Origin of the sequence: Streptomyces sp. SCPE 10 (genome assembly GCF_051980735.1) — a bacterium.
Taxonomy (GTDB): domain Bacteria; phylum Actinomycetota; class Actinomycetes; order Streptomycetales; family Streptomycetaceae; genus Streptomyces; species Streptomyces misionensis.
This window is the reverse complement of the sequence record NZ_CP197069.1, coordinates 6,534,539-6,993,304: the sequence shown is the minus strand read 5'-3', so window position 1 is coordinate 6,993,304 and position 458,766 is coordinate 6,534,539. Positions and strand designations below refer to the sequence as shown.

The following is a 458,766-nucleotide window of genomic DNA, read 5'->3' as shown; positions in this document are numbered from 1 at the left end:
CCGCGCACCATCGGGACGGGTGACGCCCTCCGGCTCCTTCCGCTTGACGCGCCGGCGCCGGCCTCGCACGGCCGAACGCCGGGCCCGGGGGCGCGATTTCGGCCATATCGGACTGATCTGATCGTCAAACCACCGATCGGGTTTATCCCTCCTTCGGGCTAATACCGCCGCACTCTCGGATACGGCCGCTCCCCGCACCCCATGATCTTGGCGTGCATGGACTGAACGTGACCCGGCGCGCGCCCGCCTCAAGGGCGTTGGCCCTGCTGGCGCTGACCTGCGCCCTGACGGGCTGCCCGGTCGGCAGCGCGTCGGCCGATGTCTGCGCGTACACCTCCACGGGCCCGGGCGGCACGGTGGCGGTGGCCACCGCGGGCGGCGTCTCCGCGTCCTTCGTGAACGGCACCGCCACCGCCTCCGCGGGCGGCGTCTCGGTGACCTCGGCGGGCACCACCTCGCCGACCTCGGCGAACGGTGCCCCGACGGCACCCGCGAGCGGCGGCCCGGCGATGCCGGCGGGCGGCGCCTCGGTGGTGTCGGCGGGCGGCGGAGCGGCGGTCTTCGCGGGCGGCGGCCACCCCTGGCCGCCCCCATGGCGCCACCACCCCTGGCCGCCCCCGTGGCACCACCATCCCTGGCCGCCGCCCTGGCACTGCCCACCGCCGCCCCCGCCACCGTGCCCGCCGACACCGACTCCGACACCCACGCCGACCCCCACGCCGACTCCGACTCCGCCGAAGCCGGCCCCGACACCCCGGCCCACGCCGAAGCCCCGGCCGCCCGCCCCGGCACCCCGGCCGACGCCCACGCCCACTCCCCCACCCGCCCCGGCGGCACCAAGGCCCGCACCGGCCCCGAAGCCGTCGCCGACCCCCACCCCGCGCCCGGCGGTGAGCCCGGTGAGCTACCCGGCGTACCACCCACATCCGGCCACCCGGCCCGCGGCCGGCCACACCCGGCCCGTCACCTACGTCCTGCTCATCGCCCTGCCCGCGATCGTCGCCGTCGCGGCCCTCCGCCCGCGCTGACCTGCCGGGCCGCTCATCTCTGGAGGTACCCCTTGTCGGATTGGCTTGTTCTCGTCCTCGGGATGCTGGGGGCCTGCGCCGTGGTGGTCGCCGTGACGCTCCTCCGGCACAAGCGGGCACCGCAGGACGAGGACCCCAACGAGACGCCGGACGTCATCGAGTACATGACGATGTGGATCGGCGTCGTCTACGCGATCGTCCTCGGTCTGGCCATCGCGGGCGTGTGGGAGGCCCGCAGCTCCGCCCAGGACTACGTGCAGTCCGAGGCACAGGCCCTGCACGAGATCTCGGAACGGGTCCGCGTCTATCCCCCGGACGTGCGCGACCACATCCGCGCCGATGTCAACACCTATGTCAGCTATGTCGTGCACACCGAGTGGTCGACGATGACCCGCCACGAGCGCGTCACCGACCACGGCGCCACGCTGCTGCAGAAGGTCCGTCAGGACGTCACCGACTACCGGCCCGGGAACGACTTCGAGGCACAGGCCTACCAGCCGCTGCTGGACCAGATGACCGCCGCCGACCAGGCCCGCAACGAGCGTGCCGACTCCACCGGGGCCACCATGCCGGCCGTGGTGTGGTGGGGGCTGCTCATCGGGGCGGCGATCACCGTCGGCATGGTCTTCGCGCTCCAGATTCGGCGCACCAGGAGGGAGTTGGTGCTGGCCGGACTGTTCTCCGCGACCATCGCCTTCATGCTCTTCCTCATCTGGGACCTCGACGCCCCCTACAGCCGGGGCATCGCCGTGACCGCCGAGCCGTTCCTGAACCTGTTCCCGGGCATCAAGGGCTGACCGGGCCGACGGCAAGGAACCCGGACCGGCGGCCCGCGCACGGTGGCCGCCGGTCCGGGAGCTCTCGAGAACGCCTCAGGCGCGCCGCTCGCCCCTGCGGCGCAGCCAGTACACGCCACCGCCGATCACGGACACGCCGACCAGAGCGCCGCCGATGGCCATGTCGGCGGTCGTCGCACCGCTGGTCCGGCTGCCGCCGAGGCCGCCGTTGACGCCACCGATCACGGTGAAGGCCCGAGGACGGGTCTCGGTGTGGCGCTCGCAGCGGACGGTGATGTCGTACCGGCCGGGACGGACGTCGCGGTTGACGTAGACGACACCCCGTGAGGTGTCGTCGCGGAACGGTGTCAGCGGGGCGGTGCGAAAGGCCCGGGAGGACATCTGACCGCCCCGGCAGCCGTGCACGATGACGGTGAGCCGGCCACCGGCGGCGACCACACCGGGGGTGACGACGATGTCGCGCAGGCCGTTGTCGCCGCCGGGCCGGTTGCCGAAGTCGCCGCCGAGGCCGTTGTCGCCGGGGCCGCCGAACTCGTCGCCCCGCCCGTTCCCGCGGCCCCGGTCGCCGTTGCCGAACTCGTCGCCCCTGCCGTTGCTGCTGATCCGGCCATTGCCGCTGATGGTGCCGTTGAAGTGACCCTCGAAGCGGCCGTTGCCGCTGAACCCGCCGTTGCCGTTGAAGTTGCCGTTGCCTCCGCCCGGGAAGTTGCCGCCCCCGCCACCACCGCCGAAGTTCCCGTTGCCGTTCCCGAAGTTGCCCCCGCCCCCGCCCCCGCCGCCTCCGCCTCCGCCGATGCCTCCGCCGCCACCGCCGCCACCCCCGCCGATGCCCCCGCCGCCTCCGATACCTCCGATACCTCCGCCGCCTCCGCCACCACCTCCGCCTCCGAAGTTTCCGCCCCCGCCTCCGACATTGCCGCCCCCGCCCACGACGGTCCCGTTCCCGAAGTTGCCGACGCCGGTGCCCGGGCCGACGATGGTCCCCGTGCCCGTGCCTCCCGTGGTGCCGCCCCCGTTGCCCATGCCGTCCGCGACGGCCACGGGGGCGGCGAGCCCGAGCACGGCGGCAGCGGTGCACGCGGCCGCCAGGGCGCGTTGGTTTCGCATGTGATCCTCCGCGGAAGGCACCCCGGGGCCCGTCCCCGGTCGATCGGCGAGAAAGCGCCTCCCGCAAAGACCCTCGGGCGCGCGGAACACGCCCGCATGTCGAGAATGGTCCGTCCTGGTGATCCGACACACCGCACGACAAGCTGACAATCGGATATAGCCGCAGGTCACGGACCGTCAGAAAATTCCTGGGAACGGCAACTCGGATGGCGCACCACGAGGCACAGGTGCCACCCGTTCGCCACTCGGCCCGTCGCAGGCCGCGCGCGCGGCACTTAGCTTTTTCCCATGCGCATCGCACGGGACCAGCGACGGTCGGAGAGGGGATGGCACGGGCCCGCGCCCCGGCCGGCCCCGTCCGCCCGGTTCGCCGAGGAGGAAGAGGAGGAGGAACGCCGCCGGCGGCGCGCCCCCTGGGGGGTGATGGCGCTGCTGCTGCTCTCCGGTCTGGCGCTCCTGCGCAACGGTTCGGGCGAGTTCGACGTCGGCCCGCCGCAGCCGGCGTCCGCGGCGGCCCCGGACACCCGCGCCCCGCAGACCCCGGCGCCCACCGGTCTCGTCCCGCTGGGGTTCTCCGCCGTCGACCGGGTGCGGATCCCGGCGATCGACGTCGACGCGCCGGTCACCCCCGTCGGTCTGGACGCGAGCGGCGCGGTGAGCGCGCCGCCGCCCGACGAGCCGGACCTCGCGGGCTGGTTCACCGGCGCGGTCTCCCCGGGCGAGAAGGGCACCGCGGTCGTCGTCGGCCACGTCGACAACAAGCAGGGCCCCGCCGTGTTCTACGGCCTGGGAGCCCTGCGGAAGGGGAACCGCGTCGACGTCCTGCGCAAGGACGGACGGACCGCGGTGTTCGAGGTCTACGGCGTCGAGGTCTTCTCCAAGAACAACTTCCCCGGCGACCGGGTGTACGGCTCGAAGGGCGCCCCGGAACTGCGCGTCATCACCTGCGGCGGCGACTTCTCCAAGCAGGGCGGCTACGAGGGCAATGTCGTCGTCTTCGCCCGCCTGGTCGCGGTCACCTGAACCACCGCGGCCCGGCGGGCGCCGGCCCCTCCGCCAACCCCCCTGTGCACCAAAGAAGTCGGTCAGAGGCGTCTGCGTGGCACCGTGAGGTGGTACCCCTGGTCGAGCAGATAGGGCAGCCACTCCTGGATGGCCTCGACGGTCTGCGAGCGGTCGCCCCCGGCGTCGTGCGAGAGGATGACCACACCGGGCGCGGCGCCGTCCTCCACCCGCTCGATGATGGTGTCGGTGCCGGGCGTGTCCCAGTCGGTGGTGTCGACGGTCCAGGCCATCGGCTCCATGCCCATCTCGGCGCCGAGTTGGAACGCGGCCCGGTTCCAGGCACCGTAGGGGGCGCGGAACCACTGCGGGCGCTCGCCGTAGGTGTCCTCGATGATGTCGCTGGTGCGCGCCATCTCCGACTTGATCTCCGCGCGGTCGAGGGTGGTCAGCAGCGGGTGGGTCCAGGTGTGGTTGCCGACGACATGGCCCTCTTCGGCCATCCGGGCCACCAGATGCTTGTTGTCCTCGACGCACTCGCCGCACACGAAGAACATCGCCCGCACGTCGTGCTTGGCGAGGGTGTCCAGGATGTGCGGGGTGTAGTCGGGGTTGGGGCCGTCGTCGAAGGTCAGCATCATCTGCCGGCCGCGTGCGGAGATCTCGAAGATGGGCTCCGTGCGTACCTTCAGCCTGCGCGGGGCGGAGCGCGGCGGGCCGTCACCGGTCAGCGGCTGGAGGCGGAAGGCCGAGGACTTCAGGGGGGCCTGACGGGCCTGGGGGCCGGGGGCGGGCACGGGGGCGGCGGTCCGGACGGCCTCCTCGTCGCCCGCCACGACGAGACCCGCGGTGCCGGCCGCGCCGAGGGCGGCGGCGGAGGCGAGGAGCAAGCGGCGGCGTGTGAACAACTGATCCTTCTGCATGACTCATCAGTCGCCCCCGGAGCGGTCGCCGCACCGCAACGGCACGGTGTGCGGGCGGTATTCCACCCGGTCGGACCAGCACCGGTACCCCGGTGGCACCCGCCGGGGTCCTTCGGCCGTCCCGCGTTCGGCCGGGGCTACGGCAACGGACGGTTCGCCGAACGGAGTTGGTGCCATCGGTGATCACGCGACGGCGAGGTCGGCCCGGTCGGGGCCGACCTGGCCGACCGGTGGGCTTCGCCCGAGTCCGGCAGCGGGGCGCCGCCGGGGGCCTGGGTGCGTGTCTGCGGCCGGCCGCGAGGCCGGGGGCGTCGCTGTTCCGGGCTGTTCCGGTCATCGGCACGCCCGTACAGGCGCAGCGGTCCGCCACCGCGACCGGCATGGCCGTGTACCGGTGCGTCCCGGCGCGCGGTGCCGATGACCGTTTGGGGCCGCGCATGGCGCCGCGGCCCCGGCCGCGGGGGCTCAGCGGCGGCGCACCAGCGGGAACGGCAGGGTCTCCCGGATCGTCAGGCCGGTGAGACACATGACGAGCCGGTCGGCACCGAGGCCGAGGCCGCCGGTCGGGGGCATCGCGTAGTCGAGCGCCTGGAGGAAGTCCTCGTCCAGTTCCATGGCCTCGGCATCCCCGCCGGCCGCCCGCAGCGACTGCTCGGTGAGCCGACGGCGCTGTTCCACGGGATCGGTCAACTCCGAGTAGGCGGTGGCGAGTTCCACACCGAAGGCGACGAGGTCCCAGCGTTCGGCGAGCCGGGGGTCGGCGCGGTGCTGCCGGGTGAGCGGGGAGACGGCGACGGGGAAGTCCTTGTAGAAGGTGGGCCGTCGGGTGTGCTCCTCGACCAGCCGCTCGTACATCTCCAGTACCACGTCGGCGGGTTGGTCGTCGGCGGTGTACGGCACTCCCGCGCGGTCGCACAGCCGGTGCAGCCGCAGCAGTTCGGTGCCGGGGCCTATCTCCTCGCCGAGGACCTCGGAGAGGGCGCCGTACACGGTCTTCACCGGCCACCGCCCGGACAGGTCGTGCTCCTCGCCGTCCCTGCGGGCCACCGGGGCGCCGAAGACCGCGGTCGCCGCGCCCTGCACCAGTTCGCGCACGAGGTCGAGCATCACGTCGTAGTCGGCGTACGCCTGGTAGGCCTCCAGCATCGTGAACTCGGGGTTGTGCTTGGGCGAGACGCCCTCGTTGCGGAAGGTGCGGCCCAGTTCGAAGACCTTCTCCAGGCCGCCGACGCACAAGCGCTTGAGGTACAGCTCGGGGGCGATGCGCAGATACAGGTCGAGGTCGTAGGCGTTGCTGTGGGTGGTGAAGGGCCGGGCGTTGGCGCCGCCGTGGAGCTGTTGCAGCACCGGGGTCTCGACCTCGGTGAAGCCCCGCTCCAGCAGGCCCTGGCGCAGGGCGCCCACGGCGGCGGAGCGGGCGCGCAGCACGGCGCGGGCGTCGGGCCTGGTGATCAGATCGAGGTGGCGTCGGCGGATCCTGGCCTCGGGGTCGGTCAGGCCCCGGTGTTTGCCGGGCAGCGGGCGCAGGCACTTGCCGGTGAGCTGCCAGGAGGTGGCGAAGACGGTGGGCTCGCCCCGGTCGCTGAGGCCGCTGTGTCCGGTGACGCTGATGTGGTCGCCGATGTCGGTGTCGGCGGTGAAGCGGTCGAGTGCGGCGCCGGACCGGTCGCGGGTGAGGGCGATCTGGTGGTCGCCGGACCAGTCGCGCAGTACGGCGAAGACGATGCCGCCGAAGTCGCGGACCAGCATGAGGCGGCCGGCGACGGTGATCTCCGGGCCGGGTTCGCCGGGACGGCCGGGCGGGACGTCGGCGAGGGCGTGCGTGGGGGCGCGGACGCCGACGGGGTAGGGGTCGGTGCCGGCCTTGCGGAGCCGGTGCAGTGTGCGGCGCCGGACGCGGATCTGGTCGGGCAGGCCCGCGTCCGGGGCGGCGCGCCCGGCCGCCCTCGGCTGCTCGGTGTCGGACGACGCGGCGGGCAGGAGGCGTCGGGGAGCGGGGCGTGCCCCGGTGCCGCGGTGCCCCTTTCCCCACAGGGTGCGCAGCGAGGGTACGGGGACGAAGCCCTCGGCGATTCCGGAGGCCAGGCCGATCCGGGCGAGGGAGGCGGTCTCGCCGTAGCAGATGAACCGCGGGTACCACTCGGGGCGGTACTTGGCGTTGGAGCGGTACAGCGCCTCCAGCTGCCACCAGCGGGAGAAGAAGAGCAGCAGCCGGCGCCAGAGCCGCAGGACGGGGCCGGCGCCGATGCGGGCACCCTCCTCGAACACGGAGCGGAAGACGGCGAAGTTGAGCGAGATCCGGCGGATGCCCACCTTGGGCGCGGCGGCGCACAGTTCGCTGACCATGAACTCCACCACGCCGTTGGGGGCGGCGCGGTCGCGGCGCATCACGTCCAGGGAGACGCCGTCCGCTCCCCAGGGCACGAAGGAGAGCAGGGCGAGCAGCCGGCCGTCCTCGCCGGACGCCTCCACCAGCAGGCAGTCGCCGTCGGCGGGGTCGCCGAGCCGGTCCAGGGCCATGGAGAAGCCGCGCTCGGTCTCGGTGTCGCGCCAGGCGTCGGCCTTGTCGACGATCTCCTCCATCTCCCGTTCGGCGAGCTGGGCGTGGCGGCGGATGCGGCAGGTGGCGCCGGTGCGGCGGACCCGGTGCACGGCCTGCCGGGTGACGCGCATGTCCCGGCCGCCGAGGTCGAAGCCGGCCACGTGCACGATCGCCTCGTCGCCGAGTTGGAGGGCGCCGAGTCCGGCGCGGGCGAAGGCGCGGGCGCCGTCCTCGGAGGCGCCCATCACGGCGGGTGCCCAGGCGTAGCGGCGGGCCAGGTCCAGCCAGGCGGCGATGGCGTGCGGCCAGGCCTCCGGGTCGCCGACCGGGTCGCCGCTGGCGAGGCACACGCCGGCCTCGACGCGGTAGGTGACGGCGGCCTTGCCGCTGGGCGAGAAGACGACGGCCTTGTCGCGGCGGGTGGCGAAGTAGCCGAGGGAGTCGCGGGCGCCGTACGCCTTGAGCAGGGCGCGGATGCGGGCCTCCTCGTCGCCGTGCAGGGCGGCCTCCAGGCGCTGGGAACGGAACAGCGCGGCGGCGGCGTTGAGCAGCGCGAGCGCGCCGAGCAGGCCGAGCACGAAGGTGACCGCGCGGGGCGGGCGCCCGGCGAAGGAGCTGCTGGGGACGAGGCCGCCGCAGACCCGGTCGGCGGCCCATGCCAGGTGCTGGCCGGCCGGCAGGGTGCCCGGGAACAGCAGGACGAGCCCCCAGCCGAGCAGGACGGCGACCGCGAGCCCGCCGAGCAGCACGGCGAGCGCCCGCCACACCGCGCCGCGCCGGGAGGCGGCGTAGAACTCCCCCCTGGCCGCGATCAGCACGAGCAGCAGCAGGCCGCACAGGACGAGGGAGGGCAGCGACTGGGCGTACAGGCCGAGGGCGACGCCGAGCGCGTCGGTGACCACGACCAGGCCGAGATAGACGACGACCAGCCACCAGGCGACCTTCTTGCGGGCGGCGGTGGCACCGGCCAGCAGGAACAGGAAGACGGCGTAGGCGAGGTTGGCGCTGATCGGCACCAGCAGCAGGTCGATGCCCCGCACGAGCGGGCGCAGCAGCAGCCGCAGCGGTTCGATCAGCGCGATCGCCGCGCACAGCACGCCGAGCCCGGCGAACAGTCCGGCGAAGGCCTTCGGTACCCGGCCGAGGCGTCCCCCGCCGGGCGAGCGCGTCGGCGCCGCGCCGTTCCTGCGCGCGGCGGGCTCCGCGGTGGCGGTCATGCCTCCGACTGTAGGAAGGGGGCGGGAGACGCGCGCGCTGGGAGGGGCCGGTGCGTGCCGTGGGGTGCGGTGGGCACCGGCCGGGTGCGGTGGCTGCCGTGGGGTGGTGAAGGCCCGCCGCACCGTGAGGCGGTGGGAAGTAAAGGTTCCGATAATCTCAAGATGTGACGGAGCAGCACGAGCAGCACGAGCAGCATGCGCACCGGTTCGAGCGGGGCACGGACGGCCCGAAGGTGGTCCTCGTCGGGGTGGACGGCTCCGAGTCGTCGATGCGCGCCGCGGCGTACGCCGGCGGTCTCGCCCGGCGCCAGCACGCGCTGCTGGCCGTGGTGTACGTGCAGCCGGTGCTGGCCGCCGGGGCGGCGCTCGGCGCCCCGGTGATGGAGACCGCCGACGAGATCGCCGAGGACCTGGTGACGCAGATCCGCGAGGCGGCCGAGCGGGTCCGGGGGATATTCGAGGTGCGCTGGGAGTTCCACACCTACCGCGGCGACCCCTACACCGGCCTGGTGACGGCGGCCGAGGAGCTGAAGGCGGACGCGGTGGTGGTGGGCGCCTCCGAGCAGGCCGGGCACCGGATCATCGGGTCGGTGGCGGTGCGGCTGGTGAAGGCGGGACGCTGGCCGGTGACGGTCGTTCCGTGACCGCCGCCGCACGGCGCCCCGCCACCAGCGGCCACAGCAGCAGCGGGGTGGCGAGCATCAGCACCCCGGCGAGGCCCAGCGCGGTGCGCGCCCCGACGACGGCGGCCACCAGGCCCCACAGCGCGGTGATCGCGGCGGTGCAGGCCTTCCCGGTGACGGACCAGGCGGCCAGCATGCGGGCCACCCGGTCGTTCGGGGTCAGCTCCAGGCGCTCGGTGACGACGAGCGGGTTGAAGACGGCGCAGCACAGGATCAGCCCGGCCTCCACGACCATCACCACGAGCAGTCCGGCCGTGCCGGGCCCGGTGAACGCGAGCCCGATCGGCCAGCAGGCGCGCAGCGCACCGGAGGCGAGCAGCACCCGGCGCCTGCCGTACCGGGTGGCCAGCGGTCGGGCCAGCCGCGAGCCGAGCAGTCCGCCGAGGCAGGGCACGGCGAAGGCGAGCCCGTACTGCCAGGGTGCGAAGCCGAGGTGGCCCAGCATGAGCACCGACAGGACCGGCGAGCCGGCCATGATCAGGGCGTTGCCCAGGAGCACGTTGAGGAACAGCGGGCGCAGCGCGCGGTTGGTGAGCAGGTGCCGCCAGCCGTCGAGGAGTTCGCCGGCACGCGGCGCGGCGGTGCGCTCGGGGACGGTCTCGCCGCGGCCGATGGCGCGGATGCCGAGGGCGGACAGCAGATAGCTGACGGCGTCCGCGGCCACGGTGGTCACCGGTCCCAGCAGACCGGCGAGGGCGCCGCCGAGCGGGGGGCCGAGCACGCTGGCGGTCCAGGTGGTGGACTCGAACCGGCCGGCCGCGGTGAGCAGGCCGTCGGACGGCACCAGCGCCTTGAGATGGGCGCCGGAGGCGGCGGTGAAGGTGATGTCGGCCGCCGCGACGATCACCGAGACCACCAGGAGCTGCCCGAAGCCGAGCACGCCGAACGCGTAGGCGGCGGGCAGGGTGAGCAGCGCGGCCCCGCGCACCAGGTCGGCCGTGATCATCACGGGTCGTTTGCGCCGGAACTCGATCCAGGGGCCGAGCGGTACGGCGGCCACCGCGCCGACGGCCACCCCGGCCGAGGCGAGCAGCGACACCTGGGCCGAACCCGCGTGCAGCACGAGGACCGCGATCAGCGCGAAGGCGTCGAACGCGAGCCACGTGCCGAAGGTACTGACCGAATACGCCGCCCACAGCCACCCGAACTGCCGACCCAGCCTCATCCACAACCTCCCGTTGACCCGGCATATGAAAGCCAGCAGGTGGCCTGCGGTTCAAACAACCAGCACGACGACGGCCACAACCATTGGTTGTACACGGGCGCCCGATGGCTACGATGGCCGGGTGGATCTCAAGGCCGTGCGCACCTTCGTCGCCGTGGTGGACAGCGGGCAGTTCCAGGAGGCGTCGGCCGTCCTCGGCATCACCCAGCAGGCCGTCTCCAAGCGGATCGCGGCGCTGGAGAAGGAGCTGGGGGTGCGGCTGTTCCTGCGGACCGCGCGCGGGGCGGAGCCGACCATCGACGGGCAGGCGTTCCTGCCGCACGCCCGTGAGCTGCTGCTGGCCGAGGAGCGGGCCGCCGCCTCCGTACGGCCGGGCCGGCGGGCGCTGCGCGTGGACGTGGTCGGGGCCCGGCTCGGTCCGGCGGGCCTGCTGCGCGACTTCCACCGGGTGCACCCGGAGACGGCCCTGGACGTGGTGACCCTCTTCGACGCGGACACGGCCGTCGCCGCCGTGCGCTCGGGCACCATCGACGCGACGTTCCGCGCGGTCGGCCCCCGGCTGCCCGAGGGCCTGCGGGCGGCGCGGGTCTACGACGAGGCCGTGCAACTGCTGACCGGTCCCGCGCATCCCCTGGCCGGGGCCCGCTCGGTGCGACCGGCGGAACTGGCCGGGCACCGGATCTGGATGCCGGGCCTGGTGGCCGGCACCGAGTGGGCCGCCTACTACGAGGCGCTGGCGGCCGAGTTCGGGCTGACCATCGACTCGGTGGGCCCCGACTTCGGCTCGGAGGCGCTGCTCGACACGGTCGCGGACTCCGCCACGCTCGCCACCCTCGTCGCCGAGGGCATCCGGCTGGTCTGGCCCGCCGGGCACGATCTGCGGCGGATCCCGCTCACCGATCCGACACCGGTCTACCCGCACTCCCTGGTGTGGAGCGCGGCCAACGCGCACCCGGGCCTGGCCGTGCTGCGCGCCCATCTCGCCGCCCGGCCCGCGGACCGCCCGTCGTCCCGCCCGTGGACCCCCGCCTGGGCCGTGCGTGGCTCCTTCCCTGCGGCGCGGCCCTGAGCCATCATGAACCGGCGTCAGCCGTTTGCCTTCGGCGAAGAGGTGAGGCGCATGGCCAAGCTCCGCGCGGGTGAGGGGATTCTCCGCCGCAAACCCATCGAGCACATCGAGGAGACGGAGGCGGGCCAGGGGCCCCGGCTGGAACGGTCGCTCGGGCTGTGGCAGCTCACCGCGATCGGCGTCGGCGGCATCATCGGTGCCGGGATCTTCACGCTCGCCGGCACGGTGGCCAACGGCACGGCCGGCCCCGCGGTGCTGGTGTCCTTCCTGATCGCGGGCGCGGCGAGCGCGTGCGCGGCACTGTCCTACGCCGAGTTCGCGGGGCTGATCCCGAAGGCGGGCTCGGCGTACACCTACGGCTACGCGGTGCTCGGCGAGTTCGCGGGCTGGTTCATCGGCTGGGACCTGCTGCTCGAGTACACGGCGATCGTGGCGGTCGTCGCGATCGGCATCTCCGGCTACTTCGGCTTCCTCGTCGAACAGATGGGGGCGAAGCTGCCGCACTGGATGATGGGCGCGCCCGGCACCGGCTCCGGGCACCGGGTGGACCTGTTCGCGGTGGTGCTCTGCCTGCTGATCGCCTGGCTGCTCACCCTGGGCATCCGCAGCGCGGCCCGCTTCGAGACGCTGGTGGTCGCGGTGAAGGTGCTGGTGGTGCTGCTGGTGATCGGGGTGGGCTTCTTCCACATCGACACGGCGAACTACCACCCGTTCTTCCCCTACGGCGTCGGCGGGGCCTTCACGGGCGCGGCGACGGTGTTCTTCGCGGTGTTCGGCTACGACGCCATGTCGACGGCGGCCGAGGAGTCCAAGGACGCGCAGCGGCACATGCCGAAGGCGATCATCTACTCGCTGGTGATCGCGATGGTGCTGTACGTGGCGGCCTGCCTGGTGCTGACGGGCATGCAGAACTACCGGCACATCGACAAGGAGAGCGGGTTCTCCACGGCGTTCAAGTCGGTGGGCCTGAACGGGCTCGCGAACGTGATCGCGGTGGGCGCCATCATCGGCATCCTCACGGTGATGTTCACCTTCATGCTGGGGGTGACCCGGGTGTGGTTCTCCATGTCCCGGGACGGTCTGCTGCCCAGGTGGTTCGCCAAGACGCACCCGACGCGGCACGTGCCGACCCGGGTGACCTGGATCGTCGGGGCGGCCTCGGCGCTGATCGCCGGGTTCCTGCCGATCGGCGAGGCGGCCGAGCTGACCAACATCGGCATCCTGCTGGCGTTCGTGGTGGTCTGCACGGCGGTGATCGTGCTGCGCTACCGGCGCCCCGACCTGCCCCGCACCTTCCGCACCCCGGCGGTGCCGTTCGTGCCCGCGCTGGGCGTGCTCTTCTCGCTCTGGCTGATCACGTTCCTCCAGTGGCAGACGTGGGTGCGGTTCGCGGTGTGGTTCCTGATCGGCTGCGCGGTCTACTTCGGCTACTCGTACAAGCGTTCCGCGCTGGCCGAGCGGCGGCCCGGGTGATCACTCCCCCATCACCAGGCCGTCCTTGGCGGCGCCCCGGCTGAGCACCACCTCCCGGATCCGGTCGCGCACCCCGGCGAGGTCGGCGCCGCCCTCGACGGCCCGGGCGACGTCGACCACACGGCCGGCGTCGAGGTCGTACAGCTGGGGGACGAACTCGGCGCGCGTGACCTGCCAGCGGCCGCCCGGCCGGGCGGGCGGGGCGAAGGTGAAGCGGGCGAGGGTGGACTCGTCGGCGCGCGGGTCGCGGGCGCCGTGGCCGTCGTCCGCCCGTCCGGAGATCTGGTCGCCCAGGCCGTAGACCACCCAGGTGCCGTTGACCTTCTCGTACGGCTGCGGGACGTGGGTGTGGCTGCCGAGGATCAGGTCGATGTCGGGGCGTCCGCCGTCCGCGGAGGCGGTGAGCCGGCGGGCGAGGTCGGTCTGCGCCGCCGTCGGGGCGTCGTCGCGGTCGGTGCCCCAGTGCAGGGAGAGGACCACCACGTCGGCGCCGGCCCGCCGGGCGGCGCGGGCGTCGGCGGTGATCCGGCCGGCGTCGATCGGCCGGAGCGCCCAGGGCTGCCCGGCGGGCAGTGGCTGCTCGGTGTCGAAGGTGTACGACAGCTGCGCGACCTTGGCCGATCCGGCCCGGTGGAGGGACACATAGCGGGCCTCGTCCGCGCTACGGGCGGTGCCCGCGTGGTCCAGGCCCGCCTCGTCCAGGGCGCCCAGGGTGCGCCGGACGCCCTCGGCACCGTCGTCCAGGGCGTGCTCGGAGGCGGTGGCACAGCCGTCGTAACCGGTCTGGGCGAGGTCCCGGGCGAGCTGCGGCGGGGACAGCGGGGCGGTGTCGCCGTAGCCGTTCTCCAGGTGACACAGTGCCAGGTCGGCGCCGCTGACCAGGGGTTCGACGTCGGCGAGCATGGGCCGGAAGTCGTAGCCGCCGGAGTCCGCGCCGGCGGATGCCCCGGCGTCGTAGGAGGCGCGGTCGAGGACGGCGGCGTCCGTCAGGACGTCACCGGTGGCGACCAGGGTGAAGCCGCGGGCGGCGGCCGGCGGTCCGGGCGCGCCGTCGCGGGCGGCGGAATCGTGGCGGATGTGGTCGGCACAGGCGGCCGCGGTCGCGAGGACGGCGGTCAGGGCCAGGGCCACCTGGTGTCTGCGTCCGATCATCAGCTCACACCTCGGGATCTACGTCAGTGCGTCAGCACGTCGATATGTCAGTGCGCATGTCGTATTTACCGACATTGCCGTGACGGGCCCATGGGGAGGAAGCCGACTCTCCGACCAAATGGTCCGGGTCCTCTCATCGACCCATCCGGTGGGACTGTGAAGACACTCACGTCGCACCACCGTGACGTCCTTGCCCTCGTGTGCTCCCACGGGGCCGGTGGGACGCGAGCGGCGCGCACACCCCGCGCCGCACCCGGTACGGTGAGGCACCGGACGTGCGGCGAAACCGGGGGCCAGGTCAAACCTCGGCAAAGCGCCTTGCTGTGGCCCCCCTTGGGGCAATGGGCTGTCCCCATCCGCGTTCCGGGCGGGGCGCGTCCCCGGGGACCGGGCGACGCGCACGCACCGGAGGAAGGGCAGGAAGGGAATGCCGCACAGAGGACACGAGAACGGCGCCGGCACGGACGGCACCGGCGGCGGTGAACTGGACGTCCCCATGGCGTGGCTGTACGCCGAGTACATCGCCGACGAACTGCTGCGCACCGGCGATCTGATGCCGCCGACGTCCTTCGAGTTCCGGGCCGGCCGGGACGCGCTCGCGCTGACCGTCTTCCTGTCCGACACCGACGGGGAACTCTCCGGCATCCGGGTCGTCTCCCAGCTGGACAACTGGCTGTCGCTGACGGCCTGCGACCATCCGTGGCCGCAGTGGGTGCGCGCCCGGATGGCCGAGCTGACCCAGCGGGCGGGAGGGGCGCCCTCGGCCGATCTGGCGCTCGCCCAGGACGCCTGGCGCTGGCTGGAGGAGACCGAACTGCTGGCGCCCGACCTGGACGCGGTGCCGGGCGGCGGCGCCCCGGCCGGCGAGGACGACGGCCCCCAGGTGTGGACGCCCGCCTGGCAGCTGGGCCTGCCGCTCGGGCACCTGGCGATCCACCTGTTCTGACGGCGGCGGGCGCCCTACTTCAGCAGCCGGGAGAGTCTGCGGTCGGCGAGCGGCTTGCCGCCCGTCTGGCAGGTGGGGCAGTACTGGAGCGAGGAGTCGCTGAAGGAGACCTCGCGGATGGTGTCGCCGCACACCGGGCAGGGCTCGCCGGTGCGGCCGTGCACCCGGAGGCCGCTCTTCTTCTCGGACTTCAGCCGGCCGGCGGCCACGCCCCGGGAGCGCTCGACCGCCTCGGCGAGGGTGCCGCGCAACGCCTCGTAGAGCTGGTGGGTCTCCTGCGGGGTGAGGGAGGCGGCGAGCTTGAACGGGGACATCTTCGCCGCGTGCAGGATCTCGTCGCTGTAGGCGTTGCCGATCCCGGCGATCAGGGACTGGTCCCGCAGGGCGCCCTTGAGCTGCCGGCGCTCCGCCTTCAGCAGGGCGGCGAGGCGGTCCTCCCCGAAGTCCGCGGCGAGCGGGTCCGGGCCGAGGCGGGCGATGCCCGGCACCTGCGCCGGATCGCGCACCACGTACACCGCGAGCCGCTTCTGCGTGCCGGCCTCGGTGAGGTCGAAGCCCTCGCCGCTCTCCAGCGCCACGCGCAGCGCGAGCGGGCCCTTGCCCGGCTTGGGCGGCCCGTCCGGCAGCCGGTCCCTCCACTGCAACCAGCCCGCGCGGGCCAGGTGGACCACCAGGTGCGGCCCGCTGTCGGCCGTCAGGTCGAGGAACTTGCCGTGCCGGCGCACGGCGGTGACCCGGGCGCCCTCCAGGGCGGTGACGGGCGGGTCGTACGTCTTCAGCACGCTGACGGCGACGGGCAGCACCCGCGCCACCCGGTGGCCGACCAGGTGCTCGGTGAGGAAGTCCGTCAGCGCTTCGACCTCGGGCAGTTCCGGCATACGTCCAGAGTGCCACCCGGCACCGACAACGCCTCCCGGCTCACCCGTCCGGCCCGCCGCGGTCCGTGCCCGCCCGGAACTCGCACCACACCGCCTTGCCGCCGCCACGCGCCTCCACGCCCCAGGCGTCCGCGAGCCGGTCCACGAGCAGCAGGCCGCGCCCCGAGACACCGTCCTCCCTGGCGTCCCGGCGCCGGGGCAGGGCGCTGGAGGAGTCCTCCACCTCGATCCGCAGCCTGCGCTCGCCCCCGACGGGGGACCGCAGGGTGACGATCGCGGCGCCCTCGGTGTGCACCAGGACGTTGGTGATCAGCTCGTCCGCGGCCAGCTCCACCTCGTCGGCGCGCTCTTCGTCGCCCCAGGCGCGGGCCGCGGCCCGGATCATGTGCCGGGCCTGGGTGAGGGCCTCCGGATCACCGGGCGCCACATGCTGCTGGAGCCGGCCCGGGGGGCGTGTCGTCTCCGGGACCCGGCGGTGCAGCAGGAGCAGGGCCACGTCGTCGTCGCCACCGCGCTCCTCGGCCAGCCGGATCAGCAGGTCCGCGAGGTCGGACACCTCCTCCGGGCCGGTGCGCACCCGATCCGCCAGGCTCCGGATGCCGTCGTCCAGGTCGGAGCCCGGCTGCTCGACCAGCCCGTCGGTGCACAGCAACAGGGTGTCGCCCGGGTCCAGTTCGAGGGTGGCGACGGGGTAGTCCAGCCCGCCGAACTCGGCGGAAAGCCCGAGCGGCAGCCCGCCCTCGACCGGGACACGCCGGCAGCCGTCCGCGTCGCGCACCAGCGGGTCGATGTGCCCGGCGCGGACCACCTGGACCACTCCGGTCGTCAGGTCCGCGTCGGCGTACAGACAGGTGGCGAAGCGGCCGGTGTCCAGCTCGCGCAGGAACTGGGAGGCGCGGGCCATCACGGTGGCCGGGGCGTGCCCCTCCGCGGCGTAGGCGCGCAGCACGATCCGCAGCTGGCCCATCACGGCCGCCGCATGCGTGTCATGGCCCTGGACGTCGCCGATGACCGCGCCGACCCGGCCGCCGGGCAGCGGGATCACGTCGTACCAGTCGCCGCCGATGTCCCGGCCCAGGGCGGCCGCCCGGTAGCGCACGGCGATGTCGGCGCCCGGCACGTGCGGGATGGTGCGCGGCAGCATGGCCTGCTGGAGGCCCTGGGCGAGGTCCTTCTGCTGCTCGTAGAGCATGGCCCGTTGCAGGCTCTGCGCGATGCTGCTGCCGAGCGCCACGAGCACGGCGCGCTCCTCCTCGGAGAAGCCGCGCCGGAGGCTGTAGAGCAGGCCCATCGCGCCGATCGGGCGGCCCTGGGCGATCAGCGGCAGATAGGCGGCCGAGGCGATCCGCAGATGGGTGATCTGCGACCACAGCAGGGGGTACTGCTCCGCGAACTCCTCCGGGGTCTCGACGAACCGCGGCCTCAGCGTCCGCACCACCTCGCTCATGGGGTACGGCTCGTCGATGCGGTTGACCTGGCTGGCGGGCACGAAGCTGCCGGCCGGCGCCTCGGCGACGAGCCGGATCCGCCCGGCCTCCACCAGGCCCATCACGAAGCTGGCCGCGCCCAGCCGGCGGATGCCGTGGGTGTCCTTGAGGATCTCGATGACGTCCTGCACGGTGCGGGCGTGGGCGAGGGCCGCGGAGACGACCTGGACGATGCTGGTCTGCTGGCGGAAGGCCTCGTCCTGGGCGGCGCGCAGCGTGCGGGCCTCGCCCTCGGCCAGCTCCCCGGTGGCGTCGCGGACGATGCCGACGACGCGGCGGGCGCGGCCGGACTCGTCCCGGCGGATGTAGCCCTGGGTGTGGGTCCAGCGGGGGGTGCCGTCGCGGCGGCGGATGCGGAAGTAGGCGCCGTAGTTCTCGGCGCCCTCCTTGACGGCCCGGGCGACCAGCGCGTCCAGCCGGGCCGCCTCCGGCTGCGGCACCCGGGCGCTCAGGGACTCGAAGCGCCCGTCGAACTCCTCGGGGAGCAGGTCGAACACCTGGTGCGCCTGGGCGTCCATGTGGATCACGCCCTCGTCCAGGTCCCAGTCGAAGGTGCCCATGTGGTTGAGCGCCAGGATCGGGTCCGGGTGGGCGGGCCAGTCCTCCGGGAGTGACAGGGCACTCGCTGCCCGATCAGCCATGGAGCCACCTTGCCAGGATTCGCCGGATTCTTCGACCCGGTCCCGGGGGCCCGCCCGGTGCGCGGTTCACCTGCCGGTCTGGTCGACCGGGGCACTGGGGGCCGGGTCCGGGACGGCGCCGGTCCCGGGCGTGTTTTCGGGGGCCCGCCCGGTGCCGTCGCCCGGACCGGGCGTGCCGGTGGCACCGGCGGCGCCGGGCGGGGCGATCTCGTCGAGGTCCTGCGGGACGTTCAGGGCACCGGTCCGGGGCGGGTCGTAGAGGGAGAGGCCCGGAGGGTGGGCGAAGGGGTCGAGAAGGGGCTGGGTGGGAGTGGGCGCCGGTGCCGAGGGGGGCGGCGGGGCGACGGAAGAGGGCGTGGCGGAGGGGGAGGTCTGGGCCGGGGTGTTCGGGGCGGCGGCCGACGGTGACGGGCTCGCCGACGGTGCCGGCGGGAGGGCCCTGGCGGCTGGCGGCTGGGTGCGGCGCGCCGAAGAGGCGCTCGGGGAGCCGGTGGGCGTGGAAGCGCCGGTCAACGCGGCGGTGGGGGTGCCGCCGTTCGACGGAGCGATGGTCGGGGTGGGGGCGCCGCCGGGCGGCGGTGCGACGGTGGGCGTGGGGGCGCCGGTCGGGTCGGGCGCGGGGACGGCCCGGTCGACGGCCGTGGGGATGCCGCGGGGGCCGGGATCGCGGGTCCCCCGCTCCCCCGCCGGCGCAGCGCCCTGGCCGTCGGCGGTGGGAGTGGGAGTGCCGTGGCCGTCGGCGGCGGGAGCGTTACGGTGCCCTTCGCCGACCCCGGGCTTCGTGGCACCAGGGGTCGCGGCGCCGGGTTTCGCGGCGCCACGGCCCCCGGCGGTACGGTCCCCGGCGCCGGAGTCCCGACCGCGCCGGTCCACGGCATCGACTCCCGGGGCACCGCGTTCCCCGGCGTCACGGTCCCCGCCACGACGGTCCACAGCGTCGGCGGCCACGGCTCGGCGGCTTCCGGCGTCACGGTCCCCGGCACCACGCTCCCCGTCACGGCGGTCCTCGGTGGCGCGCTGCCCCGTACGCGCCCCCCGGTCCCCGTCCCGCACTCTCGTGTGGCCGGGTTCGTCCGCACGGGTGCCCGTCTCGGGCGCGCGGTCCGCCGCCTCGCGCCCCGCGCCGATCACCGCGCCCCCGACCTGCCCCGCCGCCGTACCGGGCCGGCTCTGCTGGGCCCGGGGCGTGCCGGTGTCGGGCCGGCTGGGATGGGGGAAGCCGGTGAGCCCGGGGTCGGGGGGCGCGGTGTTGGCCAGGATCGGCGGTGCCACGAGTTGGTCGTGGGCGACGTCGAGGCCGAGCCGGCGTTCGATCCAGCTGTTCGTGCGGGCGTCGAGCAGCGTGAGGCTGCTGACCGCCTGGGGCGCCGGGGTCACCACGATCACCTGGTTGGGCCGGTAGCCGGACCAGGCGGTGCCACGGGCGCCCACGCCGCCGCGCGCCTCCTCGGGCGGCCGCAGCGGATTGCCGCAGGCGCATCGCACCCGGGGCAGGCCCCGGTCGTCGACCAGGACGGCGGTGCCGGCCTGGAGCACGGCCTGGTATCCGGCCGCCTCTCCGTCGCGGTAGCCGTGGTTGGTGACCCGGGTGTCGGCGCGCAGCAGCACCGGGGTGAGGGCGCGCAGATAGCCGGGCAGGGCGGAGCGGGAGACACCGGCCGCACGGGCGAAGGCCTCGCCCCGCGCCGGGTCCGCGGTCAGCCGGCCGATCTGTCGTTCGACGTCGCAGACGGTGACGCGGACGCTGCCGCTGTAGAGCCCGGGGGTGCCGCCGGACAGGGCGTGTGCCGCCGCCAGCGGGGCGACGGCGAGTCCGGCGGGCGGGGCGCTGACATCGGCCGTGCGGCCGGTGCCGGCCGCCCGGGGGACGCCGCTGCCGGTGGGGACGGCCGCCGTGGACTCGGTGAAGGGGTCGGGCCCCTGTTCCATGGCGGGCTGGAGGAAGACCTCCTCGCCCAGCTGGGCCTCTTTGACGGCGGCGCCCGCACACCCCGTGAGGAGCAGCGCCACCGACAGCAGCACGCAGGCCATGGCCAGAGATCCCGTGGGTATGCGCACCGTGCACTCCGCATCACTGTGGGTGAATTACCCCTATTGTTTGCATCGCATCCTTTTGGCTGGCAACTCGGGGGGATCGGCGCGAGGGAGACGAGGCGGTCGTGGACTGGTTCACCGCACCCGACTACTGGCTGAGCCGACTGGTCCTGCAACGGGCCCTGGCCGCCGTGTACCTCGTGGCGTTCCTGACGGCCGCCCTCCAGTTCCGCGCGCTGCTGGGCGAGCGGGGCATGCTGCCGGTCCCCCGGTACGTGGCGCGGATGCCCTTCCGGCGGGCGCCGAGCCTGTTCCAGCTGCACTACTCCGACCGGTTCTTCGCGGCCGTGGCGTGGGCGGGCTGCGCGGTGTCGGCGGCGCTGCTCGCGGGGGCGGACTCGCTGCTGCCGCTGTGGGCGGGCATCGTGCTGTGGCTGGTGCCGTGGGCGCTGTACCTGTCGATCGTGAACGTGGGGCAGACCTGGTACGCGTTCGGCTGGGAGTCACTGCTGCTGGAAACCGGCTTCCTGGCCGCGTTCCTCGGCAACGACGAGGTGGCGCCGCCGGTGGTGGTGCTGTTCCTGCTGCGCTGGATCCTGTTCCGGGTCGAGTTCGGCGCCGGACTGATCAAGCTGCGCGGCGACGCGTGCTGGCGCAAGCTGACCTGCCTGGACTACCACCACGAGACGCAGCCGATGCCGGGCCCGCTGAGCTGGTTCTTCCACCATCTGCCCAAGCCGTTGCACCGGGTGGAGGTGGCCGCCAACCACGTCACCCAACTCGTGGTTCCCTTCCTGCTGTTCACCCCCCAGCCGATCGCCTCGGCCGCCGCCGCGCTGATGATCGTCACCCAGCTGTGGCTGGTCCTGTCGGGCAACTTCTCCTGGCTGAACTGGATCACCATCGTGCTGGCGGTGTCCGCGCTGCGGCTCCCGGCGACGGCACCCCCGGCGCCGGCGGCACCCCTGTGGTACGAGGTCGTGGTGCTCGTGCTCGCCGCGCTGCTGCTGTTCCTCAGCTACCGCCCGGTGGTGAACATGGTCTCCCGGCGCCAGGTGATGAACCGCTCCTTCGACCCGCTGCACCTGGTCAACACCTACGGTGCGTTCGGCAGCGTCAGCCGGGTGCGCTACGAGGTGGTGGTCGAGGGCACGCTGGACGAGGTGGCGCGGGAGGACTCGGACTGGCGGGAGTACGAGTTCAAGGGCAAGCCGGGCCGGCTGCGGCACTGGCCGCGCCAGTTCGCGCCGTACCATCTGCGCCTGGACTGGCTGATGTGGTTCGCCGCGCTGTCGCCCGCGTACGCCGGCGACTGGTTCGGCGGCCTGGTGGAGCGGCTCCTGGAGAACGACCGAGCGACGCTGCGGCTGCTGCGCCGCTCCCCCTTCCCGCCGGGCACCCCGCCCCGCTTCGTCCGCGCCCGGCTCTTCCGCTACCGCTACACCACCTGGCGTCAGTTGCGGGAGACGGGCGCGTGCTGGGAGCGGACGTACGTGCGCGAGTACCTGCCCCCGACCCGGCTGGCCGGGGCGGAGCGGAGGGCGTAGTGGGGCCGCTTCTTCCTGGGCGGCCCCCTTGCCGGACGGCGGCGGCCCCCCGCCGGCCGCTCCGGCGTTCCTGACGGCACGGATCGGACTCGCTGAGGAACGCGTTCCTCCGGAGGGCCCGCCGGATCCTCGACGTACCGGCTTCGACGGGGCACAGTTCTTCCTGCGTCCTGTCGCGCACCGGCGAGTAACCGAAGACTGAACGAGGAGTGCCGTGGGGAACTGGGCCGGGCGGAGCGCCGCCGAGATCGCCGCCGCCGTGCGGGAGAAGCGGGTGACCCCCCGGGAGGTGGTGGCGGAGCACCTGGCGCGGATCGACCGGCACGACGGGCGGATCGGGGCGTTCCGCACGGTGCGCGGGGCGGCGGCGCTCGCCGAGGCGGACGAGGTGGCGTCCCGCGCCGACCTGGCCGGGCTGCCGCTCGCGGGCGTGCCGGTGGCGGTGAAGGACAACCTGGCGGTGCGCGGCGAGTCCCACCGCGACGGCTCGGCCGCGACCCCGGACGTCCCGGCGGACGAGGACCATGTCACGGTGGCCCGGCTGCGGGCGGCGGGCGCGGTGGTCGTGGGCCTCACCAACGTCCCCGAGCTGTGCGTCTTCGGTACGACGGAGGGCGTGTTCGGCACTTCGCGCAACCCTTGGGACACCACGCGCAGCGCGGGCGGCTCGTCCGGGGGCAGCGCCGCCGCCGTGGCCGCCGGGTTCGTGCCGATCGCGCTCGGCAACGACGGCATGGGGTCGCTGCGCATCCCGGCGGCGAACTGCGGCCTGGTGACGCTGAAGCCGGGGCTCGGGGTGGTGCCCGCGGGGATCGGCGACGGGGACTGGTTCGGCATGTCGGAGAACGGCCCGCTGGCCACCACCGTCGAGGACCTGCGACTGATGCTCGGCGTGCTGGCGGACACGGAGTTCCCCGCCGCGACGGAACCGGCGCGGCGGACGATCGCCGTGTCCCTGCGCAATCCGCTCCGCGGCCCGGGGCCGAGCCGCCCCTACGCGGACGCGGTGCGGCAGGCGGCCGGGGCGCTGGCGCGGGCCGGTCACCGGGTGCGCCGGGCGGAGCCGCCGTACCCCGTGACGCTGGGCCTGACCGCGCTGCGGCACTGGACGGCGGGCACGGCGGTGGACGCCGAGGGCCTGGACCCGGCCCGGCTGGCCCGGCGCACCCGCACGCACGCGGCGGTGGGCAGGCGCTTCGTCCGCTCGGTGCGCACGGGCGCCGAACGCGACCGCCTGCGCGCCCGGCTCCTGCCCTTCCTCACCGAACACGATGTGCTGCTCACCCCGGCCCTGGCCCGCCGCTCCCCCGCCGCCGGGCCTTGGCACCAACGCGGCTGGCTGCGCAACGTCGTCGTGAACAGCGCCTACTCCCCGTTCACCCCGCCCTGGAACCTCACCGGCTGGCCGGCCATGTCCGTCCCCCTGTCCACCCTCCCGTCGGGCGCCCCCTGCGCCGTCCAGCTCGCGGGCCGCCCCGGCACGGAGGCCGCTCTGCTGGAGCTGGCGCGGGAACTGGAGGCGTCGCTGCCGTGGCGGCGTACGGCGCCGCTGGGCGACTGAGACGGCCCGGCCCCGGGCGATCGGGCACCGGAGGCGTCGCCCATGCGCCGCGGCGATCGCGGCGGGTCAGTCCACGCTGGGCAGGATGTGGGGCTCGGCGAGGTCGTCCTCGTAGCCCGCGAGACGGATGGGGGCGGACCGGGCCCACACGTCGAGACTGCCGAGTTCCCCGGGCCGCCGGGCCGGGCGCTGCGGCTCTTCGGGGCGCTGCTCGCGATTCGTCTTCTCCGGTGTCACCGCGCACTCCTTGTGTGTCGGATCCCCTCGGGGGCGTACCGGACCGCTGTGTTCCGGTGCTCACCGCCCGTTCGGGTCTGGATGAAAGGCCAGTTCGGACGCGGTGGCGCCGGGTACCTCTGGTCGGAGCGGGCCGATGTGCTCCGGCTCGCCCCCAGGACGGACATGGGTGTGGGTGGGACCCTTTTTACTGCCCGTCCCTCCCAGATTAACCAAATGAGCGGGCCTCCGCTCGATAGGGAGTGCAAACAAGGGGTAACTATCCGGCCCCGATGCGTGACCCATACCCCCTCAATATGCAGCTGTTCATAACAAATCGCCTCGCCGAATCGGTGCCGCACTTCACCCGTTCGGCCCAGCCGATGTCGGCCCGGCACTCTCCCCCGGCGACGCGGCGGGCCGCTCCCCGACCGCCGCGGCGGCGGTGCGGCCGCTGCTCGGGGAGCGGCCCTCCGGAGCCTCCGGGGCTCAGTGACCCGTCACCACTTGCCGGGCGCGTAGTCCTTCAGGAAGACGCCGTACACGTCCTCGCCCTCCTCGCCGCGCACGATCGGGTCGTAGACGCGGGCCGCGCCGTCGACCAGGTCGAGGGGCGCGTGGAAGCCGGCCTCGGCCAGGCGCAGCTTGTCGTAGTGCGGGCGCTCGTCGGTGATCCAGCCGGTGTCGACGGACGTCATCAGGATGCCGTCGGTGTCGAACATCTCCTGCGCGCTGGTCCGCGTGACCATGTTCATGGCCGCCTTGGCGGCGTTGGTGTTCGGGTGCCCCGCGCCCTTGTAGCCGCGGCTGAACACCCCCTCCATCGCGGAGACGTTGACGACGTACGACCGTCCCCGCGCCGCCTTCCGGGCGGCCTCGGCCATGGCCGGGCGCAGCTTGCTGATCAGGATGAAGGGCGCCGTGTAGTTGCACAGCTGGGTCTCCAGCAGCTCCACCGGGGAGATCTGCTCGATGCTCTGCACCCAGGTGTTGGTGTCCACCACGTCCGGCACCAGGCCGCCGGCGTCGATGGCCGTGCCGTCCAGGTGCCGGGCGACGCTGGCGTTGCCCGCGACGAGCGCCAGGTCGGCGACCTTCTGCGCCTCCAGGCCGCTGGTACCGATGGGCAGCGCGGCGATGCCGTCCACGGCTCCCGAGTTGAAGGCGCCGATGACGTGGTGCGCGGGGAGTTCACCCGCGGGCAGCGGAGCGTTCTCGCCGTCGACCAGGGCGGCGTACGCCGAGGGCAAGCGGCGCACGGTCTGCGTCGCGTTGTTGATCAGGATGTCCAGCGGGCCCGCCTCGGCGACCTGCTCGGCCAGGGCCACCGCCTGCGCCGGGTCGCGCAGGTCGATGCCGACGACCTCCAGGCGGTGCAGCCAGTCCGCGGAGTCCTCCATCGCCTTGAAGCGGCGGATGGCGTCCTTGGGGAACCGGGTGGTGATCGTCGTGTGCGCGCCGTCGCGCAGCAGCCGCAGCGCGATGTACATGCCGATCTTGGCCCGGCCGCCGGTGAGCAGGGCGCGCTTGCCGGTGAGGTCGGCGCGGGCGTCCCGCTTGGCCCGGTTCAGCTCGGCGCACTTCGGACAGAGCTGGTGGTAGAAGTAGTCGACCTCGACGTAGCGGGACTTGCAGGTATAGCAGGAGCGCGGGCGCTGGAGTATCCCCGCGATCCGGCCGGGCTCCACCTTGGAGGAGGGCAGGATGCCCTCGGTCTCGTCGTCGATGCGCTCGGCGGAACCGGTGGCCGTGGCCTCGGTGACGGCGCGGTCGTGGGCGGTCTTGGCGGCCCGGCGCTCCTGCCGGCGGCGCTGCTTGACCGTGCGGTAGATGTGCGAGGTGGCCCTGCGCACGAGGATCGCGTCGGGGTGGTCCACGTCGAGCCGGTCCAGCTCCTCCAGCACGCCGAGGCAGACGGCCAGGCGCTCCGGGTCGATGCCCGGGCCGTGGGCGGCCTCGTCCGTGGCCATGGAGTCCGTGGCCATGGAGCCGTCTTCTGTCACCGTCATCGCGCTGCCGTTTCCCTGATCCGCGCAGCGCTCCGACTCGCGCCCGCATTCGAACGGCGAAATTTTACGGAGCGCCGGGCCCGGAACCAAAACCGGTGCGGATCAGGCACGGATTCCACCCCGCGCGCTCGGCGGCCGGGGGCGGTTCGACGGCCTCGCGGGCGGCGGCCCGGAAGGCGAGCGGGCACAGGCCCGCCGCGGGGGCCGAACCGGGTTCGGCGGTATGGACGGTGCGGGCGAGGCCGGGCTCGGCGGCCGTGTCGAGGCCCTCGCAGGCGAGGGTGAGGTCGCCGACCGCCCGGTGGTGGAAGCGGCGTACGAACCGGCACGGCGGACGGGGCCGCGGGGTCCGGCGCGAAGGCCGGGCCCCGGGCTCCGTCAGCGGTCGCACACCGCCAGCAGCGCCGCCACCTCGGCCGTCACCGCGTGCGCGAACCGGTCGAGGTCCGGCACCGCCGCCGCGTCGGCGACCAGCCCGTAGTGCACACGCCCGCGGTACGTGGAGACGGCGACCGCCAGCGACTGGCCGGGCGCAAGCGGGGCCAGCGGGTAGACCTCGGTCAGCTCCTGCCCGCCCAGCCGCAGCCCCACCCCGGGCAGCGGCACGCTCGTCACCAGGATGTCGAACCACAGCCGCGCGGCCTGCCCGACCAGCGGACCGCCGAGCCGGTGGCCGAGGGCCGGCACGTGGTCGGCGAGCAGCGCGACGGCACCGGCCCCCCGGTCGGGGCCCGCGTCCTTGTTGCGGACCATCGCGGTGCGCACCGCGGCGAGCCGGCCGAGCGGGTCCGGCTCGTCCACGGGAAGCCGTATCAGATAGCCGGAAAGCCGGTTGCCGGGTGGCTGCGCGGTCCGCGGGCGGCGCCGGGAGACCGGGATCAGGGCACGCGGCGCGACGGCCGCGCAGTCGTCGCCGCGTTCATCGAGCCAGCGGCGCAGCGCACCGGCGACGACCGCGATGAGGACGTCGTTGACGGTGCCACCGGCCGTCTTGCGCACCCGTTGGACCTCGTCGATGTCCAGGACGACCCCGGCGGTACGGCGGGTGCCGCTGGCCGGTGCGGCGAGCGCGGAGGCGGGGCGCATCCGCAGGGTGGACACGGCGAGGGAGGCGCCGATGTCCACGGCCCGGCCCATGTCGGACAGGGCGCCTCGGACCAGGCCCGGGAGCATGCCGGGCAGTCTGCGCACGTCCGACAGCGGTCCGCGCGGCGCGGGCTCGGCCGCGCGTGGTGCCCGTTCGGGCACGTCCATGGGGTCGAGGACGCCCGCGGCGAGCCGCAGCGCGCGCAGCCCGTCGGCGAGGGCGTGGTGGAACTTGAAGAGCACGGCGAAGGAGACCCCGTTCTCGCCGGGCAGGACGTGTGCCTCCCAGGGCGGCCGGCCGCGCTCCAGCGGACGCTCCATCAGCCGTCCGGCGGCGGCGTGGAAGTCGGCGGCCGGGGCGTGCAGCCGTACGTGGTCGAGCGGGTCGAAGTCCGGGGCGGGTTCGCGGGCGGCACCGCCGAAGGCGAGCGGTTGCCATACGTCCCGGATGCGCAGCCGGAGCCCGGGGACGGCGGCGGCACGGGTGGCGAGCAGGTCGGCGGCGTGGGCGCCCGCGGTGGGCGAGTGCGCGGCGAAGACACCGAGGGCGCCCAGATGCATCGGGTGCCGGTCGGACTCCATGTTCCAGAAGGCGAGGTCCAGGGGGGCGAGCAGATCGGAAGTCACGGGCGTGCTCCGCGCGTCGACGGAAGGAGGGGACAGCAGTCAATCCCCGACAATCGATTACGGTCAAGTACGATCAAGCTACGCACAGTTAACAACAGATAAAGTCCCGCCTCTCGGAAGGAGGCGGGACTCGGGAGACGCTGAGGTCACTTCAGTACCGGTGGTGCCGCCTCGGGTGACGTACCCCACTCCGACGGGCGCGGGCCGACCGTGAACGCCAGCGAGCGCAGGGAACGCAGCGCACGCGTCGTCAGATACGTCCGCCCGTGCGCCGCGCCGTCGGTGCGCACGCCCTGGACGTAGCGGTCGGCCGCCGAGGTGCCGGGCGCGGTGACGGTGAGCCCGCCGCTCGGCCAGTAGCGGCGGTCCAGGGCGAGGTCGACGCGGTCGAAGACCGGGGTGGACAGGCCCCAGGTGTCGTACCCGGGCTGGATCGGGAAGAGCCCGATGGAGGACAGCACGTTCCAGGCGGACATGGTGCCGAGGTCGTCGTTGCCGGTCATGCCGGTGGGCCCGTCGGTGAACAGGGTCAGGGCCGCGTGCACGACGTCGGTGGTCTTCCAGGGCTGGCCGGTGGCGAGGTAGGTGTAGGGCGCGATGAGGTCGGGCTCGTTCATCGGGTTGTAGACGGTGGCGTTGTAGTAGGCGTACGCGTCGCCGTGCACCCACACCTCGCGGGCCGTCTTCTCCGGGTCGGCGAGCAGCCGGTCGTAGGCGAAGAAGGCGTCGAGCCGGTCGTTGGCCGCGCGCTCGCCGCCGATCAGGCCAACCATGCCGGGCAGGTCCTGCGGGACCAGCCACTGGTACTGCCAGGCGGTGCCCTCGTGGAAGCCGGTGCCGAGCGCCGGGTCGGGCGAGCCGGTGAAGGCGCCCGAGGCGTCGCGGGCGCGGAAGAAGCCGGTGCCGGGGTCGAAGATGGTGCGGTAGTTGCGCGACCGGGCCGCGTAGCGGGCCGCGTCCGCGTCATGGCCGAGGCCGCGGGCCATCTGGGCGAGCATGGCGTCGGCGAGGGCGTACTCCAGGGTGACGGAGGCTCCGTGGTGGTAGTCCGAGTCGCCCATCTTGGCCAGCGGCCGGTCCTTGACGAACGGGGCGAAACCGTGCGCGATGTACTCGGCGTTGGCCTCCCGGCCGATGCCCGGGTTTGCGGCGGGCGGCACCCCGTCCGCGTTCTTCCGCAGCGCGCGGTAGGCCCGTTCCTCGAACCCCTTCAGCAGGCCCGTCTGGTAGGCGGTGGTCAGGAACGGGGTGACCGGGTCGCCGCTCATCACGTTCGTCTCGACCGGGCCGTAGCCCCACTTGGGCAGCCAGCCGCCGTCCTCGTCGACCGCGACCACCGAGCGGGCCATGTCCCGTGCCTCGCGCGGCGCGAGCAGCGCGAGCAGCTGGGCCTGGGTGCGGTAGGTGTCCCACAGCGACCAGTTCTGGTAGTACGTGAACCCCTTCGCCGTGTGGACGCGCCGGTCCCAGCCGAAGTAGCGGCCGTCGGCGTCGCCACCGATGTTGGGCGAGAGGTACGAGCGGTACAGCGAGGAGTAGAACGTACGGCGCAGCGCCTTGCCACCGCCGTGGACGCGTACGGCGCGCAGCCGTGCCTCCCACTGCGCGCGGGCCCGTGCCCGCACGGTGTCGAAGGACCGGCCGCCTTCCGCGCGCAGATTGCGCTGCGCGCCCGTGGCGTCGACGTAGGACAGCGCGGTCGTCGCCTCGACCGTGCGGTTCCGGGTGGTGTCGAAGCGGACGTAGGCGCCGCCGTGTCCGGCGCGCGAGCCGGCGGTGACGGTGGCGCCGTCCCAGGTGCCGTACGCGGTGAAGGGCCGGCTGAAGCGGGTGACCGTGTGGACCGTGTAGGGGCCGGTGTCCCGGCAGAAGCCGTGGCCGGTGATCTCGGTGCGTACGGTGCGGTCGTCCAGGATCTCGACCTTGCTCGCGCTCGTCTTGTGCAGCGCCTGGGCCGCGTTCAGCAGCACGTTGGCCTTGCCGGTCGCGGGGAAGGTGTAGCGCTGCACCCCGGTGCGGGCGGTGGCGGTCAGCTCGGCGCGGATGCCGGAGGCGAGGCCGACCCGGTAGTAGCCCGGGCTCGCCGTCTCGTCGTCGTGCGAGAACGCGGCGGCGTACTTGGCGTCGTCGGTCTGGGTGATGTCCCCGGTGGTGGGCAGCACGGGCAGGTCGCCGCCGATGCGGCAGCCGACGCCCGAGAGATGGACCAGCGAGAAACCGCGGATACGGCCCTGCGTGTAGTCGTAGCCGGTCATGTGACCGGTGTCCGGCGAGAGCTGCACCATGCCGAAGGGCACGGCGGCGCCGGGGAAGGTGTTGCCCTCGTCCTGGCTCCCGATGAAGGGGTTCACCAGGTCGGTGAGGCGGCCGTCGGTCCGCTCGGCGGCTCCCGCGGCGGGGGTGGCGATCAGCGCGGACACCGCCATCGCCCAGGCCAGGCACAGCCGTGTGCGCCGGGTCCCTCTCATGTCGGATGACCTCCGGAGGTTCGACATCGTTGCCTGCATCGTGGCGGGCGAACGGCACGAATCCGGGCATTGCGCGGGGGAAGAGCGGAACGCGTCGTGTATGCGGGCCTCTTGACGGCCCATGAGCCGGCGTGCGGGCGCGGCGGCCGGTGCCCCTAGGGGGGTTCGGCTGGTTGCGAGCGGGTGGGGCCGTATCCCTAGGAGGCGTGTGGCGGGCCGCGAGCGGGTGTGCCTGTGTCCCTAGGGGGCGTTGGGGGGTCGGGTGAAGCAGCAGTCGCCGCAGACTCCGCCGCCGGGGACGCGGTAGTACAGGCAGCAGCTGCGGCGGCGGAAGGCGGCGGCGGTGCGGGTGCCGGTGGGGCGCAGTAGGGGATGGTCGAAGAGTTCGGCGGTGAGCGCGCGGGTGCGGGTCAGCACCTCGGTACGGCCCTGGGCGCGGGCCCAGCGCTCCAGTTCCCGGGCGGCCCCGGCGAGCGCGGAGCCCGCGTTGCCCCGCAGCAGGCCCACCGCGACGCCGTAACGGTCCCTCAGCGCCTTTTCCAGGGGTACGAGATGACCGTGCAGCACGGCGTCGGCGAGCGCGGCGGCGTCCCCGGGCCCCGCGCGGACCTCGGTGAGCCACAGGTCGTCCGGCGCGGCGGCGGCGGTGTCCCAACGCAGCAGGTCCGGGCGCAGCTCGGGCAGCCGTCCGTACAGGGCGGCGCAGCCGAGCGCCACCGACCAGAGGCGCGCCGCCAACCCCTGCTGGCCGATCGACGCGGCGACCCGTGTCTCGGCGGTGCGCAGCCGCTCCCCGACGGCCCGGACGCGGGCCCCCAGCGGGTCCGGTCCGGGTACGTCCGGTGCGTACGCCTCCGCCAGGGTCGGCAGTCGCGCGGGGTCGCCGTTCCCCGTGGCGCCGGGGATCGTGCGCAGGGCGAAGAATCCGCCCAGGGGGCGGAGCGCGGCGAGTTCGGGGTCGAGGTCCACGACAGACACTCGTACCAGGCCCCTTCGCGGCCCGGACGCGCGGGTTCCCCCCTGGGGTAACCCACCTACGGGATGATCACCGCGCCCTCGTACTCCATCGGCAGTAGGACGCAGTGCGTGCTCAGGGACGACGACAGGGAGAACCCGGGCGGGCAGAGTGTGGACCATGGAAGCCGACCGTACGCAGCGCCGGGCACTGGACCCCCGCCGCACGCAGCCAACGACGAGCGGGAGTGGCCGATGAGCGCCCTCGCGCTGTCCGTGCTGCTGTCGCTCGTGTCCGCCCTCGGTTACGCGGGCGGCGCGATCGTGCAGGAACGGGTCGCGGTCGCCTCCTCCGGCAGCACCTATCTGCCGCTGCGCCGCCCCGGCTGGTGGGGCGCGCTGGCGCTCAACTGCCTCGGCGGGCTGCTGCACGTCGTGGCGCTGGCCTTCGGCCCGCTGAGCATCGTCCAGCCGCTTGGCGCGCTGACCATCGTCTTCGCCCTGCCGCTGGCCACCCTCTGGGTGGGCCGCCGGGCCGGCGCGACCGCCTGGCGGGGCGCCGTGATGACCACGGTCGGGCTCGCCGGGCTGCTCTCGCTGGTCGGCTCCTCCGGCGACCACGCCCTGGACGCCGCGCAGCGGATGGCGGCCGGGGCGGTCACCGGCGGCGCCGTGGTGGCGCTGATGTGCGCGGGCCGGGCCACCCACCGGCACCCGGCGGTGCGCAGCGTGCTGCTCGCCACGGCGTCCGGCACCGCGTTCGGCATGTCCTCGGTGTTCACCAAGTCGGTCGCCGTCGGCTGGGACGGCGGGTTCGGCCCCGGCGCCGTGTTCCTGCTGGTGCTGATCGGCGTGTTCTCCGTCGCCGGGGTGCTGCTGTCCCAGGCCTCCTACGACGGCGGCGGCCTGGCCGCCCCGCTGGCCACCCTGACCGTCGTCAACCCGGTACTGGCCGCCGTGGTCGGCATCCTCATGTTCGGCGAGACCTTCCGCCACGGCACCACGGGCACCCTTCTCGCGCTGGGTTGCGGGGTGCTGGCGGCGGGCGGGTTGATCATGCTGACGACGGAGCGGATGGAACAGACGCCGACGCCGCCCGAGGAGCCGGTCGCAAAGGCGGGGCCGCGCTCGGTGCCGCGCCAGCGGGCCGACGGGCAGGACCTGCGCGGCGCCGGGCAGGACGAGCGGGACGTGCGCGAGCCCGCCCGGGGTGCCGGGCCGCTCACCGGGCCCGGGCCACGTGAGCTGATCGTCCCGGCGGCGCCCGACCCCGTGGTGCCGGACGCGGGTGAGGCCCTGACGCCCGGGGACCGCGCCCTGCCGCCGTCGCACCCCTCGCGGGCGGTGCCGGGCAGGCGGCGGTCGCGGGTCAGATCCTGACGCCGTGGGCCCGGAGGTAGGCGAGCGGGTCGACGTCCGTGCCGAAGCCGGGTCCGGTGCGCACCTCGAAGTGCAGATGCGGTCCGGTGACGTTGCCGGTGGCGCCCGAGCGGCCGACCCGCTGTCCCGCGGTGACGTGCTGCCCGACCCGTACGGCGATGGCGGACAGATGCCCGTACTGGGTGTAGTGCCCGTCGGCGTGCCGGATCACCACCTGGTACCCGTAGGAGCCGCCCCAGCCGGCCGTCACCACCCGCCCGGCCGCGGCCGCGTGCACGGCGGTGCCGGTCGGCACCAGGAAGTCGACGCCGGTGTGGTAGCCCTTCGACCAGTGCGACCCGGCGGCGCGGTACCCGGTGCCGATGGCGGCGTGCACCGGGGCGACGAGCGCGTGGGTCCGCGCCGGAGCCTGCGATCGGGCCGTCGGATGGGCCTTCGGGTGCGCCTTCTGCCGGGCGGGGTGTGAAGCCTCCTTCGTCGCGGAGGCCTTGGCGGGCTTCTCCGGCGCCTTGGCGTGCTTCTCCGGCGCGGTGGCGGGCTTCTCCGGCGCCTCGGTGTGCTTCCGCTTCCCCTCGGTGTGCTTCCGCTTCCCCTCGGTGTGCTTCTGCGCCGCCTTGGCGAGCGCGTTCGCGGGCCGCAGGGTGAGCCGCTGGCCCGGCAGGATCAGGTCGGGGTCGGCGCCGACGGTGGCGCGGTTTCCGGCGTACAGCGGTCGCCAGCCGCCCGGCACGTGCTGGTCCTCGGCGATCCCGGAGAGGGTGTCGCCGCGCACCACCGTGTACATCTCGGTGCGGCCCGCGCGGGACTGCGGGGTGTGCTGCGGCCGTACGTCGTGCGCCGAGGCGTCCAGTGCCTTCCCGGCGACGGTGCCGTGCTCGTCCCCGGCCGGCGACAACGGCGACACGGCGTGCGGCGCGTCCCGGCCACCGTGAGCGGTCGTACCGGCGACGGCCTCCGCTTCGGCGGCGGTCTGCGTTCCGGCGGCTGTTCCGGCGGCGATCAGCGGGAGGGCGAGGCCCGCGCCGCCCGCCGTCACCGTAAGCGAGGCGCGGTTGATCCTGTTCGGCTGGTACCGGCGGTGCCGGCCGGGTATGGCCATGTCCGCAGTCCCTTCGGCATGCGTCAGGAGGGGCAAAAGTATGCGCATGAAACACGCCGTGACAAGACACCGAACCGGCCGTCTCCGGGCGCCAAGCGGCCTACGTTGTACGGGCGTTGGCCGGATGACCGGCTGACCGGCGGGGACGGCGGGCGCGCCCGGGGCGCGGGGGCGGCGGGTCGGATGTGCGCGGGCCCGGAGGGCACGTCAGGATGGGCCAGGACCCTACCGGCACGGCCGCGGGCACGCGGCGAACAGGGAGCAGGCGGTATGAGCACTTCAGCGCAGATCGGCGTCACCGGCCTCGCGGTCATGGGCCGCAACCTCGCCCGGAATTTCGCGCGCAACGGCTACACGGTCGCGGTGCACAACCGCACCGTGGCGCGGACGCGGGAACTGGTGGAGCGGTTCGGGGACGAGGGGGACTTCGTCGCCGCCGAGACCGCCGAGGAGTTCGTGGCGGCGCTGGAACGCCCGCGCCGACTGGTGATCATGGTCAAGGCCGGTGATCCCACGGACGCGGTGATCAAGGAGTTCGCGCCGCTCCTGGAACCCGGCGACATGATCATCGACGGGGGCAACGCGCACTTCGCGGACACCCGGCGCCGGGAGCGGGAGCTGCGTGAACAGGGCATCCACTTCGTCGGTACCGGCATCTCCGGCGGCGAGGAGGGCGCGCTGCACGGGCCGAGCATCATGCCGGGCGGCTCGAAGGAGTCGTACGCCTCCCTGGGCCCGATGCTGGAGAAGATCTCGGCGAAGTCCAAGGACGGCGCGCCCTGCGTGACGCACGTGGGTCCGGACGGCGCCGGACACTTCGTGAAGATGGTGCACAACGGCATCGAGTACGCCGACATGCAGCTGATCGGCGAGGCGTACCAGTTGCTGCGGGACGTGGCGGGGTACTCCCCCGCACAGATCGCGGACATCTTCCGCACATGGAACACCGGCCGGCTGGACTCGTACCTGATCGAGATCACCGCCGAGGTGCTGTCGCACGTGGACGAGGCGACCGGCAAGCCGTTCGTGGACGTGGTGGCGGACCAGGCGGAGCAGAAGGGTACCGGCCGCTGGACCGTACAGATCGCGCTCGACCTCGGTGTCCCGGTCTCGGGCATCGCGGAGGCCGTCTTCGCCCGCTCCCTGTCCGGCCACGCCGCGCTGCGGGAGGCCTCCCGCCATCTGGCCGGGCCCCGGCCGAGCACGCTGAGCGAGCAGGAGGCGGCGGCCTTCGCCGACCGGGTGGAGCAGGCGCTGTACGCCTCCAAGATCGTCTCGTACACCCAGGGCTTCCACGAGATCGCGGCGGGCAGCGAGGAGTACGGCTGGGACATCGACCAGGGTGCCGTCGCCGCGATCTGGCGGGCCGGCTGCATCATCCGCGCGGCGTTCCTCGACCGCATCCGGGCGGCCTACGACGGCCGCCCCGACCTGCCCAGCCTGCTCTCCGACGAGACGTTCGCCCGGGAGATCGCGGCGGCCCAGGACGACTGGCGCGAGGTGCTGGCCACGGCCGTGCGGCAGGGGGTGCCGACGCCCGGGTTCGCCGCGGCCCTCTCCTACTACGACGGCCTGCGCGCCCCGCGGCTGCCCGCGGCGCTCACCCAGGGCCAGCGGGACTTCTTCGGGGCGCACACGTACCGGCGGGTGGACCGGGAGGGCGCGTTCCACACGCTGTGGGGCGGGGACCGGAGCGAGGTCCAGGCGTAACGGGGGCTTCCCTCGCCCTTGAGGGGGTGCGGGGCGCCTGACGCCCCGCACCCCTGGGGTGTGCCCCCTTAGGGGTGTCCGGGTGCCCGGTTCCCCGCGCCCCCTCAGGGACTCAGAGGTGCGTCAGGTGAGGGGCGGGCCCGGTTCGGGGCTCGGTACGGGCTCCGGGCCGGGCGGGATCGGGGACGGTGAGGGCTCGGGTGGGGCCGGCGGTGTGGGCTGCGGGCCCGGACCGGGCGGCGGTACCGGCGGCTGAGGGCCCGGTCCGGGGGGCGGCGGTGTGGGCTGGGGACCCGGCCCCGGGGGCGGTGGCGTGGGCTGGGGGCCGGGGCCCGGCTCCGGGGGCGGGACCGGGGTGGGGTACGGATCCGGGGCCGGTCCCGGCTCCGGTGTCGGGGCCGGCGTGGCGGGGTCGGGGTGCGGGGTGGTCATGATGTCCTCCGCGCGGTCGCTGCTGTGACTGGACGTCGCCTCTGGACTACTCCCCCGCCTACCCGATCACCGCCCGGCCACTCACCCGAGCGCGCGGGCCGGGCGGACCGCCGCGATCCGGACCGACACGGCTCGGGTCCATGGGCCCGGGCCGACACGGCGCGGGCCCCTGGGGCCCGAACCGACCGATCCCAGGCCGAGACGGACCGGGCCATCCGGGCCGACTCAGGCGGAGACGGACCCGGCCTCCGAGGCCACGGAGTGCGGCGCGCGCAGCTGGTCGGAGCCGGGCACCGGCTCGGACGGGTCGGCGCCGAGCGCCACGATCCGGTTGTCGCCGTCGACATGCACGACCCGGGGCTCGAACTCCCGCGCCTCGGCATCGGTGACCTGCGCATAGCTGATGATGATCACCAGATCGCCGGCGTGCACGAGATGTGCGGCCGCCCCGTTGATCCCGATGACACCCGAGCCGCGCTCACCCTCGATGACGTAGGTCTCCAGCCTGGCGCCATTGGTGATGTCGACGATGTGCACCAGCTCGCCGGGCAGCAGATCCGCCGCGTCGAGCAACTCCGCGTCGATGGTCACCGATCCCACGTAGTGCAGGTCGGCCTGGGTGACGGTGGCGCGGTGGATCTTGGACTTGAATACTGTACGCAACATCGGGGCACTCCCACAAATAGGCTCCCTGCCTGCGTTCTTGCAGGTCAAGGGCTGTTTCGACACCCTACAACGAGTCGCATGCCCGGGTAGCCGTCCCCAGGTTTTTCAGGACTCATGCCGACCACTTGCCGACTTTTCCGACGCCCCGTCAGGCGACCGGAGGAGGGTTTCGCGCGCTCCCCCGTCCCCTACCGCGACGACGGCACAAGCCTACGCAGCACCCTCTCAGGGGCATCCGTGATGACCGTCACTCGGGCAGCTTGGAGGGCGGCCGGCGGCGGCAGCGCTCGGCCGATGGCCTCTCCCTGACCGGCCGCCTCGACGAGGCCCGCGCCTTGTTCGAACGCCTCCTCGCTCTGCGCAACGACCTCGGACTCCTGGCGGAGGAGTACGCCCCGTCCAGCAGCGCCAGCTCGGCAACTTTCCGCAAACGTTCCGCCACATGGGCCTGATCCAGAGCGCCCTGCTCCTTCAGCAGATGGTGGCGCAGTCCTCCCGCCGCCAAGGCGCGATCGCGGTTCAGGCGCCCCGCTCGGCCTCCCGCAGCACGCGCCAGAGCGCCACAGACCTGACGCCGCAGCACGCTTAGCCCTCACCCCCTGACGAGGATTTCCATTCCACCAACTCGCCTCCACGCAAGCCGGGTCCCATCAGAGCCTCCACCAGACCAGAGCTCTTCATATACGTGAACCTCCGCGCCGGGTAGTGGAGTTCGGCTCGAAGTGGAGCTGACAGGGGGATTCCAGCTCGTGTTACGTGTCATGCCTCCGTCGATTCACACGTGGCTGTCACCGTCCTTGACGAAGAGCCACACCCACAGGAGGGCACGTGACCGGACCGTTCACCCGTCGAGCTCTGTTCAGACCACGCGCCGTCGTGCGCGCCGCGCTGCTCGGGGCACTCACCGCGTGCCTGGCGTTCACCATGGCCGGCCCGGGGGGCGTCACCGCCTCCGCCGCCGACACGGACGCGCTACCACTGTCCGGCGCCACGACGTCAGGCCTGCACAACAGCTACGACCCCGCCACCTTCACGTATCTGGCCCAGGCACTCGACACAGGCACCTCGATGATCGAACTCGACGTCTGGGACGACTTCTTCACCCAGGAGTGGAAGGTGAGCCACTCCGACCCGACGGGCAACTCGAACAACTGCGTAAACGCGTCCTCGGCCTCCCAGCTCTACACCGGCGGGGCGAACAAGGACCTGGAGAGCTGCCTGGATGACATCCGGCTGTGGCTCGGGGCGCACCCCGGGCACGGCCCGCTGTACATCAAGCTGGAGATGAAGGCGGGCTTCCAGGCCACGTTCGGCATGAGCCCGGCCAAGCTCGACCAGTCCATCAGCACGCACCTCGGCGGGCTGGTGTTCAAGCCGTCCGACCTGCTCGACAAGCCAGGCGGCGGGCAGTACGCCACGCTCGACGCGGCCGCTTCCGCCGGCAACTGGCCCACTCGGCAGCAACTGGCCGGCAGGGTCATCCTCGAGGTCATTCCCGGCACGGTCGAGGAGAGCAACCCGACCGACTCTCTGTGGACCGACCAGGAGTACGCGAGCTACCTGCGCGACCTGCACACCCAGGGCAGGACGTCACAGGCGAACGTCTTCCCTTCGGTGCACAACGCCCAGGCGGGCGACCCCCGTTCGCGCTACTCCGACACGTCGCTGCGCCCTTGGTTCGTGGCCTTCGACGGTGACGCGGCCACATACCTCAACGGCAGCATCGACACCGGATGGTACGACACCCACCACTACCTGCTGTTCATGACCGACGCGCAGAACGTGCCGCCGGCGCTGGACGACGTCAACCCCTCGACGGCCGACGCGCAGGCCCGGGTCACTCAACTGGCCAAGGCACACGCCACGGTGGCGTCCAATGACTGGAAGGCCCTGCCGGACGTCCAGTCGATGGTCGTCCCGCGCGGCTGACGGGCGCCAAAGCCCCACCAACTCGCCGGGTGCCCGCAGTCAGACGGGAACACCGACCACGGGCACCCGGTTTACGGCGAGGGACGTTACGGCCCGGCATCCCGCGCAGGGCGCGAGGAGCGGGAGCGACCGCCTGGCAACGCGTCTCACCCGCCCCCTCGCAACCGATCGGCGCCGTCCCTGGGAGCAACCCAGTTCTCCGGGACAGCCAGCCCACGCGCAGGCGGCCTTCCGTTCCCGAAGGTAAGCGGAGGCCGGCCGGGTTGGCACGCGCGGTCAGGGCGGCGTGGCCAGGTTGCGGCGCAGTGAGCCTGGTGCTCGAAGCGCGCGCTCGATGTCCTCCAGGGGCCGGTTGCGGGTCTCGGGCACCTTCAGCAGCACGAAGACGAGGCAGAGCACGTTGAGGGCGGCGTAGAGGAAGAACGTTCCCGCCCTGCCCACCATGTGGATTGAACTGAGTGCCGTGACAGCGATCAGCAGGTCGAACCCCCAGACCGTCAGTGTGGCGAGACTGGTCGCCGGCCCGCGCACGCCGAGGGGGAGGATCTCCGGGGCGATCAGCCAGACCACAGACTGCATGCCGATGCCGTTGCACAGGATGTACACGAAGAGGGCACTGATCACGGTCCAGTGCTGCGCCGGTGAGTCGCCCATCAGGAAGGCCAGGCCCAGGACGGCCATGGCCAGGCCCGACAGCGGCATGAACCACAGCATCGTCCTTCGGCGGCCGATGGCGTCCACCGCGATGGCCCCGGTGACGCCCGCGACGACGAGCATGGCCCCGATTCCGATGCCCGTGACCAGTGCGACCGACTGCCCGAAGCCGGCGTCGGAAAGGATCGTCGGGGCGTAGTAGACGATCGCGTTGATGCCGGTCAACTGGGAGAAGGCGGCCACACCGAGGGCGACGACCAGGGCGGGTCGCAGCCAGGGCTGCAGCAGTGCGCGTCGGTCCCGCCGCGGGGCCGCCGCGGCCACGCCGTGGATCGCGGTGATCTCACCAGTGATGTCGGCACCCCGGGGCCGCAGTCGGGACAGCACCGCGTGGGCCGTTGCGGTGTGCCCGTGCTCGACCAGCCAGCGGGGGCTCTCCGGCAGTCTGGTCATTCCGATCGCCAGGACGGTGGCCGGAATGACGGCCAGGCCGAACATCACGCGCCACCCGCCGCTTCCGGCGAGCAGCCAGCTCGCCAGGTATGCGATCAGCTGGCCGATGGCCACCATCAGTTGGAAGAGCACCATGAGTCGGCCGCGGACGGCCGGCGGCGCAACCTCGGCGATGTACACCGGCACCATGTTCGACGCTCCGCCCACGGCCAGCCCCAGCACCAGGCGCGCCGCGATCAGGGCGCCTGTGTTCGGGGCCGTGGCGGCGCCGAGCGCGCCCACCGCGAAGATCACCGCCACCCAGAGCACCACCCGGCGCCTGCCGAGGCGTCCCGCAAGCCGCCCGGAGATCAGGGCGCCGATCATTGCTCCGACGAGGATGACGCTGACGACGACCTCCTGTCCTTGGGAGGACAGGTGCAGGTCCTCCCGGAGGTACAGCAGTGCGCCGGAGATGATGCCGGTGTCGTAGCCGAAGAGGAGGCCGCCCAGGGCGGATACGGCGGCCACGGCATAGACCTGGGTCGGTTGGCGGACCCGGCCGCGCTCCGGGGTCGCGGTTGCCGCGATGATCTCAGGCATCGCCCATGACCAGACCTTCGATGGTGTGCTTCTGCGTGATCGGCTGCAGCTCGTCCACCACCGGGCAGACCAGGTGCTTGCGCACGTGCTTCGGCAGGGACTCCCAGAAGGCGCGGGTGACCGCTGTATCGTGCCGGTCGCCGTTGTTCGCCTCCGGACCGTCGACGCCCAGGACCAGGACGGGCCGGGACTTCGTCGACTCGTTCCTGGTGCCGCGGTGGACAGCCAGTGCGGTGCGGCAGGAGATGTCTCCGCGTCGCGGGTACTTGCGCACGGCGAGTTCTTCGTACCGGCCGTAGTGCGACTTCGGCGGGAACATGCCGTGCTCGAACTCATCGCTGTGGTCCCACTGGGTGCCCGGCGCGATCTCGAAGGGACCCATGTCCTTCTCGGTGTCCACACCAGTCACATTGAAGGCCAGTGACGTCAGACGCCGCTCGCGCCGGGTCTCCTCGGGCATGGGGAAGTCGCGGTGCCAGGGCTGGTTGACCGCGCCTTCCTCGGGGACGTCGAAACCCAGCTCCACGATGCGGTAGTCCGGCCCGAGCACTGCAGTGCACAGCGACCGCACCCACGGGTGGTCGACCAGGTCCACGAAGCCACGGAGCTGCTCGGGATGGATCTCGACGTAATAGCGGTTCGGACCGCGTCCGACGGCGCCGCCCGGGCGGGCGAGGGCCTCGGCGAACGCCTTGTCGATGTCCTCGCGAAGCCGGTCCGCCCACTCGGGCGTGAACGCGCCCTTCCTGGCCGTGATGCCGTCGGTGTACAGAGCCTCCACGTCCGCTGACACTTCGATGTCCAGTTGGTCCGCCGAAACACCGGGATAGGCGTGAGTCGTCATGGGCGCCTCCTTGCGCTGTCCTGCCCGTCCCGGGCCATGTTGCAACGTTGCATTCATCGCTGCAATAGGGATCGTGCGGCGTTCTGGGAGTTTCTTTGTCCACCACTGCGCGTCGTGCCAAGATGGCCGCCGTGAGTAGTCGCCTGAAGGACGTGGCAGCCCGGGCCGGGGTCTCGGTGCGCACCGTGTCCAACGTCGTCAGCGGCACGGGGTCCGTCGCCGAACAGACACGGGCACGTGTCCAGGCAGCCCTGGACGAGCTGGGCTACCGACCGAATCTGGCCGCACGCAACCTGAGGGCCGGCCGCACCGGTCTGATCGGTCTCGTCATCCCCGAGCTGCACTCGCCGTACTTCGGTGAACTCGCCGGTCTGATCGTCGCTGCCGCGCAACAGCGCTCGTGGACGGTCGTCATCGACCAGACGTTCGGTGACGGCGAGGCGGAGCGACGGCTGCTGGAAGGCACCGGGGGACGCGTGGTCGACGGACTCATCATCAGCCCCTGGTCCTTGCGCCCGGAGGAGCTCACCGCCCGCGCCCGCGACATCCCGGTCGTTCTCCTGGGAGAGCAGCGCGCACCGGGGCTGGCGGACCGTGTGGCCGTCGACAGCGTCCTCGCGGCCGACGAGGCGACGACTCACCTCCTCGACAGCGGTCGCAGGCGCATCGCGGCGATCGGTCTTCAGCCCTACCTGCACAACGAGACCGCCCGGCAGCGGCTGGAGGGATACCATCGCGCGCTACGGCGTGCGGGGCTGTCGCCTGACGAGGCACTGCAGCGCACGGTACGAGCGCTGCACCGGGAGGACGGAGCCAGGGCAATGACCGAGCTGCTGGATTCCGGGGCGCGCCCCGATGCCGTCTTCGCCTTCAGTGACGAACTCGCCCTCGGCGTCCTCCATGTGGCGCACACAAGAGGGCTGCGCGTCCCCGGCGACCTCGCGGTGGTCGGCTTCGATGGCATCGAGGACGCCCGGTACGCGTATCCGCCGCTCACCACTGTCGTGCCCGACAAAAGGCAAATCGCCGAACGTGCCCTGCAGTGCCTGGCGGACCGCATCTACAGCCCCGCCGCGTCGGTGCCGCCCCTGGACATAGTGGTGCCGCACCGGCTCGACATCAGGGGCAGCACCCGCCTGGCCGGGTAAGGCTTACGGCTGATAGGGCTACGGTCTTTCGTCTGGATCCCGGCCACCCCGTCCTCACGCGGGAAATGCCCATCTCGGCCGCAACATGCGCGACAGGGCGGCCGGCGCCGACACACGCTCGACAAGCAGTCGCCTGCCGTGAACGGTCAGCCGGGCATTACGGTGGGACACGAAGACCTCCGTGCGGTGCAGTCCTAGACAGCTCCACCACACCGGAGGTCTTCGTCATGATCAAGCCCGACCAGTGTCAACAACGCTCGTGATCAATACACCTAGGGTCTTTCGTTTGGATCAGGCCGGATCAGGGAGCGGGGCCCGGTGCGTGCAGATGCAAGGCGGAGGAGGGAGTCGACGCGATGGGGGTGCCCCCGCGCGAGTGAAGCCGAGCGTGGGGGAGTCGGCGACTGACGACAACGCGGCAGATGCGCGTGCCGGGCCCCGCGAGCCCGGCTTGATCCAAACGAGAGGCCCTAGTACTCCAGCAGCGGTTCGTGTCTTGAGCTGGTGGTTGTCGTTGTCCTGGTATGGAGGGGATGATTGAAGTCGGTTGCTGGGCTGACGAGTTGGAGTCGGTGTTCGCCCGAGTGGCGGGCCGGTTCGGGCGGGCGGATCTGCGGTGGCGGATGCGGGACTACGTCCGCGGTCTGCTGGGCCAAGCGGCACGGAAGAACGGCTGGCAGCTCGCGGAGTGGGCAGGTCATCGCACTCCCGACGGCTTCCAGCGGCTGCTGAACAGCAGCGTCTGGGACGCCGACGCCCTGCGCGACGACGTCCGCGCCTACGTCGGTGAGTCCCTCGGCCCCAATGGCGTGTTGATCATTGACGACACCGGGTTCATCAAGAAGGGCACCACCTCGGCCGGGGTCGGCCGGCAGTACACCGGAACATCGGGAAAGATCGACAACTGCCAGATCGGGGTGTTCGCCGCCTACGCCACCCGCTCGGGCCGGGCCCTGGTCGACCGGGAGCTCTACCTGCCCAAAGCCTGGACCTTGGATCGTGACCGCTGCCGGGCGGCGAAGATCCCCGACGAACGCGGCTTCGCGACCAAGGGAGAGCTGGCCCGGAACATCGTCCGCCGCTGCCTGGCCGCCAGCCTGCCCGCCACGTGGGTCACCGCGGACGAGGCCTACGGGCAGGACTGGCACTTCCGCCGCCTGCTCGAGCAACTCGACATCGGTTATGTGGTGGCGGTGCCCAAGTCGCAGCAGATCAAGTCCCTGGCGGGCATCTGGCGCATCGACCAGCTCATCGATGAAGCGCCCGGTGATGCCTGGCAGCGACTGTCCTGCGGTGACGGGGCGAAGGGTCCGCGGATCTACGACTGGGCCGGGGCCAAGCTGCCCGCCAACATCATCTTCGACCCCGACCCGCCGACCCATCACCGCTGGGTGATGGCCCGCCGCAGCCTGTCCGACCCTGAAGAGGTGGCCTACTACCTGGCCTACGCCCCGGTGAGTGTTGAGATCGCTGAACTGGCCCAGGTGGCCGGGTCCCGCTGGGCGATCGAGGAGTGCTTCCAGGCCGCGAAGAACGAATGCGGCCTGGACGAGTACGAGGTCCGCCGCTATCCCGGCTGGTATCGGCACATCACCCTGGCGATGCTCGCTCATGCCGTCCTTGCCGCACTCGCAGCACGACCCCGGGCCGGCGGCGAGGCCGCAAAGGGGGCTGCAGAAACGGATCAGCCCTCGTCCCGCTCACCGTGGCAGAGATCCGGCGGCTCCTGGACACTCTCCTGCCTCACCCACGAGCCAACCGCGACCCCGTCACCCACGCACTGAAGTGGTCAGCCTGGAGAAGACACCACCAAGCCGTCGCCCGCCGATGCCACTACCGAAAACGCACCTCAGAACACGAACCGCTGCTGGAGTACTAGGTCGTGTCCGTAAAGTCAGGGCAGCCAGAGCAGTAGGCAGGCGATGGTGACCATGGCCTGGTAGTGGCGGGCGCGTTTGTCGTAGCGGGTGGCCAGGGCCTTGTGGTGTTTGAGCTTGTTGAAGCAGCGCTCGACGACGTTGCGGCGCCGGTAGGCGGCCCGGTCGAGTCGGCAGAGGCTCTCGCCGCGGCGGAGGCGGCCGTTGATCTGGTCGATCCGTTCGGGGATCACGGCCTTGATGCCTCGGCGGCGGAGGTAGGAGCGGATCTTCGCGGACGAGTAGCCCTTGTCGGCGGCGACCCGCTCGGGCCGGGTCCTGGGCCGGCCGGGACCGCACCGCTGGACGCGGATGCGGGCCATGACCTGCTCGAACTGGGTGCAGTCGTTGACGTTCCCGGCCGTGACCGTGAAGGCGAGGGGCCGGCCCTGGCCGTCGCAGGCGAGGTGGATCTTCGTGGTCAGCCCGCCGCGGGACCGGCCGATCGCCTCGCCCGGCCAGGGCCCCCTTTTCGGGCCCCGGCCGCGTGCTGGTGGGCCCGCACGGTGGTGGAGTCGACGCACGCGATGGTCCAGTCGACGGTGCCGACGGCATCCGAGTGCTGCTGGACGTGGGCCAGGAGCCGGTCCCAGGTTCCGTCGGCCGACCAGCGGCGGAAGCGTTCGTAGACCGTCTTCCACGGCCCGTAGCGCTCGGGCAGGTCCCGCCAGGCCGCACCCGTGGACAGCTTCCACAGAATCCCGTTCACCACCTGACGGCGGTCCCGCACCGGCCTGCCCATCCGCGACGGAGCCAGCAACGGCTCGATCACCGCCCACGACTCATCAGTCAACTCATGACGACGCACCACGAACAGACCAACGAGCAACCGACTTTGCGGACACGGCCTAGCCGCGGCGGTGGGGCACCGGTGGCATGGCGAGCATGCCTGGGATGTCGGCCGGGTCGACCTTCCATTCCTTGGGGAAGGCGGCGGGGTCCGTGATGGCGGGACTCTCGGTGGAGCGGTAGCTGTAGAAGCAGGTGTCGCAGACGTACATGGTCCACTTGCCCGGGACGGGGGAGGTGGTCATGACGCGCACCGTGGACTCCTCACAGCGCGGACAGACGGTGGTGTTGAGGGGGGAGGTCACTTGATCAGTCCCTTCAGGATCGTCTCCCACGCGGTGGTGGCCGACGGGTTGGCGACTTCGTGTGAGTAGTGGCCGCGGGTCTCGGGTGAGATCGGCGTGGTGGCGTCGATGACCACCTTGTGGACAATGCCGTCCGGGTCGGAGCTCGGGTCCAGAGCCAGTACTGAGCCGTTTGGCACGGTGACGAGGTCGTGCTGGGGGTGGAAGCGCACCGACAGGGCCCACATGACCTGAGCGAGGTTGAACGGGTCGACGTCCTCGTCGACAACGATGATCACCTTGCAGTAGGCGAGACCGTGGGGCGTGGTCATGGCGCGCATGCCGACCGCCTTGGCATGGCCGCCGAAGCGCTGCTTGACGGAGATGATGCCGAGCAGGCCCTGGGTGTACATCGCGTTGACCGCCACGACCTCGGGGAAATCGGCCTTGAGTTGCCGGTACAGCGGGACACTGGTGTTCAGGGCGAGGGTGTAGTCCATCTCTGTCCACGGCTTACCGAGGTAGAGATGCTCGAAGATCGGGTCGGTACGGTGGCTGACCCGGGTGATGCGGATGACCGGCTGGCTGCGGGCACCGGAGTAGTAGCCGGTGAATTCACCGAAGGGCCCTTCGATCTCCCGCTCGCCGCAGATGATCTCGCCCTCGAGGATGACTTCTGAGCCCCAGGGCACGTCCAGGCCCGTCAGCGGTGCTGCGGCGATGCGATAGGGGGCGCCCTGGATGGCGGCGGCCATCTCGTATTCGGACTGGTCATAGGCGAGCGGCATGCCGCCGACGGTGGTGATGACGGGTTCGTTGCCGATGGCGATGGCGATGGGGAGGTTTTCGCCGCGTTCTTCGGCCTTTTGCAGGTGCAGACCGATGTCGTGGGCGGCGAGTGGCTGGATTCCCAGGCGGTCCTTGTCCTTGACCTGGATGCGGTAGATGCCTGCGTTCTGCTTGCCGAAGTGCTCCGGATCGTCCGGGTCACGGGTGACGACGATCGCCTTGTCGATGTAGCAGCCGACGTCGTGGTCGTTGAGGCGGAACAGCGGCAGCAACTGGAAGAGGTCGATGTCCTCGCTCAGCGTGTGCTCCTGCCAGGGAGCGTCGGAGCGACGTTCGACCTGCCCGGGAAAGGCGTCCCAGCGCTCAGCGAACTCGAAGAACTGCTCCTTGACGGAGGTGTCCTTGTCCATGCCGAGCATGAGGGCGTGGTTGGGCCAGGAGCCGACCACGTTGAGGGCCACGCGGCCCTTGCCCCGCTCGTATCCCTCTATGTTGTCGAACAGGAGCGCCGGCCCGCGGTCGGTGAGATTGGTGGTGGCGGCGGCCGCGGAACTCAGGTCGGGCTCGGGCTTGACGGGTTCGGAGTACTCCAGGAGTTGGTTGTTCTTCCGCAGGTTCTCAAGGAATTCCCGCAGGTCGGCATAGGCCATGGGTTGTCCTTCGTGTTGGGGGGAGTTGCCTGCCCGGGTCAGGCGGTGCCGCCGTCGGTGGGCAGGACGTCATGGAGGGCCTCGGACTCGGCGGGCGCGGCGGCCCGTCCGTGGCGTTCGCCGGCCAGTCCGCTCCAGCGGCGGGCACCGGGCAGTCGGAGGCCGAACTGGTCGAGGGTGCGGGCAGTGATGTGGTCGACGACGTCGTCGAGATCCTTGGGGTGGTTGTAGAAGGCCGGCGTCGGAGGCAGGACCGTTACGCCCATGCGGGACAGAGCCAGCAGGTTCTCCAGGTGGATGGTGGAGAGCGGGGTCTCCCGGGCGACCATGACGAGCTTGCGACCCTCCTTGAGGGTCACATCCGCCGCCCGACCCACGAGATCCTGCGCGAAGCCTGCCCGTATACCCGCGACCGTCTTCATGCTGCACGGGACGATCATCATGCCGTCGGTGGGGTAGGAGCCGCTGGAGATCGGCGCTGCCTGATCCTGCGGTCCGTGATTGACGGTGGCGAGCGCGCTCACCTCTCGGGCGGTGTACTCGGTTTCCAGAGCGATGGTCGCGCGTGCCCACCGGCTCATGACGAGGTGTGTCTCCACCTCCAGGTGGCGCAGGGCTTCCAGGAGGCGGACGCCGATGACAGCCCCGGTAGCTCCGGTCATGGCCACGACGAGTCGCATGGGTGTGCCTTCCGACAGCAGAGATAGGACGTGTACGCCCTTTTTTCTGCGCCTACATTACTCCGTACACGTCCCAATGTCAGCGGCCCGGTCTGCGCCCCCGGTGTCAAGGCAGGAAGTCGGGGTCGGCCGACAGGCGGCTACCGTGGAGGAGGAACATCTTCGGACTGCCTGCCGCCGACGCGCTCCAGGAGGAATCACGTGATCGATACGGATGCCGATGGCGCCGTCGCCGACGGGAACGGCGGCTACAGCGCGGCCAGCCGCGATGAACACGTCGTCCGGGCAAGCGCGGGGGCCGGCAATCTCATCAGGCGTCTGTTCCAGCAACGGACCCGGCTGTGGCAGCAGACGCTGCCCGACGACATCACCGGCCCCCAGTTCACTGTCTTGGGGGTGCTCTACCTGCGCGGCGCGATGGACCAGCGAACGCTGGGGCACCATGCGAGCCTGGACAAGTCCACCGCCGCGCCCATCGTGGAGAGGCTGAGGCTGCGAGGTCTCCTCACCGTCGAACGGGACACCGCCGACGCCCGCCGCAAAGTCCTCGCCCTCACACCAGCCGGGCAAGAGGCCGTCGTCCAGCTCGCCCCCTACGCTGCCCAGGTCGAAGACCTGCTGCTAGGGGACCTGTCACCCGCTGAACGCGAACAGTTCTTTCATCTTGCATACCGGATCCTCGGCGTCCACGACGCCACATGAGCGGCACGGGCGACGGGAGCCCTTCTGACCCTGAGTGATGTCGAAGGCGACTTTCTCACCCTCGGTCAGCTCCCGGTAGCCGTTGCCCGCGATGGCGGAGAAGTGGGCGAAGACGTCGGGGCCACCGTCGTCCTGGCAGACGAAGCCGTAGCCCTTCTCAAAGTTGAACCACTTCACGGTGCCGCTGGCCGCCGTCGGCGAGGCCGACGAGCGCGGCATGCGCACGGTGAAGGCCACCCTCAACGGCCAGCTGCGCCCCATCCAGGTCCGCGATCGCAACGCGGCCACGGACGTGCCGGTGACGGAGAAGGCCGACCGGCCCGGTCCCGGACACGTTGCGGCGCCGTTCGCCGGTGTCGTGACGCTCGCGGTGGCCGAGCACGACGAGGTCGCCGCCGGCGCCATCGTGGCCACCATCGAGGCCATGAAGATGGAGGCCACCATCACCGCCCCGAAGGGGGGCCGGGTCTCCCGGCTGGCCGTCAACCGCATCCAGCAGGTGGAGGGTGGCGACCTCCTGGCCGAACTCGCCTGACGAAGGCCTCGGCGCCTGCCCGCTCAGCGGCGCTCAGTCCCAGAGCGGGTAGGTCATGACCTGCTGGAAGCCGTCGGGCCGGTCCTGCGCGTAGGTCAGGGTCATCAGCGTGTAGTGCCGCACGCCCGGCTGCTTCTTCCAGGGCTTGGGGTCCTGCAGCCGCACGGTCACCGGATAGCCGTGGAAGTGGCCGGCCGCGCAGTACGGCTTGCAGTCGTTGACCACGTTCACGCCGGTGGCCGTCGCCGCGTCCGGGCTCCACTGCTTCCAGTGGAGCCCCATGAGCCGGCTGTTGCCGTCGCCGCAGGCCAGGATGAAGTCGGTGGGCCGCACGTTCGTGCGCCAGGTGCAGTCGACCAGGGCGGGGCGCGGGGCGTCGGTCCGGGCGGCCGCGGTGGGCGGACTCGCCGAGGCCGTGGTCATGACAGCCGTCAGAAGGGCGCCTGCCGCGAGGGTGACCGTCGTCCCCGTCACTGAGCCGCGCATGGTCGCTCCCGCCGTCGTGCTTTGTCTGACGCGTGCACCCGACGCTACGACCGTCCGGCCCTTTCCACGAGTCGTGCAGGTCGGGGCGCGTGTCAGCCGTGCTTGACGGTCAGGCCGTAGAACGCCACGCGGGCGCCGTTCGTCGTGCTGTCCGAGGAGGACTGGTTGTAGGAGCCGGCCTTGAAGTACTGCTTGTACTGCTGGAACGACGACGGGATGCCGTAGTGGGTGGTGGTGCCGTCGACGGTCAGGTCGATCGTGTTCCCGCCGGAGATGGCGATGGTGTAGCTCCAGGTCTTGCCGATCGACACGTGCCCCACGGTGTGCGTGGTCTGCCCGCCGGACGGGGAGTTCTCGGTGCCGAGGACGATGTCGCCGTTCGCGTGGTAGTACAGCTCCAGCAGCGGCTTGGTGGAGGAGCCGCCGCTGCCGAGGTGGATCTGCCCGACGCACACGTTCTTGGTCACGGACACCACACGCAGGGTCGCGCTCATCCGGTGCGAGCCGGACAGCGCCCAGTCGGCGGGGCTGCCGTCGCGGTTCATCTCGCGCAACTCGGAGCGGGCGTAGTTCGAGTTCGGGGTCGTCACGCCCTTCTCCGGCGCCCAGAAGGTCATGGCGCCGTCACGGGTGTCGGTGTAGAAGTACGCGTCCTGGTAGCCGTTCGCGCCCTGGAGCCGGGACGACGGGATGGTGGTCGGACTGCCGGGGGAGCCGACCGGCTCCTGCAGCTCCCAGACGGACAGGTCGAAGTTGCCGCCGGGCGCGACGTGCGGGTCGGCGGCGAGCGCGCTGGGGCCGCCGAACAGCGTGAGGGCGAGGGCGAGGCCCGCGGCGGCCGGCACCGCGAGCAGTCGTGATCGGGTCATGTGGGGGGTCCCTTCTCCGGACCGATGCCGAACCGGTCTTCGGACCGAAGGATGCGTTCAGCATGATGAACGCTGAACGCATCCTTGGCCGCCGGTGATCCGAGAAGCTAGAGGTCTGAACCAATCGCGTCAAGAGGTTCAGCAGACGCCCTCGTCCTGCCACGGAGCCCGTTCCGAGGCGCCGGGGCCTTCCAGTTGTGCTTGTCGTACGAGACCTCGGTCGGGGGCGTCATCATCGGCGACGTCCCGTCCTACCGCGCCGACCAGATGCAGAGCTGACCTGCCACGGACAGGTCGGAAGCCGGAACGGCCACAGCCCACCGTGCGGGGGCTGCGGCCGTTCCCTTCTCCGCCGCGTACTGGTACGACGCACCGCGGGAGATGCCGGCGCGCGTCAGGGGGTGACCGGCACCCCGTTCTCCAGGTGCAGCCGTGCGCCGTCGAAGGCTCCACGCAGCCGCCGGTCGTGCGTGACGACCACGACGGCGCCGCGGTACAAGCCGAGGGCCTCCTGAAGCTCCTCCACCAGCAGGGGGGAGAGGTGGTTCGTGGGCTCGTCGAGCAGCAGCAGGTCCACCGGCCGCGACACCAGCCGGGCCAGCTCCGCCCGCCGTCGCTGGCCGACCGACAGCGCACGCATCGGCTGCGCCAGATCCTCCTCGCGGAACAGACCCAGCGACAGCAGTTCCTCGGCGTACTCGTCGGGGTGTCCGGGGCGGCCGGAGGCGAACTCGGCCAGCAGCGTGCGCCGAGGCTCGGTGACCGTCTGGTCCTGCCGCAGCAGACCGGCCCGGCCGGTGCGGCGCACCTCGCCCCGGTCGGGGCGCAACTCGCCCGCCAGCAATCGCAGCAAGGTGCTCTTGCCGGCCCCGTTGGGGCCGGTGACCAGCAGCCGTTCCCCGGCGCCGATGCGCAGCGCGTCCAGGGCCAGTCGGCCGTCGACGGCCGCGCCGGTCACCTCGCACAGCGGCTCGCCGGCCGGCGGAGCACCCTGCGCGACGTCCAGGGCGGCGGTGAAGTGCAGCGGCTTTGGAGGCCGGGGCACGGCGTCCTCCCGCAGCCTGCGCAGCCGCTCGTTGGCCTGGCGGACCCGGTGGGAGGTCGCCGTAGAGGAGGAGCGGGCCCGGTGGTGGCCGTTGCCGCTGAACGCCCAGGGGCCTTTGCGGGAGATGGACGCCAGCATCTTCCCGGCGTTCTCCGACAGCCGCTCCTGCCGGGCGACCTCCTCCTGGTACGCCTCGTACTCGCGTTCCCAGCGGGCCCGGTCGGCCGCCTTGGCCTCCAGGTAGCCCTGGTAGCCGTCGCCGTAGCGGGCCACCGACCGCCGTTCGGCGTCGACCTCGGCGATGGCGGAGGTCACCGCCTCCAGGAAGGCGCGGTCGTGGGTGACCACGACCACGGTGCCCCGATGCTCCCGCAGACGCGCCTCCAGCCAGGCCACGGCCTGGTCGTCGAGGTCGTTGGTGGGTTCGTCCAGCAGCAGCAGTTCCGGCTCGGCGGCGAGCACGGCCGCCAGCGCGAGCCGGGTCCGCTCACCGCCGGACAGCGTGTCCACCCGCCGGTCGCGATCCAGTCCGGGCAGCCCGAGCCCGTGAAGCGCGGCGTCCGCCCTGGCGTCGGCCTGGTACGGGTCGCGGGCCTCGAACGCCTCCAGCAGGTCGCCGTAGGCCGCGAGCCCGTCCCGGCCCGCCCCGTCCAGTTCGGCCTCGGCAGCCCGCAGCCGCCGCTCCAGCTCGTGCAGGTCGGCGAAGGCGGCGTCGAGGACGTCGCGGACCGTGCCGCCGCAGGGCAGCTCAAGCCGCTGTGCCAGATACCCGACGCCTCCGGGGGCGACTGCGGTCACCTCGCCGTTGTCCGGGCTCTCCAGCCCGCCCATCAGCCGTAACAGGGTCGACTTCCCGGAGCCGTTGTCACCGATGACCCCGACCTTCTCGCCGGGCTTGACCGTGAACGACACCCCGTCGAGGACCACGCGCTCGTCGTACCGCTTGGTGACCCTGTCCAGCACGAGCTGGGAACGTGTGAGATCGAAGGAAGACGTGACAGAGGATGAGAATCGCATACCACACTCCTGGTCCTGGCCCCGCGGGCCACGAAGAGACGCCGCCGCGACGCGCGACGGGGACGGACGACCGCGACGGCTCCCGCACGGGAGCCCTCGTGATCACAGGAACGTGTAGCCGATACCCATGAGCCCAGGTTACGAGCGCCGCACGGCCACGTCACCTCATTTGAACCGTCCTCCGGCGGCCGGACCACCGCTCACCGCGGCCAGCACCCCGCAGACTCGCTTGCCCTCATCCCGAGTTCACGACCGGGTGGAATGCCGTCTCGCCGGAAGCTACCCCGGCCCGCTCGGCCCGCGCCCGGCGCAACGCATGATCTTGCACCGGCCAGTTTCCCGCCCTCGATGTCGACATCGGGGACGAGACGGTCGAGCCGGCGCGGCAGCCGGCAGCCACCAGGCCCGGTCGCCCAGCAGGGCCAGTACGGCGGGCTCGATGGTCATCCGGACGACGAAGGGGTGGCAGGTGACCGCGACCGCGTGACCGGATCCGATCGACTTGATGGTGAGATCGCGGGAGCCGACAAAGTCTGAAGGCGCGGCAGGCGGGTCGCCCGGCCTCTCGCCCCGGCGTGCGTGACGGCAGCCGTCACGTACCGGTCGTCAGCGAGGCGGTCGCAGGCGGAGACGGCGCCGGCGGGTGTCCGCAGCCGTCATCCGGCCGGGCTGTGCGAGGGCCGGGGCTTGCCGAGCATCTGGCAGGTGGCCGCTTCGACGAGCGCCTTGTTCGCGGTGGCGGCCTTCTCTTCCTTGATGCCGAAGTTCGTGTTCGTCAGGACGGCGACGCTGCGCCGGCCGCTCGCGTCGGTGTAGATCTCGCTGGAGTAGCCGGGCAGGCCGCCGGTGTGGCCCCAGACGGTGCCGCAGGCCGTGTTCACCTTCATCAGGCCGAGCCCGTAGCCGCCGCCTTCTTCGGGCGCGTTCACGGTGGTGCGCATCTGCTTCATCTGGGCCTTCGGCAGCAGCTTGCCGGAGTTCAGCGCGGTGAGGAAGGTCTGCCAGTCCCGCGCGGTGGAGACCATGCCGCCTGCCGCCCAGGACCAGCTCGGGTCGATGGCGGAGGTGTCGATGTTGTCCCCGGAACGCTCGGGACCGGCGAACCCGACGCCTTCGGGCAGGTCTACGGTCCCGGAGAGGATGGCCCTCAGGCGTTCGGCGTCCGGCTCGTAACCGGTGACGTGCTGCTTCCCGGTCGTCTCGTCGGTGTCCCAGTCGCCGTTCGTGGCGAGGTACGAGTCCTTCATGCCGAGCGGTCCGGTGATCTTGTCCTTGATCAGCTCGGTCAGGCTGCTCCCGGTGGCCTTCTCGAGAATCAGCCCGAGCGCTTCGTAATTGGCGTTGCTGTAGGAGTACTTCTCGCCGGGCTCGGCCGGCGGGTCCTGCTCGGGCGTGATGGCGAGCAGTTCCCGCGGTGTCCAGGTGCGCTTCTCCTGACCGGTGAGGGAGGGCAGGAACTGCGAGGTCAGCAGGAAGTCGCCGAGTCCGCTGGTGTGGTTGAGCAGCATCCGGACGGTGATGTGCTCGCCGCCCTTGACCACGCCGGGCAGCCACTCCTCCACCGTGTCGTCGAGGCTGATCTTGTTCTCGGCGACCTGTTGCAGGACGAGCGTCGCGGTGAGCGTCTTGGTGTTGGACCCGACCCGGAAGCGGTCGCCGACGGCGAGGCGGTGGTCGTCCTCCGTCCAGGCGGCCTGCCGGGCGATCTCGACGGGCTTCCCGTCGCCGGAGTCGACGCGGACGATGACGCCCAGGGAGCCGGTGTCCGCCGCCTTCTGCGCGAGGCCGGCCAGGCGCTCGGCGGCCGCTGTGTTCGCCGCGCTCCGCCCGGCCGCCGGCTCGGCCTCGCCCGACCCCGCATCCGAGCAGCTCACGAGCGCGGCGCCCATGCAGGTCGCCAACGCCACGGTCAGCGCCCCCCGACGGATCCGGTGACGGCGGGACGGGGTGTGTGCGGACATGGCAAGTTCCCTTCGACGCATGACAGTTGCTGCGTGCGCAGAGGGACCCGACAGTCACTCGTCGAGCGGCCGTTCGGCGGGTCCGGCGCACAACGACCATTCAGTCAGCGGCGCGCACCCGGTACATCGCTCGTTGGCGGGCTTCCCACCGGTGCGGGGTCACTCCAAGGAATGACCCCGCCCTACCCGGCGTCTTGCCGCCCTGGACGCCCGCCGGGGGCGCGTCAGGGCAGGGTGTTCCTGGCCAGCACCGCCGCCTGCGCCCTGCTCTGGCAGCCGGTCTTCGTGAGCACTCGGCTGACGTGCGTCTTGACCGTGTGCAGGCTGACGACGAGCCGTTCGGCGATCTCGGCGTTGCTCAGCCCGTCCCGGATCAGACGCAGTACGTCGACCTCCCGCTCGGTGAGGCCCTTCAGCCGGGCCAGGTCCTGGTCGCTGGGCCGGCGTCGGCCGCTGAGATGGCCCTCGATGATCCGCTGGGTCACCGCGGGGCTCAGCGCGCTGTGCCCGGCCGCCGCGGCACGCACGGCCCCGGTCAGCTCCTCGTACGAACTGTTCTTCAGCAGGAAACCGGACGCCCCGGCCGCCAACGCGTCATCGACGTACTCGTCCAGGTCGAACGTCGTCAGCATGAGCACGCGGCTGCGCCCCGGCCCGAGCAGTCCCCGGCGGCCCAGCTCGGCCAGGGCCCACAGGCCGTTGCGGCGCGGCATGCGAATGTCCATCAGCAGCACGTCCGGCCGCAGCCGCACGCACGCCTCGACGGCTTGCTCACCGTCGTCCGCGGTGCCTGCCACGGTGATGTCCGTCTGACTGTCCAGGATCGCGCTCAGTCCGGCGCGGATGACCGGCTCGTCGTCCACGACGAGCACGCTGATCTGCTCAGACATCCGCACGATCCAACGGCATCGTGGCCACGACGCGGAAGCCGCCGTCCTCGGTCGGGCCCGCGACGAGTTCGCCGTCCAGCGCACCCACCCGTTCCTCCATGCTGATCAGGCCGAGCCCGACCCCCGCGCCGGCCGTGCCGCGGCGGGCGGCGCGACTGTTCACGACCTCGCACCGCAACTCCCCCGCGGCGTCGCCGACACGCACCCGGACCAGCGCCCCGGGTGCGTGTCGGCGCGCGTTGACCAGGGCTTCCTGCACGACGCGGTACGCCGCCAGCTGCACCGGTCCCGGCACGGACTCCAGCGCGCCGGCCGTCGTCAGCTCGACCGTCCCTCCCGCGGCACGGTGACTGTCCAGCAACGCGTCCAGCTCGCCGAGGTCCGGCACGGGCTGGAGCGGGGCCGCGTCCGCGGGGTCGCGCAGCATCCGCAGCAGGTCGCGCAGTTCGCCGCTGCTCTGCCGGCCCGCCGCCGCCAGCCCGTCCACCTGCGTGCGGGCCCAGTCGGGCAGCTCACCGCCGCGGGCCCGCAGGGTCTCCGCGTGCACGACGAGCAGGGTCAGCGAATGCGCGACCACGTCGTGCATCTCTCCGGCGATCCGTGTCCGCTCGCGTTGGGTGGCCTGCGCCGCCTCCAGGGCCTGCGCCCGGCGCGCGTCGGCCGCCCGCCGCTCGGCCGCGGCCAGCAGTTCCTGCCGGGTCCGCGCGGCGAACCCCATCGCCCACGCCAGCGGCATCGGGGCCAGCGCGGCGAGGACGTCCAGACCGCCCTGGAAGTCACCGGAGTCGGTCGTCATCCGGTTCAGCCACAGACCGGCCACGCCCAGCACGATGACGCCGAGCAGCGCCGACACGGTCCGCCTCCAGCTCGCGGTGTGGTTGCCCAGGTTGTAGAGCAGCACCGCCAGCGGCAGGAAGACCAGCGGCGACAGCTTGGCCCCCGCGCCCGCGCTTCCCACCAGCGCCACCAGAAGGGCCGCGAACCCCACGACGAAGGCGGTGGCCGGCAGTCGCCGCCTCAGGAGCAGGATCACCACGCCCACCGCCTCGTACACCGTGAGCGACGCCCACGCCGCCCCGGAGGTGTCCACGTACGGCTGCGACAGCAGCGCCGGTAGAAACGTCAGCACGACCAGCCCGGCGTCGGCGCCCCACCCGGGCCACCTGCCGTCCATCACTCTCATCCGCCCGACACTACGACCTCGCACGCGGCTCTTCATCACTCCAAGGAGCCACTCTGTGTGGCGTGGCCGAGGGTTCGGCTGGTGCCGGCCGGCGATCACGCCCCTCTTGGAGTGGGAGGGCGGACCGGCGAAAGCGCGGACAGTCCCCTGCCGTGATCGCTGCTGCGGCTCGGCCGGCCTCACGAGGTACCGGAGATGAGCGCCCGTCGGGCAGCGGTCAGCAGATCGATCTCCTGCTCGGCCGCTACGGCACTGCCGGGAATCTGCGTCATATCGGGAGTAATTGTCAATACCTGTGGATCAGCGACCTTTCAGTCTCGAAGTGATCTGAGCCAGGCGAGTCCTTCGATCGCCGAGAGCTCAGCGTTGAGAGGCACAGCGGAATCCGGGGATGCGACAAGAAGGACTACGGACATCTCGGGATACTCGTCTTCGTAGAGATCGTCTTCGCCGTCGTCCCCGGGAATGGCGTTCGGCTGGACGTGGATGCGCGTGGTGTCGGCGAGGGTGGCGAGGAAGTAGATGCCGAGGTAGTCACTGTCGTGTTCGGTGAAGGCCACCGTGAGTCGGCCGGCGAGCAGGTCGGACAGCTCCTGGGCCGTGTAGGCGTTCGTCCCGTAGGTGTCGAAGGCAGTCATCACATTGTCCTCAGGCCGCGAGCTCGGCGCGTTCGAGCAGCTGGCCGTTTTCGAAGCGGGCGCCCACGCGGACGAGCGGCACGAGGTGGGCGCCGGTGACCGCGCGCCTGGGCGGACTCGACGAGCTTGAACACCATCGCGAGGCCGGCGGCAGGGCTGCCGGCGCCGCGGGGTTCGTGCTCGACGCGGACAGCAACTTGGTCGTCGCCGTCGGCCGGCCCATCTGCACAACTTTGCGCGCCGCGCGTGACCGCACTCACCGGGGTCGACTGCCCGTTCACGATTCGGTGGCCAGGAGCTGGACCAGGCCGACCCAGTTTTCCTCGTCCGCCTTGGTGTGGCCGGCCCGAATCCTCCAGCGGCCGGCGGGCAGCAGGACCGGTGCCTGGTCGGGCACCCCGCCGCCGGGACACTCGATGCCGCGACGGGTTCGCCGGTGCCGCCCTGAGCTTCATCGGTCTTCTACGCGTCGTTGGCGCACCGGAAGCCGAGGTTCCCGGCAGATGAGTCCGGTGTGTTCGAGGAACGGGCGGCCACTCGGTAGCGGTTGCAGTACGAGTCGTGGCAGAGATAGGAGCCTCCTCGCAGCACACGCGTCGTGCCCGCCTCGGGTCCGCGTGGGTCGTCGAGCGGTGCCTGTGCGTAATACGTGGGCGAGAACCAGTCGGCGCACCACTCCCATACATTGCCCGCGGTGTTCCACAACCCGTAGCCGTTGGGCCGGTAGGACCTGACCGGTGCGGTGGTCAGATAGCCGTCCTCGGCGGTGTTGTGGTCGGGGAACCGGCCCTGCCAGATGTTGCAGCGCCAGCGGCCGCCCGGGGCGAGCTCATCGCCCCAGGCGTAGCGCCGGCCCGCCAGACCGCCGCGGGCGGCGAATTCCCACTCGGCCTCGGTGGGCAGCCGTTTACCCGCCCACCGGGCGTATGCCGTCGCATCGTTGAAGGAGACGTGGACGACCGGGTGGTTGCTGCGGTCCGCGATGCCGGAGCGCGGCCCGTCCGGGCAGCGCCAGTGCGCGCCTCGCACATTGATCCACCACGGGGTACCGGCGGCGCTGCCGAGCAGATCGGCCGGTGCCGCGTCGACGGCGAGGTGGAAGACGGCGGAGGAGCCGTAGCGCTCGGCGTCGGTCACGTGCCCGGTGGCCTTGACGAACGCGGCGAACTGGGCGTTGGTGACCGCTGTCTCGTCGATGTGGAAGGGCTTCAGACGCACCTGGTGGACGGGGCCCTCCCCATCGGCGGGATACCCCTCCCCGAAGGCGTCCCCCATCGCGAATTCGCCGCCGGGTAGGCGGACTTGTCCCTTGGTGGACCGCAGCCGGGCAGCCTGCGCCGGTGGCTCGGCCCGGGTCGGCACGGCGCCGACGGTCGTGGCGCTCGGCGTACAACAGGGGCGGTGGTCGCTGGTCATCCTCGGTCCTCGTTCTGCGGCTCCCGTCCGACGGGCCGGGCGGCTGGGGTCTTTCGATTGGATCGGGCCGGATCAGGGAGCGGGGCCCGGCGCCGTGCGTCGCAAGGCGGAGGTGGGCGACATGGCGGAGCCATGGCAACCGACGACAACGCCGCGCGGCGCGGTGCCGGGGCCCCCGAGTCCGGCACGATCCAAACGAGAGGCCTCAGGGCTGGTAGGTGGACTCGTCGAGCCCGCTGAGCGTCGGGTCGTGCCCCACCTCACCGATGTCGTACATCGACGTCATCCAGTGATAGAAGTTGTCGCCGCGCTCGCGCAGCACGTCGTAGAGCCGGCGCATCATCCGGCTGCGGACCTCGGCCCGTTCCGGGTGCTCGTAGACGTTCTGCAGTTCGTCCGGATCGGTGTGCAGGTCGTACAGCTCGTTCACCGAGTCCGGGTTGATCACCAGCTTGTAGCGGTCCTCGCGCAGCATCCGCTGTGGATACGGGAAGTGGTGGCCGTGGAACTCGCAGACGATGTCCTCGTCCCACTCCGGGTCCTCGCCGCGCACCAGCGGCAGCAGACTGCGCGAGTCGACCGCCGGCTTCGGGTCGATGCCCGCGAGTTCCAGGATGGTCGCCGTGCAGTCGAGCAGGCTCACGAACTCCGAGCGCACCACCCCGGCGGGCGCGCCCGGGACCCGCAGCAGCCCGGGGGTGCGGTAGATGTCCTCGTACATCGCGGGGCCCTTGTCGTGCAGCCGGTGGGAGCCCGTGAATTCGCCGTGGTCGCAGGTGAAGAACACGGCCGTGTCGTCGGCCAGGCCGAGCCGCTGCATCGCGTCCATGACGCGGCCGATCTGCCGGTCGATCAGCGCGACATAGCCCCAGTAGACGGCGATGAGCTTGCGGGTCGTCTCGATCGGCATGGTGTCGAAGGTCCAGTGCGCGCTGTAGTTGCGCTGCACCGGTGGCTTGCCGTGGAAGGTCTCGGAAACGGACCGGGGCAGTTCGACGTCCGCCGGGTCCGCGAGGTCGAAGTATTCGTCGGGAAGGATGTACGGCAGATGCGGCCCGAAGAAGTGCAGGGCGAGGAAGAAGGGCCGCTCGCGCTCGCGGTGGTCCGCCGCGTACTTCTCGAGCTGCTCGATGGTCCGTGTGGCGAGGTAGTGCTCGAAGGTGGCCTCGACGGGCTGATGCAGCCGGGCGGCCAGCAGATTGCCGGGGCCACCGTTGGGCAGGGTGCCTCGGATGCGGTCGCTGATCTCGTACGGGGGGAGCCCTCGCTCATCGAGATAGGCGAGGTAGTCGGGGTTGTCCACCGGGTTGTGCCAGCCGGGCAGTTCGGGCCCGTCGAAGCCGTAGTCGGCGGCGGTGCGCCGGTTGCCGGCGTGCCACTTGCCGATGAGGCCGGTGTTGTAGCCCTCTGCGCGCAGGGCCCTCGCGAAGGTGAACTGGCCCTTGGGGAGGTCCTCGATATAACCGACGTTGCGCTCGTGGTTCGCGAGGACCCGGTGGCGGAACGGCGCCTGGCCGGTGAGCAGGCTTGCGCGGGCGGGGGTGCAGATCGCGGTGGGGGTGTACCAGCGGTCGAACCGGGTTCCGGTGGCGGCGAGTTCATCGAGAACCGGCGTGTGCGCCAAGGCGTTTCCGTACGAGCCGAGTGTGTCCACGCGATGCTGATCGGTCATCAGGAAGAGGATGTTCTTCCGGTCGTTGCGGGACTCGCTCACTTGCCGGCCTCCATGAAGAGGTCGCCGGTGTAGTACGACTTCGGGTCGAGGGGCTGCTTGAGTTTGCCCGCCTGGACGAAGTAGTCGTTCATGCCCTTGAGCCACTTGTCGACGGTGCCGTCCTTGGTCAGGGCGTCGAGTTCGTCGACGCTGAGCAGCTTGTTGTTGGCGGCGTCGGCCTTCACCTGGTCCACGGGGATCTTCAGCTTGGCGGCGGTGAGCTGGATGGCCTCGTCGGTGTGCTCGGCGCGGAAGTCGATGGCCTCGCGCAGCACGGCGAGGACCTTCTTGACCTTGTCAGGCTGTTCCTTGACCAGCTTGTTGCCGGCCACGAAGGCGGTGGGGAAGGAGACGTCGTCCTTGAAGTCGCTGTCCTTGGCGAGCTCGACGAGGCCGGGGACCTGCTTCTTGATGGTGGCCGCCGCCGGGTACCAGAAGCCCGCCGCGTCGACTTTCTTGGAGGAGACCGCGGCCACGATCGTCGACGGGTCCATGGGGACGGCCTTGATGTCGCTCTTGGTCATCCCCGCCTTCTTCAGGGCGAGCGTGAGAATCATGTCGCCGGAGGTGCCCTCGGGTACGGCGACGGTCTTGCCCTTGAGCTCCTGCATGGAGTTGATGCCGGGCTGGGCGATGACCCGGTCGGAGTCGCCGAGCGTGTTGAGGGCGATCACCTTGGCCTTGCCGGAGGCCGGCAGCCACATGGCGCCCGGGCCTATGTAGCCGAAGTCGAGGTTGTCGGTGCCCAGTGCCTGGATCTGGAGCGGGCCGTTGGTGAAGACCTTGCTGTCGGCCTTCAGGCCGTGCTTCTTCCACAGTCCCTTGGCGTCTGCGATGGCGATCAGGCTGGCGCCGTTGAAGTCGCCGATGTAGCCGAAGCGCACCGTGTTGCCGCCTCCGCCGCCGGCCGAACCGCTGCCGCAGGCTGCGAGGAGGGCCATCGTCGCCATGCCCGCGGCGGTGGCGAAGAGGTGTCTGCGGGTGAGGGTGGGTGCCATGACAACCGTTCCTTTTCAGATCAGGTGGTGCGGGTGGCGGTGCGGGCGGCGGTCGCGCCGTCCTGGTGGTACACCGAGTGCCATACGCGGTTGCGCAGTTGGGCGAACTCGGCGCTCAGGCGGAAGTCCTCGTCGCGTTCGACCGCGGGGACGTCGATGACGTCGTGGATCCGTCCGGGGCGGGATGCCATGACGATCACGCGATTGGCCAGGAAGACGGCCTCGTCGACGTCGTGGGTGATGAACAGGACGGTGCGTTTGTCCTGGCTCCAGGTGTCGAGCAGCTGTTCCTGCAGCTTGACGCGGGTGAGTGCGTCCAGGGCTCCGAAGGGTTCGTCCATCAGCAGGATCGAGGGGCCTACGGCGTAGGCACGGGCGATGGCGCAGCGCTGGCGCATGCCGCCGGACAGCGTCTTGGGCAGGGCGTCGGCGAAACGCTCAAGACCCACCAGCTTGATGAAGTGCTCGGCGCGCCTTCGGCGTTCGTCCTTCGCCATGCCCATGGTGCGCAGCCCGAACTCGACGTTCTGGCGCACGGTGAGCCAGGGGAAGAGCGCGTACTGCTGGAAGATCACCCCGCGTTCGGGGCCGGGTCCGCGGACCTCTTCGCCATCCACGAGTGCCTGGCCCTCGGTCGGGGTCTCCAGGCCGGCGAGGATGTTCATCAGGGTGCTCTTGCCGCAGCCCGAGGGGCCGACGACGGTGACGAACTCGTTGTCCGCGATGTCGAGCGAGACGTCGTCGAGCGCGGTGAAGGTCTCGCGGCCCAGGGCAAAGGTCTTGGTGACCCCGCGGACGGAGATCTTCGCGGGCTTGAACTCCGTGGCGGCCTTCGCGGTCGCGGCCGGCTTGCTGGTCATCGGCGTTCCTGCCATCCGGTGAGCTTGCGTTCGGCAAGGAGCAGGACCCGGTCCATGAGCAGGCCGAGGATCCCGATCGAGATGAGCCCGACGAAGATGGTCGGGAGGTCGTAATAGAGCTGGGCGTTCTGCATGCGGTAGCCGAGCCCCTGCTGGGCGGCGATCAGCTCCGCGGCCACGAGCGTGGCCCAGGCGGAGCCGAGCCCGACCCGCATGCCGACGAGGATGAACGGTGTGGAGGCCGGCACCACGACCCGGGCGAAGATCCTGCCGTCCTTGGCGCCGAGCACCCGGGCCGCGTCGATCAGCGTGCGGTCGACGTTCACCACACCCTGGAAGGTGGAGATCACACAGGCCAGGAACGCGGCGAGGAAGATCACGAAGATCTTGGGTGTCTCGTCGATGCCCATGACCACGATGGCCAGCGGAATGATCGCGAGCGGCGGGATCGTACGGAAGAACTGGATCCAGGGCTCGATGAGCGCACGGGCAGTGGCGTACCAGCCCATCAGGAAGCCGACGGGTATCGCCACCGCGGTACCGAGCACGAAGCCGATCACCACGCGTGTCAGAGAAGCGAGTACGTCGTCGGCAAGCGTGCCGTCGCTGATCAGTGTGCCGGCCCGGGAGACGACCTCCGGTGGGGTCGGGAGCTTGAATCCGGTGGCGGCCAGGGCCCACCACAGGGCGATGCCGAGCACCACGGACAGAGTGTTGAGCAGAAGTGCCCGCCGCTGATCGCGCTTGCCGGACGGCGTCCTGGCGGACGTGGCTGCTGCGCCCGGCGGTGCCTCGGGCGTCTTGTCGGGCAGGGCGTCCATGGGACCGGCACCCTGCTGGTCAAGCACGTGCATGGGCGGCTCTTTCTGTGATGGAGTCGGGTGCATCCGTACAGCCCTTCACATCAGCGGTTTCGGGGTACTTGGCGAGCAGCGGGGAGCTGTGGAAGACCGCCGCGAGCGCGCCGAGCGCTCCGTCCTCGTCCGAGAGATGGGCGGCCTCGACCACAGGTCCGGCCGACGCGGTGGGAAAGAGTTCGGCGGCGAGGGTGGCGGCGACCTGTTCCACGATCACCGGGGCGAGCCTGGTGATCTCCCCGCCGATGACGACCTTCGCCGGGTTCAGCGCCATCGTGGCGGCGCCGACGACCCGGCCGAGCGCCGCCGCGGCCTCGCGCAGCACCCTGTCCACCACGGGATGAGCGCGGGACACCGCGGCCGCAAGGGCGCCCAGGTCTTCCAGGGGAAGGCCGAACTCCCAGCACTTGGCGAGGATTCCGGGCACCGAGACGACGGTCTCCAGACAGCCGCGTTTGCCGCACCGGCAAGGTCGGCCTGCCGGTTCGACGGTGACATGCCCCAGTTCGCCCGCCAGTCCTCCGGATCCGGTGACCAGTTGACCGCCGACGACCAGGCCGCCGCCGACACCGTCCGAGAGGCGTACGTACACCAGATCGGCGACGCTCGTCGCGCCGCTGATCGCCTCGGCGAGTGCGGCGAGGCGGGTGTTGTTGTCGACGATCACGGGTGCGTCGAACCGTTCGGCGAAGGCGGTGTCGACACCTTCGGGTGCCGGGCGCAGCACGGTGGCGCCGGCCGAGGCACGCGGCCAGGACGCGCCCTGGGGCGCCGGGTAAGGGCCGGGGACGCCGATACCGATGCCCTGCAGAGCGCCGTAGTGGACGCCCGCTTCGGCGCTCAGCCGGTCGAGCAGGGCGAGCGCGAGCTCCAGGCGTACGGGCCAGGAGGCCGAGTCCTCGTAGCGTACGGAGCCCGAGACCATGATCTCGTGGGAGGCGTCGGCGACCGCCACATGGACCCGTCGGTGCCCGAAGTCGACCCCCATGAACTGCGCGGACGCCGGGTCGAGGGCGAGGCGTTCGGCCGGGCGGCCGCTGCCCGAGCGCCGAACGGCGTCGGTGTCGACGACGACGATGGCGCCGCGCTGCAGCAGGCTTCCGACGATGTCGGACAGCGTGGTGCGGGACAGGCCCACGATCCGGGCTATCTCTCCCCGGCTCAGGGCGCCGTTCTCCTGCAGAGCGCGCAGAACGCAGTCCTCATGGGTCCGTCTGACCAGGGCGTGCACTCCGGTGGGCATCTGCATGCCGGTCAACGTAAGGAGGGCTCGATTATTCCGTCAACAGTCCGACAGAATTATCCGACGGCAGACCGCAGATCCAGTACAGGCGCGGCTCGCACCGCAGTGGTGCGGCACATGTCATCCGGATTATTCGTCCGGACTGTTGACGTAAAACAGCGGACCTTCCCATGCTGTGCCGCATGCCTGAAAGTGACGGCTCCCCGATACGAACCGGCCGACGGCACGAGGCACTCGTGCTCGAACTGCTGCACCGACACGGTCCGCTCAGCAGAGGCGGACTCCAGAAACTCAGCGGCCTGTCCAGAACGGCCGTGTACGACGCGGTCGCCAGGCTCGTGGCCGACGGCACTGTGGTGATCGACGGCGCCCCGCTGGCCTGGCGCAGGCGCGGCCGCCCCGTGGAGCTGTTGACCGTCAACACCAGGACGACGACGGCGGTGCGCAGCGCGCCCGCCGCCGGGTCCGGCCGAGCCGATGGCACGGACGACGGCAAAGGAGATCGTGCACGATGACTTCGCACGCCCTGCCGAGAAGGTCGCTGCCGGCCGGAGCGGCCGGCCTCGCGGCCACGGCCGCGCTGCCGGTCACCGCCGGCCCGGCGCGCGCCGCCGCGCCGCGGCACTTCCCGGCGAACTGGCCGGACCCGGTACCCTACGGCCTCACCGACGACCGCCTGGACCTCTGGCCGCGCGACGACAACTCCCTCATCCTGCCGCTCGAGTTGCGCCCGCGCGACGAGGAACTCGGGCGGGTCTGGATACGCGACTTCTACGTCAACTGTTTCCGGGTCGACGGTCGCCGCCCGCTCTACGTCGCCACGGGCACCACCCGGGTGCCCGGCCTCGACACCGCCGGCCCCTGGAACGACGGCATCTTCCTGTGGACGTCCGCCTCCCTGTGCGGCCCCTGGCGTCTGGCCGACACCACCGGCATCCGGCCGGGCGCCGAGAAGGGCAAGGCAGCCCCGAGCCATACCTGGAGGGCGCCTCCGTCTTCAAGCACGGCGGCAAGTACTTCCTGGTGCAGGCCGCGTGGGACCGCACTTCGACGGCCGCCGACGGCGGCGTCCGCCACGCCTACAGCGGCGGCGGGACGCAGTACCAGTACGACGCGGTCGTCGCCGTCGCCGACCGCCTGGAGGGCCCGTACTCCCGGCGCTGGACCGCGGCTGTGGGCGGCGGCCACGACAGCGTCTTCGCGGACGAGGGCGGTCATCTGTGGGCGACCTTCTTCCGCAACCCGAGCTTCGGCCACTGGGCCGACCCGACGCGCATCGGCGACGCCGCGGTGCCCGGCGTCGTCCGCCTGGAGTGGACCGGCCCGCGGGGCAACCGCCTCTACGTCCGGCGGCGGAGCCGAGGCCGGGCCATCGGCGGGTGAAGGCCCAGGACGACGCGCTCCCCCGTGCGAGGCGTCGACGGACGCCGCGCACGGTCGGGTCGACCCGCGTCCCCGCTCCACTGTCCCGAACGCGTTGTCCCACCGGAAGGGAACACTGTGACCTGCCCGACCGCTCCGAACATCGTCTTCTGCATGTCCGACCAGGTCCGCGCCGACTTCACCAAAGGCGTGGGCTTCGAACTCGACACGATGCCCTTTCTCGACTCCCTGGCCGCCCGGGGCACCCGCTTCCGCCGCGCGTACACCACGGCTCCGGCCTGCGTCCCGGCGCGCACCAGCCTGCTGACCGGCAGATGGCCCAGCACCCACCGCGTCCGGCAGAACTCCACCACCGGCGCGGCGCAGGTGTCACGCGGCGACGACCTGGTCGACGTCCTGCGCGGCGCCGGCTACCAGCTGTTCTACGCGGGCAAGACGCATATGTACCGGGACGATCCGGCGGAGTACGACGCCTTCTCCGAGTACGGGCACACGAAGGCGCCGGACACCACCACCGAGCAGCGGGCCTTCACCGCCTATCTGAACTCCGTTGACATGGGCCCTACGACGGCGCCCACGCCGTTCCCGGCGCAGCAGCAGTACCCGTACCGGATCGTCTCCGACGCCATCCGGCAGATCGACGCCCGGGACCCCGACAAGCCGTTCTTCGCCTTCGTCTCCACCCCCGAGCCGCACAACCCGTACCAGGTGTCGGAGCCGTACTACTCGATGTTCTCCGAGGACGAGATCCCCGAGCGGCTCACCGGCCCGGCGGACGCGGAGGCCAAGGGCGGCGCCTACAAGTGGCTGCGCGACCTGGTGGAGGAGAAGCGCCCTGGCTACGACGGCCTCTGGCGCCGCTACCGCGCCACCTACTGCGGCATGCTCCGCCTCATCGACGACCAGTGGCGCCGGCTCGTCGATCACCTCAAGGAGCAGGGGCTGTACGAAAACACCCTGCTGATCTTCCTCGCCGACCACGGCGACTACACCGCCGAGTACGGCCTGCAGCGCAAGGGCGCCGGCATCCCCGAGGTCCTGGCGAACGTGCCCTTGATCGTGCACGGCCGCGGCATCGAAGTGCAGGACAACAAGACGGACTTCGTCTCGATCGCCGATATCCTGCCCACGGTGTGCGAGGCGATCGGCCGCCCCATTCCGCTGGGCGTCCAGGGCCGCAGCCTGTGGCAGATGCTCACCGGCTCCGACTACCCTGCCGCGGAGTTCGCCGACATCGTCACCGAGCGCGGCTTCGGCGGTCTGCCCTACCCCGCCGACGCCCGGCCGCCGCTTCACTTCCCCTACGAGGGCAGCAGGTACGACGAGCTGAACAGCGTGACGCAGAGTGGTTCGTCGCGGATGCTCCGGCACGACCACTGGAAGCTCTACGAGCATGTCGGCGACGTGGGTGAGCTCTACGACCTCGGCAAGGACCCGATGGAGCTGCACAACCGCTGGGACGATCCGAGCCTGCGCAAGGTCAAGGCCGATCTCATGCAGCGGCTGCAGCGATGGGCGGTCCGGCTCACCGACGACCTCCCCAAGGGCGTCTACGAACCCAGGCTCGCCCGGCACAACTGGTACCGGACCTCGGAGGACGACGGAGCATGACCGGATCGAACCACCCCGGCGACGGCAACCGGCAGTCCGACCCGTCGCGCCGTACGGTCCTGCGCGGTGCGGCCGCCGTGACCCTGGCCACGGCGGTCACGTCCGCGGCTGCCACCGGGACCGCTTCCGCGGCCGGCGGCTCGTCCGCCGCGGTCGTCGACCACCCAGGCGCGCAGTGGCTGCCCGCAGCCCGCACCAATTTCCGCACCGCGCAGCGTCCTCACAGCCATCCGATCGACTACGTGCTCATCCACGTGACGCAGGAGCGCTTCGACGACGGCGTCGCCGTCTTCCAGGAGCCCGGCCGGAAGACCTCGGCCCACTACGTGGTCCGTTCGGCGGACGGCCGCATCGGGCAGTGCGTGAGGGAGAGGGACATCGCCTGGCACGCCGGTCATCCCGACTACGACGACCGCAGCATCGGCATCACCCACGAGGGCTGGGTCGACTGCGCCCGCTGGTTCACCGAGGAGATGTACGCCGCGTCCGCGGCACTCACCGCGGCCGTGTGCGCCCGCTACGCCATTCCCGTCGACCGCACCCACATCCTGGGCCACCACCAGGTGCCCGGGACCACCCACACCGACCCTGGGGCCAACTGGGACTGGGAGCACTATCTCGAACTGGTGCGCCAAGTGAAAACCGCGAGCTGAGCATGTTCGGCGTTCAGGACCGGGAGCAGCCCGCGGCGGGCCGCCGGTCGGCGCCCTGGTCGTCAGGAACGGACATGGGCGGCTCTTCCCGGGGTCGGGGCGGACCCATCGAAACGGTCCTTCACATCGGCGGTTTCGGGGTACTTCGCCAGAAGGGGGGAGTTGTGGAAGACGGCTGCGAGCGCGCCGAGGGCGCCGTCATCGTCCGAGAGCCGCGCGGCCTCGACGACGGGACCGGCCGCCGCGATCGGGAAGAGTTCGCCGACGAGAGTGGCGGCCACCTGATCCACCATCACGGGTGACAACCGGGCGATCTCTCCGCCGATGACCACCTTCGCCGGGTTCAGGGTCATCGTCGCGGCTCCCAGGACCCGTCCCAGCGCCGCGGCCGCCTCCCGCAGCACGCGTTCCGCGACGGGGTGCCGGCGGGCCACGGCGTCCGCCAGTGCCTCGGGGCCGTCCAGGCGCAGACCGAACTCCCAGCAGGTGGCGAGGATTCCTGGCGCCGAGGCCACGGTCTCCAGGCATCCGCGCTTGCCGCACCGGCACGGACGGCCCACCGGTTCGACGGTCACATGCCCGAGTTCGCCCGCCAGCCCGGTGGAGCCGGTGACCAACTGGCCGCCGATGACGAGTCCGCCGCCCACACCGTCGGCCAGGCGCACGTACAGCAGATCGGCGACGCTGTCGGCGCCGGTGATCGCCTCGGCGAGCGCGGCCAGTCGGGTGTTGTTGTCGACGATCACGGGCGCGTCGAAGCGTTCGGCGAAAGCCGCGTCGACCCCGTGCGGAGCCGGCCGCAGAATCGTCGCGCCCGGGGTGGCGCGGGGCCAGGCGCCCTCTTCAGGCGACGGGTAGGGACCCGGGACGCCGATGCCGATGCCCTGAAGTGCCCCGTAGCGGACGCCGGCTTGGGAGCCCAGCCGGTCGACGAGCGCCAGGGCGAGTTCGGTGCGCGTCTGCCAGGACGCCGTGTCGTCGTAGCGGACCGACCCCGAGACCATGATCTCGTGCGAAGCGTCGGCGACAGCGACGTGGACCCGCCGGTGCCCGAAGTCGACGCCCATGAACTGCGCCGACGCCGGGTCGAGCGCGAGGCGCTCGGCCGGCCGTCCGCTGCCCCCTCGGCGTGTGGCGTCCTTGTCCAGGACGACGATGGCTCCTCGCTGGAGGAGGTTGCCGGTGATCTCGGAGAGGGTCGTGCGGGACAGGCCGACGAGCCGGGCGATCTCGCCGCGGCTCATGGCACCGTTCGCTTGGAGTGCGCGCAGCACGCGCTCTTCATGGGTCCGCCTCACCAGGGCGTGCGCTCCTGCGGGCTTCTGCATACAGGTCAAGGTAAGAAGGCCGAGACATTTCGTCAACCCTTCGACAAAAGTAAAGGGCAAAATCTCCACAGGCCGCAGTGCGGCCCGCCCGTGCGCCCGGCGGAGGAGGCCCGCGATTCCGGTCCCGGCAATGCCGTGAACAGCGGCGACGTTCACCACATGCGTCTTTGAAGCGCGCTTTACGCAATCTTGACGCAGCAGGCGGGAAGCTCACACACCTCTCTGACGTGGAGAAACGCCCTATCGGATGGGCTACGGCGGGGAGGGGGTCCGTCCGGATTATTTATCCGGTCTGTTGACGTAATGAGGCGGTCGTTTGAATGCTGTGCGGCATGTCGACCACGGCCCGCTCACCCGGAGCGGGCTCCGGGAACTCACCGGATCTCCCGGACGGCCCTGTACGACACCGTCGCGAAGCTCGTCGACGACGGCGCCGTGGTCGTCAGCAGGTCCGGATGCACACGTCGCGGCCGGGACCGGCCGGCAGAAGAACCGACCCTCGACCCGTCGACGGCAGGGGTGATCGGGTCGGCCGGCATCCCGCACAACGAAGGAGATGTGACTGATGACCGGCTTTGACAAGGACGGAATACGCAGGCGGTCCCTACTGGCCGGTGCGATCGGGCTGGGAGCCGCCGCCGCCCTGCCGACGAGCGCCGCCCACGCGGCGTCCGATCCGGCAGCGGCGGGGTCCATGCGGCGCTACCCGCCGAACTGGCCCGACCTTCAGCCGTACGGCACCGCCGATACCCGGGTGGACCTGTGGCCCCGTGACGACAACTCCTTCATCCTTCCGCTCGAACTGCGCCCCCGTGACAAGGACCGCGGAGTGGTCTGGATGCGGGACTTCTACGTCAACTGCTTCCAGGATCACGGCAGCGGTGCCCCCGTCTACGTCGCCACCGGCACCACCCGCGCGCCCGGGCTCAGCATCGCCGCCCCCTGGAACGACGGCATCTTCCTGTGGGTCGCGCACTCCCTCAAGGGACCGTGGCGGCTGATCGACACGACCGGGATCCGGCCCGGCGCCGAGAGGGGCAAGGTGTGGTCGCCCGAGTTCGTCGACGAGAACACGACCGGTCGGACCGTCGTCGCACCCTGGCAGGAATACTGGTACGACGACATGTTCGGCAAGCGCGGCGAGGTCTGGGCGCCGGAGGTGCACCGCTTCAACGGGAAGTGGTACATCGTGGCCTGCATGGGCGACCACTCCCAGAAGGTCGGCTCGTTCATGCTCGTGAGCGAGGGCGGGCTGGAGGGCCCGTACCGGCTGATCGAGGGCAACGTCGACAAGCCCTTCGGTGACTCCTTCATCGGGGGACCGAACTTCATCAAGCCGGGCGCGTACTTCCACATCGACGGAAGCTTCTTCTCCGAGGGCGACAACGCCTGGCTCGTACTGCACAACGACCTGTACGCCAAGTTCCGGCCGGACATGGAGGACATCGTCACGCCGACGAACCTCCCGCTGTTCACGCAGACGTCCTACACGCCCGATCCGTACCGCGAGGGCGTGTACGTCTTCAAGTACGGAGGCAAGTACTTCCTCTCCCAGGCCATCTGGGACCGGCAATGGACCGGCGCCGACGGCACCACGCAGTCCGCCTACAACAAGGTGGCGGGCACGAAGCAGTACCAGTACGACTCGGTGCTCGCCGTCGCGGACCATTTCGAGGGCCCGTACTCCGAGCGCTGGACCGCCGGTGTGGGGCTGGGTCACAACAACTTCTTCGTGGACCGCGACGGAGCGCTGTGGTCGACCTTCTTCCGCAACCCGAACCAGGGCTATTGGGCCGACCCGTCACGGGTCGCCCAGGGGGCCGTCCCCGGCGTCGTCCGGATGGAGTGGACGGGCCCGGCGGGCAACCGCGTCTACGTCAAGCGCCGGAACCTCGGGCGGACGACGAAGGGCTGACCGTCCACGCGGCGGCCGGTGGCGGGGGGCCCGGCACCCACACCGTCACCGGCCCGTCGGCTGGTTGTGTTCTGCTGCGTCCGTGGATCTGGCGCAGACTGCGCGTGGGGGCCGGACGGCAGCGCCTGTCACACCTCGGTCCGCCCCACCCCGACTCTGCTTTCGCTGATGGAACCCAACGGAAGGACAGGCGATCACATGCAGGGAAGTGGTACGGAATCCGGTGGTGGGCCGCAACGCAAGTCGACGTCCCGGCGCGGGTTGCTCGGCCTGGCCGCGGGCGCCGCTCTCGCGACGGCCGGGCTGGCGGCCCGCAGCGCGGACTGCGGGCGCGACGCGGTGACCGCGGCCGCCGCCGGCGGTTCCTTCGGCGCGGTGCCGGCCGGTGCGGTCGTGAGCCAGGTGACCGCGCCCCCCGCCTCGGGCGTCCTGGGCGCCAACTACAACGAGTCCTTGGACATGATCGACTACGCGGAGCTGGGCGCTGTCTCCGCCACCTGGATACGTGGCTTCTACCTGATGTCCGACGCCGACTCGGGGGATCCGGCGACGCAGACGGGGATGGCGACGTTGCTGCAGGCGTCGTCCGACGGCTACGGCACGGTGCTCTCCACGAAGTTCCAGTACCACGACACCACGCTTCCAGCGCCGGGTACCGCGGCCATGAACATCGCCCTGACCCGGCTCGACAAGGTCCTGGCGGCGGTGCTCGGGAAGGTCGACATCGTCACCATCGGCAACGAGCCGTTCTACGAGACCAGTCAGGCGGACCGTACGACCTCCGCCATCAACGACTTCTACGAGGCGCTGGCCCGGCACGCCGTCCAGTACCGGAGCACGTACTTCGGCACGACCTGCAAGACCGTCTTCTACATGGGGGCGCTCAACGGCCTCGAGGACCCTGCCAACCAGGACGCGCAGACCGACCGCTGGATGACCTTCGTGGCCGGCAACGCCGATATCGCCGGTACGGACATCCACCCGCATGTGGCGGGCATCGACGCGGCGCAGAAGTACCTCGACTACATCCTGCCCCACCTCCGCGCGGACCAGACGTTCCTGGCCACCGAGTTCTCCCTGATCCAGCTCTGGAAGCAGCACATGAGCGACCCGGTGGACCCCTCGTTCGCGAGTGCCTACGGCATTCCGGCGGGCACATTGGTGTGGCAGGTCGTCCACGATGCCGCCAACAACCCCTTCACGGAGCAGAAGTGGAACGACTTCCTGCTCTCCAACACGTGGTTCGCCCACCACTCGACCTTCATCACGAACTGGATGGCGCGCATGCGCAACACCGGCAAGCTCGCCGTGTCCAGCTACGGCATCACCCAGGGCGCGCCGATTCCCGACTTCGGTGCGAGCAGTACCCCTTGGGTACTCAACAGCATCTTCTGCCCCTACGTCTGCCGGATCGGGACGGGCGGCCTGCCCGGCCGCGACCGCACCTGGGCCTCCTCCTTCCGAGCCGCGCAGTAGGACCACCGGGCGGCTTCCCGGTCCTCGGCCTGACACCCGATCGGGAAGGGCGCCTACGGGCGACGTGACGGTCTTCGCCCGCGGCGTTCGAGGAAGTCCACGGGCTCAGTCCGCGAGGTCGGCCTTGCCGAACAGGACCGCGTAACTGGAGGGGAGCTGGCTGATGATCTGGTTCAGCTCTCCGCCGGTGACAGCGTCGGCGACGGTGGTCAGGACCGCGCTGGCGTCCCACTGCGCCGTACGAGGCCGGGCATGGGTGCGCTCGGCGACCCGCCGGTAGAACTCCTCGATCCCGAAGCTCCGCGCGTGCTGCGGCGCGGCGTGGTCCAGGACTTGTCCCAGCGGGCCGGGCAGCTGGGATGCGAGGTCCTTGACCTCTCCCGGGCTGATCCGCTGGGCCAGCACTTCCAGCACGGCGGTGGTGACGTCCGCGGCTTCGTCCTGGTCGTTGTATTCGCCTCGCTCGCGCACACGGGCGAGGAATCCGTCGTATTTCATGGCTGACCGTCCGTCCGCCTGTACCTAGCTGACAGGGGTGGGTGCCCAGAGGGGCCTTTCTCGTCGTCCGCCCTTCGTCATGCGAGCCATGCGGACTCCTTGTGACGTATACGGGGCGAGGCGTCCGAGTGGCCCGCGGCAGCCGACGTGCCCGTGGTGCCGGGCACGGCCGAGTGCCCCAGGTGCCGGTGCACGAAGTGGATGGCCATCGCGCCCTCACCGGCCGCGGAGGCCACCCGCTTCACCGAGCCGCTGCGGACGTCCCCGACCGCGAACACCCCGGGCAGGCTGGCCTCCAGGGTCATGCACGAGCGCCCGCGGCCGTGCCACACCTCGGGGTAGGTGCAGGCTTCCTGGGCCTCCGGTCCGGTGAGGACGAAGCCGCGGGAGTCGAGGGCGATGAGGCCGGCGAGCCACTCGGTGTGGGGGTCGGCTCCGGTGAAGACGAACAGGCTCCGTACCGCGAGCCGGCGGTGCCCGCCCGTGCGGTTGTCGACCACGTCGAGCTCCTCCAGCACTTCCCGGCCGATGACCTCGGTGACCTCGGTGTGCAGCATGACCTCCACCCGTGGATGGCGCTCGACCTGGTCGATCAGGTAGCGGGACATGTTGGCCTCGAGGCCGGCCCCTCGGACGAGCAGGTGCACCTTCGGCGCGTACCCGGCGAGGAACAGCACCGCCTGGCCCGCCGAGTTGCCGCCGCCGACGACGGCCACCGGGTCGGTGCGGCACTGCTGGGCCTCGTAGACGGTCGCCGAGTAGTGCACGCTCGTTCCCTCCAGGCGTTCGATGCCGGGCACCTGGAGTCGGCGGTAGCGGGCACCCGTGGCCAGGACGACGGCGCGGGCGGCGATCTCGCTGCCGTCGGCGAACGCCACCACGTAGTGGTCCTCGTCCTTGGCATGGAGGCCGGTCGCCTCCAGCGGAAGGCTGATCCTGGCGCCGAACTTGTCGGCCTGGAGCACGGCGCGTTCGGTGAGTTCGGCGCCGGAGATGCCGGACGGGAAGCCGAGCAGATTCTCGATGCGGGACGACGTGCCGGCCTGGCCGCCGGTGGCCATCGCCTCCACCACCGTGGTGCTCAGGCCCTCGGAGGCGGCGCACACCGCGGCAGCGAGGCCGGCCGGCCCCGAGCCCACGATGAGGACGTCGCCGTGACGGTTCCCGGCGGGCAGTGACGGCAGACCGATGAGCCGGGCCAGTTCCGCGTTGCTGGGGTTGCGCAACAGGGTGGTGTCCCGCCAGATAACGAGTGGTGTCTGCGCCGGGCCGACGCCGAAGCGGCGCAGCAGCGCCTCGGCCTCCTCGTCGGTCTCCAGGTCGATCCAGCGGTGCGGCAGCCGGTTGCGGACGGCGAACTCGCGCAGCCGTCTGGTGTCGGGCGAGTAGCGCGAGCCGATGATGCGGAACCCGGCGCCCTGTCCGACGAGCAGCGCGCGACGGCACAGACAGGCGCGCAGCACGACGTCACCGATGGTGGGGTCCTGGGACACCAGGTGGCGCAACTGGTCCAAGGAGACCACAAGGACCTCGCCCGGCTCCCTGGCGACCGCGGTGTAGAAGGCCACTTGGCCGTACAGCAGGCCGAGTTCGCCGATGAAGCGACCGGGGCCGTGCACGCGCAGCACGTGCTCCTCGGGAGTGCCGTAGTCCTCGACGACGGCGACGGTACCGGTGAGGACGACGAAGAACGTCTCGCAGCGCTCCCCCTCCCGGATCAGCACGTCGTTTGGAGCCATGGTCCGGCGTCGCCCGTGCTCCGCCAGACGCGCCATCTGGTCCTCCGTGAGGCGCGGATACGCGCCGTAGACGTCCGGGGTCTCCCAGACGGCGGCCTCGTCCGCGTTCTCCGGCACCGTTCCTCCGCCCGGCAGCGGCTGGTCGCCGGACATCAGACGAACGCCTCGTGCACGTAACACCAGCGCCAGTCCTCGCCGGGCTGGAAGGACTGCACGATCGGATGGGCGACGGCAGCCGCGTGCTTGCGCGCGTGCTTGTTCGGCGAGGAGTCGCAGCAGCCGACGTGCCCGCAGGTCAGGCAGAGCCTCAGGTGGACCCACGGGGAGCCGAGCATCAGACACTCCTGACACCCTTCCGGGGTCAGCGGCTGGACCGGCCGGACGAGCGCGAGGTGGGGATCTGCGTGCAGGGTCATCCGAATCACCCTTTCCGGGCGGTGATCGACTGTTCCACCCACCGGCGCAGAGCGGGGGCGGGCGCCGCCCCCGCCTGCCGGGCGACCGTCTCGCCCCGGTCGAGGATCAGCAGCGTCGGTACGGCCTGGACCTCGAAACGCTGCGACAGTCGCGGGTTCTTGTCGACGTCGACCTTGACGAGTTTGATCCGGCCGGCGAGTTCGGTGGCGACCTTCTCCAGTGCGGGGCTGACCATGCGGCAGGGGCCGCACCAGGTGGCCCACAGGTCGACCACGACGGGGATGTCGGCCCGCTCGGCGACCTCGGTGAAGTCGTCGTCGCCCGCGTCCGCCATCCACGGTAGGGGCTGCTTGCAGTGGCCGCACTTGGGGTGGCCCTCCGCGGCCACGGGCACCCGGTTGACGCGCCCGCAGTGAGGACAACCGACGGTCGTCGCCCGCATCGTGCTCATGCCGACCGCGCTCCCTTCACGTCCTCGGGCTGGTCGTAGGTGACCACCAGCTCTCCGTGTTCGGCGTCGACGCGGACCGTCGCGCCGTCCTGGACGTCACCGCGCAGCAGGGCGCGCCCGACCATCGTCTCGACCTCGTGGGAGATGTAGCGGCGCAGCGGCCGGGCCCCGTACACCGGGTCGTAGCCCTGGTGGGCGATCAACTCCCGGGCTGCTTCGGTGAGTTCGACGGTGATGCGGCGTTCGGCGAGCCGGCGGCGCAGCTCGTCGAACTGCAGCTCCACGATCCGCTCGATCTGCCGCTCGCCGAGCGGCTTGAACAGCACGATGTCGTCGACGCGGTTGAGGAACTCCGGGCGGAAGTGCCCGCGCAGCTCGCCCATCACCAGGGCGCGGGCGTCCGGCTTGATCTCGCCCTCGGCGGTGACGCCGTCGAGGAGGTGCTCGGAGCCGATGTTCGACGTCATGATGATCACGGTGTTGCGGAAGTCGACGGTGCGGCCCTGAGCATCGGTGATGCGGCCGTCGTCGAGGATCTGCAACAGGGTGTTGAAGACATCGGTGTGCGCCTTCTCGATCTCGTCGAACAGCACGACGGAGTACGGCTTGCGGCGTACGGCCTCGGTGAGCTGGCCGCCCTCCTCGTAGCCGACGTATCCGGGTGGTGCGCCCATGAGCCGGCTGACGGTGTGCCGCTCCTGGTACTCGCTCATGTCGAGGCGGACCATGTTCTCCTCGGAGTCGAACAGGGCCGCCGCGAGGGTCTTGGCCAGCTCGGTCTTCCCGACGCCGGTGGGGCCGAGGAAGATGAACGAGCCGATGGGGCGGCGTGGGTCGCGGATGCCGGAGCGGGCGCGGATGATGGCGTCGGCGACGAGTCTGACGGCCTCGTCCTGGCCGATGACGCGCTCGCGCAGGATCTCGTCGAGGCGCAGCAGCTTCTGGCGTTCGCCCTCCTGGAGGCGGGCGACGGGGATGCCGGTCCAGGCGGCGACGATCTCGGCGATCTCCTCCTCGGTGACGACCTCGCGCAGCAGCCGGTTCTTCCCTTGTTTGGCGGCCAGTTGCTCCTCCTCGGCCGTCAGCCGGCGCTCCAGGTCCTGGAGGCGGCCGTAGCGGAGTTCGGCAGCGCGGTTGAGGTCGTAGGCGCGTTCGGCCTCCTCCGCCTCGTGGCGGACCTGTTCCAGTTCCTGGCGTAGTTCCTGCACGCGGCGGATGGCCTGCCGTTCGGCCTCCCACTGGGCGCGTTTGGCGTCGGCCTCGCCGCGCAGGTCGGCCAGTTCCCTGCGCAGCTCCTCCAGGCGGGTCTTGCTGGCGGCGTCGGTCTCCTTGGACAGGGCCGCCTCCTCGATCTCCAGACGGGTGACGCGGCGGGTGATCTCGTCGAGTTCGGCGGGCATCGAGTCGATCTCGGTACGCAGCCGGGCGCACGCCTCGTCGACGAGGTCGATGGCCTTGTCGGGCAGGAACCGGTCGGTGATGTAGCGGTGGCTGAGGGTGGCCGCGGAGACCAGTGCGGTGTCCTGGATCTTCACGCCGTGGAAGACCTCCAGGCGTTCGCGCAGTCCGCGCAGGATGGAGATGGTGTCCTCCACGCTCGGCTCGTCGACCAGCACCTGCTGGAAGCGGCGTTCGAGGGCGGCGTCCTTCTCGATGTGCTTGCGGTACTCGTCCAGGGTGGTGGCGCCGATCATGTGGAGTTCGCCGCGGGCGAGCATCGGCTTGAGCATGTTGCCCGCGTCCATGGCCCCTTCGGCGGCGCCCGCGCCGACGACGGTGTGGAGTTCGTCGACGAAGAGCAGGATGCGCCCCTGGGCGGCCTTCACCTCGGCCAGCACGGCCTTGAGCCGTTCCTCGAACTCGCCGCGGTACTTCGCGCCGGCGACCAGGGAGCCCATGTCCAGGGCGAACACCGTCTTGTCACGCAGGCCTTCGGGCACGTCGCCGCGGACGATGCGCTGGGCCAGGCCCTCGACGATGGCGGTCTTGCCGACGCCGGGATCTCCGATGAGGACGGGGTTGTTCTTGGTCTTGCGGCTGAGGATCTGGGTGACGCGGCGGATCTCCGCGTCCCGGCCGATGACCGGGTCCAGCCGCCCGGAGCGGGCCTCGAGGACGAGGTCGCGGCCGTACTTCTCCAGAGCCTCGTAGGCCACTTCGGGGTTGGCGGAGGTGACGCGCTGGTTGCCGCGGACCTGGGTGAGCGCGCTCAGGAACGAATCCCGGGTCACGCCGTGCTCCTTGAGCAGGCGTCCGGCGGCGGTCGCCGAGCCCTCCTCGGCCAGGGCGAGCAGGAGGTGCTCCACGGACACGTACTCGTCCTTGAGGCGTTTGGCCTCCCGCTCGGCGGCATCGAGCAGGCGGGACAGGCGCTGGGTGACGAAGACCTGGCCGGGTGCCGCGCCCGGACCGGTGACCTTCGGCCGGCGGGAGAGTTCCTCGCGCACGGCCGCGCGCAGTTCCTTCGGCTCGGTGCCGGCCTGTTGCAGCAGCCGCGGGATCAGACCGTCCTCCTGATCGAGAAGGGCGAGCAGCAGGTGTTCCCCGTCGACCTCGGTCTGCCCCATGCCGACGGCCGCGCTCTGGGCCTCCTGGAGTGCTTCCTGGGACTTCTGCGTGAGACGGTTCATGTCCATGGGGGTGTTTCACTCCTCGTACCGGCGCGGCGCAGGGCGGCTTCGAGCATGCTGATGCGGTCCAGCAGGTCGAGCACCAGGCCGATGGATGCGTAGTTGAGGCACAGCCCGGTGCGCAGCCGCTGGACGCGGGCGAGGGCGGCCGGTGCCGTGGGTTCGAACACCAGCCCGCCGGAGGCGTCGCGCTCGGCCTCGACCAGGCCCAGAGCGACGAACCGGCGGATGAGGTCGGGATGGACCCCGGAGCGGCGGGCCGCGGTCTGCAGGGAGAGCCTGGGCACCGGCACGATCGCGTAGCGGACGCGGGCCGTCGCGGGAGCTGTCGGCCGGGACGCCTGGCGCGCCCCGACGCGCGGGTCACTCATCGTGTCCTCCTGGGGTCGAACGAGGAGACGGCGGCGAGCTCCTCGAAAAGTGCGCGCTCCCGGTCGCCGAGCCTGGACGGCACCATGATCCGGAGCTCGGCGTAGAGATTGCCGTTCGCGCCGCGCGGGTTCGGCATGCCCTCACCGCGCAGCCGCAGCCGCCGGCCGCTGGACGAGCCCGCGGGCACGGTGACCTTCGCCGCCGCCCCGCTCGGCGTGGGCACCGGAACCGTCGCGCCCAGCGCGGCCTCCCAGGGTGTGACCGGAAGCTGCACATGCACGTCCCGGCCGTCGAGGCGGAACCGGGGGTGCGGCTGGATCCGCACCCGCAGGTACAGGTCCCCCGCGGGGGCGTCGCCGTTGCCCCGGCCGCCCTCGCCCGCCAGCCGGATACGCTGCCCGTCGGTGACACCCGGTGGCACGTCGACCTCGTACCGCCGCGGCTGGCCGGTGGGACCGGCGAGGGTGACGGTGCGATGACCTCCGCGGTAGGCCTCCTCGACGGTGAGCGGCAGTTCGGCCTCCTGGTCGGCGCCGGGAACCCGCATCCGTCCGGCGCCCCCGAAGAACGAGCCGAACAGGTCGTCGACGTCGACGCCCTCCGCGCCGAAGCCGCTGGTGGCGTACCGGACCCGGGGGCCGCCCCCGGTGGACCAGCGGAAGCCGCCACCGGGTCCCGCGCCGGCACCGACCCGTTCCTCCCAGTCCTCGGGCACCTTCCGGAAGTCCTCGCCGAAGCGGTCGTAACGGGCCCGCTGGTCGGGGTCGGACAGGACGCTGAAGGCCTCGTTGATCTCCTTGAACCGCTCCTCGGCCGCGGGATCCTTGTTGACGTCCGGGTGGTACCGGCGGGCCAGCTTGCGATACGCCTGCTGGATCTCGTCCTTGTCGGCGTCGCGCGGGACCCCGAGAACCTCGTAGAAGTCGCGTGCCATGGCCGCTCACTCCCGCTTGGCGACGGTCACGGCGGCCGGCCTCAGCTGCCGTTCGGCCTCGCCGTAGCCGGGGCGCAGCACCTGCGCCACGGTGTTCGGTTCGGCGTCGGGGTCCTGGACCACGCCGACGACCTCGTGCCGGGAGGGGTCGAACGGGACGCCGGTCTCGGCGTGCCGCTCGTAGCCCAGCCGTTCCAGGATGGACACGGCCTGGTCGCGCACGGCGCGAACTCCCTCGACGATCGCCCCGGGGTCGGAGCCCGCGTGGTTCAGGGCGAGTTCGAGGTTGTCGACGACGGGGAGGAAGGCCGCGGCCGTGCGGGCGCGTTCGAGCGCGCGCTCGCGGTCCAGTTCCCTGGCGTGTCGCTTGCGCAGGTTGTCCAGGTCGGCGAGGGCGCGCCGCCAGCGGTCCTCGACCTCTTTCAGCGCGGCCGCGTACTCGTCGTCGCCCCCGGTCGGACCGGTGGCCGCGTCGGGGCCCGGTTCGGGTTCCGCGGCCGGCGGCGCGGGCTCGGCCAGGCGGCCCCGCGGCGGCTGTGCGGCCCCTTCGGGCGGCAGGTCGGACGCTCGGTCCTGGGGAGGGGTGGGCATGGCGGGTACCTCAGCCCTTGTCGAACTCGGCGTCGATCACGTCTTCGTCGGTGCCGGCTCCGCCCTGCCCGGAGCCGTCCGGCCCGGTGGTGTCGGACGGGCCACTCGCCGCCGCGGCTTCGGCCTGGTGGGCGGCGAGCCCGGCGTAGATCTGCTGGAGTTCGGAGGTCAGCGGCCTGGTCTTGTCCACTCCGGCCTCGTTCTTGACCGCGTCGCGGGCCTCGGCCACCAGCATCTCGGCGCGGGCCTTCTCGTGCGCGGGCGCGGCGTCGGCCAGTTCGTTCAGACGCTTCTCGACCTGGTAGGCGATCGCGTCGAGTTCGTTGCGGGCGTCGACGGCCTCGCGGAGTGCCTGGTCCTGGCCCCGGTTGCTTTCGGCCTCCTGGACCATGCGTTCGACCTCGCTCCGGTCCAGGTTGGAGCTCTCGCTGATGGTGATGCCCTGTTCCTTGCCGGTGTCCTTGTCGCGTGCGCTGACGTTCAGGATGCCGTTGGCGTCGATGTCGAAGGTGACCTCGATCTGCGGTTCGCCCCGCGGCGCCGGCCGGATGTCGGTGAGCTGGAACCGGCCGAGGACCCGGTTGTCGGCGGCCCGCTCGCGCTCGCCCTGGAGGACGACGATGTCGACGGCCGGCTGGTTGTCCTCGGCGGTGGAGAAGGTCTCGCTGCGGCGCACCGGGATGGTGGTGTTCCGCTCGATGATCTTCGTCATCACCCCGCCGCGCGTCTCCACGCCCAGCGACAGGGGGGTGACGTCGAGCAGCAGGACGTCCTTGACCTCGCCCTTGAGCACCCCGGCCTGGATCGCGGCGCCCAGGGCCACGACCTCGTCGGGGTTCACGCTCATGTTGGGTTCCTTGCCGCCGGTCAGTCGGCGCACCAGCGCCTGGACGGCGGGGATGCGGGTGGAACCGCCGACGAGGATGACCTCGTCGATGTCGCTCTCGCCGACCTTGGCGTCGGCCATGGCCTGCTGGACCGGACCGAGGCAGCGCTCCACCAGGTCTCCGGTGATCTGCTCGAACGTGGACCGCATGATCGAGTCGGTGAGATGCTTGGGCCCGGAGGCGTCGGCGGTGATGAACGGCAGGCTCACCTGGGTCTGGGTGACGGAGCTGAGTTCGGTCTTGGCCTTCTCCGCCGCCTCGAACAGGCGTTGCAGCGCCTGCGGGTCCTTGCGCAGGTCGATGCCGTTCTCCTTCTGGAAGTCGTCCGCGAGGTGGTCGACCAGACGCCGGTCGAAGTCGTCGCCGCCCAGATGACTGTCGCCCGCCGTGGACCGCACCTCGACCACGCCGTCGCCGACATCGAGGATGCTCACGTCGAAGGTGCCGCCGCCCAGGTCGAAGACGAGGACGGTCTCGTGCTGCTTCTTGTCCATGCCGTACGCGAGGGCGGCCGCCGTCGGCTCGTTGATGATCCGCAGCACCTCCAGCCCCGCGATGCGTCCGGCGTCACGGGTCGCGGTGCGCTGGGCGTCGTTGAAGTAGGCGGGCACCGTGATGACCGCCTCCGTGACGCGTTCCCCCAACTGCTTGGAGGCGTCGTCGGCGAGTTTGCGCAGCACCAGGGCACTGATCTCCTCAGGCGCGTACAGCTTGTCACGCACCTTGAAGCGGGCCTCGCCGTTCTCTCCCGGGACGACGTCGTAGGCGACGGCCTTGGCCTCGTCGGGGATCTCGTCGAAGTGCCGGCCGATGAACCGCTTGGCCGAGTAGATGGTGCCCTTGGGGTTGAGGATCGCCTGGCGGCGGGCCAACTGGCCGACCAGGCGCTCGCCCGTGTCGGTGAAGGCCACGACGGACGGTGTCGTGCGGTTGCCCTCGCTGTTGGGCACGACGGACGGCTCGCCGCCCTCCCACACGGCGATCACCGAGTTCGTGGTGCCCAGGTCGATGCCCACTGCCTTGGCCATGAGGAACTCCTTCCGCGGCGGTCGACGTCCGTCGGCGGCCGTTCATCCTCCGGGCCCTGTCCGCCCGGCTTCGAAACCCGTTCGGCTGGGGGCGGGGCCGGCCGCCCCCGGAGGAGGCACTCTTCGTGCTCGCGCCCGCCCGGCTGTCCAGCCCGGCGACCCGGCCGGACGGCCTCATCGGCGACGTCCTCGTCCACCGTGACGTCGTACCGGCCGGGCTCCAGCGAGCGGATCGCGTCCGCGGGTCCGCTCGGTCATGGCCACTCCTTCCGCCGACGGACCGCCAAGCGGTCCCGACAGGCCCCAGAGTGACGGTTCAGCCGGTCACCCCGCCTGCGCCCAGCGGGTCGAAAAGTGGCACCGCAGGTCGGTCTGCGAGGTCAGGAGGCGGTGAACGCCAGGGACCGGGGGCCGTACGGAGGCCGCCACGGATGCCCAGCCCGTGGAGGTTCGCATCGGTGGCCTGCACCGGGGCGCGGCTGCTACAGCAGCCGGTCGAACACCGCGGTCACGCCGTCCCAATGGCTGGTCTGCGGGTTCTTGACATCCGGGTACATGACTTTGAACGTCTCGGCGAGGGCGACGCTGAGACCGCCGATGATCTCGGGGTACCGCTCTTCGGTCTCCTCGGTGGGGGTCCTGTCGAGGGGAGGGTGCGCGGCGAGCTGTTCCAGGATCGGTTTCAGCTCGACCTCCTCGTCGAGCCGCCGGAACCGGTGGACGCTCTCCTGAAGGCCCTTGGTGATCGGCAGATCCCACGGTTCGACCGAATCCCGGCCGTTGGCCTTGGCCGACGCCTGGCCGACGACCAGGAGGTCGTAGAGCTTGGCGTCGACGAAGTCGCCGTACCGCTTCAGGTCGTTCTTGTCCACGTCGAGACCTGCGGCGGCGCGGAAGAACCTCTCGAACTTCGACACACCCATCACGGCCATGCCTCTCGCCTCCTCACCGGGAACCGGGCGGCGTCGTTCGCTCCCGCCGGCGCCGCCATCGGCTGTCACCGGTCGAGATTCGCAGAGCCCGCCTGCTGAGCGCCTCCGCACCCCAGGCCGAAAAAGGGCACCCCCTCCTGCCCTGGCGGAACAGCATGAGAGGCGCAGGGGCCCCGGCCCCTTTGCGGCGGCGGAGGCCGTCTGCACCTGTGCTCGGAGGTCCACGGAGCCCGCCGTTTTTCCGCCCGTCGGGAGCAGGCGGGGTGTGGCCCCCATCCCGAGCATGGAGGTGGCGCCGCCTCTGCTGAGGGGCGTCGGGGCTACGTCGGCGAGGGGATGCGCGAGGACTTCCGGTTGGGCAACCTCGGCACACGTCCGACGCGGACGCGGACTCGGACGACGCGGACTCGGACTCGGACTCGGCATGAAATCGCCGGAGGCTCGCATGACACGATCGACAGTTCCTTCAGCCGGCGCACCCGTGGACGTCGAAGGCGGGGCGCAACGGCCGTTCTCCGAGCACGCGGCGATGGCCAGGGCGTATCCCGGCGGCAGGATGACCGTGGGCGCCATCACGCCACTGGAGGGCTTCGACGGGCCCGTACCGTCCCTGGCCGGGCACATCGAGCGGATCCAGCAGGCCGAGCGGGCCGGCTTCGCCTCGGTGTGGGTCCGTGACGTGCCGCTGCTGGACCCGAGCTTCGGGGACGCCGGGCAGGTCTTCGACCCCTGGGTGTACCTGGGGCAGCTCAGTGCCCGCACCACCTCGATCACACTGGGGACCGCCAGCATCGTCATGCCGCTGCGGCATCCACTGCACACCGCCAAGGCGGCCGCCTCGGTGGACCAGTTGTCCGGCGGACGGCTCCTGCTCGGGGTGGCCACCGGTGACCGGCCCGTGGAGTTCCCGGCCTTCGGTCAGGACCTGGGCGACCGGGCCGAGAGGTTCCGGCAGTCGCTGGAGTACTTCCGTGTCGTCCTCGAGCACCGTTTCCCGCACGTCGAGTCGCCACTCGGCCGGATGCGCGGCACCGAGCTGCTGCCCAAGCCGGTGTACCGGCGGATCCCCGTACTGATGACGGGACGCGGCCGACAGGACGTCCGGTGGATCGCCGACAAGACGGACGGCTGGCTGTACTACACCCCGCCGCTCCAGCAGCAGGCCGAGAACATCGAGCGATGGCGGGAACTGACCGAAGGCGACGCCGGGGGGTTCAAGCCCTACGCACAGGCCACCTATCTGGATCTGACCGAGGACCCGCTGGCCCTGCCCCGGCGCATCCACCAGGGCTTCTCGGTGGGCCGGGTGTCGTTCCTGGCGATGATGCGGGCCTGGCAGGACATCGGCATCGACCAGCTGATGATCAACTTCAAGCACAGCCGCCGTCCGGTCGCCGAAGTGATCGACGAACTGGCCGAACACGTGCTGCCGCACTTCCCACCCGGGCGCTCCGGGGCGCGCGACGAGCACCGGCCCGTGGAGCGTACCGGGCCCTGAGAAAGCACGATCCCGGCGCCCCGGCGTGACAGGGCCGAGTTCAGTCCCGGACGGCCCCGGACGGGCGCTCCTGCGCGTAGTCGCACGTGCCCTCCGCCCGGAACTGCAGGGCCGCCCTGGTCACCTCCGCGCCGAGGCCGCGCAACTGGTCCGCGACCGCCTGGTCGGTGAGGCGTCCCTCGCCGTCGAAGACCCGGGAGGACCGCGGGACCGCGAACACCAGCGGCACGGCCCAGCCGCGCAGCGACCGCACGATGAACTCCATGGCGTTGATGGCCTGCAGGCCCTGCACCCCGCCGGCGGTCGTCAGCATCCCCACGGGTTTGTTGCTGAGGTAGGGCGGGTCGTGGTCGGCCAGGAGGGCGAGCCAGTCCACCGCGTTCTTGAACGCGCCGCTGACCGAGCCGTGGTATGTCGGGCTGCTCCACAGCAGGGCGTCGGCTGCCTGAACCGTGTCCGCAAGCCGGCGCGCGGACGCGGGGGTCCCGTGCTCGGACGAGTAGAACGGAAGAGCGAGCCGTCTGAGGTCGATCACCAGGGTGCCGGCGCCCGCGTCGGCCGCCCCCTCGACCGCGACACACAGTGCGGTGAGGCTGGTCGACGGGGTGCGCAGCGAACCTCCCATGCCGACGACGAGCGGGCGCGTCATCCTGTCAACTCCTTGGGTGTCACCCGGCGGGTTTCACGGCCTGGGAGAAGTCCGTGCCGAGCTGCGCCATCAGGTCGGTGAACTCCTTCTCGCTGATCGCCTCGCGGAGCACGGCCAGTACGGTTCGCACTCCCCGGTCGGCTTCCTCTTCCTTGAGCATGGTGCGTTCGGCCACGCGTCGGACGCTGTCCTTGTGGCCGAAGCGCTCGATGCGGTCCGTGGTTCCCCGGCGCACCGCCTCCGCGAGGCCCTCGGGGAGCTCGGTGGCCAGGTCCCTGGCCTCCCCCGGGCTCAGCCTGTGGGCCAGCGTCTCGAGCGTGGCCCAGGTCAGGTCCGCCGCCTCCTCCCGGCCCAGTCCGGTGCGCTCGGCGACGGTACGGACGAATTGCTGCTCATCCATGGGTCGTCCTCGTTCCCTGCTGTGTTGCGACGAACGGCGCGGACCCCCCTGCAAGCCTGCCACGCCGCCCCGGACCGCGCCCGCCCACGCACGGCGGTGACCGCGACTGCCCACAGCTTGCCGTGGCACGGGACCGGATCAGTACGTGTGAGCGGGTCCGGGCGTGGAAGGTAGGGCGCGCGATCGACGCGGCGCACTCGGGCGGATCCGGAACGTGCTCGCGGGGTCGCGAACCGGCTGGAGGCGGGCATGGCGTGGATCAACCACCCGACCGCGTCCCGGCGGAGCTGCCCTTCGGCGGCGACCGATGACGCCGCGCGGCGCGCGGCGTTCCGGTGGCGGCGGTTCTCGTCAGCCGAGCTTGCGTCGCAGTTGCAGGCTGTACAGCAGAAGGAGCGAGGGTGCGATCAGGACGACCGCGACGCAGGACACCACGATCAGTACCCACAGGGTGGCCGTCGGAGCCGCCGCCTGTTGAATCGTCAGGTGGGTGCCCAGGAGGTACGGGTACTGGGCCACTCCCCATCCCCCGACGACGGTGGTGATCGCGGTGGCCGCCAGGGTGCGCACGACAGGAGGGCTGCCCCTGCGCAACAGGAGCAGCGCGGCCAAGCCGCACAGGCCCGAGACGACCAGGAGCGGTGCGCCCACCGTGCTGAGCTGGTGGAACAGGCGCGGGGAGTCCGCACGCAGGACGAACACGCCCACGAGCGCCACCAGTCCCGCGACGATGCCCGCCCCGAAGGCCCGGCGGCTGAACGCCTTTTCCAGGGAGGTGTCCGCTCGGTGCTGGGCCTGTCCGGTGAGGAACACGGCGGCCAGGTAGGCGCAGACGGTGACCGCGAGGACGCCGCCGAGAACGGAGGTCGGATTGAGCCAGCTGGACAGCGCGTCGCCGTGCCCGGCCGAGGGGACCCGACCGGAGGCGATCCCGCCCGCGACGGTGCCGAAGAAGAACGGGGTCAGCACCGACGAACAGGCGAAGGCGACACCGCTGATCAGCTCCCCCCGCCCTTGGGCCAGCGCATGCCGGAAGGCGAAGCCCGAGCCCCTGGCCACGATCCCCAGTGCGGCCAGGCCCAGGGGGATGTACAGAGTGGTGGTCATGGCGGTGAACGCCCGGGGGAAGGCCGTCCAGATCGTGACGAAGCAGAAGATCAGCCATGTGTGGTTGGCCTCCCACACCGGGCTGATGGAGACGTTGATCAGCTCCCGTGCGGGGCGTCCCCGCGCGGCGCCGCCGGCTGTCAGATCCCAGAAGCCGGCCCCGTAATCGGCGCCGCCGAAGAGGGCGTAGGCGATGACTCCGATGAACAGGACCACCGCGATGAAATCGCTCATGCCTCGTCTCCTCCGAGGGGGTGCCCGTTCGCCGTCCGCGCGGCCCGGGGGCCGTACGGGACCACGACGGCCTCCGTGCCCTGCTCCGACCAGCGGCGACGCAAGGTGTGCAGAACACACAAGGCACCGACGGCGACGCACGCGTAGATCACGAGGACCGTGGCGAACAGGGGCCACAGGTTCCCCTGTGTGGCGACGGCGTTCTCCGTCAGCAGGAGTCCCACGACCGTCCAGGGCTGGCGGCCGACCTCGGTCACCACCCAGCCGCTCTCCAGGGAGACGAGCGCGATCAGCCCGGAGACCGCGGAGCTTCGCAGGAACCAGCGGTTGGTCGGCACCTCGCGCCGCCGCCACCACAGCCAGGCGAACCAGAGTGCCAGCAGGAGCAGGAGCGATGCGGTTGCGACCATGACGTCGAAGGCGAGATGCACGACGTTGACGACCGAGTCCGTGGGGCGTACCGCTGCGGGGATCGCGTCCAAGCCCTTGATCGTGGTGGACGGGGTGAAACCGGCGAGGATCGAGGCCACGTCGGGAAGCTGGAGACCGAAGCGCACCTTGCCGTCGACGAAGATGCCGCCGAGGGTCTCCGGGACGTGATCACCGGTGGTCGGCAGGAGTTCGATGGCGGAGAACTTCGCCGGCTCCCTGTCGTACACCTGGCGGGCGATCGTGTCCCCGACGAGGAACTGCAGCGGCATGGCGATCGCGGCGACCGTGAACGGTACGGCGAACCCCAGCCGGTGGTAGTGGTCCCGGCGTCCCTTGAGCAGGCCCCACGCGTACACGCCCGCGACCATGAACCCCGCGACGATGTACGCCGCGAGGAGCATGTGCACCATCTCCCACCAGAACGCGCCGTTGAAGAAGACCTGCGAGGGGATCACGCCCACCACACGCCCGTTCCGCACGGCGATTCCGGCGGGCTGGTTCATCCAACTGTTGGCCGCGATGACGGAGGCCGTTCCGCCGACACCCGCCAGGGTGACCACGACGCCGGTGAAGAAGTGCGGCCACGGGGGCAGTCTCTTCCAGCCGTAGATGTAGATGGCCACGAAGATCGCTTCGAGGAAGAAGAAGAGGCCCTCGACGGCGAACGGAAACCCGAAGGCCGGCCCGTACCTGCCCATGAGCCCGGGCCAGAGCAGCCCCAGCTCGAACGTCAGCACGGTGCCGGACACGGCCCCCACCGCGAACAGCACGGCGGCCACCTTGGACCATCGCTGTGCCAGGACCAGCGCCTGCTGATCGCCGTGGCGCAGCGCCCGGTAGTGGCAGACCAACATCATGAAGGTGAATGCGACGCCGAAGGGCACCAGGATGATGTGAAAGCCCAGTGTGAACGCCATCTGCTCACGCGCGGGGAGGAGTTGTGGCGGGTCGGCGGCTGTGAGCAGGGCGGACAGCACCATGAATTCTCTCTCTGGCTCCGACGGTGGCGGACGAAACTCATGCCGTGGGGACAGGCTGCTGGTGCCGGTACCCGCGCTTGCCGGAGACTCGCGCCGGGCGGCGCATGTCCGAGGGCGCGGCCGCCGACGAGGTCAGAGACGGCCAGCCCGGTGTATCCGCCGGGTGCGGAGCACGGAGGTGGACCCGGTGCGGCGGGCGGGAGTCCGCAGGCGAGCGTGCGGACGGGCCCCGGGACGCGGAAGCCCGGCGGCACGCCGCGAGGCGCTTCGCGTCGGCTGCGGGCCGCGCTTCCCCGCGGTCTCCGCCGCCTTTTTCACGATCCTGTCCGTCTCATTCGAATCGTTCACGGCCTTTACCTTCCGGCACTTCCAACCGGCCTGAAGAAGGATCCTCCTGAGCGGCCAGGTCGATCGAGGACAGGGGAATGGCGACGGGGAATACCGAGCATGCCTTGCCTTCCGCGCTCGATGCTAAACGGCCATTGCGCGGCACGCCCGCACCCGGCGGTGTGCCGCGCGTGGCTCGCCGGCAGGCTGCCCCGCCTGGACGCCGGGAAGGATCTCGCTCCGGCCCGGCCGTCAGCTGTCCAGTTCCTCCTCGACCGGCGGTTTCGGCACGTCGCGCAGATGCTGGGACTGTCCCGGCCTGCCGCCCTCCCGGGCCTGCTCGGCCTTCTGAGCCGGGCTCAGCCCCAGGTCGGAGTCGGGGTCCACGCGGACCGACCGCGCCACCTCCTCACGGTTGGCGTACTGCTCGGCCGGGATGCCGCGCAGTGCCTTGACGACATCCGGCGCGGCGCCCGACCGGCTCGCCGCTTCGATCAGTCTGTCCTTGCCGGCGGGGAAGTCGACATCCTTGATGGCCTCCACCACGTCCCGGGCGCTCGTACTGTGAGTCATGGCTCCTTCTCCCTCTTCGGAATCCGGAATCCTGGGCCACCCGGGTAACCGTCCACGACGCCTTCATACTGTCGCCTGCGGCCTTGTCTGCTGAAGACGCGTCAAAAGGCCCGCCCACTGAGCGCTGGTGAACCGCTCCCTCAGGCCTTCCAGCGAGACGTCAGCCGGGCCCGCCCAGCATGATCTTCCACACTCGGGTCGCCACCTGGAGGTTCAGCCGGTCTTCGACGTTCGAGAGGTCGTTGCCGCTGATGTCGCGGATGCGCTGGAGCCGATAGCGCAGCGTGCTGCGGTGGATCGCGAGGGATTCCGCGGTCTCGTCGTAGTTGCCGCCGAAATCGAAGTACCGGGACAGGGTCTCCACCATGGTCGCTTGGTGCCGGGAGTCGTAGTCGATGAGCTGCCCGAGCCACTCCTGTACGAACGTCTCCAGTTCCCGGCGACCGCTGCCCGGTCCCAGGATGCGGTAGAGGCCGAGTTCGTCGAAGAACGACGTGCCGTAGCGCTCGCGGGAGTGGCGGCGCACGTCCAGGGCGCGCTCCGCCTCCTGGTAGTGATGGGGGATGTCGTTCAGGGAGTCGGAAGGGGCGCTCACCCCGATCGTCCCCGACCGTGTTCCGGTCTCCCGGGAGAGCGCCTCGTACAGCGCGTGGGCGTGGGGCCTGGCGTCGGCGACCAGGACGACGTGATCGGAGTGTCGGGTCAGCAGCGAGCGCATGCCCACGGCGGAGGCCGCCCGCCCCACGGTCTGCGCGAAGGAGTCGTCGGCGGTCCGGTTCGACCACTGCACCACGACGACGTAGTGGCTGCGGTGCAGGTCGTATCCGACGGCCTCGGACCGGGCGTAGGCGCTCGCCTCGTCCGTCCCCGCCAGGAGGTCGTCGACCAGCTCGCGGTGCAGCCTCAGCTCCACTTCGGCCAGATTGCGCAGGTGAGTCAGCTCGGGGGCGAGTGACGCGGCAGCGTATTCCAGCGCGAGCACGGTGTGTTCGTCGGCCTCGTCCCGGGCATCGACCAGCGCCAGCACGCCCAGGATCTCACCGTGCGGGCGGATCAGGGTGATCAGCCGGCCCCTTATCCGCACCGGCCCGGCCTGACGGGCGACGGCGTGCAGCATTTCGTCCTGGCGCACGGGGTCCGGTTCAGGATAGGGGTCGGGGCGGCTGGGGCCGGTCCAGGACCTCAGCCGACCGAAGCGGTCCTCGACCAGCGCGGGAAGTCCGGTGAGTCCGTGCAGTGCGCGGGTGACGGCTTCCTCGCCGCCACCCGAGTCGGCGACGCAGGCCATGAACGCGTGAACGGCTCGCTCGAAGCCCAGCTCGGCCACCACGGAGATCAGCTGCCGCTGAAGGGCTGTGCGTTGCTCCCTCAGTCGGTGCAGCTCCAGCGTGTCCTCGCGTCGGCGGCGATGTGCGAAAGCGATCGACAGTGCAGCAGTGGTGTACCGGACAAGCGTGGCCAGCAGAGATCGCTCGGCCGCGGTGGGCCGGGAGCGGGACGTCACCACGAGGTAGCCGTGGAGTCCCTCAAGCCCCCGCAGCCCCAGGGCCCGGCCCCAGGGCCTGCCGGGTACGGTCACGTCGCCGTCCCGCCCGGCCAGCTCCCGCACCCTCCGGCTCACGGCCAGGGCAGGCGTCTGCCCGTCCCTCGGACTGGGGACCAGGTCGCCGCCCATATTGAGGTATCCGGCCTCGGCGCTGTATGGCCCCGCGGCGGCTACGTGGTCCATGGCCAGGCGCAGGATCTCGACTTCGTCCGTACTGCCGAACAGGGCGCGGGAGAGCGCGACCAGTTCCTGGACGGCGAGGTCGGCTGGGGTGTGAGCGGGCGAACGGGGCCCGCGCGCGGCTGTGGGACGCCCGGCGCCGCCCCGCGGAAGGCCGCCCTTCCGGTGGGAGTAGCGGTGCTGCAGGCTGTGCGTCCGACTGCCGGCCATGGGGCCACTCCGTCCCTCGAAGCCTCCAGAGAAGCGAGCGGCATATCGCGTACCCGCTCACGAGCCGGCCTACCGGAGATGTGCGGACCCTTTCTCCCGTACTCGCGGGGTGACCGGACCCGTGCGGACTCGTGCGATGCCGCCGTCGACCGCGTAGGCAAAGTCGTCCCGATGCGCTGGGGGAAGATCTCGCCGGTCAGCCTCACTGGCGGCTCGGACGGCTTCCATCCGTCGTAGTGGACGCCGTGGTTCCGGCGGGCGCCGGATGCTCCGCCCGGCTTGCCGGGCCGGTCCGGCGGCGCGCCCGCATCCGGGCGAGGGCAGGTTACGGCGTCAGCCGCCGGTCACGGCGCGCACCGCCTCCTCGACCGGGGTGGATCCGCTGACCAGCTCCAGGATGCGCCCGGCGGTCCTGGGCTCGTCCAGCAGGGCGGCGAGCACCGCAGCCACGTCGTCGCGCGGCACTTGGCCGCGGCCGGTGTGCTCGGCGAGCTTGACGCGGCCGCTACCGGGGTCGTCGGTCAGCATCCCCGGACGCAGAATCGTCCAGTCCAGTCCCGGACGGGACGCGATATCGGCGTCCGCCTCGCCCTTGGCCTTCAGGTAGGCGGCGAACACGGGGTCGGTGCCGGGCGGCGGCGGACTGTCCACGCCCATCGCGGAGATCACCAGGAGGCGGCGCATCCCGGCGCGCTCGGCCGCGTCGGCGAGGAGGATGGCCGCGTTCCGGTCCACCGTCTGCTTGCGGGCCGCGCCGCTCCCCGGTCCGGCGCCCGCGGCGAACAGTGCCGCGTCGGCGCCGCCAAGGTGTCCGGCCACCTCGTCCACCGAGGCGTGCTCCAGATCGCACACCACCGGTTCCGCACCGTCCGCGCGCAGGTCGTCGGCGTGGCCTGGGTTGCGGATCAGCCCTGTGACGTTGTCGCCGCGCGCCGAGAGCAGCCGGGTCAGCCGGCGCGCGATCTTTCCGTGTCCACCCGCGATCACCATGTGCATGGGGTCATTCTTGCCGCACGCGACCGCCCACGCCGGGCTGCGGGACTGCCGCGGCAGGTCGGGTCCCGCGGTTGCCGCACAGTCGGCGTACTCGCGCACCGCGCTGGCGCGCGAGATCACCCGGCACCGGGTCGCGCCGCAGGCGCCCGGGGACCCGCGATCGCGATTCTGTCGTCAGGACCGCGCGAGCCGTGCCGCGAGATACGGCGCGGTGGCGCTGCGCCGGGCCCTCGCCACCTTGGCCGGCGGCCCCGCCGCGACCACCCGCCCGCCCGCGTCGCCGCCGCCCGGACCGAGGTCGATGACCCAGTCGGCGGTGGCGATCGTGTTCAGGTCGTGCTCGACGAGGACGACCGTGTTACCGGCGTCGACGAGCCGGTGCAGCTGTCGCAGCAGCAGCGTGATGTCCGCGGGGTGCAGCCCCGCCGTCGGCTCGTCGAGCAGGTACAGCGCGTGCCCGCGGCGGGCTCGCTGCAGTTCGGTGGCCAGTTTGATCCGTTGCGCCTCACCGCCGCTGAGTTCCGTCGCGGGCTGGCCCAGCCGCAGGTACCCCAGTCCCACCTCGCGCAACGTCTCCAGACTGCGGGAGGCGGCCGGGACGGCGGACAGGAACTCGGCGGCGGCGTCGACGGACAGCGCCAGTACTTCCGCGATGTTCTTGCCGCGATAGGTGACTTCCAGCGTTTCGGCGTTGTACCGGGCACCTTCGCAGGTCGGGCACGGCGCGTAGGTGCCGGGCAGGAACAGCAGTTCCACCGCGACGAATCCTTCGCCCTGGCAGGTCTCGCACCGCCCTTCGGGCACGTTGAAGGAGAACCGCCCGGCCGAGTAGCCGCGCGCCCTGGCCTCGTCCGTCGCCGCGTACAGCTTGCGCACCGCGTCGAACATCCCGGTGTACGTGGCCAGGTTGGACCGGGGCGTTCGGCCGATGGGCCGTTGGTCGACCCGGACCAGCCGGTCGAACGACTCGACCCCCGACGCGTCCTGGATGTCAACCTCCAGCTGCGCCTCGTCGGGTTCCTCGGGCACGAGTCCGAGGTGGCCGCGGACGACCTCCGCGAGCACCTGCGTCACCAGCGTCGACTTTCCGGAACCGGACACGCCCGTCACCGCCGTCAGCACGCAGAGCGGTACGTCGACGGACACGTCGCGCAGATTGTGGCGAGAGACACCGCGCAGGTGCAGCCAGCCGTGCGGGGTACGCGGATGGTGATCGATCGGCTGGGCGCGCCCGAACAGGTACTGGCTCGTGGCCGACTCCCCCACCCGTTCAAGACCCGCGACCGGGCCGCTGTACAGCACGCGCCCGCCGCCCTCGCCCGCACCGGGACCGATGTCGACCACCCAGTCCGCCCGCCGTACCACGTCCATGTCGTGCTCGACGACGAACAGCGAGTTGCCCGCCGCCTTGAGACGGTCCAGCACGTCCAGGAGCGGTTCCGCGTCAGCCGGGTGCAGGCCCGCGGAGGGCTCGTCAAGGACGTAGACGACGCCGAACAGCCCCGAGCGCAGCTGGGTGGCGATCCGCAGGCGCTGCGCCTCGCCGGGCGACAGGGTCGTCGAGCGGCGCCCGAGGCTGAGATATCCGAGACCCAGGTCGAGCAGTACGTCGATCCGCGCGACCAGATCGCCGCAGATCCGGACCGCGACCTCGGTCGTCTCCCCGGATCGGGCGGTCGACGTGGTGGCGTCCGCCTCGGACCGCCCCGCGATGGGCCGCAGCAGCGCCACCACCTCGGTGAGCGGCATCGCGTTGATCTCGGCGATGGAGCGTCCGGCGAAGCTCACGGCAAGCGCCTCGGGCCGCAGTCCGCTGCCGTGACAGGCGGGGCAGGGCACACTCCTGACGAACCGGAGCGCCCGTTCGCGCATCTTCTCGCTCTTGGAGTCGGCGAGGACGTGCATGACGTGCTTGCGGGCGCTCCAGAACTTGCCCTGGTAGCCGTAGTCGACGCGGCCCTCCTCCGGCTCGATGTACACGGAGGGCTGCTCGTCCGTGTACAGCAGCCAGTCCCGGTCCTTCTTCCTGAGCCTGCGCCACGGCCGGTCGATGTCGATCCCCAGGCCGCTCACGACACTGCGCAGGTTGGCGCCCTGCCAGGCGCCCGGCCAGGCGGCGATCGCCCCCTCGCGGATGCTCAGCGAGGGATCCGGGACGAGCAGGTCCTCGGCGACGTCGTGCACGACACCCAGTCCGTGGCACTCCGGGCAGGCGCCGGCCGCGGTGTTGGGGGAGAACGACTCGGCCGCCAGCCGTGCGGCCCGGTGCGGATAGGTGCCGGCGCGGGAATACAGCACGCGCAGCAGATTGGACAGCGTGGTGATGGTGCCGACCGTCGAGCGCGAACTGGGCGACCCGTGTCGCTGCTGCAGGGCCACGGCCGGTGGCAGTCCGGTGATCTCCTGCACGTGCGGTGCGCCGACCTGTTGCAACAGCCTTCGGGCGTACGGTGCCACGGACTCGAAGTAGCGCCGCTGGGCCTCCGCGTAGAGCGTGCCGAACGCGAGCGAGGACTTGCCCGAACCGGAGACGCCGGTGAAGGCGACCATCGCGTCCCGCGGAACGTCGACATCGATGTTCCGCAGGTTGTTCTCACCGGCGCCCCGGACATGCACGAAGGGGTCGGTCACGTCCTCGTTCACCGTTCCTGACTACCTGATCGCGCCGGGAACCGCGCGACAGGCGCAGCACGAGGAGAGGTTCCGCCGATCGGTCGGTGCCTGGTTGTTTCGCCGAGGGGGCCGACGGGGACCCGGACGCAACGCTGCCGGAGCGCCGAAGCTCCGCCTGGGGCGGGCCGGCGGCACATGGCCGTTCCAGCTGATCCGGGTGAACGGCCGGACGCGAAGATCGGGCGCCCCTGCGAGATCATCGTCAAGACCTGAACCGACACCGATTGCCCGTGCTCCGACCCGCAGGACGGACCGGCGGACGCCCAGCAGTGTCCGCAGTGGCGGCACCCTGTCGGCGGCTCGCGGGTCGTGTGGGAGGCTTGCTTGACCGACGGCTGCCGCACCTCGACCAGGCCGACGCGACCCGGCAGGGCGTCCCGGCCAGGCGGACACGCGTGACGTGGCCGCGGGCCTTCGGGGAGGTCGTGCGATCCGGGCTCAGGATCGAGGAGACGCGGCTGGAGCCCCTGCTCGCGCTGCGCACGGCCGCTGGGGTGGCGATCGTCGTCGGGCCCACGCTGTGGCTGGTGTCCCCCGCGTATGCGGCGTCCGCCGCCCTCGGCGCCTACTCCGCGGGCGGGGCCACCTTCCAGCGCAGCTGGCGTCCGCGCAAGGTGGTGGCACTCGGCGCGGGCGCGGGCCTGGCGCTCAGCACGTTCGTCGGCTACCTGGCGGCGGGGCGACTCGTGACGTTCCTGCCGCTGCTGGCCGTATGGGCCTTTGCCGCGGGAATGGCGTGGGCCGTCGGATCGACCGCCGGGATCGTCGCGGCGACGACCGTGGGCAGCATGCTGGTGACCATCACCTTGCCCACGAGCGTCGGGCACGCCCTGGAGCACGCCGGGATCATCGCGCTCGGAGGCGTGACGCAGGCCGTGCTGATCCTGCTGTTCCCGATCCGGCGTTGGGGAGCGCATCGTGACGCACTCGCCGACGCCCTGGCCGCCGTGGCGGACTACGCCCGCCGGCTGCGGCACGACCCGACCGCCCCGTTCGACCCGGAACCGTTGATGACGGCCCGGGACGCGGCCGCCGTGACGCCGTCACAGGCCCGCACCCGTCCCCCCGTCCTGCACGGCCCCCGGGGACTCGCCGAGCGCATCCGGCCGGTGGTCGCGGCGCTCGCCGACCCGGACGTCGGCGCCCCGGCGGAGGGACCCGGGCGGGACCGTGCGCGGGAGTTGCTCGGCGCCGCCGCCGACGTCCTGGACGCGGCAGCCCGTTCGATCCGCCGCGGCACTCCCGCCGAGGTGCGGCCCGAGAGCACGGACGTCCTGCGCGTCGACGAGGAGCACGAGGTGCTGGAGGGTCCCGCGCGGCAAGCCGCCGAGCGGCTCGTGGAACTGCTCGGCGAGGCGTTGGAGATCGCCGGGAGCGGCTGCGCGCCCGGGGCGACGCCTGCGCCGCCCGGCCTCGCCGGCGACCGGTTTCTGGTGCGCCCGACCATGCTCCGGCTGGTCCCGGTCGTCGGCCGGACGGTCCGCCGTGAGCTCCGCCGGGACTCGCCCGTGTTCCGGCACGCCGTCCGCCTGGCGGCAGTGGCCACGCTCGGCTATCTGATCGCCGCCCGGCTGCCCCTGGGCCACGGCTACTGGGCGCCCATCGCCTCGGTGATGGTGATGCGGCCGGACTTCCACCGGACGTACGCGCGTGCGGTGGCCCGTCTCGCCGGGACCCTGGCGGGGGTCGCGCTCGCCACCGGCGTGGTGCGGGCCCTGGGCCCGGACGCCCATGTGTCCGGCGCGCTGGCGGTGGCCTCGGCGGGCCTGTCGTACACGCTGGACCGTACCGGCTACGCCTACACCCAGTGCTTCACCGCCGCGTACGTCGTCTTCCTGCTCGGCATGGGCGGCCAGGCATGGGAGCAGACGGTCCCGGAGCGGGTCGTGCTCACCCTGCTCGGCGGCGCCCTGGCGATGCTGGCGTACGTGGTGTTCCCCGCATGGGAGACACCCCGGCTGCCGGGCCGGCTCGCGGACTGGCTCGCCGCCACCGGCCGCTACGCGGCCGCGGTGCTCCGCGACTACGCCGAACCGACCCGGGAGCATCACGCCGAGATGCGCCGGGCACTGCTGGCGAGCAGGGAGGCACGGGCGGCCTGGCAGGAGGCATACGACCGCGCGAGGCAGGAACCGGTCCGCCCCAGGGGTCTGACGTCACGCGAGGCGCAGGAGGCGCAGGAGGCGCTCAAGGGGTTCGGCCGCGCGGCGATGCTCATGGAGAGCCATGTCCCGCGGACCGGCAGCCGTCCCGTCCCCGAGGCGGAGCGGTTCGCCGAGGCCCTGGAGACGGACACCGCGAAGGCGGCGGTCGCCGTGCGCGAGCACAGGAATCCTGACTGGGGACGCGTGGAGGAGGCGCTCCACGCGTGGGAGGCCGCCGGCGGCAAGGGGAGCCCGGTCGTGCGGCGCGAAGCGGAACTGCAAAAACGGGCCTTGGAAGACCTCGCGACAGCCGTGAGCCGCACCCCCCTGGAACGGGACGTCGGCTCTGCTCGCGAGGAGCAGCGGGTGCGCGTGGCCGCGGAAGGCAACGGATCAGGACCCGAGCACCAGGGTGCACGGCACCGATGACCTCTGGCGACGAGGGGACCGCCGGGTCGGTGCGTGACAGCGACGATCACCCTGGAGCCGCCTTCTTGCAGGCCACCGTCCTGTCCAAGCCGTCCGATCGGCGCGGTGCGATGCCTGTTCGGCCAGGCCGATCAGCTCGATGGGGGACGAGTTCGCCGGGGACTGCCGTGATGTCCGACGGGCCGGGGGAAGGGAGGAGGGGGACCCTGGGGTGAGGGAGGTCTCCATGCCGCATGGTCGGATCGCACTGGCCGAGGTGCTGGCCGAGGCGGAGAACGCCGCACCGGTCGCGTCCCTGGACGTGGTGGCACGGCATCTGCGTGACCGGTTCGGTGCCCAGTACGTGTCGTTCCTGTTCCTCGACATCGTCGGCCGCAAGCTTGTGCGGGTCACCGAGGAGGACACCACCCGGCAGGGGCGCAGCGCCGACCAGGTCCCTCTGGCAGGCAGCGTCTACGACGAGGTCCTGCGCACCCAGAGTCCGCTGAAGACGTCCGACGGCTACGGGCGCCGGCAACGGGTGCTCGCACCGGTCACGAACCGGGGAGACGCCATCGGCGTGCTCGAGTTGTTCCTGGCCCACGTGACGCGGGACACGCTGGCTCAGGTCGCCGAGGCCGCGCACGCGCTGGCGTACGTCATCGTCACCGACCGCCGCTTCACCGACCTCTACCACTGGGGGCAGCGCACCTCCCCGGTGAGTCTGGCCGCCGAGATCCAGCGGCAGCTGCTTCCCTCGGCGCCCTCCTGCGAGGCCGCCGAGTTCGTCCTGGCCTCGGCCCTGGAGCCCGCGGACACCATCGCCGGCGACACCTACGACTACACCCTCGACCACGACACCCTGCACCTGTCCGTCACCGACGCCATGGGGCACGACGTGGAGGCCGCCCTCATGGCGACCCTCCTGGTCAACGCGTCCCGCGGTGCCCGTCGCGCCGGGGCGGACCTGGCCGAACAGGCCCGCCAGACCCACCAGGCCCTCCTCGACCACGGCAGGGGGACCTTCGCCACCGGCCAGCTGCTGCGCATCGCCCTTGATGGCAGCCACGCCCAGCTCGTCAACGCCGGCCATCCCTGGCCGCTGCTGCTGCGCGACGGCCGTGTCGGCGAGGTGCGGTTGGACGTGGACCTGCCCTTCGGTGTCACCGCGCAGGGCTCCTATCACGTCCAGGACGTGGATCTGCGGCCCGGCGACCGCCTCCTGCTCTACACCGACGGCTTGCAGGAACGCCGAGCCGGGGCCGTCGACCTGGCCGGCCTCCTGCACGACACCGCCGCCGACCACCCGCGCGAGGCCGTACGCACCGTGACCACGGCCGTCCTCGACGCCTGCGACGGGCGTCTGGCCGACGACGCCACGGTGCTCTGTCTCGACTGGCGCGGCCCGGCCGCGGGCAGCCGCCGCGCCGAGGCCGGAGCCGACATTCCGCGGCACCGGCCGCAGGAGCGGGCCGACTGATCCTCGCCGGGAGCAGCCCGCCCGTGTGCACCCGTGAGTCCCAGTAGCTGGACGGGGCTGACTTACCCCCTCCGGATTTTGCATAATGCAAAAGTACGGAAGGGGAATGGATGAGTGCCATATCGACACCCAGGCGGGAGAAGAACGGTCCGAGCCCGGCGCGCGGTCTCACGTCCGCGCCGAGGCTCGCGGGAGCACGCAACGCGGCGTGGTCCGTGATGGCGCTGGCCGTGCTGGTCGGTGCGGGAGCAGGCGCGGGATCGGTGGTCTTCCGCTGGTGCATCAAGACCTTCACCAGCCTGCTGTCCGGTCACGCCGACTACTCGGCCTCCCCCGGCGCCGACAACCCGCACGTGCCCTGGCTGGGCCCCTACTTCGTGCTTCTCGCCCCGGTGATCGGCGGCCTGCTGTACGGCCCCCTCGTCAACCGCTTCGCCAAAGAGGCCCGCGGGCACGGCGTGCCGGAAGTCATGCTGGCCGTCGCCCAGCGCGGCGGGCGGATCAGCCCCAAGGTCGCCGTCGTCAAGACGCTCGCCTCCGCCCTGACCATCGGCTCCGGCGGCTCGGTCGGCCGCGAAGGTCCGATCGTGCAGATCGGATCGGCGCTGGGTGCCACCCTCGGCCGCGTGACGAAGGCGACCGAGGGCCGCATGAAGCTTCTGGTCGCCTGCGGCGCGGCCGGCGGCATCGCGGCGACCTTCAACGCTCCACTGGCCGGAGTCTTCTTCGCCATGGAACTCATCCTGGGCACCTTCTCGGCGGAGGCGTTCGGCGCGACGGTCCTGTCCAGCGTCACCGCGAGCGTCATCGGACGAGCCACCTTCGGCGACACGGCCTTTCTGACGCTGCCAGACTTCCACGTCGACCACCTCGCCCAGTACGGCCTCTTCGCCTTGCTCGGTGTGGTCGCGGCCGCCGTCGGCGTGGGATTCTCCCGCGTTCTGTACCTGGTCGAGGACGCCTGCGACTGGCTCTGGCGCGGCCCGGAGTGGCTGCGCCCGGCCGTCGGCGGGCTGGCCCTCGGCGTGGTCCTGCTGGTCCTGCCCGAGATGTACGGCGTCGGCTACCCCGTCCTGCAGAAGGCGACCGAGAGCGGCTACGCAGTCGGCTTCCTGCTCCTGCTGCTGGTCGGCAAGATGCTGGCGACCAGCCTGACCATCGGCATCGGCGGCTCCGGCGGCGTCTTCGCGCCCAGCCTGTTCATCGGCGCGATGCTGGGCTCCGCGTACGGCATGGGCGTCCACCACCTGCTGCCCGGCGCCGCCGGCGCTGTCGGCGCGTACGCGCTGATCGGCATGGGCGCCACCTTCGCCGGCGCGGCCCGGGCGCCGATCACCGCCGTGGTCATCCTCTTCGAGCTGACCGGCGAGTACTCGATCATCCTGCCCCTGATGCTGGCCATCGTGCTGGCCACCGCCACCAGCCGTGTGCTCTCCCGCGACACCATCTACACCCTCAAGCTGCGCCGCCGCGGCATCGACCTCGAAGGCCCCGCCCGTGGAGCGGCCATCGGCACCCAGCACGTCGGCGCCGTCATGGAGCCACTGCCCTCTCCTCTGCCCGCGACCACGGCACTCGCCGACGCCGCCGACCTCCTGAGCCGCTCCGGCCATGGCGCGCTCCCGGTCGTCGCCGACACCGGGGAGTATGTCGGCGTCGTCACGGCCCAGGCGGTGGCCGAGGCCCTCGCGGAACAACCGGACGCCGCACCGCGGACGGTGGGACAACTCGCCGTGCCACCGACAACCGTCACGACGGAGCAGCCCCTCGCCCAGGCCCTGCACGCCCTGCTGTCGACCGCCGGAACCGGGCTCCCCGTCCTGGACACCGAGCGGGGCGAGCCGGTCGGGTGGCTCAGCCACCAGAGCGCACTGCGTGCGGTCCACGCGACCACCTGAACCGCATCCCCGTCGATGTGACGGTGGACGATCACGGGCAGATCGCTGCCGCGCACGGCCTCCGCACGCTCCTCAACTTCGCTTGCATTATGCAAAATGCGGCGGAGCCACAGGTCAGACGTCGTGCGTCAGCGTTCCGTCCGTGATCCAGCCGAGCGGGTGCGGCTCCGGATGGTCCGCCCCTGGTGCCGGAGGCTCGCCTCCCGCCTCGTTGAAGGCGTTGAGCGCCTCGACGAGCGCCAGCCGCTCCATCGGGCGAAGCCGCTCGACGATGGCGGCGATCTCGGCACGCCGCCGGGCGGTGACTTCCTCGACGGTGCGCCGGCCCTCCTCGGTCAGCTGCAGCAGGGTCTCGCGACGGTTGACGGGGTTGGCCTGCCGGTCGGCGAGCCCGGCGGCGATGAGCCGGTCGACCATGCGCATGGCGGTGGAAGGCGCCACCTGGAGCAGCTCGGCGAGTTCGACCAGCTTGGTCGTCCCCCTGGTGGACAGCACCACCAGCATCCGGAACTGGGCGACGGTCACCCGCTCCTCCACCGCCGCCAACGAGCGGGCGGAGACCGCCACCAGCAGCCGCGACGCGGTCAGCACCGCTCTGGTCACCGCGTCCACGTCGTCCAAGGCACCCCTGGGGGTCTGCTGCTCCGCCATACCTCCTTTCTACCGTGGCGAGGCCGCCCGCTCGCCCACCGGGAGGCCGCAGCGTCCGGGGACATGGCCAGGACTCACATCCGCCTGGAACGGAGGCCGGTCCCCGTGTGCGCGAGGGTGGCGAAGCGTCGGTGCCCACTCGTCCACTGGTCGGTGACGCTGAAAGCAAGGTCCTCGGCGACCCTGCGGACCGCACGCAGTCCCAGCCGTGCCCAGGGGAAGGCTGGACCGCAGCGGCCCTGGGGGCCCTCGTATCGAGCGGCAGAGCACTCTTCCACGTCCTCGTGCTCCGCCTCGATGACGAGGCGTCCGGTGGGGGCGAGGAGCCTGCCGCAGCGGCGCACCAGGCCATGGGGGTCACCGCCGATGCCGATGTTGCCGTCGATGAGCAGGATCGTCTGCCAGCCCCTCTCGGCCGGCAGCCGGTCGAAGACCGACCGGCACACCGCCAGGCCGCCCCGGGCGCAGGTCAGCGCGACCGCACGAGGCGCGATGTCCACCCCCAGGGCGAAGACGCCCCGGCTCAGAAGCTCCCTGCACAACCGCCCCGGTCCGCAACCGACGTCGAGGACGGGGCCGACACAGCGCTCCAGCACCGTCTCGTCGTCCGCCGTGGGTGGTTCGTGCCAGCGGTGCACCGGCACCCGGATCCGGCGGCCGTCCGCCAAGCGCAGGTACACCGGAGCCCGGCCGGGGCGCAGAGCCAGCGCGTACGGATCCTCCTCGGCGCCGTACTGGTCGTACTCGTCGGTCGTCACGATGGGGCGCCACGGTCCGGGGCCGTTCGGCCGCGGTCGCCTCGGCCGGCCCGCCGGGCGCGGCGCAGCCGGAGCGCGAAGGCCACCGCCGAGGCGGCGAAGAGCACCCCCGTGATGGCCAGCCACCGGCCGAGGTAGACCGTGTCGGACAGGCCGGTGTCTTTGGTGTAGGGGGCCGACATGCGGAGGATGAGGGGGAACCAGACCAGCAGGAGCAGCCCCGATAGGAAGGCGGGAACGCGCAGGTGGTTGATCCACGGCACCGCCGGCCCGTCGGCGGCGCGATGACGCAGCACGGAGAGGGCCGAGAGGTCGGCCAGCGAGTACAGGGGCAGCAGGACCAGGTCGTGGAGGATCGCCGCTCCGACAAACCAGATCGCCACGGCGAACGGCTGGACGGCGAACAGGCGCACCATGGCGTAGCCGGTCAGGGCGAACGAGGCGAGCAGGACCAGCAGATGGAGAGGGCCGGAGCCGTACCAGCGGGTGAATCGTGCCATGGTCACGCCCTGAAGGTGAGCCGGCCGACCCACTTGGTGTTGTGGACGCCGGGGTTGGCCGGGACGATGACGCGGGCCGGGTAGCCGTGGTCGAGCGAGAGGTCGGCGCCGTTGACCCGGAGGGCGAGCAGGGACCGGGGATCACGGATCTGGTTGCCCCGCAGCACCACCCTGGTGAACGGGCCCGGCGGCTGGACGGACTCGACCAGGACACTTCCGGCGTCGGGCATACCGGCCAGGGCGGCGAGGCCGGCCAGTCGCAGGCCGCTCCAGTGCTGGTCCTCGGTGGACCAGCCCTCCACGCAGGCGATCGGCAGTGCGGCGGTGTGCTGGACCATCGCCAGGAGTTGCTCGCGGGTGAGGACCAGGGCCGGACCGCGGCCCCGGATCTCCAGCCGCCAGTCGGGCCCGACCAGGTGGGGAGTGACGCCGACGGCCGCCGCCGTCTTGTTGATCTGGAAGGCGTTCGGGCCGCTGCCGGGCCTGCGGTTGTGGGGTGCGAGGAGCGCGGTGGCGCGCAGCCGGCCGCCGATGCTCTGTCCCGCGGTCACGACGAGCAGGAGCAGTGATCCCGCGCCGACCATGCCCAGCGCGCCGCGGCGTGTCATCGTCGGCGCGGCAGGGGCGGCGGGCACCAGGCCGTCCGGATCGGGGGGTTCGGGCACGGTGCGGGCGAGACCGGTGCGCAGTTCGGCCCTGAGGCTGCGGGAGCGCAGGGCCCGGGTCATCCGGCCGAGTCGGAGGGACACGTGGACGACGAAGGCGGCGATGAACACCCAGGCGCCGTAGAAGTGCAGGCGGTAGAACGAGCCGGGGAAGACGTAAAAGAGCTGGATGTTGAGGATGCCGGTGACGAATTCGAAGATGACTCCGCCGACCAGCATGAGCAGGGACAGCCGCTCCAGCCCGTGGGCGACGGATCGTACGGGAAGCCACTCGAACAGCTTCGGGATCACCGACCACAACTTGGCCAGCAGCACCGGCACCAGAACCACGCCCAGCGTCACGTGCACGCCTTGGAGCAGCCGGTACAGCCAGTAGGGATGCGTGGGCCAGCTGAAGAGGTAGAAGCCGAGGACGTCCTTGTCCGGCGTCTCGTCGTTGAGCGGGCTCAGGCCGGGATTGTAGGAGGCGTAGGAGAGCAGGCCGGTGACGAACAACAGCGGAATGCCGATCAGCAGGACGAGGCCGAACACCGACGTCAGCCAGGGCCCTCGGATCGGACTGCGCCAGAACCCCGGACGGAACGGACCCGGCGGCGGGGGCAGCTTCCCGAAGCGCCGGGCCATCGCGCGGCGCCGCGCGCCGCCCGCCGCCGCGGCAGCGGCCACGGCGCCGCGTACCCGCTGAGTCCGTTTCGGCGCCGGTCTTCTCTCCGGTCCGTGCCGGGGTGCCCTGCCCGAGGGATCCGAACCCGGCGGCCGTCCATCACGTTCCATCGGCCGCTCCTATCGGTGCTCGGGGTTTTCGTAGTCGTGCCGGCAGCCGGCGTCCCAGGCGGTGCGCTGGTTGCCGTGGGCGGGGATGCCGCCGAGGTCCTTCAGCGCCCGCGCCAGGTGGAGCAGGTTCCACGTCATGAAGGTGGTGTTGCGGTTCGTGAAGTCGTTCTCCGGGCCGCCCGAACCGGGGTCGAGGTACGAGGGTCCGGGGCCCGCCTCACCGATCCATCCGGCATCCGCCTGGGGCGGGATGGTGTAGCCGAGGTGCTGCAGGCTGTACAGCACGTTCATGGCGCAGTGCTTGACGCCGTCCTCGTTCCCGGTGATCAGGCAGCCGCCGACGCGGCCGTAATAGGCGTACTGGCCATGTTCGTTGAGCAGGCTGGAACAGGCGTAGAGACGTTCGATGACCTGCTTCATGACCGAGCTGTTGTCGCCCAGCCAGATGGGACCGGCCAGCACGAGGACGTCGGATCCCATGACCTTCCGGTACAGGTCGGGCCAGGCGTCCCTCTCCCAGCCGTGCTCCGTCATGTCGGGCCACACACCGGTGGCGATGTCGTGGTCCACGGCCCGTACGACCTCGACGCGCACACCTTGCGCCTCCATGATGCCGGTGCTCCGGTCGATCAGCCCCTGTGTGTTGCTCGTCTCCGGCGAGCGCTTGAGGGTGCAGTTGATCACCAGGGCCCGCAGATCGTCGTAGCGGGCCGGTGGTGCGTCGGTGGCGGGCGACGGATCGGTCACGCGGTCCTCCAGAACGTTGCTGTCCCGCGGGGCGGGGGTGGTGCGGTCGCATCCGGCTCCAGCGTGTGGGCGCGCTCCGGCGGGCGCTACCGCAATGGCTCCGAGTGGCCCGTCAAGTGGTCGGTCGTCCGTAGACGCGGTAGCGCTCGGCGTCGGGCCACTTGATCTCCAGGCCGAGGCCGGGCCGCGAGGTGTCCGGGCGCAGGGCACCGCCGTCGGGCGACAGCGTGCCGTCGAACAGCAGGTCCTCGAACCGCACATGGTCGTGGAAGTACTCCAGGTGCCGCAGCCGGCGCACGGCGCAGAAGGCGTGGGCCGAGACGGCCGGGGCGCAGTGGGCGGACAGGTCCAGGTGGTGGGCCGCCGCGAGGCCGGCCGTCTCCAGGACGCCGGTGATGCCTCCGCAGCGGGTGACGTCGGCCTGGAGGCAGTCCACGGCCGGTCCCTCGACGAGATTGACGAAGTCCTGCGTGGTGTAGGCGTACTCCCCGGCCGCGATCTCCAGCCGGTCGGGGCCCCGCTCGCACAGCAGGCGCAGTCCCGCCAGGTCCGCGGAGCTGACCGGCTCCTCGAACCACCGCACGTCCCACTCCTCGTGGAACCTGCGCGCCCAGTACAACGCCTGCTTGCGGCCCAGGGCGCCGTTGGCGTCGGTGAGGATCTCCGGGTCGTCGCCGATGGCCTCGCGGACCGCCGCCAGGCGTCGCGGGTCGTCCTCGGGGTGCCGGGAGGTCTTCAGCTTCACGCGCGGGATGCCCTGCTCCACCCACCCGGTGAGCTGGTCGGCGAGACGGTCCAGGGGGTAGTTCGTGAAGCCGCCGCTGCCGTACACCGGGACCCGGTCGTGGTACGCCGGGAGCAACCGGACCAGCGGCAGGCCGAGGAGGCGGGCCTTGAGGTCCCACAGCGCCACGTCCACCGCGGAGACGGCCATGGCGCCGACGCCGGGACGGCCGGCGTTGCGGATCCGCCGCCCCATCAGCTGCCACAGGGCCGGGGGCGCCGTGGCGGACTGTCCGTTGATCAACGGCGCGAGCACGGAGTCGACGAACGAGGCGACCGAAACGTCCCCGTAGGTGTAACCGAGGCCCGTTCGGCCGCCGGCGTGCACCTGGACCAGGACCATGGTGGTGGAGTCCCATTCCAGGGTGCCGTCCTGCTCCTTGCCGTCCGGGCCGTCGGTCGGTACCTGGAAGGCGTGCACGTCCACCCCGTCGATCCGGCATGTCACCCGGTCCGGTCCGGCACCGGTCTCCGCGCCGCTCACGAGTTCCGTCCAGGCAGGTGCCCGGCGACCTCGGTGAGCTGCCGGCGTACGCCCTTGGCGGCGCCGCCCGTCCGCTCCGGGTCGGGAACGGCCGCCTTGACGGCCTTCTCGCCCCGGGCGGGCGTGGCATGCGGCGGGATGGGCGCGATCTCCTGGCCGGCCTTGAACTCCGGCACCACCGGTACGTCCGACTTGATGTCCCGTTCCCGCGGGCGTTGCGGTACGTGGTCGGCCACCAGCGTCATGACGTGCTCCCTCCGCTGCGCACCTGTGCCGTCCGCATGAGGTGTCCCGTGGCGGCGCCGCGTAAACGACCGGCGGTCCGGCTCCCCTGTCCGGCCGACGAAGTGCTCGTCCGAGTGGCTCTGCCGGGACCGTCGTGCCCGACGGTCCGCACGTCGCCACGATGGCCGGGCCGGCGCCGGGCAGCGAGCGCCGGCGCACGGCGGTCCGCGTGGACCTCGCGGTCGCCACCGCCTTCGCGGCGGCCGGGCCGCGCGCCACCCGGACGGTCCCGGTCGCCGGTCCCCCACGGCGACGGCGCTGACGCCCCCGGCGCGCGGGTCGTTTCCCGATGAGGCAGCCGGGAAACCTCCGTGCCATGAACGAGCGAGTCGGCGAACAGGCAGAGGTCGGGCACGCGCTCTGCCCACCATGGGTGCTGCGGGAGTACGGGGTGCTCGCCGACGGCGAACGCGGCGCCGTGGTGGACCCCGAGGGACGGATCGTGTGGCTGTGCGCGCCCCGCTGGCACAGCGACGCCGTCTTCTCCGCCCTGATCGGGGGCCCCGGTTACTTCGGCGTCGAACCGGTGGACCGCTGGCACGTATGGGGTGGCTACTACGAGGACGGCACGCTGATCCGGGTCAGCCGCTGGGTGAGCTCCGACGCGGTGATCGAGTGCCGCGACGCGCTGGCGATGCCGGGCTCGGTCGACCGGCTCGTGCTGCTGCGCCGGATGCGCGTCGAACACGGTGCGGCACGGCTGCGGCTGACCCTCGACCCGCGGCCCGGCTTCGGCGCGGGCCGGGTGCGGGACCCGCGGCTGGTGGACGACGTGTGGACCGCGGACGCCGACGGGCTGCGGCTGCGGCTCACCGGCGCCCAGGACGCCCGGTGGCACCCGGAGGCCGGACTGTGCGGGGAGTTCCGGCTGCGCGAGGGCGAGCACCACGACCTCGTCCTGGAGCTGTCGGAGCGCGGGAGCACCGAGCGCCTGGAGCCGGACCGGCTGTGGGAGGAGACGTGCGCCGCCTGGCGGCGGGCGGTGCCGGACTGCTCCGGGCTGGCCGCTCCGCGCGACGCCCGGCACGCCTACGCCGTCCTGCGCGGCCTGACGAGTTCCTCCGGCGGCATGGTCGCCGCCGCCACCACCTCACTGCCGGAGCGCGCCGACACCGGCCGCAACTACGACTACCGCTACGCCTGGATCCGCGACCAGAGCTACGCGGGCCTCGCGGTCGCCGCCCACGGCCCGCACGAGCTGCTCGACTCCGCGGTGCGCTTCACCACCGAACGCATCCTGGCCGACGGCGAGGGCCTGCACCCCGCGTACGACGTCGGCGGCGGACGGGTCCCGCGGGAGCGCGGGCTGCCCTTCCCCGGCTACCCGGGGGGCGAGGACCGGATCGGGAACCACGCCGCCGAGCAGTTCCAGCTCGACGCGTTCGGGGAGGCGCTCCAGCTGTTCGCCGCCGCGGCGCACCACGACCGGCTCACCCCCGACGCCGAGCGGGCGGCCGCCGTCGCGATCGAGGCGGTGGAGCGCAACTGGAAGCAGCCCGACGCGGGGCTGTGGGAACTGGACGAACGGTGGTGGACCCAGTCCCGGCTGAGCGTGGTCTGCGGTCTGCGCCGGATCGCCGCCGTGTTTCCGGGACCGCAGGGGCGGCGCGGTGCCGACCTCGCCGAGGCCGTGTTCGCCGAGACCCGGCGCCGCTGCCTGCGCGCCGACGGCCGCTGGCGCCGGGCCGCCGACGACGACGGCCCGGAGGCCGCGCTGCTGACGCCGCTCGCCCGCGGCTGCCCGCCCGCCGACGACCCGAGCAGCGCGGTCACCCGCCGCTTCATCGAGGACGAGCTGGCCGAGGACGGCTACCTCTACCGCTTCGGCCGTCCCGGTGTCCCCTTGGGCGAGGCCGAGGGGGCGTTCCTGCTCTGCGGGTTCACCATGGCGCTGGCCACCGACCGCCTCGGCGACCGGATGGGTGCGCTGCGCTGGTTCGAACGGACCCGGACGGCGTGCGGGCCGGCCGGGCTGTTCGCGGAGGAGTACGACGTGCGCCAGCGCCAGCTGCGCGGCAACCTGCCCCAGGCGTTCGTGCACGCCCTCCTGCTGGAGTGCGCCGTGCGCCTCAACGACGCGTCGACGCTGCCCGGCTGACCCGCCGGGGGCGGGGCTGCGGCCGGTGCGGTGGGGTGGCCGTCGAACCGCCGGCCCGGTCCTGGCCGACGGCTTCCCGGCGGGCCTCGACAGGGCCCGTACAGCCACCCGGCGCACCGCCTGCATACGCCGCCCCATCAGGGATATGCGCATGGATGTACGTCGGAGCCCCGCACCGGGGGTGACACAGCGCAACGGAAGGAAGACCTCGTGGGCATCATCGCCTGGATCCTGATCGGCCTCATCGCGGGCGCCATCGCGAAGGCACTGACCCCCGGCAAGGACCCGGGCGGTTGCCTGGTGACTATGGTGATCGGCATCGTGGGCGGGCTGCTCGGTGGCTGGCTGGGGAAGGTGATCTTCGGCGTCCACTCCATCAACGGCTTCTTCCACCTGTCCACGTGGATCGCCGCGATCGTGGGTTCCGTGATCGTGCTGCTGATCTACCGCCTGGTGACCGGACGATCGTCGCGCTGACCGCGTACACGAAAGAGGGCGGCTTTGACGGGAGCCGCCCTCTTCGCGTGCGCGGCGAGCGTGCGCGGCGAGCCGCGTCAGCTCCCCGTCAGCCTCGGGTCAGCGGCCCCCGGCACAGTGGTTGTCGTGAACGGAACGGGCCCTGGGAGGCCCGGCCGGGAGCAGGGAGAGGTGCCCGGAGTGGTTTAACGGGGACCGGCGAGCATGGCTCGGAGGTCGGGTCCGCGAGGACCCGCGCAGGTTCGAATCCTGCCCTCTCCGCGGACGGACGGCGCGCGCCGTCCATACGGCGGCGGCGGTCGCCGTCCGGTCGCGGATTTCGCGTCACCCGATGTGCTTCAGCAGCGCGGCGACCGCGGGGGGCGCCTCGCCCGGGGGCCGGACCACCATGATCTTCCAGTTCGGGGCGTGCCGCCGGAACGGGAGCTGGCGCAGGTCGCCGAACCGGTCGGCGATCGACCGGGGCATGATGCACACGCCCAGGTCGTTGCGGACCAGTTCGGCCGCGGCGACGATGTCGTTGACCTCGAACGTCGTGCTGCGTTCCACACCTGCGGCGCGAAAGGCCCGGTCGACGGCGTAGCGGATGGCCCAGCCCGGCGAGAAGTCGACCAGGGGCAACCGGGCGACGTCGGCCAGGTCGACTTCATTGCCCGGGGTCGTGCCGGGGAGTTCCCGGTGGGACGACGTCACGAGCACCATGTCCTCGCGGGACAGCAGGCGCGTGGTCAGTCCGCGTTGCTGTTGCCGGTCGAGGGCCACGACCGCCAGGTCGACGGTGCCGTCGCGCAGTGCCTGGCGGATGTCGGCGACCGCGGCCTGCCGCAGCTGCACCACCACGCCCGGATGCTCGGTGCGCAGCGCCGCCAGCGCATGGTGCAGCCCCGCCCACACGCCTTGCATGGTGCCGACCGTGACCCGTCCGCGCAGCTGTCCCTTGACGGCGTCGACCGCTGCCCGGGTCAGTTCGGCGGCGCGGAGGGTGGCCCGGGCGGCGGGGACGAAGGCCTCGCCCGCCGGGGTCAGGGCGACGCGGTGCGTGGTGCGGTCGAACAGAGGGGTGCCCAGCTCGCGCTCCAGGGACCGGACCGTCCCCGACACCGCGGACTGGACCACGTGCAGGCGCCGTGCCGCCGCCGTGAAGCCGCCCGTGTCGGCCACCGCGACGATGACTTCCATCTGTCGCAGATCCATCATCAGCTCCCGCTCGCCGGCGCTCCGCCCGGTGCGAGGACGGCCGTCACCGCTGCATCGTATGCGGGCACAGGCAGTGGATCACGTGCCGCGGGCGGGACGCTCAGCGGCCGTCGAGCAGTCTGCCGACGAGGACGTCCCAGTCGATCCACTGGTTCTCCTCGCCGGGCGGAACCGCCACCCAGGTACGCACCAGCCATTCGCGCAGCGGCTGACTGGGCACGTCCAGCAGGACCGAGCCGGTGCGGTCCCGCAGGAAGAGCCGCGCGTTCGGCCTGTCGTTGCAGCGGCACGGCGGCCAGATGCGCACGTCGCCCTCTCCGGACGCCCTGTGCAGCCCCGACTGGAGGAGATCCCGGGCGAAGGACCAGCGGGCGCTGCCCGAGCTGTCGGGCTTGGGCAGCTCCAGGAGCATGGTGAACGGCTCCCGCCGGTCGTAGGAGAACCGCACCGTGATCGGCACCGTCTCGGCCCGGCCGATCACCATGTCGGCCGCGACGGTCACGGCGATCGCGCCGCTCGGTTCCCGTACGCCCTCCTCCGGCAGCGGGTGCTGGTTCACGATGGCTCTACCTTGATTTCTTTCAGCGACGTACGCGTCAGGACGGTTCGACCGGAAGCGCTCGACCAGAGCGCACTTCCTCGTGAATACCGTAGGGCCCGGCGGTCCGGGGACTTGCCGGGGAACGCACGGGGCGTTGCCCGGGGAGGCACTCCGCCCGGCCGCGTCCGCCCGGCGGCGGTGCCCGGGGCTACGCTGCGATCCCGCTTCATCTCCGATCAAGATGACTGACTTCACGAACCATCGCGCCGGGAGCGGAAGAGCGGAGCCCGGCCAGGCGCTTACGCCTGTGTGACGGCATCGACGACGCTGCCGGACCACCGACGACCCGTTTCGAGCCCGGCTTTCCGGCTCACCCGTCAAGAAGGTGCACATGTCTTCCGCATCAACCGATGCCCACAGCTCCAGCCGGCCCGGTGCCGCCGAGGCCCCCCATGGCGTGCCGGGGTGGCTGGTCGCGCTTCTGGCGGTGGCCTCCGGCATGACGGTGGCCAACCTCTACTACGCCCAGCCCCTGCTGTCCACGCTGAGCGACGTGTTCCACACCGGAACGGCCACGGCCGGCACCCTGATCACCCTGACCCAGGTCGGCTACGTGATCGGCATGCTCTTCCTGGTCCCGCTCGGCGACCGGCTGGAGAAGCGCAACCTGATCGCCGTGATGCTGACGGTCACCACCCTCTCCCTGCTGGCGGCGGGCCTGGCCGTCAACTTCCCCATGCTGCTGATCGCGTCCCTGGTCAGCGGCGCCACCTCGGTCGTCGCGCAGATATTGGTGCCCTTCGCCGCGAGCCTGGCGCCCGACCACGCCCGGGGCCGCATCGTCGGCCGGGTGATGAGCGGTCTGCTCACCGGCATCCTGCTCTCCCGCACGCTGAGCGGTCTGGTCTCGGACCTCGCCGGCTGGCGCGTCGTCTTCCTCGGCTCCGCCGTCCTGATGGCGGTGCTCGCCGTGGCCCTGCGCGCGGCCCTGCCGCGGCACGCGCCCACCACCACGCTCCCCTACCCGGAGGTGCTGCGCTCCACCTTCCGGATGGTGCGCACGCACCCGGCGCTGGTGCGCCGCGGTCTCTACCAGGCGGCCATGTTCGCCGCGTTCAGCGCGTTCTGGACGACGGTCTCCTTCGTCCTGACCGGCCCCCGCTTCCACTACTCGTCGATCGGGGTGGGTGTCTTCGCGCTCGTCGGCGCGGCCGGCGCGGCCGTCGCCCCGTTCGCCGGGCGCTGGGCCGACCGAGGGCTCGTCCGCCCCGTGACCGGCATCGCCTTCGCGGTGGCCGCGCTGGCGTTCGCGCTCGCCGGGTTCGGCGGACACAGCGTCGTCCTGCTCGCCCTGGCCGCGATCCTCGTCGACATGGCCGTCCAGACCAGCCTCATCCTCGGCCAGCACACCGTCTACCAGCTGGACCCCGCCGCCCGCGCCCGTCTCAACAGCGCCTTCATCGCCATGTTCTTCGCCGGCGGCGCCGCCGGTTCCCAGCTCGGCTCCGCCGTCTTCCACGCCGGGGGCTGGACCGCCCTGTCCGTCCTCGGCGCGGCCCTCGCCCTCGCGGCCCTCCTCTACTGGAGCACCGAGCGCCGGGGCGGTGCGGCAGCGGCCCGGTGACACCGGCACCGTGAGTGCGGTACGGGCGAGGCGGGCGCCCGTACACACGACTGACAAGAAGCTGTCACACACGATCCGGAATGCCGCTCGGAAGGCCGTCCGTTCTGACAGGCATGACTGTTGGAGTAGTACTCGACGCGTCCCAGGCGCAGAACCAGGTCGACGCCAGCGTGCAGCTGGCCCAGGAGGCCGCGGCCGCCGGTCTGCGGTCGGCCTGGTTCGGTCAGGCCCTCGGTGCGGACTCGCCCCAGCTCGCCGCGCTCGTCGGGCGCGCGGTGCCCGGACTGCATGTGGGCACCTCCGCGATCCCCGTCTTCGGCCGGCACCCACTGCTGGTCTCCAGCCAGGCCCAGACCGCCCAGGCCGCGACGCACGGCCGCTACCACCTCGGGCTGGCCCTGGGCACCAGGCTGCTGACGGAGACCGGCTTCGGACTCCCCTTCGAGCGCCCCATCGCCCGCCTCCGCGAGTTCCTCGTCGCGCTGCGGCAGCTGACCGAGACCGGCACGGCCGACTTCCACGGCGAGCTGCTCACCGCGAACACCCCGGTGCCGGCGCGGGTACCGGGCGCCGAGGGCGGGGTCCCCGTGCTGGTCGCCGCGATGGGGCCGCAGGCGCTGCGGGTCAGCGGCGAGCTGGCGGACGGGATCCTGCCGTACCTGGCGGGCCCGCGTGCCCTGGCGGAACACATCGTCCCCGCCCTGACCGCCGCGGCTCAGGCCGCCGGCCGTCCCGCGCCCCGGATCGTGGCCCTGGTGCCCGGCGTGGTCACGGACGACGTGGACGCGGTGCGGGCGAAGGCCACCGAGCGCCTCGCCTTCTACGAGCAGATCCCGTCCTACGCGCGGGTCATCGAACTCTCCGGCGGCCGCCGGGCCGCCGACGTGGCCGTGATCGGCGACGAGAAGGCCGTCGAGGCCGAGGTGCGGCGCTACCGCGACGCCGGGGCCACCGAGGTCGTGTTCTCCGGGACCGACATCGCGGGAGACGCGGATCGCCGCCGCACCTGGGCGCTCCTCGGCGAACTGGCCGGGCGCGCGGGCCCGTCGGCGTGAGCCGGCCCGTCGGCACCGGCCCGGCCGGATGCCCTGTCCCCCTGTGCGAGGCCGGGCCTCGCCCGACGAAGGAGAACCGATGACCACCGAGGCCACCGCGACGGACCTCCAGGAGTTCACCGAGAACTGGCGGGAGTGGTACCGCGCCCAGGAGGCCAGGATCGCCGACCCGCACGGGTTCCTGGCCATCACCAGTCTGCACTGGCTCGACGGGACGCCGCGGCGTTTCCCCGACGCGCCCGGCGCGTGGCACACCGGCCCCGACGGGGTCGTGGTGCGCCTCGACGACGGGGAGGAACTGGTCGTCGGCGGAACGCCGGTGCGGGGTGAACACCGCTTCGGCGTGCTCGCCGAACGCGACGGCGTCGACGCGGTCTGGGGGGACGCGGTCATCGAGGTCGCCAAGCGGGGCGGCCATGACATCGTGCGCCCCCGGCACCCGGACGCGCCGCTGCGCACGGCCTTCACCGGGACGCCCGCCTACGCCCCCGACCCGCGCTGGGCGGTGACGGGCCGGTACGTCCCCTTCGACGAGCCGCGGCCGACCACCGTGGGCGCGGCCGTCGAGGGCCTCGAACACGTCTACGACGCCCCGGGCAGGATCGAGTTCGAGCTGCTCGGGCGACGACTGTCCCTGACCGCGTTCCCCGGTCACGGTGCCGGCCGGCTGATGGTGCTGTTCACCGACGCGACCTCCGGGGTGACCACCTACGCCGCCAACCGGGTGCTGACCGTCGGGCCGCCGGCCGCCGACGGCACGGTCCTTCTGGACTTCAACCGCGCCGCGAACCTGCCGTGCGCCTACACGGACCTGGCCACCTGCCCGCTGCCACCGGCCGAGAACCGGCTGCCGGTGGCGATCGAGGCGGGTCTGCGGATCCCCCGCGAGCGCGGCGGGTCCTGAGCGGGTGCGCCGGCCGCGGCGGACGCTCCTCGCAGCGGGCCGGGAGCGGGACGGCGGCGGTTCGGCCGCCGTCCCCCGCCCGGGGCGGTCACTTCTCCCAGCCGACCGTCTCCGGGAGCGGGTTGTAGAAGATGGTCGCGCCGACGTTGGCGAGGCCCTTCTTCACCCCGTAGGTCGACGGTCCGCTGAACAGCGGAAGGAAGGCGTACTCCCGGAGCGCCTTCCGCTCGACCTCGTTGGCCGCCGCGGCCTGCTTGCCGAGATCGGCGATCTTGCCGGTGGCGCGGATCTCCCGGTCCAGCGCGGGCGAGCCCGCACCGGTGATGTTGGAGTCGCGGTCGGAGCAGTAGAAGTCGCACAGGTAGCGGGCGCCGAACGGGTCCATCGAGCGGTTGCCCGACAGGAACAGGTCGAACTTGCGGTCGCTGAGGATCTTGGAGAAGTCCGCCTCGTCGGCCTTTCTGATGTCGAGGCGGATGCCCACCGGCTTCAGCATCGCCGCGAGGGCGCCGGCGGTCGCCTTGTCCAGCGGGTCGTCGCCGAGGAGCGTGTAGCCGACTTCGAGCTTCCTGCCGTTCTTGGCGCGTACGCCGTCGCTGCCGGGCTTCCAGCCCGCCGCGTCCAGTTCCTTCCCGGCCTCCTGCGGCGCGTACTTCAGCACGGCGGAGAGGTTGTCCTGGTAGCCCTTCTGGAAGCTGTAGAGGATGGCGGAGCCGGGCAGGGGCTCCTTGTAGTCCAGGCCCTGGAAGCGGATCTTCGCGATCTGGGTGCGGTCGACGTTCTCCTCGATGGCCTTGCGCACGGTCGCGTCGGCGAGGACGGCGGACTTGGTGTTGAAGTAGAGCGAGTACTCGAAGGGGCTTCCGCCGCTGCGGATCTCCGTGCCCTTGAGCCCCTTGATCTGCTCCAGGCTTTCGGCGTCGGTCGCGGAGACGTAGTCGATCTGCCCGTTCTTGAAGGCGTTGATCGCCGCGGTCGACTCCAGGTTGACGTAGACCCGCTTGTCGAGCTTGCCCTTGCGGCCCCACCACTTCGGGTTGCGGACGAACGTGATGTCGCCGGAGTGAGTGTCCCACTTGCCGACGGTGTACGGCCCCGCGCCCCACTCGGGGTGGGCCTTCTTGACGTAGGCGTTGTTGAAGTTCGCGACCGTCGCGGCCTTGGGGTGCAGGAAGGTGGTGAACAGGCTCGACCAGGACGGGTTCACCCCGTGGAAGGTGATCACGGCCTGCTTGGCGTTCACGCCCTTCGTCACCGAGGTGATCTGGTCGTAGCCGTCCGTCGAGGAGGCGGCGTACGCCTTGTCGGAACCGTTGTTGGCCTTCCAGGTGGCCCTGATCGCGGTCCAGTCGATGGGTGTGCCGTCGTTGAAGATGGCCTTGGGGTTGATGGTCAGCGTGACCTTCTGGTTGCCGCCCACCACGGCGACCTTCACATCGCTGAAGTAGTCCGGGTTGTACTGCACGTCGCCGGTCGGCGAGTAGGTGATCGCGTCGGCGTTGTACCAGGCCCACACGCGGGACGCGGTCAGCGTGGCGTTGACGTTGAACGGGTTGCCCTGGTCGTCGAAGGTCCCGACCGTGGTGTAGGTGCCCCCGTCCTTGATCCGGTCGTACGGCGTGGGGTTGTAGTCGGCGGCGGACGGCGCGGCCGCGGGGGTGTTCTTCGCGTCCGACCGCGCGGAGTCCTTCCCCGAGGAGGACTGGCACGCGGTGGCGGCGACGGAGATGGCGGCGATCAGGGCGACGGGCAGGGCCAGTCTCGTGCGCATGGTGGGAGGTTCCTTAGAGGTCGGTGAGGGACAACGTCGCCGGGCCGGGTTCGGCGCCGTGACGGGCGTACCGGCGGCGGGGGTGGTCAGACGCCGTGGCAGGCGTACCGGTGGCCGGGGTGTCCGGCCGCGGAGGCCGGCACGGGTGGCACGGTGCGACAGCGGTGCCGCAGTTCGTCGTCGGCGTCGCGGTACAGCGGGCAGCGGTCGACGAAGACACAACCGGCGGGCAGCCGTGTGGCGTTGGGCTGCTCGCCCACCAGCACGACGCGTTCACGGGTGCGTTCCCGCTCGGGGTCGGGTATCGGGATGGCCGACAGCAGCGCACGGGTGTAGGGGTGCTTCGGATCGGAGAAGATGGCCTCGGTGTCCCCGGTCTCGACGATGTGCCCCAGGTACATCACCGCGATGCGGTCGGAGATGTACCGGATCACGGCCAGGTCGTGGGCCACCACGAGGTAGGCGAGCCCGAGTTCGCGTTTGAGCCGGGCCAGCAGGTTGATCACCCCGGCCTGCACCGACACGTCCAGGGCGGAGAGCGGCTCGTCGAGCGCGAGCAGTCTGGGCTCGGTCGCCAACGCGCGGGCGATGCCGACCCGTTGGCGCTGGCCGCCGGAGAGCTGGGCCGGGAAGCGGTCGCCGACCGAGTCGTCCAGCCCCACCAGGGACAGCAGTTCGTGGACCCGGGCGCGGATCGACTCGCGGTCGCGTCCGGCCGCTTGCAGGGGTTCGGCCAGCGAGTGGGAGACGGGCATCCGGGGGTCCAGCGCCCCCAGCGGGTCCTGCATGACGATCTGTACGTCCTGCCGCAACTCCCGGGCGCGGGGACCGGACGCGACCGTGGCGACGTCGGTGCCGGAGATCTCGATCCGGCCGCCCTCGGGCCGGCGCAGCCGCAGGATCTCCAGCAGGGTCGTCGTCTTGCCGCTGCCGGACTCCCCCACCAGGCCGAGCGTCTCCCCGGCGCGCAGTTCGAAGCCGACCCGGTTGACGGCGTGCAGCGTACCGATCCGGCGCTTGAGGAGGGCTCCCTTGGTCACCGGGAAAGTCTTCACGAGGTCCTCGACGCGGAGCACCACCTCACCGGCCTCGGCACGCTCCACGGGCGCCGGCGGGTCGGCGGGCGCGGCACCGCCCGTCGGGTCCAGCGATCCGTCGGCGATCTCGGCGGCGCGCAGGCAGGCCACGTGCCCGTGTCCGGTGACGAGGCGGGGCTCCGGTTCGCCGGAGCGGCACGCGTCGAGGGCGACGGCGCAGCGGGGCGCGAAGGGGCAGCCGTCCGGGAGGCCCACCAGGGCCGGTGGCTCCCCGCCGATCGGGACCAGGGGGCGGCGGACGCCGCTGTCCACGGTCGGCACGGCGGCCAGCAGCCGCGCGGTGTACGGCATCGTCGGCCGGCGGAACAGTTCGGCGGCGCCCGCCTGTTCCACGAAGCGGCCCGCGTACATGACGGCGACGTCGTCCGCGTGTCCGGCGACGACCCCGAGGTCGTGCGTGATCAGCAGGAGACCCGCGCCGGTCTCCCGCTGCGCCAGCCGCAGCACGTCCAGGATCTGGGCCTGCACGGTGACGTCGAGCGCGGTGGTGGGTTCGTCGGCGACGAGCACGGACGGCCGGTTGGCGATGGCCAGGGCGATGACCACCCGCTGGCGCATGCCGCCGGAGAACTCGTGCGGGAAGGACGTGGCCCGGCCGCGCGGGTCGGGGATGCCGACGAGGTCGAGGAGTTGCACGGCCTGCTCCCAGGCCGCCCGCTTGGACAGGTCCTGGTGGACCCGCAGGGCGTCGGAGAGCTGTCTGCCCACGGAGAAGATCGGTGTAAGGGCGGACAGGGGGTCCTGGAAGACCATGCCGATGGAGTTGCCGCGGATCTTCGACAGCGCCCGGTCGTCGAGGCCGATGAGGTCCTGGCCGTCGAGCAGCACCTGGCCGCGCACGTCGGCGGTCGGGGGCAGCAGGCCCATGATGCCCATCGCGGTGGCCGACTTGCCCGAGCCGGACTCGCCGACGACGCAGAGGGTACGGCCGGGCAGCAGGTCGAAGCCGACGCCGCGCACCGCCTCGACGGTGCCCGCCTCGGAGGGGAAGGAGATCCGCAGGTCCCGCACGGAGAGGACGGGGTCGGTGCCGGTGGACGGGGCGGGTGCGGGCAGCGGGGTCGCGAGGGTCATCGTCGGCCTCCTGCCGAGCCGGTCACCGACGTGGGGTCGAGGGCGTCGCGCAGGCCGTCGCCGATGAGGGTCATCGACACGGTGAGCAGCACGACAAGGCCCGCGGGGAAGGCGAAGAGCCAGGGGGCGCTGGTGATGGTGCCCGCGCCGTCCGCGAGCATGGTGCCGAGGGAGACGTCCGGGGTCTGGACGCCGAACCCCAGGAAGGACAGGGCGGTTTCGCTGAGCACGGTCGCGACGACGCCCAGGGTCAGATTGACGATCAGCAGGGAGCCGAGGTTCGGGATGATGTGGCGGAGGATGATGCGCAGCGGTCCGACGCCCATGAACTCGGCCGCCCGCACGTAGTCCCGTTCGCGCAGTGAGGTCGACACCGACCAGATCACCCGCGCCGTGGACATCCAGCCGAACACGGTCAGCACGACGATCAGCACGCGCCAGTCGCCGGCCAGCCGGTGGGAGACCAGGGCGAGGATGAGGAACGAGGGGACGATCAGGAGGAAGTGGATGACGGCGAGGGTCGTCCGCTCGACACGGCCTCCGAAGTACGCGGCGCCGGAGCCGATGATCGCGGCCAGCACGATCGTCAGCACCGACACGCTCACGGCGATCACCAGGGAGCGCTGGAGCCCGTGCACGGCGCAGGCGTAGATGTCGTTGCCCCCCTGGTTGGTGCCGAACCAGTGGAGGCCGCTCGGCGGCTGGGTGAGCGCGGTGAAGTCGGCGTCGGTGTACGCGTAGGAGGTGAACCGGCTGCCGAACGCCGCGAAGAGCACCAGCAGCAGGAAGATCACCACTCCGACGACGGCGAGGCGGTTGCGCAGGAAGCGCCGCAGATAGAGCCGGCCGAGGCCGAGGTGCGCGCGCCGGGGCGGGGCGGCCGCCGCTTCGGGGGCCTGCTCCCCGGCGGGACGGGAGTCGGGGGCGGTCGTCGCGTCGGTGGTCACGTCAGCTCACCCGCACCCTCGGGTCGAGGAAGACGGTGGCGATGTCCGCGAGGATCGCGCCGATCGCGGTCAGTGCCGCGGCGAAGGCGGCCGTCGCGACGACGCCGTGCACGTCGTTCTTGCTGATGGTCTGGACGAAGTAGCGGCCCATGCCGTTCCAGCCGAAGATCGTCTCCGTGATGACCGCACCGGTGAAGACGGCCGGTACGCTGAACGCCACGGAAGCCGCCGTCGGGATGAGCGCGGCCCTCAGGGCGTGCCTGCGGATGGCCTGGCCCCGGGTGAGCCCGGTGGCCCGGGCGGTGCGCACGAAGTCGGCGTGGAGCGTGTCGAGCAGCAGTGAACGCTGCGTCAGGTGGTAGCCGACGTAGCCCATCAGGGTGAGCGCCAGGGTCGGCAGGACCAGGTGTTGGAGGCGGTCGCCGATCGTGGGCAGCAGTCCTTCGACGCCGGGTGAGCTCTCTCCGGCGACGTAGAAGAAGTGCAGCCCGGTGTGCTGGTTCAGCCAGATGGCGACGAAGACCACGGCGAGGGCGGCGACGGACGCGGGGATGTTGAACACCACGATGGACACGGCCTGCGCCACCCGGTCGGCCCAGCCGTACTGCCGTGCGGCGGTGTAGACGCCGAGCGCGACGCCGATCACGACGGACAGCACGGTCGCGATGACGACCAACTCCGCGCTCACCAGCGCCCGGTAGCCCACCTCGCCGTTGACGGAGACGCCGGTCGGGGACTTTCCCCAGTCGAAGTGCAGGGTCACCGAGGTCAGCCAGTCCCACCAGCGGTGCACCAACGGCACCCGGGGGTCCAGGTTGTACGGCGCGAGGGCCCGGTCGATCTGTGCCTCGCTGCGGACGGGCCGCAGCTCCTTGAAGTTCGAGCGCGGGTCCAGGAACCAACTGGCCAGGAAGTAGGTGGCGTTCGTCGCGACGACGATCATCAGGAGCCAGCCGACCGCCTTGCGTGTCACATAGCGCAGCACGCGCGGCACCTCCTTGCCACACACGGAATGTGCGCCTCGGGAGCACCGGGGGGACAGGTGGAGTGCATGCGCGGTGAAGCTTTCTGGGGGTACGGAAGGGTGACATGGGGATGTACACGTCAGCCTGATCCGCACCTCGCCGGAACACCAGGTTTTACCCGGCGCCGCCATGAGGTCGACATGTTGCCGTAGCAGACGGTCCGGAATACGGCGCAATTCGGATGATCTTGAAGCGGGCGCGCGTTACGTTCCGAGGGGCTCGGGCGCGGGCCGGCACCGCCGAGTGGGCCGGTGCCCGCCCGCCGGCGGTGCCGGCCCGGTGGTCGGCGGCCACCGGGCGGCCCCGTGACCGCCTCCGCCGTCAGCAGCCCGAATCCGCGACGACGAAGTAGCCGGGGGACGTCTCCTTCAGGGTGTGGGTGACGGCGAGGGTGTAGAGGCCCATGGCGTCGTTGGAACCGTTGGCGTAGGTGTAGCCGAGGCTCTGGTGGGCGCGTCCGGCCTGGACCTGGTGGTAGTTGTCGGTGGTGTAGCACTTGGGCGCGGCGCCCGTGGTCGTCGCCGTCACCGGCGCCGATGACGCGCCGACGGCTCCGGAGGAGTCCACCGCGGCGACGGTGTAGGTGTAGGAAGTGCCGGCGGACAGACCGGTGTCGGTGTAGGAGGTGCCCGTCACGGAACCGGCCTTGGCGCCGTTGCGGTAGACGGTGTAGGAGGCGGCGCCGCTGACCGGGTTCCAGGTCAACGAGGCTCCGGTGTCGGTCGTGCCGGTCACGGTGAGGCCGGACGGGGCGGGCAGGGAACCGGTGCCGCCCCCCTGGCCGCCGCTGCCGTCCAGGCCCCAGAACAGCGCGGTGTGGTAGCTGGAGCAGATGTAGTCGAGGTAGTAGGCCCCCGTGCTGCCGCACTGGTCGGCGCCCGAACCGGGGTCCACGGCGAGGCCGTGCGTCATGCCGGAGATCGAGAACAGGGCGACGGCGGGCTTGCCGGTGCTGTCGTCGTAGAGGCTCTCGGTGGTGCCGCCGGTCAGGCTCCGGGTGCTGGAGGCGGTCTGTCCGATGCCCCAGACATCGGTCCACTGGTCGCGCAGTTCGGTGCCGTTGACCTGGTTGACGGTGGTGTCGGCGGTCCCCTGCCAGATGGCGACCCGCGGCCACGGCCCCGAGTAACCCGGGTAAGAGTTGCGGACCTTGTCGCCCCACTGCTTCGGGGTGAGGTTCTGGCTGCCGGACTGGCAGCCGGAGGCGGCCGTCAGCGTGGTGGCGCACTGCGCGGGCAGACCGGAGTCGACGGAGCCGCCGGCGAACACGTCCGGGTAGTCGGCGAGCAGGTCCGCGGCCATGCCGCCGCCGGCGGACAGGCCGGTGACGAAGATACGGCCGCGGTCCGAGCCGTACTGCGCCACGGCGGTGTCGACCATCTGCATCACCGAGGCCGCCTCGCCCTTGCCACGGGTGTCCTTGGTCGAGTCGAACCAGTTGAAGCAGGACAGACTGTTGTTGGCCGAGCTGGTCTGCGGGTAGACCACGGCGAAGCCCCACTGGTCGGCGAACTTCTGCCAGCCGGAGTGCGTGTGGTAGTCGCTCGCCGACTGGGTGCAGCCGTGCAGGGCCACCACCAGCGGTGCGTGGGCGGGCAGGTTGGACGGGGCGTACTCGTACATCGCCAGGTTGCCGGGGTTCGAGCCGAAGGCGGTGACCTGTGTGAGGGTGCCGGCGGCCGCCGCGTCCGTCGCGAGGGGGCCCGCGACGGTCAGGCCCGCGGCGCAGGCGGCCAGCGCGGCGGCGAGTGCGATGCGCCGGATGAATCCACGCCAGGTGGAGTGAGGCATGCTGCGACTCCGTTGAGTGGTGGGGGTGGGAGGGGGAGTGCGGGCCCGGCGCGCCGCCCGGCGGTCCCACCCCGCCCGGCGCCGCCCCGCGCCCGCCGCGCCGGCCGTCGCGGCATCCGGCCGTGTGCGGCCCGCCGTCGTACCGGCTTGCTGGAAGCGGACCGTACGACCGGCCGGCCCGGCGCGACATGTGAGGGGCAGCCAGGACCGCGGTGCCCGGCGTGGCTCGCACCGCCATGGTGTCCGCGGTCGCGCCGTGCCTGTGGCGGTGGCAACGAGCGGTGTGCCCGCGCCTGCCGGGTGCGCCGGAGGGGCCCTGGCCGGGGGTGTCCGCCGGGCGTCGGCACATGGTGGCGGGCCCCATCTCGCCCGCCGAAAATATGTCGGCGCCCGACGTGCCTCCCGCGTTGGTTCGTCCCTACGGTGGTCGGCCATGGACAGCACCAAGAGCTCCGACGAGGGCTCGTCCCAGCATCCCGGGCCCGGTGACGCCTGCGCGTCCGCTCCGGCCCCGCCCCGGTTTCTCACCGGCCGCAAGGTCCTGGTCACCGGTGCGGCCGCCGGGATCGGCCGGGCCTGTGCCGAGGGCTTCGCCGCGGCCGGCGCCGAGGTCTACGTGGTGGACCGGGCCGCCGAGGCCGCCAAGGAGGTGGCCCGGGTGATCGGCGGCATCGCCGTCGTGGCGGACCTCTCCGAGGCCGACGCCGTGGACGCGCTGCCGGACGACGCCGACATCGTGGTCAACAACGCGGGCCTGCAGCACGTCGCCCCCGTACACGAGTTTCCGCCCGAGCGGTTCGCCCTGATCCAACGGGTCATGGTGGAGGCGCCGTTCCGCATCCTGCGCCGCACCCTGCCCCACATGTACGCGCGGAAGTGGGGCAGGGTCGTCAACATCTCCTCCGTGCACGGGCTGCGCGCCAGCGCCTACAAGTCGGCGTACGTCGCGGCCAAGCACGCGCTGGAGGGCCTGAGCAAGGTGGTCGCGCTGGAGGGCGCGGCGCACGGCGTGACCAGCAACTGCGTCAACCCCGGCTATGTCCGCACGGCGCTGGTCGAGGAGCAGGTGGCCGACCAGGCGCGCGCGCACGGCATCCCGGCGGCGGAGGTGCTGGAGCGGGTGTTCCTGGACCGCACGGCGATCAAGCGTCTGATCGAGCCGGAGGAGGTCGCCGAGGCGGCCCTGTGGCTGTGCACCGCGCACAGCGGCCACATCACCGGCGCCTCGATCCCCCTGGACGGGGGCTGGACGGCCCGTTGAGGGCCGGTCGCCTCGGGGCACCGGCTCCGTGCGGGGCGACGGCGGCGGGAGCCGGGCCGCGCCGGGCCGATCCTCCGGGAGTTCGACACCCATGGCGTACGCACCATTGGCTGCGCACTGGTCGTTGGCGTGTCAGCCCCGTGTCAGGGGCCCATGCCATTCTCTTTCACGTGAACGACCCCGGAAGACAAAGGGGTCGGGAGCGAGGAGAGGTGCCCGGAGTGGTTGATCGGGGACCAGCGAGCACGCCTCGAGGTCGGATCCGCAAGGGTCCACGCAGGTTCGAATCCTGCCCTCTCCGCGTCATGCGGCGCGCCGCCCACCGGGGAACACCGGGAGGGCGGCGTGCCGATACGCAGATTCGGTCACCGGTCGGCGACGGCTCTGTGCTCGACCTCGCAGTGCGCGATCTGCTCCACGCGTCCCGTGCTCACGGCGGGCACCCGGAGGGTCGTCCTGCCCTTCGCGGGCACCGACACCTCGTTGCCCGTGCCGGCGATGGCGAACCCCCGCGCGTCCTTGAAGCTCATCTTCACCATGAAGACGGCCTCGCGGTCGTTCGGGTTCCTCACCTCGACGGTCGCGTACGGGTCCGCCACGTTCGCGCAGTGCACGAGCACCGCGGTGCCGTCCTTGAGGGGCCGGGCGGCGTGGGAGGGAGACGCCGTGGGGGTGGGAGTGCTGGTGGGCCGTGCTCGGCGCGACCCGCCGCCCGTGCTCGTGCTCGTGCTCGTCGCGGAGTCGTCCGAGTCTCCGCCGGACGAGCCGCTGCCGGACGAGCCGCTGCCCCGCGCCGTCGACGAACCGTCGTGGTCCTGACGGGAGCTGCTGCAACCCCCACCGCCATGGCTCCCGTGGCCATGACCCGACGAGAACCCGGTCAGGGCCAGCACCACCATCGCCGACACCGCCGTGACCTTGAGCGCGCGCCCCCGTGTGTACATGCCATCACCCTATCCGAAGCCGTACGGGACGGGTTCGACGGGCAGCCCACCGGCCGCCCGCTCGACGGCCTTTCGGGGCGGCGGTGCCGGGAGGTGTCCGTTCGGGCAACGGTTCGTGCCCTCGCTTCCGTCCCCCCGGCCCTGTACGCACGTCCGGCCGGGTACGAGAGTGGACGCCCGGTACTTCAGGTCACCGGAGGATGTCATGCGCGCTCAGCGGACCGCTCAGCAGACCGGCGACGAGACGCTCGGTTCCGCCCGAGGAAACGCGCGGCGGCCGTCCCCCACCGCGGCCGTCCTGCCCGGCGGTTCGCTCTCCGCCGTGAGTCCCGCGGCGGTGTCGGCCCTTCAGCGCTCCGTCGGGAACGCCGCCGTCTGCCGCATGCTCGAAGAACAGCGCGCCCGCTCGGGAGGCGGCCGGCCGGACTCCGGTGACGGACGACCGTCACCGGTGGTGCAGCGATCGAGCGTGCACGACGTGCTGAACACCCCGGGACGGCCCCTCGATCCGGCGGTACGGGCCGAGTTGGAGCCCCGGATGGGGGCGGACTTCTCCGGTGTCCGCGTCCACGACGACGCCGCGGCGCGCGCCTCCGCCGCCGAGGTCGGTGCCCGCGCCTACACCTCCGGGCACCACATCGTCATCGGCGAAGGCGGCGCCGACGCACACACGCTGGCCCACGAACTCACCCATGTCATCCAGCAGCGGCAGGGCCCGGTCGCCGGCACCGACAACGGCAGTGGCCTGCGGATCTCCGACCCCTCCGATCGCTTCGAACGGGAAGCCGAAGCGAACGCCCGCCGGGTGCTGGCGGACCACGCCCCGCTCCAGCGGATCACCGGCAAACCCCGCGCGTCGTCCACCGCCATCCAGCGGATGAAGGACGACGAGTTCGATGAACTGATGAACGACAGGGACCTCGACGCCTCGAGCGACGACATGGATTACGACTTCGCGTTGGAGGACGCCCTGCGTTTCGCGCCTCGCGGAGCCGGGACGCAGGAGGAATCCGGCGAAGAGGCCGAGGACAAGCCCATGGACGCCGCGTCCCGCCTGAAGCGCGCCAACGAGCGCCGGGCGAAGCGCGGAGTGCCGGCGAAGGGCGACCTCATCGGGAGCAAGCCGGTGACGCCGTTCGGAACGGTCTCCCTGAACCAGGGATACGAGGGAGACCTGGGGACCGTCGTCAAGAGCAGGAAGGACGACTACCCCGGCACACAGGGACGGGAGTGGGAGAAGTACGCCCACCTCCTGCCGCGCCTGAGCCCCGCGCAGCGAGTGGCCCTCGCGGACGCGGTGGGGGCGGGCTCGCTGACTCCCGAGAACATGCGCCTGTTCGAGCAGGACAGCGAGGCTCGGCGCGCCGCCGCCGTGCTGTACGGCATGGCGCACAACTCCGAGGAGCTCCGGTACCCCGGAGCGAGCAAGGCGTTGCGCGCGGCCTTGCGGCAGAACGACGGAAACTACTCCGTGGAGGAGTTCTGCGCGAACTTCCCGATGGCGAAGCCCGGCGGCGCGGGATCGTTCCGCGGGGACCCCCAGCTGTCGTCGCCGACGCGAGCCACGTTGGAGGCGATGTCCGAGTCCTCCGAGGAGGAATGAGCGCCTCCGATCCACTCCGCGGTGCTGCCGATCCACGCCGCGCCCGCCGCGCGGGCCGCCGGCGCGTGTGCGGGCGTCCGGTCGCGCCTGGCATTCCGGTAGCCGGCACATGGAGTTGGGCTGGAGTTCACGCTGTGTCAAGCGCGTGTCGCGAGAGTCCCGCCTCGTGCCTACCTCACACTCGCGTGCCGGCGTCGCCTCCGTATGCGCCGCGGCTCTGACGCTTTCAGGACTGCTCGTCACCGGGGTGCTCGCCGCCCGGCCCGCGGCCGCGGCGGACCCGGCCGACTACCAGAACGTCCGGATCAACGAGGTCACCTCGTCGAACGACGACACGGTCGAGCTGTACAACGCCGGCTCGACCGCGGTGAGCGTCAGCGGCTGGAAGGTGTCCGACGACAGCTTCTCGCCGCAGTCGTTCAGCCCGTCCTCCGGCACGATCCCGGCCGGCGGCTTCGTCACCTTCGACTCGCCCAAGGGGCTGGGCGATTCGGACAAGCTGGTGCTCTACACGGCCGGCGGCACGGTGGTCGACCGCGTCGAGTGGGCCACCGGCAAGGCGAAGCCCGCGATGGCGCGCTGCGGCGGCGACGGCACCGGCGCGTGGGTCACCACGACCACGGCGACCACGTTCGGAGCCCCCAACGCCCCCGGCTGCCCCGCCTCGGTCCCGGCGGCGAGCCGGGTGCGGATCAACGAGGTCACCTCCGGCGACGCGGACACCGTGGAGCTGTACAACGGTGGCACCAGCGCGGTCGCCCTCGGGGCGTGGAAGTACGTCGACGGCGACACCTCCCACTCCCCCGCCGCCCTCTCGTCCGCCTCGCCGAGCGCGACCAGCATCCCCGCCGGCGGCTACGTCACGTTCGACTCCGCCCTCGGCCTGGGCGACAACGACTCGCTCTTCCTCGTCGACGGCAACGGCACCACGGTCGACTCGGTGACCTGGGCGACCGGCGGCGCCAAGCCGTCGAGCGAGCGCTGCGCCAACGGCACCGGCTGGTTCCGGACCTCCACCACCGCGACGTTCGGGGGCGCGAACTCCTGCTCGGGCGGCAGCGGGGGCAGCGGCGGCGACGGCGGTCGGCTGCTGGGCGGCGGCGGCGCGCTCACCAGCGGCTGCGCCCCCGAGGCGCCCACCGGCACGGGTTCCGCCCCGGCGGGCACCCTGGCGTGGCCGGGCGGGAAGGACGTCACGATCGCCGACGACGTCTGCGCCTTCACCACGTCCACCGGCCCCGAAGGCCGGGACCTGAGCGGCCTGGCGTTCGACCCGTCGAACCCGTCGGTGCTGTGGGCGGCGAAGAACAAGAACTGGCTGTTCAAGCTGGTCAAGAGCAACGGCAAGTGGATCCCGGACCCGTCGTGGAGCGCCACCGGCAAGCAGCTCCGCTTCCTGGGCGGCTCCGGCGAGCCGGACTCCGAGGGGCTGACGGTCGGCGGCAACGGGCACGTCTACGTGACCTCCGAGCGTGACAACGCCAAGAACACGGTCCCCAAGGACACGATCATGGAGTTCGATCCGACCGCCGCCGGCTCGACGCTCACGCCGGTCCACCAGTGGGACATGACCGCCCAGTTCCCGCAGCTGAACACCGGCAGCAAGGACGACGCCAACCTGGGCTTCGAGGGCGTCGCCTACGTGCCGGACGGCTGGCTGACCGCCAACGGCTGGGTGGACCCGCTCACCGGTGCCGCCTACGACCCGGCGAACTACCCGCTGCACGGGTCGGGACTGTTCTTCGCCGGCCTGGAGTGGGACGGCACGCTGCACGCCTACGGCCTGAACTCCGACGGCACGTTCACCACGTTCGGCACGATCGGCACCGGAAAGGACTCCGTGATGGACGTGATGTTCGACGCCGGAACCCAGCGCATCATCGCGACCTGCGACAACACCTGCGGAGAGACGCACACGTCGATGAAGGTCGACTCCACCGGGGCGCTCGTCCCGGACGTGACGTACACGAATCCGGCGGTCATGCCGGTCGACAACCTGGAAGGGTTCGCCATCGCGCCGGCCTCGACCTGTGTCGACGGCTCACGCGAGGCGGTCTGGGCCGACGACGGCGTCTACGGCTTCGGCCCCGGCAGCTCCTCGTACGGGCACGCCCTCTACAGCGGCACCTTCCCCTGCTGAACCCCCGCCCGAGCCCAACCGGGCCTACGGACCGCCTCGTTCAGGAGAGATGCGGAACTCGAATTCGGGGCGGTCCCACGGCACGGCGGGCGGGTTGGCGCGTGCGGTCCCCGTCCGCACCGCGCCGACGCGGTGGTAGAAGTCCTCGGCGGGAAGATGCGACACGACCTTGACCCGGTCGAGTCCGGCGGCACGGGCCTCGGACCGCATGTGCGCGACGAGCATCCGTCCGATGCCCCGCCCTTGCGCCTCGTCGGCGACGAACAGCAGGTCGAGCTCGGGTGGGGCGAGGACGAGCGAGTAGAACCCGAGGACCCGGCCGCCGTCCTCCGCACCGCCGACGGCGACGAAGCTGCGGTGGGCCTCGATGTAGTCGGGACCGACCCGGTAGCCCGCGACCGCGGACGCGTACTGCCCCTTGTAGGCGCCCGAGCCGCGCACGATCCGCGTGAGCCGCCTGGCGTCCCGCGCGACGGTCCGCCGTATCGTGATCGACTGGTCGGCCGGGGAAGTCCGTGAACCCATCGGGCGAGTATGTCGCACCGGGAAGTGCCCGGACGCGGCGGGTCGCCGATCGAGACGCCACGGACCGTCGTTCCGGCGGCGCGAGCCGTCGCTCCGCCGCCTCGGGCCGTCGCTCCGGGCAGCATGGACCGTCGCTTCGGGGCGGCGCCGGCCGTCCCTCCCCACCGGCTCCCTCCGCTCGCCTTCCCACCGGACCCGACCCCGGCATCCGTGGACCGGCCGGGGAAATGATCTCGTCCAACCGGCCCGTTGGTCACGCGGCGGGCATCCGCTGCGGTGCGTGGTGGGCGCGCCGATAGGCCAGCGGGGACAGGCCCAGGTAGGTGTAGAAGTGCTTGCGCAGGGCTACGGGGTCGCCGAAGCCGCAGGTGGTGGCGATCCGTGCGACGGTCAGGTCGGTGGTCTCCAGCAGCAGGCGCGCGTGCTCCAGCCGCCGTTGCGCCAGCCACTTCAGCGGACTGCTGCCCACCTCACTGCGAAACCGCCGGGTGAAGGTGCGCACACTCATGTGCGCGTGCCGGGCCATGTCCTCCAGGGTGAGCGGCTCGGCCAGCCGGTCCAGCGCCCACTGCCGGGTCGCCGAAGTGGACCGGTCGGTGTCCCGCGGTACCGGGTGCTCGATGAACTGCGCCTGCCCGCCCTCGCGCCACGGCGCCACCACGCAGCGCCGCGCGGCGGCCGAGGCCACCGCCGCCCCGTGGTCCAGTCGCACCAGGTGCAGGCACAGGTCGATGCCGGCCGCTCCGCCGGCGGACGTGAGGATGCGCCCGTTGTCGACGAAGAGGACGTCCGGATCGACCTCGACGGCGGGGAACTGCCGCGCCAGCGCGTCGCACAGCGCCCAGTGCGTGGTGGCCCGCCGGCCGTCCAACAGACCGGCCGCCGCGAGCAGGAAGGCCGAGGTGCACAGGCTGACGATGCGGGTCCGCGGCCCGATCCGGTCCAGCGCCGCGGCGAGTTCCCCGGGGAGCGTGCCGGTCGTGAGCAGGTCCTCGGTGGGCTCCTGCGTGGCGAGCACGACGGTGTCCGCGGTCTCCAGCACCGACTCGTCGTGGTCGACGAGGAGCCGGTAGTCCTCGTGCGTGCGTACCGGCCGGCCGCCGAGGGAGCAGGTGACGACGGAGTACAGACGGGTCCCGTCCGGTTCGCAGGCCTCGTTGAAGACCCGGGCCGGGATGCCCAGGTCCAGCGGCAGGACTCCGTCGAGGGCGAGGACAGCGACACGATGCGGCATGGCCGGAATGGTACGACAGGTGACCCTCCGGCCACTCACCCACGTCCTCGCGCACACGTCACTCTTTCTTCTGCCGGGGCCGCGGTCCCGGCAGAAGAAAGAGAGTGAGACGGACATGAGCGAGGGCAACATGAGCGAGCACACCATGCGGGCTGTCACCCAGACGGAGTTCGGCGGACCGGAGGTGCTCACCGTCGAGGAGGTCGCTCGCCCCGAGCCGCTGCCGACCGAGGTGCTGGTGCGGGTGCACGCGGCCGGCGTCAACCCGGTGGACTGGAAGACCCGCGAGGGTCAGGGCATGGCGGGGCTGCAGACGTTCCCGCTGATCCTCGGCTGGGACGTGTCCGGGGTCGTCGAGGAGGTCGGCTTCGGGGTCACCACGCTGAAGCCGGGTGACGAGGTGTACGGCATGCCGTGGTTTCCGCGCGCCGCCGGCGGCTACGCCGAGTACGTGACCGCACCGGCCCGCCAGTGGGCCCGCAAGCCGGCCACCCTGGACCATGTGCACGCGGCCGCCGTGCCGTTGGCGGCGCTGACCGCCTGGCAGACCCTCGTCGACACCGCCCATGTGCGGGCCGGGCAGCGCGTCCTGATCACGGCCGCCGCCGGCGGAGTGGGCCACTTCGCGGTCCAGTTCGCCCGGCACCTGGGCGCCCGGGTGATCGCCACCGCCAGCGCCGCACGCCACCCGTGGCTCAAGGAACTCGGTGCCGACGAGACCATCGACTACACCACCACCCGCTTCGAGGACGCCGTCGAGGACGTCGACGTCGTCATCGACCTGGTGGGCGACGCCCACGACGAGACCAGCACCCGCTCGCTGAAGGTCCTGCGCCCGGGCGGCCTGCTGGTCGCCGTCCCGTCCGGGGTCTCCCCGGAGCTGACCCGGGCCGCCGAGGCGGCCGGCAAGCGGGCCACCCCGTACCTGGTCGAGCCGGACGGCGTGGCGCTGACCACGATCGCGGGCCTGATCGACGCCGGCGAGGTCACGGTCGAGGTGGAGGAGACCTTCCCGCTGGAGCGGGCCGGCGCGGCCCACGCCCGCGTCGAGGCCGGCCGCACCCGCGGCAAGATCGTCCTCACCGTGACCGGCTGACCACCGGACTGCGGCGGCAGCACCGCCGGCCACAGCGCCGCCGGTCCCGGCCGGGCCGTGCTGCCGCCGTCCGGGACGGCACCGGCGAGGCGCGCGTCGATTCACGTCGTGCCCGGTCAATCCTTGATCGGCGGACAGCGAGGGGACAAGCCGCCCCGGATGGACGGATCAGGCCATGGCACGTATGGGCCGGGAAGCCTGGGAGATGTGTCCGCAGGCGCCGTCGGGAGGACCGCCCGCAAGCGGCCGTGAAATCCGCTGGGCACTCGTTCGACCCGGCCCTACGATCCGCCCATGACGACCCGTCACGAAATGACTCATCGCGAGATAATCGAGGCCGCACTGACCCGGATCACCGCCGGTTACGTGTTCCCCGAGAAGACGGCCGCCATCGACGCGGCGATCCGGCGCCGGCTGGACGAAGGCGCGTATCGGGACCTGGACCTGCGGGAGCTGTGCGAGCGGGTCACGGCCGACCTCCAGGACGCCTGTCCGGACAAGCATCTGCGATTGCTGTGGGCCGAGGAGCCGCAGTCGATGGACGAGGAGCCGGAGGACGTCGCTCGCGCCCGCTTCGCACAGTACGCGAGGGAGAACAACTACGGCGTCCGGCGGGTGGAGCAGCTCGACGGCAACATCGGCTACCTCGACCTGCGCATGATCGCCCCGGCCGATCCGGGCGGTCCCGCGGCCGCCGCCGCCATGCAACTGCTCGCCGCCACCGATGGGTTGGTCATCGACCTGCGGCAGTGCCGGGGCGGCTCGCCGGAAGGCGTGCAGTTGTGGTGCAGCTACTTCTTCGCCGACGACGGGGTGCACCTGAACGACATCTACCAGCGGGCCACTGGCCTGACCCGCCAGTACTGGACCCTCGGGCACCTCGCCGCACCGCGCTACCTGGACCGCCCGGTCACCGTGCTGACCAGCGACCTCACCTTCTCCGGCGGAGAGGAGCTGGCGTACACCCTGAAGGTGCTGGGGCGCGCCACCTTGATCGGCCAGGCCACCCGCGGCGGCGCCCATCCCACGGACCGTGTGCCGGTCGCCCCGCACGTCACCGTGACCGTTCCCGCCGCCCGCTCGATCAACCCGGTCACCGGCACCAACTGGGAAGGCGTCGGCGTCGAGCCCGACCTGGCCGTCGCGGCCGGGGACGCGCTGAAGACGGCGCTTGAGCACCTGCGCACGCGGCTCGGCTGAGCGGCGTTCGACACCACGCCTCCCGACACGGCCACGACCACGGATACGGCCGTGCGGTTGCCGCCCGCACGGTCTCAGCTCGGCCGGGAGTCCTTCGCCAGGCGCTGGTTGTGCACTCGGAGGCGGACCACGGCTGCGTTCAGCAGCGGCGCGGACAGGTCCAGGCGCTTCGCCACATCGGCGAGGGAGGCCAGGACGTGCTCGACCTCCGTGGGGCGCGAGTCCAAGACGTCCCGGTACATCGACGGGGCGAAGGGCGAGCCCTCCTGCGTCACAGTGGCCCGCAGCGCGACACGGGCGGCGTCGGGCAGGGGGTGACCGGCCGCGCCGGACACGGCGGCGGCCTCGGCGAGGACCGCGTCGGCGAAGGCCTTGCCGCCTCTCGCCGCCGCCACGTCGCCGATGGTGCCCTGCGCGAGGCAGGTGATGGTGGTGGTCGTGGCGATGAAGACCCACTTGTGCCACATCGACGTGAGGATGCGGTCGGAGACCTGGACGTCGAAGCCGGCGCCGTCCAGCGCGGCGGCCGTGTCGCGCAGCCGGGCGGTGTGTCCTCCGTCGAGCTCGCCGATCTCAAGGCTCGCGCCCGGGGCCGACACGGTGATGGCGCCGTCCGGGGTGAGCTGCGCAGCGACCTTCACGACGGCTCCCAGGACGGCCGAGGGGAACTGGGTGTCGATCGCATCGAGGTGGTCGATGCCGTTGAGGAAGGGGACGATCACGGTGTGCGGGCCGACCGCCGGCTTGAGGTCCTGGAGGGCGGCTTCGAGGTGACCGGCTTTCACGGTCAGCAGGATCAGGTCGTAGGGGCCGTCGAGTTCGGAGGCGGTGACCAGCTTCGGCTCCAGGCGTTCGGTTCCCTCCGGCGCGGTGATGCGCAGCCCGTTCGCGCGGAGTTCGGCGGCGCGACGGGGGCGGACCAAGAACGTCACGTCGCGTGCCGCGCGGGCGAGCCGGGCGCCGAAGTAGCCGCCGGTGGCCCCTGCGCCGACGATGAGGATGCGTGTCATGTCTTCGTGTCCTTCACTGTGTTGCCGGGGCGAGGGCTCCAGCGGGCGATGGGTGAACGGTTCAGCGCGGTTCGGTGACGGCGGTGGCCGGGGCGGCGGGCTCGCGTGTGCGTGTGGCGGTGCGGGTGATCCGCGCGCCGACGACGGCCGTGGCGACGCTCAGCGCCGCCGCCACCACCCATGCGGCACGGAAGTCCTGGCGCTGGGCGGGGCCGACGTGCGTGCCGACGACGGCGACGAGAAGGGCCACGCCCACGGTGGCGGATATCTGGCGCACCGAGTTGACCAGGGCCGATCCGGTGGCCGCCCGATGGCCGGGCAGGGAGCTGACGCCGGCGGCGACCAAGGTGCCGAGGGTCAGTCCGACGCCCACGCCGCCGAGGACCTGGCTGGGCAGCAGGTCGAGCCAGTAGTCGGCGTCGAGGGAGGCGAAGCAGGCGCGCCAGAGCATGGATACGGCGAAGAGCAGTCCGCCCGCAGTGACCAGCGGCCCGTGGCCCAGGCGGTGTGCGGCGCGTGCGGTGAGCAGGGTGACGACGGGGACCAGGGCGGGGCCGGGGACCATGGCCACACCGGTGCGCAGGGCGCTCCAGTGCCAGATCTCCTGGCACCACAGGACGTTGGACAGCAGCATGATGGCGAAGGCGATGCCGAACACGAACGTGCCGGTGCTCGCGGCGCCGAACTGGGGAAGGCGCAGCAAGGGCAGCTCGAACAGCGGGTGACTGTGCCGGAGCGAGCGGCGGACGAAGACGGCGGCGCCGGCCGACGCGAGCGCGAACAGCGTAAGGCTCCTGGCGTCCAGCCAGCCCCATTCCGGCGCCTGCACCAGCGCGCCGGACAGGGCGGCTATCGCGAGGGTGATCAGCAGGGCGCCCGCCAGGTCGGGCAGGCGGCCCTGCTCCCTGCGTGCGGTGAAGGGCAGGCCGCGCAGCCCCGCGGCCACGGTGGCGATGCCGATGGGAACGTTGATCACGAAGACCCAGCGCCAGTCGACCTGGACCAGCAGTCCGCCGGCGACGGGGCCCGCGGCGGCGGCGAGCCCGCCCACGGCCGCCCAGTTGCGGGTGGCACGGGTGCGGTGCTCCGTCGGCACGGAAGCCAGCAGCAGTGCCAGGGAGGTGGGCAACTGAGCGGCGGCGCCCACCGCCTGGAGGGCTCGGGCGGCCACGAGGGTCCCCAGGTCCGGCGCCAGGGCGCAGCCGAGCGAGGCGAGGGTGAAGACGGTGACGCCGGCGAGGAACACCGGCCGCTGTCCGATCCGGTCGCCCATGCGGCCCGCGACGACGAGGAGGGCCGCCAGAGCGATGGCGTAGGCGTTGAGCACCCAGGACAAGGAGCCCAGCGTGGCCGCGCGGCCCGGGGAGGAGGCGAAGGACGAGCCCATGGCGGGCAGTGCCACGTTGACGATCCACAGATCGAGGTTCGTCATGAAGACCGCCAGGAGGATGACGGTCGACGCCAAGCGCTGCTTTGAAAACCAAACCGATGGACTCATGGGACCAGCGAAACACGATGCGCTTTGAGATTCAAACCACAGGGGCACTGAAGGCTCATCCTTACCCAAGCTTTGAGATTCAAAGCTCCAGGGCGATACTCGGACCATGAGCACTCAACGTGTCGACCCCTACGCGGTTCCCGGCCGCCCCTGCTCCATCGCCGCCGCCTTGCAGGTGGTGGGCGACCGCTGGTCGCTGCTCGCCGTCCGCGAGGTCACGTTCGGCAACCACCGCTTCCGCGAGATCGCCAAGAACACCGGCGCCCCCACCGACCGCCTCTCCGCCCGGCTCAAGAGCCTGGTCGCCGACGGTGTCCTGGAGCGCCGTCCGCTGCCCGCCGAGCCGCGCCATGACGGCTACTACCTCACCGAGGCCGGCCGCGACCTGGTCGGCGTCATCCGCGAGCTGCTGCGCTGGGGGGACCGCTGGCTGACCACCTCCCCGCCGATGAAGCTGCGGCACCACGATCACGACTTCACCCCCCGTCCGATCTGCGCCCACTGCGGCGAGCCGGTCACCCAGGGCGAGGTGCACGCGGAGGTGACCGCGGAGGGCTGGACGCTCACGGGACCGGTCGCCGGCTCGCCCGGCCACGCGGGCGAGGGCCGGGCGTGAGAGGTCGCCTGCGGTGAGGGCCGCGCGTGCCGGGTCGCGGGCGGCGGCCTCGTGCACCAGTGACACGTAAGCAGATGTTGGGTTTCTTCAAGAAAACACTAAATGGTTCTTTTCGGTGGATGGTGACACGTTGGTGAGGTGAATCGTCACCTCGTCTCTCCGCACTTCGTCGCACTGGCGGGCACGGTGGTGCTGTGGGCGTCCGCCTTCCCCGCGATCCGTGTCGGCGTGGACGGGCTCGGCCTCGCCGCCCTGTCCTTCCTGCGGCTCGCCGTCGCCGCCGTCGCCCTGCTCGTCGTCGCGCCGCTCGCCGGCGTCCGCCTGCCCCGGGGGCGCGACCTGCCGCTGATCTGCCTGTGCGGGCTGAGCGGCATGACCGCCTACCAGATCTTGCTCAACTGGGGGGAGATCCACGTCGAGGCCGGTACCGCCAGCCTGCTGATCGCCGTCGCCCCGGTGTTCAGCGTGCTGCTCGCCGGTGTCTTCCTCTCCGAGCCGCTCACCCGCAACGTCGTCGCCGGAAGTGTCATCGCGCTCGCCGGCACCGCCGTCGTCACCCTGGCCGAAGGCTTCGCCGGTTTCAGCCTCGCCTCCCTGGTCGTGCTGGCCGCCGCCGTCGTCCAGGGTGTCTACCACTTCGCGAGCAAGCCCCTGCTGCGGCACTACAGCGGTCTGGAGGTGGCGACCTACGCCATGCTCGCGGGGACCGTCTTCGCGCTGCCGCTGCTGCCCACGACGGTCGGCGCGGTGACGGACGCCTCCGCCGGGGCCCTCTGGGCGGCGGTCTTCCTGGGTCTGCTGCCTTCCGCGCTCGGGTTCGTGATCTGGGGTTACGCCGTCGCCCGTCTGCCCATGGCGGCCTCCACCGCGGCGCTGTACCTGGTGCCCCCCGTGGCACTGCTCGTCTCCTTCGTCTGGCTGGGCGAGACCCCGCACCCGCTCGAACTGCTCGGAGGCGCCGTCTCCGTGGCCGGAGTGGTGCTGATCAACCGCCACAAGGCCACGGCCGCCGACCCCGAGGCAGAGGCAGAGCACGGTGCGCCGGAGCCCGCCGCCCCCTCCGCGGCGGCGCGACCGTCCCCCTGAGCCATGAGCCGCCACGCGCCGGATCGAGGAGCGCGGGTCCCGATGACGACTACCGTCGAGAGACCCGCCGGGAAGGACTTCGAATGCTTGACGTGCGACGCCTGAGGATCCTGCAGCACCTCGCCACCTACGGCACGGTCGCTGCCACGGCCGAGGTCCTCCATCTGACGGCCCCTGCCGTGTCGCAGCAGTTGTCGGTCCTGGAACGTGAAGCCGGCCTGCCCGTCGTCGAGAAGAGCGGACGTACCCTGCGTCTGACACCGGCGGGGGAACTCCTCGCGGCACACGCCGAGGTGATCCTGGCCGACCTCGCGGCCGCGGAGTCCGATCTCCAGGCGCTGAAGGGAGGCCACCACGGGCTGATCCGGGTGGCCGCCTTCGCCTCCGCCGCGCGGACGCTGCTCCCGGAGGTCTACCGTCTGATCGCGGAGCACGGGGACCGGCAGGCTCGCACGCTCACGGTGCAGCTCGTCGAGCAGGAGCCCGATGTCGCCCTGGAGGCCTTGAAGAAGCGTCAAGTCGATGTGGCCCTGGCGCACAGCTACTCCGTGCTGCCGCGCAACTTCCCCGGCGACAGCCAGCAGGACGTCCTCCTGGAGGACCCGGTCCTGCTGTGCCTGCCCGCCGGACGTGCGCGGCAGTTGGAACTCGCGCCCGGTCAACCGGCGGACCTCACCCGGCTGGCGGGCGAGGCGTGGCTGACGCCGGGCCCGGAGACCTCCTGTTACCAGATGATCCAGCGGACCTGTGGAGCCGCGGGGTTCGTCCCCGACGTCCGTGTCCGCAGCAGCGACTTCTCGGTGCTCCTGTCACTCGTGGCCGCCGGGGCGGGCATCGCGCTGGCTCCCCGGCTGGCCGTCGGCGAGCAGCCGGGGATCAGCGTGCACCCGCTCCTCACCCCGGTCACCCGCACGGTGTTCACGGTCATCCGCACCGGCACCGCCCGCAGGCCGGACGTACACCTGCTGAGCGCCCTGCTGAAACAGGCGGCCGACGCGGTGACGTGATCCCTGGGGCGCGGCGGGCAGCCTTTTCCCGGCGACGTCGGACGAGACCTGGGCGGCACGGACGGCCGGGGAGCGCCCGCCCCGCAGGTGCCCGCCAGGCCCCGCAGGTGCCCGCCACGCGCCCCCGAGGTCACGGGAGGCGGAGCAGCATGGCGGTGAGTACGAGGGCCAGCAGGGCGACGTAACCCCAGGCGTGGACCCGGTCGGCGATACGGGGCGGCCTGCGGCGCAGCAGGACGACGACGGGCACGGCTCCCAGCAGGAGCAGTGCGACGGCCCCGAGGTCGACCGAACCTGCGGCGAGCAGGAGCGCACCGGTGTCCACCCGGTCGCCCGCTGCGGGGGCCGCCGTCAGGAAGAGCGCGCAGGCGGGGGCGCTGATGCAGAAGGTGAGGGGATTGGCGAGCGCGGTGGCGGCGGCCATCGGCAGCCCGGAGCGGCGCAGCAGCGGCACCGTCAGCACGCTGCCGCCGACACCGAGGAACGAGGCCACCGAGCCGATCGGCACACCGAGCGCGGCGGGGACGGCGACGGTCCCGTCCCCGGCCGGACCGTCGTGCGCGGGGCGCAGGAAGCCCGGCCGTACGAGTACGTCCACGAGGGTGGCGGCCAGGTAGAGGACGAAGCCCCAGGTGATCAGCCTCGGGGGTGCGAACGTCGCCGCGAAGGCACCGACGAGCCCTCCGGCGCCGAGCAGCGCCAGCAACGGGAGGCGGCGGCGCAGGCCGGTCAGCAGTGGTCTCGGCGTCGCGGCGGTGGCGACGGCCGCGTTGACGACCATGACGAGGGAGGAGGTCGCCACGGCCACCGTCGAGGCGGCCGGGCCCGCGGCGGCGTCGGCCCAGACGACGACCGGAACGGTGACGAACCCGCCGCCGAACCCGAAGAGCACGGTGGTCAGCCCGGTCAGCACGCCGATGGCGAGAAGAAGTACGAAAGTCACCCGGTCAAGTTCAGCGGGCGACCCAGGTGCCGACAATCGAAGGAAGAACCGATACTTTCGAGTTTCGGCCCTAGGCTGGTGGAATGCGCAATGTCTCGCTCGCCGAGCTGGACCACCTGCCCGCCGAGGTGCTCCCGATCGCGACCGACTACCCGCCCGGCACCCTGCTGACCTGGCACGAGCACCGGCGTGCGCAGTTCCTGTACGCGGCCACCGGGACGATGCTGGTGGAGACCGGCGAGGGGGCCTGGACGGTGCCGGGCGAGCGGGCCGTGCTCATCCCTCCCGGGACGCGCCACCAGGTGCGGATGCTGGACGTGCGGACGTCGAGCCTGTACATCGAGCCGGACGCGGTGCCGTGGTGGCCGCTGTCCTGCCGGGTGGTCGAGGTGGCGCCGCTGCTGCGGGAACTGCTCCTCGCCGCCGCGGACCTCGACGCCGACTACGCGGCCCGCGACCGGGACGGCGCGCTCGTCGCGCTGATCCTCTGCGAGCTGGCGACGCTCACCGAGGTGCCCCTGCACATCGTCCTGCCGCACGAGCCTCCCTTCGACGAGCTGTGCCGCAGCTATCTGGCCGGCCCGGACGTCGCGGTGACGAACGCCGTGTGGGCGCGGGCCGCCTCGATGAGCGAACGCGCCTTCACACGCCGTTTCCGGCAGTTGACGGGCGTCAGTCCCGCAGCCTGGCGGGCCAGGGCCAGGCTGCTGGCCGCCATCCCGCTGCTGCGCCACAAGTCCGTGACGCAGGTGTCGGCGCTGCTCGGCTATTCCTCCCCGGCCGCGTTCTCCTACGCGTTCTCCCGCGCCTTCTCGCTGCCTCCGTCGTCGTTGGGAAACTGAGTGAAGGCGAGCCGCACCGGTCCGCGCGAGCATCTGCCCGCGCACGTCAAACGCCCTTCCCCGCAGACGCGTTGGGCTCCCTCGGCGGAGGGCCGTCAGCCCGTGGTTTCGACGCCGAGGTCGGCGAGCAAGGCACGGACACGGAGCGGACCTCGACCCGGCCGACCGACGGCGGAACGACGCCCACGTCGGCCCGGCCGGCCGGCGTCCGGGCCGTGGACACCGTGTGATGCCCCGGCCCGGGACGTCACGCCGCGTCCTCGTCGTCTCAGGCTTCGGCCGGGCATGCGGCGACACCGGTACGACCTCGGCAGGCCACCCGGACAGCCCACGTCAGCCGCCGCGGCCTGGCTTCGAGCGCGCTCCAATCCCTAGAGTTCCGGTCACGGACCTCCGCCCACGAGTACGCCCTGTCACCGAGGACCACGGTCACGAACGGCGACCGTGAACGCGGCGGTGAGCGCGACCGTTGACCCGGCCAGGCCGGTTCTCAGGACAGAGGTGATCCGATGAAGGTGCTGGTGACCGGCGGGACGAGCGGACTCGGACTCGCCATGGCCTCCGCCCTGGCCGCGGCGGGAGCCTCCGTCGCGCTGACCGGGCGGTCCGGCGAGCGTGCGGAGTCCGTCGCCGCGGGGCTGCCGGGGGCGACCGGCGTCGAAATGGACGTGCGCGACGAGTCGTCGGTGGCCAGGGCCGTCGACCAAGCGTGGTCGCGGCTCGGTGGTGTCGACATGCTGGTGAACAACGCCGGCATCGGCATGCGCACGGTCAACCCGCGCTTCATGACACAGCCGCAGGGCTTCTGGGAGGTACCGTCCGACGCCTTCCGCGCGGTGATCGACACCAACCTGACCGGCTACTTCCTGGTCGCCCGCGAGATCACGCCACGGATGCTGGCATCCGGCGGTGGCCGCATCGTCAACATCTCGATCAACCACTCGACCATGCGACGCGCCGGCTTCGTTCCCTACGGGCCGTCGCGTGCCGGCAGCGAGGCGCTGTCCCGCATCATGGCGGCCGACCTGCGGGGTACGGGCGTCACCGTCAACCTGCTGCTGCCCGGAGGCGCGACGGTCACCGGGATGCTGCCCCCGGACGTCGCCCGCGAGGGCCACGGGTTCCTGAGTCCCGCGGTGATGGGCCCGCCCATCGTCTGGCTGGCCTCCGACGACGCAGCCGGCGTGCACGACGAGCGCATCGTCGCCTCCGAGTTCGGACAATGGCTGCGCGACCGGGAGAGCCGCCCGTGAGGGCGTGAGCCTGCGCGAACTGGGTGGAGTTCGCCCTCCACACCCCCGACAAGTCTCACGGCCAGAGCCGGCCTGCCCCGCCGTCACCTTCTTGGCGGCTCCGCACGGACCGCCCGGCATGGTGGCCGCACGGGGAGGGATTCTCAGACGTGCCGGTGCGGTAAGAGGGTGCAGCCTGGAAGCAGGGGATGCTGTAACGCCTCAGCATGAGTCCGACACACGCCACGGACCACGATCGCTATCGAGCTGGATCGGGTTCTGAGCGGATCACAGCCCGCGCTCTCCTCGAAGAGGCGTCCTCAGTTGACGCGCACGGTAGCCCCTCATCTCGACGCAGACAGTGGGGACTTGGAACCTACGGCGCTGCACTCCCGAGGCGCAGCGCCGTTGCCATGCCCTGCTGCCCGGCGTTGCACCCGGCCCGCGCATGCGTCGGGAAGGCGACTCACATGGGGGCGCCGCCTCGCACCGCACACCAGTCGATTCGCTTTTCGGACTCACCTTGCTATGGTGGCGTACATGAGTGAGTTCGACAATCGAACTCGGCACGTCAGGGCCACTTACGCGGCCTAGGTCCCGCCTCAAGGAGCAGTACCGCTATGTCCTCGATTCTGATCACCGGCGCCTCCAAGGGCATCGGCCGAGCCATCGCCGTGGAACTGGCCGAACGCGGTCACCGTGTGGTTGCCACCGCGCGTGACCCCCGCACCCTGGAGGGCCTGGATGTCGCAGAGCGGCTGCGACTGGACGTGACCGACCAGGCCAGCGTCGACGCGGCCATCGAGCAGGCCGGGGAGATCGACACACTGGTCTCCAACGCCGGCGTCATCTTCAACGCCGCGGTCGAGGCCAGCCCGTTGGACGAGATCGAGCGCCTCTACGCGCAGAACACCGTCGGCGCCATCCGCGTCACCCAGGCCGTCCTGCCGCAACTGCGCCGGCGCGGCAAGGGCCGTCTGCTCTACGTCTCCAGTGCCGCCGGGCGCACCATCCTCCCCGGCGCGTCGGCGTACGCGGCGAGCAAATGGGCACTGGAAGCCTTCGCCGAGACCCTCGCCGTGGAAGTGGGCGGCTTCGGTATCGACGTCACCCTGGCGCAGCCCGGCCCGGTCAGCTCCGGCGCACTGGACGACATCCTCACCTACCGGCTGCCCGACGACCCCTATGCGGCCCTCTTCGCCGGCGACGGCATCCCCGCCGAGATGATGATCAGCCCCGAGCAGGTCGCCGCAGCGGTTGCCGACCTCGTCGAGGCGCCCGAAGTCCCGCTGCGGGTACCGGTCGGCCCCGTCGCCGAACACATACTCAGCAGCCGCGACAGCGCCCCCTACGACAAGCCCTTCCTGCCCTTCTGACCCCCGCAGCACGCGCAGGACCCCACGCCACAGGGGCGGTTGATCTCTGTGGAGAAGATCGGCCGACCGGTGCGGTCGATTCGGTTCCGGACTCTGCCTGCCAAGTTGCCAGGCGCGTGCATCCAGGCGCCGAAGCCACCTCCGACGACCCGCGCCGGCCGCCGTACACCCCACTCGAACGGAGCGCCGCATGACCACGCTGCACGACTTCGCGACCCTCGCCCGCTCGGAACGCGGACTCGGTGTGGTGTCCACACTGCGGCCCGATCTGACCATTCAATCGTCCGTCGTCAACCTCGGCGCCCTGCGCCACCCGGTCACAGGTGCGGACGGCATCGCGTTCGTGACGTACGGCAAGGTCAAGCTCGCCAACCTGCGAGCACGCCCACGCCTGACCCTCACCGTACGGGCCGGATGGCGGTGGGCGACGGTCGAGGGCCTGGCGGAGATCATCGGCCCCGACGACCCGCACCCCTCGTTCGACGCCGAGGGCGTGCGCCTGCTCCTGCGGGAAATCTTCTCCGCGGCCGGCGGCGCCCACGACAACTGGGAGGAGTACGACGCCACCATGGCGGCCCAGCGCCGTGCGGCCGTCCTGGTGCGGCCCGAACGAATCTACGGGAACACCTGAGCGCCCCTCCGACCACTTCGGGCGGGGTGACCGCGAGGTCAGACACCGCGGCTCCTGCCACCGCGACCGTGGGACCGCCGTACGCACCTTCCGCGTAAGGCCGCCGGTGCCGGCGGCGGGTACGGCTACGCGTCGGCCTCTGCGGGTTGCCGAAGCGCCGGCGTCACGTACCTTTCGCCCCACTGGCGCAACGCCAGGAGCACCGGCGCAAGGGCCTGCCCGGCTTCGGTGAGCACGTACTCGTCACGCGGCGGATGCTCGCAGTAGCGCCGCCGCTCGATGACCCCGGCCTCCTCCAGCTTCCGCAGCCGCACCGCGAGGGTCTCCCGCGGGGCACCCGTGTTGACCTGGATGTCCTTGAACCGGTGCACACCAAAACCCAGTTCCCGGAGTACGAGCAGACTCCAGCGCTCGCCGACGATGTCGAGAGCGTCGGCGATGGAGCACACCCTGGGAGCCCCCAGATTGGTCGATTCGCATTTCTGACTCACTCCGCCAGCGTAACGCTTGCGCGTAAGAGGTCGCGCAGACAGGCGGCGTGGGGAGTCCCCGGCGACGAGGCGAGCACAGGTACTGGTGATCAGGGGTTGCGAGGAAGAGGGCCGAGGCGGCGGCTTCCTCGGCGGTGGCGAAGTGGCCGAGGGGAGCGGTTGATCCGGGGCGGCGGCGATCGCACGACCTCTTGGCAGAGCCGCCCGCGCGCGAGGTTGCCGAGGTCAGTGGTGTGGTCGGCGTAGCCCTGCGACGAGGAGTTCGGCCATGCGGCGTGCGTCGTAGCGGGGATCGTTCTCCGCGCCGATGCAGAGGTTTCCGACGCCGCGCATGAACTGGTACGCGTCGACGTCGGGGCGGATCTCGCCGGCGACGGCCGCGGCTTCGAGCAGTTCGGTGCAGACGGGCAGGAGGCGGTCGAGGAAGTAGGCATGCAGCGCCTCGAACCCGGTGTTGTCGGCCTGCAACACGGCGGCGAGTCCGTGTTTGGTCACCAGGAAATCGACGAAGAGGCTGATCCACCGCCCTAGCGCGGAGTGCGGGGACGGGCTGGTCGCCAGCAGGGCCGGACCGGCATCGGCACAGGCGTCGACCTGGTGCCGATAGACGCCGATGACGAGGTCCGCTCGCGTCGGGAAGTGGCGGTAGATCGTACCCAGCCCGACGCCGGCCTTGGCCGCGATGTCGCGTACCGGCGCGTCTACGCCTGACGTGACGAAGACCGCGGCGGCCGCATCGAGCAGGGCCTTCTGGTTGCGCCGGGCGTCCTTCCGCCTGGACGGGGCTGCTTGTCCCGCGCCCTTGTCGCCGTCGTTCACCGCACTGCTCCTTCCGCTCGCCGCTTGCAAAAACGGAACTGTGTTCCGTATCGTTTCGGAACGTCGTTCCGTTTCGCTCATGATGTCAGAGCAGGGACCCGGCGACCAAGCCATGCAATGCACCACGCTTCACCCGCAACGAGGAGACACGGTCATGCAGTACCGCACCTTGGGCCGCACCGGTGTGCAGGTCAGCACCCTCGCGCTCGGCGCGATGAACTTCGGAAAGATCGGGCGCACCACCCAGGACGAGGTCACCGCCATCGTCGACGCCGCCCTGGAGGCGGGGATCAACCTGATCGACACTGCCGACGTGTACAGCGGCGGCGAGTCGGAGGAGATGGTGGGCAAGGCCATCGCGGGCCGCCGCGACGACCTCGTGCTGGCCACAAAGGCGACCATGCCGATGGGCGACGAGCGCAATCGCCAGGGCAGCTCGCGCCGCTGGCTGGTGACCGCTCTGGAGGACAGCCTGCGTCGGCTCGGCGTCGACCACGTCGACCTGTACCAAATCCACCGGTGGGACCCGAACACCAGCGACGAGGAGACTCTGTCAGCGTTGACAGACCTGCAGCGCGCGGGAAAAATCCGCTACTTCGGCTCCTCGACCTTTCCCGCCTATCGCATCGTGCAAGCCCAGTGGGCCGCCCGGGAGCACCACTTGAGCCGTTACGTCACCGAACAGCCCAGCTACTCGATCCTGCAGCGCGGTATCGAGACCCATGTGCTGCCCGTGACCGAGCAGTACGGGCTCGGCGTCCTGGTATGGAGCCCACTGGCCTCGGGCTGGCTGTCGGGCGCGATCCGCGAGGGCAGGGAGATCACCACCAGCCGCTCAACGTTCATGCCGCAACGCTTCGACACCACCATCCCCGCCAACCGGGCCAGGCTCTACGCCGTCGAACGGCTGGCCGGAGTCGCCGACGAGGCCGGCCTGACGATGATCCAGCTCGCGCTCGGCTTCGTGACCGCGCACCCCGGCGTGACCAGCGCGCTCGTCGGCCCCCGCACACTGGACCACTTGCACTCGCAGCTTGCCGCCGCGGACACCAAGCTCTCCGCCGACGTACTCGACGCGATCGACGCCATCGTCGCCCCCGGTGCCGACCTCGCCGCGCACGAGAAGAACGACACCCCGCCCTCGCTGCTCCACCCGTCCCTGCGGCGCCGCTGATCACCCAGCGACAGCCTCCACCTCCTCTTGTGCGACGTCCCGAAGCTGCGGCAGTGGAGGGCGGTAGCAAATTCCGCTTCATGGTCGGCCTATGGGATTACGAGTTGCGCCGCTCAAGGCGAGCCCGCCGGGTGCGGCGCCGTCCGGGTGGAACCGGTGACGGGTGACATACCGCGCAGTGGCAAGCGGGAACCGGCAACAGGAGGGCGGCGGGCCCGGTCCCGTGCGTCGCGACAGCCGTGAGAGAAGGATCCGCACATGACTGACCGGCCCGGGGCGGCCAGCGGCTCGCAGACGAAGACCACGTCGGACCTGGTGGTGGAGCGGCTGCTGGAGTGGGGCATCGACACCTGCTTCGGTATCTGCGGCGACCAGGTGAACGGCTTCTTCGAGGCGCTGCGCACCCACCCGAAGATGCGGTTCGTGCACGTGCGCCACGAGGAGAACGCCGCGCTGGCCTGCGTGGGCTACGCCAAGTTCACCGGCCGTCCGGCGGTGTGCGTGGCCACCGCGGGCCCCGGAGCGGTCCACCTGCTCAACGGCCTGTACGACGCCCGGATCGACGGCGCCCCGGTGATCGCCATCACCGGCTTGTCGTATCACGACACCGTCGGCGCGCACTTCCTGCAGGATCTGCCCTCCGACCGGCTGTTCGAGCACGCCTGCATGTTCTCGGAGCGCGTCATGGGCCCCACCCATGCGCTCGCCGCCACCGACCTCGCGGTGCGCAGCGCCCTGATGAACCGCACCCCCTCGCACCTGGCCATCCCCATCGACGTCCAGTCCTTCACCCTGGAGCAGGACACCGCCTCACCCAAGAACGTCCCCGGGCACCTGTCGGTGGCCCCGCAGCCCTTCACGGTCATCCCGCCCGAGGAGCAGGTGCGGCAGGCAGCGGAGGTGCTGAACGCCTGCCGGCGGGTGGCCATCTGCGCGGGAGCCGGCGCCCGCGGTTCGGGTGACCTGCTGGAACAGGTCGCCGAGGTTCTCGGCGCGCCCATCGTCAAGGCGGGCCTGGGGAAGGACTGCGTGCCCGACGACAGCCCCTACACCACCGGGGGCATGGGCCTGATCGGCACCCGCGCCTCCCACGAGGCGTTCGAGAACTGCGACGGGTTCCTCATCGTCGGCTCCTCCACCCCCTACTACGAGTTCTGGCCCGGGCCCGGGCAGGCACGGGGCGTACAGATCGACCTCAACGCCGACCGCATCGGCATGCGCTACCCCGTCGAAGTCGGCCTGGTCGGCCACGCCGACGCCGTACTCACCCGCCTGCTGCCACTTTTGGAGCGCAAGGACGACCGCTCCTTCCTGGAGCAGGCCCAGAACACCTACCGGCGGTGGTGGGAGCTGATCGGCGAGCAGGCCGCGACCTCCGGCACACCGATGCGGCCGCAGGTGGTGACGTGGGAGCTGTCCAAAGCCCTTCCCGACCGCGCGATCGTGACAGGAGACGCTGGCACGGTCACCGCCTGGGGTGGCAGGCTCCGGCTGCGCCGAGGCATGCAGTACTCCTTCTCCGGCACCCTGTGCACCATGGGCTCCGCGCTCCCCTACGCCATCGGCGCCCAGCTCGCCCACCCCGACCGTCCCGTGATCGCCTTCACCGGAGACGGCTCGATGAGCATGGGCATGGGCGAACTGGCCACCCTCGCCCAGTACCAGCTGCCCGTCAAGGTCGTCGTGCTGCGCAACGACTCCCTCGCGCTGGAGGTATGGGAGCAGACCGCCCTGCTGGGCAATCCCCAGATGGGTTGTGAACTGCACCCCATCGACTTCGCCGCCGTCGCCCGCGCCTGTGGCCTGACGGCCTTCCGCATCGATGACCCCTCCGACGCCGCCGACGTGTTCGCCCGGGCCATGGCCCACGACGGACCCTGCCTGGTCGAGGCCGTCACCGACCCCAACGAAGCACCCTTCGGCGAAAGCCTGCAACCCACCCACGCCCAGCACATCGCACAGGCCTTCGCCAAGGGAGAACCCGCAGCCGGCCCCATGGCACGCAACCTCCTGCAGGAGGGCCGCGTCGCCCTCTCCCCCGCGCTCCAACAGCACTACGACGACCTCGCCCGCTACCGCTGACACCACCCGCACCCAAAGCCGGCTGCCGGACGCCGGCCGGCGTCCCGGACTCCCGGGCCGCTCGCTCGTGCCGGGCCAGGCGCAAGGCAGCGGCCTCGGTGGCCGCGTCCCAGGATCAGGTCTTGAGAGAGGTCGAGGCCCCCGTGTCGATGCTCACCCGGCTCAGCCGGCCGCCCGCAGCGGGCATCCGGTGCCCACACGTGCGTCGAGCTCGGCCCGCAGGGCGGCAAGCTGCGCCATACGCGCGTCGATCACCTTGATCTTCTCCTTGAACAGTGCGGACAACGCCTCGGCGGCGTCGGGCGCGTTCCGCAGTTCCTCGCCGGTCCGCGCGATCTCGGCCAGCGAGAAGCCGAGCGTCTGCGCGGTGCGGACGTACTGCAGCCAGGGCACTGCCTCGGGCGGGAAGTCGCGATAACCATTGGCCAGACGCCGCCCCGTGACCAGACCGATCTTCTCGTAGAAACGGATGGTGTCCCTGGTCAGTCCCGCTTGCGCGGCCAGCTCCCCGATACGCACGGCTCCCCCTGAACTGCGGACTTGACCCTGGACAGTACTCCACTGTTTACCGTCGTGGCGTCCGTGCAGGAGACCAGCAGGAGCCTCGCCGTGTTCCGTCCTTTCGCCCCTTCCCACCCCGCCTATCCTCGCGTCGTACGCACAAGTGCTTGGTACGACCTCGTGGTCACAGCCGGTTTCGCCACGCCGTGGACCTACGCCCTGGTGCACGACGCGCTGTCGAAGATCGGTGACGCGCTCGGGCTGGGCACCCTGCCCGCCGTCGACCCGATAGAGATCCTTTACGCGAATCTGATGGGTTCAGTGGTGGTCGTCTGGGCGCTGCTCCGGATCGTCAACCCGCTGCCGGTGCACGGACTGTTCGACGGCATCGCGCGCACGCTGTTCGCCGCATGGCAGGCGTATGCGCTGGCGCACGGTGCCCCGCGCTGGCTATGGCTGTTCTTCGTTGCCGAGGTGGCGTTCGGCGTCGTCCAGCTTGTGCCGTGGTGGCGGCCTCGACGCACCGACCTTATGGGCCCCTCTGCCGGACAACCGCTCGGCGACGCGGGCCGGTGAGCTGCGAGGACCGGCGAGCCGTTCTCGTACAGCCCGAGCGAGTCGATCCGGCCCCGTGCACCGGCCCGGTGCCGTACTCGCTCGCCAGGAACCGGGCGCCCAGCAGCGTCTCCATGTGCGCCTCGACGAGACCCCGCGCATCGGCCTCGATCTCAGTCAGCGGACTGGACGTGCTCCGCGGCAGGTGCCGTTTCCTGTCAGCCTCTCGGGGGCCGGTGCCCCTGGGGATCGTCAGTCGCAATCGGGAGGCTGCGCAGTGTCAGTGCAGCCGGCGGGGGCAGCGGTTCGTTGGCCGTGTCGGTGCGGAACGACTGGAGCAGATAGGCCACCAGGCGCCGGGACGCTGCACCGTCATCCGGTAGGGCGGTCACCAGAGCGCAGTGTGCCAACAGGACCACGGCGAGGTCGGAAGGGTGAAAATCGGCCCGCAGCGCGCCCGACGCCTGGGCCCTGCGTACCAGGGTCGTGAAGTCCCGCTCGGCTCGTTGCCGGGACCGCGCGTGTTCCGACGTGGTTTCCGGGAAGGCCGCGACGAACGCGGCCGGGAACCCGCGTTCCTCCCGTTGCAGAGCGCAGACCGTCTCGACCAGCCGCTGGAAGCCTTCCCACGGGTCGGGGGCGGCCAGAGCCTCGGTGAGCGCCCGCGCGCAGGTCTCCATCTGTTGCGCGAACGCGCCTCTCACCAGGGCGTCCCGGGTCGGGAAATGCCGGTACAGCGTCGCCACGCCGACCCCGGCCCGTCGGGCCACGGTCGCCATCGGGGCGTCGATTCCGTGCTCCGCGAAGACCGCGCGGGCGGCGACGAGGACGCGCTCCCGGTTGCGCCGGGCGTCCGCCCGCACCCCGTCCCGGGCTGTGATCCGAGAGGATTCCGCCATCACTGTCTCTCACTTCCGGTCCAAGCGGACGATTGCGTCCGCTTAAGAGCTTACGGTCGGTGCCAGATCCCCGTACGGCCCCCGGCGGCAAAGGCAGAACGATGAACGACCGCATGATGAAGGCAGTGCTCTACGACCGCTATGGCGGCCCGGATGTGCTCTACACGGGCCGCGTGCCACGCCCCGAGCCGGCCCCCGGCGAAATCCTTGTGAAGGTGCGTGCGTTCAGCGTCAACGGCGGCGAACTGGCAGCACGTGCCGGCCGTATCCGCCTGCTGAGCGGCCGGAAGTTCCCCAAGCGCGTCGGCTTGGACTTCACCGGCGAGGTCGCCGCACCGGGTGCCGGAGTCACACGGTTCGCGGCCGGCGACCGCGTATGGGGGGTCTTGGCCCGCACCGCCGGGTTCGGCAGCGCCGCCGAGTACGTGACCGTGCCCGCCGAGCGGGTCGGCCGGCTCCCCGACGGCCTTGACCCGGTGGACGCCGCCGCGCTGCCGGTGGCCACCACGGCCATCACCGCGCTGCGGGACAAAGCCGGGCTGCGCCCCGGCGAACGACTCCTCGTCCGGGGCGCGGCGGGCGGTGTCGGCAACGCCGCCGTCCAGCTTGGCCGGGCGTACGGCGCCGAGGTCACGGCCCTGGCCCGTGCGGCCAATCTTGACTTCGTCCGAGGGCTCGGCGCACACAAGGCCGTCGACCACCGGACCGTGCGGCCGGCGGAACTGGGCCGCTTCGACGTGGTGCTGGACACCGCGGGGACCGACCTGCGGGCCTTTCGGCGCCTGCTGAATCCGGGCGGGCGCATGGTCACCATCGCCTTCGACCTGAAACGGCCCGCCGCGTCGCTCGGTTACCTCGCGGCCAGCACGGTCCACGGCCACGGCCGGGTGCGTTTCTTCAGCGGCAACCCCACGCGGGCGGACTTCGACGACCTCGCCCGCCATGTGGTCGAGGGCAAGCTGAGCCCCGCGGTGGACACGGTCTTCTCCCTGGAGGAGACAGCCGCGGCACACCGGGCGCTGGAGGCGGGCGGCGTCCAGGGCAAGTACGTGGTCAGGGTCGCGTAGGACGTCTGTGCAGGTGCTGATCACAGCCACTCGTTGATGGCAGCGATGAGGACGGTCGCCTCGTAGCGCACCGCCGGCTCGTCGTATCGCGTGGGGACGGCGCGGTGCCTCTTGAGGCGGTTGATTCCGCACTCGACCGCATGCCGCTGTTTGCGGTCGTCCGCGGGGCGCTGGCCGTCACCGGCCATCACGCCACGGACGAGGTGGTGCCACCCGTTCCCCGGGCGCACTGGCGACATGCTGATCACCGGCCCATGCAATCCCGGCGCGATCGGTGACCGCGCCGGATCATGTGGTTCCCGCTGGACTCGGTCCGCTGTTGTGCAAGCGCACGAGGGGCAGGAAGAGCTCGTCGACGATCGCCCGGATACGTGGGGGCTTGAGGGGCTTGGGGTCCATGAGCAGGTCGTTGCGCACCAGGTCGAACGGCATGGCGAGCACTGCGGCAGGGACCCGCTCCAGGTCGATTTCCCCGCGGTCGTGGGCACGCTGGTAGAGGTCCTGAACGAGGAGAAGCTGTCGGTCACCGAAGATCCGGTCGCGCACCTGGGTGGGAGTGAGTCCGGTGCTGGCCAGGAGTCCGGAGAAGGCCGTGGCCGAGGCAATGGCGAAGAAGGCGGCGCGGGCTTCGCCCATGACGGTCAGTGCGGCCAGCAGGTCGCCGCGCAGGGAACCGGTGTCGGGGATCTCGACGGGGTGAGTGTCCCGGTAGTGCTTGAGCGCAGCGAGCGCGAGCTCGTCCTTGTTGGCCCAGCGGCGGTACAGCACGGCTACGCCGGTGTTGGCGCGAGAGGCCACGGACTCCATGGTGAGTCTCGCGAAGCCGGCCTGGGCCAGCTCGTCCCAGGCTGCGCCCAGCAGGGCGGCTTCCAGCTCGGGGCCGCGCCGACGTCCGCGGGGTGGCTTGGTGGCAGGCAGGGGCATGACCCCACTATAGAGAAGGTTTGCATTCCTTATCGCCCTCCCCTACTCTCCGAAGAGAGGGATTCATCTCTTATTTGTTCGAGGTGTCGCCGTAGACCTGCCCTGGTGACGTCGATGACGGCCCTCAACCAACCCGAGGCGCACACGGCCGATCACGCCGCGATGGGCCATGACGAAGAGAACGGCGATGAGCATGAGCACCGGAACAGCGTCGGGTACACGTTCCACCTTCTTCACCGACGCGAGGATGAACTCGATGACCCTGGCGATGCTCGGGCGGGTGTACACCGGTGCGGCGGACACCGGGGAGACGTTGACGACGATCGACCGCATCACCGACGGCGATCACAACTCGTGGGCACACGAGTGGGAGGCGACCGCCGACCGCGTCGCCTCGATCGGGGACGACTGCGTACGCCGAGGCCACCGAGTGAGTGGCCGTAACGCGCTCCTGCGCGCTGCGACCTACTACGCGGCGTGCGTCTTGGTGGCCGACGGGTGCGAGAACCCGGATGAGATCCGGTCGCGGACGTTCGCCGCCTACCACCGGTGCTGGGAGCGGTACCTCGGTCTGCTGGACAACCCGCCCGAGCCGCTGGAGATCCCGTACGAGGGCACGACGATGCCCGGGTGGTTCTTCACCGCCGCCGGGGAGGGCCTGAAGCCGACGCTGGTGATGGTCAACGGCGCCGATGGTGCGGCGAGTTATCTGTGGCCCGGCTACGGCTCCGAAGCAGCTGCGCGGGGGTACAACGTCGTGATCTTCGACGGGCCCGGGCAGCAGCGCATGCTGTTCGAGCGGGGCGTCCCGTTCCGGCCCGACTGGGAGCACGTCCTCAAGCCGGTCGTGGACGTGACGCTCCGCCACGCGGGCGTGGACCCGGAGCGACTCGCCCTCTATGCCGTCAGTCAGGGCGGCTACTGGGCCCCTCGCGCCCTGGCGTTCGAGCACCGCTTCGCGGCCGCGGTCATCGACGACGGGGTCGTCAACGTTTCCGAGGCGTGGCACGCCATGCTGTCGCCCAAGCTGAAGGAGTTGCTCGCAGCCGGCGAGCGTGACGCGTTCAATGCGGAGATCGAGCGCCTCCCGACCCGCACCAAGTGGATGTTCAACTGGCGGGCCCAGCCGTATCGCAGCCCGACCCTCTACGACACCTTCCTCGAAGCCGCCCGCTATGAGATCACGCCGGATCTCGCCGCGCAGATCACAACGCCTGTACTCATCGCCGATCCCGACCAGGAGGGATATTTCGCCGGTCAGCCCAAGCGTCTGTACGACATGATCCCGGGCGAGAAGGTGCACGTCCGGTTCACCGAGGCCGAAGGGGCCGCTGGACACTGCGAGCCGATGGCCCGGTCGCTGGCCGCACAGCGGTTCTTCGACTTCCTCGACGACCACGTCGGCCTCACCGACTCCTGACGAGTCGGTGAGGAATAGCGGGTGAGGCGTGTTCGCCCTACGCGCGGTCGTTTTCAGGCCATGACGGTGCGGTCGGAGACGAGGCCGGCGACGGCTCGGTAGGTCTCGGGCAGGCCCCCCGTTCTTCCTTGCCGCTTCCCGGGCGCGGCCAGGCGCGCAGCGAGCTGCCCTCGCAAGTGCGCCGACGACGGCCGTGGTGAGCAAGGCCAGAGGGTGGCGCGACAGAGCTACCCTCCGCGGGCGCGGGGGCGACCACCGGCGCCTCAACCGCTCGGTCTTCGGTCACGCCGAAGAGGCGTCGTCCCGGCCGACTTCGGCTGTCTGCCCGCTGCTCCTCGAAGACCGCCCGGTGGCCTCCGTGCACGGTGTCGGGCACGCGCTGCCGCCCGAGCGGGGTTCGCACTGGATGACGTACATCGAGGTGGCGGACGCGGAGGAGTCGGTGGAGTGAGCCACCGACCTCGGAGATCACGCCGCCCAGGCCGCTCGGGACGGCGGGCGGGGCCGGGCGGCGGCGTCGGCGGATCCCGGAGGGGCACAATTCGCGCCGGTGGCGTCGGCACCCTCGTGACCACGCGGTCCGCCGTCACCGACTGGGCGACACCAGGTGGCGGGAAAGCTTCGGACCCGCTCAGCCACTCACCACACCGAGAAGGACCCGGACCGTCTCCGCCATCCGCTCCCGGCCCTGGGCGATGTAGGGGCGGGGGTCGGTCAGATCGGGCCGGGCCGCCAGCGCTTCGCGGACCGCGCCGGTGAACGCGACATTGAGAGCGGTACCGATGTTGATCTTCACGATGCCCGCCTGGACGGCTTGTCGCAGATCGTCGTCGCCGACACCCGACGAACCGTGCAGCACCAGAGGTACGGGCACCGCCTCCCTCAGGCGTTTGATGAGCACGTGGTCCAGGGCCGCGGAGCGTTCGGTCATCGCGTGGCTGCTGCCGACGGCGACGGCCAGGGCGTCCACGCCGGTGTCCGCGACATAGCGCGCCGCCTCCTGCGGGTCGGTGCGCACCCCGGCCGCGTGGGCGCTCGCGGGGGCGTCGGGTTTGCCGCCCACATAGCCGAGTTCGGCCTCCAGCCACAGGCCCGCGCCGTGGGCCCACTCGGCCGCGGCGCGGGTGGCGGCGAGGTTCTCGGCGTACGGCTGCGCCCCGGCGTCGAACATCGCGGAGGAGAACCCCGCGTCGGCCGCCGTGCGCAGCAGCCGCATGTCCGTCACATGGTCCATGTGCAGTGCGACGTCGACGTCACAGGCCGTGCCGACCTCGGCCGCCGCCCGCGCGATCGGCTCGACCCGGCCGCCGTGGAACCGTACGGCGTTCTCGCTGATCTGCAGGATCACCCCCGGGGCGCCCGCGGCGACCGCGCCGGCGGTGATCGCCTCGGCGTGCTCCAGCGTGATCACGTTGAACGCCGCGACGGCCCGGCCCGCGGCGGCGGCCTTCGAGACGAGTGCGCGCGTGGGAACCAGGGGCATGAGGGTGTCCCCTCGCTTTCATGTCGGTTCGGTGGGTACGGGCCGGTGTCGGCCCGTACCGCTACGAGGTTCGGGCGGTACGGATAGGTGGGCGATCAGGACTTCTGCGGGGCCGGACTCATGTCCGCGCCGTCCTCCGCCGCCCCCAGGGCCACGGAACTCTCGCCGCTCTTCTCGTCGCTGTAGACCATCAGGGTCGAGCCGGCCAGGGCCAGCACGATGCCGAGGGTGCCCCATACGTTGGGGAGGGTTTGGTAGACCGCCAGGGACAGCACGATGGTCAGCACCGGCGCCAGTGCGTTGGTGACGGGGGCGACCACCGTGGCCTTGCCCCGGCTGAACGCCATGACCAGGAACAGCGCGCCGACCGCGTTGAGGACCTGCGTCACCGCGGTGAGCGCGGGCGCCTGCCATGGGGCGTCGGACGGGAAATCGCCCATCATCACGAACGCCACCGGCACCAGCAGCAGTCCGCTGATGGTCATCCAGCCGAAGGTCGTCGCATCGTTGACCCCGACCACCGCGGCCTTGCGCATGCAGAACGCCTGCACGCCCCAGGCGACGCAGATCAGGATGGCCATCAGCAGCCACGGGCCGTGCGAGTTCGAGTCGTCCTTGGCGCTGGGAATGCTGAGCAGCACGATCGCCGCGAGCGCCGCGACGACACCCACGAGGGCGAGCCGTTTGATCCGCTCACGCAGCAGCGCCATCGCCATGACGACGGTGACCACCGGGGAGAGCGAGACCAGGGGGAAGATCAGGTACGCCGGGCCGTTGGCGAGCGCGTGGAACAGCAGCAGCTGTCCGCCGGCACCGGTCAGTCCCGCGACCAGTCCGTACGCGGCGGCGATCGGTCGGCGGTCGAAGGTGTTGCCGCGCATCGCGAAGTACGCGGGAATGAGCATCGTGAAGGCCCAGATGATGTAGATCATCTCGTTGGGGTAGCCGTACCTGCTGTTCGGCTCGCTGGAGAAGGCGCCCCACACACCCCAGAACAGGACCAGCAGCGATGCGTACACGATCCAGCTCTTTGTGCCTCTGTTCATCGGTCGTCCTCTCCTGAGGCAGGGGTTCCGGGGGCCGTGCGCAGCGCGTCGAGCGCGGGCTGGTCGAGCTGGGTTCCGGCGAGTTTTGCCGCGTACAGGGCGGCGCCTACGACAGGCTCGTAGAGAGGGTGTCGCAGCTCATAGGGGGTAAAACGATTCTTCAGTCCGGAGGCGAACGTCTCCAGAACCGTGCGGGCGCCGAAGGTGCCGCCGGAGTAGGAGACCGGCACGGTCTCGTCCGGGCCGAACTCCAGCCGCTCGCGGGTGACTTCGACGAGCAGGGCGAGTTCGCGGCCGGCGTCGGTGAGGATCCGCGTGGCGACCTCGTCGCCCAGAGCGGCCGCCTCGGCCACCGATCGGCTGAGCGCGGCGATCCGGCTCCGGTCGCCCTGCCACTGGTTGTGGACGACGTCGATCACGTCGAGGTCGGACGCCAGATCCAGGTGGCGCCGGAACACCTCGGCCAGGGGGCCCTCGGGGAGTCGCCCGTCGCTCATCCGTGAGAAGGCGTTGAGGCCCCGGACCGCGATCCAGTGCGCCGATCCCTCGTCGCCGAACATCTCGCTCCAACCACCGATGCGCACGCCCCGGCCCAGTCGTTCGCCGTAGGTCATCGAACCGGTGCCACTGATGACGTTGATGCCGTCGACCGCGCCCAGCGAACCCGCCCAGCCGCAGACCATGTCGTTGTCGCAGGCGTAGCGGTCGTGCCCGAGCACCGCTCGCGGGGTCGCGTTCAGGACGGGCAGATCCCGGGCCGCCTCCCCGTAACCGGGCAGCCCGAAAAAGGCGTACTCGATGTCGGCAGGGGTCAGCCCGGCCTCCGCGCAGACAGCTTCGACGCCTTCCTTCAGCACACGCTCGACAAGCTCGATGCCGTGGGAGAAGTAGTACGAACTTGCCGCCTGCGCTCGCGCCACGACTTGTCCGGACCGGTCGACCATGCAGAACGCGGTTTTCGTACCGCCACCGTCGACACCTAGGAACATCGTTGTACCTCCGTCCGGCGCCCTCGAACCGCGCCGTCGATGCCTTTGATCAGTTGTGCAAGGAGTGCACGGTCACGCCCTGCACCACGCGGTTGATCTCACCCGAGGGGAACGGGTTGTCGGGCCGCAGGCCCCGGGCCAGAGAGGCACGTAGGGCGATGAGCTGGGCGTACACCACGGCGGACAGCGCCAGGGCGGCGTCCTCGACGCCATCGAGGCCCGGAAGCGGCCAGGCGTCGGTGCCTGTGCCCTCCGTTCCGGCGCCGGAGTCCGCGCAGACCGTGACGACGCTGCCGGCGGGCAGATTTCCGCGCAGCTCCGCATAGATGTCCTGGTCGTACTTGCGGGTGTACGGGTCGTTCGACATGTACACCACCGCGACCGCGCGGTCGTTGAGCACCGCCTTGGGACCGTGCCGGAATCCCAGCGAGGATTCCGCGACGGCCATGAGCGTCCCACCGGTGAGTTCGAGCACCTTCAGCGCCGACTCCTCGGCGAGGCCCTTCAGCGGGCCGCTGCCGAGGAAGACCATCCGCTCGGGAGCGCGCTCCAGGAGGGCGCCGACGGTCCGGTCGACAGCGCTGCTGTCGGTGATCGACTCGGCTGCCCGGGCCAGGCGTTCGGCGATGCCGTCGTAGGCGCTGCCGCCCAGGGCGAGCAGTGCCGCGAGTGTCATGCACGTGAAGCTCGACGTCATGGCGAAGCCGCGGTCGTTGGACCCGGGCGGCATCAACAGCACGTGGGACTTCGGCAGCTCCGCGTGTTCGCGCGCCAGGCGGCCCTGCTCGTTGCAGGTGATCACGAGGTGGTGCACCTCGGAGAGAACCTGGTCGGCCAGGGCGGTGGCGGCCACTGACTCGGGGCTGTCGCCCGACCGTGCGAAGGAGACCAGCAGCGTGGGCACGTCCTCGGCGAGACAGCCGCGGGGGTCGGCGACGAGGTCCGTGGTGGCAACCGCGTCGACGCGCCGTCCCAGACGCCGGGCCAGGGCGGGCTGGAGCACCTGGCCGGCGAAGGCGGAGGTGCCGGCGCCGGTGAGCACCACGCGTAGGTCGCCGCGGGCGAAGAGCGGACGCAGGAAGGCGTCCAGCGAGTCCCGGGAGGCCGAGACGATCCGGTCGACCTCGCGCCACAGCGCGGGCTGCTGGGTGATCTCGCGGACGGTGTGGGCAGCGCCGTCGTCCAAGGACAGCGTGCCGGAGGGCGTGGTCACACGTGCTCCTTCTGGTTCGGGCGGGAGGCGCGGTCGTAGTCGCGCAGAACATCGCGGACGTGGTCCACGGCCAGGTCGCGCGGCCGGGCGGCGAGCTCGCCGCGACGGACCCGGGCGTACTGGAGCGGAAGATGTGCGCTGAGCAGCGGCAGGGGGATGTCCACGGCCGAGAGGTTGTCCAGGAGCCGGGCCTGGGCCTTTTCGATCTCGGGGTCGGGCCAGTAGTAGCGCATTCGGTCGCTGTAGCTGTAGCGGCGTGCGAGGCGCTGCTCGGCGGCGCCGCCCGGGTAGTAGCCCTCCCATCTGGCCGGCTCCGCGAGCATCCGCTGCTCGACGACCTCGGCAAGCCGTGACCGCTCGGCGGCCGACACCAGTTCGTCCTCGATCGCGGCGAGGGCGAACAGCGCCTCGCGCAGGGCGAAGGTCAGCCCGGGGCCCACCTTGAGGACCGCCCAGTGGTCCTCGACCAGCGCGGTGAGCGCCTCGACGGTCTGGTAGTCGGTCGAGTGGGCCTCGTAGACCATGGTGGGCTCGTCGTCGAGGACCTTGCGCAGCTCCTCGGTCAGCTCCCGCCGGTAGTCGACGACCTGAAGGTGGTCGAACTCGACGGCCGGCTGGACGACGAGGGCCATGACACGCGGCCAGACCTCGTCGATGCCGTGCCGGGCGAACGCCTTGCGGTGCTGCTCCAGAGTGGTGCGCGCCGCCTCGGGCGTGGTCGGGACGAGAGTGCCGAGCGTCTCGTGCGCGCCGCCGGGCGTGGGCACCTCGGTACCGATCACGTACCGGATCCGCTCGGTCCGCTCGGGGCCGGCCGTCTCCTCCGCCACCCGGATCAGCCTCGCGGCGCGTTCGGCGACCACGTCGTCGGTCAGCGGTACGGGGTCACCGGCGCACGCGAAGCTGCAGTCCAGGTGGATCTTTGTGAAGTCCGCCGCCACGTAGGCGGCGACCAGGGCGTCGGCCCGTTCCATCGCCTCGTCGGGAGTCAGGGACCGCCACCGGTTCGGTCCCAGGTGGTCGCCGCCGAGAATCACGCGGTCCAGTGGCAGACCATTTTCGGCGGCGATGCGGTACACGAGGTCGCGGAAGTCCGCGGGCAGCATGCCCGTGTAACCGCCGTACTGGTCGACCTGGTTCGAGGTCGCCTCCACCAGTACATGACCGCCGCTCTCCCGTGCTTGCACCACGGCGGCCTCGATGACCAGTGGATGTGCCGAACACACCGAGGTGATGCCCTGCGGCTGTCCGGCCTTCTGACGCCGGACCACCTCGCTCAATGGGCTCTGCATTGCCAACCCCTTACTCAACGTGCATTTCGAGCCCTTTCGCCGCGTTGGCCCGGAGCCCAGTCGGGACAGTACTGGTCTCATCAGTGGGCCGTCAATAGTCTTATTCTGGTATGCAACTGGTATTGACCGGGGTACACGTCCGCCCCGCAGTTGGCACGTGGTGAGGGAGGAGAGCCTCCGTGACCTGAGGTCAATCAGCCCTGATTGGTGATGGAGGCCCGGAACCGATAGCGGTCCCCCCGGTAGACCTGGACGGTCAGTTCGATCGGGCGTGATTCCTGGTTCGACGTCAGCTGGGTCGCGACGAGCATCGGCATGGTCTCCCCGATCTCGAACAGCTCGATCTCCCGTGGCGTCGGGTGGCGGGCCTCGACCGAATAGTCGGCGACGCGGGGCAACTGCGGCGGGTCGGCGGCGCGCAGGGTGGCGTAGAGCGAGGCCGTGCTGAAGTCGGTTTCGGCCAGGGCCGGGCAGGCCGCCAAAGGGAGCCGGTTGTGCTCGAGCACGACCAGCAGACCGTCGAGGAAGCGCAGCCGGTGGAGGTCGAAGAGGTCGGCGCCCGGAGCGATCCGGAGTTGCTCGGCCTCGGACACCGTGGCCGGGCGGACGGTGGCGGAGAGCACCTTGCTGGCCGTCGTCAAGCCGTTGGCCTGGGCATAGTCGGCGAACCCCTGGACCTGCGGGGCCACCGAGCCGGACGTCACCGGCGTCTCGGGGAGCAGACCGAGCTCGGCGACGAACCACCCGCGCGACGACGACGGCCGCACGATGCCCCGTGACTCCAATTGCGCGAGGGCCGATCGCAGCGTCACGCGCGACACGGCGTACCGCTCGACCAGAGCCCGCTCGGAGGGCAGCCGGTCACCGGGGCGGGCGGCAGCGGCGCGCAGGTCCTCGAGCAGCTGCGCGGCCGTGCGCTCGTACAACGGGAGGGCATCGTCCCCGAACAGACCTCTGGGCATCGGCGTTCTCGCATCCGTCATACCAGAAAGATACCAATTCGATCGACGGGGCGAACCCTCATCCGGGAGGCCCACCCGTTGACATGCCACTCGAATACCACTTACGTTCTCGCAGCAGGCCACCCGGTGATGAGGAAGTCGCCCGTGAGCGACCTTACGTTTCGCCGTGCCCCGGGCACCCTCCGTGATCGAGGCGGTGTTGTAGCAGCTCACCGAAGACGGCCGCGCACCGCCGCCGGAGGCGACCTCGCACCGGGGTGCCCGTTCGGACGCCACGCCGTCCCCCGACCCCACCCGACCCACTGCGAAAACCAGTAGCAGACCAGGCATCGACCAGACTTACGGACGGTCGCTTCGCCGCGAGCACGCGGCTCGACTCTGAACGATCCACCACGACGGACAGAAGGCAGCTGCCCCAGCCGGGCACGCACGATCGAAAGAGAGTTCGACATGACGGACATGAACCGGCGAAGCGTACTGAAGGTCGCGCTGGGGGGTGCCGGCCTGGCCGCCCTCCCCACCGTGGCCATGAACGCCTCACCCGCGGCCGCCGCACCGAACTCGGATCCCGACATCGTCGGAGTGGGCGACACCTCCATCACCCTGGAGTTCGACGACCAACTGCGAAGCCGGGTGGCACTGAAGGGCGTCGACCTCACCCGCTTCGACGCCGGCGAAGCCCTGCTGGTGGGCGACAAGGCCATCGAGGCGTTCGCCTACCGCGGACACCGGACCGGCGCCACCCGGCACCCCCGCCACGGCGCGGGCGTCCGGGTGACGATCGAGGGCACGTCCGAGGAAGGCGTGCACAAGACGGTCGAGCTGACCTCCTTCGAGCGTCTGACCGGCATGATCGTGATGAAGGTGACCTACACCAACCGGTCCTCCACCGCGCTGGAGGTCACCGGGTGGCGCAACGGAGCCCATGAACTCCTGGAGACCCCCGGCGGCTTCTACACCTTCTCCGGCACCACGTACACGGACCGCCGCGACTGGGTGATGCCGGTGAAGGACGGCTACGCCCAGGAGAACTCGCTGGGGATGGACTCCTCCGACTACGGCGGCGGCACCCCGCTGGCGACCGTCTGGCGCCGGGGCGCGGGCCTTTCCGTCGGACACGTCGAGCCTGTGGCGACGATTCTGCGGATGCCGGTCCGCAAGACGGCCGACGGCGCGAGCATCGCCATCCAGGACGACACGGCCCGCACCCTGAAGCCGGGCCGTCGGCTCAGCACCAGCACCACGTTCCTGACCGCCCTCCCGGGCGACCACTTCGTGCCGCTCCGGCGGTACCGCGACTACATGAGCGACATCGGCCAGCGCGCTCCCAAGGTCCCCGCCTCGGCCTTCGAGCCCATCTGGTGTGCCTGGGGCTACGAGCGCGACTTCACCGTCGAGCAGGTCACCGCAACGCTGCCGAAGGTGGGCGAGGTCGGCCTGCGCTGGGTCGTGCTCGACGACGGCTGGCAGACCAACGAGGGCGACTGGGACATCAACACGACGAAGTTCCCGCGCGGTGAAGCGGACATGCGGGCCTTCACCAAGGAGATACGGGACGCCGGCCTGCGACCGCGCCTGTGGTGGGCCCCGCTCGCGGCGGACCCCGACAGCAACCTGCTCCGGGACCGCTCCGACATGCTGTTGCTGGACCGCGACGGCAACAGGCAGGACGTCACCTGGTGGGACGCCTATACGCTCTGCCCCGCCTACCAGCCGACCGTGGACTACTTCGTCGAGCAGGCGAAGAGGTTCATCGGCGACTGGGGCTACGAGGGGCTCAAGATCGACGGCCAGCACCTCAACAGCGTCGCACCCTGCTACAACCCGAAGCACCGGCACGCCCGCCCCGAGGAGTCCACCGAGGGCCTGGCGCGGTTCTGGAAGGCGATCCACGAAGCCGCGCGCGCGGCGAACCCCGACGCGCTCGTCGAACTCTGCCCCTGCGGCACCGCCTTCGCCTTCCACAACCTGCCCTACGTCGACCAGTACCCCGGCTCGGACCCGGAGTCCTCCTACCAGGTCCGGAGCAAGGGCAAGTCGATGAAGGCGCTGATGGGCGCGGGCAGCAGCTACTCCGGCGACCACGTCGAACTGAGCGACAACGGCGACGACTTCGCCTCCTCCTACGGGGTCGGAGCCGTCCTGTCGACCAAGTTCACCCTCCCCGGCGCCGGAGCCCCGGACAAGGCGACCGACCTCACCTCGGAGAAGGAGGTCCTCTGGCGCAAGTGGGTGTCCCTGTACGAGAAGAACATGCTGCCCACCGGTGAGTACCGCGGCGAGCTGTACGACATCGGCTTCGACAAGCCCGAGGCGCATGTCGTGGCCACGAAGCGGACCCTCCACTACGCCTTCTATGCCGACCAGTGGGACGGAACGGTCGAGCTGCGCGGTCTGGGCCGCACGCGGTACCGCCTGACCGACCCGTTCACCGGCAAGTCGCTCGGAACTGCCACTGCCCAGCACAACACCGTGAAGCTGTCCTTCGAGCGGTTCCAGCTCATCGTGGCCGAGCCCATCGGCTGATCGGCGGACAGCCGTGGCGACGCTCTTCGATCAAGCGAGGGTGCCACAGGCCTGCCGGGCCCCGCTTCCCCCGGCAGGTCAGGTGGCGGCTCGGACCCGGTACGGCCGGTAAGGACGCGCTGGTCCCGGGCGTCGCCGTCGGTCAGCTGGCGGACCGGCACGGGGCTCAGCAAGGCCGGCGGCAGCCTGCGCCAGAGCAACCTGGGCGCCGCGCTCGGCTGGGACCGCACCCGCATCCAGCGCCGCCACCTGGTCCGGTCGAGGCGCCCACGCCGGGAAAAAAGCGATCGATCGTTCTCCTTGACAGTCCCCATGGGTGGGTGCAGCATAAAAAGCAACGATCGTTCGTTTTTGTATGACTCGCGGGAGACCTGCCTCAGCACCCCGCCCAGCAGCCGCTCCCCCTTAAGCGGCCACCACACGACGACAGCCAAGGAGTGGGCATCGTGAAGAAATGGCCCCTCGTGGCCGCGGCCGCAGTACCCGCCGTGCACCTGGTCCGCCGGCTCAGCTCCCCGGCGCTTCCGCCGCCCGCCGCGCTACCCCCGTCGGTTCCGATCCCCGAGGCGACACCACCGGCGGGCATGGACCTGGTCGCGGTCCCCACCGGCGTCAACTACAGGGTCGCCGCGTACGCGTACAGCGGCGGATCTCTCTTCGACAGGCGGGACTTCTACATCGGCGCCGCGCTCATCAAGCACCCCCAGGGTGACCTCCTGGTCGACTCCGGCTTCGGACGCGACATCGCCAAGCAGTTCGCCACGATGCCCCGGCTGTTCCAGAGGCTGACCAAATACGAGGTCTGGAAGCCCGCCGTCGAGCAACTCGAGGCGGCCGGGTACGACTTCGGCCGGCTGTCCGGCATCCTGCTCACCCACGCGCACTGGGACCACATGAGCGGCATCACCGACTTCCCCGACCTGCCGGTCCTCATCTCCGCGCGCGACCACGCCGCGTTCCACAACCCGGAGATGTTCGGCAACTTCCGCGGCTACTTCCAGGACACGCCGTTCAACTGGCAGGAGTTCGGCTTCGAGGGCGGCCCCTACCTCGGCTTTCCGCGCCACCACGACGTGTACGGGGACGGATCGATCGTCTGCGTACCCGCTCCCGGACACACGCCGGGCAGCGTCATCGTCTTCGTGACCCTGCCGAACCAGGTGCGCTACGCCCTGGTAGGTGATCTGGTGTGGCAGCGCGAGGGACTCACCCGCCGTCTGGAGCGCCCCTTCCTCATCAGGCGCCTGGGGGACTTCGACGCCGAGGGCAACCGCCAGAACATCCTGCGCATGGCGGCCGTCATGCAGCGCATCCCCGACCTGATCGTCGTCCCGGCGCATGACCAGCGCGCGTTCGCCGAAATGAGCCAACTCCCGAACGTCACGACCCGGGGCCTGACCCTCACCCCCCACCTCTGACGCGACAACGAGCCAACACCGCGCGCAGCACAAGCCCCGTATCCGCCACCGTCAGAGCTGCATACGCGGTGGGCCGGGCGTTGAAGGACAACGGCATCGACCGCGTCTTCCCCGTCACCGGCGGCGACCTGCTGCTGTGGCGGGCGCTGCGGGATCAAGGCATCGCCATGCACCTTGCCCGCAGCGAAGCCGCGTCCGTCGTGATGGCCGACGCCTACGCCCGCGTGACCGGCAAGCGCGCAGTCGTGTACGGGCAGTGGAGCCCGGCGCGGCGAACGTCGCGGCGGCGCTGGCGGACGCCTGGTGGGCGCGCAGGCCGGTGGTCGCCCTCACCAGCACGGTATCGACGAAGGTGGAGTACAAGTCGGAGTACCAGGAGCTGAACCAGCCTCCGATGTTCCAGCCGGTCACGAAGTGGCAGGCTCGCGTCACCCGCGCCGAGCGAGCCGGCGAACTCGTCGCCCAGGCCTTGCGGAACGCGGTCGCGGGCTCTCCCGGCCCAGGACTCGGCGCTCGCGTCGGCGCCCTCAAGACTGAGGAAGACGACCCGGAGCGGTTCAACCTCGGGCCCCTGCAAGGGTTCGTCGTTGATCGTCAGACACAGGGCGCGGCCCTTTTCGGCGCGGGCGAACGAGACCGTCCACACGTTCGGGGAGTGCCGCTGCCGCCATGGGTTCCCCCGCCCATCGAAGGCCGCTGTCAGTCCGGCCACAGAGCGCGGACGGCGCCCGGAAGCCCTTCCACCACCGCCGGGCCGAGCGTGGCCAGTTGCAGGATGTAGCCCGGGACACTCGCGACGATCACCTGGGTCAGCTGAGCGGCGGGGACCTCGGCGGGGAGGCCGCCAGTCTCCTGGCGCTCCCGGACTATGTCAGCCAGTTCCGCGGTCACGTCGGCGAGGGTGCTCTTGATCCGCTCGGCGAGGGTGGGGTCGCGCAGGGACTCCGCCCACACCAGCAGGGCGATGGCGGCGAAGCCGTCTTCCTCGTGCTTCGCCTTGATCACCTGGAAGATGCGGGCGAGCAGTTCGCCGATGCCGGCGGCGGGCTTGACGGCGGTCATCCGGCGGACCTCGCCTGTCACCTCCGCGAGGTTCTCCTCGGCGATGGCGATGATCATGTCCTGCTTGCCGGGAAAGTACCGGTAGACCGCCCCCGAGGACAGGCCCACCTCGGCCAGCAGATCCTGCATGGACGTGCCGTGAAAACCGTCACGTACGAAACAGCGCCTGGCGGCGGCGAGGATCTCGGCGCGGCGGGCGTCCCGGTACTGCTGGCTCACTTTCGGCATACCTCCAGGATACTCCAAAAGCGATTAATCGTTTTCCTTTTTGGCAGCCCGGACCCTTCACTGCGGTTGTCTTCGCCGGGAACCCACCCGACCGCTTCCGCGGAGCCCGTCAGCGATGACAGTGGCCCTCATCCCGTTACCCCCGACCGCTGGGGCTGGACGTGACGCCTGACCGGAGGCACGCACGGTCGTGCTTGCGGGGGCCTCGTCGTGCCGGTCGTCAGATCCGGGCGGACAGGCGGCGCAGATGGCGGTCCAGGCTGTGCTGGAGGGTCGCGGTGTGCTCGAACAGGTAGAAGTGCCCGCCGGGGAACTCGGTCGCGCCGAGGAAGTCGGCCGAGTGATCCGCCCAGGCGGCCATGGCGCCGGGTGCCACGATGGGGTCGGCGGTGCCGCAGTAGGCCGCGACCGGGCAGGGCGCCGGTTCGCCGTCCTCGCGCAGGCTGCCCGCGGCCAGGAAGTCTGCGCGCAGCGCGGGCATGATCGAGGCGAGAGTGGCCGGGTCGAGCGTCGCACCCTCTGGCATCAGCCCCAACTGGCTGACTCGGTCGAGGAGTTCGGCGTCCGACATGGTGGCGACCCGGTCCAGTTCGGCGGCCGGTTCCAGGGCCGGGGCCCAGGCCGAGGCGGCGAGGAGCGCGGGGGCCGGAAGTCCGTTCCACGCGGCGGCTACGGACAGCCGGTAGGCGAGCAGCGCCCCGAAGCTGTGGCCGAACAGAAGATAGGGCCGGCCGTCCAGTTCGGCCTCGAAGACCTCCAGGAGCGCGTCCAGCAGTGGGTCCAGGTCGGTGAACGGCTCCTCGCCCAACCGCTCCTGCCGGCCGGGCAGTTGCAGGGTGCGCACGTCCATCGTGGAGGGCAGGGTGGCGGCCCACGCCTGGTAGGCCGGGGCGGTGCCGCCGGCGTGCGGGAACAGGAACACCTGGTGGTCGGCGTGGGGATCGGCCCCGGCGGTGGTGAACCAGCGGGCACGTCGGGTGCTGCCGGTGGCGCTCATGTGCTCTCCTGATCTGTCTGGCGGGCCGTGGAGACGAGGACGTCCGCGATCTCCCGCAGGTGTGTCTCCGGTCGCAGCGATCCGATGCGCAGCAGGATGTGGCGGGCGCCTGCCCGCACATAGTCGGCGAGGCGCTGGGCGCAGTGCTCGCTGGGACCCCAGGCGTAGGCGCACAGGGCCGACATCTGTTCCAGGGCACGCCCATAGCAGTGTTCGAGGTAGTCGTCCAGCTCGACCCTGGCGCGCTGCTCGTCCGGGCCGACCGTGACCGTCAGGTACAGGGCCGGGGTCACCGCGCCGGCCCGGCGTCCCGCGCGCCGGCAGAGGTCCTCCAGGCGGCGCCGGGCGCCGGCGTAGGACTCGGCCGAGGTACGGGAGGACAGCCAGCCGTCGTAGAGGCGGGCCGCCCGTTCGAGTGTGCGGGCGCTGTCGGTGCCGGTGGCGAGCCACATCGGGGGCCCGTCGGGTGCGGCCGGGCAGATCAGCCGGTCCAGGTTCTCCGCCTGCCAGTGCCGGCCCGCGAAGTGGTTGGGTGCGCCGGGCCGGGTACTGCTCCAGGCTGTCCGCCACAGTGCGGTGACCTCGTCGAGGGCGCCGGCCCGGACGGCCGCCGGGTCGCCCGCGTCGGCCGGTTCCCCGTCGGTGTCCGGCACCGGGAAGCCGGGCCCGACCCCGAGGACGAGCCGGCCGGAGCTGACGTGGTCCAGGCTGCTGACCATGCTCGCGGCCGTGAGCGGGTGCCGCAGCGCCGGCGCCATGGCCGCGGTGCCCAGCAGCACCCGGCGGGTCACCGCGCCTACCGCGGACAGCACCACCAGGGGGTCGAGCCGCGGGCGTGCGGTGAGCGAGTCGCCCGTCCACAGGGAGTCGAAGCCGAGCTGTTCGGCGCGCCGTGCGAAGTCCAGCAGGGAGGAGGCGCTGTGCTCGCCGAGGATCGCCTGCTCGCGGGTCGGCAGCAGGACCCCCACGCGCAGCGGCTCACGGACGGCCCCCATCGGGCACCTCTTTCTCTGGTCGCGGTCGGCGGTACCGGCGATCCAAGCAACCGCACCTGACAGATTACTGATCGCGCAATGAAAGAGTGCGCGGCGATGTGGAATCCGTCGGCTCGGCGTCCTAACCGGCCGTGGCTGGGCTCGATAATCGGCAGCCCGGCGTAAGAAACACGCAATCCAGATGTCCGCTATGAACCTGTTCGCCCCCACATTACCGGCGGAAACCAGCATTGTTTCAATGGACATTCACTGGCTTGGAAGGGACGGCATCCCCATGTCGATACTTGCGGTTGCGAAGGTTACCGGAGTCAATTAAAGGAACCGCGTACGGCACGGCAGGAGGACAAAGTGATCAGCTATTCGCAGATCGAGGATGCCTATCCGAACAACGAACGGAGGCTGCCTTCCCTGCCTTCGGAGCACAGCGAAGTCCAGACCCGTCCGATGTGCGCGTTCCTCGGCCCCCTGGAGGTGCGCACCGGCGGCCGTACGCACACCGTGGGCGGCAACCGGCAGCGCACCCTGCTGGCGGCGCTGCTGGTGAGTCCCGGCCGGCCGCTGGCCGCCGAGCAGCTGTACGCCGAGCTGTGGGGGGAGAACCCCCCGCCCACCTTCGAGAACTCGCTCCAGGCCCACGTCTACCGGTTGCGGCGGACCCTCCAGCAGCTGGCGGGACCGGACGGGCGGGCGCCCGAGCTGCTCACGCGCTCGTCGGGGTACGTGCTGGAGCTGGGCGGCGAGGAGACGGACGCGGCAGCCTTCCGGCGGCTGGTCGGCCAGGCCCGCGCCTGTGCCCGGCACGCTCCCGAGCGGGCACACCGCCTGCTCGGCGAGGCGCTGGCGCTGTGGCGCGGCGCACCCTTCCAGGACGTCGCCCGGGGGCCCATGCTGCAGAGCGTGGCGCTGGCGCTGGAGGAGGAACAGCTGTGCGCGGTCGAGGACAAGCTGTGGCTGGAGATTCAGCTGGCGGATCCGGTGCACAGCATCGGTGAGCTCAAGCGCATGCGCACCATCCACCCCTGGCGGGAGCGGCTGACGGAGATGCTCATGCTGGCCCTGTACCGGACCGGGCGGCAGGCCGAGGCGGTGGAGACCTACAACAGCACGCGGCGCCGGCTGGCGAGCGAGCTGGGCATGGAGCCTTCGCTCAGGCTGCGCCAGCGGTTCCAGCAGATCCTCAACCAGGCACCCTCGCTGGACGCCGCCGTGCCCGTGTAGCGGCGGCGCCGAAGAGCTGCGGTACCGATGCGACGAGGCTGCGGCAGTACGCCCGGAAAACCGCCGGGGGCGTACTGCCGCAGCCTCGTTCCGCATTCCCCTCGGGGGTCGGATCCGGGAAGTCGGTGCCGCGTCAGCTCCGTGTCAGCGCACTGCGCCAGAATATTCCCTGCGCATACCCCGCACAGAAGGCCGACAGAAGGTCGAAGAGAGCGCTGTCAAAGCGCTCCACGGAGCCTTCCTTTTCCGAGTCGGCGAGGGTTTCTTTTCCGTTTTCTTTTCTATTGCAATTACTTCCGGTGAATCTTCTGATCGATTCATCAGTCGTTCTTCAGCCGTCGATCAGCACATCTGGTCAGGGTGGAGCGGCGGAAGAGACCCTACGAAGGGGATGGGTATGGACGAGGACTTCGAGATCGTCATCATCGGCGCCGGGATGTCGGGCCTCGGTATGGCCGCCCGTCTCAAGGAGGCCGGCCGGCAGGCGTTCACGGTGCTGGAGAAGGCCGCCTCGATCGGCGGGACCTGGCGCGACAACACGTACCCCGGCGCGGCCTGCGACGTGCAGTCCCACCTGTACTGGTACTCCTTCGGCGAGCAGCCCGACTGGAGCCGCACCTACGCCGGGCAGCCGGAGATCCTGCACAACCTCGAACGGTTCGCCGAGAGCCAGGACCTGATGGAGCACATCCGTTGCGGCACCGAGGTCACCCACGCCACCTGGTCCGACGAGGACGGCCGCTGGCTGCTGCGCACCGCCCGCGGCGAACAGGTGCGGGCCCGTGTGCTGATCACCGCGTGGGGCCAGCTCAACCTGCCGGCCTGGGCGGGCATCGACGGGGCGGAGCGCTTCACCGGCACCCAGGTGCACACGGCCCGCTGGCCCGAGGACTTGGACCTGACGGGCAAGCGGGTCGCCTGCATCGGCAGCGCGGCCAGCGCCGTCCAGCTGGTGCCCGCCATCGCGGCGGACACCGAGCGGCTGACGGTGTTCCAGCGGTCCGCCAACTACCTGCTGCCGCGGCAGGACAAGGCACTGAGTGACGACGAGCGTGCCGAACTGCTCGCCCGGCCCGACCGCTACGCCGCGCTGCGCGAGCGCCTCTACCACGAGCGCGACGGCTGGGCCGCCGGCCTGCGCGACGACGGCAACCCGGTGCGCGACGAGTTCCTGCGGGTGGCGCGGGAGCACCTGGCCGCGCAGGTCGCCGACGAGCGGTTGCGCGACCGGCTCACCCCCGACTACGCCTTCGGCTGCAAGCGGGTGCTGATCAGCGACGACTATTATCCGGCGGTCTCCCGCGAGAACGTCGAGCTGGTCTGCGAGCCGATCACGCGGATCGAGCCGGAGGGCATCAGGACCGCGGACGGACGGCTGCACGAGGCCGACGTGATCGTGCACGCCACCGGCTTCCAGCCGCTCGACCGCACCGGCGGGGCGGAGATCGTCGGACGGAACCTGCTGACGCTGCGCGAGGCGTGGAAGGACGGCCCCGAGGCGTACCTCGGCGTGTCGGTCAGCGGCTTCCCCAACATGTTCATGCTCTACGGCCCGAACACCAACCTGGGCCACCACTCGATCCTGTTCATGGTGGAGTGCCAGATCGACTACGTCCTCAAGGCCCTCGGCTCCCTCGACGCCGACCCGGCGCGCACCCTGGACGTCGCTCCCGAGGTGCAGCGGCGCTACAACGAGGAGCTCCAGCGGGACCTCGCGGGCACCGCCTTCGCCGCCGGCTGCGCGAGCTGGTACAAGACGGGCGACGGGCGTGTGGTCAACAACTGGCCCGCCAGCATCGAGGCATACCGGGAGCGCACCGCCGTCTTCGAGCCGCAGGACTACACCCGCTAGGGCCTTTCTTCCGGATCAGGTCGGCTCGGGTCGGCGGTGCCTTACGGCCGACCCGAGCGGGGGCTGGTGCGTGCAGATGCAAGGCGGAGGAGGGAGTCGACGCGATGGGGGTGCCCCCGCGCGAGCGAAGCCGAGCGTGGGGGAATCGGCGAGTGACGACAACGCCGCAGATGTGCGTGCCAGGCTCCGCGACCCCGGCACGGCCGCCCACGGCCGTCGACCCCCGGCGGCAAAGGCGCCATCCGCCCCCGCGCCGCATCCGTCAACTCACCACGACCCAACACGAGATCAATCATCAGACACGTCCGAGGCGCCTCCCGTTCGGCTCCCGGTGGGGTCGGACAGGACTCCGGGCCCGCCGCGGCCGCGTCGCGCTCGGCACTCTCGAGCGGTGGCAACGCCCCGGTGCCGCACGGGCATTCACAGCCGCCGCACGCCGGTGTCGCCGGTGCCGCCGGTCCGGCCGCGTTCCCCGCCCCGGGCGACGTCCCCTCGTTCCGCTTCCGGGAAGGACACAGACCATGGCCTACGACATCGACCCCGAACTCGCCGCCGCGCTGGCCGCCCTGCCCAAGGCCCCGAACGGCGCCCTGCTGGACCTGTCCGACATCCCCGCGTGCCGCGCGCGGGTGGCGGCGGCCGAGGAGTGGCTTCCCGCGCCCGACGCGGACCCACGCGTCAAGACCGAGACGCTGCACCTCGCCCGCGCGGACGGGAGCCTGCTCGATGTGCTGCTGTTCCACCCCGGCGACGCCGACCGGGCCCGGCCGGCCCTGGTGTACTTCCACGCCGGCGGGCAGGTCCTCGGCAGCGCCCACGACCGCACAGCCCGCGCGTACGCCGCCGACCTGGCCCTGCGGCTCGACGTCGTACTGGCCGCGGTCGACTACCGGCTGGCGCCGCCCACCCCGGCACCGGGCGCAGCCGAGGACGGCCACCTGGCATACACGTATCTCGCCGCGCACGCCGCCAGGCACGGGATCGACCCGGACCGGATCGGGCTCGCGGGGGCGAGCGGCGGCGGGGCGGTCGCGACGGCCGCCGCGCTCATGGTCCGCGACCGCGGTGAGCGCCGTCCGCGGCTGCTGTCGCTCAACTACCCGATGCTGGACGACCGCAACGAGACCCGGTCCAGCCACGAGATCGTGGACCTCGGCGTGTGGGACCGCCGGGAGAACCTGCACGCCTGGGCGGCCGTGCTGGGTGAGCGGGCGGGAGCGCCGGACGTGCACCCGTACTGCGCGCCCGGCCGCGCCACGGATGTCGCCGGTCTGCCGGACACCTTCATCGCCGTCGCCCAGTTCGATGTCTTCCGCGACGAGAACATCGCCTTCGCGCAGCGCCTGATCGCCGCCGGCGTCCCGGTCGACCTGCACGTCTACGCCCACGCCTACCACTCGTGGGATGTGTTCGCCCCCCAGTCGGCCCTCACCCGGACCTTCGAACAGACCTGGCACGCCTACCTGCGCCGCCACCTCCACGGCTGATCCCGGTCCGCGCCTTCCAGCACGTCTTCCGCCCCGGACGGGACTCCGTCCGGGGCGGAAGGCGTCAGGGCGCACAGCGACCGGGTTCACTGACGCCGGCCCGCCCCCTGACCGAGGGGGCGGGCCGGCGTCGTACGGGAGGGGTGGCGGTCAGCTCCGCGCGGTGGTGAGTTCGTCGCGTACCGCCCGGCGCAGCACCTTGCCGCTGGGGTTGCGGGGCAGAGCGTCGGCGAAGTCGTACGACGTGGGCATCTTGAAGTCGGCCAGCCGGCCGCGCAGGAAGAGGTGCAGGTCCCTGGGGCCCGCCTGCCGGCCCGGTTCCAGCACCACCCGTGCGTGCACGGACTCGCCCCAGCGCTCGTGCGGCAGGCCCACCACGGCGGCTGCGGCCACCGCGGGGTGCTGGGCGAGGGCGTCCTCGATCTCCTTCGGGTACACGTTCTCGCCCGCCACGATGATCATGTCGTTGACGCGGTCCCGGACGTAGAGGTAGCCGTCCTCGTCGAGGTAGCCGGCGTCCCCCATGTGCACCCAGCCGTCCACCACGGTGCGCTCGGTTGCCTCGGGCAGCCGCCAGTAGCCGAGCATCCGGGCGGGGGTGCGAACGCAGACCTCGCCGACCTGCCCGGTGGGCAGCACCCGGCCCTCGGGGTCCTCGATGCGCACCTCGATCCCCGGATAGGGGCGACCCGCCGCGCGCAGCCGCGGACTGCCCGGGACATGGTCGGCAGGCGGCAGGCAGACGGCGAAGTTGCCGGTCTCGCTGCTGCCGTAGATCTGGAGGAAGTCGCAGTCCATGATGTCGATCGCCCGGCTCAGCAGGTCCTCGCCGATCGGCGAGCCGCCGTAGACGAGCTTGCGCAGCGAGCCGAGGGCGCCCTTGGCGGCGGCCGGTTCGAGGAGCATCAGCTCCAGCATGGCGGGCGCCACGATGCCGGTGGTGACCTTCTCCTCCTCGATCACACGCACCGCGTCGGAGCTGATGAAGGCGGGCAGCGAGACCACGGTGGCACCGGCGTTGAACGCCTGCATCGCGTAGGAGAAGCCCCCGATGTGGAAGCCCGGCAGGCCGATCAGGCTGCGGTCGCCGGGCTTCCAGTCGAGCCAGTCGAGGCCGTTGTCGTCCATCGCCTCGGCGACGTTGAAGAAGCTGCGGTGCGGCAGTACGACACCCTTGGGCAGCCCGCTGGTGCCGCTGGTGTAGATCTGTACGACGGGGCTGTCGCCGTCCGCCGGTGCCTGCTCCCCGGTGGCGGACACCGCGTCCTTGCGGGCGGCCAGGGACTCGGCGCCCGCCGCGTCGGCGTCCAGGCACAACAGAGTGCGCAGCGTGGACAGCCCCTCGCGCACCTCGGTGGCCACCGGCAGGTGCTCCTGGTCCACGAAAAGCACCTCGGTGGTGGAGTCCCGCAGGATGTGGTCCACCTCCTGCGGGGTCAGCCGCCAGTTGACGGGGACCAGGACCGCGCCCGTCCGCGCGCAGGCGAAGGCCAGCTCCCAGTATTCGACGGCCTCCTTGCCGAGGTAGCCCACCCGCGAGCCGGGTACCACTCCGGCCGCGCGCAGCACCTCGGCCGTGCGCGCGCTCTCCCGGTCCAGCTCCCGGTAGGTGAGGGCCCGTCCGGCGCACAGGACGGCCGGCTGATCGGGCCGGAGGTCGGCCTGGAGGGCGATCACTTCCCCCAGGGTGCGCGGTCGCGTCGCTGTGGTCATCGGTGTGCTCCCGTTCCCGCGTCGTGCGCCGGCGCCTTGGCACCGGACAGCAGTTCGTCGATGTATGCGCTGAGCAGGTCCACGCCGGGCCGGTCGAAGGTGACCGACGCGGGCAGGGTGATCCGGAAGGCCGCCTCCAGCGCGTTGCGGATCTCGACCGCGTTGAGCGAGTCCATGCCCAGGGCGGCCAGTTCGGCATCGGGCTCGATGTCGTCGGCCGACTCGAAGCGCAGGACATCCGCGAGCCGGGCCCGCACGATCGCGTTGATCCCGGCCGAGCGGGCGGCCCCCGGCTCCTCGGACAGGGCGTCGACACCGCTCGGCACGCCGTCCGCACCACCGTCCGGGACCAGCTCCGCGAACAGCGCGCTCGGCGCCCTGCGGGCCACGAAGCGCTTCCAGTCGCAGCGGCCCATGAGGACCTGGGCGCGCCCGGCGTCCAGCAGCGCGGGCAGCGCGTCGGTGGCCTCGTCCTCCTCCAGGAGCGTGATGCCCTGGCCCTCCCAGCTGCGCACCAGGGAGGAGCTGAGCTGCCGGCCCGGCTCCCGCGGCGCCCACGGGCCCCAGTTGACGGCCGTGGCGGGCAGTCCGGCACCGGCGCGCTGGGCCATCAGATGGTCGAGGAAGGCGGCCCCCGCGCCGGCACCGGTCTGGGTGGCGGCGCCGAACAGCGCACCGGCCGTGGAGCAGCCGAGGAAGAAGTCCAGCTCGGGCAGGCCGGCGGTGGCCTCGTGCAGCAGCCAGGCGCCGTAGACCTTCGCCTGGAAGGCGGCGTCCAGGTTCTCCCAGGTCTGCTGGGCGAGCGGCAGGTCCCGCGCGGCCTCCTGAGCAGCGTGCACGACTCCGCCCACCGGGGGCGCGGTGGCGGCGAGTTCGGCCAGCACGCGGGTCACGTCCGGCGCCGAGCCGAGGTCGCAGGCATGGACCTGGACCGTGACGCCGTCGCCGAAGTCCGGGGCGGGGCCGCCGGTGCGGCTCAGCAGGGCCAGATGGCGGGCGCCGAGGGCGACGAGGCGGCGGGCGAGGGCCCGTCCGACCATGCCCGTGGCACCGGCCACCACATACGTGCGGTCGGAACGGATCGTGCGGGGACGGGAGTCGGCGGGCACGGGGCCGGCCGTGCGCAGCCGTCGTACCCAGCGCCCGCCGTCACGGTGGACGATCTCCAGTTCGCTCTCCCCGGCGGCCGACCACTCCGCCACCAGACCGGCGCCGCCGTCGCTTCCGGGCTCCAGGTCGACCAGGGTCACCCGGTAGCCGGGGAACTCCGCGCCCAGGGCGCGGCCGAAGCCCCACAGGGTGGCCGCGGCGGCCGGTTCGACGCCCTTGTCGCCGGGCAGGTACTGGGCGCCCTCGGTGACCAGCCACAGCCGCTGACCCCGGCCGAAGCCCGAGGTGGCCAGGGTGTCCAACACCGCGAGGAGATCGCGGTAGTTGGCCTCGGACTCGGCGCGCAGCCGCGCCGCGGCCGGCCCCGCGCCGTGGTGGGCGCGCCACAGCCAGCACACGTCGGTGGGCGGCTCGCCCGCCAGCGCCCCGGCGAGATCCGCGGGGCCGGATACGACGTCGAGGGTGACGCCCTGCGCGGCGGCGGCCTCGGCGAGCCCGCGCGGCAGCCGGTCCGTGCCCCCGGCGACGACGACCCGCCGGCCTTCCCGCCGGGTGTCCGGCAGGGGCTGGGGGACCCAGTGCTGCTCGTAGAACAGGCCGCCGTCCGCGCCCTGGTCCGCGCCGGTCCGTTCCGCCTGCCAGGCGGCCTCGGCGGCGCGGCGCTGCGGGGTGGGCAGCCAGTACCGCTTGCCGTCGAAGGGGTACGACGGCAGGGGGACCCGGCGGCTCGGGGCGCCCTGGTGGTAGTCGGCCCAGGAGACGGTCACGCCCGCCTCGTACGCCTTGGCCAGGGACCGGCGGATCATGTCGCCGTCACGGTCGTCGCGGAAGGTGCTGCTCAGCCAGACGTGGTCGGCGTCGACGGCCGACGCCCTGGCCAGCGCGGTGAGCGCGCCGGACGGGCCGATCTCCACGAAGACGTGCCGCCCGCGCCGGTCCACCGCCTGCACACCGGCCTCGAACTGCACCGGTTCGAGCAGGTGCCTGATCCAGTACTCGGGGTCCGCCATCTGCCGGCCGCGGGCCACGCGTCCGGTCACGTTGGACACCAGGGCCATGCCCGGCGTGCGGAACTCGACGCCCGCGAGCACCTCGCGGAACTCGTCCACGATCCGGGCCATCAGCGGCGAGTGGTACGGCACCGCGCCCTTCAACGGGGTGAATTTCACTCCGCGTTCGGCCAGCCTGCGGCCCGCGTCCGCCAGCGACTGGCTGCCGCCGGTGAGCAGGCACTGGCCGGGGCCGTTGACGGCGCCGATGGTGAGGTCCGGGTAGTCCTCGACCAGCGGGGCGATCTCGGCGGCGGGCGCGCCGACCGCGGCCATGCCGCCCTCGCTGCGCACCGCCTCGCTCAGCCGGCCGCGGGCGGCCACCAGCCGGGCGCCGTCCTCCAGGGAGAACAGCCCGGCGACGGCGGCGGCGGCGAACTCGCCCAGGCTGTGGCCCATCAGCACCGAGGGGCGCACGCCCCAGGACAGCCAGAGCCGGGCCATGGCGTATTCGAGGCTGAACAACGCGGGCTGGAGGTAACGGGGTTCGTGGATGCGCTCGGGCCGCGCGCACTCGCCGCGGATCAACGCGCCGAGGGGGACGCCGAGCAGCGGGGTGAGGATGGCGTCGCACTCGTCCAGTGCGGCGCGGAAGGCCGGGTACTGCCGGTAGAGCGCGGCGCCCATGCCGGGATACTGGGTACCGGTGCCGGAGAAGAGGAACGCCACCTTCGGGGCGCTCGCCGAGCCGCCGCCGCGGGTACTGCCCGCGGCCAGGGACTTTGCCCGCCGGCCCAGGGCCCGTACAGCGTCAGTCCGGTCGCCCACCACCTCGGCGATCCGGTAACGGAAGTGCGCCCGGCCGGTGTTGGAGGTGTGGCACAGGTCCGCGAGCGGGATTTCGGGGTGGCGCTCCAGGTGGTCGAGGTAGCGTTCGGCGAGCCGGCGCAGCGAGGTGCGGCTCTTGGCGGAGAGGGTGAGCACGGCGCTCGGGCGGGCGTCGGCGGGGGCCTCCCCGGCGGGCGCGGGCGGTGCCTCCTCCAGGATGACGGAGGCGATGGTGCCGGTCACCCCGAACCCGTTGACCATCGCGCGGCCGGGGCCGGTGCCGGGCCAGGGGCGGCACTCGGTCGGCACGGCGACGGGAGCCTCGTCCCAGGCGATGCGCCGGGAGGGGGTGACGAGGTTCAGGTGCGGGAAGACCGTGCGCTCCCGCAGCTGGAGCACCGCCTTGATGAGCGAGCCGACCCCGGCCGCGCCCTCCATGTGCCCGATGTTGGTCTTCAACGAGCCCACCAGCACGGGCCGTTCCCTGGTGTGGGACTTCGCGAACACGTCGCTGATGGCGTCCATCTCGGTGGGGTCGCCGAGCGCGGTGCCCGTGCCGTGGGCCTCGACGTAGTGGATGTCGCCGGGGGTGAGGCGGCAGCGGGCCAGGGCGGAGCGCATGACCTGCTCCTGGGCGGCGCCGTTGGGGGCCACCAGGCCCGCGCTCTCACCGTCCTGGCCGACCGCGGAGCCCCGGATCAGGGCGTGCACGGTGTCGCCGTCGCGCAGCGCGTCGGAGAGCCGCTTGAGGACCAGCACACCGCAGCCCTCGGCGCGGGCGTAGCCGTCGGCCCGTTCGTCGAAGGTCTTGCACTGCGCGTCGGCGGACAGTACCCCGCCCAGCTTCAGGATGGTGTGGTTCTGCGCGTTGTGGATGACGTTGACGCCGCCGCTGAGCGCGAGCGAGCACTCGCCGCCGCGCAGGGCCTGCACGGCGAGGTGGGTGGCCGTCAGCGACGAGGAGCAGGTGGTGTCGACGGTCATGCACGGTCCGCGCAGCCCGAGGAAGAACGACATCCGGCCCGAGACGGCGCTGTGGCTCAGTCCGGGCGCGAGGTAGCCGTCGAGGTCGGCGGGGGCGAGGTCGGTGGACTCGAAGATGTAGTCGAGGGTGGTGACGCCCATGAACACGCCGGTGTCGCCGTGCCGCAGCGAGGTGGGGTCGATGCCCGCGTGCTCCAGCGCCTCCCAGGCGGTCTGGAGGGCCAGCCGCTGCTGGGGGTCGATGTAGGGGGCTTCCTTGGGGGAGACCGAGAAGAAGGCGGCGTCGAAGCGGTCGACGTCGCGGACGAAGCCGCCGCGCGGCTGGTCGTCGTCCGCCGTGTCGTCCGGGGCCATCTGGCGGCGCTCGTCGGCCGGCAGCGGCCCGATGCCCGAGCGGCCCTCGCGCAGGAAGTCGGCGAAGGTGTCGACGTCGTCGTTCCCGCCCGGAATACGCAGTCCTATGCCCACGATGGCGATGGGTTCGTATTTCTCGCGTTCCAGCGCGGCGAGCGCTTCCTCTTTGCGCCGCAGTTCGGCGCGTACGGCGGCCAGCTCGGCCGCTGCGGGATTCGGTGTGTCCGACATTTATTCCCTCCGGTCAGGAAAAAGATCAGGAGCACAGATGGTCGATCAACTGACCGGCGGTCGGATGGCCGAAAAGGGTGGCCGTCGAAATCTCCCGCCCCAGTTTCCGCTCCAGGGAAAGCTTCACCTCGCTCAGCCGCAGGGAGGTGAGTCCCAGGTCGAAGAAGCCCATGTCCAGGGCGAACTCCTCGCGGTCGGTCATGAAAAGAGCGCTCTTGAACTCCGCCACCACCAAGTCCTCGATGAGTTCCCGGCGCTCGTGCTCCGGTAGGTGATCGAGTTCCTCCACGGCGGGGAAATCATGCGACATCCACGTCACCGCCTCTCTGCGAATCGACTGCTTCAGAGCAACGGAACCAGCCCTTCCTGATAGTGAACTGATAGCCGGCTGATGATAGCGACCGATCGGTTTGCAGCCTTCCTGACGGTGCTATGTTTTCGGGCATGGAAGAAAACGAATTCGATCTGATCGGTGAATTAGACAGGACTCTCAAGTCGCTCGGCCTGTCGCGTGATGACGCGGTCAGCGAACTCGTCGTGCGCGGACAGGATCCGCTGGTGCCGTCGACCATCCGGCTGGGCTCGGCCATGGGCATCGCCCTGCTGTCCGCCGCCGTCGGCACGGCGCAGATCTGGCAGCGCGCGACGGGCCGCCCGCAGCGCCTCGGACTGGACCTCGCCCAGGCGGTGCACCAGCTCACGCCCTACCTCGGCGGCGGCAACACGCTGAACGGCTACGGCTCCAACATGGGCAGCGTGCTCGGGCTCGGCGGCGGTCTCGCCCCCGCCCTGTGGGACCTCTACCGCACGGCGGACGACCGCTGGGCCATCCCGATCGCCTGCTATCCGAGCACCCGCGACGCCTTCCTCGACATGCTCGGCACGGCGCACACCCGCGAGCACATCGGCGCAGCCGTCGCGAACCGGGTCTCCTGGGACCTGGAGGAGGAGGCGGCCGCCCGCGGCGTGCCCCTCGCGATCGTGCGCAGCCGGGAGGAGTTCCTCGCCCACCCGCAGGGCAAGGCCGTGCTGGACGAGCCGCTGGTGGCCGTCGAGCGCGTGGGCGACGCCCCGCCGCGTCCACTGCCGGTCGGTGCCCAGCCGCTGTCCGGTCTGCGCTCCCTCCAGTTCACCCACGTCTTCGCGGGCACCGCGGCCGGCCGGGTCCTCGCCGAGCAGGGCGCCGACGTGCTGCACGTGTGCGAACCGAACGCCTTCGACCACGACCTGTGCTGGAACGAGACCGGTGTCGGTCTGCGCTCGGCCCGGCTCGCCCTGGACTCCGACACCGACGGCCGGCGCACCTTCGAAAGACTGCTGCGCACCGCGGACGTGTTCATGCACAACCACCGGGCCGCCAAGATGGCCCGGCTGGGGCTCGGCCCCGAGGAGTGCGCCGAACTCTCCCCCGGGCTCATCCATGTCTCCGTGCGCGCCTACGGCCACAGCGGACCCTGGCAGGAGCGGGGCGGTTTCGACCAGCACGCCCAGGCTCTGACCGGGGTCAACTGGAGCGAACGGCAGGACGGGCGCCCCCAGTTGCCGCCCGGCCGCATGCTCAACGACTACCTGGCCGCCTACCTCGTCGCCGCCGGCGTCATGAGCGCGGTCCTGCGCCGCGCCGAGGAGGGCGGCAGCTACCAGGTCCGGGTCTCCCTGGCCGGCGTCTCCAACTGGGCCTACCAGCTGGGCACGTTCACGCGCGAGCAGAGCGAGCGGCTGCTGCCCGCGGCACCGCTGCCGGGGCCCCGGCGCCTCACCCGGACGACTCCTCTCGGCGAACTCTCCCTGGTGGCACCGCCGGTGTCGCTCAGCGAGACGCCGCCCGCCTGGCGCGGCCCGCTGCTGGTCCCCCGCGGTTCCTCACAGCCCCACTGGCTCGACGACCGCACGTTCTGACCCCCACCGGGGCAGCCCACCCCGGCCCTTCCCGCCCCAAGGAGAGACACGATGTCCCGGATCCCCTGCCTCGACACCGAGGCGCTGCCCGAATCCCTGCGCTCGCTCAGCCAGGGGCGCATCATCAACGTGTACCGGACGCTCGGGCACGCGCCCCGGTCGGTCACGCAGATCGCCCGGCTGGGCGCCGCGCTGTTCGCCGACGCCAGCCTCGACGCGGTCGACCGCGAACTGCTCATTCTCACCTACGGCACCGTTTTCGAGGCCGAGTACGAGTGGGCGCAGCACGTGCCCATCTCACGGGCCGCGGGTGTCACGGACGACCAGCGCGCGGCCCTGCGCGCCCGCCGGTACGACGCCGACGTCTTCACCCCGGCCCAGCGGGCCCTGGTGAGCTTCGCCGCCGCGGCAGCCGCCTCGCCGGCGGTGGACGACGCCCGGTACGAGGCCGTCAGCGCCCACTACTCCGAGGAGCAGATCGTCGAGACCCTGGTCCTGGCGGGCTTCTACTTCCTGCTGGCGCGCGTGTGCACCGTCCTGGACGTCGAGATCGACGCGGCGGAGAGCGACGAACTGGTACGGATGGCGCAGAGCATGCACGCCAGGTGAGTCGCCGGGCCGGGCCGGTTGCCGCGAGCTGGGGCAGGCCGGGGCGCGGCACGCCGTCCCGGCCGGCCGGGGCGGCAGCCACACCACCGGGTCGGCGGTCCCCGGACCACCGGAGGCTCCGCGGGTGGCTCCGCGGCGGCCGGTCCGGGGCACGGCGCCCGGTCGGTACGACGGACGGTACGGCGCGAGGCGGCGTCGCGGGCCGCGACGGGAGCGACGGGCCGAATGCCGCGGACCAGCGGGATGAGAGCCTGGCTGTCGTGGACGTTGGCGGCGGAGATACCGACCGACAGGGGCAGGCCGACTCCGTGCCCCCTTGGAGGCCGGGTCGGTTGGGGCCCTCACACGGACGGTGGTTCGAAGGTGAGCACGGACGGGATGCGTTCCCTTGCTGCAAGGCGGAGAAGCCCGTGCCCGATTCCAGCGATGCCGGTCAGCAGGCCTGGCGTGCTCAGTCCCTCGGGAACGCCGCACACCGGACCGCGTTCGTCGAGCGTCACGCAGACGGCGTGGGCTATGCGGTCGGCCAGCCTGCGGCCGGGGGCGCTGTCCAGGATGTCTGCGGCCGTGGCCACGAACTCCAGGTTCCCGAGTTCGCCGTGGCAGAGCGACAGGTTGCGCACTGTCATCTCCCCGGAGGCCGGGTAAGCAGCCCGTGTGGCGTCCAGGGCCATGGTCAGATCGTCGACGGCGGGTTTGGACAGGTGGAGATCGTCCACAGCGGACAGTACGGCACGGGCCAGGCCGATGCCCGGGGCTCCGTGACACCATGCCGTCATCGTGGTGTTGCGGCTGCGCGGTCGCAGGTCGGGCCAGCGCCGCAGCTCGGGGTCGTGGAGGGCTGCCTCATAGCGGAGGGCTTCGCGGATGATTTCGCGATACCTCCCGGTGTGCAGGGCCTGCGAACACCGCGAGAGCGCGAGGACGATCCCGGAGGCGCCGTGTGCCATCCCGCACAGCGGGCGGTCCCCACCGGCTGACGAATGCCACCCCATGCCCGTGTGCTGCAGGATCCCGGCGGATGCGATGGCGTCGGCGCAGCGGGTCATCAAGTCAGCGAGTGAGCCGCTGCCGAGCAGATGGTACGCGCTGGACAGTCCGAGCAGGGTGCCGGCGAGTCCGTCGACGACGTCTGGCGCGCTTGTCTGATCGATGGTGCTTTCCAGGCGCGGGGCAAGGTCGCTGAGTAGTTCCGCGAGGGCGTCGTGCTCTCCGGTGGCGGCGGCCCAGTGAGCGGCGAAGTAAAGTCCTCCGTCGACCTCGCCCGACAGCCCGAGGGCGGGGACGCCGGGAGGCGGGGGCGGCAGTAGGCGGCATTGTCGTGTCCGGCGGGCAAGCGAGCGCGCCACCAGGGAAGCGGCCTCCTGGTATCGGGCCGTGTCGGTCACGAGGCCGAGCTGGAGAAGGAACAGTGCGATGCCGGGCGCGCCCGAGTACAGGCTGCCGGCGGTAGGCGTCAGTCGCCATGCTGATGTTCCGACCGGTGTGATGCCCAGCCAGCCGATCTCGTCGCCGGCCCTCAGCGCGGTGGCCAGGAGCTTGTCCCCGATCGCCTGGGCATGGGCGAGGGCGGTGTGTGGTGCCGGGGCATGGTCGCGGCTGGCAACGGTGTGAACCGGCCAGGAGGCGTTCAGGTCGTCGGTGGCCGCACAGGCGAAGGCCGATTCGATCACCCATCGCTGGTGCAGCAGATCGGCGGTCGAGAGTGCGCGCAGCCGGTCGTGGACGGCCTGGAGGCCACTGGTCTCGAGGGCGTCCCCGATCACCGTGCCGTCCCCGCCCTGCAGTTCGCGCCCGCTCACCCGGCTCGTGAACAGGGGAATGTCTCCTTGGGCCAGTTGGCGTCGCTCGCTGGCCGCGATGTCGTGACCGCGTTGATAGGACCGGTAGCGGCCCAGCGTGCGGTCGAGGTAGCGGTCCCGGTGGACGGCGTTGCGCAGGAGGTTGGGATGGTAGCTGTCCCACAGCACCGTGCTGTACGTCTGGGTCGCGTCGAGCACGCGCCGCACGATGTCGTTTTCGAAGCGCTCCAGCGGACCTCCCTCTCCGGAGAGTTCGGTCTTCCGTTCGAGGAGGATGCGGTAGAGGTCGGTGAAGCCGTCAACGATCTCCGACACGAAGTGGACAGGATTGATCGGGCTTCCGTCCAGCAAAGGTGCGTTGGGAGACGCTCCCATCGGCACGCGCCGGTGGACGATATGCATCGTGTCCGATCCGGGGTCGGCCCACACCGGAACCTGGTCGGAGGACAGCTGGCCGGCACGATAGTTGATGCCGGACAGGTCCGTGGTGCTGTGTTCGGCGGCGCTGAACCGTACGACCGGATTCGGCAGCAGGCCAGTGGCGAGCACGGTCGACGTCATCAGCCGTCCGGCCAGCTCGTCATCCGCCCCCGCAGCGGTGCGCAGCTCTGCTCCGAACAGTGCTTCGAGATCGACCAGGTACGGGTGTTCTCCTGCTGCGATGACGTTCTCGAAGTGGAGGTCGGTAGCGCGCAGAACGTACGCCAGGGCGAGGTAGCCACCATGGCGGCGGTAGAAGCGGGCCGTCTGGCGGCGGTCCGAGCAGCCGGACGGCGCGACGAACTGCGACCAGCCGTGATCGTCACGGCTGACGATGTCCAGCGTCGCGAACCCCGGCTCAAAGCCGGCAGCGTTCGCCCACCGCAGCAACTCCTGGAAGTGCCGGTCGAGGTGGAGGGAGCGCGGCTTGTAGACGACCCGGTGCCCGCCGGCGAAGGTGACGACGCCGACCGAGCGACCGCCGCGATGCCCATCGCCCGCCTCGAAGCGGGCATCGATCGGTTGGCGGTCCACCGCGTCCGGCACGAGGTGGCCGATGGCGGACAGATCGGCGCACAGGTGGGCGCAGAACTCCAGCCGGGCGGCGACCCAGCGGTCGAGGAGCACCGCACATTCCCGAAGCAGCACGGGGTAGGCCTGCCACAGCGTCGACGAGTGCCGGGGGTTGCTCAGCCTGGCCACGAAGTCAGCGAAGCGTCCGACGTCGTCTGCTCCGGCGAGGGTGCCGCGCAGGCGCGCGATGTTCAGTTCGAGCAGGAGCACCCGGATCACCAAGCGGGTCAGCGCTCGCCGTGGCCACGTCCGGGCCAACAGCGCGCCCAGATGCTCGCCGTCCAGCGATGAACCTGTGGATCGAACGGTGTCCCGCACCCCTGCTACCAAGGCATCGGTCGCACGGTTGAGTAGCGGTCGGACGAGGTCGAGCAGCCGCTCCAACTGTTGCTGCCGGGGGTCCTGCGGCTGCTCCGGCCGAACGGACGCCCCAGCCGTGAACGCGGCGTCCGGGCCACCGACCAGTGGCAGGCCGTGCAACTGTTGCAACCACCCGGGCGGACTCGTGAAACGCTCGCGGACCTGCTCCGCCTCCTCGTCGCACAGGCGGATGAACTCCTCGGACGTCAGTTGCCGCCGGTGCAGGATCTCAGCGAACAGCTCGTCATCGGAGTAGGGGTAACGGGCCCGCCACCTGGCCGTTGCCGATTCAATTCGGGTCGTCGGCTGCATCGACTCGCTGGTCGATGCCGGCCTTCCGGCAGCGACCCGTTCGTCCAGGTAAGCGGCCAGGAACCAGATACTGGCGTTGCTGTCGACTCGAGCGGCCGAGGAGGGGCGGGTTCCGAGAGTCATCGAAGTGTCCCTGTGACGTGTGCGACGGAACGAGCTACTGGTGCGGGGAACGTGCCGTGCGGACCGCCGACGGCAGGCGGCCCGGACGGCACGGGCCGTCGATCAGGCGCAACAGGCGTCAGAACTGTCTCCGAACGTGAAGAAGCACGAGCCGAGGCAGACGACCGACACGGTGCTCGCCTCGATGGCGTGGGTGCCGTTGAACGAGATGATCTCCTGGAACTCACCGGCCGGGTTGGCGGGGATCTGCTGCCGCTGCTCCTCGGACAGCGAGTCGCGGAATGTCTCGTCGGTCCAGGCTCGGACTATGGTCTCGGTAGCGACGGTCATGTATCTGCTCCTTCGTGTGTTCGGGGTCCCCTTGAGCACAGGGCGGTTGCTGCACGACGTTGCAGTTCCCAACCCCTTGCAGGGAAGATGATGGTGTTGCTCGATTCCGACCGCTGAGTGGCGCCCTCTCAGCGGCTTCGAACTGCTACCGCTGAGAGGCGAGCACGACGGAACGATCCGGCTGGCCGTCTCGGGACCAACACCGACCGGGGACACCACACGCGGCGCCCCCGGCCAACTGGCCGAGGAGCCCTACGCCGCCCCTCCCAGCACGGCGCTGGTCAGCTGCAGTTGACCTACTTGTTGGACTTCCTGGTTGCTCCAGCACCACTGCCGGCTTCAGCCGCGTTGTCTGGTCTGAGCATCGTTTCGTCACGGCGTCAGCCGTGTCATGAGCACACAGCGCACTCAACTTGGCGCACAACGCACTTCCACGGGTCACCGCTCACCCAGGATGATCACATGCCGTGACGGGCGGACAGGTCCGCCTAGGATCCGTCCCACCTGGCGGCACCAACTCAGAGGACGTCATGCCGACCACCGTGCTCGACACCGCTCACCTGCCGGCCGCCGACCGGGCGGCGGCCTGGGTGGCGGCCACGGGACGAGCTCTGATCACCACCCGCACCACCTTCCTCGAATCGGACCGGCTCAAAGCCCGGATCCAGGCCATGGCCCTCGGGCCGGTCCAGCTGTCGGTGATGGCCTACACGCCGCTCGCGTCCCAGCGCACCGCGCGGCTCATCCAACAGTCCGATCCGGAGATGTACCAGCTGGCGCTGACCCTCAGCGGACAGCAGAGCATCGAACAGGCCCGGACGTACTCGTCACTCGGTCCCGGTGACTTGCTCCTGTACGACAGTTCGCGGCCGTTCGCCGCCACCGCGGGTCCGAACCTTCCGGGAGCCCGGGCCATGTTGTTGCAGTTCCCCCGGCGCCTGCTGCTTTTACCGGAGAAGACCGTGGCACCACTGTGCGGAGCGGCCCTCGACGGCCGGGCGGGTGTCGGCTTGCTCCTGCGACAGGTGCTGACCGGGCTGGCCGACACGCACGCCGATCTCACCTCCGCCGACAGCGCCCGGCTGGGCGCCACGACCATCGATCTCACGGCAACCCTGCTCGCCCACCACGCCGACCAGCAGAACCTGGTACCGGCAGGCCCACGGCAGCGCGTGCTGTTCGAGCAGATCAGCGCGTACATCAACGCCCACCTGCACGATCCCGGCCTCACGCCGGGCACCGTGGCCGCAGCCCACTTCATCTCCACGCGCTACCTGCATCGCATCTTTCAGCAGCACGGCACCACGGTCGGCGACACCATCCGGCAGCAACGCCTCACAGGCTGCCGACGCGACCTGGTCGACCCCGCTCACCGCACCGTTCCCATCGCCGCCATCGCCATGCGATGGGGCTATCCCAGGCCGTCCGACTTCACCCGCGTCTTCCGCACCGCCACCGGCATGACCCCCGGCGAATACCGCGCCGCCGGCACCAGGGACGGGCACTGAACTTCCACAGCGCCTCCAGCAAGCCCAGCCCCGCGTGGAGCAGCTGCTTCACGGGCGCTACTCCCCATGTGGATGGCACCGAAGAGGGAAGGCCGGTCGGGGGTGACCGGCCGTCTCAGGGATGCAGGGTGATCTTGCCGAACACCCGGGCCGATTCCAGACGTTCGTGTGCGCGGCGCGCCTCGGCGAGAGGGAACTGCTCGTCGACGACCGCCCGCAGCGCACCATGCGCAGCCAGCTCGAAGAGTTCGGCCGCCGTCCTCCCCACCGTCTCCGCGTCGACGGAGTTCAGACTGAACGCGATGAGTGTCGGCGAATCGTGGTACGCGGCCAGGATACCGGCGAAGAGGTCGGGCGTCGGTACACCCCCGGCCGAACCTACCAGCAGATAGCGGCCGTTGGGCCGCAGGGTCGCGATGTACCGGCCGAGGTCGGCTCCCGAGACCGGGTCCACGATCACGTCGTAGGTGTATTCGCTGCCATCCTGTCCTGCGTGGCGGTCCAGGACGTGAGCGACACCGAGCTCCCTCAGGCGCTCGGTGCGCTCGGGTGCGGAAGTGATCGCGGTCACCTCGGCCCCGGCCAGCGTGGCCAGTTGGGCGGCCATCAGCCCGATGCCCCCACCGGCGCCCCTGACCAGCACCCTCTCGCCCTCCTTGATGCGCGCCCTTTCCAGGCCCAGCCTCGCCACCAGCGCGTTGACCCCCAACGCGACGGCCTCTGCGGCACTGAGTCCTTGCGGGACGGGTACGGTGTCGGCCGCATCGACGGCAACGGTCTCGGCGTAGGCCCCGCCCTGCGACCACAGAAAGACCCGCTGACCGGCCCAGCGCTCGTCCACCCCCTCGCCCAGGGCGGTGACCACACCGGCCGCCTCCAGGCCCGGGATGAAGCCCGCTTCGGCCATCGGCCCGTAGTCCCCGTTGCGAGCCATGACATCGACGTAGCCGACGCCCGCGGCCTCCACCCTCACCAGCACCTGGCCGGGGCCGGGGTCGGGCTCGGGGCGGTCGACGAATGCGAGCACCTCGGCGCCCCCGAACGACGGCACGATGACAGCCTTCATGAGCACAGCCTCCAAGAAGTGGCACTGAGTGGCATGAGCGTACCAGTGGCAGAATTTTGCTAGGCTGGCCGTATGGCTGGTCCCCTTCCGAATTCGGCGTCCCAACCTTCCACCGGGCTGCGGGAACGCAAGAAACAGCAGACCCGGGAAGCACTCGTCGACGCGGGTCTGCGGCTCTTCGTGGAGCACGGCTTCGCCGAGACGACACTGGACGAGGTCTGCGCTCAGGCCGAGGTCTCCAAGAGGACGTTCTTCCGTTACTTCACCAGCAAGGAAGACCTCGCCCTCGATCCCAGCCATGAACTCTGGTCGACGTTCCTCGGCGAGATGGAATCCCTGCGGCCTTCCGGGGGCACCGTCTTCGAAGCACTCCAAGAGGTCCTGCTGGCCGCCTTGGACAAGATGACCGCTCCCCGCTGGGCAGAGCGCATGGCGGCCTGCCGGCTCCTCGCCGAGGTTTCACCATCGATCACGGCACACAACCTGAGCTTTTGCGACCGCATCAGCAGCGAGGCCTGCAAGACCCTCTCCGCCCGGCTTGCCCTGGCCGATCCCGAGGACCTCCGCACGCGCCTGGCCCAGGATCTCCTCGTCGCCGCCTTCCAGTCCGCCGTGGAGCGGTGGGCGCACGCGTCGGGCCGCAAGACCGCTCTCGGCCTGCGCACCCGGCTGCAGCACGCACTCGCCGCGGCGGCACAGGTCACCATCTACGCGGGCACTCCCGCACACGCAGGCGGATGAAAGACGGGACGGGTCGACGCCTCCCGCCGTGACTTCCGATCCGGACGCCCCGCCTCTTCTCGTCGTCCCACGTGGCTCGCCGACCGGGCGTGCCGTGAACTGCCCGGCTGGACCGGGCGGCGGGCGGCGGGCGGCGGGCGGCGGCTCAGCGTCCGCGTCCAGTCCCGCCGCCGCCCGATCAGCCGCCGAAGCGACCATGACCGCCGGCGGCGTCCGACTGCCCGTCACGCTCGCCGGTCACCCGCGCGAGCGTGGCGGGGCCTGACGGCCGGCGGGGCAGAGATCGACGGCGGCGCGGGTCGGGGGGTGCGGGTCGTGTCGGCGCCAGACCGCGCCGGCAGCGGTTCCTCGGCGCGCTCACGGTCGTCCGCCGCCCCGTTCACGCCGCACCCGCCCGGCCGCGGCCCGGGCCGGTGTCCTCCCCGAGCAGAGCCGCCCGCCGGGCCCGAAGGAGCACGTCGCCCGGGGGGACGCCGAGGTCCTCGGCCAGGTGCCGGGCGATGCGGTCGAAGACAGCCAGGGCCTCGGCCCGCCGGCCGTCGCGCCGCAGCGCGTGCATCAGCATCGCAGCGACGGGTTCGTTCAACGGCTCCTTCAGGGCCAGGGCGGACAGCTCGGTGATCGCCTCCAGGCGCCGGCCCAGCCTCAGCTGCCAGTCCGCCTTCCGCTGGGCCAGGGCGACCCTGTGTTGCGCGAGCCGCAGCCGCTCCGACTCGGCGAACGGCCCGGGCAGTCCGGCCAGTGGCTCGCCGCGGAACAGTTCCAGCGCCTGGGCGCACAGCCGTACGGCCGCGGGCAGGTCGCCGGTGCGTTCGGCCTCCTCGGCCCGGGTGACCAGGTCCTCCACGCACAGGGAGTCCACCTCGGCGATGCCCTGGACCAACCCGTATCCGTACCGGTCGCGCCGGATCACCGAGTCGGGGCGCTCACCAAGGCGCAGGATCTTGCGCAGCCGGTAGACGTAGACCGGCACGACGTTGCCGCCGGGCATCTCCCTGCCCCAGACGTCCTCCAGCAGTCGCCGCCTGCTGACGGAACGGCTCCGGCTCAGGGCCAGCGCCGCCAGCACGGCCTGCTGCCGCACGGGGCCGACGTCCACGGGCCGGCCCGCGAGGGTCGTCCGAAGTGGGCCGAGCAGCGACACCCGCAGCCAGGGACCGGACGCGGCGCCAGTGCGGCGTGCGACGGCGGTCGCCGGCACCGGCCTGCGGGGTCCCTGGCCGGGCACGACCAGGCCGCAGTCGAAGGCGTGCACGATCGCGGCGGCCCGGTCGCGCAGCCCCAACTTTCCCAGGACGCGGCCGAGCCGTTCGGCCACCACCTGCTCGGGCAGGACCAGGGCGGCGGCGATCTCGTCGTCCCCCAGGCCGCAGCCGAGCGCGTAGAGCACTTCGCGTTCCTCGGCGGTGAGACCCGTGACGCCCCGGTCGCACCGGCCTGCGGTCCTCGTCGGCATGGCCACTCCCCGTTCTCCGGACCGGTCGATCCCCGCACCCGGTCGTTCACGTCGATGCGGTCGAGGCTGGCCGTCGTGCGGGAAGTGTGGACAGAGCATTCAACCGGCCATATGTGACCGGTGCCCGCGCTGGAGTCCCGACCTGCGGAAACGGACAACTCCAGGGGGGAAGGGCCATGACCTGTGGCCGGTGAGTTCGGCGCGGTGCTGCGTCGACTGCGCGAGAATGCGGGACTGACCCAGGACGAGCTGGAGCGGCGTGCCGGTGTCAGTGTGAGCACCATCCGCGGCCTGGAGACCGGCAAGCGCGGCAACCCGCGGATGACCACGGTGCGGCAGCTGGCCGACGCGCTCGCCCTGCGCCGCGAGGAGCGCGAAGAGTTACTCCGTGCCGCCGTCCCGGGGCGGCGGGCGGCACGGACGCCGCCGGCGAGGCGGAGGCGGGCGAGGGGCGAGCGTCCGAAGCGGTCGTGGTGCCGCCTGCGGTGCCGCTGCCGGCGCCGGCGCCGGCGGCGCGGGGTGCGCTGGCCGGCGAGCGCCTGGCAGCCGGTGCTGAGGAATGTGCGTGAGCCTTCGCCGGACGGATCGCCGACCCCGCTCGCCACGGTCCTGTCGACGCCTCTGATGATGGCACTCGCCCGCACCGTCTACAGCGACACCCCGGACCACGATCCCGCCGAGCTGCTCGACATCCCCGGCAAACAGGAGTTGGCGGAACACCTGCCCGACAACTTCTTGCCCACCGTCTACCTTCGCGCCCGCCCGGGCGCGCGCGGCTGGGACCCCGAGCGCGTCCAGCGCTGGCTCGGCCATCTCGCCCGCCATCTGACGGAGTCGAGAACTCCGGACCTGGCCTGGTGGCGGCTCGGCCACGGCCTGCGCCGTTCCCCCCGCACCCTCGTCACCGCCCTGGTCACCGCGCTGGTCATCGGGCTCGTCGACGGCGTCATGTCCGTCGGCTTCAGCGGCTCGGTGATCGGCGGCGTTCTGGACGGGACGATGTTCGGCCTACTGGCCGGTCTCCTGTTCGGGCTGGTGCGCTGGTTCACGTACACGGTCACGGGCAAGGGCCTGCGGCCGTCCGCCGTTCGGCTGCGCATCCGCGGCCGGCCGGAGACCACCACGTGGCGGGCCGGTCCCCGGCTGGTGATCGGCACCCTGGGCGGTGCGCTCTTCGGCTGCGTCTACGGGTTCATGGTCGGCCTGCTGCGCGCGTTCAGCCGGCACTTCGGGCTGTCGACCGCGCTGGAGATCGGGCTGGTGGACGCGAACGTCTTCGGGCTGATCTTCGGCGGCGCCGCCGGGCTCACCTTCTGCCTCCTCGAAACGCCCCTCGACATCGTCTCCGCCGTCAGCCCGGGCAGCGTCCTGCGCACCGACCGCCGAACGGTGCTCACTCAACTGTGTTTCCGGGCACCCGTGTTCGGCACGGCGGTCGGATTCGGGGCCGGGGCGGTGTACCAGTTTCGCCACGCCCGGCTGCAGAGCCGTCTCGCGCAAGGCCGCCGGCGAGGGTGAGCCGGCGGCCCCGAGGAGGTGGCTGTCGAGCGATGTGCCGGTAGTGCGGGTCAGTTGTCGGTGATCCAGGTGCCCTTGTCGGCGCGCCAGTGGATGGTGGCGTTCTGGAACCGCTGCATCCGCCCGCCGCCGGCCTCGTCCGTCTCGTCCGTCGTCGGATACCCGAGGACGGACTCATGACCGCCCGCGTGGAACGCGTCGTAGATCGCGTCATGCACGATGTGCGTACCCGTCGACGGCGACCACAGGAACAGGCCCCGCTCGAAGAACTGGTACCGCCCCTTCGTCCCGTCCGGCGCCCGCGACGCGTCCGCCTCGTCCATCGTCGGAAAGCCCCAGCGCCGCTCCGCGTCCGTCGCCCAGAACTTGGACAGGATGTCCCCGTACACCGCGTACGCCACATCCGGATGCCACAGGATGATCCCCTTTTGGAAGAGTTGGAAGCGCCCGCCGAGCGAGGCCGCCTCCTCGGCCCGGACCGGCGCGCCGAGGACGCCGCCCGTGCCCCCCATACCGTCGTACTTCGCCCCGATCGTGCCGTAGGGCTGGAACGCCTCGTCCCGCAGCGCCACGGCGGTGCCTTCGGCCTGGTCGTAGCGTTCGGGGTAGGCGGAGCGCTGGACGGCCTGGGCGAGCTGGCCTGCGGTGCTGCCCTCCATGCCGGGTTCCATCTGCTCGGCGACCTCGAAGAACGTCGACGCCGCGTAGTCGACGTCCAGGACCTGTTCGGGCGATCCCCAGCCCTGCGAGGGGCGTTGCTGGAAGACGCCGAGGGAGTCCCGGTCCCCGCAGGCCAGGTTGTTCATCCGGGACTCGACCCAGCCGGTCTCGAACCCGGCGAGCATGACCTTGGGGGACACGTTCATGCGCTGGCCGACCTCGTAGACCTTGCGGGTGACCGCGATGTCGCGCTGCGCGGGGATGTCGCAGTACGCCGTGGCGGGCGCGGCGTTGCCGAGGGGGCCGGGTATCTTCGCGGCCCTGGTGCTGTCGGCGCTCGCCGGGCCGGCGCCGAGGACGGTCAGAACCGTGAGGGCGGCGAGCAGGACGGTACCGCCAGCTCTCGCGCGGTGTAAGCGGACTGTGTTCACTTGTCTCTTCCTGTGGGGGCGGGTACCGAAGGGCGAGTGCGGGGTGCGGCTCACGGGTTGATGCCGTCGTACTGCAGGACGCGGTAGGGCGACTGGTGGGGCTGGCCGTTCCACTGCGAGACGATCAGGGTGAGGGAGGTGGCGCTTGCGCTGCCCGGGTGGATGTATCCGCCGTAGAGGAAGGGGAGTTGGGGCTTGCCCCAGTGGTTGGACGGCCAGGTGGCGTTGCCGACGATCTGCGGCTTCGGCGCGCTCCACACGGCGTCGGGCCGGGGGGCGGTGCGGGTGCAGATCGAGTAGTCGGTGACGTCGAAGTAGCTCATGCAGTACGTGCCGCCGATGCGCTTGACGGAGAACTCGCCGATGTTGTTCCCGGAGAGGATCACGGACGGCTGGACCGCGCGGGTCCACTGCCAACTGCCGTCCAGGTAGGCCCAGTTCTCCTGCGCTCCGAAGTTGCCGGCCCGGAACTCCTCCGGCCGGATGCGGAACAGCTGGATCGCGCCGCCGTCACCGGTGTTGAGGTGGCTGCCGTTCCAGCGCTTGGAGAAGATGTACAGCCAGCCGTCGGGGTCGATGCCCGCGAACGACCACATGCCATACAGGGACTGGTTGACGCCCTGAGTGTCGCCGGCCCAGTGGTAGGGGTAGTCCTGCCAGGTGACGCCGTGGTCGTCGGAATAGGCGACGCCGGACATCCGCGAGCCGTCGTAGCCGGCGGGCGGCTGCCAGACCTCCACGGAGGTGTACTGGATGTAGGTGCGGCCGCCGAACTCGATGCAGTCGTTCGGGATGCGGCTGACCTCAAAGCCGTAGCCGTTGTCGGCGTTGTGCTGGTAGTCGAAGAGCTGCCGGGCGCCGCCTCCGGTGGGCATGGCCCAGGTGAACGAGATCGGGGTCGAGCCGGAGGCGTCGAAGGAGGCCTGGTTCAGCATGACCGGGGAGCCGAGGTACTCGCCTCCGAGCGCGGGTTCGCTGAAGGAGTCGCCGAAGACATAGCCCCAGGTGTCGTCGTGCTCCCGGTGGTAGGGGATGGCGAGGTCGCCCGATCCCAGGCCCTGCGCGCGGGCCGAGTCGCCGGGCTGTTCGCACAGCGGCGCGCCGTTCTGCGCCGCGGCGGCGGAGGGCGCCGCGGCGAGGGAGCCGCCGAGCGCGCCGGCGGTCAGGGCGGCGCCCGCGCCGGCCTTGAGCAGGGTCCGGCGGGTGGGCGGACGGCGGTCGGGGTGTGCGGAGTCGGACATGGTCTTCCCTTCGGGGGCGGGTCACCGGCGGTGGACCCGGTCGGTCAGCCGGCGGTGGACTCGGTGTCGGTCGGGGGGCGTGGGCCGCCGGCGCGGTGCCGGCGGTCGTGCGTCGTCGGGCGCCGCGGCCGGTGCCGAGCGGCACGTGGTGATCGCGGCGCCACGACTGCGGATACGGACCGGACGGCCCGCGGTGGCCGGCTCATCCTGGCGAGGGGTGTTGAAAAAAAGATGAAATCCCGGTTCTCCGAGGGGATGCGACGCCGAACGGGCCTGCGGTGAGTGACCGCCGCCGAACGGCCACCCGTCGGCCCGGACCGTCGCACACCCACAGCGACGTCATGGAAATTTCACCGGTTCCCCTTAGCGTGACCGTGTCCGGACAAAACCGCCGGTACGGGAGGGACGGCTCGATGACACGCAGGAGACTCAGATCAAGGCGCCGACGACGGCCTCCGGCGTGCTCCTCCCCGGGACGTCACCGCGTCCCGGCGCATCCCGCCCCGCACACGACGAAGGCTCACGAGGAGGCACTGTGGCAAGGGCATCGAAGCGCTGGCGACTGACAGCGACCGGAATGGTCACCGCCGTCGCCCTGACCCTGGCCCTGCCGGCCGGTCCGGCACAGGCGGCCGGCGACACCGCACCGCCGCCGCTGACGAACGGCTTCGGGCTGACCCAGGTCGACACGGCCGTGGGCGGTCCCACCAACTTCACCATCACGGTGACCACGCCGGAGGTCGCCGGCAAGCACCACATCAAGATCATTCTGCCGAGCGGCTACTACGACGACCCGAACAGGCGCTACCCCGTGCTGTACTTCCTGCACGGCTCGCCTGACGACCCGATCCAGCAGAACTATTCGGCGCTGACCATGTCCGACTCGATGATCACCGTCATTCCGGACGGCGGCGCCCGGGGCTGGTACGCCAACTGGCTCAACCAGAAGACACAGCTCGGCGCCCAGAATTGGGAGAACTTCCACCTCAAGCAGGTGATCCCGTTCGTCGACGCGAACCTGCGGACGATTCCCACCAAAAAGGCCAGGGCCGTCGCCGGAGTGTCCATGGGCGGGTTCGGCGCCCTGCACTACGCCCAGGTCCGGCCCGACCTGTTCAGCCAGACCGCGTCCCTGTCGGGGGACATCGACCTGTCGGTCCGGTCCATGGACCTACGGCTGGCCGTCGTCGCCTCCGTCACCGACGCGCTCGGCGCGATCTGCGGCTCGGCCTCCGGTGCCTGCGACCCCGACAACTCGCCGTACAAACCCGGCGTGGACAGCGACGCGCTGTTCGGCTCGCCCTACCCCGTGTTCAACGCCGACTGGCGGTGGAACGAGGTCGATCCGGCCGCGCACATGGACAAGCTCGCCGGGGTCGACGTCTCCATCTATGTGGGCAACGGCGGCGGCGTCCCAACCGAACCGGAGTTCTGGCTCGAAGGCGCGGCCCAGCATGTCAAAGACAGCATGGACGCGCTCGGCATGCCGTACCACTACGTCGACTACGGCGACGGCTCCACCTGGGGCACCCAGTGCAATGGCGGCCACAACGGGGCCTGTTGGGAGCAGGATCTGCGGGACCTGATCCCCAGGCTGGAGCGGGCGTTCGCCTCCTGACCGTGCGGACGCGCACGCAGAAGGGTCCGGGCCGGCTGCCACCTCCACGCGACGGCCGGCCCGTTCGGCGCCTGCGCGCCTTGCCCGTCTCACCGCGCCGGGACGGTGATCCGGTTTCGATCACTCCCGAGCCCCTGGACCACTCCTCCCCCCGGCCCGGCATGGTGGCCGCACGCATAGCTGCCCCCCGAACTATGGTGTCCCACCACATGTGCCCCTGACCTGCGTCTTCCTACCGTGTGCCGACACGTACCCGTCCCCATCGCACACGAGGAAGTGGCGCACATGGCCGCAGGTAACACCGCTCCCCCGCCCTCCGCCGGGCTCGGCAGGATCGTCGCCGCCAGTCTCATCGGGACCACCATCGAGTGGTACGACTACTTCCTGTACGGTTCGGCCGCCGCGCTGGTGTTCGGCCGGGTGTTCTTCCCCGAGACGGACCCGTTGACCGGCACCCTGCTGTCCTTCCTCACCTACGCCATCGGCTTCGCCGCGCGGCCGATCGGGGCCGTGGTCTTCGGACACTACGGCGACCGCCTCGGGCGTAAGAAGCTGCTGGTGATCAGCCTGCTGATGATGGGGCTTTCGACCGCGCTGATCGGCTGTGTGCCCGGATACGGCACGATCGGTGTCGCCGCTCCCCTGCTGCTGACCACGCTGCGGCTGATCCAGGGTTTCGCCCTCGGTGGCGAGTGGGGCGGCGCCGTGCTGCTGGTCTCCGAGCACGGGGACGCGAAGAGGCGTGGTTTCTGGGCCTCCTGGCCGCAGGGCGGGGCACCGGCCGGCAACCTGGTCGCCGTCGGGGTGCTGTCCTTGATGACCACCGTACTGAGCGACGACGCGTTCGACTCGTGGGGCTGGCGGGTGCCGTTCCTGCTCTCCGCCGTGCTGGTCATGGTGGGTCTGTGGATCCGGCTGTCCGTCGACGAGTCCCCGCTGTTCAAGCAGGCGCTGGCGCAGGCGGAGCGGCGCAAGGCGGAACAGCGCGCCGAGCGGCTGCCGTTCGTGGCGGTCATGCGCAACCACTGGCGGGACGTCCTCGTCGCGATGGGCGCGCGGATGGCCGAGAACATCTCGTACTACGTGATCACGGCCTTCGTGCTCACCTACTGCGTCGAGCACCTCAAGATCGACAAGCAGACGTCGCTGAACGCGGTGCTGATCGGCTCCGCCGTGCAGTTCTGTCTGATCCCGCTGTTCGGGGCGCTCTCCGACCGGGTCGGGCGCAAGCCGGTGTACCTGGTGGGCGCGGTCGGCGTGGGCGTGTGGTCCTGGGCCTTCTTCGCCCTGCTCGACACCAGGTCGTTCCCCGCGCTGGTGCTCGCCGTGACCGTCGGGCTGGTCTTCCACAGCGCCATGTACGCGCCCCAGGCGGCGTTCTTCTCCGAGTTGTTCGCCACCCGTATGCGCTACACTGGCGCGTCCATCGGGGCCCAGTTGTCCTCGGTGGCGGCCGGTGCCCCGGCCCCGCTGATCGCCACCGCGCTGCTGGGCTCCTACGGCAACTCCACCCCGATCTCGCTGTACGTCGCGCTGGCCGCCCTGATCACCGTGATCGCCGTCGTCGCCTCCCGCGAGACGCGCGGCCGGGACCTGGCCGCCATCGAGCCGGACGGCGCCGCGGCACGGCCCGCCGCGGACCAGCAGACGGCCACGTCCGCCTGACGGACCGAAACACCCGCCGCCCGGTCGAGGAGGGTCGGATTCCGCCTGGGCCGGGGCGGGCCCCGGCCCTCCCCGGCCGTCGCCCGATCCTCGTCCCCCCTTCCCTTGGCCCGGTCCCGCCCCGCCCCTCCGGCCCCTCGCTCGATCCCCGTCCCCGGTGTCCGATCCCCCGCCCCGACTCCCTGTCCCGCCCCCGACTTCGCAACGGTTGTCCGCCCATGCCGCACAGACCCGCCTCCGTCGCCCCGCACCTGCGCCGGCTGCTCGAACTCCTCGCCGCGGGCGCGCCCGCCGAAGACCTCGGCGCCGTCGCCGTCGAGGCCCGGCGCAGCGGCGCCACCGCCCAGGATCTCGCGGAGGTCGAGCAGGCCACCGAAGCGGCGCTGCGGGTGCAGAGCACGCTCAGGCAGCACCGGCGCCGGGAGGCGGAGCTGACCGCGCTCTTCGACACCGCGGGCGACCTGGCGTCCCTGCGCGACCTGGACGCGGTGCTCCACTCCATCGTCCGGCGGGCCAGGATGCTGCTGGGCACCGACACGGCCTATCTCACGCTGTCCGACGAGGAGGCCGGGGACACCTATATGCGGGTCACCGACGGCTCGGTGTCGGAGCTGTTCCAGAATCTGCGGCTGCAACTGGGCGAGGGCCTCGGCGGTCTGGTCGCGCAGACCGCCCGCCCCTACGCCTCGCCGGACTACCGCACCGACGACCGCTTCGTGCACACCGGCAGCATCGACGCGGGAGTCCTCGACGAGGGTCTGGTCGCGATACTCGGGGTGCCGCTGCTGCTGGGGTCGGGCAGCGGCGGCCAGGTCATCGGGGCGCTGTTCGCCGCCGACCGCACGCCCCGCACCTTCGCCCCGGACGAGGTGGCCCTGCTCTGCTCGCTGGCCGACCACGCCGCCATCGCCATCGACACCGCCAAGGCCATGGCCGACGCGCGGACCGCGCTGGCCGAACTGGCCGAGGCCAACACCGTGATCCGGGAGCACTCCGCGGCCATGCAGCGTGCCGCCGAGTCCCATGACCGGCTCACCGACCTGGTGCTGCGCGGCGGTGACGTGTCGGACGTGGCCGCCGCCGTGGCCGGTCTGCTGAAGGGGGACGTCGCGGTCCACGACGGCTCCGGGTGGCCGCTGACCGCGGTCGGCGAGCACGGCGGCGCGCCCACCCGGGGCGTGCCGGACGCCGGTGCCGCCGAGGAGGCGGCGGCGCTGGTCGCGGCGGCGGAGAGTTCCCGCGCCACCGCTCACGCGGTCTTCCGGGACGGGCGCTGGGTCTGCGCCGTGCTGGCCGGACACGAACTGCTGGGCTGTCTGGTCCTGTACGGGCGGCCGGAGCTGGACGACCCCGACCGGCGGCTGTTCGAGCGGAGCAGCGTCGTCACCTCCCTGCTGCTCCTGCTGAGGCGTTCGGTGGCGGAGACCGAGAACCGGGTCCGCGGCGACCTGGTCACCGATCTGCTCACCGCGCCCGACCGCGATCCGGCCGGCCTGGTGGCCCGCGGCCGCCGGCTCGGCATCGACCTCGACCGCCCCCATGTGCTGCTCGTCGCCCGGGCCGACGACCCGGCCCGGGGACGGCTCGCCGACGCCGCCGTGCGGTACCTGTTCGGGAACGGCGGGATCAGCGCCGAACACGAGGGCGCCGTGGTGCTGTTGCTCCCGTGCGACGGCACCGGTCCCGGTGCGGCGGCCCGCGCCGCCGCCGGGCAGCTCGGCCAACTGACCGGCGTACCGGTCACGGTGGCGGGCGCCGGACCGGCCGCCGGCCCGCGGGCCCTCGCCGACGCGCACGCCGAGGGCCTGCGCTGTCTGCGGGCGCTGCGCGTGCTCGGGCGTACCGGGCACGGCGCGAGCGTCGCCGAACTAGGCTTCCTCGGCGTGCTGTTGGGCGACGGCCATGACGTGGACGGTTTCGTCACCGCCGTGCTGGGACCGCTGCTGGAGTACGACGCCCGGCGCGGCACCCAGCTGGTCCGCACCCTGCGCGCCTACTTCGACCGCGGCGGCAGCCTGACCCGGGCGAAGGAGGAGCTGCATGTGCACGTGAACACGGTGGTGCAGCGCCTGGATCGCGTCCAGGCGCTGCTCGGCCCCGACTGGAACAGCCCCGAACGGGCCCTGGAGCTCCAGCTCGCGCTGCGTCTGCACCTGTTGTCGGGCGCCTGACACGAGGGCGGGGCCGGGGTGGTCAACGGGGCGGCACGGCGGCCGGTTCCCCGGGGCCCGGCACGCCGGCCGCCGCCAGCAGGTGCCGGGCCACGGTCCGGGCGCCCTCGTCGCCGACGAGGATCGTGTAGTGGTTGGTGCCGGGGACCAGCCGCGTGCGCACCAGGTCGGGGTCGAGGCCCGCGGAGGCGAGCCGCCGCTCGTCGTACAGGCCCTGCGGCTCGTCCATCAGACCGCGTTCGGCCCACAGCAGTACGGCCGGGACGGGCAGCCGGCGCACCGCGCCCGACACCTCCTCGCCGAGTTGGTCCACGCCGTCGGCGCGGACCGCCTCCAGGGCGCAGGAGGAACGCAGTTCGGGTTCCTCCCCCACGAGGTCGCGCTGGATGTAGGCGTCCGCCCACGCCGACCAGGAGGCGGCGAAGGCCGGGTGGCCGCGCCAGAACGCGCGGTAGGCCTCCCGGTCCGGGAATGTCATGGACAGCCGCCGCATGGCCGGGCCGATCACGGAGGCGATCAGCGCGTCGGGGTCCGCAACGGCCGGGACGGGGAAGCCGACGCCGCCGTCCACCAGCAGCAGGGCCGCCGGCAGGTGCGGGTGGCGCACCGCGGTCACGGCCGCGGCGAAGGCTCCCATCGAGTGGCCGGTCAGCACCACCGGCCCCGCGCCGAGCGCGGCCACCAGGGCGGCCGTGTCGTCGGCGTGGGCCGCGATGCCGTACGGGCCGGGCAGTTTGCCGCTGCCGCCCCGGCCACGCAGGTCGGGTGCCACCAGGGTGACCCGTCCGGCCAGGTGGTGGGCGACGCGGGCCCAGCTCAGCCCGTTGGCCGTGATGCCGTGCAGCGCGACCACCACCGGGGCGTCCGGGTCGTCGGCGGGCCAGCGCAGCACCGCCAGGCTTCCGCCGGGCACCGGCACCTCGAACTCCTCGGGTGTGCGTGTCATGAGGCGATGACCTCCTCGGGGTCGGCGGCGGTGCGGGACGGACGGGCGGCGCGCAGCCGGGCCGGCAGCCGCACCACACCGCCGGGCAGTACGTAGATCACCACGACGAACAGTGTGCCGAGCAGGAACAGCGGCTGCGAGAGCGGCACCCTGACGACGGTGGGCAGGGCGGCGACCGTGCCGGAGCCGGCCAGGTCGCCGAGCCGTTGGTCGGCCCAGGTGTAGAGGATGCCACCGACCATGGGCCCCCACCGCGTTCCCGAGCCGCCCAGCACCACCATCACCAGCAGGGACAGGGTGAAGTCCGAGGTGGTCGTGCGCGGGGTGGCGCCGCCGGTCAGCAGCAGGTACACGATGCCGCCGAGCGCGGCCAGGGTGCCGGCCAGGACGAAGGCGGCGAGTTTGAAGCCGTACGGGCGCAGGCCCAGCACCTCCACCCGGCGTTCGTTCTCCTTGATGCCCTCCCAGACCCGGCCGATGGGCGAGCGGACCGTCCACTGCACCACGACCAGCACCACGACCAGGTAGGCCAGCGCGATCCAGTACAGATTGGCGGTGTGGTCGATGCCGACGAGTGAGGCGGGCAGCCGGTCCGCGGGCGCGGCCCGGCCCTCCTCGCCGCCCGTGACACCGCCGGGGTCGCGCTGTACGAGGATCGAGGCGGCCTGCGCGAAGGCCAGGGTGACCATGGAGAACCCGATGCCGCCGACCCGCAGGGCGACCGCGCCCAGCAGGGCGGACAGCGCCACCCCCGCGAGCAGCCCGAGCAGCGCGGACACCGCGAACGGCAGACCCGCTTCGAGCATCACGGTGTTGGTGACGTAGGTGCCCGCGGCGAAGTAGAGCGCGTGCCCGAAGGACAGCAGTCCGGTGCGGCCGAGCAGCAGGTCGTAGCCGGTGGCCAGGCCGCCGAACACCAGGCACAGGGCGAGGAGTTGGAGGTTTCCCGGGCTGCCGATCGGGCCGTCGAGCAGACCCGGCAGCGGCAGCGCGCCGTAGGGCACGGTGAACAGGAGCGCCAGCGTCGGCAGCGGCCACCAGCGGGTGGCTCGCCGCAGCCTTCCCGAGCGGCCGGCGGCGGGCCGGTCCGCCGTGCGGGCCCGGCCGCGCGGCTGGGTGGCGGTGGTCATGCGAGCCTCCCGGTGAGCCCTCGCGGCCGGACGAGCAGCAGGGCGGCGAGCAGGACGACGACGGCGACGTCGCCGAGCCCCGCGGTGGTGTAGTAGTTGGCGAACTGCTGGACGAGGCCCACGGCCACCGAGGCCAGCGCGGTACCGGTGAGCGAGTTCATGCCGCCCGTCACGACGACCACGAAGGCGAAGACGAGCAGGGAGGTGCCCTGGGCGGGGTCGACGGAGCCGAAGTAGAGGCCGCCGAGGGCACCGCCGAGGGCCGCCGCCGCGCCGCCGAGGGCGAAGACCAGGGTGAACGCCCTGCGCACGTCGATGCCGAGCGCGGTGACCATCGCCCGGTCCTCCACGCCCGCGCGGACGACCAGTCCGTGCCGGGTGCGGCCGAGGAACGCCTTGAGCGCGACCAGGACCACCAGGGCCGCCGCGATCAGCACCGGGCGGTTGAGCGGCACCTCGGCCCCCAGCACGCCGAGCGTGCCGGACAGTGCCTTCGGCCCGGGGAAGGGCCGGGCGTCGGCGCCCCACACCGCCGACAGCAGGGCCGGTACGGCCAGGCCCACGCCCACCGTGGCGAGGATCTGTTCACGGGGGCGGGTGTACAGCGGGCGGATGACGGCGACTTCGAGGAGCACGGCGGCAACGGTGCCGACCGCGGTGCCGAAGACGACGGCGAGGACGAACCCCGCCCCGCCGAAGCCGGCGCCGGGCAGGTGGCCGCGGGCGGCCCACCAGGTGCCGTAGGCGCCGATCGACAGCAGGGCGCCGTGGGCGAAGTTGAGCACGTCCATCAGCCCGAAGATCAGGGACAGGCCGGAGGCGATCAGGAAGTACAGGGCGCCCAGGCCGAGTCCGGTGAAGATGAGCAGTACGACGGTGGCCATCAGGTGTCCGCCTCCGTGGTCCGGGCGGCGGGACGCGCCGCGGGGCGAACGGGCGGCCCGGCCGGCGTCCCCGCCGGGCCGCGGTGGCCGGTGCTGCCGACGCCGAGCAGCCGGCGGGCCGCCTCGGCGTCGGCGAGCAGTTCACCGGCCGGGCCCTGGTGCACGGTGCGGCCGTCGGCGAGGACGGCGCAGTGGCGGGCGAGGCGGCGCACCACGGCGAGGTTCTGCTCCACCAGCAGGACCGGCACGGTCTCGGCGACGCGCTCCAGCACCTGCGCGACCTCGGTGACCGCCTTGGGCGCCAGGCCCTTGGTGGGTTCGTCGGCGATGATCAGCCGGTTGCCGTTGAGCAGGGTCCGGGCGATGGCGACCATCTGCTGCTGTCCGCCGGACAGGGTGCCGGCGGCCTGCCGGGCGCGTCGGGCCAGTTCCGGGAAGAGTTCGTGAACCAGGTCGTAGGCCGGTTCGCCGGCTCCGGGACGCTCGGCCAGGCGCAGGTTCTCGGCCACGCTGAGCGCGGCGAAGACGCCGCGGTCCTCGGGGGCGTAGCCGATGCCCCGGCGCACCAGGACGTGGGTGGCCAGGCGGACCGTCTCCTCACCGGCCAGCAGCACGCTGCCGGTGCGCGGCACCAGGCCGAGGACGCCGCGCACGGTGGTGGTCTTGCCGGCCCCGTTGCGGCCCAGCAGGGCGGTGGTGCCGGAGGCGGCCACGGTCAGGTCGACGCCGTGCAGGATGTGCCTGCCGCCGATCACGACCCGCAGGTCGCGCACGGTCAGCAGGGGCTGCGGGGCGGTGGTCACAACTCCTCCCCGAGATACGCCTGTTGCACGGTGGGGTCGGCCATCACGGCCCGCGGGGTGTCCAGCGCCAGCAGCGTGCCGTGGTGCATCACGGCCACCCGGTCGGCCAGGCCCAGCAGTACGTCCATGTGGTGTTCGACCATCAGCACGGTGCGTCCCTCCTCCTTGTGCAGCGACCGGATGAGCTCGGTCAGCGCGGGCACCTCCTCGGCGCTCACGCCCGCCATCGGCTCGTCCAGCAGCATCAGCCGGGGCTCGCCGACGAGCAGCACCGCGAGTTCGAGTTTGCGTTTCTCGCCGTGCGAGAGGGCGTCGGCGCAGGTTCCCGCGCGGTGCGCGAGCTGAGTGCGCGCCAGTACCCGGTCGACGAGCGCGGGGTAGGGGTCGGCGCGGCGCCAGACCCGGTACGAGCCGCCGTCGGCGGCCTGGGCCGCGAGCCCCACGTGGTCGGCGACCGTCATCCCGGGCCAGAGGCTGGAGGTCTGGAAGGTGCGTCCGAGGCCGCGCCGGGCCCTGGCGTAGGCGGCCTCGGCGGTGATGTCGCGGCCGTCCAGTTCGATGGTGCCCCGGGAGACCGGGCTGATCCCGCTGACCAGGTTGAACAGGGAGGTCTTGCCCGCTCCGTTGGGGCCGATGAAGGCGAGGAACTCGCCCTCGTGGACGTCGAAGGAGACGGCGTCCACGATGGTCGCGCCGCCGACCGTCCAGCCGATGTCGCGCAGTCGGAGCACCGGTGCCGGGAAGTCGGCCGTCTCCCGGTCGTCCGGGGTTCCCGCGGTGCTCGGCGAGGTGGTGTTCGAGGAGGACATCAGCCCGCCGTCCCCGCGGCCGGTGGCGCGACCGCCGTCATCGGGATGCTGTCGATCAGTTCGGGCCGGGCGGTGTCGCCGCTGCCCCGGAGCCGTGCCGTGAACATCGGCTGGAGCAGGGCGTGGTCCTTCGCGCGGACGCGTTCCGCGCCCTTGGGGCCGTCGAAGCTCCAGCCCTCCAGTGCCTTGGCCATGGCCGTGGTGTCGGTGGCGCTGCCGGACTCGATCGCGTGCACGATCATCTGGGCGGCGGTGAAGCCGTCCGGGCTGAACAGGTCGGGGGTGCCGCCGGCCTTGGTGATGCCGTCGAGCATGGCCTTCTCCACCGGGTTGCCGCCCCCGGCGCCCGGGAAGTAGTGCGCGAGAAAGGCGATCTTGGAGCCGGCCTTGCCGAAGACCGGGTACGAGGCCGTGCCCGCGAGGCCGGTGACGACCTTGCTGGTGTCCAGCACGCCCTGCTGGTCGAGCGCGGTCCACAGGGCCGGGGCGCCGGCCCCCGCCCAGGCGACGAACACCAGGTCCGGCCTGCCGGCCCGGGTCTGGCGGGCGAAGGGGGTCAGGTCGGTGGCGCTCGGCGGGGCCAGCACGGAGCCGACGTGCGCTCCCTTCGGGCCGAGGACCGCCTTCACCGCGGCCACGTTGGCCTGCCCGAACGCGGAGTTCTGGGCGAGCACGGTGACCTTCTTGCCCCGGGCGTCGCCGAGCAGGGCCCCGGCGGCGAGTATGTCCTGGTACGACTGCCGGCCCGAGCGGAAGGTGTAGGCGTTGACGCCGGTGACCGCGTCGGCGGCGGCCGGACCGCTCACGTAGAGCACCTTGTTCTGCGCGGCCAGCGGTGCCATCTGGAGTGCCACACCGGAGTCGGTGGTGCCGGCGAGGACCTTGTACCCCTTGCCGACCAGGGACTTGGCCGCCGCGACGGCCTTCGCCGGGTCGCCCGCGTCGTCCTGTTCGGTGACCTCGATCGGATGGCCGCCCGCCTTGTTCGTCCCGTGCGTGGCGTAGGCCAGTCCCGCCGTGAAGCCCTCCTCGTACTGCTTGCCGTAGGCGGCCAGGAGTCCGCTGCGCGAGTACACCAGCCCCACCTTCACCGGGGCGGCCTTGCCGCCGGAACCGGTGGACGCGGTGCCGGCGGTGCCGGCCGCGGAGCAGCCCGCGACCAGGGCGCCGACGGCGGCGAGGGTGAGGGCGCGCAGGGTTCTGCTTCTGAAGGGGTCCGTGAGGCTGGAACGCATGGTGATCGACTCCTGACAGTGCGGGGCGTGATGGCCGGAACCCTAGGAGCGCCGCCGAACGGTCGGCATGGTGACGGTCGCCGCTCTTTGCGGTCCGGTCATGGCACCGGCACACATGGTCCGCGACCGCCCGTCCGGGCAAAGGTGAGGAGCGCCCGGCCCGGTCGCGATGCGGCGGCGGGCCGGGGCGACGAACGGAACGGATCCCGGCGGGGAAGGAAACGGCATGGACAAAGTGATGGCCGCGGCCGCGCAGGCAGTGGCGGACATCCCTGACGGTGCGTCGCTCGCGGTCGGCGGGTTCGGGCTGTGCGGCATCCCGTCGACGCTGATCGCCGCGCTGGCCGGGACCGGTGCGGCCGGGCTGCGGGTCGTGTCCAACAACTGCGGTGTGGACGACTGGGGTCTCGGGCTGCTGCTGCGGGCCGGCCGGATCGCCCGGATGACCTCGTCCTACGTCGGCGAGAACAAGGAGTTCGCCCGCCAGTACCTGTCCGGCGAGCTGGAGGTGGAGCTGACGCCGCAGGGCACGCTCGCCGAGCGGTTGCGGGCCGGCGGCACCGGCATTCCGGCCTTCTACACCCCGGCGGGGGTGGGCACCCAGGTCGAGGAGGGCGGTCTGCCCTGGCGGCACACCGCCGAGGGCGGCGTCGCGGTGGCCTCGCCGCCCAAGGAGACACGGGAGTTCGGCGGCCGCCGCTATCTGCTGGAGGAGGCCATCACCGCGGACTTCGCCCTGGTGCGGGCCGCGGTCGCCGACCGGCACGGCAACTGCGTCTTCCACGCGGCGGCGCGCAACTTCAACCCGCTGTGCGCGATGGCGGGACGGGTGACCGTGGTGGAGGCCGAACGCATCGTCGAGGCGGGTGAACTGCACCCGGACGCCGTGCACTTGCCGGGGGTGTACGTGGACCGGGTGGTCGCCGCCGACGCGTCGCTGGGCAAACGCGTCGAGCGCCGCACCACGCGTCCGGCGCGCACCGGCACCGGCCCGACCGTCCCGCGTACCGCATCCGAGGAGAAGTGACCGTGCCGCTCGACCGTGATCAGCTCGCCGCCCGCGCCGCCCGGGAACTGCGGGACGGCCAGTACGTCAACCTGGGCATCGGCCTGCCCACCCTGATCCCCAACCACCTGCCGGACGGGGTGCACGTGGTGCTGCACTCCGAGAACGGCGTCCTGGGTGTGGGCCCCTACCCGTACGACGGCGAGGAGCACCCGGATCTGATCAACGCCGGGAAGGAGACGGTGACCACCGTCCCCGGCGGCTCCTTCTTCGACTCGGCCTTCTCCTTCGGCATGGTGCGGGCCGGCCGGATCGACGTCTCGGTGCTCGGCGCCATGCAGGTGTCGGCCCGCGGCGACCTGGCCAACTGGATGATCCCCGGCAAGATGGTCAAGGGGATGGGCGGTGCGATGGACCTGGTCCACGGCGCCCGGCGGCTGGTGGTGGTGATGGAGCACGTGGCCAGGGACGGCAGCCCGAAGATCGTCGAGGAGTTGGGGCTGCCCGCCACGGGTCGCCGGGTGGTGAACCGGATCGTCACCGATCTGGGCGTCATCGACGTCACCCCCGAGGGGCTGCGGCTGGTGGAGACCGCACCGGGTGTCGGCGTGCGGGAGGTGGTGGCCGCGACCGGGGCCCGGCTCCTCGTCGGGGAGGGCTGACGGTCCCGACGGCGCCGGCCCGGCACGCGGTCGTCCGCGTGCCGGGCCGGGTGGTGCCGGTGGGGCCGTGTCAGGTCACCGCAGGGACTGCGGGGCGAGCCGGGCGAGGGTCGAGTAGTCGTTCATGTACAGGGACCCGTCCGGTGAGGCGGACAGTTGGCCTTCCTTGGACAGGGTGCCGTTGGGGCCGTTGACGAACTCCCAGGACGTGCCGGTCCAGCGGGCCGCGCCCTTGCTGGTGTTGGACACCACTCCGGCCCAGAGCCGGCCGTCGTGGTACGCGAAGGAGGAGACCCAGAGGATGTCCTTGCCCGGCACGTCGATCCGCTTCCAGGTGCTGCCGTCCCAGTGGAGGACGTAGCCGCCGGTCTTGACGCCCTTGATGTCGCCCTGGAGGTTGTACAGGTTGCCGCCGAGCCAGACGTCGTTCGGGCTCTTGGCCACGACGGCGTAGAGCAGGGTGCTGTCGGGGCTGGACGAGGGCAGCGCCGACTCGGTCCACTGGGTGCCGTTCCAGTGCGCCGCGAAGGGCTGGTAGGCGTCGCCGGTGATGGTGCCCTTGTCCTTGAAACCGGCCACCCAGATGTCGTCGTCCGCGTTCACGCTCATGGTGTTGAGCGTGGCCGTCCGCATGGAGTCCGGCAGCTTGGCGATGTTCCAGCCCTGGCCGTCGAAGTGCGCGACGGCGGGCACCCACTGCGAGGTCGTGGCCTTGTAGGTGCCGGCCGCCCACACGTCGTCGTGCGAGAGCGCCTTGCTGTCCTTGGTGGAGAAGCGCGCCGTGTCCGGGGAGTTCGCCGTCCAGGCGGTTCCGTCCCAGTGGTACCCCATCAGGCCGTTGTCGTTCTTGAACGCCCACACGTCGTCGGCGGCCGTGCCCGTGGTCGAGTCGACGATCTCCTTGCCGGGGGGCGAGATGTCCTTCCACGCCTGGCCGCCCTGCTTCTGCCACAGCTGGTAGGTGACGTTGCAGGGGTCGCAGAACGGTCCCCCGCCCGACCTGGTCGTCGCTGTGTACGTCGAGTCGGCGAGCGGGGTGAAGCTCCACACCTCGTCGGCGGGCGGGTAGTCGATCTTCTGCCAGGCCACGGTCACGGCCGCGGCGGCGGGCGCGGCGGACACCGCCGCCGCCGTGGCGGATGCGACCAGTACGGTCAGCGCGGAGCCGATCAGGCGCCGGACGCCGGTCTTCGTCATCGAGTGCGTCTCCTGGGATCTGGGCAGTGTGTCCGTGGGGGGACTCGGCCTGCCGTCGACGCTCGCGCAAACAGGCACCGAAGATCCTCCGCGGTCGCCCTATACGACTCCCATACCGGAAAGCGGTGCCGGCGCATGCCTGTTGGGTACCTGTCTGCTGAGCAAGAGGCCCGCCACGGCACCGTGCGCGGCTTCATCCGCCTCCTGGTCCAGGTCATCGACTTCGACGCGGTCGAGTGGACAGACGCGGGCCCGTGCAGTCGAAAGCGGTCCGGTCCAAAGTCACCGTTGGTGATTCCGGGCCGGACCGCCTTGTGCGTGACGGTGAGTCGAGGCGTCGGTGGCCCGAGTGCCGCACCGGACAAAGGGCGGAGGATCCAGGCGTCAGATCGTGTCGTCGAGCCAGTCGAAGATGCGCGCCACCACCAAGCGAAGAGCACCGGGGTGGCAGTGAACGTCGCCGCCTTCCTCCTCAGTGAACGTCAGGAGCTTCTTCGGTGCTGTGAGGTGCTGGTACAGCCTGCGCGGATCGGGTTCAGCGGCGGAGTAGAACAGGTCGGCGGCTGCTTCGCACACCAGGACGGGGCAGGAGATCTTCTCCGCGCTTCCGTCGTGGAAGTTGTAGCGGGCGTACTCGGCAAGAAAGGCCCTGTCGGTCGAGGTCCCCGTGACGTAGCGGCCGTGGTCGCAGGCCCAGCGCAAGGTCGGACTCTGCGCACGGGCGTCGGCGATGATCTGGTCCAGTTCTCCGTCGTCCTCGGCTGTCGCGCGCCGGACCACCTCGTCGTGCGGCAGCGGGAGGTGGGCGGTCAGGGCGGAGACGGCGTCGAAGACACCGTCGAGGGCGATGACAGCTGCGAGGCGCCGCTCATAGGCTGCCGCGCGAGGCGCCAGGTAGCCGCCGAGACTGACGCCGAGCAGCGCGATGCGGGCGGGGTCGACGCCCGGGTCTTGGGTGAGGAAGTCCAGGACGGGGCCGACCACGTTCTCCCAGTCCGGTCGAAAGACCAGCCCGTCCCGGTGGATGGCCGCGGGCTGCCCGGGGCCGTCGAAGGTCAGGACGTGGTAGCCGCGTTCCTGTCCGCCGACGGCGCCGAAGAAGTGCAGCTCTTCGGCGGCGCCGTCGAACCCGTTGTGCATCACCAGCGTCGGCTTCGGACCCTCGCCCGCCGCCCGGTAGAAGTAGCCGTGCAAAACGGCGTCCTCATACGGGATCTCCACGGGTGTGATACCCGGGAGGTGGGCGATGGCATCACGGAAGCAGGCGACACCGCGCTGGTAGGCGTGGTCGATGCGCGGGTCGCGGGGGTTGCCATGCAGGAAGAACTCGGCCGCCCGGTAGTAGGTGGAGGCCCGCAGCAGCCCGTCCCTCGCGCTGACGGGGCGGCTTGCACGGGCTTCGGCTTCCAGACGCTTGGCGGTGGCCAGCCAGGCGTCGTGCCAGCCGTCGTAGTCGCCGGAGGTGACCTGGGAGGCGGTTGCGACGACTTCACCGACATCCGAGCCTCCGTAGACGGCCAGGCCGAGATTACGCAGGGTCTCGAACCAGAACTGCTGATCGTCCTGGAACATCAGCTGTCGCATCGCATCTCCCTCTCGACGAGGGCCCGGAAGGTGTGCGGGGGCCGACCGGTGAGGCGCTGGACGGTGTCGGTGATGCGGTCCTCCGCCCCTTCGGCGATGGCACGGTCCATGCCGGCCAGCATTGCGGCGAACTCCACCGGCACCTGCGTCGTGAGGCGATCGCGCATCTGCTCGTAGGACAGACGGCGGTGGACCACGACCCGACCGGTGGCCTCGGTGATGATCGCGGCGATGTCGTCGTGACTGAGCGCCTCGGGCCCGGTGAGGACGAGATCGGTGTTGGGGGCGTGCTCGTCGGTCAGGGCGCGGACGGCCACCGCCGCGATGTCCTCGGCGTCGACGAAGCCGACCCGGCCGCCTTCGGTGGCGGTCCAGATGATGCCCTCGTCTCGGATGCTACGGGCGTGCGCGTGCGTGCCGGTGAAGTTCTGCATGAACCACGAGGGCCGCAACACCGCCCACTGGTCGAACAGTTCGGGCAGGGCCTGGTGCACCTTTCCCACCGCCGGGCCGCCCTCGGGGATGGCCGAGGAGCTCAGCAGTACCGCGCGGTGCACGCCGGCCGTGCGGGCCCGATGGAGGAACGGCAGCATGATCGCGGCGGGGTCGGAGTCACCCAGGGGCGGTATGAGGTAGACGCGGTCGACGCCGTCGAGGGCGGCCGCGTGGGTGGCGGGGTCGTACCAGTCGAAGGGGACCGGCTCGGTGCCGGCGACCGGGGTGGCCCGGCGGCTGGCGGCTTTGACGCGGTGCCCCGCGGCCGTCAGCTGTGCGACGGTGCGGCTTCCGGTGGTGCCGGTGGCGCCGATGACGAGAGTGGTGCCGGCGGGGTTCATCGGCTGCTCCCGGCGAAGTCGGCGCCGGGCTCCTGGACGGCGAGGGGGTTCCAGTAGTCGCGGTAGGAGGTGATGTGCCCGTCCCGGACGGTCACGACGGCGATGTACGTCATGTCGAAGGGAGCGTCGCTCTCCACCAGGCGGCCGACACCGCGCATCTCCACCACGATGGTCGCCGGATCGGTGGTCTCGTGGATCCGCAGGTCGGGGAAGTCGTGCAGGTCGATGTGGTCGGGGTAGTGGCGCATGTAGGCGGCGACGGCCTCCTTGCCCTCCAGACGCCGGGGCCAGCCGTCGGGGGCGAAGGGGAACTCCATGAGGCCGTCCTCGGCCCACAGGTCGACCCACGCGGGAATGTCCTTGTCGAGCAGCAGTCGCAGGCTGTAGCGGTACAGATCCGCCGGGGAGGTCGGTACGGACATGGGTATCCTCCAGTCATAGAATCCGGACCCTGGGTCCGCTTCAACAATATGGACCACGGGTCCGTTTTGCAAAGGGGAGGAGCGACATGCCCGAACGCCAGTCGTCTCGTAAGGACGCCATCCGGAACCGGGAGGCCGTTCTCGCGGCCGCCGACGCCCTCTTTACCCGCCGCGAGAGTCCCGAAGACGTCACCATGGCCGACGTCGCGGCTGCGGCCGGCGTCGGCAAGGGCACACTCTTCCGGGCCTTCGGCGATCGCGCCGGGCTGCTCCGCGCGCTGTACGAGGCACGGCTCGAACCGATCAGGCAGGCCGTCGAGACCGGCCCGCCACCCCTGGGGCCCGCCGCCCCACCGCACGATCGCGTACCAGCCCTGCTGGATGCGGTCCTGTGCTTCAAACTCGACAACCGGCGCCTCGCGCTGGCCCTGGAGGAAGGCGGGAGCAGCAGCCCGTACCGGGCGGAGCACTACGAACGGTGGCACAGCCTGCTCCGAGCCGTACTGGAGCAGATCCCCGGCCTGACCGACAGCGACTTCACCGCCCATGCCCTGCTCGCCGCCACACGAGCCGACCTCGTCGAGTACCTGACCGGAGAAGAGCGTATTCCGCGGGAGAGGATGCGGGCACAGTTGGCGGACTTCGTCACCAGAGTCCTGGCCTCCGGCCCACTGCGAGGGTCGACCGCCGAGGAGTGATCGAGGATGGGGCCGAGCGTGCCACGTCAGCGGCTACCGCTGATGTCCGTTCGGACACTCCCCGAGGGCCGGAGCCGCGCCCCTCGGCGGGCCGGCCGAGGGCGGGGCCGGTGGGCGGACGGGCCGGCGGCCGTGCCCGGCCGCCGGTTCCCGCCCGCCTCGCCCAGGTCGCGGGCGGTCAGCTCCGCCGGGCCGAGGCGACGCCCGCGGCACCGACCACGCACGCTATGCCGGCCACGAGATAGGCCAGGTGGTAGCCCGACAGCCGGTCGTCGGCGGTCGCCGCGACCAGGACCAGGGCCGCGACTCCGGCGCTGGAGCCGATCTGCTGGGCGACGACGTTCACCGCGCCGGCGACGGCGTGCTGGTGCGGCGGCACGCCGCCCAGGCCGGCCGTGGTCATCGCCGGGAAGTTCAGGCCCTGACCGAGGCCGCTGATCACCAGTCCGGGCATCACGTGCAGCAGGTAGTCGCCGTGGTGCGGAGTGGTGATCCACAGCGCCGTGCCCGCGCCGATCAGCACCAGCCCGGTGACCATCAGGGTCCGCGGGCTGAACCTGGTCAGCAGCCGTCCGGTGACGAAGCTGGCGGTGAGGAACACCGTCAGCGACATCGGCACCAGGGACAGACCCGACTCGACCGGGGAGTACCCCAGCATCCCCTGGAGGTACAGGGGCGCGAAGAACACGATCCCGACCGACGCCGTGTACTGGAGGAACGCCGCCGCGGTCGCCAGCCGTACCGACGGGATCCGGAACACCCCGAGCGGCAGCAGCGGGTCGGCGGTGCCGCGTTCGCGGACCACGAAGAGCACCAGGAAGAGCACCGCACCGGCCACCAGGGCCCAGGCCCACGTCCCGCCGAGGCTCACGCCGACGACGAGCAGTGCGAGGCCGAGGGTGCCGAAGACCGCGCCGGCCATGTCCACCGGGCCCCTGCGGCCCGTTCCGTCGGGCAGTCCGGCCCGGGTGACCGCGAGCACGAGCACGCCGAGCAGCACGGAGAACCACAGCACCGACCGCCAGCCGAAGAACTCGGTCAGCACGCCGCCCAGCAGCATGCCGCCACTGAAGCTGGCCGCGCCGACCGCGGCGTACACGCCGAGCGCGCGGCCCCGCTGTGGCCCCTCCGGGAACACCTCGGTCAGCAGGGCGAGGGCGGCCGGGCCCGACAGGGCCGCGCCGATGCCCTGGACACCCCGCGCGCCGAGCAGCACCGCACCGTCCGGAGCCAGGGCCCCGACCAGCGCGGCCGCCGTGAACAGGGCGACCCCGGCCTCGAACACCCGCCGTCTGCCGAACACATCGGCCAGCCGGCCGCCCACCAGCAGGAAGCCGGCGAACGTGACGGAGTAGGCCGTCATCACCCACTGGAGGGTGGTGTCGGCCAGGCCGAAGCGCGCGCCGACCGACGGCAGGGCCGCGTTCAGTACGGCCATTCCGCTCAGATCCAGTGCGAGCGCCCCGGCCAGCACTCCGAGCGCCAGGCCCGACCTCTGCTGCGACGTCGTCGCGACGCTGGTCATGCGGGCCTGCCGGGGAACACGCCGCGGCCGTCCGACGGGCGCCGGCCGCCGGAGCCCGGCTGCCGGCCGTCCGTGGCCGGGCGGGCCCGTCCCCGTGATGATCCGTTGTGCATGGCGGTGTTGCTTCCTCTCCCCAGGCGGGTTGCGTACGAACCCCACAAGCCGATCACCGCGCCCCGCCCAGGTCAATCGATTGTTTCCCAACTGGCCGGAAACGACGTGTAGTTCGCCGCGCACGCCCCTTGTGAACAGGGCGGACGCCATCGGCTCACCGGGCGTGCAGGGCCCACTTGCTGCCGTCGACGAGCGCCGTTCCGGGCAGCGCGATGAGTTCGGGTTTGAACAGCGGTTTGGCGTCCATCGCGGGCTCCCAGGTCGCCAGCTTCTCGTCCTGGGGGACCTCGATGCGCCGGCCCTCGGCGAGGTCGGCGACCACCCGCACCAGCAACCGCACCCCGAGCGGGGCCAGATGTTCGCGCCACAGGCTCTGCGGGGTCGAGCCCGGGGGCACGAACAGGTGCTCCTGCGCGGCGATCGGGCCGCCGTCGGTGCGCTCCGTGAGGTGGTAGACGCTGCCGCCGGTCACCTTGTCCCCGTCGCGGATCGTCCAGCGGATCGCGTCCCGCCCCCGGTGCAGGGGCAGCAGGCTGGGATGGTAGCCGATGGCCGCGACCGCGGCGCGGGCGCGCGTCCGGCGGCCGATGAAGGCGTGCGAGTGCGCGGCGACGATGATGTCCACCCCGTCCGGCACGTGCATCGCGCGTAGTTCGGCCGAGTCGGTCCACGGGACGCTCCTGGGGTACGCCCAGGAGCGCAGCCGGTCCCAGGACATCGCGTTGCTCTCGTCGCAGTGCCCCTTGCGCAGCCGGGGGGCGGCCACGCCCGCGATCCGGTGTCCTTCGTCCCACAGGGCGTCCGCGACCTGCACCGCGAACGCTCCCTGCCCTGAAATGTAGATGTTCACTCGCGCTCCCGGCGCTCGCTGGTCGGGTACCTGTTCAGGCCGTCGGCGTGTCCACCGGAGCCGTGAAGTTCTGTTCGGCGTAGTCGAGGGCGTCGTCTCGGCGGGTGGCGCGGTGGACGGTCCGCCAGCCCTTCGGCAGTTCCAGGTACGGCCGCCACAACGCGTGCTGTCCGGCGTCGTTCGCCACGACCAGCCAGTCGCCCTCGCCGCCGTCGAAGGGATTGCCGCTCATCGGTCGACCTCTTTCATTCCGGAGTCGTCGGGCCGGAACCGCACCGGCAGCGTGGAGAACCCGGTCAGGAAGTTGGACCGGATGCGCAGCGCCTCGCCGGTCTGCTCGAACCCGGTGGTGAAGTCCCGCAACGCCATGAGGAGTTCGGCGATCTCCACCTTGGCCAGGTAGGAGCCGAGGCAGAAGTGCGGCCCGTAGCCGAAGGCCAGGTGCTTGTTGGGGGTGCGGCCCAGGTCGTACTCGCCGGGCCGGTCGAAGACCCGCTCGTCGCGGTTGCCGGAGGCGTGCCAGAGCGTGACGATCTCGCCCGGTCGCAGCGGTACGCCGTGCAGTTCGGTCTCGCGGACGACCGTGCGCCCGAAGTGCATGGTGGGCGACGCCCAGCGCAGCACCTCGTCCACGGCGGTGTCGATCGCGACCTCGCCGTGCTTGAGCCGCCGCCACTGGTCCGGGCGGGCCGCGAGGGTGTGCACGCCGTCGATCATCGTCAGCCGGCTGGTCTCGTCGCCGCCGATGATCAGGCTGTAGCAGTTGAGCACGATGTCCTCGTCGGACAGCGGCACGCCGTCGATGGAGCTGGCGATCAGCATGCTGATCACGTCGTCGCCGGGCGTCTCGCGCCGCTCCTCGACCATGTCCATGAAGTACAGCAGGATCTCGTTGCGGGCCATCTCGGAGTCGACCTCGTCGACGTCCTCGGTGTCGGCCGACAGTGCGGCCTTGGTCTGTTCGAGCAGGTAGTCCCGGTCCCGCTCGGGCACGCCGAGCAGGTTGGAGATCGTGGTCATCGGGATGCGGCCGGCGATCTGCTCGGCGAAGTCGCAGCCACCGCTGTCGACCGCCTCGCGGATCAGCTGCCGGGTGTTGGCCCGCACCGCCGCCGCGACGTCGCTGAGCACCCGCGGCGACAGCACCCGCTGGAGGATCTTGCGCAGCTCGTGGTGCCGGTGCCCGTCGGTGACGGCCAGCATCCGGCCGGCCCCGGCGTCCCCGCCGCCCAGCAGGGTGACGAGCACGTTGCCGCGCTCGGACGTGAAGTGCTCGTCGTCCCGGTAGGCGGCCATGATGTCGTCGTAGCGGGAGACCACCCAGAACCCCGGGCGGCCGTCGGCCGGTGGGTTCCAGTGCACCGGCGCGGTGTCCCGCAGGGTGCGCCAGAACTCGTCGAGGTCGTGGTCCGCGAAGGTGCCGGGGTCTCCGAGGTCGACGGTCTTCGGGGCCGGCGCGCGCACGCTCACCAGTTCGTCCGCCAGAATCGGCGCGGCCGGAACGGGTAGGTGGGCAGCGGCACCCGGTGGCTGCTCTCGCCTCGGTGCAGGGCGTCGAAGTCCACCCGGCGGCCGGTCACCCAGGCAGCGGCGACGTCGAACAGGGCCGGTGCCTCCTGGCCGGACGGCACGATCCCGCGGTCGTCGTGGCGCAGGGAGTCCTCGTCCACCCGGGGCGCGGCGGCGGTCGTGGTGACCAGGCCGCGGGGCGCGTCGGCGGACAGCGCCTCGATCAGTTCCTCGCGGCTGCGGACCACGGCCGCCCACCGGCGCGCCATCGCGCGGCGGCCCAGGTTGAGGCTGAAGCACACGTCGTCCAGGCGCAGTTCGGGGTTGGCGACCAGCCAGTCCCGCAGCCGGGCGCGCCGGTCGGCCAGTGCCTCGTCGTCCAGGGCGGACAGGGTGGCCAGGCGCGGCCCGGCGGTCTCGGGGGCCCGCTCGGCGGGGGCCGGCGGCTCCTCCAGGACCAGGTGCGCGTTGTATCCGCCGCCGCCGATCGCGGTGATGCCCGCGCGGCGGACGCCGGCCTCCGGTTCCCAGTCCGCCGCCTCCAGCTGCGGCACGAACGGGGTGCTGGGGAAGTCGATGTCCGGGTCGACGTCGGTCAGGTTGATCGTCGGCGCCAGCGTCCGGTGGTACAGGGCCAGCGCGGCCTTCACGGCGCCGAAGCCGCCCGCGACGACGCCGCCGTGGCCGACGTTGCTCTTGACCGAGCCGATCGAGCAGGTACCGGTCTGCTTGCCGAACGCCATGCTCACCGCGTGCACTTCGAGCTGGTCGGTCATCGGCAGTCCGAGACCGTTGGCCTCGTACATGGAGACGGTCTCCGGGGTGACCCCGCCGACCTGCATGGCGCCCGCGATGCAGGCGCTGAGCCGCTCGGGCTGGGCCAGTCCGTAGGCCATCGCGCTGACGCCGTTGTTGTTGATGGCCGAGCCCTTGATCACGGCGTAGATGTGGTCGCGGTCGGCGACGGCCTCGGCCAGCGGCTTGAGCAGCAGGGTGGCGACGCCGCTGGACAGGGCGGCGCCGGTGCCGCCCGCGTCGAAGGGGCGGCAGTGGCCGTCCCGGGACAGGATGCGGCCCTCCTCCCACAGATGGCCCCGGGGCTGCGGCAGCCGGACCATGGCGCCGCCGGCGATCGCCAGGTCGGTCTGGCCGAGCAGCAGCGACTGGCAGGCCAGGTGCACCGCGTAGTGGAAGCCGGCGCAGGCGGTGGTGACGGTGACGGCCTCGCCGGTCAGCCCGATGTAGTAGAGGGCGTTGGAGGTCATGGTGTCCGGCGACCACGCCAGGCCGTGCTCGATCGCCTCGGGCCCGACCGACACCCGGTCCGGCGGGGAGCTGTACAGGGCGGCGGTCTGCGGGTTGTTGGCGCCGTAGATGCCCACCTCGCCCGCGATCCGGTCGGGGTCGTAGCCGCCGTCCTCCAGCGCCTCCCAGGCGCTCTCCACGAACAGCCGGTTCTCCGGGGTCATCACGGCGGCCATCCGGTCGCTGATGCCGAACACCGACGGATCGAACGCGTCGTACCCGTCGAGCGTGCCGCAGGCCCGCACGTAGTAGGGGTTGTTGATCAGGGTCTCGTCGACCGTGATCTCGTCCTTGGCGAGGAACGTCACGGACTCCCTGCCGTGCACGAGGTTGTCCCAGAACTGTTCCTTGGTGCGGGCGCCGGGGGCCCGGCACGAGATGCCGATGACGGCCACGTCGCCCGGGTCGTAGTCCTGCTCTGGACTGTCGGACATGAAAGGCTCCTGCTCGGGTCGGGTCGGGGGTGACTCCGGGGGATGACTCAGTTGCCGCCGGAGGCGGCGCGGCCGCGCAGCGCGGCGCGGCGTACGGTGGCCCTGCGGCGGGCCGACTGCACGGCCTCGGGGGTGGCGCCGCTGTCGTCGTCCAGCCAGCGGCCGAGCGAGTGGATGTCACGGAAGCTGAACAGGTCGGGCACGCGGACCCGGCGGTCGAAGCGCCGGGTCATCAGCCGGGCCAGCCGGACCAGCAGCAGCGAGTCGCCGCCGAGGTCGTAGAAGGCGGCCCGGACGTCGATGCTCGCCGGTTCGAGGTCGAGCAGCTGGCCCCAGATCTCCGCCAGCGCCACCTCGGTCGGGGTGCCGGCGGGCGTCACCGGGCGCCCGGTGCCGGCGGCCGGCGGCTCGGGCAGCGCGGCGCGGTCGAGCTTGCCGCCCGGCGTCAGCGGAAGCGCGGGCAGCAGGACGATCGCCGAGGGGATCATGTAGTCGGGCAGCTCGGTGGCGAGCTTGCCGGTGACGGTGGCCTGGAACGCGGCGTCCACCCGGACGCCGTCGGGCGCCTCGCCCTCGGGCACGACGTAGCCGAGGAGCCTGCGGCCGCGTACGACGGCGGCGGCCTCCCGGACCTCGGGGCAGCCGGTGAGGCGGGCCTCGACCTCCTCCAGTTCGATGCGGTGGCCGCGCACCTTGACCTGGTTGTCGCTGCGGCCGACGAACTCGAGTTCGCCGCTGTCGGTCAGCCGGACGACGTCGCCGGTGCGGTACATGCGCTCGCCGTCGCGGAACGGGTCGGGGACGAACCGTTCGGCGGTGGTGCGCGGCCGGTTGACGTAGCCGTGGGTGAGGCCGGCGCCGCCGAGGTACAGCTCGCCGGGCACGCCGGCCGGCAGCGGCTTCAGGTTCTCGTCGAGCACGTAGACCCGGGCGCCGTCGGTGGGCGGGCCGATGGTGGGCTCGTCGGTGCCGTCCTTCGGCACCGGCCCGAAGGTGCAGAACACGGTCCCCTCGGTGGGGCCGTAGGCGTTGAAGACCCGGTCGGCGCCGGTCTCCTGGTACACCCGGTCGACCAGCTTGCGCCGCAGGGGTTCGCCGCCGAACACGACCGTGCGCAGGTTCGGGGGCAGACCGCCGGCGTCGAGCAGGGTGTTCATCACGGAGGGGATGGCGTGCAGATGGGTGATGCGGTCGACGTGCGGACTCTCGGGGAGGTGGACGGCGCTCTCCACGAGCACGACGGCGCCGCCGCGGCACAGCGCGGGGAAGATCTCCATCACGGACATGTCGAAGCAGATGGAGCTGGCCGCGGAGACACCGCTGAGGTCGCAGCCGGCCAGGACGCGGTCCATCGCGGCCAGCATGGCGACGCAGCCGCCGTGCCGTACGGCCACGCCCTTGGGCCGCCCGGTGGAGCCCGAGGTGTAGATCACGTAGGCGGTGTCGCCGGGCACGACCGGTACGGGCTTCTCGCCGGGCTCGGTCGTCACGGTCCCGTCCAGCACCACCGTGGTCGGTCCGGCCGGGCAGTTGGCACGGGAGGCGGGCGTGGTCAGCAGCAGGCGGGTTCCGCTGTCCCGGACCATGAAGGCCAGCCGCTCGGCGGGGTACCGGGGGTCCAGGGGGACGTAGCAGGAGCCGGTGCGCAGGACGGCCAGGATGCCGGCGAGCAGATCGGGCGTGCGCTCGACGCAGACACCGACCGGGATGCCGGGACCGGCGCCCTCGGCGGTGAGCCGTTCGGCGAGCCGGCGGGACCGCTCGTCCAGCTCGCGGTAGGTCAGGACACCGGCGTCGGCGTAGACCGCGGTGGCGTCCGGGGTCCGGGCGGCCTGTTCGGCGAACTGCGCGTACAGGGTCTGGGTCACTGGTCCGTCCCCTCGGGGAGGCCGGCCGGCGCGATGGCGTCCAGTGCCAGGTCGGGTCGGGCGATCGAGTCGAAGAGCACGGTGCGGTAGAGGCTGAGCAGTGCCGTCACGGTCTGCTTCTCCAGGTAGCTCGGTTTGTACTGGACATGGCCGACGACTTCGCCGGAGATCTCGGCCATCGAGATCTCCAGGTCGAACTTGGCGAGGTGCCTGCGGACGGGCAGCGGTTCGAGCGGCAGGGCGCCGTCGGGTGCGATGGTGTCGCCGATGCCGTGGAAGAGCTTGACGGAGCGCGGGAAGGCGTCCGAGGACAGCCAGTTGAGCACCACGTCGAACCACGGGGAGCGGCCCTCGGTCCGCGGTGGCTTCAGGGCGGAGGCCAGCAGGTCGAGGGGGTAGTTCATGTGCTCCAGCAGGCCGAGGGAGAAGGCGTGGACCTCGTGCAGCAGCTCCCGGAAGGAGCGGTCGGCCGCCGGTTTCGCGCGCACCAGCACCGTGTTCAGGTAATAGCCGATGGCCGACTCCCAGCCGGGCTCGCCGCGTTGGGCGATGGCGGTGGCGAGCACGGAGTCCTCGACGCCGGCCGCGCGGTTGAGGGTGGCGAAGAAGCCGGCCAGCGCCACGGTGCTGATCGACACGCCCTCGCGCACCGCGAACTCCCTGAGCACGCGGGTCTCTTCGGCGCTCCAGCGGAAGGTGAGGTCGCGGCCCTCGTAGGTGACGCCGGGCGGGCGCTGTCCGGGGGACAGGTCGAGGCGGGCGGGCGGGTCGGCCAGCCGCTCGGCCCACCAGTCGAGGGCCGCGTCGGCGGCCGGGCCGGCCAGCCACTGCCTTTCCCACTCCACGAACTCCGTGTAGGGGGCGGCCGGTTCGCGGCCGGCGGGGTCGGCGCCCGCGTAGAACTCCTGGAGTTCGCGGATCATCACGTCGGCCGAGGCCGCGTCCGAGGCGATGTGGTGCACCAGGACCAGCAGGTAGTGGTCGGCCGGGCCGCGGGTGAGCAGCACCACGCGCACCAGTGGCCCGTTGTCCAGGTCCATGGGCAGGTGGCCCTGGACGGCCAGTTCCTCGCGGGCCTCTTCCTCGTCCAGGTCCGTGCCGTCCAGGACGACGAACTCGTACTCCGGTTCGTCGAGGATGACCTGGTAGGGGCTGCCGCCCGCCTCCACGAAGACGGTGCGCAGCGCGGGATGCCGCTCGATCACGGCCGACACGGCGCCTTCCAGGGCCTGTTCGTCCACCGCGGTGCGGATCCGGGCGGCCACCATGAAGTTGTAGGGCACGGCGTCCGGCGCGATCTGCTGCATGAACCACAGGGAGGCCTGGCCGTGCGAGGCCGGGGCGATGCGGAAGCCGAGGCCGCCGGCGCGCAGCTGGTCGAGTGCCGGGGCGTCGGTGGGTTCCAGCAGGCCCCGCGCGGCCAGTTCCTCGACCAGTTCCCCGGCGTCGATCTCGGACAGACCGTCGGGCAGGGCCGCCGCGCGCCCGGGCCCGGGCGCCGGTTCCGGCCGAGCGGCGGGAGCGGCCGGGGCGGGCGGGGGCGGCTCGGCCGCCGCGGTCGCGGCCGGTTCCCGCGTGGCCTCGGTGAGGTGGGCGACGATCTCCCCGATGGTGCGGCCGTCGAGGAACACCACCGGTGACACCCGCTGTCCGAACAGCGACTGCACCTTGTTGACCAGGCGGATCGCCAGCATCGAGTCGAGGCCGAAGTCGCGCAGTCGCGAGTCCGCGTCCAGCCGGTGCTCGTCGACGCCGAGCACGTCGGCGATCTCGCCGACGAGGACCTCCTCGGGCGACCTGGTGTCGGCGGGGGCGGTCGCGGGCGTGTCCGCGGGCTGCGTCGCGGCTGCCGGGGCCGGTGCCGCGACCGCCGCGGTCGCGGCGTCGGCGCGGGGCTCCACGTCCAGCCAGAAACGTTCCTTCTGCCACTGCACGAGCGGGGTCTCCACGACCTCGACGTCGTCGTCGAACAGCGAGTCGAAGGTCAGCGGGACGCCCCTGACGAACAGCGACGCGGCGGCCCCCAGCAGGCAGCGCAGGTCGCTTTCGCCGCGCCGCAGGGAGTTGACCGCGTGCACGGGGGTGCCGCGGCTCAGCGCGATCTCCTCGACGGCGCCGCGCAGCGTCTCGTGCGGGCCGATCTCCACGAAGGTGCCGACGCCGTCCGCGACCAGCGCGCCGATCGTCTCGGCGAACCGGACCTGGTTGCGCAGGTTGTGCACCCAGTAGTCGACGTCGACGACCGGGTTCACCGTGTCGGCCAGGGCGGTGGAGTGGAAGTCGATGGTGCCCGCGGCCGGGGTGATGCCGGCGATGCGTTCGCGCAGCGGCTCGATCAGCGGGTCCATGCCGGGGCTGTGCACCGGTCGTTCGACCCGGATGTTCCGGGTGGAGACCCCCGCCCGCCGCAGTTCGTCCTCCAGGGCGCGGACGGCTTCGGGCGAGCCGGAGACGGCCGCGCTGGTGGGGCTGTTGACCACGGCGATCGCGGCGTGTTTCGCGTAGGGGACGAGCCACGGCAGCAGTTCGCGCTCGGGCAGGTCGACCGAGATCATCGCGCCGGGGGCCGCCTTGTGTTCGAGCAGGTGCGAGCGGGCGACCACGACGCGGGCGGCGTCCTCCAGGGACAGCGCCCCGGCCACGCACGCGGCCGCGACCTCCCCGAGGCTGTGCCCGACGACGGCGGCCGGTTGTACCCCGAGCCCGAGCCAGACCTTGGCCAGCGAGACCTGGAGGGCGAACAGGACGGGCTGCTGGAAGTCCATCTCCTCGAACCGGGCCGACTCCTGCGGCGCGTCGAGCTGTTCGAGGACGGAGCAGCCGCCGGCCGCGCGTACGGCGGTGTCGCAGGCCTGCATCCAGGTGCGGAACCCCTCGTGGGTGCGCATGAGTTCGCGGCCCATGCCGACCCAGTGGGTGCCGCCGCCGGAGAACACCAGCACCACTCGCCGGTCGCCGGTGCCGGTGACCGTGCCGGTGACGACGTCCGGGTGCGGCCGGCCGGCGGCGACCCGGGCGAGGCCGTCCAGGACCTCCTGCCGGTTGCGGGCGAACAGCGCCACCCGGTGGTTCTGCGGGGAGCGCCTGGTCGCGAGGGTGTAGGCGAGGTCGGACACCCGCAGGCCCGGGTCGCGTTCGACGTGGTTGGACAGTTCCCGGCAGGTGTCGGCCAGCGCGGCGGCCGAGTGCGCCGTGACCGGCACGAGGTGCGGCCGTTCGTCGGTCGCGGGGGCGCCCTTTCGGGGGGTGACGTGGCGTCCCCGGTCGCCCGCGAGGAACGGGCTCGCGGTGACGGGGTGCCCGGCGGCGAACAGCGCGCCGAGCGAGCCCAGCAGGGTCCAGGCCTCGTCGGTGCCGCGGCGCAGCGAGGGCAGGGTGGTGGCACCGAGGATCTCCGTCACCGACTTGAGCAGCACGGGGTGCGGGCTGAGTTCGATCACCGCGTCGATGTCGTGGTCGCGCAGGGTCGTCAGGGCGTCGACGACCCGGATCTCCCGGCGCAGGTTGTCCGCCCAGTACTGCGGCCCGAGTTCGGCGCCGTCGACGCGTTCGCCGGTGACCGTGGAGATCATCGGGATCCGGGTGGTCCGGGGCGTGAGGCCGGCGAGTTCGGCCTTGAGCGGGGCGAGGACGTGGTCGACCAGCGGGGAGTGCGGGGCGTGGCCCATCCGCACCCGGTGGGTCGTCAGGCCCTCCTCGGTGAGCCGCTGGACGAGGTCGTCGATCTCCTGCGGGGTGCCGGTGACCAGCGTGGAGTTCGGGCCGTTGTGGCCGGACACCGTGAGCTGTCCGGTCAGATACCGCCTGACGGCGTCGGCGCCGGTGGTGACCACGATGCCCTCGCCGCGTCCGACGGCCAGCTGCTGGAGGAGCCGGCCGTGGCAGGCGGCCAGCCGGGAGGCGTCCTCGAAGTCGAGTGCCCCGGCGATGTGGGAGGCGGCGAACTCGCCGACGCTCTGTCCCACGACGACGTCGGGCTCCACGCCCAGCGAGCGCCAGGCGTCGGCCAGCGCGACCTGCATGGAGAACAGCAGCGGCTGGAAGACGTCCATGTCGTCGAGCCGGCCGTCGGGCGCCAGCAGCTGGTCGACCAGCGAGAAGCCCAGCAGCTCCCGCATCCGTTTGTCGCAGCGCATCATGGAGCGGCGGAACACCGGCATTCCGGCGAGCAGTTGCCTGCCCATGCCGACCCACTGCGAGCCGTTTCCGGAGAACAGGAACGCCACCCGGGGCCCTCGTTCGCCCCGCTCGCCGACGCTCAGCCCGGGCGCCGCCGTGCCGTCGGCGAAGGCGTCCAGCTGTGCCCTCAGCTCGGTCATGTCGCGGGCGGCGGCCGCGAGCCGGAAACCGCCGTCGCCGGGCGGCCGGCCGCTGATGGCGCGCAGGTCGTGTTCGTCGCGCAGGGCCCGGGCGCGCTCAGCCAGCGCCTGCGGCGAGTCCTCGGCCAGCAGGACGAGGGAGCCCTCGGGGCGCGGCAGTTCCTCGGCGACGACGTGGCAGATGGCGCCGCCGAAGCCGAACGAGCTGACTCCCCCGCGGCGCGCGTCGGACCGTCGCGGCCACGGCGTCAGCCGGTCCTGGACGGTGAGACCGTACTCGTCGAAGAGGATCTGCGGGTTGGGGGTGGCGTAGTGCAGGCTCGGGGGCAGCACGCCGTTGCGGATCGACAGCGCGAGCTTGACCAGGCCGACGATGCCGGCCGCGGCCTCCAGGTGGCCGACGTTGGACTTCACGGAACCGAGCCGCAGCGGCACCGGGCGGTCACCGCCGAGGACCGCGCCGATGGCGTTGACCTCGATGGGGTCGCCGAGCGGGGTCGCGGAGCCGTGGCACTCGATGTAGTCCACGAGGGACGGCGCGACGCCGGCCCGCCGGTAGGCGGTGCGGAGCATCAGCTCCTGCGCCTGCGGGTTGGGCGCGGTCATGCCGTTGGAGGCGCCGTCGTTGTTGGCCGAGCTGCCCTTGATCAGGCAGTACACCGGCAGTTCGCGTTCGAGCGCGACGCTCAGCGGGGCGAGTACGACGACGCCGGCGCCCTCACCGCGGACGTAGCCGTCGGCGCGGGCGTCGAAGGTCTTGCAGCGGCCGTCCGGGGCGAGCGCGCCCATCCGGTCCATGGCGGTGTAGTAGTCGGAGACGAAGCTCAGGTTGACCCCGCCGGCCAGCACCAGTTCGCTTTCGCCCATCCAGATCGACTGGCAGCCCAGGTGCACGGAGACCAGCGATCCGGCGCAGGCGGCGTCGATGGCCATGCTCGGGCCCTGGAGGCCGAGGACGTAGGAGACGCGGTTGGCGATGATGCCGTCGTGCATGCCGGTCGCGGTGTGCGGGGTGATCTGGCTGTCGGGGCCGCGGTAGTGCGCGAGTGCCGCGTAGTCGCCCCAGCAGGAGGCCATGAACACGCCGGTGTCGCTGCCGACGAGGCCCCGGGGCGCGATCCCGGCGTCCTCCAGCGCCTCCCAGGCCAGCTCGAGCACCAGCCGCTGCTGCGGGTCCATCTGGACGGCTTCCCGGGGCGAGATGCCGAAGAACAGCGGGTCGAACCGGTCGATGCCGTCGATGAATCCGCCCCAGCGCACGCTGTCGCGCAGGAGTGCGCGGCGCTCGGCCGGCACCGGTCCGACGGCGTCGCGGCCCTCGGTCAGCAGCCGCCAGAACGCGTCCGGGTCGGGGCCGCCCGGGAACCGGCAGCCGATGCCGACGATCGCGACGGGTTCCCGCGCCGCCGTCCGGCGGTCGGTGACCGGTGCGGTGGTCTGCGCGGTCCGGGGACCGTCGACGAGCGCACGGCTCAGTTCGTCGATGGTCGGGTACTGCCACATCCAGGTGACGGGGACCTTCCAGCCGAGGAATTCGGAGAGCGAGGCGGCGAGCGCCGCGGCTTTCACCGACTCCAGGCCGTACTGGTGCATGGGGGCCCAGCGGTCCACCGAATCCTTGGACACGTCCAGCAGTTCGACGACGCGAGAAAGCAGAAAGTCTGTGACGGCGCGCGCAGTGGGCGCTCCGCGCTCATGGGGCATTTCGCCTCCTCGGCAGGGCGGATGGAAAGGGCCGGTGGACAGCGCCGTCGTCGGATCGGCGGTCCGGGCACACGAAAGGGGGGAGGGATGGGGTGATGTGGCGCGCGCATACGGCGGCGCCGGTCAGCGCGGCCGGGGTCGGCGGCGCTCGGGAGAAGGCCGGTCAGAGCCCGCAGGGACCGGCCGGGGAGTGGCTCACCACGTAGAGGTCAAAGCTGTTGCTCGTGACGCCGAGAAACGGCACCCGAGTGAAGGCGCGACTGCCGGAATACCCATGATTGCACTGTGACTGCCCTCGTTGAGTCATCCTGACCGAATCACCTGACGTACTGATTCGGAATCACTGCCCGGCAGCCCACCCGCCGAGTACGTCGTCCGTCTCCTGTCACGGCCACTGCCGACGAGCGCAAAGACCCGTCATACCCAGACGGATCGGATTACGAGGTGCTCGCCCGATCGGCGAACGTCAGACTGCCATCCTGTGAAGGGCGAGACAAGAGTGACCGGGCGGACCACAGGTGCAGTGGCAAGAATTGATGCCCCTGTGGCCGGTTCGCTCTTGTCCTCGTTCTTGGGGGAGTTGTGTGCGCCGGCCGGTGCCCGGGATGGACGCCGTCGCGGATCGCGGCATCCGTTAGGCTCGTGAAGGACTTCGGCGAGAGGATCGCGCATGAGCGCATTGGTGACGGCGGTCAGCAGCAACGGCACGTACTCGTTCACCAAGCCGAACCGGGCGAGCATCACCCTGCTCGCCGGGCTGGGCGTCGAGGGCGACGTGCACGCGGGTGTCACGGTCAAGCACCGCTCGCGCGTGGCCCAGGACCCGACGCAGCCGAACCTGCGCCAGGTCCACCTCATCCACGAGGAACTCTTCGACGAGGTGCGCGCGGCGGGCTTCGAGGTCGCACCGGGCGAACTCGGCGAGAACGTCACGACCCGCGGCATCGACCTGCTCGGCCTGCCGGTGGGGACCCTGCTGCACCTCGGCGCGGAGGCGGTGGTCGAGGTGACCGGCCTGCGCAACCCCTGCCTGCAGATCGACCACTTCCAGGACGGCCTGCTCAAGCAGGTGGTCGGCCGCGACGAGCTCGGCAACGTCGTACGCCGGGCCGGGATCATGAGTGTCGTCAAGGCGGGCGGGGTGGTCCGCCCCGGCGACCCGGTGAAGGTGGAACTCCCCGAGGGTCCGCACCGCCCGCTGGACCGGGTCTGAACCGGGAGGGCACCGTGTGGCTGCGCGACGTCGCTCCGGACGACGTCGACGCCTACGTCCGCATGCGGTGCGATCCGGTCATGATGGCCGACCTCGGCGGGCCGCTGCCACGGGCGGGGATGGCGGACAAGGTGCGCCGGGACGCCGAGGAGGCCGCGGCGGACCGCGCGTGGCTGAAGATGATCGTGCCCGATCCGGACCGGCCCGACGTGGTGGCGGGGACGGTGACCCTGTGGGCCCATGACGGCGGTGACGAGCCGATGTCGGAGATCGGGTGGATGGTCCTGCCCGAGTTCCAGGGCCGGGGGCTGGGCAAGCGCGCCGTCCGCGCCCTGCTGGAGCAGGCCCGCGACCAGGACCGCTGGGGCCTCGTGCACGCCTTCCCGGCGATCGGCAACGCCGCGTCGAACGGCATCTGCCGCTCGGCCGGCTTCCGGTTGCTCGGCCGGACCCGCACCGCCTTCGCCGACCGCGTCCTCGCGACCAACCACTGGGTCGTCGATCCGGCGCGGGACCTTCCGGCCGGCCGTGCCGCGTCGCCCGGCGGGGAGCGGGACCGCCCCCGCCGGACGTGATGTCCCGCCCCGGTGCGCAGGCTCCCTACTCCCCTGCGGCCAGACCGAGTTCATCCTCGCCGAGCGGAGCGAAGAAGCGCTCCACGTCGGCGTCGGCGACCTCGGCGAGCGTCGCCGGCGACCAGCGGGGGTCGCGGTCCTTGTCGATGATCCGCGCGCGCACGCCCTCGATGAGGTCGTGACTGCCCAGGGCGGCGCAGGAGACCCGGAACTCCTGGTCGAGGACGGCCTCCAGGGACCCGAGCCGCCGGGCGCGGCGCACGGCGGCCAGGGTGACCTTGAGGGCGAGGGGCGAGCGGGTGAGCAGCGTCTGCGCGGCCTCCTTGGCCTCGGGGCCGCCGTGGTCGAGCAGTCGCCCGATGATCTCCTCGACCGTACCGGCGGCGTAGCAGGCGTCGATCCACTCCCGCTGCTCGGCCAACTCCCCCGGCGGCGACGGCCGTACGTGCCGGGCGAGGGCGTCGGGTACGGGCATCACCGCCAGGTCGTCCACCAGCTCGGCGAGGGCGGCGGAGGGCACGTGGTGATCGGCGAGGCCGCACAGCACGGCGTCGGCCGCGCCGATCCGATCCCCCGTCAGCGCCAGATGGGTGCCCAGTTCGCCGGGGGCCCGCGCGAGCAGACGGGTGCCGCCGACGTCCGGCACGAAACCGATGCCCGTCTCCGGCATGGCGATCCGCGAGCGCTCGGTGACGATCCGGACGCCGCCGTGCGCGGAGAGGCCGACACCGCCGCCCATCACGATGCCGTCCATGAGGGCGACGTACGGCTTGGGGTAACGGGCGATGCGGGCGTTGAGGCGGTACTCGTCCCGCCAGAACGCGGCCGAGGCGCTGCCGTCGCCGTCCCGGGCGTCGTCGTGGATGGCGCGGATGTCGCCGCCCGCGCACAGCCCGCGCTCCCCGGCGCCGGAGAGGACCACCGTCTCGACGCCGGGATCGTGCCGCCAGGCGGCGAGCGCCGCGTCGATGCGCCGCACCATCTCGTGGTCGAGGGCGTTGAGCGCCCTGGGCCGGTTGAGGACGATGTGGGCGGCCCGGCCGGCGGTGCGCAGCAGCACGGGGGCCTCGGTGCCGCTCATCCGGTGCTCTCCGTCAGGTCGCGGGCCGCGATGTGGTGCATGATCTGGTTCCTTCCGGGTTCCGGGGGCGCGGGGCCGCCTGTGATCTTCCCGCGCCCTCGCGGCTACCCTTTCACGCCCGGTGCCCACCCCGGCGGCCCGAAGAGGTACCCCGCGCGGTCGCGCCAGCGGCGGGCCCGGCGGACGTCCCGCCAGGCGGCCGCGTACTCGTGGAAGGCCACCCGCAGCGGGTTGTGGGTGCCGATGTTCTTCGTCAGGCCGTACACCACGCGCACGCCCTCCGGTTCGAAGGTGCCGAGGAGCCGGTCCCAGACGATGAGGATGCCGCCGTAATTGCGGTCCAGGTACACGTTGTTGGAGCCGTGGTGGACCCGGTGGTGGGACGGCGTGTTGAAGAACCACTCCACCGGCCGCCACAGCTTGTCCACCCGCTCGGTGTGCAGGAAGAACTGGTAGACCAGGCTGACGGCCTGCTCGATCAGGATCATCCACGGCGGCACGCCGAGCAGCGCCAGCGGCAGCCAGAACGGCAGGCCGGTCATCGGCGTCCAGGTCTGGCGCAGGGCGGTGGAGAGGTTGAAGCGGAGACTGGAGTGGTGCACCACATGGCTCGCCCACAGCACCCGCACCCGGTGGTGGGCCCGGTGGTAGGCGTAGTAGGCCAGGTCGTCGCCGAGGAACAGCAGCAGCCACGTCCAGCCGGAGGCGGGCGAGAGGTGCCAGGGGGCCACGGTGTACACGGCGGCGTACACCACGATCGTCGCCACCTTCCACGGCACCGCGATCACCTGGCTGCCGGCGCCCATCGACATGCTGGTGACGGTGTCGCGCAGCTCGTAGCCGCGCTCGTCGTCGTCCGGCAGGAAGCGGTAGGACAGCGCCTCGACGGCGACCAGCAGCACGAACGCCGGTATCGCGTAGACCACGGCCGGGATCATCGCCGTACTCCCTCGCACCCGCGCGGCGCGCCGGGCACGCTGCGGGTCAGCAGTTCACGCGCCAGTTCCTCGGCCGCCGCGGCCTCGCGGGCCGCGATGTGCGCGGCCAGCCGCCGGTGGGCCTCGACGTCGAGGATCTCCGCGGCCCCGAGGTCGGCGGGCACGTCCGCGACCGGGATCATGCCGTCCACCAGGCTGTTGAAGGCCAGCAGATAGGCGATGTTGCCGGAGCCCTCGATGATCAGCCGCCACCAGGCGACATAGGTGTCGTCCAGCTCGGTCGGATCGGGGCCGGTGCGCGCGTGCCGCTCGGCGGCCGCGGTGATCCGCGCGGCGGTGTCCGCGGAGCAGCGCAGGGCGCACAGCCGGGCCGCGTCGGCGCCGATGCAGGCACGCATCTCCAGGGCGTCGCGGGCGATGTCCTGCACGGTGGGCCCGGTGTCGGCCGCGGCGATGCCCACGGCGAGGTCGAGCCCGGCGGTGCGGCGCCAGTCCAGCACCTGGGTGCGGCCGCCGTGGCTGACCTCGACCAGTCGTGCCTGCTGGAGGCGTTTGACGGCCTCCCGTACGGCGTGCCGGTTCACCCCGAATCCGGCCGCCAGTTCCCGCTCGGGGGTGAGCGCGGCGCCGGCCGGCAGCTCGCCCCCGAGAATCCTGTCCCGCAGCAGGGCGAAGAGCTGGTCGGAGACCGCCTCGCGCCGTATGTGTCCCTCAGCCATGGCGATCAGGGTGGACGCGGCTTGTGCAGTGGTCAACTGGTTGGACCGGTATTTCCGCGCCGGGCCGGGAAGATGTCGGCGTTCGTCCGGATCCGTCAACCCGCCTGCGCCGGCCGTGCGTTGAACCGCTTCCGCGGGCCGCCGCCCGTGTGCCCGTGCGAGCCTGCCGGTCTCCCCCCATGCTGGACGTGAGACCAGGTGCCCCGGTCCGCCGGGGCGGGACGGGGACGGCGGAGGAGGATGTGGTGACGATGCGGACCGTTGTCGACCTCACGCGCTGCCAGGGCTACGCACAGTGTGTGTTCCTCGCGCCGGACGTGTTCCGGCTGCACGGCGAGGAGGGCCTGCTGTACGCCCCGGCCGTCCCCGACGACCAGGTCGAACGGGTGCGCCAGGCCGCCGCGGCCTGCCCGGTGCAGGCCATCCTCCTCGGCGAGGAGGTGAGCGGCGGTGCACGGTGAGTTCACGGACGGCCGCATCGTGATCGTGGGCGCCTCGCTGGCCGGGCTGCGGGCCGCGGAGGCGCTGCGCGCGAACGGCTTCACCGGCTCGCTGACGGTCGTCGGCGACGAGCCGCACCCGCCCTACGACCGGCCCCCGCTGTCCAAGCAGGTGCTGCTGGGCATCGCCCCGGCCGACTCCACGGGCCTGCCGATGCGCCAGGACCCGAAGGCCGAATGGCTGCTCGGGGTGCGGGCCACGAGTCTGGACCCGCTGGCCCGGCGGGTGCTGCTCGACGGCGGGGAGTCACTGCCGTACGACCGGGTGCTGATCGCCACCGGGACCCGCGCCCGGCCCTGGCCGAACCCGGCGGAGGCCGCCCTGGACGGGGTGTTCACCCTGCGCACCCGCGAGGACGCCGCGGGGCTCGCGGAGCGCCTCGACGCGGGTCCGGAGCGGGTGCTGGTGATCGGCGGCGGGTTCACCGGCTCGGAGATCGCCTCGGCCTGCCGGGAACGGGGCCTCGCGGTCACGGTCACCGAGCGCGGCCCCGCACCGCTGGTCGGCGCGCTCGGCGGGACGCTGTCCAAGCTCGCGGCGGTGATGCAGCGCAACCACGGCGTGGACCTGCGCACCGGGGCGACGGTCACCCGGCTGCTCGGCGACGGGCACTTCACCGGCGCGGAGCTGTCCGACGGCAGCCGGGTGGACGCGGACGTGTGCGTGGTGGCGCTGGGCGCGATCCGCAACGTGGAGTGGCTGGCGGAGTCCGGCCTGGCGGCGGGCCCGCGCGGGCTGGCGTGCGACGCCGGGTGCCGGGCCTTCACCATGTACGGCATCGTCACCGACGACGTCTTCGTGGCCGGGGACGTCTCCCGCTTCCCGCACCCGCTCTTCGGCTACCAGCTGCTGTCCCTGGAACACTGGGGCAACGCCGTCACGCAGGCCGAGGTGGCGGCGCACAACATGGTCTCCCCCGGGCCGCTGCGCCGCCCGCACCTGTCGCTGCCGACGTTCTGGTCGACCCAGTTCGGGCTGAACATCAAGTCGGTGGGGGTGCCGACCTACTCCGACCACGTGGTCATCGCCCAGGGTTCCCTGGAGGCGCGGCGGCTGGCGATGGTGTACGGCTACCGGGGCCGGGTGACCGCCGCGGTCACCGTCGACATGGCCAAGGTGCTGGAGTATTACCAGCACCTGATCGAGACGGCCGCGCCGTTCCCGCCCCCGGCGGGCGCCGCCGACCGAGCCCTCGCGGCCGAGATCCCCATCCCGTCCGACGTACCCGACCCCTCGGTGCTGTCCCACGGACCGACGGTCGCGCTCACCGGCTACCTCCCGGACCGCCGGCTGACGGTGGTGTAGCCCGCCCCTACTTCGAGGAGCCGCCATGGACCCCGGCACCCTGCTGGCGAGGATCACCGACTACGCCAGCCGTCCCGACCCCTACCCGCTGTACGCGGAGCTGCGCGCGGCCGGGCCCGTCGTCCCGCAGCAGGACGGCAGCCTGCTGGTCGGCGGCTACCACGAGGTCGCCGCGCTGCTGCACGATCCCCGGCTCAGCGCCGATCCGCGCACCCGCGGTCTGGAGACGGCCAAGCCGCCGTTCCTGCGCCTGGACGATCCCGAGCACCACCGGCTGCGCACCCTCGCCATGCGGCCGTTCGGCCCGCCGCACACCCCGCACCGGGTGGACGGCATGCGCGCCGAGATCGACCGGATCACGGCGGAACTGCTGGAGCCCTTCGAGGCGGGCGGGCGGTTCGACCTCGTGGACGACTTCGCCTATCCCCTGCCGGTCACCGTGATCTGCCGGCTGCTCGGGGTGCCGCGCGAGGACGAGCCGCTCTTCCGGGCCTGGTCGGACACGCTGGTCGCGTCGGCCGACGTACGGCCGGACGCGGGCCAGGCGCCCCGCGACGAGGCGGAGAAGGCCCGCGCGGACATGGGCGGGTACCTGGTGGGCCTGGCCGAGCAGCGCCGCGACCACCCCACCGGTGACCTGCTGTCCGCGTTCGTCAACGAGCCGGACCCCGCGCAGCGGCTCACCCGGGAGGAACTGGCGGAGACCGCGGTGCTGCTGCTGATCGCCGGGCACGAGACGACGGTCAACCTCATCACCAACGGGGTGCTGACCCTGCTGCGCCACCCCGAGGAACTGGACCGGCTGCGCCGCACGCCCGGTCTGCTGCCCCGGGCGATCGAGGAACTCCTGCGCTACGAGCCCCCCGTCCACATGCGCGAACGCATCCCCCTGGCCGACCTGACCGTCGCCGGCACGACCCTGCCGCGGGGCTCCACGGTCATCCTGGCCCTGGCCTCCGGCAATCGCGACCCCCGCCGCTTCGCCGACCCCGACCTGTTCGACCCGGCCCGCCCCGACAACCAGCACCTCGGCTTCGGCTCCGGCGTCCACCTCTGCTACGGCGCCCCGCTCGCCCGCATCGAGGCCCACTCGGCCCTGTCCGCCCTGCTCCCCCGCCTGGCCACCGCCCAACTGGCCGAGGACCCGCCGCCGTACCGGCAGAACGCGATGCTGCGGGGACCGCGGCACCTCCCGCTCAGACTCTGACGGGAGGGACGCGTCGCGGGGGCGTGGGAGCGGGTCCGGCCGCTGCCGCCGCTCAGCCCGCGAGGATCTCGGCCAGTTCGACGATGTGGTCCGTGAGGTAGAAGTGACCGCCGGAGAAGACCTTGAGGTCGAAGGGGCCGGTGGTGTGTTCACGCCAGGCGTGGGCCTCCTCGGGGGTGACTCGCGGGTCGCGGTCCCCGGTGAGGACCGTCAGGGGGGCCTCGACGACGGCGTCGGCGGTGGCCCGGTAGGTCTCGATGGCGGTGTAGTCGCTGCGCAGGGCCGGCAGGATCATCCGCAGCAGGTCCTCGTCCCCCAGCAACCGCGGGTCCGTGCCGCTCAGTTTGCGCATCTCCTCGATGAGGCCGTCGTCGTCGCGCAGGTGCACGTTCTCGGAGGCGTACGCGGAGGGGGCGCGCCGCGCGGAGGCGAAGAGGTGCGCGGGGCCCTCGCCGTCGCGTTCGAAGCGGCGCGCGACCTCGAAGGCGACGATGGACCCCATGCTGTGCCCGAAGAAGGTCAGCGGACGGTCCGCGTAGGGTTGCAGCGCCTCGTACGCCTGGTCCGCCAGTTCGGCGATGGTCTCGATGCCCTTCTCCTCGTACCGGTCCTGCCGGCCCGGGTACTGGAGCACGAGCACGTCCGCCGCGGCACGCAGCGCGGTGGCCAGGGGGAAGTAGAAGGTCGCCGAGCCGCCGGCGTGCGGGAAGCACACCAGCCGGGCGGACGTGGACGGTGCGGGGTGGAAGCGGCGGACCCACAGGTCGCCGGTCGGGAAGGCTGTCGTCATGGCGTCATCCAGGGTTCGTCGATACCGGACGGGGGCGCCGACGCGCCGTCTGCGATCATGCGGCCATGCGGTCAGGTCGTCAACCACCCCTTGGTCCGGGCCAGTTCGACCACCCGCTCGCGGATCTGGCGGATCTGCGCGGCCGTGAGCGAGTCGACCGACGTGACCAGCAGTTCCGTGAGCTCGGTGCGGAAGTGGGCGGCGCCGGTGCCCTCGCCGGCCGGTGTGCCGGTGCGTTCGGCGGTGGTGCCGTCGGAGAAGACGGGGCGGCTGGGCGGGCGGTTCGGGGAGGGCTGGTGGATCAGCCGGATCTGCGAGGCCTTCGGGCCCTTCTCGCCCATCTCCAGGTGGAACTCGACCTCGCTGCCCTCGTGGTAGAGGTACTTCTCGTCGAGCAGGTCGTTGGCGTGCATGAAGACGTCCTCGCCGGGCTCGGTCGGGGCGATGAACCCGTATCCGCGGACCTCGTCGAAACGCAGCACCCTGCCGGTCGTCAGCACGGCCCACACACCTCCAGCACCAACCCAACGGTAACGGAGGCGAACTTACACAGCTTCGGGCACGGATACGACCCCGCGGACCGCGCTGCGCCCACCCCTCACTCCGGCAGCACCAGCCGCGCCGTCCGCCCCGGCCGCACGGTCACCACCCGGTCCGGCAGCCGCACGTCGACGGGCTCCGCGCCGGAGTCGGGCACGGCGACCTCCAGCCGGCGGCGGGTGAGCCGGACGCCGATCCCCCAGTGGCCGAGGTAGCGGATCGAGAAGCCGTAGGAGGAGACCGGCGGCAGCGGCACGGGGTCCAGCCAGAGGGCGCCGTGCCGGGTCTCCAGGCCGGTCAGTCCGCGCTGCACGAGGTCGAGGGTGCCGGCCATCGCGCCGAGGTGGATGCCCTCCCCGGTGGTGCCGCCCTGGACGTCGGCGATGTCGCCGCGCAGCGTCTCCTGGACGAACCGCCACGCGTCGGCGCGGCGGGCGCGGGCCAGGATCCAGCCGTGGACGAGGCCGCTGAGGGTGGAGCCGTGACTGGTGCGGCTCAGGTAGTGGTCGACGGTCGCGGACCAGGTGGTCTCGTCGACGTGTTGCCCCAACCGGGCGAACAGGGCGGCGAGTTCGCGGGGTGCGAAGAGGTAGCCGAGCATCAGGACGTCGGCCTGTTTGGAGGCCCGGTACCGGTTGGGGGTGTCGCCCTCGGCCTCCAGGATCCGGTCCAGGCGCCGGATGTCGCCGTATCGCTCGCGGTAGGCGCCCCAGTCGAGTTCGGCGAGGTCGCCGTAGCCCTCGAACTGGCTGATCACCCCGTCGTGGTGGGGCACGTGGAGGGTGCGCGAGACCTCGTCCCAGCGCGCCGTCTCGTCGGCGTCGAGGGCCAGCCGCTCGGCGAGTTCGCGGCGCCGCGGCTCGGGCAGCACGTGCAGCAGTTCCAGGGCGCGGGCGAGCACCCAGGCCGCGGTGACGTTGGTGTACGTGTTGTCGTCCAGGCCGGGCCGGTCGGCGCCGGGGTAGGCGTCGTGGTACTCGTCGGGGCCGACCACGCCCCGGATGCGGTGCCGGCCGAGGTGCTCGTCGTACTGCGCCGAGTCGGCCCAGAAACGGGCGATCTGGAGCAGCATCTCGGCGCCCTCGCCGTCGCGGAAGGCGGTGTCGCCGGTGGCCTCGCAGTACTGCCACACGTTGTACGCCACCGCGGAGCCGACGTGGTGCTGCAGCCGGGAGTTGTCGGGCAGCCAGCGGCCCGAGCGGGGGTTGAGGTGGAGCCGCTGGGTCTCCTCGCGCCCGTCGCTGCCGCTCTGCCAGGGGTAGCAGGCGCCGCGCCGGCCGAGGCGGGCCGCCGCGCGCCGGGCCGCGTCCAGCCGGCGGTGCCGGTAGCGCAGCAGGCCCCGGGAGACCTCGGGCAGGTGGAGGTTGAGGTAGGGCAGGACGAAGAGTTCGTCCCAGAAGACATGGCCGCGGTAGGCCTCGCCGTGCAGTCCGCGCGCGGGGACCCCGACATCCAGGTCCGCGGTGTGCGGGGAGAGCGTCTGGAGCACGTGGAAGAGGTGCAGGCGCAGGACGGTCCCGGCCTCGCCGGGCACGTCGAGCAGGGTGCGCCGCCACAGCCGGCCCCAGGCGGCCCGGTGGGAGCCGAGCAGGGTGTCGAAGGCGGGGGCGGTGGCCAGCCGGTCGAGGGCCGCGCGCAGCGGGTCGCCGATGGCCGGGTCGTGGGAGGTGTGCAGGGCGACGGTCTTGTCGACGGTGCGGGTGCGGCCGGGCGGGCAGGCGAGCCGCACCGTCTGTACCGCGCGGCGGGGTTCGGCGGCGGCGCTCGCCGGGGTGTTCGCGGTGAGCCGCCCGGCGAGGGCGATCCGGATGTCCGAGGTGCGGGTGCGGCAGTCCAGCCACACGGTGTCTGCGGTGGCGGCTCCCGTGCGCACCTCGGTGAGGTGGCGGCCGTCGAGGTCGCGGTAGCGGGCGACGCCGCGGTTGGTGACGTCCCCGTCGAGCGCGGCCTCGACCTCCAGTTCCGCGCCCGTGTCGCCGTCGACGGTGAACTCCGTGCGCAGCGCGGCGAGATGGGGGTCGACCAGGTGGACCAGCCGCAGCTGGCGTACGACGAGGGAGCCGTTCGCATCCAGCGGGTAGCGGGTGCGGCGCTCCAGCAGGCCGGGGCCGAGGTGCAGGGTCAGGTGGTGTCCGGCGACCTCGGTGGTGTCCGGGGTGAACCAGCCCTGCGCGCCGTCCGCCGGCCGGGTGCACGGACGGAAGCGCAGCGGCAGCCAGTTGGGCAGGTTGACCATGTCCTCGTTCTCGACGCGGCGGCCCGCGACCTCGGAGGTGAGCCGGTTGTAGCAGCCGGCCGCGTAGGTGCCGGGGTAGTGGACGTCGTCGGCGGTGCACTCGGGCAGTGCTCCCCGGGTGGCGAAGTAGCCGTTGCCCAGGGCGCACAGGGACTCCCGCAGGCGTTCCTGCGCGCCCTGGTAGCCGTCGTACTCCCAGGTCGCCCCGGCCACCGTCACCCCGAGGACAGCAGGCCGGGGAGGATCCGGTCGGGGGTGAGGGGCAGTTCGCGGCAGCGGACGCCGGTGGCGTGGTGGACGGCGTTGCCGATGGCGGCGGCGGTGCCGACGATGCCGATCTCGCCGATGCCCTTGCTGCCCATCGGGTTGAGGTGGGTGTCGTCCTCGTCGATCCAGTGGGCCTCGACGGCGGGTACGTCGGCGTTCGCGGGCACGTGGTAGGAGGCGAGGTCGGACTCGGTGAAGTCGCCGAACGCGGGGTCCAGGGTGCTGTGTTCGGTGAGGGCCATGCCCAGGCCCATGATCATGGCGCCGGTGAACTGGGAGCGCGCGGTGCGGGCGTTGAGGATGTGGCCGGCGGCGAAGACGCCGAGCAGCCGGCGCACCCGGACCTCGCCGGTGACGGTGTCGACGGCGACCTCGGCGAAGTGGGCGCCGAACGCGTGCCGGGCGTAGGGGACCTCGGCGTCGGCCCGGCCCGCGGTGTCGGCGCGGGCCTCGATGCCTTCGGCGGGCAACGGGCCGGTGTGCGCGGCGAGTCGGGCCGCGAGGTCGGCGCACGCGTCGTGCACGGCCCAGCCCCAGGAGGCGGTGCCCATGGAGCCGCCCGCCAGCGGGGCCGCGGGCAGGTCGCTGTGCCCGATCTCGATGCGCACCCGCTCCAGCGCGGTGCCGAGGGCGTCGGCCGCCACCTGGGCGAGGACGGTACGGGCCCCGGTTCCGATGTCGGTGGCGTTGATCCGCACGACGAAGGTGCCGTCGGGCAGGGCGCGGGCGGCGGCGGTGGCCGGGCCGGCGGAGGCGGGGTAGGTGGCGGCGGCGACTCCGGTGCCGAGCAGCCAGGGCCCCTCGCGGCGGGCGCGCGGGCGCGGGTCGCGCTCCTCCCAGCCGAACCGGCGGGCGCCCTCGCGCAGGCACTGCACCAGGTGCCGGCTGCTGAACGGCCTGCCGGTGCCCGGCTCGTGCTCGGGTTCGTTGCGCAGGCGCAGCTGGACCGGGTCCATGCCGAGCGCCCCGGCGAGTTCGTCCATGGCGGACTCCAGGGCGTACATGCCGGGCGCCTCGCCGGGGGCCCGCATCCAGGACGGGCTGGGCACGTCGAGCGCCACCGCGCGGTGCACGGTGAGCAGGTTCGGGGTGGCGTACATGACGCGGGAGGGCACCGCGGCCTGCTCCACGAACTCCTTCACCCGCGAGGTGTGGGTGGTCACCTCGTGCAGCAGCGCGGTCAGCCGGCCGTCGGGGTCGGCGGCCAGGCGCAGCCGGTGCAGGGTGGGGGCGCGGTGGCCGACGACGGTGGGCAGGTACCGGCGGGGGTAGGCGAGGGTGACCGGGCGGCCGGCGCGCAGCGCGGCCATCGCGGCGAGCACGAGGTCGGGGCGCGGGGTGCCCTTGGAGCCGAAGCCGCCGCCGACGTGCTCGCTGACCACCGTGACCCGGTCCTCGGGCAGCTCGAAGAGCTGGGCGAGGACCGAGCGGGCCGTCGTGCCGCCCTGGGTGGAGGTGTACACGGTGAGCCGGTCGTCGTCCCACCGGGCGGTGGTGGCGTGCGGCTCCATGGGGTGGTTGTGCAGCGGCGGCACCCGGTAGACGACGTCGACGCCGGTGCCGGCGGCAGCGAAGGCGCCCTCCGGGTCGCCGTGCTCGACCCGGCCGGGCTGGCCCGCGTTGGCCTCCTCCGGCTCGTAGCGGTCCGGGTGGTCCATGGTGAGGGTGAGGTCGGCGGGCTCGGCGTCGTACTCGACGCGCACCAGCCGGGCGGCGGCCCGGGCGGTCTCCAGGGTGTCGGCGACGACGAGGGCGACGCACCAGCCGCGGTGCGGCACGTTCGGGTCCTGGAGCACGGCCAGGATGCCGTCCTCGGGCTGGGCGAGCCGGGGCGCGTCGCCGGGGGTGAGGACGGCGAGGACGCCCGGCTCGGCGCGGGCGGCGGAGGTGTCCACGGCGGTGACCCGGCCGCGGGCCACGGCGGCGGGCACGGGCCAGGCGTGGGCGCGGCCGGACAACGGGTGCTCGGCGGCGTAGCGGGCGGCGCCGGTGACCTTCTGCCGACCCTCCAGGCGCTCGGCGGGAGCGCCGAGGACGGTGCCGGTGCGGGGCATGGGGTCTCCTCCTGATAGCCGGTGGCGGGCGGGTCAGGCCACGGCGTGGGCCGGGGTGAGGCGGTCGAGGACGTCGAGGGCGAGGTTGCGGGCGAGCGGCACCTTGAAGGCGTTGTCGCGCAGCGGGCGCGCCTCGGCCAGTTCGAGGTCGACGGCCCGTTCCAGGGCGGCCGGGGTGGGGGCCGCGCCACGCAGCGCCTCCTCGGCGCGCCGGGCCCGCCAGGGCTTGTGCGCGAGCCCGCCGAAGGCGAGGCCGACCTGCTGGATCACGCCGTCCGCGAGGCGCAGGACGACGGCCACGGAGGCGAGGGCGAAGGCGTACGACGCCCGGTCCCTGGCCTTGCGGTAGGCGGAGGGCAGCCCGGCGGTGGCGGCGGGCAGCAGCACACCGGTGATGATCTCGCCGGGGCGGATCTCGGTGTCCCGTTCGGGGTGTTCGCCGGGCAGCCGGTGGAAGTCGGCCACGGGCAGGCGGCGGGCGCCGTCGAGGCCGTACAGCTCGACTTCGGCGTCGAGGGCGGCGAGGGCGACGGCCATGTCGGAGGGGTGGGTGGCGATGCAGTGGTCGGACCGGCCGAGGACCGCGTGGTCGCGGTGGACGCCTTCGAGGGCGCCGCAGCCGGTGCCGGGCTCGCGTTTGTTGCAGGGCTTGGACAGGTCCTGGAAGTAGGGGCAGCGGGTGCGCTGGAGGAGGTTGCCGCCGGTGGTGGCGGCGTTGCGGAGCTGGCCGGAGGCGCCGGCGAGGAGGGCCTGGGACAGCGCCGGGTAGCGGTCGCGGACGCGCGGGTCGGCGGCGAGGTCGCTGTTGCGGACGGTGGCGCCGGCCCGCAGGGCGCCGTCGGGCAGTTCCTCGACGGCGTCCAGCGGCAGCCGGCCCACGTCGATGAGGACGGCGGGCCGTTCCACGCCGAGTTTCATCAGGTCGACCAGGTTGGTGCCGCCGGCCAGGTAGCGGGCGCCGGGGTGGGCGGCGTACGCCTCCACGGCCTCCTGGAGGCTGTCCGGCCTGAGGTAGGCGAAGCCGTTCACCGGATCACGTCCTCCACTGCCTCGACGATGCCCGGGTAGGCGCCGCAGCGGCACAGGTTGCCGCTCATGCGCTCGCGGATCTCGGGCCGGTCCAGCGGCACCGGGCGGCCGGAGGGGGCCGCGGGGTCGGTGACGTGGGAGGGGTGGCCGGCCGCGGCCTCGGCGAGCATGCCGACGGCGGAGCAGAGCTGGCCGGGGGTGCAGTAGCCGCACTGGAAGGCGTCGCGGTCGAGGAAGGCCCGTTGCAGCGGGTGGGGTTCCTCGCCGTCGCCGCCCAGCCCCTCCACGGTGGTGACCTCGCCGCCGTCGAGGCTGACCGCGAGCAGCAGACAGCTGTTGAGGCGGCGTCCGTCGACCAGCACGGTGCAGGCCCCGCACTGCCCGTGGTCGCAGCCTTTCTTGGCGCCGGTGAGATCCAGGTCCTCGCGGAGCAGGTCCAGCAGGACGCGGCGGTGGTCGACGTACAGGGTGTGGGGCTTGCCGTTCACCCGAAGGGTGATCTCCGATCCCGGAGCCGTTGCGTTTTCGCTGGTCATGACGTGGGCCTTCCGGACGGGCCGTGCTGCCGGGTGATGCCGTGGGGTCCGCGTATCCAGGTTCGCGGGCCTCACACGTACGAACCCGGCGGTTGTCCGGCCGGCCGCCGCCGAGGGCGGTCGCGCGGTCAGGCGGCGCCCACCGGGGTCCCCTCGTCGTCGCGCTGGGCGAACTGGGTGCGGTACAGCTCGGCGTACCGGCCGTCCGCGGCGAGGAGCTGGTCGTGGGTGCCGCGTTCGACGACGGTGCCGGACTCGATCACCAGGATCTGGTCGGCGGCGCGGACCGTGGACAGCCGGTGGGCGATGACCACGGCGGTACGGCCTTCCAGGGCCTCGGTCAGCGCCTCCTGGACGGCCGCCTCGGAGGTGTTGTCCAGGTGGGCGGTGGCCTCGTCGAGGATGACGACGCGCTGGCGGGCCAGCAGCAGCCGGGCGATGGTCATCCGCTGGCGCTCGCCCCCGGAGAGCCGGTAGCCGCGTTCGCCGACCACCGTGTCCAGGCCGTCCGGCAGGGACCGTACGACGTCGGCGAGACGGGCGCGGCCGAGGGCGTCCCACAGCTCGTCGTCCCCGGCGTCCGGCCGGGCCAGCAGCAGGTTGGCGCGGACCGTGTCGTGGAAGAGGTGGCCGTCCTGGGTGACCATGCCGAGGGTGGCCCGCAGCGAGGCCGCCGTCAGGTCGCGCACGTCCACCCCGCCCACCCGGACCGCGCCCGCGTCGACGTCGTACAGGCGCGGCAGCAGCTGGGCGATGGTGGACTTCCCGGCGCCGGAGGAGCCGACCAGGGCGACGGTCTGGCCGGGTTCGGCGCGGAAGGAGATGCCGTGCAGGACCTCGGTGCCGCCGCGGGTGTCGAGGGCGGCGACCTCCTCCAGGGAGGCGAGGGAGACCTGGTCGGCGGCCGGGTAGGCGAAGCGGACCGCGTCGAACTCGACGGCGACCGGGCCCTCGGGGACCTCGACCGCGTCCGGGCGCTCCTCGATCAGCGGCTTGAGGTCGAGCACCTCGAAGACCCGCTCGAAGCTGACGAGCGCGCTCATCACCTCCACCCGGGCCCCGGCGAGCGCGGTGAGCGGGGCGTAGAGCCGGGTCAGCAGCAGGGCCAGCGAGACGATCGCGCCGGGCTCCAGGGTGCCGTGCAGCGCGAACCAGCCGCCGAGCCCGTAGACCAGGGCCAGGGCGAGCGCGGAGACGAGGGTGAGGGAGGTGATGAAGACCGACTGGGCGGTGGCGGTGCGCACCCCGATGTCGCGGACCCGGGCGGCGCGGGCGGCGAACTCGGCCGACTCCTCCTGCGGGCGGCCGAACAGCTTGACCAGGGTGGCGCCGGGCGCGGAGAACCGTTCGGTCATCCGGGTGCCCATGGCCGCGTTCAGCTCCGCCGCCTCGCGCTGCATCCGGGCCATCCGGCTGCCCATCCGGCGGGCGGGCAGCACGAAGACGGGCAGCAGCACCAGCGCGAGCAGGGTGATCTGCCAGGACAGGGTGAGCATCACGGCGAGCGTGAGCAGCAGGGTGACCAGGTTGGTGACCACGCCGGAGAGGGTGTTGGCGAAGGCCCGCTGGGCGCCGATCACATCGTTGTTGAGGCGGCTGACGAGCGCTCCGGTGCGGGTCCGGGTGAAGAAGGCGACGGGCATGCGCTGCACATGGTCGAAGACGGCCGTCCTGAGATCGAGGATGAGGCCCTCGCCGAGCGTCGCCGACAGCCGCCGGCCGAGGATGCCGAGCCCGGCTTCGGCGAGGGCGACCAGCGCGATCAGCAGGGAGAGGCGGACGACGGTGCCCGAGTCGTGCCCGGACACGATCGCGTCCACGACGCGGCCGGCGAGCACGGGGGTGGCCACCGCGAGCAGCGCGGTCACCACCCCGAGCAGCACGAACCGGACGATGCCGGAGCGGTGCGGCCGGGCGAAGGCGGCGATGCGGCGCAGTGTGGCGCGGGCGAGGGGACGGCGGTCCGCCTGCGCGTACATCACGCTATGCAGCTGGGTCCATGCGGTGGTCTCCATGCTCATGAGGAAAACCTAGAACCTCAAGCTTCATTGAGGTCAAGGTCCGCGGCTTTTCACCCGCACAGGTCGCCGCGACGGCCCCGAACGACCTCGACGACCACGGCGCTGATCGTCGCCCTGGTCGCGGTCGGCGGTCCGGCGGCCCCGGCCACGGCGGTGGTTCCGGCCTACCGGATCATCACCGTGTGGCCTGCCGCTGCTGCCGGGGGCGCCCACGCTGGGGGCGCTGGTGCGGCTGAAGGTCGTCTGAGGCAGAGTGACCCTCCCAGCCGCCTGTAGAGGGAGTGCCCGTCGTGCCGGTCCGCGTGGAGCGCAAGGAGTACGTCACCACCGTCGTCCTGTCCCGGCCCGGGGCCCGCAACGCGGTGGACGGCCCCACGGCCCTCGAACTCGCGGACGCCTTCCGGGAGTTCGAGGCGGACGAGGACGCGCGGGTGGCGGTGCTGTGGGGTGAGGGCGGCACGTTCTGCGCGGGTGCCGACCTGAAGGCGATCGGCACCGAGCGGGGCAACCGGGTGGCCGAGGACGGCGACGGGCCGATGGGGCCGACCCGGCTGCGGCTGTCCAAGCCGGTGATCGCGGCCGTCGCCGGGTACGCGGTGGCGGGCGGTCTGGAGCTGGCCCTGTGGTGCGATCTGCGGGTGGCCGAGGAGGACGCGGTGTTCGGTGTGTTCTGCCGCCGCTGGGGTGTGCCGCTGATCGACGGCGGCACCGTGCGGCTGCCCCGGCTGATCGGCACGAGCCGGGCCATGGACATGATCCTGACCGGCCGCGCGGTGCCGGCCCGCGAGGCGTACGCGATGGGGCTCGCCAACCGTGTGGTGCCGGTCGGCACCGCCCGTGCCGAGGCGGAGGCGCTGGCCGCTGAAATCGCCCGCTTCCCGCAGTCGTGTCTGCGCGGCGACCGCGCCTCGGTCCTCGACCAGGAGGGCCTGCCCGAGGAGGCGGCGCTGCGCGCCGAACTGCGGTACGGGGCGGGGGTGCTGGCCGAGGGCGTGGACGGCGCCGCCCGGTTCGCGGCGGGGGCGGGGCGGCACGGTTCGTTCGACTGAGCACACCGCCCGCTCCCCCTGCGGGTCACTCCCCGGGGAGTCCGGCGTAGGCACGCAGCGCGTCGCGCGGGACGGGCAGTCCCCAGGAGCGGACGATGCCCCAGAGGTTCGCCCACTGCCAGGTGTCCTTGTCGAGCCCGGCGAGGGCCCGGACCAGGCGGCGCTGGGGCTCGGTCAGCGCGGTGAAGGCGCCGGGGCCGTCCGGGCCGGGTTCGCCGAAGGCCAGTCGCAGCGCGGCCGAGGCGACGGCGAAGCTCGCCGGGCCGGTGGTGGCGGCGAGGGCGTCGGTCACCGCGTCCAGGGCCTCGGCCGGGAAGCGGTCGGCGAGCAGGGTGAGGGAGGCGGCGGAGTAGCCGCGCAGGTCGCCGTCGTGGAAGGGCACGTGCGGCAGGCCGGTCTCCGACTCCTCGGCGACGGCCACGAGTTCGGCCAGCACCCGTGGGCCCACCGCTCCCTCGGCGCCCGTGGCGCCGAGGCGGGCCAGCGCCGTGGCCGCGGCCCAGCGCACCACCGGTTCGCCGGCGGTGAGGAACGGCCGCAGCCGGGCCACCGCCTCCGGGCCGCCACCGCGCTCGCGGTCACGGTCGGCGGCGTGGTCGCCGTCGCCGAGCAGTCCGACGGCGACCAGGGCGGTGGCGAGGACCGCGGGCTCGTCTTCCTCGTCCAGCAGCGCCAGCAGCCGCGGCAGGCTCTCCCGGGCCGCCTCCGGGAACCAGGCCGACAGATGCGCCGTGGCCGCCCGCACGGCCGCGTCCGCGTCGCCCAGCAGGGGGAGCAGCGCCGGTATCTCGCCGCGCACCGCGTCGTAGGCGCCCAGTTCCGCCGTCACGGCCGCCAGGTGCCGGTCGTGGTCGTACATGTCGCGGCGGAACGCGCGCATCCGCCGGTCCTTGTCGTCGGCCGCCGCCTCGACCCAGGCGTCGTACTCGGCGCGGACCGCCGCCGGGTCCTGTGCGCGGGCCTCCTCGACGTCGGCCCGCCAGTCGGCCACGGCGACGCCGTCGGGCAGGTGCGCCTCGTCGTAGCCGATGGCGAGGGCGGCCAGCAGTTCCAGGAGCGCGGACCGGTCGGGCAGCGCGGGGTCCGCCGCCATGCGGGCCAGGAACGGCACCGCGGCGGCCGTCGCCGGGTACCGGCTGCCCTGGTGGAAGATGTTGCCGTACAGCTCGTGCAGGGCCTTGTGGCGCTGCGGCGCGTCCGGGGAGCACAGGTCGCGCAGCAGTGCGGGCAGGTCGTCGGCGGGGCCGTAGGCGTGCGTCAGCGCGGACCAGTCGACGGCGTCGAGGCCGGACGGCGCGGTGTTGATCTCGGTCACGTCGGCACTGTCGCACACGGCACCGACAACGGGTCCGGCTCAGCCGGCGCTCACCCGTACCGGACCTCCGCCGGGGTCGACGCGCTCGTGCCAGCGGGTGCCGAGCGTCAGGGTGCGGTGGGGCCGGGCGGTGCCGGGGGCGAGGCGGGCCCGGTGCAGCAGGCGGCCGTCCTGGTGGACGTGGAGGACGGGGCGGGGCAGCGGGGCGTCGGTGCGCAGCACATGGGGCGCGGACCGGGCGCCGGCGGTGACGCGGTTGGGGGCGATCCAGCGCAGCGGCGCCTCGACGGTGACCGGGATTCCGGACCCCGGCCAGGGGGCGCCCGCGAGGAAGCCGAGGACGGCATCGGCCGCCCTGGCCCCCTCGCGGGCGGCGGTCGCGGCGGGCTCGACGGCGTGCAGGAGGTCCCCGGCGGCGAAGACGCCGGGGCGCGAGGTGTGCAGTGCGGTGCCGACGGCGGGGCCGCGGGTGCCGGGATCGAGGTCGAGGGCGCCGCGCCGGGCGAGTTCGTGGTCCGGGACGAAGTCGCCGGTGAACACCACGGTGTCGCAGGGCAGTACGGCGGTCCGGCCGTCCCGGTGGCGGACGCGGACCCCCGAGAGCCGCCCGTGGCCGAGGAGTTCGGTGACGGTGGTGCCGGTGAGCAGGGGGATGCGGTGGGCCAGCCGGGCCGTCTGCGCGCGGGCGCGCCCGGTGCCGGCGCGGGGGTCCTCGGTGACCAGGGCGACGACCTCGGCACCGGCCGCGCGGACGGTGCGGGCCGCCGCGTAGGAGACGTCCTGGGCGCCGACCACCACCGCGCGGGTCCCGATGTGCTGCCCGAACAGGTGGACGGCCTGCTGGAGTTCGCCGGTGGTGTAGACGCCGGCGGGCCGGGTGCCGGGCACCAGGCGGGCCGCGCGGGGGCGTTCGCGGGCCCCGGTGGCCAGGACGACGGCGTGGGCCGCGACGGCCTCCGGTCCCCCGGGCCCCACGGTCAGCAGGACGTTGTCGCCGGCCGCCCAGTCGAGCACGCTCACCCGGGTGCGGAGCACGGCGCCCGACCGCCGGGCCGCCTCGCTGAGCAGGCGGGCGTACGCGGGGCCGGTCAGCGGGCGGGTCCAGGTGCCGAAGCCGCCGTGGGCGCAGTGCCGGGGCACTCCCCCGGGCATCGCCTCCCGCTCCAGCACCTCGACCCGGCCGGCCCCGGCGGCGGCGAGCCGGGCGGCCGCGGTGAGACCGGCGGGTCCGGCGCCGACCACGAGGACGTCGACGCGTCGGGCGTCCGTCATGCCCGTTCCCCTTTCCAGCGCCGCTCCAGCAGCTCCCGGACGGCCGCTCCGCAGGAGAAGCCCTGGCAGCGGCCCGCCCCGGCCCGGGTGCGGCGGCGCAGGGCGTCCCGGGTGCGGGGCGGCAGGGGGCCGGCGAGGGCGTCGCGGATCTCGCCGAGGGAGACCCGCTCGCAGTGGCAGACGAGGGTGCCGTACGCGGGGTCGGCGGCGACGAGGTCGGCGCGCTGGTGGGGGCGCGGGAAGGCCTCGCCGAGGTGGGGCATGCGCACCGGGTCGAGGTCCCGCTCGGGTCCGAGGTCGAGCCCGGACGCGGCGAGCAGACCGGTGACATGGGCGGCGATCGCGAGGGAGGCGGTCAGCCCGGTGGAGCGGATGCCGCCGACGGTGACGTACGACCGCTCGGGGTGGGCGGCGATCCGGTAATCCTCCTGTCCGGTGGCCGCGCGCAGCCCGGCGTACACGGCGGTGACCTCCTCGTCGAGGAGGTCGGGCAGGATGCGGCGGCCCTTCTCCCGGAGCAGGGCGATGCCCTCGGCGGTGGAGCCGGTGTCCCGCTTGTCGTCCAGGTCCTCGGCGGTGGGGCCGAGCAGCACGTTGCCGTGGACGGTGGGCGCGACCAGCACCCCCTTGCCGAGTGCGGTGGGAACCGGCAGCAGGATGTGCCGGACCAGCGGGCGGGCGAACTTGTCGAACACGAGGAGCTGGCCGCGGCGCGGGGTGACGGTGAAGTCGTCGCGGCCGAGCCGCCGGTCGAGGGTGTCGGCGTCCAGCCCGGCCGCGTTGACGAGATGACGGGCGCGCAGGGTGCCGCGGGAGGTGTGCAGGAGGTGGCCTTCCTCGTCCCGGCCGACCTGCCCGACGGCGGTGTTCAGGTGGAGTTCGACACCGGCGCGGACGGCCTGGGTGGCGTAGGCCAGGGTGGTGGTCCAGGGGCAGATGACGCTCTCGCCGGGAATGTGCAGGGCGCCCAGGGCGCCGGGGCCGAGGCGCGGCTCGCGGGCGTACAGCTCGTCCCGGTCCAGTCGGCGGGCGTCCGTGCAGGAGTTGAGCGCGGCCTTCTCGGCCAGCCGGGGCAGGGCCGCCAGTTGTTCCTCGTCCCAGGCGACGAGCAGCGCGCCGACGTGTTCGACGGGGATGCCGGACTCGGTGGCGTAGGCGGCCAGCCGCGCCCGGCCCTCGCGGACGAGCCGGGCCTCCAGGGTGCCGGGGACGGCGTCGAAACCGGTGTGCAGGATCGCGGTGTTGGCCTTGGAGGTGCCCTGGCCCACGTCGTCCTGCGCCTCGACCAGGGCGACGCGCAGACGTGGGTGGCGGGCGAGTTCGCGGGCGATGGCGCAGCCGACGACTCCGGCGCCGACGATCACGACGTCGTACGACCGCCCGGGCAGCGGGCCCTCGGCGGTGACCGTCGGCGGCGGGCCCTCGGCGGCGGCCCCCGGCAGCGGTTCCCGGTCCCCGCGCACCGGTCGCGCGGGCCGCGGTCCGTTCCCGGTGCCCGTCATGAGCCGGGCAGGGCGGCGACGGCGGCGCGGAAACGGGCGCGGTGTTCGGCCGCCCGGTCGGCCGGGATGCGGGGCTCGTACACCGCGGCGGGTCTCCACTCCGGCAGGGCCTGGTCGGCGCCGAGCGCGGGGTCGGTGCCGAGGCGGGCGAGGGCGGCGGCGCCGAGCGCGGTGGCGTCGGGCAGCGCGGACACCTCGACGGGGCGTTGCAGCAGGTCGGCCTGGGTCTGCATGAGCAGCGCGGAGCGGGTGAGGCCGCCGTCGACACGCAGGGCGGTCAGCGGGGTGCCGAGGTCGGCGGCGGCCGCGTCGGCGAGCTCGGCGACCTGGGCGGCGATGCCCTCGCACAGGGCGCGCACCAGATGGCCCGCGGTGGTGTCGAGGCCGAGCCCGGTCAGCGAGCCGCGCAGCTCGCCGCGCCACCAGGGGGCGGCGAGTCCGGCGAGGGCGGGCACGAAGGTGACGCCGCCGCTGTCGGGGACGGTGCCGCCGACCGGGTCCAGGTCGGCGGCGGAGCCGATGACGCCGAGACCGGCGAGCCAGTGGACGGCGGAGGCGGCGGTGTACACCTGGCCGTCCAGGCAGTAGCTGGTGGTGCCGGCGAGCCGCCAGGCCACGCAGCTGACCAGGCCGGAGCCGCCGCGCCGGGGGCGTTCGCCCGTGTGGGCGAGCAGGAACGCGCCGGTGCCGTAGGTGCACTTGGCGGCGCCGGGGGCGGTGAGGCGCTGGGCGAGCAGGGCGGCCTGCTGGTCCACGATCAGTCCGGTGAGGGGGATCTTCGGGCCGAACGCCCTGGTGGTGCCCACGGGTTGGGCGACGTCGGTGATCTCCGGGAGGCGTTCGCCGGCCAGGCCGTACAGGTCGAGGGCGCGGGAGGACCAGCGGACGCGGTCGAGGTCGAGGAGCTGGGTGCGGCCGGCGGTGGCGGCGTCGGTGACGAAGGCGCCGGTGAGGCGGTGCACCAGCCAGGCGTCCGAGGTGGTGACGACGCCCTCGCGGGTGAGGTGACGGCGGATCCAGGCCATCTTGGGCGCGGCGAAGTACGGGTCCAGGGGCAGTCCGGTCAGCTGCCGCAACTCCTCGGCGTGACCGCTCAGTTCGGCGCAGACGGTCTCGGCGCGGCGGTCCTGCCAGACCAGGGCGTCGGTGAGCGGGCGGCCGGTGTCCGGGTCCCAGGCGAGGACGGTCTCGCCCTGGTTGGCCAGCCCCAGGGCGACGACGTCCGTTCCCGCCTCGGCGAGCGCGCGCCGCCCGGCGGCGAGCACCGAGCCGTACAGCTCCTCCGGGTCCGCCTCGACCAGCCCGCCGGGGCGGTGACGGGGGCGGACCTCGGCGTATCCGGTGCCGAGGACACCGCGCTCCGGGCAGACCACCAGGGCCTTGGTGCCGGAGGTGCCCTGGTCGACGGCGAGCACCGGTCCGGTCATCGCGCCGGTCCCGTCATCCGTACCCTCCCGCACCCCGCAGCAAAGATCACCGCGTCAGCCTGCCGCCGCCCGCAGTCCGCGTCAACCCACGCCGATAATCAGCCAACTCCCGTGTCCGGCTCATTGAGTTGGCAACAATGGTGAGCGGTAATGGCCGCCTCTACAGTGACCGCCGACCACGTCGTTCGAGCGCAGCCCAGGACGTCTGACCAACGACCACAACGCTTCGCGAGCGACCGATCACCGCCCAGGGGAGGGCTGTTGCCACCGCACTCCGCCGCCTCGCCCGTGCCCGTCCGGCCCCGGGGCCTCGGCTGATGGCGCGAGAAGGATCGAGGCCCTGCTACGACCCCGCCGGACCCGACCACGCCCTGCGCGCCGTGCTCCAGGATCTGCGCACCGGCCGCTGGATGGCCATGCGCACCCTGCTGGCGGAGACCACCGAGGCGTGGCGGTGGACCCAGCGCACCCAGATCCTCGCGGCGGCGGCCGCGGGCAGCGATGTGGTGCGCGCCTGGCTGGCCGAGGAGCCGGACTGCGCCCACGCGGCGGTGATGCGGGCCCGGGTGGGCGTGGAGCGGGCGCTGCGGGCGCGCCGCGAACGGCACCTGCGAGCCCACGAGTTGTGGATCGAGGCCTGGGACGCCGCCCAGACCGCGACCGGGCTCGCGCCGCGCGACCCCGTGCCCCGGATCTGTCTGCTGGCCCTGGCCCAGCTGGACCCCGGGCAGCGGTGGGCGGAACACCGCGCCGACCCGCCCGCGCCGCCGCTGCCGCCGGGCCCCTGGGAGCTGCTGGCGGAGGCCGCCGCGCGCGACCCGTACAACCGCGAGGCCCACCACCGGATGCTCCAGTTCCTGTACGCGCGCGAGGGCGGCCACGACGGGCCCACGACAGCCGCCGGTACAGCACGCTCCGGGGCCGGCGAGGCAACCGGCCACTCCGGCGCCGGGCCCGAGGCGCCCACAGGTCGCACCGGCGCGGGGAGCGAGACAGCCACCGGCCGCACCGACGCCGGGCTCATGGAGGTGGCCGGCCGGCCGGGCGGGGGGCCCACGGAGCCGACCGGCCACCCGGGCGCCGAGATCACCGAGGCCGCCGTACACCCGGCCACCGGGCTCGCGGCCGCCGTACACCCGGCCGCCACGAGCCGCACCGGCGCGGGGGACGACACGGCCACCGGCCACCCCGTAGCCGGGCCCCAGCAGGTGGCCGTTCGCACCGGAGCCGGGCCCGAGGAGCCCGCCGGCCACCCTGGAGCCGGGCCCCGGGGGGCCGCCGGTCGTGCCGTCGCCGCACCGGAGGTGGCCGCCGGTCGTGCCCGTACCGAAGTCGACGAGTCCAGCGATCTCCACCGGCGCCTCGACGAGGCCGCCGGCTACGCCCGGTGGGCCGCCGGCCAGGCTCCGCCCGGCTCCGCCCTGCACCTGCTGCCCCTGTACGTCCGTGTCGAACGTCACCGCCGTCTGGGCGAACGGCAGGCGCGCTGGACGACCGAGACCGCCGCCCGGGAGGCGCGCACCGCCCTGACCTCCTGGTTCGAGCAGGCGCCGGCCGACCGGCGGGCCCAGCCGGACCTCAACCACCTGGCCCACGCCCTGTGGAGCACCGGGCAGTACGCCGCCGCCGCGGCGGTGTTCGAGGCGATCGGACCGTACTTCACCCCGCCGCCGTGGATGTACCGCGCCCGGGGCCGCGACCGGGCCGTGGACGTGTTCACCGCGGCCCGCGACCGCTGCCGGACCGCCACCGGCCCCGCCCGCGCCACCTGACTTCCCCGCGAGCCCGCAACCGCTTTCCCGAGCATCCCGTCCGACCGTCCCGTACGAGCCCTCGATCCCCGGAGGTCCGCGCATGTCTCCCACTCCCGAGCCGTCCGCCGCCGCGGGGCTGCCGCAGCAGGACGAGGAGCGGCGGCTGCGCGAACTCGGCTACCGGCCGGTGCTGGCCCGCCGGATGGGCGGGTTCGGCAACTTCGCCATCAGCTTCTCGGTGATCTCGATCCTGTCCGGCTGCATGACCCTGTACGGCTTCGGGCTGAACACCGGCGGTCCCGCCGTGATGCTGTGGGGCTGGGCGGGCGTGGGCCTGTTCGTGCTCTGCGTCGGCCTCGCGCTCGCCGAGGTCACCAGCGCCTATCCGACCTCGGGCGCCCTCTACTACATGGCCGACCGGCTCGGGGGGCGCCGCTGGGGCTGGTACACGGGCTGGCTGAATCTGCTCGGCCTGCTCGGCGCGATCGCCGGGATCGACTACGGCGCCGCGCTGTTCACCGGCGCGTTCGCCCATCTCCAGTGGGGTTTCACGCCGACGCCCGGCCGGACGATGCTGATCTTCTGCGCCATCCTCCTGCTGCACGCGGTGCTGAACCTGTTCGGCGTCCGCGTGGTCAGCCTGCTCAACTCGGTCAGCGTCTGGTGGCACCTGGCGGGTGTCGCGCTCATCGTCGGCGCCCTCGCGATCGTGCCCGACCACCACCGCTCGCCGTCCTTCGTGTTCACCACCTTCGTCAACGAGACCGGCTGGTCCAACCACTGGTACGTGGCGGCCATCGGGCTGCTGCTCGCCCAGTACACCTTCTCCGGCTACGACGCCTCCGCGCACCTGTCGGAGGAGACCTCGCGCGCCTCGGTGTCCGCGGCCAAGGGCATCGTCCGGGCCATCTGGGTGTCCTGGCTGGCCGGTTTCGTGCTGCTGGCCGGGCTGACCTTCGCCATCCAGGACTACGACGCGACCCGCACCACCGCCACCGGGGTGCCGCCGGCCCAGATCCTGCTGGACGGCCTCGGCGCGGGTGGCGCGAAGGCGCTGCTGCTGGTGGTGATCGCGGCCCAGTTGTTCTGCGGGAACGCGGAGGTCGCCGCGGCCAGCCGGATGGTGTTCGCGTTCAGCCGGGACGGCGCGCTGCCCGGCTCCCGGCTGTGGCGCACGGTCAGCCGGCGCACACAGACCCCGGTGGCCGCCGTCTGGCTGTCGGTCGGCGTGGCCGGGGTCCTCGCGCTGCCGTCGCTGTACTCGGCGACGGCGTACAACGCGGTCACCGCCATCAACGTCATCGGCATCACCCCCGCCTACGCCATCCCGGTGCTGCTGCGGCTGCGGGCCGGGGACCGGTTCCGGCCGGGGCCCTGGCACCTGGGCCGGTGGAGCAGGCCCGTCGGCTGGGTCGCGGTGGTCTGGGTGGCGTGCGTGACGGTGCTGTTCTGTCTGCCGCAGTCCTCGCCGGTCACCGTCGACACCATGAACTACGCGGCGGTGGCCCTGGCCGCCGTGCTGCTGCTGGCCAGCGTCTGGTGGTACGTCGCCCGCCGCTCCTACGGCACCCCCACCGCGGCCTACGGCAGCGACCGCGACCAGGCCGAACTCGCGGAGGGCATCATCTGATCCGGGGCCGCGCGGGGGCAAGGCGCCCCGGTGGTACGCCGTGTTCCGGATACGGCAGGATGAACGCTCGTGCCGGTCACCGGAGTTCCGGGACCGGCACGTTCGCACATCCCGCACATCGAGCAGGTGACAACGTGACGAGACCTCACATACGGCGCTCCGCAGGGACCCGGCGCGGCGGAGGTGACCGGTGAACCGCGCGCTCACCCTGGACGACCTCGTCCTGGCCGGCATCTCCGTGGCGGCGGGCCTGGCGCTCGCCTTCTGCTCCCGGACCCTGCTGCGCTGGCTGGCCAAGGCCGCCAAGCGGACCCGCTGGAGCGGCGACGACGTCATCGTGGACGCGCTGCGTTCGATCATCCCGTGGGCGCTGATCGCGGCCGGGGTGGCGACGGCGGCGGTCGTGCTGCCGCTCACCAGGACGGTGCAGCACCACACCGACCAGGTCCTCGAGGTGTGGTTGATCCTCGTGGCCACCCTGTCGGCGGCCCGGGTCGTGGCCGGGCTGGTGCAGACGGTCACCCAGTCCCGCTCGGGCGTGGCCGGGTCGGCGACCATCTTCGTCAACATCACCCGGGCGCTGGTCCTGGCGATCGGCTTCCTGGTCGTCCTGCAGACCCTCGGTATCTCCATAGCGCCGCTGCTCACCGCGTTGGGCGTCGGCGGTCTCGCGGTGGCCCTGGCGTTGCAGGACACCCTCGCCAACCTGTTCGCCGGCATCCACATCCTCGCCTCCAAGACGGTCCAGCCCGGCGACTACATCCGGCTCGGCAGCGGCGAGGAGGGGTACGTCGTCGACATCAACTGGCGCCAGACGACGGTGCGCCAGCTGTCCAACAACCTGGTGGTGATCCCCAACGGCCAGCTCGCCAAGGCGAACATGACGAACTACACCAGGCCCGAGCAGCGGCTGACGGTGCCGGTGCAGGTGGGGGTGAGCTACGACGCCGATCTGGAGCACGTGGAGCGGGTGACCGCCGATGTGGTGCGGCAGGTGATGCACGAGGTCGACGGCGCCCTGCCGGACCACGAGCCCGCGATCCGCTTCCACACCTTCGGGGACTCCCGGATCGGCTTCACGGTGATCCTGGGCATCGGCGAGTTCAGCGACCAGTACCGGATCAAGCACGAGTTCATCAAGCGCCTGCACCGCCGCTACCGCGAGGAGGGCATCCGCATCCCCTCCCCCGTGCGCACGGTCGCCCTCCAGCAGGGCAGCGTCATGATCCCGCAGCAGCGCAGCGCCGAGGGCGTCCCCGAGTAGAGCGCCGAGGGGACCGAGTGGCGGGCGGTCGCCGGGGCGGCCCGTATGCTCGAAGGAGCATGACCGTTTCGCCCGACCCCGTCCCGCCGGGGGCCCGCTCGCTCGACCGGCTGCTGGACGACCTCGCCCGGCAGCCGTTCCGGGCGCGTTTCCACCTGCGCGGGCGGGACCGGGCCACCGCCGAGCTGAAGGGGCCGGCCACCATCCGGTGGCACGCCTACGACCTGATCGCGAAGCGGCTGGCCCCGGCCGCGCCGTACAAGGACGGCAAGCAGACCCCGTACCGGGGCCATCCCGTCTTCGTCGCCCAGCACGCGACCGCCACCTGCTGCCGGAGCTGCCTGGCCCGCTGGCACGGCATCCCGAAGGGCCGGGAGCTGAGCCGGTCCGAACACGTGTACGTGGTGGACGTGATCTGCCGCTGGATCGAACGCGAGCTGACCGGCGGACCCCGGCGGACGGCGGGGTCCGGCTGACCGGCGGCGCCGCCCGGCGGAAATCAGCGGGCCCAGGGCCCCACCCCTGTCGAGCCCGCCTCCGGCACGAGATATCTTGATGTCGAGCAATGTTACAGACGTGGAGCGGAGCACCCGGTGACTGACTCGAGCATCATCTACACGTACACAGACGAGGCCCCGGCCCTGGCGACGCATTCTTTCCTGCCGGTGATCCGGGCGTACGCCTCGCAGGCCGGTGTGCCCGTGGAGACCCGCGACATCTCGCTGGCCGGGCGCATCATCGCCGTCTTCCCGGAGTACCTGAACGAGGACCAGCGCATCCCGGACGCGCTGACCGAGCTGGGCGAGCTGGCCAAGACCCCGGCGGCGAACATCGTCAAGCTGCCGAACATCTCGGCGTCCATCCCGCAGCTCAAGGCGGCCGTCGCCGAGCTCCAGGGCAAGGGCTACGCGCTGCCGGACTACCCGGACGACCCCAAGACCGACGAGGAGCGCGAGATCCGCGCCCGTTACGACAAGGTCAAGGGCTCCGCCGTCAACCCGGTACTGCGCGAGGGCAACTCCGACCGCCGCGCCCCGGCCTCGGTGAAGAACTACGCCAAGACCCACCCGCACCGCATGGGCGCCTGGACCCCCGAGTCCAAGACCAACGTGGCGACCATGGGCGAGCACGACTTCCGCTCCACCGAGAAGTCGGTCGTCATCGCCGAGGACGGCGCGCTGAAGATCGAGCTGGTGGGCGCCGACGGCACCACCACCGTGCTGCGCGAGTCCGTGCCGGTCCTGAAGGACGAGGTCGTGGACGCCTCCGTGCTGCACGTCGCGGAGCTGGAGAAGTTCCTCGCCGCGCAGGTCGCCCGCGCCAAGCAGGACGGCGTGCTGTTCTCCGTGCACCTGAAGGCCACGATGATGAAGGTCTCCGACCCGATCATCTTCGGTCACGTGGTGCGCACCTTCTTCCCGAAGACGTTCGCGAAGTACGGCGAGACGCTGAAGGCTGCGGGCCTCACCCCGAACGACGGCCTCGGTGGCATCCTCAAGGGCCTGGAGAACCTGCCCGAGGGCGCCGAGATCAAGGCTTCCTTCGACGCGGAGCTGGCCGCGGGCCCGGAGCTGGCCATGGTCGACTCCGACAAGGGCATCACCAACCTGCACGTCCCCTCGGACGTCATCGTGGACGCCTCCATGCCCGCGATGATCCGCACCTCCGGCCACATGTGGGGCCCGGACGGCCAGGAGCACGACACCCTCGCCGTCATCCCGGACTCCTCGTACGCCGGTGTCTACCAGGCCGTCATCGACGACTGCCGGGCCAACGGCGCCTACGACCCGTCCACCATGGGCTCGGTGCCGAACGTCGGCCTGATGGCGCAGAAGGCCGAGGAGTACGGCTCCCACGACAAGACCTTCGAGGTCCCGACCGCGGGCACCGTCCGCCTTGTCGACCAGGCCGGCAACGTGCTGATCGAGCAGGAGGTCGCCGAGGGCGACATCTTCCGCGCCTGCCAGACCAAGGACGCCCCGATCCGCGACTGGGTCAAGCTGGCCGTCACCCGCGCCCGCGCCACCGGCGACCCGGCCGTGTTCTGGCTGGACGAGGGCCGCGCCCACGACGCGCAGCTGATCGCCAAGGTCAAGCGGTACCTGCCGGAGCACGACACCGAGGGCCTGGACATCCGCATCCTGTCCCCGGTCGAGGCCGCCAAGCTGTCGGTGGAGCGCATCCGCCGCGGCGAGAACACCATCTCGGTCACCGGCAACGTGCTGCGCGACTACCTGACCGACCTCTTCCCGATCCTGGAGCTGGGCACCAGCGCCAAGATGCTGTCGGTCGTCCCGCTGATGGCGGGCGGCGGCCTGTTCGAGACGGGCGCCGGCGGCTCCGCGCCCAAGCACGTCCAGCAGCTGGTCAAGGAGAACTACCTGCGCTGGGACTCGCTCGGCGAGTTCTTCGCGCTCGTGCCCTCCCTGGAGCAGTTCGCGCAGGCCACCGGCAACACCCGGGCCAAGGTGCTCGCCGACACGCTGGACCGCGCCACGGCGACCTTCCTCAACGAGGACAAGTCCCCGACCCGTCGCGTCGGCGGCATCGACAACCGCGGCAGCCACTTCTACCTGTCCCTGTACTGGGCGCAGGAGCTGGCCAAGCAGACCGACGACGCCGACCTGGCCAAGGCCTTCGCGCCGCTCGCCGAGTCCCTCGCGGCCGACGAGCAGAAGATCGTGGACGAGCTGAACGCCGTCCAGGGCAAGCCGGCCGACCTCGGCGGCTACTACCGCGTCGACCAGGCCAAGGCGGACGCGGTGATGCGCCCGTCGGCCACCTGGAACGCGGCCCTGGCCTCGCTCTAGTCCGGACACATGGCGGCGCTCCGCCCACCGCAGCGCGCGGTGGGCGGAGCGCCGTCCCGTTCTACGGGTGGTAGATCTCCCGCATCGCGGTGATCCGGCCCTTGCCGTTGACGCGGAAGGCGAAGTACGGGCTGTTGGCGAGCTTGTGCTTCACCAGCCACTGCGGGGCGACCTTCACGGTCGTGGTGTCGCGCAGGACCTCGACGGAGGCGCCCGACGCGAAGCCGACCGACCGGGCGGCGCCGCTCGGGGTGTAGACGACGTCCTCGTCGTTCTCCTTGTTCACCTTGCACGTCTGCGGGGTGACCCGCACGACGGTCCGTCCCTTGACGGTCCCGGCGGAGTCCAGCTCGACGAAGCGCTGGTACCCGCTGGGCAGGTGGCACGGCTTCCAGGCCGTGGCCTTCGCGGTCCGCACCGGGGCGTTCGGGCTGGCGCCGGCCGACCCGCACGTGGTGGCGAGGAGCGCGGCGGCGGAGGCCAGGACGACGACGGCGGAGACATGGCGGTGGTTCATGGGCGTCCTCTGCTGTGAAGATCCGCTGACACCCGGGAAGAGCGCCCCCGGCCGGCCCGCGTTTCACCGGCCGCCGGCTGTGACGGGACGGTGACAACCGCCACCCGGTCGCGACAACCGCCGTGTGTGTCACGGACGTTGCGCCCGTGTTGTCGTCCATGACGTCCTCGTGGCGGCTGCTCGCCGTGCCTGTCGGACGGTGCCCGTGCGTGCTTACCTCGTGCCACGTCACCGCCCTGCCCCGCACGAGGAGCACGCCCCATGAGCACGCAGCCCGACCCCGCCGCCTGGTCCTTCGAGACGAAGCAGATCCACGCCGGGGCGGCCCCCGACCCCACGACCGGTGCCCGGGCCACCCCCGTCTACCAGACCACCTCGTTCGTCTTCCGGGACACCCGGCATGCCGCCGACCTGTTCGCGCTGGCGGAGCCCGGCAACATCTACACCCGGATCCACAACCCCACCACCGATGTGTTCGAGCAGCGGATCGCCGCGCTGGAGGGCGGCGTCGGAGCGGTCGCGCTGGCCTCGGGGCAGGCGGCGGAGACCCTGGCGATCCTGAACCTGGCGGGCGCCGGCGACCATGTCGTGGCCGGTGCCGCGCTGTACGGCGGCACGTACAACCTCTTCCGGCACACGCTGGCCCGGCTGGGCATCGAGGTCTCCTTCGTGGACGATCAGGACGACGTCCAGGCCTGGCGGGCGGCGATCCGGCCGAACACCAAGGCCCTGTTCGCCGAGGCGCTGGGCAACCCGCGCGGCAACGTCCTCGACGTGCGGGCGGTGGCGGACGTGGCGCACGCGGCCGGGGTGCCGCTGATCGTGGACAACACGGTGGCCACGCCGTACCTGCTGCGGCCGATCGAGCACGGCGCGGACGTCGTGGTGCACTCGGCGACCAAGTTCCTCGGCGGGCACGGCACCGCGATCGCGGGCGTGGTGGTGGATGGCGGCACCTTCGACTTCGGCGCGCACCCGGACCGGTTCCCGGAGTTCAGCGAGCCGGACGCGAGCTACCACGGCCTGCGCTACTGGCCGGCGCTCGGGCCGGGCGCGTTCGCGGTGAAGCTGCGGGTGCAGCTGCTGCGCGACCTCGGCCCGGCGCTCGCCCCGCACTCGGCGTTCCTGCTGCTCCAGGGGGTGGAGACGCTGAGCCTGCGGCTGGAGCGGCACACCGCCAACGCGCAGGCGATCGCCGAGTGGCTGGAGCGGCGCGACGAGGTGGAGACCGTCCACTACGCGGGCCTGGAGTCCAGCCCGTGGTACGAGGCGGCGCAGCGGTACCTGCCGCGCGGGGCGGGCGCCATCGTCTCCTTCGAGCTGCGCGGCGGCGTCGAGGCGGGCAAGCGGTTCGTGGACGGGGTGGAGCTGTTCAGCCATCTCGCCAACATCGGCGACGTACGCAGCCTGATCATCCATCCGGCGTCCACCACGCACAGCCAGCTCACCGAGGAGGCCGCGGCGGCCTCCGGCACCACGCCGGGCCTGGTGCGGCTGTCCGTCGGCATCGAGAACCTGGCCGACCTCAAGGCGGATCTGGAGGCCGGCTTCCGCGCGGCCAAGGGCGCGTAGGTGAACGCGGCCACGGCCACCGGACGGCTGCCGGTCACCGGGGCCTGGCGGGAGGGGGACCCGCCGGGCCGGCGCCGGTGGCACCCGGCCGGACGGCCGCTGCCGCTGGAGGCGGGCGGTGAACTGCCCGGCGTCCGGCTGGCGTTCGAGACCTGGGGGCGGCTCGCGCCGGACGCGTCCAACGCGGTGCTGGTGCTGCACGCGCTGACCGGCGACAGCCATGTCGCCGGTCCGGCCGGGTCCGGGCACCCCACGCCGGGCTGGTGGGATCCGCTGGTCGGGCCCGGGCGCGCGCTGGACACCGACCGCCTGTTCGTCGTGGCGCCCAATGTGCTGGGCGGCTGCCAGGGCAGCACCGGACCGGCCTCGGCACGCCCCGACGGCCGGACCTGGGGCGGCGCGTTCCCCTTCCTCACCCAGCGGGACCAGGTCGCGGCGGAGGCGGGCCTCGCGGACGCGCTCGGCATCGAGCGGTGGGCGCTGGTGGTGGGCGGCTCGATGGGCGGTATGCGGGCGGTGGAGTGGGCGGTGTCGTACCCGGAGCGCACCGGGGCGCTGCTGCTGCTCGCCACGACGGCGGCGGCGAGCGCGGAGCAGATCGCCTGGGCCGGGGTCCAACTGCGCGCGATCCGCTCGGACCCCGGCTGGCAGGGCGGCGACTACCACGACTCGGGCCGTGGCCCGGCGACCGGCCTGGGCCTCGCCCGCCGGCTGGCCCACATCACGTACCGCAGCGAGCCGGAACTGGGCACCCGCTTCGGCCGGGCGCCCCAGGGCGCGGAGGACCCCTGGCGGGGCGGCCGCTACCAGGTCGACTCCTATCTGGACCATCACGCGGCCAAGCTGGTACGGCGCTTCGACGCGGCGAGCTACGTCACCCTCACGGAGGCGATGAACGCCCATGACGTGGGCCGGGGCCGGGGCGGCCTGCGCGCGGCCCTCGCCCGTGTCACCTCCCCCGCCCTGGTGGCCGGCGTCGACTCCGACCGCCTCTACCCCCTCGCCCAGCAGCAAGAGCTGGCGTCGCTGATCCCTGGCGCGGACCGCCTCAGGGTGCTGGAATCGCCGTACGGCCATGACGGCTTCCTGATCGAGTCGGAGCAAGTGGGTGCCCTGGTCCGCGAGTTGCTGGACTGAGGGGCACCACGCCCGGGTGCGGCCGGGACCGCCCGGCCCTCCACGCCGTACCCGTCCCGCAGGGAGCCGCCCATGCCGTCGTTCGAACTCCTCCCCGGCGCGCCCGAGTCGCCCGTGCTGCTGCACGTGCCGCACTCCGCGCGGGCGATTCCCGGGGACGTGCGCCGGGGGATCGTGCTGGACGACGCCGCGCTGGAGCGCGAGCTGGACCACATCACGGACGCGCACACCGCGGAGCTGGCCGAGCGGGCGGCGGGGCTTTCCCGGGTACGGCCGTGGCGGCTGGTGAACCGGCTGTCCCGGCTGGTCGTGGATCCGGAGCGGTTCCCGGACGAGCGGGAGGAGATGCGCGCCGTCGGCATGGGCGCGGTGTACACGCGGACCACTCACCGCGAAGAGCTGCGGCCCGCGGACAGCGATCCGGCGCCGCTGATCGAGCGGTACTTCCGGCCGTACGCCGAGGCGATGACGCGGGCCGTGGCCGCGCGGCTGGCCGCGACCGGGCGCGCCGTGGTGATCGACGTGCACTCGTATCCGGCCGAGGCGCTGCCCTACGAGCTCCACGGCGACGGCCCGCGCCCGCCGGTCTGCCTGGGCACGGACCCCTTCCACACCCCGCCCCGGCTGACCGACGCGGCCCGCGAGGCGTTCGCCGGGTGTGGACCCACGGGTCTGGACAGCCCGTTCAGCGGGACCTACGTACCGCTGGAGTACTACGGCACGGACGCCCGGGTCGAGGCGCTGATGATCGAGCTCCGCCGGGACACGTACATGCGCGAACCGGGCGGCCCGGCGGGCCCGGGGCTGCGCCGACTCGCCTCGGCGCTGGCCGCGTTGGTCGACGCCGTGTGACGGCGACGCGGCCCGGCGGGGGCGGCCGCGCCCCATGCCCACCGGCCGTGCCCGCCCCGTCCCCCGGCCGGAGCCCCCTCCCCGGCACGCCCGCCGCACGCCGACCCGGCCGCGCGCCCATGGGCTACCGACGAACACCCGCCCGCCCGACCGCTCGCACACCCCACCTGCCCCGGCCACACACCGCCCGCCCCCTGGGCCGCACCGCCCCGGCCCGGCCGACCGCCCGCCCCGGACCGGCGCCGCACGCACCGTCCACCCCACCGGCCGCCGCCCGCGAGCGGCCCCGAGCGCCCCCGCCAGGCCCCACCCGCCCGGAGCAACCCCGCACGACACCGTTCGTGCCCCGCCCCATCGTGGAGGGCATGACGACCATCGAGACCAGCACGTCCACCGGTCCGGAGCCGCCGTCCACCGGTCAGGAGCCGCCGCCCGTCCGGGAGTGGCCCGTGATCGATCTGGAGGGCACGGAGTTCGACCCGGTGCTCGCGGGCCTGGTGCGCGAGGGGCCGTTGACGCGGATCCGGCTGCCGTTCGGCGAGGGGTGGGCCTGGCTGGCCACCCGGTACGAGCACGTGAAGCTGATCACCAACGATCCGCGGTTCAGCCGCGCGGAGGTGGTGCGCGGCCAGGTCACCCGGCTGGCCCCGAACTTCGCGCCCCGGCCCGGCTCGCTGGCCTGGGCCGACCAGCCGGACCACAACCGGCTGCGCAAGCCCATCGCCGGGGCCTTCACCGTCGGCGCGATGAAGCGGCTGCGGCCCCGCGCCCAGGAGATCCTGGACGAGCTGGTCGACGGGATGGTGCGCGAGGGCCCGCCCGCCGACCTGGTCGAGCGGGTGCTGGAGCCGTTCCCGCTGTACGTCGTCAGCGAGGTGATGGGCGTACCGGAGACCGACCGGGAGCAGGTGCACGCCTGGACCCGGCAGATCATCTCCCTGACCGGCGGCGCCGAGGCCGCCGACCGGGCCAAGAACGGCCTGTACGGCTGGATCACCGCCATCGTCCGGGCGCGGGCGCGCAGCGCGGGCGAGGACGTCTACTCGATGCTCGCCGGTGCCGTGGCGCGCGGCGAGATCGGCGAGGAGGAGGCCGTCGGGCTGGCCGGCCCGCTCCAGATCGGCGGCGAGGCGGTCACCCACAACTGCGGGCAGATGCTGTATCTCCTGCTCACGCGGCCCGAGTTGATGGAGCGGATGCGCGCGCGGCCCGAGGAGCGCGGCCCGGTCCTGGACGAACTGCTGCGCTGGATCCCGCACCGCAGCACCGTCGGGCTCGCCCGGATCGCCCTGGAGGACGTGGAGATCGCCGGGCACCGGATCGCCGCGGGCGAGCCGGTGTACGTCTCCTATCTGGCCGCCAACCGCGACCCCGCGCTGTTCGAGGACCCGGACCGCATCGTGCCGGACCGGGACCCCAACCCGCATCTCGCCTTCGGCAACGGCCACCACTACTGCACCGGCGCGGTCCTGGCCCGTCTCCAGCTCGAACTGCTGGTGGACACGCTGCTGGACCGGCTGCCGGGGCTGCGGCTGGCCGTACCGCCCGAGGAGGTGCGGTGGCGGCAGCAGACGATGATCCGCGGGCCGCGCACCCTGCCGGTCACCTGGTGACGCGTCCGGTCAGGCCCGCAGCCACTCGGTGACGATCACCTCGGTGCCGGTGCGCAGCCGCAGCGCGAACGGCCCGGACGGCGGGTCCTCGCTGGTGAAGCGGCCCAGGGTGTCGACGGGGACCGGGCGGGCGGCACCCGGGCCGCCGAGCACCTCGATCCGCGCCGAGCCGGGCGGCATCACCTGGCCCATCAGCCCGTCCCCGGTGACCTCGACGTCGACGGTGACCGGGCCCGCGCGGAACGTCAGCATGCGCGGGGCGTCGGTGACCCCGCGCACCGGCAGCGCGTCCACCAGCGAGTCGAAGGTCAGCTCGGCGATCTTCGCGTCCAGGTCGTGCAACGCGTAGGCGTCGACGGCCAGTTGGCGCAGCGCGTCGGGGACGGGGTCCAGCACGGCCGCCGCCTGCCGCAGCTCCTCCTCCAGCAGCGCGTCCTGTGCCTCACCCCCGTCGTGCTCCGGCTCCGCGCGGGGAAACAGGCCCTCCCCGTCGGGGAATTCGTCCTCCCTCCGGGGGAAGCCGTCCTCGCCGTGGGGAGATCCCCCGGCACCGTTCGTCTCACCGTTCACGCCGCACCCCGTTGGTCCATCCGGGCCCGCAGCCGGCGCAGACAGCGCTGGCGCAGGGGGCCGATGCTGCCGACCGCGATGCCGAGCGCGGCCGAGATCTCCACATAGCTGGGCGGAGGCGAGGCCACCAGCACGCGCAGCAACTGCCGGCAGCGCTCGCCCAGTTCGTCCAGCTCCTGCCACAGCCGGCGGGCCCGCTCGGCCCGGTCCGCCGCCTCTTCGGAGTCGATCAGTGTCTGTTCCGGCGTACGGTCCTCGCTGGCCCGGTCCAGGACCTGCGGGTCGTCCGTCAGAGTGAGCCGCGTGTTGCCCCTGAGCACCTTCAGGCACTCGTGGCGGGCGGTACTGGCCAGCCAGGCACCGGTCTTGTCGGGTTCCCGGATCCGCCCCAGGTGCTGGGCGAAGCGGAACCACACGGTCTGGTAGACATCGCGTCCGTCCGCGTCGGAGAGCCGGTGGCTGCGAACCACCGACCAGACGAGCGGACTCATGCCTTCCACCAGCGCTTTCCAGGCCGCGGCGTCCCCGTCGACGGCGGACCGGACGAGCGCGCCGACCTCTGTTCGGTCCACGGCTCCACCCCTCGTGTACGGCTCGTCATGGTACGCCGTGGAGCGGAGGATTCCGGCCGTCACGCGGGCAGCGCCGGGGCCGGTACGGGCACGGGGCGCCAGGTCGGCGGGCGCAGCGCGGGCATCCGTACCCCGCGCACGTCGGTGCGGTCGGTGGCCCGCGCCAGCAGCCGACGGCCCGCCCTGCGCGGGTCGCGCTCCCCGTCGGCCGTCATCAGGGCGGCGACAAGTCCGGCGGCGACCGGGGTGGCGAAGGACGTGCCGCTCCACTGCGCGAGCCCGTCGAACATCACCTGGTCCGGCTTGCCGCCGGTGCTCTCCCGGTCCTCGCTCAGCACCCCGGTGTGGCGCGGGTACCGGCAGGTGCAGGAGTAGTCGAAGCCGAACCGGCAGTCGTCGTAGGTGGAGTGCTGGTAGAGGTAGGGCACGGGGGCGGTGAAGCCGGTGAGGGCGCTGGTGAGCCGCTCGCCCGGGGCGTAGACCCGAACCCAGCTGCCGTGGTTGCTGAAGCAGGCGGGTCCCTCGCCGTCCGAGCGCAGCGCGCCGACCGACAGCACGCTGTCCGCGTACTCGGGCAGGGCCGCGTAGGCGGCGGGCCAGAACGGGACGTCGCTGCCGTTGTTCCCGGCGGCGGCGACCAACAGGGTGCGGTGGACGCGCAGTTCGCGCATGAACGCCTCGAGTCCGAGCAGCCCGTGCAGTCCGGCGGCAGGGCTGCCCGCGGAGAGGCTGATGACGTCGGGCCAGCCGTCCCGCTCGACGGCCTCGAACAGCTTGCTGCCGAACTCGCACTCCAGCACCGCGCCGGCGTCGTTGAGGCTGCCGCGGACGGTGATGTCGGTGTTGGGCGCGACGGCCGCGAGGATCCCGGCGATGAACGTGCCGTGGCCGACGTACTGGCGCAGCACTCCCCCGTCGTCCGTCTCGGTCGTCTGGGTGTCGCCGCTGGTGTGGGCGAGCAGCGGGTAGGCACGGTGGTCGCTCACCAGCCCGGTGTCGACCACCAGCACCCGGACGGCGGTCCGCGGGTCGTAACCGGTCCCGGCGGCGGCGGGGTTGGGCGATCCGGAGCGGACGATGGGCACCGGCTCGTCGCCCGGGCAGGCGTTCACCGCGATGTGCACCACGTGGTTGCGGCTCACCAGGCGGCGGCCGTGCCGGTCCTCGGCGGCCCGCAGGGCGTCCAGCGCGTGCGGCACCGTGTCCTCGCCGAGGGCCGGGTCGCCGACCCTGATCCGGGTGACTCCGCCGCGGCCCCGCTCCGGGCCGTCGCGGCGCACATGGTCGGGCAGCAGGCCCCGGGTCTCGGCGAAGTGGGCGCGCACGGTGTCCTCCACGACCCGGGCCTCCTCACCGGACCGGGCGAGGACGACGCCCTTCTCGTACAGCGGACGGGCGTCGTCGTCCGGGCCCATGGCCAGCGGCACATCGGGCATCGAGCGCTGGATGTGGTCGAACTGCTCACGAAATCGCTGAGGTGCCATGCCGTGTCATCCCCCTGAAGACGGTCTACGAGAGTGAGAGCCGCCGGTCCGCCGTCTGATACAGGCCACTACCATGCGAGGCGTGACAGCGGGAAGCGAGCCGGTCCTCGAACTGCTGCCCATGGTGTTCGCCGACCCGGGCGAGGCCAGGGCGCGCGCCGAGCTGGTGCTCGAAGCCGCCCCGGCGCCGCTGGCCGCCAGCATCGCCCACCAGGTACTGGGCATCTGGCAGCGGGACTTCGGCGATCTGCGCATCGCGCTGCGGCATCTGCGGCGGGCGCGCGACCTGGCCGCGCGCGCCGATTCGGCGGACCGCGAGGCCGATGTGCTGGCGACGCTGGGGGTCGCACTGGTGCATGCGGGGCGCACCCGGCAGGGGCTCGCGTCCTTCGAGCGGGGGGTCGCGCGCGGCACCGGCCACACCCGGGCCCGGGTGCTGTACCGGCGGGCCTACGTCTGGTGGGTGCTGGGGCACCACCGGGAGGCGCTGGAGGACGTACGGCGGGCGCTGCCGGTGCTGCGGCAGCTGGGCGACGACATCTGGACCGCGCGGGCGCTGACCCTGCGGGCCACCGTGCATCTGGCGCTCGGCGCGGTCGAGCGGGCCGACGCGGACTTCACGGCGGCGGAGCGGCTGTGGGACACCACGGGCCAGGAGCACGACAAGGCGGACGCGGTGGAGAGCCGGGGGCTGGCCGCCTTCCGCTCCGGGGACGTCCCGGCGGCGCTGCGGCTGCTGGACGAGGCGGAGGAGCGGTACGCGAAGCTCGGCACGCCCACCTACATGCTGTCCATCCGGCGCTGTGAGGTGCTGATGGCCGCCGGGCTCGCCCCGGAGGCGCTGGCCGAGGCGGACGCGGCGATCGCCCTGCTCGACCGGATCGGCGGGCAGTCCACCCGCAAGGCCGAACTGCTGCTGGCCGCCGCGCGGGCGGCCCGCTCGGCAGGGGACGCGCCCACCGCGATCGCCCGCGCGGCCGTCGCGGTACGGCTGTTCGCGGCGCAGCGGCGGCTGTGGTGGGAGACGCACGCCCGGCTGGTGCTGATCGAGGCGCGGGTGGCGGACGGGCGCCGCTCGGGACGGCTGGTCGGGGACGCGGCGGCGGTGGCCGAACGGCTGGCCTCCTTCGGCTCGCCCGCCGCGCCCGAGGCCTCGCTGCTGGCCGGCCGGATCGCGCTGGCGCTCGGCTGGACGGCGGACGCGGAGCGGCATCTGGCGGTGGCGGCCCGCGGCCGGCACGCGGGTCCGGCGCCGGCCAGGATGACCGGCTGGGCGGCGCAGGCGCTGCGGGCCCGTGCGGCCGGTTCCCGGCGGGGCGTCCTGGAGGCGTGCCGGCGCGGTCTGGACGTGCTGGACGATCACCGGATGACGCTGGGCGCCTCGGAGCTGCGCGCCCATGTGACCGCGCAGGGAGCCGAACTGGCCGCGCTGGCCCAGGAGGTGAGCCTCACCCATGGCGGGCCGCGGCGGCTGCTGGAGTGGAGCGAGCGGTGGCGGGCGACCGTGCTGTCCGCGCCGCCGGCCCGGCCGCCCGCCGACCCGGCGCTGCTCAGCGGTCTGACCGCCTACCGGGAGATCGCGGCCCGCGCGGAGGAGGCCCGGATGGAGGGCCGCCCGGTCCCGGCGCTGGAGCGGGAACAGCGGCGCCTGGAGCGGGAGATCCGCTCGCGCACCCGCCATATCCGCGGCTCCGCCCCGCACGAGGGGGACCGCTTCGACGTGCCCCGGCTGCTGGACCGGCTCGGCGACGACCGGCTGGTGGAACTCGCCGTGGTCGAGGGGCGGGTGCACGTGCTGCTGTGCGGGCAGGGCAGGGTACGGCGGTTCGCGGCGGGGCCGCTCGCGGAGGCGGTGGCCGAGGCCGAGTACGTGCAGGCGGGGCTGCGGCGGCTCGCGCACCCGGGGGCGGAGGCGCGGTTGCCGCTGGTGGAGGCGGCGGGCGAACGGCTCCAGGAGCTGCTGCTGGGCGGTGCCGTGCCGCACCTGGGGACGGGGCCCGTGGTGATCGTGCCGCCGGGGGCGCTGCACCGGGTGCCCTGGGCGCTGCTGCCCGCGCTGCGTGACCGGGTGCTCAGCGTGTCGCCGTCGGCGGGCAGCTGGCTGCGCGCCCGGGAGACGGAGCCGCCCCGCGACGGCCGCACCGTGCTGGTGCGCGGTCCGGGTCTCGCCACGGGCGGCGCGGAGGTGCCCGAGCTGGCCGACCGCTACGGCACGGCGACGGTCCTGGAGCGCGAGGACGCCCAAGTGCCACGGGTGCTGGTCGAGTTGGACGGCGCGGGGCTGGCGCATCTGGCCGCGCACGGCACGTTCCGGGCCGACAGCCCCCTGTTCTCCGCGCTGCGGATGGCCGACGGCCCGCTGATCGTGCACGACTTCGAGCGCCTGGACCGCAGCCCGTACCGCATCATCCTCTCCAGCTGCGACACCGCCCGTCTCGCCTCGGTCGGCGCCGACGAACTCCTCGGTCTGGTCACCGCGTTGCTGCCGCTGGGCACGGCCGGGGTGGTGGCCAGCAGCGCCCCGGTCAACGACGCCGCCGTGATCCCGCTGATGCTCGCCCTGCACAAGGGCCTCACCGCGGGCCTGTCGCTGGCCGAGGCGCTGCGCGACGCCCGCACCACCCTGCCCTCCGACACCGTCCACCAGGCCACGGGCTGGGCGTTCGCGGCCTTCGGAGCGGCGTAGCCGGGTGTGCGGAGCGGCCCGGCGGCGCTACGGCTACGCCGTCTCCCCCACCAGGCAGGGCAGCGCCCCCCGGTCTCCGGTGCCGAGCCGCGTGTACGCGCTGTACAGGTGGTTCCCCACCGTGCGCACCGACAGCGTCAGCCGCTCGGCGATCTCCCGGTTGCTCAGTCCGGAGGCCGCGAGGGCGACGATCTGCCGCTGGCGCGCGGTGAGTTCGCCGAGCACCAGCCCGGCCAGAACCGGGGTGCGGGCGCCCGGGCAGCGGCGGGCGAGGGCCAGCGCCCGGGTGCGGGAGCGGCGCGCGGCCCGCGGGTCCCGGTGCGCCCGTACCGCCTGCGCGTGCGCCTCCGCGGCGAACAGCAGGAAGCCGCGCTCCTCCAGCGCCACCGCGGCCCGGTCCAGCGCGGCCCCGTCCCGCCGTGCCAGCGCCTCGGCGTGCCGGGCGAACACGCTGCCCGGCGGGATCGGACCGGCGGGCAGGCCGAGCCGTACGGCGATGCGGCGCGCGTAGTCGTCGTCACCGTCGGGCCCGACGTGCCCCGGTTCGTCGGACTCGGCCCGGGCGAGCGCGAGTTCGGCGCCGCACCCGGCGTGCCCCGGCTCCCGCCGCAGCCCCTCGCGCGCCCACGCCGCCGCGTCCCGCACCTCGCCCCGCAGCCGGGCGAACCGGGCCCGTACGGCGGCGTACCCGGCCGGAACCGGGCCGCCCTCCGCCACCAGCCAGTCCCCCACCGTCGTGGGCGCCGGCCGCACGTCCAGCTCGGCCATCCGCCGCAGCAGGTCGCGCTGTTCGGCGTCGAGCGCGGCCCCGAGGCGGTCGGGGCCGCCGGTCAGTCTGCGGGCGCGCAGCCGGCCGGTGGTGGCGCGCAGGGCCGGGCCGTGCAGCGGGTCGGCGAGTGCCACCGCGCCGTCGTCGCCCACCACGATCAGCCCGTCCGTCTCCAGGCGTTCCAGGGCGTCCAGTTCGGAGGCGGACAGGTGGGAGCCGGGAAGGCCGGAGCCGGGCAGGTCGGGGCCCGTCGGGTCGAAGCCGGACAGCGGGAGCGGCGCCGGTTCGGCGAAGGCGAGGCGTTCGAGGATCTCGCGTTCGCCGGGGCCGGTCCGCGCCCGTACCGGCGCGAGGCGTTCGCGCACGGCCGGGGTGACCGGCAGCGGCCCGCGCCAGGCCCGCTCGCCGGTGCCGGGCACGGCGACGAGCCGGCCGCCGGTCACCAGCTCGGTCACCAGGTCGCGCAGCAGCCGCAGATCCCCCCGGCACAGCTGGTGCAGCCGGCGCACGGTGAGCGGTTCGAGGGCGGCCCAGGCCAGGAGTTCGGCGGTGTCCTCGGCGGGCAGCGGGGCCAGGGCCAGCCGGGGCAGCACCTCCCCCGTCCACAGCCGGGACACCGCGCCGGGCGCCGGGACGCCGTCGGTCGCGGCCACGACCAGCCGGGTGCGGCCGTGCACGGCGAGCTGGTGGACCAGCGCCGCGGAGGCCTCGTCCAGCAGGTGCGCGTCGTCCACGACGAGGAGCCGGACCCCGGACAGCGCCCGCACCGCTCCGTGCAGCGAGCCGGTGCCGTCCAGCAGGTGCGCGAACGCCGCCAACGGCAGGTGGCGGGCCTCGGGCGTACCGGTCACCCGGGCGTGCTCCGCGCCCCGGACCGCCTCGGTGATCAGCCGGGTCTTGCCGCGTCCCGCGGGCCCGGTCACCACGATGCCGGGCCGGCCGGTGGCCGACGCCCCCCGCACCAGCTCCAGTTCGTCCTCCCGGCCGGTGAACGGCCAGGGCAGTTCGAGGGTCTTCGCGTCCTGTTCGTAAGTCCTCACACCTGACAGAGCAGGCGTACTCAGGTTTGATACAGGGCGACTTGAGTAGCCCCCGACTCAGGCGCCCGCACCGGTCGGGCGGGCACTGTGGCCGCATGACCCGACGCCTGTGCTCGCTACCGCGGCAGCCGGCCCCGTCCTTCGGACCGGGGCTGACCGCCGAGCGGCTGGGCGCGCTGCTCGCCGGGCGGCGCATGTGGGTCAACGGCACGGTGCTGCACTACTGCTTCCTCGACGCCGACCGCGACGCCTCGGTGATCCCGGTGCCCGGCACCGGGGAGCTGCGCCGGGTGCCGTGGGCCGGCGGCAAGGAGCAGCAGGACGTGGTCCGCGAGTGCTTCGCGCAGTGGGAGGCACTGGGGGTGGGCGTCGCCTTCGCCGAGGTCGGCGAACGGGGGGAGGCCGAGCTGCGGATCGGGTTCCAGGCCGGCGGGGGGTCCTGGTCCGCGGTGGGCCGGGAGGCGCTGGCGGTGGGCCGGGCCGAGCGCACCATGAATCTCGGGTGGGACGTGACCGCGCAGGGGGAGCGCGGCACGGTACTGCACGAGATCGGGCACGCGCTCGGCCTGGTGCACGAGCACCAGAACCCGTCCGCCGGGCTGCACTGGGACGACGAGGCCGTCTACGCGGAGTTGGCGGGGCCGCCGAACCACTGGAGCCGGGAGACGACGTACACCAACGTCCTGCGTGCGCTCGACGCCGGGGAGTCCAGGGGCGCGGTGTGGGACCCGTGCTCGGTGATGGCCCTGCCGTTCGGTCCGGGGCTGGTGCTGGAGCCGGAGCGGTACCGCGGGGGGCTGCGTCCGGCCGGCACGCTCTCGGATCCGGACCGGGAGTTCGTCCTGCGCTGGTATCCGCCGGCCGGCGGGTGCGGGCCGCAGCCGCTGGTGCCGTTCCGTTCGGCGCCGCTGGCCCTCGGGCCGGGCGAGCAGGCGGACTTCCTGGTCGAGCCGCCGGAGACCCGCGACTACACCGTGGGCACCTTCGGCGACGGCGACACCGTGCTGGTGGTCTTCGAGGAGCGGGAGGGGGAACCGCGTTTCCTCGCGGGCCACGACGACGGCGGCACCCCGGACAACGCGGCCGTGCGGGTCCGGCTGGTCCGGGGGCGCCGCTACGTCGTCCGGGTCCGTCTGTACTCCACATGGGGGTCGGGACGGACGGCGGTGATGTGCTGGTGAGGGCTCGCGGAGGGGACAGGCCATAGTCCGGCACCGGGAAAGCGGTCGCGGACGTCACCCACGGGGGAGGTGACGTCCGCGGCCACGCCACGCGCCCGGGCGCCGGGACGACCCCAGCGCCCGGGCGCCTCGCCTGTGATGGTGGCGTCGTCCACCAGGTCGAGGACGCGTACATGTGCCATCGATGGGCCACGACCGCAAGACGATCAAGCGGATCGACCAGGGCACGCACGCGACGTCCATCGACCACCTGTTGCTCATCGCCAACGCCCTCGACGTACCCCTCGCCGACCTCGTCCGCTGAAGGCCCGACCGGCAGCGTGCACCGACCGGGCCGATGAGCTGTCAGCCCTGCGGCGGGACGATGAAGCCGCGCGTGGGCCGGGGCTTCGGGTCACGCGACGCCGGCTGCTGCGCTTCCCTCCACGCCGCGACCAGCTGTGCGTACCGCGGGTCGATCCACTCGGAGTTGAGCATGTGACCTCCCTTCAATGCGCGCTATGCGTCAGCGCGGTGGATGTCCGCAGCTCGGCCAGCCGCCGTTGATACAGCGGGCCGGCCGCGTGAGCGCCGCGCGCCTCGCTGGGTGTCGACTGCTCGATGAGGTGATGAGCGAGCGCCTTCAGATGAGCTGACCACGCGACGACGTGCTGCTGAGCAGGCCGGCCGCACTCTTGCGGCTCCCCGGGTAGGCACAGCGGCAGCTGCGGGCCGAGCTTGTTGGCCGCGTGCCGCACGTACACGGCGATCATGGTCCATTCCTCCTCGGTCCGATGGATGTTGTTCTCGTCCTCCCAGCCCCACGGGCCGAAGTCGTCGCCGTGATCGTCCATGCGCGCACTCCTGATCATCGAAGCGGGTCAAACCGACGCGTCGATGGTAGGCGCGTCCGGGGCGCCGCCGGCCTCCTGCGGGTCGCAGTGCCCCACAGAGGGGACGCACGGCCCGCACGGGCCGCACATGGGCAGGAACTGCGGCGGGGTGCAGCGTGCGGCGCCGGGGCCGTGCACGGCTTCGATATCCGCGGTGACGGCGGTCATCTGCGGGCCGTTCCAGATCTCCGCGAGGGGGGTGTTGAGGACGTTGCCCATCGAGAGGAAGCGGCCCAGCACGCACGGGCTCACGCTGCCGTCCGGGAGGATGGCGCACTTCTCGTGCGCGCAGTGCCCGCACAGATCCTTGATGGTCGGCGCTGCCCCCTGGCTGGCCCGGCCGAAGGCGCGGATACGGTCGCCGCCCACCTGCTGGACACCGAGGCCGGTGAGGTCCTGTACGGCTTCCTGGACGCGCTGGCCTTGGCGTGTGGCGACGACTCCGCCCCGCAATGGGATGCCGAGGTCCAGCGCCTTCTGGATGTTCGCGCGCGTCTTGCGGTGCGAGCCTCGTAGCTGTGTCACCTGGTCGTGTTCTTCGGAGTCGTCGGAGTAGTAGGACGTGGCGAGCTTGACTCCGCACCGCTGGAACGCGTCCCAGAGGTTCTCCCCAATGTGGGTCATGTTCGAGAAGACCTCGATGCCGAGGCCCCGGCCGCGGGCATGCTCGATGAGCTGGGGAAGGTTGGGGTAGAGCGTGGGCTCGCCGCCGATGAACTGGACGTCCAGCGTGCCCATGTCGGCGAGTTGGTCCAGGACGTTCACCCAGTCCTGGACGGTCATGGCGCCGTGGGTGCCCTTGGGGCCGGAGTCCGCGTAGCAGTGCGTGCAGTTCTCGTTGCACAACCCGGTGACCTCTAACCACGCGAACTTCAGCGGGCTTTGGGCAACACTCATCCCTGCACTTCCTTCCTGTTGGCGTGTGCGGGTGGCAGGCCAGCCGTCGGGACGGGGGTGCCGACGGCGGGCCCTGCGGCCTCCCCACGAGGGGGTCGGCGAGGCCGCGGCTCAGGGGGTCACTTCACGGGGTACGTCTGCTGCCGGGCGGGTCGGCACGGGACGGGGCAGATGTAGATGGTGGCGCTGACGCTGCTCCCGGTCTCGATGACGACTGGCTCCGGCTCGCCTTCGATCTGCTTGTCGCAGCGGGCGCAGATCATCGGCGGGCCGCCCTTACCGCGCGGACCAGGCTGAGGCCCGTGGGGCACTGGGTGAGGTCGTCCACGCACTGCTCGCACGACTGACCGTGCTCCACCAGCGCCTCCAGCGCCTCCCGCTCGGCGCACCGGCGGCACGCGCGCGGATACCTGCTGGTGCGCGCGTCGATGCGGCGGATCGTGCGCTCGCCGAGGTCGATCGGCGTGGTGGTGGCGAGGTCTTCGCCGTCCCATACGCAGTCGAGGCCGCGGGCCTGGCGCTCCGTGAGGGTGTTGTACAGGGGCACCGGGAGAAAGGCGAGCGGGTTGAGAGTGGTCGTCATCCGGCCTGCTCCTCTCCGATGCGTGGGCCGAAGGCGTCCGCGATGGCGGCGGCGAGGGCGTTCGGGTCGGCGAGCCAGCCGTCGTCGCCGGGGCAGATACGCCAGTGCGGGCCGGGGCCCTCTGTGCGGCGCGCCGGGGGGATGGCGAGCGTGGCACCGCGCCCGAGTGCGGTCGTGTTCGCGACGTCCCACGTGTCGGCGGTGCCGGCGGGGACGAAGTAGTAGACGACGCCGGCGGCGGTGAGGGGGTCTTCGATGGCGGCGCCGCAGCGGGGGCCGAGGATGGCGAGTGCGGCGAGGCCGACGCTGCGGGGGACGCGGATGGCGTCCCAGTCGTGTCCGGCGTCGTGCAGGGTGGCCCCTGCGGCGGACGGTAGTCGCGTGCTCGGCATCGCCTTCTCCTCGGCACCATGTGTGATCGGGTGCGAACCAGAGTGGCCCTGACGCAGCATCACTTCGAGGACTTGCAGCGGACTCTTGTCTGCGCCGAAGAGGACTTTCTGTGAGCCGAATGGGCGCCCATTGCCCAACTGGAGGGCTTGGCCGCACACTTACCCGGTACGGGCCCGGACCGTGGAGGTGCAGCTGTGGCCGTGACAGGAAACCACCGGCTCAAGGCGGCCAGGATCGCCGCCGGTTACCACTCCCAGCAAGCACTCGCCGATGCGCTCGGCGTCGGCGTCCGCCAAGTCCGCCGCTGGGAATCCGCGACCCCGCCGTGGCCGCACGCCGAGCAGGAGCAGGCCCTCACCCGTCTCCTCGGACAGGACATGGAAGCCCTCGGCTTCACCCCGCAAGCCGGGGCGCCAGTCGACCGCGTCCGCCGCACCGTCCTCGCCGCCGGCGCCGCCGCAGTCGGGCTCGCCGCCGTGCCCACCCAGGCGGTCGCCGTGCAGCCAGCGACCGCCGCCGACGACTACGAGGCCGTCACCCGCTCCCACCGGCGCCTGTACTGGTCCGTCGCCCCAGCCACCCTGCACCCCGCCGCGGTCGCGCACGCCACCCTGGGGTGTGCGCTGCTCCCTGAGGCGGCGGGGCAGACGCGGGCGCGGATCGCTTCGGCGCTCGCCGAGACGTGGCTGCTGGCCGGGCGGATCGAGTTCTTCGACATGCGCGAGTCCGACCGCGCGCAGCACACTCTCCTCCGCGCGTTCCAGGCCGCCGGCGAGGCCGACGACGCGCTTCTCGGCGCCGCGGTCCTCGCCCACACCGCGTTCATTCCGGCGTGGGTGGGCGAGCGAGATGCGGCCGTGGAGCGGATGACGGCCGCGCGGACCTACGCCCGGCGCGGGGCGGCGTCGGCGGAGCTGCTGGCCTGGCTGGATGCGGTGGAGGCGGAGTGCGAGACCCGCTGCGGCAACACGAGGACGGCGTTGCATCTGATCGGGCACGCTGAGGATGTTCTCGCGCGCGGCAGCGAGCACCAGTCGCCCGAGTGGCTGGACTGGTTCAGCGCCGTCCGGCTGGCCGCGTTCAAGGGCAACACCCAGCTCAAGGCCGGCCACCTCCCGCAGGCCCGGACCACGCTCCTCGGCGTCCTCGACACGCTCGCCCCGTCCGAGGAGAAGCAGAGCACCGTCATCCTCGGTGACCTCGCGATGGTGGAGGCCGCCGCCGGGGACCCGGAGGCCGCCTGCGGGTACGCGGTCCGCGCGCTCGACCAGCTGGAGCGGACCTGGTACGCGATGGGCATGGACCGGGTGCGGGAGGTGCGGCGCGCGTTGGCGCCGCACCAGCACGAGCGCTGTGTCCGTGACCTGGACGACCGGCTCTACGGATGGTCTACGACGGTCAGTGCTCTTGCTCGTTGAATCGGGCGATGAGGCCGGACAGTTCGAGGAGGCTCTTCACCCGGAAGGTGGGGAGCTTCTCCGCTTCTTCGGTCCCCCACTGGATCGTCGCCCACGGGCCGCGGTGCACGAGCGCGGTGTGCATGCCGGCCTCGCGCGCGGGCCGGATGTCGTTGTCGACGCGGTCGCCGACGTACAGCATCTCGTCCACCTCCGCGGGGACGACTTCGGCGACCCGGTCGAAGAACGCGCGGTCGGGCTTGCTGGCGCCCCAGTCGTCTGAGGTGCCGATCAGGTCGACGTCACCTGAGAACAGCTCGCGCAAGATGCGGCCCGCGCGGACAGTCTGGTTTCCGGCGATGCCGAGCCACAGCCCGTCAGCGCGGAGTGCTGCGAGGGCGTCGCGGACGTCCGGGTAGAGGTCGGATTCGCCGAAGTGCTCGGGTTTCCCGGCGGCGGCGCGCTTCTCGCGCTCGGCGTACAGGTCGAAGCCGGGCCGGAACTCCTGGAAGGTCTCGCGGTAGTCGCGACCTTGGGCGATGACGGCGCCGAACATGGCGTGGAAGGTGTGGCGGGGTACGCCGAGCCAGTCGGCCCAGGTGCCGTACTCGGTTGTCTCGTCTACGAGGCACTCGCCCACGTCGAAGATCACAGCGCGAATCATGAGGTCAGCGTACGACCCCGCCGATACGCTGGAGGCATGTCCCCCGATCCTGCTGCCTCTGGCCCGGTGCGGTCTGCTGCTGAGTTGAACGCGCAGATCCGGGCGCTGTGGTCGCACCCTGCGGTGCCGCTGACGCGGGAGCAGCGGGCGGAGTACGAGCGGCTGTGCGCCGAGCTCCGCCAGGTGGAACGCGGCGGTGCTGCGGCGGCCGACTCCGCCCGGATGCTGCCCGCGGCCTAGCGGTACTGGCGGCGCTGCGGGTCCAGCGCCGGTGAGCCCTGCGCGGTGCCGGTCCCGTTGCTGGCAGTCGGGTCCGGGGCGCTGTCCCGGCGGCAGACCAGCGCATCCGGGTCGTAGGACGGCGCCTGGAGGGAGTACCCGGCCGGGCACGTCGGCCCGGCCGGACCCCACTCGCCCGTCGCCCCCGTGTCGCCCTTCGCGCCCTGGACGCCAGCCGGGCCCGTCGGCCCCACCGCCCCGCCGCACCCTGGCCCCCGGCTCCCCCGGTGCCCCGGACGGTCCCGGCGATCCGGTCGCACCCGTCGGTCCAGGCGGCCCCGGATTCGGCACCGGCACCTGCGCCCGCGCGGGCAGAATCTCCACCGCCTTCGTCGGGTCCGGAGCAACGGGGGTCTTGCCCTCTGCCTTCACCTGTTCGCGCAGCGCCCGCACGTCCCCCGCCAGCGTGGATACCGCGGTGCCGCGCCGGTCCGCCTCCGCAGCGAGCTGGTGGGCCATGTGGTCGCGGTCGATGGGGAGGTACACCACCGCTGCCGCGCCGCCGACGAACAGCAGGACCGCGACCGCCCACAGCAGACGCCGGGGAGGTGACGTCCGCGACCACGCCGTTGTGCCGAGTCTCCTACGAGGCGGCCCGCTCGGCGGGCGGCGCGGCGGAGTCGGGGTGGGCCAGGCCCAGGTGGTCGCGCAGAGTGGTGCCCTCGTAGTCGGCGCGGAAGACGCCCTGCTCCTGGAGGAGGGGCACCACCTTGTCGGCGAACGAGTCGAGGCCGCCGGGGGTGATGTGCGGGACGAGGATGAACCCGTCGGAGGCGTCCGCCTGCACGAACTCGTTGATGGAGCGGGCGACGGTCTCCGGGGCGCCGACGAAGGTCTGCCGGTTTCCGGTGTTGATGACCAGGTCGCGTATGGACCACTTGTTGGCCTCGGCGAGCTGCCGCCACTCGCGGGCGATGGCGACCGGGTCCCGGTACATCCGCACCTGCGCACGGCCCCGGGAGATGTGCTCCTCGCTCACCACCGGGTCGACGTCGGGCAGCGGTCCCTCCGGGTCGTACGCCGACAGGTCGCGGTTCCAGACGAACTCCAGGTGCTTGAGGGCGGTGGCCCCGCTGACCTGCTGCCTGCGCACCTCGCGGGCGAGTTCGGCGGCCTCGGCGTCGGTGTCGCCGAGCACGAAGGTCGCGGCGGGCAGGATGAGCAGCTGGTCCGGGCGGCGGCCGTACTTGGCGAGCCGGCCCTTGACGTCGGCGTAGAACGCCCGGCCCTCCGCCAGTCCGGCGTACCTGCTGAAGATGGCGTCCGCGCCGGAGGCGGCGAACTCGCGGCCCTCGTCGGAGTCGCCCGCCTGGAAGATCACCGGGCGGCCCTGCGGGGAGCGCGGCACGTTGAACCGGCCGTGGATGTCGAAGTGCTGCCCCTGGTGCACGAAGGCGCCCGCCTTGGCGTCCCGCAGGAAGGTGCCGGTGGCCTGGTCGGCGAGGATCTCCCCGGCCCCGAAGGAGTCGAAGAGCTCGTTCGCGGTGGCCAGGAACTCCTTGGCGCGCGAATAGCGTTCCTCCTGCGGCAGGAAGCCGCCGCGGCGGAAGTTCTCGCCGGTGAAGGCGTCCCAGGAGGTGACGACGTTCCAGGCGGAGCGGCCGCCGGAGAGGTGGTCGAGGCTCGCGAACTGGCGGGCCACCTCGTACGGTTCGTTGAACGTGGAGTTGATGGTGCCGGTCAGTCCGAGCCGGTCGGTGACGGCGGCGAGGGCGGCCAGCACCGTGAAGGTGTCCGGGCGGCCGACCACGTCGAGGTCGTATATCTTCCCGCCCTGTTCGCGCAGGCGCAGCCCCTCGGCGAGGAACAGGAAGTCGAACTTGGCGCGTTCGGCGGTGCGCGCGAAGTGCGCGAAGGACTCGAACTCGATGTGGCTGCCGGCGGCCGGGTCGCTCCACACGGTGGTGTTGTTGACGCCGGGGAAGTGGGCGGCCAGGTGGATCTGCTTCAGCGGCTTGCTCATGGTCGTACGGTCCTCCGGCTCAGACGGCGGTGGCCGCTGCTGCGGCGTAGCGGTTGGCGGGGCGGGCGAGGCCGAGCAGGCCGCGCAGGGTGTCCGCCTCGTAGGCGGTGCGGAAGCGGCCCCGGCGCTGGAGTTCGGGCACCAAGTCGCGGCCGACGCGGGGCAGGTCGTGCCCGGCGACGGCGGGCCGCAGCCGGAACCCGGTCAGCCCGGCGGCCGCGAACTCCTCCAGCAGGTCGGCCAGTTCGGCGGCGGTACCGGTGAAGATCCGGGCGTCGCCGGTGTACGGCTCCCCCGCGAGCGCGTCCAGCCGCTCCCGCCGGGCCTCGGCCGCGGCGCGGCTGTCGTCCAGGAAGACGAGGAGGTCCCCGAACAGGTGCAGGGTCTCCCCGGCCCGGCCGGCCGCCCGCTGCTCGGCGCGGATCTCGGCGACGATCGCCCGGGCGTGCGCCGCGTCGCGCGGGGTGACGTAGCCGAGGTCGGCCTGGCGGGCGATCAGCCGGTACGGCAGGGTGCCGTGGCCGAGGGCGGTGACCAGTGGCTGGCCCTGGGGCGGGCGGGGCGTGATGGAGGGGCCCTTGACGCTGAAGAAGCGGCCCTCGAAGTCGATGTAGTGCAGCTTGTCCCGGTCGATGAAGCGGCCCGTCGCCCGGTCGCGGATCTCGGCGTCGTCCTCCCAGCTGTCCCAGAGCCGGCGCACGACCTCCACATGGTCGGCCGCCTCGTCCAGCAGGTCGCCGATCAGTTCCTGTGCGTCCGGGCTGTCGGGGGCCTCGACGCGGCCGATGGTGCGGCGGCCGAAGTGGGCGGCCTCGTCGGTCCGCGCGCTGATGCGCACCCGCAGGCCGGCGCGGCCGGTGCTGACGTAGTCGAGGGTGGCGATCGCCTTGGAGATGTGGAACGGCTCGGTGTGCGTGGCCACCACGGTCGGGACCAGGCCGATGTGCCGGGTGAGCGGGGCGACGCGGGAGGCGACGAGGACCGCGTCGAGCCGGCCGCGGACCTGGTCGGTGCGGTCGTCGGGCTCCAGCGGGTGCGAGGACTGCGGGCCGAGGCCGTCCTCGAAGGTCACGAAGTCGAGCAGCCCGCGCTCGGCCTCGGCGACCTGGTCGGCCCAGTACCCGGCGGTGAACAGTTCCCCGGGGCGGGCGACCGGCTCGCGCCAGGAGGCGGGATGCCAGCCGGTGCCCTCCAGGGCGACGGCGAGATGGAGGTGGTCGGGGTCGTGGGAGTCGGATGCTGAGGACACGAGTCGGTGGCCTTCCTGGGTGTCCGTACGAGGGTGTGCCGGACGCACCTATGTCGGGTGTCGGGGTACGGCGGGGGGCGCGGCGGTGCGGGAGATGCGCACGGCCGGCGGACCGGGGAAACCGGGGGGTGACCGGGGAGAGGGCTGTCAGGGACGACAGAGCGCGCCGGCCACGCGCAGCAGGTCTATGTGGGGCCGGGAGTGCAGCACGGTGGAGCGGGCGGTGCTCAGGACGCGGGCACACGGGACGCGCCGCGGGTCCTCGCTCATGTCCGCCACCTCCGTCCACCCGGCTCGGCGGGCCGCCTGCGCGGTGCCTTCGCACATCTCGTCATGAGTCACAACGTCCCGGTCCCGCCGGGTGTTCCCGTGTCCGCGGTTCGCGGGCCGGGCGTTTTCCCGTCCGCCGTCAGGAGTCGCTGAGCGGCAGGCCGGGCGGGTTGACCTCGGACTTGGCCACGGCCTCGTCGGAGAGGTTGTAGGCGGCCAGCCACTTGGCGTACTGCCCGCTCTTGATCAGGTGGTTGACGGCGTCCGCGATGGGCTTGGCCAGGCCGCTGTTCTTCTTGGTGGTGGCGGCGATCAGCCCCTGGAGGCTCGCGCCCGCCCCGGAGTAGGTGCCCGCGCTGCGGGTGGGGTCGGGCGAAGCGGCGGTCCGGGTGACGTGGTAGGCGACGCCGGGGTTGGCCGCGAAGTAGGCGTCGATCCTGCCGCCGGTCAGCGCCAGATAGGTGGCGTTCTTGCCGGCGTAGCGCTTGACCGTGAGCGTCTTGCCCTCGGCCTTCAGCTTGCTCTGCCACTCCAGGAGGATCCTCTCCTGGTTGGTGCCGCTGTCGACGGCCACGGTCTTCCCGGCGAGGTTCTCGTAGTCGCCGTCGAAGTTCCAGGTGCTCTTCTTCAGCACCTCGAAGCCCACGTTGTCCTTGCGGTAGGAGGCGAAGTCGTACTTCTTCTTGCGTTCCTCGGTGTCGGTGATGTTGGCGAAGCCGACGTCGGCCTTGCCGCTGTCGATGCCGACGAACATGTTCTCCCAAGTGGCGTTGGAGAACTGGGGTTTGAGGCCGAGGACCGCGGCGACCAGGCGGCCGAAGTCGGGTTCGGCGCCGGTGAGGGTCTTCTGGTCGCCGCCGATGTAGGCGAGCGGCGGGAAGCCGTCGGGCAGCGCGCCCACGACGATCTTCAGGGTGCCGCTCCGGCGGACGGCCGCGGGCAGTTCGGCGTTGAGGGCCTTGACCTCGGAGACCTTCAACTCTGTCGGTTTGGCGGCTCCGTTGGACACCCGGCCCACGGTGACCGTGCCGGCCGCGTCGGTCGTGGTGGCCGCCTCGCTGTCGCCGCCGCAGGCGGCGAGGGTGCCGGCGAGGGCGGCGACCGCGGTGGCCGCGGCCAGGGCGCGGGTCAGACGGCGCAGGGAGGGGTGGCTGGGCATGGCGGTCCTTGTCGTTCGGTGGTGCGTCGGTCGTGGGCGGGGGGTCACAGGACCCGGGCGAGGAAGTCGCGGGTGCGTTCGTGCCGGGGGTTGTCCAACACCTGGGCGGGCGGGCCCTGTTCGACGATCCGGCCGCCGTCGATGAACACGATCCGGTCGGCGATCTCGCGGGCGAAGCCGATCTCGTGGGTGACGATCACCAGGGTGGTGCCGCTGGTGGCGAGGTCCTTGATGACGGAGAGGACCTCGCCGACGAGTTCCGGGTCGAGCGCGGAGGTGGGCTCGTCGAAGAGGATGATGCCGGGGCGCAGGGCGAGGGCGCGTGCGATGGCGACCCGCTGCTGCTGGCCGCCGGACAGCGTGCGCGGGTAGGCGCCGGTGCGGTCGCCGAGGCCGACCCGGGTGAGCAACTCCCGGGCGAGTTCCCGCGCTTCGGGCCTGCCGAGGCGGCCGGTGGCGACCGGGGCGGCGGCGACGTTGTCGAGGGCGGTCAGATGCGGGAAGAGGTTGAAGTTCTGGAAGACGAACCCGATCCGGCCGCGCTGGGCGAGGACGGCGCGCTCGCCGAGTTCCTTCAGCCGCCCGCCCACGCGCCGGACGCCGATGAGTTCGCCGCCGACGCTGACCTGCCCGATGTCGGGTTTCTCCAGGTGGTTGATCACTCTGAGCAGCGTGGACTTGCCGGATCCCGAGGGCCCGATGACGACGGTGACCTCGCCGGGGCGCACGGTCAGGGAGATGCCGTCGAGGACGCGGTGGGTGCCGTACCACTTGTGGACGTCGTGCACCTCCAGGGCGGCCGGAACCGTGGGCGGGGCAGTGGTGGCGGTGGGGGTCATACGGCGGCCTCCTTGCGCAGCCGGGCCCGGAATCCGGTGAGGGCGGCGCGTGCCTTCTGGAGCGGGGTCGGCGGCAGGGCGCGGGTGGCGCCGCGGGCGAAGTGCCGCTCCACGTAGTACTGGACGACGGACACGGCGCTGGTCAGGATCAGGTACCAGACGGTGGCGACGAGGAGCAGCGGCACGATGTCGCCGGGGTAGGTGCTGCCCATGGTCTGTACCGAGCCGAACAGGTCGAGCAGGGACACGTAGAACACCAGGGACGTGCTCTTGACCAGGCCGATCAGCTGGTTGACGTAGTTGGGCACGATGGAGCGCAGGGCCTGGGGCAGGACGATCCGGGTGAACTGGTAGCCCTTGGGCAGGCCGAGCGCGGCGGCCGCCTCGTGCTGGCCCTGGTCGACGGAGAGCAGGCCGCCGCGCACCACCTCGGCCGCGTACGCCGCCTCGTTGAGGCTGAGCCCGATCACGGCGACCGTCATGTCGGTGGCCAGCCTGGACTCGTCGAAGGTGACGAAGGCGGGCCCGAAGGGGATGCCGAGGCTCAGCGTCTTGTACAGGGCGGAGAAGTTGTAGAGGAAGATCAGTACGACGATCAGCGGCACCGAGCGGAACAGCCAGGTGTAGGTCCAGGCGGCGGCGCGCAGCACCGGGCTGCCGGACTGCCGTGCGAGGGCCAGCGGCACGCCGCCGAGCAGCCCCGCCACGGCGCTGAGCGCGGCGACTTCGAGGGTGACGAGGAGTCCGTCGAGGACGGTGGGCCGCAGGAACCAGTAGCGGAAGCGGTCCCACTGGTAGAAGGGGTTGGTGGCCAGGCCGTGCGCGATCTGTGCGACGAGCACCAGCACGACGGCGGTGGCGATCCATCTGCCGGGTCGGCGCAGCGGCTGAACTCGCTGTGCAGTCGGCGGTGTTGGCGGGGACTGGGCGGGCGGCGCCTCGGCGAGGGAGACGGCGGCGCCAGGGGGTCGACTCATGGCGGGCTCCGGCGAAGGACGGGACGTCCCGGGTGCGACGGGCCGGACGCGGCCCGCGGCGGGTGCACGGGTCCGCTGCGTGGGCGTCGCGACGCACGGGAAGGGAAACGGAGTTGATCCGGAAGAAGGCGGCGAGCGGTGCCCTCGGCCGCCGGGGCGGGAAGGTGTGGGTCAGCCCCGGCGGCCGGTGGCGGCGCCCGGCGCGGTACACAGCGCGCTGCTGACGCGGAGCAGGTCGACGGCGCGGTCGGCGACCAGCGCGGCGCACGGCGGTACGCAGCCCAGGGGGCGGCTCGGGGCCGTCCTGCCGGCTGCGTACATGGCGTCACCTGTCACTGTCGCGGCCCCGTGGGGCCTCGCGCTTACCGAAGTCGTCGTCCGGTCCGGTCGTCACCTGGGGCACCCCACCGCGTCGCGAGGGTTGCCGGTCAGCGAGCCAGGGCTTGGCGCTGACGCTCATGACCGTACTTGAGCCGCAAGTAAGGCAGCCGGCGACGCGAATGTCAACGCCTGTCCGCCTGTTGGACCGAGTCGGGCCCCTCTCACCTGCGGGGAGTGTCCGGGGAGCCGGTGGCGTGGGCCGCCCAGTCCAGGATCTGGACAGCGGCTCCGGCGGCCTCCAGGCCCCGGCAGCTGCCTTGGTGGCGGCGGGCGATGCCGTCGAGGTCGAGGTGGCGGCCGAAGGCGGGGTGGGCGGTGAGCCGGCGGGCGTAGGCCCACAGGGCCCGGTGCTCGGCGACGCGCTGCACGGCGTGGGCGTCGAGGTGGCAGCGGTGCACCGTGTCGAGCCGTACCAGCGACACCCACAGCTCGATGTCGGCGGCGGTGAGCCGGCCGTCGGCGAGGTACTCCTCCCCCGCCAGCCGCCGCTCCAGGCGGCCGAGGGTGTCCAGCAGTACGTCCAGCGCGGCGGCCCGCTCGACCGGATCGGCGCCGGCCGAACCGGCACGCTGGGCGGCGTCCTCGATGCCCTCGCCGCACATCCGCTCGACGGCCTCGATCACGGACTCCAGGCCGGCCGGGAACAGCGGGCCGTGGCCGGTGCGCGGGAAGCGGTCCAGGTCGCGCAGGATGTCGGGGGCGTGGTTGCTGACGATCCGTCCGGACCAGTCGTCGCTCAGCACGGGGGCGAGCGCCGGGCCGGTGTAGTGGTGGGCGCCGGCCTCGTACAGCGGGCGCAGCACGGCGTGGCCGCCGTCGTCGCCGTCCGGCAGCGCGGGCAGGAAGGTGACCGGACAGCTGTCGTCCAGGCCGAGCAGGGTGTGGCCGACGGCGAGGCGGAGCCCGGCGGGACAGGCGGTGGACAGGTGGAGCCGGTAGCGGTGGGCCACGGCGTAGTGGCCGCTGCGCGCGTCCCGGCCGAGCCTGCCCCGGAACTGGGGCGCGGCACCGCGGTGGGCGGGCGGGACGGCGGCGAGCGGAGTGATGGTCATGCGTCTCCCCGGGTCGTGGGCGTGCGAGGGGCGCGTCGGCGGGGGCCGTCGGTGGGGTGGCGGCGGGAGCCGCCGGGAGGCTCGGAGCGGCGCGGGCCCCGGGTCCGTGGGACCCGGCCCGGGTTCAGCGCCGGGCGCCGATGGCGCTGCAGACGCGCAGCAGGTCGATGTGCCGGCGGGAGGTGAGCAGCGGGGTGCGCGGCGGCGTCCGGCCCGCTCGGCCGGCGACCGCTTCGAGGCGCGCCATGATTCCCTACCTGTTCACTAGGATTCCCTCCCAGGAGTGTCGATCCCGGTGGGCACGGCGTCAAGGGGGTGTCCACCGACGGGACCGCGGCACGGCGCCGGACCGCCGTACTCCCGTCGGCGCGCCGCCCGGGCGTGCGGGTCCCCGACGAGGACGGCGACCGGGCACAGACGGCCTCCGCACCGGCGGCGCGCGGCGGCGGTACCGGAGATCATCACAGCTCGACCGCTCGGGGGCACCGGAGATATCGCGGCGCACAGGGGCCCCGACCTCAGTTTTTTCCGTGGACGGGCGTCCGGGGCGGTACAAGAAACGGCGATTTTGCGGCAGGTGGGGGCATCACGGACCATGGCCGAGTCCCGGCGATCCCGGGGCATCGGCTTGATGAGAGGCGCACCACCCATGCACGTCACCGGAACCGCATCCCCGCCGGCTCCGGCTCCCTCGGAGAACCCCGCGGTTGCCGTCGAGGACCCCCACGGCGGTTCCAGCCGGCACGCCCGCCGGTTCGGGCTCCCGGTGGCCACCGCCCTGGTGATGGGCAACATCATCGGCGGCGGCATCTTCCTGCTCCCCGCCTCCATCGCTCCCTACGGCACGGTCAGCCTGGTGGCCTTCGGCGTGCTCACCGTGGGCGCCATCGCCCTCGCCCTGGTCTTCGGCCGGCTCGCCGCGCGCGACCCCCGTACCGGTGGGCCCTACGTCTACGCCCGCGGGGCGTTCGGCGACTTCGCGGGCTTCCTCGCGGCCTGGTCGTACTGGATCACCACCTGGGTGTCGAACGCCGCGCTCGCCGTCGCCGCCGTCGGCTACCTGGACGTGCTGATCCCGGTCGGCGGCCACCGCTGGACCGCGTGTCTGGCCGCGCTGGTGATCCAGTGGCTGCCGGCGCTCGCCAACTTCGCGGGCACCCGTTACGTGGGCGCCGTGCAGGTGGTCTCCACGGTGCTGAAGTTCGTGCCGTTGCTGCTCGTCGCGATCGGCGGGCTGTTCTTCTTCGATCCGTCCCGGCTCGGGCCGTTCAACTCCAGCGGCCACGGCGCGGTCGGCGCGGTGTCCGCCTCCGCCGCGCTGCTGCTCTTCTCCTACCTCGGGGTGGAGTCCGCAGCGGTCAGCGCCGGTGAGGTCAAGGACGCCCGCCGCAACGTGGGCCGCGCCACCGTGATCGGCACCGCGGGCGCCGCGCTGGTCTACCTGCTGGGCACGCTGTCCGTGTTCGGCACGGTCGCCCACGACCGTCTGGTGCACTCCACCGCGCCCTTCTCGGACGCCGTGAACGCGATGTTCGGCGGCAGCTGGAGCGGCTGGGCCGTGGCGCTCGCCGCACTGGTGTCGATGATCGGCTGCCTGAACGGCTGGACGCTGCTCAGCGCCCAGACGCCGTACGCCGCCGCGCGCGACGGGCTCTTCCCGGCCGCGTTCACCCGGCGCCGCCGGGGCGTGCCGACGGTCGGCGTCGGCGTCACCGTGGTGCTCGCCTCCCTGCTCACCGCGTACAACTACCTGTCCGGCTCGGGCAAGGTGTTCGAGGTGCTGGTCCTCGTCACCACCTTCACCGCGACCGTGCCGTATCTGCTGGCCACCGCCGCGCAGCTGTTCCACCTCGTCTCCGGGCGGGCCGCGTCGGTGGACCGGGGGCGGCTGGTGCGGGACTCGGTGATCACCGCGGTCGCGGCCGTCTTCTCGATCTGGCTGATGGCGGGCGCCGGCTACGCGGCGGTGTACCAGGGCGCGCTGTTCCTCTTCGTCGGCGTGCTCGTCTACGCGGTGATGGCGGCCCGCCGCGGCCGCCGCACGGAGCCGGCCGCCGAGTAACGCGCCCCGGGCCGGCCGGCTACGACGCCTCCATGGACGCGCCCGCCGACCCCGACCCGTACGTCACCGTCCTCGCCGTCGAGCCGGACGGCGAGGCGGACCTCCACCGGGGCGCGGGCCACGGGTGAGCGCACCCCGCGAGGCGGGGGCTTCCTACCGGCCGCGGGCCCGGCGGAAGCGGTCCAGGCCCTCGGCCAGGCCGACCACCGGGTCGGGGTAGTCCAGCGCGGCCCGGATCCCGCCCGGCAGCTTCCACGGCTCGTGGACGGCGGGGCCGGCGACGCCGCCGAGTTCGGGCACCCAGCGGCGCACATAGGCGCCCTCGGGGTCGTACCTCCTGGCCTGGAGGACGGGGTTGAGGACCCGGTTGGGGCGGGTGTCCGTGCCGGTCCCGGCCATCCACTGCCAGTTGAGCTGGTTGTTGGCGATGTCGCCGTCGACCAGCCAGTACAGGAAGTGGGCGGCGCCGATCCGCCAGTCCACGTAGAGCGTCTTGGTCAGGAAACCGGCGGTCAGCAGCCGGGCCCGGTTGTGCATCCAGCCCTCGTGGCGCAGCTGCCGCATCGCCGCGTCGATCACCGGATAGCCGGTACGGCCCTGCCGCCACGCCTCGATGTCGTCCCGCGCGGTGCGCTCCGTGCGCCAGTGGTCGCCCTTGCCGCGGTAGTCGGCGTGCGCGGCGTCGGGGCGGGCGGCGAGGACCTGGCGGTGGAAGTCGCGCCAGGCGAGCTGCCGTACCAGCGCCTCGGCGCCCGGGCCGCCGTGGCGGCGGGCCCGGTGGACCAGTTCCACCGGGGACAGGGTGCCGAAGTGCAGATGCGCGGAGAGCCGGGAGGTGGCGTCGGCCGCCAGGTCGTCGTGGGTGTCGGCGTAGTCGGCGAGGCCCGCGCGCCAGTAGGCGGTCAGCCGCTTGCGGCCCTCGCTCTCGCCGCCCCGCGGCAGGGCCGGCGAGACACCGGTGACGGCCCCGCGGACCGGCGGCCGTTCGCTCGTCACCCGGTCCGGCACGCGCACCCGGCGCGGGGCGGACAGGACGGCGCGGAGACGGGCCCGTGCCCAGTGCCGGTGGTACGGCGTGAAGACCGCGAAGTGGTCGGAGGCGGCCGGGGTCACCTCGCCGGGCGGCACGGCCACGGTCACCGCGTCGTGCACGACCAGCCGGCGCCCGGCGGCCTCCAGCGCCCGCCCGAGCCGGTCCTCCCGGCGGGTGGCGAAGGCGCTGTGCGCGGCCGCCATGTGCACCTCCCCGGCGTCCGCCTGCGCCGCCACCGCGCACACCTGCGCCACCAGGTCCCCGGAGCGCACCACGAGCCGGCCGCCGCGCTCGCGCAGGGCGGTGTCCAGGTCGGCCAGGCAGTCGGCGAGGAAGGCGGCCCGGTTGGGGGCGGCGAAACCGGCCGCCTCGACCGCGCGGTCGCGGACGAACAGCGGGACCACCTCGTCCCCGGCGGCCAGTGCCGCCCGCAGCGGCGGATGGTCGTACAGACGCAGGTCCGACGTGAACAGGACGACCGAAGCGACCACGCGGTCAGCCTCCTTCCGGGGACCGGCGGACGGCACCGTCCCGCGATGACGCGGCGGCGGCGGCGCGGACGATGTTGCGGGCCATGCCGCCGAAGACGACGGCGTGGAAGGGCGAGACGCTCCACCAGTACAGGTGGCCGAGCAGTCCCCGGGGATGGAACAGCGCCCGCTGCCGGTAGCGGCAGCCTCCGCCGCCGTCGTCCTCCACCCGCATCTCCAGCCAGGCCAGCCCCGGCAGCTTCATCTCGGCGCGCAGCCGCAGCAGCCGGCCGCGCTCGATCTCCTCCACCCGCCAGAAGTCGAGCGAGTCGCCCACCCGCAGCCGGCGCGCGTCCCGCCGGCCGCGGCGCAGGCCCACTCCCCCGACGAGCCGGTCGAGCCGCCCGCGTACCGCCCAGGCCAGCGGGAAGGAGTACCAGCCGTTCTCCCCGCCGATGCCCTCGACCACTCGCCACAGCGCCTCCGGCGGCACATCGGCGGCGCGTTCCCGTACGTCCGTGTACAGGCTGCCGCCCGCCCAGTCCGGGTCGGTCGGCAGCGGATCGCTGGGGGCGCCGGGCACGGCGGCGGACGACCAGCGGGTGTCCACCCGGGCCTCGCGGATCCGCTGGAGCGCCAGGGCGACGGCCCGGTCGAAGCCGAGAGGGTGGCCGGGCGGGGAGGGCACGTACCGTTCGATGTCGTTCTCGTGGCAGACGACCTCGTAGCGCAGCGACTCCGTCAGCGGGCGCGCGATGGCGGCCGGCACCGGGGTCACCAGCCCGACCCAGTAGCTGGACAGACCGGGGGTGAGCACGGGCACGCGCAGGATCACCCGGCGGGGCAGACCGGCGACGGCGGCGTACCGCTGCATCATCTCCAGGTAGGTGAGCACCTCGGGGCCGCCGATGTCGAAGGTGCGGGCGACGTCGGCGGGCAGCCGGGCGCAGCCGGCCAGGAGGCGCAGCACGTCGCGGACGGCGATGGGCTGGATGCGGGTGTGCACCCAGCGCGGGGTGACCATCACCGGCAGCCGCTCGGTGAGGTAGCGCAGCATCTCGAAGCTCGCGGAGCCCGATCCGATGACGACGGCGGCGCGCAGCACGGCGGTCGGCACCCCCGAGTCGAGCAGGATACGGCCGACCTCGGCACGGGAGCGCAGATGCGGGGACAGCTCCTGCTCGGGGACCCCGGCGGGGGTCAGTCCGCCCAGGTAGACCAGACGCTTCACCCCGGCCAGACGGGCCTGCTCGCCGAAGATCCGGGCCGCCTCCCGGTCGGTCCGCTCGAAGTCGCGGCCCGTGCCGAGCGCGTGCACCAGGTAGTAGGCCACATCCATGCCCGCCATCGCGCGCGCCACCGAGGCGGCGTCCGTGACGTCACCGCGGACGATCTCCACCCGGTCGGCCCACGGGTGGTCGCGCAGCTTGCGCGGGGTGCGGACCAGGCAGCGCACCCGGTACCCGGCGTCCAGCAGTTCCGGCACGAGCCGCCCGCCGAGGTAGCCACTGGCGCCGGTGACCAGACAGGCCGATGCCCCGCCGTCGTCCGTGCTCCGGGCCGTCGTCCCGGTCGTCTCGTCCGCCATGGGTCGGCCCCCGTCCGCGCTCGGCTCCCGGTGCGTCCGTGCGCGCTCCCGGGTGTCTCCAGCGTGCTGGCCGCGCCGCCGGATGCGGACCGGACGCGGCGGGGCGATCGGGTGACGTCCGCGCCCGGCGGGACGGCGCACCCCGGCCGTCGTCGCGGTGCCGCCCGGCCCGCCCGGTGCGTGGCGGTCCGGCTGAGAGGCCGTCGGCGACCAGGGCGAGGACCTCGGCGTCGCGCCGGGTCAGGGCGGTGCAGGGGGTGCGCGGCCGGTTCATGAGCCGCTCGGCGGCGGTGGGGGGCGACGGCGTCGTCCGCCGTGGCGGCCTCGGCCACGACGACCGGACCCGGCTCGGGCTCCGGCACGGCGCGTGGTCGACGAGCCCACCAGCGCCCTGGACCACGAGCGCGGCGCCGCCGCCGTCGCCCTGCCGGCCCGGCTCACCCGTCTGCAGCCGACCGGCACCGTCCTGGCCACTCACGACCGCCCCACCTCGGCGCGGCCGACCGGATCGCCGAGGCCCACGACGGGCGGCTCGCCGTCCCGGCGGCGGCCGTCCGGGCGCGTCGGGCCGCGGCCCGCTCACGCCGTCACGGCGATCAGCACCGCGGTGCCCGCGAAGACCAGGGCCGCCAGCAGGACGAACACGACCGGGCCGACCGTGTGCCGCCACATGGACACCCGCGCGCCCTGCGGGTCGTGCGCCAGGTACACCACCGGCACCCGGCGGCCGGTCGCCAGCCCCATGCCGCCGCCGCGCATCCGGGTGGTGAACTCCACCCGGTGGCCGTGCCGGTCGGCGAAGGCGATGACCGGGGCCCACGAGGGGCCCGCGTCACGCCTGTCCACCCGTACGTTGTCCACCACGACGCCCCAGGTGCGTATGCCGTGCCGCCGCAGCCGCCAGACCAGCGCACCGTCGCGCAGCCCGACCGCCAGGAGCAGCACCGCGACCGCCCCGCACACGATGACGCCGATGAACCCGTTCCCCACCTTGCCGCCTCTTCCGTCCGCCCCCGTGCCGTTCGAACCACGGAATCAGGGGACGCGGATCGGGCGCGGGCGGTTGCGGCGCGGGCGGTCCGGTCACACCCGGGCGGCGAGCAGTCCGGGCAGTGCGCTCATGTCCCCGAACACCCGGACGCGCCCCGAGCACCGGCTTTCCTCCGGCCGGTCCGGCCGGTACCAGTGGACGCGCAGGCCCGCGTCGTGGGCGGAGCGCACGCCGACCTCGCTGTCCTCGACCGCGACGACGGTCTCCGGGTCCACCCCCAGCGTCCGCACCGCCTGCCGGTAGAGACCGGGGTCCGGCTTCCAGGTGCCCAGTTCGTACGCCGAGAAGTGGGGGCCGGTGAAGAAGCCGGCGAGGCCGGTACGGCGCAGCCGGTCCTCGATCATGCCGAGGGGGGAGTTCGACACCACGTACGCGGGTGCCGTGATCTCCCGCAGGGCCGCCGCCATCCCGGGGGTGGCGCGCAACCGGGTCGCCAGATACCGCTCGGCGATCTCCCGGACCCGCTCCACCGCGTCGTCCGGCAGTGGGGTGTCCGTGTACTGGCCGACGATGGCGACCGACTCGCTCATCCGGCGGCCCGCGACCCGCTCGGCGAAGCCCTCGGCCGGGACCCGGGCGTGCACGGTCCGGGCGAACTCCAGCAGGGCCAGCACCTCGGCGTCCTGGCTGTCCACGAGCACGCCGTCGAGGTCGAAGAGGACGGTGTGCGCGGTCATGCGCCCAGTCCGTGCCGGCGCAGGAAGGCGTCGTAGCGCCCGGCGAGTTCGGTCGCCGCGGAGCGGGCGTCGGCGACCTTCAGCTCGGTGCAGTGGTAGCCCAGCATCTCCCGCATCACCGCCATGCGTTCCTCGGTGAACTGGACCGTGCCGTTGGCGGCCACGCGCTCGATCCCGTCCAGGAGCTGGCAGCGCCGGTTGACGGCCTGGGCCGTCGAGGGGGTGGTGCCGGGCGGCAGGTCGAGCCGTACGCCCTCGCGCGAGACCCGGACCGGGTAGCCGCCGGTCAGGCCGCCGGGGGCGGGCGCGTGCAGGGACTGCTCCGTGGGGGACAGCAGCGCGAGCAGGAGGCGCGCGGCGGAGGTGGCCGTCAGCTGCTGGCCCTCCTTGCCGCCCTGGCGCCGCAGGCCGCCGGCCAGCCGGGCGTACGCCGCGTCGGTGTCGACCGTGGCGGGCGTGCCCGCGACGCGGACGTCGAGCAGGTGCGGGATGCCGCGGGCCTCGCCGAACCGGTGCACGTGGTGGCTGAAGTAGTGGTGTCCCACGGCCTTCACCTCGACCTCGGCCGGGGAGACGCCGAGTTCCTCGGCGGCCGCCCAGGTGATGCCGGGCACGATGTTGCCGATGTTGCCGATCCCGACGTCGGGGGCCAGGTCGAGGGCTGCCAGGGCGGGACCGACCGCGTCGGGGTAGGCGCCGTTGACGACGACGGCCCGCGACTCCGCGAGGCGCACGGCCTGCATCAGCTCGTGCACGAGCGTGAGGTGCATCGGCAGCCAGGGGCCGAGCTGTGCCTCGTCGAGCCGTCGGAACAGCTCCTCGGGCAGGTCCATGATGGCGCGGGCGGCCTGGATGGAGGCGCCCATGAAGATGATCGTCGGTCGGATGCGCCTCAGTTGCTCCGCGGTGCGGTCCACGTCGGCCAGGTCCATGGCCACCGCCTCGACCTCGCGTATCCGACCGAGGTTGGCGGCCGCCAGCTTGGTCAGGTTGGCGAAGCGGGTGGCGCGCTCCGCCGAGCGGCTCGCGAGGACGAGCCGTGTCTCCGGTTCCGCGCTCGCCAGCAGATGACCCAACCGTATGGTGAGGTCACCGGAACCGATGAGGAGGATCTTCGGTACCTCACCGGTCGTGGTGCCTGACATGTCTCCTCCGCAGCGGGTCGAAGTGGTGGTGGGCGCGCGCACCCCGGCCGGGCGCGCGGCTCAGTGCGGTGTGTGTCCGGGGTCGGGGTCGGGGGCGGGCAGCGAGCGGCGGTCGATCTTGCCGTTGGTGTTCAGCGGGAACGACTCGCGGTGCAGGAAGCGGCTCGGCAGCATGTAGCGCGGGAGCCGATCGCGCAGGAAGCCGGTGAGTTCGGCGGGCGGGGTGGCGGTGCCCGTGTAGTGGGCGACCAGCGTCGCCTCCGGTCCGGCCTGGTGGGCGACGACGACGGCCTCGCGGATCGCGGGGTGGCGTGTCAGCTGGGCCTCCACCTCGCCCACTTCGATGCGGTGACCGCGCACCTTCACCTGGTCGTCCAGCCTGCCCAGGAAGACCAGCCCCTCGCCCTCCGCGCGGACCAGGTCGCCGGTGCGGTACCAGTCCGTCTCGCGGGGCGCCTCCCCCGGCGGCAGGACGACCGCGGGCTGCCCGGGCCGGCGGCGCAGGAACCGCTCCTCGTTGTGGGCCGGGTCGAGGTAGCCGGCGAACCGCTGGGGCCCGCGCAGGCACAACTCGCCGGTCTCGGCGGGCCGTCCGTCCTCCCCGAGCACAACGCTCTCCAGGTGCGGCAGCACCTCGCCGATGGGCATCGTCCCGTTGGAGCCGGCGGTCACGAGCCGGCCGGCGCCCCCGAGGTCCTTGTGCACGCAGACGACGCTCATCTCGGTCGGCCCGTACATGTTGTGCAGTACGGCGTTGGGCGCGGCCTCGGCCCACTGCCGCGCCTGTTCGGCGGTGAGCCGTTCGCCGCCCAGCATGACCTTGGTCAGGGTGGGCATCGAGCCGGGGGCGAGCGCGCCGGTGCGCTCGGCGAGGCTGCCGAGGGACGGCACGCAGAACCAGTGCGTGATCCGCCGCTCGTTGACGAACCGGGAGGGCCGCAGCACGTCGTTGGCGCGGGGCACGACCAGCGCGCCGCCGGCCGCCCAGGTCACGAACATCTCGTAGACGGCCACGTCGAAGGAGAACTCGACGTTCTGGGAGGTGCGGTCCTGCGGGCCGAAACCGCAGGCGTCGACGGCCCAGCCGATGAACGGCACGATGTTCGCGTGCCGCACGGGCACACCGCGCGGCGCGCCGGTGGAGCCCGAGGTGTACAGGATGTAGGCGATGTCGTCCGGCCGGGGCGGCGCGATGGCCGGTCCGGCCGGCCGGTCCGCGCCGTCGTCGTCCCGCGCCGCGCCGGTGCCGTCGGCCGGTTCGGTCAGCGACGCCTCGTCGACGAGCAGCCGGGGCGCGCCGAGATCGGGCGGCGCCTGGGAACCGCCCCGGGTGCGCGAGGGCGCGCCGACGACGAGGTCGAGGTTGCCGTCCTTGACGACGGCCAGCTGCCGGGCCGGCGGGTGCGCGGGGTTGATCGGCACCGCCGCGGCGCCCAGCCGCAGGGCGGCCAGATAGCCCGCGTAGGCCGTAAGGCTGCGGGCGGCCAGCAGCCCCACCCGTGCGGGGCGGTGGCCGGTCCGGCGCAGGATCCGTCCGGCCAGCCGATCCGACAGGCGGTCCAGCTCCGCGTAGTCGAAGGTCCGGCCGTCCACTTCCAGCGCGGTGCGGTCCGGATGGCGTGCGGCGGAGCGGGCGAACAGCTCATGGAGGGTCGCGGGGGCGGCCGCTGCCACGTGCGGCTCCTTTCGTTGCGTAGCGGGGGTCGTCACACCAGCTCCGCGATGGCGCGCAGCACGGCGGGCCAGGACTCCGTGAGGTACATGTGGCCGCCGGGGAACTCGACGGCCTGGAAGCCCGCCGAGGTGTAGGCCGCCCAGTCCCGCCAGTCGGCGGCCGGGACGGAGGCGTCGGCGGTGCCGCGAAGGGCCGTGAGCGGGACCGGCAGCGGGCGGTGCGGCTGCGGGCGGTAGCCCTCGGACATCGCGATGTCGGCGCGCAGGGCGGGCAGCAGGAGGTCGCGGATCTCGGGGTCGGCGAAGGCTTCGGGTTGTCCGGTCAGTTCGCGCAGCTGGGCGACGGCCCGGGCCGGGTCGTCGGACAGTTTCTCGGGGCGGCGGCGCCGGGGGCTCACCGAGCCGCTGACCACCAGGTGCCGGGGCGGGGGGCCGCCGGTCTCCAGCAGGTGGCGGGTCGCCTCGTAGGCGAGCAGGGCGCCGAGGCTGTGGCCGAAGAGGACGTAGGGGGACCCGTCGGCGTACCCGGCGACCCGGCCGGCGACGTCCTCGGCGGCCGCCCGGACCGTACGGTGGAACGGCGCCGTGAACTCCTCTTCGCGCCCGGGGAGTTGGACCGGCACCACGTCGAGGACGGCGCCGGGTCCCTGCCGCCATCCCCGGTACACGCCGGCGCCCGCCCCCGCGTAGGGGACGCACATCATCCGGAGGGGCCGGGGAGCGGCCGGTTCAGGGAAGGGCGTCTCTTCCGCGGCGCGCGGAGCGGACACGTTTTCCTCCGATCGCGGATTCCATTTCCGGGGCCCGCGGCCCGAATGCGTCAGGACGAGTCGGCCGCGGAGCGCACGAGTTCGCGCAGCGCGTGGGCGTTCTCGCTCTCCAGGATGTCGAGGAAATCCACCTCGACGCCCGTCTGTTCGTGGATCATGGTGGAGAGAGTGAGGGCGCGGAAGGAATCCCCGCCGTTCTCCAGGAAACCGAGATTCGGGTCGGAACCCGTTCCGAGGACTTCTGCCCACAATGCCGGAATACGGTCCGCACCGTTTTCCGTACCGGGAGTCTGGCTCATCTGGCTCCTCATCTCATCAAACACACGACGATTCCGAGACCGACGCGGACCAACGGACGGGATTGGGCTGCCAACGCTATGAAACTGGTCAGCGCCACAAATGACGAAACCTTTCGTCGGCGAATGTGACGCAGCTCACCCGGCGGTCCCGGCCGGAATCGTCCGGAAGGCGGTGGCCGAAAACCGATGTTTGCCGGGCCCCGGTCGGTGGCTATGCTTCTTCCGCCTCTCATGTACACGGATGCCTTTCTCGCCGCGTGAACCCCGCTGTGGCCCGGCAAGAGAACCGTCGAACACTTGGGAAGGACCACCCCTTGAGCGATTCACCGGTACTCCTCGCCGTCTACGACGTCGGAAGCCTCGCACCGCTCCGTCTTTCCCAGGTCGCCCGCGCCAATGGCTGCGAAATCGCATTCGTGGCCGCGGACTCGGAACACGCACAGCAGATGCTCCCGGTCCTCGGCAGACTGGGCCGGGTGGTGAACACCGCGGGACGCACCGAAGCATCGGTCGTCGATGAATTGCGCGGGCTGCGTCCCGCCGGAATCATCACGTTCAGCGAATTCCGCATCGCCGACACCGTCCGGCTGGCCGCCGCGCTCGGCCTGCCGTACCACTCGCCCGCCCTGCGGGAGGCGGTGACCAACAAGGACCGCCAGCGCGAGCGGTTCGCCGAAGTGGGCCTGGACACCGTGCGGTTCTGCACGGTGACCGCCGCCGACCAGGTGGACGCGGCCATCGCGCGGGTCGGACTGCCCGCGATCGTCAAACCGGTCGTCGGCGCGTCGAGCCGCAACACCACCGCCGTCGCCACGGCGGAGGAATGCCGCGCGGTGGTCGCGGCGGCGCTCGGCGGCATCGGCGGGCCGGCCGAAACGGCGGTCGTCGTGGAGGAGTTGCTGGTCGGCATGCCGGTCGAGGCTCCGTGGGGCGACTACATGGCGGTGGACTGCGTCGCCCGCGGCGACGACGTGCGCCCGGTCTTCGTCAGCAGCAAGTTCGCGCTCGCCGAACCCTTCCGGGAACGCGGCGCCTACGGCGGGCAGTCGGTGGTGCCGGACGACCTGGTCCGGGAGGTGGCCGACCTGGCGTGCCGGGCGGTCGGCGCCCTCGGAGTGCACGGGGTGGCCGACGTCGAGATCAAGCTGACCCCCGACGGCCCGCGGGTCATCGAGGTCAACGGCCGTCTGGGCGCCTGGGTGGACGACCTCGGCGTGCGCGCGGGCAGCAGTGTGCCGGCCGACATCGCCGTCAAAGCGGCGCTGGGACGCCCGTACACCACCCCCGACCCGGTGGGGCGCGGTCCCGCCGTCTTCCACTATCTGATCGTGCCGCCCGTGGGAGCCACCCGGGTCAAGGCGGTGCGCGACCTGACGGAGCTGCGCCGGCTGCCGTTCGTGGACCGGGTGGTGCCGCTGGTCGAACCGGGCGCGCCCGTCGACTGGCGGATCGGCGCGGCCGGCAACGTGGCCGCGCTGAGCGGGGCCGCCCCCGATCCGGCGGCGCTCGCCGAGACGGTGGCCGCGATCGAGGCCGTCGACTGGATCGACTATGAGTGAACCGGTCCCCTCGGGGCCGCACCGGCGGGACGGTGAAGACACCCGCGCCCACCGGCCCCGGGCGACCGGTCGGCGTTCCGCGGCGCCGCCCGCGCCGCGGTCCAGCCCGTCACCACCAGGACACGCACCGACTGGAGGCAAGCCGTGATCGACCGCAGTGGCGGGTTCGTGAGGCCGGGCCCGGACGCCGGCGCAATCGACGACGATGACCCGGCGGGCGCCGCCCGGCCGGCCGGGGCCGGCTGGCCGCTCGCGCCCAACCAGGTCGGCGTCCACCTCGCCGACGCCCTGGCCGAACGGCCGGGCATGCACACGGTGGTCGCCGCCTACCGCCTCACCGGCACGTTCGACGGCGAACTGCTCGCGGAGCGCTTCCGGGCCCTCGTGCGCAGACATCCGGCCCTGTCCTCGCGCCTCGTCGACGACGGCCCCTCGCTCGGCATGGCCCGGTCGGACACCGACCCGGATTGGCGCGAGGAGACCCTGCCGCCGTCCGCGGCGGACGACGACGGCGCGGCCCGGCGCCTGGCGGAGTGCCTGCGCCCGATCGACACCCGGCACGGACCGCTGATGCGCGGGGCGCTGCTGCGCCGCCAGGACGGCGACGCCGATCTGGTGCTGACCGCCAGTCACCTCGTCGTCGACGACCAGGCCATGGAGACCGCCGTCGCCGAGGTGCTGACCGGCGACACCACACGGTCCCCGGGCGACTACCCGGGCTGGGCGACGGCCGCGGCCGGGGCCGCCCTGCGCGGGGCCGGCCGGGCGGCGGCCCGCCGCGCCGAGCTGTCCGCCCTCCCGCTCGGCGCCGAACCGGCCTGGGGGTGCGGCGACGAGGAGGCGGGCGACGCCGACGGCGGTCAGCTGCCGTTCACCGTCCCGGACGACGTATGGCGGAAACTGGCCGGCACCGCCCGCACCCTGGGCATCTCCCGCTACTCCGCGCTGACCGCCGCGGTGGGGCTGGTGCTCGCCCGCAACGGCGGCACGGACGCCTCGCTGGTCGGCAGCTTCGTCACCCGTCGGCCGGCCGCGCAGCGGCACACCATCGGCTACTTCAGCAACACCGTCCCCGTTCCGGTGCGCCTCTCGGAGGACGGCACCGTGGCCGGTTTCCTGCGCACCTGCCACCGCCAGTGCCTCGCCGCCTACCGCGACGCGGACCTGCCGCTCTTCGACGTGCTGCCCGCCGGCCACCAGTCCGGCGCCGGCCCGCTGACCGCCGCGGTCGCCCCGCTGTGGACCCCGCCGCCCCTGCGTCTGCCGGGGCTCACCGCGCGACCGCTCCCCCACCCCTTCGCGGGCGCCGCGAAGTTCCCCCTGCTGGTGTACGTCGACATGGCGGCCGAGGGCGCCGCGGAGGGGCTGCTCCAGTTCCGCCACCGGTGGTTCTCGACCGAGCAGGCGGCCCTGTTCACCCGTCAACTCGTCGCCGTTCTGCGCGAGTTCGCCCAGCGGCCGGACGCGCGTCTGGCCTCGGTGACCGTCCTCGACGAAGCGGACCGGCAGCGGGTCCTGGACGCCGGGCTCGGTGCCCCCCTCGCGTCCGAGGAGCTGTCCGTGCCCGCGCTGTTCACCCGGCGCGCCGGGCAGTCGCCCGACCGCATCGCCGTCAACGACGGGCGCACCGCGCTGCGTTACGCCGAGGTCGACGAGCGTTCCGACACGGTGGCCCGCGCGCTGGCGGAGGCAGGGGTGCGGGCCGGGGACCGGGTGGGCGTGCGCATGGAACGCTCCTGCGATCTGATCGTCGCCCTGCTGGGCGTGCTGAAGACCGGAGCGGCGTACGTGCCGCTGGACCCCTCCTACCCGGAGGCACGGCTGGCCCTGGTGATCGGCGACGCGGACGTGCGGGTGGTGGTCGGCGACGCGGACTCCCGCCCGGCGGACCTGCCCGAGCACATCGACTGGCTGCCGGTGCGCACCCGGCCACGGGACCCGGCCCGGCCGCTGCCCGCCGTCGACCCGGACCTGCCCTGCTACGCCATCCACACCTCCGGATCCACCGGCCGGCCCAAGGGCGTGCTGGTGACGCACCGCAACGTCACCTCGCTGCTGAACGCCACGCGCGAGGACTTCGGCCTCGGCCCGGACGACGTGTGGTCGCTGTTCCACTCGTTCGCCTTCGACTTCTCCGCCTGGGAGATCTGGGTCTGTCTGCTCACCGGCGGCCGGCTGGTGGTCGTGCCCCGGGCGGTCTCGCGCAACCCGGAGGAGTTCCACCAGCTGCTGGAGGACGAGGAGGTGACCGTCCTCAGCCAGACGCCGACCGCGTTCGGGCTGCTGCTCGCCACCGACCGGCTGGCGCGGGGCGGTCTGTCGGTGCGCCTGGTGGTGTTCGGCGGCGAACCGCTGGACACGCGCACCCTGGCGCCCTGGTTCGAGCGGTATCCCGGGGTGCGCGTGGAGAACATGTACGGCATCACCGAGACGACCGTGCACAGCACCACCCACACGGTCACCCGTGAGGACACCCGCACCGGCAGCCGGGTGGTCGGCCGTCCGCTGCCCGGCTGGGAGATATACGTCCTGGACGCGCACGGCCGTCCGGTGGCGCCCGGCGTCCCGGGAGAACTCCATGTGGGCGGTGCGGGGGTGGCGCTCGGCTATCTCAACCGTCCCGAGCTGACGGCCGAACGCTTCACCACCGACCGTCACCCGCGGGTGCCGGGCGGACGGCTCTACCGCAGCGGCGACCAGGGCCGGCTGCTGCCCGGCGGGGTGCTGGAACACCTGGGACGGCTGGACGACCAGGTGAAGGTGCGCGGCTTCCGCATCGAACTCGGCGAGGTCCGCGACGTCCTGCTGCGGGACCCGTCGGTCACGTCCGCGGCGGTCGTCGTGCACGGCGCGGGCACCGCCGAGGCCCGTCTGGACGCCTATGTGGTGCTCGCGGACGGCGGGTCCACCGACGGGCTGCTGCGGCGGGCGGCGGCCCGGCTGCCCGAGTACATGGTCCCGCAGACCGTCACCGCGCTCACGGCCCTTCCGGTCACCGCCAACGGCAAGCTCGACAAGGCGCGGCTGCCCGCCCCGGAACCGGACGCGGACGCCCCGGCCGGCCCCGCCGGCTCCCCGGACGCGGCCGGTGACGTCCTCGACCGGGTCGTCGGGGTCTGGCGCGACGTGCTGGACGTGCCCGTCACCCCGGACGACAACTTCTTCGACCTCGGCGGCACCTCCCTGCTCGCGCTGCGGCTCAAGACGGCGCTGCGCGGCGCCGGACTGCCGGAACTGGCCCTCAAGGAGGTCATCCGCCATGCCACCCCGGCGGCCATGGCGGCACTGCTGCGCGGCAGGGCCGGCGCACCCGGGGAGGCCGCCGGATGAGCCGGCCCGACACCCGCCCGGCCACTCCGGGACAGCTGCGGTTCTTCCTGCTGGACCAGCAGGACGGCGGCGCCGCCCGCACCCTCGTCAAGCGGATCACCGCGGAAGGGGCGGCCGATCCCGAGCGGCTGCGGGAGGCGCTGCGCGCGGTGGTCACGGCCCACCCGGCGCTGCGCACCTCGCTGCATCTCGACCCCGAGGGGCTGCGCCGGCGGGTGCACGACCCCGACGCCGTGGACCTGGTGGTGCGGACGACCGCGGACCCGGACGCGCTGGTCGCGGCGGAGTCCGCCGCGCTGGCGGTGCCGTTCGAACACGGCGGCGGCCCGTTGTGCCGGATCAGGGCGCTGGTCGGCCCGCGCCGCACCCACTGTCTGATCGCCGTGCACCACGCGGTCTTCGACGACGACTCCACGGCCCTGCTGCTGTCCGCGCTCACCGGCGCCTACGCCGAACCCGCCGCGGCCGCCCCGGACGCGGACGCACCGGACGACGATCCGGCGCCGCGGACGGACGGGGAAGGGCTGCGCGCCTTCTGGCGGCGGTACCTGGAGGGCTGCCCTCAGCGGACCGAACTGCCCTGGACACGGCCCGCGGCCGGCCCGCGCAAGCGGACCGTCGCCCGGGACCTGCCGGCCGTACTCTGCGACCGGCTGCGGCAGCGCGCGCGGACCACCGGCGCCAGTCCGTTCGCCCAGTTCCTCGCCGCGGTCGGCGCGGTGACGGCCTGGTACCTGGACCGGGACGATGTCGTCCTCGCGGTCCCGGTGAGCGGCCGGGGGGACGGCGGCGACCGGCGCATCGACTGCCTCCAGAACACCGTCCCGGTCCGCGTCGGCCTGGCCGGGGCGGACACCTCGACGGTGGTGGACCGGGCCGTGGACGCCCTGTTCGACGCGCTGGACCACGCCGGACTGCCCTTCGAGGAGATCCTGTCCGCCGTGCGCGCCGTACGGGAGCCCGGCCGCAAGCCGCTCGCCCAGATCCTGTGCACCGAGACGGTCCCGGTGCCGCCGGTCGAGGCGGGCGGGCTGCGCTGGACGGTCGGCGAGACGGACACCGGGGAGGCGGAGTACGACTGCTGCCTGGCCCTGCGCCATCTGCCCGACGGCGGGATACGGCTGGAACTCGTGCACCGCGAGGGCGCGTTGCCGCCGGAGCGGGCCCGCAACACCGTGGACCACGTGGCCCGTCTCCTGGAGCGGCTCACCGAGGACCCGGTGCGCCCGCTCGCCGCGATCGACCTCCTCGGCGCGACGGAGGAGGCCGAACTGGCCGTCCTGGCGGGCGCACCGCTGGACCCCGACCCTCGGCCGGTGCACGAACTCGTCCTGCGCCACGCCCGTACGACCCCCGGGGCCACCGCCGTCACCGACGGGACGCGGGCGCTCTCCTACGCCGACCTGGAGCGGCGGTCGCGGGCGGTGGCCCGCGCGCTCACCGGACGGGGGGTGCGGCCCGGGGACCGGGTGGGCATCTGCCTGCCGCGGGGCACCGACCTGGTGGTGGCCGTGCTCGCCGTCTGGCGGGCGGGCGCGGTGTACGTGCCGCTCGACCCCGAGTACCCGGTGGAGCGGCTGCGGTTCATCGTGGCGGACACCGCCCCGGCCGTCGTCCTGGGCGACCGGGACCTGCCGGCGGCGCTGCGGGACACGCCCGGCGTCCTGCCCCTGGACACGGCCGACGCCGGCGCCGGCACCGCCGTACCGGCGGACGGCGAGGGGGACGGTGCGGCACCGGCGGACCCGGCCGGGCGCGCGTACATCCTGCACACCTCCGGCTCGACCGGCCGGCCCAAGGGCGTCGTCGTGGGACACGCCCGGCTGACCGCGCTCTTCGACGCGTGCGACCGGGCCCTGCCCGGGGCGCCGTCGACGGTCGCGGGCACCAGCCTGTCCTTCGACATCAGCGTCCTGGAACTGCTGTGGCCGCTCACCCGGGGACGCACCGTCCTGGTGACCGGGCACCGGCAGGCGGCCGAGCAGGACGTGCCGGCCGGGGCGCTGTACCAGTGCACGCCCACCATCGCCCGGCTGCTGCTCGCCGACCCGGCGGGCCGCGCCCTGCTGGGCCGGCTGGGCGCCCTGCTGGTGGGCGGCGAGCCCCTCGCCCCCGATCTGGCGGACGAGTTGGCGGCGACCGTCCCGGGACCGGTCGTCAACTGCTACGGCCCCACGGAGACCACCGTGTGGTCCACCACCTGGCGGGTCGTGCGGGGCGCCGCCGTCCGGATCGGGCTGCCGCTGCCGGGCGAGTCCTGCCATGTGCTGGACGGGCTGGGCCGGCGGCTGCCCCCGGGCTGCCCCGGCCGGCTGGTCATCGGCGGCCTGGGGGTCGCCGAGGGGTACTGGCAGCGCCCGGAGCTGACCGCCGAGCGGTTCGTGACGCTCGGCGGGGGCCGCGGGCGCGGCTACGACACCGGGGACCTGGTCGTCCTCGACGCCCCGGAGGGGCTGCGGTTCCTCGGCCGCCGGGACGGACAGTGCAAGATCCTCGGCCAGCGGATCGAGGTGGAGGAGGTGGAGGCCACCCTGCGCGCGGGCGGCGCGCCGGAGGTCGCCGTGGCCCCGAACGCCGACGCCACCCATCTGGTGGCGTTCCTGCCGGACGGCGTCGCGGCGGACGGGCCGCCCGGCCCGGCGGATCCCGGCCCGCTGCGGGAGCTGCGCGCCCACGCCGAGGCCTGGCTCCCCGCGGCCGCGGTCCCCGGTGCGTGGCTGCGCGTGCCCGCGCTGCCGCAGCTGCCCAACGGCAAACTCGACCGCGACACCCTGGCGCGCTGGGCGGCCGAGCGGCGGCCGGCCGCCACCGCCGGGCCGCCCCCGGCGGACGGGTCCACGGCGGCGCGCCTGTGCCAGGTGTGGGAGACGGTCCTCGGCCGTCCCGTCCAGGACCACGACGCGACCTTCTTCGAGCTCGGCGGGACCTCGCACGGGGTGCTGCGGGTGCTGGCGGCGCTGCGCACCGCCCATCCCCGGCTCACGGCGGCCGAGTTGTTCCGCCACACCACCGTGCGCGCCCTCGCGGCACACCTCGACGGTGCCGCCGCGGCCGACGGACCCGCGGCGCGGGGCGCGGCCCGGGGCCGCGACCGCTCCCGCGCCCTCAGCGGCTGGCGCGCCGGCCGGCGGCCCTCATCGACCCTCTAGGTACCAGGAATCGAGGCGGACGCAGATGCACGCACCCGACAACGCGGTGGCGGTGATCGGAGTGGCCCTCCGAGTGCCCGGAGCCGCCGACCCGGACACCTTCTGGGCGGACGTGGTCCGCGGGCACGTGGCACTGCCGGGGGTCCTGGCCGACGGCACCCTCGGCGTCGGCGGGATCGACCGCGTCGACCGGTTCGACGCGGAGCTGTTCGGGATGAGCCCGACCCAGGCCGCGGTGACCGACCCCCAGCAGCGGATCATCACCGAGGTCGCCTGGCAGGCGCTGGAAGACGCGGGCGTCGACACCGAGCGCGACCCGGGCCGGGTGGGGGTCTTCCTCGGCTGCGGCGACAGCGGGTACCGGCACCGCTATGTGGACGCCGACCCCACGCTGGTGCGGGCCGCGGGCCGCCAGCAGATCTCCCTCGGCAACGACAAGGACTACCTGGCGACCTCCCTCGCCTTCCGGCTGGGCCTCACCGGCCCGGCTCTCACCGTGCAGACCGCCTGCTCCACCTCGCTGGTCGCCGTCCACGTGGCCCTGCGCAGCCTGCTCACCTACGAGTGCGACCTCGCGATCGCGGGCGGGGTCACCGTCCAGTTGCCGCCGGGCGCGGGCTACACCTACCAGGAGGGTGACGTGCTCTCCCCCGACGGCCGCTGCCGGCCCTTCACCCGGGGCAGCCGGGGCACCGTGCCCGCCAGCGGTGCCGGGGTGGTGGTGCTGCGCCGGGCCGAGGAGGCCGGACGCGGTGCCCGGGCGGTGCTGCTGGGCAGCGCGGTCAACAACGACGGCGCCGACCGGATGAGCCTCGTCGCGCCCAGTCCCCGGGGCCAGGCGGCGGTGCTGGAGGAGGCGCTGGCGGTGGCCGGGCGCAAACCGGCGGACATCGGCTTCATCGAGACGCACGGCACCGCGACGGAACTCGGCGACCAGGTCGAACTGGCGGCGCTGGCCCAGGCGTACGGCGACGCGGCGGAGCCGTGCGCGCTCGGCGCGGTGAAGGCCGGCATCGGGCACACGGACACCGCGGCGGGCGTGGTCGGTCTGATCAAGGCGGTGCTCGCCGTCCAGCACGGGGTGATCCCGCCGGTTCCCGCGCAGCCCGGGGACGGCCCGGACGCGCCGCTGGGCGCGGACCGCTTCCACCTGCCGCGCGAGGCGATGCCCTGGCCCGGCGGGCGCACCCGGTACGCGGCGGTCAGCTCCTTCGGGCTCGGCGGCACCAACGCCCATGTGATCCTCGCCGAACCGGCGGTCGCCGCGGGGCCGCCGAAGCCGTCCGAGGACCTGCCGGGGCGCGGACTCGCGGTGCTCTCCGCCGCGAGCCCGCAGGCGCTGGAGCGCACCGCGGCCGGGATCGCCACCGCGGTGCGCGAGGGCACCCGGCCGGTGCACGACGTCCTCGGCACGCTCTGGCACGGCCGGCGGCGGCTGCCGTACCGCTGGGCCTGCCCGGTCGAGGCGGCGGACGAGGCGTCGGCGCGCGCCGCGCTGGCGGACGCGCTGGAGTCGGCGTCGGCCGGGGCGAAGGCGGTACCCGAGCCGACGGTGGCCGTGCTCCTGCCGGGCCAGGGGGTGCCCCTGGCCGGTACCGGGCGCGGACTGCTCGCGGCCGACGAGGACTTCGCCCGGGAGTGGGCCGGCACCCGGGCCCTCGTCCGCGCGTGCGGCGGGCCGGACCTGGAGGGCTGCTGGACCTGGCCGGACGACGATCCGCGCTGGCTGCGCACCGATGTCGTGCAGCCGCTGCTGTTCAGCGTGGAGCTCGCCCTGCTGCACGGGCTGCGGCGGCACGGCGTCACCCCGTCGGTCCTCCTCGGGCACAGCGTCGGCGAACTGGTCGCCGCCACCTGGGCCGGCGTGTTCTCCGAGGCGGACGGGGCGCGGGCGGTGGTCGAACGCGGCCGGCTGATGAGCCGTGCCCCGGCCGGTGTGATGGCCGCCGTGCTGACCGGGGAGAACACGGCGCGGGAGCTGGCGGCGGGGCTGCCGGTGGACGTCTGCGCGGTGAACGCGCCGGACACCGTGGTCCTCGGCGGGGCGGCGGAGCACCTGGCCGAGGTGGAGCGCCGCTGCGCCGCCGCGGGGGTGAAGGTGCGCCGGCTGGCCACCGCGCACGCCTTCCACTCCCGGTTCATGGCCGAGGCCGCCGAGGCGTTCACCGACGTGGTGGGGACCCTTGCCCTGCACGCGCCGCGCGAGGTGGTGCTGTCCAACGTCACCGGGGCGCCGCTGGACGCGGCGCAGGCCACCGACCCGGCCTACTGGGGCCGTCAGCTGCGCGCCACCGTCCGCTTCGCCGAGGGGGTGGAGGTGCTGCTCGACGCGGCGCCGCACGTGGTGCTGGAGGCCGGTCCGGGGCGGACGTTCGCCTCGCAGCTGCGGCGCGCCACCCGGGGCGCGGAGCACCGTCCCGTCATCGCCGAACTCCTCGGCGACGGGAAGCGCGACGAGGCGACGGTGCACCTGGCCGCGCTCGGCGCCGCCTGGACGGCGGGCTGCGCGACCGACGACCTGGTCGCCCCGCCGGCCGCCCCGGCCCGGGTCCCGGGCTACGCGTTCGCCGACACCCGCCACTGGCCGGCCGCCGGCCCGGACGGCACACCCGCGCGGGACGCGGCGGGTACGGCCGCGCGGGGTGCCGCCTCACCGGGTGCCCCCGAGGCCGTCGCGGGCCGCTCCGGGCAGGGGGAGCCGGGCGCCGGGGACGCGTCCGAGGGCACGCAGACGCGGTCCCTGCTGGCCGCCCTGTGGCAGGAGTCGTTCGGCGGGCCGGCGATCCGCCCGCAGGACAACTTCTTCGAACTGGGCGGCACATCGCTCCAGGCGGCGCAGCTGATCTCCGTCGTCAACGACCAGCTGCTGGTCGAGGTCCGCCTCCAGGACCTGTACGAGCACTCCACGTTCGGCGACTTCGCGGCGCGGGTGGAGGAGATCCTCGACGAGCGCGACGACGCCGAACTGCTGGCGCTGCTGGCCGAGATCGAGGGGCAGGGCGAAGGGGAGGGACAGGCGTGAGCGACATCGGCGAACGACTCGGACAGCTGACCCCCGAGCAGCGCGCGGCCCTGCGGCTGCGGCTGCGCGAACGCGCCCGGCAGGCCCCGGCCGCCGACACGCCGCCGGACGCGGTCCCGCCGGTCCGGCTCAGCCTCTACTTCTTCCCGCAGGCCCGCGCGCTCGCGGCCCCCGACTACTACGCCATGATGCTGCGGGCCTGCCGGTTCGCCGACGAGCGCGGGTTCCACGCCGCGTGGTTCCCCGAGCGGCACTTCGTGGACTTCGGCGGCTCGCACCCCAACCCGTCCGTCCTCGCCGCCGCGGTGGCGGCCGTGACCCGGCGGCTGCGGCTGCGGGCCGGCAGCGTCGCCGCGCCGCTGCACCACCCGGTCCGCGTCGCCGAGGAGTGGGCGGTGGTGGACAACATCTCCGGCGGCCGGGTGGGCGTCTCCTTCGCGAGCGGCTGGCACCCGGACGACTTCGTGCTGGCCCGGGAGCCGTACGACGAGCGCAAGAAGACGCTGATGCGCACCGTCGAACAGGTGCGGCGGCTGTGGGCGGGCGAGGAACTGTCCTTCCCCGGCACCGCGGGCACCACGTCGCGGGTGCTCACCCAGCCGCGCCCGGTGCAGCCCGAGCTGCCGGTGTGGATCACCGCGGCCGGGCACCCGGAGACCTTCCGGGCCGCGGGCACCGCCGGGTACGGCGTGATGACCGCGCTGCTCGGCCAGACCCTGCCCCAGCTGCGGGAGAACGTGGCCCGGTACCGGGCCGCCTGGCGGGACGCCGGGCACGCCGGACGCGGTGACGTCGTGGTGATGACCCACGCGCACGTCAGCGAGGAGCCCGACATGGAGGACCGGCTGCGGCCCGCACTGCACGACTACCTGTCCTCCTACCGGGCGCAGACCGGCGGCGGCGACGAACCCGTCCTGCTGGAGGCCGCCTTCCAGGACTACCTGGCAGGACCCTCGCTCCTGGGCACGCCGGCCAAGGCCGCCCGGGTGCTGGCCCGGCTCGCCGAGGCGGGCGCCGACGAGGTGGGCTGCCTCGTCGACTTCGGGCTGCCGGCCGAGGACGTGCTGGCCGGCCTGCCCCGGCTGGCCGAGCTGCTGCCGGCCGACCGGTCCACCACCATCGCCGACGCCGACAGGAGCCAGTGACCGTGACTCGACCGCGCACCGTCGCCGACCGGCTGGCCCGGCTGACGCCCGAGCAGCGGGCGGCCCTCCAGCGCCGACTGCGGCACGGGGAGGAGGGCCCGGCCGCCGAGCCGGAACTCACCCGGCGCTCCGGCGACCGCTCCGTCTCCCCGCTGGGCCTGGACCAGGAACGCATCTGGATCCTCGACCAGCTCGATCCCGGCCGGCACACGTACAACATCAGCACCGGGCTGCGGTTCAAGGGCGCCTTCGACGAGGAGGCGTTCCGGGCGGCCGTCACCGCGCTGGTGCGCCGGCACGAACTGCTGCGCTCCCGCGTGGAGGTCCGTGACGGCCTGCCGGTGCTGCGGGTGAGCGAGGAGTTCGCGACGCCGGTCGAATTCTTCGACCTGCGGACCGAACCGGACGCCGTCGAGGAGACCGTGCGGGCGCTGGTGCGGCGGCCGTTCGACCTCGCCGCCGGGGGGCTGCTGCGGGTGGTCGTGGTGCGCGCCGCGGACGACGAGTACCAGGTGATCGAGACGATGCACCACTCGGTGACCGACCAGTGGTCCTTCGTCCGCCTCAACCGCGAACTCCTGGAGCACTACCGCGCGATCCGTGAGAACCGTCCCGCGCGGGTGCCCGAACTCCCCGTGCAGTACGGCGACTTCGCCGTCTGGCAGCGGCGGTTCTTCACCGGTGGACGCCGCCGGGAGCACCGCGACTTCTGGCGCGCCCACCTGGAGGGCGTGCCGGCGCATCTGCCGCTGCCCTACGACGCTCCCCCGGAGGGCCGCGGGCACGAGGGCAAGCACCACTACTTCCGGCTCGACGACGGGCTCAGCGCCGCCTTCCTCGCGATGTGCCGCGCCCGGCGGCTGACCCTGTCCGACGCGCTGCTGGCCGTCTACGTGGGCCTGCTGCACGAGGAGACCGGGTCGCGCGACATCGTCGTCGGCCTGCCGAGCGCGACCCGCGGCCGGCCCGAGACCCACGACCTGATCGGCTTCCTGCTGACCAACGTCCCGCTGCGCGCCAGGCTGCCCGCCGACCCGACGCCGCGGCAGATCCTGCACGCGGTGCGGCAGGCCTCGGCCGCCGTCGCCGACCACCGCGAGGTGCCCTTCAGCGAGATCGTCGACGCGGTGTCGCCCGAGCGCAGCCTCGACCGGTACCCCCTGCTGCAGACCATGCACCTGGTGCTGGACTTCGACGACACCGTGGTCCGGGTGCCCGACGCCGAGGTGCACGGCGTCGAGGTCGAGGACGGCGTGTCGCCGATGGACATCACGGTCGGCTGGTGGCGGGCGGGCGACCGGATGTACGGGCGGTTCGAGTACCGCACCGAGCTGTTCACCGACGCCACCGTCGACCGGCTCGTGGGGCGTCTGCTGGAACTGGTGCGCGTCTTCGTGGAACGGCCGGACGAACCGTTGCGCGCCCGCGCCGCGGCCCCCGCTCCCGCCCCGGCGCGGACGGCCGCGGCGACGCCCGCGGCGCCCGTTGCGGTGGACCCCGGCGAGCTGCGCCGGATCGCGGCGGTCTGGCGGGAGGTGCTGGGCACCGAGCCCGGCCCGGACGACAACTTCTTCGAGTGCGGCGGCACGTCCCTGACCGCGATCCAACTGACCCACGCGCTGCGCCGGGCCGGGTTCGCCCTCACCGCCCGGCAGCTGTTCCGCGCCCCCACCATGCGCGGGCAACTGGCCCTGGTCCGGCCGGAGTCGGTCACCTCCGCAGACGGCGCCGAGCCGGCGGAGGGAGCGGTCAGCCCCGAGCAGGAGGACCTGCTGGAGGGCGGCCTGCCGCACCCGGAACTGTGGGCGCACAGCCTGGTGCTCACCGCCGCCCGGCCGCTGGACGCCGAGTGGCTGACCGTGGTGGTCAAACGGGTGGTGGCCGCCCACCCCGGCCTGTGCTCGGCGTTCCGGCGCACGGACACCGGCTGGCGCACGGACGCCACGGACCGCCGGCTGTGGCGCGTCGAGGCGGCGGGCGCCGACCCGGCCCGGGTGGCGGCCGCCCACCGCGCCGCCTTCGACCTGCGCGAGGGACCGCTGTTCGCGGCCTCCCTGATCCCCGGCGAACCGGACCGGATCGTGCTCACCGCGCATCACCTGGTCGTGGACGGCCTGTCCTGGCAGATCCTGGTGGACGACCTCGACCGGGCCTACCACGGCGCCCGGCCGGCCGCCGAGACCCGGCACCCGTCGGTGTACGCCGCCGCCTGGCGCGACCACGACGTGCGAGGACAACGCGCCTACTGGCGCGACCAGTTGGCGGGCGTCGCGCCGCTGGGCTGCCGCACCGGCGGGCCGGACCGGATCGGCGGCGAGACGGCGCACCGGGTGCGTGCGGCGATACCGCCGGGCGCCGACGCCGCGGATCGGCCGGCCGTGGCGCTGACGGCGGTCGCCCGGGCCACCCGGCCCTGGTTCGGCGGCCGGGACGTCGTCCTCGATCTCATCGCCCCCGGGCGGGAGTTGCCGCTCGCGGACGGCTGGGACCCGGCCCGCGCCGTGGGCTTCTACGCCACCAGCCACCCGCTCCGCCTCCCCTTCGCCGACGACCCCTTCCGCCACCTGCGGCAGGTCGGCCGCGCCCTGGACGCCGTACCGGACGGCGGCAAGGGCTATCAGGCGCTGCGCTGGTCCGCCGATCCCGAGGTGCGCCGCGAGGCCGCCGGCTGGGGACGGGCGGAGCTGTCCTTCAACTACCTGGGTACGCTGCTCGCGGGCGCGGAGAACGGGTCGCTGTTCACCGTCGGCGAGCAGATCGGGCCATCGGGGAACGACGACGCCACGCGCTACCACGCCGTCGCCGTCCTCTTCGAAACGGACGGCGAGGAAGCGGTGTTCACCTGGAAGTTCGACCCGGACGCCGTCGACGGGGCGGCCGTGCGGGCCGCGGCGGCCGGTGCCGCCGAGGAGTTCACCCGGCTGACCCGGCAGCGCGGCGCCCAACCGCCCTCGACGGCGGGCATGCCGCTGCACGAGGTGAACCGCATGCTCGCCGAACTGACCCGAGAGAAGAAGAGCCCCTCCGCATGACATCGACGACCACCCGTGACAGGCGCCCGCTCACCGCGCTGGTGACGGCGAACTACCTGTCCTGGATCGGCAACACCATGACCTTGGTCGCGGTGCCGCTCTACGTGCTGCAGATCTCGTCCAGCGCCACCGAGGCGGGCGCGGCGGGGTTCGCCAACGCGCTGCCCATGATCGTGGCCGGTCTCGCCGGGGGCGTGATCGCCGACCGGGTCGGCCCGAAGCGCACCAGTGTGGTCGCCGACCTGGCCGCCGGGGCGTGCATGGCCGCGGTGCCGCTGCTGCACGGCACGGTCGGTCTGGCCCTGCCGGCCCTGATGGCGCTGCTGTTCCTGCGCACCCTCGCCGACGCGCCGGGCGCCGCGGCCCGGCTGGCGCTGCTGCCCCGGGTGACCGCCCGCGGGCAGGTGCGCTCGGAGACCGCCAACTCGCTGTTCGCCTCGGCGCAGCGGGTGGCGTTCGTGATCGGCCCGCCGCTCGCCGCGCTGATGGCGGGCCTGACCGGCCCGACCGCCGTGCTCTATGTGGACGCGGGCACGTTCCTCGCGTCGGCCCTGCTGATCATGGCGGTGCCCGGCGGGGAGCCGGCCTCGCGGGCCCGGCAGGCGGGGCCGGGCGACGCAGCGGAGCCCGCCGGGGACCGTCCGGGCCTGCTGCGGGAGGTCACCGAGGGCGCGCGCTACATCCTGCGCACCCCGGTGCTCGCGGCCATCATCAGCGTGGTGGTGTGCACCAACTTCCTGGACGACGCGCTGACCCCGGTGGTGCTGCCGGTCTACAGCCGTGAACTGCTGGGCGGCGAGCGGGCGGTGGGTCTGCTGCTGGCGGCCAACGGCATCGGCGCGGTCGTCGGGTCGTTCGCCTACGCCCCGGCGAGCCGCAGGCTGCTGGCCAACCGGTGGGCCACCTTCGTGGGCTGCTTCGCACTGATCTGCGCCGCCCGGCTGGCCATGGTCGCCGAACCCGGGCTGTGGCTCATGCTGGCGATCACCTTCGCCATCGGACTGGCCAGCGGACCGGTCAACCCCCTGGTCACCGGTGTGGTGGAGCGCTCCACCCCGCCGGAGGCGCTGGGCCGGGTCTGGGGCGCGGTGATGGCCATGGCCTTCGCCGCCGCGCCGGTCGGCATCTTCGCCACCGGCTGGCTCGCCCAGAACATCGGCCTGCGCCCCACCCTGGGACTGTTCGGCGGTCTGTACGTGCTGCTCATCTGCTACGTGGTCAGGAACCGGCCGCTGCGCGGCCTCGCCGGGCCCGAGGAGACGCGGGCACCGGTCTCCGAAGACGCGGCGACGGCGGGCTGACATCGGCCCGAGCCGGGCGGAACGGTTTCGCCACACGCGCAACGACCACCGCTCGGCCTCGCCCGGCACGATCCAAGCGAGAGGCCCTAGTCTCCTGACATGCAGTCACCGATCGTTTCCGTACAAGCCCAGCCGCGAGACGCCGCCTCCTGGACCGCGCTGGCCCGGCGCGCGGAGGCAGGGGGGTACGACGCGCTGCTCGCGGGCGACCACCCGGGCACCGCCGCCTCCCCGTTCGTCGCGCTGGCCGCCGCGGCGGCGGTCACCGAGCGGCTCGGCGTGGGCTCCTACGTCTCCCACGCGGGGGTCCGCGAGCCGCTGCTGCTGGCGTCGGACGTCGCGACCCTGGACCTCGTCTCCGGCGGACGCGCGCGCCTGGCCCTGGGCGCGGGCCACACCCCGGCCGAGTGGGAGATGCTGGGCGGGCGGCGGCCCGACGTGGCGGCGCGCGTCCGGCGCTTCCAGGCCGTCGCCGAGGCCTGCCGCGCGCTCCTCGCGGGCGAGACGGTCACCCTCGACGGCCCCGAGGCGCGGGCCCGCGAGGCCCGGCTCACCAGGCCCCGCCCGGTCCAGGGCGATGTGCCGTTCACCTTCGGGGGCGGCAACACCGCGCTGCTGCGCTGGGCGGGGGCGCACGCGGACGTGGTGGGCCTGAGCGGGCTGGGCCGCACCCTGCCCGACGGCCACACGCACGAGGCGCGCTGGAAGGCGGAGGACATCGACCGCCAGATCGACCTGATCGAACAGGGCGCCGCCGGCCGGTCCACCGCCCCGGCCCGCGAAGCCCTGGTGCAGATGGTGGAGATCACCGACGACGCCGAGGCCGCGGCCCACCGCATCGCCGGGCAGCTGAACTGCTCCCCGGCCGACGTGCTCGCCTCCCCCTACGCGTGGGTCGGCACGGCCCGGGAGATCACGGCCGCGCTGGACGGGCACCGGCGCCGCTGGGGGATCACCCGTTACGTCGTCCGCGAGTCGCACCTGGACGCGGTGGACCGCCTGCGCGCCCACTTCCCGGACGGCGGCGGCGCGGCTGTTACCGAACGCGGACAGAAGGCGATGAACAACTCGCGGGCGTAGGTCATCTGACGGGGTGCAGGAACACAGCAGGGGCGGCCGGCCGGCCCGCGCGAGCGGGCGGCCGGGGACCACGCCTCTTGACACTCCGTGGGGGATTTGGATCATGACCACTCGCCGTACCTTCCGCTCCGCCGGCCTGGTGGCCGTCGCCGCCGCCGCTGCACTTTCGCTGGCCGCCTGCCAGAGCGGCGGCAAGAGCGCCGCGTCCGGCCCGGAGCGGCAGGCCGCCGCCGCCTCCGGCACCACCGGCGGCGGCTCCACGCCCGTCGGCTCCTCGACCATCGCCGCGGACAAGACCGCGGACAAGACCGCGACCGGCGTACGGACCGGGGCGGACGCCGCGCACCGCGGCGGCACACCGGCCACGACGGCCAAAACCGCGTCCCAGGCCCGCACCCAGACGCTGCCCGACGGCAGCACGGCCGAGATCCGCCGGCTCGGCGACCAGCACTACCTCGCCAGGATCGTGCACGGCGGTTCGGTGCTGGCCACGCTGGAAACGAACGGCGCGGACGCCGGGCTGGACGCCAACGACATGTTCATCGTGCTCACGCTGGGCGGCCAACTGCACGCCTGGATGGGCGGCGGCCACCAGGGACCGGGCACCTTCGAACTCGCGGGCGGCTGGAAGGCCAAGGTCACGAAGACCGGCGAACTGCGCTACCGCGCGCAGATCCTCGGCAACGACGGCGCGGTGGACGCCACGCTCCAGACCAACCAGCACGACGTCGGGCTCGACGCCAACGGCGTGTACATCGTGCTCAGCGCCGGCGGGGTGATCAGCGCCCACGAGTGACCGGAGCGCCCGGCCGGTGGGCGACCGCTCGACCGGTCGGGCGCCGTGCCGTCAGCCGCGAGGTCCGCACACGGCCCCGCCCCGGCCGTCGCGATCGCACCGGTACTCACCCGGACCTCGGTGCCGGTGCGCCCGATCCCCGCGCCGTACAGCGCCGGCGCCGCGCTCGCCGCGGCCCGCGACGGCGGGGACCGGCTCCGGGACACCGCCGGCCGCCCGCGACGCGCCGAGGTGTCGAAAGGAGTCCCCGGGGCATCGGCGGAGTATGGATGCACAGTCATGGGCCTTGAGGGGGCGCAGCCGGGCGCGCGGCGCCGCGGACGGTACGGCGATGGCCGTGGCGGCTCGCTCCGGCTTCGTCGCCCGCGGGCTCATCTACGTTCTCGTCGGCGTCCTCGCGCTGCGGATCGCGCTGGCCGACGACCACCGGCAGGCCGACCGGGGCGGGGCGCTGGAGGAGTTGGCCGGGCGGCCGTTCGGGGCGGCGATGCTCTGGGTCGTCGGGGCGGCGCTCGCCGGCATGGGGCTGTGGCGGCTGTCGGAGGCGGTGTTCGGCGGGCCCGGACCGCGCGGTGACAAGCCGTCGAAGCGGATCGCCGCGGCGGCGCGGTGCGTCTTCTACGGCTTCGTGTCCTTCTCCGTGCTGTCCTACGCGGTGGGCCGCCGGGGCAGCGGCAGCGGCTCCTCCGACCGGGGCACCCGGGACGTCACCGCCATGGTCCTGGGCAGACCGGGCGGCCAGTGGCTCGTGGGCCTCGCCGGTGCCGCCGTGGTGGTGGCCGGTCTGTGGATGGCGGTGCGGGCAGTGCGCAAGAAGTTCCGCAAGGACCTGCGGACCGACGCCATGTCGCGCGAGGCCGAGCGGTTCACGGACTTCTTCGGCGTGGTCGGCGGCGCGGCGCGCGGTGTCGTCTTCGCGGTGGCGGGCGTGTTCGCCGTCGTGGCCGCCGTCCGGCACCGGCCGGGCGAGGCGAAGGGCATGGACGACACGCTGCGCGCCTTCCGCGATCTGCCGGCCGGCCCCTGGCTGCTCGCCCTCATCGCGCTCGGCCTCACCGCGTTCGGCGTCTTCTCGTGGTGCGGCGCACGCTGGCGCCGGCTGTGACCCGCGTCCAGGGGGAACGGAACGCGATCACCGCGTGACGGGCAGGCACTCGGCGAGCAGGTCGACGACGTCACGCCAGGCGCGCCGCGCGTGCCGTGGGTGGTGGCCGACGCCGGGGCGCACGGTGTGGTCGACGGCTGGGTGATGGAAGGCGTGCAAGGCGCCGCCGTAGACCGTGAGGCGCCAGTCGACGCCCGCGGCCTGCATCTCGGCCATGAACGCGTCCCGTTGAGCGGCCGACATGATCGGGTCCTCAGACCCGACCCCGGCCCACACCGGGCAGCGGATGCGGGCCGCCTCGCCTGGTCGGCCGGTGGTCAGCGCGTTGACCGTGCCGATCGCGCGCAGGTCGGCGCCGTCGCGCCCGAGTTCCAGCGCGATCGCGCCCCCGGTGCCGTAGCCGACGGCGGCGATCCGGTCCGGGTCGGTCCGCGGCTCGGCGCGGAGCACGTCGAGCGCCGCGTGACCGATGCCTCGCATCCGGTCGGGGTCGGCGAGCAGCGGCATGCAGCGGGCCAGCATCTCCTCGGGGTCGCCCAGATAGCGGCCGCCGTGGAGGTCGAAGGCCAGCGCCACGTATCCCAGTTCGGCGAGCGCCTCGGCCCGGCGGCGCTCGACGTCGCTGAGCCCCACCCCCTCGGGCCCGACCAGGACCGCGGGCCGGCGATCGGCACCGGCCGGCAGCGCGAGATGCCCGACCATCGTCAGGCCGTCGGCCGCGTATGCGATCGTGCGCGTGGTGACCGTCGTCATGAGTCTGGACTGTAGTGATCGTCGAGCCCGGCCAGGCCGGTGTTCCGCCGCCGGCGGAAAGCGGTTCACGGGCGTGGCACACCGGAGGCTGGTGGCTTGTCTCGCATCCGTCATGGCCGACTGGGTCAGCGGTTCCTCAGCAGTGGTCCCACCACCAGGAGATGCTCGGGTAGGGCAGGGGGCTGGTGTCGCTGGTCGACAGTGAGGGTGCCCAGCACTCGGGTGTCCTGATGACGTCTTCCGGGGCCATGCGTTGTGCGGGTGGCGGGTTGTAGCGCCGCGCGCACCGGGTGACTTCGGTGTTGGCGATGATCAACTGGCCGAGTCGGTCGATGAGGTACCGCAGGGGCGTCTCGGCTGTGGGCAGCAAGCGCTCGCGCAGACGGAGGAAGAGAAGCATCAGGCGGTCGCGCGTCTCGATCGCCGCGGTGACGGCCTGGTCGAAGGAGAGTCCGCGGGTCGCTTCCAGGATTCCCACGAAGTTCGGAGACGTCTGGCCTTCTGCCTTTTCCTTGTGGTAGGAGACGACATCGTTCTCCACTCCGACAAGCAGCACCGCGCACCCGATCAGCGCCCGGACCGCCGGTGCGTTCCAGACCTCGTCCGGGATGGGGGCGGGGCCGCACATTTCGATCATCGAGGCGTACGTGTAACCGCCGACGTCGTGAATGCGCAGGGCGAGATATTCGTCCTCGTCGGGTTCGTCCATGTGAATCTTGTGCACGCCGCTGGCGAGGATGCACCTGAGTCCGGTGCTCACGCGGGCCACTTGTGTGGGTGTGCACTGCGCGCGCATTTGCTCCATCACGTCATGGATCGCCGCGACGAGGGGAAGCGCGTCCTTCGGTAAGCGGTATCCCGGAGACTCCATCACATGCGTGATCTGGCTCACGAGACGGATGACTTCGCTGGACCGGCTGCGGGCGTCCGGGTGATCGAGCACCTCATCGTCGATGGCGAACGACCACTCCAGCAGGCAGCCGACGGCGTAAAGCACTGCCTTGCCGGTTTCTGGGGTGGAGAACCTCCCAAGGCACCAACCCATGGCAATTCCGGGGAATTCGGAGTCGGGATCGGTGACCGGTTCGGTCCATCCGTAAGACTCCTTCCACACTTGGGCCCGGGCCGCGACGTCCCTGGGGACGTGGGAGGGTTCCGGCATCGGCAAGGGGTAGTGGAAGCGCGGCCGTTGACCCTTCCGGGCTGGGATCGCCTTCTGGTCCACACCTGATGTGCTGCTCATGCGTACTCCTTCGTCGGTGCCGTGAGGGCGAGGGCCTGGCCGCCCGAATCGGGTGAGTGCGGAGCGGATATCGGTTACAGGGCGTTCGGTTTGCGGCCGGCAGTTGGTGCTCGTCGGGCCCCGAGGGGCGCGGCGTCGCGTGGGCGCGCGGCCACGGACCGGTCGGGACGGCTTGGTCGGGGCAGGGCGTTGCGGGTGCGGTGGTGGAAGGCCAGGAGGCCCAGGAGTGCGGTGGCGGCGAACCAGAGCAGCTGCAGCGCGAGGTATGCGGGTGCGGAGCTGGTGGAGAACCCTGCCGCGGTGGCGGCTTGGACGGAGCCGTAGGTGGGCAGCAAGCGTGTCAGCGGGTTGTCGGCACCGGAGCTGACCATGGGGTTCTGCAGGGCGACGTCGATGACGCTGGTCATCACCAGGGCGAACATGCCCTCGACGTCGCGGCGCAGCAGGGAGCCGAAGACCACGCCCATGGCGCCGTAGGTCAGCGCCGCGCAGAACAGGGCGGCGGCGAGCAGGCAGGGCTGTTTCGGTGTCCAGGCGATGCACATGGCCGCGGTGGCGTAGGCGGCCAGGAGCACGGAAGCCAGGATCATGGAGGCGGCCTTCGCCAGGACGAGATGGGTACGGGGGTAACCGGCCATGGCCAGGCGCCGGTCGAAGCGCCCGCCGGTGAAGGTCGCGGCGAACATCATGAACCCGGTGACCAGGGTGACGGCGTTGAGGGCACCGGTGATCTGCGTCAGCTCGTTGCCGGCAGGCGCCAGCCTCTCCCCGGTGGAGGCCAGGTGGAACGGGGCCGCTACGCGGGGGATGGTGAGGTAGACCAGGCTGACCCAGGCGGGAATGAAGAAGACGACCAGCAGCATGGCGAACCGGTTGCGGGCGTGCGCGATCAGGTCGTAACGGGTGGCGGTGGTGAACAGGTTCAGGTGTGTCCTCATGCCGCCGCGGCCGTCTCCCGGCGCAGCGCGCCCGCCTCCAGGCGCCACAGCTCGTCGAGGCGTTCGGTGTCGTAGGCCAGATGGGAGACCACCAGGACGGAGCGGCCGGCGTCGCGCAGTCGGGCGGCCAGTTCCCAGAACCGCTGGTAGGTGTCCCAGTCGAAACCCTGGTACGGCTCGTCCAGCAGCAGAACCTGCGGGTCGTGCATGAGCGCGAGCGTGAGGTTCAGCTTCTGCCGGGTCCCGCCGCTGAGCACCCCGGCCCGCACATCGGCGTACTGGGAGAACTGCAGAGCCTCCATGACCCTCTCGGCATGACGCAGATCGTCGAGCGCGAAGGCCGTCCGGAAGAACTCCAGGTGCTGCCGGACGGTCAGGGCGTCGTTGAGGACCACATCCTGCGGACAGTAGCCAAAACGCCCCCGGTGACGCACCACGCCACGATCCGCACGCAGTTCACCGGCGAGGATCTTCAACAGGGTCGTCTTGCCCGCGCCGTTCTCGCCGACGATCCCGGCGAGCACACCAGCCCCGAGGTCCACGTCGACACCCCGCAGGACCACCCGCCGACGGTAGGCGTGATGCACCCCCCTCACCTCCACCGCGCCGCCCCCAGCCCATCCGGTAAGTACTGTCGCCATGTCATCTGGAAATTTGATGACACGGACACGGCCAGGCCCACAGCCTCATCGTCAAACCGCTCGAAACGGTGAAACAGACGCACCACGCGCCCTACCCCCACACCCACCGTGCCGCCGACCGCGACCCGGGCCGGACGGCCCCGCGGCGGGCCGGGTGCGGCGCTCGGGGCGCCAGGTGGCTCCGTTCCGGCCCGTCTCGATCGGCGGTCCGCCCGGCCGCGGCCGGGCGGCGGTCACGCTCGGCCCGGGAAGCGTCCCGTGGAGCGCAGGTTCCAGCGCCGTTCGGCGTACGCGAGGTCGTCGCGCCACAGCCGGCCCGCGGTACGGCGGACCACCGGGGCGACGAGTGCCGCGGCCCGGCGGGCCACCGCGAACCCGCGCCGTCCGGAGGTGGCCACGACCGCCTCCACGACCGCGGTGCGCGGCCTGCCCAGGGCGTCGGTGCCCAGCGGCGTCGCATGGGTCTCCACGACGGAGCCCTCGCCCTCGCCGTCGGTGATCCGCATGACGACGGTGCGCGGGCCGGGCGCCGTGAACACCGCGCGGACGGGCACGACGAGTCGTCCGGCGAGCCTGAAGGACACGTCGACCGTGAACGCGTCGTCCGCGCCGGGGACGCCGACCACAGTGAGGTCCACGAAGGAGTACGGGTGGAACCAGGCCCCGTGCCACGGGTCGAGGCGGTTGGCGACCACGTCCTCCGGTTCGCAGCGGCCCGCCGCGGTGTACACGGCCGTCAGCGCGCGGTCCGCGCCGGGGCGCTCGGGCACCGGCGGGCTCCCGGTGGGTTCCTCGCCGCCGGCGTCGTCCAGCCGCACCCACAGCAGCACGCCGTCGTCATGGGCCGGCCAGGGCTCCCAGCCGGTGAACGGCCCCCCGTCCAGGGCGAGTCCGTGCCAGTGGCACACCAGGGTGCCGCAGCGCACCGGGCTGTCCCGCAGCGGCGCGCCCAGATGGGGGCAGATCCCGGGCCCGGCGACGAGGCGGCCGGTCGCGTCCCGCCACAGCACCACCTCCCGGCCGGCGACGGTGCGGCCCAGCGGCCGGTCCGGGCGCAGCTCGCCGGTGGCGCCGACGACGTACCAGTTGCCGGTGGGGCGGGCCCGGGCCCGGTCCAGCGCGTCGGCGATCAGTCCGGGCCGGGCGTCGCGCCAGGTCGGACGCTGCCGCTCCCAGGCGACGGGCGCCCGGCGCAGCCGCACCGGCAGGCGTCCGCTCCGGGGCCGGGAAGGAGGCGTCACCGGACCTCCTCGGGTCGGGGGAACGGGGGGAAGTGCCCGGCGGGGACCCGGATCGCCGCGCGCCGGTCGGCGATCCGGGCGGCGGTCACCCGCAGCAGCCCGTCGGCGGCGACCAGCGCGCGGCGCCTGCGGGGCACGGCGGTACGGCGGTGCAGCACCGCCCAGCCGTCGGCGGCGACGGCGTCCAGGATGCCGCCGTAGAGCACGAACGCGGTGCGGATGCAGGGGCGGGCGACGGGGTCGAGCATCGCCAGTCCGGGGGCGGCGCGCCGGTAGGCGGCGCGGGTGAGGGCCGCGAACTCCCGTACCGCGGCGGTGACCCGGGGGTCGGTGCGGCCGCTGTCCCGGCAGTGCCGCAGCAGTGCGCGGTCGACCCGGTGCGCGGCGAGCAGGTCCTGGGGCAGGTAGATCCGGCCGCGGTCGAGGTCCTCCCCCACGTCCCGCAGAAAGTTGGTGAGCTGGAAGGCGACCCCCAGTTCGGCGGCGTAGGGCGCGGCCTCCGCGCGGGGCACCACGGTGCCGAGGACGGGCAGCATCTGGAGCCCGATCACGGCGGCCGAGCCGTGCATGTAGGCGCGCAGTTCGTCGTAGTGGGCGTATTCGGTGACCGTCAGATCGCTGCGCATGGCGGTGAGGAAGTCGGCGAAGTGGCGGTGGTCGATGGTGTAGCGGCGGCTGGTGTCCGCGAGGGCGACGATCACCGGGGCGGCGCCCTTCCCGCCGGCCAGTCCCCGGGCGAGGTCGTCGGCCAGCCGGTCCAGGGCGGCGGCCCGGCGCGCCGTGCCGGTGCCGTCGTGGCCGCCGGGGCCGGGTACGTCGACGATGTCGTCGGCCCAGCGGGCGAAGCCGTACAGGGCGTGCACGGCGGGGCGCCGGGCGGGCGGCAGGAGCCGGGTGGCGAGGAAGTAGGTGCGGCCGTGCCGGGCGTTCAGTTCCCGGCAGTGGCGGTAGGCGGCGCGCAGCCGGGGATCGGTGATGCCGGCGGCGTTCAGTTCCCGTGCGGTCATCGTCGCGCTCCCTGGGCCACCGGTGTGCCTCGCCTGCGGGTGGCGGGCCGTGGGCGGGGCCGGCCGGTGATGCGGGCGGCGGCCAGCTTCCCCGACAGCAGTACGGGCGGTACGCCCACGCCGGGGGTGGTGCCGCAGCCCGCGAGGACGGCGTTGGCGGTGCCGCGCACCAGGTTGCGGGGCCGGAACGGGCCGGTCTGCGCGAAGGTGTGCGCGGCGGAGAAGGGGGTGCCCGCCGCGTGTCCCAGCACGCTCCAGTCCGCGGGGGTGACGAGCCGTTCGGTCTCGATCGCGGACGCGATGCCGGTCAGGCCCCGGCGGTCCAGCTCGCGCAGCAGGCCGTCGCGGTAGCGGGGGGCGAGAGCGGCCCAGTCGGCGGGGCCGGGGCCGATGTCGGTGTTGGGGCAGGGAGCGAGGACGTAGTGCAGGTGGCGGCCCGGCGGGGCAAGGGACGGGTCGGTCGCGGTGGGCCGGGTGATCAGCAGGGACGGGTCGCTCATCAGCTCGCCGGTACGGGTCAGCTCGTGGAAGGTGCGCCGCCAGGCGTGCCCGAACGACAGGGTGTGGTGGGCCAGTTCGGGCCAGGTGCGGTCGCAGCCGGCGTGCAGCACGACGGCCGACGGGGCGTGGGTGAGCCGGGCCGGGCGGCGCGGGGCGCGGCCCAGCAGGCGGTAGGCGACCGGCAGGTCGGGGGTGAGGACGACGGCGTCGCAGGGGACGCGGGTGTGCTCGGTCAGGACGGCGGTGACCCGCTCGCCGCGGCGTTCGAGGCCGGTCACCCGCTCGCCGTAGCGGAACGCCGCGCCCGCCTCGGCCGCGGTGTCGGCCATGGCGCGGGGCAGCGCGTACATGCCGCCGCGGGGGAAGTACACCCCGGCGACGGTGTCCATGAAGGCGATGACCGCGTAGGCGGCCAGGGCCCGCTCGGGCGGCACACCGGCGTACAGGGCCTGGAAGGAGAAGACGCGGCGCAGCCGTTCGTCGCGCAGGTGGCGGGCGACGCGCGCCTCCCAGCGGCCGAAGCCGCCGAGCGCGGCCAGCCGCAGCAGGTCGGGGGTGAGCAGCTGAAGCGGCGAGTCGAAGTCGGCGTCGAGGAAGCGGCCCCGCTCGGTCCGGTACAGCCTGCCCAGCCAGTGCCGCAGCCGGCGGTACCCGGCGGCGTCGGCGCCTCCGGCGAACCGTTCGATCTCGGCCTCCATCGCGTCTGCGTCGGTGTGCACGTCGAGAAAGCCGCCGTCGGCGTAGCGCGCCCGGTAGGCGGGCCGCAGCGGGACCAGGTCGACGCGGTCGCGCAGCGCGGCCCCGACCGCGGCGAAGGCCTCGTCGGCGATCTCCGGCATGGTCAGCACGGTGGGCCCGGTGTCGATCAGATAGCCGCCGAGTTCCAGCCGGCCGGCCCGGCCGCCGGGCCGGGGGTCGCGTTCGACCACGGTGACCCGGCGGCCCGCGCCGAGCAGGTGCAGGGCGGCGGACAGGCCGGCCAGCCCGGCGCCGACGACCACGACGTGGTCGGTGGGTCCCGTCACCGTCCTGGTCACCGGCCCGCCCCCGGCCCCTCGCAGGTGCGGACCGGGCCCGTGCCGCCGTACGGGCGGTGCGCGGGGGTGGGTGTGCCGGTGGGCCCGGCCGGCGGGCCGCCCCGTGCCCGGCCGCCCGCGCCCGGCCGGGGCGTCGGCTCCGCCGGGGGCCGGCCGGTCGCCTGGGTGCGTCGCATCGCGGTTCCTCTCGCCCGTGGCGAGCCCGGCTCGGCGCGCCGTGCTCGCGTTGGTCGTCCGTCGTGGTTCTTCCTTCTCCGCCACACATTCCGTGCGGCGGCCCCCGGGGGATGCGCCGTTCGGTGGATGTGCGGGCCCGATGGGCACCCGGCGGACGCCCGGCGGAGCCCTGGGGCGGCGAGACTGGCCGGAGCAAGGGCCCGTGGAGGGAGCCGCCGTGGACGTGGAGTCGGACGTCGCCGTCGTGGGCGCGGGGGCCGCCGGGCTGTCGCTCGCCCTGCGGCTGGCCCGGCCGCCCGCCGGGGCGCGCCCGGTGACGGCGGTGCTGCTGGCGGCGCCGCCCGGCCCGTACCGGGCGGCGCGCCGCACCTGGTGCTACTGGGAGGCGGGCGCCGGGCCGTACGACGAGGCGCTGACCGCGTGCTGGCAGCGGCTGCGGGTGCGCTCCGGCGACGGGCGTACGGTCGACCGCGCCATCGCGCCGCTGCGGTACAAGATGCTGTCCTCCCCCGCCTTCGAGGAACTGGCCGGGCGCGGGCTCGCGGGAAGTCCGTGGGTGCGGACCGTGCAGGCGGTGGTCGAACGGGTCGAGTCCGCGGCGGGGGGTGCGCTGGTGCACGGCCGGCGGCCGGACGGCGGCCGGGTGACCGCGCGCGCCCGCTGGGTGTTCGACTCCCGGCCGCTGCCGCGGCTGCCGCCGGCCCGCACCACGCTGGTGCAGCACTTCCGGGGCTGGTTCGTGCGCACCGCCCGGCCGGTGTTCGACGCCTCCGCCGTCGAGTTGATGGACTTCCGCACCCCGCAGCCGCCGCACGGGCTGTCGTTCGGCTACGTCCTGCCGACCGGCCCGCGGGAGGCCCTGGTCGAGTACACGGAGTTCTCCCGCCGCCCGCTCGGCCCGGAGGCGTACGACCGCGCGCTGCGGCGGTACGTCACCGGGACCCTGGGCATCGGCGCGCACGAGGTGACGGGGTGGGAGCAGGGGGCGATCCCGATGACGGACGCGGACTTCCCCCGGCAGAGCGCCGCGCGGGTGTTCCGGATCGGGGCCGCGGCCGGGGCCACCCGGCCCGCGACCGGGTACACCTTCAGCGCCGTGCAGCGCCAGGCCGGTGCGGTGGCCGCCGCGCTGCACGCCGGGCGGCGCCCGCTGCCCCCGCGTCCGCACCCGGCCCGCTCCCGGTTGATGGACGCGGTGCTGCTGCACGCCCTCGACCGCGGCCGGATCGACGGCCCGGCCTTCTTCACCGAGTTGTTCGCGTCGGTGCCCGCCGTCCGGCTGCTGCGCTTCCTGGACGGTCGCACCAGCTGGCCGGAAGACCTGTCCATCGGTCTGCACGTGCCCGCCGCCGCGATGCTGCGCTCGGCCCTCGCGCTGCCGTTCGCCCCGCGCCGCGACAGCCGCACCCCGCGCGCGGAGACCGCATGACCGCGCCGCGCGACGCCACTCGGGCCGCCGCGCCCGTCCACCACCCCGCCCACACCGCCGCGGCGCATCCCGGCAGCGCGCCGCCGACCACCCCTGACACCCCCCACGGAGACGCCATGCCCCTGCTGCGCGACGCCGACCTGGCCGCCGCGTTCGACCGCGCCGCCGACCACTACGACCTGCTGCTGGCGGCCAACCCCGGCCACCGCACCCAGCTGCGCCGCTCCGCCCGCCGCCTCGGCCTGCGAACTCCGGGGACGGGACTGCGTGTGCTGGACCTCGGCTGCGGCACGGGGGGCTCCACCGCGGCGCTGGCGGCCGTGCTGCCGGGCGCGGACATCACGGCTGTCGACGCCTCGGCCGGCATGCTGCGGCGTGCCGCCCGCCGGTCCTGGCCGTGCCCGGTGCGCTTCGTGCACGCTCCGGTGGAACGCCTCGCCGAGGCCGGGGTGCACGGCCCGTTCGACGCGGTCTTCGCCGCCTACCTGCTGCGCAACACCGCCGATCCGGACGCCGTCCTCGCGCACGCGCACCGGTTGCTCGCGCCGCACGGCCGGCTGGCGGTGCACGAGTACGCGCTGAGCGGGCGCCCGGCGCACCGCGCGGTGTGGAGCGCGGTGTGCGGCGGGCTCGTCCTGCCGGTCGCCACGCTGCTCGGCGACGGGCCGCTCTACCGGCACCTGTGGCGCAGCGTCGCCACGTTCGACACGGCCGGGCAGCTGGGCCGGCGGGTGCGGCGGGCCGGGTTCGAGCGGGTGCGGGTGCTGCCGCTGCCGGGCTGGCAGACGGGCATCACCCACACCGTCGTCGGCCGCCGCCCGTCCGCCGCCGCCGAGGGGGCCGGGCGATGAGCGTTCCCGGCCGCCGGTCCGCAGCCGCCCGCGCGCCCCGGCCCGGCCGGGACCGGCGGGCCCGGTCGCTGCCCGCGCCGCCCGGCGCCGCCCGCGCCGAGGGGTCCGGCGTTCCGGACGTGGCGGTCGTCGGGGGCGGCATCGCGGGCCTGACCGCGGCGACCGCGCTGGCCGAGCGGGGCGTGCGCGTCACCGTGTACGAGCGCGAGGACCAGCTGGGCGGACGGCTCGCGGGGTGGCCCACCCGGCTGGCCGACGGCACGACGGTGACGATGAGCCGCGGCTTCCACGCCTTCTTCCGGCAGTACTACAACCTACGGGCGCTGTTGCGCCGCACGGATCCGTCGCTGGACCGGCTGACCGGCCTCCCCGACTACCCCCTGCGGCACGGCGGCGGCCGGCAGGACGGCTTCCGGCACGTGCCGCGCACACCGCCGCTGAGCGCGCTCGGGTTCGCGGCCCTGAGCGGCTCCTTCGGCGTGCGCGAGCTGGCCCGGATGCGCCCGCGCGCCGCGCTGCCGCTGTTCGACGTGCGGGTGCCGGGGGTGTACGAGCGGTTCGACCACGTCAGCGCGTACGACTTCCTGGAGGCCATCCGCTTCCCTCCGGCGGCGCGGCAGCTGGCCTTCGAGGTGTTCTCCCGGAGCTTCTTCGCCGACCCCCGAAAGCTGTCGGCGGCGGAGATGGCGCTGATGTTCCACATCTACTTCCTCGGCTCGGCCGAGGGCCTGTTGTTCGACGTGCCCCGGGAGCCCTTCCCGCGGGCGCTGTGGGACCCGCTCGCCGAACGGCTGCGCGGGCTCGGCGCACAGCTGCGCACCGGTACCGCCGTGGAGGCCGTCGCCCCGCGGCCGGCCGGCGGCTTCGCGGTGACCGCCGCGGGCGGCGAGGAGCCGTACGACGCCGTGGTGCTCGCCCTCGATCCGGGGGGCCTGCGTTCCCTGGTGGCCCGCGGTGGCGGGCTCGGTGACGCCGAGTGGCGCGAGCGCGTGGCCCGGCTGCGCACCGCACCGCCGTTCCTGGTCTCCCGGCTGTGGCTGGACCGGCCGGTGCGGCCGGACCGGCCCGGCTTCCTCGGCACCAGCGGCTTCGGCTCCCTGGACAACGTCAGTGTGGTCAGCGGCTGGGAGGGCGAGGCGGCCCGCTGGGCCGCCCGGACCGGCGGCGCGGTCGTCGAACTGCACGCCTACGCCCTGGCCGAGGACGCCGACCCGGCGACCGTGCGCAAGGAACTGCTGGACCAGCTGAACCGGCTGTATCCGGAGACCCGCCGGGCCGGGGTGGTGGACGCCCGTCACGAGTGGCGGGCCGACTGCCCGCTCTTCCCGGTGGGCGGCCACGCCGACCGGCCCACCGTGGACACGCCCACGCCCGGTCTCGTCGTCGCGGGCGACACGGTCCGCACCGGTCTGCCGGTGGCGCTGATGGAACGGGCGGCCACCAGCGGATTCCTCGCCGCCAACACCCTGCTGCGCCGCTGGGGGCTGCGCGGCCACGCCCTGTGGACGGTCCCGGACCGGGGCCGCACGGCGGCGCTGCGGTGGGCCGCGGCACTCGCCGGGGACGGCGGGTGAGCCTCACGGGCCGCGCCGGTCCCCGGCGCCGTCCAGGCCCTCCCGGTCGGAGGCCGGCCACACATAGGGCAGGTCGTCGGGCACGCCGGGGAACTCGGACGCGTACGCGTCCCGGTCCTTGCGGACGAGCGCGGACCGGTGGCTGCGGTGGAAGTCCTCGTCACCCAGCCACGGCGGCAGCTCCCCGGCGGCGGCGAGCGCGGCCTGGCCGCGGACGCGGGCACCCGGGCGGGCGGCCTCGTACCCGGCGACCAGGGAGGCCGCGCAGCTGTCCTGATGCCCGCGCTCCCGCCAGACCCGGCACACCTCCAGGCCGTAGCGGACCAGAGCCTCCTCGTAGCCGCTCCACATGCGCACGGCCGGGTGCCTGCGCCAGCCGTAACCGGGCACGGTCAGGCCGCGCAGGACCTGCAGCGCCTCGACCCGCTGTTTGCCCAGTCGGCGCCGGTCGAGGAGCTGCGCCGAGCGCCGGAAGTCGGAATCGGGCAGGAACGTCTGCATGGGCACCGCCTCCGACGTGGTGCCGGGCCCGCCGCCCGCCCGCCGGCACGGGCGGCGGGTCCTACGACTGTGCGGCGCCCGCGTGCCGGGGAGCGGGCTGTGCGGGCGGCCCGGAGCGGTGCGCCTCGTCCTGGACGAGCAGCGACAGCAGCGAGGCGACCGTGAGGCCGAGTCCGGCCTCGGCCGGGTGGCGCAGGATCTTGCCGGGGTCGATCCGGTAGGTGTTCCCCCGCCCTTCCCGGGTGTGGGAGAGGTAACCGTCCTCCTCCAGATCGACGATGATCTTCTGCACGGCTCGTTCCGTGAGCCGGCAGTGCGCGGCGATGTCGCGGATGCGGGCGTTCTGGTTGTCCGCGATGGCCGCGAGGACGCGGGCGTGATTGGTCAGAAACGTCCATCCGGTGTGGGGCTCGGGCACTCCATCCATGTCTTGAGTTTACCGAGCCGGTGTTCATGCACTCAAAAACACGTACTACATTTCATGCATCGCTTGACGTATTTTGGTGTCGTGGGAAGGCTGGAGCCGACCCCCGGGCGCTCAGATGAGGGAGTGAGCCATGCAAGACCCCGTCCGCCACGCCTCTCCCCTGCTCTCTCCGGGCCGCCGCCCGGGGAGCCGGGGGGACCGGCGCGGCTCACTGCTCCCCGGCCTGGCGATCGCCTCGTACACCGCGGACGGCCCCTGGACCCGGGTGGAGATAACGGGCGAGCTGGACCTCGACTCCGGCACCCGGCTCCGTGACGGCCTGCTCGCGGCGCTCGCCACGGCCGAGCGCGGCCTCGAACTGGACCTGGGCCGGCTCGACTTCTGCGACTGCGCGGGCCTGGCCGTCCTGATGGAGCTGCACCGGCGGGCCGGCCTCCAGGACAAGGCGGTGGTCGTCCGCACCGCCGGTGCCGCGGTCGGCCGGCTGCTGTCCCTCCTCGGCGCCCAGCGGCTCTTCGCGCCCGCGCCGGAAGTGCGGAACTGAGCGGTCAGTGCACGTCCGGCCGGCCCCGCCAGTCCAGGCAGACCACCAGCGCGTCGTCCTCCGGCTCGGCCCCGTACCGGTGGCCGGTCAGCTCGCGCAGGACGGTGCGCGGCACCTCCGCCGCGGGCAGCAGCCGGGTGGACTGGATCGCCCGGACCAGGGCGGCGTCCCCATAGGGCTCCCCCAGGGGCGAGGCCACCGCGTGCACCCCGTCGCTGACGAAGACGAGCCGGTCCCCGGGCTCGACCTCGAACTCCTGGGCCACGTAGTCGGTCTCCTCGAACATGCCGAGGGGCAGCTGGGCGTCGAACGTGATCCGCTCCACCACGCCGCGCCGCAGCCGCAGCAGATGGGGGGAGCCGGCGTCCACCACGCTCACCCGCCCGGTGGCCACGTCGAAGTCGAACAGCAGGACCGACAGATGGCAGCGTCCGCGGTAGTGGCCGTAGACGGCCTGGTCCGCCAGGGCGGCCTGGTCGGCGATGGAGACCCCGGCCCGCCGCGCGTTGCGCAGCGCGTTGATGGCGAGGGTGGTCAGCAAGGACGCCTCCATCCCCTCGCCCATGCCGTTGGTGACGTACAGCATCAGGCGGTCGGCGGTGGCCGACCAGTCGTAGTTGTCGCCGAAGATGGCGTAGGCGGGCTCCAGCTGGGCGGCCAGGTCGTACTCGGGCAGCGAGAACGACCGGCCGGGCAGCAGCTGCCACTGCATCTCGGCGGCGAGGGTCAGCCGGTCCTTGCGCCGCGCCTGCACGAACAGGTCCGTGTCGCGCTCGGCCACCAGCACCTCACGTCCCAGCACCTCGGCGACCTCGCACAGTTCCGCCTCGTCGTGGCGGGCGTGGTCGGGGCCGGGCAGCGTCACGGACAGCACGCCGATCCGGTCACCTCGCACCGTGACCGGCAGATGGAGCCGTACCCGGCCGTCCCGGCAGTGCTCGGCGTGGCAGCGCTGCGAGCCGAAGGCACGGCCCGCCGGCGTGTTGAACACCGACACCGGCCACGACGCCCGCGGCGGTACGGAAACCGGCTGGAGCACGCTCAGGCCGTAGTCGGCCATCAAGAACTCGACGGCCTCAGCCGCGTACTGCTCCTTCAGTACGCGGCCGAGAGCGTCCAGCAACTGGTGGGGGGCCGCCGTCCGCAGGGCGCGTTCGGCGGCGATGAGTCTCTTCACGATGAGGAATGAACCAATCTGTGTCGCCGGACGGCGTGTGGACCTGACGGGCGCGGGGTGCCACACCCCGTGGACCGCGCCGTTCGCTCGGGCCATCCGCCGCCGGCACCCATAGCTAGTACGCTGGCGGGCACCCCAGTGCCTGCGAGAGTGTGACCGTGACTGCCTTCCACCGCCGCCCGGAGCCCGACGAGATCGCACGCGTGACCTCCACGGCCGCGGAGTTGCTGGAAGTCCTGTGGGGCCGGGCCTCCACCGCGCCCGCCTCGGCGTCCCAGCTGCGCCTGCTGCACATCCTGGAGCACAACGACGGCGTCAACATGCGCACGCTCGCCGAGTCGCTCGCCTCGACCCCGCCCGCGACCAGCCGGTTGTTCGACCGGCTCCAGGCGGCCGGCTTCGTGGAACGCCGGCACAGTCCGGAAGACCGGCGCGAGGTACGCCTCGGCCTCAGCGGCCGGGGCCGCGCCTTCCTCGCCGACCTGCGCGGACGCCGCGAGGCCGAGCTTCGGGCGGTGCTGGAACTGATGCCGGCGGGGAAGCGGACCGCCCTCGCCGAAGGGCTGGAGGCGTTCTGCGCCGCGGCGGCGGCCCAGATACACGACGAGCAGGCGCACGGATCGGGCAGCAAGTCCGCCTGAACCGCAGCGCGGCGCGTGATCGCCCGCCGTGCACGGCGGCTCGCGCACGGAGCGGCCTGCGCCGACCGGAGCATCCCTGTTCCCTCCCCGTGCCCATGCGACACGGCTACCTTGTTGCCATCCGGCGATAGTTGTCAAACGGCAACTGCAAGTATGTGACCGTCATACGCAGGCATCTCACAACCTCCTCACCACTGCGCTTACCCCTGAAAGCGCGCTGTGCGCGCCGGGTGTGGCGCACCTCTCGGCGGAGGTACCGAGCATCCCTTCAGGGGACCCCGGCCCGGGTGTGGTCGCCGTCCTCCTCGGGGCCGGGAAGTTCCGCGGCGGTCACGGGACCGGTGAGGTGGTCGAGGATGTCGGTGAGGCGCAGCCGGTGGTCGAGGAAGCCCGGCCGGTTGTCCAGGCGCAGGGCGGCGCCGAGCGCGCTGGTGGTCCGGTGGATCATCAGCAGGGCGGAGAGGCCGGAGGAGTCGATCCAGGTCAGGCCGCCGAAGTCCAGCCGTACCTCGGCGGTGTGCCGGTGGCCGCGCAGATGCCCGACGACGGTCTCCACCAGTTCGTCGCTGGTGTCGTAGTCCAGCTCACCCGCGATGCGCACGGTGCAGCCCGCGGGATCCTCCGTGATCTCCACGCTGAACTCGGCGGGGAAGTAACCGGTCATGCGCGGGTGCCGGGGCGGGCGGTGAGGTCACCGGGGCGGGCGTCGAGGGCGCGGTTCCCCTCGTCCAGGAGGCGCAACGCGCGGGGAAAGTCGCGCAGTTGGGCGGCGAGGAGGTCCAGCCCCGCCCGCAGGGAACGCGCCGGGACACCGCGTGCCTCGAGTATGCCCGCGGTCCAGGCGAGGAACGTGGCGAACACCTCGGCGTCGTCGACGTAGAGGGCGCAGGCCAGGAAGTCGACGATGTGGGCGACGTCCTCGGCCGTCCGTTCCCGCTGCACGTCGGTGTAGGAGCGCACCGCGTGGAAGCGGTCCTCCAGATCGGCGAGGGTCTGCTTCACCAGCCGCCCGCGGGAGTGGACGACCAACGTGTACTCCTGGTCGGCCAGGTGCGGCAGGTCGTCGACCACCTGCCGGGCCGCGGCGGGGGCCGGCCGCGGCAGGCCGCGCGCCAGCACGTCCGCCGCGCCGCGGGCGTCCGGGGCCCAGGCGTCGGCCCCCAGTGCCCGGGCGTACTCGCCGTCCCGGCCGAAGGCGCGGCCACCGGCCAGGACCGGGACGCCGACGGCCTGGCAGGCGGTGATCGCCGTGTGGGCGGCCGGCAGCCGGGTCGGGAGCGAGCCGGACAGCAGCATGGCCCGCGGGTCGGTGTGGTGCAGATGGGCGATGAGGTGCGGGGTGGGCGTCTGGGCGCCGAGGTAGTCCACCTGCCAGCCGCGCAGCCGCAGCACCTCGGCCACCAGCCGGGCCGGGAAGGCGTGCCACTCGCCGTCCACGCAGCCGACGGTCACCCGGCCCCGGGGCGCCGGGCCGTCGCCGCCCGCCGACATGCGGGCCACGGCGGCGACCACCCGCTCGTTGACGGCCGTGGCGGCGTGCTCCACCGCGACGCCGATCCGGTCGGCGGCCCACTCCTCGCCGATCTTCTCCTGCACCGGGGCGATCACGTCCAGCAGCGCCGTCTCCGCGTCCATCCCGGCGGCCAGCGCCGCCTCGACGGCGGCCACGCCGGCGTACTCGTCACCGGCCACGACGGCTTCCCACAGCCGCGCGCGCTGCGCGGCGGCCCGGGCGACCCGACTCACCTGCTGCTCCTCCTGATCCGCGACGGCCGGCCCTCGCCGTCCGCCACTGACGGCGGACCGCTCCTGGGCGCGCTGATGGCGAGGACGGCCATGTCGTCGTGGCGGCCCCCGCCGAGCCACTGGGCGGCGAGCATCTGCACCCGTTCCACGACGGCTTCGGCCGGCATGCCCGCGCACTCGGCCAACGCGCGCCTGAGCCGGGCCTCTCCGAAGAACTCGTCACCGAGCGGGCCGCCACGGGCCTCGGTGATCCCGTCGGTGTACAGCAGGCAGGTCTCCCCCGGCGCCAGCGTCGTCTCGACCGTGTGCGCGCTCACCGCCGGCAGCGCGCCGACCAGCGTGCCGCGGGTGGGGACCTGCTCCACCTCGCCGTTGGCGCGGACGATCAGCGGCGGCAGGTGTCCGGCGCTGGTCAGCCGGGCCCGCACGCGCCCGTCCCGGCGGCTCACCGAGGCGAGCACCAGCGTGGCGAACCGGGCGTGGTGTGAGGTCAGCAGGGCGCCGTTGAGCAGGGTCAGGACCCGCTGGTGGTCGGCGGCGAGCGGCAGCAGCGCATGCAGGGTGTTGCGGATCTTGCCGGTCAGCACGGCCGCGTCCAGGCCCTTGCCCGCGACGTCGCCGAGGACGACGACCGTCTCCTGGTCGGGGCCGGCGCCGGGGTGGAAGTCGTAGAAGTCGCCGCCGACCCGTTCGTGGTCCTTGGCCGGACGGTATCCGGCCGCGTACTCCACCCCGTGCACCCGCTCCAGGGTGGGCGGGAGCAGTTCGCGCATCAAGGTGGCGGTGATGGCGGCCTGTTCGGTGTAGAGCCGGGCCGCGGACAGGGCGGCACCGGCCCGTGCGGCGAACAGCCGGGCGAAGGCCTCCTCCCCGTCGGAGAAGGACCTCTCGGTGCCGGCGCGCAGCAGCACCAGCGCCCCGGCGGGCACCCCGTGGCCGGGCAGCGGGGCGATGATGACGGAACCGGGCGGCTCGGTGAACCCGTCGGGGAGCAGCCAGTCCGGGATGTCGTGGGGATCGATCCAGCGTGCCGGCACGGGCGGGAAGCCCTGGAGGGCCTCGCTGAGGCCGTGCACGCCGAACGGGTCGATCGTCCGGGTCACCTGGCTCACCGGACCGCCGCGGCGCGCGTACGTCAGGGTGTGGCGCCGGCGGTGCGGGGGTGCCACGAGCACGGCCGCCTCGGCCAGGTGCTCGGCGGCCATGGCGGCGACCTCCTCCATGCAGCGGGGCACGTTCAGCGTGGACAGGAGCCGGCTGGACGCCTCCGCGAGGACGCCGGCCCGCTCCTGGGCGCTGTGCAGGGCCCGTTCGGCCCGCCGGCGGTCGGTGTCGTCGACCAGCCACCACACCACGCCCCCGTCCGTGGACGGCGAGGGATGGGCCTCGAAGACGCGTTCGTCGATGACGCCGGTCAGCGGGCCCGGCGTGGCGCCCGGCGTGCCTTCGACCACGTGCCGATGGGCGTCGGACAGCCAGGACGGCGCGACGCCGTCCAGCCGGTCGCCGTCGGCGGCCTGCGGCAGGAGGGAGCGGGCGGCCCGGTTGAGCCGCACGAGGGCGCCGTGCCGGTCGACGACCAGCACGGGGCAGGGGGCCTCGCCCCACGCCGCACCGACACGGGCGGCGACGTCGCGCGGGCTTGCGGGGGAGCCGCGAAATGCGCACACAAGCAGGGGCACGCCTGATGCGCGCCCCACCACCTTCCTGCCCTGGGAAATAGATGCCTTCCGGCAACAGTTGCGCATCCTGCTGCCGGACGCAACCCGCTTCGCCCGGCCGGGGACAATTGCCGCCGTCGGTAAACCGCCTGGGGGCCCGTCAGGCATCGGGAAGAAGGGCAGGTCCGCATCCCGGCCCCGGCGGGCGCCGCGGACCGGGTGTGTCACCGTGCGCCGGGGGCGTTCACAGCGGGGCACGCGCCGGGAGTTTGGCCGGCCGCGCGCCCGGTGGGACCTTTGTCGGCGAGGGCGACGCGGGCGGTGACCCTCTTGCCCGTCCCCTCGCGGTGCGCCTCGAAGGTCTCGGCGACGGCCAGGACGATCTCCAGGCCGTGCTGGCCCACCCGGCTCGGTTCGGCGGCCCGGGCCACCGGCAGCACGGGGTCGGAGTCCCGCACCGAGATCTCGATCAGGCCGCCGACGATCCGCAGGTCCAGGCCGAACGGGCCGGGAGCGTACTTGCAGGCGTTGGTGACCACTTCGCTGACCACGAGCTGGGTGAGGTCCAGGGCCCGGTCGGAGACCTCGATGCCGTGTTCCGCCCGCACGCGGTCCAGGAACCGGGCCGCGTGGTGCCGCGCCGCGGCGATGCAGCCGACGTCGCCGTCGAACTCCACGGCCGCGGCGGGCGGTTCGGCGGGCATGCTCCGCCCGGCGCCGGCGGGGGCCCAGGACGCCATGGAAGTCGTTCGCACTGCGTTCACTCGCCCGCCAATACCCCGCATCCCGGACTCCATCCCCCGTTTTTTGTGACGTCTGTCACGCAGTGGCCAGCAGACCCTCCTTGAGTCGCTTGAGCGTGCGCGACAGCAGCCGGGAGACATGCATCTGGGACACCCCGAGCCGCTCGCCGATCTGGGCCTGGGTGAGCTCCTCCACGAACCGCAGGTGCAGCAGCAGCCGGTCGCGCTCCTCCAGTTCGGCGATCATCGGCGCGAGGGCGTGGAAGTCCTCGACCAGTTCGAGCGCCGCGTCCTCGGCCCCGATGAAGTCCTGCAACGCGGACTCGCCGTCCTCGCTGCCGCCGATGGCCGCGTCCAGGGAGGCGGAGTTGTAGCCGTTGGAGGCCAGCCGGGCCTCGACGACCTCGTCCTCGGACAGGCACATCAGCTCGGACAGTTCCTTGACGGTGGGCGTACGGCCCAGCCGGCTGCGCAGTTCCTCGGTGGCGCGGGCCAGCTGCACCCGGGCCTCCTGCAACCGCCGCGGCACGTGCACCGCCCAGGACGTGTCACGGAAGAACCGCTTGATCTCGCCCACGATGTACGGCACGGCGAAGGAGGTGAACTCCACCTCCCGGGAGATCTCGAACCGGTCGATCGCCTTGATCAGCCCGATCATGCCGACCTGGACGATGTCCTCCATCTCCTCCGGCCCGCGGCTGCGGAACCGGCCGGCCGCGTAGCGGACCAGGGACATGTTCATCTCGATCAGCGTGTTGCGCGCGTACTGATACTCCGGCGTGCCCTCCTCCAGCCGTGCCAGCTGGTCGAAGAAGACCTTCGACAGCTCGCGCGCGTCCTTGGGGGCCACAGCAGCGGGGTCCGTGACTCCGGTCAACTCCACCGTCCCGTCTGCCGCGCAGACGTCCGTCTTCACCGCGCCGATCGCAGTCAACCCGCTCCCCTTTCGTACCCGAGCCGCCCTTGAGGCGGCTGTCCTTGCTCGCGCCCGGTTACCCCGGTCCGCGCCGCACATGCACGGCGTGACGACGATCACGCCGACCGGCGCGGCACGAGCGGCGCCTTCACCACCCGCCGGTGGTACGCACCGCCTCGGCGCGGGAGTTCGTGAGGGTGAAGTGTTCCAGGGTGCCGCTGATGGTGAGCAGCCTGGTGACGCTCTCCTGCAAGGGGCCGAGGAGGACGAAGACGCGGCCGTTCGCCTGGTGGCGCCGCCGCGCGTCCAGCAGCGAACGGAGCAGCTGGCTGTCGCCGAAGGTCAGCCCCGTCAGGTCCACCACCGTGGCGGGCATGTCGCACTCGTCCGCCTCGTCCCAGGCAGCGCCGAGCAGGTCGCTCTCGTCGTAGTCGATCTCACCGCGCACCACGACCTCGAAGACCCGACTATGCCGTCGGACCTGCACGAACGTCTCTGACTCCCAGCGCATCCCGACATCCTGCCATCCCCCGACACGCCGAGGCGACCCCGCCCCTGGGCCGTGTCCTCGACGCGCTCGTGCCGGGCGGTGCCCGTCCCGCGCGCCCCGTCACCCGCGCGTGGCGTCCGCCGTTCCGTCCTGCGCCGGGCCGGTGGTCCCGTCGGCCCCGCTGTGCGACAGCGCGGCGAGCAGCCGCAGCTTCTCGTCGCTGTCGCTGTCCTTGTCGGGGTAGTAGACGACGAGGATGACGTCGTCGACCGGGAGTTTGTCGCGGTGCAGGCGCAGTTCGCCGACGACGGGGTGGTGGACCGTGGTCGTGCCCCCGTCGAGGCCGCGGACGTCGTGGCGGGCCCACAGGGTGCGGAACCGCTGGCTGGACAGCGCGAGTTCGCCGACCAGCTCGACGAACCGGGGGTTGTCGGTGTCGTCCCCGATGGTGGTGCGCAGGGCCGCGACGAAGTCGGCGGTGGCCCTCGCCCAGTCCTCGTGGAAGGCCCGCTCCTCGGGGTCGAGGAGCAGGGAGCGCAGCCGGTTCTCGCCGGGTCGCAGGCGCGGGGAGAGGGCGACGGCCATCGGGTTCGAGGCCAGGACATCGAACGCCCGCCCTTCGACGAACGCGGGGATCTGGAGGTGGGCGAGCAGCTGGTGCACCCGCGCCGGCACGTGCTCGGGCCGCTTGCGGCGCGGCGCCCTGGGGCGTGCCGCCGCGAGGCCGAGCAGATACGTCCGCTCGACGTCGTCGAACCGCAGGACGCGCGCGAGGGCTTCGAGGACCTGGACCGAGGGGTTCTTGTCCCGGCCGCGTTCCAGGCGCAGGTAGTAGTCGGGGCTGATCCCGGCGAGCAGTGCGACCTCCTCCCGGCGCAGGCCGGGCACCCGGCGGTTGCCGCCGGGCGGCAGCCCCGCCTGCTCCGGGGTCACCAGCTCACGCCGGGCCCGCAGGTAGGCGCCGAGCCGGTTGTCGGATTCCTCATCCTTCATACCGACACCGTAATGCGGTGCGCGGGCACGAGCGGGGGCCCTGGCAGGACCAGGGAGAACGGGGGCACTGCCACGCCCGGCGGGCGCGGCCGAGACTGCGAGGGAACTGTTCACCCATGTGAAGGGAAGATCTCGTGGATCTCTCGAACCGCACCGTTCTGGTCGTCGGCGGAACCTCGGGCATCGGCCGGGAGCTGGCCCGGCGGTTCGCCGCGGCGGGCAGCACCGTGGCCGTCGGCGGCCGCAGCCCGGAGGCCCTCGCGGAACTCGCCGGAGAGGGTTTCGGCACGTTCGCTGTCGACGTCACCGACGATTCCTCCGTCAGGGCCCTGCGCGACACCGTGCTCGACCGGTACCCGGAGCTGGACACGGTGGTCACCATGTCGGGCGTCATGCTCCTGGAGGACCTGCGCGACCCCGCGCACTTCGAGGCGGCCCGGACGACGATCGACACCAATCTGCTGGGCACCATCCGGGTCGTCGACGCCTTCACCCCGCATCTGGTCGGGCGGGGCGCCGGCACCTTCGTCACCGTCACCTCCGGCATCGCCTTCCTGCCGTTCCCGCCCATGCCCAGCTACGCCGCCTCGAAGGCCGCGGTGCACGCCTACTCCGAGGCGCTGCGCGCGCAGCTCGACGGCACCGGTGTCGACGTCGTCGAACTGGTCCCGCCGGCCGTCGCCACGGCGGGCCAGGAGAAGGTGAACCCGCACGCGCTGCCGCTCGACGGCTTCGCCACCGAGGTCATGGAGCTCCTCTCGGCGGAGCCCACGCCCCACGAGATCCTCGTGAAGGGCGTGCTCGGCCACCGCTGGGCCGAGCGCGACGGCACCTACGACGACCTCGTGGCCCAGCGCTCCCGGGCCCTGGCCATGCTCCCCGGCCGCGACGGCTGACGCCTTTCCCGAGTCCCGGGGCCGCCGGGCCGCGGGACTCGGACGGGCCGCGGGGACGAACAGGTCCGACGACACCTCGGACATGTGCGCATTCCAGCCGCCCACCGCCCCGTAACTCGCCAGCCCACGGCACCGGGCCCCGGCTGCGACCGCACCTGAACACGTGGGCTGTCCTCAGGCTGATAGGCCTGCCCGTGTCCAGGGGGACGGCCGCCAAGTGGTCTCGCAGGCTGCTTGTCAGTGCCTGCTGGTAGAACGAGCAACTGACAGTCCACGGCGATACTCGCGAGGTGCCCTTGACACGCCCTGCCCTGCCCCTGCCCCCGGCCCATGACGGTCCGCGCGTGTCGGGCATGCTGCTGATCCGCACCCACCACGGCGACGACGACGCCTGGCGTGACGTGCTCTCCCGCATAGGCGAACTGCCCGGTCTGGTCGCACCGCGCCCGGGACACGAGGCCGACGCGGTGCCGCGGGAGCCCATCCCCCGGCGCCTGATCGTGGTGGACGACCGCGCTTGGCAGGGCGCCACCCCCGACGAGGTACGCGAGGCCCTGGACGCAGACGGGACGTGGATTCCCGACCTGGTCCTGCTTGCCAACGACAGGACCACGGCCAACCCCCACCTGCGTCCGCTGCTGGCGTTCCGCGGCACCGACGGGGACACGTTCCGGATCACGCCCCGCCAGGCGGCCCTGACCTACCTGGTGCTGCACCTCCCGTACCAGGAGACGACCCTGGAGAACTTCGAGGAGGAAGCCCCCGCCGAACCCGATTGGGAGCCCGAGGAGGGCGAGACGGCGGAGGACTGGGAGGACGCCCTCCCCGATCCCGCGGGTACCTACCTGGAGTCGCTCAACCCTCCGCCGCGCTACGAGCCCCCCACCCGGGCCCTGCCCCTGCTCACCCAGGAGAACTTCGGTCTGCTCGTGCGCACCGACTTCACCGATGATGCCGCCTGGACGTCGCTCCTCGATACCGTCTACCGCCCCAGGCCCGGCTACGACGACCCCATCAAGGACTTCGGCGACTACATCCACACCGTGGACGACCCGACGTACGAGGGCTCCAGCCCGGAGCAGCTCATGTCACTGGTCCTCGACAACCAGGAGAACCCCGATCTCATGACCGCGGACCTCGTGGTGATCGCAGACGGGAACACCATGCGCGATCCCGACCATCGCGTCCTGGTCGTGCCTCTGGACGGCCCCATCGGGTACACCTTCCGAATGGACCCTGAGCGGGTCGGAAGCATGGTGGTCAACCTGGCGCTCGGCAACATGGACATCGAGGCGTTCATGGACGACCGCACCAAGGCCGAACTTCCGGGAATGCAGTGGCTCAAGGACGTGCTTCAGGGCGGTGGTTCGTAGACGGGAACGCCGGACACGACGAGCGGTCCGGGATTCGGCGGCGGACTCCTGACAGACGTCCACGGGTGCGTGGTGACCGACGCCCGCACAGGCACCGCGTCCCGCCTCACGCAGCAGCGGCAATGTCGGTGCGGCGCGCGTCACCAGCGAGTTGCGCACCGAAGAAACCGACGAGTTTCCCGACCGCCGGACCGACGTACTCGGGTTTGTCGTAGAGGTCGACGTGGCCGGCTCCGTCGATCCAGAGCAGTTCTTTGGGCTCCTGTGCGTCGGCGAACGCTTCGGTGGTCATGTGCCGCGTGACCGCTTCGGTGCCGACGATCATCAGCAGGGGGCGCGGAGCGATCATGGCGATGAAGCGGAAGGGCTCGAAGACGGCGATCCGGTCGATGCTCGACCAGGTGAACTCCTTCGCCGAGCGAGGATGCCGAGCACGGTCGGTGCGGTAGTACTCGAAGCCCTCGACGCCGTGCTGCCCGCCCAGCGCACGAGCCTCCTCGGCGGTCGCGGGGAAGACGGGGAAGCCGCCCGCGCCCTCTCCGCGCGCTTCCGCGGTCCGGGCCGCCGCGGCGGCATCCAGCATGGACTGGAGCACGGCGGGGTCCTGGGTGTCGTCGGCGCCCTTGCGGAACTGGCGGCCGATGTCGGCGGCGCTGACGGTCGCGACGGCGCGGATGCGGTGATCCGTGGCCGCGGCCGGGACGACGTAGCCGCCCGAGGCGCAGATGCCCAGCGCGCCGATGCGTTCCGGGTCGACCTCCGGCCGGGTGCTCAGGAACGACACCGCCGCTTTGAGGTCCTCGACACGGTGCGCCGGATCCTCCAGTCCGCGTGGTTCTCCGCCGCTCTCGCCCTGGTAGGCGGCGTCGAAGGCGAGCGTGATGAAGCCCTGCTCGGCAAGGCGGGAGGCATAGAGACCTGCGGCCTGCTCCTTGACACCGCTGGCGGGGTGGCCGACCACGATCGCGGGCCGGGTAGCGGCTTCCCCGTCGGGAAGGTGGAGGCGCCCGGCGAGAGGGATGCCGGCGCTGTCGAAAGTGATGTCCATGTGGTTCATGACGTGAGCGTCGAACAAGGGCAGCGGGCGTACAAGCGGTGGTTTTCTCCCCCGGAAGGATCCTGCCCTCCCACGCGAAGCAGCCTCGTGCACACAATGGGGTTCATGACTTCCGCACGTGACACCGGGGAAGTGGGCGCCTTCCTGAAGGCGCGCCGCGCCGAGCTGACGCCGCGTGAGGTCGGCCTGCCCGAGACCGGGCGGCAGCGGAAGGTGGCGGGGCTGCGCCGGGAAGAGGTCGCGCAGCTGGCAGCGATCAGCGTCGACTACTACACCCGCCTTGAGCAGGGGCGCGCACCAGCCTCCGCCTCCGCCCTCGCCGCCGTCGCCGCCGCGCTGCGGCTCGACGAGGACCAGCAGGCGTATCTGTACAAAATCGCCGGCAAGACGGACGCGCGGCCGCGACGCCGGCACACCCGGCAGAGCCCGCGCCCGGCGATGCGGCGCCTCCTCGACCAGCTGACCGCCACTCCGGCGATCGTCCTCGGCCGGTACATGGACGTACTCGCCTGGAACCCCGCGGCCGCCGCGCTGTACACGGACTTCGGCGCGATCCCGGTGCAGCGGCGCAACTACGTACGGCTCGTCTTCACCGACCCCGTGATCCGCGCACTGCACACCGAGTGGGAGCACGACGCCCGCGACGCCGTCGCTGCACTGCGCATGGAAGCCGCCTCGGATCCCGACCGACCCGAACTCGCCCGGCTGGTCGGCGAACTCGCCGTCCTCGATCCTGATTTCCGCACGTGGTGGGCCGAACACCGGGTCAACAGCGCGACGTACGGCACCAAGCGCTACCGCCACCGGGTCCTCGGGGATCTCACCCTGGACTGTGACACCTGGACCAGCCCCGACGGCAGCGGGCAGCGGCTCATGGTGCTCACCGCCGAACCGGGAACCCCCTCGGCCGAAGCACTGCGCATCCTCGCCTCCTGGACGGCTCCCGCCCACACGCACACCCAGCCCGCGACGGCCTCCAAGCCGACAGTGTGACGGCCCTGCGCACCACGCAGCGGATACGAGCACCTTCACGCGGGGGTTTCGGAACCTGTGGGCCCCTTCAAGGGCGCCGGTCCCCGACTGGTCTCCGACAATGATCAAGGGCCGGTTTCGGATGCCTCCGAAACCGGCCCTGATCTGCGACTGTCTCCAGTCGGGACGACAGGATTTGAACCTGCGACCCCTTGACCCCCAGTCAAGTGCGCTACCAAGCTGCGCCACGTCCCGTCGTGCTCCGCGCGGGCTGTGCCGCGTGATCACGCAGGTCAACCCTACCGTATGCGCGCGGGTGCCCGGGCATCGGCGGCCGGATCACTTGATGAGGGCGTTGGCGACCACGACGACGAGGCCGAGGAGGGCGTCGCCGAGGCCCATCAGGACGGCGGCCGGCCAGGTGCGGGCGGCCTGCCGGGCGGTGATCAGGCCGAGGGTGAAGAGGATCAGGATGTTGAGGACGAACGCGGGGTACTCCACGCCCTTCGCCGGCCACCACCCCCAGCCCGAGCCGGCGAGCAGGAACACCGTCGGCAGTACCGCCGTGACCAGCGGCCACTCGCCGCGCAGGGCGCGCAGGCCGTCCCCGCGGCGGTGCGGGGCGCGCTCGGCGATGTAGTGGGCGTAGCCGTGGGCCATGGCGGAGGCGAGCGCGGTCACCAGCAGCCAGACGGCGTCGTAGCGGCGGCTCGCGGGCGTGGTGCCGCCGTAGCGGCTGAGGGCGGCGACCATCGAGCTGGCGAGGACGGCGCCGTATACCCCGCCGAACAGGACGGCCTCACGGGTGCTGTGCCCGCCGGGCGGCCGTCCGTCCGGCGCGTGCTCATGGGGTCCGTCCGGCTCGCGGGCCGCCGCGGTCGAGTCCGCCATGCCTTCCACGGTCGCGCCCGCCACACGGCGCCGCCAGTCGGCGCGGCCCGACGAAGTGTCCTGCGACCAGGTCCGATGCCGCACACTCTGTCGACGGCGGCGGCTGTGCGGGCCCCACTAGGGTCGGCCCATGACGCACAGTTTCGCGCTCCACATCGCCGACGCCGACCTCGAACCCGAGCCCCTCGACCCCGCGCGGATCGTCTCCGGGAACCCGGAGGTGACCGGGAAGGTGGTCTGGCAGTCGGCGGACGGCCGGCGGATACGCGGGATCTGGCAGATCACCCCGGGCGTGGTCACCGACACCGAGGCCGACGAACTGTTCGTCGTGATCAGCGGCTCGGCGACGATCGAGTGCGAGGACGGGCCGACGTTGCGGGTCGGGCCGGGCGACATGGCGGTGCTGCGGGCGGGCGACCGTACGACGTGGACCGTGCACGAGACGCTGCGCAAGGCGTACGCCGTCAGCCTCTAGGAGCCCCCGCCGAGGCGGCCACCGCGGCCGTCGTCCCCCGGATCTCCAGCGTCGGCGCCGCCAGGTGCAGCCGCCCCGGGGTGCCCGGCCGGTCGAAGCGGTCGAGCAGGCAGTGGGCGGCCCGGCGGCCGACCTCGTGCGGGGCGGCGTCCACGGTGGTCAGCCAGACGTGCCGCAGCCGGGAGATGCTGGTGTTGTCGTAGCCGGCCACGGACAGATCGCGCGGGACCTTCAGGCCCAGTTCCTCGGCGGCCGACAGAGCGCCGACCGACGCCATGTCGTTGACGGCGAACAGTGCCGTGGGCCGCCGCGGGCGGCGGAGCAGCCGTACGGTGCCCCGGTAGCCGCCCTCCTCCGTGAGGTCGCCGGGCTCCACCAGCGGCTCGGCGCCCCGGGCCCGCATCGCCGCCTCGAAGCCGCGCCGGCGCAGCTCGCCGACGGCGCCGTGGCCCGCGAGGTGCGCGATCCTGCGGTGGCCGAGGTCGAGCAGGTGCTCGGTGGCCAGGCGGGCGCCGCGCTCGTCGTCCCCGGCGATCACGTCCACCCCGTCGGGCTGCGGTTCACGGGCGCCCGCCACCACCACCGGCATCCGGTGCGCGAGCACCCCGAGGGTGCCCGCGTCCGGGACCGTGCCGACCACCACCAGGCCGTCCACGCCCAGGTCGAGGAAGGGTTCGGCGAGGTCGTGGCCCAGCCGCCGGTTGAGGCGGGCGTCGGCGAGCAGCATGCGCAGTCCGGCCGCGTGCAGCGGCGGGTTGAGGCCGTCGAGCAGGTCCACGAACCAGGGGTTGCGCAGGTCGTCCAAGAGGACGCCGATGGTGCGGGTGCGCTGTTCGCTGAGGCTGCGGGCGGCCGCGTTGGGCCGGTAGCCCAGCTCGCGCACGGCCCGCAGCACGGCCTCCCGCTTCTCCGGGCGCACCGGACCCGAGTCCCGCAGCACCAGGGAGACCAGCGATTTCGACACCCCGGCCCGTTCGGCCACATCGCGGATGGTCGGCGGTCTCATGAGGTGGACCGTTCCATGGGGTGAGTCCCGCTGTCAAAGGGTTGACAGCCCCGCCATGTCCGAACAAAGGTGGCCCGGGGCGGGAGATGGACCGGTCCAAACAGCGGCCGGGACCCGGAGAGGGGCTGCCATGGTGGAAGAACTGGGTGTCGCCGTCGTCGGGTTCGGCTGGATGGGCCGGGTGCACACCCAGGCGTACGTCCGTCTCCCCCACCACTATCCGCGGCTGCCGCTGCGGCCCCGGCTGGTCACGGTCGCCGACGAGGTGCCGGGGCGGGCCGAGGAGGCGGCCGAGCGGTACGGGTTCGCCGCCGCGACCCGCGACTGGCGGGAGGTGGCCGCCGACCCCCGGGTGCGGGCGGTCAGCGTCACCGCGCCGAACTTCCTGCACCGGGAGATCGGGGTGGCGATGGCCGGGGCGGGCAAGCACGTCTGGATCGAGAAGCCGGTGGGGCTGACCGCCGAGGACGCCCGCGCGGTCGCGGACGCGGTCGGCGGGGCCGGGGTGCAGGGCGCGGTCGGCTTCAACTACCGCAACGCGCCCGCCGTCGAGGCCGCCCGCGAGCTGATCGCCGCCGGGGAGATCGGCACCGTCAAGCATGCGCGCATCCGGCTGTTCAGCGATTACGCCGCCGATCCGGACTCCGCCCTCACCTGGCGTTACGAGCGGCGGCGCGGCGGCCGCGGGGTGCTCGGCGATCTGGCCTCGCACGGCGCCGACCTGGCCCGCTTCCTGCTCGGCGAGATCGCCGCGCTCACCGCCGACACCGCGGTCTTCGTCCCGGAGCGCGCCCGCCCGGCCGGCCCCACCGCCGGTCACGCCCGCGCCGCCGGCGGGGCGCGGGGACCGGTGGAGAACGAGGACTACGTCGGCGCTCTGCTGCGCTTCGCCTCCGGCGCCCGGGGCGTGCTGGAGGCCTGCCGGGTCTCGGTCGGCGAGCAGAACGGCTACGGCTTCGAGGTGCACGGCACCCGAGGAGCGGTGTCCTGGGACTTCCGGAGGATGAACGAGTTCGCGGTCGGCCGGGGCACCGGCTACCAGGACCAGCCGATGAGCACCGTCCATGTCGGCCCGGGCGCCGGGGAGTTCGCCGCGTTCCAGCCGGGCGCGGCCAACGCGATGGGGTACGACGACCTCAAGGTCATCGAGGCCTACCGGTTCGTGCGCTCCATCGCCGAGGGCACGCCGTACGGCGCGACGCTCGCCGACGCGGTGCGCGCCGCGGCCGTACTGGACGCGATGGCGCAGTCCGCCGAGAGCGGCACGTGGGTGCGCCTGTAGGCGCGCGCACCCGACCGGAACATTCCCGACCAGCCAGGAGTGGCAACCCATGCGTATCGGAATCCTCGGCCTCGGCCGCATCGGCGCCTTCCACGCCGAAACCCTCTCCGCGCTCGACGTCGTCACCTCGCTGGTGGTCGCCGATCCGTTGGCGGACGCCGCCAAGGCCGCCGCCGAGCGGTTCGGGGCCGAGATCGCCGACTCGCCCGAGGCGCTGCTGGCCGCGGGGGTGGACGGGCTGGTCGTGGCGGCGGCGACGGACGCCCATCCGGCGCTGATCCGGGCGGGTGTCCAGGCCGGTGTCCCGGTGTTCTGCGAGAAGCCGGTGGCCCGCACCATGGCGGAGGCCGTGGCGGTGCGCGACACCGTGCGCGACGGCGCGGTGCCGGTCCAGATCGGCTTCAACCGCCGCTTCGACGCGGGTTTCGCCGCCGCGCGGGAGGCCGTGCGGGCGGGCGAGCTGGGCCCGCTGCACACCGTGCGCTGCACGACGCTGGACCCGGCGCCGCCGCCGGCCGCGTACATCGCCGCCTCCGGGGGAATCTTCCGGGACTGTTCCGTGCACGACTTCGACGTCATCCGGTGGGTGACGGGCCGCGAGGTGACCGAGGTGTACGCGGTCGGCGGCAACCGGGGGGCCGGCTACATCGGCGAAGCCGGTGACGCCGACACCACCGGCGCGCTCCTCACGCTGGACGACGGCACGCTCGCGGTGGTCTCCAACTCCCGCCACAACGGCCGGGGTTACGACGTGCGCATGGAGCTGCACGGCTTCACCGACGCCCTGGCGGTCGGCCTGGACGACAAGCTGCCGCTGCGTTCGGCCGAAGCCGGGGTGAGCTTCCCGGCCGGTCCCCCACACGACTTCTTCATGGACCGCTTCACCGCCGCCTACCGGGCCGAACTCGCCGCGTTCACCGAGATGGTGGCCGGTGACCGGCCGTCGCCGTGCACCGTCGAGGACGCGCTGGAGGCGGGCTGGATCGCGGAGGCCTGCACGCTCTCGCGCCGCGAGCACCGTCCGGTGCCGCTGACGGAGGTGCGGCAGGCCTGACGCCGCGCACCGGGGGCCGGCCGCGGTACCGGGGTAGCGGTCAGCCGCAGTACCGCACCAGCCACTCGTCCGCGTGATAGCGGTCCCGGGCCGGGTCCGGCAGGGTCGCCGGCCTGGTCTCGACCGTGTCCTCGGGGCGTATCCGCTCGGGCAGCTTGCCGAAGCGGTCCCGGCGCAGGGCCGCGTCCGCGGTGTCCTGTGCCGTCTTCCGGGGTTCCGTGCGGTGTGTCATCTTCGTCCTCCCGTCTGCGCGGGCATCCCCCGTCTCCTTCTCCAACGCCCGCGTGCTCCGACTTGGTTCCCGGCCGCGCCGGGGGTGAATCCGTCGTGGTTGCGCAGGAACCCCGCGGCGCTCAGGGACGGCAGTGCGCGAGCAGCGCGGCGAGGACGCCCCCGGGGTCGTGCAGCACACGGGCCCCGTCGGCGACGACGCGGCGGGTACCGGGGTCGACGGGGTCGGTCCGCGCCCAGTCCGGGGTGCCGATGCCGAACTCGATCTCCAGGCCGGAGGGCAGGGTGTAGCGGCGTTCGGTGACCGGGCCCCAGGCCCGGGTGCGCACGGCGTCGCCGAGGGCGAGTTCGCCGGCCCAGGCGTCGGCGAAGTAGTGCGCGGGATCCGTCGTCAGCAGGACGAGGTCGACGTCCGAGTCGGGGCGTGCGGCGCCGCGGGCGTAGGAGCCGACCAGCAGCAGACCCGTGACGTCCTCGCGGCGGGTGGCCCACCGGGTGACGCGGTCGAGGAAGTCCCCTACCTCGGCGAGGCGTTGGGGTGTGACGTTCATGCCCCGCACGACCGCAGGAACCGCCGGGTGCGTTCCGCGATCGGCAGGGGCCGGTCCGGTTCGCAGGGGTACATGTCCTGTTCCACGATGGCGAAGAGGTCCACGCCCAGCTTCTGGGCCGCCTCCAGGACGGGACCCAGCTCCGGTACGCCGTGCGGGGGTTCGCACATGACGCCGCGCTGGACGGCGGGCCCGAAGGGCAGCCCCCGGGCGACGACGTCGGCGAGGACCGCGGGGTCGACCTGCTTGAGGTGCAGATAGCCGAGGCGCTCGCCGTAGGTCTCGATCAGCCGGACGCTGTCGCCGCCGCAGTAGGCGTAGTGCCCGGTGTCCAGGCAGAGACCGACCAGCGCCGGGTCGGTGGCGTCGAGGAAGCGCGCGACGTGGGCCTCGGTGTCGATGTGCGTGTCGGCGTGCGGGTGGACCACGATGTCCAGGCCGTACGTCTCCTTCACCTCGCGGCCCAGGCGCTCCATGCCCCGGGCGAGGTGGCCCCACTGCTCGGTGGTCAGCTCGGGCGGCTCCAGGATCTCGGCGGTCCTGTCGTCCCGCCAGAAGGACGGGATCACCACCAGGTGCCGGGCACCCATCGCCCGGGTGAGGGCGGCGACCCGGCCGACGTGGGCCCAGGTGTCGGCCCAGACGCCGGGGCCGCGGTGCAGTGCGGTGAAGACGGTGCCCGCGGAGACCTTCAGGCCCCGGCGGTCCACCTCTTCCCGCAGCCGGGCGGGGTCGGTGGGCAGATAGCCGTAGGGGCCGAGTTCGATCCACTCGTACCCGGCCTCGGCGACCTCGTCCAGGAAGCGGTCCCAGGGCACCTGCCGGGGGTCGTCCGGGAACCAGACGCCCCAGGAGTCGGGGGCGGAGCCGACCCGGATGCGGTCGAGGACGTGGGGCATGGTCAGGGGTTCCCTTCAGGGGAGGTGTCGGCGGGGTCCGGCCCCTCGGGGAGCCCGTCGCTCCCCACGCCGCGTGCCTGCGCCAACTCGTGCTTGAGGGCGGCGAGTTCGGCCCCGCCGGCCATGTGGTCGGTCAGCTCTTCGAGGGTGATCTCGCCGCGGTCGGCGGACAGTTCCAAGGTGCCGAGGCGCAGCACGCTGAAGTGGTCGCCGACCAGGTAGGCGTGGTGGGGGTTGTGGGTGATGAGGACGACGCCGAGGCCGCGCTCGCGGGCGGCGGCGATGTACTTCAGCACCACGCCGGACTGTTTGACGCCGAGGGCGGCGGTCGGCTCGTCCAGGATGAGGACCCGGGCGCCGAAGTGGACGGCGCGGGCGATGGCCACGCACTGGCGCTGGCCGCCGGAGAGGGTGCCGATGGGCTGTTCCAGGTCGTCCAGGACGATGCCCATGCGGCGCAGTTCGCGGTCGGCGGTCTCCTTCATGCGGGCGATGTCCAGTCGGCGCAGCGGTGGGCGGCCCTTGGTCAGTTCGGAGCCGAGGAAGAAGTTGCGCCACACCGGCATCAGGGGCACGGTCGCCAGGTCCTGGTAGACCGCCGCGATGCCCCGGTCCAGGGCCTCGCGCGGGGTGCCGAAGCGCACCGGGCGGCCGTCGACGAGGAAGTCGCCCTCGGTGTGCCGGTGCAGCCCGGAGATGATCTTGATGAGGGTGGACTTGCCGGCGCCGTTGTCGCCGAGCACACAGGTGACCCGGCCGGCCCGCACCGTGAGGTCGACGCCGTGCAGGGCACGGACGTTGCCGTACGACTTCCCCGCCCGGCGCAGTTCGACCAGGGGCGCGCCCGCGGCGGCGTCGGGCAGGGCGGTGCCGTGGGTGCCGGCTGCGTTGTCGTTCATCGGTTACCTCCGCGTCGCCGTGCGCCGGACCCACAGGTTGATCAGGACGGCGCCGAGCAGCATCACGCCGAGGAAGGCCTTGAACCAGTCGGGGTTCCAGCCGGCGTAGACGATGCCCTGGTTGACCATGCCGAACATGAAGGCGCCGAAGAGCGGGCCGATCGCGGAGCCGTAGCCGCCGGTGAGCAGGCAGCCGCCGATGACGGCCGCGGCGATGTAGATCAGCTCGTTGCCGACGCCCTCGCCGGACTGCACGGTGTTGAAGGAGAACAGGTTGTGCATGCCGGTGAACCAGGCGCCGAAGCCGACCAGCATGAACAGGGTGATCTTGGTGAACCGCACCGGGACGCCGACCGCGCGGGCGCTGTCCTGGTCGCCGCCGACGGCGAAGACCCAGTTGCCGTACTTGGTGCGCAGCAGCACCCAGGTGGCGAGCGCGGCGTAGACCAGCCACCACACCACGGTGATCTTCACCTGGACGCCGCCGACGTCGAAGGAGGACGCGAAGATCTTCTTCGCCTGGCCGAAGCCGTCCATGTCGCTGATGTCGTCGGTGGCGACGTTGCCGGTGACCAGCTTGGTGACGGCGAGGTTCACGCCCTGGAGGATCAGGAAGGTGCCGAGGGTGACCAGGAAGCTGGGCAGTCCGGTCCTGACCACCATCCAGCCGTTGAAGGCGCCGATGGCGAGCGAGAGGGCCAGGGCAGCGATCACCCCGGTCCACACGTTCAGGGTCAGCTGGTAGCAGAGCATGCTCGCGGTGAGCGCCGAGGTGATCACGGCGACGCCGGACGACAGGTCGAACTCGCCGCCGATCATCAGCAGGGCGACCGGCAGCGCCATGATGCCGATGGTGGAGGACTGGTAGAGGACCGTGGCCATCGAGCCGCCCTGGCGGACCGACGGCGCGGCGATCAGGAAGAAGACCAGGACGGCGGCGGCGCCAAGGAAGACGCCCACCTCGGGCCGGGCCAGCAGCCGCAGCACCGGCGGGCGGCGGGCGGTGCGGCCGTCCGCCGCCCGCGGGCCGGGCGCCGGCGGTGCGCCGACGGTCCCCGGGCCCGTCACCGGGTGCCCTTCGCGGCGAACCCGGCGACCTTGTCGACGTTGGACCTGTCGACGAACGCCGGGCCGGTGAGGACCGGCTGGACGCCGCCACCGCTGTAGTTGCCGTTGTACTTGTAGAGCCAGAGCGAGTCGACCGCCAGATAGCCCTGGAGATAGGGCTGCTGGTCGACGGCGAACTCGACGCTGCCGTTCTGCACGGCCTTGACCAGGTCTTTGTTGAGGTCGAACGTCGCGACCTTCGCCTTGCCGCCGGCGTCGCCGACCGACTGCGCCGCGGTCGCGGCGAACGGGGCGCCGAGGGTGACGACGGTGTCGATGGCGGTGTCCTGCTTCAGTTTCGCCGTGATGGTGGCCCGTACGGAGGGCATGTCGGTGCCGTTGACGTACAGCGTCTCGGTGGTGCCCTTGAAGGTCTTCCGCACCCCGTCGCAGCGCTGGGTGAGGCCCACGTTGCCCTGCTCGTGGATCACGCAGACGACCTTCTTGGCACCGGTGGTGTTCAGCTTGTCGCCGAAGGCCTCGCCGGCCACGCTCTCGTCCTGTCCGAAGAACTCCGTCAGCCCGAGCTTCTTCCAGTCGGCGAGCCCGGAGTTGAGGCCCACCACCGGTATGCCGGCGCGCTCCGCCCTGGCGAGCACGCTCCTCATCGCGTCGGGCTTGGCCAGGGTGACGGCGATGCCGTCGACCTTCTGGTCGACCGCGTTCTGCACCAGGTTCGCCTGGTTGCCCGCGTTCGGGTCGGCCGAGTAGACGAGCTTGATGTTGTCCTTGGCCGCCGCGGCCTCGGCGCCCTTGCGCACGGTGTCCCAGAAGGTGTCGCCGGGCGCCTGGTGGGTGACCAGGGCGACGGTCATCCGGGGGGTGTTCGCCTTGCCCGCGGAGGCGTTCGCCGCGGCCTGTTCGGCCTTCTTGCCACCGTGTCCGCTGGAGCAGCCGGTGAGGGCCAGCGCCGCCGCGGCGGCCACGGCCACCAGCGGAACCAGCCTGCGGGGGCCCGGACGGGAAGAGCGGTCCATCGTTGCTTGCACCTCGCTGTGCGTGCGACAGGAAAGGGCGCTGTTGCGTCGGGAGGCGATCCAAGTCCCTGCCGGACCCACTGTCAAGGGTTTGTCCAGACATAGGTTCACCCGTAAGTCCGGATGTAAGAACAAAGCACATCGCGCCAGGCGTGAGCGACACGGAGGGCGGTCACGTTTCGGGCAAGACAACTCCCGTTGTGCACCCGCCTCTTGACGCCCATGCGCCCCCGAGGATGTGATGGCGGTCACACTGTTCGGTCGAGTTGGTTCATGAGCGGTTTCGACAAGTCGCGGCGATCGACTCACCCCCGTGGCCGAACCCTGTACCCCTCGGGAGCCGCCATGCGTCCGTCCCAGCCCGGTCCGTCCCGTCTCCCAGCCGTCGCTCCCTGCTGACCGCGATCCCGACCCTGGCGGTGTACTTCGCGCTCCAGCGGCAGTTCGTCAGCGGGCTGACGCTCGGCTCGAACAAGGGGTGACCGCCGGGCCCGGAGATCGGTTCTCACCGCGCGCCCCTCGCCCCGGCCGGGGCGAGGGGCGTCGGCGGCCGGGCGTCAGGCGGTCCGCGTGCCGTCCGCGTCGGCGGGCCTGAGGCCCGCCTTGTCGACGACGGCGTGCGCCAGTTCGGCCGTGCCGGACAGCAGGGTGCCGGCCTTCCCGTACGACGTGTCCCTGATCAGGAAGGTGCGGGCGCCGAGGAAGGAGTAGTCCTTCGGGTCGAAGACCCACTCGGTGCGCACTCCGTAGCGCGTGTCGTCGCGGACGATCCCGAGGCCCGGCCGGCCGATCACGTCCCGCGCCTCGACGGTCCGGCGGACGCCCGGGATCCGGGCGGCGGCCTGGTAGAGGGCGGCGGCCGTGCGGGGCGGCATCATCCCGCCGAGCAGACTGCCGATCTGCTCGAACACCGCCTGGTCGCGCTGGCGTCGCTCGGCCTCGGGCGTCTTGGCGTACAGGTAGTCGAGCAGCCGTGCGGGGTCGGTGGGCAGCGAGCCGAGCCAGCGGTAGGTGGGCCGGCCGAAGCCGGCCGGGGTGCCCTCGGTGTCGCCCAGTTCGGCGTTGAGGGGCAGGGTCTCGCCGTCGACCCGGGACAGTCCGAGCCTGTGCAGCGGCCCGGGCTCCTGCGCCAGCCACGTCTCCTCGTCCTTCAGCGGGCCGACGACGGCCTTACCGCTGGTCACGTCGGCCCCGCGGATCTTCTCCCGGGTGTACACGAACTGGTCGTCGCGCACGGTGAGCGTGTCGTGCCGTGCCGCGGCGGCGGAGATCCGGTGCAGCAGGGCCGCGGCGGGCCGCGTGTCCGTGGCCGCCGTCGTGGTGCCGCCGTGGGCCGGCCCCGCGTTGCCGGTCAGGGCGATGCCCGCGGTCAGCGCGCCGGCCAGGGCCAGCGCGGCCGCCGACGCGACGCGTACGGTCCTGCGCCGCGGGGTGCGCCGGACGGGTTCGGTGGCCGCGGTGGACGCGGCGCGGTCGTGGTCGATGTGCTGCATGAGCAGTTCCTTGTGCCGTAGGTGCTGCTCGCGCGTGAGGTCCCGGTCGGCCGGGGCCGGCAGCAGACGGGCGATCTCGTCGCGGTCGTCGGGCCGGTTCCGGGCAGCGGTGCTGTCGGTCATGTGAGTTCCTCCCGCACGGGCAGGGCCGCGAGCGCGGCCGCACTGGTGGTCTCTCCGCGGCGGATCCGTGGTTCCCGGCCGCTTTCGTCGGCGAGCCGGGCGAGCTTCCTGCGGGCGCGCGACAGCCGGGACCGCACCGTGCCGACCGGGATGCCCAGCGCCTCGGCCGTCTCCTGGTAGTCCAGGCCCGACCACACGCACAGGACCAGCACCTCCCGTTCCGGCCGCCGCAGCCTGCCCAACGCCGCCTGGACGGCGTGCAGTCGGCGCGCGTCGTCGATCCGCCCGGCCGTCCGGGCGGCGAAGTCCTCCACCGCGCCCGGGGACTGGCGCGCGAGGAACAGCTGCCGCCGCCGGGCGCTGCGGCGCGCGTTGTCCGCCTTGTGGGTGGCGATGCCCAGCAGCCAGGGCAGCAGCGAGCCGCCCTCCTCCTGGACCCGGTCACGCGAGCGCCACGCGGTCAGGAAGGTCTCGGACATGACCTCTTCGGCCGTCGACCAGTCACCGGTCAGCCGCAGCCCGTGGTTGTACACGGCCCGGGCGAAATCCTCGTAGAGCCGGGCGAACGCCTCGCGGTCCCCCTCGCGCACGCGGCGGCGCGTGTCGTTGTCTGACTTGTTCACACCCACTTCTCTCCGCACGGACCGGGCGGTTCCCGTGTCCCGCGTCACGCCGTCGGGGCCGGGTGAGGCGCACGCGGGGCCGGTTCGTCCGGGCGTGGCGGGCGTCGCAGCGCGCCGGAGGATCAGCGGGGCGCGGGGCCGGTGCTGCTGCGGACCACCAGCTGGGTGGCGAGTTCGAGGTGCGGGCTCTCCAGGGTCTCCCCCTGGATCAGCCGCAGCAGCGTGCGCGCGGCGACCTGACCCATCTCGTCGAGCGGCTGGCGGACGGTGGTGAGCGGCGGCGGGGACCACTGGACCTGGGGCAGGTCGTCGAAGCCGACCACGCTGAGGTCGTCCGGGATGCGCAGCCCGCGCTGCCGGGCCGCCTCGTAGACGCCGAGCGCCATCTGGTCGCTGGACGCGAAGATCGCGGTGGGCGGGTCGGCGAGGCCGATCAGCTCCGATCCCGAGGCGAAGCCGGCCTCGTGGGAGAAGTCCCCCTGCCGGACGAGCCGGTCGTCGATCCGCACGCCGGCGGACTCCAGCGCGGCCCGGTACCCGTCCAGGCGGGCCCGGCTGCACAGCAGCGTCGGGGGCCCGGTGATGACGCCTATGCGGCGGTGCCCGAGGCCGAGCAGGTGCTCGACGGCGCTGCGTCCGCCGGCCCAGTTCATGGCGCCGATCGTCGGTATGCCGTAGGTGGGCACGCCGGCCGGGTCGACGATGACGGCGGGCACGCCCAGGCGGCGCAGCTCGGCGTGGAGTTCGGGGGCCAGCTCCGAGGTCACCAGGATGACGCCGTCGGAGGCCCGCGCCCGCAGGTTGACCAGCCACTGCCGGGCGGACGTGCTGCGGTGGTGCACCGCGGAGACCACGGTGCCCAGACCGGAAGCGTGCGCCACGTCCTCCACACCGCGCAGGATCTCCACGGCCCAGGGGCTGTCGAGGTCGTTGAAGACCAGGTCGATCAGTTCGGCCCGGCCGGCGGTCTGCGCGGCGCGCCGCCGGTAGCCGTGCCGGGCCAGCAGTTCCTCGACCCGGCGGCGGGTCGAAGGGGACACGTCGGCGCGCCCGTTGAGCACCCGGGAGACCGTCGGCAGGGACACGCCCGCCTCCCGGGCGATGTCCGCGATCGTGACGCGCCCCGCGTCCTGTGCTGCCATCCGAGCCTCCTCGCCTGCGCTGCTCAGCATAGGCAATCGCCGTTCGCCGGCCGGCGGGCGTGCCGGGCCGGGCCGCCACCGCCGTCAACCCGTCGGTTTCGCACGGCGGTTGGTGCCGCGCGTATTGACGGCCGCTCGGCCCGTCCCTAACGTTTCGCGACAACTTCCGGAAATTTTCCGGAAACACTATCGGCGAGGGGGCTCGCGGGCCCCACGGAGGGCGGCATGGATTCTGCGCGGCGCGGGCCCCACCCGACGCGACCCGGCACCGGCATGAGCCGGCGCACGGCACTGGCCCTGGGAGCCGGTCTCACCGCACTGGCGACCCCCGCCGCCTCCCTGCTGGGCCCGGCCGGTGCCGCCTGGGCGGGTACGTCCACGAGCACGGTGCGGCCCACCGACCCCGGCGCGTACATCACCACCTCGCGCGGGCCCGGCACCTTCCCGCTCGTCGAGCGCGGTGCGGCCACCCCCCTCGTGGTCAGCGCCGACGACCACCCGGGTGTCGTCCGCGCGGCCGGTGACCTCAAGGAGGACCTCAAGCGGGTCACGGGCATCGAGCCGGACCTGTCCCCCACCCTCCCGGCGGGCCGGCGCGAGGTCGTCCTCATCGGCACCATCGGCAAGAGCCCGCTGATCGACGGTCTGGTGGCCGCCGGCAAACTGGACGTGACGGGGATCGCGGGCAAGTGGGAGACCTCCCTGGAGCAGGTGGTGGACCACCCGCTGCCCGGGGTCGACCGCGCCCTCGTGATCGCCGGCAGCGACCAGCGCGGCACCATCTACGGCATCTACGACGTCAGCCGGGGCATCGGCGTCTCGCCCTGGTACTGGTGGGCCGACGCCACCCCGAGCCACCAGGACCTGCTGCACGTCCGGCCCGGCCGGCACACCCAGGGCACGCCCGCGGTGAAGTACCGCGGCTTCTTCATCAACGACGAGAACCCCGCGCTCGGCACCTGGGCCCCGGCCCGGTTCGGCCCCGGCCTGGCCCCCGGCCACCCCGACGGCTTCAACCACCTCTTCTACGCCAAGGTCTTCGAGCTGATGCTGCGGCTGAAGGCCAACTACCTCTGGCCCGCGGTGTGGGGGCGCGCCTTCGCCGAGGACGACCCGGCCAACCACGCCACCGCGACGGCCTACGGCATCGTCATGGGCACCTCCCACGAGGCCCCCATGATGCGGGGCATCGAGGAGTGGAACCGGCACGCCGTACCTGCCGCGCGCGACGCCCAGGGCAATGTCGTCACCCCGGGCAGCGACCCTTACGGCGGCACCGGAGAGTGGAGCTTCCGCCACAACTCCGAGTCGCTGAAGGCGTATTGGACGGAGGGCATCCGCCGCATGGTGCGCGAGGGCTTCGAGGGCGTGGTGACCCTCGGCATGCGCGGCAACGGCGACACCGCGCTGCCCGACGGCGACGGCATCGAGCTGATGCGCGACATCGTCTCCACCCAACGGCAGATCATCGCCGACGTCACCGGCAAGCCGCTGTCGCAGACCCCGCAGGTGTGGACGTTCTACAAGGAGGTCCAGCGTTACTGGGAACAGGGGCTGCGGGCGCCCGACGACGTGACGGTGGTCTTCACCGACGACAACTGGGGCAACCTGCGTCTGGTGCCGAGCCCGTCGCTGCCGCCGCGCGAGGGGGGTTACGGCCTCTACCACCACTTCGACTACGTCGGCGCCGGCCGCAACTACAAGTGGGTCGACACCGCCAACCTGGCCAATGTCTGGGATCAGCTGAACCAGGCCTACACGTACGGCATCCGGCAGCTGTGGATCGTCAACTCCGGTGATCTGAAGAGCAACGAGCTGCCCACCCAGTTCTTCCTGGACTACGCCTGGGACCCCGACCGGTGGCCGGTCGAGAACGTCACCGAGTGGCTGGAGCACTACGCCCGGCAGAACTTCGGGCCCGAGCACGCCGCCGCCATCGCCGCCGTCCTGGGCAGGTACGGGCAGCTCCAGGCCCGCCGCAAGCCGGAGCTGCTCAACCGGAAGATCACCGTGGACCCGGACAAGGACCTGGCCACGGACCCCTCCGCCGTCGTCTACGACGACCAGGCGACGCCGTTCAGCATCACCAACTACCAGGAGATGGAACGCGTCACACAGGAATGGCGGGAGCTGTCCGCCGCGGCCGAGCGCATCGAGTCCGCCCTGCCGGCGGACCGGCGGGACGGCTTCTACGAACTGGTGCTGTATCCGGTGAAGGCGACCGCCAACCTCTACGCCCTGCGTCAGGCCCAGTTCACCAACCTGCTCTACGCCGCCCAGGGCCGGGCCGCCACCAACTCGCTCGCGTCGGCGGCGGAGTCGTACTTCCGCACCGACAAGGCGCTCGCCGACCGCTTCAACAACACGGTGGCCGACGGGAAGTGGAAGGGCTTCCAGACCCAGCCGCACATCGACTACGGGGATGTCGCCCGGTACGGCCCGGACGCCCCCTGGCAGCAGCCGCAGATCGACAACGCGGCCATCCCCGACGTGATATTCCCCGCCGTCAAGCGGATCACCCCGGCCGCGGGGTCCCGGATGGGCGTAGCCGTCGACGGCTCCGACCAGGCGTGGCCCGGCTCCACCGCCGACTGCGCGCTGCCCGCGCTCAGCCCGTACGCCACCGGACCGGCCCCGTACATCGAGATCTTCAACCGGGGGACGACGCCCTTCGACTACCGGATCAGGACCGGCGTCCCGTGGCTGTCCGCCGACGCCACGCGGGGGCGGGTCGACAGCCAGGTGCGGGTCACCGTCCGGGCCGACTGGGCCCGCGCGCCCAAGGGCAGGCACCGGGTGCCCGTCACGGTCACCGGGCCCGGCGGCGAGCGGGTGACGGTGCGGGTCCCGGTGGACAACCCGGACGTGCCCCGGCGGAGCCTGAGCGGATTCGTCGAGGCGGGCGGCTGCGTCTCCATCGAGGCCGACCACTACGGCAGCGCCCACGGCGGGGGCGTCGTCTCCTGGCGGCGGCTTCCCGGCATCGGCAGGACCGGCTCGGGCATGGAGCCCTTCCCGGTGACCGCGCCACGGCAGACACCGGGCGGCGACGGCCCCCGCCTGGAGTACCCCGTCATGCTCTTCACCACCGGACCGGTCACCGTGTCCGCGTACCTGTCGCCCCGCAACAACATCCTGGCGAGCGACGGCCTCACCTATGCCGTCTCCTTCGACGACGACCGGCCGCAGTCGGTGAACATCACCAAGGTCACCGGCTCCGACGACGGCACGATGAACATGCAGTGGCAGCGGAACACCTCGGACAACGTCAACGTCACCACCACCACGCACCGGATCACCCGGCCCGGGCGCCACGTACTGAAGTTCTGGATGGTCGACCCCACCGTCGTCCTGCAGAACCTCGTCGTGGACACCGGCGGACTCCAGCCCAGCTATCTCGGCCCGCCCGAGAGCCTCCGGCTGCGCTGAAGGAGGGAACACAGGTCATGGCCCGAACATCCGCACTCCTGGTGAGCCTGGCCGCCGCGGCCGTGCTCACGGTCACCGGTGTCGCCACGTCCTCCGCGGCCGGCGGCGAACGCACGACGAGCACCGCCCGGGTCGCCGCGGCCGGGCACTGGGTGAACACCTGGACCTCGATGCCCCAGCTGACCGAGCCGGGCAACATGCCGCCGGCGCCGTTCACCCAGCCGGGCCGGGTCTTCGCCGACAGCACGGTGCGCCAGACCGTGCACGTCTCGGTCGGCGGTACGCATCTGCGGCTGCGCTTCTCCAACGCGTTCGGCGGCGCGGCGCTGCCCCTCACCGCCGTGTCGGTGGCGCTCCCGGAGGGCGGTCGCGCCGGGTCCGCCGCCGTGCGGGCGGGCACCGTCCGGAAGGTGACCTTCGACGGCCGCTCCTCGACGGTGGTCCCGGTCGGCGCGGAGGCCGTCTCCGACCCGCTGGACCTCGACCTGCGGGCGGGCTCCAACCTCACGGTGACGCTCTATCTGGCCGACGGCCAGGCGTCGGACGACATCACCTCGCACCCCGGCTCCCGGACCACCTCGTACATGGTGAACGGGAACCACGTGGCCGACGCGGACCTCGGCGGGGCCGCCACCACCGCCCACTGGTACTTCCTGAGCGGGGTGGAGGTCTGGTCGAGGAGCACCACGGCGGCGGCCGTCGTGCTGGGCGACTCGCTGACCGACGGCCGGGGTTCCACGACCGACGGCAACGACCGGTGGACGGACCAGCTGCTGGCCCGGCTGCGGTCCACGCCCCGCACCGCCCAGGTCGCGGTCCTCAACCAGGCGGCCGGCGGCAACCGGGTGCTGAACGACGGCCTCGGCCCCAATGTGCTGGCCCGCTTCGACCGCGATGTGCTGGCGCAGAGCGGGGTCCGGTGGCTGGTCCTCTTCGAGGGCGTCAACGACATCGGCACCGCCGCGCCCACCGAGGCCGCACAGCGGCAGACCACCGCGGACCTGCTCGCGGCCTACGACCAGATCGTGGTCCGGGCGCACGCGCAGGGCATCCCCGTGTACGGCGCCACGCTGACGCCCTTCGGGGGGAACACGGGCTACGACGACCCGGACGGCCACCGCGAGGCGGCCCGGCAGGCGGTCAACCGCTGGATCCGCACCAGCGGCCGCTTCGACGCCGTCCTCGACTTCGACCGGGCGGTCCGCGACCCCGGCCAACCCCGCCGGCTGCTGCCGTCGTTGGACGTCGGCGACCATCTGCACCTGAACCCCGCCGGGTACCGGGTGCTGGCCGACGCGGTGCCCACCCGGCTGTTCGGACCGGACCGGCCCGCCCCGGACTTCGGCCTTCACTGACCCGACCAGCACAGGAATCAGCACTCTTCGCCCGTCGTCACCACCTCGCCGTGCCCCGGAAGGCCGGCCTGCGCTGCCTGACCGAGCACGCCGCCCCCGGCCAGTGGGACTGCGCCCGGTGCCCCCGCCCGCCGGCTCACGCCCGTCAGCGCACCGTGAGGGCCACCAGGCGCGCGGCTCCCGGTCCGGAGGTGTCGGTCGCCAGGGCCACGTAACGGGCGGTGGCCCTGGTGGCGAGCTCCCGGCGGGGGCCCTTCCCGGTCATCGTGCCCGCGCTCCGGTAGGTCAGGCCGTCGTCGCTGACCTCCACCCGGACGGTGGGGACGCGCCCGCCGGTCCAGTCGGCGCGGACGCCCGTGAACGCCACCGAGGCGCCCAGGTCCACCACCATCCGGCCCTTCGGTCCGGGCGTCCAGGCGGTGTGCGGGTCGCCGTCCACGGCCGCCCGCGGGTCGGACATCCCCGCGGGCAGCGGGTTGGTCGGGAAGACGGTCCGGCCCAGCGCCAGATCGTCCACCGGGAACGCGGTGGCTCCCGGCACCCGGACGGTGACGCTGCCGCGGACGGTCGCCACGACGGTACGGCCCTGGCCGCTCACCCGCACCTGGCACGACGCCCCGGACAGCCGCACGGTGGCGGCGTCCAGCACCTCGGCGACCAGGCCCGAGGGCAGCCTGCGGCCGGTCGGTGGGCGCAGGGACAGCCGCGGCGCCAGGAGCGCGGCCGAGGCGGCGTCGAGGCGGACCTCCAGCGAGGTCCCGTCCGAGGTGACCGTCTGCCGGCCCTCGAACAGCACCCGGTCGGTGCCGGTGGAGGGCACCGCGACCGTGGTGGACACCGCGGCGGCCGTGAGGTTGAACAGGCTCAGGTGGTCCTCGGTCAGGGCCGCCCGTACCCCGTCGGCGCCCGGCCGGGGCGCAGGCCGGGCGGCCAGCGCGCGCAGGGTGCTCGCCGAGGCGCCGGGTATGCCCTCCACCAGCAGCGGCGCGGCCGGCCCGTCGGCGAGCACCACGGTGTCGCCGTAGACCGACAGGGGCAGCGCCGAGCCGCGCACCACCAGTCCCGCGCGGCCGTCGATGTCGAGCCAGCCGCCCTTGCTGGTGACGTCCGGGGTGGGCCAGGACGCCAGGTCGGTCCAGGTCCGCCCGTCGGTGGAGCCCTGGACGAGGTACTTCCGTCCGGCGGCCGCCTCCCAGCGGACGGTGACCCGGTCCAGGGACCGGGCGGCGCCGAGGTCCACCTGCAGCCAGCTGTCGGCCCGTTTGCGGTCCCCCTTGGCGACCGCCCACCGGGTGGTGGTGCTGCCGTCCACGGCGAGCGCGGGACCCATGCCGGTGTCGGAGGAGGACGCGGTGGCGGTGGCGCCCTGGGCGAGGTCGGCGCCGCCGGCGCCGTCCCGGGCCTCGAACTCGTAGATCGAGTAGCCGTAGGCGGGGTCGCCCTGGACGCCCTGCATGCGCAGGTACCGGGCCGAGGTCCGGATGAACGTCAGCTGGTCCACCCGGCCGCCGGTGGTCGTGCCGTCGCTGTCGGCGGCGGCGACGGTGTGGCTGCCCTCGGCGTACCGGTAGGTGCGCGACCCGGTGAGACCGGGCATGCCCGGCATGGTGAGGTTGTAGACCTCCAGGTGCCCCTCGCCCTCGCCGGTCCCGGTGGTGGCGTACACCACCGCGCCCGAGGGCAGGGTGGTCAGGCCCGCGTACGTGGTGGAGCCGAGGTCGAACACGGTCGCGCTGCCGTCGAAGCCGTCCCGCACCGCGTGGTAGGCCCGCACCCGGCGGCCGGCGACGGTGCCGGTGGCCGCCGGCAGGAACATCGGCGTGGCGGCGCTGAGCTTGAACAGCCAGTTGTCGTGCGCCGGTTGCCAGGCGAACTTCACGAACCCGGCTTTGCTCACGGCGGCCGACCAGGCGCCGGACGACTGGTGCGACAGCAGCCCCGGGCCCGCCCCGAAGTCCATCACGCCGGACGCCCGCTGGAAGAACTCCGTCTTCGACAGTGCCCGCACCCGCCGCCCGGACCGCGCCGCCCACAGGTGGAGCAGATAACTGATGGCGACCTCGGCGCGGGCCTCCGGCTCGTACTTGGGCTCGCCGGAGAACTTCGCCAGCCGGTGCTGCGGCGGGTAGCTCTGGTACGCCTCCAGCCGCTCCGCCATGGCCTGTTCGGCCCGGGCGGCGGCCCGGTCGCCGATCACCTGGGCCTGGAACGCCAGCGGGATGACGTCACGCCCGTACAGGTGCTCCCGGTCGTTGATCATCGGCATGAACGGCTCGCCCGCGTCGCTCATCACGTTGAGGATGCTGCGCCACAGCGGGCCGGTGTTGGGCTGGTCGGTGACCACCTGCGGCAGGTCGCGGCCGGCGGTCAGGTAGTGGATCGCGGTCCGGGCGGAGGTGCGCCACACCTCCTCCTGGTAGTGCGGTTCGAAGGAGCCGTGGTTCTCGACGAGGAAGGTGTCCCACAGGTTGTGCCCGGTGTTGGCGCTGACCGCGGTCCCGTCCACGGCGGCCGGGTTGGCCAGGTCCGCCGCGGGAAGCCCCGTCTCGTTCCGCGACCAGTCGCGGTAGGCCGCCAGCCAGTCACCGTGGCGCGGGTCGTCCTGCGCCCAGACCAGGGCGGGCACCAGCGACTGGGCGTAGACGCCCATCTCGTCGACCTTGGTGTCGCCCTGCCAGCCGCCCCTGAGCCCGTTGGGGGTCCAGGGGGACGACAGCGGGTCGTCACCGGTGCCGAGCGACGTGGTGTAGGCGGCCTGGTTGCGGATCAGCGCGTCCACGTTCTTCTGCGTGGTGGCGTCGAGGTCCGGCCACAGCAGCCGGGCGGCCAGCGCGAAGTAGAGCTGGAAGGTGGTGTCGAAGAAGAGCGTCTTGCCCCACTCGGTACCGCCGTTGTTCCGGTTGGAGGCGGCGAAGTGCCGGATCGAGGCGACCGTCCGGTCCTTCAGCGTGGCCGCGTCGATGCCGGCCTTGGCGGCGTCGTAGGTGCCGTGGGTGAGCAGGACCGCGTTGCCGAGGACGACGGCGAAACCGAAGTCGGTGGCCGTGTAGTGGCCCTTGGCCGCGTCCCACTGGGTCTCCGACCAGTGGGTGTGGTCGAGCAGGACCCGGTAGTAGACGTCCGCCACCGGGTCCGGGGCGGCCGGGGCGCCGGTGCCGGTGTGCCCGGCGGCCGACGCGGTGCCCTCGGCGAGGGCCGTGGGGAGCGCGGCCAGGGCGGCCGAGGCGCCGAGGAGCTGGACGAACCGGCGCCGGTCGACGGGGAGCGGAGGGAGCTGGGACACGTTCGATGCCTCTCGCTGGTTCTGGTTCAGGCATGGTCGGGCGATGCGGTGCGCGGGGGGCACCGCCGGGGTGCTCTCCGCGACGGTCAGCGGTCGCCGGCCGGCGTCCCGTCCCGCGCCATCGCGAAGACGTGGAGGTCCTTGCCGGTGGGCGGCGTGCGGGACGCGGCGATCTTGGTGGGGTCGACGGGCACGGTCTGCTCGTCGACGTGGAAGGCGTGCTCCTGCCTGCCGAGCGCCTGGTCGCGCCGGCGTCACCGGGTACGGCGGTGCCGGCGGCCCGGAGGCCGGCGCACGGCCGGACCGATGGCCCGGTCGGGGAGGTTCCCGGCGGTGCAACTGGCGTTCGCGGCCGCGGTGTCGGCCGGTGCGGACCCGGGGGCGGTGCGGCCCGGCGCCGACACGGGCACGGCGGCCGCGTGCCCCGCCGGGGTGGCGGCGTGGGCAGCCGGCGACACGGCGACGGGCGCCGCCCCGAGTGCCGGGGCGATCGCGCCCGACGCGAGCAGCCGCGTCAGCGCGGGCCGGCGCCGGGCCGGCCGTGGCCCGGGCGTGTCCGGCCTTCCGCGGAGGTGCACGGTGAACAGGCGAGAGCCGGCCATTGCCCCAACCTCTCCTCTCGACGTGGAACAACCCCCGGAGGTCTCTCAGGAGGCCGTGGATCACGCAGCGCACCCGGCCTTGGGCGTGACAACGTTGTCGGCGGCACGATTCCACCGCAGCCGGGCAGCGTCAAGAGCCGCGCAGGATCCTCAACGGTGGTACGGGCGTGCGTGGTCGGCGTGACCACGCGGTCGCCGTCGGCGAGACGTGTCAGGTTGGGCGGGCCGTCGGCCGCGGTGCACTCCCGGTCGTCACCGGGTTCCACGTCGTCCGCATGGGGAGCGCGGCGCCGTCGCCGAAGCACTCCGGGGACAAGCGGGGGACACCCGCCCTCGCCGGGGCAGGCGTTCGCCGAATACGGGCGCATCGCCGAGACCGAGCACGTGCTGCGGGTGGTCGACCGGGTGGGCGGCACCTGCCGCCGGCGATGAACCGGCGGGTCACCGTCGCTCGGTCACTCAGAGAAGGGCGCCGCCGGAGACCTCGATGCGCTGGGCGGTGACCCAGCGCAGGCCCTCGGAGGCCAGCGTGGCGATGGCGTCGCCGATCTCCTCGGGTTCGCCGACGCGTCCGAGCGCGGTCTGTCCGGCCAGCGCCTGGCGCATGTCGGCGTCGTCCCGCATCGCTCCGCCGTTGAAGTCGGTCGCGGTCGGCCCCGGGGCGACGGAGTTGACCCGGATGCCGCGCGGGCCGAGTTCCGCGGCGAGGGTACGGCTCGGGGCTTCGACGGCGGCCTTCGAAGCGGAGTAGACCGAGGCGGCGGGGCCGGTGTGGCGAGTCAGGGACGTCGAGACGTTGATGACGCGGCCACCCTGGGCCAGCAGCGGCACAAGTGACTGGATGTGGAAGAACGTGCCCCGGACGTTGGTGCCCATCACCGTGTCGAAGTCGTCGGTCGTGACGTCCTCCAGCGGTCCGAAGACCCCCACTCCCGCGTTGTTGACCAGGATGTCGAGCCGCGAAGCACCCCAGCGCTCCAGCCGCTCGCCCAGTTCGGAGGTGAAGGACGCGAAAGAGGAGACGTCGCCGATGTCGAGCCGGAGAACAGCGGCGGTCCCGCCCACCGCCCGCACCTTTGGACCGATCCGGGGCTGGGCTTCCAGGCGCCGCCGGTGCGCTCGGCGATCTCCTACGTCCCCGACGCCGCGAGCGCCGCGAACCAGTTCCTCGGCATGATCGCCAACTACGTCCTGTGGCCGCGCATGCTGCTGACCGACTGGAACCCCGCAGCATCCGACGTCCATGACGCCGTCGAACAGGCCGTCCAGACCATGCTCGCCAGATGCGCCCCGGCCCGCCGGCCGGACCCGAAGCGGACGAACTCGTGACGGACGTCAACCCGCACAGAGATTGTTCGTGATCGTCCCGTCCGGCAGTAGTCGCCGTTCGGATTTGGTGAAGGGGCGGTCGATGGCATGACAGAGTGCGGTGCGCCACTGGTCGGGGTCGAGCGGGAGAGACAACGAACCGGCGGCGGTGACGCCTTGAGCCGTGTCTCCGTGGACGTACCAGCGGATGCCGTCGGGGACGGTGAGGGCGGCGATATCGGTTGCCGTGTCCCAGCGCCAGACCTGCAAGGTGTCGCCGCGGCTGGACACCAGGTAGCCGTCCGGGGTGAAACCGACCAGTTCGGAGACGTCGCCGGCCGAGACGGGGAGCGCCAGGGTGCGCAGGTCGGGGAGCCGGCGGAACTCGATCTTCGCGGCGTGACCGGACTTGATGTTGCTCAAGTCGGCCAAGGTGTTTCCCGATGTGTCGAAGAGTACGGTCGATCGGTCACCGGTGGTGTCGGGGTCGGCCGGGAAGGAGCCCAGGGGGCGTCGCGTGCGCAGGTCCCACAGCCGCATGACTCCCCCGCGCTCGCGTACGAGGGCCTGCCCCGGGTGCCGGGGACGGGGCACGATCAGGGTGCCCTTCGAGGCCGGCCAGGACAGGTCGGTGCCGTGGCCCAGCGGGAGCGGCGTCCCGATCGGGCGGCCGTCGGACGGGTCCCACCGGGTCAATTCACCGGCGTACAGCGTCAGCAGGCTGCCGTCGTCCGCCGTGGCCAGCGTCCCGGTGACGTTCCCGGGCACGCCGGGCGGCACGGGCAAGGGGATGACGCGTTGTCGTACGAGGCCCGGCAGGGAGTAGATCGTCAGGGTGCCGCCGCGGAGAGTGGCGAGATGGCGGTCGTCCGAGGTGAACACCGCGCCCGAGGCTTGGGAAGGGTCCGACGTGTCCCATGCCTGCAGGATGTCTTTCCGCACGTTGCTCGAAGGCGTGGATATCGCGCCGTCGGACGTGTCGAGCAGCCGGAGCTGTGCCGCCCCCACGCTGTCGTCGGCGAGCAGGCGGAACCGTCCGCTGTCGCTCAGGAGGAGTTCGCTGGTCCGCGTGGGCATGGGATAGGCGACGGACGGCCCTGGCCGGGGCGCGGTGAAGCGCAGCAGATCCTTCCCCTTCAGCACCAGGACCGACAAGGTGCCGTCCGGGCGGGGTGAGACCACCGTGTCGGCGCCTGCGAGGACGTCGTGGGTGGGGATCGTGGTCCAGGAGACCAGCCCCGTGCGCAGGTCGACCACTTTGATGGTGGACATGTCCGGCCGGCCGAGCGGTTCGTCCGAGGCGACGAGGGCGTAGCGGCCCGTGCCGTCCAGCAGCCTGTCGGGGCAGCTTTCGACCCGCAGCGTGTGGAGCGGGGCACCGGACGGCGACCGGATGCGCAGGGTCCCGGACTCGGTGCAGTCGAGGACGACGTTGCCGCCGAGTCCGACATCCTCGGGGAAGGCGGTGCCGACCGAATGCACCTGTGCACCGGTGCGCACGTCGATCTGCACGTACTGGTCGCCCGTCGAACCCTGACGCTTCATCAGGACACTGTCGGACCGGGCTGCGAAGCGGATGGCACCGAATCCGCTGCCGTGCAGGAGCCGGGCGGAGACCAGGTGCCTGGTGCCGGTGTTCCACAGGCCGAGCTTGTCGGTCTCGGCCGTCCGGGCGGCGTTCACGCCGCCGAACAGGGCCGCCAGGCGTGAGCCGTCCGGGGAGAAGGCGAGGTCTTCGAGGTCCCGTGCCGGGTTCCAGCCTGGCGGGACGGGCAGCTTCACGGGACTGTCCGGATGGTCGGTGTTCCACAGTGCGAGGTCGCTGTGGTCGTCCAGCATGGCGACACTGCGGCCGTCCGGGCTGAGGGCCAGCAGAGGGGTGCGGTCCAGGTTGAGGCGGGAGCGTGGAAGCGCGTGCACCTTCACCTGCCCCAGCAGGCCGGTGAGTACCGAGGCCACCCCGCGCTGGTCGACGATGAGGGCGGCCCTGCCGTCCGGGGCGGCGGTGAGCGCGAGTGCGTGGTCGATGTCGAGTTCGTCGATCGTGTCGACGTTCCGCAGCCGTGCGTAAAGCTTGAACAGGGCGCCGTAGGACTCGGGTTGGGTGCTGTCGGTACGCCATGCGGACAGCGCGAGGAGCGCCGCGGTGCCCGGAGCGTCGTCGGCGCGGTGCTGCGCGTCTTGGCCGAGCAGCCGCGCGGCCTGGGCGTGCAGTTGGCGAGTGACCTCCTGGGTGCGGTCGTATGCCAGGCCCGCGAGGGTCGCGGCGATCAGCGCCAGGACGGCCACCCCGCTGGTGATGAGACGGCCGCGCCGGGACCGCCGCTTTCGCAGCAGCACGCTGGTGGTGATGTACGTCCGCTCGTCGGCGGTGATGTCGCGTGGCCGCTCCGTGCTCCACTTCAGTGCCTCGGTGAGAAGAGGGTCCCGCAGCAGGGCCCCGTTGCGGCGGTCGAACTGCTCCCATTGACGCAGGGCCGCCCGCAGCCGTTCCTGCCAGTCGCGGAAGTCGCGATCCGCGGCCAGCCATTCCCGCAGCCGGCTCCAGCCGTCGATGAGTGCGTCGTGTGCCAGGTCCGCGATCTCCGCGCCGTCCACCGCCCGCGTCGTCACCAGCAACTTGCGGTCGGCCAGCCGTGGCACCAGGCGCCGCTGTTCCGCCTCCAGCGCGTCGACACGCACCGCCCGGCGGGTGAATCCCCCGTCCTCCTGCGGCCGGGCGAGCTGGACGAACAGTCGCCGGGCGGCCTCACGCTCCGAGGGCCGCAGGTGCCGCTCGTACACTTCCTCCGCGTAGTCGGCGACAGCGCCGGTGACTCCGCCGAACGCGTCGTACGCCTCGTGGGTGAGCTTCCCGCTGCGGCGTCGGTCCCACAACCGGGTGAGCGTGAACTCCACCATGGGCAGCCGCCCGGGCCCCTCCCCCGCGTCGTCCAGGATCCGTTCCACCAGACCCGGCTCGTACCCGATGCCCGCAGTGGCCCTCAGCGGTCCGGTGATCGCCGCCCGTAACTGCTCCCGTCCCATCGGGGCCAGGAAGGTGATCCCCTCGTCCAGGGCCCTGCGGTTGCTCTGGGTGAGCATCCGGTCCAGCGACCCGGAGCGCACCGTGAGCAACGCCCGGATCGGCGTGGCCGCCGGCGAGTCGGCGGTCAGCGCGGAGATCAGGCCCACCAGCTCTCGTGCCGCGTCCTGGTCGGCGGTGACGATCTCCTCGAACTGGTCCGCGAACAGCAGGACGCCGCCCGGGTGCCGGCGGGCGAGCCGTGCGGCGATTTCGGCGTGCCGGGCCTGCGTCAGGTGACCGGTGACGTCCCACTCGTCGAGTTCTCCCTTCAGCAACGGCGCCAGGGCCCCCGCGAGGGTCTGGGCCGGGCTCAGCCCCGGGATGGGACGGAAGTCCGCCGTCGCCCACCCCGCCCTGGTCAGCCGTGGCAGCAGCCCGGCCCGCACCAGAGAGGATTTGCCGCTGCCCGAGGGGCCGGACAGCACGACCACCGGCTGCCGGATGGTGAGCGTCTCCAGGCGGGCGACCGCCTCGTCCTGGCCGCAGAACACCGGCTCGTCCTGTGCCGTGAAGGAGGTCAGCGCCCGGTACGGCGAAGCAGGCAGCGCACGTTCGGCCAGTTCCGGCCAGGCCCGCAGGATGGAGGCGGCGGGCAGCAGGTAGGCGGTGCCGGCGCGGCTGCCGAATTCGGCGGCCACCGCTATGCCGACCACGCCGTCGAGGTCTGTGTCCCAGACCGGGGATCCGCTGAACCCGGGCTCGATGGCGGGTCCGGCCTCGCTCTGCATCTGCACCCAGCCGGCGCCCTGGAGCGCGCGCAGCCGGCCGGCGACCCACACTCCGTGGTCGCTGTCCGCGGGGAACCCGAACACGCGCACGGCGTGGTCCCACAGTTCGTTGGCCTCCACCAGCCAGGGGATCGCCGCGTCGTCCGGGGGCCTCGCGTCCATCCGCAGCAGGGCGAGGTCTCCGGTGTCGTCCGCGAGGATCGGCACCCAGCCTGCCACGACCGCGGTCCCCGCACCCCGGCTGCCCTGTGGAGCCGACCTCTTCGGGGTCAGCAGCGGGAAGTCGATCCGCACCCCGCCCTGGGGCGGATCGGCGGACGCGGGGTCCGTGCCCAGGGCCTGTGCCACCACATGCGCGCAGGTGCACACCAGGTCGGGCGCGACGAGGAACCCCGCGCCCACGATCGTCCCGTCGGCCGAGCGGATCCGGACCACGGCGCCGAACAGCGCGGACACATCGGCGGCCACACCGGTCACCCTTCGGCCGGGCGATGCCGTTCGACCGGGACGGAGATGCCGGCTACCGCCGCGGTTCGAGCCACCGCGCCGCCCGGCTCCAGGACCAGTCGCAGCGTGCGTCCTGCCGGGCCCGCCGCGTCGTGGGTGCGCCCCGCGGGCGTCCATCCGTCGTCGTCCCGGGTGCCCACTTCGACGTACAGGCTTCCGCCCTCATCGAGCGGGATACTCGTCGCCTGCGGCATCGGCCCCCCATCCTGCCCAGCGATCGCTGCGTCGTTGATCGTAGCGACACACGAAGCAAAAGCGACGACTATCGAAAATTTGTTCGCACTGATCCGGCCATGGAGGCGTGGTTTCGATGTCGGGAGGGCACGCCCTCGCACGGCCGCGTGTCCGGCTTCCTCCGCCTGGCGGCGCGCGACGCGCTCAGCCTCCGCGCGGTCGGCGGCCGACCTCCACAAGCTCATGGACGTACTGCCCACGGCATCGCCGCAAAGCCGGCTGGAGGTGCGGTCCTTCCGACTTCTCGGTCAGGGCACCGGTGGACGGGCGGGCCCGCTGGTGCCCTCGGCCCGGTCTTGAGGTGTCAGTCCCGTGTCAGGGGCCCGTGCCATTCTCTTTCACGTGAACGACCCCGGGAATCACCGGAGTCGGGAGCGAGGAGAGGTGCCCGGAGTGGTTGATCGGGGACCGGCGAGCACGCCTCGAGGTCGGATCCTTTCGGGGGTCCACGCAGGTTCGAATCCTGCCCTCTCCGCATCACACGGCGCACCAGCGATGATCAGCACGGCCGGCAGGGCCACGCCGCACCGCATCAGCATCAGCATCGAGACGTGCCCAGGCCTGTCACCAGGTGAACGCCACGGTCCGGGGCATCGGCCCCGGACCGTGGCGTGTCTCGCAGGTGGCGTGAACTGCTCACGGCACCCCAAAGCGGCAGGGCCGCGGCGGGGCCGTCAGGCGGCCACCGGCTGCTCGCGGTCGGCCGACCCGGCCCGCGCCGCCTGCTCGTGCTCGCCCTTCTCCTGCTCGCCGCCCGGGGCGCCCGGGGCGGAGCCGCGCAGGGTCTTGAGGGCGACCACCAGGGCCGTCGAGGTGCACACACCGGCCGCGACGGCGATCAGGTAGAGGAACGGGTTGCCGATCAGCGGGACCACGAAGACGCCGCCGTGCGGGGCGCGCAGGGTCGCGCCGAAGGCCATCGACAGGGCTCCGGTGAGCGCGCCGCCCACCATCGCCGACGGGATGACCCGCAGCGGGTCGGCCGCGGCGAACGGGATCGCGCCCTCGGAGATGAAGGAGGCGCCCAGGACCCAGGCGGCCTTGCCGTTCTCCCGCTCGGTCTCGGTGAACAGCCGGCCGCGCACGGTGGTGGCCAGGGCCATCGCCAGCGGCGGCACCATGCCCGCCGCCATCACCGCGGCCATGATCTTCATCGCCGAGTCGCTCGGGTCGGAGACCGCGATCCCGGCGGTGGCGAAGGTGTAGGCGACCTTGTTGACCGGGCCGCCGAGGTCGAAGCACATCATCAGGCCGAGCAGCGCGCCGAGCAGCACGGCGTTGGCGCCGCTGAGCCCGGACAGCCAGTCCGTCATGCCCTTCTGCGCGGTGGCGATGGGCTTGCCGATGACGACGAACATCAGGAACCCGACGACGGCCGAGGAGATCAGCGGGATCACCACCACCGGCATGATGCCGCGCAGCGCCTGAGGTATCCGCACCCGCTGGATCGCCGTCACCACCGCGCCGGAGATCAGTCCGGCCGCCAGGCCGCCGAGGAAGCCGGCGTTGATGGTCAGCGCGATCGAACCGCCGACGAAGCCGGGGACCAGGCCGGGCCGGTCGGCGATGCCGTAGGCGATGTAGCCGGCCAGGACCGGGACGAGGAAGGCGAAGGCCACCCCGCCGATCTGGAACATCAGCGCGGCCCAGCTGTCGGTCTGAGTCCAGACGAAGTGGTCCATGACCGAGGGGGCCTTGTTGACCTTGTAGCCGCCGAGCGCGAAGCCGATCGCGATCAGCAGACCGCCGGCCGCGACGAACGGGACCATGTAACTGACGCCCGACATGAGCCACTTGCGCAGCTTGGTGCCGTAGCCCTCGCCGGGTTCGCCGGTGCGTTCGACCGGGGTGCCGGCGGCGGCCGGGGCGGTCGTCTCCCCCCGGGCGGCCTTCTGCCGGACCTCGGCGATCAGTTCGCCGGGGCGGTTGATGCCGGCCTTCACGCCGACGTCCACGGTCGGTTTCCCGGCGAAGCGGTCCTTGTCCCGTACGGGGACGTCATGGGCGAGGATCACGCCGTCCGCCGCGGCGATCAGCTCCGGGTCGAGGCGGGCGAAGCCGGCCGAGCCCTGGGTCTCGACGACGAGTTCGACGCCCGCCTCCCGGCCGGCGTTCTCCAGCGACTCGGCGGCCATGTAGGTGTGCGCGATGCCGGTGGGACAGGAGGTGACGGCGACGATCCTGAAGGGCTGCTCGGGGGTGGGATCGGCGGTGACGGGGTCCGTGGTGTCCTTCGCGGCAGGTGCTTCCGAGGGGGCGACGTCCGGCGTACCCGCCTCCGCCGGGGCCGCGGCGTCGGCCGGGGAGGTCTGCGCGGAGCCCGAAGCCGCCTCACCCGAGGCCGGGGCCGCCTCACCCGAGGCCGGGGCCGCCTCACCCGAGGCCGGGGCCGCCTCCGGCTGCGCCGCGGCGGCCTCCTGCGGAGTCACGTCCCCGCGGATCAGCGCCGCCGCTGTCGCCGTGTCCGCGACCGAGCGCAGCGCGGCCGTGAACTCGGCGTTCATCAGCTGGCGGGCCAGGGCGGACAGGATCGTCAGGTGGGCGTCGTCGGCGCCCGCCGGTGCGGCGATCAGGAAGACCAGGTCGGCGGGGCCGTCCGCGGCGCCGAAGTCGATCCCGGCGGCGCTGCGCCCGAAGGCGAGCGTCGGCTCGGTGACGTGCGCGCTGCGGCAGTGCGGGATGCCGATGCCGCCGTCCAGGCCGGTCGGCATCTGCGCCTCGCGGGTGGCCACGTCGGCGAGGAAGCCCGCCAGGTCGGTCACCCGGCCCAGGGCCGCCATCCGCTCGGCGAGGGCGCGCGCCGCCGCTTCCTTGGTGTCGGCGGACAGGTCGAGGTCGACCAGGTCCGCGGTGATCATCTCGCTCATCGCGGGCTCCTTCGCACGCGTGTCGCCCGGGCGGCGGGGGAAGCCGGGGCGGGGGTGGGGACGGGAATGCCGTGGGGGGCGGCGGGGGCTGGTGCCGGGGCCCCGGCACGGGTGCCGTGGGACGCGGCGGAGGCCGTACGGGCCGTGTGGGCCGTGTGGGCCTCGGGCGGAGAGCCCACGGTCGGGCTCCGGGTCCGGGTTCGGCTCTGGGGTCCCCGGAGAGCGGCGGGGGCCGTGGGGCGGGTCATGGCGCGGGGTCCGTCAGGGGGCGGTCGAGGGGGACGTCGGCCGTCACCGTGACCGCCGCCGGGGACAGGTCGGCCGGGGTGGGCATCACGCTGCCGGGCAGCTGTACGGCGGCCGCGCCGTGCGCGACGGCCGAGGCCAGGGCCTCGGGACCCGCGCCGCCCGCGATGAGGAAACCGGCCAGCGAGGCGTCGCCCGCGCCGACGTTGCTGCGGACGGCGGCCACCGGCGCGCCGCCGTACCAGGCGCCCGCGCCGGTCACGAGGAGTTGCCCGTCGGCGCCGAGGCTCGCCAGCACCGCGCCCGCGCCGAGCGAGCGCAGGTCCTCGGCCGCCTTCAGCGCGTCGCCCACCGTCGCCAGGGGGCGCCCGACGGCCTCGGCGAGTTCCTCGGCGTTGGGCTTGACCACGTCCGGGCCCTCGCGCAGCGCCGCCAGGAGGGCGGGCCCGGAGGTGTCCAGCGCGATGCGCACCCTGGCGGCGTGCGCCCGGGCGACAAGGTCGGCGTACCAGGAGGGGGCGAGGCCGCGCGGGAGGCTGCCGCAGCAGGCGATCCAGTCGGCGCCGTGCGCCTGGCGCCGTACGGTCCGCAGGAGCAGTTCCCGCTCCTCGGGACCGAGTTCCGGGCCGGGCGCGTTGATCTTCGTCAGGACGCCGTCCGCCTCGGCGAGGGCGATGTTGGAACGGGTGGTCCCGGCGACCGGGACCGGTGCGACCTCGATGCCCTGCGCGGCGAGGAGTTCGGCGACGAGGGCGCCCGGCGCGCCGCCCAGGGGCAGAACGGCGACGGTGCGGCGGCCGGCGGCGGCCACGGCGCGCGAGACGTTGACGCCCTTGCCGCCGGGGTCCATGCGTTCGCCGGTGGCGCGGACGACCTCGCCGCGGTCGAGGGAGGGGACCTCGTAGGTGCGGTCCAGGGACGGGTTGGGGGTGACGGTGACGATCATGCGCGGACCACCTCCGTGCCGGCGCGCTCGATGGCGGCGGCGTCCTCAGGGCTCAGGGCGCTGTCGGTGATCAGCAGGTCCACGTCGCCCAGATCGCCGAAGCGGGCGAAGTGCTCCTGGCCGTGCTTGGCGGAGTCGGCGAGCAGCACCACCCGGCGGGCGGCGGCGACGGCGGCCCGCTTCACGGCGGCCTCGGCGAGGTCGGGGGTGGTCAGTCCGTGCGCGGTGGAGAAGCCGTTGGCGGCGACGAACAGCACGTCGGCGCGGATCTCGCCGTACGCGCGCAGCGCCCAGGCGTCCACGGCGGCCCGGGTACGGTGCCGTACGCGGCCGCCGACCAGGTGGAGCTGGAGGCCGGGATGGTCGGCGAGGCGGGCGGCGATGGGCAGGGAGTGGGTGACGACGGTCAGCTCGCTCTCCAGCGGGAGCGCGGCGGCCAGGCGGGCCACGGTGGTGCCGGCGTCGAGGATCACGGTGCCGTCGACGGGCAGTTCGGCCAGGGCCGCCTTGGCGATGCGGTCCTTCTCGTCGGCCGCCGTGGACTCGCGTTCGGTGAGGTCCGGTTCGAAGTCGAGGCGGCCGGCCGGGATGGCCCCGCCGTGCACCCGGCGCAGCAGTCCGGCCCGGTCGAGGGCCTTGAGATCGCGGCGGATCGTCTCCGCCGTCACCTGGAACTCCTCGGCGAGCGACACGACGTCCACCCGGCCGCCGTCACGGGCGAGCCGGAGGATCTCCTGCTGCCGCTCCGCTGCGTACATGTCCGTCTGCCTCCGACCGATGCCCGGATCTGTGGTTTACCGGGGAGGCTACGCCTGCGTTGCAGGAAAGTAAACAGATTCGGGTGTCGTTCGGGCATGAACGGACATCGACGGGGACAACCGTCGACGTCGAGGAATGGCCGCGCCACCGACGCACCGCCCCGACCAAGGGACTCGATGGCCGACAAGACCACCGTTCCTGCCGGTGCCCGGCGCTCCACCGACATCGAATACCGCCCGGACCGTCCCACTCCGTACCGGGCACGCGTCCGGTGGACCGGTCCGACCGGCAAACGCCGCCGGTCGGACCGGTCCCCAAGAATGATCAAGGGCCGGTTTCGGATGTCTCCGAAACCGGCCCTGATCTTGCGACTGTCTCCAGTCGGGACGACAGGATTTGAACCTGCGACCCCTTGACCCCCAGTCAAGTGCGCTACCAAGCTGCGCCACGTCCCGATGCGTCGACTCGCGGTGGTCCGCGTGATCGTGCGAAGAGCACTTTACCGCACGTGCCGGGGTGTGCCGAAAACGGGCCGGGGGCGGGGCGGGGGACAATCGGTCGTATGACGAACGCGGACGGGTCGGCGGGCCGGGACCGGGACGGGGCGGGGCGGGCACGCAGTGCGCGGCCCCGGGACGGGCTGGGACGGCCGTTGGCGTACGGCGCGCAGGGGGTGCCGCGGCAGCCGGAGGGTGTGGTGCGGGCGCCGCGGGAGACGGTGGCCGAGGCGCAGGCGCTGCTGGACGCGGGCCGGCCGTTCCATGCGCACGAGGTGTTCGAGGACGCCTGGAAGTCGGGGCCCGAGGACGAGCGGACGCTGTGGCGGGGGCTGGCCCAGCTGGCGGTGGGCCTCACGCACGCGGCCCGGGGCAACGCCGTCGGCGGGGCGCGGCTGTTGCGGCGGGGCGCGGGGGCGGTCGAGGAGTGGGAGCGGGGGCGGGGCGAGGACCGGCCGTACGGGATGGATCTCGCCGGGATCGTGCGCTGGGGGCGGGAGCTGGCCGGGCGGGTGGAGGAGGGCGCCGGGCCCGTGGACGCCGTGGCCGTGGCGCCGCGGCTCGGCGCCTGAGCCGCCGCGTCCCGAGGCGGGGGACGCGTTGTCGGTGGCATACGGCAGACTCGGTGGCGTGCGAAAGATTCATGTCATCGGTATCGGTGCGGGCGACCCCCAGCAGCTGACCTTGCAGGCGGTCGGTGCGCTGCGCGGCACGGACGTGTTCTTCCTGCTCGACAAGGGCGAGGCGAAGAGCGATCTCACCCAGCTGCGCCGGGACATGCTGGAGGCGCATCTGCCCGCGGGTTCCTACCGGGTGGTCGAGGCCCGGGACCCGGAGCGGGACCGCGAGGCGGGCGGCTCGGCGTACTCGCCGGCCGTCGGGGACTGGCGCAGCGCCCGCGCCGGCATCTACGAGCGCATGATCGCCGAGGAGTTGGGCGAGGAGGAGACCGGCGCCTTCCTGGTGTGGGGGGACCCGGCGCTCTACGACAGCACGCTCGGGATCCTGGAGGAGGTGCTGGAGCGCGGCGCCGTCGTGTTCGAGTACGACGTGGTCCCGGGGGTGAGCAGCGTCTCCGCGCTGGTCGCCCGGCACCGCACGGGGCTCAACCGGGTCGCCCGGCCCGTGCAGATCACCACCGGCCGCAGGCTCGCCGAGGGCTTCCCGGAGGGGGTGGACGACGTGGTCGTGATGCTCGACGCCCACCAGGCGTTCCGGCGGTACGCGGACGAGGACATCGACATCTACTGGGGCGCCTACATAGGCACGCCGGACGAGATCCTCGTCTCGGGGCCGCTCGCCGAGGCCGGCCCGGAGATCGAGCGGGTGCGCGCCGAGGCCCGGGAGCGCAAGGGGTGGGTCATGGACACCTATCTGCTGCGGAGGAACCCCGGGCAGCGGTAGGCGGACCGCTCACTCCTGGCCAAGGCCCAGCCGCTGCAGTACGGCCGGGACGTCCGCGACCGCCGTCGCGCCCGGCGGCAGCGGCGGGCGGCGGACGACGACCACCGGCAGGCCCAGTTCGCGTGCGGCCGTGAGCTTCGCGGCCGTGGCCTCGCCGCCGCTGTCCTTGGTGACCAGGACGTCGACGCGGTGGGCGCGCAGCAGGGCGCGTTCGCCGGCGAGGGTGAACGGGCCGCGGGCCAGGAGCACTTCGGTGTCCGGGGGCAGCGGCGGGTCCGGCGGCTCCACCGAGCGCACCAGGAAGTGGTGGTCCGCCAGGTGCGCGAAGGCGGCGAGGCCGAGCCGTCCGGTGGTGAGGAACACCCGGTCGCCCAGGCCGGGCAGTGCCTCGGCGGCCCCGGCCAGGGACGGCACGTCGTACCAGCGGTCGCCGGGGACCGGCCGCCAGCCGGGGCGGCGCAGCACGACCGCAGGCACCCCGGTGGCCACCGCCGCGCGGGCCGCGTGTGCGGTGATCGTCTCGGCGAAGGGATGGGTGGCGTCGACCAGGGCGTCCACCTGGTGGGCCCGCAGCCAGTCGGCGAGTCCGTCGGCCCCGCCGAAGCCGCCGGTCCGCGTCTGTCCCGCCACCGCGTCCGGCCGGGTGGTCCGGCCGGCCAGGGAGGTCGTCACCCGGATCCCGGCGGGGTGGGCCACCAGCGCGGCCGCGAGCCGGCGGGCCTCCGCGGTGCCGCCGAGGACGAGGACGTGCCGGGGCCGCTCGCCCGGCGCGGAGCGCGGGGCCGATGGCCGGGCGGGCGGCCCGGGCCGCGGTTCGGTGGGCTGCGAGGACATGGGGCCGAGCCTACGAGGTGGCGGGGGGCGGCCGGGCCGTCAGGCCGTTACCGTCGAAGGCATGCAGTCCGAGGAGTCCGTACGGTCCGCCGGGGCCGGGTCCCTCGCCTCGGTACGGGCCCTGCTGGTCGACATCGACGGTGTGCTGACCGTGTCCTGGCGCCCGCTGCCGGGTGCCGTGGCGGCGCTGCGCCGGGTCCGGGCGGCCGGGCCGGCGGTGGCCCTGGTCACCAATACGACGTCGCGGACCCGGGCGTCCATCGCCGGGACGCTGGCGCGGGCCGGGTTCGAGGTGGGCGAGCGGGACGTGCTCACCGCGCCGGCCGTCACCGCCGCCCATCTCGCCGAACACTGGCCCGGCGCCCGCTGCCTGCTCCTCAACAGCGGGGACATCGCCGCGGACCTCGCGGACGTCACCCTGGTGGAGGACGATCCCGAGGTGGTCCTGCTCGGCGGGGCCGGCCCGGAGTTCGACTACACCATGCTCAACCGGGCCTTCGGACACCTCCAGCGCGGCGCCCGGCTGATCGCCATGCACCGCAACCTGTACTGGCGCACCGACGCCGGCCTCCAGCTCGACTCGGGAGCCTTCCTGCTCGGACTCGAACGGGCCGCCCGTGTCGAGGCCGAGGTCACGGGCAAGCCGTCCCGGGCCTTCTTCGAGGCCGCGCTGTCCCGGCTCGGCGTCCCGGCACGGTACGCGCTGATGGTGGGCGACGACGTCGAGACGGACGTCCTCGCGGCGCAGCGGGCCGGGCTCACCGGGGTGCTGGTGCGGACCGGCAAGTTCCAGCCGGACACGCTGGACCGGGCGAGCGGCACCCCCGACCATGTCGTGGACTCCTTCGCGGACCTGCCGGCGCTGCTGGGACTCGGGGACGCGTGACCGAGGTCCCCGACCTCCAAGGCGATACAGCCAGGGCCTCACCGCCTCACCTAGGGCCTCTCGTTTGGATCAGGTCACCAGCAGTTGCACCCCGCCGACGACCGTCGCCGCGATCACCAGTTGTTCGAAGAGCCGCTGGTTGATCCGGTGGACGGCCCATTTGCCGAACAGGGCGCCGGGCACGACGAAGGGCACGAGGGCGGCGTCGAGGAGCAGCGAGTGGCCGTCGATCAGGCCGAGTCCCGCGCTGAAGGGGACCTTGGACACGTTCACGATCAGGAAGAAGAACGCGGAGGTGCCGAGGAAGCCCAGTTTCCGGAAGCCCGCGGAGAGGAGGTACAGCGACATCACGGGGCCGCCCGCGTTGGCGACCATCGTGGTGAACCCGCCGAGCACGCCGTAGGAGCGGGCCCTGAGCCGGCCTGAGCGGGTCGTCACCGTGTCCGGCGCCTGCCCCGCCGCGCCGTCCTCCCCGCGCCGCCGCCACAGCGTGACCCCGGCCATCAGCAGCAGGATCGCGCCGATCGAGGTCCGGACGATCCCGTCGTCGGCCCACAGCAGGAACAGCGTGCCGACCGCCACGCCGACCGCGACGGCCGGGAACAGCCGTCCCAGGGTGGGCCAGTGGGCGTGCCGCCGGTAGGTGAGGACGGCGAGCACATCGCCGGCGATCAGGACGGGCAGCAGGATGCCGGTGGAGGCGCGGGCCGGCAGGATCGCGGCGAAGACGGCGAGGCTGACCGTGTTGGCGCCGCTCACCGCGGTCTTGGAGAAGCCGACGAGCAGGGCGGCGAAGGCCAGGGCGGCGAACTCCCAGCCGGATATGTGCCAGAGCGTCATCATGTTCATGCGGAGACCGATGCTAGGTCCACGCATCGGTCCCGCGTCGGTGATTTCCGGGGCCCGGCCGTCAGTCCGTGAACCGCGCCCGCAGTTCCCGCTTGAGGACCTTCATGCTCGGGCCGAGCGGCAGTTCGTCGGTGAACTCCACGCGCCGCGGGTACTTGTGGCGGCCGAGGTGTTCCTTGGACCACTCGGTGAGGGCGGTGGCGTCGGGGGCGCTGCCCGGCTCCGGGACGACGATCGCGCAGACCTCCTCGCCGTGCAGTTCGTCCGGCAGGCCGATGACGGCGACCTGGGCGACGGCGGGGTGCCGCACCAGGACCTCCTCCACCTCGCGCGGGTAGACGTTGTAGCCGCCGCGGATGATGACGTCCTTCTTGCGGTCGACGATCCGGAGGAAGCCCTGCTCGTCCTTGGTGCCGAGGTCGCCGGTGCGGAACCAGCCGTCGACCAGGGCCTCTTCGGTGGCTTCCGGGCGGCCGAGGTAGCCGGAGAAGACGTTGTGGCCGCGGATGACGACCTCGCCCAGCTCGCCGGGCGGCAGCAGCTCGATCCGGCCCTCCACGTCGGCGCGAGCGATCTCCGCGTCGACGCCCCACAGCGGGTGGCCGATGGTGCCGACCTTGGTGCCGAACACCGGCTGGTTGACGGTGGCGGTCGGCGAGGTCTCCGACAGCCCGTACCCCTCGTAGATCCGCGCGCCGAACGCGGCCTCGAACCGCTCCAGTACGGCGACGGGCAGCGAGGCCCCGCCGGAGATGCACACGCGCAGCGCGGGCAGCGCCTCGGCGTCGGCCGCGGCGGCGGCGAGCGCGACGAACATGGTGGGCACGCCCTGGAAGGTGTTGACCTCCTCCTTGACCATCAGCTCGATGGCGCGGGCCGCGTCGAAGCGGGGCAGCAGCACCAGCGTGGCGCCCGCCCGCCAGGTGGAGTTGAGCGAGACGGTCTGGCCGAAGGCGTGGAACAGGGGCAGCGCGCCGAGGGCGATGTCGTCGGGCCGGATGTCGTTGGCGTCGAAGGCGCACACGGTCGCGTTCATCACCAGGTTGAAGTGGCTGAGCACCGCTCCCTTGGGCACGCCGGTGGTGCCGCTGGTGTAGAGGATCACCGCCGGGTCGTCGGCGGCCCGGGTGGCGTACGAGGCCGGCGGTTCGGCCTCGGCGGCGAGCCGGTCGAACTCCTCGCCCAGGGTGACCACCCGGACGCCGACGGCGTCGGCGGCGGCACGCCCGGTCCCGGCCTGCGCCGGGTGGACGAGGAGCAGGGAGGCCCCGCTGTCCTTCAGGACGTGCTCGACCTCGCCCGCGGACAGCAGCAGGTGCACGGGGACGACGACACCGCCAGCCGCGGCGATCGCGTAGTAGGCGAGCGGGAACTCCGCGGTGTTGGGTGCCATGAGGGCGACCCGGTCGCCCGGCCGTATGCCGAGGCCGGTGAGCGCACCCGCCTGGGCGAGCGCCGTCTGCCAGGCCGCGCCGAAACTCAGCCGCCGGTCCCCTTCCACGAGGGCGGTCTTGGCGGGGCGGCGCCTGGCGTTCTCGGCCAGGATGGCGGCGACGGACAGGGTTGCCATGGGGTACTGCTCCGTTCCTTGCTGCGGCCCGGGGGCCGACGGTCGTACCGGTCCCTTGCCGGTCCCTTGACAGGAGACGTGGATCGCTAGTCCCGCTCGACCAGCATCGCGGTGCCCTGCCCCACGCCCACGCACATGGTGGCGAGCCCGCGCTGTGCGCCGGTGCGGCGCATGCGGTGCAGCAGGGTGGTCAGGATGCGGGCACCCGAGCAGCCGAGGGGGTGGCCGAGGGCGATGGCGCCGCCGGTGGGGTTGACCAGGCCGGGGTCGACGCCGAGCTGGTCGACGCAGGCGAGGGCCTGGGCGGCGAACGCCTCGTTGAACTCGGCCTCCTGGAGGTCGCCGATCTCCCAGCCGGCCCGGGCGAGCGCCTTGCGGGTGGCGGGGACCGGGCCGAGGCCCATCACATCGGGGTGGACACCCGCGGAGGCGCCGGCCACGTAGCGGCCGAGGGACTCCAGGCCCAGCTCGGCCAGGGCCTCCTCGCTCACCAGCAGCAGACCGGCGGCGCCGTCGTTCATCGGGGAGGCGTTGCCCGCGGTGACCGTGCCGCCCGCGCGGAAGACCGGCTTGAGGCGGGACAGCTTCTCCAGCGAGGTGTCCTCGCGGACGCACTCGTCCTGCTCGACGACGACACCGTCGGGCCGTTCGACGGGCAGGAGTTCGTCGTCGAAGTGGTCGTTCTTGCGGGCGGCGGCGGCGAGTTGGTGGCTGCGCAGCGCGAACTCGTCCTGCCGGGCACGGGAGATGCCGTGCCGCTCGGCGACCTCCTCGGCGGTCTCTCCCATGGCGAGCAGTCCGTGCAGCTCCTTCATGGCGGGGTTGACCAGGCGCCAGCCGAGCCGGGTGTCGAAGGTCTCGATGCGGTGCGGCAGGGCCTCGTCCGGGCGCGGCAGCACGAAGGGGGCGCGGCTCATCGACTCGGAGCCGCCGGCGATCACGATGTCGGCCTCGCCCGCCGCGATGGTGCGCGCGGCGGCGGTGACGGCTTCGAGGCCGGAGGCGCACAGCCGGTTGACGGTGGCGCCGGGCACGGAGTCGGGCAGCCCGGCGAGCAGGACGGCCATCCGGGCGACGTTGCGGTTGTCCTCGCCCGCCTGGTTGGCCGCGCCCCAGTAGACGTCGTCGATGCGGGCGGGGTCGAGCGCGGGCACCTCGGCGACCAGGTGGCGGATCACGGTCGCGGCGAGGTCGTCGGGCCGCACCGACGACAGGGCTCCGCGCAGCTTGCCGATGGGGGTGCGGCGGGCGGCCGCGAAGTGGACGGGACGCACGGGTTCGACTCCTGACCTACGACGCTGTGGATCAGCACGGACCGGGACAACACTTAATTAGCACTGCTAGTTTTGGACTATAGACCCAGGGACGGACCCCTGGGAAGATCCTCCGAAGAGGTACCGAGGCCGCAGGAGGAGAGATGCCCCACGTCCGCGCGCACACCCTCGACGGCACCCGTGGGGAGCTGGCCGTCCGTGAGTGGCCCCATCCCGCACCGCGTTTCCTCGTCCTGCTGGCGCACGGGTACGGGGAGCACGCGGGCCGCTACGACGCGCTCGCGGCGGTGCTCACCGGGCACGGTGGCGCGGTGTACGTGCCCGACCACATGGGGCACGGCCGGTCGGCCGGCGAGCGGGTGTTGATCGAGGACTTCGAGGACGTGGTCACCGATCTGCACGCGGTGGCCGAGCTGGCCGAGGCCGCCCGTCCGGGACTGCCCCTGGTGCTGGTCGGCCACTCCATGGGCGGGCTGATCGCGGCCCGCTACGCCCAGCGGTACGGCGCGCGACTGCGCGCGCTGATCCTGTCCGGTCCGGTGATCGGCGCCTGGGAGCTGCCGGGACGGCTGCTGGCGCTGCCGCGGATCCCGGACACTCCGGTCAGCCCGTCCGCGCTCTCCCGGGACCCGGCGGTGGGCGCCGCGTACGCCGCCGATCCGCTGGTCTGGCACGGCCCGATGAAGCGGCCCACCCTCCGGGCGTTCGTCCGGGCCCTGGACGCCGTCGCCGAGGGCGGTGCCGTGCCCGGGCTGCCGCTGCTGTGGCTGCACGGGGACGACGACCGGCTGGTGCCGCTGCCCGGCAGCCGGATCGGCGTCGAGCGGCTCGGCGGCGGCGACCTGACCGAGCGGATCTTCCCCGGGGCGCGGCACGAGGTGTTCCACGAGACGGTGAAGGACGAGGCCTTCGCCGAGACCGTCCGCTTCCTGGACCGGGTACTGCCCCGCTGAGCTGGGCTGTTTGCGCGCCCCGACGCTGGGCACCCGCCCTTGCGGACGAGATCGTACGGAGGATTCGAAAGCCGTACGACGCTGACGAAAGGGGACGCAGGCACCATGACCGTGGTGAAGAGCACGCTGTCCGAGAAGGCGCTCGGGGTCACCGGGACCGCGCTCCAGGACACCCTGGTCGATCTGCTCGGCCTGTCGCTGATCGGTAAGCAGGCGCACTGGAACATCGTCGGCCCCCGGTTCCGCTCGATCCACCTCCAGCTGGACGAGGTGGTCGCGACGGCGCGCACCCACTCCGACACGGTCGCCGAGCGTGCCGCCGCGCTGGGCGTGCCGCCGGACGGCCGGCCCGAGACGATCGCGGCCACGTTCGCGCTGCCCGGCGCGAAGGAAGGCTGGCTGCGCGACACCGAGGTGGTGGAGCTGATGGTCTCGGCGCTGGAGGCGGCCATCGGCCGGCTGCGCGAGCGGATCGCGGCGACCGAGAAGGCGGACCCGGTGACCCAGGACCTGCTGATCGGCATCACCGCCGATCTGGAGAAGGAGCGCTGGATGTTCGAGGCGGAGAACCACCCGCGCTGACTCGGCCTCGCCATCGACACTTCTCGTACGGAAGGGGAGCCCCATGGCCGACGCCCTGGAGACCGAGGCGCTGTGGCAGGACTTCCACCGCGTGGTCAACATGACCTCGGCGGAACTCGCGGCCTGGCTCAGGGTCCGCGACGCCGAGGAAGCGGCGGAGCCGCTGCCCGACGCGGCCGGCACCGAGACCGGGCGGCACGTCCTCGCGATCCTCCAGAAACGCCGCACCGACCTCACCGAGGACGACGTCCGGGTGATGTACGAGGTCGTCGACACCGTCGGTGACCTGGTGGACATGGAGAACGAGCCGGAGCCCGAGCTGGCGCCGGAGGACACCCGCCGCAGGCACCGGCTGATGACGCTGGGCCACGACCCGCTGAAGCCGGGGCCGTGAACCGCGACGAGCGGGTGGTGCGGGAGCTGGTGTCCGCGTACGGGCGGACCTACGCCGAGGAGGCGGGCATCCGGCTCGCCGACACCCCGCAGCCGCTGTACCGGCTGCTGGTGCTGTCGCTCCTGCTCAGCGCCAGGATCCGGGCCTCGGTGGCGGTGGCCGCCGCCCGCGCCCTGCACGAGGACCGGCTGGACAGTCCGCGCCGGATGGCCGCCGCGGACTGGCAGCAGCGGGTCGACGCGCTGGGCCGGGGCGGCTACCGGCGCTACGACGAGCGCACGGCGACCCAGCTCGGGGACGGCGCCGAGCTGCTGGACGAGCGCTGGGGCGGCGATCTGCGCCGGCTGCGCGAGGAGGCGCACGGCGACACCGGGGAGCTGAAGCGGCTGCTCCAGGAGGAGCCCGGCATCGGCCCGGCCGGCGCCGACATCTTCCTGCGCGAGGCCCAGCGCGTCTGGCCGGAGCTGGGCCCCTACCTGGACGGCAAGGCCCTCTCCGGCGCCGAGCGCCTCGGCCTGCCGAAGGACCCCGCCGAGCTGACCGAACTGGCGGGGGACACCGAACCCGCCGTCCTCGCCGCCGCGTTGGTACGGGCGGCACTCGACAAGGGCGTGGCGGAGGACTGCCTGCAACGGGCGTCGTGACCCCACGGGCGGTCCGTGGACGCCCGCGCAGGCCGCTTTTACAGTCCCAGCACCCGGGCGATCGTCCGCAGCACCCCGTTGTCGTTGTTCGACGGCGCCAGGTGGCGGGCCCGGCGGATGACCTCCGGGTGGGCGTTGGACATGGCGAAGGACCAGTCGGCGGCGTCGAGCATCTCGAGGTCGTTGAGGTAGTCGCCGAAGACCATGGTCTGGGCCGGGGTGATGCCGAGGGCGTGCTGGAGGCCCCGCAGGGCGGTGCCCTTGTTGGCGGTGCGGTTCATCACGTCCACCCAGTGCTCGCCGGAGACGACGACCTGGTGGGTGTCCGCGAAGGGGGCGAGCGCGGGGGCGGTGGAGCGTTCGGCGGAGCCGAAGTCGAAGACGGCGACCTTGATGAACTCGTCGTCCACCGCGGTGACGTCGTCGACGACGCGGTGCTCGACGTAGTAGCGGCGCACCTCCGCCAGGAACGCCTCGTCGGTCCGCTCCACGTACGCGGCCCGCTTGCCGCAGACCACGGCGCCCGCGTCGCCGCCGTCCGCACCGAGCCGCCGTACCGCCCGGGCGACCCCGGCCGCGATGGAGCGGTCCAGCGGATCCGAACTCAGCTCGGCGCCGTCGCGCACCACATAGGTGCCGTTCTCCGCGATGAACACCATGCCGTCGGCGACATCCTCGAACTGTCGTGCGAGCGTGGCGTACTGGCGCCCGCTCGCCGGGCTGAACAGCACCCCGCGCCGGCGCAGTTCGTCGAGCATCGGCCACAGGCCGTCCGGTATCCGCTTGGCGTCGTCCAGCAGGGTTCCGTCCATGTCGGTGACGACGAGGCGGATGTCCACGGGACCGGCGGGCAGCGCGGGGGTGTCGAGGAGGGTGGCGGGCGTGACGGGCATGGCCTGCTTCCGGGCGGGGGTCAGGGTACCCACCCAGTGTCCCTCATGGGGCGGAACGTCCCCCGGCCGCCCCGAACCGCCGACCGTGCGCGGATCCCGGGACAGGGCGATCACCGGACGGCACAATGACGGCGGGCCATCCGCACGGAAGAAGGGCGAGTGACGTGACCGACGGTGACGCGTTGACGACCGGACCGGCGAGACTGGACACCTCCGTGGCGCACAACGCCCGGGTGTGGAACTACTGGATCGGCGGCAAGGACCACTACGAGGTGGACCAGCGGGTCGGCGACCAGGTCGCCGGGATGTTCCCGGTGATCCGGGAAGTGGCCCGCGCGGACCGGGAGTTCCTGGCGCGGGCGGTGCGGTTCGTCACCGCCGAGCAGGGCATACGGCAGTTCCTGGACGTGGGCACCGGTCTGCCCACCGTGGAGAACACCCACGAGATCGCCCAGCGCATCGCCCCCGAGTCGCGGGTGGTGTACGTCGACAACGACCCCATCGTGCTGGTGCACGCCCGCTCGCTGCTGACCAGCTCCCCCGAGGGCGTCACGGACTACGTGGACGCCGATGTGCACGACCCGGACGCCATCCTGCGGCGCGCCGCCGACACCCTGGACCTGGACCGGCCGGTCGCGCTGATGATGCTGGGCATCCTGAACTTCGTCCTGGACGCCGACGAGGCCCGGGACATCGTGCGGCGGCTGATGGCGGCGCTGCCCTCCGGCAGCCATCTGGTGCTCACCCACCCCACCACCGACCCCGGGGCGGGCGGCGAGGGCAACGTCGCCGCGATGGAGTTCTGGAACGCCCACGCCACCCCGCCGATCACCGCCCGCGGCCGCGCCGAGATCGCCTCCCTCCTGGACGGCCTCGACGTGGTGGAGCCGGGACTCGTGCCCTGCTCGCAGTGGCGCGCCGGGCCGGGCGCCGAAGCCGTGCCGCAGCTCGGCGCGGTCGCCGTGAAACCCTGACGCGCCTACCGGGCCGAGCCCGCGGAGGAGACGCATGACCACGCTTGCCGACCCCGTGCCCGGCGGGCGCCCCGCCGATCTGTGCCGGGTCGCCCCGCTCACCGCCGCCCTCGCCGCCCAGGGGGTGCGCGGCATCGTCCTGGCCTATGTGGACACGGCCGGCGTCACCCGGGTGAAGACGATCCCGACGGCCCGGCTGGAGGCCGCCGTCTCCTGGGGCGTCGGGATGTCCCCGGTGTTCGACACCTTCCTCGCCGACGACTCGATCGTCACCACCGACGTCCTCGGCTCCCCCGACGGCGACCTGCGGCTCTACCCGGACCTCGACCACCTGGTGGTGCTGGCCGGGCAGCCCGGCTGGGCGTGGGCGCCGGTGGACCGGATCACCCAGGAGGGCGACCGGCACCCCGGCTGCGCCCGCACCTTCCTGCGCCGTACCGTCGCCCAGGCGGCCGAGCGGCACGGGCTCGGCTTCAAGGCGGCGATCGAGGTCGAGTGGGCGGTCGGGCTCGGCTCGGCGCCCGCCGGGGAGTTCGTGCCGGCGGTGTCCGGACCGGCGTACGGCGCGATCCGGCAGGTGGAGCTGAGCGACTACCTCGCCGATCTGCTGGCCGCGCTCGCCGCCCAGGACGTGGACGTCGAACAGGTCCATCCCGAGTACGCGGCCGGGCAGTTCGAGGTGTCCACGGGCGCGCTGGACCCGGTGGCGGCGGCCGACCGCAGCGTGCTGGTGCGGCAGACGATCCGGGCGGTGGCCGGGCGGCACGGACTGCGGGTGTCGTTCTCCCCGGCGGTCCTCGCCGGGGGCGTCGGCAACGGCGGCCATGTGCACCTGTCCTGCTGGCGCGACGGGGCGAACCTGCACGCGGGCGGCGAGCGCCGGTACGGCCTGACGCCCGACGCGGAGTCCTTCGCGGCCGGCATCCTCGCCCGGCTGCCCGCGCTGACGGCGGTCACCGCGCCCAGCCCGGCCAGCTATCTGAGGCTGCGCCCCTCCCGGTGGGCGGGGGTGTTCACGGCGTGGGGGCGCGAGACCCGGGAGGCGGCGCTGCGCCTGGTCACCGGCACCACGGGCCGCCGGCACCAGGACGCCAACCTGGAGGTGAAGCCGGTCGACCTGGCCGCCAACCCGCATCTGGCGCTCGGCTGTCTGCTCGCCGCCGGACTCGACGGGCTCGCGGCCGGTCTGCGGCTCCCCGAGGAGATCACCGGTGACCCGGCCCGCTACGGCGCGGACGAGGCGGCGGCGCTCGAGGTACGGCGGCTGCCCGCGTCGCTGCCCGAGGCGGTGCGGGAGTTCCGCGGCGACGAGGTGCTGCGGTCCGCGCTCGGCCCGGTCCTCGCGGACGCGGTGAGCGCCGTGCGGCTCGGCGAGGCGGCGGCCGTCGAGGGCCTGGACGACGCTCAGGTGGCGGCGGCCTACCGCTGGACGTACTGAGCATGGCGCCCACCGGGCCGGTCCACGAGGCCCTGGCCGAGCTGGAGTTGGTGGACCACCACTGCCATGGCGCGGTGACCGTCGATCTCGCCTTCCACGCGTTCGAGTCCCTGCTCACCGAGGGCGAGGCCTGGCCCGGCGTCTCGCCCTTCGACAGCCCGGTGGGCATCGCCGTACGACGGCACTCGGCGCCCCTGCTGGACCTCCCCCGGCACGCGCCGCCGGACGAGTACGTGGCCCGGCGCGCGGAGCTGGGCGCGCGGGAGGTGAACCGGCGGTTCCTGTCCGCCGCGGGGGTCGGGACGTTCTGCGTGGACACCGGCTACGCCCCGCACCCGATCACCTCCCCCGCCGAACTGGCCCGCGCGGCGGGCGCGGTGGCGTGCGAGGTGGTTCGGCTGGAGCAGCTCGCGGAGACGGTGGCCGCGCGGGGCGTGGAGGCCGGCGAGTACGCGGCCGTGCTCCGCGCGGCGGCCGAGGAGGCGGTGCGGCGGCCGGGGGTGGTGGCGGTGAAGTCGGTCGCCGCCTACCGCACCGGGTTCGCCCTCGATCCCCGGCGGCCCGCGGACGCGGAGGTGACCGTCGCCGCCGGCCGCTGGCTCGCCGCGGGCGGCGGCCGGCTGACGGACCCGGTCCTGGTGCGCCACCTGCTGTGGACCGCCGTCGACCTGGGGCTGCCCCTGCAACTGCACACCGGGTTCGGCGACGCGGACGTACGGCTCCACCGGGCGGATCCCGCGCTGCTCACCGACTGGCTGCACCGCGTCGCCGGCACCATCCCCGTCCTGCTGCTGCACTGCTGGCCGTACCAGCGTCAAGCCGCCTATCTGGCCGCGGTGTTCGAGCGGGTGTACCTGGACGTGGGGCTGGCCCTGCACCACACCGGCCCGGCGCGGGCGCGGGCGGTGCTGGCGGAGGCCCTGGAGATCACCCCGTTCCGCAAACTGCTGTACAGCTCCGACGCGTACGGGGTGGCCGAGTTCCACCACCTGGGCGCGCTCTGCTTCCGCCTGGGCCTGGCCGAGCTGCTGCAAAGCCGGGTGGACGCCGACGAGTTGGCCCTCGCCGACGCCCTGCGGATCGCGTCCTGGACGGGCCGCGACAACGCCCGCAGGATCTATGGACCACCCGTGTCCGAACCGGTCCGCGATCCCCGCGGCCGCCCCACCCGGAAAGTATGATCAAGCAATGTCTGACATGACCGAGACCACGCCCGGCTGGCTGACCACGGACGAGCTGGAGATGGCCAGGGCCCGGATGCCGATCCTGTACGTCGAGGCCGTGCCCGTGCGGGTGGACGACAGCGGCGAAGTCACCAGCATCGGGCTGCTGTTGCGCATCGGCCCGGACGGTACGGTCAGCCGGACCCTGGTCTCCGGCCGGGTGCTGCACCACGAGCGGGTCCGTGACGCGCTGCTGCGCCATCTGGAGAAGGACCTCGGTCCGGTGGCCCTGCCCCGGGTGCCCGCCTCGCTCCAGCCGTTCACGGTCGCCGAGTACTTCCCGACGGCGGGCATCACGCCGTACCACGACCCGCGCCAGCACGCGGTGTCCCTCGCCTACGTGGTCCCGGTCACCGGTGACTGCCGTCCGCGTCAGGACGCCCTGGACCTGGTGTGGTTCAGTCCCCAGGAGGCCGCGTCGGCCGCCGTGCAGAACGAGATGCCGGGTGGCCACGGCGTGCTGCTGAAGCAGGCGCTGGCCCACGTGGGCCTGGCGTTCTGACACCACTGGTGCCGGACCGCCCACCCGGTCCGGCACCCCGCTCCCCGCCCCCGCAAGGTTTCTGCAAGGCGTCGGCAAGCCTTCCGTCCGCCGGTCCGGGCAGAGCCCTGGACAAGGGCCCGCAGGGCACTCGCGAGAGACATCGGGGGGTACACCGTGTCGGCGTTGGGTTCACAGGCCGATCCGTCGGCCACCGGCCGGGAATGGCGCACACTGCTCGGGCGCAAGACGGTCCTGACCGTCGCGCACACCATCACCTATGCGAAACGACTGGTCGACATCCTGTCGCTGGTGGACGACGACTTCCGTGTCCAGGTGGCGTTCACCGCGCCGCCGCACGTCTTCGGCGACGAGGTGCCGCGGTTCCTGCACCGGCTGGGCTGCGCGGTGCTGCCGTGGGAGGAGGCCGTGCGGATGCCCTTCGACGTGGCCGTCGCGGCCGGCCCGAAGGGCGTGGAACGGCTCCGGGCGCCGCTGATCACGCTGCCGCACGGGGCCGCCTACCTCAAGGTCGTCACGGCGCCCGCCGAGCCCGGGGTGGCCGGGCTGCGCCGGCAGGACGTCGCCCCCGGCGGGAGGCTGCCCGCCGCGATCGTGCTGCCGCACCACGCCGACCTCCCTGAGCTGGCGCGCAACTGCCCCGAGGCGGTGCCGCTCGCCCGGGTGGTCGGGGACCCGGTGTACGACCGGATGTCCGTCAGCCTGCCGCTGCGCGGCCGCTACCGGGAGGCCCTCGGGCTGCGGGACGGCGAGAAACTGGTGGTCGTCTCCTCCACCTGGGGTGCCCGTTCGGCGTTCGCCCGGTTCGAGGCGCTGCTGCCCCGGCTGCTTTCCGAACTGCCCGGCGACGAGTACCGCTGTGTCGTGCTGGCCCACCCGAACGTGTGGTCCGGGCATGGCGCCTGGCAGGTCAGAAGCTGGCTGAGGCACTGCGCCCGGCTCGGCATCTGCCTGCTGCCGCCGGAGGAGGACTGGCGCAGTGTGCTGATCGCCGCCGACTGGATCATCGGGGACCACGGCTCGGTCACCCTGTACGGGACGCTCACCCCGGCCCCGATCCTGCTCGCGTCCTCACCGGCGCAGGACATCAACCCCGCCTCCCCCGCCGCCGCGCTCGCCCTGACGGCACCCGCCCTGTCCCCGGTGCATCCGCTGGTCGACCAACTCCGTTACGCGGCGGCCGAGTACCGGCGGGAGGAGTACGCGGCGATCAGCGCGCGCATCACCTCGCAACCGGGGTGCTTCCACCGCAACATGCGGCGGCTGCTGTACCGCACCCTCGGGCTCGGCCAGCCCGCCCACGCGCCGGTCACCGCCCCGCTGCCGGTGCCGCCACCGCTGGCCTCCCGGCCCGCGGCGGGGCAGGAGGTGGCGGTGTGAGCGGCCTGGTCTCGGTACGGCTGACGCCCGCGGGCGAGGTGCGGTGGCTCCCCGCCGCGTGGCCGGGTCCGGTGCTGCGGTTGCGCATGGGGACGGCCGGTACGGAGGTGGTCGCCGAGGCCGCTCGGGTGCGGCCCGGGACGCGCCCGGAACGGGGCGAGGCGGACGAGCACTACGCCGTGGACGCCGAGACCCTCACCGGAATCCGCCGTCCGGCGTGCGCCGATGTGCTGTACACGGTGCGGCCGCGGCCCCGGGACATGGCGGCGCGCTGGCTGGCCGAGGTGTCGGCGCGGTATCCGGGGTGCGCGCTGGCCTCGGCGCCCGTGACCGGCGGGGGCTGGCTGGCCCTGGCGGGCGCCGGGCGCGACGGCGGGCCGACACCGGTGGCCCGGGGGGTCGGCCCGGACCGGCCGCTGTTGGCGTCGTGTCTGCACGCGTGGCTGGTCCGGGGCGGCTCATTCGCCGAGTTGGCGTACGTGCGGCCTCTGCGACCTCAGTCCAGGCGGCGCGCGTCGGCGGGGCTGGTGAGTTCGTAGCGGGAGCGGGCCTGCGCGAGATGGTCGCGGGCCTCCTCCTCGTCGCCGTGCTCCCGGGCGCTGTGCCCCAGCATCTCCAGTGTGCGGGCCTGCCAGTGGAGGGCGCCCGAGGCGCTGAACGCCGCCAGCGCCTCGCGCATCTCCCCCATGCCCAGGGCGTGTTCACCGCCCTGGGCATGGGCCCGGCCGAGGAAGGCCAGGGCCCGGGTCGCGTCGTGCGGGTCGGCCACCTCGGTGAGGATCCGCCGGGCCCGCGCGAAGAGCGGGAGCGCCCGCTCGGGTTCCCGCTGCCGCAGGGCGATCTCGCCGAGCGAGATGTACGCGAGCGCCACACCGCGGCGGTAACCGCACTCCTCCCAGGCGCGCACCGCGAGGCCGAGGTGCCGCAGCGCCTCCTCGGTACGGCCCCCGGCGAGATGGCAGCCGCCGAGCCCGAGGTGCGCCTGGCCCTCGTCGCGGATGTCGCCGGCCTCGCGGGCGGCGCGCAGGGACTGGTCGTACCAGTCGGCGGCCTCGTCGGTGCGGCCGGCGGCGGACAGGCCGATGGCTCCGGAGTTGAGCATCTGGCGCTCGGCCTCGGTGTGCCCGTCGGCGCGGGCCGCGGCCAGGCCGATGGTGTGCGCCTCGGCCCACAGGTCGTAGTAGCGCAGCCGGAGGAACAACGGCCACATGGCGTCCGTCAGTTGCCAGGCGGTGGCGTGCCAGCCCCGGTCCGCGGCGGTGCGCAGCATGGCCATGAGGTGGTTGCGGTGGGCGTCGAGCCAGTCCAGTGCGCCCTTCTCCGCGTCGAACGGTGCGGGCGGCTGCGGCCGGTGCGCGTAGGTCCGCGGAAGGGTGAACTGGGCGGGTGTGATGAGCTGTTCGGCGGCGGTGGCCGTGTGCAGGTACCAGTCGGCCACCCGACGCAGCGCCTCGGCGCGGCCGTCGTCCCCGTCGTGGGCCTCGGCGCAGGACCGGGCGTGCACCCGGACGAGGTCGTGGAAGCGGAAGGTGTCGGGACCGATGTCCTCGACCAGGTTGGCCTCGATGAGCTCGTCGATGCGGCGTTCGGCCCACGGCTCGTCCTCGGCGCAGCCGACGGCCGCCGTGCGGGTGTCGAAGGTGGGCAGGGGCAGGATGCCCAGCGTGCGGTAGAGGCGGGCGGCCGGCGGGTGGAGCACCGCGTACGACGCGTCGAGGGCTTTGCTCACCGTGATCTCTCCTTCCACTTCCAGTGCGGCCAGACGGTCGGCGTCCGGGACGAGGGAGTCGGCGAGTGCGGCGATGGGCTGCCGGGGCCGCGAGGCGAGGCGCGCCGCCGCCAGGCACACCGCCAGGGGGACGCCGGCGCACAGCTCCACCACCTGTCGCACGGCGGAGCGTTCACCCGCCACGCGTTCCTCGCCGACGCCACGGGTGAGCAGTTCCAGGCCGGCGTCCGGGCCGAGCGCGTCCAGCCGGAAGAACGCCGCGCCGTCCAGGCGCAGTCCGGTGAGCCGCTGTCTGCTGGTGACCACCACGAGGGCGCCGGAGCCGCCCGGCAGCAACGGCCGGATCTGTGCCGCGGTGAAGGCGCTGTCCAGCATGACGGCGAGCCGCCGTCCGGCCGTGACCGACCGCCACAGCGAGGACTGCTCGGCCAGTCCGACGGGCGGGGAGGCGATGCCGAGCGACCGCAGGAACTGTCCGAGGACCTCGGCCGGGTCGGCCGGCCCCCCGGCGGCGTGGCCGGACAGGTCGGCGTACAACTGGCCGTCGGGGAAGGTGGCTTCGTGGGTGTGCAGCCAGCGGGAGACCAGGGCGGTCTTGCCGATGCCCGCGGGGCCGGTGACCACGATCAGCGAAGGGCCGGTGTCGGGGTCCTCCCGCCCGGCCAGCAGGTCGTCGAGCGCGGCGACCTCGTCGGTGCGGTCCGTGAAGTGGTGTGGCACGGGCAGGAGTTGCCGGGGAACCGGCGGGGAGTGTTCGGCGGCCATGTGCACATGGACGCCGCCGCTGACGTCGCGCGCCTGGACGGTGGGCGCGTAAAAGCGTGCCGAGCCCGAGATGCTGTTGCTGACTCCGCTGTCCCGGCCGCCGTCCCCGGTCGCTCCCATCCACTTCTCCCCCGTGCTTTGTCATATTCACCTGTCACCCAGCCTTACCCCTATCACGGCGCCGGGCATTCGACGCGCCGTCAACATGGCGGCCGATTCGGCCACCCCCGCGTGCTCTTGTGGGTGGCGCCACCTCCCCGCACAGTGAAGGGGACGAGCGGACGGTACGGGGAGGCGTTGCGCATGGATCCGGTGTCGGTGGGGTTGCTGACGGCGTTGGCGGGGGGCGCCGGCGGGGAGTTGGGCCGGCAGGCGTGGGCGGCCCTCGGTGAGCTCGTGCGCCGTCCGCTGCGGCGGGCCGGTGCTCCGGAAGCCGTAACGGGCGCCTCGGCGGAGGCGGAGCTGGCCCGGCTGGCCGAGGACCCGCGCGATCCGGCGGCGGCGCGGGCGCTCGGCACCGCGCTCGCCGTGCGCGCCGACGCCGACGCGGAGTTCGGGGAGCTGCTGCGGCGGTGGAGCGAGTCCGCCCGGCGCATCACCCTGGAGTCGGGGAACGTCGACAACTCCATCTCCGGGGGCTCGTTCTCGGCGCCGGTGTTCCAGGGGCGCGACTTCTCCGGCCTGACCTTCGGCGCGCCGGCCCCGGAGCAGGGCCCGGCCGACGGCTGAACCGACGATCCTCACCCGGCGCGCACCCCCCTGACCAGGGGTTTCAGTGACGCTTTCAGGTTGTGTTCAGGTTCGCGGGGCGCTGGGGCAACGGCTGCACCAGAAGCCCCAAAACAATGGCAAAGGGGGCTGGGGGCCGGGCGGGCGCGCGTGCGAAGGTGCGGGGCATGAGCACAGAGCACGTCCTCGACCGGCGGCCCGCCGGGCACGCACGCGCGCGCATACGCGAGAGCGCGAGCAAAGTGCCGGAGGTCACCGTCTACTTCTGGATCGTCAAGGTCCTCACCACCGGCATGGGCGAGACCGCCTCCGACCTCCTGGCACGAGTGCTGGGCCCGATCCCCGCGGTCGGTCTCGGCGGCGTCGCCTTCGTCGCCGCGCTCGTGCTCCAGTTCGCCGTCCGCCGGTACGTGGCCTGGATCTACTGGACGGCCATCGTCATGGTCAGCGTGTTCGGCACCATGGCCGCGGACGTGCTCCACGTGGGCCTCGGCGTGCCGTACACCGTGTCCACCCCGCTCTTCCTCGTCGCCCTGGCCGCCGTCTTCGCGCTCTGGTACGCCACCGAGCGGACCCTGTCGATCCACACCGTGCGCACCCGCCGCCGCGAGTGCTTCTACTGGGCGGCCGTGCTCGCCACCTTCGCCCTGGGCACCGCGGCCGGTGACCTCACGGCGAGCATCGGCCTGCGGTACCTGGGCTCGGTGGTCCTGTTCGCGGTGGCCATCTGCGTCCCGGCCGTCGCCCACCGCGGTGGTGTCCTCGGCGCGGTGGCGGCCTTCTGGACCGCGTACGTCATCACCCGCCCGCTGGGCGCCTCGCTCGCCGACTGGATGGCCGTGCCGACGGGCCGCGGCGGCCTCGGCTGGGGGCTGGGCCCGGTCACGCTGTCGTGGACCGTGGCGATCGTCGCCTTCGTGGCGTTCCTCGCGGTGTCCCGCCCAGGCAGTCGGGCCGCACTCTGATCCTCCCCGACGACGGACGGGAAGGCCCCGTGGGACGTGTCCCACGGGGCCTTCCCGCTGTGCGATGGTGCCCGATCAGCGCGAGGCGCCGGGGCGGAAGCGCCGGTACAGGGCCGCGCCACCGATCAGGGACGCGGCGCCGGCGACGGCGGCCGTGAGGGTGCCGTCGGCGCCGGTGTGCGCGAGCATGCCCGGCGGCTGGTGCACGGCCACGGACGGCGCGGGCTCCGGCACCGAGGGCGCCTGGGGGCGGGCCGGGGGCTCGGAGTGCACCGGAGGGGTGCTCCGCGGCGGCGTGACGGGCGGGGTGGAGTGGGTGCTCGACGTGTTCTCGGAGTGGTTCCCGAAGACGGGGTTGCCGATCCCCACGACGTCCACGGTGTTGCCGCTGACGTTGACCGGCAGGTCGACCGGCAACTGGATGCCGTTGCCGGAGACGACGCCCGGCGAGCCCTTCTCCACTCCGGCGGCCGTGGCCCCGCCCCCCGTCGTGGAGCCGCCCTCGTGGCCCTTGGTGGCCGTACCGCCCCTGTTGGCGCAGCCGTTGCCCATCGCGGGGTTGAGGAGACCCACCACGTTCACGGTGTTCCCGCACACGTTCACCGGGACGTGCACCGGAAGCTGGATCCCGTTGCCGGAGATCAGCCCGGGCGAGCCGACCGCTGCCCCGTCCGCAGCGGAGTCGGCGTACGCCGTCCCGGCCAGAGCCATCGCGCCCGAGGCGGCCGCGAGGGCGATCACACCGTTTCGGGTAACCCGTTTCATAGGTTCCCTGCCTTCCAGACTTGATCGCGGGCGCTCGCCCGCGTGAAGGTAAACGCAGGGAAAAACAGGTGAGTTATGGCTTGTCAATCTTTCGGCCGGTATATGCCACGATCGCTGGCCGGTATGTGACGTCCGGCCGAGGGCGGGGTCGCGTCCGGCGCCCCTCGCGGGGCGCCCGCGGAACGCGTGCCGCGGCTCCTCAGAGCAGCCCGCGTTCGGTGAGCAGGGCGTGGACCGCGTCCGCCGACTCGGCGGGGGTCCGCCGGTGGGTCTCCAGCCGCAGTTCCGGGCAGTCCGGCGGCTCGTACGGGTCGTCGGCCACGCCGGTCACGCCCGCCGCGCCGGCCGGTGCGCCCGCCGCCCTCCGGGTGGGGAGGCCACCGGCCTCCCGGGCGGCGCGGGCCGCCACGGGCGCCGCGACATGGACCTCCAGGTACGGGACGCGGGCGAGGTCGTGACGCAGCCGGACGCCGTCCCGTGCGTCGCGACCGGGCGCGCGGTCCGGCACCAGGACGATGACGCCGTTGCGCGCGAGCACCTCGGCGACCATGCCGACCCGCCGCACCCGCGCGTCCCGGTCCGCGCGGGAGGAGCCGGGCCCCGCCGGGGGGCCCGCGCCGATCTCGTCGCCGTCCAGGACCTCCGCCCGGTGGCCCTCGGCCCGTATCCGCGCGGCCAGTTCGGCGGCGATGCCACTCGTGCCCGCGCCGGGCTGTCCGGTCAGCCACACCGTGGCCCCCGGCCGGGCGGGCACCGGCACCGGGCGCACGCGCTCGGCACGCGGAATCGAACGTCCGGGCGTCGAACGTGACTTCAGCAGAGTCCGCGCCAATGCGGCGGCCTGCTCCCGGATTTCGGGTACGGCGGTGCTCTCCCAGAGGTCGCCGCGCCGGTGCGCGCCCAGCGTCCACAGCGGTACGACGGCCCCGTCCCGGGCCCGCAGCCGCCCCTCGGCGGTGGTGGCGAGTCCGATGCCGAGCGGGCCGGGCAGGGCAGTCCCGGAGGAGACCAGGCAGGACAGCAGGGGGTCACGGGACTCGGCGACCCGCAGGCCCTGACCGGTGCAGTCCACCACCCAGCCCACGTCGAGCTGCCGGGGGCCGGTGACCGTCACGGTCAGCGTGTCGCCGTCCGGCCGGGCCGCCGTGACCTCGCCCGTGTGCAGGCGCAGCCGGCCCGCGGTCCGCAGCCGGGTGACGGTCTCGGCCGTCTCGGGCGCCATCCGGTGCCGGTGGATCTCCCAGAGGTGGCGGTGGCTGAGCAGGAACTCCGCCCGCTCCTCGTCGTCGAGTCCGGCCCACAGCCGGGAGACCAGGGGGCGCAGGCCGTCGAACGCCGGCCGCCAGTCGCCCAGCTCGTCCGTCACACGCCGGATGTGCCGCAGCACGGCCGGGCGCAGCCGGCACAGCGGCAGCCCCGCCAGCGGCTCGGCCGGGGGCACCGGCGGCAGCGGGACGAGGGCGTGGCGCCGGGGCAGCCTTCCGTGCCGGGACAGGGCGTGCACGGTGCGTCCCGGGCGGTCCAGGGCGAGGGCGACGTCCACGGCGGTCAGGCCCGTGCCGACCAGCAGGACGTCCCGGCCGTCCGCGAGCGGGCCGTCGAGCGCGCCGGGCGCCCAGGGGTCGGGCACGAACCGTCCGGACTCCCGGAGTTCCGCGGGCGCCCACGGCGCCCGGCCGGCGAGCGGGCCGGTGGCGACCACCACGGCGTCGGCGGTCAGCCGCGCCCCGTCGGACAGCCGCACCCGGGCCTTGTCCCCGTGCGCCGAGCAGGCCACGGCACGGGCGGACCTGCGCCGGAGGACGAGCGGGCCGCGGGCGCGTTCGACGCGGGCGGCGAGGGTGGCGAGGAGGTAGTCGCCGTAGTGGCCGCGGGGCGCGAAGGTCCGCTCGGTCGCGGCGGGCATCCGCTCGCGGACCAGCCAGCGGACGAAGTGGTCGGGCCGGTCGGGCAGGCAACTCATCCCGCCGGCCGGCACGTTGAGCAGATGGCGCGGGTTCCGGGTGGAGAACGCCACGCCCGCGGCGTCCTGCGGGCCGGGGTCGACCAGCGTGAGTTCCACCGGGGCGCGGGTCCGTGCGACCTCCTCGGCGACGTGGACGGCGGTCAGGATGCCGGCGGCGCCGGCCCCCACCACGACCAGCTTCAGGGGAGCACGTCCGTGCCCGTCGCCCATCCGTACCTCCGCGGGGTTGTCCACCGAATCGGTGGATTATAGGGCGGGCGGTCTCGGCGGGGCCGGTGCGCCGCCGCACGCGGTGCCGTTTCGGCCTGCGCGGGCCACCGGCACGCCGATAGGATTGCCATGTGATCGAACTCGCTGAAATGATCCGGGAGTTGAGCCAGCAACTGGACGCCGCCCTGACCCAGGGACCGGCCGGCGCCGTGCGGTTCGAACTCGGACCGGTGGAGATCGAGGCGGACGTCGTGGTGGGCCGCAAGGGCGGGGCGAGCGGCAAGGTGCGCTTCTGGGTGGTCGAGGCCGGGGCCGACGGCCGGTTGGAGACCTCGCGCACCCAGCGGATCCGCCTCACCCTGCACCCGAAACTGGTCACTCCGGACGGGACGCAGATAAAGGTGCTGATCTCCGGGGAGGAAGACGAGGGGGAGCGCTGACCGGACCGCCGGGGCGGCGCGTTCGCCGTGCGTCCCCAACACCCTGACGTGGCGGGAGTAGTGGCCGTACGCTGGTCGGCACCGTCACCGGGAACGGACTGGCGGCTGGTGGCGATCGGAGGTCACGGGGGTGGAAGGACGGAACCCCGCGCGGGTTCGCAACGAATTGGTGGCCGGTGTCGTCGACGTGCTCCAGGAATCGGCCACCCTGCGGCACCCGGCCAGTGCCGATCTGCTGGTGACCATGTTGAGCCAGGAACTGGGCACGACCGTCGAGCCGTTGGGGAACGGGGCGCTGCGCCCCTATCTGCTGCGCCTCGTGGAGAGCTGCGCGGCCGTCCCCGACGGACTGCCCTGTCTGGTGCGCTGCCTCGGATACGTGGAGCAGCAGTCGGTCACCGTGCTGGCGCTGCGCCGTCTGGTGGACGAGTGGGAGGCGGTCGACTTCTTCGACGGCGCCGATCTGCACCCGCTGCGCCCGGACCTGATGGAACTGCGCTCCACGGCAACGCTGGCGGCGATGGCGCGCCGGGCCAGCCGCTCGCGCACCCAGGAGCTGCCGCCCTGGTGCGACACCGGCTGGGCGGTGTTCTTACGCCTGGCCGGCGGCAACTCGGCGGCGCGGGAGCTGCCCGTGAGCATGGCGTTCCTGTCCCTGGCCGCCGACCAGCTGGTCGAGGACGGACAGCGGGAGGCCGCCGAGCGGCTGCGCCGCTGGAACCGCGCCCAGGCCCGCGTCTGGAACCTCGAGGACCAGATGGCCGAGTGGCAGCTCGGAGGCGTCACCGAGCCGCAGGCCACGCCCATGCCGGCCTATCTGATGATCCAGTTCGAGCCGGACGGGGTGGACCCCGACCGGTACTACCTCTCGCACTGGCGGCAGTCGGACGCCGAGGGCTGGCACCCCGTTCCCGGCCGGACGCTGCACCTGCACCGCGACGAACTGCCGGCCAAGGTGGACACGCTCATCGAGCAGACCGAGGAACGCTGGTCGGATCTGCGGCAACCCGTCGTACTCGAATTCATCCTTCCGTGGGAACTGCTCGGGGAGCCGGTCGAGTGGTGGCACAAGGAGGCGGACTCCGAGTCGCCCACCCCGCTGGTGATGGACTACACGGTCCTCGTCCGCAGTTTCGAGCGTCTGCGCAAGGCCGCGTGGCACCGCCCCTGGCACAACAAGTGGCGCCAGTACAAGGAGCGTCCGGCGGACACGCACTCGTACTGGAACCGCCCGGGCCACTCCCACTTCCACCTGGAGCGGGAGCTGAAGGAGGACGAGCAGGCCGTCTGCCTGGTGCTCAGCGAGCCGCCGGGCGGGGACTCCGGGGCCGGCCGGCAGGAGTACCTGGCGGCCCTGCGCGCGGGCGTGCCGGCCATGATCTGGCACCGTGGCGACTGCTCCGACCCGGCCTTCAAGGAGGCGGTGGCCGACATCGTGCAGGACCGGGGACTGGCCGGGCTGCTGGAGCGGACCGGACGTTGGCGCAAGGAGGCACTGGCCATGGGGCCGGAGGGGTGGGACAACCATGTGGGGCGCCATCTGGCGATCCTGCTCGACGATCCCGAGCGCAAGCCCGAGCCGCCGGGTCCCGCCCACGCGCCGGTGAAGCCGTGACGCGGGCGGCCCGGCCCCGGCGGCCTTCGACCGTCCACGCGTCGTGAGTGGGGGTGCCCGACATGCACCGGCGTGAATCCACCGGCTCCGGCCCCCTCCGCGTCCGCTTTCCCGCTCCCGCCGTGCTGTGGCGTACACCCTGCGCGAGCCTCCATGCGTCCTTGCTTCGGGGGTGCCCGCGCTGCGAGGCTTGGTCCGTGGATGTCACGCATGCCTGGAGTCTGCGGGACTCCACCGCACTCTCACCGTCACTTCGGCGCCTTGAGAGCACTCATGCACGATGACGACGAACAGCGACCGGAACGGGCCCGCCGGGAGGCCGCCCGTGTGCTGAGCCGGCTCGGGCGGGAGGCCACCGAGGCGGTGCTCGTCGTCGACGCGCACCCCACGATGCGGGTGTGGGACCAAGCGGTCGAGGACGATCTGGTCCGGGAACTGGAGCGGGCGGGGCGGTTCGGCCGGATGCGTGTGGTGCGGCTGCTGGGCACCGACGAGACGGACCCGGCGCAGGTGTGCGCCGAGGAGCCGCTCGGCCCGGCGCCCGCGGACGCGCACCGGGTGGTGCTGGTGCTGACCGACGGCATCGCCACGGGCTGGCGGCTGGGCACGGTGCATCCGCTGCTGCGCGACTGGGGGCGGGCGCAGCCGGTCGCCGTGGTGCAGATGCTGCCCCCGCACCTGTGGTTCCGCACCGGTCTCGACGTGTACCGGGTGCGCATCCGGGCCCCCCGCCCCTGGGTGGCCAACAGCGCCTGGTGCTGGGCGGAGCGGGAGGCCCCGGCGGACACGGCGGACGTGGCCGGGACCGGGACGGAGGGGGCGGCCCCCGTCGTCGTTCCCGTGCTGGCCATGACCGAGCGCTGGGCCGCCGCGCTGGCCCGGCTGGTGGCCGGCGCCGAACCGGAGTGGCTGGACCTGTCCGCCGTACCGGCACGGGAGTGGAAGAGCAGGCCGGACGCGGCCCGCGCGCTGCCCTGGGCGCAGGACGTGCCCGATCCGCACAGCCCCGTGCCCGCCGCCGACCGGGTCTCCGACTTCCGGGCCGCCGCCAGCCCCACGGCGTTCACCCTCGCCACCCGGCTGGCCGCCGCGCCGTTGAGCCTGCCCGTCATCCGGGCCGTGGTCGCGGCCACCCCGGACGCCGGCCCGGTGCACGTCTCCGAGCTGCTGATGAGCGGTCTGGCCCGGCCCGTCCCGGCCGGCGGCGACGGCCCGGCCGACGTGCTGTTCGACTTCGCCCCCGATGTCCGCGAGGAACTGCTGGCGCTGGGGCGCCGCAGCGCCACCGCACGGGTGCTGTACGACGTCCGGGGACTGCTGGCGGCGGACGGGACGGACCGTGCCCTGCTGCCCTCCCCGGACGAACCACTGGACACCCTGGCGATGCCCCGCGTCAACAGCCGCAACATCGCCTTCCTCCGTGTGGAGCTGACCGCTCTGCGCGCTCTGTCGGGACGCTACGACCAGCGTGCCGCCATGTTGGCCAAGGTGTTGAGCTGGCACGATCGGCGATACGCAGTCAGCCTGGAAAAGCCGTTACGCACGTCCACGGGATCCGCGCCCCCCGCCTCGGCCTCCCCGGCGGCGGAACACGCCGCCGAGCCGGAATCCCGGACCGTTTCCGAAGGAGCCACATCGATGCCGACACCGCACCAGGAGACCGTGGAGGCAGAGCGCACCGCGCAGCCGCGCGTCTGGGGGAACCTGCCGCCGCGCAACCCCAACTTCACGGGACGCGACGCCCTGCTGGAGCTGCTCGACCAGCGGCTGCGGGAGGGCACCACCACGGTGCTGCCGGAAGCGATCCACGGCATGGGCGGCGTCGGCAAGACCCAGCTCGCGATCGAGTACGCCTACCGGCACCAGTCCGAGTACGACATCGTGTGGTGGATCCCCTCCGAGCGGCCCGGGCAGATCGGCCAGGCCCTGGTGGAACTGGCGCAGCGGCTGGGCCTGGTGACGACCACCGAGGCCAACATCGCCGGTCCCGCCGTCCGGGAGGCGCTGCGCGAGGGCCGGCCGTACGCGCGCTGGCTGCTCATCTTCGACAACGCCGACAACCCCGAGCAGGTGCGCCACTACTTCCCGCAGGGCGGCCACGGCACCATCCTGGTGACCTCCCGCAACCGGCGCTGGGGGCAGGTGGGCGGCTCCCTCGAGGTGGACGTGTTCACCCGTGAGGAGAGCAAGGAGCTGCTGCGCCGCTCGGGGCCTCCGCTGCGGGAGGAGGAGGCGGACGCGCTGGCCGAGGCGCTCGGCGATCTGCCGCTCGCCCTCGAACAGGCCGCGGCCTGGCGGGCGGAGACCGGGATGCCCGCCTCCGAGTACCTGCGGCTGTTCGAGAGCAAGCGGATGGAACTGCTCGAGGTCGCCCCGCCGCCGGACTACCAACTGCCCGTCGCCGCGGCCTGGAACGTCTCCCTGGACCACCTGGAGACCCGCAGCCCGGCCGCGCTGCGGCTGCTCCAGCTGTGCTCCTACTTCGCGCCCGACCCGATCTCCCGGTCGATCTTCTCCGGCCTCGGCAACAGCAGCATCTTCCCCGAGCTGGACGCCGCGCTGAACGACCCGATGCGGCTGGCCCGCGCCATAAGAGAGGTGAACCGCTACTCGCTGGCCCGGATCGACCACCGGACCAACTCCATCGAGATGCACCGCCTGGTGCAGCTCGTCCTCAACAACCGGATGACGCCCGAGGAGCAGGCCCGGATGCGCCACGGGGCGCACACCCTGCTGGCCGCCGCCGACCCCAAGGCGCCGATGGAGCCGTCGAGTTGGCCCCGGTACGCCGAGCTGTACAGCCATGTCATCGCCGCCGGCGCGATCCGCTCCGACCAGCCCTGGGTGCGGCAGCTCGTGCGCAACATCGCCGAGTACCTGTACTGGTGGGGCGACCACGACGTGTCGCTGGACTTCTCCGAGCAGGCGTGGCGGTCCTGGCTGGAGATCTTCGGCGAGGAGGACCAGCAGACGCTGCTGATGGGGCAGTGGCTGTGCTTCATGTACTGGGTGGTGGGCAGGTTCGACGACGCGGCCCGGCTGGTGCTCCACCTCAGGGAGGTGTACGAGCGCACCGCCCCGGCCGAGGGCGAGGACAACCGCGAGGACGCCCTCGACGCGCTCCAGCTGGAGGCGGCCGTGCGCCGGGTGGAGGGCAGGTTCGCCACCGCCGCGGAGCTGGACCGGACGGCGTACGAGCGGGCGCACCGGGCGTTCGGCGAGGACGACCCGACCACGCTCAACATCGCCCACAACCTCTGTGTGAGTCTGCGCCTGGTCGGTGACTTCAAGGGGGCGCTCGAACTCGACCGCAGCACCCTGGCGCTGAAGCTGCGTCTGTACGGCCGGGAGGACCGGCGGACGCTGCACTCCGAGATGCACGTGGCCATCGACGTGCGCGAGACCGGGGACTACGTCGCTGCCCGCGCGCTGCACGAGTCCATGCTCAGCGCCTACCAGAACGTGTTCGGCCAGGGCAACCCGGCGACGATCGAGGCCAAGCGGCAGCTCAGCGAGTCCTCCCGCAAGGCGGGCGACCACGCGCGGTCCCTGGAGCTGGCCACCGACGCGTACGCCCAGTTCACCCGCCGCTACGGCGAGACGCACCCGCAGTCGCTGGCCGCGGCGCTGGCGCTGTCGATGGCGCTGCGGCAGAACGGCGATCTCCAGGCCGCCCGCACCCGCGGCGTCAAGGCGTGCGAGGGCTACCGGCAGATCTACGACCCGCACCACCCGCACGTCCTGTCCGCGGACGTCGACCTCGCCGTCACCCTGCGGCTGCTCGGGCAGCCCGAGGAGGCGCGGCGGCTGGACGAGGCGGCGCTCGCCGCGCTCGCCGACGGGCTCGGCGCGGGCCACCCGCTGGCCCTCGTCTGCGCCATCAACCTGGCGAGCGATCTCGCCGCGCTGGGCCGGCCCGAGGAGGCACGGCGCCGGGACGAGGACACCCTGGCCCTGTGCCGGGTCGCGTACGGCGAGGACCACCCGACGACGCTGGCCTGCGCGGCCAACCTGTCGCTCGACCTCCTCGCGCTCGGCGAGGACGCCGCGTACACGGTGCTGCGCGAGGACACCCTGGCCCGCATGGAGCGAGTACTGGACGCCCCCCGCCTCCAGTCCGACTCCGGCACCCGCCACCCGGCCACGGTGCAGTTCCGCGACCGCCAGCGAGCCAACTGCGACATCGACCCGCTGCCGTTGTGAGCCCGCGCGGGGCGGCGCCCCGCCGGCCGGCGTGACGGAGGCCGGGCCCGGTCACGGACCGCGCCCGGCGTCCGCGGTTCCGGCACGCCACCACGGGAGCCGGGACTCACCCAAGCGGGACGGGCACGCGGACGGGACCCGCCAAGCGCGCCGCAAGGGGGCCGGGACTCGCCCGAACCGGACGGCCACGCGGACGGAACCGTCAGGCGCCCAGCCACGACGCCAGGCGTACCGGGTCCGCGCGGTGGCCGGTCGGTGAGCGCAGGGCGTCGTGGACGGCGCGGGCGCGTTCGGGGTGCCGCAGCAGCAGCCGGGCGGCGGCCCGGTGGGCCGGGTCGTGCGCGAGGGCACGGCCCAGACCGGCCCACGCGGACACGGGCGCGTCCCCGCCCGACAGCCGGGCGGCGAAGGCGGCACGCGCTCTGGCGTGGTCGTCGCGGGCCAGCAGCACCTCGGCCGGGTCGGCGCCCACCACCGCCCCGGGACCCCCAGGGTCGCGCCAGGCCCCGTCCGGATCGCCGAGCCGGTGCCGGGCCAGGACCGCGGCGCCGTCCATGAAGCGAACCGCGGGGTCGGGGACCAGGACGGGCGGTGCCGCGAGGGCGGACGGCGGGCGGGGATCGCCGCGGTGCCAGGCGCGGACCGCCGCCTCCACCGCCTCGGCCGGGGGCCGCAGATGGTGGGCCCGCCAGCGTGCCCGGTGGTCGTCGGCCGCCTCCTGCGCCAGCCGCAGCTCCGTCGCGGGCACCTCCTCGGCCAGCCACCCGGCACAGCGCTCGGTCAGGCACTCGACCACGTACCGCCCGAGCGGGGTCAGCCGCTCGTGCCCGCGCACCGCGGTCAGCGCGGCCCACACCTGGGCGCGCCACAGCGCGAACTCGAAGTGCGCGAGGGGCGCGTAGGCCGGGTCCGCGGTGTGCCGGTGGGCGCGCCAGAAGCGGGTCACGCCGAAGAAGGCGTAGATGCCCTGGAGCAGTCCGCCGAGCGGGCGCGGGTCGTCGCGCCAGGGTGCGTACAGCAGGGTGTCCGGCCCCTCGGGGTCTGCCGCCTCGCTCAGCTGCTCCAGGTGCATCAGCCCGCCCAGCTTGGTGTGCTGGAACTCGTGCACCAGGGTCGCGGCGAGCTGGGCGGCGTCGTCCGGCCGGGACGCCGTGACCCCGCCGAACGCGTCACCGGCCGTGCTGCTGTGCGGCCGAAACCTTTCTCTCCTGGGTGTCGGCGCCACCGACATCAGTCCGGTCCGCATCGCCTCGACGCTCCCCGGTTCGTCGCGCAGCAGGATCCGCCAGGCCTCGGCGAGCAGCGACTCCCAGTACGCCGCCTCGGCCGGGGGCAGCAGGCTGGGCCGGCTCGGGTGGGGGAACGTCCGGTAGGGGTCCAGCTCCTCCAGCACCAGGGTCTTGGTGCGTGGCCCGGCCTCCAGCGTCGTGCGGCGCACCGGTATCCAGTCTCGTTCGTGCCGCTCCCGGTCGGCGGGGACCTCGACCTCGCCGGCCGCCCCGGTGACCCACAGCCGCCCCTCGCGTCCGGTGACCCGGGCGGTGCCCCAGGGCTCGGGGGCGTCCAGCACCGCGCAGCCCAGGGTGGGCAGCGGCACCAGTCCGCGCCGTACCGGCACGGTGATGGAGAAGTCCAGCCCGGCCCGTGCCGCGACGGCCGCCGCGAGCGCGGCCAGATGGCCGAGGACGACCCAGTGCGGGGCGTCCTCGTAGGGGCGGCCCCGGATGCGGCGTACGGCGAGCGAGACCCACATGCCGGTGTTCGGGGACATCAGCACGTCCTCGCACACCTCGGGGGCCTGCCGCTGGGCGTGTTCCAGCAGGTCCCAGGCCTCGGCGAACCAGGCCAGGTCCTGCGGTCGCGCGCCGCCCCGGTCGAGTCCGTTGCGCAGCGCCCTCAGCAGCAGGAGCCTGCGGCTGCGTTCGGCGCGCAGCAGTTCCGCGATGACCGCGCCGTCGCCCTCGCCGTGGGCGAGGGCCCGGACACCTGCTGCCGAAAGCCGGTGGAACGGGAGGTGTTCCGCCGTCTGTTCCCCCGTGGTCGTGGCATCAGCGGCCACGTGTCCCCCACAGCACCCTGCTGATCACCTCGTCGCTCAGTCGAAGCGGGACGGGCTGTATGACACCGTGATGGCCTGCGGGCCGTCGATGTGGTGCAGCAGCTGCTCCAGGGACTCGGTGAACGTGCCGCCGTCCATGGAGCGCAGTGTTTCGAGGGAGATGCCCGAGAGATCGACGAGGCCGGACTCGATGGCAGGCATCGGATGCTCCACGGCTGCCAAGTCCCCTCCCGTACCTACCAGTTATGCATTACCGATGTCTCGACCAGCATGACCCAGCGCCGCACGGCCCGCAACCCTGCGACCTGTCGGGGCCCGCGAGTTCGAGTCAGCCGCAATGCCGGGCGAGTCGGGCCGCCGCGTCGTCCACCCGGTCCATCTCGACCGAGGGGCCTTCCAACAGGCGTACGGCTTCGAGTAGTTGGTCGAGGGTGCCGGGGTAGCGCAGACAGGTGCGCACGATGCCGTAGACGTCTATCCGCAGCCGGGGGTCACGGGGGCTGTTGGCCGCCACCCGGTCGCTGATGCCGTCCAGGACGAGTCCCATGCCGGTGCCGCCGCGCAGTGCCGGTACGGCCGTCAACGCGTCCACCAGTTCGGCCAGTTCGCGCAGCGGAAGGTCGGAGGGCAGCCCCGCGAGGCCGGTCACCGGGCGGCGTCCCGCGCTCCCGTCGGCGGTGCCGAGCGCCTCGCGCGGGGGCAGGCCGGCGCAGCGCCGGAGCAGGGCCAGTTCGGCCGGGGCCAGCGCGTCGTACCAGCGCTCCACCCGGGCCGCCGCGAGCCTGCCCAGGCCGTCGGAACGGTGGTGCGCGCTCACCATGCCGATCACCGCGCCCCCGCACCACACGAGCGCACCCGACATGCCCTCCCAGGGGGAGCGATGCGGTTCGCTGTCGCCGGGCGGCACCGAAACCGCCAACTCCAGGGTGCCTTCACGGCGGTTGGACAGCACGGAGACCGAGCCGGCGACATGGCAGGAGTCCCGGTACCGGCCGGGCGCGCCGGCCCCGGCGTCCTCCCGCAGCTTGAACCGGGGAAACCCCATGGCGCTGAAGGCGAGGACCACGTCCGCGTCGGGCACGGCGGCGTACCGGGGCGGCTCGACGGCGCCCCGGCCGTCCGGTACGGCCGTGATCTCCAGCAGCGCCACATCGGCGGCCGGGGCGCACAGCACCACCCGGGCGTCGGCGCCCCACTCCCCCGGCAGGTCCGCGTCGAACCGGACCCGCACCACCGTCTCCCGGCCCGCCACGACGTGCGCGGCCGTCAGCACCCAGCGGTCCCCGACCCGGTACCCGGACCCGCGCCGCCCGGGCGGACCGCCCTGCCCGGCCACCAGGACCTCCGCGACCCGCGAGGCCTCCAGCCCCTCTTCCCCCGCCGTCCTCACCCCCGTCCCCTACCCCTCGCCCCGCGGCCCTACGCGACACCGCCACGAAGCCGGAAGCGGCACCGCCCCGGGTCCTCGCGCACCCGCACGCTCACGGGTCCGCGGTCCCCAGGGCGCCCTGCACCCGGGGGTAAATCCAGACCTCCTCGCGCAAGCCCACGGCAATGCCGTCCAGACCCTTGAGTCCGCCCCCGCTGTGTGTCAGCCTCCTTTTCAACAACAGCAAACATTGCGTTTGGAATTACGAACACTTTCCGTCGGAGAGCGACACGTGTGATCACGTCCTCCGGGAGTTCGTGAGTGCCGACCGTAGAGGTGTGACCGTTGGACGCTCCCACCTCGAGGAAGGCCGACTTGGCCCCGAGGGCAGCGGACGGCCCCGGCGCGTCCTGGAGCCGACCGACCGCGCCACGCCTTCCGACGGTGAACCGGCCCGGCTCCCGCGCGTGCGCGGGTGCCCGGGTGAACCACCCCATGCGCCCCACCGGTTCCACCCCCACGAGCAACCCGCATCCGGAGGTCCACGGACGATGCCCGCACACATTCCCCCCGCACGGCGAAGGCTGCGTCATCTGGCGCGCCGGTCGCGGATGTTAGCGCTCACAGCGGCCGGCGCCCTTCTCGCGCTCGCACTTCCCCTGGTCACCGTCGGCACGGCCCAGCCCGCGGCCGCGCTGGGCAACGGCCTGGCACTGACGCCACAGATGGGGTTCAACGACTGGAACGCCTACGGCTGCAACGTCTCCGAGTCGCTCATCAAGTCCACCGCGCAGGCGATGCACACCAACGGCATGCAGGCGGCGGGCTACACGTACGTCAACATCGACGACTGCTGGATGACGCACTCCCGCGACTCCTCGGGCCGGCTGGTTCCCGATCCGGCGAAGTTCCCGGACGGCATCAAGGGGACCGCCGACTACGTCCACTCGCTCGGTCTCAAGCTGGGCATCTACGAGGACGCCGGCACCGCCACCTGCGCCGGCTATCCCGGCAGCCTCGGCCACGAGACCACCGACGCCCAGTCCTTCGCCTCCTGGGGCGTCGACTACCTGAAGTACGACAACTGCAACAACAACGGGGTGGCCGCGCAGACCCGCTACACCGCGATGCGCGACGCCCTCGCCGCGACCGGCCGGCCCATCCTGTACAGCCTGTGCAACTGGGGCCAGGACAACGTGTGGACCTGGGGCGCGAACGTCGGCAACAGCTGGCGCACCACCGGGGACATCAACGCGAGCTACTCCAGCATGCTCTCGATCTTCCACTCCAACGTGGGCCTGGCCTCCTACGCCGGCCCCGGCCACTGGAACGACCCGGACATGCTGGAGGTCGGCAACAGCGGCCTGTCGGACACCGAGGCCCGCTCGGAGTTCAGCCTGTGGGCGGAGATGGCGGCCCCGCTCATCGCCGGCACGAACCTGACCTCCGCCTCCGCCACCACGTTGGCCACCTACACCAACTCCCGTGTGATCGCGGTGGACCAGGACTCGCTGGGCAGGCAGGGGACCATGGTGTCCTCGTCGAACGGCCTGGACGTCCTGGCCAAACCGCTCGCGAACGGTGACGTGTCCGTCGTGCTGTTCAACGAGACCGGATCGACCGCGACCATCAGCACCACCGCGAACGCGGTCGGCAAGACCGGCGCCGCCGGCTACACGCTGACCGACCTGTGGTCCGGGGCGACGTCGACCACCTCGGGCACGATCAGCGCGTCGGTCCCGGCACATGGGGTTGTCATGTACCGGATGTCCGGGGGCAGCAGTACCGGCGGCGGAACCACCACGGGCGAGATCCACGCAGTGGGCGCGGGCAAGTGCCTCGACGTACCCGACTCGGCCACCACCGCGGGCACCCAGGTCCAGATCTGGACGTGCGGCGGCGGAGCCAACCAACTCTGGACGCACACCTCGTCCCAGCAGCTGACCGTCTACTCGGGCAGCTCCCAGATGTGCCTGGACGCCTACGACAACCAGACCGCCCCCGGCACCAAGGTGGAGATCTGGCAGTGCAACGGCCAGGCCAACCAGCAGTGGAGGATCAACTCCGACGGCACCATCACCGGAGTCCAGTCCGGACTCTGCCTGGACGTCACCGGAGCCTCCACCGCCAACGGGGCCCTGGCCGAACTGTGGACGTGCAACGGGCAGGACAACCAGCGGTGGAGCCTGAGTTGAGGCTGACGGAACGCCCGTAGGGACCGCCGGGCCGGGCACCGACCCCGGAGCCCGGCCCGGCGCCGGCACATCGATCCCCCGCTCGTCGCCCGGCGGCGCCCATACGCGTGTACGCCCGGTCCCGGTGCCACCCGTGTGGACGTCGTGGTTCCCCCCTCCCTCTCCTTTACAGGAGTTTCCATGCCCGACAGCAGGTCCTTCCTCCCCACCGGATTACGCCGCACCAGACCCCTCACCGTGTTCCTGCTGATCCTCGCGATGGCGGCCGTGTTCTCCGGCGGCCGGGCCGACGCGAGCGATGCCACCGCGCGGACGGCGGAGGTCAAGGCGGCCGCGGCGTCATCGCTGCCCTGCGACCTCTACGCGGCAGGCGGCACCCCTTGTATCGCCGCGCACTCCACGACCCGGGCGCTGCTCGCCGCCTACGACGGACCGCTGTACCAGGTCCAGCGTGCCTCCGACCACGCCTACCACGACGTGGGTCTGCTGTCCGCCGGCGGATACGCCGACGCGTCGGCCCAGACGTCCTTCTGTGCCGGCACCTCCTGTGTGATCAGCAAGATCTACGACCAGACCGGCCGGCACAACGACCTGCCCATCTCCTGGGGCGGCTACTGGAAGGGCCCCGGCGCCAACGGGGCCGACGTGGGTGCCGACGCCGCGGCCCTGCCCGTCACCGCGGGCGGGCACCAGGTCTTCGGTGTCAAGGTGACGCCCGGCGTCGGGTACCGGATCGACCACGCCAACGGGGCCCCCACCGGGGCGCAGCCCGAGGGCATCTACATGGTGACCTCCTCCGACAACACCAACCAGTGGTGCTGCTTCGACTACGGCAGCGGCGAGAACACCCACACGGACACCGGCAACGCCACCATGAACGCCATCTACTGGGGCAACGCCTGCTGGTTCGGCAACTGCGTCGGCACCGGCCCCTGGGTCGAGGCCGACCTGGAGAACGGCATGTTCCACACCGGGAGCGGCTCCAACAAGGACCCGAACAACCAGGGCGTCCACCATCCCTTCGTCAGCGCCTGGGAGAAGAACAACGGGACGAGCAACTTCACGCTGAAATACGGGGACGCCACCAGCGGTGGGCTGACCACCACCTATTCCGGGGGCTTACCGAGCGGATATTCGCCCATGAAGACCGACAGCTCCCTGTTGCTGGGTACGGGCGGTGACAACAGCGTGTCCGGGCAGGGCGAGTTCTTCGAGGGCGCCGTCACCTCGGGCTTCCCGTCGGACGCCACCGAGAACGCGGTGCAGGCCGCCGTCACCGCGGCCGGTTACGGCGGCGGTGCCACCGGAGGGGGCCAGGCCGGCGCGCTGCGCAACGGCAACGCCAACCGCTGTCTGGACGTCCCCGGCCTCAGCCGGACCAACGGCACCGGGACCGAGCTGTGGGACTGCAACGGCGGCGCCAACCAGCAGTGGACGCCGACCGGCGCCAAGGAACTGCGCGTCTACGGCGACAAGTGTCTGGACGACGAGGCCAACGGCACGGCGAACGGGACCCGGGCGATCATCTGGGACTGCAACGGCGGCAGCAACCAGCAGTGGAACCTCAACTCCGACGGCAGTGTCACCAACGCCAGATCCGGTCTGTGCCTGGACGCCGACGGCAACGGCACCGCCAACGGCACCACGGTCCAGCTGTGGCAGTGCACCGGAGCCGCCAACCAGAAATGGACCCGCGGCTGATCACCGGCCGGCTCCCCAGGAGGGCCGCACCTCCCCCGCCGCCCCCTGATCCTCCGGTTGCGTCCGCCCTTCATCCCGCCGATCCCCGAGGAAGAGGACCATGTATCCGTTACCCGTCTCCCCCCGGAAAGAAGCGGCGAGCAGACGCCGCTTCCCGACGGCTGCCGTCACCTGCGTGCTGGCACTGCTGGCCACGATGCTGTCGGCCGCGCTGACCTGGCCGGCGCCGGCGTCCGCGGCAGCCGTACCCCTCGTCAGCCCGGCCTCAGGACGGTGCCTCGACGTCAAGGGCGGCGTCGACACGGCGGGCACCACTCTTGAGATCTGGGACTGCAACGGCCAAGCGAACCAGGCGTTCGAGTTCACCTCGTCCGGCGAGCTGAGGACCATGGGCGGTACCCGCTGCGTGGACGCCTCCGACTCCGGCACCACGCCGGGGACCCAGGTGATCATCTGGACCTGCAACGGCCAGGCCAACCAGCAGTGGCGGCACAACTCCGACGGAACCGTCACAGGAGTGCAGTCCGGGCTGTGCCTGGACGTCGACGGCGCCGCCACCGCCAACGGGACCGCCGTCGTCCTGTGGACCTGCAACGGCCAGAGCAACCAGAAGTGGAGCACGTCGTCGACGACGCCTCCGCCGACAGGCGGCTCGCACTCCTGCGACATCTACGCCGCGGGCGGTACCCCCTGTGTGGCCGCGCACAGTACGGTCCGCGCCCTCTACGGCTCGTACAGCGGCAGCCTGTACCAGGTCAGGCGCTCGTCCGACAACGCGACGAAGGAGATCGGTGTGCGGACGCCCGGCGGCTACGCCGACGCGGCGGCGCAGGACTCGTTCTGTTCGGGCACCACCTGCGTGATCACCATGGTCCACGACCAGTCCGGGCACGGCAACGACCTCTGGTACCAGGGCTCGGCACAGGTCCCCGGGTCGAGTCAGAGCAGCCCGGCGAAGGCGACCTCGGAGTCTCTCACGGCCGGCGGCACCAAGGCTTACTCGCTGTACATCAATCCCGGCAACAGCTACTGGCGGGACGGCCATCTGACGGGTGTACCGACCGGCAGCGCGCCCGAGGGCGCCTACATGGTCACCAGCGGCACCCACGTGAACAACGGCTGCTGCTTCGACTACGGCAACAGCGAGACGACCCGCAGCGCCGACGCCGCCGGCGCCATGGACGCGATCAACTTCGGCACCGAGTGCTGGTTCGGCGGCTGCTCGGGCAGCGGGCCGTGGGTCCAGGCGGACCTCGAATGGGGCCTGTACTCCGGCGGCAGCCAGTCCTGGAACACCGGTCAGCGTGCCTTCACCAGCAAGTTCGTCACCGCGATGCTGAAGAACAACGGCACCTCGAGATTCGCCCTCAAGGGCGGTGACGCACAGTCCGGCGGACTCACCACGGTGTGGAACGGCGGACTGCCCAGCGGATACAGCCCCATGAAGAAGCAGGGGGCCATCGTGCTGGGCAGCGGCGGCGACTGCTGCAAGCCCGGCGGCGGCGCGAACCTGAGCGCCGGCACCTTCTACGAAGGGGCGATCGTCGCGGGATATCCCTCCGACGCCACGGACAACGCGGTGCAGTCCGACATCACCGCGGCCGGTTACCGCTGACACCGCGCCGCGCCTGCGACACCAGGCGGGCGGTCCTCCGGCCGGCCCGGAGGGCCGCCCGCCACCGGCACGCCACCAACCCCCCGCGAAAGGAAACCCCGCCATGTCAGCGTTCAGCCGGTTGCTCCGGCGCTTACGCACGTCGACGGCCGTGCTCGTCGGCCTCCTCCTGGCCGCCGGCGGCATGGTCGCCGGTGTCGCCGAACCCGCCCAGGCGGCCACCGCGATCACGATCAACGGCTCTTCCACGGGCCGCACGTTCGACGGCGTGGGCGCGATCAGTGGTGGCGGCGGAAACAGCCGTCTCCTGATCGACTATCCCGAGCCGCAGCGAAGCCAGATCCTGGACTACCTCTTCCGGCCCGGCTACGGCGCCTCCCTGCAGATCCTCAAGACGGAGATCGGAGGTGACACCAACTCCACCTCGGGCGCCGAGCCGAGCCACGAGCACACGCGGGGAGACCTGAACTGCGACCGGGGCTACGAGTGGTGGTTGATGGAACAGGCCACGTCACGCAACCCGAACATCAAGCTGTACGGCCTCGCCTGGGGGGCGCCCGGCTGGATCGGCAACGGCAACTTCTGGTCCTCCGACATGATCAGTTACCTGGTCGACTGGCTGGGCTGCGCCAAGCAGCACCGGCTGACCATCGACTATCTGGGCGGATGGAACGAGCGCGGCTACAACGTCTCCTGGTACGAGCGACTGCGCGCGGCGCTCGACAGCAACGGCTACGGCAGCGTCAAGATCGTCGGAGCCGACTCCGACTGGTCCATCGCGAACGACGTGAACTCCGACTCGGCCTTCGCCTCCTCGGTCGACATCATCGGCACCCACTACCCCTGCGGTTACCGCTCCGCGCAGACCGACTGCGGTGTTCCGTCGTCCGCCACCTCGTCCGGCAAGCAGCTGTGGGCCAGCGAGAACGGCTCCGACGACTACAACGCCGGTGCCAACGCGATGGCCCGAGGCATCAACCGCGGCTACATCGACGGCAGGATGACCGCGTACCTCAACTGGCCCGTGGTGGCCGCGCTCACGCCGAACCTCCCGTACCCCACCATGGGTCTCGCGCTCACCCCTCAGCCGTGGTCGGGCTACTACGCGATCGGCAAGAACGCCTGGGTGACGGCGCAGACCACCCAGTTCACCGCTCCCGGCTGGCAGTACCTCGACTCCTCCAGCGGCTACATCGGCGGCAGCCGCGGCAACGGCAGCTACGTCTCGCTGAAGTCCACGAACAGGTCCGACTACTCCACGGTCATCGAGACCATGGACGCGACCGGCGCCCAGACGCTGAACTTCAACGTCACCGGCGGTCTGTCCACCGGTACCGTCCACGTGTGGTCGACCAATGTCAACTCCGCCAACGCCGCCGACTACTTCGTCCACACCACGGACATCACGCCCTCGAACGGCGGCTTCAGCCTGACCGTGCAGCCCGGCCGTGTCTACACGATCACCACCACCACCGGCCAGGGCAAGGGCACGGCCGCCGGCCCGGCCCAGCACTCGATGAGCCTGCCCTACAGCGACGACTTCGACGGCTACACCACCGGTGCCGAAGCCAAGTACCTCATGGACTGGCAGGGCGCCTTCGAGGTCGCGGCCTGCGGCGGCGGACGCGGCGGCAAGTGCGTGCGGCAGATGAGCGCACAGGCACCGATCACCTGGGACCCGCTCACCGATCCCCACAGCATGCTCGGAGACCTCGGCTGGAGCAACTACACCGTCTCCTCCGACGTACTGCTCGAGAAGCCCGGCTACGCCGAACTCCTCGGCCGCGCGAACACGCAGAGCTACAGCGGGGCGGCCGGCCTGAACGCCTACCACCTGCGCGTGAGCGACACCGGGGCCTGGTCGCTCCTGCGCACCGGCACCGGTGGCGATTCGACCACGCTGGCCCACGGAACGACCGCGGCGATCGGCACCGGCAAGTGGCACACCCTGTCCCTGGGCTTCTCCGGCAGCACCATCACCGCCTCCGTCGACGGCACCAAGGTCGGTTCGGCCGACGACCACGGCTACGCGGGCGGACAGGTCGGCTACGCCACCGGCCAGGGCGAGACGGCGCAGTTCGACAACCTGTCCATCACCCCCGGCCAGGGCGGAGGGGGCGGCGGCACGAGCGGACCGATCACCGGCATCGGCTCCAGCCGCTGCGTGGACGTGCCCAACCAGTCCCAGGCCAACGGGACCCAGGTGCAGCTGTGGGACTGCAACGGCGGCGGCAACCAGCAGTGGACCACCACCTCGGCCGGTGAGCTGCGCGTCTACGGCGGCGACTGCCTGGACGCGGCGGGGCAGGGCACCAGCCCCGGCACCAAGGTGGACATCTACACCTGCGACGGCGGCGGCAACCAGAAGTGGACGTTCAACGCCGACGGCACGATCACCGGCAACCAGTCCGGCCTGTGCCTGGACGCCACCGGCAACGGCACCGCCAACGGCACCTTGCTGGAGCTGTGGACCTGCAACGGCGGCAGCAACCAGCAGTGGATCCACTACTGATCCCGAAGGGGCCGGTCGTCTCGGTGCGCCCGGCCCTCCCGTCCGCTCCACGACGAGTGGACGATCTCCAAAGCACGACGCCCCTGGGTCCGTAAGGCAGTCGGCTCTGTCCCGTGATCGGGGCAGAGCCGACTGGTCACCGGGCCGCGGAGGCGGTCCGCAGGGGTACCGCCACCGCGCCGGCGCAAGGGTCTCCGGACCGGGCGACGGCTGCCGTCACGTCGGAATCAGCCGAGGGTCCACTTCTGGTTGCTCTGGCCGTTGCAGGTCCACAGCTCGACGCCGGTGCCGTTGGCGGTGGCCGCTCCCGTGACGTCCAGGCACAGTCCGGACTGGACCCCGGTGACGGTGCCGTCCGAGTTGAGCCTCCACTGCTGGTTCGCACCGCCGTTGCACGGCCAGATGTCCACCTTCGTGCCTGGAGTGGTCTGGTTGTCGTAGGCGTCCAGGCAGCGCTGGGAGTCACCGGAGAAGACCGTCAGCTGGTTGGCGGAGGTGGCGGACCAGGTCTGGTTGGCCCGCCCGTTGCAATCCCAGATCTGCAGGTTGGTCCCCGCGGTCGTCGAGGAGTTCGGCACGTCGAGACACCGGCCCGCGCTCACCGCGCGCAGCGCACCGGTGGACCCCCCGCCACCTCCGGTCGAGGATCCCCCGAGGGCCGTGATCACAGCGCTGTAGGCCGGCTTCTTGTTGCCGTTGGCGTCGAAGAGGAGAGGGTTGTCCCCGGAGCGCCAGGAGTCGCTGTCCCGGATGCCCCAGGTGGTGATCCCGGTACAGCGGGAGACGTTCATGCACGCCTTGACGGCGTTGGAGTAGGCGGTGGCGGACGCCTGGGCGATGTCGAGCTCGGTCACCTGGACGTCCACGCCGAGGGCCGCGAAGTCGGCCAGAGTGGTCTGGAAGCTGGCGGGCGGTCCGCTGGAGCCGAAGTGGCTCTGGAAGCCGACGCAGTCGATGGGCACGCCGCGGGACTTGAAGTCCTTGACCATGTTGTAGACGCCCTGGGTCTTGGCGTCGGACCAGTTCTCGATGTTGTAGTCGTTGTAGCAGAGCTTGGCCGCGGGGTCGGCCGCCCGGGCGGTGCGGAAGGCCTCCTCGATGAAGCCGTCGCCGAGCACGTTGTGGAACACCGAGCTGCGCTGCCGGCCGCTGCCGTCGTCGGCGAACGCCTCGTTGACCACGTCCCAGGCGTAGATCTTGCCCTTGTAGTGGGTCATCTCGGTGGTGATGTGGTTGTCCATCACACTGCGCAGCGTGGTCGCGTCGGTGATCGAACCGACCCAGTTCGGCAACTGGTTGTGCCAGACCAGGGTGTGGCCGCGCATCCGCTGCCCGTGAGCGGACGCGTGAGCGACGATCTGGTCTCCGGGGCCGAAGTTGAACGATCCGCGGGACGGCTCCGTCGTGTCCCACTTCATCTCGTTCTCCGGGGTGATCGCGTTGAACTCGCGATCAAGGATGCCGGTGTAGGCCGAGTCACCGAGCTTGCCGGCGGGTACGGCCGTGCCGAAGTAGCGGCCCGACTGCGCCGCCGTGGCCCCCAGCGACCCGGCGTCCACCGCATGGGCACTCGGCGGCGCGGCCAGGAGGGCGACGCCGGCGGTGGCGAGACCGGCGGCCGCCAGCATCGCTCGTGGGCGCATTCCGCCCGGGATCCGTAACATCATGGGTTCTCCTTCTTGAGGACAGAGAGGACACGGCGGTTGGGGGACTGTCGCGAACCGCCCCGAAGTGCCGCGCCGAAGGAGCCCCGGCCGGCGGGCGACCGGGGCTCCCCGTGCCGTCGCGTGCTACCGGTGCGCCGGGTGGATCAGCGCTGGAGGGTGAGGACGCCCGGCCGCCACGGCAGCTGGTCGTAACTGCCGGTCGCGTTGGGCGACTTGCCCTGGTAGAGGAACTGCAGGTTGCAGGGGTCGATGGTCATGGTCTGGTCGGGGTTGTTGCGGACCAGGTCACCGTGGCTGATGTCGTTGGTCCAGGTGGCCCCGCTGTTGGCCTTGCCCGCGAAGGGAGTGCTCTCGCCGGCGCCCTGCGCGGTCCACGAACCGCTCAGGCTGGAGGCAGTGAACGAGCGGAAGTAGCGGCCGTTCGCCCCCATCGCCTCGACGATCATGAGGTACTGGTTCTGGCCCTGGACCTTGTAGACCTGGGGCGCCTCGAACAGGTTGGCCTTCGAGTCGGTCATGACCGTCGTGTACGAGGAGCCGAAGCTGCTCGGGAAGTTCCCGATCGGCATGCTCGCGCGGTAGATGCTGCCGTTGTCACCGGCGAAGAACAGGTACATGTTGGAGCCGTCGGCGATGAGGGTCTGGTCGATCGGACCGGTGTCGGAGCCCGGGATGCTGCCGGTGAACAGCGCCTGCGGCGAGGACCAGCCGTTGGCGTTGGTGGGGTCACTCGACGTGCGGTACATGAAGGGCGAGGAACCCCACTGGTAGGCGAGGACCCAGATGTTCTTGGGCGCGAAGTAGAACAGCGTGGGCGCCACCGCGGCCTGGCTCATCCCGGTCTGGCCGGCCGACGCCATGTCGGACCAGTTCGTGAACGGGGCGAACGCCATCGAGCCGTACGAGGTTCCGTTCACGTTCGACCCGTAGACCAGGTGCTTGCCGTTGTACGTCACGGTGGTGAAGTCCTTGAGCGAGACCCAGCCGTTGGCCGGCTGCGCGAGCGAACCCGTCGACGACCACTTGTACGTCGAGGGAAGGGTGCAGGTGCCGCCGCCACCCGTGGATCCCCCGGACAGGCCGGACCACTTCTGGTTGCTGCTGCCGGTGCACGTCCACAGCTGCACCCGCGTGCCGTTGGCGGTGCCGTTGTCCTTCGCGTCCAGGCACAGCCCGGACTCCGTGGCGACGACCGAGCCGTCGGAGTTCACCCGCCACTGCTGGTTCGTGCCGCCGTTGCAGCTCCAGATCTCCAGCTGGGTACCGGCCGTGGTGGCGTGGTTCGGCACGTCCAGGCACTTGCCGAGCACGGTCAGCTGGTTGCCGTCGGTCAGCGTCCACTGCTGGTTGGACTGGCCCGAGCAGTCCCAGATCTGCAGGTAGGTACCGTCGGTGGTGGTGGAGTTCGGCAGGTCCAGACACCGTCCGGAAGCGGCGTGCTTCAAGGCGCCGCTGGAGGCCGCCTGGGCCGGAGCGGCGACGAGCATCGCCGCCAACGCGACCAGAACGGTGATCGCGGCGGTGAACACCCCTAAGAGGTTCCTGTGCTTGAGACTTCGTCTGCGCATGGGAGGTCCTGATCCTCGGGTAGGCGAACATGGCGATTTGATCAGTTCATGACATTCGCAAGTGCGGACTCTCGGTGTCCGGCCGGTCGGGTCAGCCTGTGGCGCAGGTCGCCCCGTTGAGGACGAAGCCCGTCGGCGCGGCCGTGTCACCGGTGTGCGTGGCCTGGAAGCCGATCGTCGTGGACTGCCCCGGAGCGAGCGCGCCGTTGAAACTCTCGTTAGTCGCGGTCACCTGGCCGCTCGACGGCGTGTAGGAGGCGTTCCACCCGTTGGTGATCGCCTGTCCGCCGGGGAGAGTGAACTTCAGCGACCATCCGTTCACCGCGGAACCGCCCGTGTTGGTGATGGTGATGTTCTCGGTCAGTCCGGTGCTCCACGAGCTGACCGCTGCGGTCACCTTGCACCCGGTCCCGCCGGTCGGCGGGGTGGTCCCCGAGCTCCCGGTGAGGCCGAAGAACTGGATGGCGTACCCGGCCATCCCGCTCGACGGAAGGGAGTGACCGGCACCCTGGATGCTGTACGCCTCCACGTTCACCGTGCCGGACGAGTCGGCGAAGCGCTGCCGCGTCCAGCCGGCCTGTGGCGTGTCGGTGGACGTCGGTGTCCGGCTCAGCCCGAACACGTCGGTCCACTGCTTGATGTCCTCCTGGAGCAGCTGGTACGGCACGAGGGTGTCACTGGTTCCGTGCCACAGCTGGAGGGGCGGCCGCGGCCCGGCGTATCCCGGGTAGGCCTGCCGCACCAGATCGCCCCACTCCTGCGGGGTCTTCGTCATGTTCCCGCCTGTGCACTTGCTGGTCGTGGGCGGATAGTCCGCCGCGTTGGCGAAGCACCCGAACGGAACACCCATGAACGCGGCGCCCGCCTTGAACACGTCGGGATAGAGGGCGAGCATCTCGTCGGTCATCATGCCGCCGGATGAACTCCCGGTGGCGAAGACCTGCTTCGGGTCGCCGTTGTAGTGCTGCTCCACATAGTCGACCATCGAGATCAGGGAGACCGGGTCACTGCCCCCACCGCGGCGCTTGGCCGCGTCCGACCAGGTGTCGAAGCAGTTGCCGAAACCCGCCGACTGTGTGGCGGTCGGATAGATGACGATGAATCCGTACCGGTCGGCGAGCGACGCGAACTCGCTGCCGGAGTAGAAGTCCGGGCCGGAGCCGCCGCAGCCGTGCATAGCCAGGACGATGGCCGGCTTCGCGGTGTGCGTGTCCGGCACGTAGACGTACATCCGCATGTTGCCGGGGTTGTCACCGAAGTTCGTCACCTGGGTCAGGGACGCCGCGGAGGCCGGTGTCGCCATGACCAGGACCGACAGCAGAAGGCCGATCGCCGCCAACACGGCGGCCGGCCTCGCTGACACTTTGCGTGGCATTTCCACAGCTGACTCCCTGGAGTTCGCCGGTGGCACCTGGCGGACGCCGGACGAACCGGCGGCCGGGGAACGCCCGCCTGCTCGGCATGCCCGGGATGCGGGCGCGACGGACTACGACCGGTGCGACTGCGGTCGACCGCGCGGCCCCTTGGTCGGAGGAGACACGGATCCACGGCGCCGGGCTGCGTACCGGGGTGCCGGCCACGCCCGGAGGCCGATGCACCGGGAGGCTCATGAACTCGCGAGCTTATATGACAGTGACGGTACCGACGGGACAGGAAAGCGTCAATTGACTGGACGCCGTCAATCCGCTCATGAGCACATGGCCCGCTCCGGGTCCGGGTGGTACCCCGGCTCAACAGGCGAGCGGGCCGGCACCCCGTGTTTCCGACGCGCCGTCACCCTTCCCCGCGCCAGACTCCCGCGAGCATGTCACCCGTTGTGTGCGCGCCGATGCCGTCGTGCCCTGTCGAGGACGACGCCGCCACCGTTCGGACATGCTCCTGGGCCGTCTTCGCGAGCCCGTCGTAGACGGCGTCGAAGATGGTGCGGACCTCCACCCGTCGCCAGCCCTGCGGCATGCAGCGCATCGGCAGCAGCGGGTCCAGGACATGGAAGCGGCGATAGGTGTCCATCACCTCGGTACGGGCGGACACCGCCTCGGCGCCGCCGACCTCACCGGACCGGATCCTCTCCAGCAGCGGACTCCATCTGTCGATGAACGAGGTGTACTCCTCGGCGATGGCGGCGACGTCCCAGGCGTCCAGCGGGTCGCGGTGGACGGTCTGGGCCAGCTCGACATGCTGGGCCCGGAAAACCGTCAGCGATCCCGAGCCGACCGCGGCCAGCTCCTCCCGTGCCCTCGTCGTGAAGGGGCGCGGCGACAGCCACAGCCCGTCGTACAGAGGTACGTATCCCAGCCAGCGCAGTTGTCCTCGCAGCGTCCTTCGCTCGGCGCTGCGGCCCTCGGGAAGCGAGAAGGCGATGATCGTCCACGAGCCGTCCCATTGCTCGGCCCGCTCGGTGAACGCCACGATCGAATGGCCCGAGAGGGAGAGGTTGACCGCGGCGGGGTCGCTCAAGCGGTAGGAACTGTGCCGTCCCCGCCGGGTGCTCTCCAGCACGCCCCGGCGGGCCAGCCGGCTGATGGCGGTTCGGCTCGCGGCCGGGGTGACGCCGAACTCGCCCAGCAGCGCGACGATCGCGGCCGAGGGGACGGACGCACGGGTGCGCAGCGTGTAGTCGGCCAGCAAGGTGACGGCGAGGCTCTGCGGTGAGCCACCGGCCCGTCGCAGTGGGAACCGTACCGAGTCGGCCGGGTCGTCGGAGTAGATCTCATGCACGTCGAAGGGACGGACCATGACGCTCCCGGCACGGTTCTGTTCGGTCGAAGGGTACAACCCACCCGAAACGACAGGCGGTTGGTGAGCTCCGTGGGCAGGACTCAGCCACGCGGAACAGGATAGGCGTTGGGGACGCCTGGGAGACTCGGGCCCCGCGGCCGCATCCCGACGCCGGCCAAGGGCGACGCCGCTCCCCGACTGGCCCTCAAGAACGATCAAGGGCCGGCCCCGAATGTCTCCGAAGCCGACCCTGATCCATGACTCTTTCGAGTCGGGACGACAGGATTTGAACCTGCGACCCCTTGACCCCCAGTCAAGTGCGCTACCAAGCTGCGCCACGTCCCGGTGCCCGTTTGACCTGGGGTTTCCCCTGGCGAAACGCGCAGGGAAACAATACCGCACTCGGGTCGGTGATCGCGCACTACTTACGGTGTTGACCTCAAGCTTGGTCGAGGTTGCAGGCTGGGACGCATGACGATCACAGCGCACGACCACCGCACCCACGGCTACGACGACCTGACCGGACTGATGGGCCTGATGACCGGGGACGAGAAGCACGGCCCCGCGGCCACCTCCACGCTCGATGTGCTGTGGGTGCTGTACGACCGGGTGCTGCGGGCCACGCCGGAACGGGCCGCGGACCCGGGGCGGGACCGGTTCCTGCTGAGCAAGGGGCACGGGCCCATGGCGTACTACGCGGTGCTGGCCGCCAAGGGGTTCCTGCCGGTCGACTGGCTGCCCGGGTTCGGCGGGTACGACTCCCCGCTCGGCCACCACCCGGACCGCGTGCTGGTGCCGGGGGCCGAGATCGGCAGCGGGTCGCTCGGGCACGGACTGCCCATCGCGGTGGGCACCGCGCTGGGGCTGAAGGCCCAGGGCCTCACCGATCCGGCGGTCTGGGTGCTGATCGGGGACGCCGAGCTGGACGAGGGCAGCAACCACGAGGCCATCGCCTTCGCCGGGCCCGCCGGCCTGGAGAGGCTGCATACCGTGGTGGTGGACAACGCCTCCGCCAGCCACGCCCGGCCCGGCGGGATCGCCGCCCGGTTCGAGGCCGCCGGCTGGTCCGCGGTGACCGTCGACGGGCGCGACCACACGGCCCTGTACGACGCCTTCACCGCCGCGCACCCGGGACGGCCGCACGCGGTCGTCGCCCGGGTCGAGCCGAAGAACGCCTGAGCCGGGATCCGGCGACAGGCGCCGGCACGCCCACCCTCTTCCGAAGCACCCTGAAAGGGCGACACCTCCATGGACACCATGCGCGACCGTTTCGCTCCCGTCGTCTCCCGCCTCCTGGACGAGGACCCGCGGGTCGCGGTCGTCCTCGCCGAGATCGGCAAGGACGCCTTCCACGACACCATGGCCCGGCATCCCGACCGGGTGATCAACGTGGGCATCCGGGAGCAGCTGCTGGTGGGGGCGGCCGCCGGGCTGGCGCTCACCGGGCTGCGGCCCGTCGTGCACACCTTCGCCAGCTTTCTGGTGGAGCGGCCCTTCGAACAGGTCAAACTGGACTTCGGGCACCAGGACACCGGAGCGGTCCTGGTGAGCGCCGCCGCCTCCTACGACTGGCCGGCCGGCGGGTTCACCCACATGGCCCCGGGCGACGTGGCGCTGCTGGACACCCTGGACGGCTGGACCGTCCATGTGCCGGGCCACCCCGACGAGGCCGAGACCCTGCTGCGCCGCGCGGTCGCCGCGGGCGACGACCGGGTGTACGTACGGCTGTCCGTGCAGTCCAACCGGCAGGCCCGGCCGGTCGACGGCGCGCACCTCGTCCCGGTGCGCGAGGGCCGGTCCGGCGTGGTGATCGCCGTCGGACCGCTGCTGGACGCGGTACTCGACGCGACCCGGGACCTGGACGTGAGCGTCCTGTACGCGACGACCGTGCGCCCCCTCGACGTCGCCGCGCTGCGCCGGGCCACCGACGCGGCGGGCACGGACGTGGTGCTGGTCGAGCCGTATCTCGCCGGGACGTCGACGGCCGCGGTGAACGACGCCCTGTCCGACCGCCCGCACCGCGTCCTCGGCCTCGGCGTGGGCCGCCGCGAGCTGCGCCGGTACGGCACCGTCGAGGAGCACGCCGCCGCGCACGGCCTGGACGCGCACGGTCTGCGGGAGCGGATCGACCGGTTCCTGGGGGCCGGGCGGGGAGCCGCGGTGCGGGGGTGAGCGCCGGTGCCCGGGGCCGGGTGACCGCCGGTGCTCAGCGGCCGGGGGTGAGAGCCGGTGCGGGGTTCGCGTCCGCCCGCACCAGGCCGCGTATCGCGGGGACGGCGAGCAGGAAGACGACGACGACCAGGCTGGTCGCGGCCGAGACCAGCAGGACGTGGGAGGCGCCCAGCGCGCCGGCCGCCGGGCCCGCGACGGCCTGGCCGACCGGCATCATGGCCAGGGAGCCGGCCACGTCGTAGGCGTGGATGCGGTTGAGCACGTCGGACGGGACCTGCGTCTGCACGGTGGTCGCCCACATGACGCTCCAGAAGGACATCCCCGCCCCGGCCAGCGCCGCCCCCGCCGCCACGGCCGGCACACCGAGCCCGAGGCCCACGGCGCCCGGGAAGCCGAAGAAGAGGAACAGCGAGAACGCGCCCGCCCTGAGCATCCGGCGCGGGCGCAGCCGCAGGGCGAGCAGGCCGCCGACGACGGTGCCCGCCCCGAGGGCCGAGTTGACCAGCCCGTAGGCGCGCGGGCCGTGCTGCTGGACCACCTCGGTGGCCACCAGCGGGGTGGTCGGACCGGCCACGGCGATCATGTACAGGCCCCAGATGACGATCACGCCCCACAGCCAGGTCCGGGACCTGAACTCCCGCCAGCCCTGCACCAGATCGGCCCGGAAGGCGCGCATGCCGCGGCCGGTGGCGGCGAGCGCGTCCGGGGACAGCGGGGGCAGCCGGAGCAGCAGCAGGCACAGGGCGCTGACGGCGTACGTCCCGGCGTGCGCGGCGAACACGCCGCCGGGCGAGGCGAAGCCGACGAGGAGTCCCGCGACGGCCGGGCCGGCGAGCTGGGCGACGGACTCGGCGATCCGGATCGCACCGTTGGCGCCCTGGACGTCGGCCGACAGCCGGGGCACCGTGCTGGCCACGCCGGGCTGGAAGACGGCGCTGGCCACGCCGTTGACGAAGCCGATGGCGCAGAGCTGCCACAGCAGCACGTGGCCGGTGAAGAACATGACCGCGGCGAGGGACTGGGTGACGACCCGCACCAGATCGGCGCCGATCATCAGCCGGCGGGTGCTGAACCGGTCGGCGATCACCCCGCCGAAGACGACGAGGCCGGCGAAGGACGCGGTCGACGCCGCCATGGCGAGTCCCACCGCCCCCGCGCCGTAGCCGTGTTCGAGCAGGCCGGCGGCGAGCGCCACGGGCAGCATCGTGTCCCCGAGGCGGGCGGCGGCCCGGGCGGCGAAGAAGAGGCCGAAGTCCCGCGACCAGACGGAGCCGGCACCGGCGCGGGGGCCGGTTTCCGTCCCGGCCGCCGTGCGTACGCGCCGTCGTGAGCCCGTTTCCGTCATCCCGGCTCCCTCTCCGTGTCGGTCCGCGCGGGATCATGCCACGGCCCCGGCCGCCGCGCCCACGGTATTTCAAGGGGTGGGCGGCAGGCCCAATTCCGGGTGGGCGTCCAGGAGTCGGGGCGGGGCGGCCTGGCGCCAGGAGTCGGCGAGGATGTCCCGCAGTTCGGCCTCGTCCTCCAGCGTCGCGAGCCGCGCCCGGATCCAGGCGAACTGCGCCTCGTGTCCGGCGATCCAGAACTTCTCCGGTTCCGCCAGCACCAGTTCGTCCCGCTCCTCCTTGGGGCAGCGCACGGCGACGGACGTCTCGTCCTCGGGCAGGGTCGCGAACATCTTCCCGCCGACCCGGAACGTGGGCATGTGCCACGCGGTCTTCTCCGAGGTGTCCGGCAGGGACAGGGCGATACGGCGTACATCGGCTGCGTCCGGCATGCTCCGCACCGTAGCCCCCGCCACTGACAGTCGGGCGGCTGTCCACCCGGGCCGGTGCGTCAGGAGCCGTCCGCGGCCCGGCCCAGCGCCTCCAGCACCGGCCGGATCAGCGGATGCCCCTCCGCGCCCCGGCGCACGGCGGCGAAGACCCGGCGGGTGGGGGCCACACCGTCGACCGGGCGGACGATCACATCGGTGAGGTCCATGCCGCGCAGGGCGGAGCGGGGCACGAGGGCCACGCCCGCGTCGGCCGAGGCGAGGGCGACGACGGCCCGGAAGTCGTCGGAGGAGTGTTCGAGCCGGGGCTGGAAGCCGGCGCTCTCGCAGGCCAGGACGACCACGTCGTGGCAGGGGTTGCCGGGGTAGGGCCCGATCCAGGGGTCCTTGGCCAGTTCGGCGAGGGGCACCTCGGCGGCGTCCGCGAGGCGGTGGCCGACGGGCACGACGGCGTCGAACGGCTCGGCGTACAGCGGGACATGGGTGAGCCGGGGGTCGTCGGCGGGCGGTGCGCCCCGGTACTCGACGGCCACCGCCACGTCCACCTGCCGGTCGAGGACCATCGGCAGGCTGGCGTCGCCCTCGGCGTCCTGGACCCGGATGCGTATGCCCGGCGCGGTGCGGGCGAGCCGGGCCACGGCGGGCGCCACGACCTGGGCGATGCCGGTGGCGAAGGCGGCCACGGTGACCGTGCCGGCCTCGCCCGAACCGTAGGCCGCCAGCTCGGCCTCCGCGCGCTCCAGCTGGGCGAGGACCGCGTTGGTGTGGCTGAGCAGGATCTCGCCGGCCGGGGTGAGCCGTACGCCCTTGGCTCCCCGCTCGACCAGCCGGTGGCCGGTCTCCTGCTCCAGGGCGGTGAGCTGCTGGGAGACGGCCGAGGGGGTGAGGTAGAGCGCGGCGGCCGCCGCGGTGACCGTGCGGTGGTCGGCCACCGCACGGAGGATGTGGAGCCGCCGTGCCTCGATCATGCCTCGATTATCGCAAGGCGTACGCCCTGGTCAGGCCGCCAGCTCGGCGCGCGCCGCGATGAACGCGTCGACCGCGCGGTTGACGTCGTCCGTGGAGTGCGCGGCGGACAGCTGGACCCGGATGCGGGCCTGGCCCTGCGGGACGACCGGGTAGGAGAACCCGATCACGTACACGCCCCGTTCCAGCAGCAGCTCGGCCATGCGGCCCGCCTTCGCCGCGTCGCCGATCATCACGGGCGCGATGGCGTGGTCGCCGGGGAGGACGTCGAAGCCCTCCTCGGTCATCCGGGAGCGGAACAGCGCGGTGTTCTCGGCCAGCCGCACCCGCAGGTCGTCGGCCGACTCCAGCAGGTCCAGGACCTTGAGGGAGGCCGCCGCGATCACCGGGGCGAGGGTGTTGGAGAACAGGTAGGGGCGCGAGCGCTGGCGCAGCAGGGCGACGATCTCGGCGCGGGCGGCGACGTAGCCGCCGGAGGCGCCGCCGAGGGCCTTGCCGAGGGTGCCGGTGATGATGTCGACGCGGTCCATCACACCGTGCAGCTCGGGGGTGCCGCGGCCGGTGGGGCCGACGAAGCCGACGGCGTGCGAGTCGTCGACCATGACCATCGCGTCGTAGCGGTCGGCGAGGTCGCAGATCTCGCGCAGCGGGGCGACGTAGCCGTCCATGGAGAACACGCCGTCGGTGACGATCAGCCGGCGGCGCGCCCCGGACGCCTCCTTGAGCTTCGTCTCCAGGTCGGCGAGGTCGCGGTTGGCGTAGCGGAAGCGGCGGGCCTTGGACAGGCGGATGCCGTCGATGATGGAGGCGTGGTTGAGGGCGTCGGAAATCACCGCGTCCTCCTCGCCGAGGAGGGTCTCGAAGACACCGCCGTTGGCGTCGAAGCAGGAGGAGTAGAGAATCGTGTCCTCCTGGCCGAGGAAGGCGGCGAGGCGCGCCTCCAGCTCCTTGTGCACCTCCTGGGTGCCGCAGATGAAGCGGACGGAGGCCATGCCGTAGCCCCAGCGGTCCAGGGCCTCGTGGGCGGCGGCGATCACCTCGGGGTGGTCGGCCAGGCCCAGGTAGTTGTTGGCGCAGAAGTTGAGGACCTCGCCGGGGCGGCCGCCGGCGGTGACCTCGACGGTCGCGGACTGCGGGGTGCCGATGACCCGTTCAGGCTTGTGCAGGCCGGCGGCGCGGATCTCGTCGAGGGTGGCGCGCAGGTCGTCGCGGACGGTGTCGAACATGACTGAAGCTCCTAGGAAAAGCAGGTGACTTACGCGGTCCAGTCCAGGATGACCTTGCCGCCCTTACCGCTCGCGGCGTCCGCGAAGGCCGCCTCGAAGTCGCGGTGGCCGTAGCGCCCGGTGATCACGGGGGCGAGGTCGAGGCCGCCCTCCAGCAGCACCGACATCGCGTACCAGGTCTCGAACATCTCCCGGCCGTAGATGCCCTTGATGGTGATCATCGAGGTGACGATCCGGGCCCAGTCGACCGGGAACTCCTGCGCGGGCAGGCCGAGCATGGCGATCCGGCCGCCGTGCGTCATGTTGGCGATCATGTCGCGCATGGCCTCGGGGCGGCCGGACATCTCCAGGCCGATGTCGAAGCCCTCGCGCAGCCCCAGCTCCCGCTGTCCGTCGGCGATCGTGGCCGAGGAGACGTTCAGGGCGAGGGTCGCGCCGATCTTCCGGGCCAGTTCCAGGCGCTCCTCGCTGACGTCGGTGACGACGACGTTGCGGGCGCCCGCGTGCCGGGCGACGGCGGCGGCCATCAGGCCGATCGGGCCAGCCCCGGTGATCAGGACGTCCTCGCCGACCAGCGGGAAGGACAGCGCGGTGTGCACGGCGTTGCCGAACGGGTCGAAGATCGCGGCGACGTCCAGGTCGACCGGGACGCGGTGCACCCAGACGTTGGTCGCGGGCAGTGCGACGTACTCGGCGAACGCGCCGTCCCGGCCGACGCCGAGGCCGACGGTGGCCCGGCACAGATGGCGGCGCCCGGCCAGGCAGTTGCGGCACTTGCCGCACACCAGGTGGCCCTCGCCGCTGACCCGGTCGCCGACCTGGACGTCGGTGACGTCCCGGCCGGTCTCCACGACCTCTCCGACGAACTCGTGCCCGACCACCAGCGGGGTGCTGATCGCCTGCTGGGCCCAGCCGTCCCAGGCCCGGATGTGCAGGTCGGTGCCGCAGATGCCGGTCCGCAGGACCTTGATCAGCACGTCGGCGGGCCCGATCCGGGGCTCCGGTACGTCCGTCAGCCAGAGCCCGGGCTCCGCCTTCTCCTTGACCAGCGCCTTCACGCGTACGGCTCCTGTGGGTGAGGTCCCGGACGCGGGCATGCCGAAGGCGCCCGCACCGGGTCAGAGGGGTGAAATCACCCTGCAATCTGCCGTATGCGCGGGCCGGGGTCCATCGAGCTTTTCTTAACCGCCGCCTCAGCTTTCCTTCACACCGCGCCGGCCACGGCAACGCCGGGCGTCACAGGGGCAGTCCGTCCCGCGCGCCGCGTTCGATGCGCGCGACGAGGTCGGCGGCCAGCGCCTTGATGGTCTCCAGGCCCTCCCGGCCCCAGGCACGCGGCGTGACGTCGGCGGCGCACACGGTACCGAGCGCCATGCCGGTGCCGTCGAGGAGCGGGGCGCCGAGGTAGGAGCGGATGCCGTACTCGTCCACGACCGGGTTGCCCGCGAACCGCGGGTAGTCGCGGACGTCCTCCAGGACCAGGGCCTTGCGGCGGACCACCACATGGGGGCAGAAGCCGTGGTCGCGGGGGAGCGTGCGGTCGCACTCCGGTCCGCCGCCGTCCGCCCGCGGCACGGGGGTGGCGGCCGGGACGCTGAGGCCGGCGAAGAACTGCCGTCTTTCGCCGATGAAGTTGACCATGGCGTAGGGCGCGCCGACGAGTCGGGCGAGGTGGTCCGCGAAGGCGTCCAGCTCGGCGTCCGGGTGCTGCCCGACGTCGAGCCGGCGCAGCCGCTGGACGCGGGCGGGGGCCTCCCGGTCCTCGGGGGTGAGCAGCAGACCGCGGACCGGCCGGGGCGGCTCATAGCTCATGGCCGGGCTCCGTGGCGGTGGTGGTACCTCATCTGGGGGAACTCCGTGGGCGGTCGGGCGGGATCACCGGTGCCCGGCGCCGTGGCTGGGCGCGGGCTCCGGGGCGTGGGCGAGCAGATGGCGGACGAGGGTGAGCAGGGTCTGCACCCCGGAGCTGGAGATCCGGGCGTCGCAGCGGACGACGGGGACCTCCGGGGCGAGGTCGATGGCGGCGCGGACCTCCTCGGCGTCGTAGCGGTGGGAGCCGTCGAACTCGTTGAGGGCGACGATGAAGCCGAGCCCGCGCTCCTCGAAGAAGTCCACGGCGGCGAAGCAGTCCTGGAGGCGGCGAGTGTCGGCGAGGACCACCGCGCCGAGCGCGCCCTCGGACAGTTCGTCCCACATGAACCAGAACCGCTCCTGCCCGGGGGTGCCGAACAGGTAGAGCACATGGTCCGGATCGAGGCTGATCCGGCCGAAGTCCATGGCGACCGTGGTCTCCATCTTGTTCTCGATGCCGTCGAGGCTGTCCGTGTCGGCGCCGACCGTGGTGAGCAGTTCCTCGGTGCTCAGCGGGGCGATCTCGCTGACCGCGCCCACGAAGGTGGTCTTGCCGACCCCGAACCCGCCCGCCACGAGGATCTTGAGCGCGGTGGGGAACGGGTCAGAGCTGTCGTCGTAGTCCATCGAGCACTGCCTCCAGCAGGGACCGGTCGGTGGGAGTGTGGTGGAACGCGGGCGGCTTGGTGGTCAGCACCCCGTGGTCGATCAGGTCGGCCAGCAGGACCTTGGTGACCGCGGCGGGCAGTCTCAGGTGCGCGGCGACCTCGGCGACGGAGACGGGCGCCCGGCACAGGTGGAGCGCCTGGGCGTGCTCGGGGCCGAGGTAGCCGAGCGGGGTGACCCCGGTGGCCATCACCTGCGACATCAGGTCGAGTGCGACGCTGGGCTCGGTGCGGCCGTCGCTGACCGTGAAGGGGCGCACCAGCCGGCCGGCCGCGTCGTCCAGCCAGGGCCCGTCGCCGGCCGCGGCCACGCTCAATGCCTCGGCGCCGTGGGGTCGGCGGCGTGCTGCCGGGGGGCGGTGACCAGATAGGGGCGGACGCTCTTGACCAGCATCGCCATCTCGTAGCCGAGCACGGCGGCGTCGGCCTCGCGGCCCGCCAGCACGGCGAGGCAGGTGCCGGAGCCCGCGGTGGTGACGAACAGCAGGGTCGAGTCGAGTTCGACGACGACCTGCCGTACGTCGCCGCCGTCGCCGAACCGGACGCCCGCGCTGCGGCCGAGTGAGTACAGGCCGGAGGCGAGGGCGGCCATGTGGTCGGCGCTGTCGGGGTCGAGTCCGTACACGGACTTCACCAGCCCGTCGCAGGACAGGAGCACGGCGCTGGCGGTGTGCGGTACGCGCTGCACGAGGCCGCTGAGCAGCCAGTCGAGGTCGGATGCGTGGGCGGTCGGCGCATCGCTGGCCATGGTGGATCGACTCCTTGGGGTGTGTGGGCGGTCTGCGGGAGCGCTGGGTCGGGGGCGGGGCGGTCAGCCCGTCGGCGTGTCTGTCTGGGCGGGGCCGGTGTCCCGGTCGGATATCGGCCCCGCTCGGTACGCGTGTCGTGGTTCCGTGTGGCCGCCGGGGGCGCGCGCGGGTTCGGCGGGCCGGAGGGAGGTCGGCTGGGTGTGTCCCGGGTGCGGCCGCTCGGTGTCCGGGCGCCGCTCGGCGGCCTCGGCGAGTCCGATGCCGCGCTGGAAGGCGGCCATCAGGCCGGGGTCGTGGCCCACGTCCCCCGCGCCGTCCTGGCGGGGCGCGGGCCCGCCGCGCAGCTGGGGTACGAGGTGTTCCTGGGCGCGGCGGCGCGGAAGCCGGGGCTTGGGCATGGTGCCGCGCACGTTGTCGCCGAGCGGGGTGGGCGGGACGCCCGCGTGTTCCTCGGCCACCGCGCGGTGCCGGTCCGCGCTCCCGGGCACGGCGTCGGCGGGGGTGGGCCGCTCCCGGTGGGTGCCGCGCACCGGCAGCGGGGGCGGGGTGCCGTGCTCGTGCGCCTCCGCCTCGACGGCCGGCGCCGGGGTGGCCCGCACGGGCGGCGGGGGCACGGCGGCGGTCGGGACCACGGGCGGCGCGGGGACGGCGGCGGCCGCCGGCGTCTCGGCCTGCGACGTGCCGAGCAGCGCCTCGGGTACGACGAGTACGGCCTGGACGCCGCCGTAGATGTTGCCCTGCAACCGCACCCCGATGCCGTGCCGGCGGGCGAGCTGGGAGACGACGTAGAGGCCGATGCGGCCGTCGGCCAGCAGGCTGGCGACGTTGACCTGGTCGGGGTCGGCGAGCAGGGCGTTCATCCGGTTCTGCGCGCCGACCGGCATGCCGAGTCCGCGGTCCTCGACCTCGACGGCGAGCCCGGAGGTGACGCGGCCCGCGCGCAGCAGCACCTGGGTCTGCGGGGCGGAGAACACCGTGGCGTTCTCGATGAGTTCGGCGAGCAGGTGGATGACGTCGGCGACGGCGTGGCCGCGCAGTTCGCCGTCGATCGGGGGCACCAGCTTGACCCGGGAGTACTGCTCGACCTCGGCGATGGCGGAGCGCAGCACCTCGGTCATGTCCACGGGGTTGCTCCACTGGCGCCGGGAGACGGCGCCGCCGAGCACGGCGAGGTTCTCGGCGTGCCGCCGGATCCGGGTGGCCAGGTGGTCGACGTGGAAGAGGCCCTTGAGCAGATCGGGGTCCTCGATCTCGTGTTCCAGCTCGTCCAGGATGGAGATCTCGCGGTGCACCAGGGACTGGAGGCGGCGCGCGAGGTTGACGAAGACCTCCAGCTTCTGCTCGTTGCCCGCGTGGCTGGACAGTTGTGCGGCGCCCACCACGGCGGTGACGGCGGCGGCGTGCGCGCGGGCCAGGTCGGCGGCGAGCAGTTCGAAGCCGTCGGCGTCCGCGGGGGGCGCACGGTGCGGTGCGGGCGGCGGCGGGGTCCGGCCCTGGCGCAGGGCGTCGACGAGTTCGCGCAGGTCGGCCTCGCCGCGGGCGGTGGTGCGGCGCAGTGCGCCGAGGCGGCCGGCGACGGAGCGGGCGGCGCGGTCGGCGGCCACGGCGGCGACCAGGATGCCGGCGACGGCCACGGTGACCGCGCCGCCGAGCACGGCCCACAGGACGGGTCCGGTGCGTGCGCCGGTGGTGCGGACGGTGAACAGGACGGCGGCGGTGGCGCCGAGGGCGACCGCGAGCGGCGGCAGCACGGCGAGCCGCATGAGCTGCGGCCGTATGTGCGTCTCGGGCAGTGCGGGAGCGGGTCGGGCGACCGGTCGCCCGTGCCGGCCGCCCTCCCGGCGGTCGGCGCGGGCGGCCGGTGCGCGGAGGTGAGACATCTGCGTCCTCGTACGGGTCCGTCGGGCTTGGTTCGGACACTCACCGTAGTCGCCTAGACATCATGTGCGGTGGGCAGTTGACAAAGTCACCCGCGGAGCGTCCCGCTCTGGTATGAGGGCCCGTACGAAAGACCGATGACCCGGCCGGATGCAGCCCGGCCGGGTCGAAAAAGATCGAAAAAGCCCGATCAAAAGCGGTCGGAAGGAGCGGGCGGGGCCCGGAAGGTCTCCGTCCGGTCCGGACCGCTGCCGCCGCCCACCGCGCGGTGGCACCCCGCCGCACACCGGGCGGCCGGGCACACACTCCCCCTCCCGAAGGTCACTGAGAGTATTCCCCTTGGCCTGGATTCCGCGGTGCCCTCAGCCGCGCTTGGGCGGCTCGGCGACGAGCGCGCCGACCGGCCCCCAGGTCCGGCGCAGCTCCCCGGACACGCCCCGCCACCAGGCCTCGGCCGGCAGCTTGCCGTCGGGCTCGAAGGGCTCGCCCGGCCGGGGCAGGGCCACCGCCTGACCGACCTCTTCGGCCGCCTCCTTGGTCCACTCCCCCGGCTCGGCCCACGGGTGCGGGGCGAGGTTGAAGGTGCCCCAGTGGATCGGCAGGAGGACGCCGTGCGGGGCGCCGCCCTGGAGGTCCAGATGGGCGCGCACGCCCTCGTCGGGGCGCATGTGGATGTCGGCCCAGAACTCGCTGTACGCGCCGATCTGGATCATCGTGGCGTCGAACGGGCCGTGGGCGGCGCCGATGTCCTTGAACCCCTCGAAGTAGCCGGTGTCGCCGCTGTGGTAGATCCGGTGCTCCTCGCCCGCGACGACCCAGGACGCCCACAGGGTGTGCTGGGTGTTGCGCAGGGCGCGGCCGCAGAAGTGGCGGGCCGGGGTGGCGGTGAGGGTGAGCCCGCCGACGCGGGCGGACTCGTGCCAGTCCAGCTCGCGCAGCCGGTCCGGGGAGACGCCCCAGTGTTCGAGGTGGGCGCCGACGCCGAGCGGCACGGCGAAGAGGGTGTCGGTACCGGCCAGCGCCTTGATGGTGGGCAGGTCGAGGTGGTCGTAGTGGTCGTGGGAGATCACCACCACGTCGACCTCGCCGAGCGCGGCCAGCGGCAGCGGCACGGGGTGCAGCCGCTTGGGCCCGGCGAAGGGGAACGGGGAGCAGCGCTCGCCCCACACCGGGTCGAACAGCACCCGGTGCCCGTCGATCTCGGCCAGCACGCTGGAGTGGCCCATCCAGGTCAGGCGCAGCCCGCCGACGGGCGGCTTGGCCAGGTCGGCGAAGGTCGTGGGGTACACCGGGACGGTGCCTCTGGGGGCCCGCAGCGGCCGGGTCTCCTTGTCGAAGAAGACCTTCGCGAAGTCCAGCGCGGAGCCGGAGGGCCGGGTGCGGGCGGTGCCGCCGGGGTTCTGGAAGACGCCGTCCTTGAAGTGCGGCGAGCGGCGGATGCGGGCCAGGCGTTCGCCGCCCGGGTCCGCGCCGAAGGCCGTCGGGCGCGGCACACGGAGCCCTGGGGACGAGAAACGCTGACCGGTCACATGACCTCCCGGTGGAGTGGTGGGTCCTCCATTATGGTCGGCCCCTTTGACGACCCCTGGCCCGGCACTGCCGAACGGCGGCTCGGCACCCCGCGGGCCGCCCACCGGGTGTCCGGACAGTGACCGCGCCCCCGGACCGTGATCAACTCGCCGTCGCGGACGACGAGTTCGGTACCGACGCCCGCGTCCTGGCCGCCTGCCGGCCGCCAAATCCCGCGGAGCGGGGCGGCACGGGCCGCACGGGCGCGGGACCGGGCCGCCGACGCGCCGACACGCGAACCGGGCCCGAGCCCGCCCGAGTTGACCGCACGCGCGCGAGCAGACGTCGACGCCCCGCCGCGAGGAGCCCGGGGCGGGGCGGCGTCGCAGCGATCACGCCACGGCGGCGATGCGCATCCTGATGTCGGCCGGGGACAGGGTGCCCTTCGCCGTCACATGGTCGCCGGAGGACTCGCCGCGCAGACGGCGGCCGATCCACGGGACGAGGTGCTCGCGGGCCCAGTGGACGTCGTCGCGGCGGACCTCCAGGGTGCCCCGGGGCGGCAGCGGCGGCCACGGCTGCTCCGGGTCGGCCGGGATCTCCAGGCCGAGCACCTGGCCGGCGCGCAGCGCGACCCGGGTGTGCCCCTCGGGCGAGAGGTGCAGCCGGTCGCTGTCCCAGGCCCGGCGGTCCTGCACGGACCGCAGCGACCACAGGTCGAGCACGGGGCAGCCGTACCGGTCGGCGATGGCCCGGACGTGCCCGTTGTACGTGGCGATCTTGCCGCGCAGGTGCTTGAGCAGGGGGACGCCCCGGGTGTCGAAGCCGGTCGTCACCATGACCGTGCCCGCGGCGGCGGCCAGCTGGGCCACGGCCCGCTCGAAGCGCTCGGCCACCTCGTCCGGGTCGGTGCCGGGACGGATGATGTCGTTGCCGCCCGCGCAGAAGGAGACCAGGTCCGGGGCGAGTTCGACGGCCTGCGGGACCTGGTCGGCGACGATCTGGTCCAGCAGCTTCCCGCGCACAGCGAGATTGGTGTACCTGAAGTCGCCCTCGGCCCGCCGGTCGGCGAGCAGAACCGCGAAGCGGTCGGCCCAGCCCACGAACGATCCGTCGGGGCCGGGGTCACCGACGCCCTCGGTGAAGCTGTCCCCCACCGCCACGTACGACCCGATCACTGATCTGTTGTCATTCTTCGAATCGTCTGCCACGTCGGACCATGATTCACCTTGGGGTGTGACTTACGCGACCGTAGGCAGGGGTTGACGAGCGGTGACATGAGCCACTCTCAAAAGTTCGCCGATCCAGGAATACGCCCGCTGCCAGGGCTGTTGGCGCTCGGATACGCCGCAGTCTCAGCACCGTCGCGTCCAGGTCGCCGGTGAGTCCGGTGCGCAGCCCGTGGTGCAGCAGGACCGCTCCGCGGTGCACCTCCCCCGTCTCCGGGCACGCGTACGACGCCGTCGGGTCGAGGCCGCGCAGCCGCAGCGCCGGCGCGGGTTCGCCGTAGCGCTGCGTCTGGAGCCAGGCGATGACCACGGTCTCGTCCCCCAGCGAGTACTGCACCGCGCCGAGTCCGCCGGTCGGGGACCGCAGCCGGTACAGGTCGCCGCGCTGGACCAGCGGGCGGGTCTCCTTGTACAGGGCCACCCACCGCCGGACCTCCGCCAGTTCCTCCTCGGTCCACCGGCCGAGGTCGCCGCCGATGCCGAGGACGCCCGCCATGGGACAGGGCCGGGCGCACGAAGCGCGGTCCGCCCTCGACCGGGTACTCCTCGTGGCCGTCGAGCGGGGGCTCGAAGGGCCGGTACCCGGGCAGCGGGCGCGCGGCGAGGGCCTCGGCGTCGGCGAGGGTGATCCGCGGCCCCCAGTGCAGGTGCACCAGTTCGTGCGCGGCGGTGAGGTGCAGGGCATAGCCGCTGGTGGGGCCCGACAGCAGCCAGGTACGGCCGTCTTCCGAGATGTCCGCCATCAAGGCCTCACAGCCGCCCACGGAACCGGACAAGTACGCGCATCATGGCCCCGTCCGTCCCTCCCGGCAATGCCCTGTGGACAACTCATTGCCCCGGGAAATCAATGCCGTATGGTCGTCGCAGCGCCCGCCGCGAGCCGTGACGGCGGGGATCGATCGGGAGGAGCCCCCGTGACGCAGCAGGTCCCGTCGACCGAGCCGGAGCTGGCCGGTGTGCGCAATTTCCGTGATGTCGGCGGGCTGCCGACCGTGGACGGACGACGGGTGCGGCACGGCGTGCTGTACCGCAGCGGGCACCTCGCGCACGCCACCCCGGAGGACGCGGTCTTCCTCGCCTCGCTGGGCCTGCACACGATCTTCGACTTCCGCAACGCGGCCGACCAGAAGCTGGAGGGCCCGGACGTCGCGCTGCCCGGGGTGCGCAATGTGAACCTGCCGCTGAGCGACCCGGCGGACGGGGCGGAGTTCTGGAAGATGGTCCGCGACGGCGACCTGGACCAGCTGCGCGCCATCCTGGACGACGGCAAGGGCGCGGCCCGGATGGTGGCCTCCTACCGGTCGATCGTCAAGGAGCGCACCGGCGAGCACTCCCGGGTGCTGCACGCGATCGCCGAGGACAGCGTGCCCGCGCTGCTGCACTGCGCGGCAGGCAAGGACCGCGCGGGCGTCTCCATAGCGGTGACGCTGCTCGCGGTGGGCGTGGAGCGCGACGCGATCGTGGCGGACTACCTGGAGTCCAACGCCAAGCACCGCCGTTACCGGGTGCGCCGCAGCGGCAGCGCCGAGACCGCGTACACGCCCGAGGTGATGGAGCTGCTCAGCCCGCTCTTCGACGCCCGCGCCGAGTACCTGTCGGCCGCCTTCGACAGCATCGAGGAGACCTGGGGCGGCGTGGACGCCTATCTGGAGCAGGGCCTGCGGCTCACCCCGCGGACGCGGGAGCGGCTGCGGGCGCGCCTGATCGACTGACAGGCCCGTCCACCGGTGGGGGCCGCCCCCGTCAGCCCTTGCCCCCGAACGCGAACAGCAGATAGAGGAACGCGGCCAGGACGTGTCCGAGGGCGATGTAGATGATCAGCCGGATCCACAGGGACCGGGGGAACTTGGTCTCGAGATCGCTCATGGCAGCTCTCCGTTCAAGTGCCCCAGGCACAACGCGGTCGTGGGGCTCTGCAGCAGGGTGTGGACGAACAGCAGCTCCACGCCGTCCGGGTCCTCGGCGGCGAGGCGGTGCGGGGTGAGCGAGTCGAAGTGGGCGCTGTCGCCGGGGGCGAGCAGGTGCGTGGCGTCGCCCAGGCGCAGCCGCAGCCGTCCCTTGAGGACGTAGAGCCATTCCTCGCCGGGGTGGACGCGCACGATGTCGCCCTGCGTGCCGTAGGGCGCGTGCACCCGCAGGGCCTGCATGCCTCGGCCGGGGGCTCCGGCCTGGAAATAGGTCCAGCCGGCGGCGCGTGTCGGGTCCATGTCGGCGGCCCGGACGATCGCGTTCTGGTCGGCCACCCGCTCGCCGAGGAGTTCGGAGACCGTCGTACCGTAGACACGGGCGAGCGCGAGCAGCATCGGCAGCGAGGGCTGCCGCTGTCCGGTCTCCAGCCGGGACAGATGCGCCGGCGAGAGTCCGGCGTCCCGGGCCGCGGCCTCCAGGGTGAGACCAGCCCGACGGCGCAGTGCGCGCAGTTGCGGTGCGACGGCGTGCAGATCGTCGCCCTGGCCCGCAGCTGGCGACGCGGCATCTGAGGCGTTCATGCCTCCATTCAGCCCGACTCTTGCCCCTGGGGCAAATTTTTTGCCTCGGAGGCAAAAAGGGCCTCGGGTGTGGCCGGCCGCCACCGGCACCGCTCTCGGCGCGGCCGGGTTCCGCTACCCCTTCCTCCTCCTCGCGGGTTTCGGCTCGGCGGTCACCGGTTGGCGACGGCCTGCTTGATCAGGGTCTTGCCGAAGTCCCACATCAGGCCGCCACCGCTGTGGGCGTCGTCCATGACGGCGGTGAAGGCGTCGACGAAGCGGTCCACGTCGGCCTCGTTCAGCACCAGCGGCGGGATCAGCTTGATCACTTCGAGGTGGTCACCGGAGACCTGGGTGAGGATCCGGTGCCGCTGGAGCAGCGGCACGACGACCATCTGCGCGAACAGGCCCTTGCGGGCGGCCTGGAGCATGGCCCAGCGGCTGCGCAGCTTCAGCGAGGACGGCTTGCCGAACTCGATGCCGATCATCAGGCCCCGGCCGCGGACGTCGGCGAGCAGCTCGTACTTGTCGATCAGCTCGGTGAGGCGGGACTTGAGCAGCTCGCCCGTGGTGCGCACGTTCGCGACGATCTGCTCCTGCTCCATCACCGACAGCACGGCGAGCCCGCACGCCATCGCCTGCGCGTTGGAGCCGAAGCTCGCCGAGTGCACCAGGACGCGGTCCATGGAGGAGTAGACCTTCTTGAAGACCCAGTCCTTGCCGAGGGTGGCGCCGACCGGAACGTAGCCGCCGGACAGCGCCTTGGCGACGCACACCAGGTCGGGCTCCACGCCGTCCTCGTGCTGGTAGGCGTAGAAGTCGCCGGTGCGGCCGAGACCGGTCTGCACCTCGTCGGCGATCAGCAGCGCCTTGTGCTTGTGCAGCAGCTCCTGGGCGGCGCGCAGATAACCGGGCGGGGCCTCGTGCACGCCCTTGCCCTGGATCGGCTCCACGATCAGCGCGGCCACGTCACCCTTCTTCAACTCCCGTGCCAGGGCGTCGAGATCGCCGAGGGGCACGGCGGTGTCGGGCAGCAGCGGGGCGAAGCCGTCGCGGAAGCCCGTCTCGCCGTTGACGGACAGCGAGCCGGTGGTCAGTCCGTGGAAGGCGTGGTCGCAGTACAGGACGCGCGGCCTGCCAGTGGCGTAGCGGGCGAACTTCAGGGCCGTCTCGACCGCCTCGGTGCCGCTGTTGCCGAAGAACACCCGGTCCAGGTGCGGGGTGTGGGCGAGCAGCCGCTCGGCGAGCAGCCCGGGCAGCGGCTGGCAGTCGAACCGGGTGAGGTCGGCGAGGTCCAGGTCGAGGACGTCGTGCAGGGCCTTGCGGACGACCGGGTGGTGCCGGCCGAGGCCCATCACCCCGAACCCGGCGAGCATGTCCAGGTAGTCGTTGCCCTCGGCGTCGAAGAAGTGGGCGCCCTCGGCGCGCTCGTAGACCTTGTCGAAGCCGATGGTGTGCAGCATGCGCGGCAGCTGCGGGTTGAGGTACCGGCTGTGCAGCTCGTACCGCTCGGCTCCGCGCTCGGCGAGCAGGGCGCCGAGGTCGAACTCCGTGGTCATTCACTCTCCTTGACGGTGCCGTCGATGTCCTTGACGGCCAGGCTCGCTGAAATGCGTCCGGCGATCTCCACCGGGGTGAGGCCGATGTCGGCCAGTACCTCGCTGCGCTTGGCGTGTGCCAGGAACTGGTCCGGGATGCCGAACTGCCGTACCGGCACGTCCACTCCGGCGTCCGCGAGGGCCTGTGCCACGGCCGAACCGACGCCGGAGGCGCGGCTGTTGTCCTCCACCACGGCCACCAGGCGGTGTTCGGCGGCGAGTCGGGGAAGTGCGGGGTCGACGGGTTTGACCCACCTCGGGTCCACCACCGTGCTCGATGTGCCGCCCGACGCGAGGAGTTCCGCGGCCCCGAGGCACACCTGCGCCATCACACCGACGGCGACCAGCAGCACCGTCGGCCGCTCGCCGCGGTGCAGCACGTCCATGTCGCCGACCCGGTCGACCGCGGGGACGTCCGGGCCGACGGACTCCTTGGGGAAGCGCAGCACGGTGGGCGCGTCGTCCACCGCGACCGCCTCGCGCAGCTGGGCGCGCAGCTGCGCGGCGTCGCGCGGGGCGGCGATCCGCAGACCGGGCACCACCTGGAGGATCGACATGTCCCACATGCCGTTGTGGGAGGCACCGTCGGGACCGGTGACGCCGGCCCTGTCGAGTACGAAGGTGACTCCGCAGCGGTGCAGGGCGACGTCCATCAGCAGTTGGTCGAAGGCGCGGTTGAGGAAGGTGGCGTAGAGGGCCACGACCGGGTGCAGCCCGGCGGTGGCAAGACCGGCGGCGGAGGCCACCGCGTGCTGTTCGGCGATGCCCACGTCCCACACCCGGTCCGGGAAGCGCTCGGCGAAGGCGCCGAGGCCGACCGGGTGCAGCATGGCGGCGGTGAGCGCGACGAGGTCCTCCCGCTCCTGTCCGAGCCGGACGATCTCCTCGCCGAACACCGAGGTCCAGGACGGCCCGGCGGAGGTGCCGAGCGGCTCGCAGGTCAGCGGGTCCATCACGCCGATGGCGTGGAAGCGGTCCAACTCGTCGGCGAGCGCGGGCTCGTAGCCGCGGCCCTTCTCGGTCAGGCAGTGCACCAGCACGGGACCGTGGAAGCGTTTGGCGCGGCGCAGTGCGGACTCGACGGCCCCGATGTCGTGCCCGTCGACCGGGCCGACGTACTTCAGGCCCAGGTCCTCGAAGAGCCCCTGCGGGGCGAAGGCGTCCTTGAAGCCCTTCTTCGCGCCGTGCAGTGACTCGTAGAGGGGACCGCCGACCACCGGGGTGCGCTGGAGCATCTCCTTGCCCCAGGCCAGCACCTTCTCGTAGCCGTCGGTGGTGCGCAGGGTGGCGAGGTGGTCGGCGAGCCCGCCGATGGTGGGCGCGTAGGAGCGCGCGTTGTCGTTGACGACGATGATCAGCGGGCGGTCCGGGGCGTCCGCGATGTTGTTCAGCGCCTCCCAGGCCATGCCTCCGGTCAGCGCGCCGTCCCCGACGACCGCGACCACATGGCCCCCCTCCCCCTTCACCTGGCGGGCCTTGGCGAGGCCGTCGGCCCAGCCGAGCGCGGCGGAGGCGTGGCTGCTCTCGATGACGTCGTGCTCGGACTCCTCGCGCGAGGGATAGCCCGACAGGCCGCCCTTGCCGCGCAGCTTGGAGAAGTCCTGACGCCCGGTCAGAAGTTTGTGGACATAGGTCTGGTGGCCGGTGTCCCACAGGATCCGGTCCACCGGCGACTCGAAGACCCGGTGCAGCGCGATGGTGAGTTCCACCACCCCCAGATTGGGCCCGAGATGACCGCCGGTCCGTGCCACCGCGTGCACCAGGAACTCGCGTATCTCCTCGGCCAGTACCCCGAGTTCCTCCCCGGACAGCGCCCTCAGGTCCCGCGGTTGCCGGATCGTCTCCAGAATCGTCACGTTCGTGGCCCCCTCTTGCTCCGTGCTTGTGCGTGGCCTCACTTCATCTGCTCGGCGAGCCGCTGTGCCTCCTCGATCAGGGTCTCGACGATCTTTGACTCGGGCACGGTCCTGACGACCTCGCCCTTGACGAAAATCTGCCCCTTTCCGTTGCCTGAGGCAACTCCCAGGTCTGCTTCACGGGCCTCGCCCGGACCGTTGACCACACAGCCCATCACCGCCACCCGCAGCGGCACTTCGAGGCCGTCCAGGCCGGCCGTGACCTCGTCGGCGAGCCGGTAGACGTCCACCTGGGCGCGGCCGCAGGACGGGCAGGAGACGATCTCCAGCCGTCGTTGCCGCAGGTTCAGGGACTCCAGGATCTGGATGCCGACCTTGACCTCCTCGGCCGGGGGCGCGGACAGCGACACGCGGATGGTGTCGCCGATGCCCTGGGAGAGCAACGCCCCGAACGCCACGGCCGACTTGATGGTGCCCTGGAAGGCGGGGCCGGCCTCGGTGACGCCCAGGTGCAGCGGATAGTCGCACTGCTCGGCGAGCTGCCGGTAGGCCTCGATCATGACGACCGGGTCGTTGTGCTTGACGGAGATCTTGATGTCGCGGAAGTCGTGCTCCTCGAAGAGGGACGCCTCCCACAGCGCCGACTCGACCAGCGCTTCCGGCGTGGCCCGTCCGTACTTCTGGAGCAACCGGCGGTCCAGCGAACCGGCGTTGACACCGATCCGGACCGGAGTGCCGTGGTCCTTCGCGGCGCGTGCGATCTGCCCGACCTGGTCGTCGAACTTCTTGATGTTGCCGGGGTTGACCCGGACCGCCGCGCAGCCCGCCTCGATGGCCGCGAAGACGTACTTCGGCTGGAAGTGGATGTCCGCGATCACCGGAATCTGCGACTTGCGCGCGATGACCGCCAGGGCGTCCGCGTCGTCCTGCGTGGGGCAGGCGACGCGGACGATCTGGCAGCCGGACGCGGTCAGTTCGGCGATCTGCTGGAGGGTGGCGCCGATGTCGGACGTACGGGTCGTCGTCATCGACTGCACCGACACCGGGGCTCCGCCCCCGACCGCCACCGGCCCGACCTGGATCCGCCGCGACTGCCGCCGCGGGGCCAGGGTCCGGGCCGGTACCTCGGGGACTCCCAAGGGAACGGCGGTCACCGGGTCACTCCCGGTTTCCGGAGACCGTCTCGCGCATGGCCCGCAGCGACTCGGTGAGGGAGCCCATGGTGGCGAGCACGGCCGTGGGCTCGTAGCCGCAGTGCGCCATGCAGTTGTCGCAGCGCGGGTCCTTGCCGCGGCCGTACTTGTCCCAGTCGGTGTCCTCCACCAGCTCCCGGTAGGTCGGCACGTACCCGTCGCTCATCAGGTAGCAGGGGCGCTGCCAGCCGAAGAGCGAGTAGTTCGGGATCGCCCACGCGGTGCACGGGAAGTCGACCTTGCCCTCCAGGAAGTCCAGGAAGAGCGGGGAGTGGTTGAGCCGCCACTTCCTGCGGTTGCCGCCCGAGAACGCCTTCCTGAACAGCTCGCGGGTCTGCTCGACGCCCAGGAAGTGCTCCTGGTCCGGGGCCTTCTCGTAGGCGTAGGCGGGCGAGATCATCATCTCGTCCACCTTCAGGTCGTCGTTGAGGTAGTCGAGCACCTCGACGATGGTCTGCGGGGTGTCGGTGTTGAAGAAGGTGGAGTTGGTGGTCACCCGGAAGCCGCGCCGCTTGGCCTCCTTGATGGCGGCGACCGCCTCGTCGAACACGCCCTCCTTCGCGACGGACTCGTCGTGCCGCTCGCGCAGCCCGTCGATGTGCACCGTGAAGGCGAAGTACGGCGAGGGCTTGAACTTGTCCATCTTCTTGCGCAGCAGCATCGCGTTGGTGCACAGGAAGACGTACTTCCTCCTGGCCACCAACTGCCGCACGATCTCGTCGATCTGAGGATGCATCAGGGGCTCGCCGCCCGCGATGGAGACCATCGGCGCACCCGATTCCAGCACCGCGCCCACCGCCTGGGCGACCGGCATGCGCTGCTTGAGCACACCGGCGGGGTGCTGGATCTTGCCGCAGCCCTCGCACTTCAGGTTGCAGGCGAAGAGCGGTTCCAGCTCGACAATGAGCGGAAACTTGTCCCGCTTGCGGAGCTTCTGTTCAGCCAGGTATGTAGCGACCTTGATGGACTGGCGCAACGGCATGGCCATCTGGCTCACCTCCGGGGGAGCAGCAAAGAACGGTGCCATTCGAAAAATGCGGGAAGTACGGAACGAAGAACGCGGAAGGCTGATATTCCACCGCGGACCGTGCCGATCCGGACGAGTTCGTGTTCGGGAGCGTCCACGACCACCCGGACCGCCGCGACCGGGCGCTCGCCCGCGCGCAGGGCGCTGAGCAGCGTGGCCGCGGATTCCATGTCGACCGCGATCGCGCCGGTCGCGCGCAGGGCGGACCGTTCGGGACCGCGGACGACATGGTCGGAGCCGGTGAGCGGGCCGGTGTGCACCGTGCGGCCGGGCAGCAGCCGCGCGAGCTCCTTGACCAGCAGTTCGGTGCCGGCGCACGGGACGGTCCCGTGCGGGTCCCGGGTCTCCTCGGCGACCACCAGGTCGCCGGGGTGCATGCCGGGGGCCAGCCCGGCGCAGAAACCGGTGGCCACCACGGCGGCCCCGGCGAGCGCGGGCTGGGACAGATGCCGGGTGAGGGACCGCTGAGCCGCCCGCGGTCCCATCCCCGTGCGCACGAACGTGACCGGCCCGCCGGCCCCGCTGCGATCGCCCGAGCGCAGGGCGAGGTGCTCGATGCCGAGCGCGCAGGCGATCAGCAGCGGAACCGGAGCGGGCTGGACGTTCACATCAGCTCCCCTTGGCCTCGGAGAGCGACGACCCGGCCGGTTCGGCCTGCTCGGGCCGCCCGGTCCCGGACCGGGTGGCCTTGGCGAGCAGCTGCCGCTCGAAGGGGTCGCCGTGCAGATACCGGCCGAGGGCGGTGAGCGGGAACACCTGGCGGTACAGGTGGTAGTTGATGGAGAAGTCCCAGGGGAAGCCGGTGCCGGTGAAGTACGGCTCGTCCCAGGTGCCGTCCTCGCGCTGGTTGTCCGCCAGCCACTTGACGCCCCGCTCCACGGCCTCGGAGCCCTTCTCCCCCGCCGCGAGCAGCGCCATCAGCGCCCACCCGGTCTGCGAGGGGGTGGAGGCGCCCCGGCCGCACCATTCCCGCACGTGCTTGTAGGAGCGCAGGTCCTCGCCCCAGCCGCCGTCGTCGTTCTGCACCGACTCCAGCCAGGCCACCGCCCGCCGGATCGCGGGGTGCGAGCCGGGCAGTCCGGCCGCGGTGAGCGCGGGGACCACCGAGCCGGTGCCGTAGATGTAGTTGACGCCCCAGCGGCCGAACCAGGCGCCGTTCTCCTCCTGTTCGGCGAGCAGCCAGGCGATGCCGCGCCGGGTGCGCGGGTCGTCGGCCAGGCCCTCGGCGGCCAGCATCTCCACCACGTGCGCGGTGACGTCCGCGGACGGCGGGTCGATGACCTCGCCGAAGTCGCAGAACGGCAGCCGGTTGGGGAACGGGCTGGTGTTGTCGACGTCGAAGGCGCCCCACGCGCCGTCGCGCGACTGCATGCCGAGGTTCCAGCGCACCGCGCGGCCGATGGACCGGTCCACCCGCTCGGGGTCGTGGTGGCGGACCCGGCGCAGCGCGAGGGAGACCTCGGCGGTGTCGTCGATGTCCGGGTAGTTGTCGTTGTGGAACTCGAACGCCCAGCCGCCCGGCGGCAGTTGGGGGCGGCGTACGGCCCAGTCTCCGGGCCGGACGATCTCCTCGCCGAGCAGCCAGTCGGCCGCCTTCACCAGTTGCGGGTGGTCGGCGGGCAGTCCGGCGTCGACCAGCGCGATGGTGGCGAGGCAGGTGTCCCACACCGGGGACTGGCACGCCTCGATCATCCGCGCGCCGTCCTCGCGCCACACGGCGAACCGGTCCAGCGAGGCGAGTCCCTCGCGCAGCACCGGGTGTTCGAGGTCGTAGCCGAGCAGGTGCAGGGCGATGATCGAGTACACGGCCGGGGGCTGGATGCCGCCCCAGCAGCCGTCGTTCTCCTGCCGCTCGATGATCCAGCGAGCGGCGGCGTTCATCGCGGCCTTGCGGACCCGGCGCGGGACCACCTTGCGCAGCTGCTGGAGCCCCTTGTCCAGGCGCTGGAAGGCGCCGTCCCAACTGACCAGCGGCGCGATGGGCTTGGCCGGGTTGGGGTCGGCCGGGTCGGTGTGCAGTTCGTCCAGGGCGAAGGGCGCCGGGCGCACCGGACGCTTGGCCGAGACGATGGTGAGCGGCACGATCGTCTGCCGGGCCCAGCAGCCGAAGTCGTAGATGTTCAGCGGCATCCACTTCGGGAACCAGATCAGCTCCGGCGGCATCTCCGGCAGGTCTTCCCACTTCCACCAGCCGAACAGGGCCAGCCAGGTCCGGGTGAAGACCCGGGAGGCGGCGATGCCGCCGCGCTCACGGATCCAGGCGGAGGCCTTGGCCATGTGCGGGGCCTCGGGCGTGTCGCCGGCCAGGCGCAGGGCGACGTACGCCTCGATCGTGGTGGACAGTTCGCCGGGGCCGCCGTAGAAGGTGGCCCAGGTGCCGTCCTCGCGCTGCTCGCCGCGGATGAACTTCGCGGCGGCCTGCGTGGTCTTCTCGTCCTGGATGCCCAGGAACTGGCGGAGCAGGAGGTCCTCGGCGTCCATGGTGACGTTGGTCTCCAGGTCGCCCTTCCACCAGCCTTCGGCGTCCTGCTTGGAGAGCAGGTGGTCGGTGGCGCGCCGGGCGGCGCGAGCGGCGGCTTCCGGTACCCCGGCCGCCTCGGGGGTCGTGAGGGTGGCGTGGCTGGCCGCGGCAGCGCGGGACGGCAAGGTGGCCCCGGTGCTTCCGTCGGTCGTCGCTGTCATGGCTTCCCCTTCGTGCAGTCGTGCGAGTCGTGCTGCTGTGGGTCCGCCGTCGGCCGGTGTGCGGGTGTTCCGCGACACCGGCCGGCGACTACGCGAGGCTTGTTCGGCCGATAGTGATCATCTCTTTCGTACGACGACGAAGTCGGCGAGGGCCGTGAAGGCGGCCCGTACCCGGTCCGGCATGCCGACCGCGTCGAGGGCGCTGATGGCGATGGTGTGCTGACGGCGCGCTTCCTCGGCCGTCCATTCGCGGCCGCCCGCCTCCTCGATGAGGGCGGCGCGGGCCGCGAACTCCTCCTCGGAGAAGTTCTCGAAATCGCTGCTCTTGGCGTCGGCGGCGAGGATCTCGCCGAGCCGCTCGGAGGCGGGGCCGCCGGCCGCGAGGGCGGCCACCACCGGCAGCGACTTCTTGCGCTGGCGCAGATCGCTCCAGGTCTGCTTGCCGGTGGCGTCCGGGTCGCCCCAGATGCCGAGCAGGTCGTCCACGGCCTGGAAGGCGAGGCCGAGGTGGTAGCCGTAGCGCTCCAGCGCGTCGGCGGTGGCGTCGTCGGCGCCGCCGAGCACGGCGCCGATGGAGGAGGCGCAGGCGAGCAGCGCGCCGGTCTTGTTGCCCTCCATCTCCAGGCACTCCTCGACGCTGACGCGGTCGCGGTGCTCGTAGGAGATGTCCTGCGCCTGTCCGTCGATCAGGGCGCGGGTGGCGGCGGTGAGCCGGCGGGTGGCGCGGCCGGCCTCGACCGTGCCGAGCTCCAGCAGGACCTCGTTGGCCAGGGCGAACAGGGCATCGCCGACCAGGATGGCCTGGGCGGGGCCGTGCACCTTCCAGACGGTGTCGCGGTGCCGGCGCTGCTCGTCGCCGTCCATCAGGTCGTCGTGCAGCAGCGAGAAGTTGTGGACGAGTTCGACGGCCACGGCGCCGGGCACGCCGGTCTCGGGCGCGGCGCCGGTGACCTCGGCGGAGAGCACGGCGAGCGCGGGGCGCACGGCCTTGCCGCCGTCCCCGGCGGCCGGGTTGCCGGCGGCGTCGATCCAGCCGAAGTGGTAGGCGGCGACGGTGTCCATGGGAGGAGCCAGGCGGTCGACGGCCGCACGCAGGACCGGGGTGGCCAGGGTCCGGCCGCGCTCCAGCAGCGCGGTGACGTCCACCGCGGTCTCCGTCGAGGCCGGGGGCACAGTGGGCACAGTCTCTCCTCTTGTTGCGGTACCGAAGGTGCGGGGGCGGCCTGCCGCCGGCAGGTGATGGGCCATCAGGCCGCCTCCTCGAAGGCGAACAGGCGGCTCGGGCGGGGCCGGCCCAGGGCGCTCAGCGCGGCGTCGGCCGCGCTCACTCCGCTGCGGACCGCACTCTCCATGGTCGCGGGCCACCCGGTGGCGGTCCACGCTCCGGCCAGGTACAGGCCGGGGGCCTTGGTGCGGGCGCCGGGCCGCAGCCGGCCGACGCCGGGGGTGGGCGCGAACGTGGCCGTGCGCTCCCGGGTCACGAAGAAGTCCTCCAGCACGGCGCCGCGCGTACCCGGAATGAGCTTTTCCAGCTCCGGGAGGTAGCGCCGGCGCAGCTCGGCGACCGGGAGGTCGATGTCGTCCTGCGCGGCCGACTGGGACAGCGCGAGGTACTGGCCCGAGCGCAGCCCGGAGGCGTGGGTGCGGTCGAAGACCCACTGCACACGGGTGCCGAGGGCGGCGAAGAAGGGCCGCGCGAGCACCTTGCGGTCGTAGACGACATGCACGTTGAGGATCGGCGCGGTGCCGATGCCGAGCAGTCGCTCGGGGGCGTCGAGGGCGCCGGGCGGCAGCAGCGCGTGCGCCTCGCGCTGGGGTACGGCGAGGACGACCGCGTCGGTTTCCAGGCGCTCGCCGGGAACCTCCACGCGCCAACCACCGTTCTCCATGGCAGAGACGGAGGTGACGCGTGAACGGACCTCGGTACGTACGCCCGCGGAGTCGAGCGCCTTGCGGGCCAGCCGGTCGTGCAGTTCGCCCAGCGGCACATGGGCCCAGCCGATGTCGGCCGCGCCCGGGTCGGACAGCAGACCGGTCTTGAACACCATCGCGGCGAGCCCCAGTGAGGCGTCGCCCGCGACCGCGTTGAGGGTGGCGACCCCGACCAGGTCCCACAGGGCCTCGATGGCACGCGCCGACTGGCCGTGGGCGGCCAGCCAGCTGCCGAAGTCCTGGGAGTCCAGGTCCGGATCGGCCGGGTCGAGTCCCTTCAGCGCGAGCGCGGCCCGCCCGACCGCGGCGCGCTCGGCGAGCGAGAGGTGCGGATAGGCGGCCAGGCTGCGCCCCAGGTGGAGGGGGACGGGCAGCGGGTCGCGCCGCAGCCGGCCGAGCCGTCTGCCCTCGGGCTTGGCGAGGTCCACGACGGGCACGTCCAGGCGGTCCTGCAGCGGTGCCAGCTCCGCTCCCCCGATCCGGTCGAGGAACCAGCGGTAGGCGGTGCAGCAGCGCAGGTACACGTGCTGGCCGTTGTCGACGGTCAGTTCGCCGCGCTGGAAGGAGAAGGCGAGGCCGCCCAGCCTGGGCCTGCCTTCGAGCAGGGTGACGCGGACGCCCGCGTCGGCCAGGGCGAGCGCCGCGGTGACACCGGCGAGGCCGCCGCCGACCACGACGGCGCTGCGGGCTGCCCGCCCGCCGGCGTCCGGGGTGGGCGCGGTGCGTGCGCCGTCGTTCATGGTGCGTCCTTCCGTGCGTGCCGAACGTGCTGGTTGAACGGTGCACGTGCGGTCGTCGCAGTCAGTGACGCCACGCCGTGGCGCGGGGTTGCCCGCGGGAAGTCCCCTGGTTCGGTGAGGTCCATCAGGCGCGCCTCCTGACGGACCGGCCGGAGCCATGGCGGGTGACATGCCGGGTGTCGAGGCCGGACAGACCGCGCACGGCGACGTAGGCCTTCTCGTGCCCGGGCAGCGAGACCCGGCCGCGCAGCACGGCCTCCGGGTCGCGCGCGATGCGGTCCAGCAGCCGGCGGTAGATGCCGGCCATGGCGGCCACGCAGGCGCCGCTGCGCCGGTCGAGCATGGGCAGCAGCTGGTAGCCCTCGGCGAACAGGGCGCGGGCCCGCCGCACCTCGAAGTGGACGAGGCCGGCGAAGTCGGAGCCCTCCGGGGGCGTCGGCCGGTCGAACCCGGCGGAGCAGCCGAACTTGGCCAGGTCGTCGGCGGGCAGATAGGTGCGGCCGCCCTGGGCGTCCTCGCGCACGTCGCGGAGGATGTTGGTGAGCTGGAGCGCGAGACCGAGCGTGTCGGCGTACTCGGCGGCGCGCTCGGCGCCGCGGGCACCCGGTTCGGTGCCGAACACGCCGAGCGAGAGGCGTCCGATGGCACCGGCGACACAGCGGCAGTAGACCTTCAGGTCGTCCCAGGTCTCGTAGGTCTCCCCGCGCACGTCCATCTGGACGCCGTCGATCAGCTCGTCCAGGCCGCCGAGCGGGATCGGGAAGGCGCTCGCGGCGTGGGCGAGGGCGACGGCCACCGGGTCGGTGTCGTCCTCCGCGACGTCGCCCTCGCGGACCCGGGCGAGCAGGGCGCGGGTCTCGGTGAGCCGCGCCAGCTTCACCTCGTCGGCCAGGTCGCCGTCGCCGATGTCGTCCACCCGCCGGGACAGCGCGTACAGCGCCGACATGGCGCGCCGCTTCGGTGTGGGCAGCAGCCGGATGCCGTACGCGAAGTTACGGGCCTGCTGTCCGGTCACCGTCTCGCAGTAGCGGTAGGCGGCGAGTACTGGTGCGGACACGTGCGACGGAGACTCCACGGTCCGGATCACCCCTCTCCTCGCAGAATCACGCCCGCCTCACGCAGCAACTGGACCTTGCCTGGCTTGGGCGGGCCGGGAAGTACGTCGTATTCGGCGGCGGTGATCGCGTGGATCGCCGCCTTTCCCCCCGCTACGAACCCTGCGAGCAGCAGCTTCAATCTGCCGTGGACGCTACCCACCAGGGGGGCGCCTTCATTCAGCAGTTCGCGGGCGCGTTGCGCTTCGTATGCAACCAGGGCGCGCACCGATGCGCCCGCGGTTTTCGCGGACAGGTCCGTTTCGCTGACGTGGAAGCGCCTCATGTCCTCGGCCGGAAGGTAGATCCGGTCGCGGGCGAGATCCTCGGCCACGTCCTGGAGGTGCTCCACGATCTGCAACGCGGTGCAGATCGCGTCGGACAGACGGATCCGCTCGGGGGTCGAGGTGCCGGTGACGGCGAGGACGAGGCGGCCGACGGGGTTGGCGGAGAGTTCGCAGTAGGCGAGGAGGTCGTCGTAGGTCTCGTACCGGGTGACGAGCTGGTCCTGGCGGTTGGCGGCGATCAGTCCGAGGAACGGCTCGGGGGTGAGCGCGCGCCGGCGTACGACGGGCTGGAGCCGGCGCAGCAGGGGGTGGCGCGGGGTGGCGTCGAAGACCCGGCGCAGATCGGCCTCGAAGGCGTCGAGCAGCACCAGGCGGTCCTCGGCCTCCGTGGCCGACACGCCGAGCAGCCGGGCGTCGGCGCCGCCGGGGGCGAGGTCGCCGTCGCCGATGTCGTCCACCAGACGGGCGAAGCCGTAGACCGCCATGAGGTCGTCGCGCCAGTCGCGGGGGAGGAAGAAGGGGGCCACGGGGAAGTTCTCGCTCGCGGCCTTGTCGAGGGTGGCGCGCTCCAGGTCCGGCGCCGTCGTGGTGGCCGTCATCGGGCGCTGCCCGCGGCGGGGACGGCACATGCTGCGTTGAGCTGGGGAGTTTCCGTAGCCATTGCCGTCACATCTCCCGTTCTACACTGCCGACCCAATACACACTATTTCGGACACGCCGCCCGGCAATTCGCAGGGTTCACCGGCGCGAGGTGTCGCGCGTTATCCCCCCACTTGCCGCTTTCCGACGCCGGTACAGCTTACGTTGTACAACGCATCGAGCTTCGAGGGGGTGTCCCGCAGATCACAACAACACACCGATTGGCTTCAAGATTCCTGACGGGGGCCGGAGTTGACACTTCCTTTGCAGACGCGGGGCCCCGCCGCGGGGTTGCCGACGGGGCCTTGGCCGAAACGGGTCACTTGCCGGTGAACTTCTCGTACTCCTTGAGAACCTCTTCGGTCGGCCCGTCCATGCGCAGCTCACCGCGTTCCAGCCACAGGACGCGATTGCAGGTGTCACGGATGGACTTGTTGTTGTGGCTGACCAGAAACACCGTGCCGGCCTCCTTGCGCAGTTCCCGGATGCGTTCTTCGGAACGCTTCTGGAACTTGCGGTCACCGGTGGCCAGCGCCTCGTCGATCATGAGGACGTCGTGGTCCTTGGCGGCGGCGATGGAAAAACGCAGCCGGGCGGCCATTCCGGAGGAGTAGGTGCGCATCGGCAGGGTGATGAAGTCGCCCTTCTCGTTGATGCCCGAGAAGTCCACGATCTCCTGATAGCGCTCCTTGATCTGCTCCCGCGACATGCCCATGGCGAGGCCGCCCAGGATCACATTGCGCTCACCGGTCAGATCGTTCATCAGGGCCGCGTTCACGCCCAGCAGGGAGGGCTGGCCGTCGGTGTAGACCTTGCCCTTCTCGGCGGGCAGCAGGCCCGCGATGGCGCGCAGCAGGGTGGACTTGCCGGAGCCGTTGGAGCCGATCAGGCCGATGGCCTCGCCGCGGTAGGCGACGAAGGAGACCCCGCGTACGGCGTGCACCTTGCGCACGCCCCGCTCCTCGCCCCGCTTGAGGATACGGCTCAGGGCCGCCGTCGCGCTGCCCTTGCCGGTCTTGGCGCCGTTGACCCGGTAGACGATGTGCAGGTCGTCGGCGATGACCGTCGGGCGCCGGTCGTCTGCGGTGTTCTGCTCAGCCACGGCCGTACCGCTCCTCCGCCTTCCAGAAGTACACGAAACCGCCCGCGAAGATCACCACGGCCCAGAACCCGGCGATGGCCCACACGTGCGGCGGCAGGTTCGAGGCGTCGTAGCCGTCGATCAGCGCGAAGCGCATCAGGTCCATGTAGATCGCGGCCGGGTTGACCTGGAGCAACCGGACCGCCAGCTCCGAGCGGCCCTCCATCATCTTGCTGATGGAGAACATCACGCCCGAGGCGTACATCCAGGTGCGCAGCACGAACGGCATCAGCTGGGCCATGTCCGGCGTCTTGGCGCCCAGCCGGGCCACGATCAGCGCGAGCCCGCTGTTGAACAGGAACTGCAGCAGCAGCACCGGCACGATCAGCAGCCAGGACGGGCCGGGGTAGCTGCCGAAGCCGATCGCCACGATGAACAGCACGATCATCGAGAACAGCAGCTGCTGGAGCTGCTGGAGCGAGAAGGAGATCGGCAGCGAGGCGCGCGGGAAGTGCAGGGCGCGCACGAGCCCGAGGTTCCCGGAGATGGCCCGCACGCCCGACATCACCGAGCTCTGCGTGAAGGTGAACACGAAGACGCCGGTGACCAGGAACGGGATGTACACGTCGGAGGACATGCCCCGGCTGGCGTGCAGGATGACGCCGAAGATGAAGTAGTACACGGCCGCGTTCAGCAGCGGGGTGGCGACCTGCCACAGCTGGCCGAGCTTGGCCTGGCTGTACTGCGCCGTCAGCTTCGCCTGGGAGAAGGCGAGGATGAAGTGGCGCCGGCTCCACAGCCGGCGGACGTACTCCGCCAGCGAGGGACGGGCGCCGCTGACGGCGAGACCGTACTTGGCGGCCAGCTCGGCCGGTGTCAGCCCCGCGTCGGGCGACGGTATCGCGCTCACCGCGACACCGCCGTCATGCGTAGTGTGACTCACGAGTAAGAACCCGGACTCTCTCGGTAAGAAGCTTGCTGTTCAGGTAAGAAGCTTCTCAGATGACCGGGGGCCGGCCCAGCCGGGTGAGCCGCCAGACCGTGCGCCAGCGCATCGGGCGACGCGGACCGCAGGATGCGGTCCAGCCCTCCTTGAAGCCGCCGAACCAGGCCCGCAGGGCCTCCCGGGAGGGACGGCGGGCCAGGGTGAGCAGCAGCCAGACGCCGAGGTAGACGGGGACGAGCAGGGCCGGGAGGTTGCGCCGGGCGAGCCAGACGCGGTTGCGGGCCACCATGCGGTGGTAGACGGCGTGCCGCGAGGGCGCGGTCGTCGGGTGGTACAGCACCATGTCGGAGCGGTAGTCGATCAGCCAGCCGGCGTCCAGCGCCCGCCAGGCGAGATCGGTCTCCTCGTGGGCGTAGAAGAACTCGGCGGGCAGCCCGCCGACCTCCTCGAACACCTTGGTGCGCACCGCGTTGGCGCCGCCCAGGAAGGTGGTGACGCGGGAGGAGCGCATCGGATCGGAGGCGCGCAGCCGCGGCACATGGCGGCGCTGCGTCAGCCCGGTCTCCGGGTCGGCGATGCGGAAGCTGATGATGCCCAGTTCGGGGTCGGCGGCGAAGGCCTCGCGGCACAGCTCGGCGGTGTCCTGCCGGGCGAGCAGTCCGTCGTCGTCCAGGAAGAGCAGGATGTCGACGTCGCGGCCGCCGGGCCCGAAGGCCTCTATGCCGACATTGCGGCCGCCCGGGATGCCCAGGTTCTCCGGCAGCTCGACGGTGCGGACGCCCTCGGGGACGTCGGGCACCGGCGAGCCGTTGCCGACGACGACCACCTCGACCGGGTCGCCGTGCTGCCCCGCGACCGAGTCGAGCAGGGCGCGCAGCTCCGCGGGCCGGTTGCCCATGGTGATGATGACGGCGCCGACCTTCACGGCGCTCACTTCAGCCTGCTGGAGGCAAGGATGGACACCAGGTGCAGCAGGGTCTGGAGCATCGCGATGCCCGCGAGGACCGCGGTGCCGAGCCGGGTGAAGAACAGGTCGCCGTGGATCTGGTCGGCGATGGCGAGGACCACGATCAGCAGCGAGGCCTCGATGCCGAGGATCAGCCGGTGGAACTTCAGCGCGGAGGCGGCGCGGCGGGCCAGCGCCATCCCGGAGGAGCGCGGCTCGGCCGCGGACTCCTGCACCGGCGGCCTGCCGGTCTGGTGCCGGGCGACGCCGACCAGGTCGGTCTCCGCCTTGATCAGGATCGCGCCGAGCGCGGCCAGGGTGCCGAGGAAGGCCCACAGCCAGTCGATGCGGCCGGTGCCGAACAGGTCGGCGGCCCGCAGCCCGAGGCCGACCAGCACGGCCGCGTCGGTCAGGTAGGCGCCGACGCGGTCCAGGTAGACCCCGCCGAGCGAGTACTGCTTCTTCCAGCGGGCGATCTCGCCGTCGACGCAGTCGAGCAGCAGGTACAGCTGGGTGGCGACCACGCCGAGCACGGCGCCCCAGATCCCCGGCACCAGCAGGGCCGGGGCCGCGAGCACACCGCAGACGGTCATCAGATACGTGAGCTGGTTGGGCGTGACCTTGGTGTTCACCAGGTGGCGGTCGATGCGCAGGGACACCTCGCGCATGTAGAGGCGTCCCGCCCAATGCTCACCGCTGCGCCGGTCCTTCACCCCGGCGGGGTGGACGACCGGACGGAGTTCAGCTACCGATGGCCTTGACATAGTCGGCGTAGATGTCCTTGATCTGGTTCGGCTTGAGGTCGAGGTGTTCGAGGATGGTGTAGCGGCCCGGCCGGGTCTCGGGGGCGAACTCCACGGCGCGGACGAACTCGTCCACCGTGAAGCCGATCTCCTGCGGCAGTACCGGGAGCCCGTGCCGGCGCAGCACCCCGGCCGTGTGCGCGGCCTCCTCGTGGGCCCCGCGCAGATACATGGCGAAGGCCGCGCCGAGCCCGCACTGCTCGCCGTGGGCGGCGGCCCGCTTGGGGAACAGCAGGTCGAAGGCGTGGTTGATCTCGTGGCAGGAGCCGGAGGACGGGCGGGAGTCGCCGGAGATCGACATCGAGATGCCGCTGAGGACGAGCGCCTCGGCGAGCACCTGGAGGAAATCGTTGTCCCCGATGCCGCCGGGGTGGCGCAGCACCGCCTCGCCGGCCTGGCGGGCCATGGCCGCCGCGAGACCGTCGATCTTCTCGCCGTTGACGCGGTGGGACAGTTCCCAGTCCGCGATCGCGTTGACGTTGGAGATGGCGTCGCCGATGCCGGCCCGGACGAAGCGGGCCGGGGCCTCGCGGATCACGTCCAGGTCGATGACGACCGCGATCGGGTTCGGCACACCGTAGGAGCCGCGCCCCGCGTCGTTGTCGAGGGTGGCGACCGGCGAGCACAGGCCGTCGTGGGCGAGGTTGGTCGGGACGGCGACCAGCGGCAGGCCGATGCGGGCCGCGGCGAACTTGGCGCAGTCGATGATCTTGCCGCCGCCGAGCCCGACCACCGCGTCGTAGTGGCCGGACTTCATCTCGCCGGCCAGGCGCACGGCGTCGTCGAGGGTGCCGCCGCCGACCTCGTACCAGGTGGCGCCCGGCAGCGAGGGGGCGATGCGCTCACGCAGCCGGGCGCCGGAGCCGCCGCTGACGGCGACGGCGAGCCGGCCCGACTGGGAGATGCGCTCGTCCGCGAGGACACCGCCCAGGTCGTCCAGGGCGCCCGGGCGGATGTCGACGACGACCGGGGACGGAATCAGCCGGGTCAGTAGCGGCACGCGATCTCCCGTCCCCTGGCCAGGTCGTCGTGGTTGTCGATCTCGACCCAGTCGACCTCGCCGATCGGCGCGACGTCGATCCGGAAGCCGCGGTCGACCAGTTCCTGGTAGCCGTGCTCGTAGAACTGCTGCGGGTCGGTCTCCCAGACCGTCTTCAGCGCGTCGGCCAGTTCGGCGGCGGCGTCGCCCTCGATGAGGGTGACGCCGATGTACTCGCCGGTCGCCTCGGCCGGGTCCATCAGCTTGGTGATCTTCGTCATGCCCTTCGCGGGGTCGACGACGACCTTCATCTCCTCGTCCGCCAGGGACTTCACGGTGTCCAGCGCGAGGATGATCCGCTTGCCGTCGCCGCGCGCGGCGAGCAGGGTCTTCTCGACGGAGACCGGGTGCACGGTGTCGCCGTTGGCGAGGATCACGCCGTCCTTGAGGGCGTCACGGCCGCACCACAGGGAGTAGGCGTTGTTCCACTCCTCGGCCTTGTCGTTGTCGATCAGGGTGAGCTTGAGGCCGTACTTGGCCTCCAGGGCGGCCTTGCGCTCGTAGACGGCCTCCTTGCGGTAGCCGACGATGACCGCGACCTCGGTCAGGCCGATCTCGGCGAAGTTGCCGAGGGTGAGGTCGAGAACCGTGGGTTCGCCCTCTATGCCCGCGGGCCCCACCGGCACCAGCGCCTTGGGCAGGGTGTCCGTGTAGGGGCGCAGGCGCCGTCCGGCGCCTGCCGCCAGCACGAGGCCGATCATGCGGGTTCTCCTTCGTCGTGTACGGCGGGCGCCCCTGCGGACACCCAGAAGCGGATGCTCTCCAGGAGCACCACCAGGGCGACGACCACGGCGAGGACCGTGAGCGCGACCTTGAACTGCGCGCCGGTGAGCACCGCGGCCAGGATGGCGACGAGCAGGGTCCGCCCGTCGTGCCCCCCTATGGAGCGCACCAGCCAGGCCGGGGGCGCTCCCGCGTTGCCACGGATCCGGTACACCGTGTCGTAGTGATGGTAGGCGACCGCCGCCACCAGCCCGAAAGCCGCGGGAAGAGCCCCGCTCACCCCCGCTTTGCCCGCGAGGGCGAGGACGGTGCCGTACTCGGCGGCGCGGAAGAACGGGGGGACCAGCCAGTCGAGGGCGCCCTTGAGCGGGCGGGCCACGGCGAGGGCCGAGGTGAGGACGTAGACCAGGGCGCCGATCACCGGCAGCGCCGAGCCGAAGTCCGAGAAGGCGGCGCAGGCGACGACCGCGGCGCCGCCGAGGAGGGCGACGGCGGGTACGGCGAGGCCGGGCAGGCCCCGGCGGGCCACGCGCCTGACGGCCTCGGCGAGCGGGCCGGAGTCGGCCAGGTCCGCCAGCGCCTGGGCGGCGCGGTCGGTGCGGCGCGCCTTGCGGGTCAGGGAGCGCAGCACACGGCCGGCGGTGGTGTACGCGGCGGCGAAGGCGCAGCCGACGAGCAGCACGTAGAAGGTGATCCGGGGCGTGGTGGCCGCCGTCAGCACCGCTATCATCGCCCACCGCTCGCCGATCGGGAGCACGATCATCCGGCGCACCCAGACCGTCCAGCCGACGCTGTCCAGCTTGTCGGAGAGGGCGGCGGTGGGGCTGGTGTTGGCGGTGGCGTCGTGGTTGGCCTCGTTGAACGAGAAGTCGACCACGTGCCGGCAGGTCTGCAGGACCATCGCGCCGAGGGCGAGGGCCCACACGTCGTCGCCGCCGCGGGCGGCGCCGAGCGCGAGGCCGGCGTAGTAGGCGTACTCCTTGGCCCGGTCGAAGGTGGCGTCGAGCCAGGCACCGAGGGTGGAGTACTTCAGGGCGTAGCGGGCGAGCTGGCCGTCGGTGCAGTCCAGCACGAAGGAGGCGATCAGCAGCACGCCGGCGGCTATGAATCCGCCGCGGGTGCCGGTGGCCGCGCAGCCGGCCGCGATCAGCGCGGTGAGCAGCGAGGCGGTGGTGACCTGGTTCGGGGTCAGCCCGCGGCGGGCACACCAGCGGGCGATGTAGCGCGAGTACGGGCTGATGAAGTGCGTGGTGAAGAAGCCGTCGCGGGACTTCACGGCCGACTTCAGGCGTACGGCCTCGTCGTCCACGGCGGCGACCGACTGCCGGGCCTCGTTGCGGGCCTGCGGGTCGGTGGGTACGACGGCGACGAGGCTGCCCAGCTCGGGGCGGTGGACCTCGCTGCCGTCGGCGTCCAGTTCGGCGACGACGCGGTCGGCGATGCTGTCGACGGCGACCGCGGTGCCGCCGCCGGAGGAGGTGTCGCGGGCCACGGCCCGGGTCAGCGCCTGGCGCGCGGCCGGCTGCGCGGTGACGGCGCCGGGGACGGCGGCGAGCGGGAAGCGGGGGTCGGTGAGGCCGAGGCGCAGCGCGTGCAGATGGCCGACGAAGCGGGCGTCGACCAGGGCCACGCGGTCGCCCGCGGGTGCGGCGGCGAGGAGGGCCTCCGCCTCGGCGGTGCTCGCTGCCATCCGGACCTCGAAGCCGAGGGACCGCAGATCGCTCTCCAGCGGCGATCCGGGAACCGGCTGACCGGTGACGATGGCGGTCGGCAACCGAACTCACTCCCTGGGTGCCGGCGCGTCGGCGCCGGTCGTGTGCGTGGCGGGCCGCCCCCTGCCTGCGGCACCCGGGCGGCATGTCGGCAGAGGGTATCGGATGGTCCCGGGCCCGTGTTCACCGGCCGTTCACGACCCGTCCCGCGCCCGCTGCCCCGCCCTTTGCCGCGATCATCATGGGCGATCCGCCCCCCGCCCCACAAACCGCCGACGCAGACCCGGGCATCCGGGACAGCGACGGCGACGACCGGTGCCCTCCCGGTCGCCGACCGCGACGACCGCCGCGGGCGCCGCCGGGGCGGGTGGCGGTCCGGGGGCCCGGTGGGCGGGGCGACGGCGAGGGCTCGGCGCGGGTGTCCCGGCGGGCGGGGGCGCGTCGGGGCGGGGCGGGGCGAAGGATGCGGGGTCCGTCGTGGCGGTGCCGGAGGACGAACCGACCGTGCCCTGCGCCCCGGGGCTGATCGCACCGCTCGGCGCCCCCTCACCGCGCCACCCGCCGCACCCCGGCGCCGAGGGCCGACCGCATGCCGCACCCGGCCGGGCGCTGGGCGCACGCCTCCTCGACGGCCGGCCACCGCACTCCGTCTGATCGCCCCCGGCCCCGGCGCGCGCGCCGCGCACCGTCATCCCGGCGGGCGCCGCGACCGACCCCGGGGACGAAAGGGGGGCCGCACCCCGGCCCCGGAACCCGCCCGGCGGCCGCCATGCCGGGCCGCCCCTGCGCCCCTCCCCCACGGCGCGGTCCGGGTGGCCGGCTCCACGCGCCCGCGGGGCATCGCGCGAGGGCCGGTCCGGCGCACCCCCATAGGGTGGGGAGCCATGACGTGGCTGATCACCGGTGGGGCCGGATTTATCGGGGCGCATGTGGCGCGGAGCATGGCCGGGGCCGGAGAGGAGGTCGTCGTGCTCGACGATCTGTCGGCCGCCGTGCCCGAACGGCTGCCCGCCGGCGTGCCGCTCGTCGAGGGGTCGACCCTGGACGGCGCGCGGCTGCGGGAGGTCTTCGCGCGGTACGGGGTGACCGGCGTCGTCCATCTCGCGGCGCGCAAGCAGGTCGCCGAGTCCGTGGCCGATCCGACCCGGTACTACCGGGAGAACGTGGGCGGCCTGGCCACGCTGCTGGACGCGATGACCGAGGCGGGCGTCAAGCGGCTGCTGTTCTCCTCCTCCGCCGCCGTGTACGGCAACCCGGACGTGGACCTGATCACCGAGGACACCCCCTGCGCGCCGGTCAACCCGTACGGCGAGACCAAGCTGGCCGGCGAGTGGCTGGTGCGGGCGGCGGGGCGGGCGCACGGGATCTCCACCGTGTGCCTGCGGTACTTCAACGTGGCGGGCGCCGCCGCGCCGGAACTCGCGGACACCGGCGTGTTCAACATCGTGCCGATGGTCTTCGACCGGCTCACCCGCGACGAGGCCCCGCGGATCTTCGGCGACGACTACCCCACCCCGGACGGTACGTGTGTACGGGACTACATCCACGTGGCCGACCTCGCCGAGGCGCATCTGGCGGCGGCGCGGCGGCTCGCCGAGGGCACGCTGCACGGCGATCTGACGCTGAACATCGGCCGGGGCGAGGGGGTCTCGGTGCGGGAGCTGATCACCGTCATCGGGGAGGTGACCGGCGACCGCCGCGCGCCCGTCGTGGAGGCCCGCCGGCCGGGCGACGCGCCGCGTGCCGTCGGCTCGGCCGAGCGCGCCGCCCGGGAACTCGGCTGGCGCGCCCGGCGCGATGTGCGCGAGATGGTGCGCTCGGCCTGGGAGGGCTGGCAGCTGCACCACGGCAGGTAGGGCCTCTCGTTCGGATCGTGCCGCAACGCCCTGACCAGCGGATCGTTTCCGCAGGTCAGGGCACATGACAACGGTGTTCAGTACCGCGTTGCCCCATACCCCCCACCCGTAGTTCACTGGGCCTTCGGACGCACGCGGAAGGACGGTTTCGTCATGGGGGCTGGGCACGATCACGGGCACGCACACACGCATGCGCCGCCCACGGGTACGGCCGCGGCCGCGTACCGGGGCAGACTGCGGATCGCCCTGGGCATCACCCTGACGATCATGGTGGTGGAGATCACCGGCGGGCTGCTCGCGGACTCCCTCGCGCTGATCGCGGACGCCGCGCACATGGCGACCGACGCGGTGGGCCTCGGCATGGCGCTGCTGGCGATCCACTTCGCCAACCGCCCGGCGAGCGCCAACCGCACCTTCGGCTTCGCCCGCGCCGAGATCCTCGCCGCCCTGGCGAACTGTCTGCTGCTGCTCGGCGTCGGCGGCTACGTTCTGTACGAGGCGGTCCAGCGGTTCGTCACGCCCGCGGACACCCGCGGCGGCCTGATGATCGTGTTCGGTCTGATCGGCCTGGTCGCCAACTCGGTCTCGCTCACCCTGCTGATGCGCGGCCAGCGGGAGAGCCTGAACGTGCGCGGCGCCTTCCTGGAGGTGGCCGCGGACGCGCTGGGCTCGGTGGCGGTGATGATCTCGGCCGCGGTGATCCTGCTCACAGGCTTCCAGGCCGCCGACCCGATCGCCTCCCTCGCCATCGGGCTGATGATCGTACCGAGGACGCTCAAGCTGCTGCGGGAGACGCTGGACGTGCTGCTGGAGGCCGCCCCGAAGAACGTCGACATGGCTCAGGTGCGGGCGCACATCCTGGCGCTGGACGGCGTGGAGGACGTCCACGACCTGCACGCCTGGACGATCACCTCGGGCATGCCGGTCCTGTCCGCGCACGTCGTGGTCAGCTCGGAGGCGCTCAACGCCATCGGGCACGAGAAGATGCTGCACGAGCTCCAGGGCTGCGTCGGCACCCACTTCGACGTCGAGCACTGCACCTTCCAGCTGGAGCCGGGCGGGCACGCGGAGCACGAGGCCCGGCTCTGCCACTGAGCCGCCGGCGGGCGCCCGCCACCAAGACCGCTCATGCGTTCGAAGGCACCCCGACGGTTCCTCCGGGCGGGCTCAGGGCACGATGATCTACCGGTCCCCCTTCCGGTGCCGTGCACCCGCGCTGACATGCGAGTGGGCGGGAAGTGCCGGGAGTGCCGGATTCGTACGGCAGACTTGGGGTGCGAAGACCGAGGCGAAGGATGGGTATGCCGATCACACCTGCCACCGCGACGCACAGCTCGTCGAACGGCACCGCACAGGCGATCTTGCTGGAACTCGTCGACGAGAAGGGCGTGACGATCGGTACGGAGGAGAAGCTCGCCGCCCATCAGCCGCCGGGACAGCTGCACCGCGCGTTCTCGGTGTTCCTCTTCGACGAGCAGGGCCGGCTGCTGCTCCAGCAGCGGGCGCTCGGCAAGTACCACTCCCCGGGCGTGTGGTCCAACACCTGCTGCGGGCACCCCTACCCCGGCGAGTCGCCGTTCGCGGCGGCGGCCCGGCGCACGTACGAGGAGCTGGGCGTGTCCCCCTCGCTGCTGGCCGAGGCCGGCACCGTGCGCTACAACCACCCGGACCCGGCCTCGGGCCTGGTGGAGCAGGAGTACAACCACCTGTTCGTCGGCCTGGTGCAGACGCCGCCCGCGCCGGACCCGGAGGAGGTCGCCGCGACCGTCTTCGTGACGGCGGACGAGCTGGCGCAGCGGCATGCCCGGGACACGTTCTCGGCCTGGTTCATGACGGTGCTGGACGCGGCCCGTCCGGCGATCAGGGAGCTGACGGGCCCCGCGGCCGGCTGGTGAACCCGTGAGCCACGGGCCCGCGCCGCACGGCGCGGGCCCGGCCCTCACCGTGCGGGCTTGAGCGGCAGCGCGGCCCAGATCACCTTGCCGCCACCGGCCGTGTGTTCCACGTCGAGCACCCCGCCGGCCTCCCGTGCCACCTCGCGCACCAGGAGCAGCCCCCGGCCGCCGGTCCGCCCGTGGTCGGCCTCCAGGGCCGTCGGACGGTAGGGGTGGTTGTCCTCCACGGACACCCGCACCCACTCGGCGCCGACGGCGACCTCCACGGCCAGCGTCGGCGAGAGCAGCGCGGCGTGCTTCACCGCGTTGGTGACCAGCTCGGAGACGATCAGCAGCAGTCCGTCCGCCAGGTCGTCGGAGACCGGCACGCCCTGGCGCAGCAGCAGGTCCCGTACGGCGTGCCGGGCCTGCGGGACCGAGGCGTCCACCGCGGCCGCGGTGAACCGCCAGACGCCCTCGTAGGGCAGTGGGTGGGGCGTGCCCCCCGTGGGGCCCGGGTCGTACCCGCGCCCGTGGTCGTCCATCGTCCGGTCGCCATCCTCGCGCTCGATTGTCACCACCCGTCGAGTGTTGGTAACGACCGGCCCCGCCCTGCGGACCTGACCGCAAGTCACCGGGTATCGAGCGCTTCGTGACCGAGTGCGTATGACAACGTCGCGTGTCGGACCGGTTCAGACCTTCGGCTGCTCGCTGACCAGGCCGACGATACGACGGCCGCCGTAACCGGTGGCGATGAGCCCGAGGCCGTCGAAGAGCAGGGACAGGGAGAAGAAGGCGCCGATGACGTATTGGCTGCTGCCGGGCCAGTGGCCGAGGACCAGGACCCCGAGCAGCAGGTCGAAGACGCCGAGCAGCAGGGTCCAGCCGAACTGGGGGCCGCGCACCACCATGCTGCCGACCATCCGGAAGAGGCCGGCGGAGAGGAACAGCAGGGCGGCGAACATGGTGAGCGCGTCGGCGGTCGCGTGGGGCAGCCGGATGACGACGACGCCCGCCGCGATGTTCAGCGCGGCGACGACGACGCCGAGCCAGAAGAAGCTGGTGCCGCGGGCCTGGACCGCGTGCAGCAGGCCGACGATCCCGCCGATCAGCAGCAGCCAGCCGAACAGCAGCATCGAGGTGAGCGTGGCGACGCCGGTGTAGACGAGCCCGACGAGTCCGCCGAGGACGAGGACCACGCCGAGCACCGCGAGCAGCCCGAACCCCTGGCGCATCGACGCCGCCCTGTCCTTGGGCCTGCGCGCCCTGGCCATCGCCGCCTCCTCGCCGGGTCCCGCAACGGGGACGCCCTGCTCTTTCGCCGCCGTCCTCCCCCTGTGTCCCCCTCCCGGGCGGTGTCGTAACCGGGGGAACGGGCGGATAGCATCCGGCGCATGGAGCCCCAGCTGTGCCACCAGGTCACCGACTCCGTCGCCACGGTCGTGATCAGCAACCCGGCCAAGCGCAACGCCATGACGGCCGGCATGTGGCGCTCCCTGCCTCCGCTGCTGGAGGGGTTCGCCCGCGATCCCGGCGTCCGGGCCCTGGTGCTGACCGGCGAGGGCAGGACCTTCTGCGCGGGCGCGGACATCTCCACCCTGAAGGGGTCGTCCGATCCGGCGCAGGGGCTCGCGGCGGCCGCGGAGGAGGCGCTGGCCGCGTTCCCGAAGCCGACGGTCGCCGCGGTGCGCGGGCACTGCGTGGGCGGCGGTGTGCAGCTCGCCGCGGCCTGTGACCTCCGACTGGCCGAGGACGGCGCCCTGTTCGGGGTGACCCCGGCGCGGCTCGGCATCGTCTACGCCTCGTCCGCGACCCGCCGGCTGGTGTCGCTGGTCGGTCCGGCCACCGCCAAGTACCTGCTGTTCACCGCCGAGTTGATCGACAGCGGACGCGCGCTGCGCACCGGCCTGGTGGACGAGGTACTGCCCGAGGGCGAACTCGACAAGCGGATCGCCGAGTTGACCCGCACCCTCGTGGCGCGGTCCCAGCTCACCCAGGCCGCCGCGAAGGAGTTCGCCGACGGCCGCACCGACCGGGACGCCCACTGGGCGGAGCAGGCGCGGCGCAGCGGCGACACCGCGGAGGGCGTGGCCGCCTTCCTGGACCGCCGCACGCCCGCCTTCACCTGGACCCCGCCCGTGTGACGCGCCGCCACCGCTAGGGCCTGTCTTCCGGATCTTGTCGGGGTCGCGGAGCCTGGCACGCACATCTGCGGCGTTGTCGTCGGTCGTCGACGCTCCGCGTCGACTCCCTCCTCCGCCTTGCATCTGCACGCACCAGCCCCCGCTCGGCGCGGCTGGAAGGTTCCGTTGGCCCGGGCCGACCTGATCCGGAAGAAAGGCCCTAGCCTGGCGGGTGTGCGGGTGGGGAGCGAACGGACGCGGCTGATCGTGCTGCGCGGCAACAGCGCCTCGGGCAAGTCGTCGGTCGCGGCCGGACTGCGGGAGCGGTTCGGGCGGGGCCTCGCGCTGGTCGGCCAGGACAATCTGCGCCGTACCGTGCTGCGCGAGCGGGACCGGCCCGGGGCGGCGAACATCGGCCTGATCGAGCTGACCGCCCGCTACGCCCTGGACGCCGGGTACCACGTCGTCGTGGAGGGCATCCTGTACGCGGGGCACTACGGCCCGATGCTCGCCCGGCTGCGCGCCGACCACCGCGGGCCCACGTACGGCTACTACCTGGACGTGCCCCTCGCCGAGACACTGGCCCGCCATGCGACCAAGCCGATCGCGGACGAGGTCGACGAGGCACTCCTGCGGGAGTGGTACCGGCCGCTCGATCTGCTGCCCGGCGGCGTGGAGACGGTCATCGGGCCCGGCAGCGGGCTGTCCGAGACGGTGGCGCGGA

General features: G+C 72.6%; 386 protein-coding genes, 3 tRNA genes, 16 pseudogenes and 1 riboswitch (1 of these 406 running past the window's edge). Of the genes and pseudogenes, 148 read left to right on the top strand and 257 right to left on the bottom strand.

The genetic code is table 11. The annotated features are described in order from the left end of the window. Positions 1-142: 142 nt before the first annotated feature. Positions 143-706 carry a hypothetical protein gene (locus ACSP97_RS32010; RefSeq protein WP_358678785.1) on the bottom strand — a complete coding sequence of 188 codons (564 nt, stop codon included), beginning with the start codon at positions 704-706 and terminating at the stop codon, positions 143-145. A 193-nt stretch (positions 707-899) separates the two neighbouring features. On the opposite strand from ACSP97_RS32010, the gene ACSP97_RS32005 reads away from it, so the two are divergent. Together ACSP97_RS32005 and ACSP97_RS32000 are read left to right on the top strand one after the other, a co-directional pair. Further along, complete coding sequence (locus ACSP97_RS32005; protein WP_257585990.1) at positions 900-1,028, top strand: hypothetical protein; 129 nt, start codon at positions 900-902, stop codon at positions 1,026-1,028. Positions 1,029-1,060: 32 nt separating this feature from the next. Next, the gene (locus ACSP97_RS32000; RefSeq protein ID WP_355150715.1) at positions 1,061-1,825 is read left to right on the top strand and encodes a hypothetical protein; all 765 of its coding nucleotides are present in this window, start codon (positions 1,061-1,063) and stop codon (positions 1,823-1,825) included. Positions 1,826-1,900: 75 nt separating this feature from the next. Here the strand turns inward: ACSP97_RS32000 and ACSP97_RS31995 are convergent, their stop codons facing one another. Further along, positions 1,901-2,932 (bottom strand): hypothetical protein, encoded by a 1,032-nt coding sequence (locus ACSP97_RS31995; protein ID WP_391870674.1) that lies wholly within the window; start codon positions 2,930-2,932, stop codon positions 1,901-1,903. A 288-nt stretch (positions 2,933-3,220) separates the two neighbouring features. Here ACSP97_RS31995 and ACSP97_RS31990 point away from each other — a divergent pair, with 288 nt between their 5' ends. Further along, positions 3,221-3,955: a class F sortase gene (locus ACSP97_RS31990; protein WP_358678791.1), complete on the top strand. Its 735-nt coding sequence runs from the start codon at positions 3,221-3,223 to the stop codon at positions 3,953-3,955. Positions 3,956-4,017: 62 nt separating this feature from the next. On the opposite strand, the gene ACSP97_RS31985 is transcribed toward ACSP97_RS31990, so the two are convergent. Then, complete coding sequence (locus ACSP97_RS31985) at positions 4,018-4,857, bottom strand: polysaccharide deacetylase family protein (RefSeq protein WP_355329202.1); 840 nt, start codon at positions 4,855-4,857, stop codon at positions 4,018-4,020. Between the two features lie 465 nt (positions 4,858-5,322). Further along, complete coding sequence (gene lysX / locus ACSP97_RS31980) at positions 5,323-8,616, bottom strand: bifunctional lysylphosphatidylglycerol synthetase/lysine--tRNA ligase LysX (protein ID WP_440555487.1); 3,294 nt, start codon at positions 8,614-8,616, stop codon at positions 5,323-5,325. 164 nt (positions 8,617-8,780) lie between these two features. On the opposite strand from lysX, the gene ACSP97_RS31975 reads away from it, so the two are divergent. Beyond that, positions 8,781-9,260, top strand: a complete 480-nt coding sequence (locus tag ACSP97_RS31975; protein WP_355150725.1) for a universal stress protein — start codon at positions 8,781-8,783, stop codon at positions 9,258-9,260. Here ACSP97_RS31975 and ACSP97_RS31970 read toward each other — a convergent pair. Beyond that, the gene (locus ACSP97_RS31970) at positions 9,196-10,464 is read right to left on the bottom strand and encodes an MFS transporter (protein ID WP_355526697.1); all 1,269 of its coding nucleotides are present in this window, start codon (positions 10,462-10,464) and stop codon (positions 9,196-9,198) included. The two genes, ACSP97_RS31975 and ACSP97_RS31970, sit on opposite strands and share 65 nt — an antisense overlap. A gap of 121 nt (positions 10,465-10,585) precedes the next feature. Between ACSP97_RS31970 and ACSP97_RS31965 the strand changes: the two genes are divergently transcribed. Next, positions 10,586-11,533 carry a LysR family transcriptional regulator gene (locus tag ACSP97_RS31965; RefSeq protein ID WP_355150729.1) on the top strand — a complete coding sequence of 316 codons (948 nt, stop codon included), beginning with the start codon at positions 10,586-10,588 and terminating at the stop codon, positions 11,531-11,533. A 51-nt stretch (positions 11,534-11,584) separates the two neighbouring features. Continuing rightward, positions 11,585-13,006 carry an amino acid permease gene (locus ACSP97_RS31960; RefSeq protein WP_355150731.1) on the top strand — a complete coding sequence of 474 codons (1,422 nt, stop codon included), beginning with the start codon at positions 11,585-11,587 and terminating at the stop codon, positions 13,004-13,006. On the opposite strand, the gene ACSP97_RS31955 is transcribed toward ACSP97_RS31960, so the two are convergent. Then, positions 13,007-14,158: a CapA family protein gene (locus tag ACSP97_RS31955; protein WP_391870670.1), complete on the bottom strand. Its 1,152-nt coding sequence runs from the start codon at positions 14,156-14,158 to the stop codon at positions 13,007-13,009. Positions 14,159-14,585: 427 nt separating this feature from the next. On the opposite strand from ACSP97_RS31955, the gene ACSP97_RS31950 reads away from it, so the two are divergent. Continuing rightward, positions 14,586-15,104: a hypothetical protein gene (locus ACSP97_RS31950; RefSeq protein ID WP_355150735.1), complete on the top strand. Its 519-nt coding sequence runs from the start codon at positions 14,586-14,588 to the stop codon at positions 15,102-15,104. 14 nt (positions 15,105-15,118) lie between these two features. Here ACSP97_RS31950 and ACSP97_RS31945 read toward each other — a convergent pair whose 3' ends face one another. The 3 genes from ACSP97_RS31945 to ACSP97_RS31935 all read right to left on the bottom strand — a co-directional run bounded on the left by ACSP97_RS31945 (position 15,119) and on the right by ACSP97_RS31935 (position 20,168). Continuing rightward, positions 15,119-15,982 (bottom strand): Fpg/Nei family DNA glycosylase, encoded by an 864-nt coding sequence (locus ACSP97_RS31945; protein WP_391870669.1) that lies wholly within the window; start codon positions 15,980-15,982, stop codon positions 15,119-15,121. A 40-nt stretch (positions 15,983-16,022) separates the two neighbouring features. After that, positions 16,023-18,110: a SpoIIE family protein phosphatase gene (locus ACSP97_RS31940; RefSeq protein WP_358269841.1), complete on the bottom strand. Its 2,088-nt coding sequence runs from the start codon at positions 18,108-18,110 to the stop codon at positions 16,023-16,025. A gap of 66 nt (positions 18,111-18,176) precedes the next feature. Beyond that, on the bottom strand, positions 18,177-20,168 hold the full coding sequence (locus tag ACSP97_RS31935; RefSeq protein WP_440555481.1) for a DUF6777 domain-containing protein: 1,992 nt from the start codon (positions 20,166-20,168) through the stop codon (positions 18,177-18,179). A 101-nt stretch (positions 20,169-20,269) separates the two neighbouring features. On the opposite strand from ACSP97_RS31935, the gene ACSP97_RS31930 reads away from it, so the two are divergent. Both ACSP97_RS31930 and ACSP97_RS31925 read left to right on the top strand, forming a co-directional pair. After that, positions 20,270-21,691, top strand: a complete 1,422-nt coding sequence (locus tag ACSP97_RS31930; RefSeq protein WP_440555479.1) for a lipase maturation factor family protein — start codon at positions 20,270-20,272, stop codon at positions 21,689-21,691. 214 nt (positions 21,692-21,905) lie between these two features. Further along, complete coding sequence (locus ACSP97_RS31925; RefSeq protein WP_355150745.1) at positions 21,906-23,252, top strand: amidase; 1,347 nt, start codon at positions 21,906-21,908, stop codon at positions 23,250-23,252. Positions 23,253-23,318: 66 nt separating this feature from the next. On the opposite strand, the gene ACSP97_RS31920 is transcribed toward ACSP97_RS31925, so the two are convergent. The 6 genes from ACSP97_RS31920 to ACSP97_RS31895 form a co-directional block, all read right to left on the bottom strand. Further along, positions 23,319-23,489 carry a hypothetical protein gene (locus ACSP97_RS31920; protein ID WP_355150747.1) on the bottom strand — a complete coding sequence of 57 codons (171 nt, stop codon included), beginning with the start codon at positions 23,487-23,489 and terminating at the stop codon, positions 23,319-23,321. Between the two features lie 479 nt (positions 23,490-23,968). Further along, entirely contained in the window at positions 23,969-25,477 is a 1,509-nt protein-coding gene (locus ACSP97_RS31915) for an SDR family NAD(P)-dependent oxidoreductase (RefSeq protein ID WP_355150749.1), read from the bottom strand. A gap of 64 nt (positions 25,478-25,541) precedes the next feature. Further along, on the bottom strand, positions 25,542-25,868 hold the full coding sequence (locus ACSP97_RS31910) for an MmyB family transcriptional regulator (protein WP_358269838.1): 327 nt from the start codon (positions 25,866-25,868) through the stop codon (positions 25,542-25,544). Then, complete coding sequence (locus ACSP97_RS31905) at positions 25,856-27,190, bottom strand: wax ester/triacylglycerol synthase family O-acyltransferase (protein ID WP_440555476.1); 1,335 nt, start codon at positions 27,188-27,190, stop codon at positions 25,856-25,858. Before ACSP97_RS31905 ends, ACSP97_RS31910 begins: the two co-directional genes overlap by 13 nt. 146 nt (positions 27,191-27,336) lie before the next feature. Further along, complete coding sequence (locus ACSP97_RS31900) at positions 27,337-29,658, bottom strand: GH92 family glycosyl hydrolase (protein ID WP_440555474.1); 2,322 nt, start codon at positions 29,656-29,658, stop codon at positions 27,337-27,339. A 240-nt stretch (positions 29,659-29,898) separates the two neighbouring features. Beyond that, positions 29,899-30,627 carry a (2Fe-2S)-binding protein gene (locus ACSP97_RS31895; RefSeq protein ID WP_355329300.1) on the bottom strand — a complete coding sequence of 243 codons (729 nt, stop codon included), beginning with the start codon at positions 30,625-30,627 and terminating at the stop codon, positions 29,899-29,901. Positions 30,628-30,867: 240 nt separating this feature from the next. On the opposite strand from ACSP97_RS31895, the gene ACSP97_RS31890 reads away from it, so the two are divergent. Beyond that, positions 30,868-31,992 carry a DMT family transporter gene (locus tag ACSP97_RS31890; protein ID WP_440555472.1) on the top strand — a complete coding sequence of 375 codons (1,125 nt, stop codon included), beginning with the start codon at positions 30,868-30,870 and terminating at the stop codon, positions 31,990-31,992. Here the strand turns inward: ACSP97_RS31890 and ACSP97_RS31885 are convergent. Beyond that, a complete protein-coding gene (locus ACSP97_RS31885) occupies positions 31,982-33,091 on the bottom strand; it encodes a M23 family metallopeptidase (protein WP_440555470.1) in 1,110 nt (369 codons plus the stop codon). The two genes, ACSP97_RS31890 and ACSP97_RS31885, sit on opposite strands and share 11 nt — an antisense overlap. A 270-nt stretch (positions 33,092-33,361) precedes the next feature. On the opposite strand from ACSP97_RS31885, the gene gndA reads away from it, so the two are divergent. Next, entirely contained in the window at positions 33,362-34,801 is a 1,440-nt protein-coding gene (gndA, locus tag ACSP97_RS31880; RefSeq protein ID WP_355329229.1) for an NADP-dependent phosphogluconate dehydrogenase, read from the top strand. 657 nt (positions 34,802-35,458) lie between these two features. On the opposite strand, the gene panD is transcribed toward gndA, so the two are convergent. Next, the gene (panD, locus tag ACSP97_RS31875; protein ID WP_440555468.1) at positions 35,459-35,899 is read right to left on the bottom strand and encodes an aspartate 1-decarboxylase; all 441 of its coding nucleotides are present in this window, start codon (positions 35,897-35,899) and stop codon (positions 35,459-35,461) included. Between the two features lie 293 nt (positions 35,900-36,192). On the opposite strand from panD, the pseudogene ACSP97_RS31870 reads away from it, so the two are divergent. Continuing rightward, a pseudogene (locus tag ACSP97_RS31870) lies at positions 36,193-36,488 on the top strand (glycoside hydrolase family 15 protein); the annotation flags it as partial. A gap of 239 nt (positions 36,489-36,727) precedes the next feature. After that, positions 36,728-37,828, top strand: a complete 1,101-nt coding sequence (locus tag ACSP97_RS31865) for a phosphatidylinositol-specific phospholipase C domain-containing protein (protein WP_440555466.1) — start codon at positions 36,728-36,730, stop codon at positions 37,826-37,828. A 276-nt stretch (positions 37,829-38,104) separates the two neighbouring features. Here ACSP97_RS31865 and ACSP97_RS31860 read toward each other — a convergent pair whose 3' ends face one another. Beyond that, positions 38,105-39,517 carry a sugar porter family MFS transporter gene (locus ACSP97_RS31860; RefSeq protein ID WP_391870663.1) on the bottom strand — a complete coding sequence of 471 codons (1,413 nt, stop codon included), beginning with the start codon at positions 39,515-39,517 and terminating at the stop codon, positions 38,105-38,107. After that, positions 39,510-40,361, bottom strand: coding sequence for a phytanoyl-CoA dioxygenase family protein (locus tag ACSP97_RS31855; protein ID WP_355150769.1), 852 nt, complete (start codon positions 40,359-40,361; stop codon positions 39,510-39,512). Before ACSP97_RS31855 ends, ACSP97_RS31860 begins: the two co-directional genes overlap by 8 nt. A 131-nt stretch (positions 40,362-40,492) precedes the next feature. Between ACSP97_RS31855 and ACSP97_RS31850 the strand changes: the two genes are divergently transcribed. Next, positions 40,493-41,509, top strand: coding sequence for a LacI family DNA-binding transcriptional regulator (locus tag ACSP97_RS31850; RefSeq protein WP_382075659.1), 1,017 nt, complete (start codon positions 40,493-40,495; stop codon positions 41,507-41,509). Between the two features lie 58 nt (positions 41,510-41,567). Here the strand turns inward: ACSP97_RS31850 and ACSP97_RS31845 are convergent. Next, positions 41,568-41,680, bottom strand: a pseudogene (locus ACSP97_RS31845) (IS481 family transposase); the annotation flags it as partial. 362 nt (positions 41,681-42,042) lie between these two features. Here ACSP97_RS31845 and ACSP97_RS31840 point away from each other — a divergent pair. After that, positions 42,043-43,293 (top strand): IS701 family transposase, encoded by a 1,251-nt coding sequence (locus tag ACSP97_RS31840; RefSeq protein ID WP_440553496.1) that lies wholly within the window; start codon positions 42,043-42,045, stop codon positions 43,291-43,293. Between the two features lie 110 nt (positions 43,294-43,403). Here the strand turns inward: ACSP97_RS31840 and ACSP97_RS31835 are convergent. From ACSP97_RS31835 to ACSP97_RS31820, 4 genes and pseudogenes are all read right to left on the bottom strand, one after another. Beyond that, positions 43,404-44,167, bottom strand: a pseudogene (locus tag ACSP97_RS31835) (IS5 family transposase). 106 nt (positions 44,168-44,273) lie between these two features. Next, on the bottom strand, positions 44,274-44,459 hold the full coding sequence (locus ACSP97_RS31830; protein ID WP_440555463.1) for a non-oxidative hydroxyarylic acid decarboxylases subunit D: 186 nt from the start codon (positions 44,457-44,459) through the stop codon (positions 44,274-44,276). Between the two features lie 56 nt (positions 44,460-44,515). Continuing rightward, a complete protein-coding gene (locus ACSP97_RS31825; protein WP_355150775.1) occupies positions 44,516-45,937 on the bottom strand; it encodes a non-oxidative hydroxyarylic acid decarboxylases subunit C in 1,422 nt (473 codons plus the stop codon). Between the two features lie 38 nt (positions 45,938-45,975). Then, positions 45,976-46,617 (bottom strand): UbiX family flavin prenyltransferase, encoded by a 642-nt coding sequence (locus ACSP97_RS31820; RefSeq protein WP_440555461.1) that lies wholly within the window; start codon positions 46,615-46,617, stop codon positions 45,976-45,978. Between the two features lie 201 nt (positions 46,618-46,818). Here ACSP97_RS31820 and ACSP97_RS31815 point away from each other — a divergent pair, with 201 nt between their 5' ends. Next, positions 46,819-47,319: a MarR family winged helix-turn-helix transcriptional regulator gene (locus tag ACSP97_RS31815; RefSeq protein WP_355526754.1), complete on the top strand. Its 501-nt coding sequence runs from the start codon at positions 46,819-46,821 to the stop codon at positions 47,317-47,319. On the opposite strand, the gene ACSP97_RS31810 is transcribed toward ACSP97_RS31815, so the two are convergent. Further along, a complete protein-coding gene (locus tag ACSP97_RS31810) occupies positions 47,251-47,538 on the bottom strand; it encodes a cold shock domain-containing protein (protein ID WP_440555459.1) in 288 nt (95 codons plus the stop codon). The two genes, ACSP97_RS31815 and ACSP97_RS31810, sit on opposite strands and share 69 nt — an antisense overlap. Here ACSP97_RS31810 and ACSP97_RS31805 point away from each other — a divergent pair. Then, positions 47,498-47,854 (top strand): annotated as a pseudogene (locus ACSP97_RS31805) (biotin/lipoyl-containing protein); the annotation flags it as partial. The gene ACSP97_RS31810 and the pseudogene ACSP97_RS31805 overlap by 41 nt on opposite strands. Positions 47,855-47,887: 33 nt before the next feature. Here ACSP97_RS31805 and ACSP97_RS31800 read toward each other — a convergent pair. From ACSP97_RS31800 to ACSP97_RS31730, 15 genes and pseudogenes are all read right to left on the bottom strand, one after another. After that, positions 47,888-48,340, bottom strand: a complete 453-nt coding sequence (locus ACSP97_RS31800) for a hypothetical protein (protein ID WP_358678836.1) — start codon at positions 48,338-48,340, stop codon at positions 47,888-47,890. 92 nt (positions 48,341-48,432) lie between these two features. After that, positions 48,433-49,209 carry a polysaccharide lyase family 7 protein gene (locus ACSP97_RS31795; RefSeq protein ID WP_355526760.1) on the bottom strand — a complete coding sequence of 259 codons (777 nt, stop codon included), beginning with the start codon at positions 49,207-49,209 and terminating at the stop codon, positions 48,433-48,435. A gap of 394 nt (positions 49,210-49,603) precedes the next feature. Then, positions 49,604-51,271, bottom strand: coding sequence for a ribosomal protection-like ABC-F family protein (gene abc-f / locus ACSP97_RS31790; protein WP_440555456.1), 1,668 nt, complete (start codon positions 51,269-51,271; stop codon positions 49,604-49,606). Positions 51,272-51,471: 200 nt separating this feature from the next. Beyond that, a pseudogene (locus tag ACSP97_RS31785) lies at positions 51,472-51,802 on the bottom strand (MMPL family transporter); the annotation flags it as partial. A gap of 125 nt (positions 51,803-51,927) precedes the next feature. Continuing rightward, positions 51,928-53,232 (bottom strand): serine hydrolase domain-containing protein, encoded by a 1,305-nt coding sequence (locus tag ACSP97_RS31780; RefSeq protein ID WP_440555454.1) that lies wholly within the window; start codon positions 53,230-53,232, stop codon positions 51,928-51,930. A gap of 224 nt (positions 53,233-53,456) precedes the next feature. Further along, complete coding sequence (locus tag ACSP97_RS31775) at positions 53,457-54,122, bottom strand: response regulator transcription factor (RefSeq protein WP_355329256.1); 666 nt, start codon at positions 54,120-54,122, stop codon at positions 53,457-53,459. Continuing rightward, positions 54,115-55,296, bottom strand: coding sequence for a sensor histidine kinase (locus ACSP97_RS31770; protein ID WP_440558502.1), 1,182 nt, complete (start codon positions 55,294-55,296; stop codon positions 54,115-54,117). The genes ACSP97_RS31775 and ACSP97_RS31770 overlap by 8 nt, the downstream gene beginning before the upstream one ends. A 320-nt stretch (positions 55,297-55,616) precedes the next feature. Beyond that, the gene (locus ACSP97_RS31765; RefSeq protein WP_440555452.1) at positions 55,617-55,943 is read right to left on the bottom strand and encodes a hypothetical protein; all 327 of its coding nucleotides are present in this window, start codon (positions 55,941-55,943) and stop codon (positions 55,617-55,619) included. A 10-nt stretch (positions 55,944-55,953) separates the two neighbouring features. Next, positions 55,954-56,113: pseudogene (locus ACSP97_RS31760) on the bottom strand (IS256 family transposase); the annotation flags it as partial. Between the two features lie 292 nt (positions 56,114-56,405). Further along, positions 56,406-57,359, bottom strand: coding sequence for a formylglycine-generating enzyme family protein (locus ACSP97_RS31755; protein ID WP_358301052.1), 954 nt, complete (start codon positions 57,357-57,359; stop codon positions 56,406-56,408). 205 nt (positions 57,360-57,564) lie between these two features. Next, positions 57,565-59,031, bottom strand: coding sequence for a sulfatase-like hydrolase/transferase (locus ACSP97_RS31750; RefSeq protein WP_440558501.1), 1,467 nt, complete (start codon positions 59,029-59,031; stop codon positions 57,565-57,567). Positions 59,032-59,069: 38 nt separating this feature from the next. After that, a complete protein-coding gene (locus tag ACSP97_RS31745; protein WP_355329263.1) occupies positions 59,070-60,071 on the bottom strand; it encodes an aliphatic sulfonate ABC transporter substrate-binding protein in 1,002 nt (333 codons plus the stop codon). Between the two features lie 20 nt (positions 60,072-60,091). Further along, positions 60,092-60,931 carry an ABC transporter ATP-binding protein gene (locus ACSP97_RS31740; RefSeq protein ID WP_440555448.1) on the bottom strand — a complete coding sequence of 280 codons (840 nt, stop codon included), beginning with the start codon at positions 60,929-60,931 and terminating at the stop codon, positions 60,092-60,094. Continuing rightward, positions 60,928-61,785, bottom strand: coding sequence for an ABC transporter permease (locus tag ACSP97_RS31735; RefSeq protein ID WP_358269826.1), 858 nt, complete (start codon positions 61,783-61,785; stop codon positions 60,928-60,930). The genes ACSP97_RS31740 and ACSP97_RS31735 overlap by 4 nt, the downstream gene beginning before the upstream one ends. Next, the gene (locus ACSP97_RS31730; protein WP_355150803.1) at positions 61,772-63,037 is read right to left on the bottom strand and encodes an ROK family transcriptional regulator; all 1,266 of its coding nucleotides are present in this window, start codon (positions 63,035-63,037) and stop codon (positions 61,772-61,774) included. The genes ACSP97_RS31735 and ACSP97_RS31730 overlap by 14 nt, the downstream gene beginning before the upstream one ends. A 176-nt stretch (positions 63,038-63,213) precedes the next feature. On the opposite strand from ACSP97_RS31730, the gene ACSP97_RS31725 reads away from it, so the two are divergent. From ACSP97_RS31725 to ACSP97_RS31710, 4 genes and pseudogenes are all read left to right on the top strand, one after another. Continuing rightward, complete coding sequence (locus tag ACSP97_RS31725) at positions 63,214-63,546, top strand: DNA glycosylase AlkZ-like family protein (RefSeq protein WP_440555445.1); 333 nt, start codon at positions 63,214-63,216, stop codon at positions 63,544-63,546. After that, positions 63,543-64,414 (top strand): annotated as a pseudogene (locus ACSP97_RS31720) (hypothetical protein). The gene ACSP97_RS31725 and the pseudogene ACSP97_RS31720 overlap by 4 nt, the downstream one beginning before the upstream one ends. Positions 64,415-64,567: 153 nt before the next feature. After that, a complete protein-coding gene (locus ACSP97_RS31715) occupies positions 64,568-66,025 on the top strand; it encodes a sulfatase-like hydrolase/transferase (RefSeq protein WP_440555443.1) in 1,458 nt (485 codons plus the stop codon). Further along, complete coding sequence (locus tag ACSP97_RS31710) at positions 66,022-66,678, top strand: N-acetylmuramoyl-L-alanine amidase (RefSeq protein ID WP_388293762.1); 657 nt, start codon at positions 66,022-66,024, stop codon at positions 66,676-66,678. Before ACSP97_RS31715 ends, ACSP97_RS31710 begins: the two co-directional genes overlap by 4 nt. 62 nt (positions 66,679-66,740) lie before the next feature. On the opposite strand, the gene ACSP97_RS31705 is transcribed toward ACSP97_RS31710, so the two are convergent. Next, the gene (locus ACSP97_RS31705) at positions 66,741-68,006 is read right to left on the bottom strand and encodes an ROK family transcriptional regulator (RefSeq protein ID WP_364730191.1); all 1,266 of its coding nucleotides are present in this window, start codon (positions 68,004-68,006) and stop codon (positions 66,741-66,743) included. Between the two features lie 565 nt (positions 68,007-68,571). On the opposite strand from ACSP97_RS31705, the gene ACSP97_RS31700 reads away from it, so the two are divergent. Both ACSP97_RS31700 and ACSP97_RS31695 read left to right on the top strand, forming a co-directional pair. Next, entirely contained in the window at positions 68,572-69,921 is a 1,350-nt protein-coding gene (locus ACSP97_RS31700) for a family 43 glycosylhydrolase (RefSeq protein ID WP_440555440.1), read from the top strand. 198 nt (positions 69,922-70,119) lie between these two features. Beyond that, positions 70,120-71,397, top strand: coding sequence for a hypothetical protein (locus tag ACSP97_RS31695; RefSeq protein ID WP_440555438.1), 1,278 nt, complete (start codon positions 70,120-70,122; stop codon positions 71,395-71,397). 105 nt (positions 71,398-71,502) lie between these two features. On the opposite strand, the gene ACSP97_RS31690 is transcribed toward ACSP97_RS31695, so the two are convergent. The 10 genes from ACSP97_RS31690 to ACSP97_RS31645 all read right to left on the bottom strand — a co-directional run bounded on the left by ACSP97_RS31690 (position 71,503) and on the right by ACSP97_RS31645 (position 81,876). After that, positions 71,503-71,895 carry a DUF2267 domain-containing protein gene (locus tag ACSP97_RS31690; protein ID WP_355150817.1) on the bottom strand — a complete coding sequence of 131 codons (393 nt, stop codon included), beginning with the start codon at positions 71,893-71,895 and terminating at the stop codon, positions 71,503-71,505. 77 nt (positions 71,896-71,972) lie between these two features. Continuing rightward, positions 71,973-73,787: an FAD-dependent oxidoreductase gene (locus tag ACSP97_RS31685; RefSeq protein WP_440555436.1), complete on the bottom strand. Its 1,815-nt coding sequence runs from the start codon at positions 73,785-73,787 to the stop codon at positions 71,973-71,975. Beyond that, entirely contained in the window at positions 73,787-74,050 is a 264-nt protein-coding gene (locus tag ACSP97_RS31680; RefSeq protein WP_355150821.1) for a UBP-type zinc finger domain-containing protein, read from the bottom strand. The genes ACSP97_RS31685 and ACSP97_RS31680 overlap by 1 nt, the downstream gene beginning before the upstream one ends. Before the next feature lie 5 nt (positions 74,051-74,055). Further along, entirely contained in the window at positions 74,056-74,502 is a 447-nt protein-coding gene (gene trxA / locus ACSP97_RS31675; protein WP_355526798.1) for a thioredoxin, read from the bottom strand. After that, positions 74,499-77,138, bottom strand: a complete 2,640-nt coding sequence (gene clpB / locus ACSP97_RS31670) for an ATP-dependent chaperone ClpB (protein WP_382008266.1) — start codon at positions 77,136-77,138, stop codon at positions 74,499-74,501. Before clpB ends, trxA begins: the two co-directional genes overlap by 4 nt. Then, positions 77,129-77,503, bottom strand: coding sequence for a chaperone modulator CbpM (locus ACSP97_RS31665; RefSeq protein ID WP_358269817.1), 375 nt, complete (start codon positions 77,501-77,503; stop codon positions 77,129-77,131). The genes clpB and ACSP97_RS31665 overlap by 10 nt, the downstream gene beginning before the upstream one ends. Next, entirely contained in the window at positions 77,500-78,438 is a 939-nt protein-coding gene (locus tag ACSP97_RS31660; protein ID WP_355152670.1) for a J domain-containing protein, read from the bottom strand. The genes ACSP97_RS31665 and ACSP97_RS31660 overlap by 4 nt, the downstream gene beginning before the upstream one ends. A gap of 6 nt (positions 78,439-78,444) precedes the next feature. Next, positions 78,445-79,029: a nucleotide exchange factor GrpE gene (locus ACSP97_RS31655; RefSeq protein WP_355526803.1), complete on the bottom strand. Its 585-nt coding sequence runs from the start codon at positions 79,027-79,029 to the stop codon at positions 78,445-78,447. A gap of 10 nt (positions 79,030-79,039) precedes the next feature. After that, positions 79,040-80,944, bottom strand: coding sequence for a molecular chaperone DnaK (dnaK, locus tag ACSP97_RS31650; protein ID WP_355152674.1), 1,905 nt, complete (start codon positions 80,942-80,944; stop codon positions 79,040-79,042). 482 nt (positions 80,945-81,426) lie between these two features. Then, positions 81,427-81,876, bottom strand: coding sequence for a DUF1931 family protein (locus ACSP97_RS31645; protein WP_355152675.1), 450 nt, complete (start codon positions 81,874-81,876; stop codon positions 81,427-81,429). Between the two features lie 445 nt (positions 81,877-82,321). On the opposite strand from ACSP97_RS31645, the gene ACSP97_RS31640 reads away from it, so the two are divergent. Further along, positions 82,322-83,374: an LLM class oxidoreductase gene (locus ACSP97_RS31640; protein WP_355526809.1), complete on the top strand. Its 1,053-nt coding sequence runs from the start codon at positions 82,322-82,324 to the stop codon at positions 83,372-83,374. Between the two features lie 40 nt (positions 83,375-83,414). Here the strand turns inward: ACSP97_RS31640 and ACSP97_RS31635 are convergent, their stop codons facing one another. The 8 genes from ACSP97_RS31635 to uvrA all read right to left on the bottom strand — a co-directional run bounded on the left by ACSP97_RS31635 (position 83,415) and on the right by uvrA (position 93,651). Further along, positions 83,415-84,023 (bottom strand): NADPH-dependent FMN reductase, encoded by a 609-nt coding sequence (locus tag ACSP97_RS31635; protein ID WP_355152679.1) that lies wholly within the window; start codon positions 84,021-84,023, stop codon positions 83,415-83,417. 19 nt (positions 84,024-84,042) lie between these two features. After that, positions 84,043-84,423: a DUF2267 domain-containing protein gene (locus tag ACSP97_RS31630; RefSeq protein WP_355152681.1), complete on the bottom strand. Its 381-nt coding sequence runs from the start codon at positions 84,421-84,423 to the stop codon at positions 84,043-84,045. Between the two features lie 351 nt (positions 84,424-84,774). After that, positions 84,775-85,764 carry a cytochrome d ubiquinol oxidase subunit II gene (locus ACSP97_RS31625; protein WP_440555430.1) on the bottom strand — a complete coding sequence of 330 codons (990 nt, stop codon included), beginning with the start codon at positions 85,762-85,764 and terminating at the stop codon, positions 84,775-84,777. Next, a complete protein-coding gene (locus tag ACSP97_RS31620) occupies positions 85,761-87,176 on the bottom strand; it encodes a cytochrome ubiquinol oxidase subunit I (protein ID WP_355526815.1) in 1,416 nt (471 codons plus the stop codon). Before ACSP97_RS31620 ends, ACSP97_RS31625 begins: the two co-directional genes overlap by 4 nt. A 579-nt stretch (positions 87,177-87,755) precedes the next feature. After that, positions 87,756-88,076 (bottom strand): DUF2795 domain-containing protein, encoded by a 321-nt coding sequence (locus ACSP97_RS31615; RefSeq protein ID WP_355152686.1) that lies wholly within the window; start codon positions 88,074-88,076, stop codon positions 87,756-87,758. A gap of 160 nt (positions 88,077-88,236) precedes the next feature. Next, a complete protein-coding gene (locus ACSP97_RS31610) occupies positions 88,237-90,012 on the bottom strand; it encodes a PucR family transcriptional regulator (RefSeq protein ID WP_440555427.1) in 1,776 nt (591 codons plus the stop codon). Between the two features lie 333 nt (positions 90,013-90,345). Beyond that, positions 90,346-91,008 (bottom strand): SDR family oxidoreductase, encoded by a 663-nt coding sequence (locus tag ACSP97_RS31605; RefSeq protein ID WP_355526824.1) that lies wholly within the window; start codon positions 91,006-91,008, stop codon positions 90,346-90,348. A gap of 174 nt (positions 91,009-91,182) precedes the next feature. Beyond that, the gene (gene uvrA, locus ACSP97_RS31600; protein WP_440555425.1) at positions 91,183-93,651 is read right to left on the bottom strand and encodes an excinuclease ABC subunit UvrA; all 2,469 of its coding nucleotides are present in this window, start codon (positions 93,649-93,651) and stop codon (positions 91,183-91,185) included. A 425-nt stretch (positions 93,652-94,076) separates the two neighbouring features. Between uvrA and ACSP97_RS31595 the strand changes: the two genes are divergently transcribed. The 3 genes from ACSP97_RS31595 to ACSP97_RS31585 all read left to right on the top strand — a co-directional run bounded on the left by ACSP97_RS31595 (position 94,077) and on the right by ACSP97_RS31585 (position 99,611). Beyond that, complete coding sequence (locus ACSP97_RS31595; RefSeq protein ID WP_440558500.1) at positions 94,077-96,254, top strand: FUSC family protein; 2,178 nt, start codon at positions 94,077-94,079, stop codon at positions 96,252-96,254. A 226-nt stretch (positions 96,255-96,480) separates the two neighbouring features. Beyond that, positions 96,481-97,713 (top strand): PP2C family protein-serine/threonine phosphatase, encoded by a 1,233-nt coding sequence (locus ACSP97_RS31590; RefSeq protein ID WP_440555423.1) that lies wholly within the window; start codon positions 96,481-96,483, stop codon positions 97,711-97,713. A gap of 218 nt (positions 97,714-97,931) precedes the next feature. Beyond that, complete coding sequence (locus ACSP97_RS31585; RefSeq protein WP_355152828.1) at positions 97,932-99,611, top strand: chloride channel protein; 1,680 nt, start codon at positions 97,932-97,934, stop codon at positions 99,609-99,611. Between the two features lie 114 nt (positions 99,612-99,725). On the opposite strand, the gene ACSP97_RS31580 is transcribed toward ACSP97_RS31585, so the two are convergent. The 7 genes from ACSP97_RS31580 to ACSP97_RS31550 form a co-directional block, all read right to left on the bottom strand. Then, complete coding sequence (locus ACSP97_RS31580; protein ID WP_355152694.1) at positions 99,726-100,262, bottom strand: MarR family winged helix-turn-helix transcriptional regulator; 537 nt, start codon at positions 100,260-100,262, stop codon at positions 99,726-99,728. Positions 100,263-100,336: 74 nt separating this feature from the next. After that, a complete protein-coding gene (locus ACSP97_RS31575; protein WP_391870647.1) occupies positions 100,337-101,020 on the bottom strand; it encodes a class I SAM-dependent methyltransferase in 684 nt (227 codons plus the stop codon). Then, positions 101,017-101,520 carry a hypothetical protein gene (locus tag ACSP97_RS31570; protein WP_358269932.1) on the bottom strand — a complete coding sequence of 168 codons (504 nt, stop codon included), beginning with the start codon at positions 101,518-101,520 and terminating at the stop codon, positions 101,017-101,019. Before ACSP97_RS31570 ends, ACSP97_RS31575 begins: the two co-directional genes overlap by 4 nt. Before the next feature lie 2 nt (positions 101,521-101,522). Further along, the gene (locus tag ACSP97_RS31565; RefSeq protein ID WP_355329632.1) at positions 101,523-102,809 is read right to left on the bottom strand and encodes a molybdopterin-dependent oxidoreductase; all 1,287 of its coding nucleotides are present in this window, start codon (positions 102,807-102,809) and stop codon (positions 101,523-101,525) included. Between the two features lie 159 nt (positions 102,810-102,968). After that, the gene (locus ACSP97_RS31560; protein WP_358269812.1) at positions 102,969-103,706 is read right to left on the bottom strand and encodes a flavodoxin family protein; all 738 of its coding nucleotides are present in this window, start codon (positions 103,704-103,706) and stop codon (positions 102,969-102,971) included. A 112-nt stretch (positions 103,707-103,818) separates the two neighbouring features. Next, the gene (locus ACSP97_RS31555) at positions 103,819-104,973 is read right to left on the bottom strand and encodes an enolase C-terminal domain-like protein (protein ID WP_355329601.1); all 1,155 of its coding nucleotides are present in this window, start codon (positions 104,971-104,973) and stop codon (positions 103,819-103,821) included. Further along, the gene (locus ACSP97_RS31550) at positions 104,970-105,218 is read right to left on the bottom strand and encodes a hypothetical protein (RefSeq protein ID WP_440555420.1); all 249 of its coding nucleotides are present in this window, start codon (positions 105,216-105,218) and stop codon (positions 104,970-104,972) included. The genes ACSP97_RS31555 and ACSP97_RS31550 overlap by 4 nt, the downstream gene beginning before the upstream one ends. Positions 105,219-105,352: 134 nt before the next feature. Between ACSP97_RS31550 and ACSP97_RS31545 the strand changes: the two genes are divergently transcribed. The 4 genes and pseudogenes from ACSP97_RS31545 to ACSP97_RS31530 all read left to right on the top strand — a co-directional run bounded on the left by ACSP97_RS31545 (position 105,353) and on the right by ACSP97_RS31530 (position 108,094). Further along, positions 105,353-105,520 (top strand): hypothetical protein, encoded by a 168-nt coding sequence (locus ACSP97_RS31545; protein WP_355526833.1) that lies wholly within the window; start codon positions 105,353-105,355, stop codon positions 105,518-105,520. Positions 105,521-105,574: 54 nt separating this feature from the next. Next, a complete protein-coding gene (locus ACSP97_RS31540) occupies positions 105,575-107,356 on the top strand; it encodes a glycoside hydrolase family 15 protein (protein WP_440555417.1) in 1,782 nt (593 codons plus the stop codon). A gap of 210 nt (positions 107,357-107,566) precedes the next feature. Then, the gene (locus ACSP97_RS31535; RefSeq protein WP_355152706.1) at positions 107,567-107,833 is read left to right on the top strand and encodes a GlsB/YeaQ/YmgE family stress response membrane protein; all 267 of its coding nucleotides are present in this window, start codon (positions 107,567-107,569) and stop codon (positions 107,831-107,833) included. Between the two features lie 165 nt (positions 107,834-107,998). Then, a pseudogene (locus ACSP97_RS31530) lies at positions 107,999-108,094 on the top strand. A gap of 63 nt (positions 108,095-108,157) precedes the next feature. Here the strand turns inward: ACSP97_RS31530 and ACSP97_RS31525 are convergent. Both ACSP97_RS31525 and ACSP97_RS31520 read right to left on the bottom strand, forming a co-directional pair. Further along, a complete protein-coding gene (locus ACSP97_RS31525; protein ID WP_364730140.1) occupies positions 108,158-109,030 on the bottom strand; it encodes a LysR family transcriptional regulator in 873 nt (290 codons plus the stop codon). Positions 109,031-109,130: 100 nt separating this feature from the next. After that, positions 109,131-109,589, bottom strand: coding sequence for an SsgA family sporulation/cell division regulator (locus ACSP97_RS31520; RefSeq protein WP_440555414.1), 459 nt, complete (start codon positions 109,587-109,589; stop codon positions 109,131-109,133). 373 nt (positions 109,590-109,962) lie between these two features. Between ACSP97_RS31520 and ACSP97_RS31515 the strand changes: the two genes are divergently transcribed. From ACSP97_RS31515 to ACSP97_RS31505, 3 genes are all read left to right on the top strand, one after another. Beyond that, entirely contained in the window at positions 109,963-111,195 is a 1,233-nt protein-coding gene (locus tag ACSP97_RS31515; protein ID WP_440555412.1) for an MFS transporter, read from the top strand. Positions 111,196-111,308: 113 nt separating this feature from the next. Next, complete coding sequence (locus tag ACSP97_RS31510) at positions 111,309-112,250, top strand: LLM class F420-dependent oxidoreductase (RefSeq protein ID WP_440555410.1); 942 nt, start codon at positions 111,309-111,311, stop codon at positions 112,248-112,250. 79 nt (positions 112,251-112,329) lie between these two features. Beyond that, positions 112,330-113,154 (top strand): DUF1684 domain-containing protein, encoded by an 825-nt coding sequence (locus tag ACSP97_RS31505; RefSeq protein WP_440555408.1) that lies wholly within the window; start codon positions 112,330-112,332, stop codon positions 113,152-113,154. Between the two features lie 88 nt (positions 113,155-113,242). Here the strand turns inward: ACSP97_RS31505 and ACSP97_RS31500 are convergent, their stop codons facing one another. The 5 genes from ACSP97_RS31500 to ACSP97_RS31480 all read right to left on the bottom strand — a co-directional run bounded on the left by ACSP97_RS31500 (position 113,243) and on the right by ACSP97_RS31480 (position 120,859). Further along, on the bottom strand, positions 113,243-114,925 hold the full coding sequence (locus ACSP97_RS31500; protein ID WP_440555406.1) for an ABC transporter family substrate-binding protein: 1,683 nt from the start codon (positions 114,923-114,925) through the stop codon (positions 113,243-113,245). A gap of 86 nt (positions 114,926-115,011) precedes the next feature. Continuing rightward, entirely contained in the window at positions 115,012-117,096 is a 2,085-nt protein-coding gene (locus ACSP97_RS31495; RefSeq protein ID WP_355329580.1) for an ABC transporter ATP-binding protein, read from the bottom strand. Beyond that, a complete protein-coding gene (locus tag ACSP97_RS31490; RefSeq protein WP_382074756.1) occupies positions 117,093-118,043 on the bottom strand; it encodes an ABC transporter permease in 951 nt (316 codons plus the stop codon). The genes ACSP97_RS31495 and ACSP97_RS31490 overlap by 4 nt, the downstream gene beginning before the upstream one ends. A gap of 1 nt (position 118,044) precedes the next feature. Further along, positions 118,045-119,028: an ABC transporter permease gene (locus tag ACSP97_RS31485; protein WP_355152720.1), complete on the bottom strand. Its 984-nt coding sequence runs from the start codon at positions 119,026-119,028 to the stop codon at positions 118,045-118,047. 361 nt (positions 119,029-119,389) lie between these two features. Further along, complete coding sequence (locus ACSP97_RS31480; RefSeq protein WP_388316241.1) at positions 119,390-120,859, bottom strand: extracellular catalytic domain type 1 short-chain-length polyhydroxyalkanoate depolymerase; 1,470 nt, start codon at positions 120,857-120,859, stop codon at positions 119,390-119,392. 433 nt (positions 120,860-121,292) lie between these two features. On the opposite strand from ACSP97_RS31480, the gene ACSP97_RS31475 reads away from it, so the two are divergent. Together ACSP97_RS31475 and ACSP97_RS31470 are read left to right on the top strand one after the other, a co-directional pair. Further along, complete coding sequence (locus ACSP97_RS31475; RefSeq protein ID WP_358300944.1) at positions 121,293-122,120, top strand: 3-hydroxybutyrate dehydrogenase; 828 nt, start codon at positions 121,293-121,295, stop codon at positions 122,118-122,120. A gap of 206 nt (positions 122,121-122,326) precedes the next feature. Beyond that, a pseudogene (locus tag ACSP97_RS31470) lies at positions 122,327-122,421 on the top strand. 64 nt (positions 122,422-122,485) lie between these two features. Here the strand turns inward: ACSP97_RS31470 and ACSP97_RS31465 are convergent. Further along, positions 122,486-122,740: a hypothetical protein gene (locus tag ACSP97_RS31465; protein WP_440555402.1), complete on the bottom strand. Its 255-nt coding sequence runs from the start codon at positions 122,738-122,740 to the stop codon at positions 122,486-122,488. Positions 122,741-122,786: 46 nt separating this feature from the next. Between ACSP97_RS31465 and ACSP97_RS31460 the strand changes: the two genes are divergently transcribed. From ACSP97_RS31460 to ACSP97_RS31450, 3 genes are all read left to right on the top strand, one after another. Continuing rightward, a complete protein-coding gene (locus ACSP97_RS31460) occupies positions 122,787-122,939 on the top strand; it encodes a hypothetical protein (protein WP_440555400.1) in 153 nt (50 codons plus the stop codon). 330 nt (positions 122,940-123,269) lie between these two features. Further along, positions 123,270-124,667, top strand: a complete 1,398-nt coding sequence (locus ACSP97_RS31455; RefSeq protein WP_440555397.1) for an eCIS core domain-containing protein — start codon at positions 123,270-123,272, stop codon at positions 124,665-124,667. 166 nt (positions 124,668-124,833) lie between these two features. Beyond that, positions 124,834-126,807, top strand: a complete 1,974-nt coding sequence (locus ACSP97_RS31450; RefSeq protein WP_440555394.1) for a lamin tail domain-containing protein — start codon at positions 124,834-124,836, stop codon at positions 126,805-126,807. 24 nt (positions 126,808-126,831) lie between these two features. Here the strand turns inward: ACSP97_RS31450 and ACSP97_RS31445 are convergent, their stop codons facing one another. Both ACSP97_RS31445 and ACSP97_RS31440 read right to left on the bottom strand, forming a co-directional pair. Continuing rightward, entirely contained in the window at positions 126,832-127,332 is a 501-nt protein-coding gene (locus ACSP97_RS31445; protein WP_355152731.1) for a GNAT family N-acetyltransferase, read from the bottom strand. 253 nt (positions 127,333-127,585) lie between these two features. Then, entirely contained in the window at positions 127,586-128,566 is a 981-nt protein-coding gene (locus ACSP97_RS31440; protein ID WP_355152733.1) for a GlxA family transcriptional regulator, read from the bottom strand. 130 nt (positions 128,567-128,696) lie between these two features. On the opposite strand from ACSP97_RS31440, the gene ACSP97_RS31435 reads away from it, so the two are divergent. Next, on the top strand, positions 128,697-129,662 hold the full coding sequence (locus ACSP97_RS31435; protein ID WP_358301094.1) for an NADP-dependent oxidoreductase: 966 nt from the start codon (positions 128,697-128,699) through the stop codon (positions 129,660-129,662). Positions 129,663-129,956: 294 nt separating this feature from the next. After that, the gene (locus ACSP97_RS31430; RefSeq protein ID WP_440555392.1) at positions 129,957-130,862 is read left to right on the top strand and encodes a S41 family peptidase; all 906 of its coding nucleotides are present in this window, start codon (positions 129,957-129,959) and stop codon (positions 130,860-130,862) included. 74 nt (positions 130,863-130,936) lie between these two features. Here the strand turns inward: ACSP97_RS31430 and ACSP97_RS31425 are convergent, their stop codons facing one another. Both ACSP97_RS31425 and ACSP97_RS31420 read right to left on the bottom strand, forming a co-directional pair. Beyond that, complete coding sequence (locus ACSP97_RS31425; protein ID WP_440555390.1) at positions 130,937-131,872, bottom strand: ketopantoate reductase family protein; 936 nt, start codon at positions 131,870-131,872, stop codon at positions 130,937-130,939. 61 nt (positions 131,873-131,933) lie between these two features. Next, a complete protein-coding gene (locus tag ACSP97_RS31420) occupies positions 131,934-133,337 on the bottom strand; it encodes an MFS transporter (protein ID WP_440555388.1) in 1,404 nt (467 codons plus the stop codon). A gap of 139 nt (positions 133,338-133,476) precedes the next feature. Here ACSP97_RS31420 and ACSP97_RS31415 point away from each other — a divergent pair, with 139 nt between their 5' ends. The 3 genes from ACSP97_RS31415 to ACSP97_RS31405 all read left to right on the top strand — a co-directional run bounded on the left by ACSP97_RS31415 (position 133,477) and on the right by ACSP97_RS31405 (position 136,079). Next, complete coding sequence (locus ACSP97_RS31415) at positions 133,477-133,986, top strand: winged helix-turn-helix transcriptional regulator (protein ID WP_355526875.1); 510 nt, start codon at positions 133,477-133,479, stop codon at positions 133,984-133,986. 138 nt (positions 133,987-134,124) lie between these two features. Next, the gene (locus ACSP97_RS31410; RefSeq protein WP_440555386.1) at positions 134,125-135,072 is read left to right on the top strand and encodes a DMT family transporter; all 948 of its coding nucleotides are present in this window, start codon (positions 134,125-134,127) and stop codon (positions 135,070-135,072) included. 83 nt (positions 135,073-135,155) lie between these two features. Next, on the top strand, positions 135,156-136,079 hold the full coding sequence (locus ACSP97_RS31405) for a LysR substrate-binding domain-containing protein (RefSeq protein WP_440555384.1): 924 nt from the start codon (positions 135,156-135,158) through the stop codon (positions 136,077-136,079). Between the two features lie 130 nt (positions 136,080-136,209). Here ACSP97_RS31405 and ACSP97_RS31400 read toward each other — a convergent pair whose 3' ends face one another. Beyond that, the gene (locus ACSP97_RS31400) at positions 136,210-137,022 is read right to left on the bottom strand and encodes a TSUP family transporter (protein ID WP_440555382.1); all 813 of its coding nucleotides are present in this window, start codon (positions 137,020-137,022) and stop codon (positions 136,210-136,212) included. Positions 137,023-137,105: 83 nt separating this feature from the next. On the opposite strand from ACSP97_RS31400, the gene ACSP97_RS31395 reads away from it, so the two are divergent. The 4 genes from ACSP97_RS31395 (at position 137,106) to ACSP97_RS31380 (ending at position 141,103) form a co-directional block, all read left to right on the top strand. Next, the gene (locus tag ACSP97_RS31395) at positions 137,106-137,864 is read left to right on the top strand and encodes an AraC family transcriptional regulator (RefSeq protein ID WP_358269764.1); all 759 of its coding nucleotides are present in this window, start codon (positions 137,106-137,108) and stop codon (positions 137,862-137,864) included. Between the two features lie 509 nt (positions 137,865-138,373). Next, entirely contained in the window at positions 138,374-139,117 is a 744-nt protein-coding gene (locus ACSP97_RS31390) for an SDR family NAD(P)-dependent oxidoreductase (protein ID WP_355329552.1), read from the top strand. Between the two features lie 599 nt (positions 139,118-139,716). Further along, the gene (locus tag ACSP97_RS31385) at positions 139,717-140,472 is read left to right on the top strand and encodes an SDR family oxidoreductase (RefSeq protein WP_355329549.1); all 756 of its coding nucleotides are present in this window, start codon (positions 139,717-139,719) and stop codon (positions 140,470-140,472) included. Between the two features lie 190 nt (positions 140,473-140,662). Continuing rightward, on the top strand, positions 140,663-141,103 hold the full coding sequence (locus ACSP97_RS31380; protein WP_355152752.1) for a TIGR03618 family F420-dependent PPOX class oxidoreductase: 441 nt from the start codon (positions 140,663-140,665) through the stop codon (positions 141,101-141,103). Between the two features lie 125 nt (positions 141,104-141,228). On the opposite strand, the gene ACSP97_RS31375 is transcribed toward ACSP97_RS31380, so the two are convergent. Then, a complete protein-coding gene (locus ACSP97_RS31375) occupies positions 141,229-141,594 on the bottom strand; it encodes a winged helix-turn-helix transcriptional regulator (protein ID WP_355152754.1) in 366 nt (121 codons plus the stop codon). Positions 141,595-141,819: 225 nt separating this feature from the next. Beyond that, the gene (locus ACSP97_RS31370) at positions 141,820-142,413 is read right to left on the bottom strand and encodes a TetR/AcrR family transcriptional regulator (RefSeq protein ID WP_440555378.1); all 594 of its coding nucleotides are present in this window, start codon (positions 142,411-142,413) and stop codon (positions 141,820-141,822) included. Between the two features lie 154 nt (positions 142,414-142,567). On the opposite strand from ACSP97_RS31370, the gene ACSP97_RS31365 reads away from it, so the two are divergent. Together ACSP97_RS31365 and ACSP97_RS31360 are read left to right on the top strand one after the other, a co-directional pair. Continuing rightward, positions 142,568-143,587: an aldo/keto reductase gene (locus ACSP97_RS31365; protein WP_388316210.1), complete on the top strand. Its 1,020-nt coding sequence runs from the start codon at positions 142,568-142,570 to the stop codon at positions 143,585-143,587. A gap of 258 nt (positions 143,588-143,845) precedes the next feature. After that, positions 143,846-145,669 carry a thiamine pyrophosphate-dependent enzyme gene (locus ACSP97_RS31360; protein ID WP_440555376.1) on the top strand — a complete coding sequence of 608 codons (1,824 nt, stop codon included), beginning with the start codon at positions 143,846-143,848 and terminating at the stop codon, positions 145,667-145,669. Between the two features lie 162 nt (positions 145,670-145,831). Here ACSP97_RS31360 and ACSP97_RS31355 read toward each other — a convergent pair whose 3' ends face one another. Further along, positions 145,832-146,188 carry a MerR family transcriptional regulator gene (locus ACSP97_RS31355; RefSeq protein WP_355152762.1) on the bottom strand — a complete coding sequence of 119 codons (357 nt, stop codon included), beginning with the start codon at positions 146,186-146,188 and terminating at the stop codon, positions 145,832-145,834. Positions 146,189-146,278: 90 nt separating this feature from the next. Here ACSP97_RS31355 and ACSP97_RS31350 point away from each other — a divergent pair, with 90 nt between their 5' ends. Beyond that, the gene (locus tag ACSP97_RS31350) at positions 146,279-146,746 is read left to right on the top strand and encodes a hypothetical protein (protein ID WP_440558499.1); all 468 of its coding nucleotides are present in this window, start codon (positions 146,279-146,281) and stop codon (positions 146,744-146,746) included. Between the two features lie 197 nt (positions 146,747-146,943). Here ACSP97_RS31350 and ACSP97_RS31345 read toward each other — a convergent pair whose 3' ends face one another. After that, positions 146,944-147,624: a TetR/AcrR family transcriptional regulator gene (locus tag ACSP97_RS31345; RefSeq protein WP_355329537.1), complete on the bottom strand. Its 681-nt coding sequence runs from the start codon at positions 147,622-147,624 to the stop codon at positions 146,944-146,946. A 101-nt stretch (positions 147,625-147,725) separates the two neighbouring features. Here ACSP97_RS31345 and ACSP97_RS31340 point away from each other — a divergent pair, with 101 nt between their 5' ends. After that, positions 147,726-148,691, top strand: coding sequence for an NAD(P)-dependent alcohol dehydrogenase (locus tag ACSP97_RS31340; RefSeq protein ID WP_440555373.1), 966 nt, complete (start codon positions 147,726-147,728; stop codon positions 148,689-148,691). 20 nt (positions 148,692-148,711) lie between these two features. Here ACSP97_RS31340 and ACSP97_RS31335 read toward each other — a convergent pair. Then, a pseudogene (locus tag ACSP97_RS31335) lies at positions 148,712-148,858 on the bottom strand (IS5 family transposase); the annotation flags it as partial. Between the two features lie 121 nt (positions 148,859-148,979). Then, on the bottom strand, positions 148,980-149,615 hold the full coding sequence (locus ACSP97_RS31330) for a TetR/AcrR family transcriptional regulator (RefSeq protein WP_440555371.1): 636 nt from the start codon (positions 149,613-149,615) through the stop codon (positions 148,980-148,982). A 193-nt stretch (positions 149,616-149,808) separates the two neighbouring features. On the opposite strand from ACSP97_RS31330, the gene ACSP97_RS31325 reads away from it, so the two are divergent. Then, positions 149,809-151,035: an alpha/beta hydrolase family protein gene (locus tag ACSP97_RS31325; protein WP_440555369.1), complete on the top strand. Its 1,227-nt coding sequence runs from the start codon at positions 149,809-149,811 to the stop codon at positions 151,033-151,035. Between the two features lie 631 nt (positions 151,036-151,666). Here the strand turns inward: ACSP97_RS31325 and ACSP97_RS31320 are convergent. The 6 genes from ACSP97_RS31320 to ACSP97_RS31295 form a co-directional block, all read right to left on the bottom strand. After that, complete coding sequence (locus ACSP97_RS31320) at positions 151,667-152,518, bottom strand: class II fructose-bisphosphate aldolase (protein WP_440555367.1); 852 nt, start codon at positions 152,516-152,518, stop codon at positions 151,667-151,669. 95 nt (positions 152,519-152,613) lie between these two features. Next, the gene (locus tag ACSP97_RS31315) at positions 152,614-153,564 is read right to left on the bottom strand and encodes a DMT family transporter (protein ID WP_355526921.1); all 951 of its coding nucleotides are present in this window, start codon (positions 153,562-153,564) and stop codon (positions 152,614-152,616) included. Then, positions 153,561-154,553 carry a BadF/BadG/BcrA/BcrD ATPase family protein gene (locus tag ACSP97_RS31310; protein ID WP_440555364.1) on the bottom strand — a complete coding sequence of 331 codons (993 nt, stop codon included), beginning with the start codon at positions 154,551-154,553 and terminating at the stop codon, positions 153,561-153,563. The genes ACSP97_RS31315 and ACSP97_RS31310 overlap by 4 nt, the downstream gene beginning before the upstream one ends. 49 nt (positions 154,554-154,602) lie before the next feature. Continuing rightward, complete coding sequence (locus tag ACSP97_RS31305; RefSeq protein ID WP_355152778.1) at positions 154,603-155,766, bottom strand: SIS domain-containing protein; 1,164 nt, start codon at positions 155,764-155,766, stop codon at positions 154,603-154,605. Continuing rightward, positions 155,763-157,058 carry a D-tagatose-bisphosphate aldolase, class II, non-catalytic subunit gene (locus tag ACSP97_RS31300; protein WP_440555363.1) on the bottom strand — a complete coding sequence of 432 codons (1,296 nt, stop codon included), beginning with the start codon at positions 157,056-157,058 and terminating at the stop codon, positions 155,763-155,765. Before ACSP97_RS31300 ends, ACSP97_RS31305 begins: the two co-directional genes overlap by 4 nt. 194 nt (positions 157,059-157,252) lie before the next feature. Next, entirely contained in the window at positions 157,253-158,041 is a 789-nt protein-coding gene (locus ACSP97_RS31295; RefSeq protein WP_355329514.1) for a GntR family transcriptional regulator, read from the bottom strand. Positions 158,042-158,470: 429 nt separating this feature from the next. On the opposite strand from ACSP97_RS31295, the gene ACSP97_RS31290 reads away from it, so the two are divergent. The 3 genes from ACSP97_RS31290 (at position 158,471) to ACSP97_RS31280 (ending at position 162,347) form a co-directional block, all read left to right on the top strand. Further along, positions 158,471-160,546: a glycoside hydrolase family 36 protein gene (locus ACSP97_RS31290; RefSeq protein WP_440555360.1), complete on the top strand. Its 2,076-nt coding sequence runs from the start codon at positions 158,471-158,473 to the stop codon at positions 160,544-160,546. 446 nt (positions 160,547-160,992) lie between these two features. Beyond that, complete coding sequence (locus tag ACSP97_RS31285; protein WP_440555358.1) at positions 160,993-161,964, top strand: MBL fold metallo-hydrolase; 972 nt, start codon at positions 160,993-160,995, stop codon at positions 161,962-161,964. 68 nt (positions 161,965-162,032) lie between these two features. Beyond that, positions 162,033-162,347 (top strand): thiamine pyrophosphate-binding protein, encoded by a 315-nt coding sequence (locus ACSP97_RS31280; RefSeq protein ID WP_440555356.1) that lies wholly within the window; start codon positions 162,033-162,035, stop codon positions 162,345-162,347. 316 nt (positions 162,348-162,663) lie between these two features. On the opposite strand, the gene ACSP97_RS31275 is transcribed toward ACSP97_RS31280, so the two are convergent. The 3 genes from ACSP97_RS31275 to ACSP97_RS31265 form a co-directional block, all read right to left on the bottom strand. Further along, complete coding sequence (locus tag ACSP97_RS31275) at positions 162,664-163,254, bottom strand: TetR/AcrR family transcriptional regulator (RefSeq protein WP_440555354.1); 591 nt, start codon at positions 163,252-163,254, stop codon at positions 162,664-162,666. 220 nt (positions 163,255-163,474) lie between these two features. Continuing rightward, complete coding sequence (locus tag ACSP97_RS31270; RefSeq protein WP_355152787.1) at positions 163,475-164,251, bottom strand: thioesterase II family protein; 777 nt, start codon at positions 164,249-164,251, stop codon at positions 163,475-163,477. Then, entirely contained in the window at positions 164,248-165,246 is a 999-nt protein-coding gene (locus tag ACSP97_RS31265; RefSeq protein ID WP_355152789.1) for an LLM class flavin-dependent oxidoreductase, read from the bottom strand. The genes ACSP97_RS31270 and ACSP97_RS31265 overlap by 4 nt, the downstream gene beginning before the upstream one ends. A gap of 348 nt (positions 165,247-165,594) precedes the next feature. Between ACSP97_RS31265 and ACSP97_RS31260 the strand changes: the two genes are divergently transcribed. The 3 genes from ACSP97_RS31260 (at position 165,595) to ACSP97_RS31250 (ending at position 169,803) form a co-directional block, all read left to right on the top strand. Next, positions 165,595-166,464: an AfsR/SARP family transcriptional regulator gene (locus ACSP97_RS31260; protein ID WP_358269751.1), complete on the top strand. Its 870-nt coding sequence runs from the start codon at positions 165,595-165,597 to the stop codon at positions 166,462-166,464. Positions 166,465-166,861: 397 nt separating this feature from the next. Next, positions 166,862-168,316: a flavin-containing monooxygenase gene (locus tag ACSP97_RS31255; protein ID WP_440555351.1), complete on the top strand. Its 1,455-nt coding sequence runs from the start codon at positions 166,862-166,864 to the stop codon at positions 168,314-168,316. A gap of 521 nt (positions 168,317-168,837) precedes the next feature. Beyond that, positions 168,838-169,803 carry an alpha/beta hydrolase fold domain-containing protein gene (locus ACSP97_RS31250; RefSeq protein WP_440555349.1) on the top strand — a complete coding sequence of 322 codons (966 nt, stop codon included), beginning with the start codon at positions 168,838-168,840 and terminating at the stop codon, positions 169,801-169,803. A gap of 150 nt (positions 169,804-169,953) precedes the next feature. Here ACSP97_RS31250 and ACSP97_RS31245 read toward each other — a convergent pair whose 3' ends face one another. From ACSP97_RS31245 to ACSP97_RS31235, 3 genes are read right to left on the bottom strand one after another with little or no spacing between them, the layout of a single operon-like run. Continuing rightward, the gene (locus ACSP97_RS31245) at positions 169,954-171,516 is read right to left on the bottom strand and encodes a long-chain-fatty-acid--CoA ligase (protein WP_355526945.1); all 1,563 of its coding nucleotides are present in this window, start codon (positions 171,514-171,516) and stop codon (positions 169,954-169,956) included. After that, positions 171,513-176,012, bottom strand: a complete 4,500-nt coding sequence (locus tag ACSP97_RS31240) for a type I polyketide synthase (protein WP_440555347.1) — start codon at positions 176,010-176,012, stop codon at positions 171,513-171,515. Before ACSP97_RS31240 ends, ACSP97_RS31245 begins: the two co-directional genes overlap by 4 nt. A gap of 25 nt (positions 176,013-176,037) precedes the next feature. Continuing rightward, positions 176,038-176,322, bottom strand: a complete 285-nt coding sequence (locus ACSP97_RS31235; RefSeq protein ID WP_440555345.1) for an acyl carrier protein — start codon at positions 176,320-176,322, stop codon at positions 176,038-176,040. A 134-nt stretch (positions 176,323-176,456) separates the two neighbouring features. On the opposite strand from ACSP97_RS31235, the gene ACSP97_RS31230 reads away from it, so the two are divergent. Together ACSP97_RS31230 and ACSP97_RS31225 are read left to right on the top strand one after the other, a co-directional pair. Beyond that, complete coding sequence (locus ACSP97_RS31230; protein WP_388316167.1) at positions 176,457-177,911, top strand: CoA transferase; 1,455 nt, start codon at positions 176,457-176,459, stop codon at positions 177,909-177,911. A gap of 51 nt (positions 177,912-177,962) precedes the next feature. Continuing rightward, the gene (locus ACSP97_RS31225) at positions 177,963-178,520 is read left to right on the top strand and encodes a carboxymuconolactone decarboxylase family protein (protein ID WP_355152804.1); all 558 of its coding nucleotides are present in this window, start codon (positions 177,963-177,965) and stop codon (positions 178,518-178,520) included. Positions 178,521-178,709: 189 nt separating this feature from the next. On the opposite strand, the pseudogene ACSP97_RS31220 reads toward ACSP97_RS31225, so the two are convergent. The 3 genes and pseudogenes from ACSP97_RS31220 to ACSP97_RS31210 all read right to left on the bottom strand — a co-directional run. Beyond that, positions 178,710-178,861: pseudogene (locus tag ACSP97_RS31220) on the bottom strand (IS5/IS1182 family transposase); the annotation flags it as partial. Then, positions 178,862-182,170 carry a type 2 lanthipeptide synthetase LanM family protein gene (locus ACSP97_RS31215; protein ID WP_440555341.1) on the bottom strand — a complete coding sequence of 1,103 codons (3,309 nt, stop codon included), beginning with the start codon at positions 182,168-182,170 and terminating at the stop codon, positions 178,862-178,864. Between the two features lie 102 nt (positions 182,171-182,272). Then, a complete protein-coding gene (locus ACSP97_RS31210; protein WP_355152807.1) occupies positions 182,273-182,500 on the bottom strand; it encodes a mersacidin/lichenicidin family type 2 lantibiotic in 228 nt (75 codons plus the stop codon). Positions 182,501-183,030: 530 nt separating this feature from the next. Here ACSP97_RS31210 and ACSP97_RS31205 point away from each other — a divergent pair. Then, positions 183,031-184,008, top strand: a complete 978-nt coding sequence (locus tag ACSP97_RS31205) for a helix-turn-helix domain-containing protein (protein ID WP_355152809.1) — start codon at positions 183,031-183,033, stop codon at positions 184,006-184,008. Positions 184,009-184,123: 115 nt separating this feature from the next. Here the strand turns inward: ACSP97_RS31205 and ACSP97_RS31200 are convergent, their stop codons facing one another. Next, positions 184,124-185,074: a quinone oxidoreductase family protein gene (locus ACSP97_RS31200; protein WP_355526957.1), complete on the bottom strand. Its 951-nt coding sequence runs from the start codon at positions 185,072-185,074 to the stop codon at positions 184,124-184,126. A gap of 72 nt (positions 185,075-185,146) precedes the next feature. Between ACSP97_RS31200 and ACSP97_RS31195 the strand changes: the two genes are divergently transcribed. Beyond that, positions 185,147-185,815: a TetR family transcriptional regulator gene (locus tag ACSP97_RS31195; RefSeq protein ID WP_355526960.1), complete on the top strand. Its 669-nt coding sequence runs from the start codon at positions 185,147-185,149 to the stop codon at positions 185,813-185,815. A gap of 379 nt (positions 185,816-186,194) precedes the next feature. Here ACSP97_RS31195 and ACSP97_RS31190 read toward each other — a convergent pair whose 3' ends face one another. Beyond that, complete coding sequence (locus ACSP97_RS31190; protein WP_358269741.1) at positions 186,195-187,271, bottom strand: BTAD domain-containing putative transcriptional regulator; 1,077 nt, start codon at positions 187,269-187,271, stop codon at positions 186,195-186,197. A gap of 183 nt (positions 187,272-187,454) precedes the next feature. Between ACSP97_RS31190 and ACSP97_RS31185 the strand changes: the two genes are divergently transcribed. Then, a complete protein-coding gene (locus ACSP97_RS31185; RefSeq protein ID WP_440555337.1) occupies positions 187,455-188,789 on the top strand; it encodes a helix-turn-helix transcriptional regulator in 1,335 nt (444 codons plus the stop codon). 50 nt (positions 188,790-188,839) lie between these two features. Here ACSP97_RS31185 and ACSP97_RS31180 read toward each other — a convergent pair whose 3' ends face one another. Next, a complete protein-coding gene (locus ACSP97_RS31180) occupies positions 188,840-189,880 on the bottom strand; it encodes an LGFP repeat-containing protein (protein WP_440555335.1) in 1,041 nt (346 codons plus the stop codon). A gap of 50 nt (positions 189,881-189,930) precedes the next feature. Next, positions 189,931-191,121 (bottom strand): DUF4185 domain-containing protein, encoded by a 1,191-nt coding sequence (locus tag ACSP97_RS31175; RefSeq protein WP_435642605.1) that lies wholly within the window; start codon positions 191,119-191,121, stop codon positions 189,931-189,933. Between the two features lie 577 nt (positions 191,122-191,698). On the opposite strand from ACSP97_RS31175, the gene ACSP97_RS31170 reads away from it, so the two are divergent. The 3 genes from ACSP97_RS31170 (at position 191,699) to ACSP97_RS31160 (ending at position 196,575) form a co-directional block, all read left to right on the top strand. Then, entirely contained in the window at positions 191,699-192,739 is a 1,041-nt protein-coding gene (locus ACSP97_RS31170; protein ID WP_355152841.1) for an alpha/beta hydrolase, read from the top strand. 285 nt (positions 192,740-193,024) lie between these two features. Further along, positions 193,025-194,404, top strand: coding sequence for an MFS transporter (locus ACSP97_RS31165; RefSeq protein ID WP_355154593.1), 1,380 nt, complete (start codon positions 193,025-193,027; stop codon positions 194,402-194,404). Between the two features lie 218 nt (positions 194,405-194,622). After that, positions 194,623-196,575 carry a helix-turn-helix domain-containing protein gene (locus ACSP97_RS31160; RefSeq protein ID WP_355154595.1) on the top strand — a complete coding sequence of 651 codons (1,953 nt, stop codon included), beginning with the start codon at positions 194,623-194,625 and terminating at the stop codon, positions 196,573-196,575. Between the two features lie 22 nt (positions 196,576-196,597). On the opposite strand, the gene ACSP97_RS31155 is transcribed toward ACSP97_RS31160, so the two are convergent. From ACSP97_RS31155 to ACSP97_RS31130, 6 genes are read right to left on the bottom strand one after another with little or no spacing between them, the layout of a single operon-like run. Further along, on the bottom strand, positions 196,598-197,521 hold the full coding sequence (locus ACSP97_RS31155; protein ID WP_355154597.1) for an alpha/beta hydrolase: 924 nt from the start codon (positions 197,519-197,521) through the stop codon (positions 196,598-196,600). Beyond that, on the bottom strand, positions 197,518-198,651 hold the full coding sequence (locus ACSP97_RS31150) for a branched-chain amino acid ABC transporter permease (RefSeq protein WP_355329461.1): 1,134 nt from the start codon (positions 198,649-198,651) through the stop codon (positions 197,518-197,520). Before ACSP97_RS31150 ends, ACSP97_RS31155 begins: the two co-directional genes overlap by 4 nt. Continuing rightward, positions 198,648-199,535 (bottom strand): branched-chain amino acid ABC transporter permease, encoded by an 888-nt coding sequence (locus ACSP97_RS31145; protein ID WP_358269735.1) that lies wholly within the window; start codon positions 199,533-199,535, stop codon positions 198,648-198,650. The genes ACSP97_RS31150 and ACSP97_RS31145 overlap by 4 nt, the downstream gene beginning before the upstream one ends. Beyond that, complete coding sequence (locus tag ACSP97_RS31140) at positions 199,535-200,338, bottom strand: ABC transporter ATP-binding protein (protein WP_355154603.1); 804 nt, start codon at positions 200,336-200,338, stop codon at positions 199,535-199,537. The genes ACSP97_RS31145 and ACSP97_RS31140 overlap by 1 nt, the downstream gene beginning before the upstream one ends. Beyond that, positions 200,335-201,147, bottom strand: a complete 813-nt coding sequence (locus ACSP97_RS31135; protein ID WP_355154605.1) for an ABC transporter ATP-binding protein — start codon at positions 201,145-201,147, stop codon at positions 200,335-200,337. Before ACSP97_RS31135 ends, ACSP97_RS31140 begins: the two co-directional genes overlap by 4 nt. After that, complete coding sequence (locus tag ACSP97_RS31130) at positions 201,147-202,382, bottom strand: substrate-binding domain-containing protein (protein WP_355154607.1); 1,236 nt, start codon at positions 202,380-202,382, stop codon at positions 201,147-201,149. Before ACSP97_RS31130 ends, ACSP97_RS31135 begins: the two co-directional genes overlap by 1 nt. Positions 202,383-202,608: 226 nt before the next feature. On the opposite strand from ACSP97_RS31130, the gene ACSP97_RS31125 reads away from it, so the two are divergent. Further along, positions 202,609-203,409, top strand: coding sequence for a CoA transferase subunit A (locus ACSP97_RS31125; RefSeq protein WP_355526992.1), 801 nt, complete (start codon positions 202,609-202,611; stop codon positions 203,407-203,409). Positions 203,410-203,411: 2 nt separating this feature from the next. After that, positions 203,412-204,050 carry a 3-oxoacid CoA-transferase subunit B gene (locus ACSP97_RS31120; protein ID WP_440555330.1) on the top strand — a complete coding sequence of 213 codons (639 nt, stop codon included), beginning with the start codon at positions 203,412-203,414 and terminating at the stop codon, positions 204,048-204,050. A 75-nt stretch (positions 204,051-204,125) separates the two neighbouring features. Here ACSP97_RS31120 and ACSP97_RS31115 read toward each other — a convergent pair whose 3' ends face one another. The 4 genes from ACSP97_RS31115 to ACSP97_RS31100 form a co-directional block, all read right to left on the bottom strand. After that, positions 204,126-205,247, bottom strand: coding sequence for a hypothetical protein (locus ACSP97_RS31115; RefSeq protein ID WP_382015102.1), 1,122 nt, complete (start codon positions 205,245-205,247; stop codon positions 204,126-204,128). A gap of 384 nt (positions 205,248-205,631) precedes the next feature. Continuing rightward, entirely contained in the window at positions 205,632-206,831 is a 1,200-nt protein-coding gene (locus ACSP97_RS31110) for an alpha/beta hydrolase family protein (protein WP_440555328.1), read from the bottom strand. Then, a complete protein-coding gene (locus tag ACSP97_RS31105; protein ID WP_391870611.1) occupies positions 206,819-207,667 on the bottom strand; it encodes an NmrA family NAD(P)-binding protein in 849 nt (282 codons plus the stop codon). Before ACSP97_RS31105 ends, ACSP97_RS31110 begins: the two co-directional genes overlap by 13 nt. Beyond that, positions 207,664-208,089, bottom strand: coding sequence for a nuclear transport factor 2 family protein (locus tag ACSP97_RS31100; RefSeq protein ID WP_358303752.1), 426 nt, complete (start codon positions 208,087-208,089; stop codon positions 207,664-207,666). The genes ACSP97_RS31105 and ACSP97_RS31100 overlap by 4 nt, the downstream gene beginning before the upstream one ends. Before the next feature lie 86 nt (positions 208,090-208,175). On the opposite strand from ACSP97_RS31100, the gene ACSP97_RS31095 reads away from it, so the two are divergent. After that, positions 208,176-208,787, top strand: coding sequence for a TetR/AcrR family transcriptional regulator (locus ACSP97_RS31095; protein ID WP_355531135.1), 612 nt, complete (start codon positions 208,176-208,178; stop codon positions 208,785-208,787). Between the two features lie 178 nt (positions 208,788-208,965). Here the strand turns inward: ACSP97_RS31095 and ACSP97_RS31090 are convergent, their stop codons facing one another. The 7 genes from ACSP97_RS31090 to ACSP97_RS31060 form a co-directional block, all read right to left on the bottom strand. Beyond that, the gene (locus ACSP97_RS31090) at positions 208,966-210,312 is read right to left on the bottom strand and encodes an MFS transporter (protein WP_355154621.1); all 1,347 of its coding nucleotides are present in this window, start codon (positions 210,310-210,312) and stop codon (positions 208,966-208,968) included. A 268-nt stretch (positions 210,313-210,580) separates the two neighbouring features. Then, entirely contained in the window at positions 210,581-211,276 is a 696-nt protein-coding gene (locus ACSP97_RS31085) for a formyltransferase family protein (RefSeq protein ID WP_355154623.1), read from the bottom strand. A gap of 34 nt (positions 211,277-211,310) precedes the next feature. Then, on the bottom strand, positions 211,311-211,508 hold the full coding sequence (locus ACSP97_RS31080) for an MbtH family protein (RefSeq protein ID WP_355154624.1): 198 nt from the start codon (positions 211,506-211,508) through the stop codon (positions 211,311-211,313). Then, positions 211,505-212,746 carry a cytochrome P450 gene (locus ACSP97_RS31075; RefSeq protein WP_355323081.1) on the bottom strand — a complete coding sequence of 414 codons (1,242 nt, stop codon included), beginning with the start codon at positions 212,744-212,746 and terminating at the stop codon, positions 211,505-211,507. The genes ACSP97_RS31080 and ACSP97_RS31075 overlap by 4 nt, the downstream gene beginning before the upstream one ends. Further along, positions 212,743-214,524, bottom strand: a complete 1,782-nt coding sequence (locus ACSP97_RS31070; protein WP_440555323.1) for a beta-ketoacyl synthase N-terminal-like domain-containing protein — start codon at positions 214,522-214,524, stop codon at positions 212,743-212,745. Before ACSP97_RS31070 ends, ACSP97_RS31075 begins: the two co-directional genes overlap by 4 nt. Positions 214,525-214,571: 47 nt before the next feature. Beyond that, a complete protein-coding gene (locus ACSP97_RS31065) occupies positions 214,572-216,392 on the bottom strand; it encodes a non-ribosomal peptide synthetase (RefSeq protein ID WP_355531139.1) in 1,821 nt (606 codons plus the stop codon). After that, on the bottom strand, positions 216,389-222,415 hold the full coding sequence (locus ACSP97_RS31060) for an acyltransferase domain-containing protein (protein ID WP_440555321.1): 6,027 nt from the start codon (positions 222,413-222,415) through the stop codon (positions 216,389-216,391). The genes ACSP97_RS31065 and ACSP97_RS31060 overlap by 4 nt, the downstream gene beginning before the upstream one ends. 670 nt (positions 222,416-223,085) lie before the next feature. On the opposite strand from ACSP97_RS31060, the gene ACSP97_RS31055 reads away from it, so the two are divergent. Further along, a complete protein-coding gene (locus ACSP97_RS31055) occupies positions 223,086-223,628 on the top strand; it encodes an MOSC domain-containing protein (protein WP_355154632.1) in 543 nt (180 codons plus the stop codon). A gap of 14 nt (positions 223,629-223,642) precedes the next feature. Next, positions 223,643-224,203, top strand: a complete 561-nt coding sequence (locus ACSP97_RS31050; RefSeq protein WP_440555319.1) for a GNAT family N-acetyltransferase — start codon at positions 223,643-223,645, stop codon at positions 224,201-224,203. Between the two features lie 25 nt (positions 224,204-224,228). On the opposite strand, the gene ACSP97_RS31045 is transcribed toward ACSP97_RS31050, so the two are convergent. From ACSP97_RS31045 to ACSP97_RS31035, 3 genes are all read right to left on the bottom strand, one after another. After that, positions 224,229-225,284, bottom strand: a complete 1,056-nt coding sequence (locus ACSP97_RS31045; RefSeq protein WP_382010850.1) for an enoyl-CoA hydratase/isomerase family protein — start codon at positions 225,282-225,284, stop codon at positions 224,229-224,231. Positions 225,285-225,388: 104 nt separating this feature from the next. Next, positions 225,389-226,222 (bottom strand): sterol desaturase family protein, encoded by an 834-nt coding sequence (locus ACSP97_RS31040; RefSeq protein ID WP_355531149.1) that lies wholly within the window; start codon positions 226,220-226,222, stop codon positions 225,389-225,391. Beyond that, positions 226,219-226,941 carry a FadR/GntR family transcriptional regulator gene (locus tag ACSP97_RS31035; protein WP_355154638.1) on the bottom strand — a complete coding sequence of 241 codons (723 nt, stop codon included), beginning with the start codon at positions 226,939-226,941 and terminating at the stop codon, positions 226,219-226,221. The genes ACSP97_RS31040 and ACSP97_RS31035 overlap by 4 nt, the downstream gene beginning before the upstream one ends. A 251-nt stretch (positions 226,942-227,192) precedes the next feature. Here ACSP97_RS31035 and ACSP97_RS31030 point away from each other — a divergent pair, with 251 nt between their 5' ends. The 3 genes from ACSP97_RS31030 to ACSP97_RS31020 are packed head-to-tail and all read left to right on the top strand — an operon-like array spanning position 227,193 to position 229,954. After that, positions 227,193-227,402, top strand: a complete 210-nt coding sequence (locus tag ACSP97_RS31030; protein ID WP_070029705.1) for a ferredoxin — start codon at positions 227,193-227,195, stop codon at positions 227,400-227,402. After that, positions 227,392-228,747, top strand: coding sequence for an NAD(P)/FAD-dependent oxidoreductase (locus tag ACSP97_RS31025; protein ID WP_440555316.1), 1,356 nt, complete (start codon positions 227,392-227,394; stop codon positions 228,745-228,747). The genes ACSP97_RS31030 and ACSP97_RS31025 overlap by 11 nt, the downstream gene beginning before the upstream one ends. A gap of 25 nt (positions 228,748-228,772) precedes the next feature. Then, positions 228,773-229,954 carry a cytochrome P450 gene (locus tag ACSP97_RS31020; protein WP_358269720.1) on the top strand — a complete coding sequence of 394 codons (1,182 nt, stop codon included), beginning with the start codon at positions 228,773-228,775 and terminating at the stop codon, positions 229,952-229,954. Positions 229,955-230,006: 52 nt separating this feature from the next. Here the strand turns inward: ACSP97_RS31020 and ACSP97_RS31015 are convergent, their stop codons facing one another. The 7 genes from ACSP97_RS31015 to ACSP97_RS30985 form a co-directional block, all read right to left on the bottom strand. After that, positions 230,007-230,744: a thioesterase II family protein gene (locus ACSP97_RS31015; RefSeq protein WP_440555314.1), complete on the bottom strand. Its 738-nt coding sequence runs from the start codon at positions 230,742-230,744 to the stop codon at positions 230,007-230,009. 71 nt (positions 230,745-230,815) lie between these two features. Next, positions 230,816-231,244, bottom strand: coding sequence for a cold shock domain-containing protein (locus ACSP97_RS31010; RefSeq protein WP_355323065.1), 429 nt, complete (start codon positions 231,242-231,244; stop codon positions 230,816-230,818). Between the two features lie 98 nt (positions 231,245-231,342). Then, positions 231,343-233,733, bottom strand: a complete 2,391-nt coding sequence (locus tag ACSP97_RS31005; RefSeq protein WP_440558498.1) for a glycoside hydrolase family 65 protein — start codon at positions 233,731-233,733, stop codon at positions 231,343-231,345. 2 nt (positions 233,734-233,735) lie between these two features. Beyond that, positions 233,736-235,841: a xanthine dehydrogenase family protein molybdopterin-binding subunit gene (locus ACSP97_RS31000; RefSeq protein ID WP_355154649.1), complete on the bottom strand. Its 2,106-nt coding sequence runs from the start codon at positions 235,839-235,841 to the stop codon at positions 233,736-233,738. Between the two features lie 33 nt (positions 235,842-235,874). Continuing rightward, positions 235,875-236,870, bottom strand: a complete 996-nt coding sequence (locus tag ACSP97_RS30995; protein ID WP_355323059.1) for an FAD binding domain-containing protein — start codon at positions 236,868-236,870, stop codon at positions 235,875-235,877. Then, positions 236,867-237,406 carry a 2Fe-2S iron-sulfur cluster-binding protein gene (locus ACSP97_RS30990; protein ID WP_074994722.1) on the bottom strand — a complete coding sequence of 180 codons (540 nt, stop codon included), beginning with the start codon at positions 237,404-237,406 and terminating at the stop codon, positions 236,867-236,869. Before ACSP97_RS30990 ends, ACSP97_RS30995 begins: the two co-directional genes overlap by 4 nt. A 128-nt stretch (positions 237,407-237,534) precedes the next feature. After that, positions 237,535-239,421 (bottom strand): ABC transporter ATP-binding protein, encoded by a 1,887-nt coding sequence (locus ACSP97_RS30985; RefSeq protein ID WP_355323130.1) that lies wholly within the window; start codon positions 239,419-239,421, stop codon positions 237,535-237,537. Positions 239,422-239,717: 296 nt separating this feature from the next. Here ACSP97_RS30985 and ACSP97_RS30980 point away from each other — a divergent pair, with 296 nt between their 5' ends. Then, the gene (locus ACSP97_RS30980) at positions 239,718-240,476 is read left to right on the top strand and encodes a crotonase/enoyl-CoA hydratase family protein (RefSeq protein WP_355154656.1); all 759 of its coding nucleotides are present in this window, start codon (positions 239,718-239,720) and stop codon (positions 240,474-240,476) included. 25 nt (positions 240,477-240,501) lie between these two features. Here the strand turns inward: ACSP97_RS30980 and ACSP97_RS30975 are convergent, their stop codons facing one another. From ACSP97_RS30975 to ACSP97_RS30960, 4 genes are read right to left on the bottom strand one after another with little or no spacing between them, the layout of a single operon-like run. Continuing rightward, entirely contained in the window at positions 240,502-241,791 is a 1,290-nt protein-coding gene (locus tag ACSP97_RS30975; protein ID WP_440555311.1) for a hypothetical protein, read from the bottom strand. Between the two features lie 39 nt (positions 241,792-241,830). Next, the gene (locus ACSP97_RS30970; RefSeq protein ID WP_440555309.1) at positions 241,831-243,063 is read right to left on the bottom strand and encodes an NAD(P)/FAD-dependent oxidoreductase; all 1,233 of its coding nucleotides are present in this window, start codon (positions 243,061-243,063) and stop codon (positions 241,831-241,833) included. Further along, positions 243,060-244,565, bottom strand: coding sequence for an FAD-dependent oxidoreductase (locus tag ACSP97_RS30965; RefSeq protein ID WP_355323051.1), 1,506 nt, complete (start codon positions 244,563-244,565; stop codon positions 243,060-243,062). Before ACSP97_RS30965 ends, ACSP97_RS30970 begins: the two co-directional genes overlap by 4 nt. Next, a complete protein-coding gene (locus tag ACSP97_RS30960; RefSeq protein WP_358303795.1) occupies positions 244,562-245,992 on the bottom strand; it encodes an FGGY family carbohydrate kinase in 1,431 nt (476 codons plus the stop codon). Before ACSP97_RS30960 ends, ACSP97_RS30965 begins: the two co-directional genes overlap by 4 nt. A 317-nt stretch (positions 245,993-246,309) precedes the next feature. Here ACSP97_RS30960 and ACSP97_RS30955 point away from each other — a divergent pair. From ACSP97_RS30955 to ACSP97_RS30935, 5 genes and pseudogenes are all read left to right on the top strand, one after another. Beyond that, positions 246,310-246,870: pseudogene (locus ACSP97_RS30955) on the top strand (hypothetical protein); the annotation flags it as partial. Positions 246,871-247,846: 976 nt separating this feature from the next. Next, positions 247,847-249,376 (top strand): amino acid permease, encoded by a 1,530-nt coding sequence (locus ACSP97_RS30950; protein ID WP_355154666.1) that lies wholly within the window; start codon positions 247,847-247,849, stop codon positions 249,374-249,376. A 190-nt stretch (positions 249,377-249,566) separates the two neighbouring features. Beyond that, on the top strand, positions 249,567-250,640 hold the full coding sequence (locus ACSP97_RS30945) for a mechanosensitive ion channel family protein (protein WP_355154668.1): 1,074 nt from the start codon (positions 249,567-249,569) through the stop codon (positions 250,638-250,640). Between the two features lie 59 nt (positions 250,641-250,699). Then, the gene (locus ACSP97_RS30940; RefSeq protein ID WP_355154670.1) at positions 250,700-251,116 is read left to right on the top strand and encodes a DUF4186 domain-containing protein; all 417 of its coding nucleotides are present in this window, start codon (positions 250,700-250,702) and stop codon (positions 251,114-251,116) included. Positions 251,117-251,233: 117 nt separating this feature from the next. After that, the gene (locus ACSP97_RS30935; protein ID WP_355154672.1) at positions 251,234-253,450 is read left to right on the top strand and encodes an NADP-dependent isocitrate dehydrogenase; all 2,217 of its coding nucleotides are present in this window, start codon (positions 251,234-251,236) and stop codon (positions 253,448-253,450) included. A 61-nt stretch (positions 253,451-253,511) separates the two neighbouring features. On the opposite strand, the gene ACSP97_RS30930 is transcribed toward ACSP97_RS30935, so the two are convergent. Beyond that, positions 253,512-253,967: a hypothetical protein gene (locus ACSP97_RS30930; RefSeq protein WP_435642625.1), complete on the bottom strand. Its 456-nt coding sequence runs from the start codon at positions 253,965-253,967 to the stop codon at positions 253,512-253,514. Positions 253,968-254,228: 261 nt separating this feature from the next. On the opposite strand from ACSP97_RS30930, the gene ACSP97_RS30925 reads away from it, so the two are divergent. The 4 genes from ACSP97_RS30925 to ACSP97_RS30910 all read left to right on the top strand — a co-directional run bounded on the left by ACSP97_RS30925 (position 254,229) and on the right by ACSP97_RS30910 (position 259,141). Then, positions 254,229-255,539: a bifunctional o-acetylhomoserine/o-acetylserine sulfhydrylase gene (locus ACSP97_RS30925; RefSeq protein ID WP_355154676.1), complete on the top strand. Its 1,311-nt coding sequence runs from the start codon at positions 254,229-254,231 to the stop codon at positions 255,537-255,539. After that, the gene (gene metX, locus ACSP97_RS30920; protein WP_355531173.1) at positions 255,540-256,676 is read left to right on the top strand and encodes a homoserine O-acetyltransferase MetX; all 1,137 of its coding nucleotides are present in this window, start codon (positions 255,540-255,542) and stop codon (positions 256,674-256,676) included. Between the two features lie 72 nt (positions 256,677-256,748). Continuing rightward, positions 256,749-257,528: an N-formylglutamate amidohydrolase gene (locus ACSP97_RS30915; protein WP_355531175.1), complete on the top strand. Its 780-nt coding sequence runs from the start codon at positions 256,749-256,751 to the stop codon at positions 257,526-257,528. Between the two features lie 365 nt (positions 257,529-257,893). Next, positions 257,894-259,141 carry a cytochrome P450 gene (locus ACSP97_RS30910; RefSeq protein WP_355531177.1) on the top strand — a complete coding sequence of 416 codons (1,248 nt, stop codon included), beginning with the start codon at positions 257,894-257,896 and terminating at the stop codon, positions 259,139-259,141. A gap of 9 nt (positions 259,142-259,150) precedes the next feature. On the opposite strand, the gene ACSP97_RS30905 is transcribed toward ACSP97_RS30910, so the two are convergent. The 3 genes from ACSP97_RS30905 to ACSP97_RS30895 form a co-directional block, all read right to left on the bottom strand. Beyond that, positions 259,151-259,621, bottom strand: a complete 471-nt coding sequence (locus ACSP97_RS30905) for a hypothetical protein (RefSeq protein WP_355154695.1) — start codon at positions 259,619-259,621, stop codon at positions 259,151-259,153. An 86-nt stretch (positions 259,622-259,707) separates the two neighbouring features. Continuing rightward, on the bottom strand, positions 259,708-260,283 hold the full coding sequence (locus ACSP97_RS30900) for an RNA polymerase sigma factor (RefSeq protein WP_355154683.1): 576 nt from the start codon (positions 260,281-260,283) through the stop codon (positions 259,708-259,710). A 59-nt stretch (positions 260,284-260,342) separates the two neighbouring features. Next, positions 260,343-261,767 carry a S8/S53 family peptidase gene (locus ACSP97_RS30895; protein WP_440555303.1) on the bottom strand — a complete coding sequence of 475 codons (1,425 nt, stop codon included), beginning with the start codon at positions 261,765-261,767 and terminating at the stop codon, positions 260,343-260,345. 73 nt (positions 261,768-261,840) lie between these two features. Here ACSP97_RS30895 and ACSP97_RS30890 point away from each other — a divergent pair, with 73 nt between their 5' ends. Then, the gene (locus tag ACSP97_RS30890) at positions 261,841-264,453 is read left to right on the top strand and encodes a CHAT domain-containing protein (protein WP_355154687.1); all 2,613 of its coding nucleotides are present in this window, start codon (positions 261,841-261,843) and stop codon (positions 264,451-264,453) included. A gap of 33 nt (positions 264,454-264,486) precedes the next feature. Here ACSP97_RS30890 and ACSP97_RS30885 read toward each other — a convergent pair whose 3' ends face one another. Next, entirely contained in the window at positions 264,487-266,262 is a 1,776-nt protein-coding gene (locus ACSP97_RS30885) for a LuxR C-terminal-related transcriptional regulator (protein WP_440555301.1), read from the bottom strand. Between the two features lie 95 nt (positions 266,263-266,357). Between ACSP97_RS30885 and absR1 the strand changes: the two genes are divergently transcribed. Together absR1 and ACSP97_RS30875 are read left to right on the top strand one after the other, a co-directional pair. Beyond that, positions 266,358-267,443: a beta-glucuronidase AbsR1 gene (gene absR1 / locus ACSP97_RS30880; protein ID WP_440555299.1), complete on the top strand. Its 1,086-nt coding sequence runs from the start codon at positions 266,358-266,360 to the stop codon at positions 267,441-267,443. A 175-nt stretch (positions 267,444-267,618) separates the two neighbouring features. After that, complete coding sequence (locus ACSP97_RS30875) at positions 267,619-267,747, top strand: hypothetical protein (protein ID WP_388294818.1); 129 nt, start codon at positions 267,619-267,621, stop codon at positions 267,745-267,747. Positions 267,748-267,788: 41 nt separating this feature from the next. On the opposite strand, the gene ACSP97_RS30870 is transcribed toward ACSP97_RS30875, so the two are convergent. The 6 genes from ACSP97_RS30870 to ACSP97_RS30845 all read right to left on the bottom strand — a co-directional run bounded on the left by ACSP97_RS30870 (position 267,789) and on the right by ACSP97_RS30845 (position 270,187). Continuing rightward, entirely contained in the window at positions 267,789-267,920 is a 132-nt protein-coding gene (locus ACSP97_RS30870) for a hypothetical protein (protein ID WP_355153169.1), read from the bottom strand. A gap of 11 nt (positions 267,921-267,931) precedes the next feature. Further along, positions 267,932-268,276 carry a hypothetical protein gene (locus ACSP97_RS30865; protein WP_355153167.1) on the bottom strand — a complete coding sequence of 115 codons (345 nt, stop codon included), beginning with the start codon at positions 268,274-268,276 and terminating at the stop codon, positions 267,932-267,934. Positions 268,277-268,303: 27 nt separating this feature from the next. Continuing rightward, positions 268,304-269,212 (bottom strand): radical SAM protein, encoded by a 909-nt coding sequence (locus tag ACSP97_RS30860; protein WP_382012506.1) that lies wholly within the window; start codon positions 269,210-269,212, stop codon positions 268,304-268,306. A 119-nt stretch (positions 269,213-269,331) separates the two neighbouring features. Further along, positions 269,332-269,475 (bottom strand): hypothetical protein, encoded by a 144-nt coding sequence (locus tag ACSP97_RS30855; RefSeq protein WP_364732383.1) that lies wholly within the window; start codon positions 269,473-269,475, stop codon positions 269,332-269,334. Beyond that, complete coding sequence (locus ACSP97_RS30850) at positions 269,472-269,795, bottom strand: hypothetical protein (RefSeq protein WP_364732380.1); 324 nt, start codon at positions 269,793-269,795, stop codon at positions 269,472-269,474. The genes ACSP97_RS30855 and ACSP97_RS30850 overlap by 4 nt, the downstream gene beginning before the upstream one ends. After that, positions 269,792-270,187: a hypothetical protein gene (locus ACSP97_RS30845; protein WP_355153163.1), complete on the bottom strand. Its 396-nt coding sequence runs from the start codon at positions 270,185-270,187 to the stop codon at positions 269,792-269,794. Before ACSP97_RS30845 ends, ACSP97_RS30850 begins: the two co-directional genes overlap by 4 nt. Positions 270,188-270,382: 195 nt before the next feature. On the opposite strand from ACSP97_RS30845, the gene ACSP97_RS30840 reads away from it, so the two are divergent. Next, the gene (locus ACSP97_RS30840) at positions 270,383-271,606 is read left to right on the top strand and encodes a helix-turn-helix transcriptional regulator (RefSeq protein ID WP_440555296.1); all 1,224 of its coding nucleotides are present in this window, start codon (positions 270,383-270,385) and stop codon (positions 271,604-271,606) included. Here ACSP97_RS30840 and ACSP97_RS30835 read toward each other — a convergent pair. Beyond that, a complete protein-coding gene (locus tag ACSP97_RS30835; protein WP_364732371.1) occupies positions 271,587-272,249 on the bottom strand; it encodes an HAD family hydrolase in 663 nt (220 codons plus the stop codon). The genes ACSP97_RS30840 and ACSP97_RS30835 overlap by 20 nt on opposite strands. A gap of 84 nt (positions 272,250-272,333) precedes the next feature. On the opposite strand from ACSP97_RS30835, the gene ACSP97_RS30830 reads away from it, so the two are divergent. Next, positions 272,334-272,489, top strand: coding sequence for a hypothetical protein (locus tag ACSP97_RS30830; protein ID WP_364732368.1), 156 nt, complete (start codon positions 272,334-272,336; stop codon positions 272,487-272,489). Here the strand turns inward: ACSP97_RS30830 and ACSP97_RS30825 are convergent. The 10 genes from ACSP97_RS30825 to ACSP97_RS30780 all read right to left on the bottom strand — a co-directional run bounded on the left by ACSP97_RS30825 (position 272,486) and on the right by ACSP97_RS30780 (position 280,665). Then, the gene (locus tag ACSP97_RS30825; RefSeq protein ID WP_382012516.1) at positions 272,486-272,722 is read right to left on the bottom strand and encodes a hypothetical protein; all 237 of its coding nucleotides are present in this window, start codon (positions 272,720-272,722) and stop codon (positions 272,486-272,488) included. The two genes, ACSP97_RS30830 and ACSP97_RS30825, sit on opposite strands and share 4 nt — an antisense overlap. A 389-nt stretch (positions 272,723-273,111) precedes the next feature. Further along, entirely contained in the window at positions 273,112-274,491 is a 1,380-nt protein-coding gene (locus tag ACSP97_RS30820; protein WP_355531184.1) for an NtaA/DmoA family FMN-dependent monooxygenase, read from the bottom strand. A gap of 19 nt (positions 274,492-274,510) precedes the next feature. Then, positions 274,511-275,740: an LLM class flavin-dependent oxidoreductase gene (locus ACSP97_RS30815; protein WP_440555292.1), complete on the bottom strand. Its 1,230-nt coding sequence runs from the start codon at positions 275,738-275,740 to the stop codon at positions 274,511-274,513. A gap of 147 nt (positions 275,741-275,887) precedes the next feature. Beyond that, positions 275,888-276,010, bottom strand: coding sequence for a putative leader peptide (locus tag ACSP97_RS30810; protein ID WP_355153152.1), 123 nt, complete (start codon positions 276,008-276,010; stop codon positions 275,888-275,890). A 139-nt stretch (positions 276,011-276,149) separates the two neighbouring features. Next, on the bottom strand, positions 276,150-277,169 hold the full coding sequence (locus ACSP97_RS30805; RefSeq protein WP_355153150.1) for an ABC transporter substrate-binding protein: 1,020 nt from the start codon (positions 277,167-277,169) through the stop codon (positions 276,150-276,152). A 44-nt stretch (positions 277,170-277,213) separates the two neighbouring features. Beyond that, complete coding sequence (locus ACSP97_RS30800; RefSeq protein ID WP_440555290.1) at positions 277,214-278,008, bottom strand: amino acid ABC transporter ATP-binding protein; 795 nt, start codon at positions 278,006-278,008, stop codon at positions 277,214-277,216. Continuing rightward, entirely contained in the window at positions 278,005-278,985 is a 981-nt protein-coding gene (locus ACSP97_RS30795) for an amino acid ABC transporter permease (RefSeq protein WP_440555288.1), read from the bottom strand. The genes ACSP97_RS30800 and ACSP97_RS30795 overlap by 4 nt, the downstream gene beginning before the upstream one ends. A gap of 171 nt (positions 278,986-279,156) precedes the next feature. After that, positions 279,157-279,306, bottom strand: coding sequence for a hypothetical protein (locus ACSP97_RS30790; RefSeq protein WP_167381447.1), 150 nt, complete (start codon positions 279,304-279,306; stop codon positions 279,157-279,159). A 32-nt stretch (positions 279,307-279,338) separates the two neighbouring features. After that, positions 279,339-279,449: riboswitch (SAM riboswitch) on the bottom strand. A 78-nt stretch (positions 279,450-279,527) separates the two neighbouring features. Continuing rightward, positions 279,528-280,418, bottom strand: a complete 891-nt coding sequence (locus ACSP97_RS30785) for a glutathione S-transferase C-terminal domain-containing protein (RefSeq protein WP_440555286.1) — start codon at positions 280,416-280,418, stop codon at positions 279,528-279,530. A gap of 124 nt (positions 280,419-280,542) precedes the next feature. Further along, positions 280,543-280,665, bottom strand: a complete 123-nt coding sequence (locus tag ACSP97_RS30780; RefSeq protein WP_355153142.1) for a putative leader peptide — start codon at positions 280,663-280,665, stop codon at positions 280,543-280,545. A 402-nt stretch (positions 280,666-281,067) separates the two neighbouring features. On the opposite strand from ACSP97_RS30780, the gene ACSP97_RS30775 reads away from it, so the two are divergent. Beyond that, positions 281,068-282,480 carry an amino acid permease gene (locus ACSP97_RS30775; RefSeq protein WP_358303825.1) on the top strand — a complete coding sequence of 471 codons (1,413 nt, stop codon included), beginning with the start codon at positions 281,068-281,070 and terminating at the stop codon, positions 282,478-282,480. A 153-nt stretch (positions 282,481-282,633) separates the two neighbouring features. Here the strand turns inward: ACSP97_RS30775 and ACSP97_RS30770 are convergent, their stop codons facing one another. The 8 genes from ACSP97_RS30770 to ACSP97_RS30735 all read right to left on the bottom strand — a co-directional run bounded on the left by ACSP97_RS30770 (position 282,634) and on the right by ACSP97_RS30735 (position 291,187). Beyond that, complete coding sequence (locus ACSP97_RS30770) at positions 282,634-284,004, bottom strand: cryptochrome/photolyase family protein (RefSeq protein ID WP_355531196.1); 1,371 nt, start codon at positions 284,002-284,004, stop codon at positions 282,634-282,636. 4 nt (positions 284,005-284,008) lie between these two features. Then, positions 284,009-285,571 (bottom strand): SDR family oxidoreductase, encoded by a 1,563-nt coding sequence (locus ACSP97_RS30765; protein ID WP_440555283.1) that lies wholly within the window; start codon positions 285,569-285,571, stop codon positions 284,009-284,011. A gap of 579 nt (positions 285,572-286,150) precedes the next feature. Then, entirely contained in the window at positions 286,151-286,561 is a 411-nt protein-coding gene (locus tag ACSP97_RS30760; RefSeq protein WP_355153136.1) for a DUF3592 domain-containing protein, read from the bottom strand. Between the two features lie 93 nt (positions 286,562-286,654). After that, the gene (locus ACSP97_RS30755; protein WP_355153134.1) at positions 286,655-287,299 is read right to left on the bottom strand and encodes an HAD family hydrolase; all 645 of its coding nucleotides are present in this window, start codon (positions 287,297-287,299) and stop codon (positions 286,655-286,657) included. Next, a complete protein-coding gene (locus ACSP97_RS30750; RefSeq protein ID WP_355153132.1) occupies positions 287,296-288,444 on the bottom strand; it encodes a hypothetical protein in 1,149 nt (382 codons plus the stop codon). The genes ACSP97_RS30755 and ACSP97_RS30750 overlap by 4 nt, the downstream gene beginning before the upstream one ends. Before the next feature lie 60 nt (positions 288,445-288,504). After that, positions 288,505-290,118, bottom strand: a complete 1,614-nt coding sequence (locus ACSP97_RS30745; RefSeq protein ID WP_440555280.1) for an amino acid adenylation domain-containing protein — start codon at positions 290,116-290,118, stop codon at positions 288,505-288,507. Positions 290,119-290,150: 32 nt separating this feature from the next. After that, a complete protein-coding gene (locus tag ACSP97_RS30740; RefSeq protein ID WP_440555278.1) occupies positions 290,151-290,888 on the bottom strand; it encodes a thioesterase II family protein in 738 nt (245 codons plus the stop codon). A 50-nt stretch (positions 290,889-290,938) separates the two neighbouring features. Further along, a complete protein-coding gene (locus ACSP97_RS30735) occupies positions 290,939-291,187 on the bottom strand; it encodes a phosphopantetheine-binding protein (RefSeq protein ID WP_355153128.1) in 249 nt (82 codons plus the stop codon). Positions 291,188-291,501: 314 nt separating this feature from the next. Between ACSP97_RS30735 and ACSP97_RS30730 the strand changes: the two genes are divergently transcribed. From ACSP97_RS30730 to ACSP97_RS30685, 10 genes are all read left to right on the top strand, one after another. Further along, on the top strand, positions 291,502-292,746 hold the full coding sequence (locus ACSP97_RS30730; RefSeq protein WP_355531204.1) for an ATP-grasp domain-containing protein: 1,245 nt from the start codon (positions 291,502-291,504) through the stop codon (positions 292,744-292,746). Positions 292,747-292,890: 144 nt separating this feature from the next. Then, positions 292,891-296,076, top strand: coding sequence for a non-ribosomal peptide synthetase (locus ACSP97_RS30725; RefSeq protein ID WP_440555275.1), 3,186 nt, complete (start codon positions 292,891-292,893; stop codon positions 296,074-296,076). After that, a complete protein-coding gene (locus tag ACSP97_RS30720; protein ID WP_440555273.1) occupies positions 296,073-299,225 on the top strand; it encodes a non-ribosomal peptide synthetase in 3,153 nt (1,050 codons plus the stop codon). Before ACSP97_RS30725 ends, ACSP97_RS30720 begins: the two co-directional genes overlap by 4 nt. A gap of 25 nt (positions 299,226-299,250) precedes the next feature. After that, positions 299,251-302,247 (top strand): type I polyketide synthase, encoded by a 2,997-nt coding sequence (locus tag ACSP97_RS30715; protein WP_440555271.1) that lies wholly within the window; start codon positions 299,251-299,253, stop codon positions 302,245-302,247. Continuing rightward, entirely contained in the window at positions 302,244-303,392 is a 1,149-nt protein-coding gene (locus tag ACSP97_RS30710; RefSeq protein ID WP_382013212.1) for a MupA/Atu3671 family FMN-dependent luciferase-like monooxygenase, read from the top strand. Before ACSP97_RS30715 ends, ACSP97_RS30710 begins: the two co-directional genes overlap by 4 nt. A gap of 2 nt (positions 303,393-303,394) precedes the next feature. Further along, the gene (locus ACSP97_RS30705) at positions 303,395-306,424 is read left to right on the top strand and encodes a condensation domain-containing protein (protein ID WP_440555268.1); all 3,030 of its coding nucleotides are present in this window, start codon (positions 303,395-303,397) and stop codon (positions 306,422-306,424) included. Beyond that, positions 306,421-307,725 (top strand): MFS transporter, encoded by a 1,305-nt coding sequence (locus tag ACSP97_RS30700; RefSeq protein WP_355153118.1) that lies wholly within the window; start codon positions 306,421-306,423, stop codon positions 307,723-307,725. Before ACSP97_RS30705 ends, ACSP97_RS30700 begins: the two co-directional genes overlap by 4 nt. A 99-nt stretch (positions 307,726-307,824) precedes the next feature. Then, the gene (locus ACSP97_RS30695) at positions 307,825-308,805 is read left to right on the top strand and encodes an LLM class flavin-dependent oxidoreductase (protein WP_440555265.1); all 981 of its coding nucleotides are present in this window, start codon (positions 307,825-307,827) and stop codon (positions 308,803-308,805) included. A gap of 103 nt (positions 308,806-308,908) precedes the next feature. Further along, on the top strand, positions 308,909-309,601 hold the full coding sequence (locus ACSP97_RS30690) for a hypothetical protein (RefSeq protein ID WP_388314094.1): 693 nt from the start codon (positions 308,909-308,911) through the stop codon (positions 309,599-309,601). Between the two features lie 331 nt (positions 309,602-309,932). Continuing rightward, positions 309,933-310,706 carry a DUF1206 domain-containing protein gene (locus ACSP97_RS30685; RefSeq protein ID WP_382074245.1) on the top strand — a complete coding sequence of 258 codons (774 nt, stop codon included), beginning with the start codon at positions 309,933-309,935 and terminating at the stop codon, positions 310,704-310,706. A 27-nt stretch (positions 310,707-310,733) separates the two neighbouring features. Here the strand turns inward: ACSP97_RS30685 and ACSP97_RS30680 are convergent, their stop codons facing one another. From ACSP97_RS30680 to ACSP97_RS30645, 8 genes are all read right to left on the bottom strand, one after another. Then, positions 310,734-311,459 carry a dienelactone hydrolase family protein gene (locus ACSP97_RS30680; protein WP_440555263.1) on the bottom strand — a complete coding sequence of 242 codons (726 nt, stop codon included), beginning with the start codon at positions 311,457-311,459 and terminating at the stop codon, positions 310,734-310,736. A 136-nt stretch (positions 311,460-311,595) separates the two neighbouring features. Next, positions 311,596-312,702, bottom strand: coding sequence for a terpene synthase family protein (locus ACSP97_RS30675; protein ID WP_440555261.1), 1,107 nt, complete (start codon positions 312,700-312,702; stop codon positions 311,596-311,598). A gap of 74 nt (positions 312,703-312,776) precedes the next feature. After that, positions 312,777-313,640 (bottom strand): ABC transporter permease, encoded by an 864-nt coding sequence (locus tag ACSP97_RS30670; RefSeq protein WP_440555259.1) that lies wholly within the window; start codon positions 313,638-313,640, stop codon positions 312,777-312,779. Continuing rightward, positions 313,637-314,242: an ABC transporter ATP-binding protein gene (locus ACSP97_RS30665; protein ID WP_358269925.1), complete on the bottom strand. Its 606-nt coding sequence runs from the start codon at positions 314,240-314,242 to the stop codon at positions 313,637-313,639. The genes ACSP97_RS30670 and ACSP97_RS30665 overlap by 4 nt, the downstream gene beginning before the upstream one ends. 272 nt (positions 314,243-314,514) lie before the next feature. Continuing rightward, positions 314,515-315,522: a DUF5914 domain-containing protein gene (locus tag ACSP97_RS30660; protein WP_358679668.1), complete on the bottom strand. Its 1,008-nt coding sequence runs from the start codon at positions 315,520-315,522 to the stop codon at positions 314,515-314,517. Further along, positions 315,519-316,529, bottom strand: a complete 1,011-nt coding sequence (locus tag ACSP97_RS30655) for a phytoene/squalene synthase family protein (RefSeq protein ID WP_355531228.1) — start codon at positions 316,527-316,529, stop codon at positions 315,519-315,521. Before ACSP97_RS30655 ends, ACSP97_RS30660 begins: the two co-directional genes overlap by 4 nt. Next, positions 316,526-318,067 carry a phytoene desaturase family protein gene (crtI, locus tag ACSP97_RS30650; RefSeq protein ID WP_388294764.1) on the bottom strand — a complete coding sequence of 514 codons (1,542 nt, stop codon included), beginning with the start codon at positions 318,065-318,067 and terminating at the stop codon, positions 316,526-316,528. The genes ACSP97_RS30655 and crtI overlap by 4 nt, the downstream gene beginning before the upstream one ends. Then, on the bottom strand, positions 318,064-318,243 hold the full coding sequence (locus ACSP97_RS30645) for a hypothetical protein (RefSeq protein WP_440555255.1): 180 nt from the start codon (positions 318,241-318,243) through the stop codon (positions 318,064-318,066). The genes crtI and ACSP97_RS30645 overlap by 4 nt, the downstream gene beginning before the upstream one ends. Positions 318,244-318,461: 218 nt before the next feature. Here ACSP97_RS30645 and ACSP97_RS30640 point away from each other — a divergent pair, with 218 nt between their 5' ends. From ACSP97_RS30640 to ACSP97_RS30630, 3 genes are all read left to right on the top strand, one after another. Next, positions 318,462-319,673 carry a lycopene cyclase family protein gene (locus ACSP97_RS30640; protein WP_440555253.1) on the top strand — a complete coding sequence of 404 codons (1,212 nt, stop codon included), beginning with the start codon at positions 318,462-318,464 and terminating at the stop codon, positions 319,671-319,673. A 116-nt stretch (positions 319,674-319,789) separates the two neighbouring features. Next, positions 319,790-320,524: a methyltransferase domain-containing protein gene (locus ACSP97_RS30635; protein ID WP_358269924.1), complete on the top strand. Its 735-nt coding sequence runs from the start codon at positions 319,790-319,792 to the stop codon at positions 320,522-320,524. Then, a complete protein-coding gene (locus ACSP97_RS30630; RefSeq protein WP_391870582.1) occupies positions 320,521-322,098 on the top strand; it encodes an FAD-dependent oxidoreductase in 1,578 nt (525 codons plus the stop codon). The genes ACSP97_RS30635 and ACSP97_RS30630 overlap by 4 nt, the downstream gene beginning before the upstream one ends. A 3-nt stretch (positions 322,099-322,101) precedes the next feature. Here the strand turns inward: ACSP97_RS30630 and ACSP97_RS30625 are convergent, their stop codons facing one another. After that, positions 322,102-322,599, bottom strand: coding sequence for an MSMEG_6728 family protein (locus ACSP97_RS30625; RefSeq protein ID WP_355153094.1), 498 nt, complete (start codon positions 322,597-322,599; stop codon positions 322,102-322,104). A gap of 61 nt (positions 322,600-322,660) precedes the next feature. Next, positions 322,661-323,026: a helix-turn-helix domain-containing protein gene (locus ACSP97_RS30620; protein ID WP_355153092.1), complete on the bottom strand. Its 366-nt coding sequence runs from the start codon at positions 323,024-323,026 to the stop codon at positions 322,661-322,663. A gap of 130 nt (positions 323,027-323,156) precedes the next feature. On the opposite strand from ACSP97_RS30620, the gene ACSP97_RS30615 reads away from it, so the two are divergent. Next, entirely contained in the window at positions 323,157-323,570 is a 414-nt protein-coding gene (locus ACSP97_RS30615; protein ID WP_440555250.1) for an STAS domain-containing protein, read from the top strand. A 4-nt stretch (positions 323,571-323,574) separates the two neighbouring features. On the opposite strand, the gene ACSP97_RS30610 is transcribed toward ACSP97_RS30615, so the two are convergent. Further along, complete coding sequence (locus tag ACSP97_RS30610) at positions 323,575-324,747, bottom strand: PP2C family protein-serine/threonine phosphatase (protein WP_440555248.1); 1,173 nt, start codon at positions 324,745-324,747, stop codon at positions 323,575-323,577. A 152-nt stretch (positions 324,748-324,899) separates the two neighbouring features. Here ACSP97_RS30610 and ACSP97_RS30605 point away from each other — a divergent pair, with 152 nt between their 5' ends. Beyond that, positions 324,900-325,388 carry a MarR family winged helix-turn-helix transcriptional regulator gene (locus ACSP97_RS30605; RefSeq protein ID WP_355153089.1) on the top strand — a complete coding sequence of 163 codons (489 nt, stop codon included), beginning with the start codon at positions 324,900-324,902 and terminating at the stop codon, positions 325,386-325,388. A 268-nt stretch (positions 325,389-325,656) separates the two neighbouring features. Here the strand turns inward: ACSP97_RS30605 and ACSP97_RS30600 are convergent, their stop codons facing one another. The 7 genes from ACSP97_RS30600 to ACSP97_RS30570 all read right to left on the bottom strand — a co-directional run bounded on the left by ACSP97_RS30600 (position 325,657) and on the right by ACSP97_RS30570 (position 331,937). Beyond that, entirely contained in the window at positions 325,657-326,052 is a 396-nt protein-coding gene (locus tag ACSP97_RS30600) for an STAS domain-containing protein (protein ID WP_355153088.1), read from the bottom strand. Continuing rightward, positions 326,049-327,134 carry a cobalamin B12-binding domain-containing protein gene (locus tag ACSP97_RS30595; RefSeq protein ID WP_355529921.1) on the bottom strand — a complete coding sequence of 362 codons (1,086 nt, stop codon included), beginning with the start codon at positions 327,132-327,134 and terminating at the stop codon, positions 326,049-326,051. The genes ACSP97_RS30600 and ACSP97_RS30595 overlap by 4 nt, the downstream gene beginning before the upstream one ends. Then, a complete protein-coding gene (locus ACSP97_RS30590) occupies positions 327,131-328,720 on the bottom strand; it encodes a SpoIIE family protein phosphatase (protein WP_440555245.1) in 1,590 nt (529 codons plus the stop codon). Before ACSP97_RS30590 ends, ACSP97_RS30595 begins: the two co-directional genes overlap by 4 nt. A gap of 299 nt (positions 328,721-329,019) precedes the next feature. Beyond that, on the bottom strand, positions 329,020-329,499 hold the full coding sequence (locus ACSP97_RS30585) for an ATP-binding protein (protein ID WP_440558497.1): 480 nt from the start codon (positions 329,497-329,499) through the stop codon (positions 329,020-329,022). Positions 329,500-329,614: 115 nt separating this feature from the next. Next, entirely contained in the window at positions 329,615-330,472 is an 858-nt protein-coding gene (locus tag ACSP97_RS30580) for an RNA polymerase sigma factor SigF (RefSeq protein ID WP_440555243.1), read from the bottom strand. A gap of 130 nt (positions 330,473-330,602) precedes the next feature. Beyond that, positions 330,603-330,965 (bottom strand): STAS domain-containing protein, encoded by a 363-nt coding sequence (locus ACSP97_RS30575; RefSeq protein WP_355322984.1) that lies wholly within the window; start codon positions 330,963-330,965, stop codon positions 330,603-330,605. A gap of 99 nt (positions 330,966-331,064) precedes the next feature. Beyond that, entirely contained in the window at positions 331,065-331,937 is an 873-nt protein-coding gene (locus tag ACSP97_RS30570) for a helix-turn-helix transcriptional regulator (protein WP_440555241.1), read from the bottom strand. 134 nt (positions 331,938-332,071) lie between these two features. Between ACSP97_RS30570 and ACSP97_RS30565 the strand changes: the two genes are divergently transcribed. Next, positions 332,072-332,833 (top strand): SDR family oxidoreductase, encoded by a 762-nt coding sequence (locus ACSP97_RS30565; RefSeq protein WP_382073375.1) that lies wholly within the window; start codon positions 332,072-332,074, stop codon positions 332,831-332,833. 353 nt (positions 332,834-333,186) lie between these two features. Beyond that, positions 333,187-334,206, top strand: a complete 1,020-nt coding sequence (locus tag ACSP97_RS30560; RefSeq protein ID WP_355323124.1) for a DUF6924 domain-containing protein — start codon at positions 333,187-333,189, stop codon at positions 334,204-334,206. Positions 334,207-334,312: 106 nt separating this feature from the next. On the opposite strand, the gene ACSP97_RS30555 is transcribed toward ACSP97_RS30560, so the two are convergent. Continuing rightward, the gene (locus ACSP97_RS30555; protein WP_440558496.1) at positions 334,313-335,254 is read right to left on the bottom strand and encodes an alpha/beta hydrolase; all 942 of its coding nucleotides are present in this window, start codon (positions 335,252-335,254) and stop codon (positions 334,313-334,315) included. 114 nt (positions 335,255-335,368) lie between these two features. Between ACSP97_RS30555 and ACSP97_RS30550 the strand changes: the two genes are divergently transcribed. Then, positions 335,369-336,256 (top strand): MmyB family transcriptional regulator, encoded by an 888-nt coding sequence (locus ACSP97_RS30550; RefSeq protein ID WP_440555239.1) that lies wholly within the window; start codon positions 335,369-335,371, stop codon positions 336,254-336,256. A 160-nt stretch (positions 336,257-336,416) separates the two neighbouring features. Here the strand turns inward: ACSP97_RS30550 and ACSP97_RS30545 are convergent. Together ACSP97_RS30545 and ACSP97_RS30540 are read right to left on the bottom strand one after the other, a co-directional pair. Continuing rightward, a tRNA-Pro gene (locus ACSP97_RS30545) sits at positions 336,417-336,490 on the bottom strand. 84 nt (positions 336,491-336,574) lie between these two features. Next, positions 336,575-337,126: a hypothetical protein gene (locus ACSP97_RS30540; protein ID WP_355153076.1), complete on the bottom strand. Its 552-nt coding sequence runs from the start codon at positions 337,124-337,126 to the stop codon at positions 336,575-336,577. Positions 337,127-337,256: 130 nt separating this feature from the next. Here ACSP97_RS30540 and ACSP97_RS30535 point away from each other — a divergent pair, with 130 nt between their 5' ends. Continuing rightward, entirely contained in the window at positions 337,257-337,601 is a 345-nt protein-coding gene (locus ACSP97_RS30535; protein WP_355529905.1) for a cupin domain-containing protein, read from the top strand. Here the strand turns inward: ACSP97_RS30535 and ACSP97_RS30530 are convergent. After that, positions 337,591-338,607, bottom strand: coding sequence for a LacI family DNA-binding transcriptional regulator (locus ACSP97_RS30530; RefSeq protein WP_440555236.1), 1,017 nt, complete (start codon positions 338,605-338,607; stop codon positions 337,591-337,593). The genes ACSP97_RS30535 and ACSP97_RS30530 overlap by 11 nt on opposite strands. Positions 338,608-338,737: 130 nt before the next feature. Here ACSP97_RS30530 and ACSP97_RS30525 point away from each other — a divergent pair, with 130 nt between their 5' ends. Together ACSP97_RS30525 and ACSP97_RS30520 are read left to right on the top strand one after the other, a co-directional pair. Continuing rightward, a complete protein-coding gene (locus ACSP97_RS30525; protein ID WP_440555235.1) occupies positions 338,738-339,889 on the top strand; it encodes a Gfo/Idh/MocA family protein in 1,152 nt (383 codons plus the stop codon). Between the two features lie 49 nt (positions 339,890-339,938). Continuing rightward, entirely contained in the window at positions 339,939-340,943 is a 1,005-nt protein-coding gene (locus tag ACSP97_RS30520; RefSeq protein WP_358681162.1) for a Gfo/Idh/MocA family protein, read from the top strand. Positions 340,944-340,983: 40 nt separating this feature from the next. On the opposite strand, the gene ACSP97_RS30515 is transcribed toward ACSP97_RS30520, so the two are convergent. The 6 genes from ACSP97_RS30515 to ACSP97_RS30490 form a co-directional block, all read right to left on the bottom strand. Next, the gene (locus tag ACSP97_RS30515; protein ID WP_180328428.1) at positions 340,984-341,175 is read right to left on the bottom strand and encodes a hypothetical protein; all 192 of its coding nucleotides are present in this window, start codon (positions 341,173-341,175) and stop codon (positions 340,984-340,986) included. Between the two features lie 121 nt (positions 341,176-341,296). After that, positions 341,297-341,725 (bottom strand): nucleotidyltransferase domain-containing protein, encoded by a 429-nt coding sequence (locus ACSP97_RS30510; protein WP_355529896.1) that lies wholly within the window; start codon positions 341,723-341,725, stop codon positions 341,297-341,299. Continuing rightward, the gene (locus ACSP97_RS30505; protein ID WP_355153067.1) at positions 341,722-342,624 is read right to left on the bottom strand and encodes a sugar phosphate isomerase/epimerase family protein; all 903 of its coding nucleotides are present in this window, start codon (positions 342,622-342,624) and stop codon (positions 341,722-341,724) included. Before ACSP97_RS30505 ends, ACSP97_RS30510 begins: the two co-directional genes overlap by 4 nt. 2 nt (positions 342,625-342,626) lie before the next feature. Then, the gene (locus tag ACSP97_RS30500) at positions 342,627-343,523 is read right to left on the bottom strand and encodes an ATP-binding cassette domain-containing protein (protein WP_355153066.1); all 897 of its coding nucleotides are present in this window, start codon (positions 343,521-343,523) and stop codon (positions 342,627-342,629) included. 3 nt (positions 343,524-343,526) lie between these two features. Next, entirely contained in the window at positions 343,527-344,591 is a 1,065-nt protein-coding gene (locus ACSP97_RS30495) for an ABC transporter permease (protein WP_355153064.1), read from the bottom strand. Then, entirely contained in the window at positions 344,588-345,607 is a 1,020-nt protein-coding gene (locus tag ACSP97_RS30490; RefSeq protein ID WP_358269671.1) for a sugar ABC transporter substrate-binding protein, read from the bottom strand. The genes ACSP97_RS30495 and ACSP97_RS30490 overlap by 4 nt, the downstream gene beginning before the upstream one ends. 389 nt (positions 345,608-345,996) lie before the next feature. Between ACSP97_RS30490 and ACSP97_RS30485 the strand changes: the two are divergent. Continuing rightward, positions 345,997-346,089: pseudogene (locus ACSP97_RS30485) on the top strand (carbohydrate ABC transporter permease); the annotation flags it as partial. Between the two features lie 75 nt (positions 346,090-346,164). Here the strand turns inward: ACSP97_RS30485 and ACSP97_RS30480 are convergent. The 3 genes from ACSP97_RS30480 to ACSP97_RS30470 all read right to left on the bottom strand — a co-directional run bounded on the left by ACSP97_RS30480 (position 346,165) and on the right by ACSP97_RS30470 (position 348,988). Continuing rightward, a complete protein-coding gene (locus ACSP97_RS30480) occupies positions 346,165-347,223 on the bottom strand; it encodes a CU044_5270 family protein (protein WP_355153061.1) in 1,059 nt (352 codons plus the stop codon). Then, positions 347,220-347,846 (bottom strand): RNA polymerase sigma factor, encoded by a 627-nt coding sequence (locus tag ACSP97_RS30475; protein WP_355153059.1) that lies wholly within the window; start codon positions 347,844-347,846, stop codon positions 347,220-347,222. The genes ACSP97_RS30480 and ACSP97_RS30475 overlap by 4 nt, the downstream gene beginning before the upstream one ends. A gap of 122 nt (positions 347,847-347,968) precedes the next feature. After that, positions 347,969-348,988 (bottom strand): LacI family DNA-binding transcriptional regulator, encoded by a 1,020-nt coding sequence (locus ACSP97_RS30470; protein WP_355153057.1) that lies wholly within the window; start codon positions 348,986-348,988, stop codon positions 347,969-347,971. A gap of 225 nt (positions 348,989-349,213) precedes the next feature. Here ACSP97_RS30470 and ACSP97_RS30465 point away from each other — a divergent pair, with 225 nt between their 5' ends. Next, positions 349,214-352,417 carry a glycosyl hydrolase 115 family protein gene (locus ACSP97_RS30465; RefSeq protein WP_440555228.1) on the top strand — a complete coding sequence of 1,068 codons (3,204 nt, stop codon included), beginning with the start codon at positions 349,214-349,216 and terminating at the stop codon, positions 352,415-352,417. Positions 352,418-352,434: 17 nt separating this feature from the next. Beyond that, the gene (locus ACSP97_RS30460; protein WP_355153053.1) at positions 352,435-353,772 is read left to right on the top strand and encodes an SGNH/GDSL hydrolase family protein; all 1,338 of its coding nucleotides are present in this window, start codon (positions 352,435-352,437) and stop codon (positions 353,770-353,772) included. 145 nt (positions 353,773-353,917) lie between these two features. Here the strand turns inward: ACSP97_RS30460 and ACSP97_RS30455 are convergent, their stop codons facing one another. The 3 genes from ACSP97_RS30455 to ACSP97_RS30445 all read right to left on the bottom strand — a co-directional run bounded on the left by ACSP97_RS30455 (position 353,918) and on the right by ACSP97_RS30445 (position 358,722). Next, positions 353,918-357,055, bottom strand: a complete 3,138-nt coding sequence (locus ACSP97_RS30455) for a discoidin domain-containing protein (protein ID WP_440555226.1) — start codon at positions 357,053-357,055, stop codon at positions 353,918-353,920. A 254-nt stretch (positions 357,056-357,309) separates the two neighbouring features. After that, positions 357,310-357,657 carry a hypothetical protein gene (locus ACSP97_RS30450; RefSeq protein ID WP_440555224.1) on the bottom strand — a complete coding sequence of 116 codons (348 nt, stop codon included), beginning with the start codon at positions 357,655-357,657 and terminating at the stop codon, positions 357,310-357,312. Positions 357,658-358,116: 459 nt separating this feature from the next. Continuing rightward, entirely contained in the window at positions 358,117-358,722 is a 606-nt protein-coding gene (locus ACSP97_RS30445; RefSeq protein WP_440555222.1) for an SDR family NAD(P)-dependent oxidoreductase, read from the bottom strand. A gap of 48 nt (positions 358,723-358,770) precedes the next feature. Between ACSP97_RS30445 and ACSP97_RS30440 the strand changes: the two genes are divergently transcribed. Further along, positions 358,771-358,986, top strand: a complete 216-nt coding sequence (locus ACSP97_RS30440; protein WP_391870570.1) for a TetR/AcrR family transcriptional regulator C-terminal domain-containing protein — start codon at positions 358,771-358,773, stop codon at positions 358,984-358,986. A 6-nt stretch (positions 358,987-358,992) separates the two neighbouring features. Here ACSP97_RS30440 and ACSP97_RS30435 read toward each other — a convergent pair whose 3' ends face one another. Both ACSP97_RS30435 and ACSP97_RS30430 read right to left on the bottom strand, forming a co-directional pair. Continuing rightward, entirely contained in the window at positions 358,993-363,228 is a 4,236-nt protein-coding gene (locus ACSP97_RS30435) for an nSTAND1 domain-containing NTPase (RefSeq protein ID WP_440555220.1), read from the bottom strand. Positions 363,229-363,233: 5 nt separating this feature from the next. After that, positions 363,234-363,461 carry a hypothetical protein gene (locus ACSP97_RS30430; RefSeq protein WP_355153047.1) on the bottom strand — a complete coding sequence of 76 codons (228 nt, stop codon included), beginning with the start codon at positions 363,459-363,461 and terminating at the stop codon, positions 363,234-363,236. Between the two features lie 418 nt (positions 363,462-363,879). On the opposite strand from ACSP97_RS30430, the pseudogene ACSP97_RS30425 reads away from it, so the two are divergent. After that, positions 363,880-363,976, top strand: a pseudogene (locus tag ACSP97_RS30425). A gap of 199 nt (positions 363,977-364,175) precedes the next feature. Here the strand turns inward: ACSP97_RS30425 and ACSP97_RS30420 are convergent. From ACSP97_RS30420 to ACSP97_RS30405, 4 genes are all read right to left on the bottom strand, one after another. Next, positions 364,176-366,368: a PTS fructose transporter subunit IIABC gene (locus ACSP97_RS30420; protein WP_440555217.1), complete on the bottom strand. Its 2,193-nt coding sequence runs from the start codon at positions 366,366-366,368 to the stop codon at positions 364,176-364,178. Between the two features lie 244 nt (positions 366,369-366,612). Then, positions 366,613-367,560, bottom strand: a complete 948-nt coding sequence (gene pfkB, locus ACSP97_RS30415) for a 1-phosphofructokinase (RefSeq protein ID WP_440555215.1) — start codon at positions 367,558-367,560, stop codon at positions 366,613-366,615. Continuing rightward, entirely contained in the window at positions 367,557-368,318 is a 762-nt protein-coding gene (locus tag ACSP97_RS30410; protein ID WP_355153042.1) for a DeoR/GlpR family DNA-binding transcription regulator, read from the bottom strand. The genes pfkB and ACSP97_RS30410 overlap by 4 nt, the downstream gene beginning before the upstream one ends. 382 nt (positions 368,319-368,700) lie before the next feature. Beyond that, positions 368,701-368,774, bottom strand: a tRNA-Pro gene (locus tag ACSP97_RS30405). Between the two features lie 107 nt (positions 368,775-368,881). On the opposite strand from ACSP97_RS30405, the gene ACSP97_RS30400 reads away from it, so the two are divergent. Both ACSP97_RS30400 and cobF read left to right on the top strand, forming a co-directional pair. After that, positions 368,882-369,388, top strand: coding sequence for a DUF309 domain-containing protein (locus ACSP97_RS30400; RefSeq protein WP_355529864.1), 507 nt, complete (start codon positions 368,882-368,884; stop codon positions 369,386-369,388). Positions 369,389-369,446: 58 nt separating this feature from the next. Beyond that, positions 369,447-370,220 (top strand): precorrin-6A synthase (deacetylating), encoded by a 774-nt coding sequence (gene cobF / locus ACSP97_RS30395; RefSeq protein ID WP_355151920.1) that lies wholly within the window; start codon positions 369,447-369,449, stop codon positions 370,218-370,220. Between the two features lie 9 nt (positions 370,221-370,229). Here cobF and ACSP97_RS30390 read toward each other — a convergent pair whose 3' ends face one another. Next, on the bottom strand, positions 370,230-371,054 hold the full coding sequence (locus ACSP97_RS30390; protein WP_355322919.1) for a cobalt-precorrin-6A reductase: 825 nt from the start codon (positions 371,052-371,054) through the stop codon (positions 370,230-370,232). A gap of 61 nt (positions 371,055-371,115) precedes the next feature. Between ACSP97_RS30390 and ACSP97_RS30385 the strand changes: the two genes are divergently transcribed. Further along, complete coding sequence (locus ACSP97_RS30385) at positions 371,116-371,940, top strand: HAD-IIA family hydrolase (RefSeq protein WP_355529861.1); 825 nt, start codon at positions 371,116-371,118, stop codon at positions 371,938-371,940. Positions 371,941-372,009: 69 nt separating this feature from the next. Here ACSP97_RS30385 and ACSP97_RS30380 read toward each other — a convergent pair whose 3' ends face one another. The 3 genes from ACSP97_RS30380 to ACSP97_RS30370 all read right to left on the bottom strand — a co-directional run bounded on the left by ACSP97_RS30380 (position 372,010) and on the right by ACSP97_RS30370 (position 375,633). Continuing rightward, a complete protein-coding gene (locus ACSP97_RS30380; RefSeq protein ID WP_355322915.1) occupies positions 372,010-372,789 on the bottom strand; it encodes a sulfite exporter TauE/SafE family protein in 780 nt (259 codons plus the stop codon). A 61-nt stretch (positions 372,790-372,850) separates the two neighbouring features. Further along, on the bottom strand, positions 372,851-374,359 hold the full coding sequence (locus tag ACSP97_RS30375) for a long-chain-fatty-acid--CoA ligase (RefSeq protein WP_355151924.1): 1,509 nt from the start codon (positions 374,357-374,359) through the stop codon (positions 372,851-372,853). Between the two features lie 86 nt (positions 374,360-374,445). Further along, a complete protein-coding gene (locus tag ACSP97_RS30370; protein WP_440555211.1) occupies positions 374,446-375,633 on the bottom strand; it encodes a thiolase family protein in 1,188 nt (395 codons plus the stop codon). Positions 375,634-375,776: 143 nt separating this feature from the next. Between ACSP97_RS30370 and ACSP97_RS30365 the strand changes: the two genes are divergently transcribed. From ACSP97_RS30365 to ACSP97_RS30350, 4 genes are all read left to right on the top strand, one after another. Further along, on the top strand, positions 375,777-376,586 hold the full coding sequence (locus ACSP97_RS30365; protein ID WP_440555209.1) for a lysophospholipase: 810 nt from the start codon (positions 375,777-375,779) through the stop codon (positions 376,584-376,586). A 105-nt stretch (positions 376,587-376,691) separates the two neighbouring features. Further along, on the top strand, positions 376,692-377,168 hold the full coding sequence (locus tag ACSP97_RS30360) for a Dps family protein (protein WP_355151927.1): 477 nt from the start codon (positions 376,692-376,694) through the stop codon (positions 377,166-377,168). 43 nt (positions 377,169-377,211) lie between these two features. Then, positions 377,212-377,562 carry a DUF3140 domain-containing protein gene (locus ACSP97_RS30355; RefSeq protein ID WP_355151928.1) on the top strand — a complete coding sequence of 117 codons (351 nt, stop codon included), beginning with the start codon at positions 377,212-377,214 and terminating at the stop codon, positions 377,560-377,562. Continuing rightward, positions 377,559-378,206 carry an endonuclease gene (locus ACSP97_RS30350; RefSeq protein ID WP_355322909.1) on the top strand — a complete coding sequence of 216 codons (648 nt, stop codon included), beginning with the start codon at positions 377,559-377,561 and terminating at the stop codon, positions 378,204-378,206. The genes ACSP97_RS30355 and ACSP97_RS30350 overlap by 4 nt, the downstream gene beginning before the upstream one ends. 38 nt (positions 378,207-378,244) lie before the next feature. On the opposite strand, the gene ACSP97_RS30345 is transcribed toward ACSP97_RS30350, so the two are convergent. Further along, the gene (locus ACSP97_RS30345) at positions 378,245-379,099 is read right to left on the bottom strand and encodes a Cof-type HAD-IIB family hydrolase (protein WP_382012926.1); all 855 of its coding nucleotides are present in this window, start codon (positions 379,097-379,099) and stop codon (positions 378,245-378,247) included. A gap of 125 nt (positions 379,100-379,224) precedes the next feature. Between ACSP97_RS30345 and ACSP97_RS30340 the strand changes: the two genes are divergently transcribed. The 6 genes from ACSP97_RS30340 to ACSP97_RS30315 all read left to right on the top strand — a co-directional run bounded on the left by ACSP97_RS30340 (position 379,225) and on the right by ACSP97_RS30315 (position 385,155). After that, positions 379,225-380,073, top strand: a complete 849-nt coding sequence (locus ACSP97_RS30340; RefSeq protein WP_382012916.1) for an SAM-dependent methyltransferase — start codon at positions 379,225-379,227, stop codon at positions 380,071-380,073. A gap of 34 nt (positions 380,074-380,107) precedes the next feature. Then, positions 380,108-381,511, top strand: a complete 1,404-nt coding sequence (locus ACSP97_RS30335) for a glutamine synthetase (RefSeq protein WP_440555206.1) — start codon at positions 380,108-380,110, stop codon at positions 381,509-381,511. A 2-nt stretch (positions 381,512-381,513) separates the two neighbouring features. Next, a complete protein-coding gene (locus ACSP97_RS30330; protein WP_440555204.1) occupies positions 381,514-382,692 on the top strand; it encodes an amidohydrolase family protein in 1,179 nt (392 codons plus the stop codon). A 16-nt stretch (positions 382,693-382,708) separates the two neighbouring features. Then, complete coding sequence (locus ACSP97_RS30325) at positions 382,709-383,236, top strand: NUDIX hydrolase family protein (protein ID WP_070029604.1); 528 nt, start codon at positions 382,709-382,711, stop codon at positions 383,234-383,236. Between the two features lie 156 nt (positions 383,237-383,392). Further along, entirely contained in the window at positions 383,393-384,616 is a 1,224-nt protein-coding gene (locus tag ACSP97_RS30320; RefSeq protein WP_440555202.1) for a hypothetical protein, read from the top strand. Continuing rightward, complete coding sequence (locus ACSP97_RS30315; protein ID WP_440555200.1) at positions 384,613-385,155, top strand: hypothetical protein; 543 nt, start codon at positions 384,613-384,615, stop codon at positions 385,153-385,155. Before ACSP97_RS30320 ends, ACSP97_RS30315 begins: the two co-directional genes overlap by 4 nt. On the opposite strand, the gene ACSP97_RS30310 is transcribed toward ACSP97_RS30315, so the two are convergent. Beyond that, complete coding sequence (locus ACSP97_RS30310) at positions 385,113-387,230, bottom strand: ATP-binding protein (RefSeq protein WP_440555198.1); 2,118 nt, start codon at positions 387,228-387,230, stop codon at positions 385,113-385,115. The two genes, ACSP97_RS30315 and ACSP97_RS30310, sit on opposite strands and share 43 nt — an antisense overlap. A 183-nt stretch (positions 387,231-387,413) precedes the next feature. On the opposite strand from ACSP97_RS30310, the gene ACSP97_RS30305 reads away from it, so the two are divergent. Both ACSP97_RS30305 and ACSP97_RS30300 read left to right on the top strand, forming a co-directional pair. Continuing rightward, the gene (locus tag ACSP97_RS30305) at positions 387,414-387,839 is read left to right on the top strand and encodes a hypothetical protein (RefSeq protein ID WP_355529835.1); all 426 of its coding nucleotides are present in this window, start codon (positions 387,414-387,416) and stop codon (positions 387,837-387,839) included. A 167-nt stretch (positions 387,840-388,006) separates the two neighbouring features. Next, the gene (locus tag ACSP97_RS30300; RefSeq protein ID WP_440555196.1) at positions 388,007-388,804 is read left to right on the top strand and encodes a COG4705 family protein; all 798 of its coding nucleotides are present in this window, start codon (positions 388,007-388,009) and stop codon (positions 388,802-388,804) included. 75 nt (positions 388,805-388,879) lie between these two features. Here the strand turns inward: ACSP97_RS30300 and ACSP97_RS30295 are convergent, their stop codons facing one another. The 3 genes and pseudogenes from ACSP97_RS30295 to ACSP97_RS30285 form a co-directional block, all read right to left on the bottom strand. Next, on the bottom strand, positions 388,880-389,545 hold the full coding sequence (locus ACSP97_RS30295) for a chaplin family protein (RefSeq protein WP_440555194.1): 666 nt from the start codon (positions 389,543-389,545) through the stop codon (positions 388,880-388,882). A gap of 223 nt (positions 389,546-389,768) precedes the next feature. Next, complete coding sequence (locus ACSP97_RS30290; protein ID WP_355529956.1) at positions 389,769-390,329, bottom strand: adenylyl-sulfate kinase; 561 nt, start codon at positions 390,327-390,329, stop codon at positions 389,769-389,771. 774 nt (positions 390,330-391,103) lie between these two features. Beyond that, positions 391,104-391,745, bottom strand: a pseudogene (locus ACSP97_RS30285) (FAD/NAD(P)-binding protein); the annotation flags it as partial. Between the two features lie 131 nt (positions 391,746-391,876). Between ACSP97_RS30285 and ACSP97_RS30280 the strand changes: the two are divergent. From ACSP97_RS30280 to fxsT, 3 genes are all read left to right on the top strand, one after another. Then, complete coding sequence (locus tag ACSP97_RS30280) at positions 391,877-392,185, top strand: trypco2 family protein (protein ID WP_355151940.1); 309 nt, start codon at positions 391,877-391,879, stop codon at positions 392,183-392,185. 130 nt (positions 392,186-392,315) lie between these two features. Continuing rightward, a complete protein-coding gene (locus ACSP97_RS30275) occupies positions 392,316-393,800 on the top strand; it encodes a VMAP-C domain-containing protein (protein ID WP_355151941.1) in 1,485 nt (494 codons plus the stop codon). A gap of 273 nt (positions 393,801-394,073) precedes the next feature. Next, positions 394,074-398,003: an FxSxx-COOH system tetratricopeptide repeat protein gene (gene fxsT, locus ACSP97_RS30270; protein ID WP_440555191.1), complete on the top strand. Its 3,930-nt coding sequence runs from the start codon at positions 394,074-394,076 to the stop codon at positions 398,001-398,003. Between the two features lie 202 nt (positions 398,004-398,205). Here fxsT and ACSP97_RS30265 read toward each other — a convergent pair whose 3' ends face one another. The 3 genes from ACSP97_RS30265 to ACSP97_RS30255 form a co-directional block, all read right to left on the bottom strand. Beyond that, complete coding sequence (locus ACSP97_RS30265; RefSeq protein ID WP_440555189.1) at positions 398,206-400,062, bottom strand: HEXXH motif domain-containing protein; 1,857 nt, start codon at positions 400,060-400,062, stop codon at positions 398,206-398,208. Positions 400,063-400,098: 36 nt separating this feature from the next. Then, positions 400,099-400,263 carry a hypothetical protein gene (locus tag ACSP97_RS30260; RefSeq protein ID WP_177329975.1) on the bottom strand — a complete coding sequence of 55 codons (165 nt, stop codon included), beginning with the start codon at positions 400,261-400,263 and terminating at the stop codon, positions 400,099-400,101. A gap of 127 nt (positions 400,264-400,390) precedes the next feature. Next, the gene (locus tag ACSP97_RS30255; protein WP_440555187.1) at positions 400,391-401,452 is read right to left on the bottom strand and encodes an effector-associated domain 2-containing protein; all 1,062 of its coding nucleotides are present in this window, start codon (positions 401,450-401,452) and stop codon (positions 400,391-400,393) included. A gap of 590 nt (positions 401,453-402,042) precedes the next feature. Here ACSP97_RS30255 and ACSP97_RS30250 point away from each other — a divergent pair. The 4 genes from ACSP97_RS30250 to ACSP97_RS30235 all read left to right on the top strand — a co-directional run bounded on the left by ACSP97_RS30250 (position 402,043) and on the right by ACSP97_RS30235 (position 409,454). After that, the gene (locus tag ACSP97_RS30250) at positions 402,043-403,626 is read left to right on the top strand and encodes a glycoside hydrolase family 27 protein (protein ID WP_355151945.1); all 1,584 of its coding nucleotides are present in this window, start codon (positions 402,043-402,045) and stop codon (positions 403,624-403,626) included. Between the two features lie 180 nt (positions 403,627-403,806). Then, complete coding sequence (locus ACSP97_RS30245) at positions 403,807-405,327, top strand: arabinofuranosidase catalytic domain-containing protein (protein WP_440555185.1); 1,521 nt, start codon at positions 403,807-403,809, stop codon at positions 405,325-405,327. A 178-nt stretch (positions 405,328-405,505) separates the two neighbouring features. Next, a complete protein-coding gene (locus ACSP97_RS30240; protein ID WP_358269921.1) occupies positions 405,506-406,942 on the top strand; it encodes a lectin in 1,437 nt (478 codons plus the stop codon). A gap of 103 nt (positions 406,943-407,045) precedes the next feature. Next, positions 407,046-409,454: a ricin-type beta-trefoil lectin domain protein gene (locus ACSP97_RS30235; RefSeq protein ID WP_388294704.1), complete on the top strand. Its 2,409-nt coding sequence runs from the start codon at positions 407,046-407,048 to the stop codon at positions 409,452-409,454. Positions 409,455-409,681: 227 nt separating this feature from the next. Here the strand turns inward: ACSP97_RS30235 and ACSP97_RS30230 are convergent, their stop codons facing one another. The 5 genes from ACSP97_RS30230 to ACSP97_RS30210 all read right to left on the bottom strand — a co-directional run bounded on the left by ACSP97_RS30230 (position 409,682) and on the right by ACSP97_RS30210 (position 415,752). Continuing rightward, the gene (locus ACSP97_RS30230; RefSeq protein WP_440555183.1) at positions 409,682-411,121 is read right to left on the bottom strand and encodes an endo-1,4-beta-xylanase; all 1,440 of its coding nucleotides are present in this window, start codon (positions 411,119-411,121) and stop codon (positions 409,682-409,684) included. A gap of 143 nt (positions 411,122-411,264) precedes the next feature. After that, the gene (locus ACSP97_RS30225; RefSeq protein WP_440555181.1) at positions 411,265-412,689 is read right to left on the bottom strand and encodes a non-reducing end alpha-L-arabinofuranosidase family hydrolase; all 1,425 of its coding nucleotides are present in this window, start codon (positions 412,687-412,689) and stop codon (positions 411,265-411,267) included. Positions 412,690-412,780: 91 nt separating this feature from the next. After that, entirely contained in the window at positions 412,781-414,052 is a 1,272-nt protein-coding gene (locus ACSP97_RS30220; protein ID WP_440555179.1) for an extracellular catalytic domain type 1 short-chain-length polyhydroxyalkanoate depolymerase, read from the bottom strand. Between the two features lie 410 nt (positions 414,053-414,462). Beyond that, a complete protein-coding gene (locus tag ACSP97_RS30215) occupies positions 414,463-415,425 on the bottom strand; it encodes a PaaX family transcriptional regulator (RefSeq protein ID WP_355151951.1) in 963 nt (320 codons plus the stop codon). Positions 415,426-415,678: 253 nt separating this feature from the next. Further along, positions 415,679-415,752: transfer RNA gene (locus ACSP97_RS30210), tRNA-Pro, on the bottom strand. A 126-nt stretch (positions 415,753-415,878) separates the two neighbouring features. Between ACSP97_RS30210 and ACSP97_RS30205 the strand changes: the two genes are divergently transcribed. Both ACSP97_RS30205 and ACSP97_RS30200 read left to right on the top strand, forming a co-directional pair. Beyond that, positions 415,879-416,586, top strand: coding sequence for a transketolase (locus ACSP97_RS30205; protein WP_440555177.1), 708 nt, complete (start codon positions 415,879-415,881; stop codon positions 416,584-416,586). A 69-nt stretch (positions 416,587-416,655) separates the two neighbouring features. Continuing rightward, positions 416,656-417,579 (top strand): transketolase family protein, encoded by a 924-nt coding sequence (locus tag ACSP97_RS30200; RefSeq protein WP_388294695.1) that lies wholly within the window; start codon positions 416,656-416,658, stop codon positions 417,577-417,579. A gap of 34 nt (positions 417,580-417,613) precedes the next feature. On the opposite strand, the gene ACSP97_RS30195 is transcribed toward ACSP97_RS30200, so the two are convergent. From ACSP97_RS30195 to ACSP97_RS30135, 13 genes and pseudogenes are all read right to left on the bottom strand, one after another. After that, a complete protein-coding gene (locus ACSP97_RS30195) occupies positions 417,614-418,924 on the bottom strand; it encodes an MFS transporter (protein ID WP_440555175.1) in 1,311 nt (436 codons plus the stop codon). Between the two features lie 69 nt (positions 418,925-418,993). Further along, a complete protein-coding gene (locus tag ACSP97_RS30190) occupies positions 418,994-419,353 on the bottom strand; it encodes an MmcQ/YjbR family DNA-binding protein (RefSeq protein ID WP_440555173.1) in 360 nt (119 codons plus the stop codon). 59 nt (positions 419,354-419,412) lie between these two features. Continuing rightward, a complete protein-coding gene (locus ACSP97_RS30185) occupies positions 419,413-420,318 on the bottom strand; it encodes a LysR family transcriptional regulator (protein ID WP_355151955.1) in 906 nt (301 codons plus the stop codon). 30 nt (positions 420,319-420,348) lie between these two features. Then, complete coding sequence (locus ACSP97_RS30180) at positions 420,349-421,542, bottom strand: glycine C-acetyltransferase (RefSeq protein WP_355151956.1); 1,194 nt, start codon at positions 421,540-421,542, stop codon at positions 420,349-420,351. A gap of 29 nt (positions 421,543-421,571) precedes the next feature. Further along, a complete protein-coding gene (tdh, locus tag ACSP97_RS30175; protein ID WP_358269641.1) occupies positions 421,572-422,600 on the bottom strand; it encodes an L-threonine 3-dehydrogenase in 1,029 nt (342 codons plus the stop codon). Positions 422,601-422,778: 178 nt separating this feature from the next. After that, a complete protein-coding gene (locus ACSP97_RS30170) occupies positions 422,779-423,354 on the bottom strand; it encodes a GAF domain-containing protein (RefSeq protein ID WP_355151958.1) in 576 nt (191 codons plus the stop codon). 63 nt (positions 423,355-423,417) lie between these two features. Next, entirely contained in the window at positions 423,418-424,020 is a 603-nt protein-coding gene (locus tag ACSP97_RS30165; protein ID WP_355151959.1) for a GTP-binding protein, read from the bottom strand. Beyond that, positions 423,998-424,369, bottom strand: coding sequence for a DUF742 domain-containing protein (locus ACSP97_RS30160; protein WP_355151960.1), 372 nt, complete (start codon positions 424,367-424,369; stop codon positions 423,998-424,000). Before ACSP97_RS30160 ends, ACSP97_RS30165 begins: the two co-directional genes overlap by 23 nt. Before the next feature lie 2 nt (positions 424,370-424,371). Then, complete coding sequence (locus ACSP97_RS30155) at positions 424,372-424,806, bottom strand: roadblock/LC7 domain-containing protein (RefSeq protein WP_355322869.1); 435 nt, start codon at positions 424,804-424,806, stop codon at positions 424,372-424,374. Between the two features lie 63 nt (positions 424,807-424,869). Continuing rightward, positions 424,870-426,687: an ATP-binding protein gene (locus ACSP97_RS30150; RefSeq protein WP_382008608.1), complete on the bottom strand. Its 1,818-nt coding sequence runs from the start codon at positions 426,685-426,687 to the stop codon at positions 424,870-424,872. Positions 426,688-427,047: 360 nt separating this feature from the next. After that, entirely contained in the window at positions 427,048-428,214 is a 1,167-nt protein-coding gene (locus tag ACSP97_RS30145) for an MBL fold metallo-hydrolase (RefSeq protein ID WP_364729947.1), read from the bottom strand. A gap of 372 nt (positions 428,215-428,586) precedes the next feature. Beyond that, the gene (locus tag ACSP97_RS30140; protein WP_355323110.1) at positions 428,587-429,372 is read right to left on the bottom strand and encodes an SGNH/GDSL hydrolase family protein; all 786 of its coding nucleotides are present in this window, start codon (positions 429,370-429,372) and stop codon (positions 428,587-428,589) included. Between the two features lie 163 nt (positions 429,373-429,535). Further along, a pseudogene (locus ACSP97_RS30135) lies at positions 429,536-429,919 on the bottom strand (GH36 C-terminal domain-containing protein); the annotation flags it as partial. 418 nt (positions 429,920-430,337) lie between these two features. Here ACSP97_RS30135 and ACSP97_RS30130 point away from each other — a divergent pair. Continuing rightward, positions 430,338-431,135 (top strand): tyrosine-protein phosphatase, encoded by a 798-nt coding sequence (locus ACSP97_RS30130; protein ID WP_358269636.1) that lies wholly within the window; start codon positions 430,338-430,340, stop codon positions 431,133-431,135. 31 nt (positions 431,136-431,166) lie between these two features. Here ACSP97_RS30130 and ACSP97_RS30125 read toward each other — a convergent pair whose 3' ends face one another. The 20 genes from ACSP97_RS30125 to ACSP97_RS30030 all read right to left on the bottom strand — a co-directional run bounded on the left by ACSP97_RS30125 (position 431,167) and on the right by ACSP97_RS30030 (position 452,251). Then, positions 431,167-431,289 (bottom strand): DUF6126 family protein, encoded by a 123-nt coding sequence (locus ACSP97_RS30125; protein WP_440555167.1) that lies wholly within the window; start codon positions 431,287-431,289, stop codon positions 431,167-431,169. Then, on the bottom strand, positions 431,286-431,912 hold the full coding sequence (locus tag ACSP97_RS30120; RefSeq protein ID WP_355151965.1) for a helix-turn-helix domain-containing protein: 627 nt from the start codon (positions 431,910-431,912) through the stop codon (positions 431,286-431,288). Before ACSP97_RS30120 ends, ACSP97_RS30125 begins: the two co-directional genes overlap by 4 nt. A gap of 152 nt (positions 431,913-432,064) precedes the next feature. After that, entirely contained in the window at positions 432,065-433,450 is a 1,386-nt protein-coding gene (locus ACSP97_RS30115) for an aspartate aminotransferase family protein (protein WP_070029573.1), read from the bottom strand. Next, a complete protein-coding gene (gene dxs / locus ACSP97_RS30110; protein ID WP_382073443.1) occupies positions 433,447-435,345 on the bottom strand; it encodes a 1-deoxy-D-xylulose-5-phosphate synthase in 1,899 nt (632 codons plus the stop codon). The genes ACSP97_RS30115 and dxs overlap by 4 nt, the downstream gene beginning before the upstream one ends. Positions 435,346-435,383: 38 nt before the next feature. Beyond that, a complete protein-coding gene (gene ispG / locus ACSP97_RS30105) occupies positions 435,384-436,499 on the bottom strand; it encodes a flavodoxin-dependent (E)-4-hydroxy-3-methylbut-2-enyl-diphosphate synthase (protein WP_355151967.1) in 1,116 nt (371 codons plus the stop codon). A gap of 4 nt (positions 436,500-436,503) precedes the next feature. After that, positions 436,504-437,526 carry an adenosyl-hopene transferase HpnH gene (hpnH, locus tag ACSP97_RS30100; RefSeq protein WP_355151968.1) on the bottom strand — a complete coding sequence of 341 codons (1,023 nt, stop codon included), beginning with the start codon at positions 437,524-437,526 and terminating at the stop codon, positions 436,504-436,506. A gap of 5 nt (positions 437,527-437,531) precedes the next feature. Then, on the bottom strand, positions 437,532-438,173 hold the full coding sequence (locus tag ACSP97_RS30095; RefSeq protein ID WP_355151969.1) for a phosphorylase family protein: 642 nt from the start codon (positions 438,171-438,173) through the stop codon (positions 437,532-437,534). Between the two features lies 1 nt (position 438,174). Further along, entirely contained in the window at positions 438,175-440,247 is a 2,073-nt protein-coding gene (gene shc / locus ACSP97_RS30090; protein WP_355151970.1) for a squalene--hopene cyclase, read from the bottom strand. Between the two features lie 117 nt (positions 440,248-440,364). Then, the gene (locus tag ACSP97_RS30085; protein ID WP_440555163.1) at positions 440,365-441,495 is read right to left on the bottom strand and encodes a polyprenyl synthetase family protein; all 1,131 of its coding nucleotides are present in this window, start codon (positions 441,493-441,495) and stop codon (positions 440,365-440,367) included. Then, the gene (gene hpnE, locus ACSP97_RS30080; protein ID WP_382013698.1) at positions 441,495-442,919 is read right to left on the bottom strand and encodes a hydroxysqualene dehydroxylase HpnE; all 1,425 of its coding nucleotides are present in this window, start codon (positions 442,917-442,919) and stop codon (positions 441,495-441,497) included. Before hpnE ends, ACSP97_RS30085 begins: the two co-directional genes overlap by 1 nt. Next, on the bottom strand, positions 442,916-443,044 hold the full coding sequence (locus tag ACSP97_RS30075; RefSeq protein ID WP_355151973.1) for a DUF6380 family protein: 129 nt from the start codon (positions 443,042-443,044) through the stop codon (positions 442,916-442,918). The genes hpnE and ACSP97_RS30075 overlap by 4 nt, the downstream gene beginning before the upstream one ends. After that, a complete protein-coding gene (gene hpnD, locus ACSP97_RS30070; protein ID WP_355151974.1) occupies positions 443,044-444,006 on the bottom strand; it encodes a presqualene diphosphate synthase HpnD in 963 nt (320 codons plus the stop codon). The genes ACSP97_RS30075 and hpnD overlap by 1 nt, the downstream gene beginning before the upstream one ends. Further along, positions 444,003-444,899 (bottom strand): squalene synthase HpnC, encoded by an 897-nt coding sequence (gene hpnC / locus ACSP97_RS30065; protein WP_355151975.1) that lies wholly within the window; start codon positions 444,897-444,899, stop codon positions 444,003-444,005. The genes hpnD and hpnC overlap by 4 nt, the downstream gene beginning before the upstream one ends. Positions 444,900-445,258: 359 nt before the next feature. After that, entirely contained in the window at positions 445,259-446,041 is a 783-nt protein-coding gene (locus ACSP97_RS30060; RefSeq protein WP_070029563.1) for an ABC transporter ATP-binding protein, read from the bottom strand. Continuing rightward, entirely contained in the window at positions 446,034-446,963 is a 930-nt protein-coding gene (locus ACSP97_RS30055; protein ID WP_355322861.1) for an ABC transporter permease, read from the bottom strand. Before ACSP97_RS30055 ends, ACSP97_RS30060 begins: the two co-directional genes overlap by 8 nt. 55 nt (positions 446,964-447,018) lie before the next feature. After that, complete coding sequence (locus ACSP97_RS30050; RefSeq protein ID WP_355529947.1) at positions 447,019-447,864, bottom strand: glycosyltransferase family 2 protein; 846 nt, start codon at positions 447,862-447,864, stop codon at positions 447,019-447,021. A 32-nt stretch (positions 447,865-447,896) separates the two neighbouring features. Continuing rightward, entirely contained in the window at positions 447,897-448,676 is a 780-nt protein-coding gene (locus tag ACSP97_RS30045) for a CDP-alcohol phosphatidyltransferase family protein (protein ID WP_355151977.1), read from the bottom strand. Continuing rightward, positions 448,654-449,715 carry an iron-containing alcohol dehydrogenase family protein gene (locus tag ACSP97_RS30040; RefSeq protein ID WP_355151978.1) on the bottom strand — a complete coding sequence of 354 codons (1,062 nt, stop codon included), beginning with the start codon at positions 449,713-449,715 and terminating at the stop codon, positions 448,654-448,656. The genes ACSP97_RS30045 and ACSP97_RS30040 overlap by 23 nt, the downstream gene beginning before the upstream one ends. Continuing rightward, positions 449,703-450,455, bottom strand: a complete 753-nt coding sequence (locus ACSP97_RS30035) for a sugar phosphate nucleotidyltransferase (protein ID WP_070029559.1) — start codon at positions 450,453-450,455, stop codon at positions 449,703-449,705. The genes ACSP97_RS30040 and ACSP97_RS30035 overlap by 13 nt, the downstream gene beginning before the upstream one ends. Then, complete coding sequence (locus ACSP97_RS30030) at positions 450,452-452,251, bottom strand: DUF5941 domain-containing protein (protein WP_358269634.1); 1,800 nt, start codon at positions 452,249-452,251, stop codon at positions 450,452-450,454. Before ACSP97_RS30030 ends, ACSP97_RS30035 begins: the two co-directional genes overlap by 4 nt. Before the next feature lie 415 nt (positions 452,252-452,666). On the opposite strand from ACSP97_RS30030, the gene ACSP97_RS30025 reads away from it, so the two are divergent. The 4 genes from ACSP97_RS30025 (at position 452,667) to idi (ending at position 455,940) form a co-directional block, all read left to right on the top strand. Then, entirely contained in the window at positions 452,667-452,843 is a 177-nt protein-coding gene (locus ACSP97_RS30025) for a hypothetical protein (RefSeq protein WP_440555157.1), read from the top strand. A gap of 230 nt (positions 452,844-453,073) precedes the next feature. Continuing rightward, complete coding sequence (gene galE / locus ACSP97_RS30020) at positions 453,074-454,045, top strand: UDP-glucose 4-epimerase GalE (protein WP_382073449.1); 972 nt, start codon at positions 453,074-453,076, stop codon at positions 454,043-454,045. 153 nt (positions 454,046-454,198) lie between these two features. After that, positions 454,199-455,140: a cation diffusion facilitator family transporter gene (locus tag ACSP97_RS30015; protein WP_355322859.1), complete on the top strand. Its 942-nt coding sequence runs from the start codon at positions 454,199-454,201 to the stop codon at positions 455,138-455,140. Positions 455,141-455,346: 206 nt separating this feature from the next. Then, complete coding sequence (gene idi, locus ACSP97_RS30010) at positions 455,347-455,940, top strand: isopentenyl-diphosphate Delta-isomerase (protein ID WP_355151982.1); 594 nt, start codon at positions 455,347-455,349, stop codon at positions 455,938-455,940. 44 nt (positions 455,941-455,984) lie between these two features. Here idi and ACSP97_RS30005 read toward each other — a convergent pair whose 3' ends face one another. Together ACSP97_RS30005 and ACSP97_RS30000 are read right to left on the bottom strand one after the other, a co-directional pair. Next, positions 455,985-456,464, bottom strand: a complete 480-nt coding sequence (locus tag ACSP97_RS30005) for an ATP-binding protein (RefSeq protein ID WP_355152058.1) — start codon at positions 456,462-456,464, stop codon at positions 455,985-455,987. Between the two features lie 147 nt (positions 456,465-456,611). Further along, positions 456,612-457,193, bottom strand: coding sequence for an HdeD family acid-resistance protein (locus tag ACSP97_RS30000; protein WP_355322855.1), 582 nt, complete (start codon positions 457,191-457,193; stop codon positions 456,612-456,614). 120 nt (positions 457,194-457,313) lie between these two features. Here ACSP97_RS30000 and ACSP97_RS29995 point away from each other — a divergent pair, with 120 nt between their 5' ends. Together ACSP97_RS29995 and ACSP97_RS29990 are read left to right on the top strand one after the other, a co-directional pair. Then, positions 457,314-458,063 carry an enoyl-CoA hydratase/isomerase family protein gene (locus ACSP97_RS29995; RefSeq protein ID WP_440555154.1) on the top strand — a complete coding sequence of 250 codons (750 nt, stop codon included), beginning with the start codon at positions 457,314-457,316 and terminating at the stop codon, positions 458,061-458,063. A 204-nt stretch (positions 458,064-458,267) separates the two neighbouring features. Continuing rightward, positions 458,268-458,766, top strand: the 5' portion of a protein-coding gene (locus ACSP97_RS29990) for an AAA family ATPase (RefSeq protein WP_355529944.1). 47 nt of this gene lie beyond the right edge of the window; 499 of the gene's 546 nt are visible here — the first part of the coding sequence; its start codon is at positions 458,268-458,270; its stop codon lies beyond the right edge, outside the window.

Bases quoted from the DNA above. Each gene is read 5' to 3' on its own strand.
- ACSP97_RS31995 (WP_391870674.1), bottom strand. From the start codon at position 2,932: ATGCGAAACCAACGCGCCCTGGCGGCCGCGTGCACCGCTGCCGCCGTG.
- ACSP97_RS31990 (WP_358678791.1), top strand. From the start codon at position 3,221: ATGCGCATCGCACGGGACCAGCGACGGTCGGAGAGGGGATGGCACGGG.
- ACSP97_RS31985 (WP_355329202.1), bottom strand. From the start codon at position 4,857: ATGCAGAAGGATCAGTTGTTCACACGCCGCCGCTTGCTCCTCGCCTCC.
- lysX (WP_440555487.1), bottom strand. From the start codon at position 8,616: ATGACCGCCACCGCGGAGCCCGCCGCGCGCAGGAACGGCGCGGCGCCG.
- ACSP97_RS31970 (WP_355526697.1), bottom strand. From the start codon at position 10,464: ATGAGGCTGGGTCGGCAGTTCGGGTGGCTGTGGGCGGCGTATTCGGTC.
- ACSP97_RS31960 (WP_355150731.1), top strand. From the start codon at position 11,585: ATGGCCAAGCTCCGCGCGGGTGAGGGGATTCTCCGCCGCAAACCCATC.
- ACSP97_RS31955 (WP_391870670.1), bottom strand. From the start codon at position 14,158: ATGATCGGACGCAGACACCAGGTGGCCCTGGCCCTGACCGCCGTCCTC.
- ACSP97_RS31950 (WP_355150735.1), top strand. From the start codon at position 14,586: ATGCCGCACAGAGGACACGAGAACGGCGCCGGCACGGACGGCACCGGC.
- ACSP97_RS31945 (WP_391870669.1), bottom strand. From the start codon at position 15,982: ATGCCGGAACTGCCCGAGGTCGAAGCGCTGACGGACTTCCTCACCGAG.
- ACSP97_RS31940 (WP_358269841.1), bottom strand. From the start codon at position 18,110: ATGGCTGATCGGGCAGCGAGTGCCCTGTCACTCCCGGAGGACTGGCCC.
- ACSP97_RS31915 (WP_355150749.1), bottom strand. From the start codon at position 25,477: ATGACGGTGACAGAAGACGGCTCCATGGCCACGGACTCCATGGCCACG.
- ACSP97_RS31900 (WP_440555474.1), bottom strand. From the start codon at position 29,658: ATGAGAGGGACCCGGCGCACACGGCTGTGCCTGGCCTGGGCGATGGCG.
- ACSP97_RS31890 (WP_440555472.1), top strand. From the start codon at position 30,868: ATGAGCGCCCTCGCGCTGTCCGTGCTGCTGTCGCTCGTGTCCGCCCTC.
- ACSP97_RS31885 (WP_440555470.1), bottom strand. From the start codon at position 33,091: ATGGCCATACCCGGCCGGCACCGCCGGTACCAGCCGAACAGGATCAAC.
- gndA (WP_355329229.1), top strand. From the start codon at position 33,362: ATGAGCACTTCAGCGCAGATCGGCGTCACCGGCCTCGCGGTCATGGGC.
- panD (WP_440555468.1), bottom strand. From the start codon at position 35,899: ATGTTGCGTACAGTATTCAAGTCCAAGATCCACCGCGCCACCGTCACC.
- ACSP97_RS31860 (WP_391870663.1), bottom strand. From the start codon at position 39,517: ATGCCTGAGATCATCGCGGCAACCGCGACCCCGGAGCGCGGCCGGGTC.
- ACSP97_RS31855 (WP_355150769.1), bottom strand. From the start codon at position 40,361: ATGACGACTCACGCCTATCCCGGTGTTTCGGCGGACCAACTGGACATC.
- ACSP97_RS31840 (WP_440553496.1), top strand. From the start codon at position 42,043: ATGATTGAAGTCGGTTGCTGGGCTGACGAGTTGGAGTCGGTGTTCGCC.
- ACSP97_RS31830 (WP_440555463.1), bottom strand. From the start codon at position 44,459: ATGACCACCTCCCCCGTCCCGGGCAAGTGGACCATGTACGTCTGCGAC.
- ACSP97_RS31825 (WP_355150775.1), bottom strand. From the start codon at position 45,937: ATGGCCTATGCCGACCTGCGGGAATTCCTTGAGAACCTGCGGAAGAAC.
- ACSP97_RS31820 (WP_440555461.1), bottom strand. From the start codon at position 46,617: ATGCGACTCGTCGTGGCCATGACCGGAGCTACCGGGGCTGTCATCGGC.
- ACSP97_RS31810 (WP_440555459.1), bottom strand. From the start codon at position 47,538: ATGCCGCGCTCGTCGGCCTCGCCGACGGCGGCCAGCGGCACCGTGAAG.
- ACSP97_RS31800 (WP_358678836.1), bottom strand. From the start codon at position 48,340: ATGCGCGGCTCAGTGACGGGGACGACGGTCACCCTCGCGGCAGGCGCC.
- ACSP97_RS31795 (WP_355526760.1), bottom strand. From the start codon at position 49,209: ATGACCCGATCACGACTGCTCGCGGTGCCGGCCGCCGCGGGCCTCGCC.
- abc-f (WP_440555456.1), bottom strand. From the start codon at position 51,271: ATGCGATTCTCATCCTCTGTCACGTCTTCCTTCGATCTCACACGTTCC.
- ACSP97_RS31780 (WP_440555454.1), bottom strand. From the start codon at position 53,232: ATGTCCGCACACACCCCGTCCCGCCGTCACCGGATCCGTCGGGGGGCG.
- ACSP97_RS31775 (WP_355329256.1), bottom strand. From the start codon at position 54,122: ATGTCTGAGCAGATCAGCGTGCTCGTCGTGGACGACGAGCCGGTCATC.
- ACSP97_RS31770 (WP_440558502.1), bottom strand. From the start codon at position 55,296: ATGGACGGCAGGTGGCCCGGGTGGGGCGCCGACGCCGGGCTGGTCGTG.
- ACSP97_RS31765 (WP_440555452.1), bottom strand. From the start codon at position 55,943: ATGACTGCCTTCGACACCTACGGGACGAACGCCTACACGGCCCAGGAG.
- ACSP97_RS31755 (WP_358301052.1), bottom strand. From the start codon at position 57,359: ATGACCAGCGACCACCGCCCCTGTTGTACGCCGAGCGCCACGACCGTC.
- ACSP97_RS31750 (WP_440558501.1), bottom strand. From the start codon at position 59,031: ATGACCGATCAGCATCGCGTGGACACACTCGGCTCGTACGGAAACGCC.
- ACSP97_RS31745 (WP_355329263.1), bottom strand. From the start codon at position 60,071: ATGGCACCCACCCTCACCCGCAGACACCTCTTCGCCACCGCCGCGGGC.
- ACSP97_RS31740 (WP_440555448.1), bottom strand. From the start codon at position 60,931: ATGACCAGCAAGCCGGCCGCGACCGCGAAGGCCGCCACGGAGTTCAAG.
- ACSP97_RS31735 (WP_358269826.1), bottom strand. From the start codon at position 61,785: ATGCACGTGCTTGACCAGCAGGGTGCCGGTCCCATGGACGCCCTGCCC.
- ACSP97_RS31730 (WP_355150803.1), bottom strand. From the start codon at position 63,037: ATGCAGATGCCCACCGGAGTGCACGCCCTGGTCAGACGGACCCATGAG.
- ACSP97_RS31725 (WP_440555445.1), top strand. From the start codon at position 63,214: ATGCCTGAAAGTGACGGCTCCCCGATACGAACCGGCCGACGGCACGAG.
- ACSP97_RS31715 (WP_440555443.1), top strand. From the start codon at position 64,568: ATGTCCGACCAGGTCCGCGCCGACTTCACCAAAGGCGTGGGCTTCGAA.
- ACSP97_RS31710 (WP_388293762.1), top strand. From the start codon at position 66,022: ATGACCGGATCGAACCACCCCGGCGACGGCAACCGGCAGTCCGACCCG.
- ACSP97_RS31705 (WP_364730191.1), bottom strand. From the start codon at position 68,006: ATGCAGAAGCCCGCAGGAGCGCACGCCCTGGTGAGGCGGACCCATGAA.
- ACSP97_RS31700 (WP_440555440.1), top strand. From the start codon at position 68,572: ATGACCGGCTTTGACAAGGACGGAATACGCAGGCGGTCCCTACTGGCC.
- ACSP97_RS31695 (WP_440555438.1), top strand. From the start codon at position 70,120: ATGCAGGGAAGTGGTACGGAATCCGGTGGTGGGCCGCAACGCAAGTCG.
- ACSP97_RS31690 (WP_355150817.1), bottom strand. From the start codon at position 71,895: ATGAAATACGACGGATTCCTCGCCCGTGTGCGCGAGCGAGGCGAATAC.
- ACSP97_RS31685 (WP_440555436.1), bottom strand. From the start codon at position 73,787: ATGTCCGGCGACCAGCCGCTGCCGGGCGGAGGAACGGTGCCGGAGAAC.
- ACSP97_RS31680 (WP_355150821.1), bottom strand. From the start codon at position 74,050: ATGACCCTGCACGCAGATCCCCACCTCGCGCTCGTCCGGCCGGTCCAG.
- trxA (WP_355526798.1), bottom strand. From the start codon at position 74,502: ATGAGCACGATGCGGGCGACGACCGTCGGTTGTCCTCACTGCGGGCGC.
- clpB (WP_382008266.1), bottom strand. From the start codon at position 77,138: ATGGACATGAACCGTCTCACGCAGAAGTCCCAGGAAGCACTCCAGGAG.
- ACSP97_RS31665 (WP_358269817.1), bottom strand. From the start codon at position 77,503: ATGAGTGACCCGCGCGTCGGGGCGCGCCAGGCGTCCCGGCCGACAGCT.
- ACSP97_RS31660 (WP_355152670.1), bottom strand. From the start codon at position 78,438: ATGGCACGCGACTTCTACGAGGTTCTCGGGGTCCCGCGCGACGCCGAC.
- ACSP97_RS31655 (WP_355526803.1), bottom strand. From the start codon at position 79,029: ATGCCCACCCCTCCCCAGGACCGAGCGTCCGACCTGCCGCCCGAAGGG.
- dnaK (WP_355152674.1), bottom strand. From the start codon at position 80,944: ATGGCCAAGGCAGTGGGCATCGACCTGGGCACCACGAACTCGGTGATC.
- ACSP97_RS31645 (WP_355152675.1), bottom strand. From the start codon at position 81,876: ATGGCCGTGATGGGTGTGTCGAAGTTCGAGAGGTTCTTCCGCGCCGCC.
- ACSP97_RS31640 (WP_355526809.1), top strand. From the start codon at position 82,322: ATGACACGATCGACAGTTCCTTCAGCCGGCGCACCCGTGGACGTCGAA.
- ACSP97_RS31635 (WP_355152679.1), bottom strand. From the start codon at position 84,023: ATGACGCGCCCGCTCGTCGTCGGCATGGGAGGTTCGCTGCGCACCCCG.
- ACSP97_RS31630 (WP_355152681.1), bottom strand. From the start codon at position 84,423: ATGGATGAGCAGCAATTCGTCCGTACCGTCGCCGAGCGCACCGGACTG.
- ACSP97_RS31625 (WP_440555430.1), bottom strand. From the start codon at position 85,764: ATGAGCGATTTCATCGCGGTGGTCCTGTTCATCGGAGTCATCGCCTAC.
- ACSP97_RS31620 (WP_355526815.1), bottom strand. From the start codon at position 87,176: ATGGTGCTGTCCGCCCTGCTCACAGCCGCCGACCCGCCACAACTCCTC.
- ACSP97_RS31615 (WP_355152686.1), bottom strand. From the start codon at position 88,076: ATGACTCACAGTACGAGCGCCCGGGACGTGGTGGAGGCCATCAAGGAT.
- ACSP97_RS31610 (WP_440555427.1), bottom strand. From the start codon at position 90,012: ATGGCCGGCAGTCGGACGCACAGCCTGCAGCACCGCTACTCCCACCGG.
- ACSP97_RS31605 (WP_355526824.1), bottom strand. From the start codon at position 91,008: ATGCACATGGTGATCGCGGGTGGACACGGAAAGATCGCGCGCCGGCTG.
- ACSP97_RS31590 (WP_440555423.1), top strand. From the start codon at position 96,481: ATGCCGCATGGTCGGATCGCACTGGCCGAGGTGCTGGCCGAGGCGGAG.
- ACSP97_RS31585 (WP_355152828.1), top strand. From the start codon at position 97,932: ATGGCGCTGGCCGTGCTGGTCGGTGCGGGAGCAGGCGCGGGATCGGTG.
- ACSP97_RS31580 (WP_355152694.1), bottom strand. From the start codon at position 100,262: ATGGCGGAGCAGCAGACCCCCAGGGGTGCCTTGGACGACGTGGACGCG.
- ACSP97_RS31570 (WP_358269932.1), bottom strand. From the start codon at position 101,520: ATGGCACGATTCACCCGCTGGTACGGCTCCGGCCCTCTCCATCTGCTG.
- ACSP97_RS31565 (WP_355329632.1), bottom strand. From the start codon at position 102,809: ATGGCCCGGCGCTTCGGGAAGCTGCCCCCGCCGCCGGGTCCGTTCCGT.
- ACSP97_RS31550 (WP_440555420.1), bottom strand. From the start codon at position 105,218: ATGACGCTGGTGGCCGACCACGTACCGCAACGCCCGCGGGAACGGGAC.
- ACSP97_RS31540 (WP_440555417.1), top strand. From the start codon at position 105,575: ATGAACGAGCGAGTCGGCGAACAGGCAGAGGTCGGGCACGCGCTCTGC.
- ACSP97_RS31525 (WP_364730140.1), bottom strand. From the start codon at position 109,030: ATGATGGATCTGCGACAGATGGAAGTCATCGTCGCGGTGGCCGACACG.
- ACSP97_RS31515 (WP_440555412.1), top strand. From the start codon at position 109,963: ATGTCTTCCGCATCAACCGATGCCCACAGCTCCAGCCGGCCCGGTGCC.
- ACSP97_RS31510 (WP_440555410.1), top strand. From the start codon at position 111,309: ATGACTGTTGGAGTAGTACTCGACGCGTCCCAGGCGCAGAACCAGGTC.
- ACSP97_RS31505 (WP_440555408.1), top strand. From the start codon at position 112,330: ATGACCACCGAGGCCACCGCGACGGACCTCCAGGAGTTCACCGAGAAC.
- ACSP97_RS31500 (WP_440555406.1), bottom strand. From the start codon at position 114,925: ATGCGCACGAGACTGGCCCTGCCCGTCGCCCTGATCGCCGCCATCTCC.
- ACSP97_RS31495 (WP_355329580.1), bottom strand. From the start codon at position 117,096: ATGACCCTCGCGACCCCGCTGCCCGCACCCGCCCCGTCCACCGGCACC.
- ACSP97_RS31480 (WP_388316241.1), bottom strand. From the start codon at position 120,859: ATGCCTCACTCCACCTGGCGTGGATTCATCCGGCGCATCGCACTCGCC.
- ACSP97_RS31475 (WP_358300944.1), top strand. From the start codon at position 121,293: ATGGACAGCACCAAGAGCTCCGACGAGGGCTCGTCCCAGCATCCCGGG.
- ACSP97_RS31455 (WP_440555397.1), top strand. From the start codon at position 123,270: ATGCGCGCTCAGCGGACCGCTCAGCAGACCGGCGACGAGACGCTCGGT.
- ACSP97_RS31445 (WP_355152731.1), bottom strand. From the start codon at position 127,332: ATGGGTTCACGGACTTCCCCGGCCGACCAGTCGATCACGATACGGCGG.
- ACSP97_RS31440 (WP_355152733.1), bottom strand. From the start codon at position 128,566: ATGCCGCATCGTGTCGCTGTCCTCGCCCTCGACGGAGTCCTGCCGCTG.
- ACSP97_RS31435 (WP_358301094.1), top strand. From the start codon at position 128,697: ATGAGCGAGCACACCATGCGGGCTGTCACCCAGACGGAGTTCGGCGGA.
- ACSP97_RS31430 (WP_440555392.1), top strand. From the start codon at position 129,957: ATGACGACCCGTCACGAAATGACTCATCGCGAGATAATCGAGGCCGCA.
- ACSP97_RS31425 (WP_440555390.1), bottom strand. From the start codon at position 131,872: ATGACACGCATCCTCATCGTCGGCGCAGGGGCCACCGGCGGCTACTTC.
- ACSP97_RS31415 (WP_355526875.1), top strand. From the start codon at position 133,477: ATGAGCACTCAACGTGTCGACCCCTACGCGGTTCCCGGCCGCCCCTGC.
- ACSP97_RS31405 (WP_440555384.1), top strand. From the start codon at position 135,156: ATGCTTGACGTGCGACGCCTGAGGATCCTGCAGCACCTCGCCACCTAC.
- ACSP97_RS31395 (WP_358269764.1), top strand. From the start codon at position 137,106: ATGCGCAATGTCTCGCTCGCCGAGCTGGACCACCTGCCCGCCGAGGTG.
- ACSP97_RS31390 (WP_355329552.1), top strand. From the start codon at position 138,374: ATGAAGGTGCTGGTGACCGGCGGGACGAGCGGACTCGGACTCGCCATG.
- ACSP97_RS31385 (WP_355329549.1), top strand. From the start codon at position 139,717: ATGTCCTCGATTCTGATCACCGGCGCCTCCAAGGGCATCGGCCGAGCC.
- ACSP97_RS31380 (WP_355152752.1), top strand. From the start codon at position 140,663: ATGACCACGCTGCACGACTTCGCGACCCTCGCCCGCTCGGAACGCGGA.
- ACSP97_RS31365 (WP_388316210.1), top strand. From the start codon at position 142,568: ATGCAGTACCGCACCTTGGGCCGCACCGGTGTGCAGGTCAGCACCCTC.
- ACSP97_RS31360 (WP_440555376.1), top strand. From the start codon at position 143,846: ATGACTGACCGGCCCGGGGCGGCCAGCGGCTCGCAGACGAAGACCACG.
- ACSP97_RS31345 (WP_355329537.1), bottom strand. From the start codon at position 147,624: ATGGCGGAATCCTCTCGGATCACAGCCCGGGACGGGGTGCGGGCGGAC.
- ACSP97_RS31340 (WP_440555373.1), top strand. From the start codon at position 147,726: ATGAACGACCGCATGATGAAGGCAGTGCTCTACGACCGCTATGGCGGC.
- ACSP97_RS31330 (WP_440555371.1), bottom strand. From the start codon at position 149,615: ATGCCCCTGCCTGCCACCAAGCCACCCCGCGGACGTCGGCGCGGCCCC.
- ACSP97_RS31325 (WP_440555369.1), top strand. From the start codon at position 149,809: ATGAGCACCGGAACAGCGTCGGGTACACGTTCCACCTTCTTCACCGAC.
- ACSP97_RS31320 (WP_440555367.1), bottom strand. From the start codon at position 152,518: ATGCCCCTGGTTCCCACGCGCGCACTCGTCTCGAAGGCCGCCGCCGCG.
- ACSP97_RS31315 (WP_355526921.1), bottom strand. From the start codon at position 153,564: ATGAACAGAGGCACAAAGAGCTGGATCGTGTACGCATCGCTGCTGGTC.
- ACSP97_RS31310 (WP_440555364.1), bottom strand. From the start codon at position 154,553: ATGTTCCTAGGTGTCGACGGTGGCGGTACGAAAACCGCGTTCTGCATG.
- ACSP97_RS31300 (WP_440555363.1), bottom strand. From the start codon at position 157,058: ATGCAGAGCCCATTGAGCGAGGTGGTCCGGCGTCAGAAGGCCGGACAG.
- ACSP97_RS31295 (WP_355329514.1), bottom strand. From the start codon at position 158,041: ATGACGGATGCGAGAACGCCGATGCCCAGAGGTCTGTTCGGGGACGAT.
- ACSP97_RS31290 (WP_440555360.1), top strand. From the start codon at position 158,471: ATGACGGACATGAACCGGCGAAGCGTACTGAAGGTCGCGCTGGGGGGT.
- ACSP97_RS31275 (WP_440555354.1), bottom strand. From the start codon at position 163,254: ATGCCGAAAGTGAGCCAGCAGTACCGGGACGCCCGCCGCGCCGAGATC.
- ACSP97_RS31270 (WP_355152787.1), bottom strand. From the start codon at position 164,251: ATGAGCGCCACCGGCAGCACCCGACGTGCCCGCTGGTTCACCACCGCC.
- ACSP97_RS31265 (WP_355152789.1), bottom strand. From the start codon at position 165,246: ATGGGGGCCGTCCGTGAGCCGCTGCGCGTGGGGGTCCTGCTGCCGACC.
- ACSP97_RS31255 (WP_440555351.1), top strand. From the start codon at position 166,862: ATGGACGAGGACTTCGAGATCGTCATCATCGGCGCCGGGATGTCGGGC.
- ACSP97_RS31250 (WP_440555349.1), top strand. From the start codon at position 168,838: ATGGCCTACGACATCGACCCCGAACTCGCCGCCGCGCTGGCCGCCCTG.
- ACSP97_RS31245 (WP_355526945.1), bottom strand. From the start codon at position 171,516: ATGACCACAGCGACGCGACCGCGCACCCTGGGGGAAGTGATCGCCCTC.
- ACSP97_RS31240 (WP_440555347.1), bottom strand. From the start codon at position 176,012: ATGTCGGACACACCGAATCCCGCAGCGGCCGAGCTGGCCGCCGTACGC.
- ACSP97_RS31235 (WP_440555345.1), bottom strand. From the start codon at position 176,322: ATGTCGCATGATTTCCCCGCCGTGGAGGAACTCGATCACCTACCGGAG.
- ACSP97_RS31230 (WP_388316167.1), top strand. From the start codon at position 176,457: ATGGAAGAAAACGAATTCGATCTGATCGGTGAATTAGACAGGACTCTC.
- ACSP97_RS31225 (WP_355152804.1), top strand. From the start codon at position 177,963: ATGTCCCGGATCCCCTGCCTCGACACCGAGGCGCTGCCCGAATCCCTG.
- ACSP97_RS31215 (WP_440555341.1), bottom strand. From the start codon at position 182,170: ATGACTCTCGGAACCCGCCCCTCCTCGGCCGCTCGAGTCGACAGCAAC.
- ACSP97_RS31210 (WP_355152807.1), bottom strand. From the start codon at position 182,500: ATGACCGTCGCTACCGAGACCATAGTCCGAGCCTGGACCGACGAGACA.
- ACSP97_RS31205 (WP_355152809.1), top strand. From the start codon at position 183,031: ATGCCGACCACCGTGCTCGACACCGCTCACCTGCCGGCCGCCGACCGG.
- ACSP97_RS31200 (WP_355526957.1), bottom strand. From the start codon at position 185,074: ATGAAGGCTGTCATCGTGCCGTCGTTCGGGGGCGCCGAGGTGCTCGCA.
- ACSP97_RS31195 (WP_355526960.1), top strand. From the start codon at position 185,147: ATGGCTGGTCCCCTTCCGAATTCGGCGTCCCAACCTTCCACCGGGCTG.
- ACSP97_RS31190 (WP_358269741.1), bottom strand. From the start codon at position 187,271: ATGCCGACGAGGACCGCAGGCCGGTGCGACCGGGGCGTCACGGGTCTC.
- ACSP97_RS31175 (WP_435642605.1), bottom strand. From the start codon at position 191,121: ATGTCCGACTCCGCACACCCCGACCGCCGTCCGCCCACCCGCCGGACC.
- ACSP97_RS31170 (WP_355152841.1), top strand. From the start codon at position 191,699: ATGGTCACCGCCGTCGCCCTGACCCTGGCCCTGCCGGCCGGTCCGGCA.
- ACSP97_RS31165 (WP_355154593.1), top strand. From the start codon at position 193,025: ATGGCCGCAGGTAACACCGCTCCCCCGCCCTCCGCCGGGCTCGGCAGG.
- ACSP97_RS31160 (WP_355154595.1), top strand. From the start codon at position 194,623: ATGCCGCACAGACCCGCCTCCGTCGCCCCGCACCTGCGCCGGCTGCTC.
- ACSP97_RS31155 (WP_355154597.1), bottom strand. From the start codon at position 197,521: ATGACACGCACACCCGAGGAGTTCGAGGTGCCGGTGCCCGGCGGAAGC.
- ACSP97_RS31150 (WP_355329461.1), bottom strand. From the start codon at position 198,651: ATGACCACCGCCACCCAGCCGCGCGGCCGGGCCCGCACGGCGGACCGG.
- ACSP97_RS31145 (WP_358269735.1), bottom strand. From the start codon at position 199,535: ATGGCCACCGTCGTACTGCTCATCTTCACCGGACTCGGCCTGGGCGCC.
- ACSP97_RS31135 (WP_355154605.1), bottom strand. From the start codon at position 201,147: ATGTCCTCCTCGAACACCACCTCGCCGAGCACCGCGGGAACCCCGGAC.
- ACSP97_RS31130 (WP_355154607.1), bottom strand. From the start codon at position 202,382: ATGCGTTCCAGCCTCACGGACCCCTTCAGAAGCAGAACCCTGCGCGCC.
- ACSP97_RS31125 (WP_355526992.1), top strand. From the start codon at position 202,609: ATGGACAAAGTGATGGCCGCGGCCGCGCAGGCAGTGGCGGACATCCCT.
- ACSP97_RS31115 (WP_382015102.1), bottom strand. From the start codon at position 205,247: ATGACGAAGACCGGCGTCCGGCGCCTGATCGGCTCCGCGCTGACCGTA.
- ACSP97_RS31110 (WP_440555328.1), bottom strand. From the start codon at position 206,831: ATGCGACAGCTGATGTTCCAGGACGATCAGCAGTTCTGGTTCGAGACC.
- ACSP97_RS31105 (WP_391870611.1), bottom strand. From the start codon at position 207,667: ATGAACCCCGCCGGCACCACTCTCGTCATCGGCGCCACCGGCACCACC.
- ACSP97_RS31100 (WP_358303752.1), bottom strand. From the start codon at position 208,089: ATGTCCGTACCGACCTCCCCGGCGGATCTGTACCGCTACAGCCTGCGA.
- ACSP97_RS31095 (WP_355531135.1), top strand. From the start codon at position 208,176: ATGCCCGAACGCCAGTCGTCTCGTAAGGACGCCATCCGGAACCGGGAG.
- ACSP97_RS31090 (WP_355154621.1), bottom strand. From the start codon at position 210,312: ATGACCAGCGTCGCGACGACGTCGCAGCAGAGGTCGGGCCTGGCGCTC.
- ACSP97_RS31080 (WP_355154624.1), bottom strand. From the start codon at position 211,508: ATGAGCGGCAATCCCTTCGACGGCGGCGAGGGCGACTGGCTGGTCGTG.
- ACSP97_RS31070 (WP_440555323.1), bottom strand. From the start codon at position 214,524: ATGTCCGACAGTCCAGAGCAGGACTACGACCCGGGCGACGTGGCCGTC.
- ACSP97_RS31060 (WP_440555321.1), bottom strand. From the start codon at position 222,415: ATGCCCCATGAGCGCGGAGCGCCCACTGCGCGCGCCGTCACAGACTTT.
- ACSP97_RS31055 (WP_355154632.1), top strand. From the start codon at position 223,086: ATGAGCGCATTGGTGACGGCGGTCAGCAGCAACGGCACGTACTCGTTC.
- ACSP97_RS31045 (WP_382010850.1), bottom strand. From the start codon at position 225,284: ATGAGCGGCACCGAGGCCCCCGTGCTGCTGCGCACCGCCGGCCGGGCC.
- ACSP97_RS31040 (WP_355531149.1), bottom strand. From the start codon at position 226,222: ATGATCCCGGCCGTGGTCTACGCGATACCGGCGTTCGTGCTGCTGGTC.
- ACSP97_RS31035 (WP_355154638.1), bottom strand. From the start codon at position 226,941: ATGGCTGAGGGACACATACGGCGCGAGGCGGTCTCCGACCAGCTCTTC.
- ACSP97_RS31030 (WP_070029705.1), top strand. From the start codon at position 227,193: ATGCGGACCGTTGTCGACCTCACGCGCTGCCAGGGCTACGCACAGTGT.
- ACSP97_RS31020 (WP_358269720.1), top strand. From the start codon at position 228,773: ATGGACCCCGGCACCCTGCTGGCGAGGATCACCGACTACGCCAGCCGT.
- ACSP97_RS31015 (WP_440555314.1), bottom strand. From the start codon at position 230,744: ATGACGACAGCCTTCCCGACCGGCGACCTGTGGGTCCGCCGCTTCCAC.
- ACSP97_RS31000 (WP_355154649.1), bottom strand. From the start codon at position 235,841: ATGCCCCGCACCGGCACCGTCCTCGGCGCTCCCGCCGAGCGCCTGGAG.
- ACSP97_RS30990 (WP_074994722.1), bottom strand. From the start codon at position 237,406: ATGACCAGCGAAAACGCAACGGCTCCGGGATCGGAGATCACCCTTCGG.
- ACSP97_RS30985 (WP_355323130.1), bottom strand. From the start codon at position 239,421: ATGGAGACCACCGCATGGACCCAGCTGCATAGCGTGATGTACGCGCAG.
- ACSP97_RS30970 (WP_440555309.1), bottom strand. From the start codon at position 243,063: ATGACGGACGCCCGACGCGTCGACGTCCTCGTGGTCGGCGCCGGACCC.
- ACSP97_RS30965 (WP_355323051.1), bottom strand. From the start codon at position 244,565: ATGACGGGCACCGGGAACGGACCGCGGCCCGCGCGACCGGTGCGCGGG.
- ACSP97_RS30960 (WP_358303795.1), bottom strand. From the start codon at position 245,992: ATGACCGGACCGGTGCTCGCCGTCGACCAGGGCACCTCCGGCACCAAG.
- ACSP97_RS30950 (WP_355154666.1), top strand. From the start codon at position 247,847: ATGTCTCCCACTCCCGAGCCGTCCGCCGCCGCGGGGCTGCCGCAGCAG.
- ACSP97_RS30940 (WP_355154670.1), top strand. From the start codon at position 250,700: ATGACCGTTTCGCCCGACCCCGTCCCGCCGGGGGCCCGCTCGCTCGAC.
- ACSP97_RS30930 (WP_435642625.1), bottom strand. From the start codon at position 253,967: ATGAACCACCGCCATGTCTCCGCCGTCGTCGTCCTGGCCTCCGCCGCC.
- ACSP97_RS30925 (WP_355154676.1), top strand. From the start codon at position 254,229: ATGAGCACGCAGCCCGACCCCGCCGCCTGGTCCTTCGAGACGAAGCAG.
- ACSP97_RS30915 (WP_355531175.1), top strand. From the start codon at position 256,749: ATGCCGTCGTTCGAACTCCTCCCCGGCGCGCCCGAGTCGCCCGTGCTG.
- ACSP97_RS30910 (WP_355531177.1), top strand. From the start codon at position 257,894: ATGACGACCATCGAGACCAGCACGTCCACCGGTCCGGAGCCGCCGTCC.
- ACSP97_RS30895 (WP_440555303.1), bottom strand. From the start codon at position 261,767: ATGGCACCTCAGCGATTTCGTGAGCAGTTCGACCACATCCAGCGCTCG.
- ACSP97_RS30890 (WP_355154687.1), top strand. From the start codon at position 261,841: ATGCGAGGCGTGACAGCGGGAAGCGAGCCGGTCCTCGAACTGCTGCCC.
- absR1 (WP_440555299.1), top strand. From the start codon at position 266,358: ATGACCCGACGCCTGTGCTCGCTACCGCGGCAGCCGGCCCCGTCCTTC.
- ACSP97_RS30870 (WP_355153169.1), bottom strand. From the start codon at position 267,920: ATGCTCAACTCCGAGTGGATCGACCCGCGGTACGCACAGCTGGTCGCG.
- ACSP97_RS30865 (WP_355153167.1), bottom strand. From the start codon at position 268,276: ATGGACGATCACGGCGACGACTTCGGCCCGTGGGGCTGGGAGGACGAG.
- ACSP97_RS30860 (WP_382012506.1), bottom strand. From the start codon at position 269,212: ATGAGTGTTGCCCAAAGCCCGCTGAAGTTCGCGTGGTTAGAGGTCACC.
- ACSP97_RS30855 (WP_364732383.1), bottom strand. From the start codon at position 269,475: ATGATCTGCGCCCGCTGCGACAAGCAGATCGAAGGCGAGCCGGAGCCA.
- ACSP97_RS30850 (WP_364732380.1), bottom strand. From the start codon at position 269,795: ATGACGACCACTCTCAACCCGCTCGCCTTTCTCCCGGTGCCCCTGTAC.
- ACSP97_RS30845 (WP_355153163.1), bottom strand. From the start codon at position 270,187: ATGCCGAGCACGCGACTACCGTCCGCCGCAGGGGCCACCCTGCACGAC.
- ACSP97_RS30835 (WP_364732371.1), bottom strand. From the start codon at position 272,249: ATGATTCGCGCTGTGATCTTCGACGTGGGCGAGTGCCTCGTAGACGAG.
- ACSP97_RS30820 (WP_355531184.1), bottom strand. From the start codon at position 274,491: ATGAGCAAGCCGCTGAAGCAGATCCACCTGGCCGCCCACTTCCCCGGC.
- ACSP97_RS30810 (WP_355153152.1), bottom strand. From the start codon at position 276,010: ATGAGCGAGGACCCGCGGCGCGTCCCGTGTGCCCGCGTCCTGAGCACC.
- ACSP97_RS30805 (WP_355153150.1), bottom strand. From the start codon at position 277,169: ATGCCCAGCCACCCCTCCCTGCGCCGTCTGACCCGCGCCCTGGCCGCG.
- ACSP97_RS30800 (WP_440555290.1), bottom strand. From the start codon at position 278,008: ATGACCCCCACCGCCACCACTGCCCCGCCCACGGTTCCGGCCGCCCTG.
- ACSP97_RS30795 (WP_440555288.1), bottom strand. From the start codon at position 278,985: ATGAGTCGACCCCCTGGCGCCGCCGTCTCCCTCGCCGAGGCGCCGCCC.
- ACSP97_RS30790 (WP_167381447.1), bottom strand. From the start codon at position 279,306: ATGTACGCAGCCGGCAGGACGGCCCCGAGCCGCCCCCTGGGCTGCGTA.
- ACSP97_RS30785 (WP_440555286.1), bottom strand. From the start codon at position 280,418: ATGACCATCACTCCGCTCGCCGCCGTCCCGCCCGCCCACCGCGGTGCC.
- ACSP97_RS30780 (WP_355153142.1), bottom strand. From the start codon at position 280,665: ATGGCGCGCCTCGAAGCGGTCGCCGGCCGAGCGGGCCGGACGCCGCCG.
- ACSP97_RS30775 (WP_358303825.1), top strand. From the start codon at position 281,068: ATGCACGTCACCGGAACCGCATCCCCGCCGGCTCCGGCTCCCTCGGAG.
- ACSP97_RS30765 (WP_440555283.1), bottom strand. From the start codon at position 285,571: ATGGCGGACGAGACGACCGGGACGACGGCCCGGAGCACGGACGACGGC.
- ACSP97_RS30755 (WP_355153134.1), bottom strand. From the start codon at position 287,299: ATGACCGCGCACACCGTCCTCTTCGACCTCGACGGCGTGCTCGTGGAC.
- ACSP97_RS30750 (WP_355153132.1), bottom strand. From the start codon at position 288,444: ATGTCAGGCACCACGACCGGTGAGGTACCGAAGATCCTCCTCATCGGT.
- ACSP97_RS30735 (WP_355153128.1), bottom strand. From the start codon at position 291,187: ATGAGCCAGACTCCCGGTACGGAAAACGGTGCGGACCGTATTCCGGCA.
- ACSP97_RS30720 (WP_440555273.1), top strand. From the start codon at position 296,073: ATGAGCCGGCCCGACACCCGCCCGGCCACTCCGGGACAGCTGCGGTTC.
- ACSP97_RS30715 (WP_440555271.1), top strand. From the start codon at position 299,251: ATGCACGCACCCGACAACGCGGTGGCGGTGATCGGAGTGGCCCTCCGA.
- ACSP97_RS30700 (WP_355153118.1), top strand. From the start codon at position 306,421: ATGACATCGACGACCACCCGTGACAGGCGCCCGCTCACCGCGCTGGTG.
- ACSP97_RS30695 (WP_440555265.1), top strand. From the start codon at position 307,825: ATGCAGTCACCGATCGTTTCCGTACAAGCCCAGCCGCGAGACGCCGCC.
- ACSP97_RS30690 (WP_388314094.1), top strand. From the start codon at position 308,909: ATGACCACTCGCCGTACCTTCCGCTCCGCCGGCCTGGTGGCCGTCGCC.
- ACSP97_RS30685 (WP_382074245.1), top strand. From the start codon at position 309,933: ATGGCCGTGGCGGCTCGCTCCGGCTTCGTCGCCCGCGGGCTCATCTAC.
- ACSP97_RS30680 (WP_440555263.1), bottom strand. From the start codon at position 311,459: ATGACGACGGTCACCACGCGCACGATCGCATACGCGGCCGACGGCCTG.
- ACSP97_RS30675 (WP_440555261.1), bottom strand. From the start codon at position 312,702: ATGAGCAGCACATCAGGTGTGGACCAGAAGGCGATCCCAGCCCGGAAG.
- ACSP97_RS30670 (WP_440555259.1), bottom strand. From the start codon at position 313,640: ATGAGGACACACCTGAACCTGTTCACCACCGCCACCCGTTACGACCTG.
- ACSP97_RS30655 (WP_355531228.1), bottom strand. From the start codon at position 316,529: ATGACCGCACGGGAACTGAACGCCGCCGGCATCACCGATCCCCGGCTG.
- ACSP97_RS30645 (WP_440555255.1), bottom strand. From the start codon at position 318,243: ATGCGACGCACCCAGGCGACCGGCCGGCCCCCGGCGGAGCCGACGCCC.
- ACSP97_RS30635 (WP_358269924.1), top strand. From the start codon at position 319,790: ATGCCCCTGCTGCGCGACGCCGACCTGGCCGCCGCGTTCGACCGCGCC.
- ACSP97_RS30630 (WP_391870582.1), top strand. From the start codon at position 320,521: ATGAGCGTTCCCGGCCGCCGGTCCGCAGCCGCCCGCGCGCCCCGGCCC.
- ACSP97_RS30625 (WP_355153094.1), bottom strand. From the start codon at position 322,599: ATGCAGACGTTCCTGCCCGATTCCGACTTCCGGCGCTCGGCGCAGCTC.
- ACSP97_RS30620 (WP_355153092.1), bottom strand. From the start codon at position 323,026: ATGGATGGAGTGCCCGAGCCCCACACCGGATGGACGTTTCTGACCAAT.
- ACSP97_RS30615 (WP_440555250.1), top strand. From the start codon at position 323,157: ATGCAAGACCCCGTCCGCCACGCCTCTCCCCTGCTCTCTCCGGGCCGC.
- ACSP97_RS30600 (WP_355153088.1), bottom strand. From the start codon at position 326,052: ATGACCGGTTACTTCCCCGCCGAGTTCAGCGTGGAGATCACGGAGGAT.
- ACSP97_RS30585 (WP_440558497.1), bottom strand. From the start codon at position 329,499: ATGCCCGCCGAACCGCCCGCCGCGGCCGTGGAGTTCGACGGCGACGTC.
- ACSP97_RS30575 (WP_355322984.1), bottom strand. From the start codon at position 330,965: ATGCGCTGGGAGTCAGAGACGTTCGTGCAGGTCCGACGGCATAGTCGG.
- ACSP97_RS30570 (WP_440555241.1), bottom strand. From the start codon at position 331,937: ATGAAGGATGAGGAATCCGACAACCGGCTCGGCGCCTACCTGCGGGCC.
- ACSP97_RS30560 (WP_355323124.1), top strand. From the start codon at position 333,187: ATGCTGCTGATCCGCACCCACCACGGCGACGACGACGCCTGGCGTGAC.
- ACSP97_RS30555 (WP_440558496.1), bottom strand. From the start codon at position 335,254: ATGGACATCACTTTCGACAGCGCCGGCATCCCTCTCGCCGGGCGCCTC.
- ACSP97_RS30550 (WP_440555239.1), top strand. From the start codon at position 335,369: ATGACTTCCGCACGTGACACCGGGGAAGTGGGCGCCTTCCTGAAGGCG.
- ACSP97_RS30540 (WP_355153076.1), bottom strand. From the start codon at position 337,126: ATGGCGGACTCGACCGCGGCGGCCCGCGAGCCGGACGGACCCCATGAG.
- ACSP97_RS30535 (WP_355529905.1), top strand. From the start codon at position 337,257: ATGACGCACAGTTTCGCGCTCCACATCGCCGACGCCGACCTCGAACCC.
- ACSP97_RS30530 (WP_440555236.1), bottom strand. From the start codon at position 338,607: ATGAGACCGCCGACCATCCGCGATGTGGCCGAACGGGCCGGGGTGTCG.
- ACSP97_RS30525 (WP_440555235.1), top strand. From the start codon at position 338,738: ATGGTGGAAGAACTGGGTGTCGCCGTCGTCGGGTTCGGCTGGATGGGC.
- ACSP97_RS30520 (WP_358681162.1), top strand. From the start codon at position 339,939: ATGCGTATCGGAATCCTCGGCCTCGGCCGCATCGGCGCCTTCCACGCC.
- ACSP97_RS30515 (WP_180328428.1), bottom strand. From the start codon at position 341,175: ATGACACACCGCACGGAACCCCGGAAGACGGCACAGGACACCGCGGAC.
- ACSP97_RS30510 (WP_355529896.1), bottom strand. From the start codon at position 341,725: ATGAACGTCACACCCCAACGCCTCGCCGAGGTAGGGGACTTCCTCGAC.
- ACSP97_RS30505 (WP_355153067.1), bottom strand. From the start codon at position 342,624: ATGCCCCACGTCCTCGACCGCATCCGGGTCGGCTCCGCCCCCGACTCC.
- ACSP97_RS30500 (WP_355153066.1), bottom strand. From the start codon at position 343,523: ATGAACGACAACGCAGCCGGCACCCACGGCACCGCCCTGCCCGACGCC.
- ACSP97_RS30490 (WP_358269671.1), bottom strand. From the start codon at position 345,607: ATGGACCGCTCTTCCCGTCCGGGCCCCCGCAGGCTGGTTCCGCTGGTG.
- ACSP97_RS30480 (WP_355153061.1), bottom strand. From the start codon at position 347,223: ATGACCGACAGCACCGCTGCCCGGAACCGGCCCGACGACCGCGACGAG.
- ACSP97_RS30470 (WP_355153057.1), bottom strand. From the start codon at position 348,988: ATGGCAGCACAGGACGCGGGGCGCGTCACGATCGCGGACATCGCCCGG.
- ACSP97_RS30465 (WP_440555228.1), top strand. From the start codon at position 349,214: ATGGATTCTGCGCGGCGCGGGCCCCACCCGACGCGACCCGGCACCGGC.
- ACSP97_RS30460 (WP_355153053.1), top strand. From the start codon at position 352,435: ATGGCCCGAACATCCGCACTCCTGGTGAGCCTGGCCGCCGCGGCCGTG.
- ACSP97_RS30450 (WP_440555224.1), bottom strand. From the start codon at position 357,657: ATGGCCGGCTCTCGCCTGTTCACCGTGCACCTCCGCGGAAGGCCGGAC.
- ACSP97_RS30430 (WP_355153047.1), bottom strand. From the start codon at position 363,461: ATGCCGCAGGCGACGAGTATCCCGCTCGATGAGGGCGGAAGCCTGTAC.
- ACSP97_RS30420 (WP_440555217.1), bottom strand. From the start codon at position 366,368: ATGAGCGAGATGATCACCGCGGACCTGGTCGACCTCGACCTGTCCGCC.
- pfkB (WP_440555215.1), bottom strand. From the start codon at position 367,560: ATGATCGTCACCGTCACCCCCAACCCGTCCCTGGACCGCACCTACGAG.
- ACSP97_RS30410 (WP_355153042.1), bottom strand. From the start codon at position 368,318: ATGTACGCAGCGGAGCGGCAGCAGGAGATCCTCCGGCTCGCCCGTGAC.
- ACSP97_RS30400 (WP_355529864.1), top strand. From the start codon at position 368,882: ATGACGAACGCGGACGGGTCGGCGGGCCGGGACCGGGACGGGGCGGGG.
- ACSP97_RS30390 (WP_355322919.1), bottom strand. From the start codon at position 371,054: ATGTCCTCGCAGCCCACCGAACCGCGGCCCGGGCCGCCCGCCCGGCCA.
- ACSP97_RS30385 (WP_355529861.1), top strand. From the start codon at position 371,116: ATGCAGTCCGAGGAGTCCGTACGGTCCGCCGGGGCCGGGTCCCTCGCC.
- ACSP97_RS30380 (WP_355322915.1), bottom strand. From the start codon at position 372,789: ATGAACATGATGACGCTCTGGCACATATCCGGCTGGGAGTTCGCCGCC.
- ACSP97_RS30375 (WP_355151924.1), bottom strand. From the start codon at position 374,359: ATGGCAACCCTGTCCGTCGCCGCCATCCTGGCCGAGAACGCCAGGCGC.
- ACSP97_RS30365 (WP_440555209.1), top strand. From the start codon at position 375,777: ATGCCCCACGTCCGCGCGCACACCCTCGACGGCACCCGTGGGGAGCTG.
- ACSP97_RS30360 (WP_355151927.1), top strand. From the start codon at position 376,692: ATGACCGTGGTGAAGAGCACGCTGTCCGAGAAGGCGCTCGGGGTCACC.
- ACSP97_RS30355 (WP_355151928.1), top strand. From the start codon at position 377,212: ATGGCCGACGCCCTGGAGACCGAGGCGCTGTGGCAGGACTTCCACCGC.
- ACSP97_RS30345 (WP_382012926.1), bottom strand. From the start codon at position 379,099: ATGCCCGTCACGCCCGCCACCCTCCTCGACACCCCCGCGCTGCCCGCC.
- ACSP97_RS30340 (WP_382012916.1), top strand. From the start codon at position 379,225: ATGACGGCGGGCCATCCGCACGGAAGAAGGGCGAGTGACGTGACCGAC.
- ACSP97_RS30335 (WP_440555206.1), top strand. From the start codon at position 380,108: ATGACCACGCTTGCCGACCCCGTGCCCGGCGGGCGCCCCGCCGATCTG.
- ACSP97_RS30330 (WP_440555204.1), top strand. From the start codon at position 381,514: ATGGCGCCCACCGGGCCGGTCCACGAGGCCCTGGCCGAGCTGGAGTTG.
- ACSP97_RS30325 (WP_070029604.1), top strand. From the start codon at position 382,709: ATGACCGAGACCACGCCCGGCTGGCTGACCACGGACGAGCTGGAGATG.
- ACSP97_RS30310 (WP_440555198.1), bottom strand. From the start codon at position 387,230: ATGGGAGCGACCGGGGACGGCGGCCGGGACAGCGGAGTCAGCAACAGC.
- ACSP97_RS30305 (WP_355529835.1), top strand. From the start codon at position 387,414: ATGGATCCGGTGTCGGTGGGGTTGCTGACGGCGTTGGCGGGGGGCGCC.
- ACSP97_RS30300 (WP_440555196.1), top strand. From the start codon at position 388,007: ATGAGCACAGAGCACGTCCTCGACCGGCGGCCCGCCGGGCACGCACGC.
- fxsT (WP_440555191.1), top strand. From the start codon at position 394,074: ATGCACGATGACGACGAACAGCGACCGGAACGGGCCCGCCGGGAGGCC.
- ACSP97_RS30260 (WP_177329975.1), bottom strand. From the start codon at position 400,263: ATGCCTGCCATCGAGTCCGGCCTCGTCGATCTCTCGGGCATCTCCCTC.
- ACSP97_RS30250 (WP_355151945.1), top strand. From the start codon at position 402,043: ATGTTAGCGCTCACAGCGGCCGGCGCCCTTCTCGCGCTCGCACTTCCC.
- ACSP97_RS30245 (WP_440555185.1), top strand. From the start codon at position 403,807: ATGCCCGACAGCAGGTCCTTCCTCCCCACCGGATTACGCCGCACCAGA.
- ACSP97_RS30235 (WP_388294704.1), top strand. From the start codon at position 407,046: ATGTCAGCGTTCAGCCGGTTGCTCCGGCGCTTACGCACGTCGACGGCC.
- ACSP97_RS30230 (WP_440555183.1), bottom strand. From the start codon at position 411,121: ATGATGTTACGGATCCCGGGCGGAATGCGCCCACGAGCGATGCTGGCG.
- ACSP97_RS30225 (WP_440555181.1), bottom strand. From the start codon at position 412,689: ATGCGCAGACGAAGTCTCAAGCACAGGAACCTCTTAGGGGTGTTCACC.
- ACSP97_RS30215 (WP_355151951.1), bottom strand. From the start codon at position 415,425: ATGGTCCGTCCCTTCGACGTGCATGAGATCTACTCCGACGACCCGGCC.
- ACSP97_RS30205 (WP_440555177.1), top strand. From the start codon at position 415,879: ATGACGATCACAGCGCACGACCACCGCACCCACGGCTACGACGACCTG.
- ACSP97_RS30200 (WP_388294695.1), top strand. From the start codon at position 416,656: ATGGACACCATGCGCGACCGTTTCGCTCCCGTCGTCTCCCGCCTCCTG.
- ACSP97_RS30195 (WP_440555175.1), bottom strand. From the start codon at position 418,924: ATGACGGAAACGGGCTCACGACGGCGCGTACGCACGGCGGCCGGGACG.
- ACSP97_RS30190 (WP_440555173.1), bottom strand. From the start codon at position 419,353: ATGCCGGACGCAGCCGATGTACGCCGTATCGCCCTGTCCCTGCCGGAC.
- ACSP97_RS30185 (WP_355151955.1), bottom strand. From the start codon at position 420,318: ATGATCGAGGCACGGCGGCTCCACATCCTCCGTGCGGTGGCCGACCAC.
- ACSP97_RS30180 (WP_355151956.1), bottom strand. From the start codon at position 421,542: ATGTTCGACACCGTCCGCGACGACCTGCGCGCCACCCTCGACGAGATC.
- ACSP97_RS30170 (WP_355151958.1), bottom strand. From the start codon at position 423,354: ATGAGCTATGAGCCGCCCCGGCCGGTCCGCGGTCTGCTGCTCACCCCC.
- ACSP97_RS30165 (WP_355151959.1), bottom strand. From the start codon at position 424,020: ATGGACTACGACGACAGCTCTGACCCGTTCCCCACCGCGCTCAAGATC.
- ACSP97_RS30155 (WP_355322869.1), bottom strand. From the start codon at position 424,806: ATGGCCAGCGATGCGCCGACCGCCCACGCATCCGACCTCGACTGGCTG.
- ACSP97_RS30150 (WP_382008608.1), bottom strand. From the start codon at position 426,687: ATGTCTCACCTCCGCGCACCGGCCGCCCGCGCCGACCGCCGGGAGGGC.
- ACSP97_RS30125 (WP_440555167.1), bottom strand. From the start codon at position 431,289: ATGAGCGATCTCGAGACCAAGTTCCCCCGGTCCCTGTGGATCCGGCTG.
- ACSP97_RS30120 (WP_355151965.1), bottom strand. From the start codon at position 431,912: ATGAACGCCTCAGATGCCGCGTCGCCAGCTGCGGGCCAGGGCGACGAT.
- ACSP97_RS30115 (WP_070029573.1), bottom strand. From the start codon at position 433,450: ATGACCACGGAGTTCGACCTCGGCGCCCTGCTCGCCGAGCGCGGAGCC.
- hpnH (WP_355151968.1), bottom strand. From the start codon at position 437,526: ATGGCCATGCCGTTGCGCCAGTCCATCAAGGTCGCTACATACCTGGCT.
- shc (WP_355151970.1), bottom strand. From the start codon at position 440,247: ATGACAGCGACGACCGACGGAAGCACCGGGGCCACCTTGCCGTCCCGC.
- ACSP97_RS30085 (WP_440555163.1), bottom strand. From the start codon at position 441,495: ATGGCCCATCACCTGCCGGCGGCAGGCCGCCCCCGCACCTTCGGTACC.
- hpnE (WP_382013698.1), bottom strand. From the start codon at position 442,919: ATGAACGACGGCGCACGCACCGCGCCCACCCCGGACGCCGGCGGGCGG.
- ACSP97_RS30075 (WP_355151973.1), bottom strand. From the start codon at position 443,044: ATGGACCTCACCGAACCAGGGGACTTCCCGCGGGCAACCCCGCGCCAC.
- hpnC (WP_355151975.1), bottom strand. From the start codon at position 444,899: ATGACGGCCACCACGACGGCGCCGGACCTGGAGCGCGCCACCCTCGAC.
- ACSP97_RS30050 (WP_355529947.1), bottom strand. From the start codon at position 447,864: ATGGGCAACCGGCCCGCGGAGCTGCGCGCCCTGCTCGACTCGGTCGCG.
- ACSP97_RS30045 (WP_355151977.1), bottom strand. From the start codon at position 448,676: ATGTCAAGGCCATCGGTAGCTGAACTCCGTCCGGTCGTCCACCCCGCC.
- ACSP97_RS30035 (WP_070029559.1), bottom strand. From the start codon at position 450,455: ATGATCGGCCTCGTGCTGGCGGCAGGCGCCGGACGGCGCCTGCGCCCC.
- galE (WP_382073449.1), top strand. From the start codon at position 453,074: ATGACGTGGCTGATCACCGGTGGGGCCGGATTTATCGGGGCGCATGTG.
- ACSP97_RS30015 (WP_355322859.1), top strand. From the start codon at position 454,199: ATGGGGGCTGGGCACGATCACGGGCACGCACACACGCATGCGCCGCCC.
- idi (WP_355151982.1), top strand. From the start codon at position 455,347: ATGCCGATCACACCTGCCACCGCGACGCACAGCTCGTCGAACGGCACC.
- ACSP97_RS30005 (WP_355152058.1), bottom strand. From the start codon at position 456,464: ATGGACGACCACGGGCGCGGGTACGACCCGGGCCCCACGGGGGGCACG.
- ACSP97_RS30000 (WP_355322855.1), bottom strand. From the start codon at position 457,193: ATGGCCAGGGCGCGCAGGCCCAAGGACAGGGCGGCGTCGATGCGCCAG.
- ACSP97_RS29995 (WP_440555154.1), top strand. From the start codon at position 457,314: ATGGAGCCCCAGCTGTGCCACCAGGTCACCGACTCCGTCGCCACGGTC.